This window comes from Phaeodactylibacter xiamenensis, from assembly GCF_965229835.1.
GTDB lineage: Bacteria > Bacteroidota > Bacteroidia > Chitinophagales > Saprospiraceae > Phaeodactylibacter > Phaeodactylibacter xiamenensis.
In genome coordinates this window covers 4931416-5392788 of the sequence record NZ_OZ245931.1, presented here as the reverse complement: position 1 = coordinate 5392788, position 461373 = coordinate 4931416, and the positions used below count along the sequence as shown (strand labels likewise).

The window sequence follows — 461373 nt, the reverse complement described above, 5'->3', positions numbered from 1 at the left end:
TCCGAGGAGAACACACTGGATGTGGTTGACTTCTCCAACCCGGCAAGCCTTTCTACCATCACTGCGATCGACATGGCGCCCTACGGTGGCGGTATCAACTCCGTAGCTGTTGCCAATGGTATTGTAGCCGTAGCTTTGGAAGGCAATGAAGTCACCGACAATGGCTCCGTTACGTTTTGGGATGCCGATGGCAACCTGCTGAGCCAGGTGGAAGTCGGCCCACTGCCCGATATGCTGACCTTCACTCCGGATGGCACCAAAGTGCTGACGGCTAATGAAGGCGAGCCTAATGCAGACTACACCATTGACCCCGAAGGCTCCGTCAGCATTATCGACCTGAGTGTAGGTGCTCCCAACCTCACCAACGCCAATGTGACCACCATCAGCTTTGCCGGCTTTAACGACAACGAAGCAAGCCTCAAAGATGCCGGTGTCCGTATTTTTGGGCCTGGTGCCACTGTTGCTCAGGACCTTGAGCCTGAATTCATCGTCATCAACGAAACCGGCACCCTGGCCTATGCGAATTGCCAGGAGAATAACGCGCTGGTACTCATTGACATCGAATCTGCGGCAGCGCTGGCTGTCATTCCACTGGGCTATAAAGACTGGACGGAGGAAGGCATCGTACTGGATGCCTCCAACCGCATCGACGATATTTTCTTCGCCAACTGGCCGATCCGCGGTATGTATCAGCCCGATGCGATCGACTTCTTCACCGTTGGAGGCCAACGCTACCTTATTTCTGCGAATGAGGGGGATGCCCGCGATTATGACGGCTATTCTGAAGAAGCAAGGATCGGTGACGATGAGATCACCCTCGATCCCACCGCTTTCCCCAATGCAGCTTACCTGCAAAATGAAGCCCTCCTTGGCCGTCTGAACATGACCACCGCCAATGGGGATACCGATGGCGACGGAGACTACGATGAGCTATTCACCTACGGCGCCCGTTCTTTCTCCATTTGGAATGCTGACAACGGAGACCTGGTGTACGACAGCGGTTCTGAACTGGAACTGATTACCGCTGCGGACCCGGTATTCGGTGCTATTTTCAATACCACTGATGACGAGAACAGCTTCAAAAACCGCTCAGACGACAAAGGGCCGGAACCGGAAGCGGTGACCGTTGCAGAGATCAATGGCGTGCCTTATGCCTTCATTGCCCTGGAGCGCATCGGCGGCCTGATGGTTTACGACATTTCTAACCCGCAAGCACCTGTATTCCTACAGTATATCAACAGCCGTTCGGTAGAAACCGAAGGCGGCGACCTGGCACCGGAAGATGTAAAAATCATCACGCCGGACAATAGCCCCGATGGCAAGTATTATGCCGTCGTTTCCTATGAGGTCAGCGGAACGGTCGGGGTATTCGAAATCGCCACGCCCCCTACGGTTACTTTCGCAGAAAGTACTGTTGAAGTGATGGAAGGCACAGGCAGCATCGAACTGCCCATCGAAATTGAGCAGGCCGGCGGCCTGTCTGGCAACCTTACGGTAAATGTAGCGATGGCTTCCACTGCCGTGGCTGGTGAAGATTACAACCTGGGCACCACCACGCTCAGTATTCCGGCAGGTTCAACTGATGCGCTCAGCCTCGACCTGGAGGTACTCGACAACAGCAGCATGAGCGGCAAATACCTTATCCTGGAATTTGATGAAAGCAGCACCGCATCAATAGGAAGTGGATCCCGCCTCATTGTCCTGATTGCAGATAACGATGATGTGGCACCGGTGGCTCAGGCTGACCCAAGCACTCGTCTCAGCCACGTAGGCAGTTTTGCCTCCGGTGCAGTTGCGGAAATTGTAGCTCACGACCCCGCCTCACAGCGGCTTTTCCTCACCAACTCCGAAGAGAATCAGCTGGATATCGTGGACTTCTCCAATCCGGCCAGCCTGTCTTCCGTATCTTCTGTTGACATGGCTCCTTACGGCGGTGGTATTAATTCCGTGGCGGTGCACAATGGTCTTGTTGCCGTCGCTATGGAAGCAAATACCAAGACAGACAACGGCAGCGTAGTCTTCTTCGATACGGATGGGGCGTTCCTGAATCAGGTCAACGTAGGCCCGCTGCCCGACATGCTCACTTTCACACCCGATGGCACCAAAGTCCTTACCGCTAATGAAGGTGAGCCGAATGACGACTACGATGTGGACCCCGAAGGCTCCGTCAGCATCATAGACGTGAGCGGAGGTGCAGCCGCAGCAACGGTGGTCACCTTGCCGCTGACCGGCTTTAACGATGATGAGGCCACCCTTGTAGCGCAAGGCGTGCGCATTTTTGGGCCCGGCGCTACGGTTGCCCAGGACCTGGAGCCGGAGTACGTCACTATTTCCAATGACGGCACCACCGCTTACGTGTCCTGCCAGGAAAACAACGCGCTGCTGATTGTCGACATCGTTAACGAAGTCGTAACCGGCATCCTGCCACTCGGCTACAAAGACTGGACCGAAGAAGGCGTAACGCTCGATGCTTCCAACCGCACCGACAACATCTTCTTCGCCAACTGGAACATCAAAGGCATGTATCAGCCGGACGCTATCGACTTCTTTACGGTCGGCGGGCAAGGCTACATCATCACGGCTAACGAAGGGGATGCGCGGGACTACGATGGGTATTCTGAGGAAGCCCGTATTGGTGACGACGAGGTGGTCCTTGACCCCACTGCCTTCCCGGATGCAGCGTACATCAAAAATAACGCCCTCTTGGGCCGCCTGAACATCACCCTTGCTAACGGCGATACCGATGGCGATGGCGACTACGACGAGCTTTATGCCTACGGTGCCCGTTCTTTCACGATTTGGGATGCAGCCAGTGGTGCCGTTGTCTTCGATAGTGGCAATGACCTGGAGCAAATTACAGCAGCAGACCCGGTTTTCGGTGCCATTTTCAATGCCACCGATGATGAAAACGAGTTTAAAAACCGCTCCGACGATAAAGGCCCTGAGCCGGAAGCCGTAATCGTCGAAGAAATTGATGGTGTGCCTTACGCCTTTATCGCGCTGGAGCGCATCGGTGGTATCATGGTTTACGAAATTGCGGACCCCGCTGCTCCAACCTTCATTCAGTACATCAATACCCGTACCGTAGACGAGCTGGGCGGCGACCTGGCACCGGAGGACATCGCGTTTATCGATGCTGCGGACAGCCCGGATGGTAAAGCCTACATCGCCGTATCCTACGAGGTCAGCGGCACCGTCGGCATATTTGAGCTGCAGACGCAGTCTACTGTCACCTTCGCTGACAACCTCACTACCGTAGAAGAAGGCAGTGGCGCACTACAGCTGGAAATTGCCGTAGAGCAGGCTGGCGGGCTGACGGGTAAAGCCGTTGTGAATATCCTTGCCGGTTCCACCGCTACCGAAGGTACTGATTTCACCCTGGCTTCCACAGAAGTGGAATTTGACGGTACCAATACGCCTCAGTTCCTTTCCCTCGATATCCTCGACAACATGGAGCTGGGCGGACAGTACATCGCAATCGAGATTGATGCGGCAGAAAGCGAAGTTAAGCTGGGCGAGACCACACGCCACATTGTGCGCATTATCGACAATGACGATATGGCGCCCGTTGCCGCAACCAACCCTGAGCTGCAGCTGACTCACCTCGGCAGCTACTTCACCGGCGGAGGCGAAGGCACGGCTGAAATTGTAGCTTTTGACGGCGAGACCAGCCGCTTGTTCCTCACTAACGGCGAGAACAATCAGGTTGATATCCTTGACTACAGCAACCCAGCTGCAATCACTTTGATTTCTTCCATCGATATCTCTGCATACGGCGCAGGCATCAATTCTGTAGCGGTTAGCAATGGTATTGTTGCAGCAGCCATTGAAGCAGATGCAGTCGATGGCGCAGGCATGGTCGCCTTCTTCGATACGGATGGCAACTTCCTGAATGCAGTTGAGGTGGGCGTACTGCCTGATATGGTGACCTTCACTCCTGACGGCACTAAGGCCCTCACCGCCAACGAAGGCGAGCCCAACGACGACTACGACGTTGACCCGTTAGGCTCTGTAAGCATCATTGACCTCAGCGGAGGTGTGGCTGCAGCTACGGTAACCACGCTAGGTTTTGAAGCCTTCAACGATCAGCAGGCAGCCCTGCAAGCGGCGGGCGTGCGCATTTTTGGCCCGGGCGCTACGGTTGCGCAGGACCTGGAGCCTGAATACATCACTATTTCTGATGACGGCACTACCGCCTACGTCAACTGTCAGGAGAACAATGCTCTGGTGCTGGTAGACCTGACTTCCAATACGGTGTTGGATATCCTCCCGCTCGGCTTCAAAGACTGGACCGCAGATGGCGTCACTTTCGATGCCTCTAACCGTACCGATGATATCTTCTTCGCCAACTGGCCGGTGAAGGGTATGTACCAACCCGATGCAATCGACTACTTCACCGTGGGCGGCCAAAGCTACCTGATTTCTGTGAATGAAGGCGATGCCCGTGACTATGACGGTTACTCTGAAGAGGCTCGGGTAGAGGATGATGAATATGTCCTTGACCCAACTACCTTCCCGGACGCAGATATCCTTAAGGACGAGAACCTCCTCGGACGCCTCGTAGTAACTACAGCCAATGGCGATACTGATGGCGATGGCGACTTCGACGAAATCTTTGCTTTTGGTGGCCGTTCCTTCACCATTTGGGACGCCGCTTCCGGTGCACTGCTTTTCGACAGTGGCAATGACCTGGAGCAAATCACTGCCGCCGACCCGGTATTCGGTGCCCTGTTCAACACCACTGATGACGAGAACAACTTCAAGAACCGCTCCGATGACAAAGGTCCGGAGCCGGAAGCCGTAACCACTGCCGAGATTGACGGCAAGCACTATGCCTTTATCGCGCTGGAGCGCATCGGCGGAGTGATGGTCTACGATGTATCGGCACCGGAATCTCCGGTCTTCCTGCAGTATATCAATACCCGTACAGTAGATACTGAAGGCGGCGATTTGGCACCGGAAGGACTGGCCTTTATCCCGGCATTCAGCAGCCCAAGCGGCAAGCCACTGCTGGCGGTTTCTTACGAAGTCAGTGGCTCTGTAGCCATGTTTGAAATTGACCTGAGCTGCCCAATCGTTGACCTGCCTGCTACAGTCACGCTATGCGAAGGCGAGACCGCGATGCTGACCGTAGGCGATGCTTACGAAACCATTACCTGGTCTACGGGTGACGAAGGCAACACGATTGAAGTGGCAGAAGGCGGTACCGTGACGGTTATGGCCACCACTGCCGGCGGTTGCATGGCCATGGATACGGTGGAAGTGACCGTCAACCCACTGCCCGTTGTAGCCCTTGGCGACGACATCGAAGCTTGTGAAGGCGAAACCGTTACCCTGGATGCAGGAGCTGGCTTTGACACCTACAGCTGGAGCAACGATACCGATGGACAAACCCTCGAAGTGGACATGGATGGTGCTTATGCCGTAACCGTAACTGACGCTAATGGCTGTAGTGGTGACGATGAGGTCGTTGTTACTTTCAACCCTGTGCCTATGGTTACCTTCCCGGTTGATACGGTGGTTTGCGTAGATGACATCTTTGTTTTCAGCCCGGGCGAAGGCAATGAACTCGTCATTGACGGGACTGCCGTCGAGGAATTCACCACTGAAGGGCTGGACGTTGGCGAATATGCGATCGAAGCTACTGTGGTCAATGAATTCGGTTGCGAGCAGGCTATCGTGCTGGACTTCAACATCGAAGTCTGCAACAGCACCCGTGACCTGCTCACACAGGAAGGCTTTGAGGTATTCCCGAACCCAACCACCGGCCTGGCTACCGTCCGCCTGAGCGACCTGCAATCCACTGCATACGATCTGGCGATTGTAACGAGCACCGGTCAGGTACTCAATGTACGCCGGGTAGAAAGCTACCGCAGTGACTATCAGGCGCAAATTGATCTGACGCAAATGCCAGCAGGCATTTACCTGATCCGCCTGACTTCTGCAGAAGGGGTGCTGACCCGACGCCTGATTGTGGAGTAAATATAAGTTTAGATTTTAAGCCGGTGCAATAGGCCCGGTTGCCTGCCCGCCTTCGGAGTGTTCCGGGGGCGGGTATTTTTTGGAAAGAAGCATACAGTCTGTTACCCAAAAATTGGGGAAAATGACTTACTCTTTTCCCTTAATCCTAATCCACAATGACAATCTTCCGAGTGAAAGTCTGCCCTGTATCAGTTGCAAATACAAGCCAATACACCCCAGGAGGAAAATCTGTTGTCCATATCTCTTCCACAGGCTGTTTGTAAACTTCGAGCAATATTCCTGAGTAATGATAGAGCCTTATGGTTGTATTTTGCAGGGGGTTGGAATACTTTAATCTTAACCTTTCTCCTTGAGCGATAGGATTGGGAGACAAAGTTATTTCATTGACATTTAAGCTTTCTTCCCGAGTATTCACCAGAATGATTTCATACTGCCACTCTGACACACAATTGTTGGCATCAGTAACGGTCAATCCATAAATACCAGCTGGCAAAGCAGAAATAGTGGTCCCTATGGCTCCTGTACTCCAATTAAAATTATAAGGTGGAGCCCCCCCTGATACCTCAGTAAGGGTAATACTACCGCCCGTCATTTGTACAGCTGGCTCAACAATAGCTACAACATCTATAGCCATAGGTTCAGAGATTGTCACATTCACTGTATCATAGCAACTTTCTGCGTCTGTAATAGTGAATTGATAGTTTCCGGCAGTTAACATTTCCGTTCCTTCTCCTTCAGAGCTGTCTGTTACCCAGGAAAATTGATGAGGTTCTGTTCCGTTCAAGGTAAAGGCAACAGACCCATCGTTTTCACCCATACACTTAGGTGCTGTAATACTATCTACATGTACTGAAAAAACTGCTCTCTCGTAAGCTCCCAGATCAACAATACCATCTTTTATTCGCTCCCCTCCCGTTATATCTGTAATAGTGCCCAAGCTGTCTAACCCTAAATTGCTGCCCAAGTTCAACAAAGGAGAACAAGCACTTAGCTGAAAATTACTATTAATCGTATCAATAAATTCAGGATAAACGCCAAAAACCATTCCCTCTCCACATGCTTCGCCGCTACCAGGTCCTGAGCAATCAATCGCACTAACTGCCGTATTTGAAACCTTGTAATCATACAATGAAAGTGCATCGGGATCTCCATTATAAAAAATACTTCCAAGTCCGGGGAGTAAGGTACTTTCTTCCCAAAAAATCGAGTTGGATATCTCGAGGTTATTAAACCACGTTGTGTCGTTATAGACTTCTCCCCAAGTCTTGGCTATAGGGTATGGTCCATTACTGAAGAAAGTACAATTAATTATAGATGTATTGAATTGCCCATTCAGCCCAGCTGAAAGATTGATAGCTCCACCGTTACCCGCAAAAATACTATTGGTAATTGTAGTGGCCACCTTTTTTTCCCCTGCGAATATTGTCGCTTGAAAATTGATCGCTCCTCCACCCAATGAAAATGGAGCGTTGCCTCTAAAAATACAATTATGTATTCCCCATATACTTTCAGAATCCCCCGCAAAGCCCGCAAAAACGGCATCATCAGGATAGTTGCCTTCGAAAACTGATCCTAGTAACTCTACCTCCAGGAACTTAGAGAAATTGAACATAGCCAGCGCACTTCCAATATCTTCGGACGATTGATTCTCAATGAAGCTACACCTGTCAAAAGAAAACCGGAGCGTATCTTCTAATGATCCTCCTATATCTGTTTGCCCAAATTGAACACCTCCAAATGCACGTGCTTTATTAAGACTAAAAATACAGTCCGTAAAATGCATATCTACATCATCTGTACTACTAAAAAACCTAACCCCACCTCCTTCGTTGGTTACTTCATTACTGATAAAGACGCAAGAATCGCCCCGGACTACTCTAAGTCCATTAAGGTTAGCTCCTCCTCCTTCGATTGCAGTGTTGTTCAGAAAAGTATCTTTTTTCATCACGAAACTTGCATTAGGGTTTAGTGCAGCGTCTACGTATAGCCCTCCACCGAAAAACAGGCTAGTATTCTGCTCGAATTTACAGTACTCAATCGATGGCAAAGATTCATCATACTGGCTGACCCTCAAATACAATCCACCGCCGCTTCGACTAGTGTTAAACCGGAAATTACAATTTGCGACACGAGGGGAGGATGAAGCTTCCACCTCACTTCCAACAATCAGCATCCCGCCCCCAAAATTATCCAAATTACTGGAGGACCCTGCTCCATCAGCCTGCCCAAACTCAATATTAAAACCGTCAATTAATGCAGTGCTATCTACTCCTAAGGCTTTAACAACATGGTAAACATTATCTAACAGGTTGTTTTCTATGCCTATATCCCCACTTAACAGGGTAGGATGCTGCCATAAATTACGTTCGGAGAGGGCTGACTCAACTCCCGAGAACCCGCCATAAACAGCCACTCCATGCTTTAAGGAGAACGAGGCATTGCGATCGGTCCCCAATGTAGGGAAATAGGTGCCTTCTGCAACCCAAATTGTATCACCTGCATCTGCTAGAAATAGTGCCTGTTGCAGATCAACAAGGGCGTTTTCCCAGTTTTGACCTGAGTTATTTCCAGCACTTGCATCCTTATCTACATATAATCGATTAGGTGTTGACCCAGCGGTGTTTTCACAATTGAAACCCAGAACAAGGGCTTCATCCTGATAAAAGCAGTTCAAGCTATACTCAAGAAACGAATTATTGTAATCCAATACATAAAAAGGGTTATTATGATCTCCAACACCTTCTGTCCACCATGTAAAACCAACATTATCTGGTGGATAACTATAATTGAGTGTCAAACGTATCCGGTCACCTATATCAAGGTTTAATGTATCTACAGCAACCACTTCAAATTCGACCGGTAAACCACCATTAGGTCCAGCTAAGGAGGTAAACCCGGTAAATGTATCCCCCTCCTGCAGGTTAAAATCGTATATTAGGTAAGGCTCCTCATCACAGTGTACTGTAAAACGAAAGAACACACGACTATCTTCGCAGCGATAAAAGCCAATATCCCTTACCGCTTGACTTAGAGAACTGTATTCCTGCACCTTATTCCACTCCTGACCACAAATTGAGGCAACACCTCCTACTTTATACTGAAAGGTACCTGGAACACCACCATTTACAAATACTTCCCACAAAGGGTTTTCACTTGCTTCAGGAAAAGCAACCTGTGTATAAACATGATTAGGAAAATGAAGGAGTACTAAGAAACTAAAAAAGTAAAAGCCTCGTCTCATGATAAATACCTTTGGAGATGGATTGCAGAACAACGTGGATTTAACCGCTAAATACAACTGCATTTATCTGTTGAATCTAAGAATATATAGAATACTTTTTTAACAGAATCCTGTAAGAAATAATATTGCCCATCTAAACCCAGCCCCCGCCCAGCCGTTGTACAGGTATGGAAACAAAACTAAACGGAAAGACCGCTCTCATCACGGGCGGCAGCAAAGGAATAGGGCTCGGCGTAGCCGAAGCCATGGTTAAAAACGGTATGCATGTGGCAGTGACAAGCCGCGAGCAAACAGCAGCCGATGCAGCAGCCGAAAAGCTCACCGCATTGGGGCCTGGCAAGGCTATTGGCATTGCTGCGGATGTGCGCGATATGGTAGCCCAGGAGAATGCCGTAAAACGGGTAATTGAGGAATGGGGACAGCTGGATGTCGCTATTGCCAACGCCGGCGTAGGGCACTTCGCACCTATCGAAGAGATGACTGCGGAACAGTGGAATGCCGTTATCGACACCAACCTGACGGGCGTGTTTTACACGACCAAGGCATCCATACCGGAACTCAAAAAGACTAAAGGTTACCTGATCACTATTGCCAGCCTTGCGGGAACGAACTTCTTCCCCTCCGGCTCCGCTTACAATGCCAGCAAGTTTGGCCTGGTGGGCTTTACGCAGGCAGTAATGCTCGACCTGCGACAGGATGATGTAAAAGTCACCACCATCATGCCGGGCTCGGTGGCCACTTATTTCAACGACCACACGCCCAACGAAAAGGATGCCTGGAAGATACAGCCTGAAGACATGGGGCAGATGGTCATGGACCTGCTGAACATGCACCCGCGTACCCTGCCCAGCAAGGTGGAAGTACGGCCGACGAAGCCGCCTAAGAAGTAAGCCTTTTGTACAGCAGAAAAATCCCCACTCCGTTGCATATGGAGCGGGGATTTTTCATTTATGGATAGACTGCAGGTTTAGAAAAAGAAACCGCCCGTCACCACCACCCGGTTGTCCTTATTATCACCCCGGTAGACGCCCCCACTTACTACAAATAAGTCAAAGGGGCTGAGCCAAATGCCGCCGCCGTAGCTGTAGTGCCAGACCTCCGAATCTTCTCCGCGCAGCCATACCCGGCCGTGGTCGAAGCCAGCCATGAGCCCAAGGGAGAAGGGCAGCGTCGGGTTCTCCGAAGTGATGGTCTTCCAGCGCAGGTCGGTGTTGTGCACAAAAGCAGTAGAGCCAATGAAGCGGTCGCGTCGGAACCCCCGGAAGTTCGCCCCCTCCCCGGGCCCGCCAAGGGTTGCGCCCTGATAGAACTCATAATCTTCATTGAAGCGGTGCTGGAATTCCAACCGGGTCGCAAATACCAGCTTTCCCCGCCGGTCGATGCGCTGATAGGCGGAAAATGAGGTGTTCAGGTAGGCGAAGTTTTTGCGCCCCTCTTCCAGCTGTTGTTTCCAGCCACCTTCCAAAAAGAAGCCCAGCCCGCGGGTGGGAATGGCATTGTTGTCCCGGGTTTTGTAGTCAAGCAAAAACCGTAGCCCAGCAAATTCCAGCCCATCAAAGAGTTCGTCCTGGAAACGGTTGCCGATTTCATCAATATAGCGGCCTTCTGTGCGCTCGACTTCGATGGATTCGAAAGTAGGGCCCACAAGGACTCTGGACTGCGCATTGAGCCTACGCATAAACGAAGGCATCACACGAATCACCCGCTGCTTGATACGGTTGTAATTCAGGGCCTCGTCGTCCAGCAGGTTTTCAATATTGATGCTTTCATTGCCCAGCCCGTAGAAGTTCCGGGAGTAAAGTGGCGTTTGGTATTCGGCATCCAGGCCAAGCTCAAAGGGCCCAAAAAGGTCGATAAACTCTCCCTGGTAATCAAGGGTAAACCCATTCGTACCGGTAGCGAATTTCATATCAATTTTATGCTGGGAGGCATAGGGGTCTTTCTTAAACCCATAGGTGGTATAAGCCGCGCTCAGCCCAAGGAGGATGCCATCATCCGGATTGAAGCCGGCAGCAGGCAAGAGGGAGGTGTAATTGAAATTATAATCATTCGATTCGCGGTCGTAAATATTGAAAGCGGGGTCAAAACGCCTTTTCACTTTCGCTTTGGAACCGGTTTGAAGCAGGTTACCTTCGTTTTTGGCATCATAATAAATCAGGCCTTTCCCGTTCGACTCGTCTTCCAGAATGTCCTGCCCTACCCCGCCAATCATACGGACTTTGATGCAGTTGTTCCTGCAGGTGCCTTTCACCCGGAATACATCCTGATCCGTAAGGCCATACACGGCAATTTCCCGGGTTTCCTCTGGAAGGAAGGTACGATCATAGAATTTGAGCTCTTTTTCGGATTTGCTGTTGGTATCGTAAGCCCGGATCCGGGTGCGGCCGTCGTCCATGCGTTCAATGACGAACAGGTCCCGTTTGAAGGTGCCAACGATGTCCACTTCCTTCGCCATAAGCTCGTAGTACTTGCGGGCAATGTCCATGAAGTTATCCCGCCGGGTCTTTAGCTTTTGGATGATGTCGGGTGCATTCAGCTGATAGACCGGTCCAGGCCAGTTGTTTTTGAAGGCTTCCTCAATCACTTCATCGGTCAGTTGTTCCTTCAGATGGCGGGCTTCGGCTTCCCAAACCGGCCAATCTGCACCGGACAGGAAGGTACGATCGAAGTGGCGACCGTTGTAGACCAGCCATTCCAGACGGTTCTCATCGCCACGGTAGGCTTTTAGTTTTTTGATATCCGGGGTGGTGCCCTTGGCCAGTTCCAGGATTAGCCCATCATAGTTGCTGAAAGCCTGATCCCTGTCCCTCGGGATAGGCCGATAGTAATCGACCTCTCCGCTGTCAATTTCTGACCAGCGCCATTGGTCATCGTGGCGGTCCCAGTCGCCAATGAGCACATCAAACAGGCGGTTGCGGACGACGAAGGGATAGTCAATCTGCTCATCGTGGTCTTCCTGAATTCGTTCCCGGGTATCCAGGGTACTGCGGATGCGCTTGGGTGCGCCGAACTGCTCGTAGTCATTCCAAACTTCGTCATCCGGGCGCTCTTCCACAGTATACAAAGCACCAGCGTAGTCTTCATTGTAGATGCCCAATGCCGGCTGCCGGGGCAGGTAAAACATCTTAGGCTGCGTGTAATAAATACCGGCTGCCTTTGCCAGGTCAGCAGTAGCAATGGAAGCAAAGGGATGAGCAGAGCTGAAGTTGTCCTCCAGTACCGCCGTCACGAAGGACTCATTGAAGGGATACCCCAGGGTCCGGGAGGCATCTTTATCAATAGAGCGCAAGGCATACTGCCGGCCATCTGCTCCCTCCAGCCGCAGGGAATTGGTCTGATAACCGCCGCCACGCTTAACCGGGCGTACCCCGCCTTTAAACTGGGTCAGATCCAGGACCGGCAGTTTCACCGTAGCGTTATAGGTGCTTCGGTAGTGTTTGCCCCAAAAGAAGTTCCAAAGCCTGCCCCGCTCAAAATCATTCTCACTCACTTTGATCGTAATGGAGTCCTGCAAAGGCTCGAAAGACTGCGGTGGGTCCTCTGCAACCTTGGGCAAAGGGGGCTGCACTTGTTTTTGGAACACCAGCTTCCCCTGCGGTTCATTCTCATCGGGCACCCAGTATTTCACCCATGCAGAGCCGTCTTCGTAGTAATCCAACTGTGCAAAGCCAAGGTGCCCATAGGCAAATTGCCCACCATTGCGAGCATTGGTAGCGGTAGTCTTTGACCCCGAACCGCTGACAATAAAAGACTGTTCGTCCTGCTCAATATACTGAAGGCTATGCTCGTGCCCAGAAGCAATGACAAAACTTCCATTGCGGCGGGCAGCGCCTACCACGATGTCAGAAAGCTCCTGGTATTTGGGGTGTATCAGGTCTTGGCGGTGGCCCACTGTACCTCTCAAAAATTGAAAGATTGATCCTACCACTGGCAAAGGCAGATAAAGCGGCTTTACAAACTCCGTAAGCGGAAACAAGTGCTGTTTGAACGTAAACTGCCCGCCGTGTGGCCCCGTGGAATAGGGTGGGTGGTGCATAGCGATGAGCACATCTTTATTGCGGTTGCCTTTGATTGCCTCTACCATAAATTCAGCAAAAACAGCACGGCTTTTGACTTCACAGCCTGCGTTGACCTGATAGTCTTTGTCCCAGTCAGACAGGTACCATTCTGAATCAATCAGGACGATGACCAGTTTTTCATTGATTTCTATTTCTTCCGGATCGCCACAGCCGGGGTCCGGGAAGAACACATCCTCCCGGTCCAGGTACTTTTCGATGAATTTTTTCTGCCGCTTCAGGCCGTCGATACCGTATTTGTCCCAATCGTGGTTGCCGGCTATGAAGAAAACATTCCCTTCATAATCCAATACGGTGTTGAGCTGTGCTTTGAGGCGTTCTTCGTCCTGTGCCCGGTCTGCACCCGATATGGGAGCCATGCCATTGGGGTAAATGTTGTCCCCCAGGAAAAGGACCGTACTTTCTTTACCAGCTTTATGCACCTTGCGCTGCAACAGGTCCAGAGCTGGATTGCCCCCCTTGCCTGCGTCCCCTACAAGGAATACGGTGTGCATTAAAGGTTCGTCAGGAAGATTGGTTAGTGTTTTCCAGTTGACAGCCTCCGGGCTGTAGTTGAGCTGGTAGTTGGCACAAGAGGTTAGCCCCAGGATAAGTATCAGGTGAAATAGGGGGCGGGTAGGTTTTCTCATCAGGTGAAGTAGGTTTTAGACTACGGAAGGTACTTAAGTAGTTTGACGGAAATAGCGCCTGCCGCGCCACGCGGTAAGCCAGACCGTTTTCTCTTTAGGCTTTTCCATCCCTTAGAATCAACTTGCCAGGGCAGGCTAAAGTTCTATTGTGGGCATTCAAACCTTACAGGATACGATTTTCGGATTATGGCCCAAGTGTACGATCCGGCTACCAGTAGGATTAATAGGGCTGACACTTTTGCCAATAATCACGCCCACTTTATCGCTGCGATAGGTCTTGGTCAGGGTACCAAAAACCGAGCGGACTTCCGCCAGGGTGTCTCCTGGTGCAACCAGTTGCCCAAGCTTAGGGATGACAGTAAGAATCCCCCCTTCATCCGTGTACCACCAATTGGATTTTGGGCAGACCACGGTGGTATCCACAGTATGTTCGACCTGCCCTTTGAGCATGCCCAAATCGTACAGTACATTACGGACGCCGAGTAGGGCATCTTTGATTACATCATGCTGAAACACATGGGGGTCGCGAAGCTCAAGGGTAATAGCCGGAATACCAAGATTGGCAGCGGCCCCACGAAAAGTACGGTCATTCGGCAGGTTGTGAAGGATAATTTCCGGATTTTGCAACATGGCCATCCGGGCCGTTGCAGGCTGGCTCATATCCGCACGGATGTACCATGAATTGATACGCCCGGCACTCGCAGTATGCAAATCGATCAGGTAGTCAAAGTGCCGCAACACCCGCTCTATAAGGCGGTAGATGTAGACCTGGCTCAGGTTACCATCAGGATCACCGGGTGCGATGCGGTTGAGGTCTACCCCATCGTTAAACTTACGCTGTTCCAGCATGAGCCCCGGAATATTCATAACGGGCACCCCAATTACCGTTCCGGACAACTCGCTGGCATCAAGGGCAGCAAACAAGCGCTGTATGACCGGTATACCATTGAGTTCGTTGCCATGTATAGCGGCGGTCAGCCCCAGCACGGGCCCTTCTTTTTTACCGCGCGCAATCAGTACCGGAAGGCGCACCGGAGCACCTACCCCATCTGTGATCATGGGCAGCCAATACTTCTGAATAGTACCTGCAGGCACCTGACCGGGGTCTAATTCAGAAAGGACAGCGTAAGTTGCAGACTGGTACATTGCGTTTTTCGGTAATTAACAGGCTTAATGTACACAAAGGTCAGGAACTTACACCAGTTTTCGGAAAAACGCCACAGTTAAGCGATAAAAAAAGGCAGCTCCCTGAATTAACAGAAAGCTGCCGCTTTACACTCACTAGTTTATGAAACTTTAAACCAACGTTAAAAGTCAATTTGATATATATATAACTCTGAAGGTCGATTTTTATTGTACTGACGAGAAAGCTCGCAAGATTATTTCAATATGCACCTAAAATAATGAATAATCCGGAAAGATTCAATGCCAGTCACCGACAAAATGACGCTTTCGTCAATTTAATTACGATAAGGAGGGGAATTGGCCTTTAAAGGTTGGTCGGGGCTGTTATTTTTTCTGGAAAAACATTTTCAACCAGAAAGCCGGGCGTACCAGTTGCTCACGGAGGCTAAAGTCATTGTACATACCGGACAGGACTTCGATGACTTTTTGGTTGCCGGCAATAATGCTAGCGATGAGGTTGACGATAAAGGGGTACATCAACATCTTTTGCAGGCGGTAGCTCAGGCGCATTTCGGAGCCGAGTACCCGGTCCACCCGTTTGTCATAAGCTTTGAGAAAAGCTGCAGAGAAATCATTGGCTTGCAGGCATTGCTCCAGCTGTTCGGCAGCGATGAAGCCACTGTAGAAGGCATTGCCAATACCCTCACCTGTGAGCGGGTCTACCAAATGCCCGGCGTCTCCCACGAGCATATAGTGGTCTCCGGATATGGAACGGCGCTTAGAGCCCAGAGGCAGCCCAAAACCCTTGATACCACCAATCAGCTCAGCATCTTTGAAGCGCTCCTTAAGTACCGGGTGGGTTTCCAGCAACTGTAGCATCTCTTTCCGGAGGTTCACTTTCCGGCGGTTGAGAATGTCACTGCGCATACCCAGCCCTACATTAGCCTCTCCGTTAGGCAGGGGGAATATCCAAAAATAGCCCGGTGTGACAGACTTGATAAAGTGCAATTCGATGAAATTGTCCTTATCCAGTGCTTTGACGTTCCGGTAGTAGGCCCGGACTGCTGCGGCGTAGTGTTTGTTGTCTTTCTCCAGGCCTGCCTCTTTGCGGCTGAATGCAGAGTATGCGCCATTGGCTACGATCAGCATGCGGCAGTGCACCGTAAAATCACCAGACCTGGTACCCACAGACCAGCCGGTTTCAGTGCGCTTAAATGTGACAATCTCTGTATTGTCAAAAAAACGGATATTATCCCGGCGCTCCACTTCTTTGACGAGAAAATGGTCAAAATCCATACGTTTCGTGACGTAACCGGGTGCTTCAGCGGCGTTGCGCACATAATTCGGCCGGAATGGAATATTGAGGGCCCGGTTATTAGGGGAGACAAACTGAATGCCCCAGACATCTGACTGCACCGGGCTTGCGTTAAAGCGCTGTAGGATTTCCGGATCAAGCCGGTTGAGCAGGGTGGTTACTTTACCACTGATAGCATCACCACATACCTTGTCCCTCGGGAAAGAAGCCTTATCCACCAATACAGAAGGTATACCCAGATAGCTGAGCTTAAGGGCTGTGGCGGCTCCTCCCGGACCCGCTCCAATAATACAAGCATCAGTGGTTAGTTGCATAGGAGGGATATTGAGTGCGCTAAGATACAGAAACTCCTAAAAAAACGTGCGCCCACCAGAAGGTTAGTTCTAGCGGGCGCACCGTGATTCCCCCTTACCTTGCAATCCGAAGATTGCACGATAATATCAAATTGTTATAACAAAGATAGGGGGAGCAGACAAAGTTTCAAACCCCATTTTCATGGGGCTATTGCATATTTTAATTGTTTTGTCAGATTTTGTGACATAGAAACAATGCAAACAGTGCTCTTTTTAGTTCCCACCCAGTATCAACGGCAATCCATTGCCGCCATCGCCACCGACAACGATGACCTTTGAGTTCGGAGAGTTAGCCAACTGCAACGTGGCTTCAATACCTTTGTCCTGAAGAATTTTATCAGTCAGGCTGGCACTGAGAATGCGGTTGGACTCTGCTTTAGCTTCCGCCTCGATAATCTTACGCTCAGCCTCTTTGCGCTCCTGCTGCAGGATGTAGTCGTACTTCAGGGCTTTTTGCTCCGCCTCGATTTTTGTCTCAATAGCCGTACGTACTTTATCCGGCAGTTCAATATTGCGTATCAGGGTTGCCCGCAACTCTATGAAGTTGCCACCCAGGCTTTCTTGCAGGTTTTCCTGTATCAACGCCTGCACCTCATTGCGCTTGGTAGAATAGAGTTCTTCCGGTGAGAATTGCCCGATGACTTCACGCACAGAAGAACGAACCTCTGGCCTAACCAGGCTTTCAATATACTGTGGCCCGAATTTCTCGTGAAGGTCGCCTATATTCTTATAATCCGGATTTACACGTACCGTGACATCCACCTTGATGTTCAGACCATTTGCAGACAGTACTTTCATGTCCTCGTCAATTTGCTTTTCCCGGATATCGTAGACATACATAATATTCCAGGGCGCGATCACGTGAAAGCCCGGGTTGTAGATATTTTCGCGGTCCAGTCCTCCACCGAAGCGCTGGAAAAGAACCCCACGCTCTCCGGCCTCAATGGTCAGGAAAGTCGCGTTAGAGAAGGTCAGGATAGCGATAAGGGCTACAAAGACAATGATGCCGTATGTGATTAATTTACTTTGGCTCATAATTGATTTTAATTGGTGAAATGAGATACCTCGCTGGCATCTGATTGTTAAGATAACAACTTTTAGGAAATCGGGTTCTGCCTACTCTACTGAAGGTTGGGGAAATCCGACTAATGCCTTACGCAAAAAAAACCGATAGCCTAATCCCACTACCGGGACCGGAACTGTTCGCCAGGAGCACGCCGCCGCATCCCTCCTCCATTATGCCTCCCTGAAAAGTGCCCAACTGCCAAATATTTTCTACATTCGTTTGGGTTTATGAAGAGCTTAACAAACCTTTGACCGACCTGAGTAGTCTTATATAGTAATGATGTACCACTCTAATTGAGTACATTGGGACAAAGCCGAGCAAAATATGAATATCCGATTTTCCATACTTTTCCTTTTCCTGCTGGGAACGCTGAGCCTTAATGCGCAGCAAAGTAAAAACCTGGTACAGTTCTCCGGGATGGTCCTCGATGGCACTGATGACCAACTCTTCCCGGTGCCTTACACCAATATTCTTGTTAAGGATAAAGGTCGGGGCACCTACTCTGACCTGCGTGGCTTCTTCTCCATCGTAGTGGAAAAAGGGGACATCATAGTATTTTCTGCTATTGGCTACAAAACCGTAGAATACCAAATCCCTGAAGACCTCGATGACGAACGCTACTCTATCGTGCAGCTGATGACACAAGATGCCATCAACCTGCCAGAGACAGTTGTGTTCCCCTGGCCAAGCCGGGAGCATTTCAAACTTGAATTCCTCGCCATGGACGTAACGCCGGAACTACAGGCGCGTGCGCAGGAAAACATGGCCAATGATGCCCTGCGCCGTATGCGGAACGAAGTTGTGCCAGATGGCAGGGAAAACGCAGATTTCTATCTACGGCAGCAGTCCCGCGATTTCTACCATATTGGCCAGCAGCCACCGATGAATATCTTCAACCCGATCGCGTGGAAACGGTTCTTTGACTCCTGGAAAGCGGGAGACTTTAAGAAGAAGGATCAAAATGAGTAGCAGCCTTGCGGGCTGCATCATCCATTTGTTTTCCCAAAAACCTTCCGGCCCCAAATCAGGACCTGAAATCCGTAGGTGCCCATCCAATAGCCCAGAGCGGCAAAGGATAGCATGCCCAAAGCCACATAGGACTTGACGGCACGCAGGTTGATTTCCAGAAATTCATAGTAGACAAAGTCCGTCAGCACGAAAACCGTGTGAATAATGTAGAGCACCAGCAGTACCCGCACCAGCGTACGCAGGTACAGTACTTTTCGCCACTCATGCGGGTTGCGCTCCTGCCGGACCTCCAGTCGCCGCTGCCGAATGTAGCGGTAGGCAAAATAGAGATAGGCGAAAAAGGACGTCAGGTAAAGCCCCTGTTCAAAAGCGCCGTAAAAGGGATTGAAATAAACACGCCCCATTGCCGCTTTCACTGCCACCGGCTGCAAAAACATGACAACAAAGAACAACAGCTGCCCAACCGGCAGGATAAAATGCTTGGCGTCTGTCCACCGGAGCTGATAGGAAGGGTAAAGCGATAACTTGGCGTGAAAAAAAAGCAGGACCGGAAAGGACAACGTAAAATAGAGGGGCAGGAACTTCCCCTCCGGCCAGATCTCGTAGAGCTCAATAAAATTAAAAATATTGTGGATCAGGGTGAGCCCAAAAGTAATGAGCAACACCCCGAAGAACCAGTTTGACCTCCGGTCACCGGAACGCTTAAAGAAGAACAGGCTGCCTACTGTAAGCGCCTGTACAACTCCGACCAGCAGAAAAAAGAGCAATAAGTAAAAAAATATGCTGCGGTCTCCCGTAACCAGAAAGTCCATATAAATTTAGGTGTTGAACTTCACATTAATTTGGTTCCAAATGGCTTCAACCTGACGGATTTTAGCCTGAGGGCCGGTAATGCTGATCAGCACATACACCCCATTGCGGGCCCACATCCGGATAGCTTCCACATCGGCGCCGGCAGAAAGAATGGCCTGGAAACCGCCGGCATCTGCTTCGTACTTCAGTTCTTTGGTCCCTCCCTGATGTTTGTCCTGAAAAGCTTCTTTCTCAAAGCCGTAAATTTTTTCCGGGGTCCAGTCCATCACGTTGTGCGAACCAGCGATTATCACCTGTATGGCCCCATTTTCTGCCTCCAGTGTAATACCATCCCCATTGATCGGACGGTCCTGTGCCAGGTGAAGGTCGCCCGGATATTCCACACAGAAGCCGAAACGGTTGTTGCAATACTCCAATGGGCCTTGCGCAAACGCAAACTGCACGCCTAAAATGGCGAAAAGAAAGGATAAGGTAATCTTGAGGTTTTTCATGGTTTTATTTTTGACCATTTAACGGTTTAAGGGATTGTGATGGTAGAAAGATACGGCTATTTTGGCTTTTCTTTAACGTTGCCGGATCGCTTTACCTATTCCTACCGGAAAGATAACCTTATCTTTGCACACCAAACCATAATACGACTTATTATGCGAGTTTTCCTTAGCCGGGCACTGCTTTTTCTGGCTTTTATTGGCACTACAACTCGGGCTCTGCCGCAATCTGAAGGGGTCGACACCACCTCCTCAGACTACCAAATCGGTTACGAAATCGGTAGTTGGCTGCCCTTTATCATCCTCTTCACTCTGGCGCTGATGGTCATCATCCGCAGCTTCCGTTTATCACAAAAGAAAGGCCCCCAATAATGATGCGACCACTTACTGCTATTCCTACCCGTGCGGACATCGAAGCCACCCACGAAGCGATTGAGCCGCTCATTCACCGAACACCGGTACTGACCTGTTCTGCCATTGACGAAAGGGCCGGTGCCTCCCTGTTTTTCAAGTGCGAAAATTTCCAGAAGGTGGGCGCCTTTAAGATGCGCGGGGCCAGCAACGCTGCAGTGCGGCTGAGCGAAGCAGAGCGCCGGAAAGGCATGGCGACTCACTCCTCCGGCAATCATGCACAGGCCGTAGCGCTTAGCGCAAAAATGCTGGGCGTACCGGCCTACATCGTTATGCCGGAGAACGCCCCTGCTGCCAAACGGGCGGCCACCGAAGGCTACGGGGCACAAATCACTTCCTGCGAAAACACCCTCGCTGCCCGGGAAAGCACCCTGCAAAAGGTAGTTGATAGAACGGGCGCTACTTTTATCCACCCCTACAACGACTACAACGTCATTGCCGGTCAGGCTACCTGCGCCAAAGAGCTGCTGGAAGATGTGGAAGGGCTGGACATCCTGACTGCCCCTGTTGGCGGAGGCGGGCTTATGAGCGGCACCGCACTAAGCGCACGGTACTTTGCTCCAGGTGTAAAAGTGTACGGAGCAGAGCCCGAAGCCGTTGATGATGCCTACCGCTCCCTCCAAAGCGGGCAATTGCAATCCAATCCCACCATTGACACCATTGCCGACGGGCTGCGCACCAACCTGGGCGAAAAGACCTTCGACATCCTGCAACGGGAACTCGACGGCATTTTCCTGGTCTCAGAAGCTGAAATCCTGCAAGCCATGCGGCTGATCTGGGAACGCATGAAGATCATCATCGAGCCCAGCTGTGCCGTCCCCCTTGCCGCCATTCTCAAACACCCCGAAGTGTTCGCAGGAAAGCGGGTTGGCGTGATCCTCACAGGTGGAAATGTGGACCTGGACCGGCTGCCGTTTTAGGAATTGTTCCCATTATTAACTTTATGTTTAAACACAATTCCCCTGCTGAAACGTTACTTTTGTAGCCCGGTAATATCACCGTGGGCTTCAAAACCAGCTAACATATCCGGTATGAGAAATTTTCTGATCGCCATAGTTACCCTCTTGCTGAGCAGCGCTGCCCTTCAGGTACAAGCGCAGGGCAAGACCTGGAAAACCTTGTCTAAAATTACCTTCAAAAAGGAATACAACGAGATGATGGGCTTCAAGGTGGATGTCCCGGTATTCAGTGAGGATGTGCTGGCGATGGACGGTAAAACCGTAGACGTACGGGGCTACATCATTCCCGTAGAAGGCTATAAAGGGCACAAAGAGTTTATCTTCTCGGCCTACCCTTACAATATGTGCTTTTTTTGCGGTGGAGCTGGCCCGGAAACAGTCATGGAGGTATTTGCCAATGAGCCTATCGAGTACACTGCTGAGCCCATCACCATCCGCGGTAAGCTGGAGCTCAATGCCGATGACATCAACCGCCTGATCTACGCCCTGACCGATGTGGTCAAAGTGGAAGAAGACCGCTAAACGTACCGCCTCTTTTTATGCAAATCAAGACAACGCTGTTTCGGTTTTTACTGCTGTCCCTGACTGGCTTTCTGCTTTGGCAATGCGCTAACCCTGGCCGGCCCGAGGGTGGCCCCAGGGACGAAACGCCCCCCAAACTGGTACCGGAGAAATCTTCCCGCAACTATCAAACCAACTACAAAAAATCGCCCATTGAACTCACCTTCAATGAGTGGGTGGAAATACGCGATGCCTTTAATCAGGTCATCATCTCCCCGCCCCTGCAGTACAAATACGAGCTTTCCATCAAGGGCAAAACCATCATCTTTGAATTTGATGAGCAGGAAGAACTACGGGAAAATGCCACCTATACCATCAATTTTGGAGAAGCCATACAGGATATTACGGAACGGAACCCGGCCCAGGACGTCCGCTACGTTTTTTCTACCGGTGACTACATCGACTCCCTGAGTGTTCGCGGCATCATCGTGGATGCACGGACTACTCAACCGATAGAAGGAGCCTTGTTTTTGCTTTACGACAATACAGCCGACTCTGTAGTGCGGACTGAGCGCCCCTTCTACTTTGGGCGCACCGGCGCAGACGGGCAGTTCATCATCCGTAATGTAAAGGCAGATACGTTCAAGGGGTTTGCTTTGCTGGACAACAACCTCAATTACCTTTTCGACCAGGCTCAGGAGGCGATTGGCTTCCCCGACAGCCTGCTTGTGGTCAGCGACAGCCTGCAGCCTTCCCTTTCTATCCGAATGTTTACAGAGGCGCTGCCGCTGCGCCTGACCACCGGTGACGACAGTCAATACGGGCGGGTCAGAATCGCTTTTAATCAGCCGCGCCCCGACGACGTTTATATCACCCACGAAAATATCAGTCAGCGTAAGATCCTCTACGAAACCCAGCCGGATACTACCAAAATCTGGTACGAAACCACCACCGATCAGCCCTGGCAGATTTATATACAGCAGGATACCCTTTTTTATGATACAATTGATGTGCGGGTACGCGACCGGGCTGCTTTTTTAGAGAATGCAACACTCACCTTTGAAGGGCGGGGCGGCAGCAGCAAACAGCACCCAAGGGAACCGCTAGCCCTCTCTTTCAACCACCCCATACTCGCCTATGATACGAACCTGATACAGTTATACGAAGATACTTCCAAAACCCTGGTGAGGCCTTCCTTCAGCCTGGATACAAATGGGCAACGTACGCTTGTTCTGGACTACAAATGGAAGTCAGGTAAACCCTATTCCCTGGAGCTAATGCCCGGTGCAGTAACCGATATCTACAGCCTGAAATCAGATACGATCCTGCAGGACATCAATGTGGACCTGCTGAAGAACTATGGCAACCTGTTCCTGACCGTAGACAGCCTCTCCGCCGACTCAGCTTACATTATTGAATTAATGGATGGGGAAAACGTCATTCACACTTACAAGGTGTCCGGGCAAACGAGCTTCGGGCAGGAGCTCCGATACCTGCGCCCGGCTACTTTCACGGTACGCCTTACGGAGGACTGGAATGGCAACGGGCACTGGGATTCCGGCCATTATGACACCTACCGGCAACCCGAGCTCATGTACACCCGCGATTTGGAACAGCTCCGGGCCAACTGGGACCTTGAAGCCGTCGTTACGCTGGATCAGATGCAGCAGCAAGCCCGGCAAAAACGGCAGCCGCCTCTTGCCCGGCCGGAAGTAACGGCGATAGATTCGACCGCTACAGACAGTACCGCTGTGGACACCCTGCGCAATCTGGATAATCTACCGCCTTCCGTACGGGACCAGATCGAGAAAAACTAGCCCGTATTGCCTGCTCATTTTATTGCTCCTGAAGCCCTGACTGCCCCGATTACTGCCGGGGTTAAGTGGCTAAGTATTTACAGCTCAATCCACTAGAACGAGCGGTCATCCACCTGCTCCAGCCATTCTTTGATTACATCCACCACTGAAGCGACACAGCCATCTCCGAAGGGGGAGCGCAGGTTAGCCAGTTGGACCAACTCCAGGAAGGACTGACTGCCGCCTGCCTGGCACAGCCGCAGGTAATCGCTCCAGGCCGTTTCGTGCCCCTCCTGATCTTTTTTCCAGAACTGGAAGGCACAAATCTGCGCCAGCGTATAGTCGATGTAGTAGAAGGGCACGTTGAAGATGTGGCTTTGCTTCTGCCAGAAGCGCCCGGCATCCAGAAAATCATACCCATCGTAGTCGCGTTGTGGCAAATATTTCTGCTCAATCCGCCGCCAGCCGGCGTTGCGCTCTTCCGGCGTAATGTCCGGGTTTTCGTATACGAAATGCTGGAATTCATCCACGGCTACACCGTAAGGCAGGAAGTGGATAGCACCCGCGAGGTGACCAAATTTGTATTTCTCCGTGTCCGATTTGAAGAAGGATTCCATCCATGGCCAGGTGAAGAATTCCATACTCATAGAGTGGATCTCACAGGCTTCCGTAGTGGGCCAAACGTACTCCCCTATGCCCTGATCCCGGCTGCTGTAAACCTGGAAGGCGTGGCCAGCTTCGTGGGTCAGCACATCGATATCGCCGCTTGTGCCATTAAAGTTGGAGAAAATGAACGGCGCTTTGTAGCCATCGATGAAGGTGCAGTATCCTCCGGTGGCTTTACCGGGGCGGGTTTCCAGGTCCATGAGTTTAGCATCCTGCATAAAGCGGAAAAACTGATGCGTCTCCGGTGAAAGCTCCCGGTACATTTGCTCTGCCTGCTCTACGATCCAGCCCGGCTCGCCTTTAGGGTCCGGATTGCCGGAGGCGAAGCGGAGGTCTTCATCGTAAAAGCGGAGTTTGTCCAGCCCCAGGCGGTTGCGCTGCCGTTCGTACAGCTGCTGCGCGATGGGCACAATATGCGTTTTGACTTGTTCCCTGAAGTTAGCTACCATCTCCGGGTTATAATCGGAGCGCAGCATACGGTCGTAGGCCAGCCCGATGAAGTTGTCGTAGCCCAGTTTTTTCGCAATCTGATGGCGGACCCTGACCAGTTGGTCGAATACGCCCTCAATGGCTTCAGCATTGGCTTCATAAAAGCCCCACTTAGCGAGCTGTGCTTCCCGGCGGGTCGCCTGATCTCTATCCGTCTCATGCTTAATGATGGAAGACAGATTTTCCTCCTTGCCGCGGAACTCGATCTTTGCGCCCGCTTTGATCTTGGTGTACTGACTGCTCAGTTTATTCTCTTCCTGCAGCAGCTCCAGCACGGAGTCATCAAAGGTTTTCAGGCTCTGCCCGGCAATACGAAAGAGCTGTGCTCCCCATCGTGCTTCCAGCTCCTGCCGGAATTTTGCGCTGAGCAGCTGAGCATAGAATTTATTGACCAGCCCCTGATAGGCCGGGGTTTGCTGATCGAAGTATTCGTTTTCCTTCTCGTAGAATTCATCTCCGGTGTCCATTGTATGCCGGATCATGCAGAGGTTATACATGGTAGAGAAGGTATTGCGCAAATCGTTGATACGGCGCAAGGCTTCGTGTTGTTCCTCTGCGTCATGAGCGTGCTCGAAAGCATCAAGGGCAGTCTGAAAGTCTTCTTCGAAGCGCTTAAAATCGGGGCGCTTGTACTCAAACTGGTCAAATGTTGTATTCACGGCTAAGGTTTGCATAGTTTAGTTGCGGCTTTCAAATGAGATAACAAAGCGGTAAGATTTACGGGGAGACAAGCACCTCTGATCGGAAAGACAGAACAGGTCCCGGCCAGCAGCGCCTGCTAAAGGAGATCAAAGATAAGACAATTTACAGCCTATCTTCCCCTTACTTGGGCGGAAAGTGTGTACATTTGTGGCTGTTTCCCCAATCCTGACCTTATCTTAGCCTGCTTAAGATTCAGGCAGTTGCTTAACAGGCCGTATAGGCAAAAGTTTAGGCAACGAGGGGCCAGCATAAAAGCGATGACGTGGAACAGCAAGCATTAAAATCACAAATAGACCTCGATAAACTCCCCCGGCATATTGCAGTCATTATGGATGGCAACGGCCGGTGGGCTAAGCAGCACGGCAAGCCACGGGTGTTTGGCCACAAAAACGGGGTAACCGCCGTGCGGGAAGTCACAGAGGCTGCTGCCGAACTGGGGGTAGAATACGTTACACTCTATGCTTTTTCCACAGAAAACTGGAAACGCCCGAAGCTGGAGGTAGGTGCACTGATGCGCCTGCTCGTTGAAACGTTGTCCAACGAAATTGAAACCCTCAATAAAAACAACATCCGCCTCAAGGCAATAGGCGACCTTTCCAAACTGCCGGATATTACCCACAAGGCCCTGCTCGATGGCATTGCGAAAACCCAGCACAACAAGCGGATGACCCTGGTCCTGGCACTCAACTACAGTGGCCGGTGGGAAATCACGGAAGCCGCCAAAAGCCTGAGCGAACAGATCAAAAGCGGAGAACTGGCACCGGAAGACATCAATCAGGACACCCTGGGGCGCCACCTCAGTACGAAGGGTATACCTGACCCGGAACTGCTCATCCGCACCAGTGGAGAAACCCGGATCAGCAATTTCCTGCTTTGGCAGATTGCCTATGCAGAACTCTACTTCACTCCTACCTACTGGCCAGAGTTCCGCAAAGCTCATTTCTACCAGGCTATTATCGACTATCAGCGGCGAGAGCGGCGGTTTGGGAAAACCAGTGAACAATTGGTGTAAAACAGACTGCAATAAGAGAATTTTCACCGGGCCCATACAACCTCAGGTGGCAGCAAGGCGTCCCCTTAAGGTAGTTTTTTCTAATCCGCCACCGGAATATGCGGTTTTGCTGATTACAACGCTTATTTTTGCGGGCAAATCCACTGAAAGCCAATGAAAAACGGCTTCAGAAAAGTACCAGCGCCAGCTGTGCCCCTGCTTTGGGAGCGCTAAAAAAGCACAGCAACTTGCAACAGAAGCACATGAAACAATTGACATACCTGCAAAGCGATTCTATGCAGATGAAGACAAAAGCCTTTTTTCTGAAGTGCCTGATGAGCCTGCCTCTCCTGGTGCTGAGCCTGCCACTCCTGGCACAAGCTGATCAAGACAGCATCCCGGTACTCGAATACGGCGAACCGCTGGAGTACGAAATCGGCGGCATTAAAGTCGTTGGCGCAGACTATAGTGATGATAACGCTGTGATCAGTATCGCGGGCTTCCGCGTAGGTGATAAAATCCGCATTCCAGGGCCTAAAATCCAAAAAGCGATTAAAGCCCTTTGGAAACTGCGCCTGTTCACGGATGTCAAAATCGTCAAGGAAAAAACAATCGGTGATATTGTTTTCCTGGAAATCCATGTTCAGGAGCGCCCCCGTCTCACCCGCCACTCCTATCAGGGCGTGAAAAAATCCGTCCATGATGACCTCAACGACGAAGTGAACAAATACCTGCTCAAAGGCGGGATTGTCACTGAAAACGTCAAGACCAACGCTCGCGAAGCCATTGAAGACTATTTTATTGGTAAAGGCTATCTGGATGCCGTAGCCACTGTTCGGGAAATCCCGGACTCCATCCGCCCGAACTCGGTCCGCCTGGTCTTTGATATAGACCGGAAGGACAAAGTGAAAATCCGCAATATCAACTTTGTGGGCAACGACAACGTCAAGGGCAAGAAGCTGCGCAAAAAAATGGAGGACACCAAGGAGAAGCGCCGCCTTTTCGCCTCCTCCAAATTCATTATGGACGAATACGAGGAAGATAAAGAGGCCCTCGTTGCTTTTTACAATACGCTGGGCTACCGGGATGCGGCCATCGAAAGCGATAGTCTATACCGGGATGAAGACGGCTTGCTCAACATCCAAATCAATATCGACGAGGGCAATCAGTACTATTTTCGGAATATCGCCTGGAAGGGCAACTCCATTTACGATGAGCAAACCCTGGCCAACGTACTTAGCATCTCCAAAGGGGATATTTACAATCAGGAACTGCTGCAGACCCGCCTGAGTTTTAGTCAGGATGGACGGGATGTCAGCACGCTTTATATGGACAACGGCTACCTCTTTTTCCAGGTAGACCCTATTGAAGTGGCGGTGGAAGACGATTCCATTGATTTGGAAATCCGAATATTTGAAGGCCCTCAGGCGACGATCGACAAAGTGGTGATCAAAGGCAATGACCGCACGCACGAGCATGTGGTCCGCCGTCAGCTCCGGACACTTCCGGGCAAGAAGTTCAGCCGTTCCGATATCATCCGCTCGCAGCGGGAACTAATGAACCTCAACTACTTCAACCCGGAGACGTTGGGTATCAATACGCCGGTCAATCCGCAGCGGGGCACTGTGGATATCGAGTACACGCTTGAAGAAAAACCCTCCGACCAGTTGGAGCTTTCCGCTGGCTGGGGTGGCCTTCAGGGTGTGATTGGTACGCTGGGGGTTTCGTTCAACAACTTCTCCATGCGCAACTTCTTCAACAAGGAAGCCTGGCGCCCCTTACCGCAGGGTGATGGTCAGCGCCTGTCGTTACGTGCGCAGACTAATGGTGCTTTCTTCCAGTCCTATAACGCTACTTTCACTGAGCCATGGCTGGGTGGCAAAAAGCCCAACTCTCTTACCGTGGCTGGTTTCTACAACAAATTTTCGGGCAGCTTTAGCAGAACTAACCCAAGCAGTCTGAGTATTGCTCAGCTATCTGTTAGCCTTGGTAAGCGCCTAAGGTGGCCGGATGATAACTTCGTCACCAGCACTGCCCTAAATCTACAGCAACTCACTTTGATTCAATGGGCCGGACAAGCGTTTACTACCGATCAGAATGAATTTGTGAATAATGGAAAGTTCAACAACTTTAGTATTACACAGACTCTGGTCCGCTCTACGGTTAATGATCCGATTTTCCCGAAAGATGGATCCCGGATTTCACTTTCTGTACAGTTTACCCCACCCTATTCTCTTTTCAACCCGGACCGGGACTACGCCTCTGAGCCGGTACAGGAGCGCTTCCGCTTCGTAGAGTATCACAAGTGGCGGTTTGATGCGGATTGGTATACGCCAATCGTGGGGGACCTCATCTTCAAGGCTCAAGCCAAAATCGGTATGGTGGGCTCTTACGACTCGCGTTTGGGTACCTCCCCATTTGAGCGCTTTCTGCTGGGTGGTGATGGTATTAACAACCAACAGTTCGGTTTCCAGGGTGTGGATATTATCTCATTGCGGGGCTACGAGGAAACGGAACTTCCTGCCAATATCAACCCGGCACGCCAAGGTCAAACGCTGGCCACACCAGTATTCAGCAAGATTACATTAGAACTCCGGTACCCACTTTCGCTCAATCCGAGCTCAACGATCTACGTTTTGGCTTTTGCACAGGGGGGGAATGCATGGAGATCCACCCGGGAGTACAATCCCTTTGATCTCCGCCGCTCAGCCGGTCTTGGCCTTCGGGTCTTCCTGCCTATGTTTGGTACACTTGGCTTCGATTACGGTATCGGCTTCGATAAGCCTGGTGCGGATCGGACCATTCAGGGCCTGGGCAACTTCAACATCATACTTGGTTTCGAGCCGGAATAATCTACCGTAACCAAAGACGGAAAACGGGGGCAGCCATCAAAGCTGCCCCCGTTTTTATTTAGTACATATAGGTCTTGAGATAGGCCCAGATATCGTGGCGGTTCATAAGGCCATACAACAGGATGGCAATGAAGAGGAACAGGAAAAACAAGCGGGTTTTGCGCATAGTATCCTGGAAGCGCTCCCGGCGGCTCCTGAAGTTTCGTTTTCGGCTTTTATACCCCATTGTTCAATTTTTCGCAAAGGTGCGCTTTTTTCAGGAGTGAAGGTACCTGCGGCTGGAATTAAATCCCCTTATGGCGCTCCCAGTAATTCTGGTCTTCCACTTCTTCCAGAATTGTCAGGTAGTTTTCGTAACGGAGCACGCTTAGCTCTTCTGACTCCACCGCATCCCGGACGGCACATCCGGGCTCAGAGCGGTGCAGACAGTTGCCGCCGAATTTACAGTCTTCAGAGTACTTGAAAAACTCCTTGAAATTGTGGGCCACATCCATCGGCTCCAGATGAATGAAGGACAGCGACTTGATGCCTGGGGTATCAATGATCGCACCACCCTCACGCAGCGCATGCATCTCCGCAAAGGTGGTGGTATGCTGCCCTTTACCCGAATAATCACTTAACTCCTGTGTACGAAGCTCCAGGTCGGGCTCCACGGCATTGACGAGCGTTGACTTGCCCACGCCCGACTGGCCTGTAATGAGCGTGGTTTTATCTTTAAGCAATGCCTTGAGTTCGGGTATACCCTGCCCTTCCAGAGCAGAGACCAAAATCGCTTGGTAGCCAATGTGCCCGTAGATGTCGCGCAGGTATTCAAATACGCCCACATGTCCGGTATCGTAGAGGTCGGCTTTATTAAAGACAATGATGGCAGGAATCTCATAGGGTTCCGTCATCAGCAAAAACCGGTCAATAAACCCCTGCTTGAGGTCCGGCTGGGTAATGGTCATAATAACGATGGCCTGGTCGATGTTGCTGGCCAGAAGATGAAGATCGTGACGGCGGCGGGGCGACTGCCGGACCACATAATTGCGGCGGGGCAGGATATTCCGGATGGTCCCGTTATCTTCTTTTTCACTACGTTCTACCTCGACCCTGTCGCCTACTGCTACGGGGTTAGTGATTTTCTGACCTTCGAGCCGAAATTTCCCGACGATACGGCAGTCCAACACGCTATCATCCGCCATTTGTACCTGATACCAGCTCCCTGTGGATTTAACGACAGTTCCTTGTTCCAAATCTGTTGTGTTTTGAATTTCAGTAGTGCAACCATGCTCAACCCGAGAAGGTTCCCGAAAGCATCATCTTGCACCGGCATGCACAGCTTCGGCCATAGCACGGAGCAGGCGGCGGTCGTTTTCAATAGCATTGCCTACCACGATGACATCAGCACCGGCAGTGGCAGTCTGAAAAGCCCGTTCCGGGGTCCGGATACCGCCGCCAACGATGAGCGGAATTTGTGTATTAGTGGCGACCCGGCGTATCATGGCCTCCGAAATGGGGTATCGGGCACCGCTGCCGGCATCCATGTACAGCAGTTTCAGCCCCAGCATCTCTCCGGCGAGAGCCGTCGCCATGGCTATGTCAGGCTTGTCAGCCGGAATGGGCGTGGTATTGCTCATGTAGGAAACAGTGGTGGCGGCCCCTCCGTCAATCAGCATATAGCCGGTCCCGATCACCTCAAGATCCGCATGATGGAGATAGGGTGCACTAATGACCTGCTGCCCGATGAGGAGTTCCGGATTGCGGCCGGAAATGAGGGACAGGAAGAGTAAGGCATCCGCATTATCATCGATTTGCAGCGGGCTGCCCGGGAATAACACCAGCGGAAGATTGCAGGACGTACGCAATTGCTGCAAACATGCCGAGAGGGTATTATGGACCAGCAAGCTCCCGCCTACAAACAGAAAATCCACGTTTGTTTGTTCGCCCAGCTCTGCCAGAGCAGGCAAGCCATCTATGCTTACTTCATCGGGATCAATAAGTAAGGCGAAGCACTTGCGGCCCTCTGACTTAGCCTGGCATATTTGCTTATATATAGGATTCGGCTTGGACATGTTTTCATTGCAGCTTAGACCGCTAAGATAAAATATTTTTACAGTCCGCTTAATAGCCAGTTCAAGTACGTTTTTGGACCAGTACCGCCATCGACCGCTCCAGCTTTCCGACTTCCAGCCAGAAGGCACGGAATTCTTCGTAGGCAGCAGGGGGCAGTTCTGCCATCTTGCGCTGGAGCACCCTGACTATGGTTATGGTCCCCGGCTGATGGTCAACTTTTAGCTGATAGTAGCCTGTAGGGTGCTCAAGGGTGGCTGTTTCTTCCATGATGCTCTCCACTTCATAGCCATCAGGTAGCTGGTAACTCACGGTGTCGCGGCAGGTAAAGCCTTCTCTTATGGCTATCGGCCAGCGGCGGTTTTCACACGGAGGCGGTGCAGTGCCGACAGCAACCACTGGCAGCAGCGGCAGGAATAAACGCTTCCCTCCTTTGGAGGCGAACCTTTCAGATTGGCCCTCCAAAAACACCTGGCAAGCCGCTTTATCGGGTTCTGGCAACACCTCCAGTTTTTCGATGAGCAGCCCGGGCGCAGCCAGCAAGTTTTCCCGGGCGGCATCTTTCAGTTCTGTTTCCGAATAATAGGCATCCATAGCCCGCCAGCGTTCTGCATCCCTTGCGGCCATCTGAAAGCGCTGGCTGAGGCGGGCATCTCCGGTTTCACTGAGTTGTACGGATGTCTTTCCACTCCGGATGTTGTCCAGGTACCCCAGATGGGGCGTATGGTACAAACCTCCGCCTTCTTCTTTCACAAGCAATACCTTCCGGTCGTGGTTACCGAAATAGATGTACTGTGGCGGCCCAACCGGAACCGTACATTCAAGCCAGTTGTCCTGCCCGGGCAGGTACAATAAAACATGATTAAACTGGCTTTTGACCAGGGCGGTATCCAGCTTGACCGGTGCACCACCTGTCCTGATGAGTGCCGGGTATGCTTCAATCCCCACTTCCCTGAGCATAGCCCACATGTAATTGGTCAGGGCTTTGCAGTCACCATATTTGTTTTTTGTTACGTATTCGGCATCAAAGGGCTGCCACCCCCCAATGCCCAGCTGTACACTGACATAGCGCATATTCTGCTGAAGGTAGCGGTAAAGGCGGGCAATCTTCTCTTCATCTGAAGTAGCCCCTGCAACCAGTTGTTGGATTTCTGATTTTACCGTTTCAGGGAGTACGCCCCGCCCTTCCCAAAGCGTGTGTATGTACTTACTGAGGGCTTCCCAACTCGAGAACGCCCCTTCGTAGCCCTCTATACTGACCCGGCCCGGCACACAAACCACCTTGGGCAACAACTCTTCAGCCTGCGGGGCATAAGCTTCATGAGGCAGGGCTTTCAGGTGTTTCACCTCCCAGGTACAAGACCATTCATTTCCAGCATTAGAGCGCGTGGGTTCAACCGGTAGCCGGTACCCCTTATAATTGACTGGAAAATCTATTGGTGCACTAAAGGAAAACCGGGCAGCCTCTACGCTGTAACCAAAGTGCTGCGGGTACCACTCTTCCCCTGCAGCAAAGTCAATACCTTCCAGCTCACGCTCGTATCGGTAGCTAATTGTGTAAGGGTAAGTATTATGCCTGACCTCCACGTGTTTGATACGGCGGTCACCATAAAGGGTGCCTCCCGAAACAGCAGAGTAGTCCTTCACTTCATCTTTATCCACTACCCGCAGTTCCCGGCCCAGTGCATCGTACAGTACAATTTCAATTTTACGGACCCGGGTCCCCTCATCGTAGTAAATAACCAGCTCATTGGCACTGCTTTTTTCATTAAGCAGTGTTAATGTTTTTTCCACTTTGAGATACCCTTTTTTCCCGGACCGGATATCCAGGTCCACATTATAGTCCCGCACTACCACATTAGCGCCTTCTGTCAGGCTGTCGGGAATAGTAAACGCGGCATAGTGCTGTGCCGCAGCAGGCAGCGCAAAAGCCAGGGTGATGGCCAGTATCAATGCTCTCATGGTTCTAGGTCTTTTTTCGGAATACGAATTGCTCGCCCTGCTTTTCGATGACAAGGTCCAGGAACTGCTTTAACGCTAAGTATTCTTCGGGTTCGAAATGTGTTTTATCGAGGCGCAGGCTATACACCAGGTTGACTTTACCTGTAGTTTCGGTCGGAGTAAACTCAAACCTGCCCGCCTTGCCGGGGAGCGCAAAACTAGCAGATTCCGGCATCTCTTCCAGCACATAACCTTCCGGGATTTCAACAATGAAAACATCCCGCACGTCGAAGGGGTGGGCCAGGTCTACCGGATAGCTACGTTCGGCCTTCTGGAAAGGGTTTTCTTCGAAATAAGGCAAGATACAGGGCGAGAAATAAATAAAATCATTGAAGGCCTGAGCTGCACCCGGCACTTGCGCAGTGTAGCCCCACTTCACTGCATCCACAGGGTTATCAGGCAGTGCAACCTGCATTCCCTCCGCCTGGCTTTCCGGAAAGTGCTTTTGCAGCTCCTTTGCCAGCGCCTGCTCCCCTTCTGCTCCGGAAACCAGGTCCCGTATGTCTACAGCGTGGTAGCCTTCGGATTTCGTCTGTAGCTGGTACGACAGGTCACCGTTTTCAGAAAGGCTCATCTGAAACATCCTTGCTGTACTTGCCCCGGGAGGAGCAATATTTATCCACTGTGGGTTCGTTTCGCTAACCAGCCAGCCCACTTTGTTGAGGGAGGCTTTGCGGGGTACGCCTGCCGGGCGCTCATCATCGCTGAGATCCAGAATAAGCAGCTGATCATTGATCCTCGCCACTGTAACCATGTGATTGAACTGCCGGACGATGGGATACAACTGTAGCATTTTACCATGACTGCGGGTGCTTAACAACACTGGATAACACTCCACATCCAGCGCTTTCAGTACGGTCATCAAAATAAGGTTTAGCTCTCCGCTGGAGCCTCGTTTCCGATCAAAGCATTCGAGGACACTCTCCTCTGCGTTGTACCAATACGACCCGTCCCACTCCAACGCATCCTGCAGGTAATAATAAGCAGCAAGCGCTTTTTCTGAGGGCGTCCCCTGTTCAGGGAGGTAAGGAGCAAGCGCTTCCAGTAACTCTTTTTGATTGCGCTTTTTGTCGAATTGGAGCCCGAAAGCAGTAGAGGTAAGCAGGCGCTTGGCCACATCCGGCCAGGAAGAAAGAATCTGATCCACAGGCTGGTTCGGAAATCGCACTGCCTGCAACTGAAAACGCAGGCTGGCCCGATAGTCGTCCATTGTAGTAATAAAGGCTTCTTCCTTTAGTGCAGGGACATTTTCCATGACTAAACGGTAACGGGTCACTTCTCCGGACATCGTAGTCGTACCTGAAGCTTGCTTTACAGTGCCCGACATGCCCGCCTGTTTCGTTTTATACTGTACCACACGGAAGTTTTGCGTAAGCCGCTCCTGCTCGTTGATATCCGGGCTGCGGCCATTGGTCAGGAACAAGTATTCGAACCAGACCGGAATATCTATATGCAGTTCGCTCCAGCGGACCGGAATATCGTGCTGATAGTACCAGGAGCGCAGTTGTACGATCCGGTCGGAGGTGATGGTGTAGGTGTACTCAATGACCGCTCCTTCCTCCAGGTTCGGAAAAGTAAACTTTAGTGCTTTCACTTCATCGGCAACCTCCTCTTCATAGAAATCCCGGCCTTTAAGCCGGAAGGTCTGCCCGGAGCCGCGTGAAATCGTTTGTGCTTTGAGCCCGCTGATCTGATCATCGCCATAGAGATAAAGCTGCACATCACCATAATCAAAGGCCGACTTATCCAGAATTTTGATGCGGCGGTGGTGCTCAAAAACATAGCGGGTACCCTGCCCAAAGTCAAACTTCAGCGTGGCATAATCGCCAAGAATTACAGCAGCGGCAGTGGTGTCTTCCGGGACAGTGGTCATATTCAGCTCTTCCAGGTCCACTTGCCCCCACTTCATTGGAGGCTTTTGAGCATTTGAGGTGGTTAAAACAATAATGCTTAGTAATACTAGCGCGAAACGTAGATGGTTCATCATCCAGGGTTTAATGAAAAGATAATATTATGGCTTACGCAGAACGACCTGCGCGGTTAGCTTTTCTGAAAAGGCCTTCCATAGCTAGCGCCTCCGGTGGAATTTGCCCAAACCGGGCTTCGGACTGTGCAGAAATGCTGATGGCGACAAAAAGCCCCAAAAAGCTAAGGGTAAAAAGAGCTTTGATTTTCATGGTTCAACTTCAAAGAGCAGCGCGACCACCTTTTGGCATGCTTATCTGGCACCGGACTTTATTTATGCGGAACAGAGAGCGGGCTTTTGGGGGTCGTAGCGCTTCAAACAACAATGAAGCCTCAAAATACAGTTTTTAACGTAATTTTTGAACAGTCAAACCGTTATTTTCGGGTTGACATTACCGAATAAAAAAGTTCCTATGCTGGCACAAACATGCCGATACCTTTGCATTGCCGGGCTGACGGCACTCTTCTTTAGTGCCTGCACACGTAGTACATGCGGGGCAGACAAGACTGCTTTCCTGGACCAATACCACGATTTACTGGAGGAGGCCAGGTCGGCTGATTTGCCTGCTTCTGACCCCGGGTGGTCCAAATACGATGCGGCCTTCCGCAGCTATGTGGAAGAATGCTATGACATACATGAGCCGGAAATGACAGGAAAGGAAAAGCGGCAGTTTTGGAGGCAGTCGCTTCGGTACTATTATCAGCGCTATGGGGATGGGCTCGTGAAGGAGCTTAAAGGAAAAGACAAAAGCACCCTGCAAAAGATACAAGAAGAAACAAAAGCCATTTTCGATGAGCCGGATGCCCTGTTTGATGATGCAGCGAAGGGGCTCAAAGAGGACTGGCAGGAGCTGAAGGAGCGGTTTGAATAAAGGAGGAAACCATTAGTTCCAGCGAACTTCATCATCGTCAAAGAAGAAATCGAAGTCATCGAGATCATCGAAGAGGTCATCTCCGAATGCACTGTCTGCGTCGAGGCCCCATTCCTCTTCTTCGGTTTCGTCCCACTCTGCCCGGTAACGCTCCAGGGAATAGTCGTCCTCCTGAGGCTCGAAGAGAAAAGCAGGCAGGCTCGCTGCGGACTCTGCGTCCGGTCCACTGCTTTTGAGCTGATCCAGCCAGCGTTCATAAATCTGGCACTGGCAAAAAGCCTCCCCGAACGGGCAGCCTTTGGGTTCGTATTCACAAAAATCCAATTGCCAGATGTTGTATTGCAATACCGGGACCTCCTTCTCCAGCTCAGCCAGCAATACCTGGTAACGAATGGGGGCAGGCAGACCAGCTGGAAAATTAACGATAAAGGAGTGGGCATCCAGGCAGTCCGTCAGTGCCTCCGTAAGCAATAGCATTTGAGCCTCTGAAAGACGGCTGCCAGGCGGAAACCATTCCCGCTTTAAGCCAACCAAGTTGGCGAGTATCTCCCGGGGCGCCATCTTAGCCTCCTCCTCCGCAGTAATAAAGGGGGTGTCTTCGTCATCATCGTAATCAAAAGACAGCACATGTACAGGAAGGCTTACAGTAGCCGCTGCGATATCCGCGAGCAGGTAGTTAATGTATTTATCCATCAGACTTTACTTCCGTGAATGGAATCAGGGTCCATTATTGGCAAGGTAAATATAAATTTCAACGAAATCCAGTCTGTGGAGAATAGTTTTCCACAGTAGCTACTCCTTTAATGCCTTTTGGACGGCTTCCATGCGCTCATTGGGCACCATTAGGGCCAGGTCGTAGTGGCGGATGCGCCAGCCTTTTTCGGTATTGGTAAGGACTCCCGAGCCCCGGCAGATGCCCATATGCGGGGTGTCCAGCAGCTCTTCAAACCAGGCGGTCTGCCCGTCTTTGGAGAAATAAACCTCCCGGTCGTAGGGCTTGAAAAGCCAGGCCACTTCCCGGTCGAAGGCTTTTACAGACCATGCCTTCAGCTCGTCACGCAGCCAACGTTCTGTAGCATCGGTGCCCAGATAAATACCGTCTTTGGTCATTTTGCTAAAGAAACCATCCGCGTCAGCTGTTGCAGCAGCTTTGTGCCAGGCATTCAGCAAGGTATCAATGTCTGCTCGGTTATTGGGCGCTTCGGTCAGGCAGCCCTCTGTGTTGCGGGTATCTGTAATGTGGGAAATCTTCCAGCCGTCTGCTGTTTTGAAGAGCTCAAAGGCGTTGGTCCCACAGTGCGAAAGTGCTCCGTTATTAAAGAAGGTGTAAGAAGTCCAGGCCGTAGCCAAAAGACCATCTATACGAATGTCATAGCTCCAGATTCGCTCATCCATTGCGTTTTCCTCTACCTGACCTACGTAGTCTGCAAAGCGGTCGAGACTGCCTTTGCGCAAGGTAGGCACGCCTTCCTTATTGATTACAGCTGTAAACATGCCTGCATCTGGCATAAACGCATCGCGCACAGCAGTGCTGTCAGCAGCGCGCATTCCATCAAAAAGCTGCTGAATAGGCTGCTGCACAGCGCTCCACTCCCGGCTGTGCTGAGCCAAGAGCATAAACGGCAGCAGCGCTGCGGCAAAAACAAAACTGTAGTACTTCATGTCCTTGTTGTTTGTGGTACCCGAAAATAAAACTTTCCCGCTACCGTTCTAAAACAAATTACAAAGCTAAGCCGCCAAAAAACCGTCCCCGGGCAGATTATTGCTAATTTGCCGGTACAATAAGTTCAAGACTGATACCCCATATGGATATCTACAACCGAAAATCCCGCTGGAAAATATATTTAGGCATCGCCGGCGCCATTATCGTTGCCATCTCTATGGCTTATACGACCTACCTTTCCAATAAGCTGGCAGAAGAGGAACGGCACAAGGCAGCTCTTTATGTAATGGCTCAGGAACGGCTCAACAACCTGGACGAAATCGCTGCCATCATCAATGACAGTTGCCCTCAGCCAGACCTTACCCTCCACCTGAATATCCTGCAGGCCAACAACACTATTCCTGTGATTGCGGTCAATGACCGGGGCAGGGTGGATTTCAGTGTGAATACCAGTGATACTTCCCAGGCGTACCTTATGCAGGAAGTAGCCCGTATGGAAGCAGATGGGTTTGAGCCCATCCAAAGTACTGCCCACCGGATTTACTATAAGGAGTCTACCCTTTTGCGGCAATTGCGTTACTTTCCGTTTGTACAGTTTGTCCTCATCGCCGCTTTTGTAGGCTTTGGATACATGGGCTTTAGTTCTGCAAGGCGGGCAGAGCAAAACCGGGTATGGGTGGGCATGGCCAAGGAAACCGCTCATCAGCTGGGCACGCCCATTTCAGCTATCGTAGCCTGGATTGAGCACTTGAAGCTCATCCGGGAGTCTGACGAAGAGGTACAGGAAGTGGTGGGTGAATTGCGCAATGACGTGAGCCGACTGGAGCTCATTGCTGACCGGTTCTCCAAAATTGGCTCTGCTCCCAAGCTGGAGCCCATTAATATCTACGAAGAACTGGACGACTGCCGGGCTTATATGCAGCGCCGGGCTTCGAGAAAAGTGGAGTTTCGTTTCCCTGCACCGGATGAACCTGCCAAAACCGTCCACATCAACCCTCATTTGTTTGACTGGGTAGTGGAGAACCTGCTGCGCAATGCCCTGGATGCCATGGACGGCAAAGGGTTCATCGAAGCTGAAATCTATGATGACCAGGACTTTGTGTATGTCGACATCACAGATAGTGGCAAAGGCATACCGGAAGGCAAGTTCAAGACAGTATTCAGGCCGGGCTATACCACCAAAAAGCGAGGCTGGGGCCTGGGGCTTTCACTGGCCAAGCGCATCGTGGAGGAGTACCACAACGGCAAGATATTTGTCAAGCGGTCAGAAGAGGGCGTAGGCACCACCTTTACGATTCAGTTGCCGAAAAAGGCCTAGTGGCCTATTCGTCGAGTAATTCGAGCGCAATATCCCAAAGCTGTCCGAAAGGAACGATCTCGGATTCAAGGTCCTGCCGTGTTTCGGAAATGGGCATTGCCTCCATTCTTTTCCGCAACTGAGCTGTTCTCCGTACTACTGCAATCCGATTGAACCCGCAGGCAGGTATCTTGTGCAGCATTTTCAGGAAACAATTGCGCCGAAAATCATCATTTTTTCTCAAGTATCGGTGGGTGTATGTCTTAAGGGCTTCCATCCGGTCTATGATCTCTGAATACTTCCTCTGCTGCAGCAGAAAAAGGACGTGAATGGTCAGTATCGTTATGTTCGCTCCTGTCTTGTCTTTGGCATATTTAGGTACATTATTCAGCAGCCGTGTCAGCCGAAACCTCCTATTGGAAGTTGGCTGCTGGCTTACCATGCCTATTTCAAAGAACAAATGGAGATAGGCATCATAAATCCGCCATGCTTCGAGGCTTTGCGCAGGCAGCCAGTCAAACTGATCTGTATTATAAACGGTTTCCAGGACCTCTAGTGCACGCTCATACTGCTGCGAATGAAAGTATAAGATAATGGCATACTCCTGGACTTTAAAATAGTTGTTCTTCCCTTTTCGGGTCAGTCCCAGACAGTACTCGATTTCCTGCTCGGCCCGTTCAAAAGCATGGAGGGCAATGAGGCTTGGTATTTTCTTGAAAGAAAAAGAAAACAGCGCAACCGATGAGGAACGGTCCTTCCTGCTTTTGAAGTAAGCAATTGCGTGGTCACAGCTTTTCAGCAGTTCTTTGTGGTCATAAATAATCTGGTGCTGAATCGTAGTGATGGAGAAACCATATAAAAACAACTTGTACCCGCTATAAACACTCATTTGGTGCTCTGCTATTCGGGCATAGTCTTTGGCTTTATCGTAAAACTGTTCCCGGTTTGACTGAGGCGCATTAAAGTACATCACTAACTCTGTATACTTACCTTCAAGGCTCAGCTCCGCCTGATAGACAGGTTGATAGACTTGAATTAACTGGTCGAAGTATTCAAATGCTTTCACCTCACCTTCCATAGCTCCATAATGGTAACGCAGGATTTTGGCCATTTGCAGTATGATATCAGAAAACTCGTATTTGACAGCTTTTCGGATCGTCATTCTGGCGAGTGCAACCGCTGCTTTGCGGCTATACCCCGCTATCAGTATCTGCACAGCGGAGGCGTAACGGTAACAACTGTAGTAGGCACGTTGGTATTCAGAAAAATCCGGCTGGCTTAAATCGACGAGAAAGAGCGTGTTCACCAGCTTTTCACGCAGTTTCCGCTTCAGGCGGTTGAAATAATGCCTGCGGTATCTCGAATGGCCGTAAAATGCGCTCGAAGCTTCCTCCTCGGTTTTGTACTTGTCTGTTTGCAGGTCACGGTACAGTTTTTCAACACCGGACCGCACTTCCCCCGTATTCCCCAACACCTCAATCTGCTTGATTTTATTAGGAGAGACCACTTTTGCCAGACTTATCAATTCGGCGAACTTCATCTAAGCATAATTTTTACCCCCTTTAAGTTACTGCTTTCTAAGTTGTTATTAACCAAATTTCCAAAAAACCAGTATAATCTGACCTGTCTTATTTTTGCAAAAGTGTTATCAACTGTGCGGGCAAACCACCATAGTTTTGAATACCGAACAAAAAATTCAAAACTATGACTGCTATTATCGCATTCCTTTTCGCTATTGGAGTTATTACAAGTACTCAGGAGGCCACGCCGGAGCTCATACAGGAGTATGAGCAGGAATATCAGGAGAGCATCGTTGTAATCGAGGACCTCGACGAGATCTAATCTTCACAGCGTTATATCCTGAAAATTAAACTATTAAAGTAATTCACCAGGCTGATTTACCTGAATCTGCTATGTCTTTTTTTTGAAAAAGTGTTACAAAGATTCTGCCCTGCCTGCTTTACTTTTGCTGATGTTCATAGTAAGTGAACTGTAGAGCTCGGAGTAAATGTGTACCTGGAAACGGAAGAACTGCAAAAAGCAGACGTGATTCCCCTTTATTTCGTTCCTTATATCTTCCAAATCCAGGGCTCACATTTCTCTTTTCTCTCTAACATGAAAAGCCCTTTCGCATTTGATTTGCGAAAGGGCTCTTTCTTTTGAGTCTTGTCTCTAAACAAACTCCCCGGAGTACTTCACAGAAAATCCGGCGGGCGGTTACTCCTTAATTTAGAATCCGCCTTCTTCCTTTTTGACACCTGCAGGCGGGTCCATCTCCACATCATCTGGCTGCGCCACCCGGAATTCCACACGGCGGTTCATGTAGCTGTTGCCGCTTGGTACCAGCAGCTCAGACTCGCCCTTCCACTGAACGACAAAGCGGCCACGGCCAATGCCATGGTTGGCCACCATATGATCAACAACTGCTTTGGCACGAAGGTAAGACAGCTCATCATTATAGGATTCCGGTGCAGATGCATCCGCAAAGCCGGTCACCACAATTCTCAGCTGAGGATTGCCTTTCATCATACGGGCGATGGAAGCCAGCGTTCCGTAGTCTGCATATTTAATGCGGTCACTATCGGTGCCAAAGTGGATCATTGGCAGAAACCATTCGGTCATTTGACCACCACCGGCTCCACCGGACTCATTCTGCCGCAGCTGGTAATTTTGCAGCTCTTCTGAAATGATTTCCCGGACACGGTCTTCGCTCACGCCACCGCCAGGCACAGAAGTAGGATTGACCACCACGCCTTCCTCGTTCACCCGCTCACCCGGGCGTGGAGGGAAGTAAGGCTCCCGGTCTTTGTAGTCGGCCACGCCATCGCGGTCGCTATCAAGCGTGCGGCCCTTAGTATCTACGGGTACATCAGGTGGGGTGTTTGGCTCCTGGTCAATAGCGTCAATTACACCATCACCATCAGAATCCTGAAGGGCAGCGCCCTGGTTTTTCTTGATGTTATCCAGCTCGTTCATCACGTTTTCCATTGGGTTTACCCAATACAGCGGAGGAGAGGCTTTGGTCGCATTGCCAATATTGAAATTAAGCCGGACACTAGTGTAGTTGAGCATGTCCCGGGAAAGGGTGCGGTTTCCACCTCCCTGAATGGTCTGACCATCAATATTGTCGCCCAGGGAGCCCATTGGGAAAAAGATCTGATGCTCCAGGCCAATATTCATCCGGTCACTGATACGGAAAGCTATACCGGCACCGGTAGCTACATGAGGGGCAATGGAAAAAGCAGGGTCTGTCAGGTCACCACTGCGCTGATCTACATTCACTCTGGGCTTGAAGGCAGCACCACCTACGCCAACCAGGGCGTAGAGATTGGTCTTACGGGTAGACCGGTTCCAGCGAAGGTTATTGGCTGAGATAATACCAAAAGCCGTACCGGAAATATAGGTGGTTTCGTGCTCGAAGAAATCGTCATCAACCGGATCACCTTCTTCTCCACGGGCTGAGCCGTAAAAGCCATCGAAGCGGACCGAGAAAACGTAGTCCAGTGATTTTCTAACGTGGAAACCCACGCCATAACTGGGCTGATGAGGCACATCGCCACCTACAAAGAAGTAGCCACCGTGCAAACCAAATTCAATCATGTCTTTCGGGGTACCGTAATCGGCACCAGATTCTTCTTCTTCCTGAGCATGGAGGACGGCAACTCCAATGAAGAATAAAAGAGTCAGCAGAAGGGTACTTCTCTTTGTCATAGTCATAGGGATTAATGTTAATTTAAGATGAGATAACAGAAAAGGCTTGATAGGCTATGCCTGCCAAACCTTTAACGTTGCCGCCATTTGGGGGGCAATTGTACATCTTTTTCTTTTCGTTTAATTACTTAAATCGGTAAAATGATCGCGATCTGCCGGCAGCATATGATGCCCTAAGTGCATGCGCACAACTGCCGTACAGAAAGATTAAGACGCAAAGTTACTGCATAATTCTACGCAGTCCAAACCATTGGGTTGCATCTACTCATATAAATTCGATCTAAAAATAGCAATAATTTTGGTTTCCTGTACTATTCACTAATTGTGTGTGTATAACAAATTGCACAAAACACAAAGGCAACCCACTGCATTTAAGCCCTATGGCTGCTGGGGTAGAGCTTCCCGCTCTGCTCCAGCTTATCCAGGAGAGGCAAACGGCAAATGCTGGCAAGCTATTCAAAAAGTGCAATTTGTTATGCACACCTAATTGTTCGCCTCTATTTTGAAGGCCTCACCACCCGGGAAAACAAGATCAAACGGCAACCGGCTCCGGTAAAGCCATCAGGTGCTGCAGTGCATCGCTTAAAGCATTGGAAGCAATACGGTTACTATTGTCCGGGTATTGTTCTTTCAGCCGCTCCAGTGCACCACGAATCGTAGCCGACACATCACTAAAGATGGCTTCATCCGTCATTTCTGCCTCTGCCTTCATGAAGTAGGCAAACACCCGGGCCATGCCACAGTTGGCGATAAAGTCGGGAATCAGGCTGAGTTGCTGATCCGTCCAGACCGCTGTTGGGCCAAAAAATACGCCATCATCGACAAAGGGTACGTTGGCACCACAGGAGATGACCTCTGCACCGCCTTCAACCAGCTGCTCTACCTGCTCGCGGGTGACCAGCTTCGAGGCTGCTCCCGGAATAAAGATGTCAGCACCCAGGGACCAAATCTTTTCATTGACTTCTTCAAATGGCAATAATTCGTCCGCAACGAGTTTATTCCCCTGCTTGCGGACAAAGAGCTCCTTTACTTCTTCCATGCCCAAACCTTCCCGGCTAATCACGCCGCCCTCCCGGTCGATAATGCCAAGGATGCGCGCGCCTGAAAGCGAAAGGTAGCTTGCTGCTGCTGAAGCGACGTTGCCCCAGCCCTGAATAATGGCGGTTTTGCCTTCCAGGGAAGTACCGTGGTAGATCTCATAAAAATGGCGGACCGACTCTGCGACCCCAAAACCGGTAATCAAATCCGCAACGGCATACTTATGCCCATCGGGCACGAAACGGGGATCCTCTACAATTTTTGCGCAGCCGTAGCGCAGCTGTCCGATAATTTTCACCTTATCGCCACGGGTGGAGTTGAGATGGCCATTCACAATACCTTCCTGCGGATGCCATAGCCCTAGGCGCTCGGTAATGGGGATGACGTCTTTAAGCTCATCCACATTGAGGTCGCCACCGGTGCCGTAGTACGTTTTCAGAATAGGAAGTGCAGCCGCGTACCAACGTTGCAGTACCTCATTGCGGCGGGGATCGGAAGGGTCGAAATTGATACCGGACTTGGCGCCGCCAATCGCCGGGCCACATACCGAAAACTTTACCTCCATGACCTTAGCCAGAGAAATGACTTCCTCTTTGGTCAGCCCTTTTCGCATCCGTGTGCCACCGCCGGCAGCACCATTACGAAGGGAGTTGATGACAATCCAGCCTTCGGCTTCCGTCTCGGCGTCTTTCCATTCAAAGACAATCTCAGGCTGCTTGGCTTTATACTGTTCGAGTAGATTTTGCATGAGCTTTGGTTTTCCTGGTTAACAAGGCCCTGCAAAAGTACAAAATAGTTCGTACACTAACTATCTTGCATGGGTGCGTTTTCGCCATTCCAGATAGCCCAGCGCCAGGAGGCATAGCAAAGCGGAAGCCAGGAAAACTTCCGCAAAATTAGCAGGCGTATTATCATATACCCAGGCAGAATAGAGCGCGCCTCCCCCAATGCCCACCTCCAGAGCGATATAGGCGGTGGCCATTGCCCGGCCACGGTAACGGCTGTCACTTCGGTCTACCACCCAGGCAAATGCAGTCGGGCCAAGTACTCCGGTACAAAATCCGAGGGCTCCAGCCCCCACCATCAGCATCAGGGGGCTATTGGCGTACCCCAAAAGCACTAAAGCGCCGGCAGTAAGGATGAGGGACAGCTGCAAAACAGGCTCCCGCCCGAACCGGTCGGAGGAACGCCCGGCAATCAGGCGGGACAGCAGCCCCATCGCGGTGAAACTGGTAAAAAACAGCCCTTTGTTGGCCATACCCAGATAATCTGCCTGATCGGGCACAACGGTAAGCAATACTCCAAAACAGGCGTAGGACAAACCAATAATGATCGCTGGCGGCACCGCAGTAGGCTCAAGGAAATCCTTCCATCCCACCCTTAGCAGCCCTGGCCGGAAAGCCTGCCGCTCAGGCAGCGTCTCCTTCATCCCCATCAGAATCAGAATGGAAAGCAACGCTAATCCGGAGGACACGTAAAACATCAGGTCTATGGAGTAGGCCAGCACCAGCCAGCTGCCTACCGGCGGAAAGATAGAGGAGCCCAGGTTCATGCTCACTCCCAGTATGCCCATTGCTTCGCCCCGGCGGTATGGGGGCGCAATATCAGCTACGAAAGCGGAAGAAGCCGTAGGTTTAAACCCGGTGGAAAAGCCATGAAAAAACCGTAGCCAAAGAAACCCGGCTACCCCGGAAACCAGGGGGTAAAGCAAACTGCAAACTACACACACCATGGAGCCAAAGACCATGACTGGCACCCGCCCCACTGTATCGGTCAGCCGGCCGCTGAAGGGGCGGGACAACCCCGCCATAAGTGTAAAGAGCGCGATAATCAGCCCTTTGTAATCTTCACCGCCCATGCTTTCGAGGTACGCAGGCAGCTCCGGGATAATCATGTTGAAACTTCCCGCAAACAAGGCATGGCTCAGGCATAACAGCCAGAATTGGGTCGTATAGAGTGGCTCCTTTTCCGTATGCATGCGCAAATATAGAAACCACACCCTATCTTTACCCGCCGTACAGACAAAACCTATGCCTTCTTATGCTTCACAACTGGCTACAACCACTTAAACCGCTGGCTTCTTCTTTTCCTGATGATTGCCTGGGCAGTACTATTCAGCGGTACGAACGGACTTTCCCGGCTCTGGCCAAGGGCTCTGTTGCGATCCTCGGCCTGGGCGCCGAACAAGCCGATGTGGTCCGGCAAAGCCTGTATGCCCTCAAAAGCCCCTTTGAAGGTTTGCCTATCGCGGATCTGGGCAATGCCCGCAAACAGGAAAGCATTTTTCTTATCCCGCTTATTAAGGAATTGCTGGAAAGCGAAGTGATGCCCATTCTCATCGGCAGCCATCCGGCGCAGGCACTGGCACAATATAAAGCCTATCAGGAACTGCAGTACCTCATCAATCTGGTGGTGGTAGATGAGAAGGTGCCTTACCACACTACTGTACGTGATACCGGCACTTTTTACCTTCAGGAAATTATCGATAGCCCGCGCTCCAGCCTTTTCCACCTGAGCTTTATTGGCGGGCAGGCCCATTACCTTTCTCCGGCCACGCTAACGGCACTACAGAAGCGGTACTTTGACTATGTCCGGCTGGGCAAAGCCCGTTCAGAATTGCCGGAGCTCGAGCCGATCATCCGGGACGGGGACCTGCTGAGCTTCAACCTCTCTGCCATCAAGGGTATGGAGGCCCTGGGGCAGGAACGCCCCTCCCCTAACGGCTTCAGCAGTGACGAAGCCTGCCAGATTGCCCGCTATGCCGGCATGAGCGACAAGCTGAAATCCTTTGGCATTTATGGCTTTGAGCCACAAATGGATTTCATGGAGCAGACCGCCCAGCTCATGGCTCAAATGATTTGGTACTTCATTGATGGGTACCTCCACCGAAAGGGGGACTTCCCGTCAACGATGGAGGGCCTGGCGGAGTATATCGTGGAATTCAAAGACCACGACTACCAAATCACTTTCTGGCGGAGCGAGCGCAGCAACCGGTGGTGGATGCAGGTACCTGTAAAAACGCACCATCAGCTGCAAAGGCACCGCCTCGTACCTTGTTCCTATAACGACTATCTGGAAGCTTGTCAGGGCAAACTGCCCGAACGCCTGCTTCAGGCGCTGGAACGCTTTAACTAAGCAAGCCCTCCAGCTTGTTGCTCCGCGAGCCTTTGATCATGATGTGCACGCCCTGATAATCCTGCTGCTCAAACCAGGTCCGTAAGGCTTGTACATCAGGGAAGTGCGGCAAACCAGCTGCCTTTGCCGGTGCCTCAAATGCCTTGCCAACCAAAAGAACAGACGCCATGGGCTGCTCCAAAGCAAGCTCTACTATTGCGGCGTGTTCCTGCTCGCTATCTGCCCCCAGTTCCAGCATTTCCCCCATAATTGCGATGCGCTGCGACGCTTCCATCTGAGCAAAGGCCAGCAGGGCATTGCGCATACTTGTCGGATTCGCGTTATAGGCATCCATGAAGTAAGTGTTCCCGCCTTTTTCAAAAATCTGCGTCCGCATATTTTCAGGGAGGTAAGCCTCTACCGCTGCCTTTATCTTTTGCCCCGGCACCCCAAAGTGCATCCCCAGGGCTGCAGCAGTCATTATATTGTTGAAATTATACCGCCCGATGAGCTTACTACCGGATTCCACCCTGCTGCCGGAGACCGGATCCCGAAAAGCGAAGGACAAAAAGGGCTGTTCTCCTGTTAATTCCACCGGGAGATACCCCTCAGCATCCCATGCACCGCTTCCGTAATTGACCTGCCGCTTACAGGGGGAAGCCAGGTCCTGCAAAAATCGCTCGTCCTGATTGATGAAAACCAGCCCCTCCCGCTCGGCCAGAAAGCGGTACAGTTCTGACTTGCCTTTTTTTACGCCTTCTATGCCACCGAAGCCCTCCAGGTGCGCCTTCCCGATATTGGTGATCAGCCCGTGAGAAGGTTCTGCAATCCGGCTTAGCTCATCAATCTCACCCTGATGGTTAGCCCCCATTTCGATTACAGCAAACTCCGTATCCCGGGGCATCGCCAGCAGAGTCAGAGGCACACCGATGTGGTTATTGAAATTGCCCTGCGTGAAGTGCAGCTGATACTTTTGGCTGAGCACCGCCGCTACCAGCTCTTTTGTAGTGGTCTTCCCGTTGCTCCCGGTAATGCCCAGCACCGGGATATCAAACTGCCGCCGGTGGTGCCGGCCCAATCCCTGAAGGGCCTTCAGGGTGTCTTCCACGAGCAGGTAGCGCTCTCCATCCACTACGGCAGGATCATCAACCACCGCGTAGGACGCCCCTTTTTCCAAAGCCTGAGCGGCGTACTGATTCCCATCAAAGCGATCGCCTTTCAAGGCAATGAAGAGATCGCCGGTATTGATTTTCCGGGAGTCCGTGGTCACGCTCCCGCATGCAACAAAAATCTGATAAATTTCCTCGATTGACTTCATGGTAGTTTGAACGTATTAAAAAAAGCCTTCATCCCGGCTCGGACCGGAATGAAGGCTTTCAGTATACTTCACTGATACTTAGTCGATACAAGCATCAGCAAGTTGGTTAATATCTTCTGCTGCCGCGCTTGCGCTTGGTGTTGAATTGGTGCCCTCCAACATCATCATTGCCGCTCGGTGAGCCGGTACGGGTCATCGCACACCGGAAACCAATGGTACGCGAGGATTTGTTCTGATCCAGGTAACGACGTGCACCCGGAGACAACCAGAATGCACGGTCTGCCCATGACCCGCCTTTATAAACACGGGTCTCATCACTGACTAACGTATGCTCACCCGTGGCGTAATAAGCCTGTGACTGCTTATCGCCGTCCAGGTAGTTGTATACTTTACCCGTTTTGTAGTTGTCGCGGGTAGCAGCTTCTTCGTCCGTCACATAGCGATAGCGTAAACGGCCGAGGCTGTCTTTCTCCACCGGGCGGCCATCTTCATCCAGCTCCATTTGCTGGAACTCGCCACCACGGTAGGCATTCAGGTCGTGGTTCTCCGTATCAGACAGCGTAGCGCTTGTCAGTGGGCGGTAGAGGTCCAGCACCCATTCATTGACGTTGCCTGCCATATTGTACAGGCCAAAGTCATTAGGCATGAAAGAACGGACCGGCGCGGTGATATGCGCATCGTCATTCAGGTTACCGGCCATACCCATGTAGTCACCTTTTCCACGCTTGAAGTTAGCCAGGATTTCACCCTGATACTTGTCGCGCTTCTGGTAGCGAACGGTATTTCCATCCCATGGATAGAAACGGCGGTCAGAGATCCGCTCGTCCTTCTCCGAGGTTTGATTGCCCTGCAGGGCAAGCGCTGCGTATTCCCACTCTGCCTCTGTGGGCAGGCGGTAGTCCGGCATCACGATACCATCCTCGAAACGTACCGGGCGCTCTCCGCCGGTGCGCAAATCTTTCAGGTTCTTACGGACATCCCCCTGATACTGACCAACGAGGTAAGACTCCGTTACGAAGTTGTCTTCGTCTTTTTGCTCCGTGTTGAGGTTGAGGATACCTTTTTCAACCAGGATCATTTCGTTCACCCGGTCGGTACGCCACTTACAGTATTCGGTGGCCTGTACCCAGCTCACACCTACCACGGGATAATTGTCATATGATGGGTGACGCAGATAGGTTTCTACGAAAGGCTCGTTAAAAGCCAGTTCTTCGCGCCAAACCAGGGTATCCGGCAGGGCATTGCGGTAAACCTCCGGGTAAGACTCCCCAAAGACACGGTCAATCCAATAGAGGTATTCCCGGTAATCGGTATTGGATACCTCCGTTTCGTCCATATAGAAAGAGGAGACGGTAACCCGGCGTGGGATGTTGTTCCAATCGTAAGTTACGTCTTGCTCAGTGAGGCCCATTGTAAAGGTACCCCCTTCGATCAGCACGAGGTTAGGCCCTGCGACCTGCCCATCGTAATCGAGTTTTTCATAGCCTCCCCATTTAGTGTCGTTGTACTTCCAGCCTGTTGTGGCAGAGCGTTCCCCACCGCCACAGGAGCTGAGCACGAGCGCTGCACCAAAAAGAAATGCGCTAAACTTCAGCAGATTTTTCATTAGTAGAAAATTTGTTTTTGAGAATCGACCAACAAATACATTTAATATCAAAAACAGCTTTTTCAAAAGCCATTATTTGAGCATGAAGTGGCAGGCACTCAGGATTGGAGCGTAGTACATTACTATTATCCGACCACCACATTTTCCTTTGAGGGCGGGAAATTAGCAATTTATGATGGCATAGGGAAATGAACGCTGCAAATTAACGCCATTTACATGCCGATACACCAAATCCGGCGCTGCCGTAAGCCGAAAATTTTTAAATAGTGGCGAGCCACTGTTTTCCTTCGCGCCCAACCAGCCGGGGCTAGTTGAACATTTTAAAGCAATTGTTATAGCGGGACGTTTTGCGCCGCCGCTGAGCTTCCTTGCTGTCCTCAAAATTAATCGTGAGGGAAAGCTCGTGGGTCCCTCCGGTATTGCCTAACGTCAGGCTGTTGAGCGTGAGGTCAAAGCTGTAACCGAAGCGGAAGACGCCGTAACGGACGCCAAAAAGGGCGATCGCTGCATCGGCATTATTAATGGTGTGCCGGTACCAGGCACCTCCAAAAAAACTTCCGACCCCAAAATACGCACCTCCGTTGATTTGTGCAAACTCTCCTTGCCTTACTGCAAGGAAGTTCGGAGATACAAACGCACTATTGCGGCTATTATTGCCTGCAATCAGGGGGATTTGCCAGCCACCATGCAGCGTAATACGCAACGGCAGCCCCGCTCCCAGGTTCTCATTAATATCAAGAAGGCTTTCGTCCGGGCTGTTCAGGTGTTTCAGGGACAAACCCGCGTAAGCATTTTCGCTGTTGAACAGCAGCCCTGCTCCGATATCAACTGCGGTATTATTGAGGTTGACCGGGCGCTGTTCCTCGGTGGGGGTAGGCACGCCGCCCCCGCCGGAAGCGCCCGTGATGGGGTCAAGCTGATCCAGAAAAATGAGCTGATCCCAATCGAGGCTCGACTGAATCATCCCGGCTTCCACACCTATGCGGACAGCGGATGTACGGTTAATTTTTATGCGGTAGCTGTACACCCCATGAAAGCGAGTAGTATTGTAGATGCCATTGCCTGCATCATCGCCAAGAACAACAATCCCGAAACCGCTGTTCAAATCCTCCAGCGACTGCTCGTAAGCTACGGAATAGGTTTCGTACCCGCCTTCGTAGTCCGCCCACTGATTGCGGTAATTTACGGTAATACGGGGCGCAAAAGTCGTACCTGCAAATGCCGGATTAACCTGCATAGGGGCAGCAAAAAACTGACTGAACACCGGGTCCTGTGCATCGAGTGCAGTTGCCGTCAGTACTGAACAAAAAAGTATGGTGAGTAGTCTTCCCATTAGGCTGTTTATTGGTCAATTGGTTCCCGCAACAGGAGAAATCATGCGGAGGCGACATTTCCGTATCTCTTAACGAGCAATACACGCTAACCTTCGCCGTTTTTCTGACAAACCTTCTAATTTTACAAAAGGCTCAGGCAACATACCAAATTTTTCGAAACTGGTTCGGCATGAGACTGTTAATTTTAAGGCTTAGCTAATTGCTTGACAAAAGAACTGCCCAACTTTTCAAAGAAGTATACTATGAAAATTTTTAACACCTTGTGTTTATTCCTGATCCTGGCAGCACCCCTCCGGGCACAGCTCCCTATGGAAATCTCTCAAGAACTGGACTGGACATCCGAGCCACAGCGCGTTCTGGCCGATGGCCGGGTAGCGCATTACTGGGCTTTTGATGGAGCCATTCAGGGTGATGATGTCCTGCCGATCTTTTACCAGCGTTTCAAGGTGGAAGGACAGGGACAGATCCGGGTGGAAGTGCTGGATGCCTCCTATACTTCCTTTAGTTGGGAAAAAGCGCCCCTGGCTGCGGAAAACCTGGGCGAACAGCTGAACTTTGAAACCCGGGTCAACCGCCACCGGGAGGGGTATTACGGCAGCCTGAGCTTCGTGCCCATCATTAAAAGCGGTAGCCGTTACGAGCGGCTCAGCAGCTTTAAATTGCGCATCAGTTTCCGGCCGGACCCGGGCAGCAACCTCGCTTTCCGCGGGCCCAACAATACCGAGACCTCCAAACTGAGCGATGGCGATATTTACAAAATTGCCGTTACGGAAACGGGCATGCATAAGCTGACCTACACCTTCCTCAGGGATGAGCTGGGCATGGACATTGACAATATCGACCCGGCCCGGATTCAACTACTGGGCATACCGGGCGGGCAATTGCCTTATTACTCTGAAGCCCCGAGAACAGATGACCTGGCAGAATTGCCCATCTGGGTATCAGGAGGCAGCGACGGCAGTTTTGATAATGGGGATTATCTGGTATTCTATGGCCAGGGAGCCAGCATATGGGCTTACGATGAGGCCGAACGGAAGTTCTTCTGGCAACAGAACCCCTATGATAGGGCCAATTACTACTTTATAAAGGTAGGCAGCAACAACGGGCAGCGCATTACAGAGCAATCTTCACTGAGCAATACGGCCTACACCACTTCCACTTACAACAACCGCAGCGTCTTTGAGCCCGAAGAAATCAACATCTTTCACGAGTGGTCCAAGACACAGGGTGCTGGCAAGGCATGGTTTGGCGACCACTTTAAAGTAGCCCGGGAATATACTTACCCGGACCTGTTCCAGTTTGACAACCTCGTACAAACCGAGCCCGTCTATGTGGATGCCCGGCTTGCCTTGCGTGCCCGGATCCGCTCTTCCTTCCTAATGGATGTGGCAGGTCAAACCCTGGAAAGCAACCTGGCAGATTCCACCCCAGCCATTAACACCTCCTCTGACAACACGTCTCAGTATGCCCGCTACGCCAGAATATCGGATTCTATTTTTGTGAACACCAATAGCAGCGACGTCACCTTGCGTTACCCCTTCCCACAGGGCAACGGTGATAACAGTGAAGGATGGGTCGATTGGGTACAATTTAATGTACGGTGCAATTTGATCTACAGCTTTACCGGCGCTCAAACGGCATTCCGCGACATCGAAACCCTGAATTATCCTTCCTCCACTTTTGAGCTGCAGAATGCCAGTGAGAACCTGCAGGTGTGGGACGTAACGGCACCTTTGCAGCCGCGGGCGCAACAGTACAGCCTCTCCGGCAACATCCTGCGCTTTGGTGTGGAAACCGGCAGCTTACGCGAGTTCGTGGCTTTTGACCCTGCTGGCACTCTGTTCGTGCCCGAAGCGATTGGAGAAGTACCGAATCAGAACGTACATGGAATTACCGATGCGGATTTGGTTATTATTTACCACCCGGATTTTGAGGCGGGAGCCTTGCGCCTGGCTGAACACCGGGCAGATTTTAACAACATCTCCATAGAGCTGGTCACGCCGGAACAAATTTTCAATGAATTCGGCGGAGGCCGGGCAGAACCTACAGCGATCCGAGACTTTTGCCGCATGCTTTACGACCGCTCCGATAAGTTCAAATACCTGCTCCTGGTAGGAGATGCCTCCTTTGACAACCGGGATATTTATGAGCTGGGCGGCAACTTTGTGCCCTCCTATCAGGATGACAGCCTGCACCCGGTTTTTGCTTACCCTACGGATGACCTCTACGCGGTGCTTTATGGCAGCAGCTCCAATGACCCGCTGCGGGGCGACCTGAATATTTCGGTCGGCCGGCTACCCGTAAAATCCAATCAGGAACTGGAAGGCATCGTCGACAAAATTGTACACTACGACGAAAGTGCAAGTACCCTTGGAGACTGGCGAAATCAGCTGGTTTTTGTAGCCGATGACGGAGATACGAATACGCATCAACGGGACGCAGATGACGTCGCAGAAGCGGTTCAGGCTCAGGCACCGTTCATGAACCTCGAAAAAATTTATCTGGATGCATTCCCCGAAGAGTCTACGCCCGGTGGAGAGCGCTACCCACTGGCTACCGAACAGCTCAACCGGTCTGTCTTCAAAGGTGCATTTGCCGTGACCTACCTGGGTCATGGTGGCCCCAAAGGCTGGGCACAGGAGCGGGTGCTTAATATTTCAGACATCCTCGGCTGGGACAATAAAAACAACATGCCCATCTTCATCACTGCTACCTGTACCTTTACTGGATTTGACGACCCCTCCTTCGTTTCTGCAGGAGAAGAAGTGCTGCTCAACCCGCGGGGAGGAGCGCCAGCTTTAATGACTACCGTACGCCCTGTTTTCACAGGGGGAAATAAGCGCCTGACGGCCAATGCGATGGAATATATCCTGTCAAAGTCGGAGGAAGGGCTGCCCTACACGGTGGGAGAAGCTTATCTGCTCGGAAAAAACCAAACAGACGATACAGATAACACCCGAAAGTTCACCCTCATCGGCGACCCGTCAATGCCTTTGGCGCTGCCCAGGTACAACGTAGCCACTACATCCGTCAATGGCGTGCCGCTCAACCCACAGGATTCTTTGCGAAGCGATACCCTGCGGGCACTGCAAAAAGTAACGATTGCAGGAGTCGTACTGGATAATAACGGGAATGTGGATACCGACTTCAACGGCATCGTCTACCCCACCCTGTTCGACAAAGCGCAAATCGTCAGCACTCTGGGGCAGGGCGAGAATAGCGTATTCAATTACCGTATTCAGAATAATGTGATTTTCCGGGGCCGGGCGTCGGTCGCTAACGGGCAGTTTGAATTCACCTTTGTAGTGCCTAAAGATATCAACTACGAACTGGGCAGCGGCAAAATCAGCTACTATGCAGCCGATGAAAGCCGGATGCTCGATGCCGCCGGGTCTTACGAAGCCATTCAGATCGGCGGGACCGACCCTAATGCCATAGCCGACGATATGGGGCCACAGGTGGAAGTCTATATGAACACAGAAGACTTTGTATTTGGCAGCGTGGTAGACCCCAAACCGACCCTGCTGGTGAAGCTTAGCGATGATAACGGCATCAACGTGGTAGGCAACAGTATCGGGCACGATCTGGAAGGCGTGCTGAATGAAGACACCCAAAATGCACTGCTTCTCAACGACTTTTACGAGTCGGAGCTCGATGACTACACCAGGGGGACCGTTCGCTACCCGATGAATGAACTGCCGGAGGGCCGTCACCGCATTGAGGTCAAAGCCTGGGATGTGGCCAATAATTCCGCGACGGGCTATACGGAATTTGTCGTCGCCGGATCAGGAGAGGTCGCCCTGCAGCATGTACTCAACTACCCCAACCCGTTTACCGACCGCACCTGCTTTCAGTTTGACCACAACCTGGCCAATCAGGAAGTCGACGTGCTGATTCAAATCTATACCGTTGCCGGCCGCCTGGTCAAAACCCTGCAGCAAACGATGGTCACCGATGGTGCCCTGCGGCAGGACGACTGCATTGAGTGGGATGGCCGGGACGACTTCGGCGATCAGCTGGCCCGGGGCGTTTACTTGTACAAGGTAAAGGTAAGGGCACTTGGCACCGGCTTGCAGGCACGCACCGGCGAGAGCGAGTTCGAGAAGCTCGTAATTTTGAAGTAATTTGCAATATGTTAATTTTTTTAACTCCTGTAATGCAACCTTTGGTATACCGTTTGTAGTATGTATTTCAGTGAGACCCGATCCTCCCATGATAAGGTCTTGTCAGAAACACCCCCTACTAGTCTACAAACTTGTATATTTGCAACATCAATTGGAAAAACCGTGAGCGTCTCATGAAAAATTTACTCTTTAAACAACTCCTTCTGCCCGTAGCGGCCCTGTTTATTTTCGTTGGGCAAGCGGACGCACAGTGCTACGAAGAAGAAGGCAGGTTCTACAACCTTGACGGTACACCTTGTACGAATACCGTTGTTTCTGCTGTCCCGTTCCTGCGTATCGTAGCGGATGCCCGCTCGGGCGCGATGGGCGATGCAGGGATTGCCATATCTCCGGATGCCAACGCCATCCACTTTAATGCATCCAAGCTGGTCTTTGCCGAAGAAACCTTCGCGATGTCAGCAACTTATACGCCCTGGCTGCAAAACCTGGGGCTGAATGATGTCTACCTTGCTTATCTGACCGGCTTTTATAAGCTGGATGATTTGCAGACGCTCGGCTTTGGGCTGCGTTATTTCTCCCTGGGCAGCATTCAGTTTACGGACCAAAATGGCGAGCCCCTGGCAATCGGCCAACCGAACGAATTTGAAGTTTCTGCTGCTTATGCCCGTAAACTGACAGACAACTTCTCTGCCTCCCTTACGGGTAAGTTCATCTACTCCAACCTTGCTGCCGGTCAGCAGGTGGAAGGTGGCGAAACCATTGAGCCTGGCGTTGCCGGGGCTGCTGACGTAGCCTTTACCTACCGCACAGATATTGACACCGACCGCGGTGATTCAGAGCTTATGGTAGGGTTGGCATTGACCAATATCGGGTCGCGTATTACTTACACCAACTCTGTTGTGCGGGACTTTCTACCTGCCAACTTTGGCCTGGGCGCCGCTTACACGATGGAGCTGGACGAGTACAACAAACTGACGCTGACTGCCGATGTCAATAAACTGATGGTTCCTACCCCTTGTCAGGGAGATGGTTGTGATGAAACCGGCGAAATCGGTATCGATGATTACCGGGAGCAATCTTCCATCAGTGGTATTTTCTCTTCCTTCAGCGATGCGCCGGAAGGATTACGGGAAGAGCTCACGGAGCTGATGTACTCCTTCGGTGTTGAGTATTGGTATGATAATCAGTTTGCCGTTCGTGCAGGTTATTTCAATGAACACCTTCAGAAAGGTGGACGCAAGTACCTGACGGTAGGGTTGGGCCTGAAGTACAATATTTTTGGCCTGAACTTTTCTTACCTCGTACCGACCACCAATCAGCGGAACCCGTTGGACAATACCCTGCGGTTCTCTCTGCTGTTTGACTTTGGTTCAATGGGCGAACTCGAATAAGCAGCAAGGCTAACAAGAAAAACAAAGCCCGGCACTTCACATGGAGTACCGGGCTTTTTGTTTTTGCTGCAGGCCTGTAAGCCGGATTCTGTATCCCGGTTGTACCGGGACCTCTGTCATTTATCTAGCCCTGCCCTCACGAGCAGGGTCGAGCTGCCTACCCCTCCCGAATCACCGGAGTGAGCTGAGCGAGCAACTCAGCCGGGCGTATGCCCGATCGGGATGTACGTGACATTTCAACCCACGAGGTTTACCCCTCCGCTTTGTTGCCAAAGCAGAGCGTGCGCTCTTACCGCACGTTTTCACCCTTGCCCTCCGAAGCCTCGGCGAAGGCGGGCTTGCCCACCTGCCAACAGCTACGGTATAGGCGGTATAGCTTTCTGTGGCACTTTCTGTCCCCGGCGTAAGCCGAAGCCCACCCGTTAGGTGGCGTGGCGCTCTACGTTGTCCGGACTTTCCTCACCTGCCGGGCGTACCCGGCAACCGCGACAGAGCAGCCGGCAGCAGCGGGCAATGTACAACTTTTTCCTTAATGCTATGCCTTCCAGGGCGACAGCAGGTCTGCGATCTTGCGGTCATTGCTCAAACGGGGGACTTTGTTCTGCCCGCCCAGCTTGCCCTGCGTTTTCATATAATTTCGAAAGGCATCCTTTTGCATGACCTGAATTTTGAGTGCCCGAAGGATATTCCCATCGATCAGGTCCTGGTAATAGATATTCTGTTGCACCATTTCCCGGTCCAGATCGGCAGCAAACTGCTCCACGTCATCCGGGGCTTCCTGAAACTCCACGAACCACTCATGGTAAGGGGTACCACCCTCAGGCGGGCTCACCTGCGGAGCCACGGTGTATTCTACCACCCGCACCTGATGCCGGGCCGCTGCAGCATTCATGGCTTCTTCCACTTCCTTGCCGATAACGTGTTCGCCAAAAGCCGAGATATAATGCTTCACCCGGCCAGAAACCACAAGACGGTAAGGGTCTTTGGAAACAAACTGCACGGTGTCGCCGATATTATAGCCCCAAAGCCCGGCATTATTATTAATGATGAGTACGTAGTTCACGCCTACTTCTACCTCATCCAGCCAAAGGCGGCGCGGATGGTCGCTATGGATGTCCTCCAACGGGATAAATTCAAAGAAAATACCGGAGTCAGCATTGAGCAAAAGCCCGGGCTCCGTTTGCGAATCCTGGAAAGCGATGAACCCTTCGGATGCCGGATAGGTCTCCACACTGTCTATGCGCTCACCCACCAGGTTCTCCAGGGCTGCACGGTAAGGCTCAAAATTGACGCCACCGTAAACAAACATGGAGTAATTGGGGAATACCTCCTTCACAGTGCGCTTGCCCGTGCGCTCCAGCAGGCGCTCGTAGTACATCTGCACCCATGGCGGAATACCGCTGATGAGGCGCATGTCTGCCTGCATGGTTTCGTCTATAATCCGCTCCAGTTTTTCTTCCCACTCCTCTATGCAGTTGGTCTTGTAGCCCGGCAGCTGATTGGTGCGCAGCCAACCAGGCACTTCATGGTTGACGATGCCGGAAAGCCGACCGGTAGGAATGCCCCCCACCTCTTCCAGCTCCGGGCTGCCGGACAGAAAAATCATTTTGCCATCCAGAAAGCGACCATTGCCGGTGCGGGCATAGTAGTTGAACAGGGCATTGCGGGCAGACCCGAAGTGGTTGGGCATGCTGTCTTTGGTCAGCGGAATGTACTTGACGCCGGAAGTCGTGCCGGAGGTTTTGGCAAAATACTTGGGCAAGCCCGGCCAGAGCACGTCCTTTTCCCCCTGCTTAATGCGTTCCACGTAAGGCTTTAAAGCCTCGTAGTCCCGTACCGGCACCTGATCACGGAAAGCCTCATAAGGCATTCCCGCCTTCAGCTGATGGTCGCGCCCAAAACGCGTATGCTGCCCCTTGGCGAGCAGTTGATGACAGACCTTGCGCTGAGCGCCTACAGCATCCGCAGACCAGCGGTCGATATCGCGGGCAATTTTTTTTGCAAATGGTTTGAGAAGGAAGGACTTAAACCCCATACGTATCAGAATTTCCTGCAAAGGTAGTACAAATCAGAAAGGGCACAGCCTGTGCCGCACCCTTTCAAGATATAACTATGCGAATTTTTCTTACTCTCTTAAATCCTCAACGTAGTAGTCAGGATAATCAGCTTTATTGAAGGCAAAGTGCCCGGCGGGGAAGCGCTTGTTCGGGACAAGGCTGTCCAGGCTGAGTTTATAGCGGGACCCATCCCGGCCAAAAGCCGTCACGCTGACTACATCCTTGCTTGCTTTGCTGACGTTCATGCGCAGCTTGGTATACTCCGCATTGCGGTCCATAGGCTTAAACTCAATCTGCTGAACGACCTGCCCGGCTTCCCGGGCTTCACCGGTAATGAAGTAGGCAAAATCGCCATGATCATAGAAATTGAGCAGGGACTCCGGCGAAAGGACCATGCCCCCCATCTCCGCCTCATCAGGCATATTGTTGATTTGAACCTCCTTATTGTGGTCGAAAATCATCCACAGCGTTTCCCCATCGGAAATGACGGTCTGACTCGCCATGCTCATACGGAATTTATCGCCCTGCTTGGCAATTTTCCCTTTTTGGGATTCGGTAGGCTCCTCCGGGAACGTGATATCAAGTGTAAAATCGGCTCCCAGGGATTCCAGGCTCTCGAAGCGCTGCCGGATTTCATCCAGAATGGCTTTGGCGCGCGGGTCAGAATCTTCGGCACTGCTTACTGTATTGTCCTGGGCGAAAGCCGGCAGGAGATAAGCCAGGAATGCGGCGGAAAAGAGCAATTTCTTCATGTATGTATGTCTTGTGGTTTGTCCTTAAACGGGCAAATTACGCCGTTTATTGACCGCCTAACAAGACCATTGGGGTTAAAGTTTTTTTAAAGGTGCCCCCGCCGGTGGTGAGTAGCCGGCGCGAGCAATGTGCTGTTGCTCCTTCCCGCATGCAGTTTTTTCTTTTCTGCAACCTTTTGCCCTGTGCCGCGTTTAGGACTATGCCCATCAATCATACCATCATTTACTCAAGGATATATTTAACCCGAATGGAGCGTTCCACATCTCTACAGGAGCAGGGCGTCGTTGATGCACTAGCTCAAAAACTAAAAAAGCACGGCTTTGACTGGCTGCCCAGGCTGCATCAGTTCAGGCAGAGCTCAAAGAATGGGTTCAGCTGCCTGATTTTGTCCTCCAGCCCGGCCAATTCGGGTAGTATTATGGAAGCGCATGTAGGGCTGCGCATGGATGATGTAGAGAACCTGGCCTTTCCGTTCACCAATGGGCTCCCGGGGTTTCAGCCAGACAGCATGACCCTCGTCACTCCAATGGCCAGGCTTTACGATCAGCGTTTCCAGCGGCTAAACGTCAAGGATGAGAAAGACCAGGAAGCAGCTGCACTACTGTTCGGCACTCAACTGGAAGAAGCCGGCTTGCCCTTTATCGAAGCATACAGCACCCTTGCTGCACTTGACTTGCTCTTTAACGAAGCACCTGAGGAGCCACTCGCCCTCGTCCACAATCAAATCAACCGTTGTTTTCGGGGCATAGTCCTGGCAAGACTAACCCACCGGCCAGATTTTGAAGACATCGTTCGAGCCTATACCGCAGCATTGGAAGGCCGCTTATTTGCACCCGCTCCCACCTTTTCCAAGTTTGAAAGGCTGGCTGCATTCCTCCGGCATTATTCTATGAATTAAGCCTGTCCCTTCTACCAGAAGTTACAAACCCTGAGCCAGCACCGGGCTCAAAAACAATTCCGGCACTTTCCAGTTTAAAGGGTACAATTTGCAAACGCTACCTTATGCTTGTAGAAGATCAGAATATCATCACTATTGCCTACGATTTGCGGGAAGGCCATGCTAAAGGCCCTTTGCTGGAGCGCATGGACCCCAACTGGCCATTCAAGTTTTACTTCGGGAGCGGAAAGTTGCTTCCTGCCTTTGAGGAACAACTCAGAGGGCTTGAAGAAGGTGAAAGCTTCGAATTCACGCTCACTCCGGAAGAAGCCTACGGCCCGGTGGAAGAAGGGAATATTATTGAAGTGCCGCGGTCCGCATTTCAGGGGCTGGGCGATAACGTCCTTATTGCCGGTAACTATGTCACCCTGACGGACGACCTTGGCGATGCCCACAACGGAAAGATTTTATCCTGGACAGCAGAAAAAGTAAGGGTAGATTTCAATCATGAAATGGCTGGCCGCACGCTTCACTTCTCCGGCGTGGTACTTCACGTCCGTGAGGCGACTCTTGACGAGCACATTCGCAAGAATTATATTGAGGAAGACGGCGTCAGAAACTAATCTCAAAAACACGAACGCAGCTCATGCCAACTACGCTTACCAATACACCTGTACGAAAAAAAACAGAGCAATTGCTCAACGGGCTTTGCAGCGGCCTGTACGAGCGGGAGCAGTCCATCAAACTTGCCCTGCTTAGTGCGGTGGCAGGTGAAAGCATCTTTTTACTCGGCCCTCCGGGAGTTGGCAAAAGCCTCATTGCCCGCAGGCTCAAATACGCTTTCCGCGATGGTACAAGCTTCGAGTACCTCATGAGCAAGTTTAGCACGCCCGACGAGATTTTTGGCCCGGTGTCTATTAAAAAACTAAAGGAAGAGGACCGGTACGAGCGCCAAACCAAAAATTACCTGCCCAGTGCTAATATTGTCTTCCTGGACGAAATCTGGAAAGCCGGGCCTGCAATTCAGAATGCCCTGCTCACGATTCTCAATGAGAAAATCTACCGCAACGGAGGTGAAGACTACAAAGTAGACATCCGCGGCATTATCACCGCCTCCAACGAGCTGCCTCCGGGCAACAGCAGCCTCGACCCGATCTGGGACCGCTTTCTCATCAGGCTGGAAATGGGCAACATCCGGCAGTTTAAGAACTTCCTGAACATGATCACGGACACGAAAGATGTGTACGAAGATGATGTGCCGGAAGACGTAAAGCTCACCGTAAACGAACTGGAGGCATGGAGCAAGGAAATTGATGCCATAGAAGTCCCTGCGGAGGTTCTAAACACCATACAGGTTGTCAAAATCAAGATTGAAGAGCACAATGCCCGGTCTGCGGGCGCTGACCGTCTGATCGATGTGCACGACCGGCGCTGGAAGAAGATTGTTCGCCTCCTGCGTACTTCCGCCTTTCTTAATGGCCGAAGTAAGGTCGACCTGATGGATTGCTTCCTGATGGTGCATTGCCTTTGGAGCCAGCCCCAGCAGACCGACAAAATCCGGGAGATCGTAACGGAGGCCATCCGCCGCCATGGCTATACAATGGCCGTCAACCTGCAAATGATCAAACGGGAAACCCATGATTTCGAGGAGGATGTGGACCGGGAAATCCGGGTGCGCCATACCGTTACCGAAGAACAACTGCAGCCGATCAAAGATGAGTACTACGAGCTCGTTAAGGAAGACGACAAATTTGATGGCGTGCTTCTCAGTGTGAAGCAGTTCAACCAGCTGCAACTGGACACCCCGCAAGTGACCAACTTTTATGACCGCGAATTCAACCTCGTCAACCGGCTGAAAGCCCAGAAAAGCAGCCAGCAATTCACCGTTGAAGTATTCTACAACTCTGAGCGCTATGCTTACCCCCTACGTACGCGCAAGGCAGAGCGGACTGAGGTGATCACCAAAAAGCCGCATCATATTGTACAACAGCACTGGGACGAGCGCCACCAACGCCTCATGGCCTACATCACGCAGCAGGAAGAGAAAATACATTCTCATGCACCTGATGAGCTCAACCATCTGCAGGATAACCTCTTCGTGCACAAAGACCACAGTGAGGTGGTAACCCGTAACCTGGAGGAAGTGCGTGAAGCCCTGGAACAGCTAAAGCTGCGCCTGGAAAAAGTCCAGTACGCCTACACTAATATCTAGACACGGGGCTGATCTTTTGCGCCTTCAGAGTCGTTAACAGCCAGTTGCGTTCTGCCAGTGGTTTCGTCTCTTCTATTTCCCGGATAAGCTTCTCCTTTTTCTGGTCTGAATTGACCTTTAGGATTTGGTGAAGGAGTTTACAGAAGTTGAGGCAGGTTTGCTGATAGGTGCTGGAAAGATTGGTATCCCTTTTCAGATAGATGGTAAAGGAGGCCAGCCGGGCCAGGAGGGATTCTTCCTCGTTGAGTTCGTAGAAGGTCTTAATCATGATCATTCTCGTCCCCAGGTTATAGTAAGGGTCTGAAAACGACAAGTGCTGAATATGATCCAGCACTTCATTGTACAGGCCTTTCGTGAAGTACAGCTCGGCCAGGTTAAAGTGGAATGCATCTTCATAAAATTCTGGCTGCAACTCCTCTTTATACCGGTTTATGAACTCCTCCACCCAGTCATAGCGGTGCTGCAATAGTCCCATTTTAACCACATTGGTATAAGTCCAATGGGACAAGTAGCCATTCGTATGCAGGTATTTATGCCGGATGCCTTCGTCGTAGAGGTTCAGTACGATAGTAGAATAGCTGTTTTCCCCCTTCCTGATCTTCCTTGCACAGAAGTTAATCGCATACAGATAAATCTCTTTAATTTCATCGTGCTCGATGCGCTGCTCGTACTTTTCCAGATAAGCCAGTAAATTCTGAAAGTGCAGCCCATTCTCCTCCTCCCCTGTGACGATCGCCTTATAAATGCTTAGATAAATCAGGATCAGAGGGTACTTCGGCGGGTCTTTATACAGGTCTTCTATCAGATTAGTCGTCACTTTGGACAGCTCGAACTTACCATTGACGACCAGCTGCCAGCTGATCAGGGCGCAAGAGTACTGCAGCACCCTTGTGTAATAATAGAGGTTCAGTTTTTGATAAACCTCCTGCATGATAGGATCTCCCCGGCGTACCTTCTGATTGGAAAAGTGGAACATTTTCACCTCCGCCAGCCGGAACTGCCTGGACAAGTGAACTGCAGAAATTTTATTGTCATCTTTACCAAGCTGCTTTTCGAGCTTGCGGAGCAGGAAGTCGTAGTGTTTGGAAAGCTTACGGTCAGACAATTCCCAGAGCTGATCTTTCACAGACTCAAAATCATCCTTTAGGAATTTTTCCACGGATAAGAACTGCTCGGCCAGCTTAAGCAGGTAATTCATAAGCGTACCCATCCGCTGAGTGTCGAACGGCTGCCCGGGGAAGCAATGCCGGTATACTTCGGCTTTTGTAATGGATTCGCTGCCCCTAAGCTGATAAACACTCTGCCCGAGCCTGATCACATCGGTATTGGTATTGAAATACGGAGATTCAACAAAGGTGAGGAACCTTTTCCAGTCCGATGTATTAAATGTTAAAAGTAATTGTCCTAATTTACTGGTATACACAACCGCGATCTTTTTTTATTTTTGTTTGAGCCCCTCCTTCATTCCAAGCCTCAACCCAAAAAAACAAATGATCCACATAATAAAAAATTAACATATAAACAACACAAAACATACATAATCAACACTTTAGACATCTACCCAAAAACTAATTAATCATTTGCAGCTGGAATCTAGCTGAAAAATAGCAAAAAATGTACTTGTTAACCGGTTTTTCCCACTCTATATTTGTAAGCGTAAAGAAAAAACGACATCCTGTGAAGTTTCCAAAAACACATATCAAAACAGTCTTGGGCATTGCCTGCTCCCTCCTGGCATTTTTGCCGGTCCAAGGTCAGCAGCTTTACCCCGGAGATGTTTCTGGTAATGGTTTTGTGGATCATCAGGATGTTTTGTTCTGGGCCTATGCCCGGGGTACAGAAGGTGCTCCACGCCCAAATGCTACTACAACATTTGAAGCGCAGGACATTGATTTGACAGGCTGGTCAGGTACTTATCCCGGAACAGAACGCAGCTTTGCCTATGCAGATTGCAATGGCGACGGAAAGGTGGATGACAGCGACTTACTGGTTATTGAGAGTAATTACTATAGTGCGGTCGATGGGCCTTATCAGCCTGATCCATTTCAAACCGGCGCATCCAGTATCGGAAGTCAGCTCGTACTTGGCGACAGCGCTTCTATTGATGTCACGCCCGGAGAGTTGGCGGTAATACCTTTCAACCTTGCCACACAGGAAACTCAGGATATAGAGCTTGGCTACATGGGATTTCAGCTCAATTATGGTTTGTCACTTGTAGCAGAAACGCCTGCCGGAGACCCGGCTATCGAGTTAAACTTCGATGTAGATGGCAATGAGTGGTTGATGGAAGCAGAGCAGGGCGTAGAGGTTTTCGTTTATCATCATGAGAACCTGGGTTACTCCGATATTGCGCTTTACATGGGCAGTCCGGGTGATTATGTGGTAGGGACTGGTGCGATAGCTGAGTTTAGTATTGTTGTGGAAGAAGTGATTTTCGGTTTGCAAAGCGTCAACATCGATATTCCAGTTATTCTCAATGGTGGATTCAAGCGTTCCGGATTTGTTTCCAGCCAGGGCATCACGCTTAATCTGGTCGGCAAGCCTGTAAGCACGGATGAGCAAATGCTTCCTTTAGATGCTGTAATGGTCTTCCCGAATCCAGTCAACACAGGTGTGCTGCACGCACAGCTCCGCAGTGATCAGCCGGGAATGATCAAACAAATGGAACTCTTCGACCAAGCTGGGCGCCTTGTTGACAGCTATGCCCCCAACGCACGCAGTGGGCAACTCAATGCAAGCGCACTTCCTGCAGGACTTTACCTGTTGAAAGTGAAGACGGACAGGGGCTTGCAGGTGATGAAGATACAAGCAACACGATGAAATACTACAGGTGCAAACGAGCACCTGATGATATACAAAAGAGAGCTTTGAGAGACTATCCGATTCTCATAATAAGGGGGGCTGGGAAGCCAGCTCCTTTTTTTGAGCCGGATCCGAACTAACTTAGTTTTACACGCTTCTTGTTTAAAATACTCTCCGGCACAATCCGGAGAGTACTTTTCAGGAAATCTGATACCTTTTTGGAACCTACCCCACTGTTTTTACCCTTTTCGGTTCCAAAATACCTAAGAATAGACTGTTTAAACCTGGAAACTTAGACATTTGATTAGCTGGCCCCAAGAGGGTCAGCTTTTTTTTTGCCCCCACTTTACCCTTACTGATAATACCCTTATCTTCCCTCCTGTCCCAATACCCAAACTACCACAAAGCATGAAGTATTCTTTTTTTCTTGGAGCACTCCTCCTGCTGACTCATCTCGCATTGGGGCAACAACGCTGGGCTATAGGGGGAGTCACAGGGACCACCGTCCTTCAGGGAGATTTGTCTGGCTCCAGGTTTGGCGACTTCGACAAAATGGGTGTGGTTGCAGGTGGACAGTTGCGTTACCAGTTCCAGCCTCATTTCGCCCTTAGGCTTCAGGGCGTCTCAGGCGACCTAGTTGGCAATGACAGGAACAACAGAGGTATCGCATTCCGCACGCTGTTTACAGAAGGCAGCACCTTACTGGAGTGGCACTTCCTGCAGCACGAATACCATACTTCAAGGTGGTCTCCCTATCTTGGGCTGGGCATTGGGCTAATCTTTTTTGAACCAAGAGTTGATTTTCTTACAAACCGGCCGGAGGGTAGTCTTCCTGCAGGTGCAGAGGCTGATATACAGGCCGACAAAGGGAGTCCGCAGTGGGTTATTCCCGGTTGCCTGGGGTTTAATTTTGCCATGAATGATCACTGGGAACTAGGGGCCGAAGCGAACCTGCGCGCCAGCTTTTCTGATTACCTGGATGGGGTCAGCCAGGCTGCCAATCCGGAATTCAGCGACTGGTACTTAACCACTACCCTGTCACTGACCTACACCTGGGGCGAAACAGACCGCGATGGGGATGGAATACCAGATGAATCCGACCGTTGCCCGGACCAGTTTGGAAATGCAAAATTCCAGGGATGCCCGGACACCGATAATGACGGTATACCCGACCCTGATGATGCCTGCCCCAATCAGTCCGGTTATCTTGACGGATGCCCCGATAGTGATACAGATGGAGTACCGGATTTCATTGATCAGTGCCCCTACCGCCCGGGGCCACCGCAGCAGGCGGGGTGTCCGAATACGGATACCGATGCCGATGGTGTGCCGGATGAAGAAGATAAATGCCCGGAACGCCCCGGGCCATCGTCAAGAGCGGGGTGCCCACCGGAAGATATCGACCACGATGGCATTACCGATGAGCACGATCAATGCCCTAAAATAGCAGGCACAAGAGCTCATTTCGGATGCCCTCCGCTCTCCCCTCCTGAAGCTTACACCCTGGAAAGCCTCTATTTTCCAGAAGGAGATACTCAGCTCAACCAAAGCCAGCAGCAATACCTGCGCGAAGTAGCCAGCAAGTTGATGGCACAAACCGGCCAATTGCTCCTGTTGCAAGGTGTAGCAACGGGATCGGAAGGTCTGGCAATTGCCCGAAGCCGCACTGAGCAAGCCTATAATTACCTCTTATCCTGGGGTGTTAGCAAAAGCCGCATCAACTACGGTGTTTACCTCATTACCCCCCAAGCTGGAAGCGAAACAGCAGCCCGAAGAGTGAGCCTGCAATTCATCAAAGAATAGCGTGCACTGAACCAATCAAAAACTCATACTGTTTCTTTCCATCAAAACAGCGTATATGCCACTAAAACCTAATCAGCGTTCCAGAGCCCAGGAATCACGGGCAGCTATCCAACGGCTTTATATTGCCATGCGCCATCTCTTTATCCGGGGGAATTACAAACCTCTGGGTGTTTCCGGCGAAGCCATTATTGAGGCACTTACACAGTTGCGGCCGGAGATTTACGGCTCTATTAATGACCCTGAGCGAGTGGAACTTGATGGGCTGCTGTATGTCTTTCAACGATTGCCCAGGGGCATTGAGGAATGCCGGTACATCAAACTCATTTCCCGGGAAGGATTTGAGGATAGCAATTTCGAACCCATCGTCCCCAGCAAGCGCCGCCGCAACAGCTACCGGATTGACGACGCACAGATGTACATCGAGATGACCAGGGGGCGAAGCGATATCTATGACATCCTCACTCATCTGACCTTCATGTATATTGAAGCTGAAAAGATCAGGCGCAACAGTGAAGACCATAGACAGCGTAAACGCCGCGAATGGGAAATGCTGGAGAAAATTGTAACCAAGGAGGAAAGAGGAGAAGAATACAACAAAGAAATTGCTTATACCTACCTCAGCACCCTGCTGGGCCGCACCTACGAAGAGACCGTGGATGCCTGCCAGCGTTTCTCGAGCGCGTCAGATGTCAACAGCGTTTTCCACATCACCTACTGGCTGGGCAAGCTCGCCACCGAAGAAGCTATGGATGAAGGCGACCGGGAAATCAGCTTCTCCTCCGCACTTCGCGAAAAAATCGGCCACCACTATTACGGTGACCTCTGGGCCCGAAATGTCAAGTCGGCACTATTGGAGCGCAACCTGCTCAGCCGCCCGATCCATATTATTAGTGCCAATCTGCATAGCGTAATGAACACCCTCTATGCCAAGGCTGCACTACGCACGAAGAATGAAATTGAAGACCTTGCCCGGGAGCTGAGTGAGCCCGTCAACAAAGAAATGCGCCAGCGCGTACAAAAATATGCCGTACGCAATGGAATGATACAGATTGATGACACCAGCGGTACCAACATATCAGTACAAATTATTGATACCGCGCAGCTCAACCTCTCCGGACTGCCTGCTGAATTGAAAAAAGACGAATCACACATCTCCAGCGAAAAGCCGGTTATCCTGGTGATGGATTATGCGTTTGGCGAACAGGCCTACGAGACGATGGACGAGCTCCTGAAGCCCTTCGAAAAAGAAAACGGTGAGGAATTCCCCCTAAATGTACAATCGATTTCCATCATGGGAAAGGCCGGTATTTTGGAAGGCGGCAAGGGGGACATTATGATCCCGGATGCCCACGTTTTTGAAGGGACTGCCGACAACTACCCTATTGAAAATGAGCTAAGCCCGGAGGACTTTCAGGGCAGAGGGCTACGTGTCTTCTCCGGGCCAATGATCACCGTGATGGGCACATCGCTCCAAAACCGGGATATACTGAGATACTTTCTAAAATCCTCCTGGAAAGCAGCTGGCCTGGAAATGGAGGGCGCTCATTACCAAAAAGCGATACAGGCTGCCTCGAAAATCCGAAAAAGCATCAATGAGCAAGTCTCTTTACGGTATGCTTACTACGCTTCAGATAACCCGTTGATCTCCGGGCAAACCCTGGCTTCAGGCAGTCTCGGTGCGGATGGGGTCAAACCCACCTATCTTATTACCATTCAATTCTTAAACCGGATTCTGAGCCCGGCACCTGGTCAGCCTGAACCTAAAGATCAGGCTTTGTAACGGCGGCTCCACCAATAAGAGATAGCCCCGACCAGAAGATTTGCAACCCCCATAAGGCTTTCCCCGGGTTGGTCATGAATCAGGACTGCAATCACCCATACACTGATTGCTAAAAAGATGATTTGTACCCAGGGATAGCCGGGGCTGCTGTACCCGACCTTCCCATCACGCCACCGCACCCATAGCAACCCGGCTACAGCCAGCGTGGTAAATAGCTGCAGCACAAAACCACTGTACAAAAAAACCCGGTCAAACGGGCTGCTCAGTACCATAAACAAGCTGATACCAGCCTGCATCCAAACTGCTCGTACTGGTACCCCACTTAGGTTATCCTTTGCAAAAAAGCGCCAGATGGTGAAATCATCAGCCATGGCTCGCACTACTCTTGGGCCTACCCAAATATTCGCACTGATGCTCGAAATCAAAAACAAGGATATGAACAAAGATATCAATTGCCCGCCTGTAGAACCGAAAAGAATGTGCGCAACGATTTTCCCCACCTCAATTTGCCCATCGAGCTGCTGCACGGAGGCCTGGTACAGGAAGCCGGCCTGCAGCAGTACATAAAGCAGACTTACTACCAACGTACCGAGGATAAGCGCTTTGGGAAGATTGACGGCAGGCGTCCTGATTTCTTCTACAATATAGGCAGCCGCATTCCAGCCAGAGAACGAATAGGTCACATAGACCAACCCAACCATAAAGGCAGAGGTGCCAATTTCCAGCTCAAAGGAAGCCTCCGAAAGGGCAGTACCTTCCGGCGCAGGCAACACGAAACAAGCCACAATAAAAACCAACATCAACAGCAACTTCACTGCTGTAGCTCCATTCTGAAAATTGCTGCTCTGCCGGATACTAAAGGAGTGCGCCAGGGAAATCAGCACAATCACGCCTACCGCCAGGAATTCTGGGCTGACCGGCAGAAAATCCTGAGCATACTGCCCCATAGCCATCGCTGCCAGTGCCACCGACGCAGCAAAACCAACCGTAAGCGATACCCATCCGGCAAGGTAGCCTAAAAATGGGTGATAAATATGGTAAAGGAAATTATACTCCCCGCCCGACTTGGGCAGCCGGGTCCCTAATTCTGCATAACTGAAAGCGCCCATCAGGGCGATTAGCCCTCCCAATACCCACAGCAAAAGAACAGACCACACACTATCGATCTTTTCGATTTGCAGCCCAAGGCTGGTGAATACCCCAGTCCCAATCATATTGGCCACGACGATAGCCGCAGCACTTACCCATCCTATTTTCCGACCCTTGGAGGCGTGCATTTTTATTGCGTTCGATATTGAACAATGATCATAGTCCGGTTGCTGTAAACAAATAAAGGTATCAATATTAGCGCCAGCAGACTTACTTGTATTTCATCCATAACGAAATGATAACATATTACCAACCGATGCAATGGTTAACACCCAAAACATCCTCCCTGCTGCACTATCCGGAAGCAGAACACCTTACCTTTAGCTGTCAGCCCCGATTGGCTGCTCGCCATTGGTGCGAATGCAGGGAGGCGCAGGTTTCTCTGTCCCGGACTACTTACTGACCAACGATCTTAAAAACAGTTCACGATGTCCCCACAAAACCTGACTTTCAAAAATTCAGAAGGTGTTTCTCTTTCGGCGCGGCTGGAGCTGCCGGCCCATCAGCATCCGCATACCTATGCCCTGTTTGCCCATTGCTTTACCTGCAGCAAGCAATTCACGGCTGTTCGTAATATCGCCCGGGCATTAACCCTTGAAGGCGTTGGAGTGCTTTCCTTTGACTTCACAGGGCTGGGAGAAAGCGAGGGAGACTTTGCAGATACCAATTTCTCTTCAAATATTGAGGATTTAGTGCAGGCAGCTGCTTTTTTAGCCGATGAATATGAGGCCCCTGCCCTACTGATCGGGCATTCTCTCGGGGGCGCAGCTGTACTACGTGCAGCCCATGAAATTCCCTCCGTACAAGCCGTGGTAACCATTGGTGCGCCGGATGCCCCCGACCACGTGCAGCACTTATTCAGTGAACAAACAGACGCCATAGAAGCTGATGGCCTGGCTGTAGTCAGAATCGCTGATCGCCCCTTTACAGTAAAAAAACAGTTTCTGGAAGATATCCGGACGCATAACCTGGAGCCCTACATCAAGCGGTTAGACCGGGCGCTGCTAGTGCTCCATTCTCCTCAGGATACGATCGTGGGCATCGAAAATGCCAGAAAGATATACGAGGCAGCTATGCACCCTAAAAGCTATATCTCACTGGATGGTGCTGACCATCTGCTCACGGAGAAAAAGGACAGCCGGTATGTTGGAAATGTCATCGCTTCCTGGGCAGAACGCTACCTTGACTTTGAAGAACGCCGCGCACTCCGTTCAGATAAAGATGTTGCAGCCCGGCTGGGGCAGGCAGATGCATTTACTACAGAGATTACCGTACGCAAGCACGGACTGACCGCAGATGAGCCCCCGGAGTTTGGGGGGAATGATTTTGGCCCCTCACCTTACGAGTTTTTGTCGGCTGGTTTGGGTGCCTGTACGGCAATGACGTTGCGCATGTATGCCAAGCGAAAAAAATGGCCTCTGGAAGAGGTGATTGTTCACCTGGAGCATAGTAAGAATCATGCCGAAGACTGCCAGAACCCTGACCAGCCGGACAGCAAGATCGACCATTTTGAGCTCATCCTGGAACTCAACGGCCCGCTTTCTGAAGATCAAAGAGCCCGGATGCTTGAAATTGCTAAAAAATGCCCCGTTCACCGTACGCTACATGAGCCCGTCAAAATAGCCGCGAGACTAAAAAAATAGCGATCTACAAAAGTGCAGAGCCCCGGCACCAAATGGCTACCGGGGCTCTGACATCCAGTTACTGGCTTTTAATGACTGGAATTACCGGAGCAGCGTGATATTGCCCTGACGAGTAAAAACCTGATCGGGCTCGCCTTCCTCTCCGGGACAAACTATTCTCATATAGTACCCGTAAACGTCAGGTGGCAGGTCTTCTCCCCCAAAGAATCCGTCCCAGCACAGATTCTGCATGTCATTGCTGCGGAAAACCTCTTGCCCCCAGCGGTTGTAAATCATAAGTTCTATTTCGGAGAACTGATCCATCACTTCGCTTTGTACGCATACCTGATCATTGTTCTGATCACCGTTCGGTGTGAAGGCATCTGCGATAAAGACCTTGTCCACTTCACAGCGCTCACAGGTCCCTACGTCCACTGTGGTTGTCAGGGTATCCCGGCAGACTTCACCGGTCACAATCACCTGAAAAGTCGATGGGCGCAGTGGTTCTGCATCGGTTATTGCTGCATCAGGATTGGTCAACCGGTCTTCCGGTGTCCATTCATAGGTACAGTTATCACATCCAACGACCTCAAGCGTGGCAAAGTCCCCTGTACAAATTGAGGTGTCACCACCAACAATCGCGAGGTCGAGGGCTTCCACTTCAATTTCTATACTGGCCGTATCCATAGCACAGGCATTTTCCGCTATAGCAAAATAAGATACCAGCCCTGCACGGGTCGGTGTTACCCCAATCACCTCTCCCTCTCCTATGAATACAAAGGCTTCGTCATACCAGGAAATGGTAGCAGCCACATCCTCAGGGTCCAGGGCTGCTTCGAGGCTGGCTTCATCGCCCAGACAAATCAGCAGGGAAGGCGTATTGATTTCCAACATCAAATCTTCAGGTACATATTCCACGACAATCGTATCGCTGCTTACGCAACCCAATTCAACCGGGTTGGCGATGTAAATGCTGGAGCCGGGCTGAGGCATAATTTCTATAGAAATGGCCGTATCAATCACATTCCCCTCCCCATCGGTCCACACTACAGCTTGCCCAAGCGGTGCCAGGGCATTCAGCTGAATGGCAAAGGAATCGCAGACCACCAGGGTGTCCACGGAAGGAATGATTTCAATAGCAGCACTATCAATCGTCACCTGAACCAGTGTGTCAGCAACTACGCCACAACCATTAGTTGCCTCAAAAATGAATGATGCGGTGCCTGCTTCTGCCCCAACGAGCACAAGGCCTTCGTTAATGGCTACCGTATCTCCATTTTCATTCTCCCAAACGAAGGGATAATCGTAGTCGCCCACCGTCACACTAAGCGTGTCATTCAGGCACAGGAGTACCGTATCAGGCAGGCTCGGTGGCAGTACCGGTGGAATCGTATCCACCATTACAGTTACGGTATCTGAAATAATGCAGTCCAGACCGGGAACACTTGCTATGTATTGGCTGATACCTACAGGTGGGGTCACACAAAGCTCACCGCCCGTACCCAACAGCGTACCTTCAAGGTCGGTCCATTCTATGCATTCATCCGGCAAACCGGTAACCGCAGCCGTCAGGCAGGTATCCATTTCTACCGGAGTACATAACAAGACATTTACATCTGGCTGCGCATCGACCGTTTGCTCCGGCACCACGTACACAATCACCTCGGCGGACGTCATGCCGCAGGCGTTGGACGCGCCGAACTCGTAGCAGAACTCGCCGGCCTGGTCGCCCAGGATGATTATCTCGTCATTGGCGACCGGGATCTCCGCGCCGCCGCACACTGACCACGTGTACGGGAAGCCGTAGCCGCTCAGGTCGATCACCGCTTCGTCGCCTACGCACAGCTTCAGCGTGTCCGGCAAAGCGACCGGTGGGGGCGGCGGAAGCGTCTCCACCACAATCGTTACCGTATCGGACGTGATACAGCCCAGACCGGGAACGCCCGCGATGTAGTAGCTCGTGCCTTCAGGCGGCGTCACGCATAGCTCGTTGCCCGTGCCCAAAACGTTGCCGTCAAAGTCCGTCCACTCTATGCAATCGCCCGGCAGGCCCGTTACTGTTGCCGTCAGGCAGGTATCGGTAGCCACTGGCGCGCATAGCTCGATTTCTAAGTCCGGCTGCGCATCGACCGTCTGCTCCGGCACCACGTACACAATCACCTCGGCGGATGTCATGCCGCAGGCGTTGGACGCGCCGAACTCGTAGCAGAACTCGCCGGCCTGGTCGCCCAGGATGATTATCTCGTCATTGGCGACCGGGATCTCCGCGCCGCCGCACACTGACCACGTGTACGGGAAGCCGTAGCCGCTCAGGTCGATCACCGCTTCGTCGCCTACGCACAGCTTCAGCGTGTCCGGCAATGCAACCGGTGGGGGCGGCGGAAGCGTCTCCACCACAATCGTTACCGTATCGGACGTGATGCAGCCCAGACCGGGAACGCCAGCGATGTAGTAGCTCGTGCCTTCAGGCGGCGTCACGCATAGCTCGTTGCCCGTGCCCAAAACGTTGCCGTCAAAGTCCGTCCATTCTATGCAATCGCCCGGCAGGCCCGTTACTGTTGCCGTCAGGCAGGTATCGGTAGCCACTGGCGCGCAGAGCTCGATTTCTAAGTCCGGCTGCGCATCGACCGTCTGCTCCGGCACCACGTACACAATCACCTCGGCGGATGTCATGCCGCAGGCGTTGGACGCGCCGAACTCGTAGCAGAACTCGCCGGCCTGGTCGCCCAGGATGATTATCTCGTCATTGGCGACCGGGATCTCCGCGCCGCCGCACGCTGACCACGTGTACGGGAAGCCGTAGCCGCTCAGGTCGATCACCGCTTCGTCGCCTACGCACAGCTTTAGCGTGTCCGGCAAAGCGACCGGTGGGGGCGGCGGAAGCGTCTCCACCACAATCGTTACCGTATCGGACGTGATGCAGCCCAGCCCGGGAACACCTGCGATGTAGTAGCTCGTGCCTTCCGGGGGCGTCACGCATAGCTCATTGCCCGTGCCCAAAACGTTGCCGTCAAAGTCCGTCCATTCTATGCAATCGCCCGGCAGGCCCGTTACTGTTGCCGTCAGGCAGGTGTCGGTAGCCACTGGCGCGCAGAGCTCGATTTCTAAGTCCGGCTGCGCATCGACCGTCTGCTCCGGCACCACGTACACAATCACCTGGGCGGATGTCATGCCGCAGGCATTGGACGCGCCGAACTCGTAGCAGAACTCGCCGGCCTGGTCGCCCAGGATGATTATCTCGTCATTGGCGACCGGGATCTCCGCGCCGCCGCACACTGACCACGTGTACGGAAAGCCGTAGCCGCTCAGGTCGATCACCGCTTCGTCGCCTACGCACAGCTTCAGTGTGTCCGGCAAAGCGACCGGTGGGGGCGGCGGAAGCGTCTCCACCACAATCGTTACCGTATCGGACGTGATGCAGCCCAGCCCGGGAACGCCCGCGATGTAGTAGCTCGTGCCTTCCGGCGGCGTCACGCATAGCTCATTGCCCGTGCCCAAAACGTTGCCGTCAAAGTCCGTCCACTCTATGCAATCGGCCGGCAGGCCCGTTACTGTTGCCGTCAGGCAGGTATCGGTAGCCACTGGCGCGCAGAGCTCGATTTCTAAGTCCGGCTGCGCATCGACCGTCTGCTCCGGCACCACGTACACAATCACCTCGGCGGATGTCATGCCGCAGGCGTTGGACGCGCCGAACTCGTAGCAGAACTCGCCGGCCTGGTCGCCCAGGATGATAATCTCGTCATTGGCGACCGGGATCTCCGCGCCGCCGCACACTGACCACGTGTACGGGAAGCCGTAGCCGCTCAGGTCGATCAACGCTTCGTCGCCTACGCACAGCTTCAGTGTGTCCGGCAAAGCGACCGGTGGGGGCGGCGGAAGCGTCTCCACCACAATCGTTACCGTATCGGACGTGATGCAGCCCAGCCCGGGAACACCTGCGATGTAGTAGCTCGTGCCTTCAGGCGGCGTCACGCATAGCTCATTGCCCGTGCCCAAAACGTTGCCGTCAAAGTCCGTCCATTCTATGCAATCGCCCGGCAGGCCCGTTACTGTTGCCGTCAGGCAGGTATCGGTAGCCACTGGCGCGCAGAGCTCGATTTCTAAGTCCGGCTGCGCATCGACCGTCTGCTCCGGCACCACGTACACAATCACCTCGGCGGATGTCATGCCGCAGGCGTTGGACGCGCCGAACTCGTAGCAGAACTCGCCGGCCTGGTCGCCCAGGATGATTATCTCGTCATTGGCGACCGGGATCTCCGCGCCGCCGCACGCTGACCACGTGTACGGGAAGCCGTAGCCGCTCAGGTCGATCACCGCTTCGTCGCCTACGCACAGCTTTAGCGTGTCCGGCAAAGCGACCGGTGGGGGCGGCGGAAGCGTCTCCACCACGATCGTTACCGTATCACTCGCGCTACCACATGTCAACTGTGGCGTAATCGCAATATATTGGTTTACGCCCTCCACTGGCAGTACAGACAAGGTAGTCCCTGTACCCAAAACAGCCCCATCTTCACTTGTCCAGGTAATATCGCTATCTGCGAATCCATCCGCAGTGGCAAAGATATCCATGGCAGTGTTGACCGGTCCGCATAAAGCAATGGTAGAGTCTGGTTGTGCCTCTATTACTGGTTCCGGAATAACGTACACAATCACGTCCACTTCCACCGTATCACAGGCATTAGAAGCGTTAAAACTATAACATGCTTCGCCTAAAGCAGTGGCATTAATTTCAATTTCGTTGCTATTTTCCTGAATCAACTGACCATCACAAGCAGACCAGCTGTAAGGGAAACCGTAGCCGCTCAGATCAAATACGGTATCCTGCCCAATACACAGGGTAAGGGTATCCGGCAGTGCAGGAGGCGTCATCGGCAGATTATCCACGATAACCGTTATGGTATCGGGTGTCACGCAAGCAAGGCCCGAAACACTGGCAATGTAATGATTTAAGCCCACGCCCGGTGTTACACAAAGCTCGCCTCCGGTCCCCAGTATATTCCCATCCAGGTCTGACCATTCTATACAGTCATCAGGCAAATCGATGACCGTAGCCGTCAGGCAGGTATCCGGAGCCGGCGCACAAAAGCGCAGGGTATCATTAGGTTGTGCATCAACCTGTTGTTCCGGAACCACATAGACGGTGATTTGCTCTTCAATCGCCCCGCAAGCGTTGGATGCACTGAACCGGAAGCACTGTTCTCCTGCTTCGTTGCCGCTGATTTCAATAGTATTATTATTAACCGGGATTTCCTGCCCTTGGCAGTCCGACCATACATAAGGGTAACCATAGGTACTGAGATCTATGAGGATGTCATTACCCACACAAATCTTCAGCGTATCCGGAAGCCCAGGAGGCAGCGGTGGCACGAAGTCATCCACTACAATAGTCACGGTGTCTGTGGCGGTACCACAAGCTGCACTAATACTGGCGATGTAGTGGCTGGTCCCTGTGGCAGGCAAGACGCTAAGCGTACCTCCTGTACCCAATGCGTCCCCATCTTCGCTAAACCATGCGATGGCATTCTGAGCAAAACCTGGTGCGGTAGCCGTCAAAATTAAACTGTCCGTTACAGGGGCGCATAACTCGATCGTAGTATCCGGCTGGGCGCTGATTTCAGGGGCTGCAATTATAAAAACGATTATCTGCTCTTCTACCTCACCGCAAATATTAGAAGCAGAGAAGGTATAGCAATCTTCTCCTGGTTGGGTACCGGAGATTTGGATTTCGCCATTATTGGTAGCTATAACCTGACCATCACAGCTGGCCCAGGTGTAAGGGTGACTGTAGCTACTCAAATCCAATAGAGTATCCTGGTTGATACAAATGGTCAGTGTATCAGGCAAATCAGGTGGCGGCGGCGGCATCGCTTCCACAACTATGGTAACGGTGTCAGCCGTGATACAATCCAGACCGGGTACATTTGCGATATATTGGCTAGTTCCCTGCGGAGGCGTCACACACAATTCGCTACCGGTCCCTAAAAGGTTTCCACTAAGATCCGTCCATTCTATACAGTCGTTTGGCAGACCAATTACCGTTGCGGCCAGGCAGGTATCCGGTGCGGGTATGCAAAATTGAATAGTATCGTTAGGCTGTGCATCTGCAACTTGTTCAGGTACAACGTATACGGTCACCTCGGCTTCTACCGTGCCGCACTCATTGGAAGCGCTAAACCGGAAACAAGTCTCTCCAACAACATCGCCTGAAACTATAATGCTGTCCCCTGATACCGGAATGGCCTGACCGTCACAATCGGACCAGGTGTAGGGGAATGCATAATCGCTTAGTTCAATAACAGCTTCATCGCCTATACAAAGCTTGAGCGTGTCTGGTAATGCCGGAAGTGCAGGCTCAGTATCCACCTCGATAGTTACGGTATCACTTACCTCACCACAGACAGCAGACAACGTAGCTACATATTGGCTCGTTCCTGCTTCGGCTTGCACCATCACCATTCCACCATTGCCTAAGACAGCGCCATCGGAGGCTGTCCATACAATCATGCTATCAGGATATCCTGTGGCGGTGGCTGTCAGTTCCACCAGATTACCCTGATCCGTAATACACAAGGAAAGTACACCATCAGGCTGTGCATCAATACCCGGAAGCGGGAGTACCGTTACCAGAGCGTTGGTTTGCGTGATGCCTACCGGGCTAAATGCCGTAGCCGTGTAGGTGTAGCTGCCGGGGGATAAGCCACTAATTAGAAGCTCGGAGCCCTGACCCGCTGTTTGGCCCTGCGCATCATTCCACACGATACTGTCGATTAGAATAGTGTCCGGGATAATAGTAGCCATTAGTGTTCCCTCTTCCCCCTCGCAAATTTCAATATCTGGCACGCTGATGGTGTAGTCCGCCTCAGGTGGTGGCAATACCGGGAAGGTGAGGGTATCCGGGCAACCGTTGACTTCGCCTACAACCGTATAAGGAGATGCGAGGTCATCAGCAGCCAATATAAAGGTGTCATTCCCATCGTCATCAACGACAGTGCCATCATTTTGGAACCAGGTGTAAATCGCCTCATCGCTATCGGAAGAAACGGTGATGGTGATTTCATCCTGTCCAAACTGGAAAGCATTCCCATCCACAGACAGATTCAACCCCGGGACGAAATCGATCACCAAGGTATCTGAAAACGATCCACAGTTGGGATCGGTAATATTTAAGACGTAGGTAATGTCTTCTGTAGGTGTAATCACAGGATTGCCAATCGTGGAGTCGCTAAGCCCCGTAGTGGGAGACCAGCTAAATATCAGGTTAGGGTTAGTTGCATTCTCAAAAGAAGGCTGGAAAGTATCCCCTTCACAAACGACTACTTCCTGCTCCTCTATACCTCCGGACAAAGCGCCGCCTTCCACTGCAACAGTATCAGAAAGTGGGCAATTGTTGGCATCCCGTACTGTAGCAATGTAGCTGCCCTCGTTCAGGTTCGATGCGTCAACAGGATTGCCGTCCAGATCGGTCACTTCCAGGGTGTAAGGAGGTGTTCCACCTGTGGCTGCGTTCAGGGTAATGCTCCCGGGGATGATGTTCCCAGGCTCGCAGCTTCCGTTAAGGACAGTCAATTGTGCTTCCAGTGTTACCGGTTCCACAGACAACATAAATTCACAAAAGCAATTATCCGCCGAACTGATGCGTCTTATTTCGTAGTCTCCATATTGTACTTCGATGAATACGGCCTCATTTCCGGGTACCGAAGCCAGCAGGAATCCGGCATTGACCTGCCGGACCTGATAAGTCTCATTTGCTGTGCCGCTGCCATCAAAGTACAGATATGCCGGATCACCCGGGCAAACCGGGTCAAAGACTGACCAGCCTTCGTTGCACTCAAAGCCGGGCGTATTCAGCTCGATCGAGGCTTCGGCCTCACATACAAACCCATACTCCACTTTTACGGTATACAAGCCAACAGGAAGCCCCTCAAAAGTGTAAGGGTTATTATTGGTAGTAATTTCCAGTCCATCATTCAAGATAATGGTGTACGGAGGGAAACCTTCTTCCATCGTCACCGTGATTGTTCCATCATCGCTACTGCAAAGGGAAGGTGGCGTAGCTGTGAGGGAGATGGGCTCCTGCGCCTGCGGAATGGTAACCGGCAGGGAGGTAAGGCAGCCTGCTGCATCTCTGACTATAAAGGTGTAATCGCCAGGGGCGAGGCCTGAAATACTGACCGTACCATCTGCGCTCAATGTGTTGCTGCCGCCATCGCCCCAGGAAATTTGGTAGGGCGGTGTGCCTCCGCTTATATCCAGCTTGACGCCGCCCGAAAGCGTGGCACAATTGCCTGCCGTTATGCTTCCGACCTCTACAGCTGGGCCTTCTTTGGTGTCAATGACTACTTCTGTCTCGATGAGGCAATCCCGTAGCGCCTGATCTTCCAGCAATTCACTAATCCCAATGGTCACTTTGTAAACACCAGGTGCCAGGTTTTCAGCAGTGGGGCCAGTGCTGACGCCTCCTTCCCAGTTGTAAACAAACTCCGTTCCCACAGGCAGGCCTACCGGTGTTACGGTAGCTGACCCATTGCTTTGTCCGCAATCTGCATCAATGGAAATCCAGGTGACCTGAAAATCCGGGCAAACGGCATCGCAAACAAAATCAGGAAGGGCGGGAGAAATGGTATCTTCCTCTATACCATAAAACGGCAACTGCAGGCTATGCGGACCTGATGTTGCCTGCCATTCACAAAGTGCACTGGCATCATTCCAGGGGTACAAAGACTTACTCCACCCGGAGGTACTGCACCCTATGGCAAGGAGCAACACCAAAAGCCAGCTTCGGTTAAGGTTTACTAATCCGATATGTATCATTGTTCGGGATTTTTTCGCGTTTCGTTATTGGTTTGGGTACAGTCTTCGTCAAGGTCAAAAAGGGAAAGTTTTGGGGCATTTTGCTCAGGCAGTACCACCTTGAGCTCTACCCGACGGTCAGTTGCCGCCGCGATATTATACTTTCCGTCTTCATCTCCTCCCGGTACATTTCCACTGGCTTTGGACTCGCCCAGGGGCTGCGGGAGGATCCGTACTTTAGCATCTGAGCCTTGAGGCCCCATCAGGTCACCAAGTATTACACCATTAAACTCTTGTTTCTCCATGTATTCCTGAATGCACTGTATCCGCCGTAGCGCAAGGCTGTCATTGTAAATTTTGTTGCCCCGGGCACTACAGAGACCTTGTATTTCAACCTGAATATGCTGGTCTGCCTCAAGTTCAGCAGCTGCCACAATCAATGTTTTGGACAGCTCAATCAGTGCATCCCTGCCTTCTTCAATATCTCTTTCAAAGAAGAGGCGGATCCGGCTTTGTACTGTATCCCTGTCGGGGTTGTTCTCAAAGTAGGTGGTGGCTAAAGCCAGATATTCATCGATGGCGTCATCAAAGGACTGATCTGTAACGCTTGTATATCCCCTGAAGCCGCCTTCAACACGGCCGGCGCGGTTTGGTTTGTCGTTATGGAAATACACCCGGACCTCCCGGCGCTGATCGGCAGGCAGGGGTATGTCAATTTCCTGATAGCAAACTTTCTGGCACTGCGTTTTGGGGAAGTAAATGCCTTCAAGCGTATCTGGGTATAAAGTGACGACTCCGGGAAGCACCCCCGGAATGGTGCGCTCAGCAGAATCCACTGAAATACCAATATTATAAGCCCGATCAAAAGCCAGCCGGTAAAGACCAGACTGCCCTTCGACTGTACTGAGGAGATTGCCGCTCTGGTCTTCAACGGTAACATCGCCAATTTCAATTAACTCTCCATCCAGAAAGAAACCCGTGGAAACCGCCAACTCCACATAATCAGGCAGCAGATTTATAATGACACTAGCGGTCTGGGCCGTATCGAAGTGGGCAAGCCTCAGGTCAATAACAGTATCCATCATGGCTCCAATAGATGGGTTGGAAGCAATCACCCGGTACTGCCGGTATTGCCTGACAGCCAGCGTTTCCGCTATATCATCCATCGTGGCCGTATTGAGCAGGGTATCCAACTGCCGGCAATCTGAAATATCAATTACTTTCAGCTGTGTATCCGTGTACCCTCTGGGTTTTTGGTCGCACTGTATGACTTCTACGTACAGTTCCCGGTCCAGCTTTCGCTGCCCGGTAAATATATCCTGGCAGCAGGCATCAATAGCTTCATCGAAGCGCCTTGACCGCGGCCGGTCAGAAGACAAATATACAGTGCTACCTTCCCCGGAAGCAAAGAAGTACATATCATTGAAGCCAGAGTTGTAAGGTGCGCCCAGGTTGTCCGGCTGTGACCAGCCCTCCTCCGTTTTCAGCGATTTAAACAAATCATACAACCCATAGCCCGGAGGGGCATCAGAGCTAAAGTACAGTGTACTGGACAACTGATGATAAAAGGGCGTGGATTCATTCCATTGAGAGTTTACTGGTTCACCAAGGTTGGTGATGGTACCTGCAACCCCTGAGGACTCATCGAAGCCTGCCTGCCAGATATCCAGCCCACCCAGCGTACCGGTACGGTCAGAAACGAAGTAAAGCACTACGGCATCTGTAGCACAGTCATAACCAAAGGCAGGCTGTGTGGTCGTAAAACCACCGCCCTGATTAATGTCCATCAGCTGTGGGTCTCCCCAAATGCCGGGACCTTGTGACTGCCGCTTGTAGAGCTTACAAAGAATCGAGTCTTCGACTGATTCGCAAACAGAGAAGACCATCCATTTACCGGAAGGGCTTATGGCCCGGTGAAGGGTGAACTGGTCTTCTTTGTTGAATGGTTCGGTAGTTGGGAGAATCGTCAGCAGGGTATCTGTCCCGCCTGTGTCCAACGGAGCAAAAACGGCCCGTAAATTCTTGGCATAAGTAGTGGACTGCCGCTTTCGCCTTAAGGGGTTACTGTCAAAACGCAGGGAGGAAAAATAAAGGGTATCTCCCTCCAGGACAGGAGCAAGGTCGGAGTAGCCGGAGTTGATTCTATCGCTTGTCAGCCGGTGCAACGTATCTCTTTCCAGCCAGCCATTACGCTCAATACTATATTCGACTTTTTCAATGCCAGCGGCGGCAGCTACGCGGTACCGGTTCTGTAAAACCGGGTCTGCGCTTACTATTGAGCTCAATTCGGTTTCCACTTTCTCAAAGAGTTCTTTGGCAAGTTGGTAATCCGCTTTACGCTCTCCCTTGGACAAGAGCAACTGCGCACGGTAAAAAACGGTACGGGCATAGATGGAATCTATACGGTTGTTATCCTCAGAGGAAACCATCAGGTTAGCGAAAACCGAATCTGCTTTGGAGAAGTAGTTGAAGCGCTGAGCCGAGAGTCCGTACTGAAAAGCAAGAAGCCGCTGCGGGCGGCTGTACTTCTCATCATCGTATTCCAATACGACCTCATAGCATTTGAAGGCCGTAAAGTAGTCGCGGCTTTGGTAGGCCTCGTCCCCGGCTTCAAGCACCTTTTCCAATGACTGGGCCGCTCCCCAAAGAGGCGGGAGCAGAAGCGTCAACAGCAGGGACAACATTTTGATATTCATAAGTCAATAATTGTCTTCATCTTTTAAGTAATCAAAGCCAGCCAACCACCTCAATATACAGCAACCGGCTTCTCATAAAATGCAAGCCAGCGTGATGCTTGATGCTGATCTGGCACACTTGGAGCCTGTAAGCAGATCGCACCACGATTAGGTTCTTTGCAGGTACAATGATGAAACGCCTTAACCATCGTAGTTGGGGGGATGACAGGGCGCCGGTTGCATTTTGGTCGTTCTTATTATTCCGGCACCGCCGCCTTGCTGAAGACAAGTGCGGCCGGGTTTGCTCATAGTACCTGTACAGGCGCAATGCGCCGTTTTCAGTTTATAATAATGGACAGAAATAATTGTCCAGGCAAATCTGGCTCAGGGTATAACGCACGGTCAGCTCCCAGCCACCCCGGTTGCGGGTAGCCACGTCAAAAGCCGAAATATTGATATCATACGAAAACCCTGCAAAGATATCGCCATACTGCATACCAATTGTTGGGTATACCACATCCCCCAGCTCATTATTGAAGCGATAGCCACAGCTCAGCTCAAGGGCAGTGACACTCCCGGGGGTCTTATCAAAAAATACCCGCCCGCCAAAATTGGTCAGCCATTCCTTATAGACACCCTGAAACTGAAAGTTCAGGTTAGCGAATACATCAACAATAGGGTCAACCTGCTTATTAGCCAGAATATACGGGCTAATCCGCATGGGCAGCTCTGCTCTGGGCCCTCTTACCTCATCGAATGCCTGATCCGGCCGGTTGAGGTGAAAAACACCTACACCTATGTCTATCGAAGATCGGTTTTTGAGGGTATTTACGATCTCACAATTGCTGAAGTCCTGAATACGCAGATTGATACCCGCGCTAAAATCTGCGAAGTCGTTTTGAAGATTTTGAAAAATTTCGTTGCTGGGCAGATTAGAGTTACCGCCACTTATGGTGGGGTCGTATTGATTATCAAACAGCAAAGGGTTGATATCAAAATCTCTGCGGGCAATTCCTGACTGGGCGCCGGCAGTGATGAACACCTTTTCGGCCAGCCGGTGCGTGTAGGAAAGATTAAAATTAAGATTGGTATTTTGCAGCCGGGCCAGTCCTGCACGATCGTAATTGAAGGAAGCACCAACGGCCCAGAATCCATTTCTCATCTGGTTACGGTTAGGCAACTTCACATCCGCGCTGGCAGAAAACGTCAGGTAATTCACAGGTACTGTCCGCCACTGCTGCCTCGAGTTACTGATTGCTCGAAACTTCCCCCTGAATATACCGGTGAGCCCCGGATTGGTCGTGGCCGGCGCATATCCGAACTGAGAATAGTGGATATCCTGAGCGTTGACCCCGGGAATAGCCCAAAGGGCTAAAAACGCAACGTATAGTAACTTTCTCAAAATGGACCGTTTTTAACTTAGTTTAATTCTTTTTCATCACGCTTGGGGGGCTGAGCATTCCACTATGAGTGCCGTATGTAAGCTAGTTAGCACATAAACACTCATAAATATGTACCGGCAACAGGAAGGCAGGAAGCTCCAAACCACCCAATCATCCGTAAAAAAGCTGCTATTATTCCGGGTCCGTGCCCAATATACAGAAAAGAATCCGCTAGTGCTTTGTTAATGCTAAAACAACGGGCAATCTGTGATATCTTTTTGACAGAAACCGCGGCAGGCAGCTATTCAGAAGTATCGGTGCCCGGAAAGCCCGTACCCGAGCAGCTCAACGGAGAAAACCAACGGCCTTTTCCGAAGAATCCAGTTTTCCGGCAGTTTATGCTGTACAGCAAACGGACAGGCATCCGCCCATTCACTTAGAGGAGCCATGCGCTCAACAGCACAAAACCTGCTTAAGCCATAATCCACTTCGCCTGCCTGCTTTGCAGATCGTAACAGGACCACTTAACTTGTATATCATGAGGGGGGAATTCCTTTGGCAGGAACTTTAGCCTGCCAATACAAAGTAGAAATACGAGCAGAGGGCTATTTCGTTACATAAAACCCTAATATAATTAAAAATATTTCAGTTTGTCACTTGTTTTTTTGGCAGTATTGCTTTGGTTTTACTAACTTTATCCTACAACTGCAAAGATACCTTATCTCATTTTTTCAATCACTATGTAACATTTTGGGTCTCGTGCCCGTTAGCCACTAAGTTTTTCCAAAGGAAACGGCGGTGCACTTCTGTACCTAAGAATCCTGGAAAAAACCTTAGATATATTTTTTTCTAAATTGAACTCGTTTTTATTAGAAAAAAAGTTATATCTTGTGACTAAATTCGAATACAGAGAATCCCAATCTCTAGATTCGAGAAAATAAAGGGGTGACGCCCTTTATTCCCAATATCCTAAATTTTGTTCTTCGTTTGACGCCTTTTAGGATGGGGTTTTTTCAATTAGTTTCCCAGCTTTTGAAAGCAACTCCAGCCTTACGTAACTGAAGGTATTTCCCATACCCCGGTTATTTACCAACTTCAAAACTTCATTAGGCGTGAAACAAGTAACATTTTTACTCATCATGGTCATGGCTATGGGCCAGCTACATGCGGGGAATATTTTCTTCGTAAAGCAAAATAGCCAAGGAAATGGTACGTCCTGGACGGACGCATTCGGCTCCCTTCAACAAGCATTGGAAGTTGCCAGGGCAGGTGATGCCATTTGGGTAGCTAAAGGCGAGTACTTCACAACTTCAGGTAACAACCGTAACCTGTATTTCAAAATTAAGGATGGTGTGAAGCTGTACGGAGGTTTCGCAGGTACAGAGTCTTCTCTTGCACAGCGCAATATTGGCGCAAACCGTACGATCCTCAGCGGTGAGATTGGCACCTCTTCACTTGAGGATAATGCCTACACCGTTGTCTTCACGGAGAATGTCAGCTCAAACACGGTTGTGGATGGCTTCATTATTACAGGTGGAACCGCAAATGTCGAGCAGGATGGTTCGAGCCGGGTTAAGGAATCTTGTGGTGCCGGCTGGTATAACCTGGCAAACGGTGCTCACTCTTCTCCGGTCATCCGTAACTGCAAATTCGTCGACAACAAAGCCCGCGAAGGCGCTGGCATGTACAATCTTGCTATCAATGGCGGAGAATGCAGCCCAACCATCGAAAAATCTCAATTCATTCAAAATACTGCAGCCCTTGATGGCGGTGCAATTTACAACGGCACACTGGGCGCAAAAAGTAAAGCAGCTCCAAAGCTGACCAATGTTCAATTTGAATACAACATCGCCACCTATGGAGGCGGAATGATGAATCATGCCCATGACGGGCAGGTAGCTCCGCTTGTAAAGCAATGCCGTTTTATCTCCAACAAGGCGCACTTTCAGGGTGCAGGTGTTTACAACGACTATAAAGGAGAGGGTTCCTCCAAAGCAGTCATGATTGCCTGCGTATTGCAGAAAAACCTTTCTTCCATTGGTGAGCCTGTTAGCAGCCGTACCGGCTCTTTCAAAGGTGGCTCCATCAGCAGCAACGGACTTCGTTAAACAAATAAGTACAACGCATTTTGGTCCTTTACTCTGCTAAATACGATACAAAGCAGATAAATGACTTCGAAGCCTAATGATAGAAACAGGGGGTTTGCGCTTTGCAAACCCCCTGTTTCATTTTATACCTGACCTTTCGTTCGGCGCCTCACTTTTGCACTTCCTCTATCCGTACTCTTCCTTTGACTTCAGGCAGGTTTCAATGTCACAAATCACTCCATCCATTCATTTTATAATCTTTTTAATATATGATATTGTCATTTGAATAAAATGGATGCGAACGGAACTGAGCGTTAAAAATGAAAAAGCAGGATTCCGATCGCAACCTAAACCAAGGCGGCGTCGTACATATAAAAAAACATTCGATATAAAATTTTTAAATAACTGTTGCCGTTACTGTAACAGTTATTCCAAAAACCGACACGATGAAGCCTGCTAAGCATGCTGTCACAACTGGCAGAAACATATCCTTCCTGATACCTTTCCTGAATCTTGCTTCCTTTTGGAAGAGTAAGCATCTTTTGTATGCCATATCGCCCCCTCCTGATAAGTAAAATGGGGCTGACCTGGCTTAACGGGCGTGTTGATAAAAATACAGAACACATACGTATCAAGGTGGCGCATGCTGCCGGTATGGCTCTGATTTGAAGTACGCCCGGCTGCTGCAAACCCGTGGAGGGATTGATAGCCTACAGGGTAGCCTGTCCCACTACCTTTAGCAGCCCCTACTTACAGCAAATTCAATATCGGAAAAAAGCATTCATCATAACCCAAAGCAAGTAACAAATCATGAGACGAAACACATTTACAATTATTGTCTTGGCAGTCTTCTGGAGCGTGCATTCGCTCTATGCCCAAACCTGTATAGAAGGAGACTGCGAGAATGGAGAAGGGACGTTGATTCTTGAAAATGGCATCAAGTACGTTGGCCAATTTCAAAACGGAGCCTATAATGGTGTTGGTATATGCTACTGGCCCAATGGTGGTGGCCGGTACGAAGGCGAATGGAAAGATAACCTGCCTCATGGCAAAGGCTCCCGCCTCTTGAGTACGGGCAAAAGACAGGTAGGCTGGTTTGAGAAGGGTATCTTTCAGGGGCATTCCAAACCCGGTGAAGGTATACAAGCCAAGGGCAGTGATTACCACATCGACCGGTATTCGGTGGGGTGCATTTCCGGCACCTGCGAAAACGGACGGGGCGTCTACGTTTACAGCAACAAAGCTATGTATACGGGGTGGTTCCGGAATGGCAACCGGGACGGGCAGGGCATTTGCCACTACCCCAATGGAAACACCTACGAAGGCGACTGGAAAAACGGTCATCCACATGGTTATGGCACTATGACTTATGCCAACGGACAAGAGTGTTATGGACAATGGGAGAATGGCCGATCTGTTGAAGGGTGCCAAAACACCATGAAAGCAGGCAATGAGGTACAGTCCGGTTGTGTTTCAGGCAATTGTGTTAATGGAAAAGGGCGTATCGTTTACCTTGACCGGTCCGAATACGAAGGGTGGTTCAATAAAGGCAAGCCTAACGGCCGGGGCGTCATGTACCGGGCCAATGGCAACCGTTATGTTGGAGAATTCAAAAACGGATTCTACCATGGGGAAGGCGTGCTTTACCGCCCCAATCAACCTGCACTGGAAGGCCAGTGGATGGATGGTGAATTCATTGGTCATCAGAACCCAGTTTCAAAAGGATGTATTTCGGGAGACTGCCGCAACGGCACAGGCACCTATATCTTTAAAAACGACAATAAATACACTGGCACTTTTAGAGATGGGTATCCTCATGGAAAAGGTACCATTATCTACGCCAATGGGGAGCGCTACGAAGGTGAACTTAAAATGGGCTACCTCAGCGGGCACGGTGTGCTGTTTACCAACACAGGCGAACAGAGGTCCGGTATCTGGCATAACGGCGAGCTGGTGCGGGAAAAGGTAGAGGCACAAACGCCCTCTCCTGAGGCATTACCATCGCCCCGCATACCTGCATCCGGGAATAAAAACCCGGAGCTCGAGGTATTCGCTGTTGTGATTGGCATTTCTACCTACACCCACATGCCTCCGCTCAATTATACGGATGACGATGCTTACCAAATGTATGCATTTTTGAAAAGTCCGGAAGGGGGAGCCTTAGACGATGACCACATCAGTATTCTTATTGATGAAGCAGCCACACTCAACCGCATAAAGTACACCATGGAAGAGGTCTACAGCCGGGCCGGGCCTGAAGACCTGATCATGCTTTATTATTCCGGCCATGGTTATGACGATGCTTTCCTGCCCATAGACTTCAATGGCTTCCGCAATAAATTATTCCACAAGGAAATTATTGGCATCCTGGAGCGCAGCCCGGCCAAGTACAAGCTTTGTATTGCCGACGCCTGTTACAGTGGTGGACTGATGGCAGCCAAAGGCGGAGCCCCCAGTCAGCTTACTCAGGATTTCTACGACCGGCTCGCAGAAGCGGCCCCCGGTACTGCGCTGATCATGTCTTCCAAGTCCAATGAGACCTCTCTGGAGGCCAAAGGCTTGCGGCAGGGTGTATTTAGCCACTATCTGATTCGCGGGCTAAAGGGAGAAGCTGATCAGAACGGAGACCGCTATGTGGATATTTCTGAGCTTTTCCGCTTCGTAAGCCAAAATGTGCAAAATTACACCGGCTCCAAACAATCACCGATGATAGAAGGAGACTACGACCGGGAGATGCCGGTTTCCATCCGCCGGACTAACGGAAATTAAGCTTAAATCAGACGATATAAATACTTTCTGCCGGGGGGGATATAAACCGCCCGGCAGATTTTTTATTTTGGGGCATGCCAGCAATTTCCACACTTTTTCAGCACTCCCCGTCTCCTATAGAACGCCTTACGTTGCCCGAATTCGAATCAGCGGGTTTATCCATATGGATAAAAAGAGATGACTTGCTCCGAATGGGCCCCGGCCTGGCGCTTTGTGGCAACAAATGGCGCAAGCTTAAGTATAACCTTGCTGCAGCCAGGTCTGCCGGGCATGCTCAGCTACTTACCTTCGGTGGGGCTTTCTCCAATCATATTGCAGCCGTTGCCGGAGCAGGGGCTTCCTTTGGCTTTAAGACTATCGGGGTCATCCGCGGGGAAGCCCCCGCTGGTTTAAACCCCACGCTCAGGTTTGCACGGGAGTGCGGTATGCATCTGCACTTTGTGGACAGATCTGCCTTCCGGCAAAAAGAGGAGGATGGGTTTATCCGTAAATTAGAAGAGCGGTTTGGAGCCTTTTACCATTTACCGGAGGGCGGCACCAATAGCAAGGCCCTCATCGGAGCCCGGGAGATCATCCGGGAAAGCCAGGAACAACAACCTGGCCTAAATGCGGATTACTGGTGCGTGAGTGCAGGCACAGGTGGCACCGCTGCAGGCCTAATCATGGAAGCCAGCCCTGAAAGCAAAGTGCTTGCCTTTTCAGCCCTGAAAGGTGACTTCCTGAAAGCAGATATCAATAGCCTCCTTTCCGCCTCCTGCACTGACGGCCCAAAACCATGGGAACTCATTACAGACTTTCACTTTGGTGGCTATGCCAGGTACCGTCCGGAACTGATTCAGTTCCTTAATCATTTTTACCAACAGCACGGCATTGCATTAGATCCCATCTATACCGGCAAACTCTTTTTCGGACTTATAGCAATGGCTAGCGCGGGCTTCTTCCCGGGCGGGAGCACCATAGTAGCCGTACATACCGGAGGGCTGCAGGGCATAGAGGGGTTCAATGAGCGGTATGGCTCCCCGCTTCACTACACTGCGTAAATCAAAAGGGTCATCAGGCTGATCTTACTTTGCCTGATGACCCTCAGTAGTCAGGATGTGCTCTGTAAAGAATCGGTTCTGACCTTAACGCACCCGTCCGTAACGCTCCCCATTGATATACTCAATGAGGTAGGCGCCGCTGTACCCTCTCGCTTTTACTTTACTCAACACTGCCCGGGCATCCGGCAGAGAGAAAAAGTCAGCAAGCATCACCCGGTTGAGGTTCCGTTCAATAATAAACTCCGTCTGAATGGTACCGAGGTCGGCAATATTGCCAAACCGTGCCGAATCAAAATTACCTACTGCGGCAATCTGCACCTTATAATAAGTCCCGTTGTGACGCGGAGCGGTAGTTTCGTACTCGTAATTGTCATTAGGGTTCTGGCTTCTCGTACGGTAAGGTGCGACGGGGGCCATGCTATTGGATGTCGCCGGCCCTGTAGGCGGATAAGACGACACAGGTTCATCCGGTTCAAGCGGTTGGGTGCGCCCGGGGTTAATATTGCCCGGATACGGGTCATTGCCGTTGTCCACAACTGGTGGCTCCGGGATATCCGATGCCTGTCCCTCTTTTTCCAGAAAAATAGGCTGGCCGTAGGAGTAAGTGTTTTCGTCATTGGCATTTACCCTGTAGGAACCCGGCTGATAACCATAAGCACTAATCTCTACCCGGAACTGGCGATTGGGCAGGATATCAAAAGAATAGCGCCCATCATTAAAGCTTTGGCTACGCAATTCTGATTCCCCACCCGGGCCAACTTCAAAAAGCCGTACGGTAATGGCCCCAATGGGGTCTCCGGTCGTCCGGTCGTATACATTCCCTTTCAGAACGACACGGCGCCCACCTTCTGAGAATTCAAAAATGTCTTCGTGTGAGGTTGTAATCTTGCTGCCCGCATCAACCCGGTTAGAAGTAAAAAAACCTCCATTGCGGGAAGGATTGAGGATATAGAAATAGTCGTCCGCACTAGAATTAAGGGGCATGCCCAAATTAGCAGGTTGCGACCAGCTCACCTCATCCCCTATAGATTGAAAGATGTCAAAACCTCCCATAGACACATGCCCGTTAGAGCCGAAATACAGCGCCTGATTTTCACGGTCATAAAAAGGCGTAATTTCGTCTCCCAGAGTGTTCACTACCGGGCCCAGGTTAACCGGGAAGCTAAAATCATTATTATCGATGCCAAGGTCACGGGAAGCGTACCAAAGATCCATACCGCCCAGGCCCCCTTCGCGGTTAGAGGCAAAATACAGGATTTCGCTCCCCCTCTGATGAGTAACAAATGGATGGGTAGCGGTCACTCCCTGCGTGTTGATGTAATCCGGCAGTCGTTCCGGCTGTGACCATTGGGAGCCTACTCTTTTGCTGACAAATATTTCACAGCGGTTTTTAACGTCGCTCCAGTTCTTATCATCATCGTTGCAAACTGTAAAATAGATTCGGTTCCCATCCGGAGACATAGCGCTGTTGCAAAAATGCCCCTGCTGAATCACCGGGAAATTGCGTGGAGCCTCGCCTTCTGTCCACTTATTATTTTCCCGTTCTGATACAAAAATGCGTGCACGCCCTCCCTGATTAGAAGAGAAGTAAAGCTCATTATCAGATATAGGGAAAGGCGCAAAATCTTCCTTTTCAGAATTGACACCGTCACCAGGCAGTGCAATATTGAGTTCACGGTTTGCATTAGCCGGCGCTTCCATACCAAACCGGCAGCCTGCAATTTCGACCCGGATTATCTCTTCCAGTATTTCTTTGCCATCCCCGGTATAACCTTCCAGAAACTCTTCAAAAGCAGTGATTGCACGATCGTACTGACCATCTTGCTTGAGGCAACGGGCGAACTTCAACCCAACCAATGGGAAGTCATCGTTTTTATCCTTCACCGGGCGATAAGCCTCCACCGCTTTGCGATAGTCCCGCATTGTAAAGTAGATCTCGCCTGCTTTATAGGTAAGTTCTTCTTTTTTGCGCTTTTTGCTGTAAGCTTCGCTGTATTTTTCAGCAGCAGTTTTCAGGTCTCCCTCTTCGAAAGCCTGCTCGGCATCTTTGCGCAGGCTCCTCCAGCTCTGCGCCTCTAAGGCTGGCGCCAGACCGGTCAGAAAAAGAAGAAGTAATAAGTAATTGCGGATCATGACTTCGGTATTATGAATTTAATGCTTTAATGTATTTCTCAATAACAGGTGCAAAATGCTCATGTTCCAGCTGATGCACCTTGCCTGCAATCTGCTCAGGGGTATCGGAGGGCTCCACAGAACATTTAGCCTGATAAAGGGCATCGCCCTCATCGTAGGCTTCATTTACCAAATGTATGGTAATCCCGGTTTCCGGTTCACCGGCATTCCTCACAGCCCTGTGCACATGCATACCATACATACCTTTGCCCCCGAATTTTGGTAATAAAGCCGGATGTATATTGACCATGCGCCCGCGGTAGGCATTGACCAGATAGGCAGGGACCAACCACAAGAAACCGGCTAATACAATGAAGGTAATACCGGCACCTGTCAGTTGTCCCAACAAGCCCTCCGATTGGTAAAACCCTGACCGGTTGATACGAAGGGTTTCTATGCCCAACTCCTCAGCCATTGCCAGAACAGGGGCATCTGGCTTATTAGCAACGACGAGCCCGACTTCAATATTAGGATGTGCCCGGAAATATTCAATAATTTTTTTTGCATTGCTGCCTGTACCGGAAGCAAAAATGGCGATTCTTTCCATGGTTTTTCGGTCGAGAATAATACGATGTATGGGTTTGTATTACCACATTGCCCAAATTACGCTTTTTTGTGATATCCTAACGATTTGGCAACAGTGCTTCAGAACATCAAACAACAGGGAGGAGCACGAATACCGACTTGTATTCCACTTTAGCCAATCAAATCCTGCATTCATTTTGCTCAGGTGCCTGGAACCTGCTCAAAGCAGACCACTATACGGCGTGAGCTTAGGGGTCACTGAAACTGAAGCTCCCCGAGCCGGTAGGAACGGCCGCGTTCTCCGTAAACGATCATTTTCCGGCTTCCGGTTTGTTTGCAAATTTTTGGGCGGGTGATTACTCCTGCATCCCGGTTATTGAAAAGCGGGTACATCTCAAGTTTGCCGCCTTTACGAATTTCAGCCAGCGTAATGATAGAGTTTCTGCCGTTGAAATTATACAGGAAGTTGTCGTTATCCGAGGTATAATTGCGGCTGTTATCGTTAAAAATGAAGTAAAGCCGGTCCCGCACAACCGCCATTGCATAAGAGGAGTAATAGCCGCCATCGTTCACGGTTTCCTGCCGTTTAGGGATGCGCACGGACCACTCCATGGAGCCGTCCGGCCTGATGTTCACGACAATAATATCGTTGTAGTTGTAAAACTCATCAAACTGAAGGGTGCCATCCCACATGCGGTAGGTACGCTGGTATACAAAGTACTGTTCAGCCACAATAACGGCACCACCGTCACTGCGCAGGATCAGGTCATTGAGGGCAAAGCGGTCGAGCTCTGCCTGCTGATTCGTATTTCCGGATTCCTCAGCACGCTCAGCCCGTCGCTGCTGACCTGCGCGCATAAAAGCAGTCCGAAAGTCAAGGTCAAACTCCTGGAGGCTGATATTAAAGGCTTCCTCCGTCTCCGGGTCTACCCGGAAAAAGCAAGTCCCTTTGATACTTGTGGTGCCCCTGTCGGAGAAGAAGCCCGCGCAGATCAGATCTCCCTCATTGCCAATACGGAAAGTCATGTCTGTAATAAACTTATCCTTTACGGCGATGCGGTACTCCTGCTTATTTTCTCCATTATTGGTGTAAGCCAGGATAACGTATTGGTAATTGGCCAGCCCACGCCGAACCGCCTGTGCTGAGCCATCCAGGAACTGAATACAAAGCAGGTAGACATTACCGTTCTCATCGATTCGGTAGTCCTCCACTGCAAATTGCTGTTCGCTGTAGGGCAGCCGGATATTCTTAGACCAAAGCTCCTGCATTTGATTGTCAAATACACGTATGGCAAAGCGCTCCGGCTCTTTGCGTTTGCTGTCCAGCTGACTGTAGAGCAGCACCTTGGAGCTATCCTGAGACAAAAGCAGATTGAATGCACCGGTACGAGCCCGGTTGGCAGCTGGAATTTCTGCGATTTTTTTCAGGCTGCGCTCGGGTTGCAGGCGGCTGTTAAGTTTTTGATAAAAGAGGTAGTTTATCTTTTGAGCTTCGTTATTGAAGCTGGTAAAAAAGTAGAACTCACCGCCAATCTTCACCAAATCCTCAAACTCGCGCCACTTCCGCTTGTACTTGAGGGGCAGCTCCACGGAACGCTTCAGCCGCTGCTGATTATCGTATTGTTCGATAAAGACCTCGCCACGTGCGATCGCACTGGGCCGGCGTTCCCGCAGAACATAGTAGGCCTCGGGAGCAACCTCTACAACTTTGGTGATCCCCGACCTTGAAGGCTCTGTAATATCCGGCCCCCAGGATATTTCACCCGGGACACGGTCCTGCTGTGCAAGCAAACCTGCATTAAAGGCCAGCAAAAAAATAAGCGAAAGAAGAGTCTTGAATGGCATAGTCCGGATTGAATTTGGGACGTCTATTTCAACGATCTGAACTTGGTAGTATTAGAGGCATCGAGGCGGGTCATGGTCTGCACCACTTTGTTCTTTTCCTGAGGCGTTCCTTTCTTGAAAATCTCCATTATTTCATCGGCTTTGGTATCCGAGAAGGTCTGTATGATCATAGAGTTTGGATAGGCCTGGTCTACATCGCGGAATTGTTCCATAGAAGCGGCAATAATAGCCCGGCAGGTCGCTACATCATTGGCAGCCACATCCAGCCCCTGCCGGTGGTACTCATACCAGGCCTGACGGAAAGGACGCACCCTTGGTGAAAGGAGGTTCTCAATCAGGAAAAACCGGCTGGGGTCCCCATCGATGGCACGCCAGCCCGGGCTTGCCGCCGCCGCTCCATCGGGCACCATATTGACGATCTCCTGAGCCGCCTGGAAGTAAGGTTCTCCGCCGTAGGCGGCGAAGCTGTCATAATCGAGCCCCAAAATAATATAAGCGTAGAAAGCCAGGCAGGAAGACAGGTTGTCGTTAAATCGGTTCTGGCTAAACTGGATAGGCTGAAAAGGCTCATAACTGAATACGACGCCTTTGTCGATGTAGTTCAGCAGTGGCGTATCGTAGTTGCTGTTGTAAACGGGCCGTGAAGCCTGAACGGCAATATCTGCCTTAAAGGCAACCTGAGAAAGTTCTTCCTGAATCGTAATCAGAATATTGGCTTTGATCCGCTCTTCGGGCTCGAAGACGTCATTCGTCCACTTTTGATTGTTCATAAACTCTGCAATGGAGTTGGCCAGCGTCTCAAAGATTTGCGGATCTGCCTGTTGCAGTTTCTGAGTATTGGTACGGACAATGACTTCCAGCTCTTGCGCCTGCATAGCGAACAGGCTGCACAGCAATATTCCGGATAGGATCAATTTTCTCATGTTACTTATGCTTTTCGGTTCAGCTCCATAATTCCTGAAGGGCATCGACGATATCAACAGCTACAGCTGCTTTGGTTTTTAACTCGAATTCGCGCTTCTTATTGCCCCGATCCAGTATAGTGATTTTATTCGTATCGTGATTGAAGCCCGCGCCCCTGTCCGTCAGGCTGTTCAGGACGATAAGGTCCAGGTTTTTGCGTTCCAGCTTGGACTGTGCGTTTTCCAGCCCGTTCTGGGTTTCCAGGGCGAAGCCTACCAGCTTTTGGTGAGGAGCTTTGCTTTGACCGATCGATGCAGCGATGTCTGGGTTCCTGACCAGGGACACCTGCATTTCGTCCCCTGATTTCTTTATTTTTTGTTCGGCAACTTCGGCTGGCCGGTAGTCTGCTACAGCGGCCGCCAGTACAGCAGCATCGCAGCGGTTAAATACCTGTGTAGCGGCTTCGTGCATTTCCCGGGCGGTACCTACCCGGATGACCTCAACACCGGGCTGGCCGGGCGACAAAGCAGAGGGCCCCAAAATCAGATGAACGGCCGCACCGCGCGCGCATAGTTCGTCGGCGACAGCAATTCCCATTTTCCCGCTTGAGCGGTTGCCAATAAAGCGGACCGGATCGATAGGTTCATACGTTGGTCCAGCTGTGACAAGTATGCGTTTGCCGCTCAGGCTTTGCGCTCTGCTGAAGTGCCGGTCCAGAACGGCTAAAATGGTTTCCGGCTCTGCCATACGCCCCTCTCCTACCAGTCCGCTTGCCAGCTCGCCGGTTCCTACAGGAATCAGCTGATTGCCAAAGCGCTGCAACCGGCTGACGTTCTCCTGCGTTGCCGGGTGTTTCCACATATCCAGGTCCATAGCCGGAGCAAAGAATACGGGGCAGCGTGCAGAAAGATAAGTAGCGGCGATGATATTATCACAGATGCCCTGCGACAGCTTAGCCAGTGTGGTGGCAGTCAGGGGGGCGAGCACCATAGCATCAGCCCAGAGTCCCATCTCAACGTGGTTATTCCAGCTATCACCGGATGCCACATCGGTATGCACTTTGTTCCGCGAAAGAGTGGCCAGGGTAAGGGGGGTAATAAAATCGGCAGCCGCAGCAGTCATGAGCACCTGTACTTCAGCACCTGCCTTGATCAGCAGCCGCACCAGCGAAGCAGCCTTATAGGCGGCTATGCTACCAGTAATGCCCAGTATTATTTTTTTGCCGTGGAGTGCGGACATGCTCAGGACGGTTAATTGACCATGGATACTATAAGAATAACGAAGAGCAGGGGAAAGGGCGCGCCTATCCTCTGCTCTCCGGAAAATCAGTGTGCACAGACAACGCTAGAGGTCGTCTTCCTGCTTTTTGTTGTAACGGCTGTAAAGCTCGCCATTGATGTACTCTTCAGAAGCGATAACCACAGGGTTAGGCAGGCGCTCATAGAACTTGGAGATTTCAATCTGCTCTTTGTTCTCGCTGACCTCCTCGATGGCATCAGAAGACACTGCAAATTCTTCAAGCTTTTGGTGCAGCTCGTGCTTGAGTTCTATTGCCAGCTGACGAGACCGCTTCGTGATGATCGCGAGTGCTTCATACACATTGCCCGTATTGGCAGCCAGGCCGTGCACATCACGCGCCTTAACATTAGGATCTAGCCCCTGTACTTTGGTCTTGATATCTGACATTCTCTAATTCTTTTAATTGATCGGTTGACTGTTCATACATCTTCTGAACCTCGTCAGCATAGCGGCTGTCGCCATACCTTTCCAGAAACTCAGAAGCACGCTCTACCGCATCAGTAAAGCGTTCTTTTTGTTTTTCGACAAAGCTGTTCTTTGCCAGCAGGTAAGACGACCGAATGATCATGTAACCGATTTCAACACGGTTTTTAGTATCCGGAAAGTCTTTTAGTACATTTTCGAACGACTGAATGGCCGCCTGATAATCCTCCAGGTCATAATAGAGCTCCGCCGCATTATAAGCTTTGAGCTCCAGTTTGGCCCGCATGGCATCAATCAGTTTATTGCATTGTTCTACCCGGTCGCTATTGGGGTAGGTATTGACAAATAACTGAAAGCCTTCGATCGCTTCAATCGTATACTGCTGGTCCAGACGGAACGTGGGAGACAGCTGATAGTTGGCATAAGCCGACATAAAATCTGCTTCTTCTCTGAGTTCGCTGGTACCGTAAGTGGTCGAGAAGTTCTTAAAGTAGTAGGCAGCAAGGATGAACTGCTCCAAATGGTAGTAGGTATAGGCATACTTGAAGTAGATATCCTCCGCCTCTCGTTTACCCCGGTAGCTGCTGATGATGATCTCAAACAGAGCCTGCGCCTTTTGGTACTCCTCTGCCTCGTAATACGCCATCGCTTTGGTGTATATACGGTCCACATCACCGCTCGTACGTATTTTTTCAAACTCGCTTTTACAGGAAGCCAGGCTTATACTGATGATCGCGAGTAACAGTAGTCGTTTCATAAGTTTGCAAAATTACAGCATTTTAGACAATAGTTCAAACTTTGTGCTGCTCAAGGAGGATAAAAAGCGTGTTAAGGTTGGCTGAGCAGCCCGGGAGAATGAATTTTGACCTATTTTAGCCTGTATGAAACGGATTGAAGAGTTCCGAATGTACTACAACCATACCATTCATCCGGAATTGCTGCGGATGGAACGGCGGCGGCTTCGCCTGATCCGGTTATTTGTGCTGTCCGGTCTCATTCTTGCGGGCATCTTCCTGCTCGAATTCTACCTTGATATCTGGGTGCTTACCCTTGCGCTTGCCATTCCCATCGGGCTTTTCCTGTTTTACCTGGCCTACAGGATTCAGCGGTTCCGGAACACCTTCAAGCCAAATGTCATCAATCTGGTCCTTGATTTTATTGATGATGGTGTCAATTATGATGTCAACTACCCGTTGGAATATGATCCCAAAGGTTTTATTGACCGCCAGCGCTTTCTGGCCAGCCAAATCTTTGCCACCCCTGCTGAGAGCTATCACGGGGAGGATTTCATCACCGGAAAGGTAGGCAACCTGGAGTTTGAAATGTGTGAGTTGTTTGTCTCAGAAACCTCTCCGGTAAAGAACGGGCTACAGCAGTTGTTCAAGGGCGTGTTCATGCACGCTACTTTTCCGGAGGAAGCAAAAGGCAGGATCATCATCTGGCCAAAAAGGTACCGCCACCGGCACTTCCGGGCCATTCGGGACTTCACCTGGATGGGCGGCGTTGATGTAAGTGAAGAAATCCTGAACCCTGAATTCCAGGAAGCATACCTTGTTTATGCAACCAACAGGACGCACGTTATCGGCATCCTTTCCGAACCCATGCAGCAAGCCATCGTGGATTTCAGAAAAGCAACAGGCAAGGAAATTTATATGTCGTTCATCAACCGGGAAATCTATGCTGCCGTGACGGAAGACAAAGATTTGCTGGAGCCCCATATTCTGCGGTCCAATCTTAGCTTTGAGCTGATCCGGGAGTTTTTTAGCGATATCCACATGCTGCTCGAAATTGCCGAAGACTTTGACCGGACCCATTAGTAGAGCACCGTTTTACCCCTCTTTCAGAACCAGCAGGGGTACAGGCGTATTGAACACCTTCCTGGTCGTGGCACTTACGTGGAAAACTTCCTCCAGAAAGCCCCGCTGCCGCCGTACCATCACCAGCAGTTGCGCACCGCAGTCTATTACAAAGTTATTGATGCTCTCATTGACGTTTTCTTCTTCGAGCTCGTAGTGGAAGGAATGGTCAATACCGCTAAGCGCCTCATCCACGCTGGGGTCAATGCCATCCTCTTCGAAGGCAGCCGATTGGTGAAAAACACAGACCGGTGCATCAAATGCTTTGGAAATCACCGACAGCGGCTTTACCATTTCGCGATCTTCCAGCCCTTCTTCATCGATGGCCAGCACAATCTTTTCCACCGGAGTATACCTATAGCCGGCAGGGACCGCAAGTACCGGTATGTCAGCCTGCTTCAGCACGGCATTTGTGGTGCTGCCAAAAAATATCTCCTGCAAACCTGAGGCGCCCTGTGTGCCCATCAGTATGAGATCGTACCGGTTGCGGCGGGCAAAGTCGGTGATCAGGTCTACAGTAGGCCCCCGAAGGATCTGGCTGTCAATCGTGACGCCGTTTTGCAACCTGGGCTCTACAGCTTTTATAGCCTCAAGGGACTGGTCTACGGCATCCTTTTTCATGAAGTCGCTGACCGAGACGAACATGCCTGCGTTGCTATGCACTTCGTAGGTGTGCAGCAAAGTCAGCTCCACATTGCCTATGGCATTGGCCAGCCCAACTCCGTACTGAAGGGCGCCCATGGCATTGGAAGAGAAATCAGTTGGAATGAGGATTTTTCTCATAAGTATTGGCGTTTTGGAAGGATTCAACATCAATTTAACAGGGTCTCATCAAATCAGGACATGACATCAATCACGTCAGAGGGGTGACATTTGTCATCCTTTACCACCGGGCTTACCTGTTAACTTGCCTGCTGATTTTGCCCTGACCAAGCCATTATCGCAAATACCAATTTCACGTACAAACATTTTGAGCCAATTATTCAAATCTTTAGTGCCCGAAGAAGCCGCCCTTCAATTGGAGGCTATTATTCAGTCTGCAACAGATGGCATCATTTCTATTGATGCCAGGGGGCGGATGGTTTTAGTCAATCAGGCAGCCGCTAAACTTTTTGGATATTCGAAAGCTGAAATGCTCGGGCAAAGCATCAATATGCTCATGCCGGCGCATCATGCCCAACAGCACGACAATTATATTGCCCGCTATATGAAAACCGGGGAGGCTCAAATCATTGGTATTGGCCGCGAAGTAATGGCTCAGCGCAAAGACGGTTCCCAATTTCCGATCAGGCTAAGCATTAGCGAAGTGGAAATGGGGGAACGCCGCTTATTTACTGGTATCGTCCATGACCTGACCCAGCAAAAGACGGCAGAATCGGCACTCCAAAGGGAAAAAGAGCGTGCCCAACGGTACCTGAATATCGCTAATACGATCATTGTAATTCTTGACCGCGACGGCAAAATAAAGTTACTCAACGACAAAGGCCGGAAGATTCTTGAAGTCGAGCCCAATGAAGCGATTGGCAAGGACTGGGTGGACCATTTCATCCCTGACAACTACCGGAGTGAGGTCAAAGTGGTCTTCCGGGCCCTCATGGATGGCAGGGACATTGAGTACTATGAGAATTATGTGCAGTCTGCTTCCGGAAAACAACACCTGGTGGCCTGGCACAACACTCTACTAAGAGATGACAACGGAGAGATCACCGGCACTCTAAGCTCCGGTATTGATATCAGCGCGCAACGGGAAGCAGAAGACCGGATCATCCGGCTCAATCAGGAGCTTGAGAAGCGGGTCGCTGCCCGTACGGAAGAGCTTGCCGAAGTGGTCAATCAGCTGCTTGGCATCAACAAACAGCTAAAGCATGAGATCAAAGAGCGGGAAACCGCCGAGGCTGCACTGAAAACCAAAGAGAAACAGCTGACCACCGCCCTGGAAAAGGAAAAGGAGCTCAACGAGCTCAAATCCCGGTTTGTCTCCATGGCTTCTCATGAGTTCCGGACTCCGCTGAGTACGATCCTGTCCTCTGCTGACCTTATCGAAGCTTACCAAAAAGAAGAACAGCAAAAGAAACGGCTTCGGCATACCCAAAGGATCAAGACCTCGGTAGCCAACCTGACCAGTATTCTCAACGATTTTCTGTCGCTGAGCCGGCTCGAAGAGGGCAAGCTAAGCTTCAACCCTTCCGAATTTGAACTTACAGCAGTCTGGAAGGAAGTGGAAGAGGGCGTACAGGGCATGCTTAAGAAAGGGCAACAGCTAAATATCAAAGGTCTTGAGCAAATTCCCGACCTGAATACAGACCGGAGAATACTCCAGAACATTTTCTACAACCTGCTTTCCAATGCCATCAAGTACAGCGGTGAGGGGCAGCCCATAGATTGCAGGGTACATTGTAAAAACGGAGATTTAAAAATCGCCATACAGGACTATGGCATAGGCATTCCTGAATCCGAGCAACAGCATTTATTTACTCGCTTTTTTAGGGCTCACAATGTAGAAAACATACAGGGCACGGGGCTCGGGCTCAATATCGTCAAAGGCTATGTGGATCTCCTGGGCGGGCATATCACTTTTGAAAGCGTACCCGAACAAGGCTCAACATTCAGGGTAACGATCCCCTTAAAGCACCACTAAAAAACACTCAGCTGGCTGTATGCCATGATTACTGGTACCCGCTCCATTTAAAGAACGGGTATTCTAACTATATTTGAGGACTGTAACCAGATAAAAAACAGCGATGAAAAAGATCCTAGTCATTGAAGATAATGAGGAAGTACGTGAAAACCTGGAAGAAATCCTCGAGCTTTCCGGCTATCAGGTGACAACCGCCGAAGATGGCAAAGTAGGGGTGGAAAAAGCCCTGACCAATCCGCCTGACCTCATCCTGTGCGATGTGATGATGCCCCACCTCGATGGGTTTGGCGTGCTCAATATCCTTAGCAAGAAGAGCGCGACTTCCAATGTGCCGTTTATTTTCCTCACCGCAAAAACGGAAAAATCAGACTTCCGCCGGGGCATGAACCTCGGGGCCGATGATTACGTCACCAAGCCTTTCTACAAGGACGAGCTGCTTGATGTCATCGAAACCCGCCTGGAAAAAAGCGAACGGCTCAAAAAGCAGTTTGACAAAACCGAGCAGGGCCTCACGGCTTTTATCAATGAAGCGAAAGGGTACGAAGAACTCCGCAAACTATCGGATGAGCGGAAAGTCAAACACTATAAGCGGCGAGACCTCATTTTTGAGGAGGGCGACTATCCACGCTATCTCTACTTTGTTAAATCAGGGAAAGCCAAAGTCTTTAAGACCAACGAGGACGGGAAGGAATACATCATTGAAATCTGCAAGGAAGGGGACTTCTTCGGCTACCTGGACCTGCTGAAAGAAGAAAAATACACAGAGTCAGCAGCTGCCATGGAGGAGACAGAGATCAGCCTGATCCCCAAAGAGGATTTTTCAAAGCTGTTGAATGCCAACCGGGATGTAGCTTCCCAGATGATTAAAATGCTGGCCAGCAACGTCACTGCCAAGGAGGAACAACTGCTCAACCTGGCGTACAATTCCGTGCGGCGGCGAGTAGCGGATGCCATCCTGCTCCTTCACGAAAAACAGGGCGAAGGCAACATCAGTATTCTGCGGGACGACCTGGCGCGGATCGTAGGAACCGCCAAGGAGAGTGTTATCCGTATGCTCACAGAGTTCAAAGAGGATGGCTACATTGAAGTGATTGACGGTGCGATCAAGATCGTTGATCCGGAGGGGCTTCGCAATATGCATGCTTAAAACTCCGGCAGGCCACGGTGGCCCACCTAACAGAAGAAGCAGCTGAACGTACGCTCAGCTGCTTCTTTTAGTTTGGTCTGAAATGTTGGAACTATTGCCCCAGGATGTAGCGTATGCCTACATTTCCATAGCCAGCACCGAAGCCACTCCCGTAGCCGTTGATGAAAACCGTTGGCACCCAGTCTACGCTTATGTTAACCGGAGTGCCCCTAAATGCATAGTCCAGCCCCAGGTAGCCTTGTATACCGAAGGACGCGGCCGAATTGTTGTCATCAAGAAAGGGATCATTGAAGTTCCAAAAGAAGACACTAGCTCCGCCACCATAGTACCAGTACAGTCCTTCAAGCCCTTCAATGTCTAACAGGTTGTGGACCTGATAACTCGCGCTGAGGTTTACCCAACGTCCATACCCCCCTCCACGTGTCCCAACGTAGGCTTCTACGGCGTGTCCGTTATCATTCAGAAAATGCTTGATAGAAAGGGAAAGTGGATAACCAAGCCGGGCACCCACAGCAGTACGGTATTCTTGTGCAGTAGCAGAATTAGTAATCAGCATAAAGCTGAATAGCAATGGCAGGAAAAACAATAGTCTTTTCATAGTAAAAAGTTTATGGTTAATTAGGAGTAAACTTTTTATCCGATTCACATAATACGTTGTAAGACTATCCCTTTATTCAAACATCAAATATAAACGTTTCATTGGAATAACGATAAATCAGGTACTTTTTTCTCCCTATCATTGCATAAAACTGACGAGCTGCCCGATCTCATGCAGGTCGGGAATACTCTCCAGAAAATTAGCATCTTTGCAGGACAACTCCAGGTGAATGACCGTTTGCCCATCCTCCGATAAACAGTAAATATGCTTCCTGAAAAAATCATAGTAGCGGACCCGCTCCCGCTCCGTATAGGTTAAGGCAGGTTGTTCGCCCAAAGTGATTGCGGCAGTGGCTTTTGCCAAATTAGCACCCGCCCAGTCTTCGAGCGATTGCCCGCCGGAAGGCAGGAATTCGTACACCACCCGGGACTGACCGTAGTCGCCTTGCTTGTACAACTTTTGAATGCTTCTTTCCAGTTGCCAGCCCTTTGGATAGGTCAGAATGAGTCCGTGCTCCACTGTATCCGCTTTGTAATCCGCTTCAAGTTCCGCGGGCGAAGGCAGTACCGGTGGATGCGCCTGCCCCCGGGCATCGAGGTACCCAAAGCGGTCATCGGATACGAATTGCGCCACGGCGTTATTTTCCGCCAGTATCTGACAAAGTTCCTGCGTGGTGGTGTAATCCCCGCAACCTTTAAGCATCCGGTACCTGATAGGCGTCAGCAGCTCCCCTGTCGTCCTCAGCAGGCCAAAGCGCCCCTCCTGCTGCCCTACGAGCACGCCCTTAGCAAGTGCCCGCAAATGCCCATAGACGGGCTCCACCAGCAATTTCCCCTCCCGGTCTGTAAAGCCCCAGCTATTGTCCTGCGTTTGTACCAGGTAGCCGTCCAGGTTCACCGGAATGAGACCGGCGTATTTGCCCGGGCTAATGACCCACTGCCCCTGGGTATCGATAACGCCAGTTTGCCCGTTTTCCAAGGCTACGGCCTGATGGCCATGAAAGGGGTGGATGAGGTCAAACTGTGGCGACAGGAGCATGGCGGCGCGATCGTTGATCAGGCCCATTTCCCCACCTGCAAAAGCCCAGTAGGTGGTGTCATCGCGTGGGATCAGGCGTTCATACACGAAGGGCACCAGCGTATCCCCTGAAAGATGCAATATCCCCTGCCCTCCATTGCGTTGAGCCAGCAGCAGGCTGTCGCCTAAATATTCCAGCTTTTCAAAGTAGATGGGGAACAGCGTTCTGCCGTCCGTTTGTACCAGACCATACCGCTCTTCCAGTTTGACCAGGGCAAGGCGGGGGTGCACCGGCTCAATCTCATCGTATTGGGCGGGGAGCGTCGCACGGTTCTCCCCATCACGCAGCCCGGTCCGGCCTTTTTCTGTGAAGGTTTGAAAGTGTGCGGCATTAGCTGCGTCACGCCAACGCCTAAGTTTGCGGGGTACTTCCTGCATGGCTTTTAGCCAGACCCAGTCCTCCTGAGCACCATCCGCTGTAGCGACCTGCCAGCCCCAGGATTGCCTGGACTTAATCTGGTACACCAAGGATTCCCGCTGATCGGCACGCTGAATACTTAGCGCATCTCCTTTTAGCTGCCACCTTGCTGTTGTTGATTGTGCGCTACGCCCGTCCCAGTAACGGGCATGCCCGTTTTCTGCCAGCAGCCAGTATGCGGCTCCGCCCTGCACGGCCATCCAGCCAGAAGCATCTTCCGTTGCCTGCACCATCCGCCGCTCTACGAGCTGCTGCTGTCCGGATAGCCGGTTGTGTACCAACTGCCGGTCCCAGCGCCCGGAATTATCCCAACGGTATTCATAGGTCCGCCAGGCGGCCAGTTGCCCCTTATCGAGCCAAGATTCTGCCACGGGCCAGCCTTCCGCATTGAGCAAATAAGCAAACGCCCGCTGCCCATCTATGCTGACCAACGAAAGGCGACTAGCTTCAGGCGTACCGGAAAGCTCAGGCATTACGGCGAGCAGTGTATCCATAGCTGCGGTCGGGGCCGCTGCGGGTCTCAGGGCGGTGGTGTCATAAAACAACCCGGCCGTGCCAGGTGCCCTGTGCCATAGCTGACCGGTGTGGAGCCGGGCCTGCATTGCACCCTCTTCGCCCAATTCCAATGTCCACTTTTGGGCGGCCCCGTAAACGGGCATACGGGTTACCTGTAGCTGATCCACGCCATCGGGCCGGCTGCATTGGACCTCAGACAAGGTAGCCTGCTCAAAATCCCATGCCCCGGTCTGCTCACTGACGGTGTAAGTCAACAGATAGGCACGCGTACCGGGCGCCTCAGCCGGAAAGAGCCATTGAGGAGCAGTCTGCGCTAAGACACCTGTGACAGACAGGTAAAAAACGGTGGCGATAAAAAGGCCCGCCCGAAGCGAATTAATCATATGCTCAAAATTTTCTCTTACCAAAATAAATCGGCAGCAATACCATCTGCCATAAAACGGTGGGTACCGGGCAGCCAGTATTTGCCATGCGCAGAAACCACCTGCCCCGCCGCCTCAAAACGGGCAACTTCCCGCTCAAAGTGTGCCGCATATTCCACTCCAAACCGGCTCCGGATAGTGTGCAGGCTAACCCCCCAGATGGTCCGAAGACCGGTCATCACATATTCATTGTACTGATCGGCGGTGCTGAGTTCCTCCTTTTCAAACAGCCCTAAGCCGATAGCCTGGCCCAGATCAGGGGATGCCATCGCTTTGAGGTACTTCGCGTTATTGGCCACGTTCCACTGCCGGCTATGCCCGTTGAAGCTGTGGGCAGAGGGGCCAATGCCGAGGTAGGGCTCCCCTTTCCAGTAGCTGCTGTTGTGCAGGGCGTAGCGCCCGGGCAGGGCAAAGTTGGACACCTCGTACTGCTCATACCCTGCGGCCCTTGTCATTTCTACCAGCATCTCAAAGTGGCGGGCAGCGGCGGCTTCCTCCACCGGGGGGACTTTGCCTTTTCTGACAAAATAGTCGAGGGCGGTCTGCGGCTCTACCGTCAGAGCATAGGCGGAAAAGTGGGGTACTTCGGCTTCCAAAACCGTTTGCAGATTGGCTGCCCAATGCGCATCAGGCATGGTGGGCGCGCCGTAGATGAGGTCGACGGTAAGGTCGCGGAAACCAGCGGCGCGGGCGCGTTCCACACACTGACGGGCTTCAGCCGCATTATGTGCCCGGTTGAAAAAGGTGAGGTCTTCTTCGTAAAAAGACTGAATGCCAATGCTCAGCCGGTTGACCGGCGATGCGCGCAGGGCTTGCAGCTTTTCCGGTGTGAGGTCATCAGGGTTGGCCTCAAGGGTGATTTCGGCATCCGGCGCAAGTTCGAAGTGCCGGGCAACGGCGTCGAAAAACGCAGCCAGTTCCTCCGCTTCCAGCAGGCTGGGGGTACCACCGCCGAAGTATAGGCTTTGTAAAGGCTCCTTGGGCAGGTAATCCGCGCGCCAGTGCAGCTCCTTCAGCATGGCTTCCACTACCTGCGACTTGTACTTCAGCGAGGTGGAGAAGTGGAAATTGCAGTAGTGGCAGGCTTGCTTGCAAAATGGAATATGAAAATAAATACCTGGCATGTACCGTAGTTTAAGCCTCTAAAAACGATTCTAAGGCTTCCAATAGTGCCTTCGGTGCCTCGGCGTGCACCCAGTGCCCGGCTTTCTCAATAGTCTTAAGCTGATAGTTAGGGAAGTGGGCTTCCAGGTCAGGCAGGTCGCTGTCCTGAATATAATCGGAGCGCCCGCCACGCACAAACAGCGTGGGCCCTTCGAAGGGCGCGTGCTGCCCGGGCAAAGCATCCAGGATATCAGCATAGTGATTCCACAGGGCATCCAGGTTCATTTTCCAGCGGTAAGCACCAGATTTGCTGCGGGTCAGGTTTTTTAACAAAAACTGCCGGATGCCAAGGCTTTTGATCTGCGCTTCCAGCATATCCTCGGCTGCTCCCCGGCTGTCGATCGCGGACAGGTCCAGGCTTTGCAGGGCTTTGAATATCTCCTCATGCCCGCCGGTATAGGCTTTGGGGGCAATGTCCACCACAATCAATTTGTCCACCATGTCCGGGTAATGTTGGGCGAAGGCCATGGCTGTTTTGCCGCCCATGGAGTGCCCCAGGATGTGGGCTTTGAAAATCCAGTGAGACTCCATAAAGTGGTGCAGGTCCTCGGCCATGGCGGTATAGGTATGTGCCTCATCGTGGGGCGAACGCCCGTGGTTGCGCTGGTCTACCAGATAAACGGTGAAGTGCTCCGCCAGTTTTTTGCCAAGGGTCTGCCAATTATCGAGGGTGCCGAACAGCCCGTGCAGTATGATGAGCGGTTCGCCTTGTCCGAAGCTTTTATAGTTGAGTTCGAGCATGGGTGAATTTTGGTTTGTGCTAAGGTAGCACAAACAATCAGAAGGTATGCAGCTGCAAAAATTAGCATTTTTAGACAAACCAACTCACATAACGAACACAGAGGTATATGGTTTATTCCGTTCCCCCTGAAGTCTACTCTTATCTCACCAGATGTACTTCCCCCGACTCAGTCTGCTGAAACGCAGCCAATCCATCCCGAAAAGTAATCGAAAGAAAATAAGTATATACACCACCTACACAAGGCTCGCCTCTACAAACCCCATCCCAGCTATTGTTAATATTATTACTGATAAAGACTTGACTACCCCAGCGATCAAAAATTTCCAAATGAAAGGACTGCACCTGACATTGCCCTTGCACCAGAAAACGGTCATTCGCCCCGTCCCCGTTGGGTGAAAAGGCATTGGGGACATAATAGCATGAACCCCGCTCTACCTGACTACAATCTAAACCGTTGTAAACAGCACTATCCAAAATACCACAGTAGGTATGTACGGCATAAACATAGCTCTCTCCAAGCGTATCCAATGTAAGCGTGCCAGCAACCAACTGTTGCCCAATGTAATATTCAACCTCTTCTGCAACAGGCAAAACAACCGACAGTCTATCCCCTGCACAATAGTCTGTCGATACCAAAGCGCTGTCGTCAAATAGGCTGACCACCCCCGAGCAATCCTGCACCTCTATCGTAAAAGTGCCAATCTGCCCGCATTCATCCAGAAAAACAACAGCCTCATAAAAACCTGGGACTTCAAATACCCGTGAGCCACCTGAAACCAGACTTCCTTCCAATTCATACGAACGGTAGGCTGTAGTATCAAAAAAGTACGATTGCCCGGCTAGCAGGATCGTATCTGCCGGGACTAACGATGCCACCCGGTAAAGGCTTACATCATCAATAAAGTGAAAATCCGTAAAGCCAATAACTGTATCAAGATAAACGGTAGCTTCGTCCGGGGTAAAATTGCCCAGCACCAGCATATCTTCGTCTCCATCTGCCTCAAAACACCCCCCTATTTTCACCCACTGCCCTGTAGGAAGGAACTCGGTATTACTCAGGTCAGGCACTGCCAGAAGGATATCGTCATCAAAGACAAGACCGGCACTGTTGGTCAGAAGAAGCTGATAATTTTGGGTAATGACCTGAAAAGGCAAGGTGTAAATCCAGAAAGCTCCATAGTAACGCTCAGGGCGAAGTGGCGCTTCAAGCGGATAAGCCAAATACTCCCGCGTAACATTAGGCGGTGTAGGATCACTGTCAAACCATACACAAGAAGATAAACCTGTACCGCTGTGAGGAGCAGGTAGGATCGCAGGGTTAGGACCCAAAAAGTTACAATTGAAATAATCGGGCGTGCCAAAAAAAGTCACCCAGTCCGTAGCATACCCTTCGAAGTGCCCTTCGTCTGTAGGGCACTGCTCGAACGATTCGAAGTCACCATTAGGAATCAGGTTCTGCCCGGGTAATTGGCCCGGGCAGAACGATGCTATCAGAAAAACATATAGGATTTTAGTGCTTGACAAATCTCAGCGGTTTGATTTGGGGATGGTTGACCCGAATAAGATAAACCCCGCCGGGTAACTTAGATACATCTAACCGGGTTTGAACATCATTCAGCTGAAAGGATGTGATCGCACGGCCATTTACGTCCAGCACCTCAGCCGATAAGCCCGGCTGCAGGCCACTTATATTGACATACAGCTCTGATTGTACAGGGTTGGGGTAAACCCAAGCCCCATTCGAACCATTGGTGCCTACCGGAACAAATTGCCTCGTCTCTCCTCCTCCTCCTTGAAAATTTTCATTGGGATCTATTGTGAAATAGCTGTAGGCAGACACTTCCCCACAATTATTAGCAGCTACGCATTCTACTTTGAAACATTTCCCGAGATGATTATTGTCATCCAGGAAATACTCGTCCCCGTTCGCATCCTCAAAGTTTGCAAAACTATAGGCGGCAGGCTGGGTTAAACCGTTTAATGATTCCGTATTCGACAGCACTAAAGCCTCATTAAATCCAGTGCTACATTCTACTTCGTAAATATTATAAGTGATTTCATCAAGTGGCTCACTGGAGGAGATTACAGGCAAAATTGAGGTGGTGATTTTTCCAAGAGCAGGCCCATTGGGTGCTAGGGCAATCGCCTCTGACCCATCGTTTGGAGGATCAGTTCCGTTATTACTGTCCACATCAAAAGGGACACCGAATTGAAAATCAACACTGGCGTTTGAAATCCCATTAATGTAGAGGTAGTGGCTCCAGGTATTGGTTAATCCCCTATTTTGGATACACCCAACTTCTTTTTTATTACAGCAGCCCTGCGTAATTTCAAGTTCTACCAAATCACCAACTACACCTTGAACAAAGGGGTCAATATCAAAATGGTAACGCTCACAACCTTCCGAAAGACCAACACTTGGCCGACCTCCAATCCGCAGACAATTAGGCGAACCAAGGAGGCTAACCCGATTCCCAAAACGGTCCAGTCCAAACAATTTTGCGCTGAAACACACCTCTTCTGTTGTCCCCCAATAGTATGTTGACGCAAAGGGTTCACTGATGTTTATACAATTCCCACTGTTCACACAATATTCCTGAGGACTGAAATCAATATCAAAGGGAGCATTATTGGGATCTAAAACTACATTATTGTTTTGTGGCCCATAAAAAACCTCAGGCTGAACCAGCAATTCGAAATCAACCGAAGACTGATTGCCCTGGCTTGGAAAATAAATGTAAGAAGTTGGATCGGTTATCCCCATCGGAGAAATAACTTTTATATTCCAGAAACTATCCGTACCTGAAACATTAGAGTTTATTAAGGTAGGTTTTGTATAGGGTATGGATGAGTATTTTTTGCCAGATCAAAGAACGCCCGGAACCTCGTAGCCTAAGCTACGAAGGTGAGGACGAGATGCAGAGCTGGTGAAAAAGACCATTCAGAGACATACAAAATTTGCGTTAATAAACTCTATTAAATGAATAGTCTCCATTAATATCGGTGGTGGTTTGGTATGTAAGGAACATAGCGCCTATACTACCTCTAACCTGAACCGTTACCCCCTCAAGAGGAGTATCTGAACAAGCTAAATAAACTGTTCCAGAATATTAAACCCCATAAAGGAATACCAAATTTGTGAATAAAAAAGCGAAGGTAATAATTGTTCTCATTGCAATTGGAGTCAGTTATTAATTCATTTTCCAAATCTTTCGCGTGCGAAAGGTCAGTTAAGAATATTAAAATTACAAGAAAAAACATAATTATTCAAGCAAACAATGACATTTAAGTCTTAATATCTTTTGACAACCTTCAACATGCGCTATGTTAAAATCAGGCAGTAAGATTCGGAGCAACACGAACAAATCTTTTTGAGATTGTTTTAGCGGTCTATCTAACCAACATAAAATCAATAAGAACAGGAACAAACTTTCTAAGCACAGAATTACTTCTTTACCAAAAACCCTAATTTCTATAAAAATGCTTTAGTACACATAAGCCGACGCCGGCGTACGCCCCTCCTCCCAGTCTCCCTCCGTACGGTAAGGGTGGAAACGGCAGAACAGCTCCTCTTTGTACCAGCCCAATTCACGGGTACGGCGGACCACCTCTTTGTGGTATTTGCTGCGGTAGGCGTAGGCGGTCATGAGTTCACTGTTTTGCCAGAGGCTGAAGGTAGCCTGCTGTACAAGGGGCAGCTCGCCAATGCCTACGGAAAAAAGCAGCCCTTCCTTGTCCTCCACCGAGCGGCTTACCGGGGGCACAAAACGCCAGAAGCGCCAAAGGTGGTGGGTGTGAATGGTCGCCCGGGTGATCACGGCTACCGGGCGGGCGGGGTCGTAGTCTACAGTGATGGGGAAAGGCATTTCACCTTCCCATTCACCATGTGCCTTAGCGGCCTCCATGTAGACCGTCCACCAACCGGCGCAACGCTCCCGGAATTCCGCAAACAGCGCATGTTTTTGAAAGAAGCGCTCGGCCGCACCTTCGTTTTCCCATACTCCAAGCAGGCCATAAACACCGAAGTTGGGCCAGATGCTAAAGCCATTGCCCGCCCCGCTACCCAGCATTTTGTGGAAACGCAGCCCCTCTACCTGAGCCAGCGCCTCGCCGGCCAGCCCCATTTGCTTGAAGCCCCACCAACGGTTGGGCAGAGACTGATACCGGAAAAAGGAAATGGTGGTAACGGATTGAGATGCAGTCATAGTTGTGTTGTATTGATGTGTACAACAGCAGCAACCGGGGCAATTGTTGCGCCCGCGTTAAAAAAGCCTTTGTGCGTTAAATCGAGGTTAAACAACGGGAAGTTGAGGCACCCAAACATAAGGATGTTGCGTTATGGTATTGTGTTCCGTACATTCGTCAAAAAATCAAAAACAACGAAAATATGAACCAGTTATCACTAAAGAAGGCGCTGCTGACCCTAACCATCGTGGCAGCCGGCACCTTCACCACCTTCGCCCAGCGCATTGCCTATGTGAATGTCAATACCATTCTGGAAAGCATTGACGAATACCAGGCAGCGCAGCGCGACCTCGACAAAACCGCACAGGCATGGCGGCAGGAAATCGCTCAGGAATACGATAAAATCAAGGGGATGTACAACCGCTATCAGGCGGAGCAGGTCCTTTTGAGCGAAGACGAGCGGCAGCGCCGTGAGGAAGAAATCATGGAGAAGGAGCAGGAAGTGCGCGACCTGCAAAAGTCCCGCTTTGGCCCGGAAGGCGATTTATTCAAGCTGCGGCAGGACCTCGTGCGCCCCATTCAGGAACGCGTCTACGCTGCGATTGAAGAATATGCTCAGGAGCGCGGCTATGACTTCATTTTTGATAAATCCAGCGGTGCCGGCATGATCTTTTCCAACCCGTCTTACGACAAAACGGAAGACGTCATGAAGAAGCTGAAGTAATAAGGTGCAGGATTTCAGGCAAAAAAGCGCGAAATTCTTATTTTTGCACCCGCAAAAAACAAAGATCAACCATTTGATCCAATACAAATTCAAACCGCATACGAATGAAAAGTTTGTTGAAAATCACTTGTCTTGTAGCCCTCTTTGCAGCGACCGCTGGTACGCTACAGGCCCAAAAGTTTGGCTATGTCAACTCTGCAGCTATCCTGGCTGAAATGCCGGAGGTAAAGCAAGCGGATGCCAACCTTGAAGCCCTGCAAAAGCAGTTGCAGAAAAAAGGCCAGAGCATGCTGGAGCAGTTGCAGCAAGACTATGGTGTCTTGCAGCAGAAAGTTCAGAGCGGCGACTTGTCTCCTAAGCAACAGGAGGAAGAAGCACAAAAGCTGCAGGCACGCGAGCAGGAAATTGCTGCTTTTGAGCAGGACATGCGCAAGCAGGTTTCCGATAAGCGTGAAGAACTACTGGGCCCGATCTACGAGAAGGTCAATCAGGCCATCAAAGATGTGGCAGAAGAAAATGGCTTCCAGTTCATTTTCGACCAAAACGTGCTGCTTTACGCTGAAGATTCTCAGAATGTGAATGATTTGGTAAAGGCGAAGCTGGCCAACTAAGCCTGCCGGCAATGCCCAACCTACCCATCGGTATATTTGATTCTGGCATAGGCGGCCTTTCGGTCGCCCGTGCCATTATCGATTTACTCCCTTCCGAGCCCTTCCTCTATTTCGGCGATACCGCCCGTATTCCCTACGGCACTAAGCCTGCCAATACCATCCGTCAGTACAGCCTGGATATTACCCGTTACCTGATCGAGTCAGGTGCTAAAGCTATTGTGGTGGCTTGCAATACCGCCTCTGCTGCTGCATTGGGCACCTTGCGGTCTGCCTGGCCAGACATACCCATTGTAGGTATGGAGCCGGCCGTCAAGCCTGGTGCCAACGCCACGCAAACCGGTGTGGTGGGCGTACTCGCTACCGCCGGCACTTTTAAAAGTCAGCGCTATGCGGACCTCATGCAACGCTACGCCAGTGGCATCACGCTGCTGGAAGACCCTTGCATTGGCCTGGTGGAGCAAATCGAAGCCGGCGAGCTCGATACCTCGGCTACCCGGCAACTATTGGAGGCTATCCTGTTGCCTATGATCCGGCAGCAGGCCGATACCTTTGTGCTGGGCTGTACCCACTACCCTTTTGTAGCACCGCTACTGCAGGACATCATCGGCCCGGAACGAACTATCATCAACCCGGCTCCCGCCGTAGCCCGCCAACTACAACGGGTCCTTACCGAGCACCACCTGCTCGCCTCCCCTTCTGTGGAAACCAGGCACCAACTCTTTTTCTCCGGCCCTCTGCAGGGCACCAAAACCCTTGCCCGGCATATGATCGGGCCTGATTTCACCGTAGAGCGCCTTTCAATGTAAGAGCTTGTTTGGATTTCACACTTCGGGCTGCTCTTGCCAAATTTTATCCTGCTCTTCGTTATTCTTCGGTCACGTCCGTACGGATGTTTCCTCATCACGCCTTGACCAGAACAAAATTTGGCTACGTTCGCTCCAAAAGCAAAATCCCAACAAGCTCTAAAAAAAGCCGGCAGTGACGTGCACTACCGGCTCTGATCAATTCTCCATTCACCATTGTGGCCAACTCCTTATTCGACGATGAACCGACGGGTTGCGACTTGCTGCCCCTCTACGATGAGGCGCAGGAAGTAGGTGCCCGCAGGCATTTGCCGGACGTCAAGTTGCTCAACTGTTGTACCGGAAGACAACTCCACGGGTACGATGTTTACCGCCTGCCCGTTGCCGTTATGCACCATCAGCTGGCCTTTCCGGGTTTGCTGACTGCTCATTTCTACGGTCAGGTTATTGCGGGTAACCGTTGGGAAAGCTTTCATGCCCAAGCCAGCTGCGGCCACATCCAGTGTGGACGTAACCATCCCACGGGTCACTTCTACGGTTGAGAAGCCACCCGGAGTGGCTACACTACCATCTGAAGCTACTGCACGGTGGTACAGCGTTACGGTTTGGTTAATGGCAATGCCGCCATCTTCCAGTATTTGATCCACCACACCAAAGGTGGTCTCAAAGGTCTGCTCCGCGCCCACATTTTGCTGTACGAGCACTTCGGTAAAATCTTCCTCTGAAGCGAGTTGCCAAATATACACCAGGTCATCGCGGTCGCTTGCTTCAGACCAGGTGGCTGCAAAGGGCGTTTCCGGATCGCCCTCAATGGTCAGTGCGGCACCGTCCACGGGAGCTGTAATCTCTGCTTCATCCGATGGGAAGCGGTTGATTTCCGGAAGTACCTGCCCGCGGAGTTCTCCGGCGGGCTGCTCCTCAGTGTGGATATTCACATAGTAACTGCCACTGCGGATTGCTTCCACCTGTTCTGCTGTGAGGGCGTAGGTGTTGTCGGCAGCAGTAAATGCTCCACTTGTTTGATCGGCATCTATCGTAGGCATCAGCCCAAGGTCAACATCTCCATTCATACCAGGGCCACCGAGGTGGAGGTGTGCACCACCGGCTACATTCTCATCGAATGGGCTTTCCAGTCCGGAAAACGCACCAGTCAGCGTTAGGGTCTCGCCAGTCAGTTCGACCTTAATGCCGCCCACCGCTTCTGATCCGATCGGCTGTACTTCATTGAAGCCGCTCAGGCTGCTGGTGAAGTAGGTGGTGGACAAGGGTAGCAGCTGGCCACGCACTTCGCCCGATGGGAAATCCATAGAGTGGACGTTCACGTAATACTGACGCATGCGTAAGGTGTCTATCCATCCTTCGCTCGCCATGTTGGTGTTGTCGGCGGCGGGGAAGATGCCGTTGGTGCCATTGGCGTCAGCCAGTACACCCAGTACATTCTGGACGCCACCATTTTCACCAGCGTAGCCCAAATGGATGTGCGCGCCACCGGCAATATCGGTTTCCAGCATGCTCGACAGGGCGTTAAAGCTACCTGTTGCGGTAATACGTCCGGGGTTGACTTCCAGTGCGAGCGCACCTACTGCTTCTGTATTGACAGCCGGCACCTCACTGGCACCACTCAGGGGCGCATAGAAGTAAGTCCGGGCTTCGGGTAGCACCTGGGCGCGCAATTCACCCGACTGAATATCGGTACTGTGAATATTGACATACAGACCGCGGTCTTTCATCAGTTCGATCTGATCTTCTTCCAGCTGATAGGTATTGGGCATAGCTGCAAAAGTGCCTCCAAGGTTATCACTATCCAGATCAACAGCCAATGGAATCACCACATCACCCGTCTGTCCGGCATAACCGGCATGGATATGTGCACCGCCGGCAATATCGGTAGCTACAGGGCTGCTCAGTCCTGCGAAGGTACCTGCAAGGGTCATCCGGTTACCGGACAATTCTGCCTGTACTGCACCGAGGGCTTCGGTGGCAGCTTCCGGTACTTCAAAAATGCCTGACAGGTACCCGGTGAAGACCACCTGGCTTTCCAGCATCAGCTGACCGCGGATTTCACCTGATGGCTGATCCAAAGAATGAATATTGACATACAGACCACGGCTCATCATGGCTTCCAACTGATCCTCGTTGATGGTAAAGGTATTTTCGGATGGCAGGAAACGACCTGCATTTCCGCCCTCATCAGTAACGTTGAGCGGGAAAATGACATCGCCATTCTCACCCGGCAAGCCCATGTGGATATGAGCGCCACCGGCAATATCGGTATTCAGTGCGCTTTCCAGTCCGGAGAAGGAACCGGAAACCACAATCGTCGAGTCGTTCATCAATTCCGCGACTACGGCACCACCTGCCATACTCGTAACGGCAGGAGCTTCATTGGCACCAGACAGGTGCGCACGGAAGACCGCTCTTGGCGTACCTGCAAGTTGACCGCGCAGCTCGCCTGCCGGAAAGTCTGCCGTATGGATATTGGCATACAGGGAGCGGTTGTTCAGCAGTTCGCGCTGATCCTCGGTTAGGGTAAAGGTATTGTCCTCCGCGCGGAAGACCCCACTTCTCAGTTCGGCATCCACGTCGGCGTTGAGGCCAATTTCTATGCCGCCGTTTTCACCCGCCTGCCCAATGTGCAAGTGGGCACCACCGGCAACATCAGCATCAAAATCGCTCTCCAGCCCGGAGAAGGCACCACTGACCGTCAGTTCGCCATTTGCAACTTCCAGCACCAGTGCGCCCTGACCAGATGTCACGGCTGATGGTACTTCATTGCTACCCAGGAGGGACATGGTATAAATGGCTTCAGATACCGGCGTGAGCTGACCGCGAAGTTCACCGCCACCGAAGTTATCAGAGTGGATATTGACGTACATTTCTCTATTACGCAACATGGCTACTTCTTCATCACTCAAGGTGAAGACGTTATCTTCGGAAAGGAAAGCTCCACTGAGTGAATCCGTGCTGACTTCAATATTTAGCGGATAAAGTACCGGTCCATTCTCACCGGCAAAACCGGCATGCAGGTGGGCACCACCTGCAATTTCTTCTGCAATCTTACTGCTCAGGCCTTCGAAACCACCGGAGACGGTCAGTTCGTTGCCAGACAGGGAGGCAGAGACAAAGCCTGTTGCTGTGCTCAAAATGGGTAGCGCCTCATTGTGGCCCGAAAGCGTGGCTTCAAAGAGGTCTTCCATTACTTCTCCACGCGTAATGTTGACAGCAGAAGCCGCACCCGCTGTAGCTACGGCACCGTCCGTGGCTACCGCCCGGTGGTAGACCGTGACCTCTGTGCCTACGTCTACGCCAAGGCTGCCCAACAGGCCGTCAACCGTTTCGAAATCTGTTACGAATTCGGTGTTATTGCCTACATTTTGCTGGAAGACAATATCTTCAAAGTCTGCATCCGTGGACAACTGCCACACATAGGCGAGCTGACTATCATCGGTAGCCGCACTCCAGGTGGCTGAGAAATCCGTTGTTGCACCACCTTCCAGCAGAAAATCTGCCCCGTCGGGTGGGAAGTTGATCATAGGGGCGGAGACCGGGAAGAAGTTACTCTGTTGGAGTATCTGCCCGCGCAGTTCGCCACCGGGGTATGCCATCGTGTGGATATTGGCGTAGTAATTTCCGGCGATGAGGTCAACGACCTGCTCTTCTGAAAGTGTAAAGGTGTTGTTATTGGCCATAAAGGTTCCGGACAGGTTATCGGAAGCGGTCATAGCATTGATTACAATATCAACGCCGCCGTTTTCGCCCGGAGCACCAAGGTGAAGGTGCGCGCCTCCGCCCATGTTCGGATCAAATTCATCAGTAAGCCCACTAAACGCGCCGGTTACAGTCAGTTGGTCACCGTTGAGCTCCAGTTTAAGGCCACCAACGGCAGGGCTTATAGCTACCGGCACTTCATTGAAAGCGTCCAGTGATGTGGTGAAATAAGCCGTGGCGAAAGGTAAGGTCTGTCCGCGCAACTCACCGCTTTGAAAGTCCTCTGTGTGTATATTCACATATAGCCCGCGGTTGCGCAGGCTTGACCGCAGTGCCTCCGTGGAAGGCACGACGTTATCAGCAGCCGGGAAAGCGCCACTCAGCCCATCTCCGGCGATATCAGAGGACAGGTTTTCTTCTATGCCTCCATTGCTTCCGGCCAGTGCGCTGTGCAAGTGTGCGCCACCCGCTACAGCAGCATCAAGGAGAGAGGAAAGCCCGGAAAAAGAGCCGACACTGATAATATTATCAGATCGGACCTCCATCAGTACCTGACCGGTGGCGGGCGTATTTACAGCAGGCACCTCACTTGTTCCTGACAAAGCTGCATTCATATAATAGCGCGCTTCGCCAAGTAGCTGCCCGCGCAGTTCGCCGCCACCATTGGTTAAAGTATGGATATTGACGTAATAAGACCGGTTCATGACAGCCATGACCTGTTCTTCTGTCAGTTCAAAGGTATTGTCAACGGGATCGAATGTACCACCGTTGAGGTCACCGTTCAGGTCAATGGCAAGCGGGAATTCCACCGGACCATTTTCGCCCGGCAGCCCCACGTGAAGGTGCGCGCCACCGACAATACTTACATCGACAGCACTGCTCAGCTCACTAAAAGAGCCTGATACAGTAAGCATATTGCCCCGAAGTTCGGCTTTCACGGCACCGAAGGCGCGGGTGGTTACCGGAGGGGCTTCAAACCCACCGCCGAGGACAGCAGTGAAGTATACCGGCGCTTCAGGCAACAGTTGCCCGCGGATTTCACCCGCCTGCTGATCAACAGAGTGAATATTGACATAAAAGCCGCAGTCGTAAATGGCGGTCAGGTCATCTGGTGTAAGGGCAAACCGGTTGCTTGCCGCCTCAAATGTACCCTCGGTCATGTTGTTTTCCAGGTCACTTGTCAGCGCAAAGGTGACGGGCCCATTTTCACCAGCCAGACCGGTATGAATATGGGCACCACCAGCGATATCGGTGGCCACTTCACTTTCCAGGCCAGTAAAACTACCGTAGACAATCAGGCTGTCTTCAATGACTTCTGCCTGCACCACGCCCGTTGCATAGCTCGTTACCGCCGGCTGCTCATTGCTGCCGGAGAGATGTGCCCGCAGAACGGTTGAAGCCGCTGTGGAGGCGACCTGCCCCCGAAGTTCGCCTGCACCGTAGGCTGTCGTATGGATGTTGGCATAATAAAGGCGGTTTTCCAGCGCTTCGATCTGGCTCTGCTCCAGCCCGAACGTATTATCTGCAGCGGTGAAAACGCCTCCTTTCAAATCAGGATTAGTCGTGGCATTCAGCTGAATGTCTACATCTCCGTTTTGCCCTGGCAGGGCAAGATGCAGATGTGCGCCTCCCAGTACTGAGGCATCAAAATTGCCTTCCAGATCCGCAAAACTACCGGTAACGGTCAGTTGGTCGCCCACCACATCAAGGGCAAGGGCTCCATGACCATCGGTAGAGACAGAAGGCACCTCATTGCTACCGGAAAGATTGATCAAGTAATTGTTGCCTTCCGGTAAAAGCTGTCCACGGATTTCTCCACCGGGATAAAGAGTCGTATGGATATTCACATACATCCGGCGTTCCATCAGGGCATCCATCTCTTCGGCAGACAGCGTAAAGGTATTGGAGGTGGCTTCAAACGTACCGCTCTTAAGCAGGATACCAAGATTGGGGCTTAGCTCGAAGGTAATCCCTCCATTCTCTCCGGCATAACCGGTGTGAATGTGAGAACCGCCCGCTACCGTGACATCGAAGTTGCCTTCAAGTCCGGTAAAACTGCCCGATACAGCAAGCTCGTTACCGTCCAATACGGCAGTTATTTCGCCGAAAGCACGGCTTACTATCGGAGTCGCTTCATTGCGCCCGCTAAGCTCGGCGGTAAAGGTCATCTGCGCACTGCCTGTAAATGGCAGGCTGCAAAAGACCAGTAATAAAAATAAGTAGTCTCTAATCTTCATAAATTGACTTTATTGTATTTTCGGTTATAAATGGACTGCAAAAACATAGCTATTTCGCCCTTCGGCCGGACCGAAAGCGTGACGAGATGTGAAGTGCAGACTTGTTTGTCGTTTTTTGTTTGCCAGTACGCGCATCAGTTGCGCTTATGACTGAGGTGCATTACCCATTTTATTGATTAGCAAGGCTTAAGGGTTATGCCAATGATTGCCTTTGGTGTTATGTACGGAGCTATATCGAAGAACGGATTAAAAGAATCCCGTCTTTTTTCATTACCTTTCGATATGCCTCCTCAAAATGCGGATGAAATAGTCAAACCTAATCATCCGATAAGTTGCAAAATGCCTGTACAAATAAGAGGTTGAATTCATTTTCCGGTGGAACGAAGAGGGCTGCCGAATGTTCGAACCCGAAAGCACTCAATTGATTAAAGTCCATTAGACGCACTATGCCAAAGACAAAACCCAGAACTGCATTGGAAACGGAGATCATTGATCTGCTTTCCAAAAAACAACAGAGGGGGATTACACTATTGTACGAACATTACTCACCTGCACTGTACAATATCATCCTTCGCATTGTACAGTCAGAGGAAATCGCGGAAGAAACACTACAGGACAGCTACCTGAAAATATGGGATAATTTTTCAAAATACGATGCTGACAAGGGGCGCCTCTTCACCTGGATGGTACGTATTTGCCGCAATTTGGCAATCGATAAAATCCGCTCCAGTCAATTTAAGAAAGGAAATCGAACTGAAACCATCCCAGACTCCGTATATAACAGTGATTCACTCAGCGAAGAGCTGAACACCTCCGACCCGGGCTTACGAAAAGTCGTTAGCAAACTCGATGACAAGACCCGGGTTCTTATCGAACTCCTATATTTTAAGGACTATACCCAACGGGAAGTGAGCGATGCGCTCGACATTCCCCTGGGCACAGTCAAGTCACGGTCGAGAAAAGCGATTCAGGTCCTACGGCAAGTCCTGGGCAATGAGGGCTTTTTGTCGGCTATTTTCATCACCATGTTCGAAACGATAAAGCGATATTTTGGATCCTAAAGCATACATAGCGTCTGGTATTCTTGAGCAATATGTGCTCGGAAAGCTCACTCCGGAAGAAATGGCGGAGGTGGAGCAAAATGCGGCGCAATACCCGGAAATCAAGGAAGAAATTGAAGCCATTGAGCTGGCATTGGAGGAGTATGCCCTGCTGCACGGGCAAACGCCACCGCCTGGTGTGCTGTCCACTATTCTCCAAACCCTCGATGAGCGGGGCACACAGGCTCAGTTGAAAGGCCCCGGAAGCAGCCGTACCCTTTTGGCGATAGCCTGGGTATTGTTTTTTGCAGCGGCTCTGGGCTGGCTTTATGCCTACCAGCAAAACCAGGAAAGTACAGCAACGATTGCTACGCTGTCCGAAGAAATTAACACCATCGAAACCAGCTGCGACAGCGTGCAGGCTAGCAACGGCCGCCTACAGGCAGAGTTGGAGTTCCTGCGCAACCCCGATACCCGAAATACCCGTATGAACGGCACTGACCTTTCACCGGAAGCCATAGCCTCGGTCTTTTACAACCCGGCATCCGAAGCTTCCCTGATCGATGTGGGCAGTCTGCCAGTACCGCCTTCCGATCAGCAGTACCAGCTTTGGGCTATTGTAGACGGGGCGCCTGTCAGCATGGGCGTTTTTGAAGTCAATACTGATACTTCAGGGCTTCAGCCGGTAGCCTACGTCGAAAACGCCCAGGCTTATGCGGTCACCCTTGAGCCCCGCGGCGGCAGCGAAACGCCTACCCTGGAGCAGATGTACGTAATTGGAGAGATCTAAAACGAGGCGTACTTCAACAAAGAAGGGGAATAAATCCAATGCCGGACTTATTCCCCTTCAGTTTTATGGCAAACATGGTATTAGCTCAGATGGCTAATACAATAGTCATCTTTGACCGTGCCTTAGCTCAGCCCGGTGACGAGCAGAGACACTTCATTATTCAGTACTTCCACGAAGCCGCCTTTGATGGCGTAACGAATCTTGCGCCCGGCTTCGCTTGCCGTTTCCAGTGCGCCGGTCTCTTCATTGAAGAAACGGTATTCACCACTTTCTGTAGTGATGGTAATGTAGCCCGCATCCAGAGAAGATACAATTGGCGCGTGGTTTTTCAGCACCTGAAATTCACCATCCGTGCCAGGCACTTTAACTGAAGAGATCGCACCTGAAAAAATCTTCCGGTCCGGAGTCAGTACCGTAATATTCATAATGACTTAGTTTATAAGGCGGTACCGGAAGGCAGGCTTCCGGCACCTAATACAATCGTTTCAGGATGTGGGAGGTAAAGAAATTAAGCCTCTACCTCAGCCAGCATCTTCTTACCTGCTTCAATCACCTCGTCGATATTGCCCTTCAGGTTGAAGGCCGCTTCCGGATATTCATCCACTTCACCATCGATGATCATGTTAAAGCCACGGATAGTTTCCTCAATAGGCACCAGTACACCTGGCAGGCCGGTAAACTGCTCTGCTACGTGGAAAGGCTGAGAAAGGAAACGCTGCACGCGGCGGGCGCGGTGTACCACCTGCTTGTCTTCATCAGACAATTCTTCCATACCAAGGATGGCGATGATGTCCTGAAGCTCATTGTAGCGCTGCAGGATATTCATGACGCGCTGAGCGGTATTGTAGTGCTCATCACCGATGATAGCCGGATCGAGGATACGTGATGTTGAATCGAGCGGATCCACTGCAGGGTAGATACCGAGGGACGCAATCTTACGGCTCAGTACCGTTGTCGCATCAAGGTGAGCGAAAGTTGTAGCCGGTGCGGGGTCTGTCAAGTCATCCGCAGGTACGTATACCGCCTGTACGGAGGTAATAGAACCACGCTTGGTGGAAGTAATCCGCTCCTGCATCAGGCCCATCTCCGTAGCCAGGGTTGGCTGATATCCCACCGCTGAAGGCATACGGCCAAGCAGTGCCGACACCTCAGAACCTGCCTGCGTAAAGCGGAAGATATTATCGATAAAGAAGAGGATATCACGACCGCCCATTGGGTCTTTCATATCACCATCGCGGAAGTACTCTGCAATCGTCAGACCGGAGAGTGCCACACGGGCACGTGCGCCTGGAGGTTCGTTCATCTGACCAAATACGAAGGTTGCCTTAGAATCTTCCAGCTCTTTCATATCCACGCCACTGAGGTCCCAGCCGCCTTTTTCCATAGACTCCATGAAGTGCTTGCCGTACTTGATAATGCCCGCTTCAAGCATTTCCCGCATCAGGTCGTTGCCCTCACGGGTACGTTCGCCCACACCTGCGAATACAGAGATACCATCGTATCCCTTCGCGATGTTGTTGATCAGCTCCTGAATGAGTACGGTTTTACCTACACCTGCACCACCAAAGAGGCCAATTTTTCCACCCTTCAGGTAAGGCTCGATCAGGTCGATCACCTTGATACCGGTGTAGAGTACTTCTTTCTCCACGGAGAGGTCTTCGTAGATAGGTGGTTTGCGGTGAATAGAAGCCGAACCGGTTTGGTTGACCACTGCACCAATACCATCGATTGGCGTACCGACCACGTTGAAGAGACGGCCTTTGATACCAGGGCCTACAGGCATAGCAATTGCTTCGCCGGTATCCTGTACCTCCATGCCGCGAACCAGACCGTCCGTTGCATCCATAGCAATAGCACGAACGCTGTCTTCACCGAGGTGCTGCTGAACTTCCATCACCAAAATTTCTCCGTTGGGACGGTCGATCTTCAGTGCATTATTAATTTCGGGGAGTTTCGAACCCTCAGCAGAAAAACTTACGTCTACTACCGGGCCGATAACTTGCTTCACATGACCGATGTTTGCCATATCAGTGCGTGTATTTAGTTGAAAACTAGAGTATCTTTTAAAAATCGGCACAAATTTAGGCTTTTGGGTTGATAATCAAAAGCAATTCCCTGCCCTTATCTTACCTAAAGCCTAATAAATCAGCCCCTTGACTTAAACCCCGGCACCGGGCTTCCGGAGAGCCCGGGAAATATTGCACCCCCTTCTGCTCCTGTTCCGGTATTTTATTTCCCCGAACAACGCTGCTATATACCACGATTAGGCAAATCGCTAAGGAGACAATGGCTTCAGGCCGCGGGGAGGCTGTGATATTTTTCTGTTCATTATGTCCAACAATTCTCCCGGATTGCTTATTCTTGATACTATGATCTGGGAAGCCCTTTCAAAATTAGCCCTTTTGGGCACAGAACGCGGACAGCTACCACCGGAAGTCTTAAAAGCCTTGGAGCAGGTCGGGATACAGGCCACGCAGGCACCGGAAGCGGTAGTGCTTGAAGGTGCTGCCCTGTACCATCAACTTCGCCGTGCAGGCTTCCCGCTGCAGCAATTGGAAGCACCTACCACTCCTATGCTACAAGGCAAACAGGCTGCTGCGCCACCGCAGGCAGCACGACAGATGGAACATATCGTCCGCGGCAACTTCCGGGAAGCCCTGCCTGAAGCGTTGCAGCTCCTGCATCAGGCCAATCTGCCCCTGCCCCCTGAGCACCTGCCTGCCTTGCTTTACAAAGCCGCTAAGAAACCAGACTTCTGGTATGCCCTCCGCCCAGTCCTCCAACCGGCAGACTTTGAGCTCCTCTGGCTTAACCCGGACTGGAGCTCGATCGCGGAGCGCCCCCCCGTAGCAGACTGGCAAAAGGAAACGCAGGCCGATCGGGTGCAGATGCTGCGGCGACTGCGCTTTGAACAACCGGAGCAGGCGACATCCTGGTTAACCACTTGCTGGGAAGGGTTGACTCCGACTGAAAAAAAGGAACTGATTAGCATCCTGGACACCGGATTGAACGCATCAGACCAACCGTTTCTGGAAGCCCAATTGTCCGACAGCCGGAAGGAAGTGCGGCAATCGGCAGCACAGTTGCTGCTCAAAATCCCGGATACTCCTTTACAAGACACCTTATATAAGGAAGCTGCCACCTGGCTTACCCTGCATAAAGATGGCCGCCTGGATCTGCATGCGCCCCCGAAGCCCATATCCGCTTTTAAAAAGCTGGGGCTGTACAGCAGCAAAAAGCACAAATACACCGGTGGCGAAAGGGCCGGCTATGCTTACGACATCCTGTCAAAGGTGCCGCCCAAGCGCTGGGAAGCATATTTTAGAAAATCCACCCTCGATGCCCTGCGCCTTTTCGCCCGGGCCAATCAGCATCAGCTCCTTACCGATGCTATTGCGAATGCCGCTCTCCTGCATCAGGACCACCGCTGGATAGAAGCGCTGCTCCGGCATTGGTGGCGCACGGATAACGAAGTGCGTTGGAACAGCGCCCTGGGCAAGCAGCTTATGGCCGCTTTGCCGGACCCCCTTTTTAACGAAATCATGAGCCAACACCTAAAGCAGCATCAAGGCTATATCGAGGAGCGCAGTTTTGCCGGACAATTGCTATGTTTGGGCGTGCATAAGTGGGAAAGCCGCGTGGCCCGGCAGGTACTCCAAAACTTCAGGGACTGGCTCAACGCTGCGCAGTCGGTCTACTGGAATATGTGGCACTACAAGCGCATCCTCCGGGTAGCGGCCTATCTGGCACCGGTGGATATCCTGCCTGCCTTCCGGGCCGGCTGGAACCAACGAACTCCCATCTGGGGCAACTGGGAAGGCGATATTGACCGATTGCTGAAAACGCTGGCTTTCCGCAAAGACCTGAACGAAGTGTTGAACCCACCCGGCAAAAATCACAACAAGAAAACACCATAATATATGTCTGCCAACGCTGCTATCCGACTACAAGCTGAAGACGCCTACGCTGAGGAGCTCAAAGCCCTGCAAGCTGCCGACGACCGCCCCCGCCCTACCAACTGGAACCTTTCGCCCTGGGCGGTGATGATCTACCTCATGGGTGGAGAGCTGGAAGATGGCACCAGAATTTCGCCGAAGTATTTTGGCAACCGCCGCCTGATCGAAGTTGCGGTAGCTACCCTGGCCACCGACCGGGCGCTGCTGCTCACGGGCATCCCGGGTACTGCTAAAACCTGGGTATCCGAGCACCTGGCCGCAGCGATCAGTGGCAACTCCAAACGCCTGGTACAGGGCACCGCCGGCATGGCAGAGGAATCCCTGCGCTATGGCTGGAATTACGCCCGCCTGCTGTCTGAGGGCCCTTCAGAAAAAGCCCTGGTACCCAGCCCGGTTATGGTAGCTATGCAGGAAGGCCGTATTGCCCGGGTGGAGGAACTGACCCGCATCCCCAGCGATGTGCAGGATGCGCTTATTACTATCTTATCCGAAAAGGCGCTGCCCATTCCGGAACTCAACTCAGAGGTACGGGCACAGCGGGGCTTCAACCTGATTGCTACAGCCAACGACCGCGACCGGGGCGTTAACGAGCTATCCAGTGCCTTGCGCCGCCGTTTTAATACAGTAAGCATGCCCCTGCCGGCCACCCTGGAAGAGGAAGTAGAAATCGTCCGGCAACGGGTAGCGCAAATCGGCAGCACCCTCGAATTACCGCCACAAGCGGCCCCGGTAGAGGAAATCAGGCGCCTGGTCACCATCTTCCGGGAGCTGCGCAATGGCAAAACCGAAGACAGCCGGCGCAAGCTCAAAGTCCCCTCCAGCACACTGAGCACAGCGGAAGCTATATCGGTCATCAATAGCGGGCAGGCGCTGGCTGTGCATTTTGGCGAAGGGGAAATCCGGGCGGAGGATATTGCCGGCAGTTTGCTGGGTGCAATTGTTAAAGACCCGGTGCAGGACCTGGCCGCATGGGAAGAGTACCTGGAGACGGTCGTAAAGGAACGCAAGGGCTGGGGAAACTTGTACGAGGCAAGCAGAGGGCTGTTGGGAAAATAGAAAATGATACCTAAAGGGCCCGATTTTCGGATATTCAATATGCTCTTTCAATATCCCCTTTGAAATTTCCGTGCGATATTTAGACTGTTTTTCAGGCACTTACAAAAGCACCTTTGCGATTTTTTTATCAAAAGCCTTGTTTATTGGATTAAAGAGCGCTACCTTTGCACCTGCCTTTTCAGAGGCAGCCCGATCAAGGCGAAACAATTAAGAAAAACAGGTGCAAAAAGAAGGTGCATAACTTCGCTCGCATCGCTCCATTTCCTCCTGATTTTCTATTGATCAACAATTAAATTATTTGAAAAGTGGATACGCTAAGTTATAAAACGCAATCTGCAAAAAAAGAGACAGTAGAACGCAAGTGGCACATCATCGACGCTGAAGGCGAAGTGGTTGGCCGTATGTGTACCAAAATTGCTTCTGTTCTCCGTGGGAAGCATAAGCCTTCCTACACGCCACACGTAGATACGGGCGATTACGTCATTGTTGTCAACGCAGGCAAAGTCCGGTTTACCGGCAACAAGCTGGACCAAAAGGAATACCAGCGCTACTCCGGTTACCCCGGCGGCCAGAAGTCCCGCACAGCTAAGGAAATGCTGGACAAGAAGCCAATTGGTATAGTGGAAGCTGCCGTACGTGGTATGCTGCCCAAGAACCGCCTGGGCCGTGCGATGTTCAAGAAGCTTTTCGTCTATGAAGGCGCTGAGCACCCACACGAGGCACAGAAGCCGGAAAAACTGGAACTTTAATTTTAAAAAAGCAGGACAATCTCGATAAATATGGAAATGATCAATGCCATTGGGAGAAGAAAAGCGTCTGTAGCCCGTGTTTACCTCAAGAAAGGTGAAGGCAAAATCGTTATCAACGGTAAGGACTACAAAGAGTACTTCCCTCAAAATCACATCCAATATAACCTTACGGATCCTTTTCAGACCGTAGAAGTGGAGAACATCTACGACCTGAAGATCAACGTAAATGGCGGTGGCTACAAAGGTCAGGCCGAAGCGATTCGTATGGGCATCGCCCGTGCGCTCGTCAAACTGAACGAAGACTTCCGCAAGCCGCTGAAGGACAAAAAGTATCTTACCCGTGACTCCCGCGTTGTTGAACGTAAGAAGTACGGTAAGCCTAAGGCACGTAAGAGCTTCCAGTTCAGCAAGCGTTAATTTTCGTTATTCAGTATTCGTGGCGGGCTGTCTGCGTACGGCTCGCTTCCAAATTCAAACTTTAGCAAAAAGAAAATGGAAAAGCCCACCTATAAAGATTTGTTGGATGCAGGTGTGCACTTTGGCCACCTCAAGAGAAAGTGGAACCCCAAGATGGCACCTAATATCTTCATGGAGCGCAAAGGGATTCACATCATTGACCTGAACCGCACCCTGGATAGCCTGGAGCGCGCTGGTAATGCCGCCCGCCAAATGGCGAAGTCTGGTAAGAAGATCATGTTCGTTGCGACCAAGAAGCAGGCCCGCGAAATCGTTGCCAATGCAGCGCGCGAAGTCGGCATGCCTTTCGTGACTGACCGCTGGCTTGGTGGTATGATGACCAACTTCTCCACGATCCGCCGTTCGATCAAGAAGATGAACAACATCGACCGCATGTTCCAGGATGGTACACTGGATAATGTAACCAAGAAGGAGCGCCTTACCCTGACCCGCGAGCGCAACAAGCTGGAGCGCGTACTCGGTGGTATCGCAAACCTGAACCGCCTGCCTTCTGCGGTATTCATCGTGGATATCCACCACGAGCATATCGCTGTAGCAGAGTCGCACAAGCTGGGACTGAAAACTTTCGGTATGGTGGACACCAACTCTGATCCTTCTCAGGTTGATTATGCTATCCCTGCCAATGATGATGCATCCAAGTCGATTGCCATCATCACCAACTACATGGCGGAGTGCATCCGTCAGGGCCTGAAAGACAGAGAGTCTGTCAAATCAGAAAAGGAAGCAACTGCGAAAGGCTAAGCTGCCGCGGTTCCTGGATTTTATTACCACACCATTACAATACAAGATATAATGAGTGCAAACATTTCTGCTGCCGATGTCAAAAAACTGCGCGAAATGACCGGCGCAGGTATGATGGACTGCAAAAAAGCGCTTAAAGAGGCTGAAGGCGATTTCGAAAAAGCCGTCGAGGTACTTCGTAAGAAAGGCCAAAAGGTATCTGCCAAGCGTGCAGACCGTGATGCCAACGAAGGCGTTGTTGTTGCCCTGGTTTCTGATGATAAGACCAAAGGTGTTATCGTTAAGCTGAGCTGTGAAACTGACTTCGTAGCTAAAGGCGACGAGTTCATCGGCTTCACCAACAAAGCTGCCGAACTGGCACTGCAGCATTTCCCTGATACACTGGAAGACCTGCTCAAGGTTGACATGAATGGCCTTTCTCTGGGCGATCGCGTTACCGAGCTGGTTGGTAAGATCAATGAGAAGATTGAACTTGATACCTACGAAAAACTGGAAGCAACTATGATTAGCCCGTACATCCACATGGGCAACAAAGCTGCTGTTCTTGTAGGCATGAACAAAGCAAGCGATGACATCTACGATGGTGGCCGCGACGTAGCTATGCAGGTAGCTGCCATGAAGCCGGTTGCCGTAGATAAGGATGGCGTCGACCAGTCTATCATCGACAAGGAGATCGAAATTGGTAAGGAGCAGGCGCGCCAGGAAGGCAAGCCTGAGCAAATTATCGAGAAGATCGCTATGGGTAAGCTCAACAAATTCTTCAAGGAAAACACCCTGCTGAATCAGCAGTTTGTTAAGGACAGCAACGAAACTGTGGCTTCCTTCCTGAAGAAGTTTGATAAGGAACTGACGGTTACAGACTTTAAGCATGTAACCCTCGGATAAAATTTTCGAAAGGCGGATTAGTTATCTAATCCGCCTTTTTTTATATCATTGGCCCGCAAAGGTCTGCTATGCACCATGCGTATCAGGCCTTCGTAGGATTATTGCAACCTACTGCGACTTTAAGCTTCAACCTCAAACAACTGGGAAATATGGCACAGCTCAAGTATAACAGAATTCTGCTCAAATTGAGCGGGGAGTCCCTGATGGGCGATCAGGGCTTCGGTATTGATTCCAAAATGCTTTCGCACTACGCTGAGCAGGTAAAAGAACTCCTTGAGCTGGGCGTGCAGGTTGCGATCGTTATCGGTGGCGGCAACATCTACCGTGGGCTACAGGCCAATGAGTCAGGCATTGAGCGGGTGCAAGGGGACTACATGGGCATGATGGCGACTGTAATTAATGGCATGGCGCTCCAAAGCGCCCTGGAAACGGTGGGTGTTTACACCCGGTTGATTTCTGCTATTGAAATGAAGCAGATTGCTGAGCCCTACATCCGCCGCCGGGCTATCCGCCACCTCGAAAAAGGCAGGGTCGTGATCTTTTCTGCCGGTACAGGCAGTCCTTATTTTACCACGGATTCGGCAGCCGCACTGCGCGCCAATGAAATCAATGCAGACGTCATTCTGAAAGGCACACGTGTGGATGGTATCTATAACGCCGACCCGGAAAAGGACGCCACCGCCACCAAATTTGACAACCTCACTTTCGCCAAGGTAATCAGCATGGGGCTGAGTGTGATGGATATGACTGCCTTTACCCTTTGCCGGGAGAACAACCTGCCGATCATCGTATTCGACATCAATACCAAAAGCAACCTCAAGGATATCGTAGAGGGCAAGCCTATTGGCACTCTTGTTGAGGGGTAGGCCGCTACTGCCCGCACCCTATAGGCGAGCCATCCGGCAATCGTGGTGCCTTGGGCAATTGATATGCCGATGGCGCTTCCCGAAATTTCTGTATCTCACCCAACATATAGCTTAGGTGAGCCCGTTCTTCCCGTTCGGGCCGGTCAGACAGCTGCTTTTCAAAGCCCCGCTCGAAAGCATCAACCTGATAGCGGGCGGCACCTGCCACCTGCGGCGCAACTTGGTCATCCCCTGCTAATCTCAATAAGTGCAACATGAGCCGCTTTTGACCTACCCTTGAAATAGCGCGTTCTGACGAGGTGTAAGCGTCGTCCATCGTTTTCCACAAGGCTTCAACGAAACGGTCAAGGTGAATGCTCTGCAAGTCACCCTGTGCCTCCTGATTGACCATCCGGGCAAGCCGCTGTGGGTGCAGCATCAGGCCAAGGGTATAATCAATTGCGGATGCTGCGGCTGCCATAGGATCAAAAACAGTACCGGTATAAGGCTCAAAATATTCTCTTCCCCGGCTGTACCCCATCGGCTGTGGAGGTATCAGACCGAGAATCTCAGCCGGTATAATCAGCTCACTTGGCTTTACCGTTCTCAATAGTGCGGTCATGGCGGCACTTTGTTCCGGCTCCGGCACAGGGCGGATAACCGGCTGACCGTCTCCCCGAAGTGCATAGGTGTAGTAATATCCGCCCAAAAGCTTACTACAGGCTGCTACCTGATACCGATGCGACAAATAAAGTGGCGTCAGTACCCGTTCCAGCGTGGACATAGGCTGCCCCTCCGGAATGTTTGCCTCCCCAAAGCGGCTCAGGGCCTCCCGCCGTAAATCCATAATGCGGTTGAGCTCCTGTGGTGCGGAAGTACCATTATCCCACAAATGAGCCAGTGGATGAGCTGTGCCGTCCGACCGCGCGCCATCGTCTGAAATGTAGTGCAGCCCTGCTTCAACACCCTCCATCAGAATGGTATTAAGGGCCTCCTTAACATTTGTTTCTTTTGAGAACTCCGTATACCCGTACCGGATCGCCAGTTTGTCCCAGTCACCGATGCCCGTATCGTAGGCTTTTGAGAAATCAACAGCCCCATCTTGCCCCAATTGTAAGAGCGGGTGCGGATAATCCATCACTGAGGCACGGTTGTTCATACTCGCAGCAAAATTATGCGCCAGCCCAAGCGTATGCCCTACTTCGTGGGCAGAAAGCTGCTTGAGCCGGGCCAGGGCCATTTCTTTTAGCCTTGGGTCAGCTACTTCTCCGGTCTCGTAGGCTTCTACCAGCCCCTGCGCGATCAGGAAGTCCTGCCGTACCCGGAGAGACCCCAAAAGTACATGCCCTTTTAGGATTTCTCCGGTGCGTGGGTCGGCTACAGTGGTGCCATAGGACCAGCCCCGGGTGCTACGGTGTACCCAGTTGATGATGTTGTAGCGTACATCCATAGGGTCTGCCCCTTCCGGCAAAACTTTGACCTGGAAGGCATCAATAAAACCTGCCGCCTCGAATGCTTCGTTCCACCAGCCGGCCCCTTCCAGCAGTGCAGACCGGATAGGCTCAGGTACTCCTGGATCAAGGTAGTAAATGACAGGCTCTACCGGCCGGCTGCGCTTGGCTTCCGGATTGGCTTTCTCTAAGCGGTGCCGGTAGATCAGCCGCTGCGTCAGAGGCGCATCAATAGGAGCAGCGTAGTCCTGAAAAGTCAGGGGAAAATAGCCCGAGCGCGGATCATAGGAACGTGGCTCGAATTCATCGTCCGGCAATTGGACAAGAGAATGGTGCATGCGTACCGAAAAGGAAGCAGGCGTAGGAGCAACCGATTTGAGCTCCTGCCCGTGAGGTGTACCTGTGAAAGTAAGCAAGGCTTCGAACTCCGTATTCTCTGGGAAGCTTCTGGTCCGGTCCAGCCAGAGAATGCTGCGCTCCTCATCGAGTTTAAAGTCTCCTTGCTTGTGTTCCTTTAAACGCTCTGCAACACCATGGGCATCGCGTATCAGAAAGGGCGTCCAGTCAATCAGCACTTTCCCATTTTCCTCCGCCTCGACTTTAAAGCCCCACAGCACAGACTGGGCAAATGCTTCTTCCACAGATTGGCGCTCCGGGAGGTTTTGAGTACGGGCACGAAACTTCAGGTTGGGCTCCTGCAGCAAGACCTTCCGCCCTTCCCGGATAAACCGGACCACTCTTGTATCCCCGAGTTGGTTGCGGTCAAGACCAATGTCATTAGAACCCAACCCGGCGGTCAGGCTGTTGATATAAAGTACCTCTTCGCCCAGTTGCTCCACTTCCAGCCAGATTTTGCCGGCCTCTTTATCCTAGTAATAGGTAAAAAAACCACTCCCGGGCTGAAGCCCTTTTGTCTTTTCCGTAATTGTGGGTAGTTGAGCATGCAGCAACATAGTCCAGCCCATCAGGACAACGGGCAGCAGGTATTTTCTCATCGCCTTTTTTCTTAAAAGTAGAGAAAAATTCAGAACTTGACGGAGAACCAAAGTCCTCTGACATGAAATATGGCCATTTGATCGCAGCGGCTTTATTTGCGCTATTTGCCTATTTCCAGCTTAATGATCCGGATCCCTGGAGCTGGGTTGCCCTTTACCTGAGTGTCAGTGCCGTAGCCCTGCTTGCCTTTTTCCGGCAATCCTTCCGGTGGCTCGCTATTGCGGGGCTCGTAGTCATTACCATTTGGGGCATACAATTGTTTCCCGCTTTCCTGGACTGGGTTTCCATGGGTGCTCCCTCCATTACCGAAGAAATGAAGACCGAACAGCCCCACATTGAGCTGACCCGGGAATTTCTCGGGCTCATGCTTTGTGCGCTGATGTTTGGCGGCTACCTCATCAGAGGCCGAAAAGGCTGGACATAACAATGATATATGATTTTTACTAATTAGAATGCATCTATCCGTGAAAAAGGGTAAATTGGAGCATTCACAGGCCCCAAGCATAATGCACAAAAATGTCACTTGAAGCCCCAACTGTTTTACAAACGCTCCTAAGATCAGTCCTCACCTTACAGCAGGCACCTTCTCTGCAAAGAGGTATTATCACTACTATTCCTGAAGTGGTGCCCCTGGTAAATACAGATGCGATATGGGTGCTCCGGTTGCCCGCTGCTGCCCCGTTCACTCCTTCACCAATTACCAGCATCCACCGTTGCGAGAGCGGCCAATGGGAAGTCCAGGAAACCTCCTTACCAGATTCCTGGCTTCGCAAACTGGAACACGAGGCGGGTTCAGAATCGTATGTGGCACTTCCATCTCCCTCCGAGAACCACCACATCATCGCTGCCCCAATCCGGTCAAAGGGCCAGGCTGCCGGCTTTTTCATTGCCCGCATACCTGTCGCTCAGGCTACCGGAAGCTCAGACCCGCTTCAGCCCATACAGCCCTATCTTGAAGGGTTGGGCGCGGCGATCTCCCGTTTTACACAGGAGAAAAAGATTAAGGTGCAACGTGACTACCTTCGAAAAATCATTGATAACATCCCCGGGCTTGTCTTTTCCAAAGACCGTGAAGGCCGTTTTGTTCTGGTAAATAAGCGCGTTGCTGAAATTTATGGCGTGCCGGTGGAAGAGCTTATCGGCAAAACAGACAGCGACTTCAACCCGCACGAACAGGAAGTGGCCCGGTACCGGGAGGAAGACCTTCGTGTACTGGATGAGGGCGCGACGATGTGGCTGCCGGAAGATAAAATCACGACTCCCAAAGGACAGGAAATACACCTGCAAACCTTGAAAATTCCTGTAACGAGTGAAGGAGAAGAAGGCACCAACAACGTACTCGGCTTATCGCTTGACATCTCCCCCTGGCTGCGTATCAAGGAGCAGGAAGCCAAAAGCAGAGAACGGTACCACAACTTCATCAAACACGCCGAAGAAGGCATTTACTTTGTGAAGTGCGATCCGCCGATCCCTCTTGAAGGGCTCACTCCGGAAGAGCAAATGGAACATTACTATGCCTCAGCTGTCATCGCAGAGTGCAATAAAGCGATGGCCAAAATGTATGGCCTGGAAGGCCCGGAGGCTCTTATCGGCAAAAAAGTCGCAGACCTGCACAAAGGGGAGGGCGAGGCTCAAAACCGGAAATCCACCCTGCAGTTCTTCAAGAAAAACTTTAAGATTAAAGACTTTGAAACCCACGAGATCACACCCGATGGAACTGAGCGCTGGTTCAACAATCATGTGGTAGGTGTATTTGAGGCCAACCACATGATAGGTATATGGGGCGGGCAAACAGACATCACTGCACGTAAACAGATGGAACTTTCCCTGCGCAAACAACGCGAGGAACTAAACTTCATTCTCGAAGGAGCGAAGGTAGCCACCTGGTACTGGGACCTGCCCGGGAAAATAGCCCGCTTCAATGACTACTTCTGGCAGCTTCTGGGGTACGATAATTCTGAAACGCCATCCAACCCCAAAGAATTCAACAACCTGGTCCATCCCGATGACCTGCCTCCTTTCATCTCCAAGGCCACCAAACACCTTGAACTGAGGAATAACCCTCAGGTGTTTGAACACGAAATGCGTTTGCGTGCTAAGGATGGCAGTTACAAATGGGTACTTAACCGTGGCCGGGCCTTAACCTGGAACGAAGAAGGGTACCCTATACAGGGTAGTGGGATTTTTGTAGACATTACCTCTCAGAAGGGCGCCATGATGCAGCTCAAAGCTCAGCAGGAACTCCTTGATATGGTTTCTGAAAGTGCTATGGTATCCTTTTGGGAGCTAGATCTTGATACAGAGCATGTAAAGATTTCTTCCACCTTTTTCAAAATTCTCGGCTTCGAAACGGATGAGTTTAAACTCACGTTGACGAGTGCCTTTGAGCTAGTACACCCTGATGACCAGGAGCCACGCTTCAACCATGCTATACAAAAAATTGAGCTGGAGGAGAGCTTCGAAGTAGAGCTCCGGCTCAGGACGAAAGAGGGTTCCTATAATTGGGTCGTCGTTCGCGGAGAACTCTATGTCCTGGAAGGCAAAAAGTACTACGCCGGCCTGCTTATTGATATCAATCAGCGCAAACAGACCGAGCTGGAACTTCAGCAAAGTCAGGAAAAGCTCAATCTGGCAATTGAAGGATCCCGGATTGGGATATGGGAATGGGATATCCCCAACAGGAAGGTTTCCAATAATGCGCTGATGTTTAAACACCTCGGCCATACACCGGAAGCCCTAACGGACCGCTATGAAGACTGGGTAAAATACCTTCATCCTGATGATGTCCCAAGGATTCAGGAAAGCTTTCACTTTCAAACCGGAGCTTCGGATAATTTCCGCCTTGACTACCGTATCAAAGATGCACAGGGCCATTACCATTGGGTCTATGATACCGGTAAAGTAACCGGGCGGAATGAAACCGGGCAGGCGATTCATGCTACTGGCATAACCGTTGACATTTCGGAGTTGAAAGCCACCGAACTCGCACTCAAGGAAAGCCAGCAGCGTACCCAACTCATTCTTGATGCCGCCAAACTAGGCTTATGGGAGTGGAATTACCAGACCGATGATTGTTTCTACAACCTCCATTGGGGCGGAATGCTGGGCTATGCACCTCATGAAATCAAGCCCGTTTCACAAACTTTTTTCGAGCTCATTCATCCGGAAGACGCCCCCCTGCTCAGAAAGGTGCTCGACGACCAACTCGCTGGCAAAACGGAGTTATTTGAAGTAGAAATCCGATTGCGTACAAAAGACGGAGACTGGAAGTGGGTGCACGATAAAGGCAGGGTCATGAGCCGCGATAAAGAGGGGCTGCCTGTAAAAATTGCTGGCATTCACATAGATATTGACCACCGGAAAGCAGCCGAAAAAGCCCTCACGGAAAGTGAAGCCTTCTTCCGCAGCTTGTTTGAAGACAGCCCGCTGGGCATATTGTTCTGCAATATGGATGGAGGCATTCAGGAAGTCAATGAAATGGCCTCTCAGCTACTGGGCTACTCCAGGCAGGAACTCACCCATAAAACGCTCAACGACCTGAGCATTGACGAACGGCTCTTTGAAGGACTGGTACATACGCTTAAGCAAGACAACACTATTAATCAGTTTGAACAGCAACTGCGCCATAAAGAAGGCCGCCAAATATGGAGCAACCTGCTCGTCAGTATTATCAGAGATATTAATGGCCAGCCTGAGAGCATTATCTGTTCTATTGAGGATATCACAAGCCGGATGGAAGCCCAGCAGGCGCTACAAGAGAGTGAGGACCTCAAACGTGCCATCCTCGATGCCCTGCCGGACCTTAAATTCCGAATTGATAAGGAACACCGCTTTGTCAGCTTCTTTGCCCCAAAGGGAGAAGCCCCGAAGCTGATCCTGCCCCCCGAGCAATTCCTGAATAAAAAAATAGACGAGGTCCTCCCGCCACACATTGCTCATGCTCTGAAAATCAATTTGAAAAAAGCACTGGAAAAAGGAGATGTGGAAACCTTTGAATATCCTCTCCCATCCAGTGAAGGCATGCGCTTCTTTGAAGCCCGGATCAACAGCATCAACCGATCAGAAGCCATCGTGGTGATCCGAGATGTGACCGAACTCAAAATTGCCCAGCAGGCATTGCAAAATAAGCTGCGGGAGCTTGACTATAACAATGAAAAGCTCACCCGCTATGTCAACAGCAATCTGCAGCTGGAAAACTTTGCCCACACTGTTTCCCATGACCTCCGGGAGCCGGTACGTACCATGAATAGCTTTTCGCAACTCCTGAAGCGCCGGTATGAAAATCAACTCGATGAGGATGCCAACTCTTATCTGGACTTTATCAGCAAGAGTGCCATTCATATGAACAAGCTCATTGAAGACTTGCTGGAGTTTGCCCGTTTCACCAATAGTGAAGACCCTGGCTTTGAAGAGGTAGACCTGAATGAGCTCCTTGTCGTAGTGCAGCAATCTCTTCGGGGGCTGATTAAAGATAAAAATGCTGATCTCATCATTCAGGAGCCACTGCCTGTCCTAAACGGCAACCCCACAAAGCTCGGGCAGCTGTTTCAAAACCTGATTTCGAACGGTATCAAATTTCAGGAAAAAGGCGTTCAGCCCAAAGTCACTATTACAGTGGAAGACCTGGACGAACACTGGCAATTTACAGTAAAGGACAACGGCATAGGCATTGATGAAGAGTACCATGGGCAGATTTTCCAGCTCTTCCGGCGGCTGCATAGCAAAAAGCTTTACCCTGGCTCGGGTATTGGGCTCGCTCTATGCAAGCGGGTAGTCGAACAGCACGGAGGAGATATCTGGGTGAAATCCAGGCCCGGTGAAGGAGCTACTTTCATTTTTACACTGCACAAAAACTTTTAGGCATGCAGGAAAACGCCATCCGTACTTACCTTGATGCGCTTTCCCGGGGAGACTTAGCTCAGCTCCTGGATTTGTTTGCTCCTCAGGCCATCGTACATTCTCCCCTCTACGGACAGCAGGCAGCCCGTAATTTCTACCCTGCCCTGCTGAAGGACAGCTCTGCATCCAATATAGAACTCCTGCATATTTTTAATACCCATAGCACAGAACATGCTGCCGTCAATTTCCTTTACCACTGGACCCTCGCTAACGGCGAACAGGTCACCTTTGACTGTGTCGATATTTTCCGCTTTGATGCAGCCGGAAAAATTACAGAGCTCAAAATTATCTACGACGCCTCGCAAACGCGGCCAGCATTGGAGCGCACTCAAAACTCCTAAGCTATAATGGTGTTGTAGAACTGCAACCCAACCTCGCTATGGCACTACTCGAATTTACCAATAAAGGCATCTACTGCCCACCCGCGGATGTTTACATCGATCCCTGGCGCCCGGTCAGTAAGGCGCTGATCACTCATGGGCACGCCGATCACTCCCGCTGGGGGCATCAGCATTACCTTTGTACCGAAGCTGCAGCACCGGTTATACGGTACCGGCTTGGCAACATCAACCTCTCCACCGTTCAGTTTGGAGAAGCAACGACCATCAACGGGGTAAAGTTCTCTTTTCATCCGGCCGGGCACATCGTTGGCTCTGCTCAGATACGCGTAGAGCATAAAGGGGAAGTCTGGGTCGCATCAGGCGATTACAAGGTAGCACCTGATGGCTTATCCGAGCCCTTCGAGCCGGTCCGCTGCCATACTTTCATCACAGAGTCCACCTTTGGGCTGCCGGTGTACCGCTGGAAACCGCAAGACACTGTTTTTGAGGAGATCAATGACTGGTGGCGGCAAAACCGGGATCAGGGGAAAGTCAGTGTTTTGGCAGCCTATGCTCTGGGGAAAGCACAACGCTTGCTGCACGGTATCGATGCCGAAATCGGGCCCATCTTCACGCACGGCGCTATTGAGAAAACCACGCAGGTCATGCGCAAACAAGGCATCAGGCTACCCGAAACCCGGCGCATCACCCAACAGTACAAATCAAAAGACTTCGAAGGCAGCCTGGTACTGGCCACCCCCTCTGCCACTGGCTCCAACTGGATGCGGCGGTTTAAGTCCGCGTCGGTAGGCATCGCCTCTGGCTGGATGGCACTGCGGGGCACCCGCCGGCGAAGGGCTGCCGACCGGGGCTTTGTCCTCTCAGACCATGCCGACTGGAACGAGCTCAATGATGCCATCAAAGCTACCGGAGCAGAACGGGTGGCGGTAACACACGGCTATACCAACCTTTTTGCCCGCTGGCTGCGGGAAGAGTGCGGGCTCGATGCCTGGGAAGCTGCAACCGAATACGAAGGCGAATCTCTGGATAAAGATGATGCCGAGGACATGGAAAACGAAAAGGACGCATGAGAGCATTTGCCAACCTCTATACCCGCCTGGACCAAACCACCAAGACCAACACCAAAGTCGCTGAACTGGCCCGCTTTTTCGATCAGGCCAATGATGAGGACCGGCTCTGGACGGTGGCCATCCTCTCCCACCGCCGCCCCAAGCGTACGGTGAATACAACCCTCCTGCGGCACTGGGCTGCCGAACTCGCCGGGATTCCGCTTTGGCTGTTTGAAGAGTCCTATCATGTGGTGGGCGACCTGAGCGAAGCCATTGCCCTGACCCTGCCCAAGGCGCACAGCAGCAACAAACAGGGCCTCACCTACTGGATTGAGTACATCAAAGCGCTGGACAAGCTGGAGGAAACCGAAAAAAAGCAGCGCGTCACCGATGCCTGGATGCAAATGGACTATACCGAGCGCCTGGTCTTCAATAAACTCATTATGGGCGGGTTCCGCATTGGCGTATCCCAAAAGCTGATGGTCCGGGCGCTCGCCCAATCCACAGCAATTGATGAGAACACCCTCGCCCACCGCATCATGGGCGATTGGACACCCGACAAGACCACCTTCGAAGACCTCATCCTTACCAAAGACCCGTTAGAGGACGTTTCCAAGCCCTACCCTTTCTATCTGGCTTATGCCCTGGAAGACAGCCCGGACGATCTCGGCCTGCCGAAAGACTGGATCGCTGAGCGCAAATGGGATGGCATCCGCGGGCAGCTCATCGTCAGAAAAGGGGAACTTTTCGTCTGGTCGAGAGGCGAAGAACTAGTAACAGACAAATTCCCGGAGTATCATCCCCTCGCCGAAATCCTGCCTAATGGCACGGTTATCGACGGGGAAATCCTACCTTACAAAGACGGGCAGCCCCTAACTTTTAATGATTTGCAAACCCGGATCGGGCGTAAGAATGTCACCAAAAAAATTCTGGGAAAAGCGCCGGTAGTATTGGTAGCCTACGACTTGCTGGAGTGGGAAGGACAGGACATCAGGGAGCGCCCGATGGAAGAGCGCCGGGCACTGCTCGAACAATTGCTGGAGCAAACGGAGACGGACGGCATCCTAATGCTATCCGAACGCGTCAATTTTTCCACCTGGCAGGAGCTGGAGCCCGAGCGGCAAAATGCCCGGCAGTATCATAGCGAAGGCCTCATGCTCAAACACAAAGGCAGCCCCTACCGCTCCGGCCGCAAGAAAGGCGACTGGTGGAAATGGAAAGTTGAGCCGCTGACCATCGACGCTGTGATGATCTATGCCCAACGCGGGCACGGGCGGCGAGCCAATTTATACACCGACTTTACCTTCGCAGTTTGGGATGACAAGCAGTTGGTGCCGTTTACCAAAGCCTACTCCGGGCTGACCGACAAGGAATTCCGGGAAATCACGGCCTGGGTGCGGCGCAATACCATCGACCGGTTTGGCCCGGTGCGCAGTGTGGAGCCAGCCCATGTCTTTGAGATTGCCTTTGAGGGCATCCGAAAATCCTCCCGGCACAAGTCTGGCGTTGCTCTGCGTTTTCCCCGCATTTCCCGCTGGCGCAAGGACAAACCCCTGAAGGAAGCCAATACGCTGGAAGATTTGCATCAGCTGCTAAAGCTTTATGAAGAAGGTGGTTAAAATGTGTATTTTTGGGCCAAATTAATCCCATTAATCTCATGTTCAGAAATTGCCTTGCTTTTAGCCTGTTTGCAGCACTATTGATCGCTTTCCAGGCTTGCTCGCCTGCTGTTGCGCCGGAGGTTTATCAGGCAGCGCCTCCATCCACTTCCGTCTTCCGGGACACCCTGCCTTTCGAATTCCGGGAAGGCTTCATCGTTGTGCGGGCCCGCCTGAACGACAAAAGCATGCCGCTTGACTTCATCTGGGACAGCGGTGCTGCCGTCAGTACGATTTCACAAGCCACCCGGGAATACCTGGGGCTGCCCAACAGCATTCAGGCAGGGGCGGTCACCACGCTCGACGCTTTCCATCTTAGCGGCATCACCTTCCCTACCGTGCCCGTCGAGATTGTGAATTACGACGGCTATGCTGCCCCCAAGTGCATAGCCGAAGCTGGTGTTATTGGCGCTAATATCATCCGGCACTGCAACTGGTATATCGATTTTGATCAACAATTGCTCATCTTTTCTGACCTGGCGCAAATATTGCCCGCTCCTTCAGCTGTTCACACCCTACCCTTCAAACCTACGCCCTATGGGCAGCCGGAAGTGAGAATAGCCACAGCAGCTATGGGCAAAGCTAAAGCAATAGCCAGTATAGGGCAGAGCGGCCCGGTGCGCATCAGCAGCAAGCAACTGCCTGATGGTGGCAGCATGGTCTACGACCGGGCGGTGGTGGACCGTTTTGCTTCAGATATTGATACGGCGGTTGTCTTTGAAAATACCGGCATTCAGGTGGGCGGGCTCGATTTTCAGGGAACGCTTAAGGTACAGTCCGGCCGGCAGAATCAGATTGGCAATGCCTTGTGGGCTCGGTACAATCTCGCCCTCAACTTTAAAGAGGCCAACATTCAGCTTTCTCCAAGAGCGGAAGCTCCAACACCGGATTTCTCGCTGCCCAAATTAGGCTGGATGCCCCATTTCACCCCGAAAAGTGACCTGACGGTAGGCTTTATCGTAGTGGGCAGCCCGGCCTGGGAAGCTGGCTTGCGCATGGGCGATGTGATCAATCAGATTGATCGCAGGGCCTCTCCGGGCTGGTACAATGACTACTGTGCTTACCTGTCTAGTGTTCAGGCCCAGTTTGGGGCACCTGAGCAGATGCAGGTTTTCAAAAACGGCTCGAAGCAGCCCATTTTACTATCGGTAAAAGCGCAACCATAGACAGGATCAATCGGCGATGGCGATGGCTGCCATGCTCAATTCAAGGTTGGAATACCGCAAGAGCTCAGCGCCGCAGGCTTCAAGCGTAGCACCGGTGGTGACTACATCATCGACCAGCAGTACGTGCCTGCCGCTGAGGTCAACCCCGGCAACCGGTTCAAATGCCTGACTGACATTCACCTGCCGCTCTGCGCGTGTCATGCGTGTCTGCGTTTGGGTGAAGACGACCCGCCTGAGTGCCTGTACTACAGGACGATCCATAGACTCCCCCAGCCCTTTAGCAAACCAGTCCGCCTGATTGTACCCCCGCATTTTTTCTTTTCTGGGATGCAGCGGAACCGGCACAATCGCTTCCACACTTTGATAAACGGGTACCGAACGCAGCACTTCACCATACCACTTCCCGATGTACCGGCCTACCTCCTGCTTGCCATTATATTTAAGGTGGTAAAGCAGGCGCTGTGCCCGCCCGTCTTTAACGAACTGGAAAAAAGCAGCTGCTGTTTGCAGTTCCAGACGCCCCCACAGGCGCTCCGTGAACGCATTGTCCAGGTGCAGGTGATGGTCGGTTTGCGGCAGTTTATACCGGCAGGTAAGACAAATCGGGTCAGATTGCCCGGAAGGCAGGTTGCGGTCGCAGGCATAGCAGAGATTGGGGTAGAAAAGCCCGAGCAAATCGTCAAGCCAAGGGGGTAATGATTGGAGTGGTACCGACATCCGGACAGTGCGTTGGTTTTGCCCTTTGAAGGTAAGAAAAAACGTCTGCCCCGCAAAGCGAGACAGACGCATCAAAACAAAACGAAAAACCAACTTTAAACAAGTTTCTTTATCACCACTAACTGAATCCGTGGGCCGAATGTTGCTTGAAGTGGTGTTAAGGATTTCTTAAAAGAATCCGATATTATTTTAGTTTTCAATGGCTTATACCGCTTCTTTCAATTTAAGTTTTGTAGCGGTTAAGCGCAAGGCCGAAGCCGTCATTTTTCTTACAAAACGCGATTTGACCGCTGAATTTATTCAAGCAATCAAACTTTAGCCGCTTTTTACTCCGGCTTCAGCCGAACGGGAAGGCTCAATTCTTCGCCATTGCGATTGACCGCCACGTCCATGATATCACCGGCTTTAGCCTGACCGATAATCTCCTGCAATTCCGGAACGGATTTAATCTCCCGGCCATTTACCCCGACGATCACATCTTTAGGCAACAATCCGGACATTTTTGCGGAGCCGCCTTCCACCAGTTTCTCAATAACAACCCCCTGCGTAATAGGCAAGCCCAATTCACGGGCATAATCACCATCGAGCTCTGATATCTCGACGCCCAGGTAGGCACGCTGGAAACTACCATACTCAATGATATCATCGGCAATACGGCGGACCAGGTTCACCGGAATGGCAAAGCTGTAGCCCGAGAATACACCGGTACGGGTAGCGATAGCGGTGTTAATGCCCAGCAACCGGCCCTCTGCATCCACCAAAGCGCCACCGCTGTTGCCAGGATTGACGGCAGCATCGGTTTGTATGAAGGACTCAATGGCTTTTCCGCCTCCCAGCAGGTTAATGCTGCGCCCTTTGGCACTTACAATACCCGCGGTTACGGTGGAGGTCAAGTCAAAAGGATTACCAACGGCCAGCACCCACTCCCCAATTTCAGCTTCGTCGCTGTTGGAGAAGTCGAGCGTGGGGAAGTCGTTGCCTTCGATTTTGATGACGGCCAGGTCGGACTTTTCCTCTGTGCCAATCACTTTAGCAGTATACGTACGATTGTCATACAAGGTTACTTCCACCTCGTCGGCATTCGCTACTACATGGTTATTCGTCACGATGTAGCCATCGCTGGAGTAGAACACGCCCGAACCGGTACCGCCCTGAGGCTGACCGCCACCGTAGGAATCGCCAAAGAAGAACCGGAACGGATCCTGACGGTTGGAGGTGGGCTGAGCAATTTTAGAAGAAATATGGACCACGGCAGGCATGGACTTAGCTGCTGCTTCCTTGAAGTCGAAAGGCGCATTGGCCATAGCAGGGGACACATTGACATTTCTGACCGCCTGGGCATAAGCATTGTCCTGCGTGACAGGCAAAGTGGGCTGTGGGGCCAACAAACTGTAACCGCCAAGGGTAATCAGGCCACCTACAATACCCGCGAACACGAGTGCAAATAGCTGTTTCATAATCGGATGAATATTTTGTGTTTGATGATTGCCGAGATGCATTCTGATCTCTTAACATTTGGCAAAACGCCTGAGCTGCGATCTTTGTTATGGGAATTTCAGGGCTTTAACGGTAGCTTAACTACAGGTACTTTTTACAACCCTCTTGCTGATTTAAGTGGAAATCGTTATCTTGAATGCCTGCACTTGCGAACAGCACCTCAAATAAATTGACCATTCTATTCTGCCGTATGCCGAATAGCAGATTTCGGTGAGTCCCCTCCGGGTTTTATCGCAAATCTCTTTTGGTCTTTTTCACTTTGTTTCACGGGCGTGGTGAACGGATTTGAAACAGCAGGAGTTCTATGGTAAGTACACCTTTCATCCGTGCCCTTACGCTTGGCTAACCTTTAAATCTGACATGACTCAAGACTATCGCAAACGCCTACAGCAACTCATCTGCCCTGAAAATGAAGCAGAAGCGGCGCTCCTTAATGACCATGCTTTTCAAGAGGGCCTGCTTTGGGGCGTTCCACGGTTTGGTCATCCGGAAGGAGAGGTGTATAAACATATCCTTGAGGTACTGGAAAATGTAGACCGGCTTGACATTTCCCCTTGCGTACGCCGAAAGTTGCGGCTCATCACGCTTGTGCATGATACGTTCAAGCATTTAGAGGTTCGGGGTACGCCCCGCGACTGGTCTAAGCACCACGGTATGATCGCCCGGCGCTATATGGAGCAGTTTACGGCTGATACCAGCATTCTTGATATTTTAGAACTGCACGATGAAGCGTTTTATGCCTGGCGGTGCATTTTCGTCTACCAGCTGCCACAAGAGGGACAGGCACGTCTGCAACGCCTGCTCGGAAGGCTGGGGAGCAACCTGCAACTGTATTACCTTTTCTTCAAGTGCGATACCGAAACCGGCGACAAAATGCAGGCGCCGCTGCGTTGGTTCGAAACCACCGTGCCAGGTATTGAGCCTCTTCCGCCCCTCCCTCAAAGCTCCACCCGGTAAGTCAGAATCGGGATCAGACTTAACTGATAGCGCTGTAACACCTCATTTTGGAGGATATCGTAGTAGGTGTAAGCTACATTTTCCTGATTGGTCAGGTTTTGGATGTCCAGCGCAAGGGTGCTGCTGTACTTTTTCCGGCTTTTTTTGATGTAAATCCGCAGGTCGGTGCGGAAAAAATCGGGAAACTGCCCGGTATAGCCGGCTGAAAAATCAAAGCGGGTATAACTTGCAGCCTCAGAAGCATCCACATCTATCGGGAGGTCCCTAAGCCCTCCCAGGTAGTTCACCCGAAGGTTCAGCCCTATGGTCCTTATATGTTTATCGGTTTCCTTTTGCCATTCTTTTCCTCCGGCGGCATTGAAGATGTAGCGCCCATCGTAGCGGCCTGTTTGAGCTGCTTCACCGGGCAAAGTGAAATCAGCCTGGTACAACGTCAAATTAGCCAGATAATAAAAGCCTTTGGTCAGGAGCTGTTCGACGGAAAGTTCAACCCCATAATTATCGCCCGTTGCCTTTTCTTCCCGGATGCTTCCGTCCAGCCATGACCAGCTGTTGAGCTCGTTCAGCGTGGTGAAGGCGCCGCCGCCTGCCACATCAAAAACCGGTGCATTGAATAAGTGGTGGTAGAACGCCTCGACTTTTACGCTCAGTGCCGGTTGCGGTTGCCATTGGTAGCCTAGCGCACCCTGATGAGAACGGGTGGGAGACAGTGCCCCGAATGCCCGGAAATACGGAGAGCTTATCTGAGAATGCAGCCCGTAACCTGCATAGAGTTGATGCTGAGGCGCCAGCTGATAGCTTAAGGAAGCCCGGGGCTCGACATAAACGGGCTCGGATTCCAGATAGACAGGCAGGTGGAGCCCCAGTTGATAGCTCACCCGACCCGATAGCGGGCCGCTTAGGGTGAAGTATGGAGTCAGGATAGTTTCGTTTTGCGTAGCTGCATCCGGCGAGGCCCCTTCCAGTTGGTCAAGGTGGTCAAACGCCCGTACCTGAAGCCCGAATTGTGCCTGATGCCCCCGAATGAAGTTGTGCCGGTAGTAGGTATGCCCGGAAATCAGGCGCAGGCGGTCATCATCCTCCAGAAAAGCTCTTGGGAGTGCCTCCTGCAAATCCGGAATTAAGGCCTCGCTGTAGCGCTCCTGGTCGACGGCAGAAACCCCAAGCCCGGTAAACCAAAGCCCCCGTTCACCAACCGGCTGTTCGTGGGTCGCCCCTACTATGCCCATGTTCGACCGGAAATTGATTTCAAACAAATCCTTATCCGACTCTCGCAATTCGGGGTCAGCCTGCCCATCGAATAGGTTGCTGCTAAGGCCGCCCACCCCAAAGAGAGTTAACTTACCACCCTTCTGCCCGGGAAAAACCAGGTTGAAGGACAAATCCTGAAAATTAATCGCCTCTTCTCCGAAGTTCACGCCGGCCTGCGTAAGCAAACCTACGGTAGAATAGCGGTAATTGACCAGGTAGGAGGCTTCGCTGTTTTTAGAAAAAGGACCTTCAGCGGCAACATCCAAACCGATCAACCCGGCCTGCAGCGTGAATTCCTGCTGTTGATTATTGCCTGGGCGAAGGCGCATGTCCATCACCCCGCTCAGGGCATTGCCGTAGGCTGCCGGGAATGCGCCGGTGTAGAGGTGGGAGGTCGACAGCAGCTGAGCACTCAAAGCATTGACGCCGCCGCTGTTCATCGTTGTGCGGTCGGAGAAAGTACCGGCATTAGGCGTGTGGTTAGGATTGAGAATCTGAATCCCCTCCAGTTGCCAGGCCATGTGGTCCGGCGAGTGCCCCCGAATGCTCATGCCGTTGGCCTGATCATTGGTATTGACCACACCTGCGTAAGAGGAGGCCAACCGTGCCGGATCGTAGAAGGTGGCCGGGAAACGGCGCACCTGTTCGATGGTCATGGTTTTGACGCCCAAAGGCTGCACCACCTGCATGCCACTGCGGGCAGCGGTCACCTCCACCGCGTCTAAAGCCTGTGGCTTCGGCTTGAGCTGTAGTTCCAGCACCACTTCCTTACCGGATTCCACCAGCACTTCCGCCAGGATAAAGGGCGCGTACCCGAGGAAGGTTACCCGCAGTTCGTACCGCCCAACCGGCACTTCTGGAAACAGGAACTGCCCCCGATCGTCCGTCACGGTACCCGAACCGAAGCCAATAAGCTCAACTGCCGCCCCGGTCAGCGGTGCGTTGGTGCCTGCCTCCAGCACTTTCCCCCGAACGGTTTGGGTAGGTGAGGACTGCGAGAATAGTGAAAAAGTGCCTAACAGCAGAACCAGTAAGTAAACGTAGCGCATGAAAATGATTGATTTTAAATCCCCAGCGTATCGCGGTTGAGCTGATCGTCTGACCCTCCCCCGGCGAAATCGTCGAAAGACTTCTGTGTCACTTCGATGATGTGCTCCTGAATGAAGGGCGCACCCTCTGCCGCACCCTGCTCGGGGCTTTTGATGCAGCATTCCCATTCCAGTACGGCCCAGCTGTCGTAGTCATACTCTGCCAGTTTGCTGGAAATGGCCCGGAAGTCCACATCTCCGTCACCCAGAGACCGGAAACGGCCCGCCCGCTTTAACCAGGGCTGATACCCTCCGTAAACACCCTGTTTGCCGGTAGGGTTGAACTCCGCATCCTTAACGTGATAGGCCTTGATGCGTTCATGGTAAAAGTCAATAAACTGAATGTAGTCGAGGCACTGCAGCACAAAGTGGCTGGGGTCGTAGTTGATGCAGCAGCGCGGGTGGCCGTCCAATGCTTCCAGGAAGGCCTCAAAGGAGTCTCCGTCGTGCAGGTCTTCGCCCGGGTGCAGTTCGTAACACACATCCACGCCCTGCTCGTCAAAAGCATCGAGTATAGGTTTCCAGCGTTTGGCGAGTTCTTCAAAACCCATTTCCACCAGGCCGGCCGGGCGCTGAGGCCAGGGGTACATAAAGGGCCAAAGCAGGGCACCGGAAAAGGACACATGCGCATCTAATCCCAGATTACGGCTGGCTTTGGCCGACCATTTCAGCTGCTGAACGGCCCACTCTGTGCGGGCTTTAGGGTTGTTGTGCACCGCTTCCGGCGCGAAACCGTCAAACAGCTTGTCGTAAACCGGGTGTACGGCGACCAGCTGCCCCTGCAAATGAGTAGACAACTCGGTGATTTCCAGCCCATGTTCGGCAATCCTGCCCTTGAGCTCGTCGCAGTAAGTTTGGCTTTCTGCAGCCTGCTGCAGGTCAATGAGCCGGCTTTCCCAGGTGGGGATCTGAACGCCTTTGTAGCCAAGCCCGGCCATATAGGCGCAGATGGCATCGAGGCTGTTGAATGGGGGCTCATTGCCCATAAACTGAGCGAGGAAAATGGCGGGGCCTTTCATGGTCTTCATAGTCGTGGGTTTTAGATTGGAAAGTACGGATTTTTTGGAAAAGCTGCTGAAGCTTTAGCTATCCAAAAAGCTAACGAAAGCCCAAGCAGGCCTAATTTAGGTCATAACAATAAACATTATACCGAATCCACCCACCTTTACAATGTTTTTTTTGAAAAACCCTAATAGAAGTTTGGAAATATCATAGGGGGGGTATCTTGCATCTAATTGAATAAACATTGCGATACAAAATTTTAGAACTGGACCAGATCAGTAAGTTTACTGCCTGGCTTAGGTTGTGGTTTCTGTTTCTAATAAATGCACGCGCTGGCGCTTACTATTACGATTGGACAACACCATTTACCGGATTGAAGCACCATAGGATATTTTTTGAACTTACTCATTAGTGTTCTAAAGTCAAGTACTGTCGTTTTGCTGTACGAGTCTTCGTCCTGATCAGGGTTTTAAAAAAAGGTACTTGAGATAAGTATCATCCTCTTGTTATTGGGTCAAGTGACTCTTTAACAAGGTGTCAGTATTTTTTATGCTCTTTAGACTATTAAGGGGCATTCTACAATCAATAAAAAAACCTCTGTAATGAAAAAGAAAATTCTATGCTTGCACGTTATCAGTATGTTAGGCGGAGCATTCATTTTATCAGCGCAAACGCCTCTGGTAAATAATTTGTGCTATGATGAAGCCTTCACGGAAAGGCTATCAGTAGTTGGTGATGTAGACTTACCTGCCTTGGGCATTCTAGACAAGCTTAAATTTAGGAAGAAAGAGTACATCAAAAACCACCATGAGTACTTCAACTCTGCTGGCAACGCTGTTCATGATGTACACTTTGCTTCTCACGAAAATATGTTCCCTGCATGGTACACTCACCCCTCCACTATCCGTAGCGACGAGAGCGGGATTAAGGCTTATTTTGCGGAACAAAATGAGTACCTGCCTGATGGTTGGACCGGAGGTTTAAAGGGAGAGACAGTGCATGGTGCATACGTCGAGGCCTCAAAAACTAAGACTGATGGCAGATATCTGGCTCAGGAGTACTCCGAACAGGCGTTTAAAGCCTATGAAGCCTGGAATGAAAAAGTAGATATGGAAGGCTTTCTGCCCAGATTCGCCTTTTCTTATCCCAGCTGGCGGGAACTCAAATCTTTTCAGGACGATGGGTATGATGTTTATATTTCACAGGACATTATTCAGGTACAAGACACTTCAATAAATTTAGTTTGGGATATAGCTGAAAAAATATTTGCCAGGCAGCATTTTGAAGCCGGGAGCATTGCTAAAACTGTCAAAACTCATTATGAATACAACAGTCTATTTCAGGAGGACTTAATTCAAAGGGTCATAACGGTCACTCCTGGTTTTTTTGAAAATGGAGACTGTTATGAAACGGTTGCCCAAGTGACTTATACCAACTACTCAGATGCTTGTGGCAGCCAAGATGGTTTTACATTTGGAGGCAATGATGGATCAAGCGAAGCTACCATGCCTGGCCTGCTTGAGGTTTTTCCCAATCCTGGCGAAAAGCAATTATCAATAGTCATTCCTTCAACGGATTTAGGAACGGCACTGCAAATTGTGAACATGGCGGGTGAAGTTTTAGTACACCGCCAGGTAGACAAAGGCGTCAGGTCTTTTGATATCGACATTAGTGGGATGCCTCCCGGCATATACCTGGTAAAATGTGTACAGGGGAAAGACCAGTATACCTCAAAATTCGTTAAACAATAAGACATGAAAAAGATAATACCTATTTTGGTTTCAGCCTTGTTTGCTGGCTCTGTGTATGCCCAGGTGGGGAATATCGATGAATACCTGCTCCTGGCAGAATGCCCAACCGGCCCAGTCAACATAAACGATACGGTCTTTCAAGCCGCTTTAGTACCCCCTGTTATTATAAATACGGACTCCGATGGCGATGGGATCCCTGATGATATAGAAGGCACAGGCGACCTTGATAATGATGGGATACCCAACTACCTTGACCTGGACAGCGATGGAGACGGGGTGCCCGATGGAGAAGACTTATGCTATGGAGCGCCGGGCAATCCCCCGAGCGGATGCCCGGGAGCCATAATTGACCGGAACGTTTTTTGGCTGCATGGTTATCAGGGAAATGAAACCAGTTTTACCTTAGTCGGTGACGACGTGCAGGCACGCTTCAAAGCCAATAGCAGAAGGCCAGACTATAATGCTTCCCAGCAGACCTTGGCTACCTCTGCGGCAAATGTGGAGATTGATATTAATGACGTAATCAATGGGCAAATTTTAAATGCAGAGCGTAATTTTATCATCGCACATAGCATGGGCGGCTTAGTCGCGCGTACTTTAGGGCAAATGACAGAACCAACCACGGGCACGCCGCTGTACAATGGGCTGATTACCATCGGGACGCCGCACCAGGGTGCATTTGCAGCCAATACGCTCGTTGAGAATCCACAGGTCATTGATGGGGTACTAACTAATGCCTGCCAAAAGCTGGGTGCCGGGCCTGCCAAAGAAGGGATAAATAATTTAGGCGCACTGGGTAGCATGGCTATCCTATTTGGTTTTGGCGGAGGTGCATTGAATGATGTCTGTGAGGCAGGGGTTGATTTTGGTTTTCCTTTGGTTTTGAGTTTTGCGGAGCAAGGTGTGGAAGCGGAACTGACTACAACTGCAGCATCAGCAATACCAGATATGGTTACAGACCACAAAGTTGTTTTCTATGGTATTGAGGATGGGCACAATGACGAGACCCTTACGCCTCGTTTCATTGGAGCATTATTGCCGGAATCCAGCCCCGATGAATGGCCTTTATATAATGCAGATGGATCTGATGCTGCCGGGATTGCTGAAGTCGCTGAGCAACTGGATTTTTACGTCACCCGCATGAATTTCTGGCAAGGGCTGCACGATGCCTACTGTGGCTGGTGGCCTTTATGCTGGACGAGCGCAGAACCTATTGCAGATGCCTACAGAGAAGGTGTCAATTGGTTTAGCACCCTCGACCCTACCTGGCAGGAGTTGATCGGGGCTTCTCAGACGGGCCTCGTCCAAGTCGGATGCGACTACTATGATTATGACGGTATTGTAGGCAGTTGTACCGCCTATTTGGGATTTGACCCTAACTGCGGGGGCGTCTCCAATCCTTTTGCCTGTGAGTATCCTGTCTACGAAATGCAAACCGTCAGGGAGCTTTCAGACGGCTTCATCCTCGCCGAATCCGCGATGAACGGGCCGGGAATGAACTATCCAGTCCAGTTTATGGATGGCTCCAACCACATGCAGATGAAGAACGATAGTGAGATGGAAGAAGCGGTGATAAAGATCTTTGAGGAAAGCTTTGGAGCGTTTGACCAAGGCTACTTTTTTACCGAATTCAGGTAATATGAGGATAATGATTATATACACCTTAATGATTTCCGTAAGCCTTACTTTCTGGGCTTGCAGGCAGCCTGGCCCGTTCTCCCCCAATCCTCCCATCGTAGAACAGGATACTGTATTCGAGTTGGCTTGGGCCACCCGGGTGGATTATGAAAAGGAGATAGTGGGGACAGATAATACACAGCAGTACAAAGATTTACTTCTTATTGGGGGAGATATTGGATTCCCCCCAACGATACTAGCCTTCAACAAAGATACCGGAGAGAAAGAGTGGGAATATGTTCATGAGGGTGCTATAAAAGATGAAATTGATGTAAGTTATGTGTTCAATAATATCTATGTCGGTATGTGCAGTGGAGGGATAGTAGGGATAGATTTGGATACAAAGGTGGCACTCTGGGAGATTGATTTAAAGGCGATGAACATGACAAGAGGAGTCAAGTTCGATGTTTTTAATAACAGTTTATACTTCCGATCGGTGTGGGGGCTAGGCAGTCCGGTTCAAAACACAAAGTTTTTTAAATTATCCCCTTCAACAGGAGAATTAGAAGTTGTATACCAAACTAGCAATGGTTTAATCAATCCACCTGCATTTTATACAGACAACGCTTCAGAAATCAATATCATATTTAACGAATACCCTTGGGAAAATGACCTGCCGGAAGAATCTATTCAAAATTTGATTTGTATTGATTATGACTCAGGAGATGAGATTTGGAGAATGGATTCCATAACGGAACGTTTCATGTCTAATGTAGGTCAAAATGCAGTCGTCTACGACAACCGCATTGTCATCACCGGTGGAGATTGGAGCATTTACGCCTTTGATGTGCAGACAGGAGCGCAGCTGTGGCGGTATGAATTTGATTATCCCTGGGCCATTTGGGCAAATACAAACCACCTTATACATGAAAACCGGTTGTATGTCAACAACGGGCAGGAGGATGTCACCTGTCTTGACCCGGAGACGGGCGAGCTAATATGGAACAACCCTAAGGGTGGTCCCAATTGCACTGACAATATGGTATACTACGAGAAGGAGGAATTACTGGTATTCACCTCCTGGGGCTACGGCTCCGTCATGGTCCTGGATGCGTTAACCGGAGAGACCCTGCACCGGGAGCACCGGTTCGACAACTCTGCCTACAATAATGATGTGGTTTATGATGAGGAGCGCGATATGTTCTTCACCAGTACGTACAAGCATGCTATTGGCTTTAGGGTGCGCAGGCCGTAAATGTGGGAGGCACGGTAAAACCATCCTTCCTTTCCGGGCGGAAGGCAAGCAAAACGTTATTCCGCTTATGATACAGCGGTAGGGCTGCTAAGGGTAAAGATTTAATCCAAGTAACACCCCAAAGACAAAAGCCGCTGCCCAAAACAGACAGCGGCTTTCCTGCGAATTCACTTTACTTTTTGCCTAGACCGTGGTCTCTGACCCCAGTGCGGAGGACAGGTACTCGCGGTTTAGCTTAGCGATATTTTCTACGGAGATGCCTTTGGGGCACTCCGCTTCACATGCGGTGATGTTGGAGCACATGCCAAAGCCTTCGTCGTCCATCTGCTTGACCATCGCCTGAGCGCGGCGCTTGGCCTCTACTTCACCCTGTGGCAAACGGCCCAGGTGCGCGACCTTGGCACTGACGAACAACATAGCCGAAGCATTTGGGCAGGCAGCCACACAGGCACCGCAGCCAATACATGCTGCAGCATCAAAGGCACTCGCAGCCGTTTCCTTCTCGATTGGAATGGCATTACCATCCTGCGCCTGACCGGTGTTGATGGAAATGTACCCGCCTGCCTGAATGATACGGTCAAAGGAATCGCGGGTAACCACGAGATCCTTGATGACCGGGAATGCGCTGGCGCGGAACGGCTCGATCACGATGGTATCGCCGTCCTTAAAGTGGCGCATGTGCAGCTGACAGGTAGTCGTACCTTGCATAGGACCGTGCGGCTCTCCGTTGATCACCATGCTGCAGGTACCACAGATGCCCTCCCGGCAATCGTGCTCAAAGGCAACGGGCTCCTCTTTTTTGGAGATCAGGTCCTCGTTAAGGACGTCCAGCATTTCCAGGAATGACATGTGGGGGGTCGCCTCTACCGTGTAGGTTTCAAACTTCCCCTTAGCGTTGGCGCTTTTTTGGCGCCATATTTTTAATGTGAGTTTCATGTTCTTTGATTTTGTAGTTGAAGCAATTGGGTGTCAGGAAGCTTATTTATAGCTCCGGGTCTTCAACTCTACATTTTCAAATACCAGCTCTTCCTTGTGGAGTTTCGGGTCTTCGTCCCAACCGGTATACTCCCAGGCAGACACGTAAGCGTAGTTCTCATCATCACGCAGTGCCTCGCCTTCTTCCGTTTGGTATTCCTCTCGGAAGTGGCCACCGCAGGACTCCTGACGGTCAAGGGCATCTACGACCATCAACTCGCCCAGTTCAAAGAAGTCCGCCACCCGGTGGGCTTTCTCCAGCTCAGGGTTGTAGTCCTTCGCGTCACCGGGGATGAAGACGTCCTTGTAGAACTCTTCGCGGAGCTCCTGAATCATCTTGCGGGCTTTCTTCAGGCCATCTGCATTACGCGACATGCCGCAGTATTCCCACATGATTTTGCCCAGGCGGCGGTGGAAGCTCTCCACAGACTGATTGCCCTTGATGTTCATCAGTTGATTGAGGCGGTTTTCCACGTCTTTTTCGGTTTGCTCGAATTCCGGGCTGTTCGGGTCGATCATCGGCGTACGGATTTCCTGGCTGAGGAATTGGCCTATGGTGTAAGGCAGCACGAAGTAGCCGTCTGCCAGCCCCTGCATGAGCGCAGATGCACCCAGGCGATTGGCACCGTGGTCGGAGAAGTTGGCTTCTCCGGTAGCGAAGAGGCCCGGGATATTCGTCTCCAGATTATAGTCTACCCAAAGACCGCCCATGGTGTAGTGGACTGCCGGATAGATTTTCATAGGCGTTTGATAAGGATTCTCGCCGGTAATCTTTTCGTACATCTCGAAGAGGTTACCGTACTTTTCCTCTACCACCTTCTCGCCCAGCTCTTTGATTTTGGCGTCGCTTGGATTGCTGATGCCTTTGGTATTGGCTTCTGCCTGACCGTAGCGCATGATCGCCGATTCGAAATCGAGGAATACCGCCAGTCCGGTTGGTGCCACGCCAAGCCCTTCGTCACAGGCTACTTTGGCCGCGCGGGAAGCTACGTCCCGTGGCACGAGGTTACCGAATGCCGGGTAGCGGCGCTCCAGGTAGTAATCGCGGTCTGCCTCCGGAATGTCATTTCCGGTTTTGCGGCCCTCGCGGATGGCTTGTGCGTCCTCCTGCTTTTTCGGTACCCAAACCCGGCCGTCGTTACGTAAGGACTCCGACATGAGCGTCAGCTTGGACTGATACTCCCCAGACTGCGGGATACAGGTCGGGTGGATTTGCGTAAAGCAAGGGTTCGCCATGTAGGCTCCGCGGCGCACCGCACGCCATGCGGCGGTACCGTTGGAATTCATGGCGTTGGTGGACAGGTAGAAAACGTTGCCGTAACCACCGGAGGCCAACACCACACAGTGAGCCGCGTGGCGCTCGAGCTCTCCCGTGAGCAGGTTACGGGCAATGATGCCCCGCGCCTTGCCATCCTGAATGACGACATCGAGCATTTCGTGGCGGTTGTACATTTTCACGCTGCCTTTGGAAATCTGTCGCGACAGGGACTGATAAGCTCCGAGCAACAGCTGCTGTCCAGTCTGTCCCCGTGCGTAGAATGTACGGCTTACCTGCACCCCACCGAAGGAGCGGTTAGCCAGCAGTCCACCGTATTCACGGGCGAAAGGCACGCCCTGCGCCACCGCCTGATCAATGATATTGCGGCTCACCTCTGCCAGGCGGTGCACATTTGCTTCCCGGGAACGGTAGTCGCCCCCCTTGATGGTATCGTAAAACAGGCGATAGACGCTATCGCCGTCATTTTGGTAGTTTTTGGCGGCATTAATACCACCCTGAGCGGCGATACTGTGCGCCCGGCGGGGGCTGTCGTGGAACGTGAACGCTTTCACCTTGTAGCCCAGCTCGCCCAGTGTAGCTGCCGCAGCAGCGCCCGCAAGACCTGTACCGACAACGATGACTTCGATGCGGCGTTTGTTGTTGGGTGCCACCAGATTCATGGTACCGCGGTAACGCGTCCATTTCTCCGCTAATGGCCCCGGAGGAGTATTACTTTGAAAAGGCATATCAATCAAGTTTTGCAGTTGTCAGATAAATTAACCCCTGAGGTACATCACGATAGGAATGACCGCGAAACCAAGTGGGATGAGTATAGCGTAAGCTTTGCCAAGCCCCTGAATAAACGGGGTGTACTTGCGATGGTTGATGCCCAGCGTCTGAAAAGCCGACTGGAAACCGTGGACCAGGTGGTACCCGATCACGACCATAGATACGACGTAAAAAATGACAAAGCCGATATTTTCGTAAGCCGTGGATACCAGCGTGTACAAGTCCTTCACTTCCTTACCATCGTAGGTAGCCATAGGTGTTGCGCCAAGCTTCATTTGCAGCCAGAACTGATACATGTGCACAGCAATGAATACAAAAATAATTGTACCCAGCCAGCCCATGTTGCTTGCCGCGAAGCTGTTGGTGCCTGCTACCTTGTTCACCTTAACAGCGTAGCCTTTAGAACCCCGGGCTTTCCGGTTTTTGCGCCATAGCGCCCAGCCCTGAAAGGCGTGCAGCAGAATACCCGCGTACAGCAGATAGGAAGTTGTCTTAATTAGCGGATTGGTCGTCATAAACTCAGCGTAAAGATTGAACGCCTTGCCACCGTCCCCTGCCAGTAGCTGCAGGTTACCAACAAGGTGAACAGCCAGGAATATAATGAGAAATAATCCGGTCAGACTCATCACTACCTTCCTGCCAATTGAAGATGTCAAAAAATTTGAAAACCAGCTCATGTTTTTTGCTTTTTCAGTTGTGTGCAGCCCTTAGCAGGCTTGTTTTTAGCGTTTTTAGTTAGCCTTGTAAATGTAGTAACAAAATCTATGGATATTGACAAAGACCACCAAGTATTGTTTGGTTGACTTAAACCACAAAAGTTATTTAGAATCGTTTCAAATTATACAGGATTAGTGTACTTAAACTACAGGTGGGTGCAAACAAAAACACTACCTGGTGTCGTTGTATACATGTAATGAGGATAAAAAACGAAAATCACGGTAGCCCGAATTCCCAGGAAATGACTCTGGTTGCCACTACTTACAATTTTTATGGATCAGCCAAAACGGCAACCTAAAGCTAGTTTTTCCCACTTTCTAGATAAGTTCCCTGAAGTCCCCCTGCCCATTACGCTCGCAGAGGAAGCCCACCATGCTTTTAGTCAGAAAAACGATCCGCTGCCGGCCGTGATGATCGAGCAGTTCATCCTTCCCATTGAAGGGCAGCCGATGGACGACTATACAGAGTTTGTGCCCTGTATGCGCATCCCCGACACCCATGATTTTCATGCGATCATTTACTGGCGGGCGATGTTGATGTCTTATCAGTATTCTCTGGTGACCTTCAACAAAAAAGGCGAGCTAATCGACAAACGGGTCATTGCGGGAACCATCTCACAGGGCGGCACGTTAACAACCTCAGTTGCAACCATTGAAGACGACTGGAAAATTTACATCGTTTCTGGTCAGAGCCAGGCGAATCAAAATAAGGGATTTGACCCGGCCAAGAGTACAGCCAACCATTTGGAGCTCTTGCCTGAGGGTCAAATCACAGAACACATTTAACCTATTACTGACTTCCCTACAACTTTCCGGCCCTATAGCCCTGCGCTTGCCAACCTCGCCAAGGACCGGACAACGATTTTCTAAACACCCAAAAATATCATGAGTAAAAACAGAAAACACAACTCCAAAAAGACCGGCCGTAAACTCAGCGCCAATCAGCTGCGTGAAGAGATCTTGAAGCTCTTCCGCCGCCACCCCAAGAAACAACTGAACCCCAAACAAATTGTCCGAAAGTTGAAAGTCGCCAATAATAGCGATTCTGTACGGGATGCACTGGAGAAGCTTTCCGAAAGCAATGAGCTAAGGCCAACCGGCGACTACAAGTTCAAGCTCAACCGGCAGGACCACGCTGCCCGGAGCAATGGACAGTACGCCACCGGCACTGTGGATATGACCCGCAGTGGCGATGCTTATATTGTCTGTGAAGGACAGGAGCAGGACGTCCACGTTTCTGCAAAGTACCTGAATACGGCTATGAACGGCGACAAGGTGAAAATCCGAACCTGGACTCCATCCGGCCGCCGCAAGCCTGAAGGTGAGGTCGAGCAAATCCTGGAGCGTGCCCGCGATCACTTCATCGGCACGCTTTGGATGTACCCCAAGCACGCGGTAGTAACCATTGATATCGTGCCCCCTATTGATGTGGAGGTGAACATGAAGGATATGCCGGAGGCTAGCGATGAGGACCGGGTAGTCGTACGTATAGACGAGTGGCCCGACCGCCACAAGCACAATCCGAAAGGTACAATCACAACGGTACTGGGCAAAGCCGGCAGCAGCGATATTGAGATGAAGACCATTTTGGTCAACAACGGCTTTGACCTGGAATTCCCGCAAGATGTCAAACGGGAAGCCGAGTACCTGCCTGCGCGGATCAGCGAAGAGGAGATTAAGCGCCGCCGTGACCTGCGGGAGATTACCACCATCACCGTTGACCCCGAGGATGCCAAGGACTTTGACGATGCCCTGTCCATCCGCCACCTGGAAAACGGGGAGATAGAAGTCGGTGTGCACATTGCGGATGTCACGCACTATGTCAAGGAAGGTACCCCACTGGACAAGGAAGCCTTCAACCGTTCCACCTCCGTCTACCTGGTGGACCGGGTACTGCCGATGCTGCCTGAGCGGCTGTCTAACGACCTCTGCTCCTTGCGCCCTAATGTCGACCGGCTGGCTTTTTCGGCTCTGTTTGTCTTCAATAAGAGCAATAAGATCATTAACCGGTGGTTTGGCAAAACGGTCATCCACTCGGATCAGCGGTTTACCTACGAAGAGGCACAGGAGCGCATTGAAGGACAGGGCGGCAGTTTTGCCCAGGAAATTCAGCAACTGGCTAAGCTTGCCCGCCATTTGCGCAAGCAGCGCTACAAAGAAGGTGCCATCAACTTTGAAACGGAGGAGGTGAAATTCCGCCTGGACAAAGACGCCGTTCCTGTGGAAGTATATGTCAAGGAGCGCAAGGAAGCCCACATGATGATTGAGGACTTCATGCTGCTGGCCAACCGGGAGGTGGCACAGTTTATTAGCCTGAAAGGACGGGACCAGGAAATCCCCTATGTCTATCGTATCCACGATGAGCCTGACCCGGACAAAGTCATGGAGCTTTCCCGCTTTGCCCGCGAGATGGGCTTCGATATGAATATCAGTTCTCCGGAGCAGGTTGCCAAAGCTTACAACCGCCTGGCACAGGAAGTACAAAAGCGCCCTGAACTGCGCCTGCTGAGCCCATTGGCCATCCGGACCATGGCCAAGGCCGCCTACTCCACCGAAAATATCGGGCACTACGGGCTGGGCTTTGAGTATTACACCCACTTCACCTCCCCTATCCGGCGCTATTCTGATGTGCTGGCCCACCGTCTGCTGGAGCCTAACCTGAGCCACAACGACTTCTACCGCGTCAACAAATCGCGCCTGGAGGATCAGTGCAGCCACATTTCCAAAAAGGAGCGCAACGCCATCACCGCCGAGCGCGAATCCATCAAGTACAAACAAGTGGAGTTTATAGAGAAGCACATTGGCGAAGAATTCGATGGCTTCATTAACGGCATGATGGACCGGGGCTTTTTTGTGGAACTGGAAGCCGGCCTGATCGAAGGTATGGTGCCTTTTGAAACACTGGACGAGCCGTTTGATGTATCCGATTCCCGCCTGCGCATGGTCGGTGCCTTTTCCAAAAAGGAGTACAAAATGGGGCAGCGTGTACGGGTGCGCATCGCCCGGGCTGACCTTGCCAAACGCCAAATAGAAATGGACTGGGTGCGGGAAGAAACCGTACCGGCGGGCAGTGGCGGCAACAACGGCAAAGACAATAACCGCAACAAACGCCGGAAGCGCTAAACATCATGCAGACGACTGTAGAGGGTTACCTTACGGAAGGCTGTGGCCGGTGCCCGTTGGGCGGTACACCCGGCTGCAAAGTGCATGCCTGGAGCGCTGAACTGCACGCGCTCCGGGGCATCTTGTCCAAAAGCGGCTTAACAGAAACGGCAAAGTGGGGCGTGCCCTGCTACACCCTCAATAGCAAAAACGTGCTCTTGCTCAGTGCTTTCAAAAACCACTGCGCGATCAGCTTCTTCAAAGGGGCGCTGCTCAAAGATGATGCAGGGCTCCTTTCCACCCCCGGCCCTAACTCCCAAGCCTCCCGCTTGCTGAAGTTTACCAGCCCGGATGCTGTCGAGGCACTAAGGGAAGCCACCCATGATTTCATTCAACAGGCTATTGCAATCGAAAATGCGGGCTTACAAATCGAGCTCAATAAAAGCCCGGAGCCCTGGCCGGAAGAGTTGCAGGAATGGCTGGAGCAGGACCCTGTCCTCAAAGACGCCTTTGAAGCGCTCACCCCAGGCAGGCAGAGAGGATATGTCCTTTATTTTTCCGCCCCCAAGCAGTCCAAAACCCGGATTTCCCGTATCGAAAAGTGTGTGGACAAAATCATGAACGGGGAAGGGCTGCATGATGCCTATCAAAAGAAGGGGAAAGCGTAATTCTTCACTTGATCATTTACTTCCGTCACTAACAACAAATCGGTACCGCATACCTGATGCGATACCGACCTGAGCAGCTGTAAAGACTAATAAGGAAGGCGGCGGCACCTGATAGCGCACCTGCCTCCGGGTCTTTCAAAATCAGCCTGAAAGCTTATCCAATTAGCCGATGTACCTGAAGTTGTACTGGTAAATACTAACGACAAGTATGACAAACAGCAAGAAGAAAATAAAGGCACCGAGGATCAGGTATCCTTTTTTTCCTGAATTTCTTATTTCATCACCCATGATGGCTATTTTTTATGTTAATGGTTATTCCTGCCTGCAAAGATGGACAAAAATCTAAAAATGGCAAAGTCTGCTATACGCCTTGATACCCTTTGATACGAACAAGCAGGGCTGACCTTCCAAACGAAAGAAACCGGCTTGCTGCATCTGAGGGCAACAGGCCGGCTTCCTGTGGATCGGTCCCTAAGACAAATCCTAGTAAAAACGAGAACGATTGTCCTCAATATCCGCGTTTTTCTTCATCGCCTGAATCAGGCGGGCTGGTACTTGCTGTTGTACCGGAGAAGACATGGTACGGCGCAGCTCAGGGATGTTGCTGGCCTGACCTGCAGCAGGCTTGCTGAGGACTTGCACGACAAACACGCCTGTCTTGCCTTCGATTGGTGCAGAAACGCTGCCCTGCTCCATAGTATATGCTTTTCCGATCACCTTAGGTTCGAAGCCCAGACTGGGTACGAATGTCGCATTGAAAGCTACATTGCGAGCAGTATCCACCTGCGTACCAAACTGCTGAGCAATAGATTGCAGATCAGTACCGCTAATCTTTCCGGCCAGCATTTCTGCTTTTTTCTTGTTGATGACTTGCTGTTCGATTTGGCTCTTGATATTCGCCACCGCAGGCAGGCCAGCAGCCTGACGGGCACGAAGACCAACTACCACATACTTGTTGGTATAGTAGTCTACCGGGTCCTGATAGCCATAAAGCTCAGGGGAAACTTCACCCACATCTGCGTTGAAGGCCCAGCGAACGATGTCGCGGCTCGCCTGCCCACCGCCCAGCTCACCGATGGAGAAGGCATTGCGCGTCAGGCCAGTGGAGGTCTTCATATCCAGTCCACGGGCAGCAGCGTTTTCCCGTAGTGTTTCCAGGTCGCGGTTCTCACCGATAAAGGCCAGGACGTCCGCTTCAATATTCTCTTGTGTCTCTTCCAGTGGAACGATAGACTCTTCCAGGTAGGCTACCTTCACACGGGGTGTAGTGGAAGCGCTGCGGCTCAGTACTTCAACCAGGTGCCAGCCATAAGAAGTCCGTACTTTGTACAGTTTGCCAATATCGCCAGTAATGAAGAGAACTTCGTTGAATTCAGGTACGAACTGACCAGGAGTCACGCCCTCGTACTTACCACCATCGGAAGCACTGCCCGGGTCCTGACTGAATCTGATTGCCAGAGAATCGAAGCTTGCCCGATTGTTTTCCAGCAGGTTTTGCAGGCTGTCGATGGTTTTCTCAGCCGATACAAACTGCTCGGGTGCCTGTGCCTGAATCAGGATGTGGCGGGTATCCGCAGAGTCTGCGATCATACGGCGCTCTACCAGCTTCACGGCCCGGTACTTGCCCTGATCGATGTAAGGGCCGTAAACACTACCCTCCGGCATATTCATTACCGTATCCTTGATCGCTGCGCTAAGGGCATCCTCTGTCAGGAAAGTGCTCGGTGGCACGCCATAGTTACGCTCCGTGAATGCGGTATCGTCTTTTGTTGTTTCAAACTCAGGCAGTAATTCTGCCAGGCGGTTGCGCAATGCTGCAGAGTCTTCCACCGTTGGCTTCACTTCAAAGACCACGTACTCCAGGATACGCGTCTCTTCGTCATTCTTATACTGCTCGGCGTTTTCCTTCAGGTAAGCCTCATAGTCCGCATCAGAAAGCGTCACTTCAGCGTTGTCCATTTCATCAAAAGGCACCTTAACGTAAGCCAGGCTAACGGGTGCATTCTGCTCGGCATGGCCCATTTCCGCCATCCAGGTCGGTGTATAGATAGCCTTGGACACCAGCATATTGATCTTACTCTGCAGGCGGTCCTTGATAATTTCATTTTCCTGGTGTGCCCAGTAGGACATCAGGCGGGGGTCCTCAGCAATAGAGCCATCTTCGATAGCAGTCTTAATCTGATTCAGCTGCTGAAAGTCCACCTGACCGGTTTGCGGGTTGCGGAAACGCTGCTGAATGACCGGGCTTGGGTTGGTACCAAACTGCAGATCCAGCAGTTCTGTTTTGCTCACACCAAGGCCGAGCGCTTCGGCTTCTTCTTTCACCAGCGCTTCTTCTACGAAGTAGTTCCATAGCTGGCTGCGGCGGCTGTACAGGTCACCACCAGAGTTGCCATACAAGACCTGCTCCGTGCGGTAAAACTGATTCCAGTCCAGCTTTTTACCCTCAATATCGCCCACAATAGTCTGAGAGCTGCCAAATACACTTTGCTGACCAGAAGTCATGTCCATTACAATGAACCCGATCAGACCCAGTGCGATCAGTACGACCAGCAGCCAGGAATTCTTTCTAATTTTACTTATCAAAGCCATCTTAAGACCGATGTTTTTTGAAAATCAATGTTTCAATTCTACTCATCCACAGGCGTTTTCTGTTTAGAAGCGGCTTGTGAATGCTCCACTTTACGCTAAAGAGACGCAAAGATAAGCTACCTTCGCGAAAATCCATGCAAATGTAGTTGGTTTAACGGCTAAATACAAACTTTAGGGAAAGTAGTAGCTACTGAAGTGAAAATCGGGACGGGCGGGCAACGGGCATATGCGGAGTGTGGTAAAATGCGAGGCTTTGCTGATCATGAAATCAGGAGCAGGGTATTCGCATGGCTGAGGTTGAGGTTGAGCGCCTTTGCTATGGCTTCCTGCCGGGAATAGCGAGCTATTCATCCCGCTCCGGCAGCCCCAGCCTGTTCTCAACCTCAACCTCAACACAGATAGCGGCGCCTTACAAATCATTCAGCCGCTTCTGCACGGACTTAATCACGCCTTCCTGAGCTTTGATACGCTCTGCCATTTCCTCCTGCGCTTTGAGGTTGTCTTCGATGTCCTTTTCGGCTTTGGCGATAGTCTCTTTGGCGCGTTGTATTTCCCGCTCATAGCGCTCTTTGTCGGCAGCGAGGCGCTCCAGGTCGCGGTTGAGGTCCTTGAGCATACCCTCTTGTTCTTCCAGTTCAATTTTGACTTTGGCGCGGGCCACTTCCAGCCCAAACCGGACCAGCATCTTCTCCGCTTCGGTATAGCGCTCGCGGTGTTGACTGGAATTCAGGTAGGCCCCGCCCAGATCAATCCACATATATATAAAGGTGTTATCGCCCTTTTGCTCCGTTTTGGCGATGACATCCACGGTGTTGCCCATGCCCAGAGCGGCGATGTCCGCATCATCAGAGAGCCATTCTTTGTCTTTGCGCTGCCATTTGGGCTTTTCGCGGTAGAAGTCCTTCATGTAGTCTTTCCAAAGGTCCGAGACCAGCCCGGCATCAACGGCGGGGACTTCGAGGACAAGGGCATTTTGCACGCCGGCACTCATGCCTACGCTGCGCTCTACCACCTGTGCCTGCGTAAAGGGAAGCGCACAAATGGTGAACAGGAAAATCCAGATATAACGAATCATTATGATAAGGTTTTGGTGTTAGGACGGGTTCTTGCCGATAAGTCACTTTACGCCGGCACCACGATACGCAGGGCTTTAGGCACAATCTGGAAGTGAGCGGGGGTCTCGCCAAGGAACTCCCCATCGGCTTCCAGCAAGGTGGGCGGCGAACCGGGCGTGGCTTTCACATCGGCCTCCTCGGCAAAGAAAGTAGTGACTTTGGGGTGCGCCCCGATAGTCCCATTGTAGAACCGATAGGTATTCATCAGCACCCCCAACCGGCTGATCTGACCGGCCAGAGTGACCGCAAAAGCGCCTTTATCAGGTTCTGCATGAGGCACGAGTTGCATGCCACCGCCAGAGTATTTCCCAATTCCAAAGTTAATGGTGTAAAAGAAGTCCTGATAGGCCTGCCCGTTGGCTTCCACTACGGCTTCCTGCAGGTAGTATTCAAACAGGCACTTTGTAACCAGCGATAGGTAAAACAGCTTGCCGCCTTCTCCGGGCTTGCGCTGCATAGAGCGCTGCACCAGGTAGCCATCATAGGCCAGGCCGGCTACGTTGACAAAATAACGGGAAACGGGCTTGTCGTGGCTTTGGTAGTTGATCAGGCCCACGTCCTGCAAGGTCGTATGCCCTTTGGCAATCATGGACAAGGCGTCATCCGGTTTAGTGGGGATGCTGTGGGTCCGTGCCCAGTCGTTGCCGGTGCCTGCGGGAAGCAGGGCATGGTGAATATCAATCGGCCGGGCCACCGATTGAGAAAGTATCCCATTGGCTACTTCGTGGTTGGTCCCATCGCCTCCTACGGTAAGGATACGGCGGTAGCCCTGGGCGATCGCCTGTTTGGCCAGCTCGGTGGCGTGCCCGTTTTCAGTGGTCACTGCCCAGTCACTAACCGGCAGGTAGCTGGCTATCTTCTGCTGTAAATCGGTCCAGTTGTTGCCCGCTTTGCCCTGCCCGGAGACAGGGTTAGCGATGACATACCACTGTTGGTGCATAAGGTGAGCGTTGATTCTGTGGTTGAAGATAGGGAAATTGTGGTAAACGAAGCAGATTGAAAAATACTATGTGCTCTTGGGCAGGCTTCAATAGCTGCAAAAAAACAGAGCCCTTCGCTGGCATGAAGGGCTCTATCTAAAACCGATAACACTAAATTTTTTCAGCACGCTGATGGTGCCTGAAAAAAGCAATATGTAGTTTGACGGAAATAAACGATACAATTTTCTTTAGGATTCGCTAATATTTTCACACAACCTCCCTCTGGTCAGTTGTTTAGAAAATTTTAGCGAATCAAAATTGCATCATTTATTTTTTCTCCGTCACTATGAAAAACTTATGGCTCAATAAAAAGCTGGTGTGGGAAGTCAGTCTGACTGACGTTCCGAAACCTTGGCATTCAGCACGCCAAAGTAGAACAACATCAATGCGGCTAAAACAGCCAGCCACCATTGCCCGGCAACGAATGCCAGTACTGCAATAGCACCCATTAAGTAGGATTGTGATGCCATGTAGGCTCTTGTTTTATTAAGCACTACAAATGTAATGGCAGGGTTATGGCCGTGAAATGACTTTTGTCAGTACTGCTTTGATTTTTGGGTGATCTATTCCGCCCCTGCCAAAAAACAAAAACCCATGCCAACAAGTCAGCACGGGCCCCCTTTCAAAATGAAAGTAAGCAGTCTTTAGCCCATCAAAAAGCCAAATTCGATCACTAAACCTGCTGTTCGTTAAAGATACTAATAGAGTACCATATCAAATTGCCGGCGGTAGGTTTTGGTTAGCGGATGGTCGTTGCCCCAGGCATGAAAACAGGCTATAGCTGCCCGGCGTGGCAGGTCTTTCGCATAGGACTTGTCCTTACCGGCCGCTTCGATGATGGCTTTGATGCCGTTCTCCCAGTCCCGCTGCTTCAATGCAGCCTGGGCTTTGGCGATGGACTGTCCGGGCGCAGAGTCGTCCGCTTCGTGTTTCATCAATTCGGCGATGGTCCGGACTGCTTCGGCCTGTTCTGCAGAAGGTTCCCCTGCTTTTATGGGCTGCAGCAAGGATTCCGCCCGGTCGGGTGCACTCACCGCCAGCGCCATTGCCAAAGCCAGGCGGGCATCCTTCATATCCGGATATTGCGCCACAAAGGCCTCCAGCTCAGAAATATCACCATCGCCGTCCAGGCGTTCCAGGATGAGGTCCAGGGTTTCCTTTCTGCCATCCGGCAGGTTATTGGCCAGCCAGTTTTCGATCTGCGTACGGGGCAGCGCACCCGCAAACTCAGCAATCACCCGCCCTTTGTGGAACATCTTGACGTTGGGTATACTGCGAATCTGATATTCTGATGCCAGGGCCTGCTCTTCTTCAGTATTGACCTTCACCAATGCCCAACGGTCGGACTGCTCTTCGGCCAGTGCTTCAATAGTTGGGCCCAATACCCGGCACGGGCCGCACCAGGAGGCCCAAAAGTCCACCACTACGGGCATTTCGTGGCTTTTCTCAATGACTTCGGCTTGAAAATTCATACTGTACTTGATTGATGAATAAAGGGTTTGATCGGTCAATAGGGGTATATCCTCTTAAAATACATCATAAAAGCAGGATATGTTTAGGGCGGATAGCGCCCGGCTTTGAGGATTAAAAATCAACCAATATGAAATACCCGACCTTATTCACTCTTTGCATTCTGGCCACAACATTGCTTCAGGCACAGCACGAAGCCCTCTTTGATGATGTATCGTCTTTTGGTGCTTTTGGTGGCCCTATCCTTGAGTTCAGCTCCATTAACGGCCAACTGGTAGCTGACGTTGGCGGCGGCGGCGCAATTATTCTTGATGAATTCTTTATCGGCGGCTACGGCATGGGCACCGACTACCCGGAGGTCAGCTTTGAAACAGAAATCGATGGGGAGCTGACCGAAATTGACGCGGATATTGACTTCGGCCACGGTGGCCTTTGGTTTGGCTATGTGAGGGATATCGAACAAAAGATGCACCTCTATTCCAGCCTGAAAGTGGGCTGGGGCCGGGCCGATCTGGAACACGACATAGCCGACCTGCCTTCGGACCGCCTTTTTGTCCTTACCCCCGAGATTGGCATAGAACTGAACATGACCAGGTTTTTCCGCATTGGCCTGACCGGCGGCTACCGGATTGTGAATGGCGTCAGCCGCCTGCCGGGATTGGACAATCAGGATTTCAGTAGTCCAACGGTTGGCATTACCTTCCGGTTTGGCGGGTTTGGCAGTTACTGGGATTGGGATTAAATTGTAGCTTTGCCCCAGGCATAGCTATTCGATGAGGTACTTCGCAGAACTGGCATATAACGGCACCAATTACGTAGGCTGGCAGTCCCAGCCCGGGCAGCGTAGCGTTCAGGGCACTATTGAGGAAGCCCTGAGCACCATTCTCAATACGCCCATTGAGGTGGTAGGCTGCGGGCGGACGGATGCTGGCGTTCATGCCAAACAATACTTCCTGCACTTTGATTTTGACGGCAGCTTTCCTCAGGGCTTCGACCGGCGGATCAACAAATTCCTGCCCCCGGATATTGCCATTTACCGGTTTATTGAGGTGGCCCCGGATGCGCATGCCCGCTTCGATGCAACCCACCGGGCCTATGAATACCATATCGACTTCCGCAAGAACCCTTTCGGGAAAGATACCCGGTACTTCTTCCCCTTTGCCGGCCAACTGGACGAGAAGCTTTTACAAAAAGCCGCGCAATTATTGCTGGAATATCAGGAGTTTTACCCGTTTTGCAAGTCGAATACCGATGTGAAGACGATGCGCTGCGACCTGCGCCGGACCGAGTGGATCATAGACCGGGAAGCCCATAGCATGGTCTTCCACATTGCTGCCGATCGTTTCCTGAGGGGTATGGTACGGCTCATCGTGGGCATGTGCCTGAATGTAGCGCACGGGAAGCTCGATCTGAAAGCCGTTCGTGTAGCGCTGGAGCAGCAAACCCGCCTGCCCAAAAGCCTCAGCGCCCCTCCGGATGGGCTCTACCTTACGGATATCCGTTACCCGTTTATCGATTCTGCAACCTGATGGGCGGAAAAGCGTTCTCAAAGGATATGAAAAACCGTCAGACCTCTATCAAGATGAAATATGCTCCTTTGCTTGCTTTGGCACTGCTCACCACGTTACTCCACACTTCCTGCGAAGAACAGGTCGCCGCTGTGGCCAACCAACCTGATCCTTTCTTCGACCTTGAAGCTTACATCGAAGAGCAAATCTCCGACTTGAACCAGAAACAGCCCAAGGTCCGCAAGACCATCTCGGTGGAAGGGCAACAGGAAACTCAGCAGTTTGACTCCCTCGATTACCGAACGGAGCTGAAGACCTTTCTCAATTCCGATATCAACCGCAAAGCATGGATCGACAAATACAAAGCGGACAGCACCTTTGAGGGGAGTCAACTGAGGCAAGTCACCTACAAGGCTACCGGAGAGGACCTGAAAACACGGCTGTTGCGCGTACAATACGAACAGGGAAAGGTCTCTGATATCTATATCGAAAACCGTACGAATAGCCTCGTTGCCGATGTCCGTCAGGATTTACATTTTCAGCCCGGTCAAGGATACCGGTTAGTGACCACTCAGGAAACGGTGCTCTCCGAAAAACAGGAAATTGAGGTGGAAGCGAAATGGCAATGAGCGGCCGTAAAGTCAGAACAAAAAAAAGAGGCAGCGCTACCACAGCACTACCTCAGCCCTAACCAAATAAAACCAAATTATAACTTCTATAACAAAGAAAAGCTTTAAGGCGCTTTTCTGTTTTTCTCTCTTTCGATAATACAAAGGTAAGTACTTTGTGTAAAAAATACAATAACAAAATTGTTAAAAAAGCAGGCCCGGGTTTATAAAACTTAAAACAAAAGGTCTTTTCTAATCAAAATTAACTATATTCTAAAGGCACATATATAGGTTTCTAGATATTTTAATAAAAAAATAAGCGCCCTCCTAAAATTTAATTCCGGTCATTAAATTCGTACCAAATAAATTTCCGAAGACCATTCTGTTTGATTTTCAGCTACCTGCCGCAAGATTTCCTGAAAAAAAATGAAAAAAATTATCTTTGGGGCATGAGATCTACCAAAATCATGCTCAGCGTACTGGTATTGTCCCTTTTGGCAGCACCCTTAATACACGCACAGGATAATCCTACCGACGAGGACGCCTTCTTCATCCGAAAAATTTACGACCACACCCTCACCAACAGTCAGTGCTACGACTGGCTGCAGTACCTGACCCGGCGAATCGGGGGGCGGCTGGCGGGCTCCCCGCAGGCTGCCGCAGCGGTAGAGTATACCCGTCAGATGCTGGACACCCTCGGGCTCGACAGTGTATGGCTTCAACCGGTCATGGTGCCGCACTGGGAACGGGGCGAACCGGAACGGGTGCGCATCGTCAACTCCATGAAGATGGGCAGTGTGGACCTGAATGCCCTGGCTTTGGGCAATTCGGTGGGCACGGGCCCTGCCGGCATCACAGCGGAGGTGGTGGAATTGCGCAGCCTCGATGAGGTAGACAGCCTGGGCGAGCAACTGCGTGGCAAGATCGCCTTCTTCAATCAACCGATGGACCCCACTGAGTTGAATACTTTTGCAGCATATGGCAAGGCAGCCGGGCAGCGGGTGTATGGCGCATCCCGGGCGGCCCGTTATGGTGCAGTGGGAGCTTTAGTGCGTTCCCTGACCACCCGTCTGGACGATATCCCACACACCGGCTCCACGGCCTACGATGATCAGGCAGACCCCGTCCCGGCCATTGCGATCAGCACCAATGATGCAGAACTGCTCAGCCGTTTGCTGAGGGAAGAGCCTGTGCGCGTGTACATGCGCAACAACAGCCGCATGCTCAGCGAGGCCCTTTCCTATAATGTGATCGGTGAAATCCGCGGTTCGGAATACCCGGAGGAGATCATACTTGTGGGCGGGCACCTGGATTCCTGGGATGTAGGCACAGGCGCACACGACGACGGCGCCGGCTGCGTACATGCGATGGAGGTATTACGCCAAATCCGGCTAATGGGCTATCAGCCCAAACGGACGATCCGCTGCGTACTTTTCATGAATGAAGAAAACGGCCTGCGTGGCGGCAGGGCCTACTGGAAATGGTCAGACGAGCAGAAAGAATACCATACGGCAGCCATTGAATCCGACCGGGGCGGCTTCACCCCACGGGGCTTCACGGCGGACGGGCACGATGAGGTGTTTACTAAAAAATTCAAGCGGGTCATCGAGTGGATCCCTCTGCTTGCCCCGTACGGGCTGGACTTTGAGAAAGGAGGTTCCGGCGCCGACATTTCCGGTCTCAAGAGCCAAAAAGGGCTGCTCTTTGGCTTCAAACCAGACTCACAGCGCTATTTCGATTACCACCACACCCCTATTGACGGGCCGGATGTGGTTAACAAAAGAGAGCTGGAGCTCGGTGCCGCCTCCATGATGAGTTTGGTCTACCTTATTGATCGGTACGGACTGGACTGATTCTGCAGGATGAAGTAGTGGCGTGTGCATAACAAATCACACTACTTGAAGTAGCCTGGCAGCATTCGTAAATGAGCTGGAGCAGAGCGGGAAGCTCTACCCCAGCAGCTACCGCTCTTAAATGCAGAGGGCTGCCCCCCCTGGTATTGATAGCTGTGGTCACTTTCTGTTTTGTGCAATTTGTCATACACATAGTAGTGGCAGGGTTACAACCATTACTATATTTTTGCCATTACCTTTACGACAACTTTAGCAAAACGCTCCACTTTATGGCAGAACGCATACAACTGCACGATCTCCATTTCAAGCCCTACCTAAGCAAAGCTCAGATACAAGCCCGCATACGTGAACTCGGGCAGGAGATTGCGGCAGACTACCAAGATAAGAAGCCGCTGTTCATTGGTATCCTCAACGGCGCATTTATGTTTACCGCTGATCTGGCCCGAGCCTGCCATTTCGATGCTGACTTTGCCTTTGTGCGCCTGAAATCCTACGAGGGGACGAGTTCCTCAGGGGAAGTCATCACCATGATTGGCTTGAAAGCGCCTGTGGAAGGCCGGCACCTTATCCTGGTGGAAGACATCATCGACACGGGGCGCACCCTGCATACTTTCCTGCCCCAGCTGCAGGCCCAAAAACCGGCTTCGGTGCGCATTGCCGCACTGCTTTCCAAGCCTGAGGCACGGGTCAAACCATTGGAGGCCGATTACACCGGGTTTGAAATCCCCAATAAGTTCGTAGTGGGGTACGGGCTCGACTACAATGAACTCGGCCGCAACCTGCCTGCCATTTATCAACTCGAAGACTAATCATGGACCTATCTAACATCTGCCGGCAAGCCGTGTTACTTACAGAACAAACCGCCCGCTTCCTTCGCCAGGAACTGGGCAATGTCAGCACCAGTCAAATCGAAGAAAAAGCGCTCAACAGCCTGGTTTCCTACGTCGACAAGACTGCTGAAGTCCAGCTGGTGGAAGGCCTGCAAGTCATCACTCCCGGCTGTAGTTTTCTAACTGAAGAAGACAGTGTGGAGAATACGGAAGGAGAATTGCGATGGATTGTAGACCCCCTTGACGGCACCACCAATTTCCTTTTTCAGCTGCCGGTGTTCTCCATTAGCCTGGGGCTGGAATTGGAAGGGGAACTTGTGCTCGGCATCGTTTACGAAGTCAACCAAAGCGAAGCATTCTATGCCTGGAAAGACGGCGGGGCCTACCTCAACGGGCGCTCTATCCGGGTGAGTCAGCGGCCAAGCCTGCCGGAGTCGCTCCTGGCTACCGGCTTCCCCTACTACGATTATGATCAGACACAAGCCTACCTGAAGGCCCTGGAACACTTCATGCAGCACACCCGGGGCATCCGCCGGTTTGGCTCGGCTGCAGTCGACCTGGCTTATGTAGCCTGCGGCCGCTTCGACGGCTTTTTTGAATACAGCCTGCAGCCCTACGATGTAGCTGGCGGCGCCCTGATCGTACAGGAAGCCGGTGGGATAGTGACTGATTTTCAAGGCGGGGGCAACTGGTTGCATGGTGGAGAAATGCTCGCTTCCAATGCGCTTATTGCCACCGATTTCCTTAATGTGGTGCGAACGGCTTTCAAGTCTTAACAGGCCTGACAGACAGATGCTTACACGAAGCTGCGCTTTATGCGAACAAAAACGAACAAACGTTCGTTTTTATAGTATCAAGTTATTATATTTGCATATCGCAAAGGCTATTTTGCCGTCTGATATAACCTAATGACGACATGAAAGCGCCAACAGACTACGCACACCTCGAAGATCAATTTCAGGCACGCATTGATGCCGAAGAAAAAATAGAGCCTAAAGACTGGATGCCGGACAAGTATCGTAAGACGCTGATCCGGCAGATTTCACAGCATGCCCACTCCGAAATTGTAGGGATGCTGCCCGAAGGCAACTGGGTAACCCGCGCCCCTTCCCTGCGCCGAAAAGTCGCCCTTCTGGCGAAGGTACAGGATGAAGCGGGGCATGGCTTGTACCTCTACGGTGCTGCCGAGACCCTGGGTGCAGAGCGGGATGACCTCCTCGACGAGCTCCACACCGGTAATGCCAAGTACAGCAGTATTTTCAACTATCCTACTCTAAGCTGGGCGGATATCGGTGCGATTGGCTGGCTGGTAGACGGCGCTGCCATTATGAATCAGGTGCCACTATGCCGCTGTTCTTACGGGCCGTATGCCCGTGCGATGGTCCGCGTCTGTAAGGAAGAGAGTTTTCACCAACGTCAGGGTTATGAAATCATGCTGACCCTTGCCCGGGGCACCGAAGCGCAGAAAAAGATGGCGCAGGATGCCCTTAACCGCTGGTGGTGGCCTTCATTGATGATGTTTGGCCCCAACGATGCAGAGTCTAAGCACACCGCTCAGTCGATGGCTTGGAAAATCAAGCGCTTCACCAATGACGAGCTCCGGCAGCGCTTTGTGGACATCACAGCGCCACAGGCAGAATTTATCGGTTTGACGATACCGGATGAGCACTTGAAATACAACGAAGAAACTGGTCACTACGACTTTGGGCCCATCAACTGGGACGAGTTCTGGCAGGTTGTCAGCGGTGAGGGCCCCTGCAACCGTCAGCGCCTGAAAGCACGCCGCCGGGCCCACGAGGAAGGGCAGTGGGTGCGCGACGCCGCTCTGGCACATGCTGAAAAACGCCGACAGCGCCAAGCTGCCAAAAAAGATCAAAAAGTAGCCTAACCAATGAGCGAAAAGAAAAACTGGCCCCTGTGGGAAATCTTTATCCGCAGCAAAAATGGCCTCAACCACAAGCACGTAGGCAGCCTCCACGCTGCTGATGCTGAAATGGCGATTGAAAATGCCCGCGATGTTTACACGCGCCGTATGGAAGGTATAAGTATATGGGTGGTGGAATCCGAACATATCACGGCCTCAAGCCCTAACCAAAGCGAATCTCTATTCGACCCGGCCAATGATAAGGTGTACCGCCATCCAACCTTCTACAATCTTCCGGACGAAGTGAAACATATGTAAGTGCTTTGTCAGCCCGGAGCTCCTTCCGGGCTGCCTTTTCCTCCTTTGATTCTGTAAGTCTCAGAACGTTTAATCATGACATTAGCCGACGCCAAATACCAATACCTGCTCCGCATGGGCGATAATGCCCTCATCCTTGGCCACCGCCTTTCCGAATGGTGCGGACATGGCCCTATCCTCGAACAGGACATCGCAATGACCAACATCGCCCTCGATCAGGTGGGGCAGGCACGCAGCTTGTTGCAGTATGCCGCTCAGCTTGAGGGCAAAGGGCGTACGGAGGATGATTTGGCTTACAAGCGGGACGTCATGGAATACCGGAATGTGCTCCTGGTGGAACAGCCCAATGAAGACTTTGCCTACACCATCGTACGGCAGTTTCTATTTGATGCCTTTAACTTTCTCCTCCATAAAAGCCTCGTCCACAGCAATGACGAACACCTCAAAGCTATAGCTGAAAAGTCACTAAAGGAAATCACCTACCACCTGCGGTACAGCTCTGAATGGATGATCCGCCTGGGCGACGGCACAGCTGAGAGCCACCAAAAAATACAGACAGCACTGGATGATCTTTTCATCTACACCGGTGAGCTCCTCACCCCGGATGCCGTGGATCAGGCCATCTCCGAAGCTGGAATTGGGCCGGACTTTACCGCGCTTCAGGCACCCTATCAAGCCAAAATAGACGAAATCCTGCAGCAAGCCACCCTCCAAAAGCCGGAAGTCAAATACATGCAAAGCGGTGGCAAGGATGGCCGTATGCATACGGAATACCTGGGCTACATTCTGGCTGAGCTGCAATTCGTGCAGCGCGCTTACCCCAACATGGAATGGTAGAAAAGGAGGGTACTGAGCAATTGAAGTGCCCAATACCCGCTTATTTTTAAGGTGCAGGGTTAGGAATCGCCTCGTGCACGGCTTCTATCTCGTTCAGTACATCCTGACTGAGCGTAACTTCAATACTACTGATATTTTCCCGCAGTTGTTCCATCGTGGTCGCTCCGATGATGTTCGCCGTTGTAAAAGGCTGTTGATTGACAAAGGCGAGGGACATTTGCGCCATGTTGAGCCCGTAGTCTTCGGCTATGGAAAGGTAACGGGCCGTCGCTTCCTGGCAATTCTGGCTATTGTACCGGGAAAGCTGTTTGAACTTATTGATGCGGTCGCCCGGCTGATCCTGTTTGCGGTGGTACTTGCCCGAAAGCAGCCCAAAAGCCATTGGCGAGTAGGCAAGCAGCCCGGTTTGTTCGCGCATAGCTACCTCTGAAAGCCCGACTTCGAATGTCCGGTTGAGTAAGCTGTAGGGGTTCTGAATACTAACCATGCGCGGCAGGTTATGCACTTCTGCCAGATGATGGTAGCGCATGAGGCCCCAGGGCGTTTCGTTAGATACTCCGTAGTGCCGGATCTTCCCCTCTTCCTTTAATTCATTCAGGGTTTGCAACACTTGTGGCAAATTGTCCTCCCATGCTTCATCGGGGTTGTGCTTATAGCCGCGCTTGCCGAAACAATTGGTATTGCGCTCCGGCCAGTGCAGCTGGTACAAGTCGACGTAGTCGGTCTGCAGGCGGTTCAGGCTGCCCTCGATAGCGGTACGGATTTGCTCCGGCGTGAAGCGCAGGGGGTTGCGGATGTGCTTTAGCCCGGTGGAAGGGCCCGTCACCTTGGTGGCTATGATGACGTCATCGCGCCTGCCCCTGCCTTTGAGCCAGGTGCCGATGATGCGTTCAGTGCTGCCCTGCGTTTCCGGGCGGCCCGGCACACTGTACATTTCAGCGGTATCTATAAAATTGACCCCCTGATCAACGGCGTAACTGAGTTGCTCGTGCCCTTCTGCTTCGGTATTCTGCTCACCAAAAGTCATAGTGCCCAGACAAATTTTGCTCACCTTAAGGCCGGTGCGGCCAAGTTCTGAATATTTCATTGATGTGTTATCAGTTTGAAAGCGAATTTAGGAAAGTTATATAACACAAACAGCGCTGGCTTCAGGAGTTTGAAACCAACGCTGCTATTTTTACTCTATATGAATGATAGCCTACAGGTGCTTCCGAATGCCCATAAATATACCCGCATTCATATGACGCTGCTGTACAGCGAACTGATCTTGGGTGACTGAGTTCGGGAACATTTTGAAGTGCGGTTCTATCAGTAACTCCAGGCCTGACTTCGTAGCATAGGTCAGGGCAACACTACCATAATAGCCTACACCAGCCTGCCGCTTGAACACACTAACCGAGTTAGGGTCTTCCGGGTTAAGCGGAGTGGGTGTGAGCGTCTCTGGTGAAAGGAAGTCGCCGCTTTGGCGGAAGAGCAGGTTCAGGTATGCACCGCCGTTAACCGACAGCCCAAACTTGCCCATATCCATTTCGTAGCCTACAATAAATGGGATATCGAGCATACGGTAGGTATTGCGGCTCACTTTATAGCGCTCGCCCACAGTCACTATCGTATCATACCCAATGATATTTCCCTGATTGTCGCGGACCGGCTCGGTGATTTCCCGGCGTTCCGTACCGTTGAAGTAGGTAAATTTTTCATTGACCTGAGAGTAGTTGATCCCGGTACGGAAAGCCAGACCGTTTGCTGCTTCGAGGGAGAGGCGTACCCCACCGCTATAGGCGAAGACAAAAGACTCCGTTTCCCGGCGGCTCTTGGCATAGTCTTCGAAGTTGGCATTGCGGGCTTCGAGATCACTAAAAGCCAGGTCAGGCGATACCATCAGGTCGACGTATATCCCCCAATTGCCGTTGCCAAACTGTGCACACTTAGGCTCAGGATTGAATAGTGCAGGCAACAACGTCTTCTGCTCCCGCTCGTATACGGCAGCGATGCCGGGCAGTGCCGCTTCATGCGCAGGCTTTGGCAGGACCGATGCAGGAACGGCAAGGGTGGTCTGTTCCGCTGTGGCTAGCGGGTTGGCTTCCGTTTTAGAATAATCCAATACGGCAGAAGCCAACTGCTGAGTGGATTGTTGAGTAGCGATGGCTGCCGATTGGGCAACAGTAGCCTTAGGCACTGCTATGACGGACGGCTCATCAGAAATGTAGAGTGTGGATTGCGGGCTGCGCGCCGCAGGGCGTGAGGTGTTTGCGAAAGCGGTGCTTTCAGTTTCTTTGTGTTGTTCAATCGTTTTTGTAACAGAAGGTGTAGCCGCTGCCCGGAGGGCGATCTGCGGTTGATGTGGTGTTGCGAGAACAGGAAAAGCAGTGAGTGTGGGCTGCTGATTGTTCCAAAGCAACAGAGCTACCCCTGCGGCGGCCATGGAGGCCAGCACAGTTGCGAATGGCCTGTAATGCCGGATCTGATTTAGGAAACGGTGCTTCCAATTGCGTTTTTGGTCTATTTGCTCCCAAAGATGCATTGGCGTTTCGGTGGTCAGGCCCTGCAATTTGTCCCGAAACGCATCATCCAGGGGATGTTGTCGGTTCATACTGCAATTTTTTGAATTTTAACAATCATGCCTTGAAGCATTTTTCTGGCCTTGACTAATTGGGATCGTGATGTGCTTTCCTGAATACCCAGCATGTCGGAAATTTCCTTGTGGCTGTACCCCTCAATAGCGTAGAGGTTGAAGACCACGCGGTACCCTTCCGGTAGCTGATTGATCAGGCGAAGCATTTCTTCTTGTTCTAAGTTTTTGTAGGATTCTGGTTCCGTTGAATATTCGGGCTGGTTTTCCAGACCGATTTGTTCTTGCTGAAAGCTTTTCTTGCTGTAGTTTTTCAGGGCGGTGTTGATGACAATTCGCCGGATCCAGCCTTCAAAGGAGCCTTTGAATTGGAATTTATGGATATTATCAAAGACCTTCACGAAAGCGTCCTGCAGTATATCCTCCGCCTCCATCCGGTGACGGGTATACCGCATGCATACCGCTAGCATCTTCCCAGCGTAGCGCACAAAAAGCGCTTGCTGACAATGCCGGTCTTCTTTTATACAGCCTTGAACAATCTCTTTTTCCGTCACAGGAAATTATTGAGCTATACGCCCTACACCACTGCATTTTCCCCTAATGTAGGAACCCATAGTTTGTTCAAAATACCCAGGTTAGCGGGAGGTTAAGCTTGGCGAAACCTATCATTAAGATGGCTTGGTCAGGGGAAACGCTGCCTGGATATTCAAAAAAATATAACTCAAGATACAGAATATTATGGTATTATGCTGGAACAAATCAATATTTTCCCTATGCCTCCGGACCTGGGGTGGCTCCGGACAAAACAATGACTATGGAAAAAGCGGAACGAATCGTTGATCAGATGTACAGTAAGGATGCTTTTAGTCAGTGGTTGGGCATTGAAGTAGTAGCGGTAGCAGCAGGCCACTGTGTGCTAAGGATGGAGGTACGGGAAACCATGCTCAACGGTTTTGACATCGCGCACGGCGGGATCAGCTACAGCCTTGCGGATAGCGCGCTGGCTTTTGCCTCCAACTCGAAGGGCAGGCATGCGCTGAGTATTGAGACTTCCATTTCGCATTTAGCCCCCCTGAAGGCAGGGGACATTATTACCGCCACAGCTACGGAAGAGCAGTGCAGCCGCCGCATCGGCCTTTACCGGGTGGAAGTCCGTAAGGCCGATGGGCAACTCGCTGCTATTTTTAAAGGTACGGTGTACCGTAAAAGTCAGGACTGGGAAGTGTAGGCTACTTCCAGGTCTTCAGGTGCAAATGCTCGTAAGCCTGCTTCTCCAGCTCTTCCCGATGATCGGGGTGCGCAATGGAAATCAGCTGACGGGCCCGCTGACGGAGGTTGCGGCCGAACATTTCGGCTACGCCATACTCCGTGACGATGTAATGCACGTGCGCGCGGGTCGTGACTACCCCGGCACCGGGTTTCAGCATGCAGGTAATGCGGCTGATGCCCTTATTGGTAGCGGATGGCAGTGCGATGATGGGCTTACCACCCTCTGAGAGCGATGCCCCCCGGATGAAGTCCATCTGCCCGCCTACCCCGGAGTACACGCGCGTACCGATAGAATCGGCGCACACCTGTCCGGTCAGGTCTATTTCAATGGCGCTGTTGATGGCCACTACTTTTGGATTTTGGCGGATCACAGCTGTATCGTTCACATAAGCGATGTCCAGGAAGCGGACCAATGGGTTGTCATCTACGAAATCGTAGACTTTTTGTGTGCCCATCAGAAAGCCCGTTACGATATGGTTGCGGTGTTTCACCTTATGCTCGTTGGTGATGATGCCTTTTTCTACCAGATCAATGACCCCATCGGAGAACATCTCCGTGTGGATCCCCAGCTCCTTATGATTAGACATTGCTGCCAAAGCCGCATTGGGGATGGTACCAATGCCCATTTGAAGGGTGGAGCCATCCTCCACCAGGTTGGCGATATGCTGACCGATGCGCTTCTCAATATCTGTGGGTTCCGGGAGGGCAATTTGCGGAAGGGCATAGTCGACCTCCGTCACCCGGTCAAACTTGCTGATATGAATAACGCCATCACCGTGGGTGCGCGGCATGCGAGGGTTGATCTCCGCAATCACGGTTTTAGCGGATTGCGCAGCGGCAAGGCTGGCATCCACGGATACGCCGAGTGTGCAGAAACCATTTTTATCCGGAGGAGAGACCTGCAGCATCGCCACATCTAACGGAAGTATTTGGCGGCGGAACAACAGGGGCACTTCGCTTAGAAAGATCGGGATATAATCTGCCCGGCCGGCTTGTACGGCTTTCCGCAGATTCCCTCCCACGAAGAGGTTATTCACCCGGAAGGAGTCTTCCATACCTTCATCGGCGTAAGGCGCCGGCGCATCGGTATGCAGGTGCATGATTTGGATATTCCGGAGCTCCTCTGACCGTTTGGCCAGTGCCTCAATTAATGTCTTGGGGGCTGCGGTAGCACTGTGAATAAAAATCTTGTCCCCGGTTTTGACTAATGCGACCGCTTCCTCGGGGCTGACAGCGGTGTAGGATGGATTAAATTTCATGGTAATTATTTCATTCCGTTTGGCCGAAAGTACTTATAAAGCGCATAAAAGGGAAGGAAGGTTTGGCATTTTGGGGGGTGATTTTTGTTACCGTACTTTTTACAATAAGTACAGCTAAAAACAAGCCCCGGCAGCCAGGTGACGGAGAAAAAATATAGGATTCAATTTTGATTCACTGAAATTTTCTAAACAACTGATTAGAGGGAGGTTGTGTGAACTACCCGCCGGTCTTCAGCTCCATGTTGGAGATAAAGGCTTCGCCCTGACCTACGGAGATTTTTGCATAATTGCCGTATTCCGCCAGGCCTTCCAGCAGCTCTACGGTATTGTCTCCAATATCAAGGGTCGTATTGTTGCGCAGGCGCAGGAAGCGCTTGCCAATGCCCCGCCCTTCGATGCGGAAAATACCGCCCGTAAGGCTGATAATATGGCTCTGGAAAAAGTCAAAGAAGCCATTGCCGCTGAAGTCGATGCTGCCCTGTACCTCCAGCTCGCCCTGCACTTCGAGCACAGCACGCCCGAAGGGGTCGTCCCCGTCCCAAAGCTGCACGATGGCGCCCGGCTCCAGTACCAGCTTGCCACCGTCTTCCACCAAGCATTTGGAATCCTGGCTGACGCGCAAAATGCCCCCACTGCCAATACGGGCTTCGCCCCCTTTTTCGATGCGGACCTGCCCGCCAAAGCCTGCGCTGAGCAGCCCATCGGAGAGCACCTCGGCGTAGCCCCCATTTTGCACAATAAACCGGGAGTCTTTATTGATGTATACGCAATACGAAGTGGTCACCTACTGGCGCTGACGGCCAGCACGGGGAACGATAAATGTCGGGTCGTTGATCCAGACATTTATCGTCTGGAATCTTGGATTTGCGACATAAGCCACTGACGAAGCATACCTTGTCAGGACAAGCGCAAGCCACTTCTCAGCGTAAATGCTGCCCCTAATGCCTTTAAGGTGGTCAAAGCCCAAAGGCGGCGAAACACGGGCAAGCATTGAGTAGGTTTGCTATGGCAAACCACTTAATCGTCAGTATAAATCGAGGTTAGCAAAGACCCAGTCCGGCGTGTAATATCCGGGGGGGGGACGTATCTATGGTCTGTTGCGCGCAGAGCGCAGGCGCTGTCAGGATGAATATTCCAAACAGCAGGTTGTTGAAAATAGCGGTTATACCGACGACGAAGTAATTTGGTTCCAAACATGACTTCGTGTCGGCATATACGCGTGCGTCGGGTTTGTGCCTTAGGCCCAAACCTCTCCGTTCCGAGTATAGTCGCATGTGATATTGGTTGAAATAGGTTAATTAATTGGCCCAGTCGTAATCGAAACGGCCATCGGTGATAAAGAGCGTGTCGCCGCATCCCTCATGCACCAGAGTGCACTGAAAGGTGCCGGAGACAATGAATTCGTCGGTGTCCAAATTGAGTATCTCTACCCAGTTGCTGGCACCTTCTTGTAGTACATATGGATCTGCAACATCTTGACAATCAAGATTAAAATCATCAAAGTGAGCCCTTTTCAAAGGATAAAATCCTGCTGAGTCAACTATAGCGTTTAAGTATATTGAATCATCAAAGCCCTCACAGCTTCGTCTCATCCCAGAAATCTGAAAAATCTTATAATTCGGAGACCAGTTTCCAAGTATGCTACTCTGAAGGAACCCGCCCCCACAGCGCTGCCAGTTCACCCCATTGATTTTGCAGGCGAAGTTGCCCTCGCCGGTCGTGGTGATGGGCGGCAGCTCATCGGGCTGTGCGATGGAACCTCTGTCGGGCTTGAAGAGTGGCTTGTCGCACCCGCCCCACAGCAGGGGCACGGCGAGCAGCCAGGTGAGGAGTAGGAATTTGTTTTTCATAGGTGAAAGGTTTTATGTGTGAATAAATAGGAATTGCCTGTTTCATTTTTTTAGTACGCCGGGTGAAGGACATCGACTTCGTTGTAAAACTACGTCGAGCGGCGAGTGCACCCGGCGAAAAAAGGTTTTTATGTGTTAAAAAATAGGAATTGACTTGGATCCACCCCCGTCCTACGGGCACCCCCGTGTCCCGGCGCTGTAGCCAGCGGTGCTGTCGGAAGCGCCCAGCGGGGGATAGGACGGGCCGTGCCTTCAACTGCCGGCTGGGCGGCTGTTCGGGCATGCCTGTTTAATGCCAATATTATCATACCTCTATAGCGCAAGGCTTTAGTGGTGCGGTTATGGTTATGTTTTTGTTCAAGTAAGTGTGGCGGTCACACAGGGAGCGCCGGTTTTTATGTTACTGCGCGCAGTGATTCGTGCAATGGATTGGTAATATACTGCTTAGCCGTGGTAATGTCAAGGTTGAGGGGTTAAAACATTGTTGTTTTTTTGGGGCTTGGGTGGGGGTAGGTGGAGCGTTGGTTCTGGCTGGGTTGTACATGCGACTTCTACGAAGTCGGGCTGCCATAGGGGGCCTGAAAGATCAAGATGTGACTTCTACGAAGTCGGGCTGTCATAGGGGGGGCTGAGAGATTAGGATGCGGCTCTACCTGTCTGCGCCGGGTAGACAGGTTCTACGAAGTCGGGCTACAGGGGGAGCTGAAATATCAGAATGTGGCTTTACCTGTCTGTTCCTGCCAGCAGCTTTTCCACCAGTTCCTGCAGCTTCTCCATTTCTTCTGCATTGAGCGGGATATCGGCAAGCAGTTCTTCCTGCACATATTTGAGGAGCTTGTCTTTGTCGCCTTTTGCAGTGATAGCGATAAAATCCTGCACTGTTTCCTGAGGCAGCCCGGTAAAGTCGGCGAGGTCAACGGCCGCCATTTCCGGAAATTTGAGCGCTGTCTTCAAAAGGTGCAAGATGCGCTCCTTTTGTTTGCCTTTTTCCATACCTTTTTCCATGCCTTCTTTGCGGCCGCGGGTCAGGATTTGCTCTAGTGTGCTCATGACATCTGGTATTATTTCGAGGTCCGTGTTTTCAATAATTGCTTTAAATTCTTCTTCTGAGCGCTCTGCCACTCCGAGGATGTAATGGGTCAGTGCGCTGATGCTGGCCTTGCCGTCTGCCCCTTCAAAAATAAGCCTAAGATACTTAACAATCAAGTAGGGCTGATGCCGGAAGGATAATGCCATGATGGCGCTCCTGAACTTAGGTCAAGCTGCAGCAGCTCCTCTGTGCTGAGCTGCGAGACATCCTGAAATACAAAGCTAAAATTAGGGATATAGGGTTGCAGCAGACCGAGCTGCGGGTGGCCGGCAAAAAGCTCTGCGAGCGTCAGGGGCTGCCATTTTTCTTTCCCATTGCAGAATATGATGGGGAGCACCAGCTCCAGTTCCCGCCCGGCTTCTTTTACGGAGCGCAGCATGAGCTCCATGACGTATAGCCCGACTTGTACGGACACGTATTTTTCGGGCTGTGATTTGTGCTCAAGCAGCAGGCAAAAGTACAGGTGCTTCTCCCCGTCTTGTTGGAGGCGGCAGCGGTAGATGACATCGGCTTGGAATTCTCTTAGGTTGGGCTGAATGCTAAGGCTGCTTTCCAGCTTCAGGCTCCCAAGGTCGGTGATGCGGGCAATGTCCGGATAGAAGTGCTCAATATACCGCTTTGCTACCTCCGGCTTGCTCATAGCGTGGCGGAAAAAGCGGTCATCGGGTTGATGTATTTTGGGTCTCGAGGGCATGGTACAGAGATTAAGCGCCCTAACGATACAAAATCTTGCAATAGAGTCCAAAATAATTTAAACAAATAAATTCAATCAGCCCGATCGTACAGGAATGAACTGTTTCGTTTTTAAGTGCGCCGGGTGAAGGCATCGACTTCGTTGTTAAACTATGTCGAACGGCGAGTGCACCCGGCGGGAAATGACTTTGAAGCATCAAACTACTCCCCCTTAAACGCCTTGATTACCGTCTCCAAAGCCGCAGCGTCCAATCCCAGCTCAGTGGCGCTGTCAAGCTCATAGAATGTCAGGTAGACGTTACCTGGCCAGTCGAAGCTTCGAAGCTGCTCCACAGCGGTATGCAACGCTTCCGGAGTTACCGTTTCCAACCGGATGAGGTCGCCTTCGTACAGATAGTGGCCCTGGAGGAAAGTGCCCTGCACAACCTCGTAGCGCCCGCCTTTCATGTCATAGAAACGCTCCGGGTCCGACAAGTCATTGGCCGAAAGGCCGCTCAGCAAGCGGATCATGGCGCCCTCCCTAAACAAGACGCCCCACTGAAAAGCAGGCAGGGCCAGATCAAGGGGCAAAGCATAGGAACGGGATTGCAAATAGGGAGCCGCCGCCGCGGGATTGAGGATAGAATTGGGCTCCTCCCATTGATGGACCTCCCCCATATTGTAATACATGAGCATGCCACGGTCGACGGGCGGCACACCGGTCTGCTCCGGATAACGCAGCTGATGCAGCCGTATGGTGGCAGACAACGCAATGCCCTGCTCTGAGAGCCGCTCCCGGCAGATTTTCAGCAGGCGAAAGTAGACCTCCCGGGTACTCTGCGTCCAGTCACAGTCCAGCTGCACCTCGGGTACGGCCGATAGGTTTAAGGTTTCGGTGAGCTCCAGCACTTTGCTGATCAGCTTTTCTGCGAAAGGGGGTACATCCTGCACGGGCAGCAGGGTGAGGCTACGGTTGGTGATAAATATAGTAGGCACCCACTCTACCTCAAAGGTATTCAGCGGTTGTTTGGGCTCCAGGTAAGCGAGGGGCGCCGGAGCCTTCAGGTTTTCGTCCCAGTCTACATCAAACAACCGCAAATAGATGCGCTCTGTAGCCAGTCCGCGCACCAGTTGCCGGGCCTCAGGCGCCGGGTCGAAGGTGGTTTTCCAATGGTAAAAGGCAGGATGCACCGTGGTAGTGGAGGGCATACTGCACCCGCTCAGCAAGAGCAGCATAGCACCAGTGAATGCATATTTCAGCCACCAGGTCATATCAGCCCCTCCCGGATCAGGTCATGCAGATGGACAAAGCCTTTGTAGGTGCCTGCTTCATCGGTGACCACCAGTTGTGTAATGCTGTTCTTGCGCATGACTTGCAAGGCTTTGACCGCCATCGCATTTTCGGTAATGGTTTTAGGGCCCGCAGTCATGATATCCTTTGCCAGGAGGTTGTCAAAGCCATTGCCCCGTTCGAGCATACGGCGGAGGTCGCCATCGGTGACGATCCCGGAAAGCTGCCCGGTTGGGTTCAGGACGGCGGTTGCGCCCAGGCGTTTGGAAGTCATTTCGAGAATGGTTTGCTGCAGCGAATCTTCTTCCTGTACAGCAGGGCGTTCATTCTGTGGATAGAGGTCGCTTACGCGCAAATAGAGCTGTTTGCCAAGTGCGCCCCCCGGATGGAACTGTGCGAAATCCTGAGGAGAAAAGCCGCGCAGCGCCAGTAAGGAAGTGGCCAGCGCATCCCCCAGCGCCATCTGTGCAGTAGTGCTTGCGGTAGGTGCCAGATTATTGGGGTCTGCCTCCTGATCCACCGGCGTGCAAAGCACATAACTTGCGTGCCTGCCCAGATAAGAAGCCCGGTTGCCCACCATACCTATGATAGCGTTACCAAGGTTTTTGAGCAGAGGGACCAGTACACGTATTTCAGGCGTCTCCCCGCTTTTGGACAGGCAGAGGACAAAGTCTCCCGGCTGAATCATGCCGAGGTCCCCGTGAATGGCATCAGCAGCGTGCATAAACAGAGCCGGCGTACCTGTGGAGTTCAGGGTAGCCACGATTTTCTGGCCCACCAGCGCACTCTTGCCGATCCCCGTCACCACCAACCGCCCCTGACAAGCATAAACCGCATTGACACACGCCTCAAACTCTTCATCGATGCTCTCCAGCAGTGCCCGGAGCGCCTTCATCTCGATTTCCAGCGTCCGCAACGCAGTTTTCCGTATTAATCCTTCGCTTATCACGTGATTTTTGTATTTTTGGAAGCTTTTGAAAAAAGCGCCTAATCGAACGAATCGGTCCTGTAGTTGTTCCTGGAAGTCGAAAAAGCTCTGAATACCCATTCCAACTGAAAAATATTGGCTAAATTAGGACGGATTGCCCAAAACAACCGATGCAAAACTAAGTAAAAAAGAACTGGCGAACCATGACGACGACGAAAGAAACGCTTTACGATGCCCTTCATCAATACTTCGGTTTTGATAGCTTTAAAGGCCGGCAGGAGTCTATAATCAAGAGTGTACTGGGTGGCAAAGACACCTTTGTCATTATGCCTACCGGTGGTGGCAAATCGCTCTGCTATCAGCTGCCTGCGCTTATGCTGGAGGGTACCGCTATCGTCATTTCGCCCCTGATTGCTTTAATGAAAAATCAGGTGGACTCCATCCGCGGGTACAGCCAAAGCGATGATGTGGCCCACTTCCTGAACTCCTCCCTCACCAAATCTCAGATGAAACAGGTGAGGCAGGACATTATGGACAATAAGACCAAGCTCCTCTTTATCGCACCGGAGACCCTGACCAAGGAAGAGAATATTGAGTTCTTTAAGCAAGTCAACTTATCCTTTGTTGCCGTTGATGAAGCCCATTGTATTTCAGAATGGGGGCATGACTTCCGGCCTGAATACCGCCGTATTCGTGCCATGCTCGATTCCATAGGTGGCGATATCCCGGTGGTGGCACTGACTGCTACTGCGACCCCCAAAGTGCAGTCCGATATTGTGAAGAACCTCAATATGACGGACCACAATACCTTCATCTCCTCCTTCAACCGGGAGAACCTCTACTATGAGGTGCGCCCTAAACTTAAGAAAGAGCAGACGCTAAAGCAGATCGTACAGATCATCAAGGAGGTACCGGATCAGTCTGGCATCATTTATGTACAAAGCCGGAAGTCAGCAGCCGAAATTGCCGGAGCATTGAAGGTGAATGACATCAAAGCCGCCCCCTACCACGCCGGTTTGGATGCCAAAACCCGTAGTAAAACCCAGGATGATTTCCTGATGGAGGAAGTGGACGTCATTGTGGCCACAATCGCCTTTGGTATGGGGATTGACAAGCCCGATGTGCGGTTTGTCATCCACTATGATATTCCGAAGAGTATTGAGAACTATTATCAGGAGACCGGGCGTGCCGGGCGGGACGGTCTGGAAGGGCGCTGTGTCGCATTCTACTCTTATAAGGATATTCTGCGCCTGGAGAAATTCCTGCGCGACAAGCCCGTTGCCGAACGCGAAATGGGCATGCAGCTGATGCAGGAAGTAATGTCTTACTCTGAGACCACCTCCTGCCGCCGCCGCTTCCTGCTGCACTACTTTGGGGAGCAATTTGACGAGGACAATTGCAGCCAGATGTGCGACAATTGCCGGCATCCAAAAGAACGGATCGATGTTAAAGATGACGTGGTATTAGCCATTAAGGCCGTAGATGAACTGGATGAAAACTATGATATCAAAGTGATGATCGACTTCGTCCGGGGGCATGCCTCCAAGGTCATTAAAGACTTCAGCTTTGACAAACGCCCCCTCTATGCAGCGGGCAAAGCACAGGACGCGACCTACTGGAGCTCCGTTTTCCGGCAGACCATTCTCAACGACCTGCTCCGCAAAGACATCGAGACCTACGGACTTCTCAAGATCACCGAAAAAGGGGAAGCTTTTCTAAAAAATCCACAGCCATTCAAGATCCCCATCGACCATAACTACGATGCTGAAGTAGCTGCCGATATAGAGGAATCCAAGGGCAGCTCTGCTGTTCTTGACGAGACGCTGATCAAAATGCTGCGCGACCTGCGCCGCAAGGAGTCCAGGCGACATAATGTGCCGCCTTTTGTCATATTTCAGGACCCCTCTTTGGAAGATATGGCTACCCACTACCCGATCACAATGGACGATATGAGCAATCTGTCCGGGGTTAGTAAAGGGAAAGCCCTGCGTTACGGACGTCCTTTCCTCGAACTGATCAGGCAGTACGTAGAAGAAAACAATATCGACCGCCCAAATGACTTCGTGATGAAGCAGGTGGCCAATAAGTCTAAAGTCAAAATCAATATCATTCAGGGCATTGACCGCAAGGTGCCTATGGAGGATTTGGCGGAAGCCAATAATCTATCTATGGAAGAGTTGTACCAGGAAATGTATGCTATCGTACTGTCGGGTACCAAAGTTAATATCGACTACTACCTGGATGAGAATCTGGATGAATATGCCCGCGAGGAGATTGAGGACTACTTCATGGACGCAGAGACCGATGCCCTTGAAGAAGCCTACAAAGAGCTGCAGGATGAAGACATCACGATGGAAGAGATACAGCTCGTCCGTATTAAGTTCATGTCTGACAAAGCCAACTGATGCGTATTCTCATCCTGAACGGGCCGAACCTTAATTTGCTGGGCAAACGAGAGCCGGAAATCTATGGCCGTAAGTCTTTTGAGGACTACTTCGGGGAGCTTCAGGCGCAATTCCCGGAGCATACACTAGAGTATTTTCAAAGCAATCATGAGGGGGCGCTGCTGGACAAACTGCACGAGGTGGGTTTTTCCTATGATGGGATTGTATTTAATGCAGGGGCCTACACGCACACTTCCGTTGCGCTGGGCGATGCGATAGCCGGAATTTCCACGCCAGTTATTGAAGTCCATATTTCCAATGTACACCGGCGGGAAACTTTCCGGCATCATTCTTACCTGTCTGCCCATTGCGCAGGAATTATCGTAGGGCTGGGGCTACAAGGCTATGCACTTGGTGTGCAGGCCATTATCGGGCAGCAATCCTGACAGCAAACAGAAGCGCTTTACCCAATACTGGATAAAGCGCTCCACACTTTCCAATCTGTTTGACTTTATCCTGGCCAGGAATAGAAGAACCGCTCCTTCACGATTTTTCCATCTTTTTCGGAGTAGTCATTTGTAATAGGTTTTGATTACGCCAGCCAATTTACAACTCGGTTGCAATGTTAAAAATTCTTATTTAATCTTTCCTGTTTCGTCAGGGATTTAAAGGGGAAAATCCAGCAGCTTCACTGGCACAGATCACAGCCTGACGGAGTGCCTTCTGTTGATCTTCATTCAGCATAATCGTGCGCTTTTTGCCTTCATATCTTATCCGGATGCCCAATACATCATAGGCGGCTATTCGGTATAAAACATCGATGGGCACGATACAGGTATGCTGGTAAATACGCATATTCGTTTCCTTACTGAAAACGCCACGGTCCGGATAATTCAGTAACTGCACAGCAGAGGTGTCCTCAAAAGCAATGATAACGTTGCGCCCCGCTTCGATTTTCTGGAAATCATACTCCGGCGTAGCAATGGTGAGGAAAAAAGAATTGATATTGTCCACATCACCTTCCATAAATGAAAAGGCGACTTCCGCTTCCTCGATGATCTTAGGACCATCCACCGTTTCGTAGAGGCTCGGAATCAGCAAGCCGATGGGCATGGGCTTGGAAATGATCAGGCGTGTGCTATCGAACGGGTCTATAGTATCTGCAGCAAACTCACACTGCGCCTGCAAGCCTTGTGGCAGCAAGAATCCGAGGCTGCCGATCACTAACAGGTAGGAAAAAATCTTCTTTATCATACGGTGCCATTCCTGGTTTGACCACAAAAGTACAGAACTCACCAACATGAAACGAAGGTGGAAATTGATAATTGTACCTTAATATAGGAAGAGCGCAGCCCCGGCGTACCGAAACTGCGCTCTCCTGTAGTTGGATAAGCTTTATTGCTTAGTACTTGATGGACAGCTCGTAGTTATCAGCGTTGCTGTCATCTGTCTCATTGATGGCGTCAATGCGGATCAGATAGTGAGTACCGTTGGCCAAGACAACAAACATATCGCCTACGACCAATTCGTCCGTCACATCTGTAACCGGGGTGTCGGTGCCAGTCGCACAGTTCCGGGAAGCACCATCGCTCAGCTCTACACCTGTAGCGTAAGCAGCTTCGATTTCTTCCTTAACAGAAACGTTATCGAAGGTGAAGTTTTCAACCTGAGTTTCGTCTACCTTTACCATATCTGCACCATTGACGGTACCGATCTGACGGCGCCAGTTCAGGCCAGGAGCCGGAACTGTACAATCCAGACCAAGGTCGCGGATTTCAGCCTCTGCATCGGCACTGCCTGTACCTTCACCGTTATCGAGGTTAAGACCACCGGTACCGGTAGGGCCAGCCTGATTGAAGAGTACGCCAGTTAGGGTAGCATCAATTGGTGTGGTAGGATCTACAACAGTGATGTCCAGTGAAATAGTACCTACGTTGCCAGCTTCATCAGCAGCTTCGAAGGTGTAGGTCCGGACTTCACCATCCATTTGTTCGAATGGCACGACTTCAATTACGATTGAAGCGCCCTGCTTCGCATCACCAAAAAGCGTGACCGGGTTGTTGGCCGTTTCCACGCTTCCGTCTACTTCGAATTCACCGTTGGCGTAGTAGTTAGCAATGTTTGTGTTGTTGATAGCAGTACCATCTACCAGGAAGGTGAAAGTTTCAAGTGGGTTATCGCCCGTTAGTATCTCCACATTCACTGTAAATGTTTCTCCGGGAGCCAGGGTAGCGTCAGTGGAAGTAAATCCTACACCATCAACCAGACGTACCTCAGGTGGCAGCTGAGTGATTGGATCGATTGGATCATCTTCACCGCAACCGGTAGCGATCAAAAGAGTAAGCAGGATCGCAGCTCCGGAAAATTTCAGAAACAATTTTTGCATGATGGATTTTGATTTTGTTTAAAATAAATTGTTTTCGGTTTTTTGTAGATATGCCTACATCTCATATAGACGTGGCATCTGGAACAAGTAACGCTGGTAACTGAAAATTCGCCGCTTGCGTTAACACTTTTTAATACTCGTCCCTCCTATTCTAACTTTTCCTTAGGATAGATGTTCGTTTGCACCTCCGTAGGAAAGGGTTTAAACGTGTGGCGGACCAGATTATTTTCTGAAGACCCGGTAAATGGCCTGCTCCGACTCATTGATGAGCTCTACCATGTAAAGCCCGGAAGGCAACGCGCCCAGGTCCAGCTGATGCTGAAGTTGGTGACCGGGCAATTGCTGACTTTGTACGGGCACTCCTCTGCTGTCTAAGACCCGGAGCATGACCTGTCCATCAAGCGGTGTTGACCACTGCAACTGCAGGGCACCGGAAGTCGGGTTAGGGAAGACCTTTACCGTTTGGCCCTGTAGCAGATTGTCCGTGCTCACCACATTGGTAAACACAAATGCCTTGTTGGTATAGAGTGAAGTATCCGTACCTGTAGTCGCCCTCACCTGATAGTAGTAACCGGTCCCGATTTCTATATCGAAGTCCTCATAGGCCGTCGCGTTAGCAGGAGCTTCCCCAATTTGTACGTAAGTGCCAAAGAAAGAGTTGGACCGTTCTACGAGGAATGCGGTTTCGTTATCCGATTCATCCACCCATTCCAGTAGAACGGCGGTATCGGCAGTCATTTGTGCGGTGAGGTTCTGGGGTGGCGCAATAGCCGCACACTGATTAGCGATGAAGTCCACAACGTCGTTGCGTACATCGGGTAATTGTGGGTAAAAAGCATCACCAGGGCAGGCCGTCGCGCAGCCATCGCGATGGCCGGAGATGCGCATCAGCTGCAGGCCGGAGTTGCTGTGAAAGGCTGTTCCAAGTGGATCTACGCCAATATCACAACTCTTCCAGGCCATGAGGTGAGCCAGGGTGCCCCGTGCTGCCGCAGTAGGTGTAATGCTGGTGTAATCGCCGAGCATGCAGACCCCCATCGTAGCGCCATTGGTACCGCAGAAGTGGGCGCCCAGGCGGTCATCGCCCCGGCCTTCATACAGCACTCCGTTGGGATCAATTAGCCAGTTATAGCCTACATCATCCCAGCCATTTACGCCGGTATGGAAATCCCATATGGCGCGGACGACAGCGGCCCAGTCATTGGAGCTGTTCGTCCCGGCAGCATGATGGATGATCAGGTGGGTTGGATTGGTACCAACGGGTGTTGCATCAGGCGGGCAGGTGCCATCGGGGCACCAGTCCTCGCGGCCTTCAAAATCAGGCTGATCACAGGGGCAGTAGACCGGGGAGCGCTCTGTAACGGCTGGGGGATACCCTGTGCGTTCCAGTTCGTCTGAACGGCCGGGGTTAAAAAAGTGCAAGACTAGATTTTCCATGCCAATAGCGGGCTGAACTTCCACCCATTGGCTACCCGCAGGAGCAAAGTGCAGTTCACTTATGTATTTTTCAGAGGACTGCTCAGCGTGGCCATCCATTCCCAAAGCCACCCAATCCCCCCAGCGCTCTCCATCAGGAGAAAACCGGGCATTCAGGGTGCCTTCCTGCCCTTTCCATACGGCAGAAAAGGCCAGAAAGGGCTGAGGGTTGGCCAGAGGTATGCGGATGCTGGCATTAGCCTGCTGCCCACTTACATTTATAGTAGCCCGGGCTGGCTGAGCAAAGGCATTCAGTGTACAAAACAGCAGTAGTAGTACAGTAGTCGTAATCGTTCTAATCATGTTCGGTATGTAGTTGCAAAAAGAAAATAACGAAACGCACAAGGTAAATATTTTCCGCGCACTGATTGCGGCATGCTATCCGCTCAATACGTCATGGGGATGGCCGGAATTCTAAAAATCTGCTACCTTTAATTGTGCTGTAACCAAATTTGTAACCATAGATTACCAAAACATATGGACTACTTCAAAGAATCCCTGTACCTCCACCAATACCTGAAAGGGAAAATCAGGATGACGCCCAAGATGGATGTCCGCTCTAAAGAGGACTTGTCTTTGGTGTACTCGCCGGGTGTTGCAGAGCCTTGCCGGGCCATCGCTGCCGATCCCGAAAAGGTGTATGATTACACCATCAAAAGTAATACCGTAGCTATTGTTTCTGATGGCTCAGCCGTATTGGGGCTGGGCAATATTGGCCCACATGCGGCCATCCCGGTTATGGAAGGAAAAGCTATGCTTTTTAAGCGCTTTGCTAATATTGATGCCTTCCCGATTTGCCTGGACACGCAGGATACAGAAAAGATCATCGAAACCGTGAAGCTGATCGCGCCGGTCTTTGGGGGCATCAATCTGGAAGATATTTCGGCACCCCGCAGTTTTGAAATTGAGCAACGGCTACAGGATATTGGCATTCCGGTATTCCACGATGACCAGCATGGTACGGCTATCGTGGTGCTGGCCGGGCTGATCAATGCAGCCAAACTTGTAGGCAAAAGCCTATTCGACCTCAAGGTTGTGATCAACGGGGCCGGGGCTGCCGGCGTAGCCATCGCAAAGCTACTGAAATGTGTGGATCATCAGAATTCTTCTGAATGCATTGCCGTGCGGGAAGTCATTATGTGCGACAGCAAGGGTATCCTCCATAGCGGCCGTGACAATCTCAACAGCTCCAAGCAGGAGGTGCTCACCTTTACGAACCCCAACAACAGAACCGGTTCGGTGAAAGACGCTATCGTCGATGCTGATGTATTCATCGGCGTAAGTGTAGGCAACCTGCTCACTACAGCGGATATCAAAACCATGGCCAAAGACTCCATCATCTTCGCTCTGGCGAACCCCGATCCGGAGATCATGCCGGAAGACGCTTACAAGGGCGGTGCGGCAATTGTGGGTACCGGGCGTAGTGATTTACCGAATCAGGTCAATAACGTCCTTGGCTTCCCCGGCATTTTCAGGGGCGCACTTGATGCAAGAGCCAAACGGATCACCCCGGCGATGAAGCTGGCTGCTGCGTACGCTATTGCAGACTTCATCCCCAACCCTACCCGGGAGTCGATCATTCCGGCTTCATTGCAGGAACAGGTAGCCTGGAAAGTAGCCGATGCGGTAAAGGAGGCCGCGCTAAAATAAAAAAGAGGGGTAGAACATTGAGCTCTACCCCATCAACAAAAACAAATATGCACAAAATTCTTACGAGCAGTGCCTGATCATTTCAGGTGCTGCTTTTTTCTTTCCCCGAAGCCCGAGGAAATGGTCCGATTGGACCAAATCCTCAGATCTAAAACGGGGAATGTAATGCCTTTATTGACTATTCAGCAATAATGAGCTGCTTCGTCAGTACCCCCTTGCTGGTGCGCAAGGTGTAGTAGTAAATTCCGGTTGCTATCAAATCGCTGCGGTCGAGGCGTACCTGATGCGTGCCTGCATCGTACCATCCCTGTACTACTTTCATTACCTGTCCGGCAGCATTGCGTACCTCAAACTGTACTTCATCTGCCTGAGGCAGGTAGAAGTCAATCAGCGTCGCGTCAACAAACGGGTTAGGCACGTTTTGGTACAGTGCGGGTGCAACGTCTTGCTCAGCCGCCACGCCTTTTTCTTCATCCTTATCTGCTCCGGCCAAGCCTGCCAGACAAGCATCAGAATTCGTAACGGTGATGAGGGTAACACAACGCTCTGAGTTGCGGCCTCCTACAGAACCATCGGGCTGCAGTGCGTATGGGTTTTCTGCTTTATCGAATGCCCATACCTCAACCTCGTAGGTATCATTGTCCGAGCAAGTCAACGTGAGCTTGTTCTGCTCCATACTGAAGGCTTCGCCCATGAAATTCATGGCGTAACCCACAGGGCCGTTGCAATCATCTGTTGGCATGGCTTCAAGCAGGTATTCCAGCGTAATATCAGCAAATGCCTGGTCTATCGTTCCGTCACCGTCTATGTCAATAGGTTCGGCAAGCGGCTGCAGTTCTACAGACAGGTCATCGAAACACTGTGGTGCGCGCACGAAGCAGTCTACCACCTCGAATGGCAGGTTCACTGCTGTGAAGTTGCCGCAGGCATCCACTACGTTAAGTTCCAGGATATGTTCGCCCATTGGGAACTTGCCATTGATCACGTAATCCGGATAGCTGCCTGTAATGTCCACAGAGTCTGTCACATCCATATCCAGCATGCCATCAGCTCCTGCATCCAGGAATACCCGGAAGGTCATCTCCACCATGGAGTCTGGCAGCAGGGTATCTGGCAGGCACTTGCCGTCCAATGCGAATGGATAGATAACGTTAGCATCGCAGGTATCTCCTTCAAAGCTGCAGAATGGATCTGGCTGCTCGAAGGCTACTACCGGTGCCTCCTCATCTATCACGTGCAGGATCTGGGTGTAAATCCAGCGGCCAGTGGAGGCGCTTGTACGCCAGTAGCCTTCCGGATTGGTCGTGCTGTCGCAAATAGTATCCTTAACGCCCGCTAGCGGGAAGTTGTTCAGGAATAAGCTGTCGGCATCAACGTACGTGGTGTCGAGCTGACGGAGCACCCATGTGGTATCTTCGCCCAGCTGTCCGTCACAATCTTCATCGCGGCGGATACTGATGGCATCAGACAGTCCATCGTACTCATCCCAGTTGGTCACCTCCCAAGTGCGCAGGATGCGGTAGCAAGCTTCGCCCTCACCCGCAATCAGCGTATCCGTATGGCTGATGGTAATGGAGTCACAAGCTGAACCGTACACCCGGACAGAATCCGCAGACAGATCGTCACAGAATACTGTACTGTCTGCTGGCAGGTAGATAGCGTAAGCATCAAATCCGTTGTCTTCGATGCGGATCACCTGCGTGTAAACCCAGCGTCCTGTGTTATCAACTGTTCTCCAGTAGCCTTCCGGGTTGGTTGTACCGTCACAGAGGGTATCTTTCACACCCGCCATTGGGAAGGTGTTCAGTACCGAACTGTCGGCATCGACGTAGATAGAATCCGGACGGCCCAGGAGCCATACATCCTCTTCGCCCATCAGGCCATCGCAATCTTCATCGCGGCGGATGACCACTGCGGTGTCAATCGCATCGTAGTCGCACCAGTTAGTTACCTCCCAGGTACGCAGGATGCGGGAACACTCGCCATCTACGGCTGCCACCAGCGAGTCGGTGTAGCTTATGGAGAGGGAATCGCAACCCAGGTTAGTGATGGCCACGCCTTCCAGCGTATCCGTCGCATAAACATCGGCAGATACCTGTATGTCAGCGGGGAAGCGTACGTTGAAGCCTCCGGTTCCACCAATAGTGATCACTTGTGTGAGGGTATCCATAGAGATGTTGCCCACCAGGTCGATTGCCAGGAAGCGGCGTGTGATGGTACCGCTGCCGCAAGTGCTGATGTCCACGATCGGGTCAAGGACGATAGCATCTGCTGAGCAGTTGTCGACCACATGCACCTCACCGAAGAGGCTGTCCAGTTGGTTCAGGCTGAATGGATCGAAGCCTTCCGGCAAGTCGCCACAGCCTACCGTCACATCTTCCAGTCCAATGCACTGTGGCGCTGTCTTGTCTTCCACCAGTACATCCAGCCAGCAGATATTGACATTGCCAGCGGCATCTACTACGCGGAGCTCGACGGTCACATAGGTGCCGGCATCACAGCAGTTGAACTCCACGTAGTTGCCCCATGCGGAGTAGTACGGTGTGCTCAGGTCGCTGCAATCTTCCGGATCGCGCTCGTAAACGCGGCGGACCATCATACTGTCGATACCGCAGTTGTCATAGCTGCCTGCATCGATGTGGTGCGTAAACAACCTTGCCAGGCCAAAGCCGCCTACAGACACATTGAGTGCACCTGTACAGATGGCTACCGGCTCAGACAGGTCGGCTACGCGGAAGTGGCAGAGTTGCTGTGTGCTGTTGCCACAGTCGTCCGTTACGGTGTAGCGGAACTTGTACTCGCCAATTTCCAGCCCGGTGATCAGGCGCAGGTCGTCTTCCAGAAGGGTGTCAATGATGGTGTATATGACCGTATCATTGCTCATATCCACACTGACTACTTCGGTGATGACGGTCCACTCATCAGAGCAGGCATCGGTTACTTCTGGCATTGGCACTTCGATCGTAGCGGTGCAATCGAACGGATCTGTGGAGAACAACATGATGTCCTCTTCGACTACCGGGCAATAGTGGTCGCTGATTGGGCAGCTTACCACCGGGCCGGTCAGGTCGCCTACCTTGATCGTTTGTACGAAGGTCCGTACAGAATCAGGCGTGCAAAGATCCGTGATTGTCCAGGTCCGCTCGAAGCTGTAGGTACCCGCGCAGATGTCTTCGCGGTCGCTGTCTTCGTAATCTGCAGAGATGTTGCAGAACGGCTCATTGAGCAGGTGCACATCGAAGGCAGACTGAACGTAAGGGTAGCCCGTCAGACTTGGGTGGGGGTTGCCATTGGCATCGCCGGTGAACTCCGCTTCGCAGTCGAACATAGCGGCAAGCTTAGGCATTTTCACATCCTCCAGTGCCGGCACCTGTATCTGAATTTCCTGTGCACAGGAGAAGCTGTTGCCCCGGACATCAGTGACCACAAAACTGCGGTTAATGACATTAGGCAGGCAATCTTCGCTAGCCGGGGCAAGCTGATCGGTGAAGAAGAGGCTATCAATGCCGCAGAACGCTTCAACCGTTGCTTCTCCAGTGAGCATCAGGCTCAGTGGGTTGTTAATGAGGGAATCAACATCTGTGCAAAGCAGGTCGTAATTGACTTGCGTCGCTTCTGCCGGATAAGGCAGACCATTCGTATCCAGTAGCTGTGTACCATTCTGGCTGAAGACCAACCAGCGGTAGTTGCCCGTCTCTGCGGCCGTTACGGTGGTCACCATCAGGGTATGCGCTACTTCACCTGTCAGCTGCACAGACATACTGCCCACGGGCACAAGGCCGCCCAGGTTGTAAGAGCTGAAGTCAATCATTGGATTGAGCAGCTCATTGTCGAGGTCTGGCAGGTGTGTGGTATCCGCCAGGTTGCAGCAAGGCATCAGGTGGTTGTATACTCCGTCGAAAATGGCACCGTAGCCATCCATATCCACCACCTGGTTCATATCGCTCAGCAATACGAAGGTGAACATGTCGGAAGCTTCAGCAACTACTGTTGTCGTATCGTAGTAGCGGAGCCCTTCTGCCAGGTCTTCAGCCCAGCAGATCGTACTCAGCGTATCGTCATCTGTATTCAGTTGCCCGTCGATGTACTGTACATCCTGTGTGCGCACAGCGAAGTCGGTATCGTCCGGACAGTCAATTTCAGGTACAATCGGCAGTATGAGCGACAGGCTGGTGAAGCAATCTTCAGACAGCGCATCCACTACATTCAGGTCTACTGCCTCGGAAGAAGTCGCATCAACCGGGATTTCGAATACCTGAGAAGGCACATTGTAAATACCTTCGAAAGTGCTGCCTGCGAAATCGATCGCCCAGGCCCCCGTTGATGGTATGCCATTCTCATCCAGTGCGGCTACCAGTACCTGGAAGACAAAGATGTCATCTTCAGGCGCTGCTGTACCCATGTCATCACACTCGATATTGAAAGCAGATGCGGAGATGATGTCACAATCCAGTGTTTCAGGACATTCATCTGGTGCATCAACCAACACATTCGAGCTGCACAGGGCATTACCAACATTAGAGATGGTGAAGTCGAGGTCTGTACCCACAGGATATGGCCCGAAGGTATAGGTGGTTCCGTATTCACCGCTCAGGTTATCAAAGTCTGCCGTCCAGCTGCCGTCCGCATCGTCACCGTTAACCGTAATAGTAAAGGTGAAGGTGTCATCAGCGGGATCTGCATTGCCGTTATTGTCGCAGGATTCGATTGCCACATCCGCGGAGATGGTGCATGGTGCGACGGAGCATGGTGCAGGAGGTGTAATTTCTACCGTCACTTCACAGTCTGGGTTGCTAATATCCCGGAAGGTGATGCTGACCGGCCCGTCTGCAATCAGGCTGCCCAGGTTGAATACGGTGGGCATTCCTGTCATGCCAAACTGAATTGGCATACCATTTTCGTCCAGCGCAATCCAGCTGTTGCTGATATCATCGCCAGTAACCAGTGCGGTGAAGCTGAAGGTATCATCGCTGCTGTCTCCCGGTGTACCGTTGTCGTCGCAGGTCACATTAGAGATGGCTGCTTCGATATCACAGGCTTCAGAACAAGGCTGAGGCGCAGTGACCAGTACGGTGAGCACACAGTTGTCATTCGCGTCCGGCACGACATCGAAGGTCGTGTTGCCATCTGTGATGAGGTACGGGCCGAAGCTGATCGTATCACCGAAATTACCCGTAGTACCGTCGTCTGCGGTCCAGGTATCACCAACGTGCGTACCATGGATGATCAGATCGAAAGTATAGGTATCGTCGGTTGGGTCATTTGGCGTGCCTTCGTCATTGCAAGCCATATTCAGCACATCAGCCGTCAGGTTACAGTCGTTGGTACAATTAGGCACCGTTACTTCAAAGGCATCAGCACAAGCAGCCTCGTCGTTATCGGTAATCGTGAAGGTCAACACATCACCGATATCAGCCGCACTGTAAGGGCCGAAGGTGATCGTATCGCCATAGATGCCCGTGGTTCCATCGTTAGCCGTCCAGCCTGTGCCTGCACCCGCATTGGTCACAAGGACCTCGAAGGTGAAGGTATCGTCGTCGCCATCACCCGGTGTGCCGTTGTCATCGCACAGCTCTGAGCCTGCGATCAGCTCGGCTGTGATCTCGCAGGGTTCCTCCGGCGAGCACTCGCCAGTAGCCTGTACGACGACATCGTTGACTACACAGCTGCTGTTGTCGAGATCGGCCAGGCCTGAAATCACAGTATTCTCATCTGCCGGGATTCCGGTAATCAGAATTGTACCATAAGGCTCTGTGAAGACCTGCCCGTTAATGGATGCGGTCCAGAATTGCCCGGTCTCATTGACAGGAGTTACCGTCAGTTCGAAGCTGTACGTATCGTCACCTGGGTCAGTAGTGCCGTTGAAATCACATACCGGATCAGCCGCGACCACTTCGATCAGGCAATCATCAGAGCATTCGCCGGTAGCCGGCACCGTAATGTCCTCAGCTGAGCAGTCGTCTTCGCCCACTACCGAGATGTTGGTAATAATGGCGTCTTCGTCTGCCGGGATTCCGGTGATGATCAGCGTACCAAATGGTTCGGTATACGTGGTTCCGTTTACAGTGGCTGTAAATTCAGCTGCTGACGTGTTGACTGCAGTGACAGTCAGCTCGAAGCTGTACGTATCGTCACTTGGATCCGTTGGTGTGCCGTTGTTGTTGCAAACCGGATCTGCAGTCATGGCGGTCAGCTCACAAGGCAGGTCGGAACATGGTGCCGGAGCCTGTAGAGACAGTGTTTCGTTGCAGCTACCATCTCCAGCATCTGCAATGCGAACATTGACGTTACCACCCTCAATGGAGAATGGACCAATTTGTACAGGCTGATCGTATGGGAAGTGGCCCACGTAGCTGCCCGTAGGCAGTACCCGGTAGCGCCAGCCGAGGCTTGATGTTGCGCCCTGACTGCTCACTTCCACCGTTGCATAGTACAGGTCATCGGAAGGATCAGCCGATGTGCCGTTATCGTCACAGTCAATGCTCAGCAACTCTGGCGTCACCTCGCAGTCGATGCAAGGCGGTGGCGCTGTTACAAGGACAGATGCATTACAGCTTGGGTCGTTCGAGTCATTCACCGAAATGGACACCTGCCCCATGCTAATCGGGAATGGACCGAAGGAAGCTGGCATACCATAGGAACCGCTTGCGCCGCCTGTTCCGTTCCAGGAATTGCTGGTGTTGCTGCCATTCACGATCAAGGTCACAAAGAACTGATCGTCATTGCCATTGAATGGCGTTCCGTTATTCAGGCAGATGGTGTTGACGCTTGTGATGAAGACGTTACACTCTTCCGAGCAAGACTCGTCCGGAATGCTCTCCATAATGGTGGCCACGCAATCGCCATCGTTCGTATCTGTGAAGTTAATCAGGACGTTCGCACCTGGCTGATAGGGGCCAAAAGTGACCACCTGATCGTACCCACCGGCAGTTGTACCGGCTGTGGAACCGTTAGCATTCCATCCTGAGCCTGTATTATTACCAGTCACTTGCACATCAATGAAGTAGACATCGTCATTCGGGTTGGATGGGGTGCCATTATCATTACAGTATGGCCCCTGTACGATTGTCGCGTTGATGTCGCAAACGTCAGAGCAGGTCGGAGGTGCTACTGCCACCACCTGAGCGGTGCAGATACCATCCGCTGCGTCTGTAATATCCAGAGTGACGGTTGGGTTAGCAGCGATACTGAATGGACCGTAGGAAACCGGTACACCGTAAGTGCCTGTGTTGCCCAGGTTGTCTGTCCAGGTAGCTGAAGTATTCACACCGGTCACGATGACCTCAAAAGTGAAGGTATCGTCGCTTGGATCTGAAGGCGTGCCGTTATCACTGCACTCGACATTTACAGCCTGAGCAGAAGTGATGTCACAAGCATCTGAACAAGTTTCCGGTGGTGTCACCGTCAGGCTGCCTACGCAGTTCGGATCCGCCTGATCACTGAAGGTAATCGTCACATCGCCTGCCGCAATTGGGAAGGAAACCGTGGTGAAGGTTGCACCATAAGTACCGGTTGCGCCAGTATTTGCCACCCAGGTATTTCCTGCCGGGTTGTTGGCATTCACCAGTATAGTCGCCGTAAACACATCATCAGACGGATCTGATGGTGTACCATTATCGTCGCACTTCGTCAGCACAAGCTCAGGCAGGATACCACACTCCTCGGAGCAGGTTGCCGGCGGATCAAGTGTAACAGAAGCCTGACAATCCGGGTCTCCAAGGTCTGTAACCGTTACTTCGATTGGGCCATCAGCGATTGCGTACGGGCCTACATTTGCCGCAAGGATTTGACCACCGCCATAGCTCACGCTCGGTACAGCGACCTCTCCGTTCACGCTTACGCTAAAGCCACCGCTGAGGTTATTGCCTCCGGCTTTGACGGTGAAGAAGAACAGGTCGTCACTTGGGTCAGATGGCGTGCCGTTGTCATCACAAACCGTAGAAGATTGAGTGATTTGAATAGCACAGTCATTGGAACAAGGCTCAGGTGCTTCTACAACCGCCATGGTCAGGCAGCCATTTACATCCTCATCGTTGACCATAAACGTCTGATCACCTATCTGAGCAATGCTGTATGGGCCGAAGGTTACAGGTTCGCCGTAGCTTCCCGACACCTCTGCACCATTGATCATAGTCGTCCAGGTTGTGCCTGCACCACCGTTATTAACCACTTCGAGCGTGAAGCTGTACACATCATCAGTTGGGTCTGAGGAGGTACCGTTGTCATCACAGGTAATATCCGTAATGATCACTTCAATGTCGCAGTCCACATTGACCTCAACACCGTCGCCATCGTCTTCGTCACCGTTGTCATCGTCAACGTCACCATCGCCATCGGTATCCACTCCGTTGTCTGGCGTGGAGTCGATGTCATCCTCGTTCGCATTGGTCACTTCTGCCAGGTTGATATAATCACCGGTCAGGTTAACTGTTGCTGTGATGGTCAGGCTGACTGATTCGCCAGCTGCCAGTGTTCCAACCTCCCAGTCACCTGTGGAAGCGTCGTATGCACCGTTACCGGAGTCGCTATTGTAAGTGTAGCCTGAAGGCAATTGGTCGGTAACCACAACACCGGTGGCTTCACTTGGTCCCTGGTTGACCAGATCAATCTGGAAAGTTACAAGGTCACCAGCTTCTACGTTGCTGCTGCCCAGGATGCTCTTTTCGAGCTCCAGGTCAATGACCACATCGATTTCCACTTCCGCGCTATCCTCATCGTCTTCCGACTGGTCGCCGTCGTCGTTGTCTGGCGTGGAGTCCACATCGTCCTCGTTCGCAGAAGCCACTTCAGCGATGTTAAAGTAATCTCCATCAGCATTGACGGTTGCCAGGATAACCAGTGTCCGCTCCACACCCGGAGGGGTGTTTGGCACTTGCCAGATGCCGGTGGCTGCATCATAGTTACCTCCGCCAGACTGTACGAAGTTATAGCCACTTGGCAGGTTGTCACGTACCGTGATACCGGTTGCATTATCTGGTCCCTGGTTGATCAGGGTCAGCGTGAAGGCCACCGTTTCACCAACGGTTGGATTCGGGTTGTCTACCACTTTCGTCAGCTCAAGGTCAATGAGTTTCTGAACGTTAACAGGCACGCCGTCACCATCGTCTTCATCATCCGGGTCGTTCTGTACGTTGTTATCTCCATCGGTATCTACTCCATTATCAGGGGTAGAATCAATATCGTCTTCATTAGCGTCTACTACTTCAGCCAGGTTGAGGTGGTTGCCACCGAATTTCACTTCCGCAGTAATCAGCAGCGTCACCATTTCACCTGCGGGCAGTGTGCCAATGTTCCACAATCCTGTGTTTGCATTGTAGTCACCTTGGTCCGCTGAGAAGCCGGTGTAGATATAACCACTTGGAAGCTTATCTTCAACGACCACACCGGTGGCGGTACTTGGTCCCTGGTTCACCACTTCAATCGTAAAGGTGATTTCCTCACCAATAACCGGGAACTGATTGTTGATTCGCTTGTCCAGCTCAAGGTCGATGATCGGGTTTGGAGTCGTCTCCGCGCTGTCCTCATCGTCCTCCGACTGGTCGCCGTCGTCGTTGTCTGGTGTAGAGTCTATATCGTCTTCGTTCGCTTCGCTCACTTCGGCTACGTTGAAGTAGTCGCCTGTGGCGTTAACGCTTGCTGTAATCTCTAAGCTTACGGACGCGCCGTTGGCCAAATCACCGATTGTCCAGATGCCCGTGGCGTCATCGTACGCGCCGTTGCTGCTTACAAAAGTGTAGCCGCTTGGAAGGTTGTCCCGCACCGCTACGCCCGTGGCGTCGCTTGGGCCCTGGTTCTCTACCGTGACCGTGAAGGTCACTTCCTCACCGACGTTCGGCGTGGCGTTGTCCACTACTTTCGTCAGCTCAAGGTCGATGATCGGGTTTGGAGTAGTCTCCGCGCTGTCCTCGTCGTCCTCAGACTGGTCGCCGTCGTCGTTGTCTGGTGTAGAGTCGGTATCGTCTTCGTTCGCTTCGCTCACTTCGGCTACGTTGAAGTAGTCGCCTGTGGCGTTAACACTTGCTGTAATCTCTAAGCTTACGGACGCGCCGTTGGCCAGATCACCGATTGTCCAGATGCCCGTGGCGTCATCGTACGCGCCGTTGCTGCTCACGAACGTGTAGCCGCTTGGCAGGTTGTCACGCACCGCTACGCCGGTGGCATCGCTTGGGCCCTGGTTCTCTACCGTGACCGTGAAGGTCACTTCCTCACCGACGTTCGGCGTGGCGTTGTCCACTACTTTGGTCAGCTCAAGGTCGATGATCGGGTTTGGAGTAGTCTCCGCGCTGTCCTCATCGTCCTCCGACTGGTCGCCGTCGTCGTTGTCTGGTGTAGAGTCTATATCGTCTTCGTTCGCTTCGCTCACTTCGGCTACGTTGAAGTAGTCGCCTGTGGCGTTAACGCTTGCTGTAATCTCTAAGCTTACGGACGCGCCGTTGGCCAGATCACCGATTGTCCAGATGCCCGTGGCGTCATCGTACGCGCCGTTGCTGCTTACAAAGGTGTAGCCGCTTGGCAGGTTGTCACGCACCGCTACGCCGGTGGCATCGCTTGGGCCCTGGTTCTCTACCGTGACCGTGAAGGTCACTTCCTCACCGACGTTCGGCGTGGCGTTGTCCACTACTTTGGTCAGCTCAAGGTCGATGATCGGGTTTGGAGTAGTCTCCGCGCTGTCCTCATCGTCCTCCGACTGGTCGCCGTCGTCGTTGTCTGGTGTAGAGTCTATATCGTCTTCGTTCGCTTCGCTCACTTCGGCTACGTTGAAGTAGTCGCCTGTGGCGTTAACGCTTGCTGTAATCTCTAAGCTTACGGACGCGCCGTTGGCCAGATCACCGATTGTCCAGATGCCCGTGGCGTCATCGTACGCGCCGTTGCTGCTTACAAAGGTGTAGCCGCTTGGAAGGTTGTCCCGAACCGCTACGCCGGTGGCATCGCTTGGGCCCTGGTTCTCTACCGTGACCGTGAAGGTCACTTCCTCACCGACGTTCGGCGTGGCGTTGTCCACTACTTTCGTCAGCTCAAGGTCGATGATTGGGTTCGGAGTCGTCTCCGCGCTGTCCTCGTCGTCCTCCGACTGGTCGCCGTCGTCGTTGTCTGGTGTCGAGTCGGTATCGTCTTCGTTCGCTTCGCTCACTTCGGCTACGTTGAAGTAGTCGCCTGTGGCGTTCACGCTTGCTGTAATCTCTAAGCTTACGGAGGCGCCGTTGGCCAAATCGCCGATTGTCCAGATGCCGGTGGCGTCATCGTACGCGCCGTTGCTGCTTACAAAGGTGTAGCCGCTTGGAAGGTTGTCCCGAACCGCTACGCCGGTGGCATCGCTTGGGCCCTGGTTCTCAACGGTGATCGTGAAGGTCACTTCTTCGCCTACGTTCGGCGTGGCGTTGTCCACTACTTTGGTCAGCTCAAGGTCGATGATTGGGTTTGGAGTCGTCTCCGCGCTGTCCTCATCGTCCTCCGACTGGTCGCCGTCGTCGTTGTCTGGTGTCGAGTCGGTATCGTCTTCGTTCGCTTCGCTCACTTCGGCTACGTTGAAGTAGTCGCCTGTGGCGTTCACTGAAGCCGTGATCTCTAAGCTTACGGACGCGCCGTTAGCCAGATCACCGATTGTCCAGATGCCGGTGGCGTCGTTGTACGCGCCGTTGCTGCTTACAAAGGTGTAGCCGCTTGGAAGGTTGTCCCGAACCGCTACGCCGGTGGCGTCGCTTGGGCCCTGGTTCTCTACCGTGACCGTGAAGGTCACTTCCTCACCGACGTTCGGCGTGGCGTTGTCCACTACTTTCGTCAGCTCAAGGTCGATGATTGGGTTCGGAGTCGTCTCCGCGCTGTCCTCATCGTCCTCCGACTGGTCGCCGTCGTCGTTGTCTGGTGTAGAGTCTATATCGTCTTCGTTCGCTTCGCTCACTTCGGCTACGTTGAAGTAGTCGCCTGTGGCGTTCACGCTTGCTGTAATCTCTAAGCTTACGGACGCGCCGTTGGCCAGATCACCGATTGTCCAGATGCCGGTGGCGTCATCGTACGCGCCGTTGCTGCTTACAAAGGTGTAGCCGCTTGGAAGGTTGTCGCGCACCGCTACGCCGGTGGCGTCGCTTGGGCCCTGGTTCTCTACCGTGACCGTGAAGGTCACTTCCTCACCGACGTTCGGCGTGGCGTTGTCCACTACTTTCGTCAGCTCAAGGTCGATGATTGGGTTTGGAGTCGTCTCCGCGCTGTCCTCGTCGTCCTCCGACTGGTCGCCGTCGTCGTTGTCTGGCGTCGAGTCGGTATCGTCTTCGTTCGCTTCGCTCACTTCGGCTACGTTGAAGTAGTCGCCTGTGGCGTTAACGCTTGCTGTAATCTCTAAGCTTACGGACGCGCCGTTGGCCAAATCGCCGATTGTCCAGATGCCCGTGGCGTCGTTGTACGCGCCGTTGCTGCTTACAAAGGTGTAGCCGCTTGGAAGGTTGTCCCGCACCGCTACGCCGGTGGCGTCGCTTGGGCCATGGTTCTCTACCGTGACCGTGAAGGTCACTTCCTCACCGACGTTCGGCGTGGCGTTGTCCACTACTTTCGTCAGCTCAAGGTCGATGATTGGGTTCGGAGTCGTCTCCGCGCTGTCCTCGTCGTCCTCCGACTGGTCGCCGTCGTCGTTATTTGGTGTGGAGTCGGTATCGTCTTCGTTCGCTTCGCTCACTTCGGCTACGTTGAAGTAGTCGCCTGTGGCGTTCACGCTTGCTGTAATCTCTAAGCTTACGGACGCGCCGTTGGCCAAATCACCGATTGTCCAGATACCCGTGGCGTCATCGTACGCGCCGTTGCTGCTTACAAAGGTGTAGCCGCTTGGAAGGTTGTCACGCACCGCTACGCCGGTGGCGTCGCTTGGGCCCTGGTTCTCTACCGTGACCGTGAAGGTCACTTCCTCACCGACGTTCGGCGTGGCGTTGTCCACTACTTTGGTCAGCTCAAGGTCGATGATTGGGTTCGGAGTCGTCTCCGCGCTGTCCTCGTCGTCCTCCGACTGGTCGCCGTCGTCGTTGTCTGGTGTCGAGTCGGTATCGTCTTCGTTCGCTTCGCTCACTTCGGCTACGTTGAAGTAGTCGCCTGTGGCGTTCACTGAAGCCGTGATCTCTAAGCTTACGGACGCGCCGTTGGCCAAATCGCCGATTGTCCAGATGCCGGTGGCGTCATCGTACGCGCCGTTGCTGCTTACAAAGGTGTAGCCGCTTGGAAGGTTGTCCCGAACCGCTACGCCGGTGGCATCGCTTGGGCCCTGGTTCTCTACCGTGACCGTAAAGGTCACTTCCTCACCGACGTTCGGCGTAGCGTTGTCCACTACTTTCGTCAGCTCAAGGTCGATGATCGGGTTTGGAGTCGTCTCCGCGCTGTCCTCGTCGTCCTCCGACTGGTCGCCGTCGTCGTTATTTGGTGTGGAGTCGGTATCGTCTTCGTTCGCTTCGCTCACTTCGGCTACGTTGAAGTAGTCGCCTGTGGCGTTCACTGAAGCCGTGATCTCTAAGCTTACGGACGCGCCGTTGGCCAGATCGCCGATTGTCCAGATGCCCGTGGCGTCATCGTACGCGCCGTTGCTGCTCACGAACGTGTAGCCGCTTGGAAGGTTGTCGCGCACCGCTACGCCGGTGGCGTCGCTTGGGCCCTGGTTCTCTACCGTGACCGTGAAGGTCACTTCCTCACCGACGTTCGGCGTGGCGTTGTCCACTACTTTCGTCAGCTCAAGGTCGATGATTGGGTTTGGAGTCGTCTCCGCGCTGTCCTCGTCGTCCTCCGACTGGTCGCCGTCGTCGTTGTCTGGTGTAGAGTCTATATCGTCTTCGTTCGCTTCGCTCACTTCGGCTACGTTGAAGTAGTCGCCTGTGGCGTTAACGCTTGCTGTAATCTCTAAGCTTACGGACGCGCCGTTGGCCAAATCGCCGATTGTCCAGATGCCGGTGGCGTCGTTGTACGCGCCGTTGCTGCTTACAAAGGTGTAGCCGCTTGGAAGGTTGTCCCGCACCGCTACGCCGGTGGCGTCGCTTGGGCCCTGGTTCTCTACCGTGACCGTGAAGGTCACTTCCTCGCCTACGTTCGGCGTGGCGTTGTCCACTACTTTGGTCAGCTCAAGGTCGATGATCGGGTTTGGAGTGGTCTCCGCGCTGTCCTCGTCGTCCTCAGACTGGTCGCCGTCGTCGTTGTCTGGTGTGGAGTCGGTATCGTCTTCGTTCGCTTCGCTCACTTCGGCTACGTTGAAGTAGTCGCCTGTGGCGTTCACTGAAGCCGTAATCTCTATGCTTACGGACGCGCCGTTGGCCAGATCGCCGATTGTCCAGATGCCCGTGGCGTCATCGTACGCGCCGTTGCTGCTCACAAATGTGTAGCCGCTTGGAAGGTTGTCCCGAACCGCTACGCCGGTGGCGTCGCTTGGGCCCTGGTTCTCTACCGTGACCGTAAAGGTGACTTCCTCGCCTACGTTCGGCGTGGCGTTGTCCACTACTTTCGTCAGCTCAAGGTCGATCAACTGCAGGTCTCCGCAATCCTCATCTGTATCTTCAGGCGTTCCATCATTATTCAGGTCGATTTCAGCTTCATTAAATAAGCCTTCTCCAGATTGTGGTGTACCCGTGGTGGCTCCACATGCCGTATAAATATCATCACCCTGCCCATCGCTTACATTGTAGGCAATATTGACAGTGAGCGTATACAGATGTGTGGTATTGGCAGCAATACTTTGATCATCAGCAAGTGTCCATGGACCATTACCAGTCAGCGTACCAGAGGTATTGCCGGCTGCATTGCTGGTGTATGCAGCTCCGGTGATTGTGATGTCATCGTCAAAACCGGGCGTATCCAACAAGTCGTATGCACCTGCTGCTCCTCCGCTATTAGCCACCGATACTTCATAAGTCACAGTATAAACGCCGTTGCTTTGCTGAACTGCACTGATAAAGTTTTTCTCCAGTTCAATAGCTGGCAAATCGCCGCATGCCTGATCTGTAAATTCTGGTGTCCCGTCATTATTTAAGTCAAGTCCGGCAAGGTTAAACAAGCCTTCACCTGCCTGTGGCGTACCAGTTGCACTGCCACAACCTGTGTAAGTATTGTTGCCTACCTGATCGGTCATGCTGATACCCACATTAACCAGGATATTGTACACATGAGATACGCCATTACCAATGATCTGATCCTCTGCAAGGCTGTACACACTGCCACTCAACGTACCACCTGTATTGCCAGGAGCATCACTGGTGAAGCTTGCACTATTGATTGTAATGTCATCATCAAAGCCCGGTGTATCTTCCAGGTCATAAGTTGTGATACCACCCGTGTTTTCAACGGTCACCTGATAGGTAACATCAAAGCTGCCATCCGGCTGCTGCACCGCACTAACAAACGATTTGTCAAGTGTGATGACAGGTGGTGCCACAAAACCAGCATCATTTGAATTATCCGTTTCTCCTGTCTCAAGTGAGATGATACCGGTCATACCTGCGACAGCATCACTGTCTACTTCATCATTAACGCCCTCATTGTCAGGGCTGGCAGTAAAGCCGGTTGGTGTGGTAAACATCACCTTATAGTCACCCGGGGTCAGCTCAGTAAAGCTGTAAAAGCCATTAAAGTCAGTAGATGTTGTTTCCAGCACGTTGTCATCAGCATCCAGGAGTTTGACTTCCGCCCCTTCGATACCGGGTTCATTGCTATCCTGAATACCATCGGCGTCGAGGTCACTCCATACGTAGTCCCCAATGCTTGCGCAGAGGTCCTGATTTACGGTAATGGTCACTTCGTCCGTTTCATCGATAGTCATACCGGTATTGACGCCGTTGAAGATGACGTCTGCCATATCCGAAGCGATATTGGTAGTCGTTTCATTATACACAACGGTATAGACCCAAACGAACTCTTCGTCGTTTACGCCATCACCATCCTCATCCATGAAATCCACGCATCCATCGCCGTCAGCATCAGTCCCAATAAAGAAGGCATCGCCAGGCATTAGGTCTTCAGGCAGGTTGGAGTCGTCCACACTTACATTGCAAAGTTCAATACCCGGTGCACCACCAATCAAACGAGTAGTGAGGGTAAAGGTGACTTCCTCGCCGGCACAAATTTCTGTCTTATCGGCAGTTTTCTCGATATTGATATCGAGGCCGATATAGTGAGATGGATCTTCATCGGTCACTGTTGTAAGCACAGGGTTTCCATCTGCACCGACCGGTTGTCCTGTTACGGTGGCGAGGTTCATGTATTGCCACAGACCAGCTTCTGCTGAAATCATAAAGGTTTCAGACTCACCAGGCGCAAGGCTGGCAATTGTGCCTACCATGCCTTCCTGATCATCTACGACCTCCAGGTCGACCAGAGTTGTGTTACCTGTATTAGTCACTACGTAAGTCCAGGTTACGGTCGCCTCTCCGGTAGGCTGACGGTTGTCATCCGTTGGGACAAAAACGATCACAGATTGCTCTGGCGTATCCGCATCCTGCCCGTTGGTGGCTTTCTCAATATCTACAGATGCCTGCAGCGGGAAGTAGCCTGCATCAATATCAGGCTCATTTTCACCGCTAGTCAGAGTTACGACGTCAGAATTGCCCGTGCTAAAGTTAGCGTCGCTATCATTGCTGCCTTCATCGTCGGCTTCGCCGTTCACATTCTCACCCGTCAGCTCCTGTGTGGCATTAGGGTTATTGAAGTTAACGATATAGTCACCGGGGATCAGGTTAGTAAAGCTGTAAAGCCCGTCTGTACCTGTAGTGATAGCGAACACGGCGTTGCCATCGGCATCCGTTACCGGGTTGCCGGCTGCATCTGTCAGGGATACCGTTACGCCGGAAACACCAGGCTCTCCACTGTCCTGCAGACCATTGCCATTTTCATCCAGGAATACAAAGTCTCCAATGGAAGCCGGGGCGTAGAAGCCTGCATCAATCGTGGTGATATTGTCTCCGTTATTGACGGTCACGATCTGGCTGATCCCCCCTACAGCATCGCTGTCCATGGCATCATCTCCAACATTATCTAATGTAGGATTAAAGCCGGTTGGCGTACCAAACTGTACCTGATAATCACCAGGGATCAGCCCTGTGAACTGGTAGAAGCCGTTCATATCAGTAGCTGTAGTTCCGACTTCAACTCCATTCTCATCTTGTAAGCTAACCGGCACGCCTTCGATACCCGGCTCTCCGCTGTCTTGTACTCCATCGCGGTCGAGGTCTTCCCAGACAAAGTCTCCAATGCTTGCACACTGATTCGGGTCAATGGTAACCGTTACCATATCCACATCGATACAACCATTCGCATCCGTTACGGTCACGAAGTAATCTGTCGTTTCAGTTGGCGTAACGGTGATACCTGCGGTTGTAGCATTGGTGCTCCAGGTATAAGTATAGGGTGCGGTGCCGTTCATGCCGGAAGCCATAAGGCTTATGGACTGCCCCAGGCATACAGTTACGTCATCACCGGCATCAGCTACGGGTAGCGGATTGACGGTGACCATTACTTCGTCTATATCTTCACAGCCGTTGTTATCGGTCACGGTAACCTGGTAGGTTGTGGTAACCGTTGGATTAACTGTAATTTCGGCTGTTGTTTCGTTCGTGCTCCAAAGGTAAGTGTACGGAGCAGTGCCATTGGTGGCTGATGCAATCAGCTCTTGACTTTCACCCAGGCAGATTGCCGTATCCTCTCCGGCATCAGCTACCGGAGTTTCAAAGATAGTTACGGTACCTGTAGCCACGGCTTCGCAACCATTGCCATCAGTAACCGTCACGGTGTAGGTAGCGGTAATCGCTGTAGATACCGTTATGCTTGCTGTTGTTTCCGAGGTTTCCCACTCAAAAGTAAACGGAGTAGTACCGCCTGAAACGCTTGCCGTGAGGCTAACCTCCTCATCCGGGCATGCAGATGGGCTGTTCACCATGACCTGTGGGCCTCCGATATTCTGTACAGCAGTGCTTGAGGTGGTCTGACAACCATTCGCATCCGTTACTGTAACAAAGTAATCGCCTGCCAGCAGGTCTGTGACCATAGCCGTGGTTCCCCCATTGCTCCAATTGTAGGTGTATGGTTCTGTACCACCAGCTGCATCGACGGATACCGACCCATTAGCATCTCCACAAGTGGAAGCTACGCTGCCTGTAATTGCGGTTAAGTTATCCGGCTGATCGATGACTACCGTTTCCTCTGCGGCACATCCATTAGCATCGGTTACGGTTACTTCGTAAGTACCGGCCAGGAGCCCGTTAATATCCTCGGTAATTGCACCGTTACTCCAAATGTAGGTATAAGGCGCTGTACCGCCGGTTACTTCCAGGTTAGCCGAGCCGGTAGCATTGCCGAAGCAGTCTACGTCCTCACCCATAATCGTCAGGGCGAGTACCGCCGGTTCTTCAATCAGAATCTGATCAAACGCCTGGCATCCGTTCGCATCCGTTACAGTTACACTGTAGGTATCCGCAACGAGATCCGTAATATCTTGTGTAGTAGCGTTGTTGCTCCATGCGTAAGTGTATGGAGCAGTACCGCCGGTCACCGTCAGATCAGCAGCACCTGTTGCATTGCCGAAACAATCCACGTCCTGACCTGCAATAGAAAGCTCCAATTGCTCCGGCTGAGTAACTGTGGTTTGTATGGTGGCTTCGCAGCCGTTATTGTCCGTAACGGTCACGCTGTAGTTGCCGGCCGCTACGTTGTTCAGGTCTTCTGTCGTTGCATTGTTACTCCACATAAAGGTGAATGGAGCGGTACCGCCGTTTACAGTCAAATCAACGCTGCCCGTTGGCTTTTCAAAACAGTCAGGGCTCGTTGGGACGATGACAAGCTCAGGAGCACTTTCGTCTACGATTGTAGTGCTAGCTATAGCCGTACAGTTGTTCGCGTCTGTCACTGTCACCGTGTAGGTGCCCGCCATCAGGCCGCTTACCATCGCTGTCTGATCGCCTGTGCTCCATACGTAGGTGTAAGGCATCGTGCCGCCTGTCGCTGTCGCTGTAACGCTGCCGTTCGCTGCGCCGCAGGTAGAGGATACGCTTGTCGCGCCGGCCTCAAGCTCCGTGGGCTCGTTGATCGTGATGCTCTCTATCGCTTCGCAACCGTTCGCGTCCGTCACCGTCACTTCGTAAGTGCCTGCTGCCAGGTTGTCTATATTTTGAGCCGTGGCGTTGTTGCTCCATGCATAAGTATACGGTGCCGTGCCGCCGCTGACGCTCAGATCGGCTGAGCCGGTGGCGTTGCCGAAGCAGTCTACGTCTTCGCCGGAGATGCTCAGGCTCAATGCAGACGGCTCGTTGATCGTGATGCTCTCTATCGCTTCGCAACCGTTCGCGTCCGTCACCGTCACTTCGTAAGTGCCTGCTGCCAGGTTGTCTATATTTTGAACCGTGGCGTTGTTGCTCCATGCATAAGTGTATGGTGCCGTGCCGCCGCTGACGCTCAGATCGGCTGAGCCGGTGGCGTTGCCGAAGCAGTCTACGTCCTGGCCAGAGATGCTCAGGCTCAATGCAGACGGCTCGCTGACCGTCGTGCTTGCGGTGGCTTCGCAGCCGTTGTTGTCCGTCACGGTCACGCTGTAGTCGCCCGCCGCTACGTTGTTCAGATCTTCCGTCGTTGCGCCGTTGCTCCACTCATAGCTGAATGGGGCCGTGCCGCCGTTCACCGTCAGGCTTACGCCCCCTGTGGAGGCGCCGAAGCAGTCTACGTCAGTCGCGCTGATCGCAAGGGTCGGCGCGCCTTCGTCGGAGATGGTCGCGGTGGCCGTAGCCGTACAGTTGTTCGCGTCTGTTACCGTCACCGTGTAGGTGCCCGCCATCAGGCCGCTTACCATCGCTGTCTGATCGCCTGTGCTCCATACGTAGGTGTAAGGCATCGTGCCGCCTGTCGCTGTCGCTGTAACGCTGCCGTTCGCTGCGCCGCAGGTAGAGGATATACTTGTCGCGCCGGCCTCAAGCTCCGTGGGCTCGTTGATCGTGATGCTCTCTATCGCTTCGCAACCGTTCGCGTCCGTCACCGTCACTTCGTAAGTGCCTGCTGTCAGGTTATCTATATTTTGAGCCGTGGCGTTGTTGCTCCACGCATAAGTATACGGTGCCGTGCCGCCGCTGACGCTCAGATCGGCTGAGCCGGTGGCGTTGCCGAAGCAGTCTACGTCTTCGCCGGAGATGCTCAGGCTCAATGCAGACGGCTCGTTGATCGTGATGCTCTCTATCGCTTCGCAACCGTTCGCGTCCGTTACCGTCACTTCGTAAGTGCCTGCTGTCAGGTTATCTATATTTTGAGCCGTGGCGTTGTTGCTCCATGCATAAGTGTATGGCGCAGTACCGCCGCTGACGCTCAGATCGGCTGAGCCGGTGGCGTTGCCGAAGCAGTCCACGTCTTCACCTGAGATGCTCAGGCTCAATGCAGACGGCTCGCTGACCGTCGTGCTTGCGGTGGCTTCGCAGCCGTTGTTGTCCGTCACGGTCACGCTGTAGGTGCCCGCCGCTACGTTGTTCAGATCTTCCGTCGTTGCGCCGTTGCTCCACTCATAGCTGAAGGGGGCCGTGCCGCCGTTCACCGTCAGGCTTACGCCCCCTGTGGAGGCGCCGAAGCAGTCTACGTCAGTCGCGCTGATCGCAAGGGTCGGCGCGCCTTCGTCGGAGATGGTCGCGGTGGCCGTAGCCGTACAGTTGTTCGCGTCTGTCACTGTCACCGTGTAGGTGCCCGCCATCAGGCCGCTTACCATCGCTGTCTGATCGCCTGTGCTCCATACGTAGGTGTAAGGCATCGTGCCGCCTGTCGCTGTCGCTGTAACGCTGCCGTTCGCTGCGCCGCAGGTAGAGGATACGCTTGTCGCGCCGGCCTCAAGCTCCGTGGGCTCGTTGATCGTGATGCTCTCTATCGCTTCGCAACCGTTCGCGTCCGTCACCGTCACTTCGTAAGTGCCTGCTGTCAGGTTATCTATATTTTGAGCCGTGGCGTTGTTGCTCCACGCATAAGTATACGGTGCCGTGCCGCCGCTGACGCTCAGATCGGCTGAGCCGGTGGCGTTGCCGAAGCAGTCTACGTCTTCGCCGGAGATGCTCAGGCTCAATGCAGACGGCTCGTTGATCGTGATGCTCTCTATCGCTTCGCAACCGTTCGCGTCCGTTACCGTCACTTCGTAAGTGCCTGCTGTCAGGTTATCTATATTTTGAGCCGTGGCGTTGTTGCTCCATGCATAAGTGTATGGTGCCGTGCCGCCGCTGACGCTCAGATCGGCTGAGCCGGTGGCGTTGCCGAAGCAGTCCACGTCTTCACCTGAGATGCTCAGGCTCAATGCAGACGGCTCGCTGACCGTTGTGCTTGCGGTGGCTTCGCAGCCGTTGTTGTCCGTCACGGTCACGCTGTAGGTGCCCGCCGCTACGTTGTTCAGGCCTTCTGTCGTTGCGCCGTTGCTCCACTCATAGCTGAATGGGGCCGTGCCGCCGTTCACCGTCAGGCTTACGCCCCCTGTGGAGGCACCGAAGCAGTCTACGTCAGTCGCGCTGATCGCAAGGGTCGGCGCGCCTTCGTCGGAGATCGTCGCGGTGGCCGTAGCCGTACAGTTGTTCGCGTCTGTTACCGTCACCGTGTAGGTGCCCGCCATCAGGCCGCTTACCATCGCTGTCTGATCGCCTGTGCTCCATACGTAGGTGTAAGGCATCGTGCCGCCTGTCGCTGTCGCTGTAACGCTGCCGTTCGCTGCGCCGCAGGTAGAGGATATACTTGTCGCGCCGGCCTCAAGCTCCGTGGGCTCGTTGATCGTGATGCTCTCTATCGCTTCGCAACCATTCGCGTCCGTCACCGTCACTTCGTAAGTGCCTGCTGTCAGGTTGTCTATATTTTGAGCCGTGGCGTTGTTGCTCCATGCATAAGTGTATGGCGCAGTGCCGCCGCTGACGCTCAGATCGGCTGAGCCGGTGGCGTTGCCGAAGCAGTCTACGTCTTCGCCGGAGATGCTCAGGCTTAGGGCGGACGGCTCGTTAATGGTTACGCTCTTTGTGGCTTCGCAGTTGTTCGCGTCCGTCACCGTCACTTCGTAAGTGCCTGCTGCCAGGTTATCTATATTTTGAGCCGTGGCGTTGTTGCTCCATGCATAAGTGTATGGCGCAGTACCGCCGCTGACGCTCAGATCGGCTGAGCCCGTCGCGTTGCCGAAGCAGTCTACGTCCTGGCCAGAGATGCTCAGGCTCAATGCAGATGGCTCGCTGACCGTTGTGCTTGCGGTGGCTTCGCAGCCGTTGTTGTCCGTCACGGTCACGCTGTAGGTGCCCGCCGCTACGTTGTTCAGGTCTTCTGCCGTTGCGCCGTTGCTCCACTCATAGCTGAATGGGGCCGTGCCGCCGTTCACCGTCAGGCTTACGCCCCCTGTGGAGGCGCCGAAGCAGTCTACGTCAGTCGCGCTGATCGCAAGGGTCGGCGCGCCTTCGTCGGAGATGGTCGCGGTGGCCGTAGCCGTACAGTTGTTCGCGTCTGTCACCGTCACCGTGTAGGTGCCGGCCATCAGGCCGCTTACCATCGCTGTCTGATCGCCCGTGCTCCATACGTAGGTGTAAGGCATCGTGCCGCCTGTCGCTGTCGCTGTAACGCTGCCGTTCGCTGCACCGCAGGTAGAGGATACGCTTGTCGCGCCGGCCTCAAGCTCCGTGGGCTCGTTGATCGTGATGCTCTCTATCGCTTCGCAACCGTTCGCGTCCGTCACCGTCACTTCGTAAGTGCCTGCTGTCAGGTTGTCTATATTTTGAGCCGTGGCGTTGTTGCTCCACGCATAAGTATACGGTGCCGTGCCGCCGCTGACGCTCAGATCAGCTGAGCCGGTCGCGTTGCCGAAGCAGTCTACGTCTTCGCCGGAGATGCTCAGGCTCAATGCAGACGGCTCGTTGATGGTTACGCTCTTTGTGGCTTCGCAGTTGTTCGCGTCCGTCACCGTCACTTCGTAAGTGCCTGCTGCCAGGTTGTCTATATTTTGAACCGTGGCGTTGTTGCTCCATGCATAAGTGTATGGTGCCGTGCCGCCGCTGACGCTCAGATCAGCTGAGCCGGTCGCGTTGCCGAAGCAGTCCACGTCTTCACCTGAGATGCTCAGGCTCAATGCAGACGGCTCGCTGACCGTTGTGCTTGCGGTGGCTTCGCAGCCGTTGTTGTCCGTCACGGTCACGCTGTAGGTGCCCGCCGCTACGTTGTTCAGGCCTTCTGTCGTTGCGCCGTTGCTCCACTCATAGCTGAATGGGGCCGTGCCGCCGTTCACCGTCAGGCTTACGCCTCCTGTGGAGGCGCCGAAGCAGTCTACGTCCGTTGGGCTGATGGCAAGGGTGGGACCGCCCTGATCGGAAATCGTTGTGCTTGCAGTGGCCTGGCAGCCGTTCGCATCCGTTACCGTAACCGTGTAGGTGCCGACCGACAGATTATTGATAACAGCCGTTGTTGCCCCAGTGCTCCAGTCATAAGTGAAAGGCGCGTTACCGCTGGCTACAGCTTCTGCACTACCGTTGGATTCACCGCATGTTGCATCTGTTCCATTTGCAGTAACTGATGGCGGATCATTGACGGTCACAGTTGCTGTTGCTACATCTGTACAGCCATTCGCATCGGTAACAGTCAGGCTATAAGTGGCGGTCTGAGTTGGGGACACTGTAATCTGCGCACTTGTTGATCCGGTGCTCCATTGATAAGTATAGCCCGGTGTACCTGCGGTAGCATTAGCAAAGAGTTCTACAGATTCGCCAACACATATTTCAAGACAGCCGCTTGCCAGTTCTTCTGGCAGCGTAGCACCGGAAAGATTGATATTAAAGTCACCCATGGCACCTCCTATAAGAGCCGGGCCATTTGCAGGTTGGCTATTGATGTTTAGGTTTAGCCAGCCGGAAGCGCCAAACTTACCGGCGTCATTCAGGTTAGCGCCTGTACCGACCTGGAAAGAAGGACCAGCACGATCGAAGGACACCTGTGCGCCTGCCAAGTCGCCGGCACCAGCCATATTCCCTTTGGTGATCGTGTAGTAGTACCAGTCGCTGTTGTCCAAATTGCCTACGCACTGTGTGCTCTCTTTCGGACTTCCCGATGGAGTAGCGTAAGTACGGCCCGCGAATACTACGTTGATATGAAAAATCAGGTTGGCATTCGATTTATTTACGGCTGTGGCGTTCATCACAGCGGTACCGTTCGAATATTCCTTGAAGTCGGTATCTGAAATAGTCCAGTGTTTTTCACTGGTCCAGTTGTTGAGCATATTTCCTGTATAGAATCCGTAAACCAGTGTACCGCAGGTCTTGCTGCTGTTGGACGCAGTGCGGTGGACAACGGGGTCGTCGACACACTCTATATTCGCCAATGGGCCGGTGGTGGTGCCAACTTCTGTCTGTCCTGTTGCGGTACACCCATTCGCATCGGTGACGGTCACAGTGTATATCCCCGCCGACAATCCGGTAAGGTTACTTGTGGTCGCACCGGTGTTCCATAAATAGTAATATGGCGAAGTGCCACCAAAAGGATCAGCAGCCACTGTGCCATTATTAATGGTGCAGCCTGCATCAGTACTAAAAACGCCAACTTCCAGCAAATCACTTTCCGAAACAGCAAAAGAGGCTGCGTCAGAGCAATCACTATTGTTGGTCACTGTTACACTGTAATTTCCAGCCCCAACATTAATGGAAGCAGTTGTCTCACCTGTATTCCAAATGAAGGCAGTCCCTCCACTAGCGGTGAGTGTGGTTGTTCCCCCGGAGCAAACAACATCGCTACCAGTAATTTCAGCTTCCAATCCGCTAAGGATGGTCACCTGATAGTCTTCCACTTCCCCATCATCAGAGGTGTTGCCGGAATTGCAAAAATCACCGGTCGGCCCTTCGTTGGGATCGCTGGTGATGATGAAGCGGGCGAAAGTTGTACCGCAGACTGCATCTACTGGTACCGTAAAGGTGAAAGATTCAGCCCCTGTGGAAGTATTATTAAATGCGCCTTGCTCGAAATCGTCGATCACCTTTTCGTTGGCATCGAAAGTTCCGTTTTGGTTGAAGTCGATCCAGGCAGAGATGTAGGAATCATTGTCATTAGTCGACCATGTGACGGTAACTGATTCAGAAGCGCCCGCTGTTAATCCGGAAGGATTAGTAAAGGTAACGCCGTCATCATCATTATTGCCATCGTTATCATCGCCATCAGCGTTAGCGCTACTCTGGAAATTGTCGTCGCTGTCTACCGTTGCGCCCAGGCGGGTCGGGTTAGCATCGTCGATGTAGTAGCAGATGCTGCCGTATGAATCTGGTGCATCCCCATAGTCTGAGCTCAAAGGCTCCGGGCAATCCACATCCACATAAGTCAGGCCGGCAATAACCCATGACTGCCCGCAACCGCTGCCATTCGGATTTTGGCTACTGCGGGTGTCCACTTCAATGGTTACCGATGAGACAGAACCTGGTACGTTTTGCAGGTTGATTACAGGCGCGGCCTGACAACAATCACCATCCGGGCCGAAGATCGTTGTGGACCCGGTAACACCACCTGCATTGGCACGTATGGTCATGAATCGTCCATCATCAGTAAGCTCTGAGATAGGTAGTAATATGGAAAGGTCGCGTTCCTGATCATCGGTTGGTATAGCAATGCTAAAAGTCTGCAGGTCGCAAAATCCGCTCAGCTCCGTGAACTCACCGGACGAAGCACGCTTAATGGTTGTATTTCTGAAAGCGTAGGCAGTGAGTGACTGCAGGCCGTTTTGGCTACCACAACCGCTCGTTTCAGTATTATGGCTCACACTACCAACTGGCGCAGCGATCAGCCCCCGGTAGACATAAACGCTGGAACTTGTGCCACTGATATCAACCTCAGGCAATATATAATTGGTCCCGCCTGCTGTGACGACGACCTCACTACCCGGGTATTGGTTTTTATATACCACTTCGACCACCGTTTGAAAGACGCCTGCGGTGTTGTTGATAATCACTTCCGCATCTGGATTATCAGAACAATTGGCGCCACTACCGTAGAAATCGATGGTTACATTATCATCACAATCATAGGCCCAGGTATCAGGCGCCGGAGTAGTTGGTACCGGAGGAGTGCCCCCTGGGAAAATGGAAAAGGAAATAGTTTCCTCTGCACATAGCACACCCACTGCATTTGGCAGGGAATATACCTTTACGTTTACCGTATAATTCCCCGCTATTGGATTCCATAGACTGGACCCTCCCGGAGCATTATAAGGTGCTGAGTTCTCGACATTCGTGCTATTGTCATCACCGGTGATCGTGAACCTAACACTGCCTACAAAACCGCTTACGTCAGCTTCAAGGCGGAAGTTCGCAGGCAGTGTGTTGAGATCGAGCATTGCACCATTTGTGATCTCTAAGACATTATTATCGCCATTATCATCGTTGACAAACAAGCCATCGACCGACGCTACACAAGCACAGCTATTCACAATGAATGGTTGAATATTGCTGCTTTGAGGCATGTAAACTTCCATTTGGCTGTCAATGCCTCCCTGTACGGTATTCACCGCCCCTTCTGCAGCCTGGCAGAGGGCATTACAATTGCTGTAGCCGCTAGAGAAGTGCCAGATGGCCTGGTTGATATCCGATTTGGAATAGCCCTGGGCGGGGCCGTTACACATTATCCAATTAATGCGCTCTGCTTCCAGTTCAGAAATTCCAAGGTTACTGACCAGTCCGGTTTCTTTGGTAAACACAACTTCTCCGTAGTCGTACCCGTTATTTGGAGTCGGCTCCGTAAGCTGATGGTCACCACAGTACACCCCTTCTTCCTGTTCAATCTGGCAGTTACTGTTGACGTAACCTATGCAGCCCAGGTAATCATCGTCGAGGTAGATAAAAGTCTGCGGTGCGATGTTATTGCCATTAATGTAAATAGTTTGCCCTTCACAGTTCTGATGTGGAAATACGCCCCCGCCACAGGTTGTATTCCTGGTGTTGGCAGGCAGGCAGGCATGCTTTATCAGAAATGGTTCATCGAAAAAAGCCGAAGCACAACCGTCTTGTTCCCGGACAATCTGAAGGCCTGTAAAACCAGCAGGCACCAGGTTGGAGATTTTGACCATCCCATTGGGAGCCGAAAGGCTGCTATACTGTACCTGTTTTTTCTCCTGAGTCAGGATAACGGTATAGGTTGCGTCCTGCTCCTCATCCTGAACCTGTATGCTGATTTTGCCATCCTGGTTTCCACATGCCGTTTCCTGTGCGGTAGAGACAGCCACAACAACCGGCTGCTCACAGTCAGTGGAAGGCGGAACGAGTGCAGAGCCCATCACAGTCCCCTGCCCCGTAGCAACCTGAATTGAAGAAAAAAGCAGCAAAACATGCAGCCCAAGTACTGTTAGTAGATTTCCGGACACAGGCGACTGAGTGCCATATTCCGTTCTCTTAAGTGTGCAAAGTGGTTTGTTAATGGATAACATGGTGCAATTAATTAATGTGATTGACCGATAATGACTTACTACCGTTCCTTTATCAAACAAGGTGTTCTGATTAATTTGCACTGTGTGAAATTGGTACATAGACCGACCCTTTCCAGATGCTTGGTTGCAAGCAATGGAGTGTAAGCCCTGCCGCTGCCAAAAGGCTTTGACAAAACACACAATGCTAACAGGTGAGCTAAGCTCACCCCGGGGAATCATTATGAAGCATTTAACTGGAAAGAAAAGAGGTAATTTGAAAGTACTCGTCAAATCAGGAAGAAAGCCTGGCTTCATCAGTCTTGGAAACCTTAAAGCCTGATTTCTGGCGCACCTGAATGACTTATACCTACCTCTTGGTGGTTTAAGTGTTGTGTTTGTGTTAGTGTACCGTTAAATGCTTTTAACAATATTCCTCTTCTGAGGGGAATCCTGAGCAATATTGAGTCCTTGTATCCTGGACGGGATAAAAGAGACGGAGTGTCGAGCTCAATAAAGACTCAAGGTCCCGCAAAGGGGAAACCATACTTTTAAAGGGGAATCATTAGGATTGGTAAGGAGGAACATTCTCTGTTCGATACAAATGTAAGACAGTTTTTGATGACCACAAAAATAAAAATGAATAACATAATACATTTGTGACATTCCAATCAACTTATTATTTGATTTAAAATATACACAAATGCTTTAAATTCAATTTATTAAATCAAAATACTCTTTTACATAAGTGACAAAAATACGGTTGACTTTTATCAACTTTACGGGAAAGGCGGCAAGGTCTGTGGTAACTGCAAAAAGGGTAGGCACTAAAAAAGCGAAGGCCGAAATCATCTAGATTTCGACCCTCCAACATTAAACAAATATGCACATTCTTGTATATCTTCGATGCCTTAGAAAAGGCGCTGTTGTCATTTTTAGTGATTACAAATTTACACATTTAATTTAAAAAATCCATATTTAAGGCCATCATTTAATAATTTTAGGGCTCACCAAGCAAAACTTGTGGCATTGTCCGGTAACCTCGCTCAAAAATGGAAAAGCTTTCAAAAGGGGTTCGAAGCCTATTTGCTGCTCGAGTTATCCCTTTCGCAGCACACCGTATCAGCCTATCTGAGCGATCTAAGTAAGCTCGTCCGATTCCTGGAACTTCATGAATACGACTGCGGGCCCGCTTCAGTGGAACAGCACCATCTTGAAGCCTTTTTGGTTTGGCTATCGGGGCTGGGCCTTGCAGAACGTTCTCAGGCACGCCTGTTGTCTGCCCTAAAGACCTTTTATAAGTATATGGTGCTGGAGGACCTCACCAGCGCCGACCCCACCCAGCATATTGACGGCCCAAAGCTCGGGCGAAAAATACCAACGGTACTCACTTACGAAGAGATCAACCTGTTGTTGGAGGCGATAGACCTCAGCCATCCACTGGGGCAGCGTAACCGGGCTATTCTGGAAACCCTTTACGCCTGTGGTTTGCGCGTAAGCGAGCTCACTGGCCTGCGCCGTTCCGACCTGTACCTTGATATTGGCTTTGTAAAGGTAGTGGGCAAGGGCAATAAGGAAAGAGTCGTTCCGATAGGCGAGGCCGCCACCAAACATATAAAGCTCTACCTGGAAGGAGGCCGGCGGGGGCAGATGAACATCAGGCGGGGGCAGGAAGACATCCTGTTTCTTAACCGCAGAGGAGCAGGGCTAAGCCGGGTGATGGTGTTCAATATTGTGAAAGCAGCTGCCCGGGATGCCGGCTTGCCGAAAAATGTAAGCCCTCATACTTTCAGGCACTCCTTTGCGACCCACCTCATAGAAGGCGGTGCAGATCTTAAAGCAGTACAAGACATGCTTGGGCATGAATCTATCATCACTACAGAAATTTACACTCATATGGATACGGAATACCTGCGGGAGACCCTGCTCCAATACCACCCCCGTTATCGCCGGTAAGGCATCAAGCTTTGGCTAATTCAATTATTGCCGGTTTTCTGTAGCATAAAACCAAATCGTGTAAAGTATATTTACGCCTCAAAAAAGTGACATGAAGGAGTGGGAGCTGGATTATGAATGGCTACGCGTAAGGCACCTGGTCAAAAAAACCTTTGACAGAACGGACCTTCCGGACCTCAATGCCATACTATTCCTGATAGGCATACAAGAACTGGGGCGGTGGCAGGAAGCCTTCACTAAAGAGGAAAAACAAGACCTGATGCATATCGCGGTGTGCCGCCTGCTGAGTTACGGCGGGCATTATGCCTTTAAAGGCAGAGATGCTGATGGCTGGCCCCACTACGAGCTACGGCGCCCGGTGGAAGCTCAGGGGCTGGAAGCCCAGGAAAACCTACTCAAAGAATATGCCATTCAATACTTCCGGGAACTTGAACTGGAAAATGGCGGATTAGAAGACGAATAACACCAAACGTATGAAAAGTTATCTCCTTATTTTCTTAACTACGCTGGCCATATCAACTGGCCTTCTGCAATGTACACCGAAAGGTGATGGTTTCACCTATGCTGTCATAAGTACAGAATACGGTGACATGAAAGTCAGGCTGTACAATTCCACTCCACAGCACCGGGACAACTTCATCAAGCTGGCAAAGGAAGGCTTCTATGATGACCTGCTCTTCCACCGCGTTATTCAGGACTTTATGATTCAGGGCGGCGACCCGGACTCCAAAACCGCAGCCCCTGATCAGATGCTTGGACAAGGCGGCCCGGGCTACACGTTACCTGCTGAAATTGGCGCACTGCATTTTAAAGGCGCACTTGCTGCAGCCCGGCTCGGGGACAGACAGAATCCGGAACGCAAGTCCTCAGGCTCTCAGTTTTACATCGTGGACGGAAAACCTCTGACTGAAGAAAACATGGACAACCTGGAGCAAAATTTTGGCAAGAACTACACGCCGGAGCAACGGCAGCGCTATCTCGAAGTTGGCGGTTCTCCTGTACTTGACGGGGAGTATACGGTCTTCGGGGAAGTCGTGGAAGGGCTGGACGTAATTGATAAAATTGCTGCGGTACCGACTGGTCAGGCCAACCGCCCGGTCAGAGATGTCCGCATGACTGTAAAATTGGTTGATTGATGAAAAGGACACCTTTATTATATGTAGTGCTGGCCATCATCATGGGCAGTTGTGCGCGGCCGGTGGCCAATTTCAGCCTGCAGGGTGAAGAGAAAGTGCTCTCCCCCATCGTTTTTGACAATCAGTCAGAAAACGCTACGACCTATGAGTGGGATTTCGGAGACGGCAACACCTCCGAACTGGCAGAGCCCAGCCATACCTACCGGCAGTCCGGCAACTATACCATCTCCTTAAAAGCCATTAATGAAAAAGGCAAGGCGAGGGTGACCGAACAAGCAGTTTCTATTGCCCCACCGGAAATCTGCCTGGTCGAAATTGAAACCATACACGGCAGTATGCTCGTAGAATTATACGATGCGACCCCTCAGCATCAGGACAATTTCGTCAAGCTGGTGCAGGAAGGCTACTACGACGGGCTGCTGTTCCACCGGGTCATTGAGAACTTTATGATACAAGGAGGGGACCCTAATTCAAAGGATGCACCCTCAGGACAGGCATTGGGGTCCGGTGGCCCGGGGTATACCATTCCGGCAGAATTTGCAGACTCCCTGGTCCATATCAAGGGCGCTATAGCTGCAGCACGTACCGGTGATGCAGTGAACCCGCAAAAGCGGTCTTCGGGTTCTCAGTTTTATATTGTGCACGGGCGAAATGTAACAGAACAAGACCTTGCCCAATTGGAAGCACAGAAAGGCTTTAGGTATACGACCCGCCAAAAGGAAGCTTACCTGGAGCACGGAGGCACGCCATTTCTCGACCGGGGCTATACGGTATTCGGGCAGGTGGTGGAGGGCTTTGAAGTCCTGGACAAACTGGCAGCAGTGCCGACAGACCCAAGAGACCGTCCAAAAGAGGACCTGAAAATGAAGATTCGGCTCATCCGGTAGGCGGGCCGGTACAATACAACTGGCAAACCGGAACCAGATTAAGAGTTCCATGGCTCCGGTTTGCTTATTCGAACTTGAGGCCCCGGAAGGCTTTTATGCAGGAAAAATGAAAAACATATGTACACAGGCAATCTTATTTTGGGCGTAGACGTAGGCGGCTCCGGCATTAAAGGTGCTGTAGTAGACGTTAATACAGGTGCCCTCCAAACCGAGCGGCTCCGGCTGGAAACGCCGCAGCCGGCCACCCCCGAAGCGGTATCTGAGACGTTTGCGGAGCTGGTTCGCATGCACAACTACAAAGGCATCATTGGTTGCGGATTCCCTGCCATCATTAAACAAGGTGAAGCGCATTCTGCCGCTAATATCAGTAAGAAGTGGATTGGAACGAATGTGATTGAATCTTTTTCTCTTGCGTGCAACAACCCTGTTGAGGTGCTCAACGATGCAGATGCTGCAGGATTGGCGGAAATGCGCTTTGGCCTTGGCAAGGGGCAAAATGGCGTGGTTGTCTTAATTACGATAGGCTCCGGACTGGGCTCCGCGATGTTCATCAATGGCAAACTTGTCCCTAATACCGAATTCGGCCATATGCGGCTTCACGGCGATATAGCAGAGGCTTATGCTTCGAGCAAAGCCCGGAAGATCAATGACTTAAGCTGGACAGAGTGGGGGGAAAGATTCAATGAGTATCTACACTACCTCGCCCGGGTTGTCAACCCCGATCTGATCATTTTGGGCGGAGGTGCCAGCAAGAAATTCAGTAAATACGAAGAAGTCATTGACGTGAAAGTGCCCGTTAAGCCAGCTGAACTACGTAACGCAGCGGGTACAGTTGGCGCAGCCGTTCACGCGTATCAGATTGCCCGGAGCTAATACTCAATGGATTAGCTCTAGAGGGCAAAGTTTTTGATCATAGCCATGACCTCAGGATCCGCCTGCAGGTCTGGCATCAGCTCAAAAAGGGAAGGGTACATCCCAAAGTCTTCCTGAAGTGCTTCTCCCAGCCAGTAAAGTGCTGCATTCCGCTGACCGATCGCGAATAAGCAGGCAATCCGGCAATAGAGGATCTCTGTACCCGGCACGGCTTCCATTCCGGATTCCAGTACGTCCATAGCGGCTTCTGCCTGGTCGTTTTCCATGAGGAAAGTGGCCAGTAGTATCCAATACCTGGCTTCGAGTTCATTCAGCGCGATCGCTTCCTCGAGGTGCTCCACAGCCATCTCGGTATTGCCCATATTGAAATAGGCCTCGCCAAGAGCCGCGTAATATTCTTCCTGCTCCCCTTCCACTTCAATCGCCTTTTCAAAGTACTGAATGGCATTCATCCATTGCCCCTCAGCCGCGTAGCACTCCCCTATCGAGAAGAAGATTTCATCATTAAGCGGGTCCAGCTGAGCTGCGCGGATATAGAAAGTTACTGCAGCCTGCGGACAGTTGAGCCTCAGATGGCATTGCCCGATTTGAATGTACAGGTCGCTGTCCGCATCAGCCCCTTCCTGTTCCAGCAGTTCCATGTAGTATTTTAGCGCCCGGTTAAACTGTTGCAGTTCCAGGCAGAGATCAGCACAATCACGGCAGGCCTGCAGGAAGTCCTCATCGATGGTAAAGGCTAAATCATAAGCTTCAATAGCCCCCTCATAGTTGCCAACATACAGGCGGGACTGTGCAAGGTTGTACCACGCCAGCGCCTGATAAGCATCTTCGGCCAGCAGCGCTTCATGCAGTGCAATACTCTCTTCGTACTTCTTACTTTGCACCACGCAGACCCCAATGCGCTCCAACGCTGCCTGATTGGTGGGGTCCATAAGCAGCGCCTCACGGAGGGTATAAAACATCCGTTCGTAGGACTCTTCCTGCTCGTATGCCAGAGACTCCACCAGAAGAATGCTGCTCAGTTCCTCATCATTGGCTTCTTCTCTCAGGAAATTCAGTATCCGAAAGCCTTCTTCTGTCTGCTCGTCCACAATCAATGCCTCCGCATACAGGAGTTCCACTTCAATTTCGCCGGGCGATATCGCACGTGCTTTTTCCAGATAGGGAAAAGCAGCTTCAGCCGTTAAATTGTCAACCAAAAGCTGGGCATGCTTGAGTAGCAGGTCTATTGACAAAGGATGCTGTTCCATACCCCGTTCAGAAGCTTCCAATGCTTTGGAATACTGATGGTCCGCCTCAAAGTAACTAATGATTTGCAGGTAGGCTGCTTCTTCAAAGTAAACTTGGTGATCCATGCTGAATTGCGCTTCGTATCGCTGCAGCAACTGCTGAATCGTAGATTTGTGGAAATGAAATTCGTTTTCAGGATGCATGGTCAAACTGCTTATTTCGGTGCAGGCTTTTAAGATAATGATTTGTGCATTGCAATTATTTTAAAGATATGGAATTCTTCGGCGGAAAAGCCAGAATTTAACACCTGTATTCGGGGCGATTAATGGAACGGTAGGTTTTGAAAAGGAAGTGGCAAATTTTTAACGACAAAACCGAAGCAATTCAGATAAAAAAACTTTTAATTTATGATAAACAACATATATTTATTTTTTGATATCAAAAAAACAACGAATATGTACCTGCTCAAAGGCATGCTCCTGACACACAAAGCGCCTCCCCCGAAATTCAGGGCAGGCACTCGCTGATTTTACTTTGCAACAGACTCAAAACCGACCTCCGGGCCGGCGGTTTTCCCGTACCTTTTTGAGTAGCTCCAGCCGGAATTCCCGGTCTGCCTGCTGGAAAAGGACCAATTTCCGAGCAGGGAGGATCTCCCGGAAGCGGGCATGGTATTTTTTGCGAAGATCCAGCAGTTCGGTTTCTGCCTTCAGGCGGTCTTCCAGATGCCTGCTCGCCTGCTCGTTTGTCATCTGCCCGGGTGCAATGTCCGGCTTATATTTTTCTTCAATAGCCCTCTGTGCAGTCTCGTATTCATTGTTGAGGGCCCAAAAGGCAGAAGATTCCTGAGTCGTCAACCCCAATCGCTGAGTGATATAGGCCACTCGGGCAGCCTCCACCCGTTCATTACGGGGCCCGTTCCTCATATCGAACGGGCGGCCGGGCTGGGCATAACTTATGGTGCCAACGAGTAGTAGCAGGTTTAACAACAATAATCGATTGCTATTTCTCATGTGCTTTGGATTGATCGGGTTAAAAAAACGCTTCAATGTCCTCGTATTCCAGGTCTTTCAGGTACTCGTCCAGCGGGACTTCCTCGAGCTGGGGCAAGACGTCCATATTTTTTACCGCAGCTTCGTCCAGCAGGTCGGCTTCCTGCATCAGGCTCAGCTCAAAATCGCGGATATTGGAATGAATGTAGGCCGCCGCTTCTTCCTGTTTTAAATCGGCCAGGCTCACGGTCTCAGCTGAGCCGGAAGCCAGAGACGGCCAAAGCCCTGCAGCTACCAAAGCCAACACAGCCACTGCTGCTGCAACCTTAAGCCTGTTGGTCCATTTTTGACCTCTTTTGATATGCACAACCTGAAGGGGCGACACCTGTTTTTCACTTGCAGCCGCCAGCACCCGGTCGGACAGGGTCTCAAAATACCCTTCCGGCACCGGCTCCAGATTCTTTCGGACCTCCGCAAGCAATGGTGCATGCTGATCCAGCTCTTGTTGTATACTTTCCTTTTCTTTCATAGTCCCTCTTTTAATGCAGCCTCAACTTTCCGGACAGCATGGTGGTAAGAAGCTTTAAGTGCGCCCTCTGAAGTTTGCAGCCTGACGGACATGTCCTTGTAGCTCATCTCTTCGTAATACCTCAGCCGGAAAACGAGCTTTTGCTTTTCAGGCAATGCCCCGATTGCCGCATCCAGTTTTTGCAACAGCTTCTCGCCATCTACCGAAGCTTCCGCCTGCAGCTGAAATACAGCAGCGTGCCCCTCGATGGAGTCTGTAGACCGGCGTTGTGCCTTTTTCAGGAAGGTCAGTGCCTCGTTGGTCGCGATGCGGTAAAGCCAGGTGTACAACTGTGATTTACCCTCGAAGCGATGGATGTTGCGAAAGACCTTGATCAGGCAGTTCTGCAACACATCATCGGTATCGTTGTGGGTACCGACCATCTTGCGGATGTGCCAGTACAGCCGCTCCTGGTATACCGACATCAACAGGCGGAACCCCTGCTCCCGGCTGTCGGGCTGCTGCAAAAGGACCAGTATCTGTTCGTCGGTTGCTGCTGTCAATGTGGCTTGCAAGTTGTTCGTTTTGAAGGTAAGACTTTCAAAACGCACAAGGGTTTAATGACGCACAAAAATTATCAGTGCCGTATCTCCTGCAGTCCTGCGGTCAGCTCCCGAATAATGCCCTTTTGTTTGGGGTCGTAGACCCAGTTGGTGTCAAAGAATTCCAGGACTTCCGGGTTAGCCTCCTTACTCAGGGTCAGGCTATGGAACTGCGTACCTTTATTCTGCTGGAAGTACCGGACCTCCCTTAGCACATCGTCGTCAATCTTGTACATGATAAAATCCGAGATGATAAGCACATCAGCATCTTCATAGTCGTTGCCCTTGAGCTGCCGGATAGTCTCGTACAGCGCCAGGCTGACATCTGTGCCCCCGTAAAAGGACATGCGCAGGAAGGCGGCAATTTCATCGATGGAGTCGGCGATATTGTAAAGGTCCAGGGTTTTGATGCCCCTTGAGAAGTTGATCAGGTAGGCTCTGCGGTTCTCATTGATCGCCATTTTGAGAATGCCCATGCACAGGACTTTCGCAATCTGCTCTGGGCGGCCGGTCATGCTCTCGCTCGTATCCACACATACGATGAAAGGCCCTTTCTCCTTTTGCCGCACCCGCTGATTGATTTCAGTGAGCTGATCCTCGCTGCGCACCAGTTTGCGGTCTTCGTAGCGAAAGGTCATCAGGTTTTTGTCGGCGTACTTTTTCAGGAAGAGTAGCTCAGTGTCCTCATCACCAAGCAAGCTGGCTTCGGCGCTCAGGAGGTTGTTGAGGTCGTCGCTTTCGTGTACGCCAACGATCTCGGCTTTTGCCGTTTCGTCTACTTTCCATTCCTGCCGGATGATGGTTTTCTCGAAGGTCTCTTCCTCGATTTCGATTTCCGCTTCACGCATCCGGCCCAGCATTTCTGCCAGTTCCTTCAGGGAGCGCTCATCTTCAAGCAGCTCGTTGTATTGCTCCAGGATATCAAAGGAAGTTTCTTCCCAAAGCTCCCGCGACATATCCCAGCCCAGGTAGTCGGAAAAAGGCGAGACCAGCTCGTAGAGCTTCTGGTATTCATCCACTTTTTTTTCCACCAGTGCGGTGAAGGCTTCTTTTTCCTCGTCCAGCTTTTTGAGTTGGAAGTCCAGGATTTTGGCGTGCAGGCGGGCATCCCATTGGGCGAGCACATCCCTGAGGAGACGCTCTGCCCCGGCTTTTTCATCGGCGGTGAGCTCATCGAAATCCTTGTTTCCGATCAACTGCTGGAAACGGTGCTGGTAGAAGTTCGAATCAATCTCTTCCCGGCTGTACTGTGTGCGCAGAAAAGTGGGCAGGTTGGGCCAGCGGCGCACAAAGACATGCATGGGGGTTATAGCCCAGCCTTCCAGTCGTTGCAGCTCATCTTCATAGGGATTCTTAGCACGGGCTTTATCATAAGATTTGCGCAGCCAGCGCAGGATATCCAGCACCACCTGTTTGGTAATTTTGGCATTGCCCTCTGCCAGGTCCAGCAGCCCCGGTATAGAGAACAGCTCATCCAATGCCTGTTGGAAATAAGCATAGTATTGGTCATTCAAATCGGGAATGACGTGGCGACCGGGCTCCAGCTTATTCTGAAGGTAGTGCACGAGGTAGCGGCGCATTTTGCGGTCCAGCAAATTGCCAAACTCCACGAAGCGCTGATACTCCTGCTCCAGTTGTTCTTGTATCTCTGTTATTGCCATACGCTAGACCTAACACTCAAAAAGGCGTTGTGTTGATCAGGTGAGTTCCCGGGCTTCATTGGCACGCTCGGCTTCCAGGTGCCCCATTTTATTGTACAAGGCCAGCATGAGCGTACCAAACAGCACTCCAATGGTAATGAGCACCGGATTAAAAAGCCCCTCTGCCGTAAAAGACAGGCGGATGAGGACCGTTGAAATCACAAACCCGGCATTGCGGATGAGCTGACTGTAGTTGTCGGTATACTGCAGGGAAATCATTAGGATGAGCACATCAAAGAGGATCATCAGGGTAAAAAATTCGTTGTAGAACACTTTATTGATGTCGGGCAGCTCTTCCAATTGCCCAATATTGAACTGCTGCAAGTCGAGCACCCAGGTACCGAAGCTGTAAATGGCCAGCAGGAAGAGCATCGGGGCGAGTATTCCACTGATGCCCTTTTTCTTCACCACGAACTCATCAATGTTGGAAGGCTGTTTGAGCCGGGGCCGCTGCTGCCGCAGTTTGTAAAACCAGAAAATCAGGCCAAAGAGTACCAAAATACAGAGCATGTCCGCTGCCAGCAGTTGGTTGCGATAACTTATGCCCCAGCTTTCTGAAATATCCAGCTTGGAAATATCCTTGAAGATACGCCGCACGACGATCAGGGAAATGATTTCATACTGTTTGCCAATGGATATGGTAAAGGAATCAGGCAGGTGGTACACCAGCATGTACACCTCAAATACGAGAATGAAGGAGAAAGGCGTGTAAATTGCTGTAATCGGGCTGATGAACAGCTCATCCGCCGACTGCCCGAAGTCCACCCACTGCAGGTCATGCAGGAAAATCAGCAGCAGGTGCAGGAGAAAACTGCCAATGGACAGCCCCAGAATAACCCGCTCGAACCGGTGCCGGAAGGAGGGGTTGAAGAAAAAGCGAAACAGCTTTTCAGCAGCTTTCCGGGCGCTCGGGTTCATGATGCAACAGCGATTGGTATGTTAGGGAAAGAGATTACTGCACGGAATGTTCATTTGCAGAAAGCCCGGGGCACCTTCAGGATAAGGCCAGCCAGATACCCTCAAAGTGCAGAAAGCCAGCCTTCGCCCCGGCAATGACAGACTCCTCACTGACTTTCAAATAATGCCCCAGTGCCTGTTGAAAAGCTTTCCAGCGGCCGGAAAGCCCGGCTTTACTTTGCTGCATATACCGATCTGCTCCCAGGGCGGCAAATTCCGGGTGTTGCAGAAGGGCTTTATGGATCATCTGATTGCCCATTGCTGCCCCCTCGGCTACGTAGCAGAGCCCGGCCACGAAGGCGGCATTTTCAGCAAGAGGCATTGCGGGCATACCCTCCCCGGCGGCATTAACATCCAGCGCCTTCAGGTCTTCCTTTAGCGCGGTTACCCTATCTGCTTCCGGCCAGGCAGGAATCCTTACTTCAAATGGCATACCGGATGCAAACTGTTCATTGACCGATAAGTTAAAAGCCAGGTGCGCCCGTAGCAAGCGGGCATAATGCGGCTGATCAAAGGGGGGCTTCATAAGCCGGGCCCCGTCAACGATGGCCTCAAGCCGGTCATGAAGAGGCCGGGTTTGGGCTCTGAGGTTTTGAAGTAGTTGCTGATCCATCATCTAAAGCTATGTGTCGGCATGATATTTTTCCAGATAGGCCTGAACGATTTCAGCCAGAGCTTCCTCTGTGAGCGGCTTATTCAAATAGCCATGCACAAAGGGGTAGGTTTTTGCCTTTTGCTGGTCTGCCGGGTTTTGAGAAGTAGACAACATGACGACCATAGACCGGTAAGCGGCTTCTCCCATTTCGCTCAATGCGTTGAGCACTTCCCAGCCATTCACTTTCGGCATGTTAATGTCCAGGAAGATGATATTCGGCCGTATGGGCTCATGAGGCTTTTGCCATAATTCTTCCAATACCTGAAGCGCTTCCGAGCCATCTTTGGCTAAAGCAACCTCTTTTACAAGTCCGGTACTGCTGATGACCATTTTGTGTATGTAGTTGTCATCAAAGTCGTCATCGACCAGCAGTACATGATCGATTTTTGTTCCCATAGTTGTTTTGTTGTTTATAGCTAAAATATTTTGTCTGACAACGAGAGGTGGAAAGTGGTCCCTTCTCCCGGAGTTGAAGTGGCATAAATTTCTCCACTGTAAGCCTCAACAATTTTCTTGCACTGCGCCAGCCCAATACCGGTTCCTTCATATTCATCTTTACTATGCAGGCGTTGGAAAAGGAGGAATATTTTTTCCAGGTACTTGGATTCCATTCCTATGCCGTTGTCCCGGACATCAATATTCCAGTGTTTCCCTACCTTTTCGGCTTTGATCTCAATGACCGGTGGCACACCTTCCTTATGGTATTTCAGGCTGTTGGATATCAGGTTCTGGAACAAGCGCTTGAGCTCAATAAAGTCCCCCTGTATCACGGGCATGCTATCGAACCGGATAGCTGCGCCGGTTTCTCTGATCTTTTGCTCCAGGTCTTCCTGAATTTCATGGAGCACCTGATTTAAATCCACTGCTTCCACATCTACAGAACGACCAATACGTGAATAGTCCAGCAGATTCGTAACCAGCATTTTCATTCGGTCACTGGCTAAAATGATCCGCCCCAGAAAAAAGTGCTCATCTTCCGTCAGTTTTTCAGAAGCACTCCGTTCGAGAAGCTTGGCAAAGCTACCGATTGTCCGTAGTGGTTCTTGCAAATCATGGGAAGCAATATAAATTATTTGATCCAATTCTTTATTCAAAATAGCGGCCAGCCGGGTATTAAGGGCTCGAATAGCCTCACCCGAGCGCTCCATTTCCTCTTTGATCATCCGGTCTCTGAGTTTTTCAGCCACTTTGATTTCATATATTTCCCAGGGTGCAGACTTATCCCGTACGACTTCCTGCCACTTAGCGAACGACTTCCTGGGGCTTAGCCGTACGCCCTTTTCATTTTCTTTTTTTTCAATAATCACAGCTTCATTGGGGTTACCGCCCCAGTTGACAGTTGCTTTCAGCGGTATCTTAAACCACATAACCTGAATAGGCTGCTCTATGGAAAATCCAATAGACATAACTCCAGGCCAGGAGGGCATGAAATCGGGCTGCACCCCCAAGTCCTTTACCACAGAACGGGTAAAAAAGAGAGTGTCTGAATGGTTGTCCTTCAAAATTGACAGTAGCTTCAAAACGGTGTCAGGTGGAGGGGCATCGCCTTTGGTTTTCACTTCGTCTCCCTTCACCAGAGCCACACCATCCGCAGCGCACAAAGACTCCAGCCCAGGCTTGGCGTCCCAAAGTCTGACTTCGTAGGGCTGATCACTGTTGATTAGAAAATGCTGCCGCAGCGCTCCTTCAGCTTCCATAAATTGCCGCCCTCCCCTGGTAATACGGGCTTTTTCAAACTGGACGACTCGCTTTGAAAACACCATCGCCATGACTTCACAAATACGGCGCTGCTCCAAAGGAATGGTATAAGCATCATAATGGTGGTTGGCGACCAACCCCCAAAGCTGATTATTGACTATGATTGCAACAGTGAAGGTTGCGCGGACCCCCATGTTGTGCAGGTACTCCAGGTGAATAGGGGAAGTGGCTCTATGCTGCGCATGCGAAAGATCAAAACCGCCAGGCAGGTCATATCCTTCTGCCACATGTATCGGACTGTGCGGAATGTAAATATCCGGCAGTACGCGCGAACGGTTTTCCAGAAACAGTTTCCGTGCAATGGGCGGAATATCTGTCTTCGGGTACCGCAGCCCAAAGAATGGCTCAAGGTGCGACTCCTTTGCTTCTCCAACCACCTCTCCGTTCCAGTCCTCATCAAAACGGTAGATCATCACCCGGTCATAACCCGTAAACTGCTTTATCTCTGAAGCCATGCATTGAAAAAGCGCAGCTTCATCCTCGCAGTCGTCCAATAAACCGATGATTTGCTGCAGGCTCCTGGACGCTTCTCTCTCTTGTTTTTGAGACCGTTCTTCAAATTCCACGATCAGGAACCTTTCCGACTGATGCCCAATCGCATCATACTGCTGCCCGGATATTTCCACTTCTATCGGATTGGCACCACCCCATTTTGTCCGGTCGAGGTGAGGCATTAAAGCCTTGTACAAATCTGGTGGCAGGACAGCATTACAAGACTGCCCCAATAATGCTTCTTTTTTAACTCCCAACAGGCCGGAAAAATTATCACTCACCCCGGCTATACGGGATTCAGATCGGTCGACAGCTAACAGGTAAGCACCTCCAAAAACTGCAGATGGGCGGTGAATTGGCTCATTTGTACAATTCTCCAAAGTAGGCTGGAAGTCGGTGTAGTAGGTTTTTGCTTTCAAAACTGATGAAGTTTTGGGGTTAAAAGGCGGGGATAACTAAGCCTCGTCCTCTTGCAAAATTATGCATATTTGTAAGAACCAGAAACTGGTTTTCAAGCAATAAATATATGAAAATTAATTATTCAACCCTATAGCACTTCAATTTGAAATCTCATTGCTCTACACCGGCGCCTACACCAACGATGCGGCAAAACCATGCAGCATCAAATACGAGTAGCCTGCCGCAATACAGGAGCCCGACCACAAGGGCATTTACCTTACCAGTCAGGCTAACCTAATCCTCAGCAGATTTACCTACCTTTGTGCACGGATTAAAAATGATCAGAACGATGTTTGGAAACATGCTCGGCGATATGGAAGAACGCCAAAAAGAGATGCGCCAAAAACTGGCAGCAATCATGGTGGAAGGCACCGCTCAGGGCGGCGCGGTAAAGGTAGTCGCTAATGCCAACCGGGAAATTACAGATATTCAGATTGACCGCAAAAAGCTGGACTGGGAGGATGTGGAAATGGTACAGGACCTGGTCCTCGACGCCACCAACAAAGCATTGTCCGCTGCTGCTGCAAAAGAGGCCGAAGCTACTCAGGAAATGGTGAAGAACATGCTGCCTCCCGGCATGGGCAATTTGGGCAATCTGTTTGGGTAGTCCAAAATATCAAACCGGCATTTCCGTTAGATACTGGATGAAAAGCAATCTGTACATGAAGACGATCCCAATCACTGTTACCTTTATTTTTGTGCTGGCTGCCCAGCTTGCCGCTCAAACCACGGCTGGCCTTGTAGCGCACTACCGCTTTGACGGCAGCACCAATGATGCCACCGGTAATACGGCCAACACCGGAGCTATTACCGGCAATCCTTACTACACCTGCGGGGCGGAGAATGACGCCATTTCCTTCGACGGGCAGGATGATGAGATCGTCATTCTGGGCGGGCCAGTCAATGATGAGTTTGACAATGAGGATGTCTCCGTAAGCTTTTATTTCAAGCCGCGGGGCGGGGCCGGCACGCAGTACCTTTTGTCCAAGCGCAGCCCCAGCTGCTTCGGCGGCAATGAGTTTTACATCATTTACACGCCTTCCAGCCGGACTATCAGCGCATTTTTCTTCGAAACCAATGACCGGAGGACCATTGCCACCCACCAAATCACCAATACGGGCTGCTGGCAACACCTGACGATCGTACGGCAGGGCGGGCGGGTACGCTTGCACCTCAACGGGGAGCTCACCAATGTATTCAGCACCCTGGAGCGCATCAATGTGAACAACGATGGGGACCTCATCATTGGCGACAGCGATTGCAAAAATGCTACGGAATTCCCCTTCAACGGACTGATCGATGAGCTACGGGTGTACAACCGTGCCCTGAATGAACTGGAAGTCCGCGAATTGTACGATGCCCCGGACCGTATCGAGCGGGACGCCAACATCGTCAACCTCTTTCTGGGGGATGACTTCAATGTGGAATTGAGCAAAACCTGCGGCACGGTCTTTAGCTGGTCGCCCACGGATGGCGTTTCTGATCCGTTCGCAGCAGAGCCCGTCATCACGCCAACCGAAGCCGGTGAGCTCAGCTATGAAGTGACCATTTCTGATACGGTAACTTCCTGTATCGCCCGCGACCGCATCGTCTTCAATGTAATTGACCCGGACGACCTGGATTGTAATACCATCTTTTTGCCGACGGCTTTCACGCCCAACAACGATGGGCTGAACGACACCTACGGCATCAGTAACCCTTACGCTATACCGGAGCTGCTAACCTTTGAAATCTATGACCGCTGGGGCAACCGTATTTTTGCCACCCAAGACCCCTTTCAGCGCTGGGATGGCTTCTACCGGGGAGAGCCCGTGAACGCCGGTGTGGTGCAATATGCCTTGCAATGGGTTTGCGATGGTGAAGAACAGGTGCAAACCGGAGAAATTGCCATTCTAAGGTAAAGGGAAGGCAGCATTCAAAATGGCTTAGGTGGGAAATCTATCCCCAACATCCATCAGACCGTCCTGATAAACTCTTTATTTTTGCGTATGTTTCAGCAAAAATCAAAGGGATAATGATAATGAATCAACGCTGGTGGGCATTCGCGGCACTGCTTCTGCTCGCCGCTGCCTGTACGCCTAAGACGACAGAGCCTGTAACCGAAACGACAACTGAAGTTCCTGCACCCGCGCCGGAACCGGAGGAAGACCTCAGCCCCTGCCCTAAATTCCGCGACGCGCCAAGCCCGGACGATGCGGAGACCAACTACGTGCTTTACCGTGACTTTTTGCGGGCCGGCGACTGGGATCAGGCGTTTGCACTGTGGAAAAAGGTCTATGCGGTAGCTCCCGCAGCCGATGGGCAACGCAATACCGTTTATGCCGATGGCATCCGCTTCTACGAGTACTTCATCAGCCAAACCCAGGATGAGGCGCTAAAAAGTGCTTATGTGGACACGATCTTCAGCATTTACGATGAGATCGACCGCTGCTATCCGGAGGGCGGCTATATCAAAGGGCGCAAAGCATTCGATCTTTTCTATAAATATCCGGGCCGTGCTACCAAGGAGGAAATTTACGCTCTTTTTAAGGAATCCATCGACATTGACAGCTTGGATGCTCCGGACTTTGATGTCAATCCCATGGCTTCGTTGCTGGTAGACTTATACGACGCTGGTAAAATTGAAAAAGAGCAAGCCTATAAATACCAGGGCATTCTGCGGGCCATGATCGAGAAAGGACTGAAAGAGTGCAAAGGCACAGCATGTGAGCGCTGGAAAATCATCGAAGAATACACACCGGTACGGCTGGAGTACTTCGAGACGGTCAAAGGCTTTTACCCCTGCGACTACTACATGGACAAGTACTATCCCGACTTTGAGGCCAACCCTACGGATTGCGATGTGGTGCGTACCGTATACAGCCGCCTGAAGTTTGCCGAATGCTCCACCGATGACGAACGCATGAAGCAACTGATCCGCATCGGCAATGAAAACTGCCGCCCGGAAGCAGGCAAGGCCGATTCGGCCTACATCTATCTGCGGGAAGCGGAGTATGCCAAAGCCATCGTCGCCTTTGAGAAAGCGATTGAAGAGGAGGAGTCCGTCGAAAAGCAGGCCAAGTACGCCCTCAACAATGCCAAAATCTACGAAGTCCATCTGCGCAACTTCCCCAAAGCCCGGCAGTGGGCGGAGCGCGCCGCAGAAATCCGCGGGGACTGGGGCGAGCCCTATATCCTCATCGGCCGGTTGTATGCCTCAAGCGGCCCGCTTTGTGGCCCTGGACGGGGCTGGGACAGTCAAATCGTCACCTGGCCGGCTATTGATGCCTGGCAGAAGGCCAAACAGGTAGACCCCTCTGTAAGCGAAGAAGCCAACAAATTCATTGGCCGCTACCGGCAGTATATGCCGAACCGGGAAGATGTCTTCATCCGCAACCTCAAAGCGGGTGAATCCTTTTTTGTGCCTTGCTGGATTCAGCGGTCTACGGTCATTCGCACGGCGGATTAAAGAATGGAGGCAGGTTGCTTTTGGAATGGCGTTTCCTGGTGGCTTAGTGCTCAGGTTAAGGTCTATTTTTGAAAGCAGCCTGGCTTTTCTGCTTAAAGAAGGTATTTCGAAACTGATTTATCAGAAAACTTGTTCTTCAAAGTTGTAAAGTTAAGTACAGTAAAAACCACTTAAATGGTCCGTATATGAGCAGTTTAGAAATCAAAGGTGGAATATTAGAGATGATAGCCAATATTGATGATGTCGAATCCCTGGAGGAGCTCAAGAAACTGGTTACTGAATTCATTGGCAACCGGGTCAAATCAGATACAGACTTCTGGGATGAACTCAGCGAAACAGAACAAGCGGAACTGGAGCAAGCCATTACCGAAAGTGCAGACCCTGCTAACCATATCACCCATGATGTTGTAATTCAGAAGTATAGGCAATGGTTAGGGAAATCGTTTGTGCCCTCTGTTAAAGCATGAAAACAAAAATGACAAACACCCACTTTAATCAATGTCAAACATCTCTTTTATCTTATCGAAGTTGACCACTTTACTGTACCCTCTATTCTCTAAAGCATTGTATAATTCTTTGTCTCCTGTCCACAATAAGGCTGAATCCAGATACTCGTTGAGCGCTACAAAAACTAAGTCGTCCATATCGACACCTCTTACCAGAGGCACGGATTTTACATAAAATTCGAAAGGGATTATTTGGTCAGATACAAACTCAATCTTTTCAAAAATAACCAGTAACAGTCTCCTGATTTCGGCTTCCTCCATACCCGATATCTTGATGATCTTAGGAAAATACCTTTCTATCTCAATAGACAAATACTCGGGCGCGTAAAACTTAACCTTGTCGATATTTGATGTAATAATAAACTTCCCTAACGGGCTCTTGCTATTAAGAAGAGCTGAGAATATGATATTGCTATCCAGAACAAAGGACTTTCGCATCATTCTCTAGGGGTTGATTCATACGATATCCTCGAATCCTGGCTTGCCTTTAAAGCGATCCTTGTTCTGCTCCCACCAACCTTTGTTCACCTCCCTTGCCAGTTCATCAATTTGTTCCTGTTTAGCCTTGCTTTTGCCTACTAGGTCAATATAAGTAAAGTACTTTAGAATCTGTTGGATATCTTCCAAGCTGGAATCTACAGGTAATTTTATCGTTATCTCCTTTGAATTACTTTCTATTGTTACGGCCATTAGTAAGCGTTTTAATCCACATTTTAACATTTATCCCGAGGGATTAGTTCTTACCCTCAAAACATTGCTTCCCCCATAAGCCATCGTTGTCTTAGAGATCAGCAGTAGGCACCAACAAGACTCCTGACTGGGAGTACTGTACCATAATAACCTGCATAAACCTTTAATACAACTCCACCCCACGCTCCTCCGAAATGTGCAGCGCCCGCACTTCCGTAGCCCGCTCATCAATATCCACGCTGCTGTTCTCCAGCCGGAGTACACCGCGCGGGCAGACCGCCGAGCAGACCCCGCAGCCTACACAAGACGACCGTACGATATCCTGCCCCCGTTGCGCATACCAGCGCACATCGATGCCCATTTCACAGTAGGTAGAGCAATTGCCGCAGGAGATGCACTGCCCGCCGTTGGTGGTGATGCGGAAGCGAGATTTGAACCGCTGCACCAAGCCCAGATAGGCAGCCAACGGGCAGCCAAACCGGCACCATACCCGGTTGCCCATGAGGGGGTAAAACCCAGTGCCCACCACGCCTGCAAATGCTGACCCAATCAGGAAGCCATACCACTGACGGGTCTCTCCGCTGCTGAGAAAGAAAAACTGCTCGCTTTCCGTTGCCCAGTGGTAGCCTGAGATACCGATGAGCAGGACGGTAACGCCCAGCCCCATATACATGCCCGTAGCACCGATGTCCACGCCTCCTTTCCGCCAGCGGTACCAGGCGTAGCCCATGGCGCCGGCTAAAGTGAATATCATAAGCAGCAGGAAGTTGCCCCGGCTGAACCATACTTCATTTTTGGGCAGGTAGGAATAAAGCACGCCCATGGTCATGATTACCGCAAAGACCAGAACCGCGTGGATAATCCAACGCTCGTATTGCCAGGCGCGCAGGCTTTTGTCAGACAACTGCCGGTAAGGATCGCCCACCGTCTCGGCCAGGCCTCCACAGCCGCACACCCAGGAACAGTACCAGCGCTTACCGTAAAAATAGGTGATGATGGGCACGCCCAGTACAATCAGCGCAATGCCCCAACCCAGCATAAAAATGCCCAGCCCCCCGCTGTTGATGAGGTTGTCCAGGTTCCAGTCGAAAAAGAAGGTGTAGTTGAGCGGCCAGATGTTCTTAAAGTCGTAATACGGATAGTTGAGGCGCACTAATATTTCCGGAATCAGAAACGCAAAGGCCGTCTGAAAAAACATCACCGATGCCGTACGGATTTGCTGATATTTGTTGTGCATGTACTTGGCAAACATACGCACGCCCATGACCAGGATGACCAAAGTGTACAACATACCGTAGAGAAACCACTGACTGGCTTCTCCCCCATTCAAAGTGTAGCTCAGCGGGTCTGCCAGAAGCATCCAGCTCGTGATGTGCTGAGGCGACCAGTACAGCAGCACATAAAAAGCGATGAGGTACAAGCCCGCCCCTACGCCCAGCCAGCCCGTAATGTCCGGTGCTGCAGACTTAGCCGGGGTGCGCCAGGCAGAACGCTGCACCCAAAATACCAGCCCGGTGATCAACAGCCCGATCAGTACCGTGATGCCCGGCCAGAAGTAGTCCTTGCCCATGTAGTAAATGCCGTACACCAGCACACCCAAAATAGTAGCGCCAAGGAAAAAGCCACGCACACTCAGGCGCAAACCCCGGGTGAGGCTGCGGTGGTAAAGATGGTCGTGCTTAATGCCGGGAATGAGATTGAACTTAGGCAGTATGTACAGCAGCCCGCCCAGTATCCCCAGCCCAACGGTCAGCCACCAAAACAGTACCGGCTGAGCGGAAACGGGCCCAGTACTGGCTTTTTTCACCACCGGCAGGAGGTAGTTTTTGGCTTTCCAGGAAGGCAGCTCGTAATCGGCACGGTTGCCATCTGCCGGGAAGTTGGCTGGGGGCGTAGCTTTGAGGCTGGCCCCTGCTTCCCGGAACAAATCTTCCACCACCGGCACAAAGCTGAAACTTGATGCATAGTTGTTGCCCAGAATGCCTTCCTCTTTAGCGGCCGCAACGATGGCATCCACGTGATACGTATTGTCAATGGCATTGCTCAGCCGCGCCTCCGACAGCTCGTATTTTTCCAACCCCAGGGTTGCAGTAAACAACAGTAATGCCGCCGCAAATAGTGCCAGTCCGATTTTTTGTAAAGTATGCATGGATGATTATTGATCGGTTTGAAATAAAAAGTACTAAGCCCGCCCCCGAAGGAAAGCCAGAGCCCGGGACAGCCCCCGCTTTTGCCGCAGCTTCAGGTGCCGGCCCGTCTGCTGATTGTACTGCGCCACCACTTCGCGCTCAAACTGTTGGTAAAACTCGGGGTCGAAATTGGCCAGCCCGAGGTGTTGGAGGACCGCTTCAACGGATGCTTTTTGCGCCAGCCAGCGCTCACAGACTTCGTGGCGGTACCGCACGCCCATCAGGTTGAAGCCGACCACCTCCTGCGTGTTTTGGTCGTAGACAATGCGGATGCTCTTGCGCCCATCGGCATGCTCCCAGTAGACCGAGGCGTAGTGGTCTGGCATTCGACCGCTCACATCGCCATACACCTGGTATTCGATATCCATAAACTTGGCGGAGTTGAACCAGATGCCTGGGTCGTATTCTGTAGGCCGCCCGCTGATAGTATGCGCCACGGTCTCCCCCATCATGCGCCCCGTGTACCAAACAGCTTCGATAGGGCGGCGGCCAGGCTTGGGGTGGCGTATCTGTGCGCAGTCGCCGATAGCGTAGACATCCGGCAGATTGGTCTGCAGGTAGTCGTCAACTAAAATGCCTTTGTCGGTTTCCAGAGCTGTTTCTTTCAGCCAGCTGATGCTGGGATGTACGCCCGCCGTAAGGCCCACATAGCCGCAATCAATCCGTTCCCCCGCACCGGTGATCACCGCACAAGCCCTCCCTTCCCCATCGTCCACGATCTCCTTCAGCTCGGTGGACAGGCGCAGGTCGAGGCCGTGCTCCCGGATGTGGCGGGTCACCATTTCGGACTCTTCCCTGGGCAGCACAGCATTCCAATAGGCCGATTCTCTTACCAAAAAGGTGACCGGAATGTGGCGGGAGTGGAACATCTCTGCCATTTCGATGCCAATCAGCCCGCCGCCCACGATGACGGCGCGTTTCAATCCCTCGCTATGCGCTTCCATGTATTCCAAATCCTGATAGCTGTACAGCCCCCGCACGCCCTGCAAGTCCTGCCCCGGCCAGCCAAACTTGTTAGGCGTGGAGCCAAGGGCAAGGATGAGCTTGTCATATCCCAACTGATCGCCCTCGCGGAAATGCAGCTGTTTTTGCTCAAAATCGATCTGCTCCACGTATCCCCGCTTCAGGTCGATGCGATTTTTCTCCCAAAACCAGTCTTCGTAGGGTTTGATGTCCTCGTACCGCATATGTCCCATGTAGACATACATCAGTGCCGTGCGGGAAAAGAAGTGATCGGTTTCTGCCGAGATCACCGTTATTTGATGGTCGGTCAGCTTCCGTAAAAAACGGGCAGCGGTAATGCCGCTAATGCCGTTGCCGAGGATGGCGATATGCATAAGTGGTACAGTATTTAAAACACATTAGATTCAAATATAAGCAGACCGAAGGGAAAAAGGCAGACTGTACTGGATTGATGTCTTTACGGGGACAGATCAAAACTGCATTGTCGGCGATGAAAATTTTCTTTTCCTATATTGGCAGGCAAAAAACAAATCATGCGGTTACCCTCTACCCTTTTCCTGGGCTTGTTGCTGCTCAGCATCGGCTTATTGCAAAGCTGTTCTTCCCTCTCTCCGACTTCCAGCGCCAGTAAAATCCCGGTCTACGCCTGGGATGGCGGGCTGAATGACAAAACCGACGATGAAGTGCTGAAAACCCTGAGCGACTGGAAAGCCAAAGGGGTGGACACCCTCATGTACAACGGCGGACAGGACCCCGCTGACTATGCGCGCATTGGAAAACTGGCGGAAGCCGCTGGCCTTGGGCTCCACGCCTGGATCCCCACGATGGTACAAAAGCCCCGCCCCGAACTGAAGCCGGAATGGTACGCTGTCAACCGGGCCGGGGAGTCGGCTTATGACAAGCCTGCTTATGTGCCGTACTATACTTTCCTGTGCCCGAATGAACCCGGCGTATACCAATTTCTGGAGGAGTTGTATACGAGCGTCGCTGAAGTGGAGCAGGTAGCTGCGGTACACCTCGACTACATCCGCTTCCCGGACGTCATCCTGGCACGCGGGCTGTGGGACAAGTACGGCCTGGTGATGGACAAAGAGTACCCCAAGTACGATTATTGCTACTGCGACCGCTGTACCTCAGGCTTCGAGGAGCAAAGCGGCATTGATATTAAATCCGTGGAAGACCCCACACAGGTACAAGCCTGGAAGCAGTACCGTTACGATCTGATTACGAATATCGTCAACCGGCTGGCCGAGCAGGTACACGCTCAAGACAAGCGCATCAACGCTGCCGTCTTTCCGGGACCACACTCTGTGGCCAAGCGCATCGTGCGGCAGGAATGGGACCAATGGGACCTTGATCAGGTCTTCCCCATGCTCTACAATGATTTTTACCTGGAAGATGTGGAATGGATCGGCGAGATGACAGCAGAGGGTGTGGAAGCACTTGACGGCCGGGCTTCGCTTATCAGCGGTTTGTTCATCTGCCCGGACCCGAAGAGCAAGGCCCGGCAGCCGGACCCGGAAAACCACGGGCTGATCCCGGAGGAGTTGGGAGCGGCAGTGCAGGTCTCTATGGATAACGGCGCAGCGGGCATCTGCCTGTTTACTCCCGGACGGATGACGAAAAAGCACTGGCGGGCGCTGCGGCGGGCGATTTACCGGTAAGGAAACTGTAACGTTGGAGACTAGTGGTCTGTCAAGGCTAAAACTAGGGGTTGCCTGCGGCGACTTTTGAGGCTACTCTTCGTTGGATAACCCCTTACGTAGCGCTGCTATGCGCGGGAACATCCGCCTTGATTAGCCTCAAAATTCGCTCCCATTCAACCCATAAATTAACACTTGACAGACCACTAGGCAAGTGAGGTTATCATTGTGCGCATAACAAATTGCACTTTTTGAATAGCCTGGCAGCATTTGCTGTTTGCCTCTCCTGGATAAGCTGGAGCAGAGCGGGAAGCTCTACCCCAGCAAAAGAAGCTAATTTTGTTTAATCCACTGAACACTTTTTAGCATTTCTGTTTAATCGGCTAAACAAAATCAGATACCGCAATCGGAACGCTGCGGGAAACCTTTTTCTACAATCAACTCCATGCCCTCACGCATCAGGGCGCTGCACCGGCTCAGCTGTTACTGCCCAAAAAGGGGGGACTTCCTGTTCGCTTTGCCCGGGCAGGAATAAGGGTTTGAAATCGGCGGCCCCAACAAAGAGGCCAAACAAATCGGCACTGCCCCTCATCATTACGTAGTTGTCGATTCTGCTGCCACCGCTCAACCACAGCGCATCCCGCTTTGGATGTTTGGGCTGCTGTACTAAGAGAGGATCTAACTTGCCTTCTCCTTACCAGAGCGGTTTTGGTATGTATTCCAACAGGAGTCATTGCTATAATTTCGGCTTCTGAATGCCCATCTCATCTCCATAAAGCAGGGGTGCTCCGGGCCCGACTATGCCCGTTCTTAAATGTCAGAAAGGTTACAAATCATAGAAAAGCGGCAAACAAACTGTACATTCTTAAAAACAGTAACTACCACCCTGACCCAAAATCCAATTTTTACTTTAGCTTTGCTGCGCTAGTAATTGGTGGCGGGAAAGCCCGTTGCCATGATTTTATTTCAGAATATTAACTAAATCCTTTTTTAGGTATGAGAGCAGCTATACTCTTTATTCTCGCATTATTTATGCTGCAGGCGACTGAAACGACTGCGCAGGTCTTCTTCGAGCAAGACTTTGAAAATGGCATTGAGCCTATGACACTGATCGATGTGGATGGCCTTACGCCACACCCTAATGTTGCCGCCTACCCAGATGCATGGAATGCGGCCAACCCTGCATTCGGCAATGGTACAAACGTAGCCGTTTCAAACTCTTGGTACTCTCCGGCTGGGGCAGCAGACGATTGGATGATTACACCAGCTATTGAAATCACCAATGAAAACACCGTTGTGAGCTGGTCCGCAAAAGCACAGGACGCCAGTTTTCCGGATGGGTATGAGGTTCTCGTATCTACAACTGGAAATGAAGTGGCTGACTTTACTGATGTTATTTTCAGTACTGCGGCTGAGGTGACCGAATTTACTGAACGTAGCGCAGCGCTTGGTGACTACGTGGGTCAAACTATTTACATCGCTTGGCGAAATAACTCCAACGACCAATTCTTACTGCTGGTGGATGACATCAAAGTTGAAGCGATACAAGCCCTGGCTGTAAGTGCTACTGCATTTTCAACAACTCAGTACCATCAAATTCTCGACGATGTCGAAATCATCACCACTATTACCAATGATGGTGCGAATACCATCAACACATTGGATGTTACATGGACAGATGGCACAAGCACTTACACTGACAACCTCACCGACCTTGGTTTGGGTAACGGTCAGTCTATTGATTATGCGCACAGTACAACTTTCATGCCTACAGCGGCTATCACTTACGATATTCAAGTTACCGTTTCCAATCCTAACGGTGAAACAGATGATGAAACAGATAACGTAGTTGATGGAAGGATTTCTGCTGTTTCTGTGGTTCCGGTAAAGCGGATGGTTCTCGAAGAAGGTACAGGTAGCTGGTGTGGTTGGTGCCCCCGCGGATTTGTTGCCATGGAAGACCTGATTGCTCAATACCCTGAGACCTTTATCGGTATTGCCGTTCACAATGGTGACCCTATGGCTTTTGCTGAGTATGACAACAATATAGGGCTTTCCGGGTACCCAAGCTGTAATGCAGACCGGGTATTATTGGACGTTGGCGTCTCTACTGCAGATTTCCAGTCTTACTACAACCAATTAACACAGCGGGTTTCTCCTGCATCAGTTGATGCGACAGCTGCTTTTGACCCTGCGACCGGAGAGGTAACAATCGAAGCAAAAGCAACCTTCCGCACGTTAATCGACGATTTGGACATGCGTATGAATGTAGTCATTTTGGAAGATAGCATTCAGGGAAGCGGCAGTGGATACAACCAAGCCAACTTTTACAGCTTCCAGTCACAGAATATCCCTCTCGTAGGTGCTGGATTGGACTGGCAAGCTGCTCCGAACCCTATTCTTGCAGGCGATATGTACTACAATCATGTAGCACGTGCAATCATTGGTGGCTACTTTGGAGAGAATGTCTTCCCGGATAATGTAACAGCAGACCAGGAAGTAACTCAAACGTACACTTACACAGTACCCGCTAGTTACAACCCAGAGCTAATGTCGGCAGTAGTGATGCTCATAGACGGCAACACAGGCGCGATCGTCAACGCAGGCAAAGCGCACTTCGATATCCTGTCCAGTACTCAGCCTGAACTGGCTAACGAGCGGTTGGACATTTTCCCTAACCCTGCAACGGACATCGTTAATATTGCCCTTAACCTTGATGGTGCTACCTCCGTAGACCTGACGGTGTTCAATGCAATGGGGCAAACCGTTGCAACCCAATACCTGGGCACCCTGAACGGAGAAGTATCTGTTCCTTTTGATGCCTCCAGGCTGACTTCAGGCGCCTATACGTTCCGGATCAACCTCGGCAATCAGGTAGCAGTTAAGCAGGTCATTGTAGAATAAGCTATCGAACTTAAGCCGGGCTGGCATTTGTTTCCCCGGATGGTTCACGGTCAGGTCAGTACCCCAAATTGGAGTGCTGACCTGACTTTATTTCGTCGCAGCCACTACTTTAAAGTTTATTTAGCACTTGAGATGTTGATATTTCTATAATTTATTCGGACTTTTGTTTAATAAAATTAGAATCCATGAAGCAAACTATACTCCTTTTTGTATTTATCCTTTCCACTGCACTTGTGACTGAAGCACAGGTTTCTTTGGTTTTCACTCCGCAAACCATTGAAAAAGAAGGCATAGCTGATCCCAACGATCTCTTTATGGAAATTGTCGGTAAAGCCTATGTTGTTAATGAAGGAGACGAACCTGTCTCTATCCAATGGGTTAGAAACCCTGACATTCTTGAAGAGTGGGAAACCATGATCTGTGACAATAACCAGTGCTATCCTGCTCAGGTATCCTCCAACATCATGGAAGACCTTGGGCTTAATGCACCTATTACACTTAACCCCGGAGACACAACGAACATTGATGTCCATTTACGCCCCAGAGGTGTAGCGGGTGAAGGCACCGTCATTATGGAGGTTTACGACCTTGCCAATCCTGATGAGGTGGCAGTATCAGCTGATTTTAATTTTACAGCTTCGCTGCCAAGCAGCACCAACGATCTCAACACAACCCCACTCACCGTCTTCCCCAACCCTACCGCTGACTACTTCAACATCCGCGGTGGCAATGGCGTAGACCGGGTGGTACTGTACAATGTGTTGGGCCGTGAGATGCGCAGCTTCAACGTAGCGCCCGGGCAGCGGTACTACATCGGTGACCTGCCAAATGGTCTGTACCTGGCTAGCATGGTGGACAACAACAAGGGCATCGTGAAGACGTTGCGCCTGAAGAAAAGCTCCGTGCGTCCGTAAATTTTACAGACTTACCAGCTTAAAAAGCCTCTGTGGATTGCCGCAGAGGCTTTTTTAGTTAATATCCCTATTAGGTGGGTGTTTATTTCATCAGTCGCTGCGCTCATGTACCACAGCCACCTAATTTTAAACTCAATAAGTTAGGGCACTCTGCCCGCCTTCGCACAGCTATGGCGGACGGAGTAAAAGACTGCCCTAACTGTCTAGCAAACATTAGGTGGGTGTTTATTTCATCAGTCGCTGCGCTCGTGTACCACAACCACCTAATTTTAAACTCAATAAGTTAAGGCGTTCTGCCCGCCTTCGCAAGGCTACGGCGGACGGAGTAAAAGACCACCCTAACTGGCATTACGCCGGAAACTCCACATAATTCCGTGGCGTCTCATACAGGCGCACGCCGATGTCATACTTCTCATCCAGGTGCTCGCGCAGGATTTGCCAGATCACGTAACAGATATTTTCGGCAGTAGGATTGAGGTTTTTGAACTCCTCCGTATCCAGGTTCAGGTTTTTATGGTCGAAGCGCCGCTCGATTTGCTCTTTGATGATGTCTTTGAGCACTTTCAGGTCGATCAGGTAGCCCGTCACAGGGTCTACTTCTCCGCTTACCTTGACCTCCAGTTCGTAATTATGGCCATGGTAGTTGGGGTTATTGCACAGCCCGAAGACCTCCTGATTCTTCTCATCGCTCCAGTTGGGATTGTACAGCCGGTGGGCGGCATTGAAGTGGGCGCGACGGAAAACAGCTACTCTCATGCTTGATTTGGATTAGATTCGCCTACCACAACAAAAAAGGGCAGGCTTGGTTGGAAAAAGACCGGGAAGTTCTCCGCTATGCAAAGCGAAAAGACACGCAAACCTTTTCAATCCTCCCCAAAAAGCGTAATTTAGCCCGCATTATTAATACGCTGAACAGCAAATACCGTGAGGCATTTTCACACCTTTGAGGTGGACAGCATCAGTGGACAACAGATCGACTTTTCCGACTTTTCGGGAAAGAAAATCATAGTAGTTAATGTTGCTTCGGAATGCGGCTATACCCCGCAGTACCAGCAACTTCAGGAATTATACGACGAATTCAACGATAAACTGGTCGTTATCGGCTTCCCCTGCAACGATTTTGGAGGGCAGGAGCCGGGCAGCGAAGCCGACATTCAGGCTTTCTGCGACCGCAACTACGGGGTGACCTTCCCGATGACCGCCAAAATCGGCATCAAGAAGTCGCCCCACCCCATTTACCAATGGCTGCAGCACAAAGCCGAAAATGGCGTGCTCGACCACGCCGTACAATGGAATTTTCATAAATTCCTGATTGATGAAACCGGGCAGCTCCAAGCCGCCTACCCTTCTTCAGTCAGCCCGTTTGATGACCGTATACTTTCCTGGATAACTTCCTGATCCTCACCTTTTCTGCTCAGCGCTAAATCAGCATAAGGCATGCGCTTTAGCGACATCATAGGGCAGCCCGCAGTAAAAGACCGGCTCCGGCTTATGGCCGGCGGTGGCCGTATGCCCCATGCGCTGCTATTGCTCGGCCCTGAAGGTTCGGGTAAGCTGGCGATGGCGATGGCCTTTGCGCAGTATGTGCTTTGCGCTAATCCCAACGAATCCGATGCGTGCGGGAAATGCCCCAGCTGCATCAAAGCAAGCAAGCTTGTCCATCCTGACCTCCACTTTTCCTACCCTACCGTAGGCAGCAAGATGACCAGTGAGGCCTTTCTGCCGCAGTGGCGGTCTGCTATAGCCGAAAACCCCTACCTCAATGCCAATGAATGGTTGCAGCACATCGGTGCGGAGAACAAACAGGGCAATATCACTAAGGAGGAGTGCGTAAACATCATCCGCAAGCTCAGCCTGAAAACCTTTGAAAGCACCCACAAAGTGCTTATCCTGTGGCTGCCGGAATACCTGGGCAAGGAAGGCAACCGCCTGCTCAAGCTCATCGAGGAGCCGCCCGAGCGTACCCTGTTTGTGCTGGTGGCTGAGCGGCAGGAACTCATTCTGAACACCATCCTCTCCCGCTGCCAGATTGTGAACGTGCGCGCCCTGAGCGACGAAGCCATTCAGCAGGGGCTGGTGCAAAGCGGGGTGGCGGAAGCACAAGCCGCCGGTATCGCCTATCTGGCCAATGGCAACTACAATGAAGCCCTGAAACTGGCTCAACATAACGAAAACGACCACGCCCGGCTATTTTTACAGTGGATGCGCAATGGCTATCAGGGCAACCCCGTTAAAATGGTCAAATGGTCGGAAGACTTTGCCGGGCAAGGCAGAGAAAACCAAAAGCATTTCCTGCAGTACGCCCTGCACTTCCTCCGGGAAATCACCCTGCTCATCGCAGCAGGCCCCGAAGTGAAAGTACGGCTGCAAAACCAGGAATTAGAGTCGGCCAAAAAGATGGCCGGCGTGATGGACCTCGATCAGGCAGAACAGCTGATGCAACTCTTCAGCGACTGCATCTTTGCGGTGGAGCGCAATGCCAACCCCAAAGTGCTCTTCCTCGATGCGTCCATACAAATGAACCATATCCTAAAACGAAAGCAACCGGACACCTACAAGGGCCTGAGCGCCCAGCGGCTGTATTAGCACGCGAGGCGTCCGTTCATATAAATTGATAATTGACATTATGGGATGTACAGGATGTACGACATGCGGAACAGGCACCCCAAACGGCTGCAAAAGCAATGGCGGCTGCGCTACCGGGGGCTGTAACCGGCTTAATACCTACGACTGGCTTTCGAGCATGGACGTCGTGGATACCGACCCTTTCGATATCGTGGAAGTCAGCTTCAAAAACGGTGCGCACAAAGGGTTTTACCGCAATCAGGACCACACCCGCTCTATTACCGGCGATGATGTGGTGGTGGAGACCGGCACCGGGCTCGACGTCGGCAGGATTACCCTGTCGGGAGAGCTGGTGCGCTTGCAGATGAAGAAAAAGAAGACCTCCGAAAAGGATGTCCTCCACAAGATCATCCGCAAAGCCAATGAACGGGACCTGGAGCGCCTGGCAGAAGCCCGGAGCCTCGAAATGACGACCATGGTCCGCGCCCGCGCCATTGCCCGCAACCTAAAGCTGGAGATGAAAATCGGCGATGTGGAATACCAAGGCGATAAGCGCAAGGCCACCTTCTACTACACAGCCGACGGAAGGGTCGATTTCCGGGAGCTCATCCGGCACTATGCCAAGGAGTTCCGGGTGAAGATTGAAATGCGGCAGATTGGTGCCCGACAGGAATCTGCCCGCATTGGCGGACTGGGGTCCTGCGGGCGGGAGCTGTGCTGTTCCACCTGGTTGACGGATTTTAAATCTGTCACCACCGCCGCTGCCCGCTACCAAAACCTGGCGATCAATCAGTCCAAGCTATCCGGCATGTGCGGCCGCCTGAAGTGCTGCCTCAATTATGAACTGGATACCTATCTCGATGCCCTGCAGCAGTTCCCCAAAAACGCTGATAAACTGCAGACGGAAGCAGGTACAGCCATACTCGTTAAGACGGATATCTTCAAAGGGCTCATGTACTATGCCTATCAGAAAGATTCCGGCCGGGGAAAGCTCTACACCCTTGAGGCCAGCCGCGTGAAGGACATCAAAGCCATGAACCGGAAAGGCGAAAAACCCGCTGACCTGGTCAGCCTGCAGGTCATCTTCGAGGCCGATAGTGAGGAAGAGGTCGATATGGGCTTTGAAGACGTAACTGGCGTAATAGAATTACCAGAGGAAAAGCGTTCCAAAAAGCGCCGAAAGAATAAGAAAAAGCCGGGTAACCGGGGCAAAGGCGGCAACAGCACCTCCAGGGGAAGCAACAATAGCCAGGCACAAAACAAGGGCAGCCAGGACAAAGGCAGCAACAGCTCCGGCAAGAAGGGCGATGATAAAGGCAGCCAGGATAATAAAAAAGGCGATGGCAAGAGCCGTTCACGCAACCGCCGCCGCAAAGGCGGACGAGGCCGTGGCAATAACAACAATAACGGGAACAAGGGGGATGGTGATAAGTCCTAAGGCTGGTATAGGCTGAACTTGTGCCCGTACATTTACAAATTTTACAAACCATTGATGGGGTTGACGCTTTTTTGATCAACCCTTCAGGGTTACCTTTGGTATTCATTGATAAAAAACGACGCCATGAAATACGATGTTACCGTAATCGGCTCCGGGCCGGGCGGTTATGTGGCAGCCATCCGGGCTGCACAGTTAGGGAAAAAGACAGCTATCATCGAGCGCTACAACAGCCTCGGTGGCACCTGCCTCAATGTAGGGTGTATCCCTTCCAAGGCCCTGCTCGACTCCTCTGAGCACTACCACAATGCCAGGGAAAAATTTGAGCAGCACGGCATTGAGCTCAAGAGCCTCAAGGTCAATATGCCGCAAATGATCAACCGCAAAAATGAAGTGGTTGCCCAAACGGTCAAAGGCGTGGAGTTTCTGATGAAAAAGAACAAAATCGACGTCTACCACGGGCATGGCTCTTTTGTGGATAAGCATACCGTAAGCATTGCTAAAGAAGATGGCTCCAGTGAGGAAATCACCTCGGACAAGATCATCATCGCAACGGGCTCCAAGCCCATCGTACCAGCCGCTTTCAACTATGACAAAGAGCGGGTCATTACCTCTACCGAAGCCCTCAATATCGATGAAGTGCCTAAGCGCATGGTACTCGTAGGCGGTGGCGTCATCGGGCTGGAGCTGGGCTCTGTTTTTGCCCGCCTGGGCACTGAAGTGGAAGTCGTGGAGTTCATGGACCGCATCCTGCCCACTATGGACAAGGACTGCGGCAAGGAGCTGATGCGCGCGCTGAAAAAAATCGGCGTAAAATTCCACCTCAAGCATAAGGTGAGCGACGTCAAAGTCAACAAAAAGAGCGTAACCGTAACGGTGGAGAAGCGGGACGCTGAAGAAACCTTCACCATCAACGCGGACTACTGCCTGGTAGCTATTGGCCGCCATGCTTATACCGACAAGCTGGGGCTCGAAAACGTAGGTATCCAAACCGACGATCGTGGCCGTATCGAGGTAGATGCCCACCTGAAGACCAACGTAGACAACATCTACGCCATTGGTGATGTCATCCGCGGGGCCATGCTTGCCCACAAAGCTGAAGAGGAAGGCGTATTCGTCGCCGAAGTCATTGCCGGTGAAAAGCCGCACATCGACTACAACCTCATCCCGGGTGTGGTCTATACCTGGCCGGAGGTAGCAAGCGTTGGGCAGACTGAAGAACAGCTCAAGGAAGCAGGCATCCCCTACAAGTCCGGCAAATTCCCATTCAAGGCACTGGGACGGGCACGGGCAAGCACCGACACCGAGGGCATGGTGAAAATCCTAGCCCACAAGGAGACCGATGAGGTTCTTGGCGTGCATATGGTCGGCCCACGTACCGCCGATATGATTGCCGAAGCGGTGACGGCTATGGAATTCCGGGCTTCCGCTGAGGATATCGCACGGATGAGCCACGCGCACCCCACTTACACCGAAGCGACTAAGGAAGCGGCACTGGCAGCTACGGCTGACCGGGCGTTGCATGTATAAATCCTTTCGATCAGATACCGGGAGCGGGATCAGGCATAACGCGCCTGTTCCCGCTTTTCTTTTGGCAGGGCCTGAAAGCCTGGAGCATTCATAACAAATTGCACTTTTTGTGTAGCCTGGCAGCATTTGCTGTTTGCCTCTTGGATAAGCTGGAGCAGAGCGGGAAGCTCTACCTCCGCAGGCACAGTCTTTAGCCTATGCCTAAACCCCAACCTCAGTTCATCTGTTAGACAGTCATCTAATCAATAAGACCATGATCGATATACAGGAGGCCACACAGCTGGTCCTCAGCCGAAAACGGGATTTTGGTACAGAAAAGCTGCCCCTTGAGCAATGCAGTGGGCGCGTGCTGCGGCAAGATATCCGTGCCGACCGCGACTTCCCCCCCTTCACCCGGGTTACGATGGACGGCATTGCCATTCAATGGGCCGCGTATGAAAAGGGGCAACGCCGCTTCCCTGTGGAGGGTATACAGGCTGCCGGCAGCCCGCAGCTGACGCTAATGGATGCAGGTAGTTGCCTGGAAGTGATGACCGGGGCCACCTTACCGCACAGCACAGACACGGTCATCCGCTACGAAGACCTTCAAATTGAAGAAGGGCAGGCGCAAATCATACCGGACGCCAACGTCAAAGCGTACCAAAATGCGCACGGGCAGGGTACCGACCGTCAGGCAGGCGATCTTATTGTAGCCTCTGGTGCCGTGCTATCTCCGGCCGAGATTGGCGTTGCGGCCACGGTAGGGCTGCCTGAGCTGGAAGTCGCCCGTATGCCCAAAGCCGTAATTGTCTCCACCGGAGATGAACTGGTACCTGTAGCGAGCACGCCCGAGCCCCACCAGATCCGGACCTCCAACTCCCACACCATACAGATGGCCTTGTCCCGCTGGGGTGTCCCCGCAGACCGCCTGCACATTGACGATGAGCTGGAAGCCACCAAGACAGCACTGGGAAACTGCATCCAAAATTACGACATCATTCTGCTGAGCGGTGGCGTTTCCAAAGGCAAGTACGATTATGTGCCGGCCGCATTGGAAGCGCTTGGCGCGAAGAAGCATTTCCACAAGGTGAAACAGCGCCCCGGCAAGCCGTTCTGGTTTGGGGAAGTGGAAGGGCAATGCACCATTTTTGCACTACCGGGCAACCCCGTTTCCTCCTTCATGTGCACACAGCGCTACGTACGCCCCTGGCTGCGCGTCAGTCTGGGACTGGAGCCGATGGGCTATGCCCACGCTGTGCTGGCCAAAGACTTCCACTTCAAGCCCGACCTGACGTACTTCCTGCAGGTCAAAACGCACTACGATACCGCTACCGGCCGCCTCATGGCTCACCCCGTGGAAGGCCGTGGCTCCGGCGATCTGGCCAACCTCGCGGACGCCGATGCCTTCCTGGAATTGCCCCGCGGGCGCAATGACTTTGCCGCCGGGGAAGTCTTCCCACTCCTTTTTTACCGTTAAACCAAGACCACAATGAGCACATTTACGCACCTTGATGCCGAAGGCAATCCCAATATGGTGGACGTTGGCACAAAAAAAGTCAGTCGCCGCACCGCCCGCGCCCGTTCCATAGTCGTGCTGGGCGATGAGATCATGGATCAGCTGGAGGGGCAGGAACTGCATACGAAGAAAGGGCCTGTGTTTCAGACCGCTGTCCTGGCCGGCATTATGGCCTCCAAAAAAACCGGAGAGCTTATCCCCCTCTGCCATCCGCTGGGGCTGGACAACTGCGAGGTCCACATACAGGTGAATGAGCAGCGCGAAGTGGTCATTGACTGCACAGCCCGCATCACCGCAAAGACAGGCGTGGAGATGGAAGCCCTGACTGGCGCTACCGTAGCCGCCCTCACGGTATATGACATGTGCAAGGCTTTCTCCCATGATATTGTGATTAAAGAGACCAAGCTCATGGAAAAGACCGGCGGCAAGCGGGATTTTAAGCGCCCCGGGTAATTGGGGTTTGCCACGCTTTTACTACATTGAGCATTGCGAATTTTGAAACCGGCAGTTTACAAACCTCTATGTCATGGCCAATTCAGAGAAGAAGCACCAAAAACACACCAAGCTTGCCCGCCCGGCAATCGGGGAATTCCATCGCAATGAGTGGGCTATACTGGGCACGCCCTGTGGCAACATTCAGCAGCTGGCCTATGCCATTATCGACCGGTTGAGCGAAGTCTACAACGTAGGGTATGTCGACGCCGACCATGCCCACGGCGACGATGAGCCCTCCTACGACGGGGCGATGGCGCACGGTGCCTGCCTGAATTATACAGACAAAATCCACTATCACCGCTTTGATCAGAAAGCGGAGCTGGGCACCCATCAGTTCCGGTGGCGCTTCAACGATCAGGATGCGGTCATCGTCAATGGCAACCACTTCAAAGCCAAACGGCAGATTGTGGTCATTGACCCCCGAAAAGAAGATTCGCTTCGGCGCAAACTCGACCGGCTGACTGATGTAAGGCTGGTGCTGCTGGCAGAGGGCGTCAAGGAGCCCTATCCCTGGCTGCGGGAAGCGCTGGAAGGCTTCAGCAACATACCGCAAATGAAGCTGGAGGACCATGCCGGTATCCCGCTTTTTGTAGAAAAAGAGCTCAATGCCTCTGCCCCGCCCCTGTACGGGCTGGTGCTGGCAGGTGGTAAAAGCGAGCGCATGGGTGAAGACAAGGGCCTGATTGAGTACCACGGCCGCCCACAACGCGACCACGTTGCCGACCTTATCGGGCATTACTGCAAGGAAACCTTTCTGTCCTGCCGCCCCGATCAGGCCGAAGCCTTGAAAAATCCCCTTACCGACACCTTCACCGGGCTGGGGCCCTTTGGTGGCATACTCTCTGCCTTCCGGCAAAATCCGGATGCAGCATGGCTGGTGGTCGCCTGTGACCTGCCCCTGTTGGATGACGCCACGCTTTCCCAACTGGTCGGCTACCGCAATGTATCCAAAGCAGCTACCGCATTCAACAGCCCGGTTACCGAGTTTCCGGAGCCCCTGATCACGATATGGGAGCCCCGCGCCTATCCCATTTTGCTGCAATTCCTGGCCCAGGGCTACTCCTGCCCGCGCAAGGTCCTCATCAATTCCAATGTAGAACTGCTGAATGCCGAAAACCCGGAGGCGCTGAGGAATGTCAACAGCCCGGAAGAGCGGGAGGAAGTCCTGAACATCATCAAAGAAAAGACCGCATAGATGGACAGCGGATTCGGACAAACCCTGTTGCTCACCTTTCAGTTGGCGGCGGTCACAACCGTGCTGCTGCTGTTCATAGGGGTGCCGCTTGCTTTTTTGCTATCCCGTACCCAAAGCCGTTTCAAACCTATTTTGGAAGCCCTCATCAGTATGCCGCTGGTGCTGCCGCCTACGGTCCTTGGCTTTTACCTGCTGCTCGCTTTCAGCCCGCGCTCGGCGCTGGGCAACTGGCTGGTGGAAACGGCCAATATCCGCCTGGTCTTTTCCTTTGCCGGGCTGGTCATAGGCTCGCTGATCTACAGCCTGCCCTTCATGGTGCAGCCCATTCAGTCGGGGTTCGAAAGCCTGCCAAAGCACTTGCGGGAAGCCTCTTACAGCCTCGGTAAGTCGGTCTGGCAAACTCTGCTGCGGGTGGAGTTGCCGAATATCAAGCCGGCAGTACTGACCGGCATTGTGCTCGCTTTTGCACACACCGTAGGTGAATTTGGCGTCATCCTGATGATCGGCGGCAACATCCCCGGAGAGACCCGGGTCGCCTCCATCGCCATTTACGATGAAGTGGAAGCACTGAACTACGGTATGGCCAATCAGTACGCGCTGGTGCTGGTGCTATTTGCCTTTACCATCCTGGCCCTTGTTTATACCATCAACCGCCGAATGCTCCGAACGGCATAGCTTATGATTCAGACCTCACTGCGCAAAGCCCTGCACGCGGCCACAGGCCCCATGACATTGGATATCCAACTGGATATTCTGACTGGGGAATTTCTGGCCATCACCGGAGCTTCGGGGAGTGGAAAAACCACCCTGCTGCGCCTCCTGGCAGGGCTGGAAAAGCCCGAGGAGGGACGCATTCTGGTGGATGATACGGTCTGGCTGGACTCCGCCCGGGGTATCCAACTGCCTATACAAGAGCGGAAAGTTGGCTTGGTTTTTCAGGAATACGCCCTCTTTCCCAACATGACAGTACGCGAAAACCTGGAATACGGGCTGGGCAAAGGACAATCGAAAGTCATCATCGATGAGCTGATCGGCATCACAGAACTGGAGCAATTGCTCGACCGTTATCCGGCCAAATTATCAGGTGGGCAACAACAACGGGTCGCCCTGGCCCGGGCGCTGGTCCGCCGTCCCAAGCTCCTCTTACTGGACGAACCGCTTTCCGCCCTGGATAACCGTATGCGGGAGCGGCTGCAGAACTACATCCTGCAGGTCCATCAGGCCTTCTCCCTCACCACGCTGCTCGTCAGCCATGACCACCGGGAGATTTTTAAACTTGCCGACCGGGTTATCTCTCTCAGGCAGGGCAAGATTTCTCAGCCCGACCTGCCGGAAACCGTTCGGTATGCGAATGTTAGCGATGGAACGTTCAGGCTGAGCGGAGAAGTACTGCAACTGGAAGAGGCCGGCAGTGGATTTTCCGTCAGCGTTCTTATTGGCACTAATGTCTTGCGCGTCCCGGCAACGATGGAGGACCTGCGGCGCCTGCAGCCCGGTGACCGGGTAGAGGTACTCGTCGACGCGCAGCATGCAATGTTAATCAAAGCCTGATAGGCCCATTCTTCTGTTTGAAAAACCACCTCGCATCGTTTTATTTTTCCATATAAAAAATCTACATTTGTGGAGCATACAATCAGCAAGCGAGCCCAGGCAATTGTAACTTTTGCAATGCTCAGCCGTAATTAGTCTATCCATCGCCGCTACTCTTACAAAATAAACCACGCCCCATTCCAAGCCTACAAGACGCTGGTAGTGTAACTGGTGAAGCAGCGCTACCAAAAAACAGGTGACTTCCCCCCGTTACCCCCTGTACCGTAATTCCATTAACTAACTACTTTGCTAAAGTAAGCGGATCACCTATGCAAAGAATTCAAACTCCCAACCCCAACCGGTTTCTTCCCCTTCTGCATGTTGCCGGCCTTAGCAAAGGCACAACACTTTTCAACACTATGAAACATTTTTTCTCTTTAAAAGCACTAATCATGGGTGCCTTTTTGGTGGCTGTTTTGCAGCTACAGGCACAGGAAGCAAACCGCAAAGAAGCAACACCCGAAGAAGCACTTACCGTCCACAATTATGCGCCCTGGGAAGTGGGGCTGTTTGCCGGGGCGGCGAATGCTTACGGCGATCTTGTCGACACCCGTTTTATTCAATTCAACCGTACTAACCTGGCTTACGGCGGCTTCATCCGTTACAATGCCAGCCGCAATCTGAGTATCCGCGCCAGCTACCTTCGCGGCAAGCTGGAAGGGTCTGATATGGATTCTGAAGAGCTTGCGCAGCGCGGGCTCAGCTTTGAGTCCACGATCAACGAAATTGCAGTCGTCGGGCAGTGGGATTTCTGGGGCCACAAACGGTACGGTGACCGGGGCGGGTTCAGCCGGACCATCTCGCCCTATGCCTTCGCCGGGTTTGGCGTGGGCATGACAGACCTTACCACCGATTATTCCAGCGTCATGGGAGATCCGGCTATGGAAGAAAAGGCAGCACGGGACCAGCAAAACACGACGAACACACAGGTAGCCTTTCCCCTTGGCGTGGGCGTCAATATGGACCTAAGCGAACGTTTGCTGTTCTCCTTCGAGTTTGGCTTCCGCCCTGTCTTCAACGACTACCTCGACGGCGTAAGTGCTACTGGCAACCCCAACCGCAACGACTGGTATAGCATGGCTGGTGCCAGTATTGCATACCGTATGACCGGACAGGACAAGGACAGCGATGGCTTTCCGGACCACAAAGACCCCTGCCCCGATAGCTGGGGCTCTGAAGAAAATCTGGGGTGCCCGGACAGCGATGGAGATGGCATTGCCGACCGCCTTGATGATTGCCCGGATATGGAAGGCCCCGGAGCAACAAAAGGATGTCCGGATATGGACGAAGACGGCGTTCCTGATCATGAAGACGAGTGCCCAAGAATCCCTGGCTCCAAAGCCACCAATGGTTGTGCCGATTCCGATGGAGATGGCATACTGGATTCCGTGGATGACTGCCCGACCATTGCTGGTGTAGCAGAGTTCAATGGCTGCCGGGATACCGATAGGGATGGTCTCCCGGATTCCAAAGACCGCTGCCCGTATGAAAAAGGAGCTCTAAAAGATGATGGCTGCCCTCCACCACCCGATCCCAACGACCCTACGGTAGACAGTGACGGAGATGGTGTACCCAACGTCGAAGACGACTGCCCATTCCTGCCCGGCGATCCGAATCTAAATGGCTGCAAGGATATCGACAAAGACGGCATTGCTGATCAGCACGACCAATGCCCCTACGAGAAAGGCACGCCCGAGCACAAAGGCTGCCCGGCCCCCAATGATACCAACCTGGACTCGGATGGCGATGGTATTCCCAATGCTGAAGACCAATGCCCGAGTATTCCTGGCACCAAAGCCTTCCATGGCTGCCGCGACAGCGATGGAGATGGGATTGGGGACGACAAAGACAAATGCCCGGATGAGGCAGGGCTGTCAAAGTACGAAGGTTGCCCAACGCCCGACCGGGACAAGGATGGCTTCCTTGATGCAGAAGACCGCTGCCCGGACCAAGCCGGCACCATTAGAGGCTGCCCGGATACCGACGGTGATGGCTATGCCGACCACGAGGACCTTTGCCCCGAGAAGCCGGGAGAAGCCAAAGGCTGCCCGGATACCGACGAGGACGGGCTGACCGACGATATTGACGATTGCCCGCAGGTAGCCGGGCCGAAGAGCCGTCAGGGCTGCCCGGAACTTAGTGTAGCGGACAAGCAGGTACTCAAAACGGCTGTAGACAACGTGAGCTTCAATCAGGGCAGCTACAGCCTGCTGAGCTCCTCTCATCAGACTCTGGACCTGGTCGCCCAGCTGATGCAACGCTACCCCACCTATCATCTTAAGATTGAGGGGCATACCAGCAATCAGGGCAACCCGGAAGCCAATAAGCAACTGTCGATGCTCCGTGCCAAAGCCTGCATGGAATACCTGCAGCAGCAAGGCATTAGTACGGACCGGATGACCTACAAAGGCTACGGAGGCGAAAAGCCCAGGTCTACGAACGACACCCAATCCGGCCACCGCCGTAATCGCCGGGTAGAGTTCGACCTCTTTGACCCGAAAAACTAAGCTACTGCAAAGCAAACGATAGAAGCAGCCCGCTTTGGCCCTTGCCGAGGCGGGCTGTTGTATTTACCGTTCTTATCCGTAAGTTTGCCGGTCTCCCAACCCAAAACGGCAGTCTGCTGTTGTTGAAATCAAATAGTATTATTCATGAGCCACCACCTTACGGATACGATTGTTGCATTAGCCACGCCCTCAGGCATAGGCGCCATCGGTGTTATTCGCCTCAGCGGACCAGACGCTATCCGGATTGCCAACAGCGTATTTCACGGAAAAGACCTGGAGCAACAGGCCTCGCACACTGTGCATTTCGGCACCATACACAATGATGAAGGCCGTATACTGGATGAGGTGCTGGCTACCGTGTTCGTTGCGCCCCGTTCCTATACCGGTGAAAATGTGGTGGAAGTTTCCTGCCACGGCTCCGACTACATCATACAGGAGCTGATGCAGTTATTTATTCAGAAAGGCGCCCGCACCGCCAACCCCGGGGAGTACACCCTGCGCGCCTTCCTCAACGGGCAGATGGACCTCAGTCAGGCCGAAGCGGTGGCCGATCTGATCGCCTCCTCCTCCAAATCCAGCCACGCCATTGCCATGCAGCAGATGCGCGGCGGCTTTTCAGATGAGATCAAAAAACTGCGGCAGGAACTGATCGACTTTGCCAGCCTGATCGAGCTGGAACTCGACTTTTCCGAAGAAGACGTGGAATTTGCCGACCGCAGCAAGCTAGAAGCCCTGGTACAGCAGATACAGCGCATCATCAAAGCCCTGCTCGATTCTTTCCAATTGGGCAATGTGTTGAAAAACGGCGTCAGCACCGTCATTGCCGGCCGGCCCAACGCCGGGAAGTCCACCCTCCTCAACGCCCTGCTCAACGAGGAGCGCGCCATCGTCAGCGAGATCGCCGGCACCACCCGCGACACCATCGAGGAAGTCCTCAACATCCAAGGCGTGCAGTTCCGCATCATCGATACCGCCGGCATCCGCGACGCTACCGACACCATCGAAGCTATCGGGGTAGAGAAGACGATGCAGAAAGTCCAATCCAGCGCCCTGCTCGTCTACGTCTTCGATGTAGTGGACACGCAGCCCGAAGAAGTCCGCGCCGACTTGGAAAAACTCGTGCACGAAAACATCCACGTTCTGGTCGTCGCCAACAAGATGGACCTCAACCCCTACACCAAAAAAGAGCACTACTTTCCGGAGAACAGTACCGTTGACTATCACTGGGTACCCGTTTCCGCCCTCAACAAGATGAACATCGACTACCTCAAAGAGAGCCTGCACGACGCTGTGCTCTCAAAGAAAATCAATCTGGAGAGCACCATCGTCGCCAACGCCCGCCACTACGAAGCGCTGCAAAAGGCCTACGAAGACCTTGACCGCGTGCTGCAGGGCTTGTCTTCCGGCATTACGGCCGATTTTGTGGCGATGGATATCCGGGCGGCGCTACACCATTTGGGGGAAATTACAGGGGAAATCAGCACGGATGATTTGTTGGGGAATATTTTTGGAAGGTTTTGTATCGGGAAGTAAAAGGCGAAAATCAACGCCCACTCACCACCATTAACTAGCATTCAAGATACGCTTTTTCAACGATTTATGCAAATATATTCATTTGCCTGATATCACCCTCCTATGCCTGTTTTCGACTTCTTTTGTACCCCGTTTGTACCTATCATTTGAGAATTTGTACCTATTTTAGCGATAGATACAAATGGGAGAAATTATGGCACAATATGGCATAGCAAGACATACTATGACACAAATGGCACCCATTTGGGGGAAATTATAAAATCTGCATTTATGTCCTCAAACATACGCGTAACCAAAATCTGCGAACACTGTCAGGAGCCCTTCGAAGCGAAGACCACCGTGACCCGGTACTGTTCGCACACCTGCAACCGCCGGGCGTACAAAAAGCGCAAGCGGGAAGAGAAGCTCAAACAGGCTGTCAAACAGACGCAGGTACAGAAAACGGTGAGGCTGCCCGGCCCGGACGTTGACCTCGGCGTACTCCACCAGAAAGCCTTCTTAAACGTAGGCGAAGCCGCCCTGCTGATTGGCATCAGCAGGCGTACGCTGTACCGGCTGCTGGAAAGTGGCACCCTTCCAAAGCGTAAGCTCGGCACCCGTACGATCATACGCAGGGCTGATATTGATGAACTCATGAAGTAGGCCTTATGAAAACCGAACAGCATAGCAACTCCTTTACCCTCCCCCACTCCATATCACAGGAGCAGATTACCGTTGCTGCAAAAGCCCTGGGGCTGCAACCGGCACTGCTCGCGACGATGCTCAAAGACTACGGGCTGATCCGTTCGTACGGCCGTACAACCAATCAGGCGCAACTGAACCAGAAGCCCATACTGACTGTCCTTGAGGCCTCCCGGCTGCTGGGCGTCAGCAAACGCACGATTTACCGGCTGCTTAAAGACGGCAGCCTCCCCTATCACAAAAACGAAGACCGCACGCTCCTCCTCAGAGCCGATATTGACCACCTCCTCAACCAAACGACATGAAAGTAACGCTCCGCAAGAAGAAGCTTAAAGGCAACCGGATCCGCTTGTACCTGGATTTTTACCCCGCTGTCCCCCATCCGGACACCGGGAAGCCCACCCGCCGGGAATTCCTAAAACTCTTCCTCTATCAGCGCCCACGGGACGAGGAAGAGCGCGAGCACAACCGGGAGACCAAACAGATGGCCAAAGCCATTTGCGCACAGCGTCAGATTGAGCTGCAGCAAGGGAATTATGACTTTCTGGCCAAATACTCCGGGAACGAGGATTTCCTAAATTTCCTTAAAGCGCAAGTAGAGCACCGCGAGAAAATCCAGCGCAACTACCAAAGCTGGCGCAGCACTTACCATTATCTTTACCGCTTCACGGAAGGCTTCCTCCCCTTAAAGAAAATCGACTTAAAATTCTGCAAATCCTTCCGCGAGTACATGCTGTCCACCCACTGCCTGAACAGTCAGCGCCCCTTAAAGCAAAACTCCGCCGCCGGCTACTTTGATGTCTTTAAGGAAGCCCTCGCCAAAGCAAACGAAGAAGGGCTGCTCAAAACCAATCCCGGATCCCGGGTAAAAAGCATCCCCTACGAGCAGACCGAGCGCGAGTTTCTCACCTTTGAAGAAGTCAAAGCCGTGGCCAAAGCCGAATGCCCGGACGAACTCCTTAAACGGGCAGCCTTGTTTTCCATTTTCACGGGCCTGCGGTTCGGGGACATCCGGGATCTAAAGTGGAAGGAAGTCCGGCACTCCGAAGCCAACGGGCACTTCCTGCGCTTCACCGTCAACAAGCCCAACCGGGTGGAAACACTTTTTATTTCCGATCAGGCGCGAAAAGTCATGGGCGAGCCCGGCGCCCCGGAAGAGCAGGTCTTCAAGGGACTGAAGTACGGCAACCACATCACCCCCACCCTCAAAGTATGGATGCAAAATGCGGGCATCAACCGCCACATCACCTTCCATGCTTTCCGGCACACCTTCGCCACCTTACAGATCTCCTTCGGTACCGACATCTACGTCCTTAAAGACCTGCTGGCTCAGAAAAACGTACAAACCACTCAGATTTACGCCCGGGTGCTGGATCAGAAAAAGAAAGAAGCGACCGGGCGGATACCGGAGGTGGATTTGGGGGAGGACAGTTAGCTAAAAACCAAAAAAGTTAAATAATGCAATCAAAATAGTTTTATTTTGTAGCTAAATAATACGAGCTATGGAAGATACTAACAAGGTCATAATAACAGACGCCGACCTACTCAACACAGGAACCGATATCACACAAACTTGGGAAAAAGCAAAAACGTCTATTGCGCTTGGATTATCCAGCGCAAACGGAATCAAAGCACTCTATAGCAGTCTAAAAAAGGCATTACACCCTTCAAATTTTGACACTCAAATTCTTGCATTTCCCATACTAGAGAATTTATACCAAAATTTAGATTGTATATTCAGAGACCCTGACCTAGAACGAGTGCTTTCAATATTTCTCGAAAGGCTAATACTCTATCCTAATAAAATTTCTCCTGCCAGGCTGATCATAACAGAAGCTCTTTTTCAAGCATCTAATAAACATCAAGTTCCTGCTATATTTGACAATTTTATTTTACATTTTCTTCATTTTTTTTCCCTAAAGAGTAGTGAACTCTGGCCTGATGGAAAGTTCAAACTCTCAGAAATCCAAGACGAACATATCGATAAAGTACTTGACATTTTTAGTCTTGATTTCAAAAAGCACCCAGTTATATTCAAAATAGGTTTCGGATTTGCTTTGAGACAGTCTAGCGTAGCAGGTATATCAGATTTCTTGGACTTCCAGGAGAATCAATATCTTTCAGAGAGAAACTTTTTTATCTTTTTGGATGACCTAATCAAAGAATTTAACGAAATATTCGAGCCTAAGACCCTTAAAGAAGTAGCCAAATGGCTTGAGCAAAAACAAACTATACTGGAAGAAGCAGGCGCCGAGCTATTTTCCTTTAGCAAGGACATCACGAAAAACAGAGAGGAGATCCTGGTGAACCTCAATACCTTTAAGGCCGATCGTAGCTATATCGATGAATTTCAAAAAACGCTACTCCGGAAAAAAGCCCTGGAAGATTATTACCGCCACAAAAGAGATCGAAAAAATCTTGCCCGCGCCGTCTTAAGCCTTGAGCTGGATCAGATTTTTTTGAAAAAAGATCAGTATGAAAAAATCGTACGATTAATTGAAGATCGCCCTTTTGACATTTTTCCGGAAGTCATCAGTTTTATTGAAAAGGTCAATTTCATCAGCCCCCGAGACAGTACAGTTTTTGACCCCATCTACCGAAAGGAAAAGGCCTACTTAGAACGTAAAAACGTACAATTGCGGCTTTCCTTAAAGGAAAATTCCGATGATTTGACATCTTTTCACCGAGAGTGGGTTGAAGAGCCCCTTAAAAGTACGGATGCAGATTTTCCGTTTTTCTTTGTTTACGCGCTCCGTCAACAAAAGCCCTCTAGATTATTTCAGTTTCTAGATCACCAGCTAAGTATCTGCGAGCGTCCACTGGAACCTTTGCTGGCAGAAGTTTGCGAAGATTATGCTGAACTTCTAACCCAGGAGACCATTGATCGCATAAAAAAGTGGACTCAGGAAAGGGCTGAAAAACTAAGTGATCAAAAACAAAGTCTTGAGGTAAAACCTGACCCTTTACCGGATGGATACATACTTATTGATACTGGGCTTACCCAAGAAGAGGTTAAAGAATGCTTTGCTTTTCTTCACGAGGTAAAGGATGATGACGGCAATTCGTTTTTATCAAAAGCGGATTATGACGAGGTATTCCGATATGGTTTGGCTATTCCTACAGGACCTATTTCTGAGCCCATAGTAGAGCTGTATCTTAACGGCAGTAACTTTTCTCTGGCTGTTATATTACATTTTATGCACAAATTTGCTAAATCAATTCAGAAACGCAAAGGCAGGTCTATCCAATCTTTAAGGAGTAATCTTGCGCTGTTTCTATACGCATCCTTTAAAGAATTTCACACCCCTTCCATTGAAAAAGAACAGTCTGCTGCGATAAAAGCAATCAGAAAACGGATTAACAACCAAAAGGATATTCCGTCCCGGTCCAGGCTGACATATGTGGAAAGTCCTCTGCCTGTTTTCAGGGTGGAGGAAGGTGGTTAGGTGTTTTCTAAATGTAGCTTTGCCTACTTGATTTCAGGATGAAAAGCCTGGAAATTATTCATCGGCGATAAACACTAGGATAGATCCAGCTACCGGGTACAGTACCAATCCGTCAAAATCGTTACATATTAATTCGCTGGTCAAATATCCTAAACATGATCATTGCCCCCGTCACTGTATGGCAAAGAAAGCTTAGGCATAGTAAATCTGCGCAGCTCTCGGCAGAGCTATCGCCTGAGGACATTTGAGACATCATCAATGGGGCTGAGACAGACTACCCACCACAAATTTTACAAGCTATCCCCTCCCGGCTACTCCCTGACCGCCCCTTACAGTTTTGATAATAGCGGCACCCCCTGTTATGGCGCTTACCGGTTGAGCTGATCCAGTAACTACCCGTAGAAGTGGAAGGAGACTTGTAGGACGATCCGTAGCTCGATGATGAACGACCGGATGTGCCGGAACTTCCCGACAGGTTGAAATCATCCGGATAGTGATATACATCAATTTTGTCAGAAAGGCCAGCGTACTGAAGGGCTGAACCCAGCATAATCCCATATTTGTAGTCGCTGCGGTCTTCGATAATCAGAATGATGCCCGGCTTTTTATTGAGCTGCAGCCCGTACCAAAGAGATTGGCCAATGCTGTTTTTCCATTTGCTGGCCCGCTCTACTTCAAAGGCATGCGTAGCGGTGACCAGGTCTGCCCGCCCGCCCTGAACAGACACTTCCTCCCGGCAATTCCAATGCCGGGCGATCCGGCTGATCACGTCAGCTTCAGACCGGATTTGGGCATTTGTATTTTGAGCAGCACAAATGAGCAATAGAATAAAAATGATTACGTGCCTAGTATTTATCGTAACTTTTATAGGCGAAAGGGGAAGCTCATGAGTTGATTTTTTCATATCCTATTCAGACGAAAAAGTGCTGCTGCTTATTGTTCTATGAATCAAGAATTGATCCCTCGGAATAAAGGTAACTTTCCTCATACACGGAGGAAGAGCCTTTCAATTAAAACACAGCAAGAGTCGAAATATTTTCTGCACCAAATCTTTGGTTCAACCTCTATAAAAGGATAAAACAACGAAAGACCATAGGGGCAATGGGATCGGAATACACAATCGGCTTTAGAAGATACAATCAGATTAACAATCTCTTGAAAAAGGGAATATAAAAAAGTATTTTACATATCTCGCTACCATATTGATCCGCTCAATCAAGTTGGTTCAGCCCCCTAAGAATCGGACAAAATTCTATTAGTGAATAATAATCATTCGTGATGGTATTATCTTTGCTCTGCGAGAACACCAACGGTGACGATTGTACCGAAGGTAGTAATGCGTAGGCCTACCATTACGTTTTTAATAATGAGGCCCCATCGAGGGAACCTCATTATTGCGAGGAACACCTGCTGGTTCTGATTACCCGAAGGAACAGTCATAGCGGTGTATCTCTTTCCAAGATAAAACATCCTGAAGACTTAGCCTCAATTTGAACCGAGCTTTCTTTTTATCGAAGGTTTCCATTTCGATTTGGTTATCCTCCCAGAGTGCCCAAAACATACTCGGACTGAGCATCGCTATAGAGCTATGCTGGCGATGATTATTGTAAGTCTGGTAGAACTTATTCAACCGGTTTTCCAAGTCTTTGAGCGTGTGGAAATAGGCTCCTTTCAAAGAGCTGCCTAAGGTCTTGTGAAAGCTCTCTACGTGGCCATTTTCCTCGGGCGTGTAAGGATGCGTAAAAACCTGATTAAGGTGATTGTCCCGAAAGTATTGTTGGACCATTTTACTGCAAAATTGCTTGCCATTATCATTGCGTATTTCGACGCTGATTTGAGCTTTGAGCAAGTCCGCTGGCTGCAAGTATTTCACGATGACCTGATCCCAGGCATCCTTGATCTGTTCTTGCTTCATGACGTAGCCTACAGCCCAATGTAAGGCAAAGCGAGTAAAAGTATCCAATATCGTCAGGACGTAGGCGTAGCAGGACTTTCCAGCTACCCAGACGTACTTGATATCCATTTCAATGATCCTTAATGGGCCTTGCGGGCATACTCTGCGGTACTGGACAAAATTACGCCCTTTACGTTTTCTGGCCTTACACAAAAGGCCATTTTCCTGTTCCAGCCGGTACACTTTTTTATGGTTGATATACCAACCTCGGACTTGTAAAGTAGCACTCACCAAACGATACCAATTTGGCAAATCTTTATCAGCCAAAATAGAGATAATACCGGTGACTACTTCCTCGTTACTACGACGCGTTAAGAGTTGAGTTACTGGGTCTTTGAACAGTGTCCAATGGGTGGCTTGCTTGCCTACTTTTCGGCCCGTTGGCTGATAGTATAAATCATGGCGGGTAAGCCCCGTTATCGTTAACACTTCATCCCGCATCAAACCCAGCGACATGTATTGTTTTGCTAACATTATTTTCTCAACTCTGGGTACTTTTTTTTCAATAGCTCATCCTTTAACCGGCTTCTCAACTGCTCTTCTGCAAGCATGAGCTTGTAATGGACCAGTTCGTTTTCCAGCTCTCGTATCCGGCTCCGGTTGGCCTTAGCTACGCTATGGTCTAAGCCATCAGCACCATCAGCTTGATACTGCTTTTTCCAGTAATAGTACGTTGCAGGGTACACATCATACTTCGCCAAAGTTACTTTGACCCCATAAGCTTTAGCTTCATCCAGAATCTCCAGCTTCTCCTTTTTGCTGAATTTCCGGCCTCTGTTTTCTTGCTTTTCCATATCTAAATCTCTAAAAAAGTTTTTAGACTTTTGTCAGAGTATTTAGGGGGCTGTTACAGTTTTCAAGCTCATATAAAAACATAATTGTCACCTAACCACAACTGGCGCCCCCCCTTCATCAAGCTTAATCCAAACAGGCAAATAGTCTGATATCTTCCGGGCATTCGATAAGCCCTCGCAACTTTCGACAAAGTCAACCAATCCACTTCCTGGAATATCAGATATTGGATTGGGAGATAGAATAAAGTTTGAAGATAGTCTGGTGTACTGTTCATCAGAGCAGGTTGCACGAAGCTCTGTGCCCAAATACCGTGGTGAGGCATGGTATCCAAATCCCGAAATAGACTTAAATAGGTCAGGGGACGAACTCTTTTTCAATGTCGTGGATATAATTAACTTTTGGCCAGGATATTTTTCTCTCAGTTCCGTGACCCCTTTTAATTCCTCAAGGGATTTCGATTGAACAGCTTTACTGCAAAAGTTCGCTAAGACGATTTGATGCCCCCTCACCTCAAACTGACCGGTGAAAGGTTCTGAGATAATGGTTTGCTCAAGAGATTCCTCTAAAGCGGCAGTTCCCGCCGGGACTACATATTTTGATTTCCAAACGAAAGCATACCGCTCCGATCTGTAAGGAATATTTGAGATAGGATCACTAATTGCGTAGGACCAGCCACTTTCAATGCTGTTTAGCTTTTCAGTGAGTAATTCAATTACATTAGCGCCTTCTTCATTGATATGCAACTCCTGAAGCGCAGCAATGTCAAACTTACTAATGATACTGCTCACCACATCTAACTCAGCAGGCTCTACAGAACGGCCAAACCCATTTAGATTCCAGCTCAAAAGCCCATAGGGTAGCTCCTCTATATTTGATATCAGAGCCGAAGAGGATCTTTTAAGCTCAACCCTGTAGCTCGTAAAACTGCCCCCAACATCGTACATTTCCCAGTATTGTCTTCCTCCATCTCCTTCTACCAAAAAGAAGCTTTCCAAAAACCCGCCTTGAAAAGTTTTACCATCGTAGGAAAAGGAAATATTCTCATTCCAGCCGATGCCGTAAAATGTCATCAGCTCAAAATCTCCGGAAGGGACATTGGTTATGGTAATCGTTTCTCCATTTTTTAGGTACTTATTTCTGACCACCTCATTAGTACCGCGTTGTTTTAGGCAGACTACCGCATCCATCCCACTATCATTCCGAATCTGCATAAAGCTTTGTGCAGAATAATCTTTCTTATCCTTACCAAATACTGCTTGATAAGGAGAATCACCTGTCTCCAATTGAGACACCATGCTATTCGAGACGATGGTTTGTTCTTCACTTGACTCGTCTCTAGTTTCGGAAACTGTTGATTCGGGATTGGAAGGGATATCACTGGAGCCTCTTGCTTCAGGATTACCTGTTTCTGCTACTGTGGTATTAGAGCCTTTTCCTAAACCAGGCCACTCCAACGCTGGTAGCCCTTCCCATCGTGCCGCAATCGATACAAGCAATGCTAAACCAATAATGACTGCTGGGATAAAAAGGCTACTGCCCCCAGTGTCTTCATAGTTTGCAGTGTTTCTGTTGTAATAAGCTCTTTCACTTTGATAACTATTAGAAGAAGCAAAACGCTCCGATTTCTCCCGCAAATCAGCCTTATCTATCTGCAGTTGGCTCAATCGCTCCTCATCTATTGGTAGTTTTTCAGCAACTTCAATATATCGAAGCGCCTCTTCAGAGTCGCCATGCATATTCCAGGCATGAGCCGAAAAAATTCTCAGCCCTTTATAGTATTCCTTTCCAAAAAAATGGAATCGAGAAGGCATCTCATGAAGCGTTTCCAGCAACCTTCCCGTCCCTACAATACCAGAAAGCGTGGAAAGCGTGACCTGATCTCCTTTTTCTATCTGATTGACAATCTCCTGAAATGAACTGATGTTAGTCAGGTGCTGCTCAATCAATTGCTTGTATTCTTCGAGTAAGTAAGCTGTTTTGGTGTACTCCTTTAATTGGGCTTGGTACGCGTAGAGATCATCCTCTGACTCATCTCCAATATCTATTTTTTGCGCCATCTCTAAAATTACCGCAGCATTAGAGTAAGAGTCCCCATCATTATATACCAAAATAGAAAGGTCAAGGAGACGATAGGCTATAGCTTCTTTCAGCCCACTTAATTTTGAAGGAAGCTTGTTTATAACACCTACTGAAATAGCTTTTTTTGTCTCTTGGAGTACTTCATCACTGTTCAACCACTTTTCTTTATAATCACTCTCTAGCTTTCCCAGACGAATAAGGTCTTGTTCAATTAGTTTTTTTATGTCTGCGTACGCAACTTGAACTTCATCATCGGTGAAATCGAATGGGTGTCTTTGCAATAAATCAAGCTTTCTGATATCCCTGTCAAAGTAAGCTTGACCTGCTTCGATATTGAACCTCCAGACAAAAAACTTTTTCCAAAACCTTAAGTAGCCTTTGGATTCAGATGCAAGCTCCAGCGCACCTTTCCTTTTAAAAAGCTCCAGATCCCCTTCTAATAGAAAAAGATGCAATGGCGTATCATTATAAACCTTTAAGTATAGTTCCTGATACTTGGGAAACCGAAAGTTATAGACCAGTGTATCTAATAAATTGACATCTACATCCTGACAAGCTTTCCGAATCTGGATTACACAAGCCTCTAACTCCTGCTCTGAAAGAGGTAGATGAGGCTGATAAGGCAGTAATGAAAAAGGGTTAATATATTGCACTACTGTTTGAGTTAGTCAGGAGATACCACGAGTAACGTTGCGTACTAAGTCAAAAATATAATTTTCAAGCAGAATAATCAGATTCGGCCATTCGATTATTTAGCTTTTAATTATCTTTAGCCATGATCATTGTAAAATATGATCCTTCTTATATGTCACTGCTCATCAATATGCACATTCTAAAAAAACCACGATTTGATACCCTGGCTGCGACCAGCGGGCTTATGCGATACCCGGATGATGACATCGTACTATTCTGGGATGCCAGAAATGCTCTATTTGTAAAAACTTCATTCAGTTCACGCCTACTTCCGGTTAAAGGCAAAATAGACATCCCCAAGGACTTTCGAGGAAAGATCCATGTGACTGCTTTTGGCCTTTTGGGTGTAAGAAAAGCGGAAATCATCATTTCGAAACCTGTTTTACAAACGACTCCGAGGCTATCTGCAACTTCTGGCGCAAAGCCAACTTCCCAGTTTCCAAAAGTATTATCAGACCATTTTCCAGCTCACTTAAGCTCATTCAGCTTTACTGGCAATTCATTTGAGTATAAGCCGATGAATGTAAAGGTAGACCTGGCTGGCCAATTGAAACAAACTGAAAAACTAGCCGTAAAAATAGAGCTGCCTGAAATAGATATTTTCAAGTAACGACCCAAACAAACATATAATAATGGAAAACTACCAACCCCACAAACCCGGGTTCTTTATGCGCCTTTTTTGGAAGGCGTGTGGTGCTGACAGTGCAATTCTGAGCAAATGTGACTATCGCGAGCATGTGAAGTATGCCTGTCTTGGTGGAATTGTTGTTGCCACTGGATTGCTTGCCGGAATTGCTGGTGGATATGCCTTCTACACCATATTCGAGCCCAAAGGCTCTGCTATAGAATACGGCACAGATTCACAGACCGCCATTCTTGCTGTTGTCTTCGGCATTATTTGGGGGACAATTATATTTAATATTGATCGGTTTATCGTTACGAGTACCGGGCAGGGCGACGGAACGGAAGCCATTACGAGGGAAGAACTCATTGGTGCACTCCCCAGGATAATCATGGGGATCATCATAGCAATCACGATTTCCAAACCTCTGGAAATTAGAATTTTCAAATCTGAAATAGACGTTGCACTTGTAAAGGAGCAACAAAAAGCACAAGCTGATTTTATTGCAAACCTTGACACCATATACCAGCCTAGAATTGACAAGCTCAATGAAAAAATTGAGGTTTGGAAAGCTGAAATTGAACAAAAGCAAGAGCGCTTCACCGAACTTGAGCAGGAGTATGTAGATGAAACTCAAGGAAAGAGAGGAAATAAGGTGGGACCTGGTCCTGTTGCTAAGGCGATACTTGCCAGAACTACTAGAGCGGAAGTTGCTCTTAATGCAATTATGGCAAAAAACCAACCCCTAATTGATTCTACCTACGCCCAAATAACGGCTATTGAGCAAGAACGAAAGGATAAAATAAATACATCAGACAAAATCGCAAGTGGTCTTGATGGCCTACTGGAAAGAATTAAGCTAGCTCATGAGATTGCCGGAATTTGGATTACTTTATTCATCACGCTACTTTTTGTTGCTATTGAGCTCACCCCTATATTCTTTAAGTTAATGCTCATTAAGAGCCCTTATGATTACCTGAGCGATAACTATAAAGAATTGATCAATGCCAGGGAGGGTATTGAAATCAAACATGGGTATTATAAAGATAAAAAAGGTAAACAGCAGGATTTAGTCGTCTACCATAAAGCGCAAAGACACATTAGTGAGCAGGTTAAACTCACAGAAGCGCACGAAGAGTTAAAGGACTACATTATTGAGAAGTGGAAAGAAAAGGAGAAGGAAAAGATCGATCAGAATCCATACGACTATATTGATACCGTTAAAAACACATAAATATGTGGTTGATACGGCAATTCTGGCTTTTCTACAATATCGACCCAAGCTTATTGAAAGAAAGTCCCAATGGCGAAAAGATACGACTCGCCATTTATGGATTCATTTCAATGACCGTGATCGCATTTGCCTTCTTCTCCATAGGCTACTTAGCCTATCTGGTGACGCTTAGTTGGACTGCCGCTGTCGTGATCGGGGGTGTTCTTGGATGGAACTTCTCTAATCTGTTCCGACTGATCTTAAACACCATATCTATTAGACAATCAGGGATTTCCGGCACATTTATTGGTTCGGCAATTTCCACTTTCCTGAGAGCGACTTTTCTAATGTTACTCATCATCATTATCATTAAACCCTTTGAGATACTGTTGTATGAGGATCAGATTGAAGTTATTATCCAGGAAAACGAGGCAATTAGCGAACAAAAGTTAAATGAGGAATGGCTAGACTTTATTGATGCCAAAATCAACTACTACCAGTACCAAATGGAGGTACTCGCTCAGGAGAAATCAAGTCAGGAAGAACTCCTTGATCCTAACTTACCGCATGCATCAGATAGCCTGATAGCAATCACTCAGTCCAGCATACAGCGGCTTAATAATCAGATTGAATCATCCAAAAGGTTACGAACCTGGTTCTTTCAAAAGAAGCAAGAATACATTGAAAGCTTCAAAGAGACTTCTTCGTATTCTAACAATCTGGTAGAACGGTTTAGAATACTACACAAATACTTCCCCGAAACATGGATTTTCACTTTGCTGCTAAGTGTTGTTTTCCTTTTCCCTATATTGATCAAAGCCTTCACAAAGGACAGTTCTGCATACTACAAAAAAGAGGTTGAGTTCGAGCGAGACTTGATTACCAAAGAGTATGATGCTTTTAGAACGCAATATCAAAAACAGATGCTGGAGGTAACAGGCCAGTCAATAACCTATTTCGAAACCTGTCTAGACCCTCCCTTCAACAACAAGCCTATTATCATCAGAGATTATTCAGAAGGCGAAACTGAATTTAAGACCTGGGTCTCTAAGCATTGTTCGTAGATGAAGACCTACCCCGTACATATTAGATCATATGTCTTAGTCGGGCAACTAATTGCTGAATACAAGGGTAAGGCAGCAAGCTCTGCATCAAAAGGCGTCACTGAGTTTGAAATCACGACTTATAAAGCTGAGATAAAGAAGGCTAGGGTCGTTGATGCCTCCTTTATAGATACCATCGTCGACTCCCAAAGTGCGCAGCAACTAAGCATAAATTGCGCAATACTAATCAGTCCTGCCAACAGGGACGGTCAGTACAAAATCTCACCCAAAGAGGTTACTGCCTACAACATCACATTGGAGAAAGTCTCCGAAATGGGAGGGCAGGTATATGGAACGCTGTACGCAACAGTGGCTCTTCAGGTGGAGGAAAGGAAGTTTAGTTATAATCCGATTTCCATTCCCAGCCTTGGGATTCAGGGAACATTTCCTGGCTACAAAGCGATACCTGTTTTACCAACAACCCAAAGTGAAAGGAAGAGGCCTAAAGCTTCAGTAGACCTCAAACATATTATAAGTGGAGTGTTCGGGCTTTTAGGCTGGGCTCTTCTTTTCTTTTTGCTCCTGGGCCTGCTAAGTGTCATACCCCCATTTTTGCTACTTACACTATGCGGGATAGGCCTTCTTGCAGTACTATTTAACCTCCTTCCCCAGAGACTTGGCACTTGGTTGACAAATGCATTGATAACTGTTATCACTCTTTTGTTTTATCTCGCTGGAGCCGCTTTTGTCATTTGGTTAGGTTATATCCTCATCGGACAGGCTCTTCCCTTTGTATTGTTCTGGTTACCATTCGTCCTGGTTGTCGGAGCAGCCAGCTACATTCTAGGCAATTTCAGGTCACTCGTAAAGAGTACGAGTATACTTGGGCTGGCTGTATTAGTACTCGCCATTCCTGTTCTGTTCGCACTATTCTCCTCACCGTCTTCTGCTTCCAGAGCTGGAAGTACTTATGATCCGGTCCCCAGACAGGCACCCGCCGTTACGAATACACCACCTGTCGAAATTGAAAAATCAACTCCAGAAAACGACAGCTCTGCCATTTCACAAACTTTGAGATGGGTCGATTTTTCCGGAAACCGATATCAGATTACATTTGATCTGATCCCTGAAGACATACAAAACTCCAAAAGAAAGCGAGAGTCAATTAACCTCCCCATCCAACGAGACGAAGACTTTAGCCTGCTTTTTAATAAAATGCTGCCTCAGGAAGAGCTTTATTTATCCAGCTTTATAAGTCAGTTGGATTCGATAAGGTCATCAAATAATCTGGATGACCTAGCCTTTGCGGAGGCTGTTGTCAGTCTTGTCCAGCAGTTGGAGTATGCACTCCTATTTGAGCAGCCTTGTCCTCCAACAAACATACCTTGTCAGGAAGATGTACGGTATGGTGTGTACACCCCAACTGAATTCCTGGCTTCTTTACAAGGTGACTGTGATACCAAGTCGCTATTATTGTACCTCGTCTTGAGGGAGTTTGGGTACGATGTTGCAATAATAGGTAGTCTTTTCTATCAACACGCTATGCTTGCACTCGACTATCCGAATGCCCGGGGGGCGTCAATGCCATTCGAGGGCGACAACTTTTATGTTTGGGAAGTTACTTCACCTGGCTGGCGTTTAGGCACAATGCCTCCTCAGAGTGATCAGCTACAATTCTGGAATATAATTATAGCAGAGAACAACAATTAAACCATGGTACAAGCATCTATTTTATTGGGATCGGCTTTATTTCTGTTTCTGACATCCCTGCTCTATGTCCAAATCCTTGGAGCCACCAATCGGACCGCTATGGCGCTTAAGGCCGCCACTTTTGCAGTAGGTAGCGCTTTTCTGATAGAAGCTTTTCTACCTAACCTGAAGCTAATCTTCCAACTTTGGGAATCCGCCCGAATGCCAGAAGCTCCAAATCTGACGCTGGCCAAAGAGCTTGCTATTCAGTATGGTATTATCGCCCTATTCCAAATTATCATAGTGCTACTGTCCAACTTTTCAGCATACCTGCTCCCGGTAACAGATGAGGACTGGGTAGTTGCTGCGAAGGATATTTTTATCGCTGCTTTCCTGATCGCCCTGGCAATTATTTTCTCTGATGGAGCTGTTGAATTTGGCAAGCTGGCTATGCTGCCCGAGCAGATTGGGTTTAATTGATAATAAATTCTTTAAAGCTTCCAAAACTCCCATACATAAGATGCATTCTCCACATCTTTCTGACAGCGCTTAAAGTAAGCCTCCCAGGTTTTAGGACGGGTAAGGTTGATAGGTACATCGAAATGAACGGGATCTTGTTTTCTGAAATCTCCACCCCATCTGAGAGACTTATCTTTTCTGACCGCTTTAATAAAATTTGAAATGGGCTCGGGCAACTGATCCAGTTTACTGCGCTTTAGATTGGCGGCAAAATACTTGACTCCTTGATAACTGATATTGGCATCTATGGCAAAACCAATCAAATGATTTGACCGGTTTGCAGGGTTAACAACAGCTCGGCTTACTTTTTGACCCTGCTTTCGGTAGCTTTGATTGACCATTAGGGTGATTTCTTGCGCTGCTGCATAAGTTTCCAGGCGGGCGAGCGATTCTTCAAAGTCTTTATGAACTAATATCTGCTGACCTCTAAAGCCTTTAATATGATCTGACTTAAAGGCAGTCAGTGCTTCCATATTATCCGTTCTTAGGTGCGTATAAAATTGGTTGTGAAAATAGACATACCAGGCAACAGCACCACTACAAATAATAAAGCCCAGTAGCCTAAATTGCTTTTTTGTCATAACCGAGATTTTCAAAAGCCAAATATAAATGTATTCTTACTGAACAGCCCCTTGCATGTTGAATACGTTTTCCTGCAACGGTACAATATAAATTGCTTACTTAAAACCAGTAAGCGTTTATAGCTTGATTAGTTGATCATCCAGCATTGTTTAATATTCTCCTTGCCCAACCCAATTTTCCTCCCTATCTTTCCCCTCACCCATTATCTCTTTACCGCTCACGACAGTACCATGGCCAAATCCCTGCAAGAACTCATCCAACAACTCAAAGACGAAATCAACTATACCGAATGACCACCGAACAGCTCAAAACGCTAAAAGACAACCTCTGGGCCGCAGCTACCCGCATGCGCTCCGACTCCGACCTCAAGCTGAGCGAGTTTGCTACGCCCGTGCTGGGTATTATCTTCCTGCGCTTTGCGGATAATAAGTATGCCCTGGCGGAGGAGGCCATACAGGCGGAGCTGAAGGCACAGGAAGGAAGCCGACGGCAGCGGGAAGTGCACGAGATTGCTATCGAGAAGTGTGGGTTTTACCTGCCGGAGCAGGCGCGCTACGACTACCTGCTCAAGTTGCCGGAGAGCGAGGACGGAGCCAAAGCCATACAGGCGGCCATGGAAGCGATTGAATCCTACCGGGAGGAATTGCGGGATACTTTGCCCAAGGATGAGTACGACCGGCTGGTATCGCGCGACGGGGAGCAGATGAGCAAGAATGCGCTGATCAAATCCCTGCTGCGCACCTTTGCGGACATCCCGCGGGAGGCCTCGGGCGATATCTTTGGGAATATTTACGAGTTTTTCCTCGGCAAGTTTGCCATGGCCGAGGGGCAGGGCGGAGGCGAGTTCTTTACGCCTACCTCCGTGGTGAAGTACATGGTGGAAGTGATTGAGCCGTATCAGGGCACGATCTTTGACCCGGCCTGCGGCTCGGGCGGTATGTTTGTGCAGTCGTCCCACTTTATCGACCGGCGGCGGGAGGAGCTGCACAGCACCGATACCAAAGACTTCTTTGTATACGGCACGGAGAAGACGCTGGAGACGGTGAAGCTGGCCAAGATGAACATCGTGGTGAACGGGCTGCGGGGCGACATCAAGCAGGCCAATGCCTACTATGAGAACCCTTTTGATTCCTTCGGGCAGTTCGACTATGTGATGGCCAATCCGCCCTTCAACGTCAAGGAGGTGAACTACGACCGGGTGAAGGACGACCTACGCTTCAGCACCTACGGCATCCCGCAGAATAAATCCAAAAGCAAAAAGAAAAAGGAGGGGGAGGAAAACCTGGTGCCCAATGCCAACTACCTTTGGATCAACCTCTTTGCCACCTCCCTCAAGCCGGAGGGGCGGGCGGCCCTCGTCATGGCCAACTCGGCCTCGGATGCGCGCCACTCGGAGCGGGACATACGCGAAAACCTGGTGCGGCGGGGGCTGATCTCGCAGATGGTGACGCTCTCTTCCAATATGTTCAGCACCGTGACCCTGCCAGCCTCGCTCTGGTTTTTTGACAAAGGCCGTATGGTAGAGCCGGACAGCGGGCAGCCGGTGGAGGTACTCTTCATCGATGCGCGCAATGTGTACCGGCAGGTGGACCGTGCCACGCGGGAATTCACGCAGGAGCAGGTGTGGAACCTGGCGACGATCACGCGCCTGTACCGGGGCGATACCGACCGCTTCCATGACCTCATACATACTTACCTGGAGCAGGCAGGGGCAGGCTTTCGCCAAATCCGCACGCAATATGAGGGCTACCTTACGACCTTCAATGCTCTGGCGGAGGCGTTCCGTACCTGGGTGCAGCAGGCGGAGCTCGATGATGCACAGCAGCAGTTGGTACAGGACGAAAAGCTGGACGAGGACCTGCGGCTTTCGCCAAAAAGCACCTACCTCGATGCCCACGAAGCGGCAGCAGAGGCCCTGCAAGCCTACCTCAGCGGAGACGACCACAGCAATGCCGCACAGCAGGCTGTCGCCGAATCCCTCACTGCCTTTGAAACCGAAAAGCGGCAGGCTCGTAAAACCCTGGAGCGGGCGTACCGGGCATTGGAGCAAAAGTACAAGCGGGCCGACAAGGAATTGCGCGACCGCAACGACGCCAACTGGAAAGCCCTGCCCAAACTCAAGGCCGTACGCGCCGCCCTCGATGCCTACCTGGAGTGGGCCAATGAGCAGATCAACCGGGAGCCGCAGCACACGGAGGCAACCGATGGCAAATCGCCCATCTACTTCCTCAAGCAGGTGCAGTGGCTGCAGCAGCGCTTCCCCGAGGGGCAGTACGAGGATGTGACCGGGCTGTGCAAAGCGGCGAACCTGGCGGAGATCGAAGAGCAGGACTTCTCCCTCAACCCTGGCCGCTACGTGGGCGTAGTGATTGAAGAAGACGGGCTGACGGAAGAGGAGTTTTACGAGGAGCTGGAAAAAGCGGAGGCGGAACTCAGCGGCCTTAATGCACAGGCGGCACAGCTGGCGGATACGATTTCGGTGAACCTTAAAGAATTGATGAATGAGCAGTGATAAGAACCTTTACAGTTTAGACGAATTAGGTTCTGTCGGGCGCGGTAGGTCGCGCCATCGACCAAGAAATGATGTTAGTCTCTACGGAGGGAAGTATCCTTTTATTCAAACCGGTGATATCAGAAAGGCGGAGTTTTACGTTACAAGCTATTCGCAGACTTATAATGAAAAAGGACTTGCTCAAAGTAAGCTTTGGGACAAAGGCACCTTATGCATCACCATAGCAGCGAATATTGCTGAGACTGCTATTCTAAAGATAAAAGCCTGTTTCCCGGACAGCATAATAGGATTCATTGCAGACGAAAACAAAGCTGATGTCAGGTTTGTAAAGTACTGCTTGGAAACGTATAAACTTCAGATGCAATCCATATCTCAGGGAGCTACACAGGATAACTTGAGTTTGGAAAAGCTTCTATCCCTTAAATTTAAACTCCCACCCCTCCCCCTCCAAACCCGCATCGCCGATCTCCTCTCCGCCTACGACGAGCTCATCGAGGTCAACAACCGCCGCATCGCCCTGCTGGAGCAGACGGCCGAGCAGCTGTACAAGGAGTGGTTTGTGCGCCTGCGCTTCCCGGGCTATGCGCAGACTAAGGTGCGGAAAGGGGTGCCGGAGGGGTGGGAGGTGAAGCCTTTAAAGTTCTTTGGTAAAATCATTACTGGCAAGACACCTTCCAAAAAAGTTGAGCATTTCTATGGTACTAAATTTCCATTCTATAAAACTCCTGATATTCACAGAGGTGTTTTTATAAACAGTACAGAAGAAGCATTATCAGACACTGGTCTAAAGGAAATATCCAGCAACAGTATACCTGAGAATAGCATAATGATAAGCTGTATAGGTACCGCTGGCGTAGTTGCTATTTCAAGCTCGAAAGGAGCCACAAACCAGCAAATTAATAGCATCATACCTAATGAAAGCGTTTACCGAGAGTATCTGTATTTTGTAGCAAAAGGATTAAAACCAAGAATAGAGATGTTTGGCGCTACCGGTTCTACGATGACAAACCTGAGCAAAGGAAAGTTATCTAAACTTGTTGTTTTAAATCCAGAAAAGTCAATTGTGAACAGGTTCAATCAAAAAACAATTGCCTTTTTTAACCAAATACAAACCCTCCAAACCCAAAACCAAACCCTACGCCACACCCGCGACCTCCTCCTACCCCGCCTCATCAGTGGTCAATTGTCGGTAGCGGAGGCTGAAACCGCCCTAAACGCCTAGCCTATGCGCAATTTCCTCTCCGAAGACGACATAGAAGTAGCCCTGCTCGAAGCCCTGATGGCGCTTTCGTGCCAATGGGAGCGCCTCAATGCCTACACCTATGAGGCGGGCGACCTTAACGACAATACCTACCGCGCCGACAAGGCACAGGTGGTGCTGCCCCGTACCCTGCAGCAAGCGCTGCGCACCCTCAATCCGGAGCTGCCTACAGAAGCCATCGAGCAAGCCGCCGCCGAGCTGAGCAAGGGCCGGCGCACCATGACCCTCATCAATGCCAACCGGGAAGTCTACCGCCTCATACGCGAGGGCGTCCCCGTGGAATTCACGGATGAGCAGGGCAAAAATCAAAAAGACTTCGCACAGGTCATCGACTACCGGCAGCCGGAGCGCAATACCTACACCGCCGTACAGCAGCTTTGGATCAAAGGGGAAATCGGCTACCGCCGCCCGGATGTCATCCTCTACATCAATGGCCTGCCGGTGGTGCTCATTGAGCTCAAAAACTCCAACGTCAGCGTCAGGCAGGCGTATACCGACAACCTGGCCACCTACAAGCAGGAATTGCCGCAGCTGTTCTGGTACAATGCCCTCACCATCCTGAGCAATGCACGGGAAACGCGGGCGGGGGCTTTCACATCTACCTGGGAGCACTTTGGGGAATGGCTGCGGGAAGCCGAAGCCGATGATCCCGACCGCAAAAAGATCGCGCGCGACCGCCTTAGCCTCAGCTATACGGTACAAGCCCTCTTGCAGCCCCACAAGCTGCTCGACTACATCGAGAACTTCCTGCTCTTCCACCGCGATGCCTACAAAATCGCCGCCAAAAACCACCAATTCCTGGGGGTCAACGAAGCGGTAGCGGCTTTTGCCGAAAGGCAGGAACGAGCGGGCAAGCTGGGGGTATTCTGGCATACGCAGGGCAGCGGCAAGTCTTACAGCATGGTGTTCTTCACCCGCAAAATCCTGCGGCAGCATACCGGCAACTTCACCTTCCTCATCGTCACCGACCGCCTCGACCTCGACCGGCAGATTTACCGCAATTTCCTCCACCTTGGGGCCTGCACCAAAGCCGACACCGCACTGCCCCGCAGCAGTCAGGAACTGCGGGAGGTCTTGCAAACCAACAAAAAGTACATCTTCACCCTCATACAGCGTTTCCGCTACGATAAAGGCAAGGACTATCCTCTGCTTTCCGAGCGGTCTGACATCATCGTGATCGTAGACGAAGCCCACCGCACACAGTACGCCAACCTGGCGGAGAACATGCGCACCGGCCTGCCCAATGCGCAGTACATTGCCTTCACCGGCACGCCCCTGCTCGGCAAGGAGAAGAAGACCAACGCCTGGTTTGGGGAGTACGTCTCGGAGTACAATTTTGCGCAAGCAGTCGCCGACGGCGCCACCGTGCCCCTCTTCTACGATAAGCGCCTGCCCGAAGTCCACATCGCCAACGATGACCTAAGCGAGGAGCTGGCCCAAATCCTGGAAGACGAGCACCTGGACGAGCAGCAGCAGCGCAAGCTGGAAAATAAGTACGCCAAAGAGATGGAGGTCATCAAGCGGGACGACCGCCTGGAAACCATCGCCCGAGACATCGCCTACCACTTCCCCCGCCGCGGCTACCTCGGCAAAGGCATGGTCATCTGCGTGGATAAGTACACCACCGTCAAGATGTACGACAAGGTCAACTACTACATCAAGGAACAGCAGAAAGAGCTGCGCCGGGAAATCGCGCGGGCCAGCGGAGAAGCCAAAGCCGAGCTGCAACGCACCCTGCGCTTCCTCAATGGCATGCAAACCGCTGTCGTCATCAGCGAGGAAGCCGATGAAGAACAAAAATTCGCCGACCGCGGGCTCCACATCAAGCCCCACCGCGACCGCCTCAACGCCATAGACGAGCACGGGCATACGCTGGAAGACAACTTCAAAGACCCGGAACATCCCCTGCAGCTGGTCTTCGTCTGCGCCATGTGGCTCACCGGCTTTGATGCGCCCACCGTGTCCACCCTCTACCTGGACAAGCCTATGCAAAACCACACCCTGATGCAGACCATCGCCCGCGCCAACCGGGTAGCTCCGCCCATAGACGGGGTCGCCAAAAAGAACGGCTTGGTGGTCGACTACTACAACGTCTTCCGCAACCTCAAGCGGGCGCTGAAGGACTACGGACAGGGCGAGCATGCTAATCCCGACCAAAACCCGGAAGGCAAAGACCCCGTACAGCCCAAAAGCGAGCTGATGGTGCTGCTCGACGAGTCCATCAAAGCCTGCCGTGCCTTTTGCGATCAGCATGAGATCAACCTGCAAGCCCTGCTCGATGCCGACACCACCTTCTCCAAGCTGGAACGCTTCAACGACTACGCCGACATCCTGCTCAGCAAAGACGAGCTGCGCAAGGAATTCACGGTATACGACAACACCTGCTACAGCCTGTACGAAGCCTGCCGCCCGGACATCCTCAAGCACCGGCAGCAATACCGAATTGTGGAAGCCATCCACTACCTGCGCGGCGTGGTAGATCAGCACATTGGGCAAGCCGATGTAGAACGTGCCAGCCACCGCATCAGCGAGCTGCTCGATCAGAGCGTCCTCACCGTAGAAGACAGCCGGGATCAATTAGCCGCCGATGCCGAGTCGCCCCAATTCCACATCAAAGGCTACAAGCGGGAGCTCGACCTCTCCAAGTTCAACTTCGACAAGCTACGCGAGGAATTTCCGGAGAAAAAACACCAAAATATCGAAATCGCCGACCTCCGCGCCTTCCTCAGCGACAAATTGCGGCAGATGCTGGAAGAAAACACCACCCGCGCCCCCTTCCTGGAGCGCTTCCAAAATATCATCGACCGCTACAACGCCGGCGGCCGCCTCACCGAGGACTACTTCGCCGACCTCGTACAGTTTGCCGAAGACCTGCGGCAGGAAGACGAGCGCCACATCCGCCTCGGCCTGGAAAAAGAAGAACTGGAACTCTTCGACCTCCTCAAAAAAGACAAGCTGACCAAAGCGGAAGAGCAGGCCGTCAAAAACGCCGCCCGCCACCTCCTCAAACGTCTGAAGGAGGAACAACCGCGCGTCCTCGTACAGGACTGGCACCGGGACACGCAGTCGCGCCGGCACGTCAAAAGTGCCATCGAAGAAGTCCTGGACACCGACCTCCCGGAGGATAGCTACGGACGTAAGGCGTACAAGGAGGTTTGTGACCGGATTTATGATCATATTTTTGTGCAGGCTTCGCGGGGGGAGGGGTGGTTGGCGGCGTGAAAAAAGCCAGACCGTTTGGCCTGGCTTTGTCTGAGAGCTGTAGGGACTGTGTAGACCCGAGCGGTTGCCTCTCAGCAGGACTAATTTTATTTGCTCAATTCATTAAGCAAATTTAAAGTGATGTATTTCTTGACCGGCGTGAAAAACTCACTTTATCTGAACGAAACGCAGCCGTACCCTACGCTTAAAATTATTATGTTGCAATTTAAAAAAAATGGAAAGAAATAAAAAACTAAGAAGAAGAACATCCTCTCCTTCCAAGGTATTATCATCTTCTGACCAAATAGAATCGTTTGAAAACTACGAGAAACAAAAGGTATCTATAGAAGCGGCAAAACGATATGGCAGCCTAAGGTTAAATTTCACAACTAATGGAGAGTTCCCCAACGAAATACTCAAACTAAAAAACCTAAGAGTATTAGACTTAACCGATGCAGGTATAGATGAAATCCCTGAAGAAATATCATCACTGACCAAGCTCAAAAAGCTCATTTTAAAGAATAATAATTTAAAAAGCCTCCCTAAAAGTCTCCGAGAGATGGAGAGGTTGAAGATTCTCATTCTAGGAAACAATCATTTGCAGAAAATTAACTCTATAGAATGGCCACCAAATCTTGTAGAGCTTCAATTATCTCATAACAACCTAAACGAATTTCCACTTCCCGTACTTGAGCTAAAAAGTTTGAAAACGCTCTGGCTTGCTGGTAACCGTATTTCGTTTTTGCCTCCGGAGATAATTCAATTGCAAAAGCTTGAAAAGCTATTTTTCAATTTTAATCGCCTAAACGATTTACCAGGATCACTTTACAACCACCCATCCTTGAAGGGTTTATATGTAAGTAAGAACCCCCTAAAAGATATTCCACTTTATGATTGGGAAGGCAACAAACTCAATGAATGGAAAACCTATTACCGGGAAATCCTTGATGGAGAAACCAAGAATTACAAAGCTAAACTTATCTTTTTAGGGCAAGGAGAAACAGGAAAGTCCACACTCTTCAAACGTTTAAAAAACCCTGAGGCGACAAAGGAACAATTAAAATCTACTATTAGCCAAACGCATGGTATCGAAACAGACCAATTGGTCGGATTAAGAACTACAGATGAAGACGGGAATGAATATAATATTGAAATCAGTATGTGGGACTTTGGTGGACAGGAGATACAACGAAACATTCACTCCTTCTTCCTAACCGAAAATGCCTTGTTTCTACTGCTTTGGACCGCTCGTGGAGTAGATGACAAATATGCCTACTTTAAGCGTTGGTTTCAAACTATTGAAACGTTTGGAGGACCAAACAGCAGAGTAATTTTAGTGCAAAACAAAGCCTTCGGGCAGGAAGAATATCGGGAGACAATTAACCAAAAAAGCCTTCAAAGCGATTTCCCTCAACTAAAAGACTTCATTGATATTGGGGGGCTCGATGGGAAAAACATTGGCTCTAGTGAAGGTGGGCTACAATACTTGATTAAGAAAGAAATACTGAAATTACCAGAGGTTGGGAAAGTCATCCCTAAAAGCTGGGAAAATATAAAAGCAAAGCTGGAACAAAAGCGGAATGATGGAAAACAATTTATGATCAAAAATGACTTTCTCAAGCTTTGTACGGAAAACGACTTGGAAGAGAAATCCGCGATCCAAATCTTAGAATGGCTGCACCAAATTGGAGTCATTATTCATTATCGAAGGAATCGCAATATAAGCAAGTATGTAATCCTGGATCCCCAATGGCTAACTAAACAAGTGTATGCAATCCTTTTGGACAGTGAAAAGGAAATCAGGAACAACAACGGTCGTTTACATGGTAGAATCTTGGATCGGTTAGACCAATCGCAAGAAAATCTAGACCTTATTCTCGAGTTTATGATTTCGTTTAAGCTTTGCTTTAAGCTAGATACAGAAGACGAGACCTACGTTATCCCCATGCAACTACCGGATACCCCACCCAAATTGGCAGAGGATATTAGAAGAACAAAGGGTAGTCTCACTTACGAGTATCGGTATACAGTCATGCCAAAGGGAATTCTCGGTCAGTTTATTGCCAGAGCTTTTAATAATACACCGAGACTTGTAGAAGGTGAACAGTTCTGGAATACAGGAGTCATTCTGAAGTATAAAGGAGCCCGAGGATTGGTAGAATTTAAGCTTACCCCAAACTCACCTTATGAGATAATTTCTGTAAACATCATTGGGGATGACAAACAAGAACTTCTGAAGCGGATAACTGATATCCTTAAAGAACTCAATAAAAATCTACGGCATCAGGTCAATGAATTTACCTACTGTAGTAATGGTAGTCTGTGTAAAGAAAAGAAGCCGACTGCTATCCCGATGGAAACGGTTCAGAAATTAAAAGAAAGTAAGCAGGGTCGAGACCTTCAGTGCCCTAAGTGCTTTACCATGCTCCCAGTGGAAAACTTACTTAGCGGGATACAACATGAGGTAGTGTCGCTTCAAGAGCTCAAGAAGGAGTATCTCAAGGACCGGAGAAAACTAAGCGATGTTTTAGATATCCTGGAAAAGGAATATTCCCCGCATATTGATTCTGCCGAAGTAGTTGTTCAGAAATCAAAGCTTACCAACATCAAAGCCAAGGAGCGAGAGGGCACTTTGTCTACAGATGAAATAGACAGGGGCTACAATCAGCTTGTCAGAGCTATTCTTGAATTGATTGAAATCGCCGAAACCCACATGAAGGAAACAGGCGAATAAACCTTTTTTCTGAAAAGTACCAAAACTTGTAAAAAATATTGAAATAATCAATAACATGAAATTAAACCCAGAGAGCTTATTAAGGCTCATCTTAATGCCCCTGATAAAAGAAGTGGAAAGCATTGTGATTCAATATGAGGCGAAGCTGAGATGGCATTCATTATACGGAGATTATTCAGAAACAAAGTTTCTCACCTTCAGTAATTATCCAAATGTCTATGAATATAAGTCCGAAGTACTAGACAAAATGGTTAACGCTATTAAATATGATGCGGAAGCAAAATTATTAGCGCTGAAGAACCTAGACTCCAGAATCGATCAAAATTCAATAGAAAGTATTTTCAACCCACTTAGAACCAAAGTAAAGGATAAGGATGAGCAAGGACAATTACTTTTCAAAGAGGCTCAATATAATATAGTTGGTCCTGCGTATGTAGAGCACCCCGTAGACCCAGATAACTTTTTTTGGCTATCAATTACAAAGGAGAAGCATGGAAGGTTTTTTCATGACGACTTACTTCCATTTGCCAATCAACTGGAAGGTATTATTGAAGAGCTAGATCTTCACTTACAGTACTTACTAATGACTATTGCTCTGGATAGCGCAACCGCATCTGATCCGGCAAATAAAAATAGTATTCCGGATAACATTCAAAGCCATATCAAGTCTCTAATTGAGCAGGCGAATATTTCTGAGGCAATCAACCTATTAAAAACGTATGCTGAGGATGAGAATGATAAAGAACTACGAGATAGCATGTTAATGCTAAGCTTTCAATGGAAGAGCAATGAAGACAAGAAGCTCAGAAAAACTGTATCTGATGAAGCCGCTAGTCTTGAGGAGAATAAAATTGTTAGCAGTCTACTATCAATTATTAGGTGAGGGTATATTCGACTTTAACATAAGTGAATGAGCAACTGCTGCGGCACACCCTCTACCTTACTAAGCCCATCCCACAGCCCCAGCCGCAGCACTTCCTCAAACCCCTCTGCATCAGACCATCCTTCCCGGCTTAGTAACACCTCAACTTCCAAAACCGCGTTTTCTTCCTTAGTAAAAAAGGCTGATTCTTCCTTAGTAACGGTAAGGTCCACCGTGATATACAATTTACGCAGCGGCGTATCCAGGCTTAGTAAATCCACCTCCCCATTGAGCTTATCTTCCAGAGCCGATAAGACCTCCATAGGTATAGTCCGGTCCTCATCATAAGCAATGAGGCCAAAATAAAACTGCTTAGTAGTGACATCTTCCATCAGGTATCGCGTTTGTTTCCCAGACGATGAATGTCTGGATGCAAGCACCGGTCGGTCGTATTAGTGGTTGTTCCCGCCTTAAGTTCTCCGGCAGCAGGGCGTAGCTGTAAATCTGGATTTTCTCACGGCGCAGGCATTCTTGCAGCGGGCCTTCGTACTGTACTAAGTAATATAGCCCTTGCTCCTGATGCCAGCGCCCATAGCGGCGAGCCTCACCTTTGCGGGTTACGCCGTACTTCCACACCTCGTCCTTGTGCAGAAAGATACGTTTTTTTCCCGGACAACTGTAGCAGGGGTACCAGCCATCCCGGGCAGCTCTTAGTACGTATTGTTCGGTGTTTTCGAGCTCTTCCAGTTCCCGGTTGAGTTTGGCTTGCCGTTCGGGGGATAAGCCCGGAATGTCCTTAGTAATTTCGTACGCGGCATACAGGCTTAGTAAGGCAGCCAAGATTACTAAGGCGACTTTTGCCAGGGTAGGCGGCTTGGGTTTAACAGGCGTTTGCCCTTTGTGAATAACCATAGGCTAAGGTTTAACTAAGGACTTTTTACGTTGAATCACCGCAAACAAGTCGCTGTACGCATAGATCACGAAAGCAATCAAACCGGAGAGGGTGATTTTGATCGTTAAATCCGGAAGTTCGCAGTAGTAAAGGATGTTAATCCAGCACTGTACGACTGCGAACACAATCAACATGCTGCGTTTGGCTTGGTGAACGGTGAGCATAAGGGCGGTAATTTCGGAAACGCTGCCGAAGACATAGCCCAGCCACAGGTTATCGGCATCGCTTACGCGGTGTACGAGGTGGGCAACGTGGTGGACTTGTATGGCAATGGCCCCTACGAGCGTACAAAACACAATGGCTTCGGAGGTGGCCCAGTGCGCTACGAACTGTATGGCCCGGATCAAACGGGGCGGTGTAGGCTGTACGGGCTCCGACGTTGCCGTTGCTGGGTTTAACGCTGCTGTGCCTCCTGTTAAACGCGCCATACGGCGTTCAACTTCGGCTTGCTTTTCGCCATTCGCCGTTTTTAGCCTATATTCGAGCAGGCGCAGGTATTCCTCCTCACTGATCGCTGATTGCGGTTGCCGGGGCGTTATACCAAGGCGCTGCAAAGCTTCCAGGCACCGCTGATGCGAGGAGTAAACGCCAGTCCAAATGTCGGAAGTCAAATACATAACAGTCGTTTTACTACTACAAAAATAGTCGTTAATAGATAATAATTAAAATCGTTAAACGACTTTAACTAAGCATGGCAGAGGAAAAACTCAACCGGATCAAGGAAGTCCTGCGCGAACAGGGCCGTACGAACAAGTGGCTAGCCGCCCAATTGGGCAAGACTGAGGTCACGGTTTCCCGTTGGTGCCGCAATGTGCAGCAGCCGGACCTGGAGACGCTGTACCGGATTGCGCGGACGCTGGGAGTGGGAGTTTGTGCGTTGCTGGTGGAGGAGTAACCCTGTAACACGTAACAAGTGCCAAACAGCGTTACACCTGTTACACGGTTGTTACACCCTGTAACATCAACGTAACCCCCTGTAACACTCCAAATGTTACGTTACACGCAATACGAAGTGGTTTGCGATATCGGAGCAGGCCACTTCTCAGTGTGAATGCTGACCCTCCTGCCTTTAAGGTGGTCAAAGTCCACAGGCGACGAGACACGGGCAAGCATTGAGTAGGTTTGCTGTGGCAAACCACTTAATCATCAGTATACACTACCAGGGCGGATCCTCATCGTCATCAGTCTGCCCACTAGTTTCGGATTCGGTTTTCGCACGGTCTACCACCCGCTTGACCGTTTGGTGGCTAACCCCCAACTGTTTGCCAACTTCGCGGTAGCTTTTGAGCGCTTCGTACAGCTCCAGGATATCTGCATCCCGTTGTGCTTTATCGCTTTCTTTGTACGTACGCAGGTGGTCGCGCTCTGATCCATAGCTCTGAAAAGTAAACTGTAAGAAGTTGCCCACCTTTTCCAGCATACAAACGATGACGTTATCTTCCCCGTACACTTTCTCACATTCCCGGACTTTGATCTGCTTGATGTACCGCAACTGGGCATCCTGTGTACTGGAGCCTATGGCGAAGGCACTGTCCATAAAGTTCATGAGTTGTGCACTGCCTGCCAGGTCATTGATGGTGATGGGTTGGGTAGCGTCCCTTTTCGGTGTATGGGCGATGAGCAGGATGCTCAGCTCTTCTTCCCGCTTCAGTTTGTTGAGCTTTTGCATAAATGCACCAGCATCGGAGGATTTCTCCAGGCGATGGTTTAGCCAGGTGATATTATCAATGATGACCACCTTCGCCCCGGTTTGCTGCACTTCTTTGCGTATGCCTTCGATGTAATAATCCACCAGGCTCACCTCTTCCGGCAGGTCCACTTCGCCAAGCTCATAACGCCGGAGGAATTCCGGGAACTTGTACAGATGTACATACCGATCGTTTTCCACCTCGCTGTACCGCTTAGTAAATTGCCGCGGGGATAGCTCGAAGTCAAAGTAAAGCACGGTCTGCTTCCCGGCCGACATAGCCCAATAAGTATTAGGCATACCCGAAGCGATATACACGCCAATCTGAAAGGCCAGGATTGATTTCCCCGTATTGGTAGAAGCGTACAGCACACAAAGCTCGCCTTCAAACCAGAACTGGTCGAACAGCATTTTTGGAACAGGTGTCTGCGCTGCTTCTTCCAGCCACTTAGAGGCGGGTTTGCCAACGAAAGGGGATACCAACGATGGCACCACCTCCATATTACCCTGAATCTTTGCCTTGGCGGACTCGACTATCTTTAGGTATTTCTCAGCCATGTTGCACCGCGTTTTCTTCCTTTGATATGCGCTTCTCGAAGCGGTCTACTTTTTCTCGAACCCGGTCAGATAACCTTCGTTCAGGAATACGCTTATGCTTAATTTGATAACGAAGCGCGTACAGCTCCCTTCCAAGGCTCAGATCGGAGCGGTCCTCCGGCAGCGCATAACACAGCGCATTCGCTTCGAAATTACTAAGCGTATATGCTGACACGAGCTCGTTATAAGCCATCACATACATCTTCATACCCTCCGCTATGTCAACAATTGCAGTGTACAAAGCCTCCAATTGCTTTTTTATCAACAAAGAGGAACGCTGTTCCAGATACTGTTCTTTTTGCGCTACAATTACATTGAGCTTCTCGATAGCTAGCTTGTGTTTTTCAAGGATGAAATGGAGGTCTTTTACTGGACTGGCACCAGAATTATTTGTATTTTTACTTTTCATTATATTAGTTTTTTAAAGCCCCGCCACCGGTCAAAGCACGGGGCTTTTTTCATTAGCAATTGGGCTACAGAACCTTGACGGCAGGCAATAGCAAGCCTAGGCGCTCAACGAGCACTTTAGAATCTTATAGACTTATTTTTAGCCTTTGACTACCGCTTTACTACAAGCTTAATAGCCCTTTGACAATTGGTACAGTTTTGCTATTTAGCTTGAGCCAAATAATTCTTCGCTGCCTGCTCCAGCTCTATGCGAGTCTTACGGCGACCAGACTCAATGTACGCCATGAGTTCGCTCTTGCGGAAGTAGAGGCGGCGTCCTTTTTTGAAGTGTGGAATCTCTCCCCGTCCAATACGCTGGTAGCCGGTGGATTTGGCGATTCCTAAAAAATTACACATCTCCATGAAGGAGAGCGGTTTTTCGTCCATAGAATCTGGAGTCATTTCTACCTCCTGCTGGGCTGGAAGGAGACGATCGGCAAATGCTAATAGATCTTCTTTGCTAACCTCGAGTTTTACTGCATTTGGCAGTGTGGTTAAATCAAGTTTCATAGCTGAAAAAATTTAATTTTGTAATTAATTCAGCTGCAATTAACTATGGCGAAAATCTTTTTACAACAGCGGCCATCTAAAAACTGCATTCTGGCCACTAAAATAAACCTCTCGGCCACTAAAAAAGGGGTTCCGGCCACCCGGGCCAGTAGCGCGGCCAGTCGTTTTAGCTACGGTACGCTATGGACGGTAGATTGTTTTTCATGCTCTATTCTGTAGGCTATATTTAGCTAGCTGATAAGCTGAAGATAGGTTGCTATTAGATATTGATATGTACTTTGGCTAGTGCCAGGCGGAAGCCGACACTAGAATCACGATAATCAGGTAACCAGTTACCTCTATAAGACAAGCGACAAAACTGAAGAAAGAATTTAAATGCAGCACCTCTTAAAACCATTCCTTGGCCTTCATCAATTTGACAAATTGGATCCCTTACTACACCTTTCTGATGGCAATCTTGAAAGAATTGACTGGAGTACGTATCTAAGCACCATTCCTCTATATTTCCACTCATATCATATAACCCAAGGTCATTCGGGCTTTTTAACCCTACGGCTTTTGTTTCGCCATGGCTATTCTCATTAAACCACCCCACTTCTTTCATTTGATCACTTCCTGCGTATTCATAAGCTATTCTAGTATGGTGTATGTCCGTATTGATTTGCCTACCACCTCGAGCAGCATATTCCCATTCAGCTTCTGTGGGCAATCGATATTTATATCCCGCTGGACGTGTAGCCTCGGTCTCTTCGTTTAATTTTTGTAGAAAGGCAAGTTGACCATTACCTTGCTGATTCCCTTCGACAATATCTATCCAAGACACACACTCTACAGGGCGATTGTTGCCTTTAAAACGAGAAGGATTATGATCTTGACCCATTATCGACACCCATAGTGCTTGTGTTACAAGGTGCTCACTAATATAATAAGGCGATAATTCCACCTTATGGATAGGTCCTTCAGCGCCTAGAGCAAGTACAGTATTTTCATCCCCCATCTCAAACACCCCACCCTCCAAATACCGCATCCGAAAAGCACACCCATTGACCGTCTCCCTATGATATTTTGCATTTTCCTCCATACTCTCATTTTTCCAAATTTCCGCTCAGCCAGCCTTCTGCACTCTATCGGCCACGGCTATACCGACGACGAAGGACTTTGGGACCAAATATGACTTCGTGTCGGCATAAACTCGTGCGTCGGGTTTGTGCGTTACGCCCAAAACTCTCCGTTCCGAGTTTAAGCGCAGTGGCCATTCCGCTCCGTAGGCTGGCTTCGCTTCGCTACCGCTGAACTGGGGCCAACACCAAACGAAAACCGACGAGGATGTTTTGACTCGCCGGGTCCCAGTCGAAGCGACAGGATACACGGCAGTGCCGCGGGCTGCTGTTCAACGAGCCGCCGCGGGACACGCGGGGCCGGGTCTTTTTATCATCGCAAAGCGGATCTTTTACGATACCCTGATCATAGCACTCCTGGTAAAAGGAATCAGAATATTTATCCATACACCATTCCTTTACATTACCACTCATATCGTATAGATGAAGGCCGTTCGGGCGCTTCAGGCCCACCGCTTTCGTTTCACCATGACTATTTCCCTTACACCAACCTATCTCCTTCAATTGATCGCTTCCAGCGTATTCATAAGGCTCGCCACCGCGGGCTGCGTACTCCCACTCCGCCTCTGTAGGGAGCCGATAAGCATATCCCTTAGGGCGTGAGGTTTTGGTCCATTCATTGAGCTGTTGTAAAAAGGCAGGCGGACCATCATTATCTTGATGTCCTTCGACAATATCGATCCAGGATACGTGCTCTACCGGGCGATTGTCGCTAATAAAAAAGGAGGGGTTATGATCCGCCCCCATCACCGCCTTCCACAGCGCCTGGGTTACCGGGTATTCTCCAATGAAAAAAGGCGAGAGTTCTACTTTGTGGATAGGGCTTTCTTTGCCCCAAGCCTTTTTGGTTTCATTGCTCCCCATATCGAAGATTCCACTAGGCAGGAAGCGCAGGCGGAAGGTGTGGTTGTTGATGGTTTCGGCGTGGTACATCTTTAGAACGAGCTAATTCCTGACTCCGAAGACAAAAAATCCACCGGAAAGTCTTCTTCTCCGTCTTTCAATACCAGACCTTGCTGATTTTTGATTCGAAAGCCTTCTTTATTTTGCCAGAATTCGAACCAGCGTTTTCTATCGAATAGAATGCGAACAGCCCGGAAAGCAAAAGCCAACTCTTTCCCTTCCGGAACAGATAAAGAGAGTTGGTTATCCTTGCTGTGTTTAAGGCTACCCTCTAAAGTGGCTAGCTTTTCCAATGCTCCCTTTAATTCACCATCAATCCCTCGATCGCTATAAAAATCAATTGAGAAGGTGTTGCTTTTCAAGAGGTGTGTAATTACATACAATTCACTAGCCTTCAATCGCTCCAACGAGGCTTGAAAGCCTTCTTTCTTGGGAATAGCGCCACGGATAAAGTTGTCCAATCCAATAAACGGCACCCTTTCTTCTTCAATACTTTGAAAAGAAAAACTCAAATTATGATGCTTTCCAATGGTTAGGTTACCCTCAATGGCGCTATCCTTTAGCCCCAAAGCTTGAAATAGCTGCTTCAGTAAATCGACCCCGGTATTGGCATCTGTAGCGATCACTTGCTGCCCGGACAAGCCAGAAGTGCTTCGCCTCTTTATTGGCAGCCCAGCTACATCGGGCTCAAAAAGATCGAGTAGAGTACCACCGTATTCTCTTAGCTCATTCCCTGATCTAAGTAAGACTTGCAGTGGTTTCAAGCCTTCCTTGGGCAAGGCAATCGTTTCGTAGCCTTGCTCTTTTAACATGTTTTTGAGTACTCCACTCATAGTTGCTCGCTTTTTAACAAGGTTGGGATTTCATGAACCGACATACTCATGGTTTCTGATTGTTCATAGCCTTCACTCCGGATTAGATTGACTGCAGCATTATGGCAAAATTCTACGGGCTCTCCATTGAAGAAGTGACTGTAAAACTCCTCTGCATAATCCCTTCCTGCAAGGTCTGGAAAATAATCTTTAGTGCATACTACGTAATCCGCAAACTCAAGAATAGCCTCCCCGTGCTTCAATGAATTACAGGCATCAAGAATTACTACATCTAACTTATCCCCAGTATCAGGGTGCGAAAGGAAAGTCCTGATATTCTCCCTAAAATTATCTGGGTCAATCGGAGCTACTTCACCCGCTCTGCCTTCAAAATACAATCCCTCATATTTAGAGCTATGCAGCGAGATATGAAGCACATTAGGTTTTATATCCGTAAGGGTACGCACCAACCTGCGCCTTTGGACGCTGGTCTTAATATCTACTTCTTCGAAGTCATCACGGCGATCTGCTCGTTGTCGAGCATCCTCTATTTCACGAAAAGCAGCGCCAAAATCAAGCGGATTTTGTCCATCAGGGCTGGAACAGATAAAGAGGATTTTCTTTTTGCCGCTATCCGGTCCCGGAGAAGGTGGAGCAGTAGGCGGAGGAGTAGGCGGAGGAGTAGGTGAACCGGCTTCCCGGTCCGCTTCCCCTGCCAAGTCTAAAATAGCAGCTACGATTTGATTTCGTTCAAGGTTCTGCTCTGAATTTGACAGGATACCCATTCGGCTATCCCTTTGAAGCTTACTGTAGCGGCTTTCAAGCCCTAATACTTCTGCTGACAAACTTTCTGGTACCAAAGCTTTCAAAGCAGCTATAGCATCATCAATTCGACTGCGGGCCACTAGCGCCCTTACCTGATCGACTGTTGGCATATCCTGGTGTTGTTTTTTAGTAGGAGACTGCTCCCAAAGGAAGCAAAAAGTATCAGTATGTAGTTTTTGCAGGAATCGCTGCCCAAGCCACTCTTCGCCGTCAAATCCTTCTACCACAAAGTCGAGGCTTTTCAAAAACTTGGCGTTCTTAAAGTCCTCGTTAAGGCTTTCGAGTGTTGAGGCGACCATCCCATAAAGTACAGCAAGGTCTTCGCCGTAGAGCGAAAGGTTGACAAAATGATTTTGCCAGTCTTCTTCGACGTGCCCGTAGGCATTGGTGTCAGGATGATGGACCACTACGTTGTCTTTCCACATCAAGCCCCGGTAGATGTGATCCTTAAGCCGCACCATCAGCTTATTGACGGTACCAGCGGGCAGGAAAGGCTGAAAGGCAAAACGCAGCTTCAAAGGCGATGCCTCTTGTGGTAATAACCCTTCAAAATCTGGAGCTTCTTTTTCAAGCAAGGCTGGGATGACAAACTCTTGCTCCCCGTAGGCATTTTGCTGTACATACGCCAGGTCATAGGCTTGCAAAAGTTCCAGCAACTTTTCCCTTTCTGGTTCGGAATAATGGCTCCAGATTTGCTTTTCAAACCGCCATTGAGGTACAGGGTTGCGCTCTCCGCTATCGATCACCTCAAAAACCGCCTGCTTCACCCAATTCGGATTGAGAATGATCCAGTCCTTAAGCTTTTCGTACTCGCCAAAGTAGATGACCGTCCCGATTCTGTCCAGGATGCGGAGCCATGCACGGGCTTCTTTTTCATCCAGGCGGTTTTTACACACCTCAAGGTAGTCCTGATAGGTGATATGCTGCTCTGCTTGCCGTCGCTGCAACGCTTCCATAACCCAGAGCCAGTCTTCGTTGTACTGATCGCGGAAGATGCCCTGGCCTACCTTTGGCAACACTCGAGGAATAGCCTTTCGCAAAGCCTCAAAATTGGTCAATTCCTTACAGCTGATCGCGTGAAATTCCTCCACATTCCCAAAACGGTTGTGCGCCCTTTGGTCGATATCCATCCGCTCTTTATCAATCTTGTTTACTACGTGGATTACCGGGCTGGACCGCTCCTGCTCCCGGTCGTAGCTCAGGGCATGTACCAATGACATCCAATAGTCAAAAGCAACGTAGCTTTCCTTTTCCTCTGGCGTATCATCACAGGCCGTCACAAACAGGTATAAGGATTGTGGGCTAAAGAAGAGCTGTTGCACCTCCCGGTACTTCCCCTGCCCCCCAAAGTCCCAGATATTGAGCTGGAAGTCGATAGGTTCATCCAAGCCTGTCAAATCCTGAGGCAACTGCTTGAGTTCATAGGGTACAATATCCAAACCAGCAGTGCGATCCTTTTTCTCTGGCAACGGAGCTTTCGGGTCCAGCAGTTTTATACGAATAGACGTTTTCCCTACTTCCCCATTCCCGACCAAGATCATCTTTGCCTGGTGCAGGTATTCCACCTTTTCCTCATCGATTACAGAAAGCAGGTACTGCCGCACATCCTCCACCGAATTGTGACGTTCCCCGCTACCCCGGATCGTTTCCGGGATATTCTCGATGGGGTTACTTTCCAGGTAAAGCGTTTCCAAGCCATCCGGTAGCAGAAACTTTTCCGGCCACTGCTTTAACTGGTTGCCTTCAAGGTCCAGTACAATAAGCTTCGGCAGCTTACCAACGATTTGTAGCTCCTGTATACCACTCTTGTACAAATACAGGTATTGTAATGCTTCAAACCCGCTCGGCAGCTCCAAACTGGATAGCCCCTCATTTCCACTCAAGTCCAGCCACCACAGCTTGGGGCAGGCAGAAGCAAAAGAAAACGCTTCCAGCTTGGAGCGGCTTACATCCAGTTTTTGCAGGGCCAGGCAGTCCGGTAGGTGGATTGTCTGTATGCCGCTGTCGCTAAGGTCGATTTCTTCCAATTGGGGCATAGCCCCGGAGAATTCCAGCGTCTGTAGTGCTTTATTATCCGCCAGGTTGAGGAGCTGCAGTTGCTGCAATGACTCGGGTAAATGCAGGCTTGAGAAATCATTTTCCGCCAGGTACAAGCCCTGTAAGCCTGACAGTTCTGGTGCTTCCAGAAAGCTGGCATCTTGCAAGCCCAGCGTGCGCAGCTTCAGACCGGTCAGTGTACCGTCTTTTAACCAATACTGACTCTTGTCCTCTTCCTTGCGCCCGTAGCGCATGAATGCGTGGAGATCGGGCGCATCGGATGGAGCGATGGTGATGCTGAGTTGTTGTTCTAGTCTTGCGATGATAGCGGGCTGGGGCATATTGTAACTATTGACATTGGTGGAGTTTCAAATATAGAAAGCTTTTGACTCAATTTCCTTATTGCTATGTTCTCCCTCAGGATTAATTGCATTTCTGACTTGAAATCAGCGGATACGTAAGCCTTAATTCTATGGTTAAGTATAAAAACAGTTTCTGTCGTGGGAAAGAACTAATCTAAAACCAATAGCTTCACTATATGAATCAGGAAGCCAGCTGTCACGTGAATAAGCAAGACAATTGAATTTGCTTGACAAAAATGCTCCGCCTCTAATTACTCTTGCAGAACCAATTGCAGGACCAAGTGGGTTTTCGACTATTCCATGATGCTTACATATTGAGTAATAGTCTTTAGAATACCAATTACTGCACCACTCAAATACATTTCCGTTCATATCAAACAAACCTAAAACATTGGGCTTTAATAGCCCCACTTCTTTTGTCTCTCCATGACTATTATAGTTATACCAACCTACCTCCTTTAAATGGTTTACTTCTACATATTCTTCATAATTCCTAGCTGAATGGATAGAACCTTTCATTCGTTTTAATGAATTATAATGCCCTCCTTTAGCAGCGTATTCCCATTCAGCTTCTGTAGGTAATCGAAAAGTAAAACCCTCGATTGAGTTTTCTTTTTCTGGGTACTGAGAGTTGAGCCTTGGAAGAAAACCATCTAGATCTTTTTCATTCCATACCCTTCCCTGAATATCTTGCCAATTCACTTGCTCAACTGGACGATTATCACCTATAAACCGAGAGGGGTTTAAATTATTCATTACTGCTTTCCACACTTTCTGAGTAATAGGGTATACTCCTAAATAATAATCATAAGTAATACTAACAGAGTGCTCAGGCTTTTCACTTACTGATCCCTTTGATTCCTCACTGCCCATCACAAACACGCCCGGGCGTACCCGCACCATATCATAGTACAAGCCGTTAGGGAGGGGGTGGCGGTAGGTATTGGGTAAGTCTTGGGACATATCATTTGTTTGTATTGGGGAAATATAGGGCTATTTTCAATATTTTGGATAATGCCGTCCTTACAGGACTGATTTCTGCTTTTCTTGCTTTTCAACAATCTGACGATTGTCGGAAAGAATTATCGTCCCTCTGGGACTGATGATTAATCTAAAAATAAGTTCCGTAGGAACAGTATCTCCTTCTCATGTCCGGAAGTGGACTTACCCCAATTGTCTAGACAGCTTTAGCTGTATTTATGATTTACAAATTAAACAAAAAACACATTCATAATCATCATAATATTTTCTTTTTTTGCTTCTTTTTTTCTTTTGATTTCCACAGCAAAAATGTGGATAAGTTCATTGACATAAGGCTGGCCTAGATTGCAGGTACAACTGGCTCGGGTACTTGTCCCCAATCTTGGAATGCCGCCTGTGGAAATTCCAATTATAGAAGTACTGGGCCAAGCCGTTATGCAGCTCTATGCCGTCCTCGTAAGCTTTAAGGTAGATGTCTTCGTACTTGGCCATCTTCCACAAGTTTTCGATAAAAGCGTTGTCTGTAGCCCGGCCTTTGCCGTCCATGCTCAGCCTTGCACCTTTGCCTAAAACAGTGCTGGTGAATGCATCGCTGGTGTATTGGCTGCCCTGGTCGGTATTGATGATTTGAGGGGCGCCCCATTCAGCTACAGCTTCCTCGAAGCAGCCTGCACACCATGCCGCCTCCATCGTGTTGGATAAGGACCAGTTGACCACAAAGCGGCTGTACAGGTCTATGATGGCAGTCAGGTACAAGAAGCCCTTTGGCATCGGGACGTAAGTGATGTCAGTAGCCCAGACTTGGTTGGGCTGTACAATTGCCAGCCCCCTTAATAAGTAAGGGTAAACCTTATGGTCTTTGCCCCGCTTCGAGGTGTGAGGGCCCGGGAAAATAGCCCTGAGCCCCATCACATCGTAGTACAGCCGGCGGACCCGGTTGCGGCTGACTTTGTAGCCTTCATCCTGGGTCAGGTAAACGTACATCCTTGGGCAGCCTTTGTAGGGGTGGTCGATGTAATGCTTGTCCATCAGGCGCATCAGCTCCAGGTTCAGCTCCGAAGCTGCCCTCGGTTTATAATATAGCGAGGACCGGTTAATACTCAACAGCCTGCACTGCCTGCTCAAGCTCAACTTGGGGTGGCTGCTGTCCAGAAGCAGCCGTTTTTCTGCTAGTGGCATCAGGGCAGCCTTTTTTTTAGAAAATCGATTTCAATGGCCTGTTCCCCGATTTTGCGCATCAGCCGGTCTTTTTCAAGTTCGGCCTCCGATTTGCCGGAAAGTGCCTTGCCTTTGCGGAAAACCGAAGAGGCGCCTGACAAAAACTCCTTTTTCCAATTGGTAATCTGCTGTGGGTAGATCTTATACTTATTGGCAATCTCAGCCAAAGTATTCACTTCCTTGAGGGCTTCCAAGACTACTTTTGTCTTGAAATCAGCGTTGAAATTTCTTCTGCTCATGATAGCTAATTTAAGGGTTTTTATAAATCAAGCTACCTGTCTAGTTTTTTGGGTGTGTATAACAAATTGCACAAGTTAGCTATCTTTAAAGTATGAAGAAGCCAACCCCCACCCCGAGCGAGCTAGAACAAGTTGCCGACGAGATACTAAGTGGCATGCGTGCCGAGCTACTCGACTTTCTGCAATCTCAAGCCAACGCGACCTCATCGTCAGCTTATGAGAATAGCGTTTTAGATTTAGCCCGCCAATTTGCCCAAAAGGTAGCTACCCAACAAGATGGGCCACTGTCAAAGAGCCGCAACGCTAAAAAAAAGTCTTGACAAGTTTTGGGCAGCTTACGCTGTCTAAAAACCACGTGCTATGCCAAGGCACAAAACGCTTTGCCCTCAGTGAGCGCCTGCGGGAGCTGTGCTGCCTGCTAGGACAGGGCAGTGTTTACGAGCAGGCTAGCGAGACACTTGAAGAACTGCTTAGGCTAGACTTATCTGGTATGCAAATACAGCGTGTCTGTATGCACTATGGCAGTTTAGTAGGCCCATTGGTCAGCGCGGATGCGGAAGGGGCCATACCCAGTTTAGAAATTACTGATGAGCAAGCGCCTACTTATGTGATGATGGATGGCATGATGCTCCCTACACGAGAGGAAAAGAGCTGGAAAGAAATTAAGCTCGGCCGCATATTTCAACACCAAGATGTGGTACAACTGTCGGCCAAGCGCAGACAAATACGCCAATCCGTCTATGTGTCCCATTTTGGCAGTGTCGACCAGTTTTTCCCTAAACTGGAGCGCCATCTAGTACCCTATCAAAAAAAGGTCATTTTGGGAGATGGAGCCCCATGGATATGGCGTTGGGCCGAGGACAACTTCCCCGGGGCCCGTCAAATATTAGACTTCTATCACGCTAAAGAAAAACTGGTGCTCTTTGCAAAACATCAGTTTAGAGTAGATGAAAAACGCAAAGCCTGGGTGGCTGGCCAGTGTGAAGTACTCTCAGCCAATAGAGTGCACGAGGTAGTGGATAACGTAAGCTGCCTCAGAGCGAGAAACCACGAAGCCCGGGAAGCTAAGGCGAAACTGCTATCTTATTACGAAGAGTATGAAGACCGTATGCAGTACAAAACCTACAGGGATGAAGGGCTGCTCATCGGCTCTGGACCAGTAGAGGCCGCTCATCGTAGTGTCTTGCAGCAGCGGCTCAAATTATCCGGCCAACGCTGGACGGTTGATGGGGCGCAAGCCATCGCGGATTTGCGGTGCTATCGTAAAAGTGGAGCGTGGAGTACGATCCAGCAACTTGTCGCAGCGGCATAGCTGTGCAATTTGTTATACACACGTTTTTTGGGGGAACTCCAACATGTATTATCCCTGAAAATTCGAAGTCAAGGTTCGGGTTTTCAAGGATAAATCCTTTTTAGCGTTTGCTAGTAATGCGCTCCAGCATCGCCCGCCCCAACTCCGTCACCCGGTACTTCTGATTCCGGCTGCGCGGGTTGTCCGGTATTGCCTGCCTGATGCAGAAGGGGTAAAAGGAATCCGTCGAGTGTTGTTATGCAAGCATGACTATCAATTCTGCCAAAAGAGTGCTAAATTTGGAATGCTAAAAATAATGGCATGAGTGCGGAGGAACTACTGAGTTTAGTAAGAGGAGGCGAGACCAGCCTTATTCAGTTCAAAGAAAATGTAACAAATGCAGTAAGCATTGCTCAGGAGATGGTCGCCTTTTCTAACAGCAAAGGCGGGAAAATCCTGATTGGTATTAATGATAAAACCGGGGAAGCAACGGGGCTCAGCTTTCAGGATATTCAACGTATCAACAATCTACTGACAACTGCTGCTAACGAGCATGTGAAAAGTCCAATTATCATCGAGACGGAAACTGTAGCGGTTAAAGATAAACAGGTTATTGTTGTTCGTGTGCCACAAGGAGTTGACAAACCCTATAAAGATAATAGCGGATTAATCTTTGTGAAGAATGGGGCCGACAAGCGTAAGGTGACCAGTAATGAAGAATTATCCCGGCTGCTTCAAGGTAGTGGGAATCTATATGCTGAGGAACAAATCTTGCATCACTGCACTTATGAAGACCTCAACTGGGATAAATTCAAACGTTTTTACGAAACAACCTACCAAGAAACGTGTGAATGGGAAGACCGGGACCGAATATTTGAAAATCTCCGCCTGGGCAAAGATGGTAAACCCAATCTGGCAGCAGCATTACTCTTTACCGATAAACCAGACAAAACACTCACCGGATTCTTCATCACCGCTATTTGGTTCTGGGGCAACGAACTCCATGAACACGAATACCGATCAAGTGACAACTTCAAAGGGAATATTGCTGAACAGTATCAACAAGCCTATTCCTTCATATACGCTGCGCTCAGAAAAGTACAAGCGGGGCAATCCTTCAACAGCCTGGGCATACCCGAAGTACCAAGTGTGGTCTTAGAAGAATTGTTAGTCAACGCCCTTATCCACCGGGATTACTTCATCAAAGACACCATCAAGCTTTTTCTGTTTGAAAACCGGATAGAAATCAAAAGCCCTGGCAAGCTGCCCAATAACCTGACGACCGAGCAGATCAAACGAGGGATCCGAAAAAAACGAAACAACATACTGGATTCCTTTGCCCCCTCTTTGCTCAATTACCGCGGTGCCGGCAGCGGAATTCTGCGTGCCCTGCAAGCTCATCCGCACATTGACTTCATTAATGATGTAGAAGCCGAACAGTTCACCGTGATCATCCACCGCCCGGAAGAGAAAAGGTAAGTCGTTCAGATATTCTCCTCGCCTTTCACCCGAAAGGATGGGTAGGTTTTACTTTTTCAGCACCGCCCACCCCAACTCCGTCACCCGGTACTTCTGATTCCTACTGCGCGGCTTGTCCGGTACGGTCATCTCTATCCAGCCGTGGTCAAGGGCAGGAAGGATGTATTTTTTGTAGTTGTCAAAGTGGTTTTTAAAGCCAAGCTGTTCCAGTATTTCAGCCCTTGATGAAGGGGTTTTACAAATCCCAATTACTTTAAAAACTAAAGGGTCAACTTGGTCGCTAACTTGGTCGTTAACTTGGTCGTTAACTTGGTCACCTTCAAATATCGGATGTACCGGCAGCGTTGTCAAAAAGTACGTACACTGCTCATCCGTCTCCAGTTGTGGAAGCGGGGAGCCGTTGGCCTCCATGACCCGGCGCATGGTCGGGATACCGGTACCTCTGCCTTCGGTCAGGTGCAATTCTTTCAGGAAGTCCCCTACCCGCCGGTTGCGGTAATCGCGGGCAACGATGCGGCGGTTTTCGGCGAGTATCCGGGCATTAACGGGGGGCACAGGCCCGGGAAAGCTGAGGATTTCGATTTTGTCCGGCCAGATTTGCACCTCTATAGGCTTGCCCAGCTCGTAGCTCTTGTGGTACACCGCATTAGCCAGAGCTTCCTCCACCGCATCATAAGGATAGTTGAAATAACGGTCGGCTTCAGCACGGCCACTTACCTTTTGGACGCGCTCCTCAATGATATTGTTGCGGATGTAGGATAGTGCATTGCGGAGCTGAATGTGCAGGGGGCCTTTGAAATACTTTTCACTGAACCGCTTGCCTGCTTCATCTTCCCGGATCACGACCTCAATCCACGCACGGGAGAAAAAACGCTCTGGTTCCTCACTGAAAAACATCAGCCCGGCATTGACCGGCCGGAGCTGCTCATCCGGCCCTTTGGCAATCGCCATTTGCCGACAGAGGTCTGCGAAGGGCATAGTGGCGCTATGGTCAAAGAGTTCGCTGTCTACTTCATTCAGAAAATCACGAATAAGCCCAAGGCTAAGGTCTTTCAGCGTAGCTTGTTGCTGAACCCGGTCGTCGAATGGTATACGGGCAGTGAGTTCCTGCAATCTGCGTAAGTTTTCACCTTTAGCTTTGATCGTTGAAGCGGCACTCCGTATGTACGAGAACCGTTGTGCACCTTTGTTCAAGCCATCCGGTGCGGTGTAGGGCCGCATATCACCCGCTGGAGCCCAAATGACCAGGATGTGCTTATCTTGTACAACGTACGGCTGGGCAATAGGCAGGTAATTGGGCTGAAGACGTTGACAAAGATTCGTGAGTTCCTTTTGGATACCATCCATCCGTTCAGGAGCAACACCCTCTGGTGGCAATACGGGCCGCCCTTCGCGCTCCTCCACACCAATTATAATGTATCCACCACCCCAGTTATTGATATCGTTAGCGAAAGCGCAGAGCGTACGCAGTACGGGTACCGGATTCCAGTCCCGTTTGAATTCCAAACGCTCCCATTCAATCACTTGTCCGTTGAGTAGCTCTTTAATGTTTATGGGCAATGCCATACGCTTATGGATTTCGTTCTACGTCTCTTTGGCTTTTCGCAATATCGGAATTTTGCACCGGTTTACCCCTGCTTTGATGACAAACGAAACATTAGCATACCTGCATTGTCACCCCTTGCACTTTTTTGTACCTCCGCCCTATTTTCGACCGTTTTGCAGCCATTTGTACCTCCTTGGGTTTTTCTTATGCGTAAGTCTTTAAAATACAAATCATTACAAAGCCTAAAGGTTTTGTACCAGCAAGTTCAAAAAGCCTACAAATACGTTTTTTATTTAATGTGATTTTCAACCCGATAGATCGGAAAGAATAAAATTATTATCTTAACAAACAGGATTCTATCCTTATTTTTATCTATTTTCGCTCATATCAAAGAAATCGACACTTTAGTTTTATTTTTAATATGGCAGACATAAGCGATTTTGCAGTTTTTTGTACCTATCTTGTACCTCTAAAAAACGAAACTCGCCTATATTAACTGATAATCAGCTATTTAAAAACTCAACCAAGGTTTTGTATCGGGAAGTAAATAAGGCCATCAATTACCCAGTGAGCTACCCTTTCCAATGATTGACTAGAGGAGCTTGTCTACTTTCCTGAATTAGGCTAACACCAAGCGAAAGCCGACATCGTTAAAGCAGTGCCTTCGGGGACGGCCGGAACGGTAGTTCATCTGTACATTTACAGGAGTATGCGAAATTTCCCCACCGCACCATGAAGCAGCGCTACAGTCCCCCTAATTGTTGAACCGGCAGTACCGTTATCCGCTCAGACAGCGCATATCTCCGGCTTCCCGGGTAAATGACGTAGAGATGTGACAGGCTCAAATCTTCTATAGCCTGGTGCATAGACTTTGTACGCTTAGGGGCATCCATATATTTGAATTCGGCACCGTAGGAGCGCCCGTTGGACTGCCAGTACAAATCCAGTTCGACGCCAGCGTGGGTCCCGTAGAAAAATACCTCATTGTCCCGCTTGCCCAGCTGAGCAATGGTTTCCTCTACCGCAAAGCCTTCCCAGGAAGCCCCCAGCTTAGGATTTGTAAGCAAGTCATTTTCCTGATGGATATTTTGCAAGGTATGAAAGAGGCCCGCGTCCCGGATATATAGCTTTGGGCTCTTGACCAGGCGCTTTCCTACATTCGTATGCCACGGCAAAAGTATCCGGATCATAAAGGTGTCTTCCAGAATGGAAATATACTTTTTCACCGTATGGTCCGATATGCCAAAAGAGCGCCCCAACTCACTGTAGTTTAGCGTTTGACCATGATAATGGCTCAGCATCACCCAGAAACGGTACATGGTAGAGGAAGGTATAGAGCTCCCTAAGGCAGCCAAGTCCCGCTCCAAAAAAGTAGCAATGAAGTTTTCCCGCCAAAGCCGGCTTTCCTCCAGCCCCTCTGCCAGATAAGACCGGGGGAAACCGCCTCGTAACCACAGCTTTCGGTAATGTGCAGCGCCCACCTCTGACAAGTTGAACCCAGATAAATAATAATAACCGATGCGCCCGGCCAGCGATTCGCCGCTTTGTTGCTTCAAACTGGAGGAAGCGCTACCGAGGATAAGATATTTCTGGTTCTTCTGCTGATCGACCAAATAACGCAGTAACGAAAACAGCTCCGGCTTTCGCTGTATCTCATCAATCATGATCAGGCCTTCCAGGTTTTCCAATGCCAGCTGAGGTTGCTGCAGCATAGCGAGGTCTCGTGGGTTCTCCAAATCGAAGTAATGGTCAGGTTGGAAGGTCTTGGCAAGTGTCGTTTTTCCCGCCTGACGGGGCCCCAGTAGAGCAGTCACGGGGAACACGCGCATTAGTTGTGCTACCGCTGCCTGATCTTGTTTCCTATCGAGAAGTGTTTTACCCATACTCGAAAATACAAATTATCCTTGAAAATTCGAATATCTACTTCGAATTTTCAAGGATAAATCTCTTTTAGCGTTTGCTAGTAATGCGCTCCAGCACCATCTGCCCCAACTTCGTCACCCGATACTTCTGATTACGGCTGCGCAGCTTGTCCGGCACGGTCATCTCTATCCAGCCATTTTCAAGGGCAGGAAGGATGTATTTTTTGTAGTTTTTGGTAGATACGCTTAGGCCCAGTTCTTCCAGGAGTTGCGTACTCGATTTTGGGGTTACTGCCAAACGAACAACTTCCAAAACCCGATCATCTATGGCTTCTTTCTGCAAGCTATTATTTTGGTCGTTAACTTGGTCGTTAAGTTAGTTACAGACTTGGTTACCAACTTAGTTACTCGTCCATTCCGGATGCCAACACAAAGGGGTTATACTCGGAACAGAGAGGTTTGGGCGTCCACCCGACGCACGAGTATATGCCGACACGAAGTCATGTTTGGTCCCAAACTACTTCGTCGTCCGTATAAATGGTATTTTAAGTAACCCCTCACCCCCCAAACCGTGTATGCCGAAATGCCCCCGACAGCGCCCCTGAGATAAATGCCGGGCGACTCCCATTCACAATCCGCATTTCCAACCCGTGGCGCAGGCATAGCTCAGCAGCATAAATCTTGGAAGTCATACCGCCGGTGCCGAGCCCGTTGTCGCGCTCCTCAATAAATGCTTTGACGGCTTCCGTATCAGCAACGTTTTCGATGAGCTCAGCTTCGGGATGCAGGTGGGGGTTTTGGGTGTAGATGCCGTCAATATCGGTGACCAGCATCAGCAGGTCGGCTTCGCTAATGATGGCGACGTAGGCAGAAAGCTTGTCGTTATCGCCAAAGATGATCTCGTCAACGGCTACGGTGTCATTTTCGTTGATGATGGGGATGTAACCGAACTCCAGCAGCTTGTGCAGGGTATTCCGGACGTTCTCCCGGGCGGTGTCATTGTCAAAATCGCGGTAGGTGAGCAGGCATTGGGCAACCTGCAGTCCCAAACTGCCGAAGACTTCATCGAATATCCGTATGAGCTTGGGCTGACCAATAGCAGCCAGGGCTTGCTTGGAGTCAATCTGTGCCGTACCGGCCTGATGGATTTCCGCAAACTGCCGGGCCGTGGCTATGGCGCCGGAGGAAACCAGTATAACGTTGTAACGGTCACGGATGGACAATATCTGCCGGGCCAGGTTTTCAATGGTGGCATAAGAAATACGGTTGCTCCCGCCCGTGAGTGTAGAGGTGCCAACTTTGATGACAATTTTCTTTTTTTGCTCCATGCTGCGTACTACCGTATTTGACCATTTCCATATACCATCCATTTGTTGGAGACCAGTTGCCCCACACTAATCGGGCCCCTTGCGTGGAGCTTCTGAGTGCTGATGGCAATCTCCGCGCCCATCCCCAGCTGCCCGCCATCGGTGAAGCGGGTGGAGGCGTTGTGGTAAACGGCGGCACAGTCGACTTCTTCCATAAATGCCCGGGCCTGAGCCGCGTCTTCCGTGACAATCGTGGCGCTGTGCCCGCCGCTGTATTGGTTCGTAAGTGTAATGCCCTGTTCCATGCTGTCCACAACTTTGAGAACAATACGGTGTGACAAAAACTCCTCATACCACATCGCTTCCGGTACCGGCTGCAAAGCATCGTGGCGGCCTGCCCAACCGTCCTGATCCGCAATGACTTCCAAACCGGCTTCAGAAAGGGCACTGCTGAGGTGCTGAAGCTTATCTTCCAACTCTGGCCAGCCCCGGTCAATCAGGACCTTGTCCAGCGCATTGCACACGCTGATCCGGCTTTTGCCATTCTTAATGATAGACAATGCCATGTCGTAATCTGCCGATGCGCCGACGTAAAGAAAGTTATTGCCCCGGCCGCTCACGATGACCGGAATATTGCTGTGCTCCCGCACGAAAGCGATCAGGCGCTCCCCACCGCGTGGGATGATGAGGTCGAAACGGTAGGGGTTGTCCTTAATAAGCTTCTGAGTGGCGGCGCGATCCAGATTCAGGTAGTTCACATAACCTGTATCCACGCCCTCGGTTTCCAGGGCGCTGTGCCAAAGTTCAGCCAATAGGGTATTGGTATGCAGGGCTTCCTTCCCACCTTTCAGCCAGATTTTATTACCAGCTTTGAAAGCTGTAGCGGCGGCCTCGATGGTCACGTCCGGACGGGACTCGTAGATGATGAGTATTTTGCCGAAAGGCACCGTTTGATTGACCACCTGCATGCCATTGGGGTGACTGAATTCATAGAGCGATTTGCCAACAGGGTCTTCCATGGCTGCTGTTTCCAGACAAGCATCAGCCATGGCTTTCACCTTGACGGGGCTTACTTTCAGGCGGTCATACATGGATTCATCCGCTCCGTCGTAAGCCTTCAGGTCCTGCTCATTGGCAGAGATAATGGCTGCTTCCTGTTCTAGGATTAAAGTAGCCAGATTTTTTAGCACCTGGTCTTTTTGCGCTCTTGTTTCCATCGTAATTATGCCGGTTCTGTTGCGGCAAATATAGGCTTTTTCGGGCTCCACAAGCGCTACATCACAGCTTGGCAATCTGCATTTCGCTATTCTTTAAGTGACTCGTTTGTAAAGTTGGCTTGATCAATTGCCTGATCTCATTAGAAAGGGCGCTAATCAGCCGTAACTTAGCATAGGGGCGGAAGTACACCAGGCTAACTTCCCGGACCGGATAGGGCGGATTGAAATCCCGGACCTTTACCTGCCGCTCAGCCGGCAGGTCTTTACAGTATAGTTCGGGAATCAACGTTAAGCCATTGAGGTTATCCACGATATTGAGCAAGCTATCAAAAGAATTCGGGCTGAAACTCAGGTTCGAGTCCATTTGCCTTGAATTGAGGGCGCAGATATTAATCACCTGATCAGTCAGGCAGTTGCCTTCTTCCAATAACCACACCTGCTCATCAGCGATATCCTTAGGTGTAAGGAACCTCGTCTCCGAAGAGGTAGTATTTCCGTATACCATTAGCTTTTCGTAGTACAGTATGTCTTCCTCCAGCTGATCTTCCCTCAGAGGCGTTGAGGCGATCCCTGCATCCAATTCTCCATTTCGCAATTGGTCGATGATATGCTGAGTCGTAATTTCCCGCACATTCAGCTTAAGCTTAGGGTAAGCGCTCAAAAACTGAGGTAAAATACGGTGCAACAGATTACTCGCAATTGTAGGAATAATACCTATGTTGAGCTCGCCCTCAATAACACCTCTGGCTTCGGAGGCAAGCTCCTTAAGCCTGCTGCTATGCCTAAGTACCTTGTGCGCTTCATCAATGATATCACGCCCACACTCCGTAGTAAGAATAGGGTTCGTCTTGCGGTCAAATAAGACAAGCTCAAGCTCTGATTCCAACTTTTTGACCATCGTGCTCAAAGTGGCCTGTGTAACGTGGCAGGCCGCAGCCGCTTTGCTAAAACTCTTTAATTTATCTACCGTGACGATATACTCCAGTTGCTGCAAATTCATCTCTGTTATTGATTTTATCAATACACAATATAAAAAACATTCTCTTTGTCAATATAAATTCATAGGTCATCTTTACACCCTCAACACTAGAAAACATGCAAATACGCTCCTACTCTGAGTTAAGCACATATTATCATCCATTCAACGAAACCACTAAAAAACATTAGAATTTATGAAACAATTACTTTTCATTGGCCTCCTTTTACTCAGTGTTCCTGCTCTCGCCCAGGATATGGCTGGTGAATGCCCTTTCGGGCATGGAAGCAGCTCTAAAACAGCCGTTACAGAGCGCAGGGAAGCGATGATGCAAAAAACACCTCCTTCTACAAACAAGGATTGGTGGCCCAATCAGCTTAATCTTAACGTGCTCCGGCAAAACAGTATGAAGTCCAATCCAATGGGGGAAGATTTCAATTATATTGAGGCTTTCAATAGCCTGGATTATGAAGCACTCAAAAAAGATATCGAAGCCGTACTAACCGACTCCAAAGACTGGTGGCCGGCGGACTTCGGCAACTATGGCCCGCTCTTCATCCGTATGGCATGGCACAGTGCGGGCACTTACCGGTCTGGCGATGGCCGGGGTGGTTCCCGTGCCGGGCAGCAGCGGTTTGCGCCTCTCAATAGCTGGCCTGACAATGCCAACCTGGATAAAGCCCGGCGCCTCCTTTGGCCCGTCAAACAGAAGTACGGCAGTAAAATCTCATGGGCAGACCTTATGATCCTGACCGGCAACGTAGCCCTGGAGTCGATGGGCTTCGAAACAATTGGTTTCTCCGGCGGGCGCGAGGATGTATGGGAACCTGAAAGTGATGTGTACTGGGGTGCTGAGACGGAGTGGCTGGACGATGTTCGCCATCAGAATGGCGAACTGGAAAACCCGCTGGCTGCTACGCAGATGGGGCTTATTTATGTCAATCCGGAAGGACCGGGCGGCAACCCTGACCCTCTGGAAGCAGCCAAAGCTATCCGGGAAACTTTCGCCAGGATGGGCATGAACGACGAAGAAACCACCGCCTTAAATGCAGGTGGCCATACGTTCGGCAAAACCCACGGAAGGGGACCGGCTTCTCATGTAGGCGCTGACCCTGAAGCTGCGGGCATCGAAGAACAAGGGCTCGGCTGGAAAAGCACCTATGGCACAGGAAAAGGTAAGGATGCCATTACTTCAGGCCTGGAAGTAACCTGGACGGGCACTCCTACACAATGGAACCACGGCTTCTTCAAAATTCTATTTGGCTATGAGTGGGAGCTTACAAAAAGCCCTGCCGGAGCGCATCAGTGGGTGGCTAAAGGTGATAATGCATTCATCCCTGATCCTTTCGACCCCAATGTAAAGCATAAGCCAACAATGCTGACTACAGACCTGGCTTTCCGCTTTGATCCTGAATACGAAAAGATTGCCAGAAGGTTCCTTGAAAACCCGGAAGAACTGGAAGCAGCTTTCGCTAAAGCCTGGTTCAAGCTCACCCACCGGGATATGGGGCCCAAATCTACCTATGTAGGCCCTGAGGCACCAAAGGAAAATTTCATCTGGCAAGACCCTATCCCCGAAGTAGACCACGAACTGGCCGACGAGAAAGATATTGCCAGACTGAAGGAACAATTGCTGAACTCCGGGCTGAGCATTTCCGAAATGGTAACTACGGCATGGGCTTCTGCCTCTACTTACCGTCACTCCGACCGCAGAGGCGGCGCCAATGGTGCACGCATCCAACTGCTCCCGATGAGAGAGTGGGAGGTCAACAATCCCCCGCAACTGGAAAAAGTGCTGAATACCCTGAGAGAAATTCAGGAAGATTTTAACAGCAAGAACAAGTCTAAGCAAATCTCCATAGCAGACCTGATTGTACTCGCGGGAACCGCTGCCGTGGAAAAAGCAGCTCAGAACGCTGGCTTCGATGTAGAAGTGCCCTTCTCTCCTGGCAGAATGGATGCCCTGCAGGAACAAACCGACATCGAATCCATCAACCTGCTGGAGCCAATGGCTGACGGATTCCGAAACTACCAAAAGACGCAGTACACCTTATCTACCGAGCAGCTAATGGTTGACAAAGCACAGTTGCTTACACTTACTCCGCCGGAAATGACCGTCCTCGTAGGAGGTATGCGGGCTCTTGGAGCTAACTATGATGGTTCAAAAACCGGTCTGATGATCAACAGCAAAGATCAACTGACTAACGAGTTCTTCGTCAACTTACTAAGCATGGACTACGAGTGGAAACCACAGGATGACAAAAAGCAACACTTTGACGTCATCAACCGGAACACGGGCGAAAAGGTATGGAAAGCTACCCGCGCCGACCTGATCTTCGGCTCCAACTCTGAGCTGCGTGCCTTGTCTGAAGTCTATGCTTCTGAAGATACTAAAGAGAAGTTTGTACAGGACTTTATCAATGCCTGGACTAAAGTCATGAACCTCGACCGCTTTGACCTGAAAATGTAATCCGGCCAATACAAACGGCTAATAAACGGGCTTTCCTGCACACAGGAAAGCCCGTTTTCGTAATAGAGACCTCAACTACCCCACCTCCAGCACAAATCCACTCCCATACACATTCCGGATTTCAATCGCTGGGTCAGCCGACAAATACTTGCGCAGGCGGGAAATGAAAACGTCCATGCTGCGGCGTGTGAAGTAGTCGTTCTGCGACCAGACTTCCTTCAACACCTGCTGCCGGGACAACAGCTGCCCTTTTTGCTGGCAAAGCAACAACAGCAGATGAGCTTCGCGCTCGGTGAGGCGGCGGGGTAGCTGCCCGGGGAAAACCAACTCCTGATTCTGCACATCAAAAGTGTATTGCCCGATGGAAATTGTCTCGGCCGTGGGCACCTCCGGCTGCGCCCGCCTCAGAATAGCCCGGATACGCGCCACCAGCTCTTCCTCATCCACCGGCTTGACCAGGTAGTCATCGGCACCCAGGTCAAACCCCTTGAGGCGATCTGCTTTAAGGGCGCGGGCAGTCAGGAAAATCAGGGGTTGTTTAGCCGACTGCCTACGGATTTCCCTGGCCAAACTAAACCCATCGCGCCCGGGCAGTCCCACATCAACGATGCACAAGTCTACAGGGTGTTTTTCAAAGGCCCGCAAACCGCTGTCGCCATCTTTGGACCAAAGGACTTCAAAGCCTTTCATCTCCAGATAAGCCTGCAGGGCAAAACCCAGTGTATCGTGGTCTTCGACAAGCAAAATCTTAGCCATACTGTAGTTGTTTTGGAGAGGTTTCTCCTGGTTCGAAATCGGGCAGGTACAGCCAAAAGACCGCCCCGCCTTCGGAATGGTTGTGCATCCCGGCCTGCCCATCGTGCAATCTGGCTACCTGCTGTACATAGCTCAGCCCAAGCCCAAAACCCTGTATAGCACCGGCATGCAGGCGTACAAATTTCTGAAAAACATCGGCCTGCCTGGCTTCAGGCACTCCATCGCCGTTGTCTTTGACTTTCAGGGTCAACCCCTTTGGCCCACTTATGGCTTCCACCCGAATAACCGGCGGTTGCCCACCGTATTTCAGGGCATTGTCAAGAAGGTTGGCCAGGGCATTAGACAGATGGCCGGCATCAGCAGTCAGAAAACCATCGGGCCCAATAAAAGACCACTGCAGGCTTCCTCCTTCAGCCTTAACTTTCGGCTCAAAGGCTGCACAGGTCTGATGCAGCCATTCAGCAACTGCAAGTGCCCGACGTTCCAGCTGATATACCGGCTGCTCCAGGCTCGCCAGTTCCAGCACCTGCTCTATCTGGGTTTTCAACTGCTGGTTTTCGGCGGACAGCCGTCCGAGGTACATTTTTACCTGCTCCGGCTGACTATCGCTTAAGGCCTGCTCTGCCAGTTTTAGTAATAAGCTACTGGAAAATACCGGTGTTTTCAGCTCGTGCGTCAAGGTGTTGATGAAGTCGTTTTTGACCGCTACCAACCGCTGTTCCCGCCGCACTTTGCGCACCAGTAATACAAACCCAAGGAGCAACATCGCCACTCCTAATACCGTCAGCGCCAGTAGAAGCCAGAGGCGCTCCAACAAATGTGGTAAAAAATCACGCAGTTGTAAATGCAGGTAAAGCTGACAGGCACAAGCTTCTGCAAGCGTACCTTCAATCTGATAAGCATAAGTGCGGTAGGCGGCTGTTTCCGACCAATCGAACCGGTCTCCAACGAGGAGCGGATAATGCCAGATGGATTCCGATAAGGCAATGGAAAAGGGCATTCGCTTTTGTTGTGCTTCCAGGCCTGCCCGCAGCCGTTCTTCAAGCTTCAGCCGGAGCCCGTACCGGAGTGAGTCCGGAACCGCCTGCCCTTTCCGCCTCATGCGCTGCAGCTCCAGAATACCTTGCGCTACATCAGGGGTTTGTGCAATGCCTGCCCCCGTTTCTTCCAGCAATTGGCGCAGCTCCCGGTCGAACAACTGCTTTTCCACCACAATGCCCGACTTCACCCATTGGAATTGCACCATACCAAGGCTAAGCAGGGCTGCAACGACAAGGGCTGCCGGGAAAAGGTTCCTGAAATCGGGCTTGTTCATCATGTTTCTAAAGATACAGCATAAATGTGGCAGTCGCCAGGTTGTTAACCCTTCAGCAGGGGGCTTAACCTTCTGTTTGCATTTGCCGGAAAGGCGGGTTTTCAATTTTCAGTTACGATTATTCTCCCTACTTTTGTTTGCATACAAAACCTTCCTCTCTTAAGCGAAAAAACGAACATGAGAAACCGAGTTGTTATCGAAAATGTACAGCCGGAAATAGACCACGGCAATTATTTTATCAAACGGGTACCGGGTGAACGGGTGGATGTCACCGCCGATATTTTTGGTGACGGGCATGACCACATCCGCGCTTCGCTCCTCTACCGCCACGAGAGCCAGAAACGCTGGACCGAGGTCTTTATGGAGGAAGGCATAAATGATGTGTGGACCGCCAGTTTCAAAGTGGAGCAGAAAGGCCTCTACCACTACAAAGTTTCCGGATGGATCGACCACCTCCTGCACTGGTATGATGGCTTCCTTAAAAAAAAGGAAGCAGGCCAGGATATGAAGGTAGAGCTCAAAATCGGGGCGGGCTTCCTCCGCCGTGCTGCAGCTCAATACCCGAAGCCTAAAGCCAAAGACCTGAAGGAGGTGGCGGATCAGCTGGAGGAGGAAGGAAAGTACGATGAGGCAGTACAGCTCGTACTTAGCCCGGGCTTCAAGCAGATCGTTGAGTCTACACCCTTTAAGCAGTTCGAAACCATCTACGACCACAATCTCCGGGTACGGGTGGGCTGGGAAAAGGAAATGTTTAGCACCTGGTACGAGCTGTTTCCGCGCTCAACTGCACAGGAGCCTGGCCGGCACGGTACCTTTAAGGATGTGGAACGCCTGCTGCCCCGTGTTCAGGAAATGGGCTTCGATGTGCTCTATATGCCTCCGGTACACCCTATTGGAAAGCTTAACCGCAAAGGCAAAAATAACAGTACGAATGCCAAACCCGGCGAGCCGGGCTCTCCCTGGGCCATCGGTAGCGACGAGGGCGGCCATAAGGCCATTCATCCCGAACTGGGCACGCAGGAGGACTACGAAGCGCTGATTGAGAAAGCCCGGGGTATGGGCATCGAAGTAGCGCTTGATCTTGCATTTCAGTGCGCCCCCGACCATCCCTATATCAAGGAACACCCGGAGTGGTTCGTCTGGCGCCCGGACGGGACGATCGCTTACGCGGAAAACCCGCCAAAAAAATACCAGGACATTGTCCCGATTAACTTTGAGACCGAAGACTGGAAAAACCTCTGGGAAGAGCTCAAGAGCGTGGTCCTCCACTGGTGCGAAGCCGGCATCCGCATTTTCCGGGTGGACAATCCACATACCAAGCCGTTCCGCTTTTGGGAATGGTGCATAGCGGAGGTACAAAAACAATACCCCGACACCATCTTCCTGGCTGAGGCCTTTACCCGGCCTAAGGTCATGGCGGAGTTGGCAAAAGTAGGCTTTAACCATTCGTACACCTATTTCACCTGGCGCAATACCCGCCGTGAACTGGAAGAGTACATGACCGAACTGACCCGCACCGAGTCCCGGGAGTACTTCCGCCCCAACTTCTGGCCCAATACGCCGGATATCCTGGCTTATGAGTTGATGAACGCCGGGCCTTCCACCTTCGCGAAACGCTTTATGCTGGCCGCCACCCTGTCTTCCAACTATGGTATGTACGGGCCTTCCTACGAATTCATGGAGCACAGCCCCAATACCAATGGCAAGGAAGAATACCTGAATTCCGAAAAGTACGAAACCCGCCACTACGACTGGAACCACCGCAACCGCCTTACGGAGCTGATCACTAAGGTCAACCATATACGCAAGGAACAGCCGGCCCTGCAGGATACCTGGAATATTCACTTCACCCGCACCGACAACGAGTCGCTGATGAGCTATGTAAAGCTCACCGAGGACAAAAGTAACATCATCTGGTGCGTAGTAAACTTCGATACCGACTACCGCCAATCTGGTTTTGTGGAAGTCCCCAAGCAACTGCTCGGCCTTACCGGTACTGTCAACCTGAGGGTAACAGACTTGCTGACGGGCCAGATTTACCATTGGTTCAATGACTGGAATTATGTGGAGCTCAACCCAGATCAGCTGCCCGGGCATATTTTCAAAGTGGAACTGAATAACCGCCGGTAAACGATGCCTGACATCCTGCAGCTTAGTGGTGGAGAAGCATCGGGCTATGTGGAAGACCTGGCACGCCTGCGTATTCAGGTCTTCCGCGAATACCCCTATCTATACGATGGCGATATGGCCTATGAAGTGGCTTATGTGGACACTTTCCTGCAGGCCCAGCAGAACTTTATGGTGGTCGTGAAGGACGGTGATACCGTGGTCGGCGCGAGTACCGGGCTGCCCCTCGTGGAAGAGACCGACAACATCAAAGCCCCTTTTCTGGAAGCCGGATGGGATATCACCAAAATCTTTTATTTCGGAGAGTCGGTGCTGCTACCGGAATACCGGGGCAAAGGCTATGGCAAACAATTCCTTGAACTGCGGGAAGCCTTCGCCCGTTTGCAGGGTTTTTCCATGCTGACCTTCTGCGCGGTGGTCCGCCCCGATGACCATCCGATGCGGCCCGAAGGCTATCAGCCGCTCGACCCACTTTGGCGGGCGCAGGGTTTTCAGCCGGAAGACCTGCACTGCCTCATCAGTTGGCAGGAAGTAGGGGAAGCGGAGGAGTCTGCGAAGACGCTGCAATTCTGGACTAAGCCGATATAACCGAAACGTGTGCAAAACAAATTGCACCAATGAATAGTCTGGCAGCATTCGTGAATAAGCTGGAGCAGAGCGGGAAGCTCTACCCCAGCAGCTATCGCGCTTAAATGCAGAGGGTTGCCCCTAGTATTGATATCCGGTGGTCACTTTCTGTTTTGTGCAATTTGGTATACACACAAAACCAAAACCGGTATTGAACGGATTCGGGAAATTGGTGTATCTTTTGCTAACCATTGCACCAAGCCCATGCGTAAACCCCTTTTCTTCCGGCTCCCGGCAATCTTAGCCCTTTGCTTTCTGCTGAGCCAATGCCAACGCCACCATCCACTGCCGGAAACGGTAGCCGGTTACTTCCCACACCCGGCTTTTTTGCAGGAAGGGATCGCCCAAAAGTACTACTTCCACTATCAGCGCCCGGACCAATCCGAAATATGGACCAATATTAACTACCTCACTTACCAAATCAACGATCAGCAGGAGTTGATCATCACCAATTACGATGCGGACTTTACGCCGAACCGGCTGCGAAGGGTGGTCTTTGATCATGGCGCGATGGAGGTTTTGGAAGATGTACAGTACGATGGGGCGGACACAACGCGGTCTGCTATGCTACACCCCACAATGCGCAACTGGCTCGCCGATACGGCTACGCTGATAAAAGAGAAAAAAGCCGGCGAACTGATCATTCAATCGACCGAACAGCAAATCCAACGCAAAGATACGCTGATAGAGAACCGGCCGGGGGTGATCTTCTACGGTCAATACGAGGCAATCCGCTACGCTGCGGGAGACACGACCTCCTTCTCCAACACCTTTACTGAAACCTACCTGGAAGGACTGGGCCTTTACCATCAGCATTTCCAGTCCGATCGTTTTCAGGGCACGCTTGAGCTGATCGCGCAAATGCCCATGCCTGAATTCCGGAAGCAGCAACAACATGGGCTTGAGCGGGTAGCTTATATTGATCCTGAACACACCCTCGGCTACCGGCCTGATTTCAAGCTTTGCACAACTACCGAAGCCATCATTGATTACTACAACGCCGATCCGGATATTCACTATCGGGGCGGAAAGTACGCACTTTGGAAAGCGATACGCCCACAGCTCGAGCCTGGCAAGCTGGAAAATGCTTCCGGTTATCTGACGTTCCGCTTTGTGATCAACTGCGAAGGGGAGACTGGGCGCTTCACCCTTGAGCAGGCTGATTTGGATTTCCAGCCTACTCAATTCCCGGAACAAACGGTTGTGCATCTGGGTGAAATCACCGCTGGTCTCACCGATTGGCAGCGTGGGCAGCTCAAAGGCGAGCCCGCCGATGCTTATGCTTACTTAACCTATAAACTCAAAGATGGTGAACTGGTCGAATTACTTCCTTAGCTTTTTCATTTTGCTTCTGCTGGGCAGTTGTCAGCCCAAGCCTGCACTCTACGAAAAAGAGATCGCTAAAGCAGACTACCCTGCCCTGTCAGAACAGCTTATGGGTGGGCGTCATTTTTATTATCAGGGGGCGGTTGGCCATACTTTGGTCATGCAGGAAGCCATGCACTATGACCCTTCAAGCCCTATCCCGCACCGGGAACTGGGCGCACCAACCGTAAAGCGCGGTATGGCTAAAGACTTTTACCGCCATTATCAAAATGCAATATCCAGAGATCCTGTGCAATGGCAGGGCTGGCGGGGCTACCTGTATCTCTATTTTTACCGGGACTACGAGCGGGCCCTTGCCGACTTTCAGGCATTGGACACCCTTACGCCCAACTTTGTCGATTATCCACAGGCCACTTCCGTGCTATTCATGAGCGGCATCTGCTACCTGCAAATGGGGCAGTACGAAGAGGCGATCCGGTTTTTTGACCAGCACATTACCGAAGAGCTAAAGACCGTGGAAGAGAGCTACATCGGCACCGAAACCTTCCTGTTCAAAGGCATTGCCCGGGCTAAACTGGAGGACTGGAAAGGGGCCAAAGCGACTTTTGAACGCGGCTTGCGCAATGCAGAAGGGAAAAGCGCTGATTTATGGTTCTGGCTGAGCCAGGCAGCAGCGGAATTGGGCGATACGACCCAGGCCAGGGAAGCTCTGGAGAACGCCCTGCTACAGTTCGACCAGGGCTACTTCCACGACCGCCCCTATGTGGAGGAGTTTTTTCAGACTTACCGGGAGCAGTTGGTGGAGTTTGGGAAAGGGTTATAAAGTGGTATTGGATTAACTAATTTCCCCTAAGAGTAATCGAAAGAAGCCTCTCCCGCAACGCCCGAATATCCTCAGGCCGGGTACGGCAACAGCCACCAAGGAGGCCTGCACCCGCCGCCAGCCAGGCTTGCGGCAAAGCACCGAACCCTTTTGGCACCCGATAGGTAGGTAGCCAACACTGCCGTTCAGCATCCCACCCTTCTCCACTGTTCGGATAAATGATCAGCGGCTTGGAGGCGTGCGGTTTTAAGTTGGATAACAGCGCCGTGCCCAGATGCGGCGGCATACAATTGAACCCCAGGGCTACGACCTGAGGATGCGTGCCCAAAAGTTGCCCTACTGCCGATATGGGCTGCCCTTCGCTAATGTGAGCGGTATCCTTGGCGGTAAAACTAAACCAGGCTTGCACATCCGGAAAGGTTTCGAGCAGCCTGAGCAGCACTTCCGCTTCCTGAAGGCTGGGCAGGGTTTCAAAAGCCAGCAGGTCGGGAGCAGCTGCCAATAACCACTCTATGCGGGGAAGGTGGAAATCCCGAAGTGCCTCATCGGTTAAACCGTAATGCCCTCTGTATTCCGATCCATCAGCCAGGTAAGCGCCGTAGGGGCCAACGGAACCCGCGATGAGCGGCGCAGTGCCCTCCGGCAAACCACTCTCCTCAAGATAAGCCGCCCGTGCCTCCTGTGCCAGTTCGACACTGCGTTGCACCAGTTCCTTTGCCTGTTTTTCGGTATAGCCTGCCATTAGAAAGCCCGCCCGTGCCGCCTGATAACTCGCTGTGATCGCCACATCAGCCCCTGCCCGGAAATAATCCAGATGAACAGACCGGATAAGCTCAGGCTGCTCCTGCAAAATACGGGCAGACCACAAGCCTCCGGACAAGTCTGCGCCCCGGTGCTCCAGCTCCGTAGCCAGGGCGCCATCCAGTAAAAGAGGTAATGATCGGTTGAATAGTCGTTTCATAAAAAAACCGCCGGCAAAAAATCAATGCCGGCGGTATTACAATATTTGAAGGAAAACGTGGTGTTCGAATTTAAAACTATCCGAATATCATGCTTACAGCCCCTCGAGGGCAAGCATGATATCGGACAGGGACGCCGCTTCGGGCGTTATACTAATGGTCAGATTCTCCATAATAGTGACGGTCTTTTCTTCCAGGAAGTACATGCCTTCCTCTCCTTCTGCGATCACGATAATTTTGGCAGGCTCGCCCGCAGGCAGGCCGTCGCGGCAACAATCGGGGCGCAACGCATTCTCCTCTTCAAAAGGGATGGTTGTTAAGCCATTATAATCGCGCAGAGCGATGAAAGCAACCGTATTCTTAGCATCGAAGTTGTAAGGCAGATTGAGACAAACCTCAGCTGTGCCCTGTTCTTCTGACAGGTAAGTGCCACACTTGAGGTAGCCCAGTTCAGGGCTGGAAAACTCAAACCCGGGAACAGGCTGCCCGGAGAACGGGTCTTCCAGTTCGACAGAGCGTACCGGCGCTTCGCCCAGGCTGTATTCCATCCATTCCATCGTGCCATCTTCCGCGGCTTTGCCGGTGAACAGGCGCATTTGCGAATTGTACCGGGCCGTAGCCATCTGAATCCGGATCAGCTTGTCGGATTTCAGGCGAAGCTGCTGCCCGCCCTGTTCCACTTCGATAAAAACTGTTCCTGCAGACTCAACAATACCCTCCGCACTGGCGGTGGTAATTCTATTACGCAGTAAATCTTCTTTGCTGTAAAGGTCAAGCACTTTTGCCTGAACCGTTCCCGACACTTCCGCCCCATCCGGGAACAGAAAAGCGTTGGGAGGAACAATTACCCGGCCGTAGCCGGGCAATGTTATAAGTTTTTCTTGCGATGCGTCCCAACTAATCGGTATAGGATTGGATTGTACCGCCTCAAAGAAGCGGTTGATATTGCCGGAAGTAAGCTCAAGGGGCTGGAATTGGTCAACCTCTTCCACGCACCCCGTCAGTAGCATCGCAATTCCAAAGTATGTAAAAAGCCTTCTCATTCAGTATAGAGATTTGTCTAAACCTCCGGTATTTTCCGGCAATTGGATTGTATGTACACCCTCTAGACCCGGCAAGTTGCCCATCCGTTGCCTGAGGTTTAAATTTTTTTTACTTTCGGTGATACATTCGCAAAATCCTATGCAAGAAAAGCTGTCCTGCCCCGAATGCCGGTCTGCCATCACTCCCGACCAGATCAATATTAACATGCTGCTGGCTAAGTGCAGCCACTGTGGTTTGGTGTTTAGTTTTGAAGACCGCGCGCCTGCCCCTGCTCCAAAACCGGATACGGCCCCGGCTCCTCCGCAGGCGAAGGACCGCGGTGATATTCCAATGCCGCCCGGTATTCAGGCACAAGCCCTGCTGAGCGAGTTGAATATTCAGATCAGCTGGCGCAACCGGGTAGATGGATTTCTCACCCTGTTTACTGTAGTCTGGAATATTTTTGTCATCCCATTTGCTGTTTTTGCCGTCATGAGCGGGGAGCTTCAGGTACTTTTATTTTTAAGCCTGCACCTTTTGGTCGGGGCTGGCTTTCTATATGTGCTGATTTCCAACCTGATCAACAAGACGCTGATACAAGTCACCCGCCGGAAATTATTCATTGAACATACACCTCTGCCCGTCCCCTTTCGGGGCAACCAAGAGATCGACGCTCAGGATATCCGACAGCTTCATGTGGAAGAATACGTGGCCAGTACCACCAACGGCGCCCCCAACATGCGGTACGCCCTGCACGCCCGGCTGCATTCCGGGAAACGGCTCGAACTCATGAAAGGCTTTAAAAACCCCGAGGAAGGCTTGTACGTTGAACAGCAAATTGAGCAATTTCTGGATATCGAAAACCAGGCAGAGGCCAAAGAAATTTAACGACTTGTCTATTACCGCTTTACAAGCTGCCGGAATTTCCTTATTTTCTGATTCCAATTGCAAAACGCATGATGCTATGAGCCTGAAAGATGATTTAAAGAAATTGCTGTTCGGCGCAAAGTCCGTTGCCCGCTCTGCTGGCCGCAAGGCAGAAGAACAAGGCAAAAAACTGGGCGAGGAGCTCAGCGAACAATCGAAAGAATACTACCAAAAAGCCAAACAACGCATGGAAGAACTGGATGATGAATACCGCCCTAAGGTGAAAAAGAAAGCAGCAGAAGCCCGTGGCTTTGCTGAAGAGCTGGTCAACGAAGCCTTCAATAGCTCTAAAGAGCCCGAAGACCTTAAAAACGACGATATGAACGACAAGAAAAAAGAGGAAAACCCGGCTGAAGAAGAACCATCCTTCGAAGATATCTTCACCGGTAAAACCACGCCCCCGAAAGAAGAACCCCGATCCACGGCAAAAGGCCCTGATCAGCGGACTAAATTCGATGAATTCAGTGAGGAGTTTTCCAAAGCTGCAGGCGAGGCCGGGCGTAAAGCAGCGGATGTCTCAGAGCGGGTAGGCAAGCGGGTCATTGATGCCAGCGATAAAATCAATGAGCGCCTCTTTGAGGAAGGCGAAAAACTTTGGGACAAGGCCAAAGAGAAAGGCAGCAGCTTCATGGACCGCTTCGAGGACCTCGTGGACAAAGCCAACGAAGAAGCCGAAAAAGAATCCATGGATGACCTGACGGAAAAAGCCAAAGCCATGGATGAAGAACTGGAACGCCGGGTGAAAGAACGCGGCCAACGCTCCAATGCTGAAAATCTGGAGCGGGACCGTAAAAAAGACCCGCTCGGTGGCATGGACAGCTTCTTCGATAAGGCCGAGCGCTATGCCTCAGGCGACTATGCCGATGAAGGTACCCCGGCCGGCAAAGACGTTACCATCCGCAAAGACCCGGACTATAAGCCTAAACCAAACACAGGCAAGGTGAAAGGCTTCGACGATCTCGACGGAGATGGGGACGAAATTATTGACGATGCCATCCTGGATGACGACGATAAATAAGCTACCCTTACATGAAGGCAACAGTCCGCCCCGACTGGGAACGGCTGCGCTCTGAGCCCGGCCCTGCGTTGAAGATTTTCAATGTCCGGTTTGATCATATGCGCAACCCGCGCAACCAAAAGGTAGAGCGCATGGTGGTGCTGGAATCTCCGGATGCGGCGAATGTCGTAGCCCGCCGGGCCTCCGACGGTGCCCTGCTGTTTGTGGAACAGTACCGGTTTGGCATTGGCCGGTACACCCTGGAACTCCCAGGAGGCATGGTTGATGCAGGGGAAGCACAGGAGGTGGCTGCCCGCAGAGAGCTTTTGGAGGAAGCCGGCGCAGAGGCCGCATCCTGGCACTTCCTGGGTAAGATCCCCTCTAATCCGGTCTTTCAGGACAGCTACATTTTTCACTGGCTGGCCGACGATGTAACGGTCGTACAGCCCCCGACGCTTGATGAGGGCGAAGATGTATACCTGCACTGGATCCCGGAAGCGGAAGTCCGAAGGCGGCTCTTCAGCGGGCAGTTTGAGCACCCGCACACTGTCAATGCCCTGCTCTTGTATTTTCATCATCTTCAAAAATAATGCCCCTATGCGCTCCCCTGCCTTTGCCGAAGCTCATGCCCTGGTCTTTGATGCCTACGGCACCCTCTTCGATGTCAGCAGTATCGATCAGGCGCTGCAGGCTGAATTTGGCCCACAGGCTTCTCAAATTGCTCCGGTATGGCGGTAAAAGCAACTGGAGTACACTTGGCTTCGCTCGCTCATGGACCGGTACAAAGACTTCTATGCCCTCACAGAAGATGCCCTGGTCTATGCCCTGCAATCCACCGGCACCCACGCCAAACTTGACCAAATCCGGACCATTATGAGCGCCTATTACGAACTAAAAGTTTTCCCGGATGCCCTCGAAGCCCTCCCCCTGCTCGCAGAGCGCTACCGCCTGGCCGTCCTTTCCAATGCCAACCCTTCCCTTCTGGAGCGGGCCTGTGCTTTTAGTGGCATAGATAACTACTTCGAGCAACTACTCAGCGCCGATGCACTGCAGGTATACAAACCCACTCCTGCCGTTTACCATATGGCAGCTGAGGGGCTGGAGCTGGAACCTGCACAAACCGGTTTTATCTCTGCCAATACCTGGGACATCGCCGGTGCCGCCTCTGCCGGCTTGCCTACCGCATGGCTCAACCGGAAGAGTGGGGTGCCTGAGGTTTTGGGGTATGCGCCCGGGCAAATCATCCAATCGCTCCTTCAGTTGGCCGCATAAAAAAAGCCACCGGTTACTGCATAAATGCAGCACCGGCAGCTTCAGAAACCTGATACCTTAATTCTTAGGGTAGCGGTTTACCTTCAGTGTGCGACCTGAAGGGGTAAACGCCACATTTTATCTTTACTGACCACCACCACCCAATACATACCGTGTGGTAAATCGGAGGTAGGCACATTCATTTGCTGGAAGCCCGCAGACAGGACCGCTTCGTGGGACCAAACCCGGGCGCCATCTGCTTTGAACAGGCTAAATTGTACACGGCCCTCATCTGGCTGCGTCCATTCCAGTGTCGCCTGATAGCTGGCGGGGTTCGGGAAGACCTTGGGTGCGGCTGTCGCTGGAATATCCTGGCTTTCAGTATGGTATCGTTGTTGCTTCGGCTCAGGATTATCGTTCGACGTTTGCAGCGGGTCAACGCCCGGAGGTGGATCCTGCGTGGAAACGATCAGGGTATAATCCTCCGTTTCGCCCCAGATGTAGTCTTCACAGGGGTCGATATTCGGAGCGTAGCTCATAATGACCCTCATACGGGTTTGCCCCGGCGTAGCTGAAGCCGGAACCGTGAACGATCCGGTATTTTGGAAGGGGTAATTATTGCGTGTGTACACTTCTTCCCCCGGGTCGTCAAAGTCACCATCGATATTGAAGTCCACATAGACGCCCCAGTTTTCCGGAATCGGAGAACCATTGAAACCGGGTGTGAGCGTAAAATCAATTTCGTCACCAACGATCGCAGCATGCTGCATGGCCAGGAAGTTGCCATAGCCGCCGTTGTTGCCGGAGTTGTTGGTAATATCGCCGATCTGCACACTGGCCAGCCATTCCATAACGGAGCTCGTTGCTTCTGAACTGCAATAGATTAGCGGCTCCACTACTTCTACGGTGTACTCTTCCACTTCTCCGTAAGCCACATTTGCACAGGGCAGTGGCGGACTGCCGTACTTCATGGAAACCCGCATGGTGTAAGTGCCTTCCGCCACCGTTGCAGGCAGAGCCATCAGGCCTGTCACCTCCGTATTCGATGGCCCGGAAGTGTAAAGTAGTTCATTGGGGTCAGAATAGTCCCCATCCTGGTCAAAGTCAATCCAGATACGCCAGAATTCATTAAAGGCAAAGGCAGCGTAGCCGGGTGTCAGGACAAAAGGATTGGTCGTGCCGGACTCCAGTGTAATGAGCAGCGTGGGATCGTCTTTAAAGTTGCCCAGCCCTCCGTTATTGCCACTTTGGTGTTCGAATGCCCCGAATGCAAGTTTCTCAATCCATTCGTACTGCGTGGAATTGCCCCGGGAGTCGCAGTTTGACGGAGCCGTATCTTCAATGATAAAGGACAAGGTTGTGGCACACCCGTTCGTATCCGTAATGGTGACCTGATAGCTGCCTGCCCCCAGGTTGCTGGAAGAAGCCGAAGAAAGCCCATTGCTCCAGCTGTAGGTGTAGGGCGATGTGCCGCCATTAGCGTTGATCGTTGCGCTGCCGTTGATGCTTACACTCGCTGGTGTAGTGGTGACGCTCGCACTGAGTGCCGATGGTTGCTGCACAACAATATTGGCGGAAGCCTGGCACCCCAGCACATCAACAACCGTAAGGCTGTAACCGCCAGCGGAAATATTTTCAAGTGCCGCTGTGTTGGCACCGGTATTCCAAATATACTGGCCGTAGTTGCCAGAACCACCGGAGACGACCGCGGTGACCTGGCCATCGCTTCCACCGTTACAGGAAACATTTTCAGCGATAAGCGCAACTTCAAGCTCATTAATTTTCATCACTTCTGTAGAAGCGACTGCGGTGCAGCCATTCTGGTCCGTCACCGTTACTTGATAGACATTAGGATTGAGCCCGGAGATCGTGCTCATAGTCCCACCATTGCTCCACAGGTAGGTATAATTTCCGGTACCCCCTGATGCAGTTACAGAAGCGACACCGTTGGCTGCACCAGAACAGGTAGCATCGGTTGATGCTGCTTGCAAAGTAATAGCTGTGGGGGCGGTCAGGTTGATCGTGCTGGAAGTTTGGCAGCCGTTTTGGTCGGTTACGGTAACCGAATAGGCACCAGCGCTGAGCCCGCTCAGGTTCTGAGCTGTGCTGCCATTACTCCATTCGTAACTGTAGGGAGCCTGCCCACCACCGACGATCAGTGTCAGAGCGCCATCGCTGGCACCTGCACAATCCGGATTATTCCGGATGAAGCTTAACGTAATGGACGGTGTTTGGGGTACATTGACGGAAGCAATTTCGACACAACTGTTGGCATCCGTTACAGAAACGGTTAATCCACCAGGCATCAGTCCGGTCACGGTGGAGGTCGTCGCTCCATTGCTCCACAAATAGCTGTAAGGCGGTGCTCCTCCGGTAACACTCACCGTAGCGGAAGCACTGCCGCCGGAGCAACTTGCTGCAGCGGCTGAGACGGACAACGACATAGAAGAAGCGGTCTGCACGATGGCCTGTTCGACAGCGCTGCAGCCGTTGGCATCCGTTACCGTAAGCGTGTAAACACCCGGTTGAAGGCCCGTAGCGACGCTGCCCTGTGCCCCGTTGCTCCAATTGTAGCTGTAGGGGGAGGCTCCACCGGTGACCGTAGCGGTAATGCTGCCTGTGCCGCCATTATTGCAAGCGACATTGGTTGCGCTCAATGTTATGTCAATCGGCGTTGCAGCACCAACGATTGCGCTGCGCTGAACTGAACAACCGTTGATATCCGCGACGGTGACGGTGTAGGCACCGGGGCTTAAGTTATTTATCGACAGGTTACCGGAGCCATTGCTCCACTGCACAGTATAATTGCCAGAACCTCCTCCAATGGATTGAATGGAGGCGCTGCCGTCGTTATTGCCGAAACAGGAAACCGGTGTGGCTGTCACTTGTACGGCCACGGGGGCCGGCTCTCCGAGGGTGGTCTGAGCCTGAGTCGTGCACCCGTCTCCATTGGCCACCGTAACGCTATAGGCCCCGGCAGTAAGCCCGGTAACATAAGACCCCGTACTGCCGTTGCTCCATTGGTAGGCATAATCGACCTCCAGGCCTTCGCTTACCGTTACACTAATGATGCCATCTGCTACCCCACTGCAACTGGGCTCCACTTTATTAAAACTGACCTGCAATGGGTTAGGCTGAGCGACAGATAGCATTTCGGTTATGCTTTGGTTCCCATCCGAAACCGTAACGAGATAGGTGCCGGCAGGAAGATTGTTCACACTTGACCCTGTCGCGCCATTGCTCCAGGTATAGGTATAACTGCCACTGCCGCCTGTAGCTACTACGGTTGCACTTCCGTTATTGCCACCGTTGCAGGTTACCGGATTGACATTGGTGACTTGCACGGTAAACTCGCTCCCGCCTGAGTTATTCAGGCAGAAAGGTGTGGCCTCCTGGCTTCCAAACTGGCCGCCACTGGCCAGCAGTACGCCATTTTCATCCCGTACCTCATAGGAGCCATTGCCATTTGAGCCACAGCACATACCATCATTATAGGAATCCTTGATAATAAATTCGAAACAGCCATAGGGCAGGCATTCTGTTACCGTCAGGGAAGACATAGGCCCTTGTTCAGGATAAGGCCCTCCGGCAGCCACCACATTGCCGGAATCATCCCGGATTTCCCAGCTCGTCTCCTGAGGCCTGAAATCGAAGTTGAGGGTAATATCAATTTCGGTCTGGCAAGCGAAGAAGGTATGAGGCCTGGCTTCCGTGCGCCGACCAAAACCACTGCCTGCGATCCCCGCTTCAATAGCATACCAGCCTTCTTCACCAGAAGGTGCCGTCATATCAAAACTGGTGCCACTTGTAGTCCCCTGCAGCTCCATAAACTTAGCGCCCAGGCGGTATATTCTGTAAATGTTGGCTCCGTTGACGGGGCTCCAGGTCAAACGAACCTGATTGCCAGGGATGGTACTGACCTGGAAGTTGGGTTGTCCAACGATCGCCAGGTTTCCATTGGTACTGCTCATCTGGCTGCCACGCCGGACACGGACCCGAATAGTGCCGCTGGTGATATTAGGCACGTTCCAGTTGAAATGCCGGCGGCTACCCACGATGCTGGTGGCGATGGTGTTCCAGGAGTTACCTCCGTTAGCAGAGTATTCCAATGTAAAGGAGCCGTTGGAGCCATAAGCGTCCCAGCGGATGGTGGTGGACTCACCAGGTACGAGCCCGTCCCCTGCCTGTGGGTAGACCAACTTCACTTCGTCGTAGAGGAAGGTGTATACAACCACGTAGTCCTGAGTGAGGCTTGGCACCAGGAAGCCATCTACTTTAACGGTATAAGTGCCGGATGCCGGATCCTTGATGCTGACTTGCTCCACATTATTGATGCGGTCGATGCCATTGTAAGCTGGCTTGGTGATACTATCAATGTGGGGCACCGTACTCAGTTTCCAGGGATGTCGTACCTGCCCGCCCGGAGTCGCTACCGAAAGATCAAGGTCATTCACCAGGGCCTTTGCAGCAACAGTAGAGCCCTCCGCGTCGGTCCAGTAAATCATGATCCGGACCTCCTTGACATTTACCGGAACAAAAACACTATGCAGATTGGAGGAACCATTGCTAACAGATGCCTCGATATACTGCTCATTATCAATGACCTCGAACGCCCGGCCGGCATGCACCCGCCCCCAGCCAAAGTCGTAGTCAGGGCCAGGGTTGCCAAGGTCATCGGCTGTGTTCAGCAGCACCCCTTTGATCAAAGCCGCAGTGGGGTCCTGATTGTTATTCAAACTGCGATAAGCGTGCACCAGAGAGGCTGCCGTACCTGCCAGAAAGGGAGAAGCAGCGGAAGTGCCTCCTCCAGGCCCATAGCTATTATTCGGGCGAGTGGAATAATTCCCCTGCCCGTGTACGCTGATGTCAGGCTTGATACGGCCATCTACCGCAGGGCCACGGCTGCTTGAAGCGACCCGGTTGTCATCGTAAAACAGATTGGCCACGGCAAATACATTCTTCCCGGACTTGCGCCCTCCGGTAATATTGCCATATCTAAAGTTATTTTTGACCAGTGCCCCATAGACAGGGCTGCAGGCAGAGGAGGCGCTGTTGCCAGCAGAGAAAAAATGCAGCAGATAGCCATTATCATAAACCTGCTTATCAATATCGCGGGAAGTGGAAGTGTAAACGCCACCACAGCCCTCGCCAAAAGAAGAAGAGGTAAGGACGAAGCCCTCACTTGCCTGCAGGCTCGATGCTGCACTAATATGAGGGTAGCCGGAGATATCGTAAAGCTTCAGAGAAGCTCCGGGAGCAGCACCAATACCAAGGGGGTCAATATTGCCCGCCCCGCCAGCCAGCCCCAGGGTCATATCCCCATGGGTGCCAAAATTGGTACTGGTTAAATCCTGCAAACGGCCACGGAAGTCCTCATGGCTAACGCTACCGTCGTCTCCAATAAGAATGTAAACCCCTTCGCCATCGTATTGCAGCCCGGGCCCTGGACTGAGCAGGTTTAACCGGTTTGACGTCCGGCCAACAAACCCTTCATGCACAGGTGGCGCTTCAGGGAGATTGATATACTGCACAGCAGGGTGCCGCGCAATGCTCAAAAGGCTGTCTTCCGGTATAGTAAGTGACAACTCCGCAGGCAGGGTGTCAACGGGTGTATAGCCAAGCCCCTCAAGCGCTGCTTTCAGTGAAGACTGAGTAACACTTGGCCAGGGGCTTACCACAATATCCAACAATCCATTGTTGTAAGCATAGGCCGGAAAATTGTTAGTGGCCAGCGGAGTAGACAACTTAAAGCTGCCGTCGTAGGGAGCAAGGGCACGGGCCTGAAGCTCACTAAAATTCATGGATTCCGGCACCTTAGACAGGTAGGCGTAATTGGGGATATAGGCAAAAAGCTCTACACCATCCTGTTCCAAAACCTGAAGTACATTATCGTCCGGTATCTCGTCAAACTGAACGATGATGTAGTAATTCCCTTCGTACAAGAAGTCAGTGAATAAGGAGTCGCTCTCTGAGCTCGGCAATGCAAAAGCACCAGATGGTACAGCCCCCGAATGGAAACTAACTCCATAGTCCTGTGATGCCAGTGGCGAAACTCCAATTAGAATAAGAAGAATGATGAACAGTAAAGTACATCTCATATCCTGTCTGCATTTTGTCTGGGTGCTGCAGCTCATATCTGAATGATCAGCAATGAGCTGCCTCAAATTAATTTCATTGCATAAAATGGATAGGGCGCTAAGCAATTAAGCTTAATACCTGCTCCAGCCCCGGGGGATAACCTCAGGGTAGTTTTGTGTTTGCAAAAATTGTGTGAAGTTCCGTGTTTGCTGACAGTTTCCTGTAACCTAAAAAGGGGAGTAATTTCAGCTCGGCATTGTGTGACAAGTAATGGGACCGGACCTTTGGTCAGATCATATTATGCCTTACAAAGTTATGTGAATATAACTTATAAGTCAAATCCTGAACATGTTTAAATTGTGACATAGCCGATATATTTATCTAATTCAAATATTTTGCCGTACAACTGACAATTCCTTCCCATCACTGTTTGATGATATTTTGCGTCATTACTTTTCCTCCTGCTCTCACTTGCAGTTGATATAAACCCGGGGGCACCTGATGAAGAGACATCTGGAACTGCTGAATACCGCGGCCATCTTCCGGTAAGTCCCGAAGCACGGTCCGCCCTAATCCGTCGAAAAGCAAGGCTTCGACAGCCCCCTCTTCTTCCTGTACAAAAGCGTAATGCAGCGTACCGGCCGCAGGTACCGGCCATACTTTCAAGGCTCCTGACTGATGCGTAACCTCCCCGGCCTTGTTCTGCAGGAAGGAAGGCCCATTACCGGTACTTCTCAAACCGGTACCCGGCTCCAGCATCAACTGATAGTCCTCCACTTCTCCCCAGGTAAAAGTGCCACAGGGATTCAACAAAGCATTCCAGCGCATCTGCACCCTTACCAAAAGCGGGCCGGGCATAGTAGATTCTGGTATTTCCAGCATGCCACTGACCGGGCCTACTGCCGGGCCGGATTGATAGACCAATTCGTTGTCATGATTAAAAATCCCATCACGGTTGAAGTCTGCCCACACACTCCAAAACTCTACCATTGGAGCAGCACTATACCCGGGCGTAAGGGTCATTGGTAATGACATACCGGGGCTTACCGTATGTGACAGATGGGTGTGATTCCCATACCCTCCATCATTGCCGGAAATATGGCCTAATCCTCCTATTTGTACCCCCTCAATCCATTCCTGAGAAGTGCTCTGCCCGGTCGACATACAATATTCAAACGGACTAACGACCCGGAGTAAATAGTCTTCGGTTTCTCCATAGAGGGTCACCCCACAGGGCTCCGGTGGTGCGAGAAAGCTCTGACTAACACGCATAGTCTTCAGACCGGGCGACAGCGCCGCAGGCAATTGAAGCAGAAAGGAAAGCTCTGCTGTGTTTTGCTGACCGGAGTGAAAAACCCGCTCTCCCTGATCTTCAAAGTCCCCATCTTCATTCAGGTCTATCCATACACGCCAGAAAACGGGCAAGGTACCGCCCTGAAAGCCAGCCGAAAGTGATACGTTGCATAGCTGACCAACCCGTACTGACATCATCATGCCGGCTGCATCCACAAAAGATTCATACGTTGTTGCATTCTGACCAGTCTGCCTGACCATCGTATCTACCTGAACCGCCTCTATCCAGTTGTAAGCATTATTGCTTACAGACGGTTGACAATGCTCCGGTGCTTCAGAAGAAACCTCTTCACTGAAGATACGCTGGCAACCATTGGCATCGGTAATCGTCAATTGGTACACTTCGCTTTCACTAATGGTCATCGTAGAAGCGGTAGAACCATCTGACCATTGGAAACTATACGGAGGGACACCCCCGAAAACCGATACCTGCAGGTGATTCAGGGTGTCCGTATAGGTAATATTGGCCCCAATCTGCGGCGGGCTGTCCAGTTCGATTTGCCCGGTTGCCGTACAGCCCAGCACATCTGTGACTGTTAGCTGGTAATTCCCCGGGGCAAGGCTGGTTGCTGTGGATAAGTTGCTGCCATTGCTCCACTCATACTGGTAGGGAGGGTATCCTCCAACCACAGAAGCGAAAGCAGCCCCATTTTCTTCATCTGCACAAGCTGGCGCATCTCCAGCCAGATACAACGCCAAAGGACTGGCATCCAAAACCTGTGCAGTTGCTGCTACGGAGCACCCTTTGCTATCCTGCACTGTGACAGAATAGCTCCCTGCTGGAATTTGTTGCAATTCCTTGCCCGTATCACCGGTACTCCAATAATAATAATAAGGTGCTGTGCCTCCTGAAACCATGGCGCTGGCCATGCCGGTGCTTACCGTGCCACAACCGGAATCCTCAGTAGCAATCACAGCACTTAAAGGGCCTGGTTCTGATATGACTAAACCGGATGTTACGCTGGTGATCTGGTCAGAAATGGTAACGGTGTAGGTGCCTGCCGGTAAACCTGTTATTTGCTGGGAAGTGGCACCAGTGCTCCAATGGAAGGTATAATTACCAGAGCCTCCATGAGGATAAGCAACTGCCCAGCCATCCGTTGCGCCATTACAACTGACCGATTCTACTGCTGTAGTAAAGGCCTGTAAGGCAGGGTAATTGGACTCCATGCAAAAATAAGCCGTGCCATTGCCACCAAAGTGGCTGCCTTCAGCCAGCATGTGCCCCTGCTCATTAAAGAGTTCGTATTTTCCCTCACCGTCTTCACAACAAAGCCCATCGTTGCCGCTATCTCGCACAGAAAGCGTAAAGCAGCCATCCGGCAGACAAATTGGGACTTCTATAAGTTCTCCCGCCAGGTAGTCCGGATAGGGCCCGGCTATCATCAAATCTTGTCCAGCTTCATCTACCAAAGCCCAGGTGGTTTCTCCAGGCTTATCATCCAGGAAAAGTTTGAGCACTGCTTGGTTATTGCAAACCGATTGGCGGTAAAAATGAGCTTTAGCCCTTGGCCCTGCGCTACCTTCAGTGGTCTTAGCACGTACGCTAAACCAGTTCCCGCTACCCTGCGGAATTGAAAACTCAAAAGCCGTCTGGCTCGTTTCGCCTATAGGCTCCATGTATTGTTCTCCAAGCGCAAACACCTCATAAGCCGTAGCGCCTTCCACTGGTGCCCAGTGCATAGTAGCTTTGTGAATACCCGTTTGTTCAATAAAGAACCCCGGTTTGCCCAAAATGGTAAATGGCGCTGATACGCTGCTGGACTGAGCGTTACTTAACCGGACCTGATATGCACCAGACAAGCCTGCCGGTACTGTCCAATTGTAAAGCCAGCTGTGCCCCGAAAGATTGGCCGCAATCGTGGTCCAGCCACCCGATCCTGCTTTTCGGTAAGCCAGTGCAAGCGGACCTGTAACATCAGTTCTGTCCCAAACTACTTTGAGCTGATCGCCGGGTGCTACCGTTGTTTGCGAAACAGGGTGGCGGATATCCAGGCCTGCGGATTCAAACCGGTAGACGATGAATGCAGATTGTGGCCCCTCCGGAACGAGGTGCCCTTTAAGTTTAATCGTGTAGTTGCCGGGAGCCGGGTCCTTAATCACCACTTGCTCCACATTATTTAAGCGGTCAACCCCTGGTTTTGCATTAGCCGTCAGGCTGTCAGGATGAGGGTAGCTCGATAAGACCAGAGGATGGTACAGTTGCCCTTCCGGTCCCAGAACCCGGAGGTCAAGGTCATTAACCAGAGCCTTTTCTGCGATCGGAGCACCGGCTACATCGTGCCAAACTGCCATCACCTTTACCGCTGATGCACCCTCCGGAACGACCAGAGAAAAGGTACGTTCTCCTCCATGGCTCAGCTTAGTGGAATAAAACTGCTGGTTCTGAACCATTTCCAAAGCAACCCCTGCATCAGCCAGCCCCCAGCCATGCTGAAAATCGGGCCCTGGCCGGCCGATATCTCTCGCTCCATTCAAAAGAGCCGCCTTCAGAAGGGCCGAAGGTGGATCCTGCCCGCCAAAAAGCATACGATAGGCCTGTGTCAGCCGGGCAAGGATGCCTGCAATCACCGGAGCGGAGGCGGAGGTACCGCTGGCTGTAATGTAGCCGTTGGCAGGGCCGTTGGCGATAGCATTTTGACCTACAGCAACGATGTCTGGCTTGAGGCGGCCATCTTCTGCCGGGCCAACGCTGCTGCTCTGGGCCAGGATTCCATCTGTATCCACATTCCCAACTGTGATGCCATTTTTCCCGGCCTTCCGCCCCCCGGTCAGGTTAGCAAAAGGCGCAGTGTGATCGAATTCAACAAGCCCGTAGACCTCGCTGCAAGTGCTCCCCCCTGCGTTGCCTGCTGAAAAACAGTGCATGAGCACTGGAAAGAAATGCATCTGATCGTCAAGTGCAGCTGCTTTGGAACTGTAAAAGCCCCCACACCCGTCACCGTAGGAGGTAGAAGTGATGGTCACCCGGTGCTGATTGTAGTTTTCTACTGCCGCTTCGTGGTGCAGGTAATCCAGTATAAAGCTCAGGTGGATCTTGGCGGCAGGAGCCAGGCCCTGCGCTTCGGGCAGCAGATTGCCGGCTCCGGCAGCAATACTTGTGGTCATTTCCCCGTGGCTGGTCCCAAAGTCATCACTCAGGTCTACAATCAGCCGGTTTTTGAGGTCTTTATGAAATACATTTCCATCGTCAGCAATACCAATAACTACGTTTTCACCAGTGAATGCGCCTTCCGTAATATTGTGCACAATTGGCGCCCCAACTACAGCTCCGTTTTGAAGCCCCTCCGGAACAGGAGACTGCTCAGCCTCCTCTATCAACCAAACGCCAGGATGGGCAGCTATGGCAGGAATGGCCTCCACTTCCACGATGCCTTCCAGAAAGCCCTTTTGGTGCTTTTCAGGTTTGAAAGCTGCAGGGAGCCCTGACAGCAGCGCCCTGGCATCAAGGCCGGGCATAGGATGTACTGAGATGTTTACAGTCCCACTGCTCCGGTTAATGGCAGTAGCACAACTCCCGGCTATTTTGAAAGTGCCCAGCATAGGCAGCAAAATGGGAAAAGGTAAGTCAGATGGGGATAACGGACCGGACAAACCCACCAGATAGGACCGGTCAGGCAGATATTGGATAAAGCGCAAGCCCTGCCCTTCCCAATGCTTACGCTCCTCTATAGAAGGAAGCTCTGCAAATTGAACGATCAAAAACGTCTCGCCCTGAAAAGTGTATTCCTGCCATGATTGAGCTGCCCGGGCCCGATTGCTAAGGGAAGTAACCGCATCTGCGGTAAGCGATACGGACTGAAGTTTTAAAGGCGTTGCCTGCTGTGTATAGCTAAGGGTACTAATCAACAGCAAGAATACTAGTGATAGTATGCTAATTCTCATGTTTCTGTGCAATTACCAGTACTTGCTTTTTGTAGCAATAGTACCGCTTACAGCTTGGGTTAGGCTGCAAGTGTTTAGGTCATCTTTTTAAAGTGGTCGTCGCTGTGTGCTTCTCAGGCACTACCTCTGTTCGGGGGCACTCGCATTCTCATGGATTACTAAGTTTTTTTGCGGAAAGGCAAGCCACTCCCGCTGTTTTTATGTTTGGGGCATAGGTATTTAATCCGACTTAGTGCTGCTGTGTGGGGAAGAATGTGTTTGTAAGGAACTTACATTATGGGGAAGAAAAGGATCTCGGTTTGCCTATTCAAACATCGAGATAATACAAATATATTAAAAGTTTAGATGTAAATCCAGTCTCCTGACAACTTTTTCAAAAAAATTTAAAAGTGGCCTTGACTTATAGGTTTGTCCTAAAGCGGCTTAAAATAAAAGGTTGCTGCTTTGGGCGTGGGGCCTAGCCGTGCTCTCCCTGAACATTCTTAACGAGCCTTCCAACAGTAAGGCCCTGAACAATAATGGAGAAGACAACCACAATATAGGTAATAGTGAGAATCGGTGTCCGGCTCATATACTCGGAAAGTGACAGGGCAAGCGCAATAGATATGCCGCCCCTGAGCCCGCCCCAAGTCATAATGAGGTTCGTCTTTGGAAAGAAATTCAGCCGGCTACGGAAGAGGGCAATAGGTGTGGCCAAAGCCATAGCCCGGCACAACAGGACCATAGGTATAGCGATCAAACCAGCAACTACATATTGTTGATCGAATTGCAAAATGACAATCTCCAGCCCGATCAGAACGAATAATACGGCATTAAACAGTACGTCCATGAGCTCCCAAAACTTATCCACATAGCGTTCTGTCTGTTCTGACATGGAAGACGTCCGGAACCGTTCGTGCCCAACCATCAGCCCGGCAACCACCATGGCCAGTGGCCCGGAAAAATGCAACGCGCTAGCCAGTAAATAGCCGCCCATGACCATAGCGAGTGTGACCAAAACCTCGACCTCGTAGTCGTCAATTGTCCGCATCATATAATAGGCAAGATAGCCCAGCCCTAAGCCAAGCGCAATACCTCCCCCGACTTCTTCCAGGAACAGGAAAGCTACTTCTCCGGCATCAAACTGCCCGGCACCTGATTGGGCAAGCTGGTATATCGTAATAAACACCACCACGCCGATTCCATCATTAAAGAGGCTCTCGCCAACAATTTTAGTCTCCAGGCTTTTGGGCACGCCTGCCTGTTTGAGGATACCCAATACGGCGATTGGGTCCGTAGGGGAAATCAGCGCTCCAAAGAGCAGGCAGTGGAGAAAAGAAATGGAGATACCGAGCGCATTGAAAAGGAAAAACGAAAGCGCTCCCACTAAAAAAGTCGAGGTGATGACCCCAAGCGTAGCAAACAGGAGTATCGGCCAGCGCATGCTACTCAGAGACCTGAAATCAACATGCAGGGCACCGGCAAAAAGCAAAAAGCTCAACATACCTTCCATAAGCACTTTGTGGAAATCAATCTGCTCCACAAGGCTTTTCTCCATCTCAAATAATGCCGGATAAAACTGACTGACGCCCATCGTAAGCAGGGAGAACCCCAGAGAAATGATCATCAGCCCGATAGTGACAGGCAGCTTTAGAAAACGCACGTTGATGTAACCGAAGATAGCAGCTACAACGATCAGGATGGTGAGGATAGTAAACAGGTCCATGATTGCTTCGTTTTGTTGGCGTACCAGCCACTCGCAAATATAGGGCGCTATCCTCACTTTCTGCCTCTGCTTCTAAAAAGAATACCCGGTATGACTAGTCACACCGGGCATTGTTTTTTGGGATTATCGCGCTTTCTCATAGTAACTAGCGCTCTGTTGTTCATTCTGATCGTTAGGACGCAACAAGCTCCGGTTGGTCACACAAAAGTCCAATTTATGATCATTTTTTGGTGGGGGTGGCAAAACCTCTTACTTTGTAATTCTTTCCAAACCAACCTGAAACAAGATGAAAAAAGCACTTTCCCTGCTCTTTGCCCTAACCTTGCTGCTGGCAGCCCCACTGCATGCCCAGAAAAAAGGAAAAGACGAAAAAGAACAAGAAAAGCACTACCTGGAATCAGCGGCTCTCGGCGGGCTGAAGTTCCGCTCCATCGGCCCGGCCCTGACTTCCGGCCGGATTTCCGACTTTGCCGTACACCCGGACAACCGGGCCGTTTATTACGTAGCCACCTCCTCCGGCGGCGTTTGGAAAACGGAGAATGCAGGCACCACCTACGAGCCCATATTTGACGGTCAGGGCTCCTACTCTATTGGCTGCATCACGCTAGACCCCAATAACCCGAACGTCGTATGGGTGGGCACAGGCGAAAACAACAACCAACGCTCCGTAGCCTACGGCGATGGCGTTTACAAGTCTGAGGATGGCGGCCGCAGCTGGCAGCACATGGGGCTCAAGGAATCTGAGCATATCGGCAAAATTATCGTAGACCCACGCGATTCCCGTACCGTCTACGTAGCGGCAATCGGCCCGCTCTGGAGCAGCGGGGGCGAACGCGGCGTCTACAAAACCACCGATGGCGGACAAAACTGGGCGCTCGTTCTGGAACTGGACGAGCACACCGGCGCAACCGATTTAATTATGGACCCACGTGACCCGGATGTACTCTATGCGGCAGCCCTGCAGCGGCGGCGGCACGTGTTCACCTATGTTGGCGGCGGCCCGGGCAGCGGCATTTACAAAACCACAGACGGCGGACAAAACTGGAGCAAAGCCAACAAGGGCTTGCCCTCTGGCGATATCGGCCGCATTGGCCTGGCCATTTCTCCCGCCAACCCGGAGTATCTCTATGCTATGGTGGAAGCAGCGGGGAGCGGCAGCGGCTTCTACCGCTCTGACAACCGCGGAGCCAGCTGGAGCAAAAAAGACAGCTACTTCACACGGGGCAATTATTACTCCGAAATCGTCGCCCACCCCACCGACCCGGAGACGGTCTTCGCCATGGATACCTATATGCACTATACCGATGATGGCGGCAACAGCTTTCAGCGAGTGGGCGAGCCCAACAAACACGTCGACAATCACTGCATGTGGATCGACCCTGAACAGCCCAACTACTACCTGGTGGGCTGCGACGGCGGTATTTACGAAAGCTTTGACGCCGGCAAAACCTGGAATTACAAACCCAACCTGCCCGTCACGCAATTTTACAAGGTGGAAGTCGATAACGACCTGCCCTTCTACAACGTCTACGGCGGTACACAGGACAACTTCAGCCTGGGCGGCCCAAGCCGCACCCGCAACAGCAACGGCATCACCAACAGCGACTGGTTTGTCACCCACGGCGGCGATGGCTTTGAATCAGCTATCGACCCGGAAAACCCCGACATCGTCTACGCACAGTCGCAGTACGGCGTGCTCGTGCGCTACGACCGGGCGAGCGGAGAAGAGACCGGTATTCAACCGAAGCCAGCCAAGGGCGAAGATGCTTTCCGCTGGAACTGGGATGCCCCACTGATGATTTCCCACCACAAGCCCACCCGCCTGTACTTTGCTGCCAATAAGCTGTTCCGCAGTGACGACCGCGGTAATTCCTGGACCACCCTGGGCGATGACCTCACCCGTCAGCTCGACCGCAATACCCTGCCGGTCATGGGGCGCATACAAAGCATTGACGCGGTAGCGAAAAACGCCAGCACCTCACCCTATGGCACAATCGTCGCTTTCTCAGAAAGCCCGCTCAATGAAGACTTGCTATACGTGGGCACCGATGACGGGCTGATACAGATTTCTGAAGATGGCGGGCAAAACTGGGCTCAAATTGATGTCAACAATATCAAAGGGGCGCCTGAGCGCACTTACGTCAATGCCCTGCTGGCTTCCCAGCACGATGAGAACGTCGTCTACGCTGCCTTCAACCACCACAAATACGGCGACTTCAAGCCCTACGTCTTCAAGAGTACCGATAAGGGCCGCACCTGGACCTCCATCAGCAATAACCTGCCTGAGCGTGGCTCTGCTTACAGCCTGGCAGAGGACCATGTGGATGCCAATTTGCTCTTTGTCGGCACCGAATTCAGCTGTTTCTTCAGCCCGAACGGTGGGGAGCACTGGAAAAAACTGAGCGCTGGCCTGCCGACTATTGCGGTACGGGACATCGCCATCCAAAAACGGGAGAATGACCTCGTGCTGGCCACCTTCGGCCGAGGCTTCTACGTGCTGGATGACTACTCGCCTTTGCGGCAAATCAGTGAAGAGCAGCTGGAGGCAAACGCCCACATTTTCCCCATTAAAGACGGGCTCGTCTACATTGAGCGCGACCCGCTGGGCTACTCCGGCCGAGGCTTTCAGGGAGCAAGCTATTATATGGCTGAGAACCCGCCCATCGGCGCGACCTTCACTTACTACATCAAGGAAAGCGCAGAGACCCTAAAGGCTAAGCGCCAAAAGGACGAAAAGGAAAAGATTAAAGAGGGCGAGCCCATCCGCTACCCCACCTACGAGGAGCTAAAAGCCGAGCGGGAAGAGGAAGATGCCTATCTCCTGTTTGCCATCATGGACGCCAAAACAAAGGAAGTGAAGCGGCAACTCAAGGCTTCCGTCAGCAAAGGGGTACACCGCATCACCTGGGACGGCCGCATGCCCGATGTATCGCCCATCCGCCGCCCCGGCTCTCCTAATGATGACTCCGGCGTACTGGCTGCGCCCGGTGACTATCTCGTTGCCCTTTATCAGGTGAAAGGCAGTGACCAAACTGAGCTGGCCGGCCCACAGCCCTTCAAGCTGAAGAGTCTGGGCGGTGTAACCCTACCCGCTGAGCCACAGGAGAAGCTCCTCAACTTCCAGGCTGAAGTGCAGGAGACCAACCGCCGCCTCGACGGGGCAGCGACCCGCCTGCGGGAAACCGAAGAGCGTTTGGAGGCCATCCGCCACGCCCTCTTTCTTACACCAAACGCCGGGGAGGAACTACGTGCCCGCGTCCTGAAGGCCGGTCAGGAGCTCCAAGCCCTGAAAACCGACCTGAACGGCGACCGCATCGCCTCCGAGCTCGATCAGGGCACGCCTATGGGCATTATGGACCGCCTGGGCTGGCTGACTTACGAAATGTGGGGCTCCACCTCTGCGCCCACGCAAACACAGCGCGATGCCCTCGCGATTGTAAAGGAAGAGGCACAGCCCATCCTCAAGCGTATGCGACAGCTGACTGAGGTGGAGGTTAAAGCTATTGAGAAAGCACTGGATGAAGCGGGTGCACCGTACACACCTCAGCGGCCGATTGGGACCGGGGAGTAATTGGCTACCTTTATCGGACCGAATGAGCAGCCCCGGATGTTGGCAAGTGTCAATGTCCGGGGCTGTATTTTTATCACCGTACGGGCCCCAAGCGGTCGGCGAAGCAATATTTCCCTAATGAAACCTTAAGTCTCAGGTCTGGTCCAAAGGAAAAGCAGTGGGTACAGTGGAAGAACTCGCAGCCCGCACCTAAAACGTTAGCGCCTTTATCTTATCCATATACCCGCGGCTTACCCGAACGACATCCCCGTTCTGCATTTTCACATCATAGCTGCTGGCGTACTTATTGACGCTCTCAACGTAGCGGATATTAATGATGGAGGAACGGTGGACACGGAGAAAAACTTTCGGATCAAGCCGGTCTTCAATTTTTCCGATACCGTAATTGCTGAGGTAAGTTTGTTCTCCGGTAATCAGGCGGGAGTAATCGCCATCGGCTTCAACACGGATGATGCGCTGCACGGCCAGGTTGATCAACCGGCGCCCGGATTGCACAAGGATGCGCTCAGGATAGGTTTGTTTTTCTTCGAGCAGGCTTTCGGTGAGGCGCCCCGCCTCCGTTTGGCTTTCGGATTGCAGTACCCGCTGAACGGCTTCATGAAAACGCTCTTTGGTGTAGGGCTTGAGCAGGTAGTCCACCGCGTGCACTTCAAAAGCTTTGAGGGCGTACTGATCATAAGCAGTGGAAAAAATGATCTGCGGAATTTCTTCCAAATGGGTAAGCACCTCAAAGCCATTCATGCCCGGCATCTGAACATCCAGGAAGAGCAGGTCCGGCTGAAATTCATTAATCACTTTGATGGCGTCCACGCCGTTATTGGCTTTTCCAACCAAAACGAGTTCCGGATATGCTTTCAGATATTGCTGAATAAGCTTCCGGCCGGCAGGTTCATCGTCTACTAAAACGACCTTCTTCATATTACAAATTCGATTTTTAGGCCGCGGGGCTGATTATCGCTAATCTTCAGGTGACTGTTGTATTGCTTTTCCAGCCGCAGGCGGGTATTCTTGAGCCCTACACCTCCATTGCGGAACAGGTGGGCTTTTTCCTGAACCCCTGTACCGGTATCAGAGACTTCAAAGGCTAACCGCTCGCCCTGTAGCCGGATGCGGATGAGGACCTGCCCACCCTCAATAAGGTTGGAGATACCATGCCTGATGGAATTTTCCACCAGAGGTTGCAGGATCATCGGAGGGACTTTCCGTTCCCGCAATGCCTCCGGTACATCTACCACAACCTGCAGGCGGTCTTCAAAGCGGGCTTTCTCCAGTGCCAGGTACTTTTCTACAAAGCCCAGTTCTTCTCCCAGGGCGACCTGCTCTGTTTTGGAGGCTTTAAGCTGATACCGGAACAGGTCAGCCAGTTGCGCGATCATCTCCCGCGTCTGCTCCTGCTCTGGTGGTACGGAAGCGCTGATGGCGTTGAACGTATTGTACAAAAAATGGGGATTAAGCTGCGCCTTGAGTGCCGCCAGCTCGCTCTTCAGTGCTGCTTCACTGAGCGCCGCTTTGAGCTGAAGGTTACGCTGATTGTTGCGGTAGTATTCGTACCCGTGGAAGATACCAAACTGAATAAAGTAGAACAGCGCCGGGATGTAAATGTCCCACACCTGCCCCCAGCCCCCCAGGTGCCCTAACCCCAGCTGCTCTGCCAGCCAGTAGTAGCCCTTCCAGCCTGCCAGTACGAAAAGGGGCAGCCCAGGCAGGTGCAACAACAGCCGGTATTTCAGTTCCCAGTGCTTCAGCCCCCGGAAAACCACCCACCAAATGGGCAGGGTAAGCAGGGCCATACACAGATACTGCAACCCGGCATTGTCCATAAACTCCTTTAAGCTGAACAGGCTTTCTCCTTCCTTCCTGAAGTCCATACCGTTGAGCCACAGCGTCAGGTGGTAACTGAAGGCAAAAAAGAGGTACAGCCCCAGGACGACAAAGTATTCGTACACCGAAACGCCCAGCATTTGACGCCTCCAAAAAGGGTATCTAGCAGCCTGTCGGAGAGGCGCTCAATGGTCTGCGAACGGCAAATATTATTCTGCACTTCGTTGCTCATCAGTCACGTAGCTCAGGCTATGTTCCTTCTTCGCGCCTTGTTCAGAACAATATTTGCTCGCTCTCGCCGCATCAGCACATCTCCGACAGGCTGCTAGGGTTCATCCGGATGGATTTTTGTTTGAGTTCTTGTGGCTGTCCAGGGTGCGATAAACTTCCGTTGGGGGCAGTAGGTTTGCCCGCGCAGCATCTTGCCATCAAAGCGGGCGACGTGGTAGTACGTATTGTTCCGGTCGCGGGTCTCAAAAGCTAAGTGCAAGTCTGCCCACTGCGTATTCAGGAGCCCTTTTTTGAATTTTGATCCGTAAAAGCTACCGGAAAAGGTGCTGCCGCCAGGCTCTTTAATAACAAGCGTTTGCCAGTAGGGTTGTGCATCCGGTGCAGGCCTGAGGTCGACCTGCCAGGCCCCTTCCAACAGTGCCGGGTCGACAGGCGTATCCTGGGCATTTAAATTCATAAAAATTTGCGAGCCTGCCCAAAAAAGCCCAATCATGATAATATTTATCAATATCTGTAGGTGCGGAAAAGGGGGTATTAACATCCTCATAGCGTGGTGTTGATTTGGAGCTTGTTTGGACTTTACACTTCTGTCTGCGTTCACTCCAAAAGCAACATCCCAACAAGCTCGTAAATATTCAATCGGGTGATTCTTACACCCACAAATATGAGCGCCTTAAGGGCGCCACACCAGCGCGAACCGGCCAATTGCAATATAGCCCGGTGAATGAGCAATTTTATTGATCTGTTTCCTCATTAGCCTGCTCCCGAAAGGTCATAATAAAGGTACTCCCCTTCCCTTCCTCGCTTTCGAGCCGAATATCTCCGCCGAGCTTACCGACCGCCAGCTTGACGATAGCCAGACCTAGCCCGGAACCACCGTATTCGGCCCTCGAATGCAGACGTTTAAAGGCTTCAAATATTTTTTCCTGAAAAAGTACCGGAATGCCGATGCCGTTATCTGTCACCCGCAACTCTATCCCTTCACCCTGCCGGGTAGAGGAGATCAATACTTCCGGTCGTTGGCTTTTGTTGTACTTCAGCCCGTTCTCGATCAGGTTTTTCAAGACTAATAACAGCATGGAACGATTGATCCTTACATATTTCAGCCCATGATAATCGACTTTTCCGGGCACCACCCGCTGCTGAGTATCCAATATATTAGCCAGGTTTTGTACAAAGCTGTTCATATCAATCTGCTCCACCTCACCAGCATTTTGTCTGGACAGGTCAGAATAATGCATAAAGTCCTCAATCAATGTATATAATTGCCGGCTACTGCTTTTTATGATCTCAAAGTAATCTTTCAGCCCGCTGCTCAGGTCCTCCGGTAACCGCCTGCGTATGAGCCCTACGTAATTGCTCATCACACGTATAGGCTCCTTAATATCATGGGATGCAATATAACTCAGGGTACTAAGCTCATAATTAGCCTGCTCCAGGTCTTTATTGACCCTTTGCAGGGCTTCAGTACGCTGAGCCACTGTGGTTTCCAGTTGCTGGCTATAGCTCTGTTTACGCTGCAGATCGCGGTAAATGAGTACAACCACAAGAATCAACAGCAGCAGTGCAGCAGCACCTACCATCATTACCGTATTGCGTTGCCCGATGATCACCCGGTCCTTGGCTCTTTGTTCCTTCAGGTATTCGTTTTCCTGCTCCGTTTTTTCCACTTCGTAGGCCATTCTGAGCTGATCCATATTCTGCTGCCGTTTTTGGACTTGAGCGGAGTCACTGGCAGTTGCATACAAAGAGCGATATTTGTAAGCTATTTCATAACTGCCCTGTTCGGCATGTGCCTTAGCGAGTAGATCGTATAAATCCATAACCGCTTCCTTGTTGCCATCCCCCTGGGCCAGAGCCAGCGCCTTCTGCCCCCAGTCCAATGCCCCGGAATAGTCTTTCTGCTCCAGTGCAAAATTTGCCAGCACAGACAATACCGAAATCCGCCCAGAAGTATACCCGAGGGTTTCACTTAGTAAAAAGGATTCCTGAAGATAAGTTTCTGCCGCTTCAAACCGCCCCGTCTTCACGTACAATCGGCCAATGTTGGTCAATAAAGATATCTTTCCGACCTCATCTTTAATTTCATCTTTGATCACCAGGGAGCGCTGAAAGCTCTCAAGGGCACCTTCATAATCCTCTTTAGCTTCCAGGCAGCTACCGATACCGGATAGCAGTACACAGACCGTTAGTTTGTTGTCTTTAGCTTCCGCCAATGCGAGGGCCTTTTTCAGATACCGGAGGCTTTCGTCGTAATCTCCCTGTTGCCGCAGAGAGATGGCCACATTATTGAGAAAAGCAGGCAAGGCATACCTGTCAGAAGAGTCTTTAGCGTTCTCTTCTATATTCCTCACTGATTTGAGGTACCATTCAAACGCCTTATCATTGCGGCCCAGCCGCCGCTCCAGGTGCCCCCGGGTACTGTAAAGGTTAGACTGTTCCAGAACATTAGGGTGCTTTCGGAAATGCGCCTCCGCCTGCTCCGCAATAATATTTACGGAGTCGATCATCCCTTTGTCCAGGTATGCTACACTTTTGTTGGTCAGAGCTTTGCCTATATGGTAGTATTGGCCTGTACGCTCTGCCAGTTCGCCGGCACGATTAGCAAAATGAATCGCTTTGTCCAGATCGCGCCTTATGTAATAGCTGCTGAGCTTCGTGAGATATTCCACTTGCAGCGTATCTGGCTGACCTCGTTCAACCATTGACAGGACACTATCTACGGTTAACTGTTGGCTGAACAGAGGAGTATGGGCAAGTAGGCAGCAGCACACCCAGAGCATTAACTTAAGGCGGTTTGCCATAGCCTGTTCTGGTTGGTTATGTGGGCAAAATAGCAAAAACCTTTCATTAATGCTGCAAAACCAACTATTGCTGCTCAAAAATTTCATCTCCGGACTACTCCCTACCCGGAAAATCTCCAAAATCTACTCCTCCAGCTTAAAGACCATAGAATTGATTTGGCGGGGCTCTTCGTCACCAGGGCATAGACACCGGACCTCATCGAAGTAGGTCATAGTACCTGGTATAGCTTTGGACATCAATCGCTTAGCTGGCTCTGAAAAAGCGGCGCCCTTCACTATAACTTCCACCGGGTCTTGCTTCGGGATAATTTGAACCATAGTAAAAACTCAAACCCAGCCGATACAAGAAGTACCGTCCGGGGTATTTTGTACCGGTCGGCAAGGTAGGCAATTGGGCATAAAGGTTTGATAGTCAGTATCTTGAAATCCTGGCACGCCAATTGAATACCCATCAACAAGTCCTAACCAAATCAAATTGTGATGATGACAGAAGGCAAACGACTGATGGACAGTAGAGAGGTAATGGTGCTCGAAGGAGTGGCGATGTTGGGGTTGAGTGCGGTGGCACTGTGCTATCCGATGGAACAGCGTTTGTCACTGCTGATCCCTTTTGGGCTGTTGCTGGGGTTCAGCGGCATCACCCGGCTGATCATCAGCGCCTGGTTTTTCCGGCGGGGCAGTGCCTGGAGGCAGCTGGTTCAGCAAAGTGCAGTGGCTGACCTGCTGTCTGGTGGTGCAGCCCTTGTACTGCTGTTTCAGGGCAGCAATCAATTGGTACTGCTCTTGGGGCTGTGGCTCGTCTTGTCTGGTTATTTCCAAATCAGGAGGTATGCCTACCTGCGGCAGCAATGGCCAGCTTGCACCCCCGCCGGGCTGACCGGTATTTTATCCGTGAGCATGGGGGCATTTCTCCTGGCCAACATTCAGGGTCAGTGGCTGAGCGCCCCTCTTGACTTGTCGCTTCCGCTTGCCCTGCTTGGGCTGTTCAAAATTTACGCTTTTATCAAACTCGGACAGATGCGCCAACGTTTTTCTAACGGAGAACCGGTTGCAGACCAGGAACCCTTTCCGCCCTATTCTCCACTAAATTTAAACTGAGTATATGCCCGAAGCCAGCCCTGACGTTGTACACGCCTTGCAGGAACGCATCAAAGAGCTGAGCTGCCTGTATGAGATTTCGAATATCGCTGCCACTTCTACAGCTTCTCTTCCGGAGAAGCTACAGGAGGTGGTACAGGCACTGCCCAAAGCCTGGCAACACCCTGACTTCGCCGTTGCTGCCCTCCTTCTCGACGATCAGCAGTACCGGTCCGGCAGCCTGGCATCCAAATACGAGACGCAGCAGCACCCCATCGTTGTACGTGGGCTTGAGCGCGGGCACCTGGCGATGCATTACAATTACCTGAATGGTGCCCCGCCTCCGTTCCTGCACGAAGAAGCTTTGCTGCTCAAAACCCTGGCTCAGGAAATCAGCGGCATCATTGAACGGGACGAGCAGAAGGCCCGGGAAGCCCTACTACGCCGGAAATTCGAGCAGGCAGACCGCTTGTCTATTCTCGGAGAAATCACGGCCGGCATTGCCCACGAGCTCAACACGCCTCTGGGCAACATCCTCGGCTTCGCTCAGCTGATTCAGGACCGTACAGATGATCAGCAGGTGGGACAGGATATTGAAAAGATCATCAACTCCTCTATGCACGCCCGGGAGATCGTCAAAAAGCTCATGTTTTTCTCCTGCGAGATGCCCCAGCAAAAGCAAAATACGGATGTCGGGCTCCTCATTGAGGAAGCACTCCAACTGCTGAGGGTTACTTTCGAACAAGCCGGCATTACCCCCCGGCTCTCCTTACCCGGCCGCCCGGTGATTGCAGAAGTTGATCCTATACAATTCACACAAGTGGTCTTTAACCTTTTGATCAATGCCCTGCATGCCTCTGCCCCGGGACAGGAGGTATGGCTTACCCTGATACAGCATGAGACCAACATGGTGCTTCGCATACAGGACTTTGGGCACGGTATCGAAAAGGACCTGCGCGAACGGATATTCGAGCCCTTCTTCTCCACCAAAGCGCCCGGTGAAGGTTCCGGGCTTGGGCTGAGCGTCGTGCATGGTATTGTGAAAACCCATGGCGGGCAGATCGAGCTCGAAAGTCAGCCCGGAGAAGGCGCTTGCTTTACCCTCCGCTTTCCCTTAACTTCCGTTGCATGAAGAAGCGGAGTATTTTACTGGTGGATGATTCACAGGATATGCTGGAAGTCCTGCGGCGGCAGTTGAATGCCCTTCAGTACAACACCTTTCAGTCTACCTCCGTCACCGATGCGATTGACCTGCTACAGCATGCCCGGATTGACCTGCTCATCACCGATATGCGCATGCCGGGCCTCGATGGGATGCACCTGGTCAAATATGCAAAATCGAACTTTCCTGACTTGCCGGTGCTGGTCATTACCGGATTTCCTTCCGTTTCCGGCGCAGTGGAAGCAGTAAAATCCGGCGCACTCGACTACCTTTCCAAACCGTTCACGGCGAAAGAGTTGCAACAGGCCGTGCAGCAGGTTTTCCGGCAGCAAGATGGCAAAACCGACACTACCGTCTCCACCGCTACGGAAGAAGAACAAACAATCGATTACCACGGTATCATAGGGCAGTCTCAGCCGGTTATGGAACTGATCGACCTCATTGAGCGCATCAAAGACACGCGGGCGACTACCCTGATTCAGGGAGAAAGCGGCACGGGCAAGGAACTCGTGGCAAGGGCCATTCACTACAGTGGCCCCTACCGGCAAGCCCCATTTGTGACGGTCAACTGCGGAGCGATTCCGGAGCATTTGCTGGAAAGCGAGCTTTTTGGCTTTGTAAAGGGGGCATTCACTGGCGCGAATGAGACCCGCCCCGGTTTTTTCCACGCGGCTGACGGAGGCACCATTTTTCTGGATGAGATTGGGAATGCTTCGGCTGCGGTGCAAACGCGATTGCTTCGCGTCATTCAGGAAAAAGAGGTTAAAATGGTGGGTACCAATACCGTGCAGAAGGTAGACCTGCGAGTCATTGCCGCGACCAACAGCGATTTATATACCCTAAGCCAGCAGGGGCAATTCCGGGAAGACCTGTACTATCGCCTGCACGTGATCGACCTGCACACACCTCCCCTCCGTCAGCGCAAGAGCGACCTCCCGCTGCTGATACGACACTTTCTGGACAAATACGCTAAATCCTATGGCCGTCCCAAGCCCGGGGTCACTCCAGAGGCTATGTACCGCCTGAAGGCGCACGACTGGCCCGGAAACATCCGGGAATTGGAAAACGCGGTGCAACGGGCGCTGATTCTTTGCGACGGCCAGATTGAAGTGGCAGACCTGCCTGCGTATCTACACGCAGCAGACCATACCTTAAGAATGGCTCAACCGCAAGCCCTGCTTTCCCTCCGGGAAATGGAACAGCAGCACATCAGGCGTGTCCTCGACGCCGTGGACGGCAACAAAACCGCTGCTGCGAAAATCCTGGGCATCAACCGGAAAACGCTTCGGATCAAGCTTAAGGAATAGGATGGCTCTGCAAATGCCCAAATTCCTCTGCATGTCCCGGAAACGCCGGACCTATCAAACTTCCAGGTGTTTTTGAGCATACGTTCTGAAGATGAGGCTTGTATCCTTATCTTTACGTCCATCCGTCCTAAATTAAGAATGTCTTTGACTTTCATTTAACCCCTTAAACCTAATGGAGCCCCGCATTATCGTCACCATAGCCTTATTGAGTGTGCTGGTTATTCTTTTTTTCGTCTGGTTCGTTCGAAAGAAAAAGCGCCCCACTGGCCCTTTTCCAGAGGCATGGCGGAATATTTTGCTGGAAAACGTCCACTTTTACCGCCAATTAACGCCCGAAGAACGAGCCCGTTTCGAATCAGAAATCCAATTCTTTTTTCAGGAGATCACGATTACGGGGGTAGATGTAGCACTGACGGATACCGATCGGCTGCTGGTAGCTGCGAGCGGGGTGATCCCACTCTTTGGTTTCCCCGGCTGGCATTACCGCAACCTTAACGAGGTACTCCTCTACAACGACCGCTTCAACCTCGACTTCCAGACAGAAGGTGAAGGGCGCAATATCAATGGCATGGTAGGCACCGGCAGTATGCAGCGTATGATGATCCTTTCCCGGCGGGCACTGCATAAAGGCTTCAGGCATGCCGACAGCCGCAATGTGGGCATTCATGAATTTGTGCACCTGCTGGATAAGTTCGACGGAGACACAGATGGCCTGCCTGCTCAGTTAATGGAGCGACAGTACACCATTCCCTGGCTGAAATTTGTACACAAAGAGATGGAGGCCATCCGCAAGCACAAATCTGACATCCGTCCCTATGGGGCGACCAACGAAGCCGAATTTTTTAGCGTAGTCAGCGAATACTTTTTCGAACGGCCTGCCCAGCTCCGCCGCAAGCATCCCGAATTATACGAATTGCTGGAGGAGATTTTCAGGCAGGATCTGTTGGATTAATCTTCTGGTCAATTCAGAAAATCACTGATCAGCCCGTTGACCACCTGAGCCTGCTCATAATGAACAAAGTGCCCGGCTTTGTCAATCATATGCAAGGTAGCATTCGGGAGCTGCTCAACTCCTTTCTGACCGATACTCTCCGTGGTGCCCCCATTCAGGAAGCGGTTGGGGATGAGGTTGTCCTGATGCCCGAAGATGGCCAGTACCGGCTGCTCAATCTGCGGCAGGTAGTCGAAGACCGGCTCGTCGACCATGCCTTTTACGCATTCCGGTATGATGTAGCAATACGCATCAAAGTCTTCGGCATGGCGCATCGCGATGCGGTCGGTAATCATAAATTCGGCATCTTCCGGCATATCGTAGAAATTCCAGGCGATGTTGGTCTTGATCTGGTCTACGGTGGTCAGTTTCACTCCGGTAGGCGTGAGTACCTCACGGAACCACTGCCGCTCGCCTTTGTGGAAGGTCTCGAAACCGGCCGGTGCCACCAATACCAGTTTTTCCACCTTTTCGGGATAGGACAGCGCGGTGGTCATCGCAATCTGCCCACCCATGGAGTGGCCAGCCAGCGTGGCTTTTTCCAAACCAAGGGCTGCCATAAAATCTTTCACGATAGTGGCATAGTAGGTCATGCTCGCCTCGTATTTGCCTTTGCTTGATTTGCCGTAGCCGGGCAGGTCGATGGCAATACAACGGTAGCGGTCTTTCAGGCCTTCTATGTTGTTTTTCCATGCCGGAGCGTAACTGCCCAGGCCATGGATGAAAATAATGGGCTCGCCCTTCCCTTCGTCAAAGTAGGCCACGGTCTCCCCGGTTTCCAGCTCCACTTTTTGGGTTGGGAAAGGATAAGGAATATCATCAAAAGTCTGCACCTTGGGCACCTTTTGAGACCAGCTGCAACTGCTCAGGAAAAGGAGGCTGAGGAGGAAAAGTGTATTTCTCATCTGGACTTCTGCTTTTTTGAGATTCAGGTTAAAACATCAACCACTTAAAAACGACGAGTGCGGTGTAGGGGTCAACCGGCCGGATATCTTCCCCTCCGTTCACTGCCGGGCTATCGTAGAAATCGCCCAGCCACAGATAGGCGCCGTGGAGTTCTATTTCCATTAACGTCCCCAGGGTATAGCCGACTTTGAAGTTGCCTTCCACCCCCATAAACTGCCCGCCTCTTGCCGGTGCGACGTTGCTGATGGCCGTAGCCATGCCTACCTTGCCGTTCAGCTTGTAGGGGATAAAGTCGCGACTCAGGTTTACCGTACCTCCGGTCAGGCCAAAGCCCATATTGGAAATATCTGTCACCGCAGCCACGTAGCGGTTCACCACATTGGCATGCGGGAAAAGGAGATAGCCACCGTGCGCCACATTTAACCCACCGGGCGTTGCCCAGGTATTGCCGGTCATGACGCCACTGTAGCGGTCATCGCTGATGCCATTATCATCGCCACTCGTGAACATCAGGTCAGTAGAAATCGCATCATTGGGCGTTTTGCCGTAGCGGTAGCCCAGGCGGAGGTTGGCGCCCAGCCCGCCGATTGAGGGGCCGTCTCCCCAGGTACCTTCTTCCTGTAGTTGGGTGCGCCCGAGGTTGTAGTTGACGTAGCCCGACAGGAACCAGGTGTCAGCCATCTGACTCAGATTGTAGTCGAAGTAAGTACCCAGCCAGGCCACATCAGCCCGGTACCGTCTGCTGCCAAAAGGAAAACGGTAGGTGCCGTTGTAAAGCGAAAGGGTGCTGTTGAGCCCCTGCCCCAGAATGGAAGGCCCGCCCTGCCCGTTGGAGCGGTCGCGGACGTAGTATAGAGAGCCGCCCCAATGCCATTTGGTACCCAGTGACCGCTGATAGGTGAACTCTGCCATGTGCACATCGTCCACCCGCTGAATGCTGTTCTCATAGAGCTGAAAGAAGCCGGCTTTCCACTGATGGTAATCGGCATTTTGCCGCACGGTAATGCCCACACCGTCCGTACCCCAGTAATTGAGGCGGTAGGCGGAGTTCAGCATATCATCGAAGAAGGTACGATAGGGATTGTAAGGCGTGTCAAACATCCGCTGCAGGCCAAGGTTGATCGCCCAGCCCGGTGCGGGGATGTACTCCAGCTCCAGGTTTTGGGTTTGCAGGTTGACCTGATCACCGGAAGGGGCTGAGCCTGAGTTACCACCGGTGCCATAAGCCACATCGCCCCAGGTGTAATCAATTTCAAAGGATGCCCGAAGGGTGACTCGGTTATCAAACAGTTTAGGCTTGTAAATGAAGAAGGGCAGGATGCGCTGCTCAAAGAAGGAAGCCGTCAGCGAATCAGAAGTCGTTGTGGTATTTTGCCCAAACAACCGCCCAATAACCTGTCCCTGCAGGAAGTCATTGGTCGGGAAAATGTTGCTGTTGTTGTAGTGGTTATAGAAAAAAGCAATGTACTGGAATTCCTTATCGGACTCTTCCGGAATCGCCTCTTCCAGTTGCTTAAAGTAGGGGGGAATCTGTGCCGAAGCGGCAAAGGGCAGGCACAGCAAAAGCAGTAGCCAAAGTTGCCGGTTTTTCATGGTAGGGTAAGGATTGGTTTTGCTGGTTGGGAAAGGAAAAGGCGCAGCACAATTGACTGTACTGCGCCTTTTTGAAAACTATGGATTGCTACTCAATTTTCTCGTACGTCTGAATATTCAGGTTGCCCAGGGCACCGCCGTTGGTACTGCCAAAGCCGCCTGCAGAGGTAGGTGGCACAGCACCGATATCAGGTGCGGTTTGTACGATTTCGTACCGCATTGTCGTGCCATTGATCTCAAAGATACCAACGGAAGTCAGCGCAGCCGGTGTGGACTGATTCACCGTAATGTCCCAGATATCAGCTGTTCCACTTTCCATTTGCTGGTAAGTGCCTTCCAGGGTAAGTACTGCGCCGGAAGTGTCATATTGCTCGACGGTGTAAGTCAGGTCGGTGCGGAACTCCGCGTAGATGCTATCTGTGCCAAAGAGGTTGACCAGCAGCGGTGCTACATTAGCGCCTGAGCTCTGCCACTGTCCCTGAATACCCACTTCACAAGGGTCACAAGTACCACCGCAGTCGATACCTGTTTCGTCACCGTTTTGGATACCATCGGTGCAGGTAGGTTCCGGTTCGTTATCGCCATCGTCATCACAGCCCGTCCAGGTTACCATAGCGCCGGTAAGGGCGAAGAGCATCAGCAAAAATTTAAAATTCTTCATAGCGGTAAATTTGATTTTAGTCTGGTTTGCAAAATTAATTTTGGAAAGCGCCGGTCTTTTCAAAAGACCTTTACGGTAAAGCGAATGTAAGAAAGCCCAATATCGGGAGTAATCAAATGACAAAAATCAAAGGGTTGACTTAAAATTTAATCTATTCAAAAATTGACCATAAAACCCTGTCAAACAATATTTTAAACTCAAAATTAAAATCCCTGACCAAAATACTAAAACCAGCCCGCCCAAAACATAAATGCCCTGCTGAAGTTGATGACCCAAAAACCTATGGCAAAACCCTCACATAAAATTATCGTCACCCAACTCGATGGCCAACAGGTGCGCTTTCAGGCAGCACCTGGCACCAACCTCCGGCAAGCCTTGCTGCAGCAGGGCATCAGCCCCTACACTTCCTACACCCGCCGGCTCAACTGCGGTGGCAGAGGCCTCTGCGCTACCTGCGGCGTATGGATCAATGGCAATGCCCCTGCCCCACAGCATTGGCACGACAAAGCCGCCCGGCGCTTCGGCTACCCCCGCCTTAGCTGTCAGGTGACGATAGACCGGGATCTGGAGGTGGAAATGGTGGAGAAGTGGATTTGGGGCGGGCGGCGCAGTCTGTAAATTTTGGATGGCTAAGGGTGGAGCCGCAAATGCCTGTCCATTCAAAGTAAAACTTTAGCGAGGGCTTCAGGAGAGCAAAGCGAACAGACAACCCGGGCTGCCCCGCACTATCCCTCTGCCAAAAAGCCCTTCGTCCGGCTTGATGAACAATGATATGCTGTAGCCAACACTGCCGATTAAAATCATAATCGCCAAAAAGCACTTATTAAATCTGAATGCGCTTACGAACAACTCAAATTCAAAATAATAATTTGCGCAAATCCAACAGCCTAAAATTTGCTCAAATCGGTCTATTCTATTACATTGTAACCACAACGCGTTCAAGCCGCCCGCTCGAATGCGCCTTCTGTAACTAAACACCGTAATTGTATGAAAAATTCATTTCCCTTTATCCCTATGCTAGTGCACTATGCAAATGAATAGTCAGAATATCGAGATAAAGGTGGCAGATAATCCGACAGATCCACACAGTTCCCGACCGAAAAGCCTACCCGCTCTTCAAAGTATTGCAGATGCCAGCGAAGGTAAAGCCGCCGCCTTCGCCCGTGGCCTGCTCAACACCTTCTACGGCTACGACTACCGCATCGTACCGCAGTCGCCAAACGTGCAGGGGCTCTATACCCTGCCCGGCAGCGGCCCTGCCACGCAGCCGAAGGAACGGGCGCAGCCCTTATCGGCACTGCCCAACCCCGCCCGGGCGCAGGTGGCTTTCCGGTACCAACTGCCGGACCCGCAGCAGCCTGCACAGTTGCTGATCTACGATATGCAGGGCAAGCTAACGGCTACGCTCAATTGCGGACCGGGCACCCGACAGCAGGTATGGCAAACGGCCGGGCAGCAGCGCGGGTTGTACTATTGCATCCTGCAGCAAGGTGCATACCGCTCCCCCGTACTGAAAGTGCTTTTGATTGACTAACCTTAACGTATATAGCCGCTGCCTGGTGCAAGGCAGCGGCTGTATGCTTTCCCAATATTCCCGATATGAGACTTTTATACATCGTGCTAATGTTCTTAGTTTTCGATGCCGCCAATGCACAGATCACCTTTAACAAACGCTTCAACGCAGGCTTCCCTTTTCAAAACGTGACGGAAATACTGCCTACAGACAGTTGTTATTATGTGATAGGGGTATACACCGATACCACCGGGGGGCTGCCGACCGTCGGAAACTTCTTCACCAAGCTGAACCTTGAAGGTGAAACAGAGTGGCAAAAAACAATCGGAGGGCCCTCAAAACACTATGAAACCTGGCGAGCAGGGCTTATCTCTGAAAGCGATTCCACCTTTTTAACAATGGGGATCACTTCAGACTCTGTCCATAAAGCTGTAGTTATCCGGTATGATATCAATGGGGACACCCTGGCTACCAAAGAATTTATCAACCCTTTTTATCCTGATGAAACCTTTATTTCTGCCTCACAAGTCATTACCGTACTAAGCAATGGAGACATTATTGCGGCTACTGGCATAAATGTAGGCCCTGAGTCAAACACGGATATATATTTTCTCCGATTAGATGAAGACCTCAACCTTATCGACACTTATATCTATGCTGACCCCCTCCAAAATGCGCCAAAAGACATCATTGTAACAGAGGAAGACGACATCATTGTAGGGTCCGTGAAAAGCAATATCGCACAAACCTCCAATAATTTCACCTACCGTTCTCATCTGCTCAAGCTGGATGAAACCTTTGATATGGAATGGCAATACATCACGCCTGCTTTTGAATTGTATGACTTTGCCAACGCCCTCCTCCCCACCCCCGACGGCGGCCTCATCGTCGGCACCGGTAAAGGCGTGGAGACCGCCATCAACAGCAGCAGCGGACGCGTAGACTGGAACCCCTGCTTCTTCAAGCTCAATGCCGATAGGCAGATGGAGTGGGTTCGGGAGTTTAGGGGCCGGACTATGGGGCCCATTTACGCTATTGTGAAAATCGCTCAGGCCACGGACAGCAGCGGCTACCTTGGTGTCAGTCGGATTGCCGACTTCGAGTCCGCAGAAGAACCTCTTAATGGCATGTGGGTCATGAAGGTATCCAATGCAGGCGATAGCCTCTGGGCACGGCACTTTACCCTTATCAACGAAGAGCCTGGCATGCCCGAGCCCATGGACCTCAAAGCCACCCCTGACGGCGGCTACATCGTCTGCGGCGCAATCGACCCGCCCGGTGACGGGGGCGTCCACCCCCTGCGCTATGGCTGGCTCCTCAAGCTCGATGAGCACGGCTGCCTCGTGCCCGGCTGCCACCTGCCCAACAGCACCGCGCCGGAGCCCGGCACCCCGCCACAGCTCGCCCTCTTCCCCAACCCTGCCCGCGATTTCATCAACTTTGAGCTGCGCGGTGCCCGCCCTGCCCCCGATGGGGCTTTCCGCATCCTGGACGCGCAGGGCCGGCTTTTGCAAAGCATACCGGCACGGGAGGCCCCGGGCACGGTAGTGGTGCCCGTGCAGGATTGGGCGGCGGGGGCTTATGTAGTGCAGTATTTGGAAGGCGGGCAGCTCAGAGCAGCGGAGCAGTTCTTGAAGGTGGAGTGAGCAAGAGGCAAGCCTCCATTTGCATGCTCAGGCCGCGATTCCATAATCGCCGCCTGAGTTGGTATGGCACACACAGGCAGCAGCACCCTTTAAAAAGCTGTATTTTACTACCATAAACCTAAAATGATGAATATACTGCTTTTGATTCCTGCCATTCTCAACCGCTGCGATATGCAGGGCAAGCTAACGGCTACGCTCAATTGCGGGCTGGGTACCCGACAGCAGGTATGGCAAACGGCCGGGCAGCAGCGCGGGTTGTACTATTGCATCCTGCAACAAGGTGCATACCGCTCCCCCGTACTGAAAGTGCTTTTGATTGACTAACCTTAACGTATATAGCCGCTGCCTGGTGCAAGGCAGCGGCTGTATGCTTTCCCAATATTCCCGATATGAGACTTTTATACATTTTCCTGGTATTCCTGATTTGGGATGCCGGCAATGCCCAAATCACTTTCAACAAACGCTTCAACGCTGGCTTCCCTTTTCAAAACGTGACGGAAATACTGCCTACCGACAGTTGCTACTATCTAATTGGAGTATTCACCGACAGTGTAGGAGGGGTCCAAACGGTAGGCACTTTTCTTACAAAGTTAAATGCCGAAGGAGAAATTCACTGGCAAAAAACCATCGGCAGCCCCTCGAAATATTACGAAACCTGGGGTTCAGGGTTGTACACTGTTGGAGATACCAGCCTTGTTACTATGGGTATTACCAAAGACTCGACTGCAAAAGTAGTTGTTATTAAATATGATTTGAATGGGGACACGCTATTCACCAAAGAATACTTTAGCCCATTTTACCCGGAAGAGCCTTTCATCTCAGCAGATCAATATATAATTCCATATAAAAACGGGTTTAGCCTGGCTACAGGGGTCGATTCTGATCCAAGCTTTGCAAATGCGGAAATCTACTGGATGCGCTTAAATAAAATTGGGCTAGTCATCGAAACAGCTATGTTCTCTTCACCTCTGCAGGACACACCTGAAACCCAAGTAATAGATGAATATGGTAATATTACTATAGGTGCCTTTACCCGCAACATCGGCCAAGTCAACCAAAATTTCACCTGCCAGGCTCAAATCCTACAGATAGACAGCTTAGGCAACCAAAAATGGTTGTACAAGACCCCAGCTAACCAGCTTTTTAGCTCCGCACGCTCCCTCCTCCCCACCCCCGACGGCGGCCTCATCGTCGGCACCGGTAAAGGCGTGGAGACCGCCATCAATAGCAGCAGCGGACGCGTAGACTGGAACCCCTGCTTCTTCAAGCTCAATGCCGATAGGCAGATGGAGTGGGTTCGGGAGTTTAGGGCACCAACGATGAGCCCTGGCCATTCCATCGTGAAAATAGTTCAGGCAACGGACAGCAGCGGTTATCTCGGGACCAGCCGGATTGCAGATTTCGTATCGACGGATGAGCCTGTATTTGGCATGTGGGTCATGAAGGTATCCAATGCAGGCGATAGCCTTTGGGCACGGCACTTTAGCCTTATCGACGGAGAATTTGCTATGCCAGAGCCCATGGACCTCAAAGCCACCCCCGACGGCGGCTACATCGTCTGCGGCGCTATCGACCCGCCCGATGACGGGGGCGTCCACCCCCTGCGCTACGGCTGGCTCCTCAAGCTCGATGAGCATGGCTGCCTCGTGCCCGGCTGCCACCTGCCCAACAGCACCGCGCCGGAGCCCGGCACCCCGCCACAGCTCGCCCTCTTCCCCAACCCTGCCCGCGATTTCATCAACTTTGAGCTGCGCGGTGCCCGCCCTGCCCCTGATGGGGCTTTCCGCATCCTCGATATGCAGGGCCGGCTTTTGCAAAGCATACCGGCACGGGAGGCCCTGGGCACGGTGGTAGTGCCCGTGCAGGATTGGGCGGCGGGGGCGTATGTGGTGCAGTATTTGGAAGGCGGGCAGCTCAGAGCAGCGGAGCAGTTCTTGAAAGTGGAGTGAGGCAAGTTCCCATTTGCATGCTCAGGCCGCGATTCCATAATCGCCGCCTGAGTTGGTATGGCACAAACAGGCAGCAGCACCCTTTAAAAAGCTGTATTTTACTACCATAAACCTAAAATGATGAATATACTGCTTTTGATTCCTGCCATTCTCAACCGCTGCGATATGCAGGGCAAGCTAACGGCTACGCTCAATTGCGGACCGGGCACCCGACAGCAGGTATGGCAAACGGCCGGGCAGCAACGCGGGCTGTACTATTGCATCCTGCAACAAGGTGCATACCGCTCCCCCGTACTGAAAGTGCTTTTGATTGACTAACCTTAACGTATATAGCCGCTGCCTGGTGCAAGGCAGCGGCTGTATGCTTTCCCAATATTCCCGATATGAGACTTTTATACATTTTCCTGGTATTCCTGATTTGGGATGCCGGCAATGCCCAAATCACTTTCAACAAACGCTTCAACGCTGGCTTCCCTTTTCAAAACGTGACGGAAATACTGCCTACCGACAGTTGCTACTATCTAATTGGAGTATTCACCGACAGTGTAGGAGGGGTCCAAACGGTAGGCACTTTTCTTACAAAGTTAAATGCCGAAGGAGAAATTCACTGGCAAAAAACCATCGGCAGCCCCTCGAAATATTACGAAACCTGGGGTTCAGGGTTGTACACTGTTGGAGATACCAGCCTTGTTACTATGGGTATTACCAAAGACTCGACTGCAAAAGTAGTTGTTATTAAATATGATTTGAATGGGGACACGCTATTCACCAAAGAATACTTTAGCCCATTTTACCCGGAAGAGCCTTTCATCTCAGCAGATCAATATATAATTCCATATAAAAACGGGTTTAGCCTGGCTACAGGGGTCGATTCTGATCCAAGCTTTGCAAATGCGGAAATCTACTGGATGCGCTTAAATAAAATTGGGCAAGTCATCGAAACAGCTATGTTCTCTTCACCTCTGCAGGACACACCTGAAACCCAAGTAATAGATGAGCACGGTAATATTACTATAGGCGCCTTTAGCCGCAACATCGGCCAAGTCAACCAAAATTTCACCTGCCAGGCTCAAATCCTACAGATAGACAGCTTAGGCAACCAAAAATGGCTGTACAAGACCCCAGCGAAACAGCTTTTTAGCTCCGCACGCTCCCTCCTCCCCACCCCCGGCGGCGGCCTCATCGTCGGCACCGGTAAAGGCGTGGAGACGGCCATCAACAGCAGCAGCGGACGCGTAGACTGGAACCCCTGCTTCTTCAAGCTCAATGCCGATAGGCAGATGGAGTGGGTTAGGGAGTTTAGGGCACCAACGATGAGCCCTGGCCATTCCATCGTGAAAATAGTTCAGGCAACGGACAGCAGCGGTTATCTCGGGACCAGCCGGATTGCAGATTTCGTATCGACGGATGAGCCTGTATTTGGCATGTGGATCATGAAGGTATCCAATGCAGGCGATAGCCTTTGGGCACGGCACTTTAGCCTTATCGACGAAGAGCCTGGCATGCCCGAGCCCATGGACCTCAAAGCCACCCCCGACGGCGGCTACATCGTCTGCGGCGCAATCGACCCGCCCGGTGACGGGGGCGTGCACCCCCTGCGCTACGGCTGGCTCCTCAAGCTCGATGAGCACGGCTGCCTCGTGCCCGGCTGCCACCTGCCCAACAGCACCGCGCCGGAGCCCGGCACACCGCCACAGCTCGCCCTCTTCCCAAACCCTGCCCGCGATTTTATCAACTTTGAGCTGCGCGGTGCCCGCCCTGCCCCCGATGGGGCTTTCCGCATCCTCGATATGCAGGGCCGGCTTTTGCAAAGCATACCGGCACGGGAGGCCCTGGGCACGGTGGTAGTGCCCGTGCAGGATTGGGCGGCGGGGGCGTATGTGGTGCAGTACCTGGAAGGCGGGCAGCTCAGAGCAGCGGAGCAGTTCTTGAAAGTGGAGTGAGGCAAGTTCCCATTTGCATGCTCAGGCCGCGATTCCATAATCGCCGCCTGAGTTGGTATGGCACAAACAGGCCAAAGTCAGAACTATTCACACCCCACAACCCGGCGCACGCCAGTCGTCCACATCTTGCCGCAGTTTTTTCAGGTAAGCGGCAATTGCATCTGTACCGGCGATCACTTTGTCCTGCTCCCTTAGTTCCGGTTCCACAAGCTCAGGCGAAGCTTGCAAGCGGTAGGCGACGACCATCTCCCGGAGCTGACTTTCCCAGCTTTCCACCTCTTTATCGTACTCCGGATAGCAAATAGTGATCATTTATTGTAACGTTTTGAGTGGGGCGGGTATAAAGAAAGTGAAGAATAGGTAGATGTCTTAGGAGCGCCGCCGGGGGGACCAGGCGGTGCTCTTTTTTAGTCCAAAAACCGCCAGTTGATCCCAATCCGGAAGACCGCCCGGTGGTAAGGGTACAGGGCCGTTTGGTAGAAATAATCATCCAAAAAAGCAGCCGTGCCGTTTTCCCATTTGAAAAAGGCCCGGAACCGGGTGACTTTCATCAGGAAGAACGCATCCGCTGCGGGGTAGAAAGGGATGGTCTGCTCGTCCTGCAGCTGAAACTGCCCGGTTATAGGGTTGTAGTAATTGGCGCGGAAAGCTTCATTATAGCGCAGGTCCACGCCCAGCTTGACATCCAGCACCCGGAACCACTTACCGGCGTAGTAAAAGCTGTGCTTTCCAAAGAAGGTGGGCAGGCGCAGGACCTCCTGTGAGGACTGCTGCAGGGCAAACAGGTTATCGAAGTGCAGGTTCCAAAACAGGTTGAAGTTTTTCTCGACGATCAATTGCCCAATGCTAATGGGCACGCCGGTCTGTTGCGGTAGTCCGTCCGTACCGAAGTAGATGAAGTTGTTGAGCAGGTGATAGCGCGCCTCGGCACTAAACTGAACGCCCGGCAAAATATACTTGCCCTGCAGGGTAGTCGACAGGGTTTTATCAAAGTTATTGCGGTAAAGCTGACGCTCAGAAAGGTACATGCGGTGCTGCATAAGGGTGGGGCTGTACAACTGACTGACGCCCCTGAGCTCCAGCTGACCAAGCTTTTTGAAATCAAAGAACAAGTCGCCGCTTACCCGGTAGTCCCCGGCATTCGCCAGTAGGCCCAGGTGCCCCCGCAAATCGATCAGCAGGCGTTCACTTGGATTGAGGCGGTAGCGCCCCGTCAGAAAGAGGTTATTCAGGGTGGAATCCCCATTGGTCTGCACCAGCTGATGCAGGGTATGCACAGCACCCACTTCCAGCAAGTCGCGCTGCTGCACGGCCTCGTCTCTGCCCTCCCCCCTCAGCTTAAAGGTCGCCAGTTTGAACTCATTCTCGTACTGCCGGTGGCGCAGGTAAAACCGTGCGCCCCGTGGGTCGATCAGAAAGGCCGGGAAGCGGTTGTAGAAACTGTCCACTGCAGGATTATAGGCATCGGCATATTTGTACAGGCTGTTTTGGAAACGAGCCTTGTGTGCAATCGTGTAAGCCCGGCGCGTCCCCTTGATGGAATCCTGCCCCCCACCGAAGCGGTAATAATGGGTGTAGGATACCTCGCGGTGCGCATGACGGGTACGGGCATCGCCCAGGAGCACTTCGGCCGCGCTGGGGCTGCTGAATTCACCGCCCAGTGCCGGCTCTTCCCACACCCCGCCGTTATCTTCCATTTGGATGGTATTGGCGGCTACGCTGAAAAAGGCCTCATAGCGGTTATTGGGGTGCTGAAACCAAAGCCCGTTGTTGAAGGTGGTATTGCGCACGTTCTGATTGGGGTACTGCGTGTTCTCTCCAAACTGCGTGATACGGTCGTAGTCCAGCGTATAGTTGAGCCCGTTGGCAAAGTTGCGGGAGAAGTCGGCCTTGGTGTAGCTATCTGCCTGCTCGGAGCCTATGGTGTGGGCGAAAATAGAAACCGGCTTTTCCAGCCGATAGTATTTCAGCTGATCGCCATTAGTCATGTACAGATCGTACTGATGCTGCCCAATATCAAAGCCCCGGCGTTCGGGCACCTCAAAAACGATAGGCTCATGGGCCGACCCCAGAATACCCAGCTGCCGGTAATCGAGCCGGCGTCGGCGGGTGGGGTCATACTGCCGGAAGAAATCATCGAGGGTCGTGTCCGAAAAAGGGATTTCCAGATTGGGATTGTCTGCATAAAAGTAGAACACATCAAAGGTGTCGAGGAGAACATCCAACTGATCGAGCCCCTGCTGCTGCCCTTGTTGCTGCTGCTGCCGGTTCGCACCGGGGAACTGTGCCGAGGCCATCTCTGGCAGGGCAAGCAGCGCAGCAATCAGGGGCAATAAGGTCAGAATTGGCTTCATGCAGTTCTTTTGAGGCGGCAAAGATAGGAAGAAAACGCATGTAGCGCAGTATCTATGCACCGGAAGCCAACGCTTAACATTTTGTTGAGCTTTACAAGGGAAGAGGCGGAGGGGTTTTACCCCGCCCTCCTGATTTTACTTTAGCAATACCTTCAGGGTATGTGCACCATGCTCTCCGGTGATGCGTAAGGCATAGAGCCCGCCGGGCAGACTACCGGGCCGGCTGAATTCCAGCTGCTGAAGCCCTTTGCTTAGCGCGTGCGTCCCAAAATCAGCAACCTGCTGCCCATTGAGATTCCAAAGTGAAAAATGAGCCGGTGCCACGGCCTCGGGCAATTCCACAGACACACCAATTGTGCTTTGAACAGGCTGCGGAAATACAGACACCTGCGCGCCTTCAGCCCATTCCTCCACGCTTACTGGATTGAGGCAGTCGAGGTTGACGGGCTCTAATTGCTGATTGGCAGCGCAGTTGTCACCCATGCCTTCAAAAACAAACAGGCCCTCCTGCATGTCGGAGACCAGGATATTGCCAGAAGGCAGGAGCGGGTAGATACCCCAGGCGCCTTTGTAGCTTGTGCCATTAGGCTCGTTAGAGGTATCGTAGTACAGCACTTTCTCCGGGTTGGCCGGGTCTGAAATATCGTACACCACGATACCATCGTAGTAATAAGACACGTACAGATAGTCGCAGGCCACAATCTGATTGTGGGTAATGCTCGTCGGGTTATTAGTTTCGGCATCGAAGGTACCGGTCACTTCAGGTTCACAGGGATCACTCACGTCAATGGCTTTGATATCATAACCGTGGTTTTCATCGGCCATGTAGTAGTACTGCCCGTCATCCGTCAGCCAGCCGGAGTGGTTGTAGCCCCGGAATGGATAGTCGGTGATGGTGCTGATGGTTTCCGGGTTGAAAGGGTCCGAAAAGTCGACCATGGCAAATCCGGATCCGCCTGCGTTCAGAAAAGCTATGCCGTCACGCACGTACCCATCGTGGATGTGCCCGACATTCAGCCCGCCGAAATTGTTATACTCACCGATGTAATCGAGGTTGAGCGGGTCAGAAATGTCGTATACCCGTAATGCAGAATAATTTTGCGGCCCGCCGGTCAGGGCGAATCCGTACAATTTGGCATGGGTTGTATCAATGAAGATATTGTGCGCCGTTTGGATACGGGTGGGTGCATCATAGGCAACGATTACGGTGTCCGGCAGCTGAGTGATGTCCATAATTTGCAGACTGCTTTGCCCTTCGTCGCATACCGCATACAGGTAACCCTTGTAATCATGATAATCGCGGTGGATGATAACCGGCCCCTGCGCAGCGCCCGCCACAAAGTGCGCTTCAAAGGGCTGCGTGGGGTCCGTTACATCTATGAAGTGCGTCCCTGCGGTAGACCCGAGCACAGCGTATTCGTGCCCGTTGACAGCGAGCCCCCAGATTTCATTGTAGATGTTGTTGTAAAAGGCTGACCCAACCAAATCAGGGTCGCTCCAGGTACCCAGCAGGTTAGCTTCTTCCTGTGCAGACAAGGAAGATATACTCAATAACAGGGCTAAAGACAGTAGCTTGATTTTCATACCATTTGTAATTTTAAACGAAAGTAACAATTTCCAGCCCTTCTATCGGTCAACTTGCTGACAGAGTGCCCCTACCTTTCCGGGAATACCGGCTCATACTGCCGCTCGCGCTCCAATTCGTACTGATAAAGGATGCGCCCAATTTGCGCCAGCACCGGGAAACCGATCGTATCGTACTCGTACACGCCGTCGTTGTAAACCTGATTGGCGTTGACGTGAATATTGGCAGCCACCATGAATTCCACCTTATTCTCATAATCCACTACGTAAGCCACATCGGTAAGAAATCCGTAGGCATCGCCCACCTTATTGAAAATACGGATATGACCTGGTATAGCCGCTTTGGAATCGCCAAACAGGAAGAATTTGACATAGCTGTCCCAATCGGAATACTGCGGATACGCAGGGGAGTCGCTTTCCCGTGGCAGCATGCTCATGTACTTGCGTAAAAATTGGTAATCAGCCGGGCGAAGGTTGAAACGGCGATGGGCGGGCACCGCCTCCGGGAAAAGCACGGCCTGCAGCATATCGTGCAGTTCCTGCAACCCGACATAGTTTTTATCTCTAAAGTCGAAGGGAGCAGGCACAATTTGCCCCTCCCCGTCCATATAGCCCAGACCGCGTACTTCTTGCTTTAGCTGCAAGGGGCTTTCAAAAGCACTGTACACTTCGCCCTGATGGTACAACAGCCTGTTGCCGGGAGCTGAAAACGTTACCGGATTGGTGTAACGATTGGACTCTGCGTCGTAGCCCGGTGCGGAAAGCCGGTGGATGATGCGGGAACGGGTGTAGCCTTTTTCCTGCAGCTTCTCGTTCAGATAAGCCTGCCCCAGGAATTCATACAGGCGGTTGTAAGCATCGTTGTCGCTGACCAGGAAAATCTTTTTTATATAATGCGCAACCGAGGGCAGCCCTTGCGTTGCTGAGGTATCTGCACGCACGTCCGTTTGTGGTGCCTGCCCTTTGCCGGTAAACATAGGCGTCTCAGCATCAAGCCCCTGAATGCGCAGTTCGTTGAGCTTTTCAAGCGCCAGAAAGGCGGCAGGCATTTTCACGGTACTTGCCGGATAAAAATACAGATTAGAATCTACGCCCAGGTAGTGGGTGGTAAAGGCAGGCTGATTGTCTTCATCCCGGTCAATTTGGGTGTAAATCAGCTGTAGCTGAAACTTTTCCGGAGCCGCCATTACCGCCTGCAAAGTGCTGTCCCCGGAATTCCGCAGGATCTTTTGCAGTAATGCACTGTTCGATTGGGAAAAGCCACACCGCCCAAACAGCAGTAAGGCAAAAAGAAAAATCTTTTTCATACTAAGTTGGTTTTTAAGCTTCAGGATTGCCGCAAAGCCGCTCCCGTACCATTCCGGTTAGGAAATATAACACCATCCGGCCTTACTTCTACTCCGACCGCCGGGTCTTCTTTTAACAAAAGTGCCCCGTCCATATCCACGTAATCAAGCAGAGGGAGTAGCTGAGCAATCGCAGAAATGCCCACCGAAGATTCCGTCATACAGCCCACCATTACCTTTAGCCCAAGGCTACGGGCATGCTCTGCCATACGGCGTGCCGGGGTAAGCCCTCCGCACTTCATCAGTTTGATGTTGACCCCGTGGAAGAAGCCATAGCAGCGGGCCACGTCTGCTTCACCGTGGCAGCTTTCATCGGCGATCACCGGGAGGACAGATTCAGCATACACCCGTTTCATGCCCTCCCAGTCATCGGCTTTGAGCGGCTGTTCGATAAATTCCACGCCCAGTTCCTTCAGGCGGGGCGCATAAGCAATGGTTTGCTCGGCAGTCCAGGCCGTATTGGCATCAATCCGGAAAACAGCATCCGTCTTAGCCCGCAGAGCCTCAATAATTTCAAGGTCATGGTCGGTGCCTAGTTTAATTTTGTAAAGCGGCCAGGGCTGTTCAGCCATTTTCGCAGCCATTTCTTCCACGCTCGCTATGCCGATGGTATAGTTGGAACGGGGTGTAGTGGTTCGCTCCATTCCCCAAAGTTCGTACACCGGTGCGCCATGCACCTTGCCAAACAAATCGTGGAGGGCTTCGTCCAAAGCACAAAGCAGGAAGGGGGCATCTTCCAGGTGAGGCTGCAATTGATCCCAAAGGATTTCGGGCGATTCCAGGGGGAGGGCTTCAACGACCGGGCGCAGTGCTTCCAGGCGTTCGGCCATCTCGCTCAGCGCGACTCCATAGTAGCGGATCTCAGTAGCTTCCCCAAAACCGGAATACATGCCTTCCGAAAGCTCAACGATCAGGCTGGGCGTTGCATCGCGTGAGCCATGGGCAATGGAAAAGGTGTGTTTGAGCGGTAGTTGGAAGGTGTGAATGCGGAGCCTCATAAACTTATTTGTTTGAATTCATTTATTGCATTAGTGCGGTTTTTATCTTATTTTTGGGGTACAATCACTAACGCGATGCCCCGAAAGATCAGAAAAGATATCCTTTGGAAGGGAATTCTCGAAGACTGTTTTGAGGATTTCTTTGCCTTCTTTTACCCGGACGCAGTTGACGATTTCGACTTTTCCCGTGGTGTAGCCTTTTTAGATAAGGAGCTGGAAGCCCTTTTTCCGGAAGCTCAGGAGAAAGACCGCATAGCGGATAAACTGGCTAAGGTCTTCACTGCCGATGGCCATGAGGAGTGGGTGCTCATACATATCGAAGTGCAGGGTTATAAGGATGAAGACTTTGCCAGGCGGATGTTTACCTACTTTTACCGTATTTACGACCGGTATCAGGTGCCGGTGCATGCGATTGCTATACTTACAGATGAGCAGAAATCTTATCATCCCAGGGCATTCGAGTATCATTTTTTAAAGACGCACTTGCAATATGAATTTGATACCTTTAAATTAAGGAATTGTACGGCTGCAGATTTTCAGAAAGTACCGGACAACCCTTTTTCAATTGCTCTGGAACTGGCCTGGGAGAGTTTCCAAAAACGCCCGGACCAGGAACTCTTGGAATTGAAACTAACGTTAATTAAAAGATTATTGAAGGCAGGGCACAACCGGCAAAAAGTTTCCCGTGTCATGGACTTCATTAAGTTTTACCTAAGCTTTGAGCATATGGAAACAGAACTGCAATTGGATTACCTCATCGATTTAGTCGAAGGCAAAAAAGAGCCATTCGGCATCCGTGAGCGTATATTAACTGAGCTGGCCCGGCAGTACAAGGAAGAGGGCCTGCAGGAAGGGCGTGAAGAAGGGCGTGAAGAGGAACGTGAAGAGCTTCAAAAAACCTTCGTCCCAAAATTACACTCGAAGGGTTACACTGTAGAGGAAATAGCCGATTTCCTGGAGATCACTCCAGAGAAAGCTAAAGCCATACTACATAGTCTTGACCAAACTGAAGGCTAGCCCGAGTCATAGATTATCCCATTTGGGAGAATCCCGGCACTTTTACTTTCGGATGTTCCGGAATTAACCGACTTTTGCTTCCGCAAATGAATTAAGGCTTGTTACCACAAGTATACAAAGCAAGCTACCTAACCAAACCAAAACCATGGAAGCAATCAGCGTATTTGATATGCTTAAAATCGGGGTGGGCCCATCCAGCTCGCACACTTTGGGGCCCTGGCGCGCAGCGGAGCGCTTTTGCAAGTCTATACATCAGCAAAATCTATTACCCCGTACCGCCAAAGTAGAATGTCACCTTTACGGCTCTCTGGCACTTACAGGCCGGGGGCATGGCACAGATATTGCCGTCATGTTGGGCCTTAGTGGAAAAGACCCCGTCACCATCCCCATCCCTGAAGTCAAATCTGAACCGAACCGTATTCATGCCGAACACCTGCTTTACTTAGATGGGCAGCACCTCATTGCCTTTAATCCCGACCAGCATATCATCTTCCATTATTCAGAACGCCTGACGGAACACGCCAACGGTATGACCCTCATTGCCTTCTCAGAGCAGGACGAGATCACCCTTGAGGAGACCTATTTCTCAGTGGGTGGCGGCTTTGTGGTTAAAGCAGGTGAAACAATAGAAACAGATACTGTCAAACTGCCCCACCCTATCAATTCCGCACGGGAGCTAAGCCGGTATTGCGTAAGTCATGACGTGGGTATCTGGCAGGTTGTCCTTGAGAACGAAAAGACCTGGAGGGAGGAGGCGCAAATCAAGGCAGAACTGTTGAAAATATGGGGCGTCATGCGCAATTGCGTTTATCGGGGGTGCCATGAAGAAGGGATACTGCCCGGCGGACTCGAAGTAACCCGGCGCGCGCCCGCCCTTTTTCAGAAACTGGTTCTCCCCTGCGAATACAGCAACGCTGATGAGTGGCTGAAATGCCTGATACAGTGTGATTTTAAGTTCTCCAAAATCCTAAAATGGATAGGCTGTTTTGCCATGGCAGTCAATGAAGAAAACGCCAGCTTCAGCCGCATCGTAACCGCGCCTACTAACGGTGCCGCAGGGGTTATCCCGGCAGTACTCATGTACTACGTTTGCTTTTCTGAAAAGGAAAAAGTGACCGATGAAGATATCGTCCGCTTCCTGCTCGTAGCGGGAGAGATCGGCAGCTTATTCAAAAAAGGAGCGACTATCTCCGCAGCTATGGGAGGTTGCCAGGCTGAAATCGGAGTGTCTTCCGCTATGGCCGCAGCAGCGCTGACAGAAGGGCTCGGCGGCACCGTAGCTCAGGCCCTGATGGCCGCAGAAATCGCTATGGAACACCACCTCGGCCTCACCTGCGACCCTATCGGCGGGCTCGTGCAAATCCCATGCATAGAGCGCAACAGCATGGGGGCTATCAAGGCAATCACTGCCGCAAATATTGCTCTTGAAAGCGACCCGGAAAAAGCCAAAGTCCACCTTGATGAATGCATCAAAACAATGTGGGAGACCGCTCAGGATATGAACCACAAGTATAAGGAAACGTCACAGGGCGGACTGGCCGTGAATATTTCGATCAAAGTGCCGGAGTGTTAAACCTACTAATTGACCTAATGTGCAACAAACCGCCGCCCTGACTGTATAGATAAGTACTACATCAGAAAAGCGCATACCCATGGATAAAATACCACTCCGAATATTAGGCCAGGCAAAAAGTGACTCTACCCCTGAGCACTTCATCATCATTCTGGAAGATAGCAGGGAATCCCGGCGGCTCCCTATCGTTATCGGCCCTTATGAGGCTCAGGCTATCGCCATAGGGCTGGAAGGCATCAGTGTAGGCCGGCCGATGACGCACGACCTCCTGAAAAACACCATTGCCGCTTTCCAGGGAGCAATCAAAGAGGTGGTCATTGACCGGATAGAAGAGGGCGTGTTCCACGCAAGGCTTCAGTGCGAAGATGCCTCCCGTAAGCAATTTTCCATTGATGCACGTTCTTCCGATGCCATCGCCATGGCTGTCCGCTTCGATTGTCCGATCTACACCTATGAGCCTGTACTTTCTGAAGCCGCCTTGCCAGCAGAGGATACCGAAATCATTTACGAAGGTGATGCCCCAGAGCAGAAATCCGCTCCTGCTCAACCCGACCCAGACAAGCCCCTGCATGAGTATCCCAGGAAGGAACTAGAAACTTTTCTTGAACGAGCCCTCGAACGGGAAGACTACGAAAGTGCTGCCAAACTAAGGGACGCAATTAACAATAAATTAAACAATTAAAACACCTGGACTACACGCTCCTCTGCCAATACATATACCTGGTCACCAACCTTAGGCTTGATCACTGCTGTACCGGTAAACGCGCCAAAAGCTGGCAGCAAGACCTGTTGCGCACCAAACCAAAAACAGGGCAACCTCATACGTTGCCGCCCCATACCTTCTAATACAACTCCCGGATGTATATGCCCTGCAAGGTTGCAGCAGCCTTCCGGCACCTCTTCCATAGGGTGGTGCGACAGTAGAAAGGGCCCCACCGCATAAGGCTCCTCATGCACTTTCAGGCGCGCCGCCTGATAGGCTTCTGGGGTAAGGATGTCATGATTGCCAACGACCAGCTCAAAACTAATATGATCAAACTGATGAGCCATGGCTACCAACTCTTCCCAATCCGAATTGTAGTCACTGTGAAAAAGATCACCCAAAAACAGAATTCTATCTGGCTGAAAATCCCACAACAAACTGATGAGCCGGTCCCAATTTTCCTGCCCTACTGATTCCGGAACGGCAATCCCCGCTTTCCTGAAGTGCTGCGCTTTGCCCAGGTGCAGGTCAGCGATCAACAGAGCGGTTTCCTCTTCCCAGTACAACGCACGAAAAGGGTGCAGCCAGAAGTGCTGCCCCTTTATTTCATGCAATTGGATCCCCTTGATTTGGCTCAGCTCGTTGTTCATCGTGGCTTACTGAATCACAATACGTTGCCTTACCGCAGCGCCTTTGTTATCAGAAGGGCGCAGCTCAATTACATATATGCCTCCTGGTAATGCAGGTAAATCGATCAATTCCGTAGTACCTGCAGTAACAACCTGCTCTGCTACTGACACACCACTTATACTAAACAACCGAAATTGCACCGGCCCGGAATGCCCTTCCACCATCAGTCGGAGTGGCTGTTGCGCGGGGAGCGGATTGGGAAAAGCACGGACGCTAAAAGAGGGCTCCAGGGTTTTTGCATCTGAGATTTCACCACAAATCTGATCAGCCAAAAACATAGCTGTTGCGGCTTCCACCTCTGCCTCATACTGGTCAGCGTTATCCCCAAAATAACTGACGTGACCATTGCCAGGATAAGTAATCAGGCGGCTTTCCACGCCCACCGCTTCTGCCTGTTGGTCCATGCTGAAGCTGCCTTCCAAATAGACTAGTACGATCGGGCCTGCGAAAACCAGACCATTCCCGTACACTACTATGCCATCGCCCTCATCGTGTACGCTGAATTGTGGTGGGTCATCCGCATCTATAAAGCTGGCATCCTTCAGGGCACCGGAATAATTGACCAATCCTGCTACAGAAGAACTATACTGATAATTATCGCTGCTATTGCCTTCAATGCCGCCGTTATTCGCAATGATGTTCTGAAGGTAGTTTGGGATATCGTCGGTCTCGTCCAAATGGGCAACATGAGCAGCGGTGATAGCCCCCGCAGAGATACCACCGGCAAAAATCAGATTGGTGTCCACCCGGAACTGATTCGAGGTCGCCGCATCCTCCCGGAGGTGCCGGATGGCCGCTTTCATATCCCCAATCGCCTTGACCACCACATCGTGCATTTGATTGGAATCCACAGGAATAATGGCGTCAAAGAGACGGTAGTCAATCGTAGCTGCGACATACCCTTTACGAGCCAGCGACCGGCATAATCCATCAAGGTCTTCCCGCTGACCAAACACAAATGCGCCTCCGAAGGCCATAACCACCGTGGGACGAACAGATGCGGTATCTCCTTCCGGCTCATACACATCCATAAATAAATCCTGTACGTTGCCGCCTATCGTGGTGTTGGAGCCAAACTGAACGCCCGTTGTCACGGTTACCCCGTCAAATACATCCTGCCGGTAGCGTTCGCCATCGCAGCTGGAGTAGTCTTGTGAAAAAAGAAGCGTAGCGCCGGTCAGAACCAGCATCCAAGTGAGTAGAAGTCTTTCCTGCATGTCGTTTGTATTTAGTAGGCTAATCTATCAAACTGATTAACGGCTGATTAAAAACTGACCTTTCGCACGCGAAAGGTTATGATAATTGAAAAAATTAGCAGTACTCAGGGTGCTTGGCACAGCAAGCCCACTCAGTGCATGGCACTGAAAAAGCACTCGCATGAACAAGTTAATCAAGGCCTTACCCCAAAAGAGGGGTGGCTAGCCCATCCGGCGGTCCAATTTTAGGGACATAGGCTTTGAGCCTTTGCACCTCTTGAAAAGCCGCCCTGAGGGCATTGACATAAATTTTGGTTTTTAGGGCAAAGTGGTTGGTCTGCTCTTTTGCAGCCAGCAGTTCGAGTTTAGTCCAGGCAATCATGGCAGCAAAAACATGGTTGCACTGGGATGTCTCGTGCTTGGTGGGGGACTTTTCCAGCCCCACGTTTTGTTTGAGCGATTTGTGGAATACCTCCACTCCCCAGCGTGTCCCGTAGGTTGTGCAGATAGCTGGGCCGCTTAGCTCCAGATCGTTGGTGACCAGGTACAAGTCTCCAGTTGAGCCGTCTTGGTTTATAAAGACCTGCTTGACCAACTGGACTTGGAAATCCAGCCCTTTGAGGTAAACAGTAATGGCCTGGCCTGCTTGCAGTTCTAGCCCGTCGACTCGGTGGAACTTGCCTTCCAGCTTGTCTTCCATGCTAAGGGCGACCTTGCGGTTGCTCTTCAAGGCACTGATGAAATGCTTGCCCAGCTCATAATGCACGAACTCGAAGTTCTCCTTGGCAGCAAACCAAGTGTCCCATACCACATAGCGGAAGGGCACGCGGTTGTATTTGACAAGTGCAAAAAGCTGGTCGCGCAGCATCTCGTTCTTGCTGCGGGGGCTGCGCTTCTTTACCTGCCCGCTTTTGGCATCCACGTATTCTTGCGACTTGCGCACGATCTCAAAAGCAACAGGCAGCTCTATGCCCTGTGGGCTCTGGTAAAGGAAATTCAGGATGTTGATCCCTTTGGTGTGCCCCGCTTTCGGCTTCTTGGAGTGGTCCCAGTGCCAAGTGACCACTTCATTCTCCGTAGAGTGCGGCTTCTCCTCGATCGTGTCATCTATCTTGATGACCGCGTCCGGGTGCTCCACTTTACGTACCAAAGGCTTTATGCAACGCCAATAGTCCTTTGCCGTGAAGGCTTCCTGCCCTAAAAAACGGCTGATCTTGTCATGGCTCAGTGCCTGATCGGTCAGCTCGGACAAGCCGGTGGCTGTCGCCATGCGAAACGATGCCAGCAGGTAGTCCGAATACAAGTCAAGTAACTTTGGGTCTTTCATCTTGCGCTCCTTTGAGCTGCAAGATAACTGCCCCAACATTATTAATCAATTTTCCAAATCTTTCGCGTGCGAAAGGTCAGTTAAAAAGTTAAAAATCCAGGTGCAAAAAAATGCTCAGGCCTGAAAATATTTCCAATAAGTCGCTCTAGTTTCCGAAAGGTATCATTTTTGTGCCGCTCCTCAAGGTTGAATTTTGACGCCGGCACGTCTTAATCTTTCACTAATTGCAATTTCATACGCTTTATCCGGTCCTCAAGTTTCTCGCTACTGAGCCTTTCCCTCAGCCGGTCTACGATAATAGGAAAGGCAAACGGGGTAAAACGCCCCGGATGGGTCAGCACAATTTCCTGCTGACTGATACGATGAAGCGCCGCCCGCAACCGGGCTTCTTCCAACTGAAACGCCAGGACCTCCTCATAGGCCTGCATTAGCAGTAAGTTCTCCGGCTCGTAGTCGTTGAAGACCTCAAAAAACAGCTCCGAGCTGGACTGCAGATGCCGCTCTTTCTTTTGTTTGCCCGGGTAGCCTTTGAAAACCAGCCCGGCAATACTGGCAATATCACGGAACCGGCGTTTCGCCATTTCCGCTGCGTTAATGCTGGCTTGTATGTCTTCCCGCAGGTTAGCAGTGCTGAACAATCCGGCGTTAAGCGCCTCCTCAATCGGTATTTCTGTGTCCGACAACAGCTCGAACCCATAATCATTCATAGCAATGGAAAAGCTAATAGGCCTCAGACGTGAAATCCGGTAGGCAATCAATGCCCCCATTCCCTCGTGCACAAAACGCCCCTCATAGGGGTAAACCAACAAGTGGTGCCCTTCCCGGCTGGTAAAGGACTCCATCAGCAACTCCCCCTCTTTCGGCACCCGGGAGCGAGAGGCCTGCGTCTCAATGAGTGGACTTAGGCTTTGCAACTCAATATCGGTGAGCTCTGCCCGGCTCAACTGCGCCATTTTGAAGCGCAGAGAAGCTGACAATTGGGAAGACAGGGGCAGTTTACCGCCCAGCCAGGCTGGAATTTTTCCTTTCTTCTTGCGGCTCTTTTTGACCTGCACCATCATGTCCTTGATCCTGACCAATTCCAAACTTCGCCCGGCAAACCAAAAGTTGTCCCCCGGCTTGAGCTGTGTGACAAACCATTCTTCAATCGTTCCAATAAACTTGCCGCTCACGTACTTTACCTTCATAGAGGCATCACTGGTGATGGTACCTATCTGCAGCCGATGGCGCATGGCGACCCGGCGGCTTTCCACCTTGTACAGCCCGTCCTGAACCTCCACTTTATTGTACTCATCGTAGGCTTGCAGGGCCTGACCTCCCGAACGGATGTAGGCCAGGCACCAGGCCCACTCCTCATCGGTAATGCTGGCGTAAGCAAAAGTGCCCCTGACTTCCGGTAAAATTTCCGCCGGGCGAAATCCTTCAGAAACGGCCAGTGTCACCAGGTACTGCACCAACACATCAAAGGACCGGATATAAGGCAGGCGGCTTTCCAGCTCTCCATTTGCGATGGCCCGGCGCAATGCAGCCGCTTCGATGAGCTCCAGGGCATGTGTGGGTACAAAGTGGATTTTGCTGGTCGCTCCGGGCTGATGCCCGCTGCGGCCGGCACGCTGCATAAACCGTGCCACGCCCTTAGGGCTTCCAATCTGTATGATGGTCTCCACCGGGCGAAAATCTACGCCCAGGTCTAAGCTCGATGTGCAGACTACTGCTTTCAACCGGGCTTCGTGTAGCGCATCCTCCACCCAGTCCCGCAGTTCCCGGCTGATGGATCCGTGGTGCATAGCGATGGCGCCGGCCAGCTCAGGCGCTACATCGAGTAGCTTTTGGTACCAAATCTCGCACTGCGCCCGGGTATTCGTAAAAATCAGGGTACTTTGGCTGCCATTGATAATGGGAATGATCTTTTCCACTAGTTTAATGCCCAAATGCCCCGCCCAGGGAAAGCGGTCCACCTCATCCGGCAGCACGGATTCAATTTCGATGACCTTAGGAATATCTGCCCGGATGACCCGGCATTTTTCAGGGGGTGTATTGCCCATCAGCGCGGCTACCGCTTCTTCCATATTGCCAATTGTAGCGGAAATACCCCAGACTTTCAGGTCAGGCAGGAAGCCTTTGAAGCGGGACAGGGCCAGCTCCATCTGCACGCCACGCTTGGAGCCAATGAGCTCATGCCATTCGTCGACCACTACGGCTTGCAGGCTGCCGAAAAACTTGGGGTAGCCTTTACTAGCCAGCAGCAGGTGCAGGCTCTCCGGAGTGGTGATAAGCACCTGAGGAGGCTTACGCTTTTGTTTTTGCCGGGCGCTCGAACTTGTATCTCCGCTCCGCACAGCAATTTCCCAGTCCAGCCCCAAATCCTCAGCCGCCCGGTTGACAGCCGATTGTATTTCCTTGGTCAGTGCGCGGATAGGGGTAATCCAAATGGCTTGCAAACCCTTCCCGCCATACTGTGGATGCTCAGACTGAGCCCGCAAGCATTCCAGAAGTATGGGAATAGCCATAGAATAGGTCTTCCCGCTACCGGTAGGGGCATTGACTACCCCGCTGTAGCCCCCCAGATAGGCACGCCAAGCCTCCAGCTGAAAGGGGAAAGCTTTCCAGCCTTGCTTTTCAAACCAGTCCTGCCCAGTCTTGATCCAAGGGTCATTTGGCATATCAATAGCATTGCCAAAAGCTAACAGCACGCCGGTAGGATGGTTCTCATTTTATCCGGCCAGCCCAATGATAAGGTAAAACAGTGCAGCAATCCCCCCCGCTGTCAGAGCATATGGCAATTGGGTCCGGACATGGTCAATATGGTCGGTGGCAGAGGCCATGCTTGAAAGTATGGTCGTATCGGAAATCGGTGAGCAGTGGTCCCCAAAGACACCGCCACCCAAAGCTGCGGCTATGGTCATGTACACATCCGCTCCCATACCTTTAGCCATAGGCACTGCAATGGAAATCATGATGGCAAAAGTGCCCCAGGATGTCCCCGTGGAGAAGGCAATAAAACAGCTCACCAAAAAAACGATAAAAGGCACAAAATTCGGCGAAAGCCAGGCTTTGGCCACATCTGCCACATACTGCCCCGTGCCCAGCTCTTTACAAACCGTACCTATGGCGAAGGCAAACATCATGAGGAGCGCCAGAGGCATCATGCCGGAAATGCCCTTTAGCGTCAGGTCTATCATCTCCTTCCACTTCATAATACCCTGGAACCGGTAGAGGATCATCGCAAAAAGAGTGGAGACAATTACGGCAATAAGCACGGAAGTAGAGCCAGAACCCTGACCAATGGCGTAGGTTACTTTTTTGAAGAAGGTGGCTTCAGGCATGCGCTCTATAGCACCTGCCCAGCCGGTCACCGAAAGCATGACGGGCATCATAAGCACCATGACCAGAATAGGCAGCACCATATTGTAGGCTTTGGGCCTCACCCCCGGAACAGTCTCCACGTCTGTGAGTTCATCGGAAATCATAGGCTGAGCCCCATCATTGAGCAGTTTGCCCTCTTCCCGCGCCCGGCGTTCCGCTGCCCGCATCGGACCAAAATCCTTCCCGGAAATCACAATTATAAGCACCAAAATTAGCGCCAGAAAGGGGTAAAAATTATATCCCACCGCCCGAATCATCGTAGCAAAGGGGTCTGTAAAACCTTCTGCCACCAGCAGCGACATAATGAACGCCCCCCAGCCATTAAACGGAATGATAATACTCGATGGCGCAGAACTACTATCTGCAACATAAGCCAGTTTTTCCCGGGAAATGCCCAGCTTGTCAAATACCGGCCGGTACAAGGCACCTACGGTTAGAACCGATATACTGGACTCCACGAAGATGAGCAAACCGGTAAGCCAGGCCAGCAACTGTACTATAATGCGGTTGCTTCCGCTACGCTTTTGTTCGTAATGCTGTAGCAGGCGGTTGACATGCCTGATGAAGCCTTCCACCCCGCCCGAACGCTGAATGAAAATAATCAGCGCGCCAACCAGCGCACAAAACATGATCGTACGGGTATTGCCAGGCTCCTGAAAAACATTGACCAGCGCCTCCACCGTATCGAAGCTGCCCTGTATGGGGTTGAAATCATCGATGATCATCCAACCCAACCAGATCCCAAACAGAAGGGAAACATAGACCTGCCGCGTCGCAATAGCTAACACAATTGCAATCACCGGGGGCAGGAGGGAAAGAAATCCGTAGTCGCTGGTCATTTTTAGGGGAAATATACGCCCGTTGCCTGGCTTTAGCAAATCAGAAGTTATCACGGATATACTCCAGCACCTGCTGCATTTCCTTTTTGACAGGTGCAGTGCCTTGCACGTAGTTATTGTGCATAAAACTGAAGATGAGCTCCCGTCCGGAAGCGGTCAGTAAGTACCCGCTCAGGCAGTGCTTGTTGCTCAGTGTGCCGGTTTTGGCAAATACGTAGGGCTCGCCCTGACTGTTAGCGTAGAGGTCTTCAATGGTACCTGAGACCCCACCTGCGGGGAATACGCTGTGCCGCCAGGCTGCGGGTTTCTCCTGCCGGATAAGATCAAGCACGCCGACCATCGTCCGGGGCGTAAAGAGGTTGTACCGGGACAAACCTGAGCCATCGCGCCACAGCAGGCGGTCCGGTAAGCCGGCATAAAGGCTGTCCTGCGCATAGCGTATGGCTTCAGCCGTGCTTTGACTGCCGGATATTTTTTCTGAGCAGGCGAGCAGCAATTGCTCGGCAATGAAGTTGTCACTTTCCTGCATGAGTTTACGGTAAAGCGTATCCGGTACAGCCCGGTAGTGTGTCTTTACATGCAAGGGCGGCAGATAGGTCAGGTCCAGGCAACCGACCGGCTTGTGGAGGGTGTCGCTCAGCAGTTGGGCAATTAGTGTAGGCGTGACATTAAAAGGGCGCGTACGGCCAAAAGGCGGGCCGGACAATGCCGGGTCGTTATACTCAAAGTCGTTGCTATATTCCCTGCGCAGTATCTGTGGATAGGTGCCATCCATCCGAGGATTATAGACCAGCCTTTGCCGGAAGTAAGGGGGATAGGCAGAGATGCCTTCACCGGTTTTGGTACGGCTGAAGTAGACCTGATTGCCGTACAACGGGAAAGAAGATTTCTCAGGTTGATAGCTGTACCCGTAATCATCCCAGGCCCAGCCGGGGCCAAAGCGTTCGTCCTTGTAATTATGTGCGCTGAAGAATAACTGGCAGGTCGTGTCCTTCAACAAAGCCAAACCTATTGTATCTCCTGGTAATGCAGGGTGCAGGAACATGGGGTCGCCGGTTCCCCAAATTACCATAGAATCTCCGGTGACGGCATACCGGAAAGCCGGAATGGAGTCTCCCAAAACCCGGAGTGCAGTATAGAGGGTAAAAATTTTAGTATTTGAGGCCGGTGTAAAGTATTTACCAGCATCTTTCTCCATCAGAAAGCGCTCCTGCGACGGGTCGTAAAGGGCAAAACCAGTAAAGATTTCGCTAAATACCTCCGACTCGTACAGCATGCGGTAAAGAATATCCAGGCTTTTGTCTTCCTGCTCTGGCTGAGCCATCAGGGCAGCGGATATCAAAAGGAAAAATATGGGTAAGCATCGCTTCATGGGAATTGGAGTTCAGATGTGTACTTTTGTTGCAGTACATTAATATGACAAAATATAAACTTAAATGCAACGGGTACTTCTACTTGCCTTTCTTTTTTTGACCCTGCCCCTGCTCCTGACCGGGCAGCCTTCTGAGGACCTCAAAGCCAGCCTATCCTTCAAAAGGGCAGAACAGGCCACCACCGTCTTAATCAATCAGGACGAACTGCTGCCCCTGAAACGGTTGGATACTCTACGGATCGCTCACATCAGCTTCGGGCAGTTACAAACCGGCCCCTTCCTCGAAACCCTGAACAAATACGCGCCGGTAACGCACGTCAATACGCCTTTTGACATTACGGAGGAGTGGCTGGCTGAGCAGCGCGAAAAATTTAACCTGTTTATTTTGGAGCTGGAGGACATCCCTGTTGCCGGACAGGTACCAGCCGTATACAACTACCAGGATTTCATAAAGCCACTCATTGAGCAATTGCCAACACTGGTGTTTATCAACGGCGACGGCAGCGTACTTCAGGTTATGCCTTTCCTGCGTAAAGCCCACGGCATGCTCATTACGCCCTCTCACGAAGAGATGGGGACCGTGGTGGCAGCCCAGATTGTTTTTGGGGCAGTGGGTGCTCAGGGCAAACTGCGGGGCGGTCTTAGGGGCACAGACCTTCGCACCGGAGACGGCTATACTTACCCCGGTGGGGAACACCTCCGATATACCCCTTTCGATTATGCAGACCTGGATCAGGCTTTGCTTGAGGACAGTATTGCGGCTATCGTGGAAGAAGGGATTGCCAAAGGCGCTTACCCCGGTGCTCAGGTCCTCGTAGCCCGGCACGGCAATGTGGTGTACCACAAAGCATTTGGCCACCATACTTTTGAAAATGTAAAAGCCGTAGCCACAGATGACCTCTACGATCTGGCTTCTGTCACCAAAATATCATCGGCTCTGCCTGCCCTGATGAAGCTGCACGGAGAAGGGCAGTTCCAACTAGATGCCCCACTGGAAAAATACATGCCTGAATTTAAAGGCTCCAACAAGGGCGACCTGACTTTCCGTTCTATGCTGGCGCATAATGCCCGCCTTCGCCCATGGATTCCGTACTGGAAGGGCACACTAAGAGGGCATAGCCGGTACCCCTGGCAAAAAAAATGGGACAATGAGCGCGTTAATGACAGGCGCTTCCGCTGGTTCACCTTCAAAGCGGACTCTTCGAAACGCTTCCCTATCTATGTGACCGATAACCTCTGGCTGCACCGGAAGTACAAAAAACGCATTTACAAAGCCATCAAAAAGTCGCCCCTGAATGAGGAGCCGGGTTATGTGTATTCCGGGCTGCTGTTTTACCTGTTGCCTGAGATCGTGGCAGACCTCACCACCACCGCCTATACCGAGTACCTTGATCAGAATTTCTACCACCGATTGGGCGCGTTTTCTCTGGGCTACCGTCCTTTGGAGGAGTACCCCAGAGAACAGATTGTCCCTACGGAGCAAGACACCTTCTTCCGTATGCAGCAACTCCACGGCTATGTGCACGACGAAGGCGCAGCAATGATGGGTGGCATCTCTGCCAATGCCGGGCTGTTTGCCAATGCCAGGGACCTGGCTAAGCTGATGCATCTGTACATGAATAACGGCCGGGCAGCAGGCGAACAGCTAATCGACTCTGCCTCCGTGGCAGAATTTACCCGTTGCCAGTACTGCGATGAGGGCAACCGCCGGGGGCTGGGCTTTGATAAGCCTATGATTGAGTACGACTCGACCCGGAGTTATGTGGCCGCATCTGCAAGCCCCTCAAGCTTTGGGCACAGTGGCTATACCGGCACCTTTACCTGGGCTGATCCGGAAAGTGGGCTTCTGCTGGTCTTCCTGTCCAACCGGGTTTACCCTACCCGGGAGAACCGGAAGCTCTATGAGCTAAACATCCGGCCCCGTTTGCACGAAGTGCTTTATCAGGCGATATTGGAAGATTAAACCTTCTGACACTTTAAACGCAAAAAGCCCCCGCCAACCAATGCTGACGGGGGCTTTCTTTATACCGGTAATACGTAGGACCTACAGGTCAAGCAGCATACTTACCGGGTCTTCAATGTATTCTTTGACTTTCACCAGGAAGGTCACAGAGGTACTGCCGTCGATTACCCGATGGTCGTAGGACAGGGCCAGGTACATCATCGGGCGGATTTTCACCTCACCGTCAATCGCCATTGGCCGGTTTTTTATACCGTGCATGCCGAGGATAGCCGACTGCGGCTCATTCAGAATTGGCGTGCTCAGCAGGGAGCCGAAGATGCCGCCGTTGGTGATGGTGAAGGTCCCCCCTGACATTTCCTCAAGGGTGAGTTTGCCATCACGCGCCTTAGTCGCCAGTTCTTTGATTTTGTACTCAATTTCTGCAAAGGATAGCGACTCTACGTTGTGTACCGGAGGCACCACCAGGCCATTCGGTGTGGAGACCGCGATGGAAACATCAGCATAGTCGTGGTACACCAGGTTGTCGCCGTCAAGTTTAGCGTTTACATCAGGCATTTCCATGAGTGCCTTGGCGCAAGCTTTCGCGAAAAGCGACATAAAGCCCAATTTGATGCCGTACTTCTCGACGAAGCGGTCCTGGTAAGTCTTACGCAGCTTCATCACCTCGGTAAGGTCCACCTCATTGAAGGTGGTGAGCATAGCCGTTTCATTCTTCGCACTGACGAGGCGCTTGGCAATGGTGCGGCGCATGCGGCTCATTTTCTTTGAGGAGGTCTCCCTGCTAAAGTTTTCGCTGGAAGAGAAGACAACCTGTTTAGCTGGTGCTTCCTTTGCCGGAGCCTCTTTGGCCGGAGCCGGGCTGGGTGCCGGTGCCTGCTTTTTAGCTTCCACTGCTTTTTGAGCGTCCTCTTTGGTGATGCGGCCATCTTTGCCCGTACCTTTGACCGCCTGGGGGTCAATATCGTTTTCCTTCAGGATTTTGGCAGCAGCCGGAGACGGATGACCGGCAGCGTAGCTGTCTTCACTTTCAGAAGCTTCTGCCGCGGCAGGCTCTTTCGTTTCTTCCTTTTTGGAAGCCGGTTCTTCCTTAGCAGGTGCATTGTCCTTCGGCTTCTCTCCACCACCACTTTCTTTACTGACGCTTGTGTCGATTTTGGCTACAAGTGCACCAATTTCCAGGTCATCGTCTTCCGCCGCTACGTGGATCAGCTTACCGGAAGCTTCTGCCGGGAACTCCAGCGTGGCTTTGTCCGATTCAAATTCGCAAATGGGTTGGTCGAGTTCGACATAGTCGCCGTCCGCAATTAGCCATTGGGAAAGGGTCACTTCCGTGACGGATTCTCCGATGGTTGGGACTTTCATTTCTACTACGCTCATAAGGGCAGTGGGTATATTGGGTTATGAAAGAGTTTTGCCTTCGTGCTGCCGAAAAGCACCACAATAATGAGGTAAATACAGCACTTAAACAAGCTCAACGCGCCTTTTCTGGCCTTGACTTATATAGTTTGCTATATATTTTGGAACAACACCCTGAACCAGCAAGAGGTTCTTGGGCCAAACCGCTAATTCCGGGGTTTTAAGTTGAAACGGTAGAATTTTGGCGTGCTGCCTTTGCCTTCGTTTGACAGGAACAGTCCGCCATTGGGGTCAAAGCAAATACCCTCAGGCTGGGGGTGTACTTTTTTGCTGAGCTTTTCGATATGCAAAATCCGCCCGGATCGATCGAGCACCAATAGCATCTTGCCCACCGAGGAGGTAATATACAGATGCCCGGTCAGCGGGTGTATCGCGATAGCAGAGGGGCTAAATCCAAAAGCTTCATCGGGGTCGAAAAACTCCATCAGCTTTTCCAGTTTACGGATAGCCGGGGCCTGATCCAGGTAGTGCCGTACAGAGTCCGCATCCACAAAATAAACAGGGGCCTCTGTCAGTTTTTTTTCATCTAGGTCAAAAGCGTAAATCCCTTTTTTATGTGGGTATTCCACTTCATACCCTGCCTGTGCTTTACAGGCTAGCAGCAATCGCCCATTAGCCTTATCGTAAGCCAGCCCTTCGACATCGTTGTCGTCATTGAGGAAAAAATTGTACTTCTCCACTTGTTGATTGGCGGTGGCTGGATCACTGATTTCGTAGATCGTGCCGGTACTTTTGACCACATAAATGGTATTGCCCACCCATTCCACGCCTTCATAATCGCCGTCTTTCCAAAACTTTGCCTCCCTTGTGACCTCTCCATTGTAAGGATTGATAAAAAAGAGGATGCCGTCTTCGTCCTGAACTGCTACGAGCTCCTTTCCATCTTCTGAAATACCTAGCCCGGAGATTTCCTCCAGCTCATTAGGCAGTTTAAAAGCCTGGTCCGGATCATCAAGCCGGTAGTCAAAAGAAAAATCCGGAGCCAGCGTGAGACCTGTAGCCTGATCAGCAGCCTTGTCATTGGCGGATTGGCAACTTAAGAGTGTCATGACAAGTCCACAAAGTATAGGCAGCATATAATTAATTTTTTGAGTCATGTGGTTGATTCTACTTGCGAAACAGCCAGAAGCAGGGATCCCCGGGCCTGCCCTCTTCTAACGGTTTTGAAAACGCAAAAAGCTTTGTACTTTGCGCCTGATAATGCAGCTTTTTCTTCAGAAAGCCAAATATCTCTAAAATCTGTATTTAAACAACCCCAAATTACGTGCTCATGTTTTTCAGGTATCTCGTTTGCCTTGCTCTTCTAGCCTGTACGTCGGCCCTATTGGCTCAGAATGACCTTTATGATCTTAGCCAGTACAAAGCTCGTTATGAACGGCGGCCCGGGCTTTCACTTGATAGCCGTGCTTCAATAGGTGGCTTTTATGACAGAACCAGAAGGCCAAATAACGGTTTTGGTATCCTTTCATGGGGGAATGGATTTCTCAACCGCCTTACGGATACGGTCATAGCGACCAATTCGATCCGGTCAACGCTTAGCCTTAATGTAGATTCCAGAAACAATTCCTCGTCCGTTCAGCTCCCTGCAACAGAAACCGCTTACAGTTTGGAAGTCGATTTATCCATGAGCCGACTTTTCTATAAACCTGGTAGCAATAAATTTTGGGGATGGAGTGGAGGGCTCGATGCTACGCAACAGGGCAATAATACACCCGATGATTTCGCTACGTCGAGACTATCATTTACGCCTTCCCTGTTCAGAGGCATGGGCAGGATTGAATTTGCAGAGGACGCACTCCTAGCTACATGGATCATGCAGGATTTAAAAGCCGCAGGGGTCGTCAACACCTATGCCAGTGAAAATATTGACCTACTAGCCCGAACAATTACTGATATTATTGGCAACCGGGTTTTTGATTTCCGCCGCCGCCGAATTTATGAGCTTAAGCAACTTAATCAAACCCTCCTGGAATCGGGCATGGTTGAAGAGGAAAGCTTCGACCTTTTTGCCATTCTCAATGATAACTGGGCATTTGCCAACCGGGCCACGTTGAGACATGGCTCACAGTTCACCTACGGTATTCAGGGCGCCGCAATGGGACAACTACTAAGAGATGATGAACTCAACAACATCAGAAGGGTGGATCTTTCGGGCGGTGCATTTCTGGAATATGAACGGCATCGGATTGTTCCACAAAACAATGGCAGCTACGGCTTCGGGGGGAGGCTGGATATTCTGCATATATTTGAGGGGACACAGGTGATCGATAACGATTTTGATATCGACAGAGAATGGTGGCAAGCTTATTTTTCTTTATTTTACCGACGGGTGTGGCTGCCCAACTCCCGCTCCCAATTGATTTTGACTAATCAACTCCTCATCAATGAGTGGCTTTCCTCCAGCGTTGGGCCCAACCCAGGTACCAGCACTCAATTCAACAGCTCCAGGCTCCGCTCTACCTTGTCTATAAATTATTTCCTGAATTATAATTGGACCATGACCTTGCTAGCGAATTTGACTGCCAATCATAGTCAAAACCCCAACCGATGGACCTTGTCACATAATATCTCCTTGCGTACTACCTACTTTATCTTTTAACCGCTTTCAATACATTCCTGCTGATAGTACCCTGAAGCCTTCCTTTCAATTGGCCAAAATTTGAAAAGGTACTGTGTGGAATGGCGGCCTCAAGTCTTCTTCCGGGATCAATTCCAAAAGCAAGTCCCCCACTCCTGAAAAATAACTGCCAGCTCCAAGACACAAAGTCTCGGAACCGGCAGTTATTATTGTACGCTTTTGTAAAAGAGATAGCTTACACGTCTACGTTAGCATACTTCGCATTCGCCTCGATGAAGGCGCGCACCGTGCGCCGGAATCTTTTCCACCTCAACGCCAGGTCCAAATACCTGCACCAAGCTTACACGTCTACGTTAGCGTATTTCGCATTTGCTTCGATGAAGGCGCGCACCGTGCGCCGGAATCTTTTCCACCTCAACGCCAGGTCCAAATACCTGCACCAAGCTTACACGTCTACGTTAGCGTATTTCGCATTTGCTTCGATGAAGGCGCGGCGAGGCGGCACCTCATCCCCCATCAGCATAGAAAAGATATCGTTGGCGACCTGTGCATCGTCAATAGAGACTTGCTGCAGGATACGGGTATCCGGGTCCATCGTGGTTTCCCAGAGCTGCTCCGCATTCATTTCACCAAGCCCCTTATAGCGCTGTACTTTTACGCCACTGTCATTCTCTCCTTTTCCGTATGTCGCAACGGCTTCCTTGCGCTCATCCTCTGTCCAGCAATAGCGGAACTGCTTGCCTTTCTTCACCAGGTAGAGCGGTGGCGTGGCGATATAGATGTTGCCATTTTCCACCAATGGACGCATATAGCGGAAGAAGAAGGTTAGAATCAAGGTTACGATGTGACTACCATCCACATCAGCATCACACATGATGATGATCTTGTGGTAGCGCAGCTTTTCCATATTAAGTTTACGCTCTCCATCTTCGGCTTCCTCAATAGAGACGCCAAGAGCCGTAAACATATTCTTGATTTCCTCGTTCTCGTAAATCTTGTGCTCCATGGCTTTCTCCACATTGAGGATTTTACCCCGTAGTGGCAGGATAGCCTGGAACCGGCGGTCACGGCCCTGCTTGGCTGTTCCACCTGCCGAGTCACCCTCTACCAGGAAGAGCTCGGACTCATCCGGGTTCCGGGAAGAACAGTCCGCCAGCTTGCCCGGCAGGCCGCTACCCGTTAGCACGTTCTTGCGCTGCACCATTTCGCGGGCTTTGCGGGCCGCGTGGCGGGCAGTGGCTGCCAAAATGACCTTATCAACGATCTTCCTGGCCGCCTGCGGGTGCTCTTCCAGGTAATGGCCCAGCACCTCGCCCACACAGCGGGAAACGATGCCGGTCACCTCAGAGTTGCCCAGCTCACCTTTGGTCTGCCCTTTAAACTGTGGCTCCGGCACTTTCACCGATACGACAGCAGTTAGCCCTTCCCGGAAGTCTTCCCCGGAAATGGCAAACTTCAGCTTTTTAAACATCCCGTTATCTTCACCGTACTGCTTGAACAGACGGTTGACGGCACGGCGGAAACCATTGACGTGGGTACCACCCTCCCGGGTATTGATATTATTGACATAGGAATAAATAGTCTCCGTGAAAGACGTGTTGTAGTGCAGTGCGACTTCCACCTCAACGTTCTCCTCCTTGCCAATCACATGGATAGGCGCATCAATGAGCGCCGTACGGGATTTGTCCAGGCTTTTGACAAACTCTTTCAGACCGCCTTCCGAATAGAAAGTCTCAACAGGGTGTGCACCTTTCTCGTTGGTCACGCGCTCATCCATAAGGGTAAGCGTGAGACCACTATTGAGGTAGGAAAGCTCCCGCATCCGGTTGGCCAGTATATCGTAGCTGTACTCCAGCATACTGAAAATCTCCGGGTCAGGCTTGAAAGTGATAAACGTTCCATTTCGGTCTGTGGTACCGATCTCAGCTACATCGCCCTGCGGCTTCCCTTTTTTGTAATGCTGCTCATAGACTTTCCCGTCACGGTGAACTTCCGCGCGAAGGTCCATGGATAAGGCATTCACACAAGATACCCCCACCCCGTGCAAACCACCGGAAACTTTATAAGTATCCTTATCAAATTTACCACCAGCGTGCAGGACCGTCATGACCACCTCCAGTGCTGATTTCTTCAGCTTGGTGTGCATGTCTACCGGAATACCCCGGCCATCGTCCTTTACCGTGATGGAATTGTCTTTGTGTATGATCGTTTCAATGCGATTGCAGTAGCCAGCCAGGTGCTCATCGATGGAGTTGTCAATAACCTCCCAGACCAGGTGATGAAGCCCTTTGGTGTCGGTACTTCCGATGTACATACCCGGGCGTTTGCGCACCGCCTCCAATCCTTCCAGTGCCGTGATATTCGAGGCACCGTACTCCCCGTTTTGGGGCTTTTTTTGTTCACTCATGTTTTCTGTGCTCATCTTGCAAAAATACGCAAATTTTGCCGTTTTTTCTAATGCAGGAATGCCTTACACCGCCTTTTTAAGCCCACTTAACGCTTTATTATGAGAATGGCCCTGTGCGTGCCTGAGAACGCGCTGCTGCGGAGCGTTTAGAAACTCCATTTCAAGCGAAAAAACACAGCCTGAAGCGGGCTCCTGTACCCTTCTGCCTCCTGATCGAAAGCCAGCTGCCCGATTAAGTCGATATCCCAATTGGCTCGTATGGAATACGTCAGGGTGGGATTGATGAAAAGAGCATGAGCTTGCACCGGGCTGTAGATGACCGCAGCACCGGCATTAAACAGGGGGGTTACCGGGTAGGTGGCTTGCGCAAAAAGAGCATGCCGGTAGGGGTACAAATTTCGGGCAGAAAGCTCAAAGGCGAAGAGCCCGGTGATGCTGTTGCGGATGCCGCCTTCACTATTGTACAGGTAGCCCAGGCTGGCATACAAAGAGTTGGAAAAGGAGTAATCCAGCCCCAGCGTAGCGGCAAAAGCCGGATCTTCATCCGAATCCTCCACTGGCAAAAAGTAGGTAAATTCCCCCTTCAGACCTGCATTACCCAGATTGCCGGCCCAGCCACCGCCCAATGCCCAATCGCCCCGGGTGTAACCTGCCAGCACCTGGAAATCGTAAGACCATTTGTTAAACCGCCAAAGCCCGGCCATCGTCGCTTCATCAATATCATCAAACATGCCAACGGCCAACTCCACACTCGATGCGAAGCCGGTATAGTACTTCACCCGAAGAGCATCGCTGCCGGGCCGCTCTTCATAGTCGAAGTCGGTAAAGGCAAAGGCATTAAAAATATCGTTGGGGTTCCAAACCGTACTGATGCCCCAGTTGATGCGCTGCCGCCCCAACCGTACTTCCAGCTTGTCGTTGACGTACTCCAGGTACAAGCGGTCCAGCATGGTATGCATCACCCAGGCCCGCTCGTTGAGGATGACGTGGGACAGGTCGAAGTAGTCATTGTTAACATCGTCTACCTGATCGCCGTAGCCGGGACTGGCCTGCACAAAACTGCCGTAAAAAACCCGGGTCCGCAGGTCAGCCCGCACCGTCCAGTTATCATCCGGGTACCAACGGAAGTTGAGGCGGTTGTGGATGAGGTTGTCCTGAAAGAAAGTATCTACCAGCTTGCCCTGCGACAAATCCAGATAGGCGTCATTGAAAAACAGCAGGGTCTGCATATTTTTCAGGTAGCCGTTGACGGTCCAGTTGCGGGGCTCGTCCTGTGCCTGCAGTTGGGCCAGGCTCATGCCAAGCACCATCAGTAGCAGTATACGTTTCATGGTATAAGCAGTTTTCGGTTACCGGCGCAAATCTTCATCCACCTTTCCATCCACCAGTGTGACCACCCGCCGCGCCCGATCGATGACACGCTGATCGTGGGTAGAGAAGACAAAGGTGACGCCTTCTTCCTGATTCAGGCGCGCCATGATATCCAGCAGGTTGGCCGTTGACTCAGAATCGAGGTTTGCTGTGGGCTCATCAGCGAGGATAAAGGTGGGCTTGGGCGCTAATGCACGGGCCACAGCCACCCGCTGCTGCTGCCCGCCGGAGAGCTCGGCTGGGCGTTTGTGCACTTTGTCCTCCAGCCCTACCGCTTTCAGGAGCTCATCGGCGCGGGCGTGGCGCTCTGCTTTGGAGCGGTTTTGCAGCAGCATCACAAACTCCACATTCTCCCGGGCGGTCAGCACCGGGATGAGGTTGTAAGCCTGAAAGACGAAGCCAATATGCTCCTTACGGAAGTCGATCAGGGCATTGTCCGACATTTGGGAGATATCCTCTCCTCCTACCTCCACGTATCCGGCAGTGGGGCGGTCCAGCCCGCCGATGATGTTCAGCAAAGTGGTTTTGCCGGATCCCGAAGGCCCGACAATAGCCGTGAATTCGCCGGCTTCGATTTCAAGGTCGACGCCTTTGAGGGCTTTAACCGGTATTTTATCAGGGTTGTAGACTTTTTCAACGCCTTTGGTGGTGATGACAGCCATGTTTTTTATTGTTTTTTTTGTTAAAAGCTATGCAAGGCATCAACAGGCTTGAGGCGGATGGCCTTCAGCGCCGGATAGATGGCTGCCAGTATCGCCGTTAGGAAAACGCCAACGGCCATTTGGGTATATACGCCGGGCTCTACGTCGAAGTAGATGACTTGGGACAAGCCGTAGCTCGCCATGCCCTCGCTGTAAGCCGACATATTGATGCCGTTTTCCCTTACATAATTGATGGTCAGATATCCCAGCAGGAGCCCGATCGGAGTTGCTACTATACCTAATAATATGGTTTCAAGCACGATCATGGAAAATACCCGCAGCTTGTTCATGCCAATGGCCATAAGCATGCCGAGTTCCTTAATGCGCTCCAGTACCGCCATCAGCATAGTGTTGATAATGCCGAAGACCAGTGCCAGCAGAATGACCACCAGGTATATCATAGAGACATTCTGGATTTGCGATTCGTATAATTCCAGGTCGGGGGAAACTTCCCGGTAGGTTTTGACCTCCTGCCCGGGCAGGGCCGTTTCCAGTAATGCGGCCACTGTATCCACCTGATCGACATCATTCAGCAGCAGAGCGGCTTCGTAGACCAGGTCAGACTGTACGGTAGTGGTATCCGCCTGTGCAATGATCAGGCGATTCAGGTCCTCGCGCTCCACAAAGACAGTGCCGCCATCAAAGGGCGTATTGCCGGTATCAAAAATACCCACTACGCGGAATGCTGCAGCCGTAATCTCCCGGTCTAGCCCCTGAAAGGTCAGTACCATTTTGGAACGCAGCTTGAGGTTAAGCTTTTCAGCCAGCTCCTGCCCGATTAACACGGCATTGCCGCGCATTTCCGGAAAGAACTCGCCCTCCACCAGTTTCTCTTCTATGGCACTTACCGCTGCTTCCTGCTCCGGCTCCACGCCTTTCACCATCACGCCCCGTGCCCCCTGACTGGAAGAGGCCATACCGCTAACCACCGTGCGCATACTGTAGGCCTGCAGCTGAGGCAGGGCTTCCAGTTGGGTGCTCAGTTCAGATGCGGGAGGCAGTTGCTTTTGCAGGTCGTACTCTTCGGTGAAGCCTGGTGCGTGGATTTGCAGGTGCCCCACGCTGTTTTCTATGGCGCTGTTGACGTAGCTTTTCATCATACCGGTGGCAAAGCCGGTGAGTGAAAGCGCCGCCCAGATGCCCAATGCAATTGCGGAAATGACGACCCAGCTCCTTGTGGGGCTCCGCCAGACGTTCCGCCATGCCATTATTGGTATCATACGTTTGTTGTTTTTTGATTAACCCCGCATGGCCTGCACCGGCTGCAGCTTGCGGATTTTGAAAATGGGGTACAGCGCCAGCACGGCCGTAAGGATAAAGACGTACAGCGCCTGAGTCATAAAAATCTGCATATCAAAGGTGGCCGGAAAAATGGGCTCAAAGCCAAACTTCTCCAGTGAGCTCGCCATTTCCCCACCAAAACGGATGGGGTTGACCTTGAAGTAATACACAATAGGCATGCTCAGCAGAATGCCAGATAAAGCGCCAAGTACACCAAGCAGGATGACTTCCACCCACACCGAGAGCGCCAGTTGCCAGCGCTGAAGCCCGATGGAAATCAGCACGCCAAACTCATATTCCCGCTCCTTGCTCATCATCAGAATCGTGCCGAAGATGCCGAAAGCGATGATCATATAGAGGATGAAGTAGACGATGACGTTGCCGGCAGTATCGAGCTCGCGGGCCTGCACCAGGTCTGGCAGCAGTTCTTCCCAGTCCATCACTTCGTAGGCGCTCGTGTCCAACTGTGTACGCAGAGCAGCTACTACGGGTTTAATATCATCCTGGCCGCCCAGTTTCAGAGCCAGAGAAGTAGCCAGACCGGGCGCGCCGTAGAAGTACTGGGCTGCGGGCAATGGCAGGTAAACCATTTGCTTGTTAAGGTCAGGGGAGCCGAATTTCGCGATGCCTTTGATCGGGTACTTCCCGGCAGCATTCACCCCGCGGTAGCCCTGACTGATCAGGACCAGGGTGTCGCCAAGCGCCAGCCCTAATTTGTCCGCTACCCCGCTGGCTACCAGTACGGCCTCATCGCTTTCTGTAAGGTATTCCCCCTCTACCAGGCGGTTTTCCAAATCGGTCATCTTGTTTTCCACATTGGGCAGAATGCCTGCCACCAGGACACCAGAGGTCGTTTCCCCGGCTGCAGCCAGAGCAAAGGATTCCAGGCGGGGCAGTACCGCTTCCACGCCTTCCACCGCACCAACCTGCGCCAGAGAATCTGCCAGAGGGAAAGCCTTATCAATCGATTGTTCTTCCCAATATCCATCCTGATGGACCTGCACGTAGCCGAAGTAGTAGTTGACAACGTTGTTGATCATATTGTCCCAGGCGCCCCGCTGCAGGGAATCCATAAAAGAAGCGAACAGCACCGCGAACAGGATGGACGCTGCCGTGATAAAGGTACGCCTGCGGTTGCGCCAGATGTTGCGCCAGGCCATTTTGAATAGCATAATCGATATTATTTAACGCGCTTCATGTTCTGTATGGAGAAAAATGAAGGCTGAATGGGTTCGTTGAAATCGAGGCTGAGGTACTCCAGGCGGGTTTTGTGCCCTTCTTCATCGGCAGGCACCACTTCCAGTACAGAAGGGATGACCCGGCCGTCCATCTCCCTCACCTGCTTACCGTAGATAGTCTGCACGAGGTAGCCATCCTCATCGTAAAATTCGCTTTTTAACTGCAAGTACTCGTCTTTGCTGATCCAGATGATAATCTCGCCCCAAACGACCGGTGCATCCGGCTTTGGGGTCATTTTGATCTTATAGCAGTTCCGGTCTTCCAGGGTTTCTGTGCCTAGTAATTCGTGTTCGTAGTCGGTGACGATGCTGGACTCCCTGACCAGGTCATCGTTGGTAAAATCGGAGCCCATCCAGGACTGCATCATCATGGAAGGCGGCATCTTAATCGTCCGGTCGATGGTCGGTTGCCAGTTCCAGATTTCCTTTTCGCGCTTGAGGAAGGCGGTGCCTTTGTCGCGGGCGGGGGCGGTCACCAAAGTCAGAGAATATTCCGTGCCCTTGGCCCAACTCTTGAGCGTCATTTCCCGTTCCCAGGTGGGCCGGATGATGGTCATTTTGATGGTTGCGATATTGGACTCGCCCCGCATCTTTTCGTCTGCTTTTTGGATGATTTCCTTTGCGGTAGGGTCATTAGCAGTGGGGTAAGACCAGTTGTGTATTTTATTTTTCGGGAAGCCCTTATCTGCGATCAGTGTGCCGTTAATGAATGGCAGCAGGAATAGCAGCAGCAGTATGCGTTTCATATGGTTGTGTTTTTATTTTTCTCCGTCATTTATGGTTTGAGGTACCGTTTGAGCACCATTTCTTTCATTTGTTCGAGTGGATAGCCCTCCGGCATTTGCACAAACTGAAGGGCGATCCCGTCCATGACTGCACTGTAGTACATGGCTTCTTCCTGAGGGTTAGGTACGCCTAATTGGGCAAATACGGCAATGACTTTAGCCATGGCCGTGCCTTGTTTTTCCATGAGTTGCGGCATAATCCCCTCCAGGATGTCTTGCTGGAAAGCCAGTGCAGTCAGCAACCGCCAGAATACCGGGTCCTTTTGCAGCAGCGCCAGCGTACCTTCCGTGAAAGCCCGGAGTTGTTGCTGCGGGCTGTCGTTTTGAGCCAGTGCCTGTTCCAGCAGGGCCTCCCCAACCTCCACTGCGTGCAGGATGATGAAATGCAGCAACGCTTCCTTGCTTTCAAAGTAGTTGTATAGCAGGCCTTTTGAAACCCCTGCCGCCCGGGCAATCTGCGCGATGGAGGTGCTGTGGAAACCTTGCTTCCCAAAGAGCTGTAATGCTGCATTTGCGATTTTCTCCATGCTCTCGTGCCGCATGGCTTCAAACTGTTTTTTGCTGCGTGGCGACATAAATTCAGATTACACTTTTTCACTAATCCAAGGGTTGAACTATTATTGACCAACCGTTCAGTCAAAAGTATTTTAAAATGGAGTCGTTTCCAAGAATCCACGGCCAAAGTCCTTTTTTATCCGACCAACAGCGCGATCCTTTCGATTAAACAAAGGGCGTAGCAAGCGCAATACTCCTACCTCTTGTCAAAGCGGTGCAAGTTTTGAGCTTATGACAGATATATGTGGCATTTTACAGACGCAGTGCTTAGCTTTGCCGTGTTTTTACTGAAAACCAAGCATGAAAGTCACAGAATACTTCGAGAAAGCCAACGGGCAAACCCTGATTTCCTTTGAGGTGCTCCCCCCGCTCAAGGGTGGCAGTATGCAAGCCATTTTTGATACCCTTGACCCCCTCATGGAATTCAAGCCTCCATTCATTGACGTCACGTACCACCGGGAGGAGTTCATTTACAAGATGCGTTCCAGCGGTTATTACGAGAAGACAGCCATCCGGAAGCGCCCGGGCACGGTGGGCATCTGTGCAGCGATCATGCACCGCTATGGTGTAGATGCTGTGCCTCACCTGATCTGCGGAGGTTTCACTAAAGAAGATACAGAGAACGCCCTGATCGATCTCAACTTCCTTAACATCAACAACGTCCTCGCCCTGCGCGGCGATGCCCGAAAATTTGATGGGAAATTCGTTGCCGAGGAGCACGGCCACGCTTATGCCATTGACCTGGTTAAGCAAATTGCGGAGATGAACGAGGGCAAGTACCTCGACTCCAATATTGAAAAAGGCGCAAAGTCCGACTTTTGCATCGGCATTGCCGGCTATCCGGAAAAGCACTTCGAAGCGCCCAATATGGACGCGGACATGGAGTTTACCAAAGCTAAGATTGATGCCGGTGCCGACTACATCGTCACGCAGATGTTTTTCGATAATCAGAAATACTTTGACTACGTCGATAAATGCCGCGCCAACGGCATCAACGTCCCTATCGTACCGGGGCTGAAGCCGATGACCAAGAAGTATCAGCTCAACGCCCTGCCCCGCATTTTCCACATCGACCTGCCCGACGACCTCGTAAGGGGCATACGGGATGCCAAAGATGCCGAAGCCCGCCGTCAGGTAGGCATAGAGTGGTGCATTCAGCAGTCTAAAGAACTCAAAGCTGCCGGTGCGCCCTGCCTGCATTATTACACTATGGGCGACTCGAAAACCATACAGCAGATTGCAGAAGCGGTATATTAACGGCAGGAAAAGCAAAAAATCAGTAGTTTTGCGGGCTAATGTTGAAAATCCAATCCTGCATGAGTTCCCGATTCCTGCTAATTTGCGCGGCTTTATGGCTGCCCTTTCTGCTAGACGCCCAATTACTTTCTCCTTCGGAGTTTCTGCCTCATCAGCACGGTGAGCAATTTACCCCGCACCATACGGTAGCAGACTATATGGAGCACGTGGCGGCCCAAAGCCCGAGGGTTCAAATTCAGCAATACGGTACTTCCTACGAGGGGCGCCCGTTGCTGTTGCTCACCATTTCCGACCCTGGCAACCTGGACCGTCTTGAAGACATCCGAAAAAACAACCTCCGCCGCGCCCGGCAGATCGAAGGGGAAACTTCCCCGGAACTCGATAAGGCCATTGTTTGGCTTAGCTTCGGCGTGCATGGCAACGAGGCCGGAGCCACCGAAAGCAGCATGAGCGTACTGTACGAGCTGGCCCGGGAAGATAACCCCCAGGCCAGTGAGTGGTTAAAGGAAACCGTGGTCTTACTGGACCCCGCTCTTAACCCCGATGGCTACGCCCGCTATACAGACTGGTACCGGCGGGTAGCTCCTGCGATAAACACGCCTGAACGGGCTACCCTTGAGCATCAGGAGCCATGGCCGGGCGGAAGGGTCAACCACTACCACTTTGACCTCAACCGGGACTGGGCCTGGCAAACGCAAACCGAAAGCCAGCATCGGATGGAGGCTTATCAGCAATGGATGCCGCATGTCCACGTTGATTACCACGAGCAGTATCCGGATAATCCCTATTACTTTGCACCGGCTGCAGCGCCTTATCATGAATTCATTACCGACTGGCAATCGGATTTCCAGTACGAAATTGGGCAGAACCATGCCCGCCACTTTGATCAGCAGGGCTGGTTGTACTTTACAAGGGAGGTGTTTGACCTGCTCTATCCCAGCTACGGTGACACCTATCCTACTTTCAATGGCTCTGTAGGTATGACCTATGAGCAGGCCGGGCATGGCATTTCCGGCAGGGGCGTACTGATGGAAAACGGCGACACCCTGACCCTGAAAGACCGTATTGCCCATCATACCAAGACCGCCCTTTCCACTATTGAAGTCGCTCACCGGTCCAGACCAGAAATGCTGAAAAAATTTGAAGCCTACTTCGATAAAGCGATGCGCGACCCGATGGGCGAATACCGGTCCTATGTAATCAGCAAGGACAACCCGGTGGGCAAGCTCAAGGCTCTTACCCAACTGCTGGACCGCAACAACATCCAATACGGCACAGCCACAGACAGCCGGAAGCTTTCTGCCTTTGACTACCAAAAAGGAGGAAAAGCAAGCGTGGCTATCCAAAAGGGAGACCTGATTGTGAGCGCCTATCAGCCTCAGTCCGTGTTAGCACAAGTCCTGTTTGAACCCGTCCCAAAGCTGGAAGACTCCCTAACCTACGATATTACCGCCTGGGCTTTGCCTTATGCCTACGGCCTGAAGGCTTTTGCCAGCGCCGAAAAAATTAATGCAGACCCCGGCTATGCCCTCCCGGCAGTGACGCCGGTTACTGCCGACAAGCCTTACGCTTACGTAGCCCCGTGGACTGCTGTGGCTGATGCCCGCTTCCTGGCGGCTTTGCAGCGGGCAGGCATCAAAGTCCGGTCTGCGATGGCTTCCTTTGGCATTCAGGGTGAAGATTATGAGGGCGGCACTTTGGTCATTACCCGGGCCGACAACCGCAAGCTGAGCGGGTTTGACGAGAAAGTCCGGCAGATTGCTGAAGCACACGGACAACAGCTGAAGACCCTGAAAACCGGGTTTTCGGATGAAGGCTTTGACCTTGGCTCTGACAACCTCAACTTCCTCAAAGCACCAAAAGTGGCCTTATTCTCCGGCAGCTCCGTAGATGCGGGCAACTACGGGGAAGTTTGGCACTTCTTTGAGCAGGTGTTGGAGTACCCGCTGTTCCTACTGGAAGCCGACCAATTGTCTTCCACTGATTTGGACGAGTACAACGTCATCGTATTGGCAGAAGGGCGTTACAGTATTGACGAAGCCAGCAATCAGGCCCTGCAGCGCTGGATGCGTCAGGGCGGCCGGTTGATTGCTCTGGGGCAAGCCAACCGAAGCCTTGCCGGCCAATCAGGCTTCAACCTTTCCTCAAAAGAGGTCAAGACCGAATCAGAAGAAAAGCCTGCTCCTGAGACCTATGGGGGCAGCAGCCGCCGGGCGATTTCCAACTATATACCTGGCGCGATTTTCCCGGCAAACGTAGATAGCACGCATCCATTGGGCTTCGGACTGGGCAAAACTTACCACAGCCTAAAGACATCCGGAGCAGCCTACCAATTGCTGAGTGAGGGCTGGAATGTGGGCTATCTGGAAGATCCGGTAACCCCAATTGGCTTTGCCGGCAGCCAGGCCATTAGCAGGCAGGGGGGCACTTTGGTATTTGGCATCGAAAACAAAGGACAAGGTTCAGTCATTTACCTGATTGACAATCCTTTATTCCGGGGCTTCTGGGAAGAGGGTAAATTGTTGTTTTGCAATGCACTCTTCCTGGCCGGCCAGTAAATACGGAATGTCGGGATCGAGCCAAATGCACAGTATCAATTGCCTGCAATGAGGAATTGTAGTACATTGGTGTATATCAGGCATACAATGGGAAAATCATAGAGACACAGCATGCACAATCGTCTGCTTATTTTGCTGCTCCTTGCGGTCAGCCTGGAGCTCTTTGGACAAAAAGCGGTACCTGTACCGGGTGCATCGCCCTTGTCAGAAGTGCCTGTAATTGCCCTAACTGCGCTGGACAATGAAGCACTCCTTCAGGAAGAGCTGGACAACCGCGGCCCGGAACGCCCCCCCAGGTTCGCCCAACGCCGGGAAGTGGATATCCGACCCACAGAGACTGGATTATGGGAAGATCTGCCTAATGGCGATATGCTCTGGCGGCTTCGAATTCAGTCGCCCAATGCTCACTCCATCAATTTAGGCTTTACCGAATATTATATGCCTGCCGGAGGTCGTCTCCTGCTCTATGATCCGCTACAAACGGAAATTCTTGGGCCCTTTACTCCTTCCGACAACGAAGGGCATCAGCAACTCTGGACACCTGTGCTGGGCGGTGACGACCTGGTACTCGAGGTGGTCATTCCAGCCCACGAGCGCCCCAACCTCCGGCTTCGCCTCACCAGTATCAACCACGACTTCCTTAACTTCTTTGGCGTTACAACCGGCGCCTGCCACCTTGACGTACTCTGTGGCGAGGCTAATGGCTGGGGCATAGTAGACCTTTACCGGGACGTGATCCAATCGGTAGCGGTCTATGGTATGGGGGGCGAAACCTTCTGCACAGGAGCACTAATCAACAATACCGACAATGACTGCCGCCCGTACTTCCTTTCCGCTTTTCACTGTGATGTAACACCTTCCAACGCCCCCTCAGTGGTCGTTTACTGGAATTATCAAAATTCATACTGCCGGCAGCCGGGTACCGTAGCCAGCAGCAACCCGGGCAATGGCAGCCTCAACAACTTCAATACAGGAGCTACCTACCGCGCAGGTTACCAGCCTTCCGACTTTGTGCTTCTGGAACTTGACGACCCTATCCCTTCCTCTTCGCAGGCCTACTTTGCCGGCTGGTCCCGGGAAGCCACCCCACCGCAAGACACCGTGATTTGTGTACACCACCCCGACGGAGCTGAAAAACGCATCAGCTTCGCCTTCAACGATACTTATCCGGGTATTTGGGGCAATGGTAATCAGGAAGTCCCTAACGGTAATCACCTGATTGTGCCGGACTGGAGTGTGGGCAGTACTGAAGTGGGTTCCTCCGGCGCTCCACTGTTTAATAAGCAGGGGCGGATTGTCGGACAGCTCCACGGCGGCGGTGCGAGCTGCAGTAATGACGAATACGATGCCTTCGGCTGGATCCGGTCAAGCTGGGAAGGAGGCGGCACCTCTACCTCCCGCCTGAAGGACTGGCTGGCACCCAATGGTGAAAATTTATTCTTTCTTGAAGGACGGCTTTTGTCCAGTTGCAACGCCTCCATTTTCATTCAGCCATCGGTCACGGCCATGTGTATCCCGGGGACAGCTGACTTTGAAATAGAAATTGCAGAAGCTTTTACCGGAATAGTCGGCCTGGAAGTTAATGGATTGCCCCCTGGTGTCGATTACAGCCTCAGCCCGGCTACTGCTTATGGTGGGAGCACCGTTACGCTCACCCTCAATGCCTACGGAGCCGGGCTGACAACCGGCACGCTCAGCTTCTCCGTTACTGCTACTGATGAATACAGCACCGTCACAGAATCAACTTCTATCTTTCTGGTAGCTGATGCCCCTCAGGCTGTGGCCACTTCCTACCCTGCCCCGGAAGCTGTAGGGGTATCACTTGCTCCGGAATTCTCCTGGCTGCCCACCGCAAATGCCACCGGCTATGATTTGCAAGTCTCCACTGACAATGGCTTCAATAATCTCGTGGCTTCCTTATCGAACCTGGGAAGTACCACCTATCAGGGTGCAACGCTGGATGCCTATTCGAACTACCACTACCGGGTGCGCGCCCGTAACTTCTGCGGGCCTGGAGACTGGTCAGAAGGTATCCGGTTCAGCACTTCTGCCATTCGGTGCGAAACGGTACAGGCGACTGAAATCCCCCTCGTCATATCCAGTAGCAGCCCGAATACCATTTCCTCCGCATTAAACCTGAACATCGAAGGCACAATCGGTTCCGTCTCCCTGCGCAATATTGAAATCGACCACACCTATGTTGGAGATTTATCGGGTATGCTGCGCTCTCCGGGAGGTACGGCCGTACAGCTTTTTGACCGCCCTGGCTTCCCGCTGATCCCATTTGGCTGTCCCGGAGACGATCTTTTCCTCCACTTTTCCGATGATGCGGATGCCAGTCCTTTTGACCTTGAAGGCACCTGTGGTAATGAACCTGCTATCTCAGGGGCATTCCGGCCCGGGTCGCCTTTATCCAGCCTCATTGGCGAAGTCGCTGCGGGTGAATGGCAACTTATCCTTTTTGATAACTTCAGCCAGGATGGCGGGCAACTCAAAAACTGGGAAATAGAAATATGCACAACCTACCCGACCGCAGCCGAGGTTTTTCTTGAAAGCGATATCCTGGAAGCATGCACCAACCAGATACAGACGTTTGAAATTTTTGTCGGCACAGGATTTATACAGCCGGTGGAATTAGGCATAGCTGGTCTGCCCGATGGGGTTTCCGCCACATTCCAACCCGAAGTGGCGCTGCCCGGGACTTTTGCCTCCCTTACGCTGGATAGCATGTATTCCGTTTCCGAAAACGACATCCTTATTTATGGGAGTGATGGGAACACCATACACTTCTGTGAATTAGAGCTTCAAATTGGAGCCCGGCCCAATCCGCCGATTTTGTTTAACCCTGATAATGCATCGCCTGTATTCCAGGGGGAACAGTCCTTCTCCTGGTCTCCTTCGGTGGGGGCGGATAGCTTCCGTTTGGAAATTAGCCAGGATACCGCATTCCAGTCCCTGACCTTTAGCAAAACCGTGGCTCAATCTTATTTTTCGTTGCCCTCGGAGCTAGATGCCGGCCCTTATTTCTGGCGGGTGGTCGCCCTGAATCGCTGCGGGGCCACATACAGCCCTGTGTTTTCTTTTTTTAAGGAAGGTGCTGCCACAGCCGCACGCTCAGAGAACGCCACCGGTGATGCGCGTATTTTCCCCAACCCCACTACCGGGCTGCTCCACGTATGGCTGCCGGCAGGCTCAAACACTGTCAGGGGCAGGCTCTACAACGCGCAGGGGCAATTGCTGCAGGAAACACTCCTCCCAGAAAAGAGCACGCTCAGGTTGCAGGCTTTCCCGGCAGGCGTATACTGGCTTCAGCTCCAAATGGAAGATCGCATGGAAGTCCACAAAGTAGTGCTGCAGTAATTTTCCTACATTTGCTCAAAACCAAATTGTAATGATCAAAGCAAACGACCCTAAGCTTAAGTCGTGGGTGCCCGTACCCAAGGGCAGCGATTTCCCGATACAGAATTTACCTTTTGGCATATTCAAAACACCGGGACTGACCCCGAGAATGTGCACTGCGATCGGAGACCACATCGCAGATTTGCAGGTATTGTCAGAACATGGCTTTTTCGATGACCTTGACGTGCCCCGGGAAGTCTTTGCCCAGCCGACGATTAACAATTTTATGGCTTTGGGCAAAATCAAAACCCGTGCGGTCCGCAACCGCATTTCCGAAGTGCTTGACGATGACCTGGAAGACTGGGATGCCAGTCAGCTGGCAGATTACTTCCTCCACCCACGGCAGGAGGTGGAAATGCTGCTCCCCGTTGAAGTGGGCGATTACACCGACTTTTACTCCAGCCGCGAGCATGCCACCAATGTTGGCACCATGTTTCGGGGCAGGGATAATGCGCTAATGCCGAACTGGCTGCACTTGCCTGTGGGCTACCACGGGCGTGCCTCTTCGATTATCGTTTCGGGTACACCTGTACGCCGTCCTATGGGGCAACAAATCCCCAATGATGCGGAACAGCCGGTCTTTGGCCCTTCCAAACTGCTCGACTTTGAGCTGGAGATGGGCTTTGTAGTGGGCAAGTCTACTAAGCTGGGCAGCCGGGTGGATGTGGCGCAGGCAGAAGAGTACATCTTCGGGATGATGCTCTTCAACGACTGGTCAGCACGTGATATCCAAAAGTGGGAATATGTACCGCTTGGGCCTTTCCTGGGCAAAAGCTTCGCTTCAACCATTTCGCCCTGGATCGTCACCCTTGATGCACTGGAGCCATTCCGTACGGCTGGCCCAAAGCAAAACCCCGAACCGCTACCCTACCTGCAAATAGAGGGTGCAAATACTTTCGATATCCATATCAGCATGGCCATTCAGCCGGAAAACGGTGAAGAGAAAACGGTTTGCACCTCCAACTTCAAGTACCTGTACTGGAGCATGGCGCAGCAACTGGCGCACCATACTGTCAATGGCTGCAACCTCCGGGTGGGGGACATCATGGCATCAGGTACGATTAGCGGGCCGGAGGAGTCCTCTTATGGCTCTATGCTGGAGCTTACCTGGCGGGGCACTAAGCCTATCGCCATGCCCGATGGCAGCGAGCGCAAGTTCATCCACGATGGAGACACTGTGACGATGCGCGGATACTGTGAGCAGGACGGATTGCGTATTGGCTTCGGTGAAGCAGCAGGGAAAGTGCTTCCTGCTCAACCTTAAAAATCCGCTTTCGCATGTTCAAGTACCTTGCCCTTGCCCTGCTGATGTTAAGCTTTAGCCCGCCCGCTACTGCACAGAGCAGCTGGCAGCGGGCCGCCGACCGATTGGCGGCGAGCCCTGCTCTGAAACACGGCAGCATCAGCTTATGCGTCATTGATGTCGCTTCCGGTAAAACAGTGGCGCAGGTTGATCCTGATTTGAGCCTAAAGCCAGCCTCCAATCTGAAGGTCCTTACTACCGGCAGCGCCCTTGCGCTGCTCGGCCCGGACTACCGCTTTTCGACAAAGCTACAGTACGAAGGCTCCATCAATAAAAGCGGCGTACTTGAAGGTAATCTTTTCCTATATGGCAGCGGGGACCCCACCTTGGGCTCTCCCTTGCTGGAAGCAGCCTCTGGTCCGGAAGAGACGCTTCGCCTGTTTCGGTTAGCTGTGCAGCGGGCCGGCATTCGCCATGTTAAAGGCAGGGTGATAGGAGACGCCTCCGCTTTTGGATCGCAGGCTTACTGCCGGACCTGGCAGTGGGAGGACATGGGCAACTACTACGCTGCCGGTGCCTGGTCGCTCAACTGGCACGAGAACCTGCACGAACTACATTTTAAACAAACAGCAGAGGGGAAGACACCTCCGATATCCGGCACCACCCCCTTTGTACCAGGCCTGACTTTTAGCAACGAGGTGGTCTCTGGCAGCCCGGGCTCCGGCGACAACGCTTATATTTTCGGCGCGCCCTACCAGATGGAACGCTATGTAAGGGGCAGCATCCCTGCCGGAAGCGGCACTTTCACCATCAAAGGAGCACTACCTGACCCTCCCTTACTTTTGGCACAGACACTGCAACAGGAACTGTCAGGGGTAGGTATCCCCGCCGGGGGAGCGGACCGGTCCTTTGTGGCAGCTAATTCAGAAAAGACCACGCTTTACACCCACTACTCTCCTGCACTTTCTGCTATTGTGGAGCGGACTAATATGGAGAGTATCAACCTCTACTGTGAAGCGATGCTGCGCACAATTGGATGGGAGCAGAGTCAGGAAGGCAGTCACGCAGCTGGCCATAAAGCTATACAGGAATACTGGGAAAGCCGGGGCCTCAGCTGGGAAGGAGTTTTTCTGGACGATGGCAGCGGTTTGTCAGAGGGCAATGCGGTACCTGCGCGCTTTCTCGCCGCCTTCATGCGTAAGATGGCCCTCGGACCAGCCGATGTGTTCCAGGCCTTTGAAGCCTCCCTGCCCGTAGCCGGAAGAAGCGGTTCTATGAAGTATGCCCTGAAAGGCACTGCGGCAGAAGGGCGTGTTTTAGCCAAAACCGGTACGCTGGAGCGGGTACGTGCACTAACCGGTTATGTGGATACGCGCGATGGGCAGCGGCTGGCTTTTTCCATCATCGTAAACCGTTACGAAGGCTCAGGAGGTAAAATCCGAAAGGCCATGGAACAGTTTCTGCTGACTTTGTGCCAGTAGGAAGACCTACAGCAAAGCCTATTATCGTTCAGATTAAGCAACGGTTTACTAACTTTGGCGTAAATAAATTCTTTATGCTACACCGACTACTGTTTTTCCTGCTTACCGCAACGCTGATCTGGTCTTGCCAGCCTTCATCCTCTTCTTCGGAACAAACGGCCTACCCTGATCAAATTACTGAAACCACACCAACAGAGGCGGCAGAGGATACTGTCACCGAAACCAGAGCCCGGGTAAAGGAAAAAGAGATGTACGAGAATACCAACCGGATGGTGTGGCAAAAACCGGAGATGATCCTGAGTATGCTGGGCGACCTCGACAATAAAACAGTAGCCGATATTGGAGCAGGCACCGGTTTTTTTGCCAAACGGCTTACAGAGAAAGCAGAAAAGGTCATTGCTATTGATATTGACCAGCGCTTTCTCAATTATATCGACAGTATAAAGGTACTGGAGATGGATGAAACCGCTGCACAACGGCTGGAAACCCGCCTGGCCTCACCCACACATCCTAACCTTGAGCCCGAGGAAGCAGATGTCATTATGATTGTCAACACGTTTATGTATATCCGGGATAAAGATGCCTACCTCAGGACCCTACGCAAGTGCTTATCTGACAATGGCCTGTTAATGATCGTTGACTTTAAGCGGAAGCGTACGGACATAGGCCCTCCTTCCACCATACGGTTGCCCCTGTACAGGCTCGAAGAGATGATGTACGAAGCAGGTTATCAATCTATAAAAACCAACGATACTGCATTGGATTATCAGTACATTATCACGGCACAGAAGTAACTACTCCGGTTAACGCACGATTAGTTTTTCCCGTTCGGGCCCGGTAGAAACCATAGATATCCTTACATTCAGCTGTTGCTCTATGTAAACAATGTAGTCTTTAGCAGCTTCTGGCAGCGCATCGAAGGCTGTAATACCGTCGAGCGTTACCGCCCAGCCCTTTCTGGATTCAAAGATGGGCTCCAACTCCTGATCACAAATATCGTAAGGCAGGGCTTGCGTTTCCATACCGTCAATCTTATAGGCAATAGCGGCACTAATGTCCTCAAAAACATTCAGGACGTCGATTTTTGTCATCACCAGCTGAGTGACGCCATTAACCATAATGGTGTAGCGCAGCTGAGGCAGGTCAATCCAGCCGCAGCGCCGGGGGCGGCCAGTGGTTGCGCCAAATTCACCGCCTTCCGTCCGAAGCCGTTCACCGGTCTCATCGTGCAGCTCAGTAGGGAACGGACCGGAGCCTACCCGGGTACAATACGCTTTGGTGATACCGATGACCTCGCCAATTTGGCTGGGTGCTACGCCTAAGCCGGTGCATACACCAGCAGAAATGGTATTGGAAGAGGTAACGAAAGGATAGGTACCGTAGTCAATATCCAGCATAGAGCCCTGTGCGCCTTCAGCAAGGATCTTCTTGCCGGCTTTTAATGCTTCATTGATGTAATATTCACCATCCACCATTTGCAGGGCACGCAGCTCATTGAGGCACTCCATCCACCGGGCTTCTTCCGCCTCCAGATCGAAATCGACAGGGGGATAAATCTCCAGCAGGCTGAGGTGCTTTTCCTTAAGCGCGAGGTAACGCTCCATAAAATCAGGACGGGCTATATCACCGGCCCGCAGGCCATTGCGGCCCGTTTTATCCATGTAAGTAGGCCCGATACCTTTGAGGGTGGAACCAATTTTGGCCTTCCCTTTGGCATTTTCGGAAGCCGCATCCAGCAAGCGGTGCGTGGGTAAAATCAGGTGCGCTTTTTTCGACACCAGCAAGCGATCTTTGAAGCTAACACCGGCGTCCCGGAGCTTATCCAGCTCTTTAGACAGCGTAATCGGATCAATGACTACACCGTTGCCGATCAGGTTTTTCTGTTCCATGCGGAAAATACCGGAAGGGATCGTGTGCAGGACAAACTTTTTGCCGTCAAACTTCAGGGTATGCCCAGCATTGGGCCCGCCCTGAAAGCGCGCTACTATATCGTAATCGGAAGCCAGGTAATCAACAATTTTTCCTTTTCCCTCATCGCCCCATTGAAGGCCGAGGATTACGTCAATCGCCATTTTTTAAAATTTAGAAACCCGGCTGCCGTCTACTTGGTGGCCGGGAAAGTGTCTTTTTGTACAAAGGGAGCAAATTAACAAAACCTGACGGAATACCAGTATCCATCAGGTTGAATAATCCTAAGATTTCTTGAGTTAAGGCAGAGAACGATTTAGTTTTGCTGTACTTTTTGCAATGCCTGCTCAACGGAAGTACTCATAACAAACATAGGTGTAAGCTTAGTCATATCCAGCAAGCTCTTCACCTTTTCGGAGACATTAGCTACAACCAGACCTCCGCCACTTTCCGTAGACCGGGCCCGCATCGTAAGGAGGAAGTTGAGCCCTACGCTATTCATGTATTCTACGGCAGCAAGGTCTACCACAAAGGAAGCATACCCCTCGCGCAGCTTGTGCTCTACAGCCTTGATGATCTCGCGGTTGGCGTGCTCGCTCAGCAAATCCTTAATTTGGAGTACCTGTATGCCGTCTTTTTCGGCAAGAGAGTAGTTTAAGTTCATGGGTGCAGTGATATTTCTTACGGTTTAGCCGCCTCAGCGTCCGCATTTACGGCAGCAGTCCGGGGGCAGGCACCATCGCACTGCCCGTAGAGGTTGAGAGAGTGGTGGGTGATATTAAACTTTAATAACTCTCCCATCATACTCTTGATTTGCTGAATACGCGGATCGCAAAACTCAAGGACCTTACCACAATCAACGCAGATCAGGTGATCGTGTTGTTTGTAGCCGTAAGACTTCTCGTACTGCGCCAGATTTTTACCAAACTGATGCTTCTTCACCAGGTCACAATTCACCAGCAATTCCAGGGTGTTGTAAACTGTTGCCCGGCTCACCCGGTAGTTTTGGTTTTTCATGTGGATGTAGAGCGCTTCGGCATCGAAGTGGTCTGTACGCTTATAGATTTCTTCCAAAATCGCAAAGCGCTCCGGGGTCTTCCGGAAGTTGTTCTTCTCAAGGTGGGAGGCAAAAATATTTTTGACCTCCTTGATGATTTCCTCTTGTGTTCTGCCCGCACTCATATCCAGATACTTGTTAAAATTAATCTACCCTAGTAACAGTAGAGATGTTATCTAAGTTCTTGAGGCCCTGAATAGCCATATACAGCTGGTCTGTATTTTTCACCAGCAGACTGATCTGACCGGTGAAGTAGCCTTCGTTCCCTTCGATGCTAAAGGAACGGATATTGAGCCCCAAATTGGTGGAAATACTGTGGGTAAGCCGCTCAATCACACCCGGCCCATCGTCAATACCCGTGATTTTCAGATTGACCACAAAGGTGGAATTGGTGGTAGACACCCACTCGGCCTTCATGACCCGATAGCCGTAGTGTGCGATCAAATTGGTCGCATTCGGGCAATTTGAACGATGAATCTTCAATCCGGCATTAGCCGTCAGGTAGGCAAAGATGGCATCGCCCTGCACCGGGTTACAGCAACTGGCGAAAGAGTAATCAAAGCGCTCCGCCGGTTCTCCGTTGATCAGCAGGCGCGGCTTATCCGTAATTTTCTGGCGGCGGCGCTTGGGCACATCTTCCGGTGCACGTTCGGCTTCCACCGGTTCTTCCGGGCGCTCCACCAAATGGCGGGAGCCATCGTTATAAACATCAACCTGATGGGTTTTCAAAATATCATTGACATTCAGCTCGCCAGTCGCTATAGCAAAATAAAGGTCTACGTGCGAGGTGGTATCATAATATTTGACAAGCTGCTCCACAGACTCTTCATAGTCCACCTTCAGTGGTTTCAACTTGCGCTCCAGCGCTTCCCGGCCGACCTCTCCCTGTCGGCGGCGCTCCTCTTTCATGGCGGAGCGTATTTTAGCGCGGGCTTTCCCCGTCGTCACCATTTTCAGCCAGTCCTCTGTGGGGTGCTGTTTCTTATTGGTGATGACCTCCAATTGGTCCCCGTTGCGCAATTCGTAGCCCATGGGCACAATGCGGTTGTTCACCCGTACTGCCTGGCAGTGGTAGCCCACATCAGAATGAATGCCAAAGGCAAAGTCGAGTGCAGTAGCGCCTTTCGGTAAAATGCGCATATCTCCTTTGGGCGTATAAACAAATACCTCCTCGTTGAAGAGGTTATTGGATTTAAAGTCGCCCAAAAATTCAACGGCATCCGTTTGCGGATCCTCCAGGATTTCCCGCACGCTATCCAGCCAGCGCTCGTAGAGGTCGGGATTTCTGGACACTCCCTTATACTTCCAGTGCGCCGCAAATCCACGCTCGGCGATCTCATCCATGCGTACCGAGCGGATCTGGACTTCCACAAAGCGGCCCTGTGGCCCGATAACGGTGGTATGTAAGGATTCGTAACCATTGGACTTGGGCGTAGTAATCCAATCTTTGAGCCGCTCAGGTATAGGCGTGTGCACATCCGTCACGATGCTGTAAATCTGCCAGCAGATCAGTCGTTCCTGCTCAATTGGCACGTCTACTATGATGCGGACTGCAAAGAGGTCATATATTTCCTCAAAAGGGACATTCTTATTCTTGATCTTATTCCAGATGGAATAAATGGACTTAGCACGCCCCACAATTTCGTAGGGGACGTCAAGGTCATTCAGCTTTTGGCGCAGCGGCTCAATAAAAGCAGAAATATAGGCTTCTCTTGAGCGCTTTGTTTCTGCCAGTTTTCGGGCGATCTCGCGGTAGTCGTCCGGGTCTGTAATTTTCATACAGAGGTCCAGATACTCCGTCTTGATATTGTAGAGCCCTAACCGGTGCGCCAGAGGAGCATAAACATAACTCGTCTCAGCTGCAATCTTGAGCTGCTTGTGGCGCGGCATAGCCCCGAGGGTACGCATGTTATGCAGGCGGTCAGCCATCTTGATGAGCACCACCCGCACATCATCCACCAGTGTGCTGAGCACCTTACGGAAGTTCTCTGCCTGGGGGCTCTCTGCATTATAGGCACTATCCAGCTTGGTGAGGCCATCCACGATTTTCGCAATACGGGCCCCAAATTGCTCCCGAATATCCTCCAGGGTCACCTCCGTATCCTCAACAACGTCGTGCAGAAGAGCGCAAATGATAGCAGTGGGCCCAAGCCCAATCTCATCAGCACAAATCTTGGCTACAGCGATAGGATGCAGGATGTAAGGTTCTCCCGACTTACGCCGCTGGGCAGCATGGGCCTGCACAGCTAGCTCATAGGCTGCCCGGATATTTACGCGGTCCTCTTCATACACATCTGACTTGATAGACCGGAGCAAATCGCGGTATGCACCCTGAATGAGCTGCCTTTCTTCATTATTTTCGATCAATACCTCTGCCATAATCTTGTGTGTCCTGCTGGATTAGTAATTTGTTAGTTCACGTGTACAGATTTGCTGATTGACTAAGTTACTTTAATAGAACGCACAGGCAATGCCTATCGTCCACTTTTAGTGCTGACTTTCACAAATATTTAATATTCAACGATATACAATGGAAAACGTTTCACCATCCCAGCCAATAAATCGTCTTTTATCATTGCAGTTGATTCAATTGGAGCATGCCGTTGCTGCTGCTTTAGGCTGAAAAGGTGGATAGGGTTGTTTTGGTAAGGAGCAATCACTGTAGTTACTGCTTCTGCAGCCTTTTTACAAATCTAATAAAAAGAATTTCGTTTCCAACATACTTTTCAGCCTGCCTGCACTCCCAGCTATAGACTCCCCCCTTTAGATATTATTTTTTTACGCCTTAGGTAGCAGTTTCCGAACAAAAACCTTATCTTTGCCGCTCATTTAATGAGATGTGGCAACTCGCAGTCGCTAAACGTAGCATACATGCCTGTTGAGTGGTCAATCTTCCGAGCGGGTGTGGCGAAATTGGTAGACGCGCTAGACTTAGGATCTAGTGCTTAACGGCGTGGGGGTTCGAGTCCCTCCACCCGCACAAGGAAAAGACAAAGCAGGTGGAGGGACGAGAAGTCTATCCCGGTCTTACAAGACATAGGTCAGGATTACCGGGAAGTCCCTCCACCCGCACAAGGAAAAGAAAATTGCAGTGTGCATAGCCTGCAATCACCCAAATACTCAGCGAGCGTAAAATGCATGCCCACCCGGGCATGGGTCAGAGCGCCGACCGCGAAGGCTGCATGAGCACTTAGAGTTATGCAGCCTTTATTATACTTACCCGATAACCAAGCATTCAACTTTCACTTCGGGTTACGGGTTCTCGCAAAGCTCAGAGCCTGCACTTTAATATTGAATTCATCAAACGCCAAGCGTTATGCCAAAAGTCGAACACGAAAATATCGACAACCTGAACGCCGTACTCACGGTGACCCTCGAGAAAAGTGATTACGAGCCTAAGTTCAAAACAGAACTCAGCAAATATCGTAAGCAAGCCAACATGAAAGGCTTCCGGAAAGGGAAGACGCCTGCATCTGTTCTGAAAAAGATGTACGGTAAGGGCGTACTGGCAGATGTCATCAATGAAATGCTCCAGAAAGAGCTGTACGACTACCTGACCGATAACGATATCAAAATATTGGGACAGCCCCTGCCTTCGGCTGATCAGGAACCGCAGGACTTTGACCTGAAGACCCTTCAGGACTACGTTTTCAAATTTGACCTCGGCCTCGCACCGGATTTTGAAGTACAGGGTGCGGACGAGAACACGACTTTCGAAAAGATGGTCGTAGAGCCGAGTGAAGAGATGGTAGATGAAGACCTGCAGGCTGCCCGCAAACGCTCCGGCGAGCGCAAAGCTGTAGAAGGCACCATACAAGATAACGACATGGTGAAACTGGAAGTGGCCGAGCTGGATGGCGATACGCCTAAAGCAGAAGGCATCACTTCTGAATTCAGCCTGCTCATCGGCAACAATACCAACGAAGACCTGAAGCAAACCCTGAAGGAGAAAAAGCAGGGCGATAAGCTTAAGATTGACATCCTTAATATTGAGAATGGCCGGGACGAAGACTACGCCCGCAGATATTACCTCGACCTGGACGAGGAGGAGGATGCTGAAAAAGAATTCAATAATGAATTTGAAGCCACTATCACTGAGGTTACACGCATCGTTCCTGCTGAAATGGACCAGGAATTCTTCGATCAGACTTTCGGAGAAGGAGAAGTGACTTCTGAAGCCGAAGCCCGTGAGAAAATCCGCGAGCAGATCAAAGGCTTTTACAACGGTCAGGCAGAAGCGCTTATGTCCCGCGATATTCAGGAGAAACTGCTGGAGCTAAATCCTATGGAGTTCCCGGAAGCGTTCCTCAAGCGGTGGATGCAAGCCAACAACGAAGATGTTGACGAAGAGACGATAGAAAAAGAGTACGACAATTTCGAAAAGAACCTCCAGTGGTCTCTGATCCGCAATAAGCTGGTAGAGCAGTTTGAGATAGAGGTCAATAATGACGATATCGTAGAGGCCGCCCGCCGCCGCATCCGTCAGTATTTCGGAGGGCAATCTATGCCGGGCATGGAGCAGATCGTGGATAGCACCGCGCAGCGCATCCTTCAGGACCAAAAGCAGGTAGAGCAGCTGTACGAGGAAGTCCTCACCGACCGTACCTTCGAAGTCCTGATCGAGAAAGTCAATGTTGAAGAAAAGCCGGTAAGCCTTGAGGAGTTTGAAGGTGCCGTAAAAGCGGCACAGGCCTCTAATATCCCCGCTGTAGCGGAGGAAGAAGAGTAAGCAGGACCGGAGAAAAGGCTTGGATTACGCGCCGATTAAATATTTTCTGATATTTAAACGGTGGTGCTCCAAGTCTTTTTTTTATTTATTCAACCCCAGGGCACCAAAGTTGTTAATACAGTTGATATTCAAACCGCATCGGAGTTTTTGCTCCGGATAAGACCTTAAAGCAAAAAGCGCATGTTCCAAAAGAACGAATTCATGAAGTATGCTACCAAGCACCTAGGTATGAGTAGCATGCACCTCGAAAAATACATCGACCAAACCACTCCAATGGGTATGGGTGCAGGCCCTAATGTACAGGGTTTCACCACGGCTATCATCGATGAGCGCATCAAGAACGTTTTCCCGATGGACGTCTTCTCCCGCCTGATGATGGACCGTATCATTTTCATGGGTGTGCCCGTAAACGACTACGTTGCAAATGTTATTCAGGCACAGCTCCTTTTCCTGGAGTCTGATGACCCCAAGCGCGACGTGCAGATGTTCATCAACAGCCCGGGTGGCAGTGTAATTGCCGGACTGGGCATTTACGATACCATGCAGTATGTGGCTCCGGATGTGAATACAATCTGTACCGGCCTCGCTGCTTCTATGGGCGCTGTATTGCTTACAGCAGGAGAGACAGGCAAGCGTACCTGCCTCCGCCACAGCCGGGTCATGATCCATCAGCCACTGGGTGGCATGCAGGGTCAGGTCACTGATATGGAGATTTCCTACAAGCTGATCAAGGACCTGCAAAAGCAATTGTATGATATTCTTGCACAGCACACCGGCCAGCCTTACGAAAAAATCGAGGAGGACTGTGACCGCGACAACTGGATGACTGCAGAAATGGCTAAAGAGTACGGACTGATCGATGAGGTTCTGGACCGTAACAGCCCACGCAAAGAAAAAATATAAACAACCCTGACGGGCGGACCCTGCCGCAGAGTCCGCCCTGTCTCTTTTTGAGCGATTCAAGCCAGGCTGTTTTGGCCGGCAGTTTTATAAACAGCAGCGTATGCGAAAAAGCAAACAAAGCTACCGTTGTTCCTTCTGCGGAAGGGACAAGTCTGAAGCACTTATTCTCATTGCCGGTATTGACGGGCACATCTGTGAGGTTTGTGTTGAACAGGCAGGGGAAATCATTGAAGAAGAACTCTACGGTGGCAAACGCAAGGAAGAAGAAGCACCACAACAGGACTTTCTGTTGCCAGATAAAATCACGCCACAGGAAATCAAGGGGCACCTCGATGAATATGTCATCGGGCAGGACGAAGCCAAAAAGTTTCTTTCCGTAGCGGTTTATAACCACTACAAGCGCCTGCGGCAGCACCGCAATGATGATATTGAGATCGAAAAGTCCAACATCGTCTTTGTAGGTCAAACCGGCACAGGCAAAACCCTGCTGGCTAAAACCATTGCGAAGTTCCTGAATGTACCCTTCTCCATAGTTGATGCTACCGTATTCACAGAAGCCGGCTACGTTGGGGAAGATGTGGAAAGCATTCTCAGCCGACTGCTACAGGTATGTGACTATGACGTGGCAGCCGCTGAAAAGGGCATTGTATACATTGACGAGATCGATAAGGTAGCACGCAAAAGCGACAACCCTTCTATCACACGCGATGTCTCCGGTGAAGGCGTGCAGCAAGCTATGCTGAAGATGCTGGAAGGCACTGATGTCAATGTCCCGCCACAGGGGGGGCGCAAGCACCCGGAACAAAAGCTGGTCAAAATCAATACGAGCAATATCCTCTTCATTTGCGGAGGTGCTTTTGACGGTATTGAGAAGGTAATCGCCCGCCGGGTGAATACCCATGTCATCGGCTTTAAAAACAAAGAAGCTTCTACTGATGCGGTTGACCGGACCAAGCTCCTGCAGTACATTAGTCATCAGGATCTCCGCACCTTTGGGCTTATCCCTGAACTACTGGGGCGTTTGCCGGTACTGGCCTATCTGGAGCCTTTGGATATCGAAGCGCTCAAGCAAATTCTGGTGGAGCCACGCAATGCCCTCATCAAGCAATACCAAAAACTGTTTGATCTGGAAGGTATCAAGCTGGAGTTTTCAGAGGATGCGATTGAGTTTATTGCCGAAAAAGCGCTGGATTTCAATCTTGGTGCGCGCGGCCTGCGGTCTATCTGCGAGGCTGTGATGACAGATGCGATGTTCGAACTGCCTTCCCGGCAGGATGTCGACCGGTTTGAAATCACAAAAGCATACGCAGAGGAAAAGCTCAGCCGCTCTAAAATCAGCAAGCAACTAAAGGCTGCCTAAAAAAAACAGCCGATACTATAAAAGTTAATGAAGGGCGCTGCGTGCAAGCAGGGCCCTTCTTCATTCCAAAAAGCAGGTCATGGCCAACGCACTTTTTTTCTTCAAAGCTTTACATGTGGTGGGGTTTGTTTCCTGGTTTGCCGGGCTGTTTTACCTGGGCCGTATTTTTGTATACGATGAGGAAGCATCCGGCAAGGCAGAACCGGAACGCAGCACGCTCAAACAACAATTCAACCTCATGGAATGGCGGGTCTACCGCATCATTTGCAATCCGGCCATGATGATCACCTGGACGGCCGGGCTGATTATGGTGGGGCTGGGCCTGTTTTCACCGCTTGTCCCCAACTATCTTACCTCCGGCACCCCCGGATGGATGCACCTCAAGCTGCTGCTCCTGGTACTGATGACCATTTACCACCTCTGGAATAAGCGTATTATCCGGCGGATGGAAGCCGGGGAGCGCCCCTTCTCTTCCTGGCAGTACAGGCTACTGAACGAAATGCCTACTTTATTTCTGATTTCCATTTCCTACATCGCCGTCTATGGTAAGGCAGGCACCCTGAATTACCTCTACCTTGTCGGTGGGATCATCGTTTTTGTGGGTCTGATTTTTTTGGGAGCACGGGCTTACAAAAAGGCCAGGGAGAAAGCTCAGAGAAGTTAGCAAACACCCGTGACTTCCGCAGCTGCCTCGCTCAGGGCACTACGGGTTACCGGCCCAGGCCATGCTCTTCGTGCGGATAGCCTTTGTCTTCGAGTGGCTCCACTACCAGTACACGGCCCTCTTCTATCACATCCACCACCCGAACGGAGGAGCCCCTGCGGAGTTCCATCCCGGCAGTCATCGCCTCAATTTCGTAAGGGGCACCTTTAACATTTAGATGGACTTTGCCAAACCCATTCCGGTGGGAAGGCACGGTATACAATACTCTCCCGGTAGACTGCACCAGGCCTTGCGGGTTAGCAACTACAGGTCGGGGAGCCAAACGGAGCAGCATCAGGGTGACAGCCTTAGCCATAGCTGCCGCAATCAGCCCCGCCAAAGCACCACCTGCGATGACATAGTGTTGTGCCAGGCTGGTGTAAGAAATGAGCAAGCCCACCCAGCCAAAAAAGGTAAGGAAAGTAAGAATAGTCCGGGGGTTGAAAACCCGGGACAAACGTGCTGAGGCTTCGGCTTCCGTTTCCGGGTCCAACAGGCTCATGGCAATCAGGATGATCAGCAGTAGTGTGCCTGCCACAGCAACGAGCCATAAGCTCTGCTGTAGTACCGAAAGGGCTTCCCACCAATTGGAGAAAAATAATCCGGGCATAGGCCGTAAGATTTTGCCGGGCATTTTCAAATAAACGATACCCGGTATACAATATTAACAAGACCTGCTGTACTGTACACTTCCCTTCGACCAAGCCCGCCTGATTTTCGGCGAAAGCCGTGCCCTCCTCATAGCATGAGCGCCTTCCACAAGCATTTATACTGGGACAGGTGTAGCCTCTGCCTTAAATCCTCTGCCTGATCTATGAAATACTACCTCAGAAGTTTTACCTTTGCCAAAGGCATAACCCACGACAAATGATCAAAGGCCCAATGGTAGAAGTTAAACTCTTCTCAGGTACGACATCCGCGTATTTATCCAAAAGCATTGCCGACCACTACGGGCATCCGCTGGGTGATATCAATGTCCACCGTTTCAGCGATGGAGAAATGCAGCCCGTTATCAATGAGTCCGTACGTGGCGCATATGTGTTTTTCATACAGTCCACTTATCCTCCTACAGAGAACCTGATGGAGCTGTTGCTCATGGTTGATGCAGCCAAGCGGGCTTCTGCCGGTTACATCACGGCTGTCATCCCTTACTTTGGGTATGCCCGTCAGGACCGGAAAGACAAACCCCGTGTGCCTATTTCTGCCAAACTCATTGCCAACCTCCTCCACACCGCAGGCGCCAATCGTATCATGACGATGGACCTCCACGCGGATCAGATTCAGGGCTTTTTTGATATTCCGGTGGACCACCTCAAGAGTGAAGCCATTTATATCCCCTATTTTCAACAACAAGACCTCAGCAATACCATTTTTGCGTCTCCTGATGTAGGTGGCGTAAAGCGGGCACGCACCTATGCCAAGCACTTCCGCCGCCCTCTTGTGATTTGCGACAAATACCGTAAGCAGGCCAACGAGGTTTCGGAAATGACCGTGATTGGCGATGTCGAAGGCGCAGATGTCATTTTGGTGGATGACCTCGTCGATACCGCAGGTACCCTTTGCCGGGCTGCTGCCATTCTGGTAGAAAAAGGCGCAAGGAGTGTACGGGCCATGTGTACTCACCCTGTGCTTTCGGGGCAAGCTTATGAGAAGATCGAAAACTCCCATTTAGAAGAGCTGCTGGTATGCGATACCATACCGCTGAAGCAGGACTCCGAGAAAATTAAAGTCCTCAGCACGGCCAAGCTTTTCTCCCGGGCTATTCGTAATACCCACGAACATCGCTCTATTTCTGCCCTTTTTGTGGGAGATTGAGGCCTTTACATTCCGGTAAGACCTTTTCGCTCAACTTTTTAGCCAGCCAATTTTTTCTTTTTGGCCGGGAATACCTATCTTTGCGTGCCTTTTCAGGGCTAAATGTGTATTGAGTACACGATTCATTGGAATACAGAAAAAGACAAAGTCTATAAAATCATGGAAACGATAGCTTTTACAGGACAGCCGCGCACCGATATGGGCAAGCGAAGCACAAAAGCACTGCGCAAGGAAGGTCACATTCCATGCGTTGCGTACGGAAGTGAGGATCTGATCCACTTCTCCGTTAACCCTATTGACGTTAAGGATTTGATTTATACACCGGACTTCAAAATCGCGGAGGTTTCTGTTGACGGCAAATCTTTCAAGGCTATCGTCAAGGATATTCAGTTCCACCCGGTGACCGATGAGATACAGCACCTGGACTTCCTGCAGCTTGAGGAAGGCCGTGCGGTAAAGGTGGAAGTACCGATCCGTTTCAAAGGCACTTCTCCTGGTGTCAAAAATGGTGGTAAGCTGATTCAGCGCCTGCGCCGTCTCAAGATCAAGACCAAGCCGGAAAACATGGTGACCGAGATGCGTGTCGATATCTCCAAACTTGAGCTGAACCAGTCTATCCGTGTACGCGACGTAGACCAGAAGCTGGAGACCATCGAAATCCTGAATTCTCCTGGTGTACCTATCGCAAGTGTTGAGACACCACGTGCCCTTCGTTCTGCTGCATCTGCTGCTGCTAAAGCAGGAGCTGCACCTGTAGCAGATGAAGAAGCGGAAGAAGCTACTGAAGAGTAATTATTGCCGTCTGGTTACCCGGACGCATTATAACAAAAGAGGTGTAAGCATCGTGCTTTACACCTCTTTTTGTATTATGGCGCTATGAAAGAGCAATTAACCGTTTCACTACTACAGACCGAGCTGGCATGGGAAGACCCTTCCGCCAACTTCGGGTACCTGGACAGGATGCTGCAGCGGCTTCAGCCCGGGCAGACGAATCTGCTGATCCTCCCGGAAATGTTCACTACTGGTTTTTCCATGAATGCCCCCTGCCTGGCAGAGCCTACTAAAGGGCGGGCTTATCAATGGATGGCCGAAAAGGCGGCCCACCTTCAGGCCGTGGTCACAGGCAGTATTATTGCCGAAGTAAACGGGCAGTATTACAACCGTTTGCTTTGGGTACGCCCGGATGGCACCTTTTCTCACTACGACAAACGGCATTTGTTTACGCTGGCCGGAGAAGAAAAGGTCTATCAGCCCGGGCAAACCCACTTGCTGACCGAGCTTAAAGGCTGGACCATTATGCCACTGATCTGCTATGATCTCCGGTTTCCGGTTTGGAGCCGCAATACTATGGGCTATGACCTGCTGATTTATGTAGCCAACTGGCCTAGTAAAAGACGTAACGCCTGGAAGAGCCTGCTCGTCGCACGAGCTATCGAAAACCAAGCCTACACCATCGGTGTTAACCGGGTGGGAGAAGACGGCAATGGCTATCCACATGCCGGTGACACTTCCATACTCGACTACGCCGGTGACCCGCTGCTGCAGGCCGCTGATGTCGAAAGTGTTTTTACCGTATCGCTGGACCCCGAAAAGCAGGACGAATTCCGACGCAAACTACGTTTTCTGGATGACCGGGACACCTTCGAATTAAGATGAGCAGCAAGCCGCCACCCTTTACGGCAGGAAGAGTTTAACCTTTCATTTAAAGGCGGAGAGAAAATGAAAAAGACCGCCCGACGTTGAATTCAGGAGTACATCCAAATTTTATCTATAGACAAGATTTTACAACGCAAGCAACAATGTATCAATTGCTCCCCCGATTTACGCAGCCTGTACTGGCACTAGCCCTCATGCTCCTAATCAGCTCCTGCGGCCTGTTCACCACCGAGTACAACTACAATACTTCCCGGGGCGGGTCGCCTGCTCAGGAACGCCCTCTTTACGAAGAAGAAAACACGCCTCCCGAAGACAGCCGCCCCTCCCGTGAGGACGAAGAGGACCGCGACACCGAATTTGTCTTTGAAGAGGAAGATGACCCGGAGCCCCCTCTTGATGAACCTGCTGAGGACCCTGACCTCCCGGAAACAGAAGAGGCGCTATTGCGGAAAGAGGCTGTCGACTATGCCAAGACCTTTCTCGGCACCAAGTATAAACTGGGCGGCACCTCGCCAAAGAGTGGCTTTGACTGCTCGGGTTTTACCTCCTATGTCATGAAGCAGGTAGACATTGCCCTGTCGCGCACCTCTCAGGCACAGGAAAATAACGGCAAAAAAGTACGCCTGAAAAACGTACAGCCCGGTGATCTGATATTTTACCGCCGTACCCCTCTGGGCAAAGTCTTCCATGTATCTATGGTCGTCGCCAATAAAGAAGATGGGATTTACGTCATTCACAGTACCTCCCGGGGCGTGGTCATTGATAATGTCACCAAATCGAGTTACTGGTCACCAAAAATTTCCTCTGCCCGGAGTGTTTTTTAGGTAATGCCTGAACAGAACTGCTTGTACGAAATCCAAGGGTAAGGCCATATGAAAGTCAAAGCCCTTTGAATGAAGTCACTCCTCCTAAGTTTCTTAGCATTTTCGTATTTTGCCCGTTGCGATTCCGGCAGTGTGAAACTGCCATTTTATCAAAACAAACATGCCTTTCGGCAAGCTTCAGCTCCCAAAAGGCAAAAAACCAAAAATGTTACTACACATGATCAATCTGATACTCTTTGGCCCTCCGGGCTCAGGCAAAGGGACACAGGCTTCTAAACTGGTTGAAAAGTATAGCCTGCTGCATATCTCCACCGGTGACCTTTTCCGCTACGAAATGGGCAATGATACCCCACTCGGCAAAGAAGCCAAAAGCTATATCGAAAAAGGGGAGCTTGTACCGGATAGCGTTACGGTGGGCATGCTACGCAATAAGGTAGAGGCCAATCCCGATGTGGCCGGTTACATTTTCGATGGCTTCCCACGCACCACGCCACAGGCTGAAGCCCTGGACGAGCTGCTGAGCGAAAAAGACCAGGCTGTTTCGTCTCTCATTATGCTCGATGTGCCAGACGAGGAGCTGGTTAAGCGCCTCCTGGAGCGGGGCAAAACCTCCGGGCGTAAAGACGATGCCGATGAAAACATCATCCGCAACCGCATTGATGTCTACAAAAGCGAGACCACTCCGGTATTCGACTACTACGCTTCCAAGGGCAAAGCGGTAAAGGTGCACGGCGTAGGCAGCATAGAGGAAATCTTCGGCCGTTTGTGTGCGGAGATTGACAAGCTATAAAATGCCTACATTTGCCCTAACCAAATTTTAAACATGTCCGGAAACTTCGTCGATTACGTAAAGATTTGCTGCCGATCTGGAAAAGGTGGCGCGGGCTCTGCACACCTGCACCGAAGCAAAGCCACCCCAAAAGGCGGCCCTGACGGTGGTGACGGTGGCCGGGGCGGGCACATCATCCTGCGGGGCAACAGCAACGTGTGGACCCTGCTGGCCCTGAAATACCGCAAGCATGTTATCGCCGGAAGCGGTGGCAACGGCGGCCGCAATCACATGTTCGGCGCAGATGGTGAAGACATCATTCTGGAAGTGCCCCTGGGTACTGTAGCCAGAGATGCAGAAACCGGCGAGGTGGAGTTTGAAATCACCAAACACGACGAAGAACGCGTTTTGCTCAGCGGTGGCCGGGGCGGGCTGGGCAACAGCCACTTCAAATCCGCAACCAACCAAACCCCACGCTATGCACAGCCCGGCGAACCAGGGCAGGAGTCCTGGAAAATCCTGGAGCTAAAGACGCTCGCGGATGTAGGCCTCGTTGGCTTCCCGAATGCGGGCAAGTCTACCTTGCTGTCCGTGATCACAGCGGCGAAACCGAAAATCGCCAACTACGCCTTCACCACCCTCGTACCTAACCTGGGCATTGTTTCTTACCGTGATGGCCGCTCCTTCGTCATGGCCGACATACCGGGCATTATTGAGAATGCCCATCAGGGTAAAGGGCTGGGCTTCCGCTTTCTGCGCCACATTGAGCGCAATGCGACGCTGCTCTTTATGATTCCCTGCGATACGGAAAACATCCGAAAGGAATACAATATCCTCCTCAATGAGCTCCAACAGTACAATGAGGAACTGATGCACAAGCCCCGCGTCCTGGCCATCACCAAAAGCGATATGCTCGACGAGGAACTGAAGGAAATGCTCAAATCAGAGCTGCCAAAGGACTTGCCCACGCTCTTTATTTCCTCCGTTGCCCAGCAGGGCCTGCAGGAACTGAAGGACTTGCTCTGGACTACCATCTCTGAGTATAAGGCTATTGATCAGGCGCGGGAGGAAGATCATTTTCAGGGTTGGGGGGAGGAGGAATGATTAAAAATCCTTCTTTGCCCAATGACCTTCTACCGCAGCAGCAACACCTCCCCCTGCACTTGCTCAACCCTGCCATTTGGCAGCCTTACCTCTAGCATCCAGACGTAAACGCCAGCCGGGGCGCTTTCGCCCCTGACCTGCCCGTCCCAAAAGAGGCGCCCGTCTTCCAAAGGCAGATTGCTGCGCTCAAAAACCAGACTGCCCCAGCGGCCAAACACCCGGAACTGTGCCGCCTCAATGCCCGGACGTGCTGGCAGGGGCCCAAAGGTATCGTTGCGGCCGTCCCCATTAGGTGAAAAAGCATTGGGCAGGTAGTAAGCAGAAGATGGCAAGACGGTGACTTGCACCTCATCCATCGCCGTGCAGCCCAGGCTATCTGTGGCTAAAAGCTGGTACACTTGGGTAGCCATCAGCTCTACATCGGTGGACAAACAAGTTGGGCAGCTTAATCCCTCTTCGGGGAGCCATTGCACCATTGCTGCACTGCTACTGCCCGACAGCGTGACCGGCTGCCCCGGCAACACTTCCTGATCTGCTCCTGCGCTTACCATCACAGGTGGCGCTACAGCAAGTTCAAGACAGGTAAGAGAATCACAGCCAGCCACCGTATTGTAAGTCATACAAACGCTTGTATCCTGCTCCCACACCTGCCCTTCCCAGCTAAACGTATCCCCCACACAAATATCAGCCTGCAAACTGCTCCGGACTGTATCTGAGAAGTACAAATGCAGCTCATACAGCGAATCACATCCCTCAACACTGCTGTAAACCCCTTGCAGCAAGGTATCCGAAAGGACAGGTTCCCCTTCCCAAAAGAAAGGCTCCCCGGCGCAGCGGCGCAGGGTGTCGGTGACTGCTATCGGTGACTCAGGCTGCTCAATAACCGCTGTCGAAGAGAAAGTACAGCCTGCCGCATCTGTGGCCGTAACGCTGTAAGTGCCCGCAGGCAGACCGGTAACTGTTGCACCCAACCCGACAGGCTGCCAGTTGTACGCATACGGTGGCAAACCACCGGAAGGCATCGCTTCCAGCACACCGGTGCTGTCCCCAAAGCAGACAACATCCGTAGTTTCCAGCAGCAAGCCCGAGAAATCCGAATAAGCGATTGTTATCGTATCTGAACTGGTGCAGCCTTCGCTGTTGCTGGCTTGCAGGGCATAATCTCCTGCCTGTGCCACCGTGAAGGACGGACCGTTGCTGCCATCCTGCCACTGTTCCACCTGAAGGCCAGCCGGGGCTTCCAGCAGCAAGGTATTGCCCTGGCATAAGGCCGTGTCTGCACCCAGGCTGAACACCGGCGGGGGAAGCAAGCTGACCGTAGCTACCGCAGTATCACCAGGGCAGCCAGGCGCACCAGACTGAATGTAAAAATAAGTGCCCGGCGCATCTGCTGCCGGATCGAAACTGCCACTGCCCGGTTGCCATTGCCCACCGGGAGCCGGGCTGCCGCCGAGCTGAGCAAATAAGTCTACCGGGGCACTGCCCGGACAGAGGGCCACCGCTGCATCTTCTCCCGCTGAAGGCGGATATGGGAAAATGGGGAGGTATGCAAAGGCAGTATCGCTCACATTGCCTGCCGCATAAGCAACCACTCTGATTTCCCGGGTGCCCTCCGGTGGAAGGCCGGGGCCTCCGTAGGTGTACTGGGCTGCACCCAGCACGGCCTCCCAGGCAGGAAGTGAAGGCCGGCCCTGTTGGGGCAGGAAGCGCAGCTGGGCGCTGCCACTGCCAAGCACTACAATGCTATCAGTGCCGGTACTGGCCAGTTGCTCATCCATGCCGCCAGGGCCCGACAGCGTAACCCGGATAGAATCTATAAACCCAATCTCGGAGAGCAGCTCCAGGCTTGGCGGCAGGATGGGCTGTGGCGCCCCCGTACAAGCCGTGTCGGCCTGATAGGCGCTGCCTGGGGATGCACTACCTATTGGGTTAACTTCCAGCGCGCAGGGCGGGGGGAGGGATTCTTCTAGAGTCCATAGGCTCGCAATACGAAAATCAGTAACACATGTCAATTCAAGGGTCTGTGTTTCAAAGTGGACCTCATATATATTATCAACAGATTGAACTATCGCATCAGTCACAAAAGTCCGGCTATTTTGGCAATCCACGGGTACGGTGCCCAAGCCATTGGAAAAGGGCTCCAGGACTGGATGTGGAAAAAGCAATTGGCTATTGGACAAATCATTGGTGTCTATCTGATAAAAACCGCCTCCCCAGGTACTGGCCACTAACTGCCCATTGATCACTGTCAAAGCAGATGGCGCCAAAAGGGGGTTATTATCTGCTTCAAAATTCGAATTTAACAACTCTTTTTCGCCAGTTTTTAAATTATATTTTCCTAGTGCTGTCGCTGGATCAATAAAAATTGCAAATAATGTTTCCCCCATAACCTCCAACCCTGATATGCCTGGACCAGATTGCCCCGGCTCTAAAACGACCCCGAAATCCGTAAGATACCCCAAATTACCTGTCTCTAAATTAACCTTGTATATAGTATCCGACAATACAGTGTAAAGGTTCGTATCCCGATCAAATGTACAGCTTCCGAGTCGGCGTTCCGGCTCTACGACATGAACCGTATCACAGGTTGTTAGATCAATAATTCCAACATGGTTATTTGGGGAGTTATTTCCAGCAGGCGGCGCATAGAAGTACAACTCCTGAGCCGAAACGGAAAGTGAAACTAGGGCAATGCCAAGCAGCAATAGAAGTTTAGAATGCGCCATGGGATTAGGATTTGGGAATAGGAAGAAAGCTCAGCTCTCTACAAAGAGAAAGCTGAGCTATGTTTTGGTTCTAGAAACAGAACTACTTACGGATGAGCTTACCGGAAGTCGTAGCAGAAGGGGTCTCCACCCGGTAGAAATAGACGCCGGGCTGCCATTGTGGGCTATGATCTGATGCTCTACTAAAGGCTGAAGCTGCTGCTGATGGATCAACTGCCCCGCAGCGTTAAATACGCGGAGTTGACCTACTTTACGTAGTTTTTCAACTATACTTTCCACCATAACGACAACCTGGTCGGTACAAGTCTGAGCGAATATCATAACACTAGAGAAGAGAAGAGAAGAGAAGAGAAAATTTCTTCATGGCGTTTGGTTTGTCATACCCCGAAGGTACTTTCCGGGATACAGATTTAAGTAAATAACGCTATAGCAGAGATGCGAAAAACGCTTGTATATTTCAATTGCAAATATAACTACTTTCCAGGCAGCAGCATACGCCAAATATCCATTTTGTCTGAAAACCGCCAAATTTCCTCCTCTGCAGGAGAATAGTCACCGCGCCACCCCCTGCCGCAACAACCGTTCAATCGCCTCCTTCTTCAGGCCTTTCCCAATCACCACTAAGGTGGAAGGGCTATCCGTTGAAAGCGGTGCAGCTGCCGGTGTGATTTGCAGCGCCTTGCCGGTGGACTGTAGCAGATAGCTTTGACCATCTTCCTTACTCTTTACCACACCCTTAATGCGGTAAATCTGCTTGGCGTAGAGCATCAGGCTTACGGTCAGTACGTGCCGGAGCTGGTTGAGGTCAAAGGGCTGGTCGAAAGTATGAGTAGTCGAGGAAATATCAGACTGCTGAAGATGGCCCGTTGCTTTGGGTTTTGCAGCAGCCGTTACGCTGGCGGGTAGTTGGAAAGCCATGCGGGAACGCCGGGTTTCCAGCCAGGAAACGGGGATTTTACCGTCTTCACTGGGCACTACCGGCGCAAAAGGATTGAGCTGGCGGAGCAAATCACGGGCTTCTGCAATTTGCTCCTCCGTGGCTTCCTGCATTTTATTCAGCACCAGAAGATCGGCGGCGGTAATTTGACGGCTGACTTCTTCGGCTTCCCTAAGGCGCTGGGCAACATTGGTCGCATCCACCACACCGATGACCTGAGCCAGCTCGTAGCGCTGACTGATATCCCGGCGCAAAAAGACACCCGCCAGACTGCCGCTATCGGCTACGCCGGTCGCTTCGATAAAGAGATGGTCGGGCACAGGATTTTCGTTGATAAGCTCGGTGAGCACATCAAACAGCTCATCGTCAAGTGAGCAGCAGATGCAGCCGTTGCTGATCTCATAAACATCGCTGGAATACTGCCGGACTAACCCGCCATCGATGGACACCTGCCCGAACTCATTCTCAATGACCACATTATTCTGTCCGTTTAATTGTTGCAACAGCGCATTGAGCAGGGTCGTCTTGCCCGCGCCCAAAAAGCCGGTGAGAATGGTGACCTGTATCTTTTTCATGCACTTAAGGTATTAATTCCACATAGACTCCGGGAAGTGAAACGGCCTTTTTCATAAAGACTATGGTATATACAACATGCTGAGCGCCCCTTTCGGACCTGTCCGAAACAGAAGCAGGCAAGCGCTTGATGAATTGCACTTGCCCACTTTGTTTTTTAACCGGCCGGTCTACTGGCCACTCAAAATTGAGTTGTACCGCGCCGTATCATTAAGTAGCGCAATGGCTTCCTCAATTTCCTTATCGTTGCGCAGCCCCATTTTGATTTTGCCTTTCTGATAGTAAAAGCGGCTGGCTACATCTTTCTCAATGAGGTCAATAATAACCTCCTGATTCTTTTGCAAAGCATCTTTTTTGCTGGCTTTGATGTCCTGCTGCAGGGCGGCGATTTCTTCGGTCAGGTCATAGCCGTCTTTTTGACTCGCTTTCTGAAGTTTTTTGAGCAGTTTTTCGCTCTCTGTATCGTATTGGAAAGCCTGCGCATCAAGGTAATCGACAAAAGCCTGGAAATCATCGAAGCGATAGTCTTCTACTGAATCAATGCTGTCCACCCCTGAAAAATAGGCTGTGACGAAATCAAAAATCAAGTGTTGATCAATCAGGCTTTTGACGATGGAGGCATCGGTGAATTTGTCTACCACCACATCCGGCTTCACCCCACCGCCATCAAGTACGGTACGCCCGTTACGGGTGGTGAATGGCGTACGGCGGTCATCAGGGATATCCACAGGCTCGCCATCTTCATACTCCACACTTTGGATGCAGCGGCCACTTGGGATGTAATACTTAGCGGTGGTGAGTTTGAGCTTGGAATTGTAGCCGATATCGCGGGTATTTTGTACCAGCCCCTTTCCATAACTCCGCTGCCCCATGAGCACGCCCCGGTCATAATCCTGAAGCACGCCGCTCACAATTTCTGAAGCAGAAGCAGAACGGTCGTTGATCAGGACAACCACAGGGATTTCTTCATCTGTGGAATTGCCCATAGTGCTAAAGGTACGGTCCCACTCTTTGACCTTGCCTTTGGTGGTCACCACCACTTCTCCGCGGGGGATGAACACGTTGGAGACATTGACCGCCTCAGTGAGCAAACCGCCGCCGTTGCCGCGCAAGTCAAAGACTACGCCCTTCATATTGGGGTTTTCCGCTTCGAGCGCTTTGAGCGCACTGCCCACATTTTTGCCAGCATTTCGGGTAAAAGTAGTCAAGGCCACATAACCAATGTCATCATTGAGCATGCCATAATAAGGCACGTTCTCCACTTCCACTTCCGTGCGTGTAATGCTCACTTTAAATTGCGCTGCCTCACCAGGACGTTGGATTTCCAATTCAACCTCCGTGCCAGGGAAACCGCGCAGGATGTTATTGACCTGCTCCGGCGTTTTGCCCACTGCATCTTTGCCATCGATGGAAATGATGCGGTCACCCGGCTTCAGGCCAGCCTGATCTGCAGCCTGATCTTCGTATAACTCAACGATCGTAACGAAGCTGTCAATTTGCTGGCTGATAGCGCCAATACCGTTGTATTTGCCTTCCGTCATGAACCGGTACCCTTCAATTTCCGACTCGGATATGTAGTTGGTGAAAGGGTCAAGCGACTCCATCATGGCGTCGATCCCGGTGCGCATGAGTTGCCCCGGGTCCACATCGTCCACGTAGTAGGTATTGATTTCTTTGTAGAGATTGGTGAAAATCTCCAGGTTTTTCAGAATCTCAAAGTACTTGTTGCGGGGTGACATCGTAGCCGACATACCGATAACGACGATCCCTACTATAGCACTAATTTTTAGAATACGTTTCATATGCATGATTTTGTCCATCCCTGAGGGGGGACCGGGTGTTGTGAACTTACCGGTGTGGCCGGGCCGAATGCCTTGGATCCTGTTTCAATACCATAGCCTTTGCCATCAAATGTGTACGGCGGAATCCACCAGGTAAGCAATATATGTTTTCAATAACGTTATTTGATGCCAATCGTATGCGGTAAAAACCTGCTTTTTTGTTAAAAAGCCAATAAAACCGAATGTAGAACGTGTTTTAGGCGATCAGCTATTAAAAAAGCGACGAACTTTAATAAATGTTTAAGAACCTCCTTTGGCCGTTAATTTTGTTGGTGCCCGTGTTGACGCACGCGCAGTACCGCCTGCAATGGCTGGCCACGGACACCACGCAGGCATTCGTGGAGGAGGTTTTCTCTGAAACGGTGTCCACCTGGCCAGACACCGTTGCCCTGAAAGCGGGCCTCGCCGAAAATATACGCACGCTGCACGCCATGGCATTCGCTGAAGCCTCGGTGGACCGGCTTACACGCAAAGACAGCATCTTTTTCGCTACGCTGCACGTAGGCCCGCACTACCGGTGGATTGCACTATCAAACGGCAACATCTCTTCGGCGATCCTCGATGGGGCCGGATTTCGGGAACGGCTTTACCGCAACAAGCCTTTTCGCTACGATCAACTGCGCAAGCTGCAGGAGAAGCTGCTCGACTATGCCGAAAATCATGGCTATCCCTTTGCCAAAGTATGGCTCGACAGCATTCTGATCAATAAAGGGCGGGTAGCGGCTCAGCTGATGATGGACCGGGGGCCGCTCATTCTTGTGAAAGAGCTGGACCTGCGCGGCAATGCAAAAATTAGTCAGGTTTACATGGAGAACTACCTGGGTATCGCTCCGGGCCGGCCCTACAACAATCAGCAGGTCCGGCAAATCCGCAACCGCGTACAGGAACTGCCTTTTCTTACCCTGGCAGAGGACCCCACGGTCACCTTCATCGAACAGGAAGCGACGATACAGTTGCCTTTGGAGAAAAAACGGGCGAGCCGGTTCGACTTTGTCCTCGGCGTACTCCCTCAGAACGAAGCCGGCCGGCAACTCAATGACCGCACCGTGCTCGTGACAGGTACCTTCAAAGGGGAACTGCAAAATCAGTTTGGACAGGGCGAGCGCATCTATGCTTCTTTCGAGCAGCTAAGGCCGGAGACGCAGGAACTGGAGCTGGAGTTCAACTATCCTTTTGTACTGGGGCTGCCGTTTGGTGTAGACTTTAGCTTTGATTTGTACAAACGCGACACCTCTTATCTCGACCTGGAGTCGGACCTGGGCATACAGTACCTGTTTGAAGGGGGCAACTACCTGAAGGTATTCTGGAACAACCGCTCTTCCACCCTGCTTACTGTAGATGAGGCCCGGCTGCAACTGCAGGAGCGCCTGCCCCAAAACCTGGATGTCAGCAATGCCTACTTTGGGCTGGAATACGCGCTGCAGGACCTCGACTACCGCTTCAATCCCCGAAAGGGCTGGTCTGTAAGGCTGAGAGGAGGTGCTGGGGTAAAGCGCATTGAACGCAACAACCGCATTCTGGAACTAGGCTACGGTGAGCTGTACGATACCCTTGAGCTGCGCAGTTTTCAGTACAAGTTTAGCGGACAGATAGAAGGCTACCTGCCTTTATTCAACCGCAGCACCCTGCTCGGGCGGCTGCGCGGCGGGGCGGTTTTCTCAGAAGCGCCGGTGTACTTCAATGAGCAATTCCGCATTGGGGGCAACCAAATCCTGCGTGGCTTTGACGAGGAATCCATTTTCGCAACCCGCTACGCGTTATCCACTGTGGAATACCGGCTGCTGATTGGGCAAAATTCTTACCTCTATGCTTTTGGGGACGTGGCTTATGTGGAAGATGTGACGCCCGTGAAGGACGTGACCGACTGGCCCTATGGCTTTGGAGCAGGTATTTCTTTCGAGACCAGTGCAGGCGTTTTTGGCGTAAGCCTGGCGTATGGCAAGCAACTAGGCAACCCCATTGACTTTAGCGCACCCAAGGTCCATTTTGGGTATGTGAGCCTGTTCAATTAAGCATACGTTTCCTCCGCCTCCTTCACCCGCTCCATGGGGTAAGCAAGCCGGAAGTACAAACCTGCTGCAAAACCAAAAACAAAACCGCCAATGTGCGCCCACCATGCGGTGCCACCCCCTTCAGCCCCTACCTGCAGTGATGCCCAGCCACTACTCCACTGCATCCAAATCCAGATTCCCAAAAACAGGAATGCCGGGACCCGAAAGATCAGAAAGAAGAACCAAAGCTTCACGCGGGAGGCCGGAAACATAACCATATAAGCGCCCATTACGGCAGAGATCGCCCCACTTGCGCCTACCGTTGGCACCACACTACCCGGATTGAAGTAGATGTGGGCGGCATGGGCAGCCATTCCTCCCAGGAGGTAGAACAACACGAATCGGACGTTGCCAATCGTGGCCTCGATATTGTCTGCAAACACCCAAAGGAAAAGCATATTGCCCAAAATATGACCGAACCCGCCGTGCATAAACATACTCGTCAGCAAGGTGAACAGGTTACGGCCCGACTCAATCTCCGCGGGCACTGCCGCATATTGATCAATCAGCATACCCGGGCTCGTGAGCTGAAAATAAAAGGCGATAACATTAAGGACGATAAACAAATAACTGAACAGCGGGAAATGCCCGCCTTTTACCTGATCATCGCCAATGGGAAAAAGCATAAATTATGGTTTGTTATGCGGCTGTTGGCAGTGGATTTATATCGCCTCCACAATGAAGGTCACCACGTATTCCTCCGGCTGTATGGATTGCCCTGCCACCGGATAGGGCGTAACTTCCGACAAGCGGTAAATGTACCCGCCCATACTTTTGCTGGCCAGCTCCGGCTTGCCCTCCCGAAGGGTCAGGTCAAGCGTTTGCCGGTCGCCGTTGCCAAGTGCCAGTTGCACAACCGCCTGCCCTTCCCACACACAATTGGTGTATTCCGGGCAGCGGGAGTCTTCCTTGACCGCAATTAATTGAATAGGGGTATCCTGGCATTCCACAGTGCCCCCAATTTGCAGCTTGATGGGTTCGCCCATTGGGCAGCCCGTCAGATCGTCGCTGCATTTGGCAGCTGCCAGCGCTATAGCCAGCAGTGGCAATAGGTATTTGATTTTCATGCTTCCTGTTTTCAAAAATTAACGATTGGCATAAGCCCTGAAGTACAGGCACTCGTCAATTATCTGCTGATAAAAATCTGTGCCGGCATAGTTCTGTACCAATAACTCAAAGTTCTCAAAGCTCTGCACGGCATCCGGCCGCCAGCGGTTGACGTAGTACTCGTTGCGCTCGCACTTGGCCGCCATAAAGGTAGCCTTGGCAGCTAACTCAAGGCTATCGGTAGCCAACCGTGCCCTTTCAAAGTAAAGCCGCGCTCTGGAACAGTCAAAATTTTCCTGATTACCGTACGGAAAAATCGGATGAGGGGTCACATTATCGCCATCCCGGAGGTAAGCGGTTTCCAGGCTCGCTCCGCTGCGGTAAAAATCCATGGCCTTCCAGGCTTGCCCAAAGTAGGACATATTATAAAGCGCCAAACCGATCTCATAGTTCAGTACACCTACATTACCAGTGCCTGCTTTGGCTTCATATTCTTTGGTCAGCAGCTCTTCGATGAGCTCTCCTTTGTTGTATAACGGGACGTTGGACGGCAGCGGGCACCGTATGCAATCCCGGATACGTTCCACAAAGGGGTTGTAGAGCCCGTAATTGTCCCAGTCTACCCGCTCCATGCGCTTGAGGGTCTCAATAGCTGCCTCAAATTTGTACTCTGACATCAGGTAGCTGGCCTTAATATTCAGGAGCATTTGCTGAATGGTACTGTCGCCATCGGCAATGATTTGTTCTTCCAGTTTGGAGGGGTTGGCTTTTCGGGTGACAGCCAACAGGTTTTCGATCAACTCAGGCTTGATATTGGGCTTCAGGTGCTGAGGCGGGTGCTGCATCAGGAAGGCCTTGCCGGGCTGCCCGTTCTCTTCGTATAATTCAGTGAGGCGGTCGCGGAAGAAGTCCTTGAAGTCTTCAAAGACCTCATAGGCTTCATTGGTCTCCTGCAAGCCTACAATTTTGTTCTCAATTTCGTGATTGATATCGTCGAGCGCGTTGATGTACAGGGCCAGCTCAAAGGCATCAAGCTGCTGCTGCAGAATGGGCGGCAGGTCCATGTCCCGGGCTTCGTAAAAGGACTTACGGGCATCGTAAAAACTGCCGGATAGCATGGAGAGGTAGCCTTGTGCGATTTTCCAAAGCCCGGGCCTGGTGATCACGCCTTCTTTGAGCACCTGCGTCACGAATTGCTCCAACCGGATAATCCGCTGACCCGCATCGGCAACCGGAACGCCATAGTAAAACTTGTTCTGCCGCCGCTGATTGTTGAAGGACAGCCCGAGCAGGTTGCGCTCCAGTTTCAGCATCTCCTGTATGAGAAACATCGGTAGATAGGGGCTGTCGGGATCGCGCTGATAGATTTCCTTCATTTCCACCTGCAGCTTGCTGTTCGGGAAGCTGGCGCGGATGGCAAAAAGGGTGGCCTCTTCTTCGGGCGTCTTGCATTTCGCCAGAATAGCCGCCCATTCCTCGTCGTTTTTTACCGAGAAGCTGCGGTAGGCAGATTCGCGTTTGCTGGGGCATCGGTCGAACAAGCGGGAATAAATGTACGCCGCCTCCACGCGCTGTCCCAGAGCGAGCAGTGCGCCCGCCCGGTGGCCTTCTATCCAGTCCTCGATGATACTGGGATCATTATCGATTTTGGGCATCAGGTCATCGTAGAGGGACAGGACTTTTTCGTATTGCTTGCTGTAGTGGGCCAGGCGGATAACCTGATAGGCGTACCGGAGGCGGATGTAATGGGACTTGGTTTGCAGGAGTTGATCCACCCCATAGGTAATCCAGTCGTCCATCTCCTGGTAACGCAGCTGTGGATTTTCCCAAGGGCTGCGGCGGGTGGCGTAGTACTCACAATTTTTGGCGAAAGCCAGGTAGGTGACTGTCTCCTCGCACTGATGGCTTTTGAGGTATTTGGCGAAAGCGTTGTTGGTCAGCTTGTAGGGCAATGGCGCCCGCTTGCTTTTTACGGCCGTGACCAGGCTTTCGAAATCCGAGCGGGAAGATTGGTAGATCACATCGCCAATATCCTGCACGGTATGCAAGTCACAAAAGCGCTCCTGCCATTCTTCAAGATTCCCTTTGACTTGCGGATCGCCCTGCTGACGGGCGTAGTCCTCCAGTTCCTTAAGGCTGACAAACAGGCGGGCCCCTGGCACTGCGGGGCTGATGAGGTTGGTGTTGATGAAACTATACCCCTGAAAAGGCGGCCGGTTGTCGCTGCATCCTTGCCCATTGAGTAAATCCAATGGGCTCAAAACCACCAGGAAGATAACAAACGTAAGCTTACGCATACTGAATATTTCGTGAAGGACCTGACCGGGCTGGCACTGTACATGCCACTACCCATTAACAAGAAATGAAAAAAATGCTTACATTAATCCAATATCCTTCGTAAAACTATGCTTACCGATCCACTTTACAATTATTCCATTACACTACTGGTTATCCTGATTACCGGAGGGACAGCGCTGCTGCTCTCCCGGCAGCGCATTCAGGCCTACCGGGCCAGCCGGTTGCTGACCCTATTATTGCTTAGTGTCCTGTTGCAGGCGGTTCTGCCCCTGGTCAAAGCCCCTATTGCCCAATCGTTAATGGATGGGCTGCTCCTGGCTATTGCCCCGCTTTTCCTGTTGCACCTGCGCAGCCTGCTTGGGGACTGGCTCAGCAAAGGTCGGGATGGCTATCACTTCACGGCTTTCGCGGTTTGGAGTGTCGTGAGCCTTTTCCCTGCCCAGGGGGCTGTCCATCAAACCTCCTGGTATGCGCTGTTTCCGGAGCTCTTTATGCTCACCTACCTGGGGGGTAGCTACCTGTATCTGCAAGGCCGGGTCGAAAGCCTGGTTCAAATTCGAAGCCGTATCCCGATGGGCAAAATCCGCTGGGCAAAAATATCACTGATCCTTCTGGGGCTTTTCGCCTTATGCAGGGCGGCAGCAGATGTACTGACCATTCAGGCGGCTGCAGAAAGCCACCCCCTGTTCTTTGCTTTGGCACAAGGCATGACCGTGCTCGTTGCCATAGGGCTTGCCGGGATTGGGCTGACCCTGGAGCGGCCGGTGGTCCCGGTAGACCTTCAGGAGGAAGCGTTCCTCTTGCTTATTGCAGACCGCAGCGATCCGGAACCTGAAGACATTCGCGAGAATGCCACGCTTTTCAAGACGCTAGACGCCACCATGCAGTCGGAGAAATACTTTTTTGATGACGATCTGCGACTGAATCAGCTGGCCGAACTGATGCACCAACCGCCCCTGGCTATTTCCCGGGCGATCCACCACGTAGGCGGACAAACCTTCTTCGACTACGTCAACGGCTACCGGGCACTAAGCGCACAGGTACTCATTGATGATCCGGAAAAGCAGCTTACCCTGGATGAGGTACACAGAGCCAGCAATATTGAATCCCGCATGGTCTTCAATACCACCTTTAAACGGCTGACCGGGTCGGCGCCCACCGCTTACTACAAGCTCAATAATGGCGCAACAGACTAGGAAATCAGCGACGGCAGCTTCATTGCCAGCCCCATATCGCCTTTGATTTTCACTTTACCGGTCATTACGGCAGACATAGCGTTGATATCTCCCTTTCGGATCCCGTCAAGCGTCTCAATGCTGGTGGTAATCACGCAATCGGCGGCTTTGTCTTCATTCGTCACCTGGGCTTGTTCGCCGGTCAGGTCGATGTGGACGATGCCCTGGTCAAAGACAAACTTAATGGATTTGCCCAGGCTGGGCGCTTTGGCAGCTGTTTTGCTGAACTGTTCTGTAATGGTTTCTAGTGTCATAACCTGATTTTGGAGGCAATATAGTGAATTCATTTGTGGAAAAGCGCCACACAGTCTTCCTGCAGCACACCGCCTTCCACCTTAATGTCATACCAGGCTTTTTCTGCAATCTCCCGGCAGTAGATTTTCACCTGATGGCCGTGGGCAGCGGCATCATCGATGGTGGCGCCGAAGTAGATCTTAGAGACTCCCGCCCAAACCGCCGCCATGGCACACATGGGGCAGGGCTCGCAGGTAGAGAACAGGATGCTGCCGGTGGTTGAGATGCCCAGCTTCCGTGCCTGCCGGATAGCGTTGACTTCTGCATGAGCGGTTGGGTCGGCATCGGCTTTGACGCTATTAGCGACGATGACTTTTCCACCGGTTTCAGGCTGTAGGAGCACTGCACCGTATGGAGTACCTGCTGACTCAGCTTTCTGAATAGCAGCCTGCATGTAGTAAGCCTTAAGGTCTTTCATTACTTCATATGTTTTGCCAGGAAGCCCAGCATAGCTTTGTAAAACTCAAATCGGTTTTCCTCATTGGAGAAGCCATGCCCTTCGTTGTACTTCACCATATAGGGCACGTCGATCCCCCGCTCCCGCAGGGATTGGACGATCTGGTCCGATTCATCAATATTTACGCGGGGATCATTAGCCCCCTGCACCACGAAGAGCGGGGTTTTGATCTGATCGATATGAAAGACCGGGGAGCCGGCATGCAGGCGGTCTTTGTCTTCTTCGGGATGGCCCACCATTTCGTACAGCATATCCAGGTAAGGCTTCCAGTAGGGCGGGATGGTCTCCATAAAGGTGAAGAGGTTCGAAACCCCTACGTAGTCTACCGCACAGGCGTAGAGGCCCGGCGTAAAAGCAATACCAGCCAAGGTAGCGTAGCCCCCATAGCTCGCTCCGTAAATGGCCACGCGTTTGGGGTCCGCCACACCAGAATCGATCAGCCACTTTACCCCATCGGTAATGTCATTTTGCATATCGTGACCCCACTGCTTGAAGCCCTTCATCCAGAAAGCCTTGCCATATCCGGTACTGCCACGGTAGTTGGGTTGAAAAACCGCATATCCCCGGCTGGCCAGCAGCTGCACCTCCGGGTTGTACCCCCAGCTGTCACGCACCCAGGGCCCGCCATGTGGATTGATGACTACCGGCATTTTCTCCCCTTCCTTATTTTTGGGCACTGTCAGGTAGCCATGTACTTCTTCTCCGTCCCGGGTTTTGTAGGACACCGGCTTCATAGGCGCCATATCTGCCTCATCCAGCCATGGGCTGACCTCCGTTATCTTCCGGATGCTGTCCTGCTGCAAATCGTAAAAGTAGTAAGCGCCCAGTGACCGGTCGCTGAAGGTACGGACCATGTATTTGTCTTCCGCCCGGTTGCTGCTTACCGCCACCACTTCGTATCCCGGGAGGAGGCTTTCCATGCGCTTTTGCATTTGCCTGCGCTGCTCGTCAAAAAACTCAATCTGCCGCTTCCAGGTGGTGTACACGGCCCCGAGCAACACTTTACGCTTGCGGGAATACAGCAGGCTTCCAGCGTCTACTTCAGGGTGTGCGAAGACCGGTGGGCCCACTTCTTCTCCCTTTTCAAAGTCAAAACGGATGATCTCGCTGCGGTCCCGGCCAATGTCGCTTACACAATAGACCACGTGGCCATCATCAAAGTCAAAGAACAACGGGCTGAGGCTTTCTTTGAAATTGGTTTTTACAACCGTGCGAAAAGGCTGGTCTTCAGCAGCCCGGTACATGATATGCTGGTTGACACCATTGAGGGTTTTGATGGCGATGCGCAGCCGGCCGGCGTGGTCTGTCATCCAACCGGTAATGGGCTCCTCCGGGTTGTCGTTAGGCGCCAGGCGCTGATAGGCTCCGGTTTGGACATTGAGCCGGTAGGGCTCAAACAGCATAGGATTTTCCTTATTCATACCGATAATCAGCTCATCTTCCTGGTCTTCCAGATCGTCGATGAACTCGATTTTCACATTCTGAAAAGGCGTCAGGTCCCGGGGATTGCCCCCGTCCCGGTCTACGGCAAAGAGCTGAAAGTTCTCATCCCCGCCGCTATCCTTGACATAAACGATGCGGTTATTATTGGCCCAGAAAAAGCCGCCAATATCGCGTTCTGTTTCTTGAGTAATCCGTACCGGTTCGCCGCCCTCTGCCGGGCAGACGAAGACATTTTGCCGTCGTTCGTAAGGGCCGGCATAGGCCAGATAGTCTCCGTTGGGGGACAACTGAAACCCTGTTTGCTCAGGGTTGCGGAAGAAGTCTTCGACCGAATATTTATAATCGCCTTCCTCTCTTCCAATCAGGCGTAGCAGATCCTCAGCCGAGCTGGGCAATGAAGGGTTGCCCGGCAGTTCGTGTTCTTGTTCGAGGTTTGACATAGGTATACAGGGGTAGATTCCTCACAAAGGTAAGAAAAGGTAGCAGAGCGCTGGAAGACGGCAATAAAATCTACTGAACCGGAAGGCTATTCCCGGTCCGGGTACCGCGCCTTCATGTAGGCCACCGATTCCGATATTAATGCTCTGAGAACCAGGGGGTCTATATCCGAAAGGCGTTTGACATACAGGCAGGATTTGCCGGTTTTATATTTACCCAGCTTTTCCATTAAACTTTCGTACCGGCTAAAACCCGACATGATATAGATGGAAAACTGCCGTTTGCGAGGCGAAAAACCGGTGAGGAAAGAAAAGCCCTCGTGCCCGCTGTCGTAGCGGTAGTGGTAACGGCCAAAGCCAATGAGGCTGTTGCCCCACATCACTGCTGCTTCACCGGTAACTTCCTCCATTATTTGAAGTAGCTCGTAACTGTCCGCTCTTTTCTGTTCGTCTTCCAACTGATCCAGGTACTCCTGTACGCTCTGATCCGTTGGCAGGGTTTTTTGTTGTGCCATTCAGGTGATTTTATCCAAAAAATACAGAAAAGGTTAAGAATATGCCCTCTGAATGCGTATAAATTTATTTTTTGTCAAAACCAGCCTTGCCATTATGTGTTATTGTTCGTAGAATAGGTCTAAATAAAGAAAATTACAATGAGCAATCCCGTTACCAAAAGCCCTGTAATGCTATATACCGAGCAGACCCCAAACCCGGAGTCGCTCAAATTCGTGACCAACCGGATGATTTACAAAGGCACTGCCGACTTCCGGGAGGAAGAACTCGCCAAGGAATGGTCTCCACTGGCTACAGAATTGTTTGAGATGCCTTTCGTCAAGGGGGTTTACATCTGCAACAACTTCGTGACCATTACCAAGGAATTCAATTACGACTGGGCAGACATCATGCTTAAAGTCAAAGAGTACCTCAAAGGCTATATTGGGGATGAAAAGCCCATTATCAAGGACGGCTTTGAAGACGCAATGGCTAAGATCGAGGAAGAGCGTGGCGCCAGCTATGACTACACCGAAAACGAGGCTGAGATCGTGAAGAAGATCAAAGATTTGATCGATACGCACGTAAAACCTGCCGTAGAAATGGATGGCGGTAATATCGAATTCAAATCCTGGGATCAGGGCAAGGTTACCTTGGTGATGCAGGGTGCCTGCAGTGGCTGCCCGTCTTCTACCGTAACTCTCAAGCAGGGTATTGAAGGTATGCTGCAGCGTATGATCCCTGAAGTAAAGGAAGTGGTGGCAGAAATGGGCTAAGCCCTTGCTCAGGTACAGCTTCTACTGTAAAAGCGCCCCTATGGATAGGTTTCCACAGAGGCGCTTTTGCTTTTGCCGGAACGTTAATGGAATTACAAACTAAATCCTACGGATACCTGTATGTTTAGGTTCCGGTCGTTATCGTCCCGGGTGACAAACTCATTTGTATCGTTGAGCATCTGCCATGAAATATCCCGACTGGCATTCGTAATATCGCTAATACCATAGTTTAGGCGCAGTCCCAGAAAAAGCCCGCGGTTGATGTAATAGGATACACCACCAACCAACCCCAGGTCTAAGGTTTTGTAAAGGTTTTCATCCGACTCGGCTTCCTGGTAATACGCCCCGAGCGTCTGAGGTATTTCTACCGGCTGATTATCAATATCCCGCCTAAAAACAGCAGTATTTTCTCCTTGCCGGAAAGGCTCATCAAAGTAATTATAGTCAAGGACCAGCAAAAAAGGCACAATAGGGTCGCCCTGCGATGAAGCGCCCGCGAAACGGGTTTCTCCTGAAGCCCGGGATGCTACCAGAAACCCAAGGCTCATGCCAGCACTGATTTCAAATTTATTGAAGCGTGCCACGCCCATCACAGGGATATCAATGTAGGAATTGGTGACTTCAAGGGAAATTTCACGGTTACCAGTGGATACAAATGACTCGCTACCATTAGTTGGCGTGAATATCCAATACGAATTTCCATTATAATTGTACACTCCTCCTTTTTGGGAGTAGAGCAATTCTGCCCGCAAACCGAAAATGTCTGTAAATTGAAGCGTCCCCATAGCCCCCACATGAAAACCATTGGAATACTCAAAAACCTCCAGTTCGGTCCCATCCGCGTTCCTATCCAGCGGACCATTGAAAGTTGTAAAATTGAGCCCTGCCCGAAAGCCACCTGAAAATTCCTGAGCTTTCAACAAAATGGTACTCAACAGCGCTAACACAAAAACTAAGCTAAAGCGAAGCATATCTTTCCAATTTGATGGGCACCGTTTGCAGCGATTAAGGCAAACTACCTGTATCCGCCAATCCCGGCTCGCCCTAATTAACGAATCAGCTCTCCTAAACTAAGAAATGCTACGTTAGCATCTCTATACAGCCTGACGGGAATAGCGCCACGCCAGGCCATTTCTCTTTAGGGTTTTGCGGTTTTCAATACAGTTTAGAGATTTTCAATTGTTTATGAAACCCCACAAAACCTCAAACGGCCTAACTTATTTTATTCCCGTTTCTAAGACCTTTTCCAGCCATATTCGGTTGGTTAGCGGGTCTGCTCTTTTTTCAACAGCTGTAACATAAAAGCCATTGTTCAGGGCAAATATAAGCATCGGCTTTAGGTAGTTGCGGGTTTTAAAGCGGATATGCCTGTATCCATACGCTTTTGCCCAGTTTTCCTGCTCCTGTGCCAGTGCCTGAGCAACACCTTGCCTCCGGTACCTGGGATGCACACCGCCCATCCACGAGTAAAAAGCTCCTTCGCGCTCATAGCCGGCCTTAAAGCCAGCGACATCGCCGCCCGACTTTGCCAACAGCAGCAAATGAGGCACACCAGACAACCGCTTTTCATATTCAGCAGCCGGATAAGGGTTTTTTAATTCCGGGATTTGCCTAGAACACGCTACAGCTTCTTCAACAGTGCAGCTTATGATTTGCAACATTACTATAAATTGTACGTCGCGATAACAGGGCAGTGGTCTGAGTGCACGGCATCTGTCATTTGATAGCAGGCCTCAAGCCTGGAAGCGAAGGCATTGCTTACGGAATGATAGTCCAGCCGCCAGCCTTTGTTATTGGCGCGGGCGTTAGCACGGTATGTCCACCAGCTGTATTCTTCTTTACCGGGGTTCAAATGGCGGAATGCATCTACAAATCCACTCTCCAACCATTTATCCATCCAGGCCCGCTCCTCAGGCAGGAAGCCGGAAGTCTTTTTATTACGTACCGGGTCGTGAATATCTGATTCATTGTGCGCAATATTGTAATCGCCTACAATGACCAGGTTGGGCCTCTCTTTGCGCAACTCCTGCACCCACTTAAAAAAGTCATCGAGGAACTCCATTTTGAAAGCCTGCCGGACATCCCCGGTAGTGCCTGAAGGGAAGTAGCAGTTCAGTAAGGTCAGCTCCCCAAAGTCAGTCCGCAGAATCCGGCCTTCCGCATCGTACTTCTCGATTCCACATCCTTCTGATACCAAATCAGCCGGGCGCCTGCTCAAGGTCGCTACTCCGCTATACCCTTTTTTTTCAGCCGAATGCCAGTAGGCATGACTAAAACCTATTTCCCGAAGTTGGGCCTCTTCCTTTTTCACCTGATCAGGTTGCGCCTTGGTCTCCTGAAGACAGAGCACCTCAACCGGATGTTCAGCAAACCAGTCGGCCATACCTTTACGCATCGCAGCTCTGATGCCATTTACATTATAGGAAGCAATTGTTACAGACATATTGGATCATTTAGCGCAAATATAAAAATTGGCACTGTTTTTGGTCTTTTTTAGCCTAATTCGATCAGGCTTTCTCTATTCACAACAATACACCTGCCCTTTTTTAATTTTTTTTCTCGTTTTACGCAAAAAAAAACGGCACAGAAAAATACAAAAAACTGCCCCACAAACAACGATAAATCACTGATAAACAACGAAATAAAAAAATACAAACTCTTCTTAAACACACAGTAACCACACAGAATGTACTTACAATGCCTGTAGTTATGTAGCACCTTTGTATTGTCAGCAGGGAAAAACAGATACAGAGGACGATTGAAAAAGAAGCTGACGAACCCTGTCACAAGCGACAGGAAAAAGGTTGAATCCCACGAATGCAATTATAATCTCATGAAGATTTTGAGACATCAAAGGATGTTTCAATTTGGTATGTAGATAGCCTCTCAAAGCTCTTTTGGAAACCGGTCCCTCACAGGATCGGTTTTTCTTTTTCTCCTACATTCTACGTGTCTTTTCTGCTTTGGTTGCACGCTATCTTAACAAATTTGATTTTTTCTTCATGTTTTCTGGCTACTTTCCGATAATCGCTACCTCTGTTCGCCGATTCCGGGCGTGCATACTTTCCGTACAAGGCACGCTTCCACCAGTCCCGTCACAATCGCAGTCCACCACCGGATTAAGCTCGCCGTAACCAAGTGCCAGAATTCTGTCTCTTTTGATACCTAGCTGCACCAAAAAATCACGAGCCGCTTCTGCCCGCCTGAGCGAAAGTTTTCGGTTGTACTCTTCTCCACCAACACAGTCCGTATACGCCCTTAGCTCGACCCTCATCCCAGGGTTTTCCCTCATCAGTTTAGCCAGATGCCGCAGGTCTGCTGCAGCTTCCTCCAGGATTTCTGCCGAGGCAAACTCAAATTGCAGATTATCCAGTAAAAACCGGCTGCCCACCTCAACCGCGCTTCGGTCGCCAAGACTTGGTGCCGGGGTATCTTCATAAGAGCCTGATTGAGGGAAGCCGCCACTCCGGGGGACAACCGGCAATGGCTTAAGCGCGAGGGAGGCGCCAAGCGAGCGGTTACCACGGCGGTTAACGGTTTGCACATAAGTGGTGTCGTTCTCAAAACCTACAAGGCTACCCACTATTATAAAACGAAAACCATCAGGCAGGCAATACTTAAAAACGCCTCTCTCATCCGAACTGATTGTTACCCGCCGCTGCTCCTCCTGATTGAAAATCAGAATAGTCGCTCCTGCAATCGGAGCTCTTGTCTCTACATTTTTCACCTCCCCTTCCAGGGTGATACAGTCATCTCTTTTCAAGGGTATGCCTACCGGCCTGTTAAACCGGTTGTCCGATGGCATGTAGTATTCTTCTGCTGCGAAAAACCCCCGCTTCTCCACCTTAATCCTGTACTCTTTGGACACATCAAGCATGATGTAGGCTTTACCTTCGCTGTTGGTCACTTCATCCGGTTCCTCCAGGTCTTCACTCCGCTGATCAATCTGAGCCTGCCCGTCTCTGCCCATACCTATACTTGCGCGAGGCAAACGCAAGTACTGAATGTTCCCAGTGCTGCCGATTACCCGCTCATAAATTTTTATTTCTGCCCCGGATACAGGGCGGCGCCCTTCTTCTGTAAACACGTCAATCGTAGTTGTTTTGAAGTCGGGAAAGACCACTCCCTGAATGCCTTCGGGAGCATCGAAGCTATAAATATCATCTCTACCCACTCCGCCTTCACGATTAGAAGAAAAATACCCGCTTTTGCCTTCTTCATCCAGAATCAGGCCAAAGTCATCCGCATCTGTATTAAAGGGCTCTCCCAGGTTGACGACTTCTGCCCAGGAACCATCGCCTTTGCCTTCAACCATATAAAGATCATAGCCTCCATAGCCCTTCTTGTAGCCATCTGAGGTAAAAAAAAGTGTCCCGGACTGATGTAAAAAAGGGAAAAACTCGTGCCCGGGCGTGTTAATCCGTCCTCCCAGGTTCATTGGAGGCGACCATCCCCCGTCCATTTTAAGAGACACATAGAGGTCATACCCCCCCTTGCCTCCCGGCCGGTTGGAGGAAAAGATCATAAAAGTGCCGTCATGCGACAGTGTGGGGTGCATGCAGTTATAGGTATCGCTGTTGAATGGAAGGGGCCTGATCTGCTCCCAGTCCAGAAACCCGAAAGTTGCTTCGTATATCTTCATCCGGATTTTGCCATCAGCCGCTACGGGCTCAACCCCATTTGTAGTGTTGTTGCGTGTAAAGTAAACCTTGTTGGCCTTCAAATCAAACGTAGACTGCCCTTCGTGTTGCGCGGAATTGAGGTTGATGGAAAAAGGCTTTGGAGAACGAAGGCTACCGTTTGGGCCGATAGGCGCAAAGTAGAAATCAAAGAAGGATTCGCCGGTAGCGGGGTCTTTAGGGCCGGCGTGGCGGGCAGAACAAAATACCAGCGTATCTCCATAAAAGGAAGGTGAGAAGTCCGACGCTGTGGAATTGATAGCAGTCTCGTTGTAAATACTAACCCTTTGGTTAGGTTGTGCAACCGAGCGCAGATTTACAGTTGCGGGGTCCTGAGCCTGCATACCAAATGCAAAGCCAAGCAGCAATAGAGGCAGATAGAATCTCATATAGGGCGTCTTGTTGTGAAGGAACGCCTGGAGACGTTCCTAAATACCATTGTCCAGCAAGGTATCAGGTTTTCTCATCATATAATCAGAGACACCAAATAGTGCACCCGTCCAAAGGGCAGTGCCAATGATTCAAAGATTACCACAAGTTAGCTATTATCCACCATAAAGTAAACCTTCTGCCACAATCCTTAAAGAGCGCCCGGGCTTAACAAAGCTCTAGTGGCTCAAGTCCTAAATCCTTGACACCTAGTAAAAACGCTTGTTACTGCCATTGCTGTTAAAAAAGCGCGGGTTATCATAGGTGGCGCCTTTCCCGCTTTTGCCACCGAAAAAGTGGTGGATGAAAAGCTCCGCACTGCCATCGTTATAGTCCTGCAGGTCAGAAAGGGTGAAGTCATAGGAGGCTCCAACCATCCACTTGTCCCCGATCCGGGTGGAAAAAAGGCCAGACACAGATTCCCCAATGCTGTTTTCTTTATTGCCTCCCGTCCGGTAGGATGCCCCTGCGGTAAACTGCTCGAAAAACGTGAAAGAAAGGTTGATATCGGCATCGAAAGGTGCTCCCTCCACATATTTCAACAGGAAATTGGGCTGCATAACGATATCATTATCCATCAGGCGCACATTGAAGCCCGTCATTAAATACCAGTGCCGGTCTTCCTTGGAGATCGTACCCTCGTCATCTGACAGGTCAATGCTCGACTGCAGAAAGCGGGGTATGGAGAAGCCAACGTAAAAATCGTTGCTATTGTAGTAAATCCCTCCTCCGAAATTAGGTGTTACCCGGCTCTGAAACCCTGTCGGGATGGCATTATCGATCTCGACCGGCTGATTGGCCCGAAGCTCGCCAAGGCTTGCTTGTATCAAACGGATAGAAGCAGAAATACCAATGCCGAAGTACCCATTCCCTAAACGGAAACGGTAGGCGTAGTCGCCCTCCAGGGTGTAGCGGTCCATGATACCAATACTACTGCGCACGAGACTGCCCCCGATACCCACTTTGGCATTGAGCGCAGAATTGAAGGTGATTAATTGCGCTTCCGGAGCACCCTCTATTCCAATCCACTGCTGCCGGGCCATTGCAGTGAGGCGGGAGCTGCCAGTCGATCCCGCATAAGCTGGATTGAAGGCCAGCTTATTGTGCATAAACTGGGTAAAATGGTCTTCTTGCTGCGCCTCTGCCATAACAGCAAGCAGCAGGAAAAATATAGTGGTCAGGTAGTAGTTTTTCATAAATACTTATTTGGGATTTTGCCCCGGCATAGCCGGGGCAAAAAGATTCCTTATTTAAATTATTTCTGAAGCAGAAGATACCCGGTAATAGGCCGGCTCCCATCTCCAAGGTCCAGAATATAGAAGTAGGTGTCCACTGGCAGATCTTCTCCATTAAAGGTGCCGCGCCAGTTGTTTGGATAAGGGCGGGGCGAATTGTATACCTCGTCTCCCCAACGGTTGAAGACAGAAAGCTGACTATTTGGGTAGGCGCCTGTGTCCAGTAAACACGGAATAATGAAGGCTTCATTTACCCCGTCACCATTTGGCGTAAAAATATTCGGGGGCTCGCAGTCTACCCCTTCGCCAACGGTGAGCCGTAAGACAGCATCAGCACAGGCACATCCTTCGCGGCAAACCTGATAAACCAACTCGTCCGTTCCGGCAAAATCGGGGTCGGGCGTATAGGCAATCCGGTTATCTGCCGTTACCCTCGCACGCCCGTTGAACGGCTCCATAATCACTTCCAGGGTGCTCCCTTCCGGCACAGCGTCATTAGCCAGCACATCCACAATCGTTTCCACAGCAAATTCAATGGTCCGATCGTCATTTTGCACTACTGGCGGCAGCTGGTAATCAATAATCAGGGTATCCCTGGAGCTATCGCCGCACAATCCTCCGTCCAGCGTCCAGATGGCCAGGTTATCGCCCACTGTGAGGTTGGCCACCTCTGTGTCAGTATTGTTCCGGTTGGAAAACACCAGCTGCTCATCCGGTGAGCTCCACCTTCCGGAGCTGCCATCCGCCGGCTCTCCCGCCGCCAGCATCGCCACGCCGTTTTCCTCGCAGACAATCACATCAAATCCGGCAAACGGGTTATTATCAGCCAGGGTAATGAGGACTCCTGTGCTGTCCATTCCGCATTCGCTGACCACCGTCCAGGTAAAGGCATAAGTATTGCCGGGCAGTAATCCTGGCCCGGAAATTCCGGTACCTGGATCTTCCGGGTTATCAATTTCCACATTGAAGTCGGCCTGTACGGCAGACTGTGACCAGTTGCCTTCTCCTGCCTGCGGGTTGGCAGCATTTAGGAAGATTGGATCACCAGGACAAAGCAAAGTATCCATACCTGCCTCGGCCGGCTCAGGAACGTTTACCTGGATTTGCAGCGTGTCCGAGCTAAAGCTTTTACAGCCTCCGTTGGACAATACCCAGACCAGTTGCCGGATACCTTCCTCTTCAAAGCCCGAAACATTTGTGGTAGCACTCCCGGGGCTTTCAATGACAAGTGCCCCTCCATTAGCATTGAGCTCCAGCCAGGTGCCTATGCTTTGCGATACCGGCGTAGCGGAAACAAGCAGATCTGCTCCCGCGCAGGTGAAAGTGTCCTGCCCAACCATGGCCATCTCATCCGGTATGGTATCCAATGCAACCAATAGAGAAGGCGACGGGTCAGAGATGCAATCGCCGGTTTGCACTTCTGCCTCCAGCGTAAGCGAACCTTCGAAACCTGAGAAATCAGTTATCAGCAAATTGGGCGTGACCGTAGTATCTAATGGCACCCCGGCATTATACCACAGGTACTGAATGCCTCCACCCGATTGTCCATTGGGAATGGAGACAGTTAGAGTGGCGCCCGGTTCATCCACGCATATGGGCCCATTGCTAATGAGATTGGCAGGAGCCGGTAGCGTTTCGTTGATGACCACCGTAACCGTATCTGGTTCAGACTGGCAACCGTCACGCTGAGCGGTTACCACAAAGGCTCCGGTATGAAGGTCCGGATTGGCAGAAGGAATAATAATATTCGGCCCACTTGGCGTAGTGCCCATCGGAGTCTGCCAGGTATAGGTAGACCCAGCCGGCCCATTTGCAAAAAGCTGCAACTGCGCACCGCCGCAAACAGGGCTGTTACTGGAAGCCTCCACCGTTGGATTGGCATTCACCTGAATGGTACGAACGGGAGAAGGAACAGAGGGACAACCATCTTCAATGAGGGACACCTGATAGCTTCCCGCATCATTCGTAGTGAGATTAGATATCGTTATACTGTTATCCGGCCCTGTGTTTACTGGCCCGGACGGGGTATTCCAGATATAGGTTGCATTGGTCACCATTGGCGTGGTGAGGGTCAGTTCCTCGCCTTCACAAAAGGAATACGTAGCGGAAGGGTTAGTAGGGGTCGGGGCTCGCGGGGGGGCATCCTTCACCTGCAGCGTCGTACTTACCGGCAGTGAAGGGCAGCCTTCCTCTGTAAATACGACAAGAGAATAACTGCCTCCATTTAAAGCCTCCGTTACATTCTCGATAACAGCGACCTCGTCAGAAGAGTTATAGCCCGGACCTGTCCAGAGAAAATCATAGGTTCCATCATTGACAGGAAAAACGGTAGCCTGAAGCGTTACATCCGTTGCCCCATACAAACATTCAGGAGCGCTGTTACTAACACCGATGATATCAATAGCTTCGATGACCTCAACACTGACAGAAGCCGTATCGCTACATCCCTGTTCGGTAGTGACCGTGAGGGTATAGGTGCCGGAGCGTAAAGGCCCAACTTGATTGATTGTCGGATTTTGCACCACTGAAAAATAGCCGTTAGGCCCATTCCAGGTGTAGCTCGCTGCGGATAAGTTTGGGGTACCAAAGAGTTGCAGAACACTTCTTTCACAAAGTGGATCTTCAGGAGAAATACTCGTGGCTGCCATAGCATTAGGCCGTTCGTTCACTACCACACTCGCGGGCGGAGAAACATCAGAAACACACGAAAACTGAACGCCACGTACTGTCCAGTTTCCATTATGCGTCTCATTGGCATTGTCAAGAATGAGTGTATTTGTAGTAGTCGTAATCTGGTTCAGGTCTGGCCCGGTCCAGATATACGAAGCTGCGCCTGAAGGCTCTGCCTGAAGAGTTATCTTTTCTCCTTCGCAGAAAGGGTTGGTGAGTACGGCAATTTGATAAGGCCCCGGCTTGGGGATCACATTAATAATGGATAGCGCCGGCTCGGAAGGGCAGCCATTTCGGAAAACAGTCAGGCTGTAAACCCCTGCATTTTCCTCTTCCAGCGGATTGATCGCCTCCGGATTCTGGTCGGTTGAGAAAAACCCGTCCGGACCGGTCCACTGATAGGTAATGCCCGTCCCGGCCACAGGAGTCCCCAATGAAGCCGAACCACCCTCGCATTCGGTAATAACGGCTGCATTGACGGAGGCAACAGGCCTTGGTGTAAGCAAGACCGGTGCTGCTACCGAAGGCTCTGACTGGCAACCATTGGCTTCAATGATAAGGTAGTAGAACCGGGTCTCAGGTTGCTGTGGATTGTAGGCGGGCAGGGTTAGGCTACCCTGATTCGTGGTAGTTATCAACGTCCCATTGGGGAACTGCCCTTCGTACCAATAATAAGTAGCATTGCTCAGCACAACTGAAGAACTCAGCTCCACCGGGTCATCACCACATTGCTGGGCGTTTGTTTGCAATACCGGGGTAAGAGGCAACCCACTGACGGCCACATTAACCACACCTTCCGCTGTGCAGCCCGATAATCCTTCAATAGTTACCACATAGGCTCCTGAATCATCTTCGTCCACGTTGGGAATAACCGGGTTCTGCTGGGTGGAAATGATATTCCCATCCGGCCCACGCCATACATAAGTATATACTACACCACCTTCTGCTGCGGGTGGATTTGCAAAGAGGTTCAGCGTATCACCGCCGCAAATACCGGAGCTGTAGGTGGGCATTGGCGCCTCCGCCTCAATACGAATCGGACGGGTACAGGTAGAAATATTACCTACCACATCTACAACGGTAAGCGTAGCCATTACTGTAGTGCCGGCCTCATCACAAGTGAATGTATTGGGTGAGAGGAACATCGTATCAATCGAACAGTTGTCGAAACTCCCGGCATCAAACTCTTCCACGCTCACGGTATCCGGCTCAATACCGGATGGATTGATTTCCACAACTGTAGGGTTGCAGAGAGCTACAGGGGGCTCATTGTCAAGGACGTCGACAATGAAGCTACAGGTATCCGGATTCCCGACCTCATCTTGCGCAATATAGTATACCGTTGTTTCACCCACATTAAACTCATGGGTTGGCGACAAGGCCGGCACGGTCATCTGCGTATAGGGGATTTCGGTAGCCCCTTCTGCATAATAAAAAGGCGTCACCGTTTGGTAAACCAGGCTTACGAAAGCATAGCTGAGGCTGTCAGTTTCACCGTCTCCGTCCACCGCCATAGCATCACAGGGGTTGATCCCATCTCCAGGCCCACCCGGCGGTACCGGAATAAAACTCGGCTGAAGCGTAAAGGTTACACTGCCATCACTTGCCCAGGCGTTGAAATCCGCAGCAGGAATACTCACGACGTATTGCCCCGGGTTTGCACAACTGGCAATGCCCTGCGGAGTGACATCTATGGTATCTCCGTTATCGCCAATGATATGGAAGAATGCCCCGGAAGAGCTAAAATCCCCCTGTAAATCAATCAGCAAATTGACATTATCAAAAGCATTGGCGGCCACACCATTAAAAGTATAGGTCTTTGAGTTAGCGATATAATCGTTGAGGTTGGGGTCAAAGGTGTAAGTCAGCCAGGCACTTGCGGTATCGCCGGGCATAGTTTGGCTGTAGGGAGACTCCAGGCCACAGTTGTCCGTGATGTTGTCCGGGAGCGGTAAGGTCACTTCAGCAGAGCAGGTACCCGGCTCCAGTGGCTGAGCAATATCAGAAGGACAGGTCAGTTGTGGAGGCTCCTGATCTTCCACCACCACTTGCTGTACACAACTGTCTATATTGCCCGCACAGTCTGAAATGTAGTATGTGATGGTGTTTTCGCCAATAGGCAAGGTCACCATAGCAGGAGCAATAGGATCGACCAGTACACGAGGGTTGTTATTCGTCCGGTATTCGTAGCGCAGGTCGTTGAGTTCGGCTATCGGGAAGATAAGGTTAGCCTGTACAGTACCGGCGGGGTTGCAAAGCGCATTAATCGCAAAGCTACCGGGCTGTGTGGTTGGAATATTAGGCTCCAGGCGAATTTCGATCACGCCATCCACTGCCCAAAGGTCCAATAGCGGTTTAGGCACACTGAGCAGCGTGTCCGCATTTCCACATTGTACCATCGCCCTTCCGGTACGGCCAATGGGCGTACCATCTTCACCAATAACGTTAAAGTACTCTGTGGTCCCTTCTGCATCCACATTCTGGAGCTGCAAGCTGAGCTGCCCCCCGGCTTGTGCATTGATGGGCAGTGGCTGGCTTACTGGGAACGATAAGACAATAGGGTTGACGGGCACGCTCGCCTCCTGTCCCGGGGAAGCATTGGAAGTGATCGTTGCATTATCAAATAGATTTACCACAGAGGATGAGCTGGCACACTCCTCCTGAATAAAGGGTACTTCTAAAGTATAATTGGCAGAGCACTGCCCAAAATTGGTCCCAATCACTTCATCTTCCGGACACTCCACAAATGTAGGCGCCGTATTATCAATCACTATAAATGTTGCCTGCTCCAGGGTGGAGTTTCCGCACCCATCATCAACAACAAAATCCACGACCTGCATCAGCAGGGTGTCGCTGCCGGAAGGGCAAATAATATTAGGCGTGCTGCTAACCGTTTGATTCGTTCCGGCTTCAAAAGTATTCCAGGTCAGGCTATCCACCGGTGTACAGGCATCGCCTGCCTGAGCGCCACCGTAGCTTTCCAGCCAGTTGCTGTAGAGGGTTTCAATATCCGTACCCGCCATACAGGTGACCGTCAGGTCTGAGGGCGCCGACAAAAAGACCGGCGCAATGGTATCAATGACGGTAACCTGCTGAACCTGAATACTGTCATTCCCGCACTCGTCTGTTACCCGCCAGACACGCTCCAGCACATAGTCATTTTCACAACTACCTGCAATGAACGTTTCTGAAAGCAGCTCTGTAGTCAGTTCGTTGAGTCCAGAGCAATTATCTGCTTGCATTGTGGGCTCCCCGGTAATGGAAAAATCATCTTCGTCCCCGCAGTTCACAGTCGTATCTGCCGGCACAAGAAAGGAAGGCGCGATAGTATCTCTGACAGTAATCAGCTGATTAACAGAAGAAGAAATGCCACACACATCTTCCACCACCCATTGCCTCTCGATAAAGTAGCTATTGTCGCAATTTCCAGGTGCTGTTTCGTCAGAGAAAGTAACGGTAATCGGCCCTCCACAGGCATCCACCGTATCTGTTACAGTACCTGTAATACTAAGGTCAAGAGGGTCTGCATCGCAGGAAATGGTGATGTCTGGCGGACGGGTGAAATCAGGGGCTGAGAAATCACGTACCCGGATGACCTGAACGGCGGAAGTGAAGTTGCCACAGGAATCCGTAACAAACCAGCTACGGCGGATATCCAAATCATGCTCCGGGCAGGCCTGTGGCCCGGGGATGGTATCCTGCTGGAAACCTACGGTGAGGTTGTCCCGGCAATTGTCCATAGCGGTGACCATGGAAGGCGGATTGTTCATCAGGTACTGCTGTATGGTGTCGCAGCTCACTTGTATAGTGTCTGGTACATTTTGCAGTACGGGGGCTATGGTATCTATAGTGGTGAAGGACGCTTCGTAGTTGCGAATATTCCCACAAAAGTCCTCAATCGTAAAAGTCACTTCAAGTGTATCACAGGGGCCTGGCACATAAGAAGATGGTGGCATATTGGTATTCACAGAAAGAATCCCGGTACAATCTTCCAGGTTACTGTTAACGGCAAACAACCGGCTTTGCCTCCAGGAGTCAAAGGTCGGCTCGCCCAATTCGCAGGTAATAACGGTGTCCAGATTGATGGTGAAGTTGGAAATCGGAGGTTCTGTATCCTCTGTGATAATGATCCGTTGGACCGCCTCTGCCTCTGTCATATCGGCGAACGTACCCCGCCAAATGCGGTAAAGGGTATCCGGGCCACCACACACCGAAATGGCATTCAAAAGAGGAGTGCCCGGCAGAATGGTACCGTTGCTTGCCGTACTGTCTACCGGAAGAATGAAGATAGAGTCATTCAGATCCATTGGATTGAACAGCAGGAGGGTGTCCGCCACAGGGATGTTGCAAATACCATCCACTATAGTATCGTTGGGCGGGATCAGTATCGGCGGTAGTTCTTCTGTTCCCCGAAAAGTTGATGACGGTTTTTCAGGGGGGGCAGGACCATCCGCGGCTTTAGACTGAAGCGGGGCTGAAAAGCTGATTAGCAGCACTCCCCAGACCAGTAAAGCGTGTAGTCGTCTCGTCATGATTGTGTTAATTTATGGGATGATTCCATTGTAAGGCCCTCAAATAGAGGCCCCACCAAAGTATGTTTGGGTAATAAAATTTTCCTGCTTGAATGACCAATACCAATAGGCGCAGGGATGCCCGGGGCTTGGTCTTAGGTTGCCTAAGAAGTGCATGTTCAATCGGTTTTGGTTTTATGCTCAAGCGGTTGTCATCGATAGACTAAACACCAGGGGAATACGCAAAAACTAGTCACAAAATATGCAAAAACCAGCAATCAGGCCCACAATCCTCCCCCCTAATTGCCTAAGTAGCACTTAATTACCATTTCGTTGTGCTGCATCGACGATAGTAACTAAAAGCTACCATCAAACTTCAATAGCAGCGCTCCCCAAAGGGAAGTCACTGCTGCTTTGTTTTATTCCGGAGTCACGCGGGGCCTGGAGCTATCCTGGCTTTCGTCAGATAGCAGGTGGGTTCATGCTTTTGCTTTCGTCCAAAATCCGGCCAGAAGCGTCTATTCTTCTTCATCTTCCGACCTCCGGCTTTTTAGTTTCTTATCTTCTACGTTCTTATCCAGAAATTGATTCACTTTTTCGACATCAAGGTTTGAAGTTATTTCTCCAAACTCATTGATTTTTATGTCGAAGCCTTTCAAATCCTTGTGTACGCCGGGTTGCTCCTCTTTTTCTTCCTCCTTATTTTTTTTACTGGCCATCGGCTCACTATTTTTAGGATTGAACAATGTTATCAAATGCCTCAAACCCGAGTTTCAACCGGGCTATAGCTTCCTCCTGCCCCAACAGTTCCATCATTTCGAAAATCGCCGGCCCTTTCATCGTCCCCGCCTGCGCCAGACGAAGCATTGGCAGCACCTCCCCAAACTTCAGTTCATGCTTTTCCATAAAGCGCTCTGCAGCGGCTTTGATCTCATCGGCAGAGAAATTAGTCAGCTGTTCCATATCCTTAACGAGCTCCGCAAACTGTTCGCTGCGTTCCGGCTGCCAGCGTTTTTGTATCATTTTCTCTTCATAGCTCCGGGGGCGCTCAAAAAAGTAGTAGCCATTTTCCCAGAAATCGGGCAGCGTTACGGCCCGCTCTTTCATCAGGCTGACAAAGCCCTCCACAAAGGCGTCAGAAGGCTGTTGTCCATTGGCTTCCAGTATAGGACGGACGAGGCGTGCCAGGCGGGCATCGTCCGCTTTGATCATATACTGCTGATTAAACCACTTCGCTTTGTCGATATTGAAACGGCTGCCTGATTTATTGATCCGCTCAGGCGAAAAGATGTCCACAAGCTCTTCCAGTTTAAACATTTCCTGCTCATCGCCAGGGTTCCAGCCCAGCAGGGCCAGGAAGTTGAGTACCGCCTCAGGTAAGAAACCGTACTCCCGGAAGCCGGTGAAGCTGTCTTCTGCTGTTGCGCCCTTCCACGAAAGAGGGAATACCGGGAAGCCTAAGCGGTCACCGTCCCGCTTGCTGAGCTTACCATACAACGCACTTTTGAGAAAAGCTTTGAAAGCAGCCTTGTCGGCCTGATCTTTTTCTTTTTCTTTCAGGTTGGCAGGAATATTTTTCTTATCCTGGAACGTTTGCAGGGCGAATACCTCCGCCTTGTATCCCGCATGCTCCGGATACTTACGGGCAAACTCCTCTGCCATTCGGCTGGCCATTGCTGGAATCGTCGACTTGTCAAGGTAGCTTTCCGGCGCAGGCTTCAGGATGAGCGGCAGGTGGGCAAACGCAGGCATTTCCTGCTCCCAGCCCAGGCTCCGATAGAGCAAAACGTGGTGTGCTGTGCTCGACAGCCACTCTTCTCCCCTTACCACATGGGTGATTTCCATCAGGCGGTCATCCACTACGTTTGCCATGTGATAGGTGGGCATGCCATCGGCTTTGAGCAGGACCTTGTCGTCCAGCTCAGAACTGTCAAAAGCAACTTCTCCCCGCACGATGTCTTCAAAAAGGATGGTCTCGTTATCCGGGACTTTCAGGCGCACAACATGTGGAACCCCTTCATCTAATGCCGCCTCTACCTCCTCAGCACTCATGCTGATACTGTTGCGCATGCGCAGGCGGGCCATGGCATCGTATTTGAATGTCGGGTCTTTCTCCCGGGCTACATCCAGCTCTTCTGAAGTGTCGAACGCATAGTAAGCATGGCCCGATTCAATCAGTTGCTGTGTGTATTTAAGGTAGATATCCTTTCGCTCCGACTGACGGTAAGGCCCAAAGTCACCACCAATGCCAGGACCTTCGTCCGGAGTGATCCCCAACCATTCCAGTGCTTCAACAATGTATTGCTCTGCCCCTTCCACATAGCGGGTCTGATCAGTATCCTCGATACGCAGTATGAAAGTGCCGCCGTTTTTCCGGGCCAGCAGGTAGTTGTAAAGTGCGGTGCGGACACCGCCAATGTGTAGTGCCCCGGTCGGGCTGGGGGCAAATCGAAGCCTCATATTTTCCATTGAATTTGAATGCTTTTTGTCATTTCAACGAGCCGGGCAGAATGGGTTGCGCCATTTAGAAATTTTTTTTGAAAAAACTAGTGTTTTCAGGCAGCAAAAAAAGCACTTGATACGTTGTACTCTTTAAATGCCCAGTCTGACCAGTTATTCATCTACTTTCTTCGACACTGAGCCGATACCTCGGGAGGCACAAAGGTAAGCATTTTCGCAGAGCCTGCCAGCGTTAACCCGTTTAACGGGGGAAATCCTCCTTAGTCTGAAAATCAAACACGGCTGCTTCTGAAGGAGCGCCCGTTTTCCTATACCATGAACATTTAATCAAAAGGAGTTATGTACCTCGTTAAGACACCTCAAATTATCCAAAATCTCTTCCCCAACTTTACGTGGAAGATCCCCACTGATGAGAAAGTCATCTACCTGACTTTTGACGATGGGCCTGTGCCTGCAGTTACCCCTTGGGTGCTGGAGCAGCTCAAAAAGTACGACGCCAAGGCGACGTTCTTCTGCGTTGGCGATAATGTCCGCAAATATCCGGATGTTTTCAAACAGGTCCTCAGCGAAGGGCATGCAGTGGGCAACCACACTTTCAACCACCTCAATGGCTGGACCACAGAGAACATCCCTTATTTCCACAATGTGCGTCATTGTGCCAACCGGATGAACTCCGTGCTTTTCCGCCCCCCGTATGGCCGGTTGAAGCCTAAGCAGGCACAGTTCCTGCAGCGGCACTACCGTATTGTGATGTGGGATGTCCTCAGCGGTGATTTCGACCCGAAAATTTCCACAGAGCAATGCCTCGCCAACGTAGTCGACAATGCAGAGCCTGGCTCAATTGTCGTTTTCCACGACAGCGTGAAAGCCGAAGATAAGCTGCGCGAAGTGCTGCCACAGGTCCTGGAGCACTTCACTGCCAAGGGATATCACTTTGGCAAACTAAACGAACAGGAGCTTATTACCCAGCGGGTCAAAGTGAGCGCCTAGGACTTACCCTGCTAACCACTCTTTGGGGCGTTAGCCGATTAATAAATTCTGCAATGCTTTAGAGCAAAAGCTGCCCCCGGAAACTCCGGGGGTGGCTTTTTCCGTATTAGAATTCAACGGGCTCGGATTCGGAAATCACCAGCGGGAAAGCGCTGCGGACCACCCGCTGCTCTGTTTGCTTAAGTTCTTCATAGGCTTTCCCGTACAACCGCTGAGCTTCTTCCTGCCAAAGCTTCTGATAGCCTTTCAGCAACTGATCATAAACAGTAAGATAGACCTCGTAGCTTGTGCCCCGGTCGTGCTGCAGCGCTACCACGGCATGCCGGGGCGAGGAGGGCAACTTAGGCGACCGGGCAGGATTTTGGACAAATTCCGTAAGTTTTGCTGACAGCTGGCCAACAGGCAGTAGCTCCTGCTCCACCAGCAACTGATTCCCAGCGTTAATCTTCACGCTGAGTACGTTTCGGTCCGGCAATGGCTGTACAGGCGCTGGCAGATAGGCCGGCAGGCGCACCTGCAGCCCGCTTTCCTGGATGATGGTCGTAGTAACCAAAAAGAAAATCAGCAATAAAAAGGCAATGTCTGCCATAGCACCTGCTTCTACCTGATGGGCGGCACGGCGTTTAGGTTTCGGAAACATAATTTATGGATTTGATGGCCCTTTCTGGTAGTCTCCGACACCTGTAATGATGCACAGAAAGTGTAATTTGGTGGCTCACCAAGCCGGATTGTGCTATGCAACACCTCGCTGCCCGATGGAAAGCCCTTTGGAACCCCGACCGCTACCATGGATGGGGCAAGTCCCGAAATTACTTTGAAGGCTGGTACTTTAAGATTGTCAGCCCCTGCGAGCGCCATGCGTTTGCGCTTATTCCCGGCATTTCAATGGATGAGCAAGGGCAGCAGCATGCTTTTATTCAGCGTTTAGATGGCAAAGCCTGCACCTCGGCCTACCACGAATTCGCCTCCTCCGGTTTCAAGCCGCAGGAAGACCGCTTTGAAGTGCGGCTGGGCAACAATCTCTTTGCAACCGACCAATTGGAAATCGCACTACCGGAATTATCGGGCCAACTCATCTTCAAGGGCACCACACCCTGGCCATCCGCCCTTGGCGCTCCCGGTATCATGGGCTGGTATAGCTTTGTCCCATTCATGGAGTGCTACCATGGCATCGTCAGCCTCCACCATAAGCTGGAGGGGCAACTGAGCGTTTATGGTGAGCCTGTGGACTTCACAGGGGGGATAGGCTACATCGAAAAAGACTGGGGAAAGTCCTTCCCTTCCAGCTGGATATGGATGCAGACCAACCACCTCGCCCAAACGGAAGGCGCCTGCCTGATGGCCTCCGTAGCCCGTATCCCCTGGCTGGGGAGCCACTTCCCCGGATTCCTTGCCGGGCTCAGGCTGGAAGGCCGGCTTTGGGCTTTTACCACCTACAATAATGCCCGTCTGAAAGTCCATTTGGACGAGCCTTCCCGAACCGTACAGCTCGTGCTAAAGCGCCGAGGGGCTGTTTTGGAAATCAATGCACAGCAACGGGGCGGTACCGGCACTCTTGCCGCGCCAATATCCGGAGCAATGGCCGGAAAGGTGAACGAAAGCCTTCAGTCTGTAATCCACGTCCGGTTGCAGGAAGGCCAAACCACGCTCTACGAGGGGGAAGGGCGGCATGCGGGCCTGGAAGTCGCCGGCCCTGTAGCGAAAGAGCTGGTTTGAAGTAAACCCTGTCCCGGCTGGGCTGTTGTGAACACCAAAACCCTGCGATCATGCCGATCCGATTACTGTTCATATTGTCCGGGCTCTGCTGCCTTAGCCTGAGTTGCGGACAAGCACAAAACCCACAAGGAACAATGACTAGAGCTAAAAATGTACTTGGTGAGCCCCTTCAGTCCTGCTGTACCGACCCAATGACCGGCTTCTACCGGGATGGTGTATGCAATACCGGCCCAGATGACTTTGGCACGCATGTGGTCTGCGCCGAAATGACTGCTGAGTTCCTGTCCTTCACTAAGTCAAGAGGCAACGACCTCAGCACACCACGCCCGGAGTACCGCTTTCCCGGCCTCAAGCCCGGCGATGGCTGGTGCCTGTGCGCATTGCGATGGAAGGAAGCCTATGAAGCCGGTGTTGCTCCTCCGGTCCGACTGGCAGCCACCCACGAGAAAGCGCTGGAATTTGTCGATTTGAAGGCATTGCGGGCTCATCAGGTTGCCCCCTAACCCTGCCTGAGGGTGCCTGATGCGAAAGTCCAGCCCCGACAAAGCTCAAATTGCCCCCGCTTTCACGGGCAGAATTAGTACATTTGCTTCTGAACTGCTACTGTACAGACAAACTGCAACTGCCCATGCGCCAACTACTAGAAACCGACCAGAAAGCTCTGGAAATCAACCTGGACCCTTCCATCTACGGCACCTTTGCCGAGATTGGAGCCGGTCAGGAAGTCGCCCGCTACTTCTTTCAGGTGGGCGCTGCGGCAGGGACGATTGCCAAGACGATGTCGGCTTATGACAAAACCTACTCTGACAAAATCTACGGGGAAGAAGTCTCCGGCCGTTATGTCTGTGAGGCGCGCTTGTACAAAATGCTCAACCACGAGTATGATCTGATGCGCTCCAGGCTGACCAATGAGCGGCCCGATACCCGCTTTTTCGTTTTTGCAGATACTGTGGCAGCCATCAACTACACCCGCACCATCAAAGGTAATGGTTGGTTGGGTATCCGCTTTCAGCTGACGCCCGGCGGGGGCACCAATGATCTCGTCCTGCATGTCCGAATGCTCGACAACGACAATCAACTGCAGCAACAGGCGATCGGCATACTGGGGGTTAACCTCATTTACGGCTGCTATCGCTACCACGACGACCCCGAAGTCATGCTACAATCCTTAATGGACGGGCTACACGGCCGGGTGAAAGTTGATATGGTTCGCCTTACCGGACCAGACTTTGAAGACCTTGACAATCGCCTGCTCAGCCTTTGGATGGTCAAGAATAAGCTGACTGATGTGGCCATGTTTGGGCCGGACCGGCAGAATGTTCACGCTTCCGAATTTCTGTACAAAAGGCATGTGATGATGGTCCGCGGCAGTTTCCGGCCGGCTACACTGGTCAATATGGATATGATCAATGCCTCCTTTGCCCAATTCAGGAATGAGGCGGAAACGGATCCCCGGCGCACTTTTCTGCTTACCGAAATTACGCTGGACAACCTCTGCAGTACAGGCGAACTCGACGAGCAGGATTTTCTGGACCGGGCGGAGCTCCTCAACACTATGGGGCAGACCGTGGTAGTCTCTGATTGCCAGCAACAGCAAAAGATGGTCACCTATCTTTCTGATTTTAAAGTCCAGAAGCTGGGCTTCGTCCTTGGGGTGCGCGAGCTGCTGGAACTGATCAATACCAAGTACTACCAAAACCTGGATGGCCGGTTACTCGCTGCCTTTGGGCAACTTTTCACCCGCAATGTAAAGTTTTACGTTTATCCGGCCTTGCAGGAAGGAAGCGGCGAGATCATCAATGCTCAAAACGTACCTATCCCGGAAGGCGTAAAATTCTTATACAAGCACCTGCTGGATAACCGGCAAATTGTAGACGTCGAGGGCTTCAATCCCGATGTCCTGCATATCTTCTCCAAGGAAGTCCTGCATATGCTCCGCGCCGGCGATGAAGAGTGGGAAAGTATGGTGCCCACTCAGGTCGCCAACCTAATCAAAGAGCGTTACCTCTTTGGCTACCCTGTGGAACAAAAAACCTTTGAATTTTAGCACTTTATGAAGCACCTCATTTTCCTGATTTTCCCGTTTTGCATGGCCTGCCAGCCTGCAACGGATACGGCGCAACAAGCCACGCAAGCAGAAGCACCGGATACAGCCAAAAGCCCCCTGACCGAGACAAAGGACACCACGGATCTGGAAAAAGCCCGTGCCATGGGCTTTGACACACAGTACCTTATGGGGCAATTTGACCCCTCCGGGCACCCAGACTTTGTGCAGGTACCCGACCGGTACGCCGACCGCGAAGGCCTGTTGCTCCGAAAAGACACCTATAATGCATTTTTAGCCATGTACGAAGCAGCACAGGCAGATGGCATACAGCTCGTCATCCGGTCTGCCACCCGCAATTTCAATTACCAGAAAGGTATCTGGGAACGCAAATGGACCGGGCAGCAGAAGCTCTCTTCAGGTGAGAATGCCGCTCAGGCCTTTCCGGACCCCAAAGAGCGGGCGCTGGAAATTCTAAAATACAGCTCTATGCCAGGCACTTCCAGGCACCACTGGGGCACGGATATCGATTTAAATGCTTTCAACAACCGTTACTTTGAGGAAGGGCAAGGGCAAAAAATCTATGCCTGGCTTACCGCCCACGCTCCTGGCTTTGGGTTTTGTCAGCCGTATTCCCCCAAAGGCCCCGAACGCCCAAATGGCTACAACGAAGAGAAGTGGCACTGGTCCTACCTGCCTGTTGCTCAACAACTTACTGCTTTGGCGCGGGCAGAACTTCAAGACGGGATGATCTCCGGATTCGAAGGCGCAACTACCGCAACAGATATTCATGTTGTCGACAACTATGTCTTAGGGATCAGTGACTTATGCATAGAAAAATAAAACAAATACCCATTTTCTATGTCACAAAAGTTGATATTTTGCATATCATGCTGATGTCTTTTTCCTTTACTTGCACGTAATAATTAACATTACAACAGAAATACGGGGTTTAAACAGCGATTAAACTCAAACAAAAACACACACACAAAAACTTTTTTATTTCTTTTGATTACTTGAGACAAGGGTTTCTGAATTGCTGAATTCTACCAACTCCTTGCTTCCTCCGCATAAAACGGATATGCACAGTAATTTCGTTTTACCATTGATCTGAAAGCTCGAAAAGAGTAAGAGGGAGTAGACAGAGAATCCTGAATTTCAGCTTGTGATGTCTAATTTTCCAGGAAGTACCAAATATTTTGGTACGCAGGCACTAACATCTAATGAGAAATTATTCTCAGATAGCTGACCTCCCTAACCCGGGGTCAGCTTTTTTATTTCTGCGCCACACCTACCGCTCTGTTCCAAACAAAAGTGCGCCTTCCGGCTTTCTTATAGTAAAGCGACCAAACATATGGCACTTACTGAATCAAAAATGATGCGATTGGGTACTGTAGCACCCAACTTTAGCCTGGAAGACACCGTGACCGGAGAGACCGTTCAGCTGGGGGACGTGGAATCGCCCCATGGCACAGTCATCTTTTTCCTTTGCAACCACTGCCCCTATGTGATCCACGTTAACCCGGAATTAGTGCGCCTCGCCAATGCCTACAAGAAAAAAGGTATTGGCTTTGCCGCTATTAGCTCCAACGATGCCGTGCAGTATCCTCAGGATGGGCCGGAGGCGATGAAACAAACCGCGGCTAAAGTGGGCTACCCCTTTCCCTACCTTTATGATAAGACACAAGAAGTTGCGAAAGCTTACGATGCCGCCTGTACGCCGGATATTTTCGTATTTGACGGGCGCGGAAGACTTTACTACCGGGGCCGCCTCGATGGCTCCCGCCCCAACAACGATGTGCCACTGACTGGCGAAGACCTCCGGGCTGCCCTCGACCACCTGCTTGCCGGCGACCCGCCACCGGAGCAGCAGTACCCTAGCGCGGGCTGCAATATTAAGTGGAAAAATTAAGGTGCCTTGACAAAGGGCAGCGTGCCTCGTTTACCCGCTGCTTCTATTGTCAGGTAGTACACACCCGACGGCACCTCAAGGGGAGCTGTAAAAATATTCCGCCCCCGGCTGACTGAAGCGGCACCTTCCCGGACGACTTTCCCCAGTGCGTTATGACATGACCACTGCACCGTGCCTGCGATGTCTGCAACATAAGCCCATTGGAGCTCCGCGCCCACTGG

The 461373-nt window shown here is 51.3% G+C and carries 334 protein-coding genes, 1 tRNA gene and 1 other RNA gene (2 of these 336 cut by a window edge); 161 read left to right on the top strand and 175 right to left on the bottom strand.

Annotation, left to right across the window (positions count from 1 at the left end; translation table 11 throughout):
• Positions 1-5982, top strand: the 3' portion of a protein-coding gene (locus ACO08I_RS20480; protein WP_421946930.1) for a choice-of-anchor I family protein. 1827 nt of this gene lie to the left of the window's left edge; the window shows 5982 of its 7809 coding nt (coding positions 1828-7809); the start codon falls outside the window, past its left edge; its stop codon occupies positions 5980-5982.
• A gap of 145 nt (positions 5983-6127) precedes the next feature.
• On the opposite strand, the gene ACO08I_RS20475 is transcribed toward ACO08I_RS20480, so the two are convergent.
• Entirely contained in the window at positions 6128-9223 is a 3096-nt protein-coding gene (locus ACO08I_RS20475; protein ID WP_421946929.1) for a T9SS type A sorting domain-containing protein, read from the bottom strand.
• A gap of 167 nt (positions 9224-9390) precedes the next feature.
• Here ACO08I_RS20475 and ACO08I_RS20470 point away from each other — a divergent pair, with 167 nt between their 5' ends.
• Positions 9391-10113: an SDR family oxidoreductase gene (locus tag ACO08I_RS20470; protein ID WP_282781214.1), complete on the top strand. Its 723-nt coding sequence runs from the start codon at positions 9391-9393 to the stop codon at positions 10111-10113.
• A gap of 77 nt (positions 10114-10190) precedes the next feature.
• Here the strand turns inward: ACO08I_RS20470 and ACO08I_RS20465 are convergent, their stop codons facing one another.
• From ACO08I_RS20465 to ACO08I_RS20450, 4 genes are all read right to left on the bottom strand, one after another.
• A complete protein-coding gene (locus ACO08I_RS20465; RefSeq protein ID WP_421946928.1) occupies positions 10191-13928 on the bottom strand; it encodes a metallophosphoesterase in 3738 nt (1245 codons plus the stop codon).
• Between the two features lie 156 nt (positions 13929-14084).
• A complete protein-coding gene (locus ACO08I_RS20460) occupies positions 14085-15074 on the bottom strand; it encodes a succinylglutamate desuccinylase/aspartoacylase family protein (protein ID WP_282781210.1) in 990 nt (329 codons plus the stop codon).
• Between the two features lie 363 nt (positions 15075-15437).
• On the bottom strand, positions 15438-16682 hold the full coding sequence (locus ACO08I_RS20455; protein WP_421946927.1) for an NAD(P)/FAD-dependent oxidoreductase: 1245 nt from the start codon (positions 16680-16682) through the stop codon (positions 15438-15440).
• 252 nt (positions 16683-16934) lie between these two features.
• The gene (locus ACO08I_RS20450) at positions 16935-17756 is read right to left on the bottom strand and encodes a prohibitin family protein (protein ID WP_282781207.1); all 822 of its coding nucleotides are present in this window, start codon (positions 17754-17756) and stop codon (positions 16935-16937) included.
• Positions 17757-18111: 355 nt separating this feature from the next.
• On the opposite strand from ACO08I_RS20450, the gene ACO08I_RS20445 reads away from it, so the two are divergent.
• Positions 18112-18756: a carboxypeptidase-like regulatory domain-containing protein gene (locus ACO08I_RS20445; RefSeq protein ID WP_282781204.1), complete on the top strand. Its 645-nt coding sequence runs from the start codon at positions 18112-18114 to the stop codon at positions 18754-18756.
• Positions 18757-18773: 17 nt separating this feature from the next.
• Here the strand turns inward: ACO08I_RS20445 and ACO08I_RS20440 are convergent, their stop codons facing one another.
• Both ACO08I_RS20440 and ACO08I_RS20435 read right to left on the bottom strand, forming a co-directional pair.
• The gene (locus ACO08I_RS20440) at positions 18774-19568 is read right to left on the bottom strand and encodes a hypothetical protein (RefSeq protein ID WP_044216692.1); all 795 of its coding nucleotides are present in this window, start codon (positions 19566-19568) and stop codon (positions 18774-18776) included.
• A gap of 6 nt (positions 19569-19574) precedes the next feature.
• Positions 19575-20060, bottom strand: coding sequence for a hypothetical protein (locus tag ACO08I_RS20435; protein ID WP_044216694.1), 486 nt, complete (start codon positions 20058-20060; stop codon positions 19575-19577).
• Between the two features lie 153 nt (positions 20061-20213).
• On the opposite strand from ACO08I_RS20435, the gene ACO08I_RS20430 reads away from it, so the two are divergent.
• From ACO08I_RS20430 to ACO08I_RS20415, 4 genes are all read left to right on the top strand, one after another.
• Positions 20214-20429, top strand: a complete 216-nt coding sequence (locus ACO08I_RS20430; protein WP_421946926.1) for a hypothetical protein — start codon at positions 20214-20216, stop codon at positions 20427-20429.
• 2 nt (positions 20430-20431) lie between these two features.
• On the top strand, positions 20432-21388 hold the full coding sequence (locus ACO08I_RS20425) for a threonine ammonia-lyase (protein ID WP_421949728.1): 957 nt from the start codon (positions 20432-20434) through the stop codon (positions 21386-21388).
• 111 nt (positions 21389-21499) lie between these two features.
• On the top strand, positions 21500-21949 hold the full coding sequence (locus ACO08I_RS20420; RefSeq protein WP_282781197.1) for a hypothetical protein: 450 nt from the start codon (positions 21500-21502) through the stop codon (positions 21947-21949).
• Between the two features lie 17 nt (positions 21950-21966).
• Complete coding sequence (locus ACO08I_RS20415; protein WP_421946925.1) at positions 21967-23745, top strand: Ig-like domain-containing protein; 1779 nt, start codon at positions 21967-21969, stop codon at positions 23743-23745.
• A gap of 92 nt (positions 23746-23837) precedes the next feature.
• Here the strand turns inward: ACO08I_RS20415 and ACO08I_RS20410 are convergent, their stop codons facing one another.
• On the bottom strand, positions 23838-25553 hold the full coding sequence (locus ACO08I_RS20410; protein WP_421946924.1) for a M3 family oligoendopeptidase: 1716 nt from the start codon (positions 25551-25553) through the stop codon (positions 23838-23840).
• A gap of 290 nt (positions 25554-25843) precedes the next feature.
• Here ACO08I_RS20410 and ACO08I_RS20405 point away from each other — a divergent pair, with 290 nt between their 5' ends.
• Both ACO08I_RS20405 and bamA read left to right on the top strand, forming a co-directional pair.
• Positions 25844-26593: an isoprenyl transferase gene (locus ACO08I_RS20405; RefSeq protein WP_421946923.1), complete on the top strand. Its 750-nt coding sequence runs from the start codon at positions 25844-25846 to the stop codon at positions 26591-26593.
• A 242-nt stretch (positions 26594-26835) separates the two neighbouring features.
• Complete coding sequence (bamA, locus tag ACO08I_RS20400) at positions 26836-29424, top strand: outer membrane protein assembly factor BamA (protein ID WP_282781178.1); 2589 nt, start codon at positions 26836-26838, stop codon at positions 29422-29424.
• Positions 29425-29482: 58 nt separating this feature from the next.
• Here bamA and ACO08I_RS20395 read toward each other — a convergent pair whose 3' ends face one another.
• The 6 genes from ACO08I_RS20395 to ACO08I_RS20370 all read right to left on the bottom strand — a co-directional run bounded on the left by ACO08I_RS20395 (position 29483) and on the right by ACO08I_RS20370 (position 35654).
• Positions 29483-29650, bottom strand: a complete 168-nt coding sequence (locus tag ACO08I_RS20395) for a hypothetical protein (RefSeq protein ID WP_160213649.1) — start codon at positions 29648-29650, stop codon at positions 29483-29485.
• Between the two features lie 58 nt (positions 29651-29708).
• Positions 29709-30659 carry a ribosome small subunit-dependent GTPase A gene (gene rsgA, locus ACO08I_RS20390; protein WP_072013641.1) on the bottom strand — a complete coding sequence of 317 codons (951 nt, stop codon included), beginning with the start codon at positions 30657-30659 and terminating at the stop codon, positions 29709-29711.
• Between the two features lie 63 nt (positions 30660-30722).
• The gene (locus tag ACO08I_RS20385; protein WP_421946922.1) at positions 30723-31478 is read right to left on the bottom strand and encodes a geranylgeranylglyceryl/heptaprenylglyceryl phosphate synthase; all 756 of its coding nucleotides are present in this window, start codon (positions 31476-31478) and stop codon (positions 30723-30725) included.
• Positions 31479-31539: 61 nt separating this feature from the next.
• Positions 31540-33438 carry a DUF3857 domain-containing transglutaminase family protein gene (locus tag ACO08I_RS20380; RefSeq protein ID WP_421946921.1) on the bottom strand — a complete coding sequence of 633 codons (1899 nt, stop codon included), beginning with the start codon at positions 33436-33438 and terminating at the stop codon, positions 31540-31542.
• Positions 33439-33442: 4 nt separating this feature from the next.
• Positions 33443-35386 (bottom strand): DUF3857 domain-containing protein, encoded by a 1944-nt coding sequence (locus ACO08I_RS20375; protein ID WP_421946920.1) that lies wholly within the window; start codon positions 35384-35386, stop codon positions 33443-33445.
• Between the two features lie 109 nt (positions 35387-35495).
• Positions 35496-35654 (bottom strand): hypothetical protein, encoded by a 159-nt coding sequence (locus ACO08I_RS20370; RefSeq protein ID WP_421946919.1) that lies wholly within the window; start codon positions 35652-35654, stop codon positions 35496-35498.
• 201 nt (positions 35655-35855) lie between these two features.
• On the opposite strand from ACO08I_RS20370, the gene ACO08I_RS20365 reads away from it, so the two are divergent.
• Complete coding sequence (locus tag ACO08I_RS20365; RefSeq protein WP_421946918.1) at positions 35856-36314, top strand: hypothetical protein; 459 nt, start codon at positions 35856-35858, stop codon at positions 36312-36314.
• Positions 36315-36326: 12 nt separating this feature from the next.
• On the opposite strand, the gene ACO08I_RS20360 is transcribed toward ACO08I_RS20365, so the two are convergent.
• Positions 36327-37007 carry a hypothetical protein gene (locus ACO08I_RS20360; protein WP_421946917.1) on the bottom strand — a complete coding sequence of 227 codons (681 nt, stop codon included), beginning with the start codon at positions 37005-37007 and terminating at the stop codon, positions 36327-36329.
• 99 nt (positions 37008-37106) lie between these two features.
• Complete coding sequence (locus tag ACO08I_RS20355; protein WP_081968598.1) at positions 37107-37976, bottom strand: nuclear transport factor 2 family protein; 870 nt, start codon at positions 37974-37976, stop codon at positions 37107-37109.
• Positions 37977-38119: 143 nt separating this feature from the next.
• On the opposite strand from ACO08I_RS20355, the gene ACO08I_RS20350 reads away from it, so the two are divergent.
• The gene (locus ACO08I_RS20350) at positions 38120-39295 is read left to right on the top strand and encodes a sensor histidine kinase (RefSeq protein ID WP_044216710.1); all 1176 of its coding nucleotides are present in this window, start codon (positions 38120-38122) and stop codon (positions 39293-39295) included.
• A gap of 4 nt (positions 39296-39299) precedes the next feature.
• Here the strand turns inward: ACO08I_RS20350 and ACO08I_RS20345 are convergent, their stop codons facing one another.
• Positions 39300-40814 (bottom strand): hypothetical protein, encoded by a 1515-nt coding sequence (locus ACO08I_RS20345; RefSeq protein WP_282781161.1) that lies wholly within the window; start codon positions 40812-40814, stop codon positions 39300-39302.
• Between the two features lie 164 nt (positions 40815-40978).
• Between ACO08I_RS20345 and ACO08I_RS20340 the strand changes: the two genes are divergently transcribed.
• The gene (locus tag ACO08I_RS20340; protein WP_282781159.1) at positions 40979-41116 is read left to right on the top strand and encodes a hypothetical protein; all 138 of its coding nucleotides are present in this window, start codon (positions 40979-40981) and stop codon (positions 41114-41116) included.
• 387 nt (positions 41117-41503) lie between these two features.
• Here the strand turns inward: ACO08I_RS20340 and ACO08I_RS20335 are convergent, their stop codons facing one another.
• From ACO08I_RS20335 to ACO08I_RS20325, 3 genes are all read right to left on the bottom strand, one after another.
• Positions 41504-42985: an OmpA family protein gene (locus ACO08I_RS20335; protein WP_421946916.1), complete on the bottom strand. Its 1482-nt coding sequence runs from the start codon at positions 42983-42985 to the stop codon at positions 41504-41506.
• Between the two features lie 532 nt (positions 42986-43517).
• Positions 43518-44771, bottom strand: a complete 1254-nt coding sequence (locus ACO08I_RS20330) for a Glu/Leu/Phe/Val dehydrogenase dimerization domain-containing protein (RefSeq protein WP_044216716.1) — start codon at positions 44769-44771, stop codon at positions 43518-43520.
• 60 nt (positions 44772-44831) lie between these two features.
• Positions 44832-46001: an MFS transporter gene (locus ACO08I_RS20325; protein ID WP_421946915.1), complete on the bottom strand. Its 1170-nt coding sequence runs from the start codon at positions 45999-46001 to the stop codon at positions 44832-44834.
• Positions 46002-46063: 62 nt separating this feature from the next.
• Here ACO08I_RS20325 and ACO08I_RS20320 point away from each other — a divergent pair, with 62 nt between their 5' ends.
• The gene (locus ACO08I_RS20320; RefSeq protein WP_044216720.1) at positions 46064-47158 is read left to right on the top strand and encodes a hypothetical protein; all 1095 of its coding nucleotides are present in this window, start codon (positions 46064-46066) and stop codon (positions 47156-47158) included.
• On the opposite strand, the gene ACO08I_RS20315 is transcribed toward ACO08I_RS20320, so the two are convergent.
• The 3 genes from ACO08I_RS20315 to ACO08I_RS20305 form a co-directional block, all read right to left on the bottom strand.
• Positions 47151-48455, bottom strand: a complete 1305-nt coding sequence (locus tag ACO08I_RS20315) for a UDP-N-acetylmuramoyl-tripeptide--D-alanyl-D-alanine ligase (RefSeq protein WP_282781151.1) — start codon at positions 48453-48455, stop codon at positions 47151-47153. The genes ACO08I_RS20320 and ACO08I_RS20315 overlap by 8 nt on opposite strands.
• A gap of 106 nt (positions 48456-48561) precedes the next feature.
• Complete coding sequence (locus tag ACO08I_RS20310) at positions 48562-50061, bottom strand: SUMF1/EgtB/PvdO family nonheme iron enzyme (RefSeq protein ID WP_044216724.1); 1500 nt, start codon at positions 50059-50061, stop codon at positions 48562-48564.
• Between the two features lie 307 nt (positions 50062-50368).
• On the bottom strand, positions 50369-51394 hold the full coding sequence (locus tag ACO08I_RS20305) for a PorP/SprF family type IX secretion system membrane protein (protein WP_282781148.1): 1026 nt from the start codon (positions 51392-51394) through the stop codon (positions 50369-50371).
• 243 nt (positions 51395-51637) lie between these two features.
• On the opposite strand from ACO08I_RS20305, the gene porU reads away from it, so the two are divergent.
• Both porU and porV read left to right on the top strand, forming a co-directional pair.
• Positions 51638-55519, top strand: coding sequence for a type IX secretion system sortase PorU (gene porU, locus ACO08I_RS20300; RefSeq protein ID WP_421946914.1), 3882 nt, complete (start codon positions 51638-51640; stop codon positions 55517-55519).
• A gap of 173 nt (positions 55520-55692) precedes the next feature.
• Positions 55693-56910 carry a type IX secretion system outer membrane channel protein PorV gene (porV, locus tag ACO08I_RS20295; RefSeq protein WP_044216728.1) on the top strand — a complete coding sequence of 406 codons (1218 nt, stop codon included), beginning with the start codon at positions 55693-55695 and terminating at the stop codon, positions 56908-56910.
• A gap of 61 nt (positions 56911-56971) precedes the next feature.
• On the opposite strand, the gene rnpB is transcribed toward porV, so the two are convergent.
• The 3 genes from rnpB to ACO08I_RS20280 all read right to left on the bottom strand — a co-directional run bounded on the left by rnpB (position 56972) and on the right by ACO08I_RS20280 (position 59719).
• An RNA gene (rnpB, locus tag ACO08I_RS20290) (RNase P RNA component class A) lies at positions 56972-57415 on the bottom strand.
• Positions 57416-57445: 30 nt separating this feature from the next.
• Complete coding sequence (locus ACO08I_RS20285) at positions 57446-58945, bottom strand: GH3 auxin-responsive promoter family protein (RefSeq protein ID WP_421946913.1); 1500 nt, start codon at positions 58943-58945, stop codon at positions 57446-57448.
• 90 nt (positions 58946-59035) lie between these two features.
• Complete coding sequence (locus tag ACO08I_RS20280) at positions 59036-59719, bottom strand: LolA family protein (RefSeq protein ID WP_282774637.1); 684 nt, start codon at positions 59717-59719, stop codon at positions 59036-59038.
• A 248-nt stretch (positions 59720-59967) separates the two neighbouring features.
• Between ACO08I_RS20280 and ACO08I_RS20275 the strand changes: the two genes are divergently transcribed.
• From ACO08I_RS20275 to ACO08I_RS20265, 3 genes are all read left to right on the top strand, one after another.
• Positions 59968-60618, top strand: a complete 651-nt coding sequence (locus ACO08I_RS20275; protein WP_421946912.1) for a hypothetical protein — start codon at positions 59968-59970, stop codon at positions 60616-60618.
• Positions 60619-60722: 104 nt separating this feature from the next.
• Positions 60723-61220, top strand: coding sequence for an FKBP-type peptidyl-prolyl cis-trans isomerase (locus ACO08I_RS20270; protein WP_052515748.1), 498 nt, complete (start codon positions 60723-60725; stop codon positions 61218-61220).
• Between the two features lie 23 nt (positions 61221-61243).
• Positions 61244-62809, top strand: a complete 1566-nt coding sequence (locus ACO08I_RS20265) for an AAA family ATPase (RefSeq protein WP_421946911.1) — start codon at positions 61244-61246, stop codon at positions 62807-62809.
• On the opposite strand, the gene ACO08I_RS20260 is transcribed toward ACO08I_RS20265, so the two are convergent.
• The gene (locus ACO08I_RS20260) at positions 62799-64232 is read right to left on the bottom strand and encodes a hypothetical protein (RefSeq protein WP_282774631.1); all 1434 of its coding nucleotides are present in this window, start codon (positions 64230-64232) and stop codon (positions 62799-62801) included. The two genes, ACO08I_RS20265 and ACO08I_RS20260, sit on opposite strands and share 11 nt — an antisense overlap.
• A 254-nt stretch (positions 64233-64486) precedes the next feature.
• Here ACO08I_RS20260 and ACO08I_RS20255 point away from each other — a divergent pair, with 254 nt between their 5' ends.
• From ACO08I_RS20255 to ACO08I_RS20245, 3 genes are all read left to right on the top strand, one after another.
• The gene (locus tag ACO08I_RS20255; protein ID WP_421946910.1) at positions 64487-65629 is read left to right on the top strand and encodes a T9SS type A sorting domain-containing protein; all 1143 of its coding nucleotides are present in this window, start codon (positions 64487-64489) and stop codon (positions 65627-65629) included.
• A 390-nt stretch (positions 65630-66019) separates the two neighbouring features.
• Positions 66020-67414 (top strand): DUF6089 family protein, encoded by a 1395-nt coding sequence (locus ACO08I_RS20250; RefSeq protein ID WP_282774628.1) that lies wholly within the window; start codon positions 66020-66022, stop codon positions 67412-67414.
• A gap of 55 nt (positions 67415-67469) precedes the next feature.
• Positions 67470-69194: a DUF6909 family protein gene (locus tag ACO08I_RS20245; protein WP_282774626.1), complete on the top strand. Its 1725-nt coding sequence runs from the start codon at positions 67470-67472 to the stop codon at positions 69192-69194.
• Here ACO08I_RS20245 and ACO08I_RS20240 read toward each other — a convergent pair.
• Positions 69182-70471 carry an APC family permease gene (locus ACO08I_RS20240; protein ID WP_282774624.1) on the bottom strand — a complete coding sequence of 430 codons (1290 nt, stop codon included), beginning with the start codon at positions 70469-70471 and terminating at the stop codon, positions 69182-69184. The genes ACO08I_RS20245 and ACO08I_RS20240 overlap by 13 nt on opposite strands.
• Before the next feature lie 300 nt (positions 70472-70771).
• Between ACO08I_RS20240 and ACO08I_RS20235 the strand changes: the two genes are divergently transcribed.
• Entirely contained in the window at positions 70772-71986 is a 1215-nt protein-coding gene (locus ACO08I_RS20235; protein WP_421946909.1) for an alpha/beta fold hydrolase, read from the top strand.
• Positions 71987-72067: 81 nt separating this feature from the next.
• On the opposite strand, the gene ACO08I_RS20230 is transcribed toward ACO08I_RS20235, so the two are convergent.
• The 3 genes from ACO08I_RS20230 to ACO08I_RS20220 all read right to left on the bottom strand — a co-directional run bounded on the left by ACO08I_RS20230 (position 72068) and on the right by ACO08I_RS20220 (position 84832).
• Positions 72068-80776 carry a gliding motility-associated C-terminal domain-containing protein gene (locus ACO08I_RS20230; RefSeq protein WP_421946908.1) on the bottom strand — a complete coding sequence of 2903 codons (8709 nt, stop codon included), beginning with the start codon at positions 80774-80776 and terminating at the stop codon, positions 72068-72070.
• Positions 80773-83451, bottom strand: a complete 2679-nt coding sequence (locus tag ACO08I_RS20225) for a hypothetical protein (protein ID WP_282783642.1) — start codon at positions 83449-83451, stop codon at positions 80773-80775. The genes ACO08I_RS20230 and ACO08I_RS20225 overlap by 4 nt, the downstream gene beginning before the upstream one ends.
• A gap of 322 nt (positions 83452-83773) precedes the next feature.
• Entirely contained in the window at positions 83774-84832 is a 1059-nt protein-coding gene (locus ACO08I_RS20220) for a PorP/SprF family type IX secretion system membrane protein (RefSeq protein WP_044216742.1), read from the bottom strand.
• Between the two features lie 1092 nt (positions 84833-85924).
• Between ACO08I_RS20220 and ACO08I_RS20215 the strand changes: the two genes are divergently transcribed.
• From ACO08I_RS20215 to ACO08I_RS20205, 3 genes are all read left to right on the top strand, one after another.
• Complete coding sequence (locus ACO08I_RS20215; protein WP_044216744.1) at positions 85925-86920, top strand: DUF1565 domain-containing protein; 996 nt, start codon at positions 85925-85927, stop codon at positions 86918-86920.
• A 789-nt stretch (positions 86921-87709) separates the two neighbouring features.
• Positions 87710-89668 (top strand): caspase family protein, encoded by a 1959-nt coding sequence (locus ACO08I_RS20210; RefSeq protein ID WP_081968601.1) that lies wholly within the window; start codon positions 87710-87712, stop codon positions 89666-89668.
• Between the two features lie 74 nt (positions 89669-89742).
• Entirely contained in the window at positions 89743-90708 is a 966-nt protein-coding gene (locus tag ACO08I_RS20205; RefSeq protein ID WP_421946907.1) for a 1-aminocyclopropane-1-carboxylate deaminase/D-cysteine desulfhydrase, read from the top strand.
• Positions 90709-90792: 84 nt separating this feature from the next.
• Here the strand turns inward: ACO08I_RS20205 and ACO08I_RS20200 are convergent, their stop codons facing one another.
• The 7 genes from ACO08I_RS20200 to ACO08I_RS20170 all read right to left on the bottom strand — a co-directional run bounded on the left by ACO08I_RS20200 (position 90793) and on the right by ACO08I_RS20170 (position 98632).
• A complete protein-coding gene (locus tag ACO08I_RS20200; protein WP_282783651.1) occupies positions 90793-92841 on the bottom strand; it encodes a carboxypeptidase regulatory-like domain-containing protein in 2049 nt (682 codons plus the stop codon).
• 10 nt (positions 92842-92851) lie between these two features.
• Complete coding sequence (locus ACO08I_RS20195; RefSeq protein ID WP_282783653.1) at positions 92852-93427, bottom strand: phosphoribosylglycinamide formyltransferase; 576 nt, start codon at positions 93425-93427, stop codon at positions 92852-92854.
• 233 nt (positions 93428-93660) lie between these two features.
• A complete protein-coding gene (locus ACO08I_RS20190) occupies positions 93661-95250 on the bottom strand; it encodes a hypothetical protein (protein ID WP_421946906.1) in 1590 nt (529 codons plus the stop codon).
• Between the two features lie 23 nt (positions 95251-95273).
• Positions 95274-96173 carry a DUF4835 family protein gene (locus tag ACO08I_RS20185; protein WP_282783657.1) on the bottom strand — a complete coding sequence of 300 codons (900 nt, stop codon included), beginning with the start codon at positions 96171-96173 and terminating at the stop codon, positions 95274-95276.
• A gap of 19 nt (positions 96174-96192) precedes the next feature.
• Entirely contained in the window at positions 96193-97392 is a 1200-nt protein-coding gene (coaBC, locus tag ACO08I_RS20180; protein ID WP_421946905.1) for a bifunctional phosphopantothenoylcysteine decarboxylase/phosphopantothenate--cysteine ligase CoaBC, read from the bottom strand.
• Positions 97393-97497: 105 nt separating this feature from the next.
• Positions 97498-97839: a DNA-directed RNA polymerase subunit omega gene (locus tag ACO08I_RS20175; RefSeq protein ID WP_044216754.1), complete on the bottom strand. Its 342-nt coding sequence runs from the start codon at positions 97837-97839 to the stop codon at positions 97498-97500.
• A complete protein-coding gene (locus tag ACO08I_RS20170) occupies positions 97799-98632 on the bottom strand; it encodes an outer membrane protein assembly factor BamD (RefSeq protein ID WP_282783662.1) in 834 nt (277 codons plus the stop codon). Before ACO08I_RS20170 ends, ACO08I_RS20175 begins: the two co-directional genes overlap by 41 nt.
• A gap of 124 nt (positions 98633-98756) precedes the next feature.
• Between ACO08I_RS20170 and ACO08I_RS20165 the strand changes: the two genes are divergently transcribed.
• Positions 98757-99692, top strand: coding sequence for a DUF3137 domain-containing protein (locus tag ACO08I_RS20165; protein WP_081968603.1), 936 nt, complete (start codon positions 98757-98759; stop codon positions 99690-99692).
• Between the two features lie 12 nt (positions 99693-99704).
• Here the strand turns inward: ACO08I_RS20165 and ACO08I_RS20160 are convergent, their stop codons facing one another.
• A complete protein-coding gene (locus ACO08I_RS20160) occupies positions 99705-100514 on the bottom strand; it encodes a universal stress protein (protein WP_282783665.1) in 810 nt (269 codons plus the stop codon).
• A 187-nt stretch (positions 100515-100701) separates the two neighbouring features.
• On the opposite strand from ACO08I_RS20160, the gene ACO08I_RS20155 reads away from it, so the two are divergent.
• Together ACO08I_RS20155 and ACO08I_RS20150 are read left to right on the top strand one after the other, a co-directional pair.
• Complete coding sequence (locus ACO08I_RS20155) at positions 100702-102369, top strand: PAS domain S-box protein (protein WP_421946904.1); 1668 nt, start codon at positions 100702-100704, stop codon at positions 102367-102369.
• 103 nt (positions 102370-102472) lie between these two features.
• Entirely contained in the window at positions 102473-103516 is a 1044-nt protein-coding gene (locus ACO08I_RS20150; RefSeq protein WP_282783670.1) for a response regulator, read from the top strand.
• A 91-nt stretch (positions 103517-103607) separates the two neighbouring features.
• Here ACO08I_RS20150 and ACO08I_RS20145 read toward each other — a convergent pair whose 3' ends face one another.
• The 7 genes from ACO08I_RS20145 to ACO08I_RS20115 form a co-directional block, all read right to left on the bottom strand.
• Positions 103608-104114 carry a hypothetical protein gene (locus ACO08I_RS20145; protein WP_044216762.1) on the bottom strand — a complete coding sequence of 169 codons (507 nt, stop codon included), beginning with the start codon at positions 104112-104114 and terminating at the stop codon, positions 103608-103610.
• Between the two features lie 138 nt (positions 104115-104252).
• On the bottom strand, positions 104253-106508 hold the full coding sequence (locus ACO08I_RS20140) for a hypothetical protein (protein ID WP_421946903.1): 2256 nt from the start codon (positions 106506-106508) through the stop codon (positions 104253-104255).
• A 17-nt stretch (positions 106509-106525) separates the two neighbouring features.
• Positions 106526-107671: a radical SAM family heme chaperone HemW gene (hemW, locus tag ACO08I_RS20135; protein ID WP_421946902.1), complete on the bottom strand. Its 1146-nt coding sequence runs from the start codon at positions 107669-107671 to the stop codon at positions 106526-106528.
• A 10-nt stretch (positions 107672-107681) separates the two neighbouring features.
• A complete protein-coding gene (locus ACO08I_RS20130; RefSeq protein ID WP_044216766.1) occupies positions 107682-108452 on the bottom strand; it encodes an alpha/beta fold hydrolase in 771 nt (256 codons plus the stop codon).
• Positions 108453-108591: 139 nt separating this feature from the next.
• Positions 108592-109977: a gliding motility-associated C-terminal domain-containing protein gene (locus tag ACO08I_RS20125; RefSeq protein ID WP_282783677.1), complete on the bottom strand. Its 1386-nt coding sequence runs from the start codon at positions 109975-109977 to the stop codon at positions 108592-108594.
• Positions 109964-111217 (bottom strand): T9SS type A sorting domain-containing protein, encoded by a 1254-nt coding sequence (locus ACO08I_RS20120; protein ID WP_421946901.1) that lies wholly within the window; start codon positions 111215-111217, stop codon positions 109964-109966. Before ACO08I_RS20120 ends, ACO08I_RS20125 begins: the two co-directional genes overlap by 14 nt.
• Positions 111218-111938: 721 nt before the next feature.
• Complete coding sequence (locus ACO08I_RS20115) at positions 111939-112658, bottom strand: hypothetical protein (RefSeq protein WP_421946900.1); 720 nt, start codon at positions 112656-112658, stop codon at positions 111939-111941.
• 182 nt (positions 112659-112840) lie between these two features.
• On the opposite strand from ACO08I_RS20115, the gene ACO08I_RS20110 reads away from it, so the two are divergent.
• From ACO08I_RS20110 to murI, 3 genes are all read left to right on the top strand, one after another.
• Positions 112841-113362: an OmpH family outer membrane protein gene (locus ACO08I_RS20110; RefSeq protein ID WP_421946899.1), complete on the top strand. Its 522-nt coding sequence runs from the start codon at positions 112841-112843 to the stop codon at positions 113360-113362.
• Between the two features lie 104 nt (positions 113363-113466).
• Positions 113467-113973, top strand: coding sequence for an OmpH family outer membrane protein (locus ACO08I_RS20105; protein WP_282778843.1), 507 nt, complete (start codon positions 113467-113469; stop codon positions 113971-113973).
• A gap of 11 nt (positions 113974-113984) precedes the next feature.
• Positions 113985-114779, top strand: coding sequence for a glutamate racemase (murI, locus tag ACO08I_RS20100; protein WP_421946898.1), 795 nt, complete (start codon positions 113985-113987; stop codon positions 114777-114779).
• Positions 114780-115006: 227 nt separating this feature from the next.
• On the opposite strand, the gene ACO08I_RS20095 is transcribed toward murI, so the two are convergent.
• Positions 115007-120721: a CHRD domain-containing protein gene (locus ACO08I_RS20095; RefSeq protein ID WP_421946897.1), complete on the bottom strand. Its 5715-nt coding sequence runs from the start codon at positions 120719-120721 to the stop codon at positions 115007-115009.
• Positions 120722-121167: 446 nt separating this feature from the next.
• Here ACO08I_RS20095 and ACO08I_RS20090 point away from each other — a divergent pair, with 446 nt between their 5' ends.
• Both ACO08I_RS20090 and ACO08I_RS20085 read left to right on the top strand, forming a co-directional pair.
• Complete coding sequence (locus ACO08I_RS20090; protein ID WP_282778849.1) at positions 121168-121782, top strand: RNA polymerase sigma factor; 615 nt, start codon at positions 121168-121170, stop codon at positions 121780-121782.
• Positions 121772-122551 carry an anti-sigma factor gene (locus ACO08I_RS20085; protein WP_282778851.1) on the top strand — a complete coding sequence of 260 codons (780 nt, stop codon included), beginning with the start codon at positions 121772-121774 and terminating at the stop codon, positions 122549-122551. The genes ACO08I_RS20090 and ACO08I_RS20085 overlap by 11 nt, the downstream gene beginning before the upstream one ends.
• Before the next feature lie 122 nt (positions 122552-122673).
• Here the strand turns inward: ACO08I_RS20085 and ACO08I_RS20080 are convergent, their stop codons facing one another.
• Both ACO08I_RS20080 and atpD read right to left on the bottom strand, forming a co-directional pair.
• Positions 122674-122976: a F0F1 ATP synthase subunit epsilon gene (locus ACO08I_RS20080; RefSeq protein ID WP_044216787.1), complete on the bottom strand. Its 303-nt coding sequence runs from the start codon at positions 122974-122976 to the stop codon at positions 122674-122676.
• Positions 122977-123059: 83 nt separating this feature from the next.
• Positions 123060-124577, bottom strand: coding sequence for a F0F1 ATP synthase subunit beta (atpD, locus tag ACO08I_RS20075; RefSeq protein ID WP_282778855.1), 1518 nt, complete (start codon positions 124575-124577; stop codon positions 123060-123062).
• Between the two features lie 304 nt (positions 124578-124881).
• Between atpD and ACO08I_RS20070 the strand changes: the two genes are divergently transcribed.
• The 7 genes from ACO08I_RS20070 to pyrH all read left to right on the top strand — a co-directional run bounded on the left by ACO08I_RS20070 (position 124882) and on the right by pyrH (position 131281).
• Positions 124882-126468, top strand: coding sequence for a DUF5691 domain-containing protein (locus ACO08I_RS20070; protein ID WP_421946896.1), 1587 nt, complete (start codon positions 124882-124884; stop codon positions 126466-126468).
• Between the two features lie 3 nt (positions 126469-126471).
• The gene (locus tag ACO08I_RS20065) at positions 126472-127563 is read left to right on the top strand and encodes an ATP-binding protein (RefSeq protein ID WP_282778859.1); all 1092 of its coding nucleotides are present in this window, start codon (positions 126472-126474) and stop codon (positions 127561-127563) included.
• Positions 127564-127868: 305 nt separating this feature from the next.
• Positions 127869-128312, top strand: coding sequence for a 50S ribosomal protein L13 (gene rplM, locus ACO08I_RS20060; RefSeq protein ID WP_044216792.1), 444 nt, complete (start codon positions 127869-127871; stop codon positions 128310-128312).
• A gap of 30 nt (positions 128313-128342) precedes the next feature.
• Positions 128343-128729 carry a 30S ribosomal protein S9 gene (gene rpsI / locus ACO08I_RS20055; RefSeq protein ID WP_044216793.1) on the top strand — a complete coding sequence of 129 codons (387 nt, stop codon included), beginning with the start codon at positions 128343-128345 and terminating at the stop codon, positions 128727-128729.
• A gap of 75 nt (positions 128730-128804) precedes the next feature.
• Entirely contained in the window at positions 128805-129530 is a 726-nt protein-coding gene (gene rpsB, locus ACO08I_RS20050; RefSeq protein ID WP_044216794.1) for a 30S ribosomal protein S2, read from the top strand.
• Positions 129531-129581: 51 nt separating this feature from the next.
• The gene (gene tsf / locus ACO08I_RS20045; protein ID WP_044216795.1) at positions 129582-130415 is read left to right on the top strand and encodes a translation elongation factor Ts; all 834 of its coding nucleotides are present in this window, start codon (positions 129582-129584) and stop codon (positions 130413-130415) included.
• 149 nt (positions 130416-130564) lie between these two features.
• On the top strand, positions 130565-131281 hold the full coding sequence (pyrH, locus tag ACO08I_RS20040) for a UMP kinase (protein ID WP_044217266.1): 717 nt from the start codon (positions 130565-130567) through the stop codon (positions 131279-131281).
• Positions 131282-131285: 4 nt separating this feature from the next.
• On the opposite strand, the gene ACO08I_RS20035 is transcribed toward pyrH, so the two are convergent.
• Complete coding sequence (locus ACO08I_RS20035; protein ID WP_421946895.1) at positions 131286-133550, bottom strand: zinc-dependent metalloprotease; 2265 nt, start codon at positions 133548-133550, stop codon at positions 131286-131288.
• A gap of 30 nt (positions 133551-133580) precedes the next feature.
• The gene (locus ACO08I_RS20030; RefSeq protein WP_421946894.1) at positions 133581-133706 is read right to left on the bottom strand and encodes a hypothetical protein; all 126 of its coding nucleotides are present in this window, start codon (positions 133704-133706) and stop codon (positions 133581-133583) included.
• Positions 133707-133768: 62 nt separating this feature from the next.
• On the opposite strand from ACO08I_RS20030, the gene ACO08I_RS20025 reads away from it, so the two are divergent.
• The 6 genes from ACO08I_RS20025 (at position 133769) to ACO08I_RS20000 (ending at position 142820) form a co-directional block, all read left to right on the top strand.
• Positions 133769-134131: a transmembrane 220 family protein gene (locus ACO08I_RS20025; RefSeq protein ID WP_044216798.1), complete on the top strand. Its 363-nt coding sequence runs from the start codon at positions 133769-133771 to the stop codon at positions 134129-134131.
• Between the two features lie 92 nt (positions 134132-134223).
• Positions 134224-138567 (top strand): PAS domain-containing sensor histidine kinase, encoded by a 4344-nt coding sequence (locus tag ACO08I_RS20020; RefSeq protein WP_421946893.1) that lies wholly within the window; start codon positions 134224-134226, stop codon positions 138565-138567.
• Positions 138568-138569: 2 nt separating this feature from the next.
• Positions 138570-138947 (top strand): nuclear transport factor 2 family protein, encoded by a 378-nt coding sequence (locus tag ACO08I_RS20015; protein ID WP_044216802.1) that lies wholly within the window; start codon positions 138570-138572, stop codon positions 138945-138947.
• A 38-nt stretch (positions 138948-138985) separates the two neighbouring features.
• Entirely contained in the window at positions 138986-140017 is a 1032-nt protein-coding gene (locus ACO08I_RS20010) for a ligase-associated DNA damage response exonuclease (RefSeq protein ID WP_044216804.1), read from the top strand.
• On the top strand, positions 140014-141615 hold the full coding sequence (locus ACO08I_RS20005) for an ATP-dependent DNA ligase (protein ID WP_421946892.1): 1602 nt from the start codon (positions 140014-140016) through the stop codon (positions 141613-141615). Before ACO08I_RS20010 ends, ACO08I_RS20005 begins: the two co-directional genes overlap by 4 nt.
• 38 nt (positions 141616-141653) lie before the next feature.
• Positions 141654-142820: a hypothetical protein gene (locus ACO08I_RS20000; protein ID WP_421946891.1), complete on the top strand. Its 1167-nt coding sequence runs from the start codon at positions 141654-141656 to the stop codon at positions 142818-142820.
• Positions 142821-142826: 6 nt separating this feature from the next.
• On the opposite strand, the gene ACO08I_RS19995 is transcribed toward ACO08I_RS20000, so the two are convergent.
• Together ACO08I_RS19995 and ACO08I_RS19990 are read right to left on the bottom strand one after the other, a co-directional pair.
• On the bottom strand, positions 142827-143537 hold the full coding sequence (locus tag ACO08I_RS19995) for a ComF family protein (RefSeq protein WP_409915580.1): 711 nt from the start codon (positions 143535-143537) through the stop codon (positions 142827-142829).
• 326 nt (positions 143538-143863) lie between these two features.
• Complete coding sequence (locus tag ACO08I_RS19990; RefSeq protein WP_421946890.1) at positions 143864-144994, bottom strand: S1C family serine protease; 1131 nt, start codon at positions 144992-144994, stop codon at positions 143864-143866.
• 400 nt (positions 144995-145394) lie between these two features.
• Here ACO08I_RS19990 and ACO08I_RS19985 point away from each other — a divergent pair, with 400 nt between their 5' ends.
• On the top strand, positions 145395-145991 hold the full coding sequence (locus ACO08I_RS19985; RefSeq protein ID WP_044216812.1) for a hypothetical protein: 597 nt from the start codon (positions 145395-145397) through the stop codon (positions 145989-145991).
• Here ACO08I_RS19985 and ACO08I_RS19980 read toward each other — a convergent pair.
• Positions 145973-148291: a TonB-dependent receptor gene (locus ACO08I_RS19980; protein WP_421946889.1), complete on the bottom strand. Its 2319-nt coding sequence runs from the start codon at positions 148289-148291 to the stop codon at positions 145973-145975. The genes ACO08I_RS19985 and ACO08I_RS19980 overlap by 19 nt on opposite strands.
• 14 nt (positions 148292-148305) lie before the next feature.
• Positions 148306-149358 carry a sugar phosphate isomerase/epimerase family protein gene (locus tag ACO08I_RS19975; RefSeq protein WP_421946888.1) on the bottom strand — a complete coding sequence of 351 codons (1053 nt, stop codon included), beginning with the start codon at positions 149356-149358 and terminating at the stop codon, positions 148306-148308.
• Between the two features lie 576 nt (positions 149359-149934).
• Here ACO08I_RS19975 and ACO08I_RS19970 point away from each other — a divergent pair.
• Genes ACO08I_RS19970 through ACO08I_RS19960 form a run of 3 tightly spaced genes read left to right on the top strand, consistent with a single transcriptional unit; the run spans position 149935 to position 153955 of the window.
• Positions 149935-151083 (top strand): T9SS type A sorting domain-containing protein, encoded by a 1149-nt coding sequence (locus ACO08I_RS19970; protein ID WP_421946887.1) that lies wholly within the window; start codon positions 149935-149937, stop codon positions 151081-151083.
• Positions 151084-151086: 3 nt separating this feature from the next.
• Positions 151087-152721, top strand: a complete 1635-nt coding sequence (locus ACO08I_RS19965; protein ID WP_282783895.1) for a hypothetical protein — start codon at positions 151087-151089, stop codon at positions 152719-152721.
• 10 nt (positions 152722-152731) lie between these two features.
• Entirely contained in the window at positions 152732-153955 is a 1224-nt protein-coding gene (locus tag ACO08I_RS19960) for a PQQ-binding-like beta-propeller repeat protein (RefSeq protein ID WP_282783897.1), read from the top strand.
• A 183-nt stretch (positions 153956-154138) separates the two neighbouring features.
• On the opposite strand, the gene ACO08I_RS19955 is transcribed toward ACO08I_RS19960, so the two are convergent.
• From ACO08I_RS19955 to ACO08I_RS19945, 3 genes are read right to left on the bottom strand one after another with little or no spacing between them, the layout of a single operon-like run.
• Complete coding sequence (locus tag ACO08I_RS19955; RefSeq protein ID WP_282776861.1) at positions 154139-154891, bottom strand: succinate dehydrogenase/fumarate reductase iron-sulfur subunit; 753 nt, start codon at positions 154889-154891, stop codon at positions 154139-154141.
• Between the two features lie 42 nt (positions 154892-154933).
• Positions 154934-156934 carry a fumarate reductase/succinate dehydrogenase flavoprotein subunit gene (locus ACO08I_RS19950; protein WP_421946886.1) on the bottom strand — a complete coding sequence of 667 codons (2001 nt, stop codon included), beginning with the start codon at positions 156932-156934 and terminating at the stop codon, positions 154934-154936.
• 30 nt (positions 156935-156964) lie between these two features.
• Positions 156965-157654, bottom strand: coding sequence for a succinate dehydrogenase cytochrome b subunit (locus tag ACO08I_RS19945; protein WP_421946885.1), 690 nt, complete (start codon positions 157652-157654; stop codon positions 156965-156967).
• A 312-nt stretch (positions 157655-157966) separates the two neighbouring features.
• Between ACO08I_RS19945 and ACO08I_RS19940 the strand changes: the two genes are divergently transcribed.
• The 3 genes from ACO08I_RS19940 (at position 157967) to ACO08I_RS19930 (ending at position 161463) form a co-directional block, all read left to right on the top strand.
• On the top strand, positions 157967-158479 hold the full coding sequence (locus tag ACO08I_RS19940; RefSeq protein ID WP_421946884.1) for a hypothetical protein: 513 nt from the start codon (positions 157967-157969) through the stop codon (positions 158477-158479).
• Positions 158480-158578: 99 nt separating this feature from the next.
• On the top strand, positions 158579-160816 hold the full coding sequence (gene rnr / locus ACO08I_RS19935; protein ID WP_421946883.1) for a ribonuclease R: 2238 nt from the start codon (positions 158579-158581) through the stop codon (positions 160814-160816).
• A gap of 5 nt (positions 160817-160821) precedes the next feature.
• Positions 160822-161463 carry a YdeI/OmpD-associated family protein gene (locus ACO08I_RS19930; RefSeq protein WP_421946882.1) on the top strand — a complete coding sequence of 214 codons (642 nt, stop codon included), beginning with the start codon at positions 160822-160824 and terminating at the stop codon, positions 161461-161463.
• Between the two features lie 483 nt (positions 161464-161946).
• Here ACO08I_RS19930 and ACO08I_RS19925 read toward each other — a convergent pair whose 3' ends face one another.
• The 5 genes from ACO08I_RS19925 to trxA all read right to left on the bottom strand — a co-directional run bounded on the left by ACO08I_RS19925 (position 161947) and on the right by trxA (position 167622).
• A complete protein-coding gene (locus ACO08I_RS19925; protein ID WP_282777000.1) occupies positions 161947-164055 on the bottom strand; it encodes a peptidylprolyl isomerase in 2109 nt (702 codons plus the stop codon).
• A 409-nt stretch (positions 164056-164464) separates the two neighbouring features.
• Complete coding sequence (locus ACO08I_RS19920; RefSeq protein WP_282776999.1) at positions 164465-165130, bottom strand: hypothetical protein; 666 nt, start codon at positions 165128-165130, stop codon at positions 164465-164467.
• 47 nt (positions 165131-165177) lie between these two features.
• Positions 165178-166110, bottom strand: coding sequence for a diacylglycerol/lipid kinase family protein (locus ACO08I_RS19915; RefSeq protein WP_282776998.1), 933 nt, complete (start codon positions 166108-166110; stop codon positions 165178-165180).
• A gap of 366 nt (positions 166111-166476) precedes the next feature.
• Positions 166477-166620 carry a hypothetical protein gene (locus ACO08I_RS19910; protein WP_282776997.1) on the bottom strand — a complete coding sequence of 48 codons (144 nt, stop codon included), beginning with the start codon at positions 166618-166620 and terminating at the stop codon, positions 166477-166479.
• A gap of 228 nt (positions 166621-166848) precedes the next feature.
• A complete protein-coding gene (trxA, locus tag ACO08I_RS19905; protein WP_421946881.1) occupies positions 166849-167622 on the bottom strand; it encodes a thioredoxin in 774 nt (257 codons plus the stop codon).
• A 128-nt stretch (positions 167623-167750) separates the two neighbouring features.
• On the opposite strand from trxA, the gene ACO08I_RS19900 reads away from it, so the two are divergent.
• From ACO08I_RS19900 to paaC, 9 genes are all read left to right on the top strand, one after another.
• Entirely contained in the window at positions 167751-168362 is a 612-nt protein-coding gene (locus tag ACO08I_RS19900; protein WP_282776995.1) for a hypothetical protein, read from the top strand.
• 31 nt (positions 168363-168393) lie between these two features.
• Entirely contained in the window at positions 168394-169149 is a 756-nt protein-coding gene (truA, locus tag ACO08I_RS19895) for a tRNA pseudouridine(38-40) synthase TruA (RefSeq protein ID WP_421946880.1), read from the top strand.
• A 26-nt stretch (positions 169150-169175) separates the two neighbouring features.
• The gene (locus ACO08I_RS19890) at positions 169176-169757 is read left to right on the top strand and encodes a hypothetical protein (protein ID WP_282776993.1); all 582 of its coding nucleotides are present in this window, start codon (positions 169176-169178) and stop codon (positions 169755-169757) included.
• A 428-nt stretch (positions 169758-170185) separates the two neighbouring features.
• Entirely contained in the window at positions 170186-171589 is a 1404-nt protein-coding gene (locus tag ACO08I_RS19885) for a M28 family peptidase (protein ID WP_421946879.1), read from the top strand.
• Between the two features lie 269 nt (positions 171590-171858).
• Positions 171859-172398 carry a hypoxanthine phosphoribosyltransferase gene (gene hpt / locus ACO08I_RS19880; protein WP_421946878.1) on the top strand — a complete coding sequence of 180 codons (540 nt, stop codon included), beginning with the start codon at positions 171859-171861 and terminating at the stop codon, positions 172396-172398.
• Between the two features lie 2 nt (positions 172399-172400).
• A complete protein-coding gene (locus ACO08I_RS19875) occupies positions 172401-173195 on the top strand; it encodes an inositol monophosphatase family protein (RefSeq protein ID WP_421946877.1) in 795 nt (264 codons plus the stop codon).
• 140 nt (positions 173196-173335) lie between these two features.
• Positions 173336-174307, top strand: coding sequence for a 1,2-phenylacetyl-CoA epoxidase subunit PaaA (paaA, locus tag ACO08I_RS19870; RefSeq protein ID WP_282776986.1), 972 nt, complete (start codon positions 173336-173338; stop codon positions 174305-174307).
• A gap of 3 nt (positions 174308-174310) precedes the next feature.
• Positions 174311-174601: a 1,2-phenylacetyl-CoA epoxidase subunit PaaB gene (gene paaB, locus ACO08I_RS19865; RefSeq protein ID WP_039722707.1), complete on the top strand. Its 291-nt coding sequence runs from the start codon at positions 174311-174313 to the stop codon at positions 174599-174601.
• A gap of 75 nt (positions 174602-174676) precedes the next feature.
• Positions 174677-175438, top strand: coding sequence for a 1,2-phenylacetyl-CoA epoxidase subunit PaaC (gene paaC, locus ACO08I_RS19860; protein WP_421946876.1), 762 nt, complete (start codon positions 174677-174679; stop codon positions 175436-175438).
• Positions 175439-175484: 46 nt separating this feature from the next.
• Here paaC and ACO08I_RS19855 read toward each other — a convergent pair whose 3' ends face one another.
• The 3 genes from ACO08I_RS19855 to ACO08I_RS19845 form a co-directional block, all read right to left on the bottom strand.
• A complete protein-coding gene (locus ACO08I_RS19855; RefSeq protein ID WP_421946875.1) occupies positions 175485-176525 on the bottom strand; it encodes an NADP(H)-dependent aldo-keto reductase in 1041 nt (346 codons plus the stop codon).
• 111 nt (positions 176526-176636) lie between these two features.
• Complete coding sequence (locus ACO08I_RS19850) at positions 176637-178031, bottom strand: hypothetical protein (protein ID WP_421946874.1); 1395 nt, start codon at positions 178029-178031, stop codon at positions 176637-176639.
• Positions 178028-178564: an RNA polymerase sigma factor gene (locus ACO08I_RS19845; RefSeq protein ID WP_282776975.1), complete on the bottom strand. Its 537-nt coding sequence runs from the start codon at positions 178562-178564 to the stop codon at positions 178028-178030. The genes ACO08I_RS19850 and ACO08I_RS19845 overlap by 4 nt, the downstream gene beginning before the upstream one ends.
• A gap of 260 nt (positions 178565-178824) precedes the next feature.
• Between ACO08I_RS19845 and paaI the strand changes: the two genes are divergently transcribed.
• Positions 178825-179238 carry a hydroxyphenylacetyl-CoA thioesterase PaaI gene (gene paaI, locus ACO08I_RS19840; protein WP_421946873.1) on the top strand — a complete coding sequence of 138 codons (414 nt, stop codon included), beginning with the start codon at positions 178825-178827 and terminating at the stop codon, positions 179236-179238.
• Position 179239: 1 nt separating this feature from the next.
• On the opposite strand, the gene ACO08I_RS19835 is transcribed toward paaI, so the two are convergent.
• From ACO08I_RS19835 to ACO08I_RS19805, 7 genes are all read right to left on the bottom strand, one after another.
• Positions 179240-180538: an acetyl-CoA hydrolase/transferase family protein gene (locus ACO08I_RS19835; protein WP_421946872.1), complete on the bottom strand. Its 1299-nt coding sequence runs from the start codon at positions 180536-180538 to the stop codon at positions 179240-179242.
• Positions 180539-180755: 217 nt separating this feature from the next.
• Positions 180756-181322, bottom strand: coding sequence for a hypothetical protein (locus tag ACO08I_RS19830; protein WP_421946871.1), 567 nt, complete (start codon positions 181320-181322; stop codon positions 180756-180758).
• 514 nt (positions 181323-181836) lie between these two features.
• Complete coding sequence (locus tag ACO08I_RS19825) at positions 181837-182388, bottom strand: hypothetical protein (RefSeq protein ID WP_421946870.1); 552 nt, start codon at positions 182386-182388, stop codon at positions 181837-181839.
• A gap of 723 nt (positions 182389-183111) precedes the next feature.
• On the bottom strand, positions 183112-183624 hold the full coding sequence (locus tag ACO08I_RS19820) for a hypothetical protein (protein WP_421946869.1): 513 nt from the start codon (positions 183622-183624) through the stop codon (positions 183112-183114).
• A complete protein-coding gene (locus ACO08I_RS19815; RefSeq protein ID WP_421946868.1) occupies positions 183591-184172 on the bottom strand; it encodes an Rpn family recombination-promoting nuclease/putative transposase in 582 nt (193 codons plus the stop codon). Before ACO08I_RS19815 ends, ACO08I_RS19820 begins: the two co-directional genes overlap by 34 nt.
• 200 nt (positions 184173-184372) lie before the next feature.
• Positions 184373-185422, bottom strand: coding sequence for a hypothetical protein (locus tag ACO08I_RS19810; RefSeq protein ID WP_421946867.1), 1050 nt, complete (start codon positions 185420-185422; stop codon positions 184373-184375).
• The gene (locus ACO08I_RS19805; protein WP_282777585.1) at positions 185419-186390 is read right to left on the bottom strand and encodes a KpsF/GutQ family sugar-phosphate isomerase; all 972 of its coding nucleotides are present in this window, start codon (positions 186388-186390) and stop codon (positions 185419-185421) included. The genes ACO08I_RS19810 and ACO08I_RS19805 overlap by 4 nt, the downstream gene beginning before the upstream one ends.
• Before the next feature lie 182 nt (positions 186391-186572).
• On the opposite strand from ACO08I_RS19805, the gene recQ reads away from it, so the two are divergent.
• Together recQ and aroQ are read left to right on the top strand one after the other, a co-directional pair.
• On the top strand, positions 186573-188774 hold the full coding sequence (gene recQ, locus ACO08I_RS19800) for a DNA helicase RecQ (protein ID WP_282777584.1): 2202 nt from the start codon (positions 186573-186575) through the stop codon (positions 188772-188774).
• Positions 188774-189199 (top strand): type II 3-dehydroquinate dehydratase, encoded by a 426-nt coding sequence (gene aroQ / locus ACO08I_RS19795; protein ID WP_421946866.1) that lies wholly within the window; start codon positions 188774-188776, stop codon positions 189197-189199. Before recQ ends, aroQ begins: the two co-directional genes overlap by 1 nt.
• Positions 189200-189410: 211 nt before the next feature.
• On the opposite strand, the gene ACO08I_RS19790 is transcribed toward aroQ, so the two are convergent.
• The 3 genes from ACO08I_RS19790 to ACO08I_RS19780 all read right to left on the bottom strand — a co-directional run bounded on the left by ACO08I_RS19790 (position 189411) and on the right by ACO08I_RS19780 (position 192918).
• Positions 189411-190007, bottom strand: a complete 597-nt coding sequence (locus ACO08I_RS19790; RefSeq protein WP_421946865.1) for a hypothetical protein — start codon at positions 190005-190007, stop codon at positions 189411-189413.
• A 148-nt stretch (positions 190008-190155) separates the two neighbouring features.
• Positions 190156-191139 carry a hypothetical protein gene (locus ACO08I_RS19785; protein WP_421946864.1) on the bottom strand — a complete coding sequence of 328 codons (984 nt, stop codon included), beginning with the start codon at positions 191137-191139 and terminating at the stop codon, positions 190156-190158.
• A gap of 222 nt (positions 191140-191361) precedes the next feature.
• The gene (locus ACO08I_RS19780; protein ID WP_421946863.1) at positions 191362-192918 is read right to left on the bottom strand and encodes an N-acetylmuramoyl-L-alanine amidase; all 1557 of its coding nucleotides are present in this window, start codon (positions 192916-192918) and stop codon (positions 191362-191364) included.
• A 174-nt stretch (positions 192919-193092) separates the two neighbouring features.
• Here ACO08I_RS19780 and ACO08I_RS19775 point away from each other — a divergent pair, with 174 nt between their 5' ends.
• Positions 193093-194265, top strand: a complete 1173-nt coding sequence (locus ACO08I_RS19775; protein ID WP_044220308.1) for an NAD(P)-dependent malic enzyme — start codon at positions 193093-193095, stop codon at positions 194263-194265.
• Between the two features lie 178 nt (positions 194266-194443).
• Here the strand turns inward: ACO08I_RS19775 and ACO08I_RS19770 are convergent, their stop codons facing one another.
• The gene (locus tag ACO08I_RS19770; protein WP_421946862.1) at positions 194444-221641 is read right to left on the bottom strand and encodes an SdrD B-like domain-containing protein; all 27198 of its coding nucleotides are present in this window, start codon (positions 221639-221641) and stop codon (positions 194444-194446) included.
• A gap of 1005 nt (positions 221642-222646) precedes the next feature.
• Between ACO08I_RS19770 and xerD the strand changes: the two genes are divergently transcribed.
• The 5 genes from xerD (at position 222647) to ppgK (ending at position 226469) form a co-directional block, all read left to right on the top strand.
• Positions 222647-223573 carry a site-specific tyrosine recombinase XerD gene (gene xerD, locus ACO08I_RS19765; protein WP_282777577.1) on the top strand — a complete coding sequence of 309 codons (927 nt, stop codon included), beginning with the start codon at positions 222647-222649 and terminating at the stop codon, positions 223571-223573.
• Between the two features lie 91 nt (positions 223574-223664).
• On the top strand, positions 223665-224036 hold the full coding sequence (locus tag ACO08I_RS19760; RefSeq protein ID WP_282777575.1) for a hypothetical protein: 372 nt from the start codon (positions 223665-223667) through the stop codon (positions 224034-224036).
• Between the two features lie 10 nt (positions 224037-224046).
• A complete protein-coding gene (locus ACO08I_RS19755; protein ID WP_044220251.1) occupies positions 224047-224709 on the top strand; it encodes a peptidylprolyl isomerase in 663 nt (220 codons plus the stop codon).
• Entirely contained in the window at positions 224709-225596 is an 888-nt protein-coding gene (locus ACO08I_RS19750; protein ID WP_282777572.1) for a peptidylprolyl isomerase, read from the top strand. The genes ACO08I_RS19755 and ACO08I_RS19750 overlap by 1 nt, the downstream gene beginning before the upstream one ends.
• 117 nt (positions 225597-225713) lie before the next feature.
• The gene (ppgK, locus tag ACO08I_RS19745) at positions 225714-226469 is read left to right on the top strand and encodes a polyphosphate--glucose phosphotransferase (RefSeq protein ID WP_044220245.1); all 756 of its coding nucleotides are present in this window, start codon (positions 225714-225716) and stop codon (positions 226467-226469) included.
• A 17-nt stretch (positions 226470-226486) separates the two neighbouring features.
• Here the strand turns inward: ppgK and ACO08I_RS19740 are convergent, their stop codons facing one another.
• From ACO08I_RS19740 to ACO08I_RS19700, 9 genes are all read right to left on the bottom strand, one after another.
• A complete protein-coding gene (locus ACO08I_RS19740) occupies positions 226487-227902 on the bottom strand; it encodes a tetratricopeptide repeat protein (protein ID WP_282777570.1) in 1416 nt (471 codons plus the stop codon).
• Between the two features lie 342 nt (positions 227903-228244).
• Positions 228245-228712, bottom strand: a complete 468-nt coding sequence (locus tag ACO08I_RS19735; protein ID WP_282777568.1) for a hypothetical protein — start codon at positions 228710-228712, stop codon at positions 228245-228247.
• A 19-nt stretch (positions 228713-228731) separates the two neighbouring features.
• Positions 228732-229220: a hypothetical protein gene (locus ACO08I_RS19730; RefSeq protein WP_044220236.1), complete on the bottom strand. Its 489-nt coding sequence runs from the start codon at positions 229218-229220 to the stop codon at positions 228732-228734.
• Positions 229217-229774 carry an RNA polymerase sigma factor gene (locus ACO08I_RS19725; protein WP_421946861.1) on the bottom strand — a complete coding sequence of 186 codons (558 nt, stop codon included), beginning with the start codon at positions 229772-229774 and terminating at the stop codon, positions 229217-229219. The genes ACO08I_RS19730 and ACO08I_RS19725 overlap by 4 nt, the downstream gene beginning before the upstream one ends.
• A 62-nt stretch (positions 229775-229836) precedes the next feature.
• Positions 229837-231462 (bottom strand): VWA domain-containing protein, encoded by a 1626-nt coding sequence (locus tag ACO08I_RS19720; protein WP_282777562.1) that lies wholly within the window; start codon positions 231460-231462, stop codon positions 229837-229839.
• A 36-nt stretch (positions 231463-231498) separates the two neighbouring features.
• Positions 231499-232419, bottom strand: coding sequence for a hypothetical protein (locus ACO08I_RS19715; RefSeq protein WP_421946860.1), 921 nt, complete (start codon positions 232417-232419; stop codon positions 231499-231501).
• A gap of 76 nt (positions 232420-232495) precedes the next feature.
• Complete coding sequence (locus ACO08I_RS19710) at positions 232496-233074, bottom strand: biliverdin-producing heme oxygenase (protein WP_421946859.1); 579 nt, start codon at positions 233072-233074, stop codon at positions 232496-232498.
• A 6-nt stretch (positions 233075-233080) separates the two neighbouring features.
• Complete coding sequence (locus ACO08I_RS19705) at positions 233081-233509, bottom strand: response regulator (RefSeq protein ID WP_282777558.1); 429 nt, start codon at positions 233507-233509, stop codon at positions 233081-233083.
• 20 nt (positions 233510-233529) lie between these two features.
• Positions 233530-235782 (bottom strand): ATP-binding protein, encoded by a 2253-nt coding sequence (locus tag ACO08I_RS19700; RefSeq protein ID WP_421946858.1) that lies wholly within the window; start codon positions 235780-235782, stop codon positions 233530-233532.
• A gap of 329 nt (positions 235783-236111) precedes the next feature.
• Between ACO08I_RS19700 and ACO08I_RS19695 the strand changes: the two genes are divergently transcribed.
• The 4 genes from ACO08I_RS19695 (at position 236112) to ACO08I_RS19680 (ending at position 239737) form a co-directional block, all read left to right on the top strand.
• On the top strand, positions 236112-236429 hold the full coding sequence (locus ACO08I_RS19695) for a YbaB/EbfC family nucleoid-associated protein (protein WP_421946857.1): 318 nt from the start codon (positions 236112-236114) through the stop codon (positions 236427-236429).
• A 55-nt stretch (positions 236430-236484) separates the two neighbouring features.
• Positions 236485-237723, top strand: a complete 1239-nt coding sequence (locus tag ACO08I_RS19690; protein WP_421946856.1) for a LamG-like jellyroll fold domain-containing protein — start codon at positions 236485-236487, stop codon at positions 237721-237723.
• A gap of 113 nt (positions 237724-237836) precedes the next feature.
• Entirely contained in the window at positions 237837-239270 is a 1434-nt protein-coding gene (locus tag ACO08I_RS19685; protein WP_421946855.1) for a tetratricopeptide repeat protein, read from the top strand.
• Between the two features lie 185 nt (positions 239271-239455).
• Entirely contained in the window at positions 239456-239737 is a 282-nt protein-coding gene (locus ACO08I_RS19680) for a hypothetical protein (protein ID WP_282777548.1), read from the top strand.
• A 24-nt stretch (positions 239738-239761) separates the two neighbouring features.
• On the opposite strand, the gene ACO08I_RS19675 is transcribed toward ACO08I_RS19680, so the two are convergent.
• The 4 genes from ACO08I_RS19675 to ACO08I_RS19660 all read right to left on the bottom strand — a co-directional run bounded on the left by ACO08I_RS19675 (position 239762) and on the right by ACO08I_RS19660 (position 243992).
• Complete coding sequence (locus tag ACO08I_RS19675) at positions 239762-240217, bottom strand: PIN domain-containing protein (RefSeq protein WP_282777546.1); 456 nt, start codon at positions 240215-240217, stop codon at positions 239762-239764.
• Positions 240218-240232: 15 nt separating this feature from the next.
• Entirely contained in the window at positions 240233-240466 is a 234-nt protein-coding gene (locus ACO08I_RS19670) for a hypothetical protein (protein ID WP_282777544.1), read from the bottom strand.
• A 163-nt stretch (positions 240467-240629) separates the two neighbouring features.
• Positions 240630-242615, bottom strand: a complete 1986-nt coding sequence (locus tag ACO08I_RS19665) for a 4Fe-4S binding protein (RefSeq protein ID WP_421946854.1) — start codon at positions 242613-242615, stop codon at positions 240630-240632.
• A 33-nt stretch (positions 242616-242648) separates the two neighbouring features.
• Positions 242649-243992 (bottom strand): NAD(P)/FAD-dependent oxidoreductase, encoded by a 1344-nt coding sequence (locus tag ACO08I_RS19660; protein ID WP_421946853.1) that lies wholly within the window; start codon positions 243990-243992, stop codon positions 242649-242651.
• Between the two features lie 159 nt (positions 243993-244151).
• Between ACO08I_RS19660 and ACO08I_RS19655 the strand changes: the two genes are divergently transcribed.
• The 3 genes from ACO08I_RS19655 to ACO08I_RS19645 all read left to right on the top strand — a co-directional run bounded on the left by ACO08I_RS19655 (position 244152) and on the right by ACO08I_RS19645 (position 249079).
• Complete coding sequence (locus ACO08I_RS19655; RefSeq protein WP_421946852.1) at positions 244152-245282, top strand: hypothetical protein; 1131 nt, start codon at positions 244152-244154, stop codon at positions 245280-245282.
• Between the two features lie 975 nt (positions 245283-246257).
• Entirely contained in the window at positions 246258-248165 is a 1908-nt protein-coding gene (locus ACO08I_RS19650; protein ID WP_421946851.1) for a choice-of-anchor J domain-containing protein, read from the top strand.
• A 185-nt stretch (positions 248166-248350) separates the two neighbouring features.
• Positions 248351-249079: a T9SS type A sorting domain-containing protein gene (locus ACO08I_RS19645; RefSeq protein ID WP_421946850.1), complete on the top strand. Its 729-nt coding sequence runs from the start codon at positions 248351-248353 to the stop codon at positions 249077-249079.
• A 348-nt stretch (positions 249080-249427) separates the two neighbouring features.
• On the opposite strand, the gene ACO08I_RS19640 is transcribed toward ACO08I_RS19645, so the two are convergent.
• Entirely contained in the window at positions 249428-249835 is a 408-nt protein-coding gene (locus ACO08I_RS19640; protein ID WP_044151835.1) for a 6-carboxytetrahydropterin synthase, read from the bottom strand.
• Positions 249836-250003: 168 nt separating this feature from the next.
• On the opposite strand from ACO08I_RS19640, the gene ACO08I_RS19635 reads away from it, so the two are divergent.
• From ACO08I_RS19635 to ACO08I_RS19565, 15 genes are all read left to right on the top strand, one after another.
• Positions 250004-250477 carry a glutathione peroxidase gene (locus ACO08I_RS19635; protein WP_282782923.1) on the top strand — a complete coding sequence of 158 codons (474 nt, stop codon included), beginning with the start codon at positions 250004-250006 and terminating at the stop codon, positions 250475-250477.
• Between the two features lie 39 nt (positions 250478-250516).
• Positions 250517-251665, top strand: a complete 1149-nt coding sequence (locus ACO08I_RS19630; protein ID WP_282782921.1) for an ATP-binding protein — start codon at positions 250517-250519, stop codon at positions 251663-251665.
• A gap of 40 nt (positions 251666-251705) precedes the next feature.
• A complete protein-coding gene (locus ACO08I_RS19625; RefSeq protein ID WP_421946849.1) occupies positions 251706-253082 on the top strand; it encodes a PSP1 domain-containing protein in 1377 nt (458 codons plus the stop codon).
• 123 nt (positions 253083-253205) lie between these two features.
• Positions 253206-254609, top strand: coding sequence for a dihydrolipoyl dehydrogenase (gene lpdA, locus ACO08I_RS19620; protein WP_282782917.1), 1404 nt, complete (start codon positions 253206-253208; stop codon positions 254607-254609).
• Between the two features lie 253 nt (positions 254610-254862).
• A complete protein-coding gene (locus ACO08I_RS19615; RefSeq protein ID WP_421946848.1) occupies positions 254863-256065 on the top strand; it encodes a molybdopterin molybdotransferase MoeA in 1203 nt (400 codons plus the stop codon).
• Positions 256066-256077: 12 nt separating this feature from the next.
• Positions 256078-256557 carry a cyclic pyranopterin monophosphate synthase MoaC gene (gene moaC, locus ACO08I_RS19610; RefSeq protein ID WP_044220179.1) on the top strand — a complete coding sequence of 160 codons (480 nt, stop codon included), beginning with the start codon at positions 256078-256080 and terminating at the stop codon, positions 256555-256557.
• Between the two features lie 73 nt (positions 256558-256630).
• Entirely contained in the window at positions 256631-257794 is a 1164-nt protein-coding gene (locus tag ACO08I_RS19605) for an NTP transferase domain-containing protein (protein ID WP_282782912.1), read from the top strand.
• Positions 257795-258469, top strand: coding sequence for a molybdate ABC transporter permease subunit (gene modB / locus ACO08I_RS19600; RefSeq protein WP_282782910.1), 675 nt, complete (start codon positions 257795-257797; stop codon positions 258467-258469).
• Between the two features lie 3 nt (positions 258470-258472).
• Complete coding sequence (locus tag ACO08I_RS19595) at positions 258473-259345, top strand: sulfate/molybdate ABC transporter ATP-binding protein (RefSeq protein ID WP_282782908.1); 873 nt, start codon at positions 258473-258475, stop codon at positions 259343-259345.
• A gap of 431 nt (positions 259346-259776) precedes the next feature.
• Complete coding sequence (locus ACO08I_RS19590) at positions 259777-261891, top strand: DUF6089 family protein (RefSeq protein WP_421946847.1); 2115 nt, start codon at positions 259777-259779, stop codon at positions 261889-261891.
• A gap of 144 nt (positions 261892-262035) precedes the next feature.
• Positions 262036-263424, top strand: coding sequence for a tRNA uridine-5-carboxymethylaminomethyl(34) synthesis GTPase MnmE (mnmE, locus tag ACO08I_RS19585; RefSeq protein ID WP_282782905.1), 1389 nt, complete (start codon positions 262036-262038; stop codon positions 263422-263424).
• 270 nt (positions 263425-263694) lie between these two features.
• Entirely contained in the window at positions 263695-264066 is a 372-nt protein-coding gene (locus tag ACO08I_RS19580; protein ID WP_282782903.1) for a helix-turn-helix domain-containing protein, read from the top strand.
• Positions 264067-264071: 5 nt separating this feature from the next.
• Positions 264072-264410: a helix-turn-helix domain-containing protein gene (locus tag ACO08I_RS19575; RefSeq protein ID WP_421946846.1), complete on the top strand. Its 339-nt coding sequence runs from the start codon at positions 264072-264074 to the stop codon at positions 264408-264410.
• The gene (locus ACO08I_RS19570; protein WP_421946845.1) at positions 264407-265540 is read left to right on the top strand and encodes a phage integrase SAM-like domain-containing protein; all 1134 of its coding nucleotides are present in this window, start codon (positions 264407-264409) and stop codon (positions 265538-265540) included. Before ACO08I_RS19575 ends, ACO08I_RS19570 begins: the two co-directional genes overlap by 4 nt.
• Positions 265541-265607: 67 nt before the next feature.
• Positions 265608-267551, top strand: coding sequence for a hypothetical protein (locus ACO08I_RS19565; RefSeq protein ID WP_421946844.1), 1944 nt, complete (start codon positions 265608-265610; stop codon positions 267549-267551).
• A 274-nt stretch (positions 267552-267825) separates the two neighbouring features.
• Here the strand turns inward: ACO08I_RS19565 and ACO08I_RS19560 are convergent, their stop codons facing one another.
• The 4 genes from ACO08I_RS19560 to ACO08I_RS19545 all read right to left on the bottom strand — a co-directional run bounded on the left by ACO08I_RS19560 (position 267826) and on the right by ACO08I_RS19545 (position 273032).
• Positions 267826-268320 carry a hypothetical protein gene (locus ACO08I_RS19560; protein ID WP_421946843.1) on the bottom strand — a complete coding sequence of 165 codons (495 nt, stop codon included), beginning with the start codon at positions 268318-268320 and terminating at the stop codon, positions 267826-267828.
• A 651-nt stretch (positions 268321-268971) separates the two neighbouring features.
• Positions 268972-269979: a transposase gene (locus tag ACO08I_RS19555; protein ID WP_421946842.1), complete on the bottom strand. Its 1008-nt coding sequence runs from the start codon at positions 269977-269979 to the stop codon at positions 268972-268974.
• Positions 269979-270299: a transposase gene (locus ACO08I_RS19550; RefSeq protein WP_421946841.1), complete on the bottom strand. Its 321-nt coding sequence runs from the start codon at positions 270297-270299 to the stop codon at positions 269979-269981. Before ACO08I_RS19550 ends, ACO08I_RS19555 begins: the two co-directional genes overlap by 1 nt.
• 87 nt (positions 270300-270386) lie before the next feature.
• Positions 270387-273032 (bottom strand): hypothetical protein, encoded by a 2646-nt coding sequence (locus ACO08I_RS19545; RefSeq protein WP_421946840.1) that lies wholly within the window; start codon positions 273030-273032, stop codon positions 270387-270389.
• Positions 273033-273184: 152 nt separating this feature from the next.
• On the opposite strand from ACO08I_RS19545, the gene ACO08I_RS19540 reads away from it, so the two are divergent.
• From ACO08I_RS19540 to ACO08I_RS19520, 5 genes are read left to right on the top strand one after another with little or no spacing between them, the layout of a single operon-like run.
• The gene (locus tag ACO08I_RS19540; protein ID WP_421946839.1) at positions 273185-273682 is read left to right on the top strand and encodes a hypothetical protein; all 498 of its coding nucleotides are present in this window, start codon (positions 273185-273187) and stop codon (positions 273680-273682) included.
• A 22-nt stretch (positions 273683-273704) separates the two neighbouring features.
• Complete coding sequence (locus ACO08I_RS19535) at positions 273705-274928, top strand: DUF4407 domain-containing protein (RefSeq protein ID WP_421946838.1); 1224 nt, start codon at positions 273705-273707, stop codon at positions 274926-274928.
• Positions 274929-274930: 2 nt separating this feature from the next.
• A complete protein-coding gene (locus ACO08I_RS19530; protein WP_421946837.1) occupies positions 274931-275971 on the top strand; it encodes a DUF4407 domain-containing protein in 1041 nt (346 codons plus the stop codon).
• Positions 275972-277660, top strand: a complete 1689-nt coding sequence (locus ACO08I_RS19525; RefSeq protein WP_421946836.1) for a MerC domain-containing protein — start codon at positions 275972-275974, stop codon at positions 277658-277660.
• Positions 277661-277663: 3 nt separating this feature from the next.
• Positions 277664-278119 (top strand): hypothetical protein, encoded by a 456-nt coding sequence (locus tag ACO08I_RS19520; protein WP_282783845.1) that lies wholly within the window; start codon positions 277664-277666, stop codon positions 278117-278119.
• An 11-nt stretch (positions 278120-278130) separates the two neighbouring features.
• On the opposite strand, the gene ACO08I_RS19515 is transcribed toward ACO08I_RS19520, so the two are convergent.
• The gene (locus ACO08I_RS19515) at positions 278131-278739 is read right to left on the bottom strand and encodes a M15 family metallopeptidase (protein ID WP_421946835.1); all 609 of its coding nucleotides are present in this window, start codon (positions 278737-278739) and stop codon (positions 278131-278133) included.
• A gap of 162 nt (positions 278740-278901) precedes the next feature.
• Between ACO08I_RS19515 and ACO08I_RS19510 the strand changes: the two genes are divergently transcribed.
• From ACO08I_RS19510 to ACO08I_RS19485, 6 genes are all read left to right on the top strand, one after another.
• On the top strand, positions 278902-279033 hold the full coding sequence (locus tag ACO08I_RS19510; RefSeq protein WP_421946834.1) for a hypothetical protein: 132 nt from the start codon (positions 278902-278904) through the stop codon (positions 279031-279033).
• Positions 279030-281252 (top strand): N-6 DNA methylase, encoded by a 2223-nt coding sequence (locus tag ACO08I_RS19505; protein WP_421946833.1) that lies wholly within the window; start codon positions 279030-279032, stop codon positions 281250-281252. Before ACO08I_RS19510 ends, ACO08I_RS19505 begins: the two co-directional genes overlap by 4 nt.
• Positions 281242-282474: a restriction endonuclease subunit S gene (locus ACO08I_RS19500; protein ID WP_421946832.1), complete on the top strand. Its 1233-nt coding sequence runs from the start codon at positions 281242-281244 to the stop codon at positions 282472-282474. The genes ACO08I_RS19505 and ACO08I_RS19500 overlap by 11 nt, the downstream gene beginning before the upstream one ends.
• A 3-nt stretch (positions 282475-282477) precedes the next feature.
• Positions 282478-285735, top strand: a complete 3258-nt coding sequence (locus tag ACO08I_RS19495; protein WP_421946831.1) for a type I restriction endonuclease subunit R — start codon at positions 282478-282480, stop codon at positions 285733-285735.
• Between the two features lie 214 nt (positions 285736-285949).
• Positions 285950-288448, top strand: coding sequence for a COR domain-containing protein (locus ACO08I_RS19490; protein WP_421946830.1), 2499 nt, complete (start codon positions 285950-285952; stop codon positions 288446-288448).
• A 55-nt stretch (positions 288449-288503) separates the two neighbouring features.
• A complete protein-coding gene (locus ACO08I_RS19485; protein WP_421946829.1) occupies positions 288504-289331 on the top strand; it encodes a hypothetical protein in 828 nt (275 codons plus the stop codon).
• A 14-nt stretch (positions 289332-289345) separates the two neighbouring features.
• On the opposite strand, the gene ACO08I_RS19480 is transcribed toward ACO08I_RS19485, so the two are convergent.
• From ACO08I_RS19480 to ACO08I_RS19470, 3 genes are read right to left on the bottom strand one after another with little or no spacing between them, the layout of a single operon-like run.
• Entirely contained in the window at positions 289346-289702 is a 357-nt protein-coding gene (locus tag ACO08I_RS19480) for a hypothetical protein (RefSeq protein ID WP_421946828.1), read from the bottom strand.
• Entirely contained in the window at positions 289683-290222 is a 540-nt protein-coding gene (locus tag ACO08I_RS19475; protein ID WP_421946827.1) for a hypothetical protein, read from the bottom strand. Before ACO08I_RS19475 ends, ACO08I_RS19480 begins: the two co-directional genes overlap by 20 nt.
• A gap of 3 nt (positions 290223-290225) precedes the next feature.
• On the bottom strand, positions 290226-290879 hold the full coding sequence (locus ACO08I_RS19470) for a hypothetical protein (protein WP_421946826.1): 654 nt from the start codon (positions 290877-290879) through the stop codon (positions 290226-290228).
• A gap of 74 nt (positions 290880-290953) precedes the next feature.
• Here ACO08I_RS19470 and ACO08I_RS19465 point away from each other — a divergent pair, with 74 nt between their 5' ends.
• Positions 290954-291157 (top strand): helix-turn-helix transcriptional regulator, encoded by a 204-nt coding sequence (locus ACO08I_RS19465; protein WP_044149461.1) that lies wholly within the window; start codon positions 290954-290956, stop codon positions 291155-291157.
• A gap of 261 nt (positions 291158-291418) precedes the next feature.
• On the opposite strand, the gene ACO08I_RS19460 is transcribed toward ACO08I_RS19465, so the two are convergent.
• From ACO08I_RS19460 to ACO08I_RS19415, 10 genes are all read right to left on the bottom strand, one after another.
• On the bottom strand, positions 291419-292507 hold the full coding sequence (locus ACO08I_RS19460; protein WP_421946825.1) for an AAA family ATPase: 1089 nt from the start codon (positions 292505-292507) through the stop codon (positions 291419-291421).
• The gene (locus tag ACO08I_RS19455) at positions 292500-292955 is read right to left on the bottom strand and encodes a hypothetical protein (protein ID WP_421946824.1); all 456 of its coding nucleotides are present in this window, start codon (positions 292953-292955) and stop codon (positions 292500-292502) included. Before ACO08I_RS19455 ends, ACO08I_RS19460 begins: the two co-directional genes overlap by 8 nt.
• Before the next feature lie 200 nt (positions 292956-293155).
• Positions 293156-293503, bottom strand: coding sequence for a helix-turn-helix domain-containing protein (locus tag ACO08I_RS19450; RefSeq protein ID WP_421946823.1), 348 nt, complete (start codon positions 293501-293503; stop codon positions 293156-293158).
• A 259-nt stretch (positions 293504-293762) separates the two neighbouring features.
• Complete coding sequence (locus ACO08I_RS19445; RefSeq protein WP_421946822.1) at positions 293763-294584, bottom strand: formylglycine-generating enzyme family protein; 822 nt, start codon at positions 294582-294584, stop codon at positions 293763-293765.
• Positions 294585-294786: 202 nt separating this feature from the next.
• Positions 294787-295554, bottom strand: coding sequence for a formylglycine-generating enzyme family protein (locus ACO08I_RS19440; RefSeq protein WP_421946821.1), 768 nt, complete (start codon positions 295552-295554; stop codon positions 294787-294789).
• Positions 295555-295556: 2 nt separating this feature from the next.
• On the bottom strand, positions 295557-296357 hold the full coding sequence (locus tag ACO08I_RS19435; RefSeq protein WP_421946820.1) for a hypothetical protein: 801 nt from the start codon (positions 296355-296357) through the stop codon (positions 295557-295559).
• The gene (locus ACO08I_RS19430) at positions 296354-299539 is read right to left on the bottom strand and encodes a COR domain-containing protein (RefSeq protein ID WP_421946819.1); all 3186 of its coding nucleotides are present in this window, start codon (positions 299537-299539) and stop codon (positions 296354-296356) included. Before ACO08I_RS19430 ends, ACO08I_RS19435 begins: the two co-directional genes overlap by 4 nt.
• 135 nt (positions 299540-299674) lie before the next feature.
• Positions 299675-300523 (bottom strand): formylglycine-generating enzyme family protein, encoded by an 849-nt coding sequence (locus ACO08I_RS19425; protein ID WP_421946818.1) that lies wholly within the window; start codon positions 300521-300523, stop codon positions 299675-299677.
• A 339-nt stretch (positions 300524-300862) separates the two neighbouring features.
• Positions 300863-301720 (bottom strand): IS3 family transposase, encoded by an 858-nt coding sequence (locus ACO08I_RS19420; protein ID WP_044220063.1) that lies wholly within the window; start codon positions 301718-301720, stop codon positions 300863-300865.
• Complete coding sequence (locus ACO08I_RS19415) at positions 301720-301998, bottom strand: helix-turn-helix domain-containing protein (protein WP_044220061.1); 279 nt, start codon at positions 301996-301998, stop codon at positions 301720-301722. Before ACO08I_RS19415 ends, ACO08I_RS19420 begins: the two co-directional genes overlap by 1 nt.
• A 92-nt stretch (positions 301999-302090) precedes the next feature.
• Here ACO08I_RS19415 and ACO08I_RS19410 point away from each other — a divergent pair, with 92 nt between their 5' ends.
• The 3 genes from ACO08I_RS19410 (at position 302091) to ACO08I_RS19400 (ending at position 304768) form a co-directional block, all read left to right on the top strand.
• Complete coding sequence (locus tag ACO08I_RS19410) at positions 302091-302318, top strand: hypothetical protein (protein ID WP_421946817.1); 228 nt, start codon at positions 302091-302093, stop codon at positions 302316-302318.
• Complete coding sequence (locus tag ACO08I_RS19405) at positions 302315-303310, top strand: UPF0236 family transposase-like protein (protein ID WP_421946816.1); 996 nt, start codon at positions 302315-302317, stop codon at positions 303308-303310. The genes ACO08I_RS19410 and ACO08I_RS19405 overlap by 4 nt, the downstream gene beginning before the upstream one ends.
• 300 nt (positions 303311-303610) lie before the next feature.
• Entirely contained in the window at positions 303611-304768 is a 1158-nt protein-coding gene (locus ACO08I_RS19400; protein ID WP_421946815.1) for an RNA-binding domain-containing protein, read from the top strand.
• Between the two features lie 48 nt (positions 304769-304816).
• Here the strand turns inward: ACO08I_RS19400 and ACO08I_RS19395 are convergent, their stop codons facing one another.
• From ACO08I_RS19395 to ACO08I_RS19370, 6 genes are all read right to left on the bottom strand, one after another.
• On the bottom strand, positions 304817-306334 hold the full coding sequence (locus ACO08I_RS19395) for a Fic family protein (protein ID WP_421946814.1): 1518 nt from the start codon (positions 306332-306334) through the stop codon (positions 304817-304819).
• Positions 306335-307057: 723 nt separating this feature from the next.
• The gene (locus ACO08I_RS19390; protein WP_421946813.1) at positions 307058-308197 is read right to left on the bottom strand and encodes an ATP-binding protein; all 1140 of its coding nucleotides are present in this window, start codon (positions 308195-308197) and stop codon (positions 307058-307060) included.
• 67 nt (positions 308198-308264) lie between these two features.
• Positions 308265-308519, bottom strand: a complete 255-nt coding sequence (locus ACO08I_RS19385) for a Fic family protein (RefSeq protein WP_282784862.1) — start codon at positions 308517-308519, stop codon at positions 308265-308267.
• Between the two features lie 214 nt (positions 308520-308733).
• Positions 308734-309504: a glutamate 5-kinase gene (gene proB / locus ACO08I_RS19380; protein WP_282784860.1), complete on the bottom strand. Its 771-nt coding sequence runs from the start codon at positions 309502-309504 to the stop codon at positions 308734-308736.
• An 8-nt stretch (positions 309505-309512) separates the two neighbouring features.
• Entirely contained in the window at positions 309513-310751 is a 1239-nt protein-coding gene (locus ACO08I_RS19375) for a glutamate-5-semialdehyde dehydrogenase (RefSeq protein WP_421949727.1), read from the bottom strand.
• A gap of 10 nt (positions 310752-310761) precedes the next feature.
• Positions 310762-311700, bottom strand: a complete 939-nt coding sequence (locus ACO08I_RS19370; protein ID WP_282784858.1) for a hydrogen peroxide-inducible genes activator — start codon at positions 311698-311700, stop codon at positions 310762-310764.
• Between the two features lie 172 nt (positions 311701-311872).
• Here ACO08I_RS19370 and katG point away from each other — a divergent pair, with 172 nt between their 5' ends.
• Positions 311873-314146: a catalase/peroxidase HPI gene (gene katG / locus ACO08I_RS19365; RefSeq protein WP_421946812.1), complete on the top strand. Its 2274-nt coding sequence runs from the start codon at positions 311873-311875 to the stop codon at positions 314144-314146.
• A 75-nt stretch (positions 314147-314221) separates the two neighbouring features.
• On the opposite strand, the gene ACO08I_RS19360 is transcribed toward katG, so the two are convergent.
• Together ACO08I_RS19360 and ACO08I_RS19355 are read right to left on the bottom strand one after the other, a co-directional pair.
• Positions 314222-314902: a response regulator transcription factor gene (locus ACO08I_RS19360; RefSeq protein ID WP_282784854.1), complete on the bottom strand. Its 681-nt coding sequence runs from the start codon at positions 314900-314902 to the stop codon at positions 314222-314224.
• Complete coding sequence (locus ACO08I_RS19355; protein ID WP_421946811.1) at positions 314895-316220, bottom strand: sensor histidine kinase; 1326 nt, start codon at positions 316218-316220, stop codon at positions 314895-314897. Before ACO08I_RS19355 ends, ACO08I_RS19360 begins: the two co-directional genes overlap by 8 nt.
• A gap of 174 nt (positions 316221-316394) precedes the next feature.
• Between ACO08I_RS19355 and ACO08I_RS19350 the strand changes: the two genes are divergently transcribed.
• The 4 genes from ACO08I_RS19350 (at position 316395) to ACO08I_RS19335 (ending at position 321120) form a co-directional block, all read left to right on the top strand.
• Complete coding sequence (locus ACO08I_RS19350; protein WP_421946810.1) at positions 316395-318347, top strand: alpha-1,4-glucan--maltose-1-phosphate maltosyltransferase; 1953 nt, start codon at positions 316395-316397, stop codon at positions 318345-318347.
• 3 nt (positions 318348-318350) lie between these two features.
• Positions 318351-318932: a GNAT family N-acetyltransferase gene (locus ACO08I_RS19345; RefSeq protein WP_282781348.1), complete on the top strand. Its 582-nt coding sequence runs from the start codon at positions 318351-318353 to the stop codon at positions 318930-318932.
• A 243-nt stretch (positions 318933-319175) separates the two neighbouring features.
• Positions 319176-320306 carry a hypothetical protein gene (locus ACO08I_RS19340; RefSeq protein ID WP_421946809.1) on the top strand — a complete coding sequence of 377 codons (1131 nt, stop codon included), beginning with the start codon at positions 319176-319178 and terminating at the stop codon, positions 320304-320306.
• Entirely contained in the window at positions 320278-321120 is an 843-nt protein-coding gene (locus ACO08I_RS19335; RefSeq protein WP_282781344.1) for a tetratricopeptide repeat protein, read from the top strand. Before ACO08I_RS19340 ends, ACO08I_RS19335 begins: the two co-directional genes overlap by 29 nt.
• A 16-nt stretch (positions 321121-321136) precedes the next feature.
• On the opposite strand, the gene mmuM is transcribed toward ACO08I_RS19335, so the two are convergent.
• Both mmuM and ACO08I_RS19325 read right to left on the bottom strand, forming a co-directional pair.
• Positions 321137-322081 carry a homocysteine S-methyltransferase gene (gene mmuM / locus ACO08I_RS19330; protein WP_282781342.1) on the bottom strand — a complete coding sequence of 315 codons (945 nt, stop codon included), beginning with the start codon at positions 322079-322081 and terminating at the stop codon, positions 321137-321139.
• Between the two features lie 93 nt (positions 322082-322174).
• Positions 322175-323122 (bottom strand): hypothetical protein, encoded by a 948-nt coding sequence (locus ACO08I_RS19325; RefSeq protein ID WP_044219922.1) that lies wholly within the window; start codon positions 323120-323122, stop codon positions 322175-322177.
• Between the two features lie 139 nt (positions 323123-323261).
• Here ACO08I_RS19325 and ACO08I_RS19320 point away from each other — a divergent pair, with 139 nt between their 5' ends.
• The 5 genes from ACO08I_RS19320 (at position 323262) to ACO08I_RS19300 (ending at position 326298) form a co-directional block, all read left to right on the top strand.
• Positions 323262-323990 (top strand): hypothetical protein, encoded by a 729-nt coding sequence (locus ACO08I_RS19320; protein ID WP_044219920.1) that lies wholly within the window; start codon positions 323262-323264, stop codon positions 323988-323990.
• A gap of 76 nt (positions 323991-324066) precedes the next feature.
• Positions 324067-325047: a hypothetical protein gene (locus tag ACO08I_RS19315; protein WP_044219917.1), complete on the top strand. Its 981-nt coding sequence runs from the start codon at positions 324067-324069 to the stop codon at positions 325045-325047.
• Positions 325048-325058: 11 nt separating this feature from the next.
• The gene (locus ACO08I_RS19310) at positions 325059-325616 is read left to right on the top strand and encodes an NUDIX hydrolase (protein WP_421946808.1); all 558 of its coding nucleotides are present in this window, start codon (positions 325059-325061) and stop codon (positions 325614-325616) included.
• A 7-nt stretch (positions 325617-325623) separates the two neighbouring features.
• Complete coding sequence (locus ACO08I_RS19305; RefSeq protein WP_421946807.1) at positions 325624-325764, top strand: hypothetical protein; 141 nt, start codon at positions 325624-325626, stop codon at positions 325762-325764.
• Positions 325765-325770: 6 nt separating this feature from the next.
• Complete coding sequence (locus tag ACO08I_RS19300; RefSeq protein WP_421949726.1) at positions 325771-326298, top strand: haloacid dehalogenase type II; 528 nt, start codon at positions 325771-325773, stop codon at positions 326296-326298.
• 83 nt (positions 326299-326381) lie between these two features.
• On the opposite strand, the gene ACO08I_RS19295 is transcribed toward ACO08I_RS19300, so the two are convergent.
• From ACO08I_RS19295 to ACO08I_RS19285, 3 genes are all read right to left on the bottom strand, one after another.
• A complete protein-coding gene (locus tag ACO08I_RS19295) occupies positions 326382-332375 on the bottom strand; it encodes a GEVED domain-containing protein (RefSeq protein ID WP_421946806.1) in 5994 nt (1997 codons plus the stop codon).
• Positions 332376-332778: 403 nt separating this feature from the next.
• Entirely contained in the window at positions 332779-337593 is a 4815-nt protein-coding gene (locus ACO08I_RS19290) for a GEVED domain-containing protein (protein WP_421946805.1), read from the bottom strand.
• 457 nt (positions 337594-338050) lie between these two features.
• Positions 338051-339298: a cation:proton antiporter gene (locus tag ACO08I_RS19285; RefSeq protein ID WP_044219912.1), complete on the bottom strand. Its 1248-nt coding sequence runs from the start codon at positions 339296-339298 to the stop codon at positions 338051-338053.
• 286 nt (positions 339299-339584) lie between these two features.
• On the opposite strand from ACO08I_RS19285, the gene ACO08I_RS19280 reads away from it, so the two are divergent.
• On the top strand, positions 339585-342869 hold the full coding sequence (locus tag ACO08I_RS19280) for a VPS10 domain-containing protein (protein WP_421946804.1): 3285 nt from the start codon (positions 339585-339587) through the stop codon (positions 342867-342869).
• Between the two features lie 189 nt (positions 342870-343058).
• Here the strand turns inward: ACO08I_RS19280 and ACO08I_RS19275 are convergent, their stop codons facing one another.
• The 5 genes from ACO08I_RS19275 to ACO08I_RS19255 all read right to left on the bottom strand — a co-directional run bounded on the left by ACO08I_RS19275 (position 343059) and on the right by ACO08I_RS19255 (position 348043).
• Positions 343059-343787 carry a LytR/AlgR family response regulator transcription factor gene (locus ACO08I_RS19275; RefSeq protein WP_421946803.1) on the bottom strand — a complete coding sequence of 243 codons (729 nt, stop codon included), beginning with the start codon at positions 343785-343787 and terminating at the stop codon, positions 343059-343061.
• Positions 343784-344815, bottom strand: coding sequence for a sensor histidine kinase (locus ACO08I_RS19270; protein WP_421946802.1), 1032 nt, complete (start codon positions 344813-344815; stop codon positions 343784-343786). Before ACO08I_RS19270 ends, ACO08I_RS19275 begins: the two co-directional genes overlap by 4 nt.
• A gap of 200 nt (positions 344816-345015) precedes the next feature.
• Positions 345016-345378, bottom strand: coding sequence for a hypothetical protein (locus ACO08I_RS19265; RefSeq protein WP_421946801.1), 363 nt, complete (start codon positions 345376-345378; stop codon positions 345016-345018).
• Between the two features lie 277 nt (positions 345379-345655).
• The gene (locus ACO08I_RS19260) at positions 345656-347725 is read right to left on the bottom strand and encodes a tetratricopeptide repeat protein (protein WP_160213721.1); all 2070 of its coding nucleotides are present in this window, start codon (positions 347723-347725) and stop codon (positions 345656-345658) included.
• Between the two features lie 123 nt (positions 347726-347848).
• Positions 347849-348043, bottom strand: coding sequence for a hypothetical protein (locus tag ACO08I_RS19255; RefSeq protein WP_421946800.1), 195 nt, complete (start codon positions 348041-348043; stop codon positions 347849-347851).
• A 162-nt stretch (positions 348044-348205) separates the two neighbouring features.
• Here ACO08I_RS19255 and ACO08I_RS19250 point away from each other — a divergent pair, with 162 nt between their 5' ends.
• The 4 genes from ACO08I_RS19250 to ACO08I_RS19235 all read left to right on the top strand — a co-directional run bounded on the left by ACO08I_RS19250 (position 348206) and on the right by ACO08I_RS19235 (position 352223).
• Positions 348206-348823, top strand: coding sequence for a DUF308 domain-containing protein (locus ACO08I_RS19250; RefSeq protein ID WP_044219894.1), 618 nt, complete (start codon positions 348206-348208; stop codon positions 348821-348823).
• Positions 348824-348827: 4 nt separating this feature from the next.
• Positions 348828-349934, top strand: a complete 1107-nt coding sequence (locus ACO08I_RS19245; RefSeq protein ID WP_044219892.1) for a sensor histidine kinase — start codon at positions 348828-348830, stop codon at positions 349932-349934.
• Positions 349931-351271 (top strand): sigma-54-dependent transcriptional regulator, encoded by a 1341-nt coding sequence (locus ACO08I_RS19240; RefSeq protein ID WP_421946799.1) that lies wholly within the window; start codon positions 349931-349933, stop codon positions 351269-351271. Before ACO08I_RS19245 ends, ACO08I_RS19240 begins: the two co-directional genes overlap by 4 nt.
• Positions 351272-351443: 172 nt before the next feature.
• Entirely contained in the window at positions 351444-352223 is a 780-nt protein-coding gene (locus tag ACO08I_RS19235) for a zinc-dependent peptidase (RefSeq protein ID WP_044219887.1), read from the top strand.
• Between the two features lie 8 nt (positions 352224-352231).
• Here ACO08I_RS19235 and ACO08I_RS19230 read toward each other — a convergent pair whose 3' ends face one another.
• The 3 genes from ACO08I_RS19230 to ACO08I_RS19220 all read right to left on the bottom strand — a co-directional run bounded on the left by ACO08I_RS19230 (position 352232) and on the right by ACO08I_RS19220 (position 355422).
• Complete coding sequence (locus ACO08I_RS19230) at positions 352232-353167, bottom strand: alpha/beta fold hydrolase (RefSeq protein ID WP_421946798.1); 936 nt, start codon at positions 353165-353167, stop codon at positions 352232-352234.
• A 28-nt stretch (positions 353168-353195) separates the two neighbouring features.
• A complete protein-coding gene (locus tag ACO08I_RS19225; protein WP_044219884.1) occupies positions 353196-354761 on the bottom strand; it encodes a hypothetical protein in 1566 nt (521 codons plus the stop codon).
• 88 nt (positions 354762-354849) lie between these two features.
• Positions 354850-355422: a hypothetical protein gene (locus ACO08I_RS19220; protein WP_044219881.1), complete on the bottom strand. Its 573-nt coding sequence runs from the start codon at positions 355420-355422 to the stop codon at positions 354850-354852.
• Positions 355423-355704: 282 nt separating this feature from the next.
• Here ACO08I_RS19220 and ACO08I_RS19215 point away from each other — a divergent pair, with 282 nt between their 5' ends.
• The 7 genes from ACO08I_RS19215 to ACO08I_RS19185 all read left to right on the top strand — a co-directional run bounded on the left by ACO08I_RS19215 (position 355705) and on the right by ACO08I_RS19185 (position 362473).
• Positions 355705-356040 carry a 2Fe-2S iron-sulfur cluster-binding protein gene (locus ACO08I_RS19215; RefSeq protein ID WP_421946797.1) on the top strand — a complete coding sequence of 112 codons (336 nt, stop codon included), beginning with the start codon at positions 355705-355707 and terminating at the stop codon, positions 356038-356040.
• Between the two features lie 409 nt (positions 356041-356449).
• Entirely contained in the window at positions 356450-356956 is a 507-nt protein-coding gene (locus tag ACO08I_RS19210; RefSeq protein ID WP_044219876.1) for a hypothetical protein, read from the top strand.
• A 65-nt stretch (positions 356957-357021) separates the two neighbouring features.
• Positions 357022-358581 (top strand): hypothetical protein, encoded by a 1560-nt coding sequence (locus tag ACO08I_RS19205; protein ID WP_421946796.1) that lies wholly within the window; start codon positions 357022-357024, stop codon positions 358579-358581.
• A gap of 123 nt (positions 358582-358704) precedes the next feature.
• The gene (locus ACO08I_RS19200) at positions 358705-358905 is read left to right on the top strand and encodes a hypothetical protein (protein WP_421946795.1); all 201 of its coding nucleotides are present in this window, start codon (positions 358705-358707) and stop codon (positions 358903-358905) included.
• Between the two features lie 65 nt (positions 358906-358970).
• Positions 358971-360530, top strand: coding sequence for a hypothetical protein (locus tag ACO08I_RS19195; protein ID WP_421946794.1), 1560 nt, complete (start codon positions 358971-358973; stop codon positions 360528-360530).
• A gap of 117 nt (positions 360531-360647) precedes the next feature.
• Positions 360648-360848: a hypothetical protein gene (locus tag ACO08I_RS19190; RefSeq protein ID WP_421946793.1), complete on the top strand. Its 201-nt coding sequence runs from the start codon at positions 360648-360650 to the stop codon at positions 360846-360848.
• A gap of 65 nt (positions 360849-360913) precedes the next feature.
• Positions 360914-362473, top strand: coding sequence for a hypothetical protein (locus ACO08I_RS19185; protein WP_421946792.1), 1560 nt, complete (start codon positions 360914-360916; stop codon positions 362471-362473).
• Positions 362474-362560: 87 nt separating this feature from the next.
• On the opposite strand, the gene ACO08I_RS19180 is transcribed toward ACO08I_RS19185, so the two are convergent.
• The 5 genes from ACO08I_RS19180 to ACO08I_RS19160 form a co-directional block, all read right to left on the bottom strand.
• Positions 362561-362785 (bottom strand): hypothetical protein, encoded by a 225-nt coding sequence (locus tag ACO08I_RS19180; protein ID WP_282778409.1) that lies wholly within the window; start codon positions 362783-362785, stop codon positions 362561-362563.
• Between the two features lie 95 nt (positions 362786-362880).
• Entirely contained in the window at positions 362881-364827 is a 1947-nt protein-coding gene (locus tag ACO08I_RS19175) for a putative porin (RefSeq protein WP_421946791.1), read from the bottom strand.
• Positions 364828-364962: 135 nt separating this feature from the next.
• Positions 364963-366411 carry a choice-of-anchor B family protein gene (locus tag ACO08I_RS19170; protein WP_421946790.1) on the bottom strand — a complete coding sequence of 483 codons (1449 nt, stop codon included), beginning with the start codon at positions 366409-366411 and terminating at the stop codon, positions 364963-364965.
• 71 nt (positions 366412-366482) lie between these two features.
• On the bottom strand, positions 366483-367718 hold the full coding sequence (locus ACO08I_RS19165) for a serine hydrolase (protein ID WP_421946789.1): 1236 nt from the start codon (positions 367716-367718) through the stop codon (positions 366483-366485).
• A gap of 20 nt (positions 367719-367738) precedes the next feature.
• The gene (locus ACO08I_RS19160; RefSeq protein ID WP_421946788.1) at positions 367739-368755 is read right to left on the bottom strand and encodes a dipeptide epimerase; all 1017 of its coding nucleotides are present in this window, start codon (positions 368753-368755) and stop codon (positions 367739-367741) included.
• Positions 368756-368830: 75 nt separating this feature from the next.
• Here ACO08I_RS19160 and ACO08I_RS19155 point away from each other — a divergent pair, with 75 nt between their 5' ends.
• The 3 genes from ACO08I_RS19155 to ACO08I_RS19145 all read left to right on the top strand — a co-directional run bounded on the left by ACO08I_RS19155 (position 368831) and on the right by ACO08I_RS19145 (position 372027).
• Positions 368831-369772 (top strand): hypothetical protein, encoded by a 942-nt coding sequence (locus ACO08I_RS19155; protein ID WP_421946787.1) that lies wholly within the window; start codon positions 368831-368833, stop codon positions 369770-369772.
• A 145-nt stretch (positions 369773-369917) separates the two neighbouring features.
• Positions 369918-371345: an L-serine ammonia-lyase gene (locus ACO08I_RS19150; protein WP_421946786.1), complete on the top strand. Its 1428-nt coding sequence runs from the start codon at positions 369918-369920 to the stop codon at positions 371343-371345.
• A gap of 79 nt (positions 371346-371424) precedes the next feature.
• Positions 371425-372027, top strand: a complete 603-nt coding sequence (locus ACO08I_RS19145) for a bifunctional nuclease domain-containing protein (RefSeq protein WP_421946785.1) — start codon at positions 371425-371427, stop codon at positions 372025-372027.
• Here ACO08I_RS19145 and pdeM read toward each other — a convergent pair.
• The 6 genes from pdeM to ACO08I_RS19115 all read right to left on the bottom strand — a co-directional run bounded on the left by pdeM (position 372024) and on the right by ACO08I_RS19115 (position 380838).
• Positions 372024-372698, bottom strand: a complete 675-nt coding sequence (gene pdeM, locus ACO08I_RS19140) for a ligase-associated DNA damage response endonuclease PdeM (RefSeq protein WP_282775522.1) — start codon at positions 372696-372698, stop codon at positions 372024-372026. The two genes, ACO08I_RS19145 and pdeM, sit on opposite strands and share 4 nt — an antisense overlap.
• Before the next feature lie 6 nt (positions 372699-372704).
• Positions 372705-373955: an alpha/beta hydrolase gene (locus ACO08I_RS19135; protein WP_044219707.1), complete on the bottom strand. Its 1251-nt coding sequence runs from the start codon at positions 373953-373955 to the stop codon at positions 372705-372707.
• Between the two features lie 181 nt (positions 373956-374136).
• A complete protein-coding gene (locus tag ACO08I_RS19130) occupies positions 374137-375261 on the bottom strand; it encodes an IS701 family transposase (RefSeq protein ID WP_421946784.1) in 1125 nt (374 codons plus the stop codon).
• Positions 375262-375470: 209 nt separating this feature from the next.
• On the bottom strand, positions 375471-377924 hold the full coding sequence (locus tag ACO08I_RS19125) for a ligase-associated DNA damage response DEXH box helicase (protein ID WP_421946783.1): 2454 nt from the start codon (positions 377922-377924) through the stop codon (positions 375471-375473).
• A 51-nt stretch (positions 377925-377975) separates the two neighbouring features.
• Positions 377976-379466, bottom strand: a complete 1491-nt coding sequence (locus ACO08I_RS19120; protein WP_421946782.1) for a Na+/H+ antiporter NhaC family protein — start codon at positions 379464-379466, stop codon at positions 377976-377978.
• A gap of 40 nt (positions 379467-379506) precedes the next feature.
• Entirely contained in the window at positions 379507-380838 is a 1332-nt protein-coding gene (locus tag ACO08I_RS19115) for a D-alanyl-D-alanine carboxypeptidase/D-alanyl-D-alanine-endopeptidase (protein ID WP_421946781.1), read from the bottom strand.
• Positions 380839-380902: 64 nt separating this feature from the next.
• Between ACO08I_RS19115 and ACO08I_RS19110 the strand changes: the two genes are divergently transcribed.
• The gene (locus ACO08I_RS19110) at positions 380903-382801 is read left to right on the top strand and encodes a serine hydrolase domain-containing protein (RefSeq protein WP_282775518.1); all 1899 of its coding nucleotides are present in this window, start codon (positions 380903-380905) and stop codon (positions 382799-382801) included.
• An 81-nt stretch (positions 382802-382882) separates the two neighbouring features.
• Here the strand turns inward: ACO08I_RS19110 and odhB are convergent, their stop codons facing one another.
• Together odhB and ACO08I_RS19100 are read right to left on the bottom strand one after the other, a co-directional pair.
• The gene (odhB, locus tag ACO08I_RS19105) at positions 382883-384178 is read right to left on the bottom strand and encodes a 2-oxoglutarate dehydrogenase complex dihydrolipoyllysine-residue succinyltransferase (protein WP_282775517.1); all 1296 of its coding nucleotides are present in this window, start codon (positions 384176-384178) and stop codon (positions 382883-382885) included.
• 185 nt (positions 384179-384363) lie between these two features.
• A complete protein-coding gene (locus ACO08I_RS19100) occupies positions 384364-385293 on the bottom strand; it encodes an SdiA-regulated domain-containing protein (protein WP_421946780.1) in 930 nt (309 codons plus the stop codon).
• Between the two features lie 548 nt (positions 385294-385841).
• Here ACO08I_RS19100 and ACO08I_RS19095 point away from each other — a divergent pair.
• Positions 385842-386816 (top strand): hypothetical protein, encoded by a 975-nt coding sequence (locus ACO08I_RS19095; RefSeq protein ID WP_421946779.1) that lies wholly within the window; start codon positions 385842-385844, stop codon positions 386814-386816.
• Between the two features lie 424 nt (positions 386817-387240).
• Here the strand turns inward: ACO08I_RS19095 and gyrB are convergent, their stop codons facing one another.
• The 7 genes from gyrB to ACO08I_RS19060 all read right to left on the bottom strand — a co-directional run bounded on the left by gyrB (position 387241) and on the right by ACO08I_RS19060 (position 395153).
• Complete coding sequence (gyrB, locus tag ACO08I_RS19090) at positions 387241-389202, bottom strand: DNA topoisomerase (ATP-hydrolyzing) subunit B (RefSeq protein WP_282775514.1); 1962 nt, start codon at positions 389200-389202, stop codon at positions 387241-387243.
• A 146-nt stretch (positions 389203-389348) separates the two neighbouring features.
• Entirely contained in the window at positions 389349-390533 is a 1185-nt protein-coding gene (locus tag ACO08I_RS19085; RefSeq protein WP_421946778.1) for a hypothetical protein, read from the bottom strand.
• 18 nt (positions 390534-390551) lie between these two features.
• Positions 390552-391235 (bottom strand): ABC transporter ATP-binding protein, encoded by a 684-nt coding sequence (locus ACO08I_RS19080; protein ID WP_044219695.1) that lies wholly within the window; start codon positions 391233-391235, stop codon positions 390552-390554.
• Between the two features lie 20 nt (positions 391236-391255).
• Positions 391256-392494, bottom strand: coding sequence for an ABC transporter permease (locus ACO08I_RS19075; RefSeq protein ID WP_282775512.1), 1239 nt, complete (start codon positions 392492-392494; stop codon positions 391256-391258).
• A gap of 18 nt (positions 392495-392512) precedes the next feature.
• Positions 392513-393727 carry an ABC transporter permease gene (locus tag ACO08I_RS19070; RefSeq protein ID WP_421946777.1) on the bottom strand — a complete coding sequence of 405 codons (1215 nt, stop codon included), beginning with the start codon at positions 393725-393727 and terminating at the stop codon, positions 392513-392515.
• 8 nt (positions 393728-393735) lie between these two features.
• On the bottom strand, positions 393736-394539 hold the full coding sequence (locus tag ACO08I_RS19065) for an outer membrane lipoprotein-sorting protein (RefSeq protein ID WP_282775510.1): 804 nt from the start codon (positions 394537-394539) through the stop codon (positions 393736-393738).
• A gap of 29 nt (positions 394540-394568) precedes the next feature.
• Positions 394569-395153 (bottom strand): TetR/AcrR family transcriptional regulator, encoded by a 585-nt coding sequence (locus tag ACO08I_RS19060; RefSeq protein WP_282775509.1) that lies wholly within the window; start codon positions 395151-395153, stop codon positions 394569-394571.
• Between the two features lie 280 nt (positions 395154-395433).
• On the opposite strand from ACO08I_RS19060, the gene metF reads away from it, so the two are divergent.
• From metF to ACO08I_RS19030, 6 genes are all read left to right on the top strand, one after another.
• Positions 395434-396390, top strand: coding sequence for a methylenetetrahydrofolate reductase [NAD(P)H] (gene metF / locus ACO08I_RS19055; RefSeq protein WP_044219689.1), 957 nt, complete (start codon positions 395434-395436; stop codon positions 396388-396390).
• A 59-nt stretch (positions 396391-396449) separates the two neighbouring features.
• Positions 396450-398948 (top strand): M14 family zinc carboxypeptidase, encoded by a 2499-nt coding sequence (locus tag ACO08I_RS19050; protein WP_421946776.1) that lies wholly within the window; start codon positions 396450-396452, stop codon positions 398946-398948.
• A gap of 111 nt (positions 398949-399059) precedes the next feature.
• Complete coding sequence (locus ACO08I_RS19045) at positions 399060-402308, top strand: T9SS type A sorting domain-containing protein (RefSeq protein ID WP_421946775.1); 3249 nt, start codon at positions 399060-399062, stop codon at positions 402306-402308.
• A gap of 31 nt (positions 402309-402339) precedes the next feature.
• Positions 402340-403611: a fumarylacetoacetase gene (gene fahA / locus ACO08I_RS19040; RefSeq protein WP_282775506.1), complete on the top strand. Its 1272-nt coding sequence runs from the start codon at positions 402340-402342 to the stop codon at positions 403609-403611.
• Between the two features lie 14 nt (positions 403612-403625).
• Complete coding sequence (dacB, locus tag ACO08I_RS19035) at positions 403626-405071, top strand: D-alanyl-D-alanine carboxypeptidase/D-alanyl-D-alanine endopeptidase (protein ID WP_421946774.1); 1446 nt, start codon at positions 403626-403628, stop codon at positions 405069-405071.
• Positions 405072-405145: 74 nt separating this feature from the next.
• A complete protein-coding gene (locus ACO08I_RS19030; RefSeq protein WP_282775504.1) occupies positions 405146-405865 on the top strand; it encodes a class I SAM-dependent methyltransferase in 720 nt (239 codons plus the stop codon).
• Positions 405866-405874: 9 nt separating this feature from the next.
• Here ACO08I_RS19030 and ACO08I_RS19025 read toward each other — a convergent pair whose 3' ends face one another.
• The 4 genes from ACO08I_RS19025 to ACO08I_RS19010 form a co-directional block, all read right to left on the bottom strand.
• The gene (locus ACO08I_RS19025) at positions 405875-407143 is read right to left on the bottom strand and encodes an adenylosuccinate synthase (RefSeq protein ID WP_421946773.1); all 1269 of its coding nucleotides are present in this window, start codon (positions 407141-407143) and stop codon (positions 405875-405877) included.
• Positions 407144-407295: 152 nt separating this feature from the next.
• On the bottom strand, positions 407296-407643 hold the full coding sequence (locus tag ACO08I_RS19020) for an STAS domain-containing protein (RefSeq protein WP_044219676.1): 348 nt from the start codon (positions 407641-407643) through the stop codon (positions 407296-407298).
• A gap of 17 nt (positions 407644-407660) precedes the next feature.
• Positions 407661-408161 (bottom strand): Fur family transcriptional regulator, encoded by a 501-nt coding sequence (locus tag ACO08I_RS19015; RefSeq protein WP_044219674.1) that lies wholly within the window; start codon positions 408159-408161, stop codon positions 407661-407663.
• Positions 408162-408180: 19 nt separating this feature from the next.
• Positions 408181-410415 (bottom strand): RelA/SpoT family protein, encoded by a 2235-nt coding sequence (locus ACO08I_RS19010; RefSeq protein WP_044219671.1) that lies wholly within the window; start codon positions 410413-410415, stop codon positions 408181-408183.
• Between the two features lie 519 nt (positions 410416-410934).
• On the opposite strand from ACO08I_RS19010, the gene ACO08I_RS19005 reads away from it, so the two are divergent.
• The 5 genes from ACO08I_RS19005 (at position 410935) to ACO08I_RS18985 (ending at position 415692) form a co-directional block, all read left to right on the top strand.
• Positions 410935-411016: transfer RNA gene (locus ACO08I_RS19005), tRNA-Leu, on the top strand.
• Between the two features lie 336 nt (positions 411017-411352).
• The gene (gene tig, locus ACO08I_RS19000; RefSeq protein ID WP_282775503.1) at positions 411353-412765 is read left to right on the top strand and encodes a trigger factor; all 1413 of its coding nucleotides are present in this window, start codon (positions 411353-411355) and stop codon (positions 412763-412765) included.
• 180 nt (positions 412766-412945) lie between these two features.
• Positions 412946-413668: a ClpP family protease gene (locus ACO08I_RS18995; RefSeq protein WP_044219666.1), complete on the top strand. Its 723-nt coding sequence runs from the start codon at positions 412946-412948 to the stop codon at positions 413666-413668.
• Between the two features lie 100 nt (positions 413669-413768).
• Positions 413769-415028 (top strand): ATP-dependent Clp protease ATP-binding subunit ClpX, encoded by a 1260-nt coding sequence (gene clpX / locus ACO08I_RS18990; protein WP_044219662.1) that lies wholly within the window; start codon positions 413769-413771, stop codon positions 415026-415028.
• 79 nt (positions 415029-415107) lie between these two features.
• Positions 415108-415692: a CopD family protein gene (locus ACO08I_RS18985; RefSeq protein ID WP_421946772.1), complete on the top strand. Its 585-nt coding sequence runs from the start codon at positions 415108-415110 to the stop codon at positions 415690-415692.
• A gap of 46 nt (positions 415693-415738) precedes the next feature.
• Here ACO08I_RS18985 and ACO08I_RS18980 read toward each other — a convergent pair whose 3' ends face one another.
• Entirely contained in the window at positions 415739-416341 is a 603-nt protein-coding gene (locus ACO08I_RS18980) for a hypothetical protein (RefSeq protein ID WP_044219658.1), read from the bottom strand.
• A 272-nt stretch (positions 416342-416613) separates the two neighbouring features.
• On the opposite strand from ACO08I_RS18980, the gene ACO08I_RS18975 reads away from it, so the two are divergent.
• From ACO08I_RS18975 to obgE, 6 genes are all read left to right on the top strand, one after another.
• Positions 416614-417546 (top strand): ribose-phosphate pyrophosphokinase, encoded by a 933-nt coding sequence (locus ACO08I_RS18975; RefSeq protein ID WP_044219805.1) that lies wholly within the window; start codon positions 416614-416616, stop codon positions 417544-417546.
• Positions 417547-417705: 159 nt separating this feature from the next.
• Positions 417706-418338: a 50S ribosomal protein L25 gene (locus ACO08I_RS18970; protein WP_044219801.1), complete on the top strand. Its 633-nt coding sequence runs from the start codon at positions 417706-417708 to the stop codon at positions 418336-418338.
• 84 nt (positions 418339-418422) lie between these two features.
• Complete coding sequence (locus ACO08I_RS18965) at positions 418423-419202, top strand: amidohydrolase (protein ID WP_421946771.1); 780 nt, start codon at positions 418423-418425, stop codon at positions 419200-419202.
• 143 nt (positions 419203-419345) lie between these two features.
• Positions 419346-420026 (top strand): C40 family peptidase, encoded by a 681-nt coding sequence (locus tag ACO08I_RS18960; RefSeq protein WP_282775499.1) that lies wholly within the window; start codon positions 419346-419348, stop codon positions 420024-420026.
• A gap of 217 nt (positions 420027-420243) precedes the next feature.
• Positions 420244-420816 carry an adenylate kinase gene (locus ACO08I_RS18955; protein WP_421946770.1) on the top strand — a complete coding sequence of 191 codons (573 nt, stop codon included), beginning with the start codon at positions 420244-420246 and terminating at the stop codon, positions 420814-420816.
• 33 nt (positions 420817-420849) lie between these two features.
• The gene (obgE, locus tag ACO08I_RS18950; RefSeq protein ID WP_044219656.1) at positions 420850-421899 is read left to right on the top strand and encodes a GTPase ObgE; all 1050 of its coding nucleotides are present in this window, start codon (positions 420850-420852) and stop codon (positions 421897-421899) included.
• 29 nt (positions 421900-421928) lie between these two features.
• Here the strand turns inward: obgE and ACO08I_RS18945 are convergent, their stop codons facing one another.
• The 3 genes from ACO08I_RS18945 to ACO08I_RS18935 form a co-directional block, all read right to left on the bottom strand.
• Positions 421929-424205, bottom strand: a complete 2277-nt coding sequence (locus ACO08I_RS18945) for a gliding motility-associated C-terminal domain-containing protein (RefSeq protein WP_421946769.1) — start codon at positions 424203-424205, stop codon at positions 421929-421931.
• Between the two features lie 972 nt (positions 424206-425177).
• The gene (locus ACO08I_RS18940) at positions 425178-426137 is read right to left on the bottom strand and encodes a CobW family GTP-binding protein (protein WP_421946768.1); all 960 of its coding nucleotides are present in this window, start codon (positions 426135-426137) and stop codon (positions 425178-425180) included.
• A gap of 168 nt (positions 426138-426305) precedes the next feature.
• Positions 426306-427937 carry a S41 family peptidase gene (locus ACO08I_RS18935; RefSeq protein WP_421946767.1) on the bottom strand — a complete coding sequence of 544 codons (1632 nt, stop codon included), beginning with the start codon at positions 427935-427937 and terminating at the stop codon, positions 426306-426308.
• A gap of 275 nt (positions 427938-428212) precedes the next feature.
• On the opposite strand from ACO08I_RS18935, the gene ACO08I_RS18930 reads away from it, so the two are divergent.
• Positions 428213-429988: a BamA/TamA family outer membrane protein gene (locus ACO08I_RS18930; protein WP_421946766.1), complete on the top strand. Its 1776-nt coding sequence runs from the start codon at positions 428213-428215 to the stop codon at positions 429986-429988.
• Here ACO08I_RS18930 and ACO08I_RS18925 read toward each other — a convergent pair.
• From ACO08I_RS18925 to ACO08I_RS18915, 3 genes are read right to left on the bottom strand one after another with little or no spacing between them, the layout of a single operon-like run.
• The gene (locus ACO08I_RS18925) at positions 429985-430653 is read right to left on the bottom strand and encodes a rhomboid family intramembrane serine protease (protein WP_052515916.1); all 669 of its coding nucleotides are present in this window, start codon (positions 430651-430653) and stop codon (positions 429985-429987) included. The two genes, ACO08I_RS18930 and ACO08I_RS18925, sit on opposite strands and share 4 nt — an antisense overlap.
• 36 nt (positions 430654-430689) lie before the next feature.
• Positions 430690-431094 carry a hypothetical protein gene (locus tag ACO08I_RS18920; RefSeq protein WP_052456742.1) on the bottom strand — a complete coding sequence of 135 codons (405 nt, stop codon included), beginning with the start codon at positions 431092-431094 and terminating at the stop codon, positions 430690-430692.
• Positions 431095-431112: 18 nt separating this feature from the next.
• Entirely contained in the window at positions 431113-433371 is a 2259-nt protein-coding gene (locus ACO08I_RS18915; RefSeq protein WP_421946765.1) for a hypothetical protein, read from the bottom strand.
• A gap of 108 nt (positions 433372-433479) precedes the next feature.
• Here ACO08I_RS18915 and ACO08I_RS18910 point away from each other — a divergent pair, with 108 nt between their 5' ends.
• Positions 433480-434568 (top strand): hypothetical protein, encoded by a 1089-nt coding sequence (locus tag ACO08I_RS18910; protein WP_421946764.1) that lies wholly within the window; start codon positions 433480-433482, stop codon positions 434566-434568.
• Here the strand turns inward: ACO08I_RS18910 and ACO08I_RS18905 are convergent.
• The 4 genes from ACO08I_RS18905 to ACO08I_RS18890 all read right to left on the bottom strand — a co-directional run bounded on the left by ACO08I_RS18905 (position 434565) and on the right by ACO08I_RS18890 (position 437753).
• A complete protein-coding gene (locus tag ACO08I_RS18905) occupies positions 434565-434861 on the bottom strand; it encodes an SCP2 sterol-binding domain-containing protein (protein ID WP_282775492.1) in 297 nt (98 codons plus the stop codon). The genes ACO08I_RS18910 and ACO08I_RS18905 overlap by 4 nt on opposite strands.
• Before the next feature lie 29 nt (positions 434862-434890).
• A complete protein-coding gene (locus tag ACO08I_RS18900; RefSeq protein ID WP_421946763.1) occupies positions 434891-435319 on the bottom strand; it encodes a nucleoside deaminase in 429 nt (142 codons plus the stop codon).
• On the bottom strand, positions 435319-437241 hold the full coding sequence (locus tag ACO08I_RS18895) for a S9 family peptidase (protein ID WP_421946762.1): 1923 nt from the start codon (positions 437239-437241) through the stop codon (positions 435319-435321). Before ACO08I_RS18895 ends, ACO08I_RS18900 begins: the two co-directional genes overlap by 1 nt.
• Before the next feature lie 86 nt (positions 437242-437327).
• Positions 437328-437753 carry a DUF1801 domain-containing protein gene (locus ACO08I_RS18890; RefSeq protein ID WP_282775489.1) on the bottom strand — a complete coding sequence of 142 codons (426 nt, stop codon included), beginning with the start codon at positions 437751-437753 and terminating at the stop codon, positions 437328-437330.
• A 138-nt stretch (positions 437754-437891) separates the two neighbouring features.
• On the opposite strand from ACO08I_RS18890, the gene ACO08I_RS18885 reads away from it, so the two are divergent.
• The gene (locus tag ACO08I_RS18885; RefSeq protein ID WP_044219625.1) at positions 437892-438506 is read left to right on the top strand and encodes a NifU family protein; all 615 of its coding nucleotides are present in this window, start codon (positions 437892-437894) and stop codon (positions 438504-438506) included.
• Positions 438507-438598: 92 nt separating this feature from the next.
• Here the strand turns inward: ACO08I_RS18885 and ACO08I_RS18880 are convergent, their stop codons facing one another.
• The 8 genes from ACO08I_RS18880 to gltX form a co-directional block, all read right to left on the bottom strand.
• A complete protein-coding gene (locus ACO08I_RS18880) occupies positions 438599-439477 on the bottom strand; it encodes a porin family protein (RefSeq protein ID WP_044219622.1) in 879 nt (292 codons plus the stop codon).
• A 246-nt stretch (positions 439478-439723) separates the two neighbouring features.
• On the bottom strand, positions 439724-440167 hold the full coding sequence (locus ACO08I_RS18875; protein ID WP_421946761.1) for a GNAT family N-acetyltransferase: 444 nt from the start codon (positions 440165-440167) through the stop codon (positions 439724-439726).
• A 2-nt stretch (positions 440168-440169) separates the two neighbouring features.
• Entirely contained in the window at positions 440170-440949 is a 780-nt protein-coding gene (locus ACO08I_RS18870; protein WP_044219617.1) for an exodeoxyribonuclease III, read from the bottom strand.
• Between the two features lie 570 nt (positions 440950-441519).
• A complete protein-coding gene (locus ACO08I_RS18865; RefSeq protein WP_282775487.1) occupies positions 441520-443574 on the bottom strand; it encodes an OmpA family protein in 2055 nt (684 codons plus the stop codon).
• 249 nt (positions 443575-443823) lie between these two features.
• A complete protein-coding gene (locus ACO08I_RS18860; protein ID WP_282775486.1) occupies positions 443824-444810 on the bottom strand; it encodes a PorP/SprF family type IX secretion system membrane protein in 987 nt (328 codons plus the stop codon).
• Between the two features lie 59 nt (positions 444811-444869).
• Entirely contained in the window at positions 444870-452051 is a 7182-nt protein-coding gene (locus tag ACO08I_RS18855) for a gliding motility-associated C-terminal domain-containing protein (RefSeq protein WP_421946760.1), read from the bottom strand.
• A 497-nt stretch (positions 452052-452548) separates the two neighbouring features.
• On the bottom strand, positions 452549-452749 hold the full coding sequence (locus ACO08I_RS18850) for a hypothetical protein (RefSeq protein WP_044219606.1): 201 nt from the start codon (positions 452747-452749) through the stop codon (positions 452549-452551).
• A 13-nt stretch (positions 452750-452762) separates the two neighbouring features.
• Positions 452763-454499, bottom strand: coding sequence for a glutamate--tRNA ligase (gene gltX / locus ACO08I_RS18845; RefSeq protein WP_345894681.1), 1737 nt, complete (start codon positions 454497-454499; stop codon positions 452763-452765).
• Positions 454500-454829: 330 nt separating this feature from the next.
• On the opposite strand from gltX, the gene ACO08I_RS18840 reads away from it, so the two are divergent.
• Positions 454830-455480: a polysaccharide deacetylase family protein gene (locus ACO08I_RS18840; protein WP_044219600.1), complete on the top strand. Its 651-nt coding sequence runs from the start codon at positions 454830-454832 to the stop codon at positions 455478-455480.
• A gap of 106 nt (positions 455481-455586) precedes the next feature.
• On the opposite strand, the gene ACO08I_RS18835 is transcribed toward ACO08I_RS18840, so the two are convergent.
• Entirely contained in the window at positions 455587-456120 is a 534-nt protein-coding gene (locus ACO08I_RS18835; protein WP_282784843.1) for an ExbD/TolR family protein, read from the bottom strand.
• A 95-nt stretch (positions 456121-456215) separates the two neighbouring features.
• Here ACO08I_RS18835 and ACO08I_RS18830 point away from each other — a divergent pair, with 95 nt between their 5' ends.
• The 5 genes from ACO08I_RS18830 to ACO08I_RS18810 all read left to right on the top strand — a co-directional run bounded on the left by ACO08I_RS18830 (position 456216) and on the right by ACO08I_RS18810 (position 461152).
• The gene (locus ACO08I_RS18830; protein WP_421946759.1) at positions 456216-457196 is read left to right on the top strand and encodes a tocopherol cyclase family protein; all 981 of its coding nucleotides are present in this window, start codon (positions 456216-456218) and stop codon (positions 457194-457196) included.
• A 134-nt stretch (positions 457197-457330) separates the two neighbouring features.
• A complete protein-coding gene (locus ACO08I_RS18825; RefSeq protein WP_421946758.1) occupies positions 457331-457699 on the top strand; it encodes a DUF2237 family protein in 369 nt (122 codons plus the stop codon).
• 125 nt (positions 457700-457824) lie between these two features.
• Positions 457825-459243, top strand: a complete 1419-nt coding sequence (locus tag ACO08I_RS18820) for a TonB-dependent receptor (protein WP_282784839.1) — start codon at positions 457825-457827, stop codon at positions 459241-459243.
• Positions 459244-459249: 6 nt separating this feature from the next.
• Entirely contained in the window at positions 459250-460083 is an 834-nt protein-coding gene (locus ACO08I_RS18815; RefSeq protein WP_421946757.1) for a M15 family metallopeptidase, read from the top strand.
• A gap of 511 nt (positions 460084-460594) precedes the next feature.
• Positions 460595-461152, top strand: coding sequence for a thioredoxin family protein (locus ACO08I_RS18810; protein ID WP_282784835.1), 558 nt, complete (start codon positions 460595-460597; stop codon positions 461150-461152).
• On the opposite strand, the gene ACO08I_RS18805 is transcribed toward ACO08I_RS18810, so the two are convergent.
• Positions 461149-461373 carry the final stretch of a T9SS type A sorting domain-containing protein gene (locus ACO08I_RS18805; RefSeq protein WP_421946756.1) on the bottom strand. 792 nt of this gene lie beyond the right edge of the window, so 225 of the gene's 1017 nt are visible here — the last part of the coding sequence; its start codon lies off the right edge, out of view; its stop codon occupies positions 461149-461151. The genes ACO08I_RS18810 and ACO08I_RS18805 overlap by 4 nt on opposite strands.

Excerpts from the sequence above, each read along its gene's own strand:
- ACO08I_RS20475 (WP_421946929.1), bottom strand. The coding sequence starts at position 9,223 with ATGAGACGAGGCTTTTACTTTTTTAGTTTCTTAGTACTCCTTCATTTT.
- ACO08I_RS20470 (WP_282781214.1), top strand. The coding sequence starts at position 9,391 with ATGGAAACAAAACTAAACGGAAAGACCGCTCTCATCACGGGCGGCAGC.
- ACO08I_RS20465 (WP_421946928.1), bottom strand. The coding sequence starts at position 13,928 with ATGAGAAAACCTACCCGCCCCCTATTTCACCTGATACTTATCCTGGGG.
- ACO08I_RS20460 (WP_282781210.1), bottom strand. The coding sequence starts at position 15,074 with ATGTACCAGTCTGCAACTTACGCTGTCCTTTCTGAATTAGACCCCGGT.
- ACO08I_RS20455 (WP_421946927.1), bottom strand. The coding sequence starts at position 16,682 with ATGCAACTAACCACTGATGCTTGTATTATTGGAGCGGGTCCGGGAGGA.
- ACO08I_RS20450 (WP_282781207.1), bottom strand. The coding sequence starts at position 17,756 with ATGAGCCAAAGTAAATTAATCACATACGGCATCATTGTCTTTGTAGCC.
- ACO08I_RS20445 (WP_282781204.1), top strand. The coding sequence starts at position 18,112 with ATGAATATCCGATTTTCCATACTTTTCCTTTTCCTGCTGGGAACGCTG.
- ACO08I_RS20440 (WP_044216692.1), bottom strand. The coding sequence starts at position 19,568 with ATGGACTTTCTGGTTACGGGAGACCGCAGCATATTTTTTTACTTATTG.
- ACO08I_RS20435 (WP_044216694.1), bottom strand. The coding sequence starts at position 20,060 with ATGAAAAACCTCAAGATTACCTTATCCTTTCTTTTCGCCATTTTAGGC.
- ACO08I_RS20430 (WP_421946926.1), top strand. The coding sequence starts at position 20,214 with ATGCGAGTTTTCCTTAGCCGGGCACTGCTTTTTCTGGCTTTTATTGGC.
- ACO08I_RS20425 (WP_421949728.1), top strand. The coding sequence starts at position 20,432 with ATGCGACCACTTACTGCTATTCCTACCCGTGCGGACATCGAAGCCACC.
- ACO08I_RS20420 (WP_282781197.1), top strand. The coding sequence starts at position 21,500 with ATGAGAAATTTTCTGATCGCCATAGTTACCCTCTTGCTGAGCAGCGCT.
- ACO08I_RS20415 (WP_421946925.1), top strand. The coding sequence starts at position 21,967 with ATGCAAATCAAGACAACGCTGTTTCGGTTTTTACTGCTGTCCCTGACT.
- ACO08I_RS20410 (WP_421946924.1), bottom strand. The coding sequence starts at position 25,553 with ATGCAAACCTTAGCCGTGAATACAACATTTGACCAGTTTGAGTACAAG.
- bamA (WP_282781178.1), top strand. The coding sequence starts at position 26,836 with ATGAAACAATTGACATACCTGCAAAGCGATTCTATGCAGATGAAGACA.
- ACO08I_RS20395 (WP_160213649.1), bottom strand. The coding sequence starts at position 29,650 with ATGGGGTATAAAAGCCGAAAACGAAACTTCAGGAGCCGCCGGGAGCGC.
- ACO08I_RS20385 (WP_421946922.1), bottom strand. The coding sequence starts at position 31,478 with ATGTCCAAGCCGAATCCTATATATAAGCAAATATGCCAGGCTAAGTCA.
- ACO08I_RS20380 (WP_421946921.1), bottom strand. The coding sequence starts at position 33,438 with ATGAGAGCATTGATACTGGCCATCACCCTGGCTTTTGCGCTGCCTGCT.
- ACO08I_RS20375 (WP_421946920.1), bottom strand. The coding sequence starts at position 35,386 with ATGAAGTGGGGGCAAGTGGACCTGGAAGAGCTGAATATGACCACTGTC.
- ACO08I_RS20370 (WP_421946919.1), bottom strand. The coding sequence starts at position 35,654 with ATGAAAATCAAAGCTCTTTTTACCCTTAGCTTTTTGGGGCTTTTTGTC.
- ACO08I_RS20365 (WP_421946918.1), top strand. The coding sequence starts at position 35,856 with ATGCTGGCACAAACATGCCGATACCTTTGCATTGCCGGGCTGACGGCA.
- ACO08I_RS20360 (WP_421946917.1), bottom strand. The coding sequence starts at position 37,007 with ATGGATAAATACATTAACTACCTGCTCGCGGATATCGCAGCGGCTACT.
- ACO08I_RS20355 (WP_081968598.1), bottom strand. The coding sequence starts at position 37,976 with ATGAAGTACTACAGTTTTGTTTTTGCCGCAGCGCTGCTGCCGTTTATG.
- ACO08I_RS20350 (WP_044216710.1), top strand. The coding sequence starts at position 38,120 with ATGGATATCTACAACCGAAAATCCCGCTGGAAAATATATTTAGGCATC.
- ACO08I_RS20345 (WP_282781161.1), bottom strand. The coding sequence starts at position 40,814 with ATGAAGTTCGCCGAATTGATAAGTCTGGCAAAAGTGGTCTCTCCTAAT.
- ACO08I_RS20340 (WP_282781159.1), top strand. The coding sequence starts at position 40,979 with ATGACTGCTATTATCGCATTCCTTTTCGCTATTGGAGTTATTACAAGT.
- ACO08I_RS20335 (WP_421946916.1), bottom strand. The coding sequence starts at position 42,985 with ATGACAAAGAGAAGTACCCTTCTGCTGACTCTTTTATTCTTCATTGGA.
- ACO08I_RS20330 (WP_044216716.1), bottom strand. The coding sequence starts at position 44,771 with ATGCAAAATCTACTCGAACAGTATAAAGCCAAGCAGCCTGAGATTGTC.
- ACO08I_RS20325 (WP_421946915.1), bottom strand. The coding sequence starts at position 46,001 with ATGCATACGGAAAAGGAGCCACTCTATACGACCCAATTCTGGCTGTTA.
- ACO08I_RS20320 (WP_044216720.1), top strand. The coding sequence starts at position 46,064 with ATGCTTCACAACTGGCTACAACCACTTAAACCGCTGGCTTCTTCTTTT.
- ACO08I_RS20315 (WP_282781151.1), bottom strand. The coding sequence starts at position 48,455 with ATGAAGTCAATCGAGGAAATTTATCAGATTTTTGTTGCATGCGGGAGC.
- ACO08I_RS20310 (WP_044216724.1), bottom strand. The coding sequence starts at position 50,061 with ATGAAAAATCTGCTGAAGTTTAGCGCATTTCTTTTTGGTGCAGCGCTC.
- ACO08I_RS20305 (WP_282781148.1), bottom strand. The coding sequence starts at position 51,394 with ATGGGAAGACTACTCACCATACTTTTTTGTTCAGTACTGACGGCAACT.
- porU (WP_421946914.1), top strand. The coding sequence starts at position 51,638 with ATGAAAATTTTTAACACCTTGTGTTTATTCCTGATCCTGGCAGCACCC.
- porV (WP_044216728.1), top strand. The coding sequence starts at position 55,693 with ATGAAAAATTTACTCTTTAAACAACTCCTTCTGCCCGTAGCGGCCCTG.
- ACO08I_RS20285 (WP_421946913.1), bottom strand. The coding sequence starts at position 58,945 with ATGGGGTTTAAGTCCTTCCTTCTCAAACCATTTGCAAAAAAAATTGCC.
- ACO08I_RS20280 (WP_282774637.1), bottom strand. The coding sequence starts at position 59,719 with ATGAAGAAATTGCTCTTTTCCGCCGCATTCCTGGCTTATCTCCTGCCG.
- ACO08I_RS20275 (WP_421946912.1), top strand. The coding sequence starts at position 59,968 with ATGGAGCGTTCCACATCTCTACAGGAGCAGGGCGTCGTTGATGCACTA.
- ACO08I_RS20270 (WP_052515748.1), top strand. The coding sequence starts at position 60,723 with ATGCTTGTAGAAGATCAGAATATCATCACTATTGCCTACGATTTGCGG.
- ACO08I_RS20265 (WP_421946911.1), top strand. The coding sequence starts at position 61,244 with ATGCCAACTACGCTTACCAATACACCTGTACGAAAAAAAACAGAGCAA.
- ACO08I_RS20250 (WP_282774628.1), top strand. The coding sequence starts at position 66,020 with ATGAAGTATTCTTTTTTTCTTGGAGCACTCCTCCTGCTGACTCATCTC.
- ACO08I_RS20245 (WP_282774626.1), top strand. The coding sequence starts at position 67,470 with ATGCCACTAAAACCTAATCAGCGTTCCAGAGCCCAGGAATCACGGGCA.
- ACO08I_RS20240 (WP_282774624.1), bottom strand. The coding sequence starts at position 70,471 with ATGCACGCCTCCAAGGGTCGGAAAATAGGATGGGTAAGTGCTGCGGCT.
- ACO08I_RS20235 (WP_421946909.1), top strand. The coding sequence starts at position 70,772 with ATGTCCCCACAAAACCTGACTTTCAAAAATTCAGAAGGTGTTTCTCTT.
- ACO08I_RS20230 (WP_421946908.1), bottom strand. The coding sequence starts at position 80,776 with ATGATACATATCGGATTAGTAAACCTTAACCGAAGCTGGCTTTTGGTG.
- ACO08I_RS20225 (WP_282783642.1), bottom strand. The coding sequence starts at position 83,451 with ATGAATATCAAAATGTTGTCCCTGCTGTTGACGCTTCTGCTCCCGCCT.
- ACO08I_RS20210 (WP_081968601.1), top strand. The coding sequence starts at position 87,710 with ATGAGACGAAACACATTTACAATTATTGTCTTGGCAGTCTTCTGGAGC.
- ACO08I_RS20205 (WP_421946907.1), top strand. The coding sequence starts at position 89,743 with ATGCCAGCAATTTCCACACTTTTTCAGCACTCCCCGTCTCCTATAGAA.
- ACO08I_RS20200 (WP_282783651.1), bottom strand. The coding sequence starts at position 92,841 with ATGATCCGCAATTACTTATTACTTCTTCTTTTTCTGACCGGTCTGGCG.
- ACO08I_RS20195 (WP_282783653.1), bottom strand. The coding sequence starts at position 93,427 with ATGGAAAGAATCGCCATTTTTGCTTCCGGTACAGGCAGCAATGCAAAA.
- ACO08I_RS20190 (WP_421946906.1), bottom strand. The coding sequence starts at position 95,250 with ATGCCATTCAAGACTCTTCTTTCGCTTATTTTTTTGCTGGCCTTTAAT.
- ACO08I_RS20185 (WP_282783657.1), bottom strand. The coding sequence starts at position 96,173 with ATGAGAAAATTGATCCTATCCGGAATATTGCTGTGCAGCCTGTTCGCT.
- coaBC (WP_421946905.1), bottom strand. The coding sequence starts at position 97,392 with ATGTCCGCACTCCACGGCAAAAAAATAATACTGGGCATTACTGGTAGC.
- ACO08I_RS20175 (WP_044216754.1), bottom strand. The coding sequence starts at position 97,839 with ATGTCAGATATCAAGACCAAAGTACAGGGGCTAGATCCTAATGTTAAG.
- ACO08I_RS20170 (WP_282783662.1), bottom strand. The coding sequence starts at position 98,632 with ATGAAACGACTACTGTTACTCGCGATCATCAGTATAAGCCTGGCTTCC.
- ACO08I_RS20165 (WP_081968603.1), top strand. The coding sequence starts at position 98,757 with ATGAAACGGATTGAAGAGTTCCGAATGTACTACAACCATACCATTCAT.
- ACO08I_RS20160 (WP_282783665.1), bottom strand. The coding sequence starts at position 100,514 with ATGAGAAAAATCCTCATTCCAACTGATTTCTCTTCCAATGCCATGGGC.
- ACO08I_RS20150 (WP_282783670.1), top strand. The coding sequence starts at position 102,473 with ATGAAAAAGATCCTAGTCATTGAAGATAATGAGGAAGTACGTGAAAAC.
- ACO08I_RS20145 (WP_044216762.1), bottom strand. The coding sequence starts at position 104,114 with ATGAAAAGACTATTGTTTTTCCTGCCATTGCTATTCAGCTTTATGCTG.
- ACO08I_RS20140 (WP_421946903.1), bottom strand. The coding sequence starts at position 106,508 with ATGATTAATTCGCTTCGGGCGGGCCTTTTTATCGCCACCGTTTTTTAC.
- hemW (WP_421946902.1), bottom strand. The coding sequence starts at position 107,671 with ATGCCAGGTATTTATTTTCATATTCCATTTTGCAAGCAAGCCTGCCAC.
- ACO08I_RS20130 (WP_044216766.1), bottom strand. The coding sequence starts at position 108,452 with ATGCTCGAACTCAACTATAAAAGCTTCGGACAAGGCGAACCGCTCATC.
- ACO08I_RS20120 (WP_421946901.1), bottom strand. The coding sequence starts at position 111,217 with ATGGGGATAACCGATCCAACTTCTTACATTTATTTTCCAAGCCAGGGC.
- ACO08I_RS20115 (WP_421946900.1), bottom strand. The coding sequence starts at position 112,658 with ATGACTGCATCTCAATCCGTTACCACCATTTCCTTTTTCCGGTATCAG.
- ACO08I_RS20110 (WP_421946899.1), top strand. The coding sequence starts at position 112,841 with ATGAACCAGTTATCACTAAAGAAGGCGCTGCTGACCCTAACCATCGTG.
- ACO08I_RS20105 (WP_282778843.1), top strand. The coding sequence starts at position 113,467 with ATGAAAAGTTTGTTGAAAATCACTTGTCTTGTAGCCCTCTTTGCAGCG.
- murI (WP_421946898.1), top strand. The coding sequence starts at position 113,985 with ATGCCCAACCTACCCATCGGTATATTTGATTCTGGCATAGGCGGCCTT.
- ACO08I_RS20095 (WP_421946897.1), bottom strand. The coding sequence starts at position 120,721 with ATGAAGATTAGAGACTACTTATTTTTATTACTGGTCTTTTGCAGCCTG.
- ACO08I_RS20090 (WP_282778849.1), top strand. The coding sequence starts at position 121,168 with ATGCCAAAGACAAAACCCAGAACTGCATTGGAAACGGAGATCATTGAT.
- ACO08I_RS20080 (WP_044216787.1), bottom strand. The coding sequence starts at position 122,976 with ATGAATATTACGGTACTGACTCCGGACCGGAAGATTTTTTCAGGTGCG.
- atpD (WP_282778855.1), bottom strand. The coding sequence starts at position 124,577 with ATGGCAAACATCGGTCATGTGAAGCAAGTTATCGGCCCGGTAGTAGAC.
- ACO08I_RS20070 (WP_421946896.1), top strand. The coding sequence starts at position 124,882 with ATGTCCAACAATTCTCCCGGATTGCTTATTCTTGATACTATGATCTGG.
- ACO08I_RS20065 (WP_282778859.1), top strand. The coding sequence starts at position 126,472 with ATGTCTGCCAACGCTGCTATCCGACTACAAGCTGAAGACGCCTACGCT.
- rpsI (WP_044216793.1), top strand. The coding sequence starts at position 128,343 with ATGGAAATGATCAATGCCATTGGGAGAAGAAAAGCGTCTGTAGCCCGT.
- rpsB (WP_044216794.1), top strand. The coding sequence starts at position 128,805 with ATGGAAAAGCCCACCTATAAAGATTTGTTGGATGCAGGTGTGCACTTT.
- tsf (WP_044216795.1), top strand. The coding sequence starts at position 129,582 with ATGAGTGCAAACATTTCTGCTGCCGATGTCAAAAAACTGCGCGAAATG.
- pyrH (WP_044217266.1), top strand. The coding sequence starts at position 130,565 with ATGGCACAGCTCAAGTATAACAGAATTCTGCTCAAATTGAGCGGGGAG.
- ACO08I_RS20030 (WP_421946894.1), bottom strand. The coding sequence starts at position 133,706 with ATGAGAAAATACCTGCTGCCCGTTGTCCTGATGGGCTGGACTATGTTG.
- ACO08I_RS20025 (WP_044216798.1), top strand. The coding sequence starts at position 133,769 with ATGAAATATGGCCATTTGATCGCAGCGGCTTTATTTGCGCTATTTGCC.
- ACO08I_RS20020 (WP_421946893.1), top strand. The coding sequence starts at position 134,224 with ATGTCACTTGAAGCCCCAACTGTTTTACAAACGCTCCTAAGATCAGTC.
- ACO08I_RS20015 (WP_044216802.1), top strand. The coding sequence starts at position 138,570 with ATGCAGGAAAACGCCATCCGTACTTACCTTGATGCGCTTTCCCGGGGA.
- ACO08I_RS20010 (WP_044216804.1), top strand. The coding sequence starts at position 138,986 with ATGGCACTACTCGAATTTACCAATAAAGGCATCTACTGCCCACCCGCG.
- ACO08I_RS20005 (WP_421946892.1), top strand. The coding sequence starts at position 140,014 with ATGAGAGCATTTGCCAACCTCTATACCCGCCTGGACCAAACCACCAAG.
- ACO08I_RS20000 (WP_421946891.1), top strand. The coding sequence starts at position 141,654 with ATGTTCAGAAATTGCCTTGCTTTTAGCCTGTTTGCAGCACTATTGATC.
- ACO08I_RS19995 (WP_409915580.1), bottom strand. The coding sequence starts at position 143,537 with ATGTCGGTACCACTCCAATCATTACCCCCTTGGCTTGACGATTTGCTC.
- ACO08I_RS19990 (WP_421946890.1), bottom strand. The coding sequence starts at position 144,994 with ATGAAACAGCTATTTGCACTCGTGTTCGCGGGTATTGTAGGTGGCCTG.
- ACO08I_RS19985 (WP_044216812.1), top strand. The coding sequence starts at position 145,395 with ATGACTCAAGACTATCGCAAACGCCTACAGCAACTCATCTGCCCTGAA.
- ACO08I_RS19980 (WP_421946889.1), bottom strand. The coding sequence starts at position 148,291 with ATGCGCTACGTTTACTTACTGGTTCTGCTGTTAGGCACTTTTTCACTA.
- ACO08I_RS19975 (WP_421946888.1), bottom strand. The coding sequence starts at position 149,358 with ATGAAGACCATGAAAGGCCCCGCCATTTTCCTCGCTCAGTTTATGGGC.
- ACO08I_RS19970 (WP_421946887.1), top strand. The coding sequence starts at position 149,935 with ATGAAAAAGAAAATTCTATGCTTGCACGTTATCAGTATGTTAGGCGGA.
- ACO08I_RS19965 (WP_282783895.1), top strand. The coding sequence starts at position 151,087 with ATGAAAAAGATAATACCTATTTTGGTTTCAGCCTTGTTTGCTGGCTCT.
- ACO08I_RS19960 (WP_282783897.1), top strand. The coding sequence starts at position 152,732 with ATGATTATATACACCTTAATGATTTCCGTAAGCCTTACTTTCTGGGCT.
- ACO08I_RS19955 (WP_282776861.1), bottom strand. The coding sequence starts at position 154,891 with ATGAAACTCACATTAAAAATATGGCGCCAAAAAAGCGCCAACGCTAAG.
- ACO08I_RS19950 (WP_421946886.1), bottom strand. The coding sequence starts at position 156,934 with ATGCCTTTTCAAAGTAATACTCCTCCGGGGCCATTAGCGGAGAAATGG.
- ACO08I_RS19945 (WP_421946885.1), bottom strand. The coding sequence starts at position 157,654 with ATGAGCTGGTTTTCAAATTTTTTGACATCTTCAATTGGCAGGAAGGTA.
- ACO08I_RS19940 (WP_421946884.1), top strand. The coding sequence starts at position 157,967 with ATGGATCAGCCAAAACGGCAACCTAAAGCTAGTTTTTCCCACTTTCTA.
- rnr (WP_421946883.1), top strand. The coding sequence starts at position 158,579 with ATGAGTAAAAACAGAAAACACAACTCCAAAAAGACCGGCCGTAAACTC.
- ACO08I_RS19930 (WP_421946882.1), top strand. The coding sequence starts at position 160,822 with ATGCAGACGACTGTAGAGGGTTACCTTACGGAAGGCTGTGGCCGGTGC.
- ACO08I_RS19925 (WP_282777000.1), bottom strand. The coding sequence starts at position 164,055 with ATGGCTTTGATAAGTAAAATTAGAAAGAATTCCTGGCTGCTGGTCGTA.
- ACO08I_RS19920 (WP_282776999.1), bottom strand. The coding sequence starts at position 165,130 with ATGATTCGTTATATCTGGATTTTCCTGTTCACCATTTGTGCGCTTCCC.
- ACO08I_RS19915 (WP_282776998.1), bottom strand. The coding sequence starts at position 166,110 with ATGCACCAACAGTGGTATGTCATCGCTAACCCTGTCTCCGGGCAGGGC.
- ACO08I_RS19910 (WP_282776997.1), bottom strand. The coding sequence starts at position 166,620 with ATGGCATCACAATCCTACTTAATGGGTGCTATTGCAGTACTGGCATTC.
- trxA (WP_421946881.1), bottom strand. The coding sequence starts at position 167,622 with ATGAATTTTCAAGCCGAAGTCATTGAGAAAAGCCACGAAATGCCCGTA.
- ACO08I_RS19900 (WP_282776995.1), top strand. The coding sequence starts at position 167,751 with ATGAAATACCCGACCTTATTCACTCTTTGCATTCTGGCCACAACATTG.
- truA (WP_421946880.1), top strand. The coding sequence starts at position 168,394 with ATGAGGTACTTCGCAGAACTGGCATATAACGGCACCAATTACGTAGGC.
- ACO08I_RS19890 (WP_282776993.1), top strand. The coding sequence starts at position 169,176 with ATGAAAAACCGTCAGACCTCTATCAAGATGAAATATGCTCCTTTGCTT.
- ACO08I_RS19885 (WP_421946879.1), top strand. The coding sequence starts at position 170,186 with ATGAGATCTACCAAAATCATGCTCAGCGTACTGGTATTGTCCCTTTTG.
- hpt (WP_421946878.1), top strand. The coding sequence starts at position 171,859 with ATGGCAGAACGCATACAACTGCACGATCTCCATTTCAAGCCCTACCTA.
- ACO08I_RS19875 (WP_421946877.1), top strand. The coding sequence starts at position 172,401 with ATGGACCTATCTAACATCTGCCGGCAAGCCGTGTTACTTACAGAACAA.
- paaA (WP_282776986.1), top strand. The coding sequence starts at position 173,336 with ATGAAAGCGCCAACAGACTACGCACACCTCGAAGATCAATTTCAGGCA.
- paaB (WP_039722707.1), top strand. The coding sequence starts at position 174,311 with ATGAGCGAAAAGAAAAACTGGCCCCTGTGGGAAATCTTTATCCGCAGC.
- paaC (WP_421946876.1), top strand. The coding sequence starts at position 174,677 with ATGACATTAGCCGACGCCAAATACCAATACCTGCTCCGCATGGGCGAT.
- ACO08I_RS19855 (WP_421946875.1), bottom strand. The coding sequence starts at position 176,525 with ATGAAATATTCAGAACTTGGCCGCACCGGCCTTAAGGTGAGCAAAATT.
- ACO08I_RS19850 (WP_421946874.1), bottom strand. The coding sequence starts at position 178,031 with ATGAACCGACAACATCCCCTGGATGATGCGTTTCGGGACAAATTGCAG.
- paaI (WP_421946873.1), top strand. The coding sequence starts at position 178,825 with ATGGAAAAAGCGGAACGAATCGTTGATCAGATGTACAGTAAGGATGCT.
- ACO08I_RS19835 (WP_421946872.1), bottom strand. The coding sequence starts at position 180,538 with ATGAAATTTAATCCATCCTACACCGCTGTCAGCCCCGAGGAAGCGGTC.
- ACO08I_RS19825 (WP_421946870.1), bottom strand. The coding sequence starts at position 182,388 with ATGAAAAACAAATTCCTACTCCTCACCTGGCTGCTCGCCGTGCCCCTG.
- ACO08I_RS19820 (WP_421946869.1), bottom strand. The coding sequence starts at position 183,624 with ATGGCATTATCCTTCCGGCATCAGCCCTACTTGATTGTTAAGTATCTT.
- ACO08I_RS19815 (WP_421946868.1), bottom strand. The coding sequence starts at position 184,172 with ATGCCCTCGAGACCCAAAATACATCAACCCGATGACCGCTTTTTCCGC.
- ACO08I_RS19810 (WP_421946867.1), bottom strand. The coding sequence starts at position 185,422 with ATGACCTGGTGGCTGAAATATGCATTCACTGGTGCTATGCTGCTCTTG.
- recQ (WP_282777584.1), top strand. The coding sequence starts at position 186,573 with ATGACGACGACGAAAGAAACGCTTTACGATGCCCTTCATCAATACTTC.
- aroQ (WP_421946866.1), top strand. The coding sequence starts at position 188,774 with ATGCGTATTCTCATCCTGAACGGGCCGAACCTTAATTTGCTGGGCAAA.
- ACO08I_RS19790 (WP_421946865.1), bottom strand. The coding sequence starts at position 190,007 with ATGATAAAGAAGATTTTTTCCTACCTGTTAGTGATCGGCAGCCTCGGA.
- ACO08I_RS19785 (WP_421946864.1), bottom strand. The coding sequence starts at position 191,139 with ATGCAAAAATTGTTTCTGAAATTTTCCGGAGCTGCGATCCTGCTTACT.
- ACO08I_RS19780 (WP_421946863.1), bottom strand. The coding sequence starts at position 192,918 with ATGATTAGAACGATTACGACTACTGTACTACTACTGCTGTTTTGTACA.
- ACO08I_RS19775 (WP_044220308.1), top strand. The coding sequence starts at position 193,093 with ATGGACTACTTCAAAGAATCCCTGTACCTCCACCAATACCTGAAAGGG.
- ACO08I_RS19770 (WP_421946862.1), bottom strand. The coding sequence starts at position 221,641 with ATGTTATCCATTAACAAACCACTTTGCACACTTAAGAGAACGGAATAT.
- ACO08I_RS19760 (WP_282777575.1), top strand. The coding sequence starts at position 223,665 with ATGAAGGAGTGGGAGCTGGATTATGAATGGCTACGCGTAAGGCACCTG.
- ACO08I_RS19755 (WP_044220251.1), top strand. The coding sequence starts at position 224,047 with ATGAAAAGTTATCTCCTTATTTTCTTAACTACGCTGGCCATATCAACT.
- ACO08I_RS19750 (WP_282777572.1), top strand. The coding sequence starts at position 224,709 with ATGAAAAGGACACCTTTATTATATGTAGTGCTGGCCATCATCATGGGC.
- ppgK (WP_044220245.1), top strand. The coding sequence starts at position 225,714 with ATGTACACAGGCAATCTTATTTTGGGCGTAGACGTAGGCGGCTCCGGC.
- ACO08I_RS19740 (WP_282777570.1), bottom strand. The coding sequence starts at position 227,902 with ATGCATCCTGAAAACGAATTTCATTTCCACAAATCTACGATTCAGCAG.
- ACO08I_RS19735 (WP_282777568.1), bottom strand. The coding sequence starts at position 228,712 with ATGAGAAATAGCAATCGATTATTGTTGTTAAACCTGCTACTACTCGTT.
- ACO08I_RS19730 (WP_044220236.1), bottom strand. The coding sequence starts at position 229,220 with ATGAAAGAAAAGGAAAGTATACAACAAGAGCTGGATCAGCATGCACCA.
- ACO08I_RS19720 (WP_282777562.1), bottom strand. The coding sequence starts at position 231,462 with ATGGCAATAACAGAGATACAAGAACAACTGGAGCAGGAGTATCAGCGC.
- ACO08I_RS19715 (WP_421946860.1), bottom strand. The coding sequence starts at position 232,419 with ATGAACCCGAGCGCCCGGAAAGCTGCTGAAAAGCTGTTTCGCTTTTTC.
- ACO08I_RS19710 (WP_421946859.1), bottom strand. The coding sequence starts at position 233,074 with ATGATGGATCAGCAACTACTTCAAAACCTCAGAGCCCAAACCCGGCCT.
- ACO08I_RS19705 (WP_282777558.1), bottom strand. The coding sequence starts at position 233,509 with ATGGGAACAAAAATCGATCATGTACTGCTGGTCGATGACGACTTTGAT.
- ACO08I_RS19695 (WP_421946857.1), top strand. The coding sequence starts at position 236,112 with ATGTTTGGAAACATGCTCGGCGATATGGAAGAACGCCAAAAAGAGATG.
- ACO08I_RS19690 (WP_421946856.1), top strand. The coding sequence starts at position 236,485 with ATGAAGACGATCCCAATCACTGTTACCTTTATTTTTGTGCTGGCTGCC.
- ACO08I_RS19685 (WP_421946855.1), top strand. The coding sequence starts at position 237,837 with ATGATAATGAATCAACGCTGGTGGGCATTCGCGGCACTGCTTCTGCTC.
- ACO08I_RS19680 (WP_282777548.1), top strand. The coding sequence starts at position 239,456 with ATGAGCAGTTTAGAAATCAAAGGTGGAATATTAGAGATGATAGCCAAT.
- ACO08I_RS19675 (WP_282777546.1), bottom strand. The coding sequence starts at position 240,217 with ATGATGCGAAAGTCCTTTGTTCTGGATAGCAATATCATATTCTCAGCT.
- ACO08I_RS19670 (WP_282777544.1), bottom strand. The coding sequence starts at position 240,466 with ATGGCCGTAACAATAGAAAGTAATTCAAAGGAGATAACGATAAAATTA.
- ACO08I_RS19665 (WP_421946854.1), bottom strand. The coding sequence starts at position 242,615 with ATGCATACTTTACAAAAAATCGGACTGGCACTATTTGCGGCGGCATTA.
- ACO08I_RS19660 (WP_421946853.1), bottom strand. The coding sequence starts at position 243,992 with ATGCATATCGCCATCCTCGGCAACGGCATTAGCGGCATTACCGCTGCC.
- ACO08I_RS19655 (WP_421946852.1), top strand. The coding sequence starts at position 244,152 with ATGCGGTTACCCTCTACCCTTTTCCTGGGCTTGTTGCTGCTCAGCATC.
- ACO08I_RS19650 (WP_421946851.1), top strand. The coding sequence starts at position 246,258 with ATGAGAGCAGCTATACTCTTTATTCTCGCATTATTTATGCTGCAGGCG.
- ACO08I_RS19645 (WP_421946850.1), top strand. The coding sequence starts at position 248,351 with ATGAAGCAAACTATACTCCTTTTTGTATTTATCCTTTCCACTGCACTT.
- ACO08I_RS19640 (WP_044151835.1), bottom strand. The coding sequence starts at position 249,835 with ATGAGAGTAGCTGTTTTCCGTCGCGCCCACTTCAATGCCGCCCACCGG.
- ACO08I_RS19630 (WP_282782921.1), top strand. The coding sequence starts at position 250,517 with ATGCGCTTTAGCGACATCATAGGGCAGCCCGCAGTAAAAGACCGGCTC.
- ACO08I_RS19625 (WP_421946849.1), top strand. The coding sequence starts at position 251,706 with ATGGGATGTACAGGATGTACGACATGCGGAACAGGCACCCCAAACGGC.
- lpdA (WP_282782917.1), top strand. The coding sequence starts at position 253,206 with ATGAAATACGATGTTACCGTAATCGGCTCCGGGCCGGGCGGTTATGTG.
- ACO08I_RS19615 (WP_421946848.1), top strand. The coding sequence starts at position 254,863 with ATGATCGATATACAGGAGGCCACACAGCTGGTCCTCAGCCGAAAACGG.
- moaC (WP_044220179.1), top strand. The coding sequence starts at position 256,078 with ATGAGCACATTTACGCACCTTGATGCCGAAGGCAATCCCAATATGGTG.
- ACO08I_RS19605 (WP_282782912.1), top strand. The coding sequence starts at position 256,631 with ATGGCCAATTCAGAGAAGAAGCACCAAAAACACACCAAGCTTGCCCGC.
- modB (WP_282782910.1), top strand. The coding sequence starts at position 257,795 with ATGGACAGCGGATTCGGACAAACCCTGTTGCTCACCTTTCAGTTGGCG.
- ACO08I_RS19595 (WP_282782908.1), top strand. The coding sequence starts at position 258,473 with ATGATTCAGACCTCACTGCGCAAAGCCCTGCACGCGGCCACAGGCCCC.
- ACO08I_RS19590 (WP_421946847.1), top strand. The coding sequence starts at position 259,777 with ATGGGTGCCTTTTTGGTGGCTGTTTTGCAGCTACAGGCACAGGAAGCA.
- mnmE (WP_282782905.1), top strand. The coding sequence starts at position 262,036 with ATGAGCCACCACCTTACGGATACGATTGTTGCATTAGCCACGCCCTCA.
- ACO08I_RS19580 (WP_282782903.1), top strand. The coding sequence starts at position 263,695 with ATGTCCTCAAACATACGCGTAACCAAAATCTGCGAACACTGTCAGGAG.
- ACO08I_RS19575 (WP_421946846.1), top strand. The coding sequence starts at position 264,072 with ATGAAAACCGAACAGCATAGCAACTCCTTTACCCTCCCCCACTCCATA.
- ACO08I_RS19570 (WP_421946845.1), top strand. The coding sequence starts at position 264,407 with ATGAAAGTAACGCTCCGCAAGAAGAAGCTTAAAGGCAACCGGATCCGC.
- ACO08I_RS19565 (WP_421946844.1), top strand. The coding sequence starts at position 265,608 with ATGGAAGATACTAACAAGGTCATAATAACAGACGCCGACCTACTCAAC.
- ACO08I_RS19555 (WP_421946842.1), bottom strand. The coding sequence starts at position 269,979 with ATGTTAGCAAAACAATACATGTCGCTGGGTTTGATGCGGGATGAAGTG.
- ACO08I_RS19550 (WP_421946841.1), bottom strand. The coding sequence starts at position 270,299 with ATGGAAAAGCAAGAAAACAGAGGCCGGAAATTCAGCAAAAAGGAGAAG.
- ACO08I_RS19540 (WP_421946839.1), top strand. The coding sequence starts at position 273,185 with ATGTCACTGCTCATCAATATGCACATTCTAAAAAAACCACGATTTGAT.
- ACO08I_RS19535 (WP_421946838.1), top strand. The coding sequence starts at position 273,705 with ATGGAAAACTACCAACCCCACAAACCCGGGTTCTTTATGCGCCTTTTT.
- ACO08I_RS19530 (WP_421946837.1), top strand. The coding sequence starts at position 274,931 with ATGTGGTTGATACGGCAATTCTGGCTTTTCTACAATATCGACCCAAGC.
- ACO08I_RS19525 (WP_421946836.1), top strand. The coding sequence starts at position 275,972 with ATGAAGACCTACCCCGTACATATTAGATCATATGTCTTAGTCGGGCAA.
- ACO08I_RS19520 (WP_282783845.1), top strand. The coding sequence starts at position 277,664 with ATGGTACAAGCATCTATTTTATTGGGATCGGCTTTATTTCTGTTTCTG.
- ACO08I_RS19515 (WP_421946835.1), bottom strand. The coding sequence starts at position 278,739 with ATGACAAAAAAGCAATTTAGGCTACTGGGCTTTATTATTTGTAGTGGT.
- ACO08I_RS19505 (WP_421946833.1), top strand. The coding sequence starts at position 279,030 with ATGACCACCGAACAGCTCAAAACGCTAAAAGACAACCTCTGGGCCGCA.
- ACO08I_RS19500 (WP_421946832.1), top strand. The coding sequence starts at position 281,242 with ATGAGCAGTGATAAGAACCTTTACAGTTTAGACGAATTAGGTTCTGTC.
- ACO08I_RS19495 (WP_421946831.1), top strand. The coding sequence starts at position 282,478 with ATGCGCAATTTCCTCTCCGAAGACGACATAGAAGTAGCCCTGCTCGAA.
- ACO08I_RS19490 (WP_421946830.1), top strand. The coding sequence starts at position 285,950 with ATGGAAAGAAATAAAAAACTAAGAAGAAGAACATCCTCTCCTTCCAAG.
- ACO08I_RS19485 (WP_421946829.1), top strand. The coding sequence starts at position 288,504 with ATGAAATTAAACCCAGAGAGCTTATTAAGGCTCATCTTAATGCCCCTG.
- ACO08I_RS19480 (WP_421946828.1), bottom strand. The coding sequence starts at position 289,702 with ATGGAAGATGTCACTACTAAGCAGTTTTATTTTGGCCTCATTGCTTAT.
- ACO08I_RS19475 (WP_421946827.1), bottom strand. The coding sequence starts at position 290,222 with ATGGTTATTCACAAAGGGCAAACGCCTGTTAAACCCAAGCCGCCTACC.
- ACO08I_RS19470 (WP_421946826.1), bottom strand. The coding sequence starts at position 290,879 with ATGTATTTGACTTCCGACATTTGGACTGGCGTTTACTCCTCGCATCAG.
- ACO08I_RS19465 (WP_044149461.1), top strand. The coding sequence starts at position 290,954 with ATGGCAGAGGAAAAACTCAACCGGATCAAGGAAGTCCTGCGCGAACAG.
- ACO08I_RS19460 (WP_421946825.1), bottom strand. The coding sequence starts at position 292,507 with ATGGCTGAGAAATACCTAAAGATAGTCGAGTCCGCCAAGGCAAAGATT.
- ACO08I_RS19455 (WP_421946824.1), bottom strand. The coding sequence starts at position 292,955 with ATGAAAAGTAAAAATACAAATAATTCTGGTGCCAGTCCAGTAAAAGAC.
- ACO08I_RS19450 (WP_421946823.1), bottom strand. The coding sequence starts at position 293,503 with ATGAAACTTGATTTAACCACACTGCCAAATGCAGTAAAACTCGAGGTT.
- ACO08I_RS19445 (WP_421946822.1), bottom strand. The coding sequence starts at position 294,584 with ATGGAGGAAAATGCAAAATATCATAGGGAGACGGTCAATGGGTGTGCT.
- ACO08I_RS19440 (WP_421946821.1), bottom strand. The coding sequence starts at position 295,554 with ATGTACCACGCCGAAACCATCAACAACCACACCTTCCGCCTGCGCTTC.
- ACO08I_RS19435 (WP_421946820.1), bottom strand. The coding sequence starts at position 296,357 with ATGAGTGGAGTACTCAAAAACATGTTAAAAGAGCAAGGCTACGAAACG.
- ACO08I_RS19430 (WP_421946819.1), bottom strand. The coding sequence starts at position 299,539 with ATGCCCCAGCCCGCTATCATCGCAAGACTAGAACAACAACTCAGCATC.
- ACO08I_RS19425 (WP_421946818.1), bottom strand. The coding sequence starts at position 300,523 with ATGTCCCAAGACTTACCCAATACCTACCGCCACCCCCTCCCTAACGGC.
- ACO08I_RS19420 (WP_044220063.1), bottom strand. The coding sequence starts at position 301,720 with ATGCCACTAGCAGAAAAACGGCTGCTTCTGGACAGCAGCCACCCCAAG.
- ACO08I_RS19415 (WP_044220061.1), bottom strand. The coding sequence starts at position 301,998 with ATGAGCAGAAGAAATTTCAACGCTGATTTCAAGACAAAAGTAGTCTTG.
- ACO08I_RS19410 (WP_421946817.1), top strand. The coding sequence starts at position 302,091 with ATGAAGAAGCCAACCCCCACCCCGAGCGAGCTAGAACAAGTTGCCGAC.
- ACO08I_RS19400 (WP_421946815.1), top strand. The coding sequence starts at position 303,611 with ATGAGTGCGGAGGAACTACTGAGTTTAGTAAGAGGAGGCGAGACCAGC.
- ACO08I_RS19395 (WP_421946814.1), bottom strand. The coding sequence starts at position 306,334 with ATGGCATTGCCCATAAACATTAAAGAGCTACTCAACGGACAAGTGATT.
- ACO08I_RS19390 (WP_421946813.1), bottom strand. The coding sequence starts at position 308,197 with ATGGGTAAAACACTTCTCGATAGGAAACAAGATCAGGCAGCGGTAGCA.
- proB (WP_282784860.1), bottom strand. The coding sequence starts at position 309,504 with ATGGAGCAAAAAAAGAAAATTGTCATCAAAGTTGGCACCTCTACACTC.
- ACO08I_RS19370 (WP_282784858.1), bottom strand. The coding sequence starts at position 311,700 with ATGAATTTGCAGCAACTGGAGTATATCGTCACGGTAGATAAATTAAAG.
- katG (WP_421946812.1), top strand. The coding sequence starts at position 311,873 with ATGAAACAATTACTTTTCATTGGCCTCCTTTTACTCAGTGTTCCTGCT.
- ACO08I_RS19360 (WP_282784854.1), bottom strand. The coding sequence starts at position 314,902 with ATGGCTAAGATTTTGCTTGTCGAAGACCACGATACACTGGGTTTTGCC.
- ACO08I_RS19355 (WP_421946811.1), bottom strand. The coding sequence starts at position 316,220 with ATGATGAACAAGCCCGATTTCAGGAACCTTTTCCCGGCAGCCCTTGTC.
- ACO08I_RS19350 (WP_421946810.1), top strand. The coding sequence starts at position 316,395 with ATGAGAAACCGAGTTGTTATCGAAAATGTACAGCCGGAAATAGACCAC.
- ACO08I_RS19345 (WP_282781348.1), top strand. The coding sequence starts at position 318,351 with ATGCCTGACATCCTGCAGCTTAGTGGTGGAGAAGCATCGGGCTATGTG.
- ACO08I_RS19340 (WP_421946809.1), top strand. The coding sequence starts at position 319,176 with ATGCGTAAACCCCTTTTCTTCCGGCTCCCGGCAATCTTAGCCCTTTGC.
- ACO08I_RS19335 (WP_282781344.1), top strand. The coding sequence starts at position 320,278 with ATGGTGAACTGGTCGAATTACTTCCTTAGCTTTTTCATTTTGCTTCTG.
- mmuM (WP_282781342.1), bottom strand. The coding sequence starts at position 322,081 with ATGAAACGACTATTCAACCGATCATTACCTCTTTTACTGGATGGCGCC.
- ACO08I_RS19325 (WP_044219922.1), bottom strand. The coding sequence starts at position 323,122 with ATGAGAAGGCTTTTTACATACTTTGGAATTGCGATGCTACTGACGGGG.
- ACO08I_RS19320 (WP_044219920.1), top strand. The coding sequence starts at position 323,262 with ATGCAAGAAAAGCTGTCCTGCCCCGAATGCCGGTCTGCCATCACTCCC.
- ACO08I_RS19315 (WP_044219917.1), top strand. The coding sequence starts at position 324,067 with ATGAGCCTGAAAGATGATTTAAAGAAATTGCTGTTCGGCGCAAAGTCC.
- ACO08I_RS19310 (WP_421946808.1), top strand. The coding sequence starts at position 325,059 with ATGAAGGCAACAGTCCGCCCCGACTGGGAACGGCTGCGCTCTGAGCCC.
- ACO08I_RS19305 (WP_421946807.1), top strand. The coding sequence starts at position 325,624 with ATGCGCTCCCCTGCCTTTGCCGAAGCTCATGCCCTGGTCTTTGATGCC.
- ACO08I_RS19295 (WP_421946806.1), bottom strand. The coding sequence starts at position 332,375 with ATGAGATGTACTTTACTGTTCATCATTCTTCTTATTCTAATTGGAGTT.
- ACO08I_RS19290 (WP_421946805.1), bottom strand. The coding sequence starts at position 337,593 with ATGAGAATTAGCATACTATCACTAGTATTCTTGCTGTTGATTAGTACC.
- ACO08I_RS19285 (WP_044219912.1), bottom strand. The coding sequence starts at position 339,298 with ATGGACCTGTTTACTATCCTCACCATCCTGATCGTTGTAGCTGCTATC.
- ACO08I_RS19280 (WP_421946804.1), top strand. The coding sequence starts at position 339,585 with ATGAAAAAAGCACTTTCCCTGCTCTTTGCCCTAACCTTGCTGCTGGCA.
- ACO08I_RS19275 (WP_421946803.1), bottom strand. The coding sequence starts at position 343,787 with ATGAAGAAGGTCGTTTTAGTAGACGATGAACCTGCCGGCCGGAAGCTT.
- ACO08I_RS19265 (WP_421946801.1), bottom strand. The coding sequence starts at position 345,378 with ATGAATTTAAATGCCCAGGATACGCCTGTCGACCCGGCACTGTTGGAA.
- ACO08I_RS19260 (WP_160213721.1), bottom strand. The coding sequence starts at position 347,725 with ATGGCAAACCGCCTTAAGTTAATGCTCTGGGTGTGCTGCTGCCTACTT.
- ACO08I_RS19255 (WP_421946800.1), bottom strand. The coding sequence starts at position 348,043 with ATGGTTCAAATTATCCCGAAGCAAGACCCGGTGGAAGTTATAGTGAAG.
- ACO08I_RS19250 (WP_044219894.1), top strand. The coding sequence starts at position 348,206 with ATGATGACAGAAGGCAAACGACTGATGGACAGTAGAGAGGTAATGGTG.
- ACO08I_RS19245 (WP_044219892.1), top strand. The coding sequence starts at position 348,828 with ATGCCCGAAGCCAGCCCTGACGTTGTACACGCCTTGCAGGAACGCATC.
- ACO08I_RS19240 (WP_421946799.1), top strand. The coding sequence starts at position 349,931 with ATGAAGAAGCGGAGTATTTTACTGGTGGATGATTCACAGGATATGCTG.
- ACO08I_RS19235 (WP_044219887.1), top strand. The coding sequence starts at position 351,444 with ATGGAGCCCCGCATTATCGTCACCATAGCCTTATTGAGTGTGCTGGTT.
- ACO08I_RS19230 (WP_421946798.1), bottom strand. The coding sequence starts at position 353,167 with ATGAGAAATACACTTTTCCTCCTCAGCCTCCTTTTCCTGAGCAGTTGC.
- ACO08I_RS19225 (WP_044219884.1), bottom strand. The coding sequence starts at position 354,761 with ATGAAAAACCGGCAACTTTGGCTACTGCTTTTGCTGTGCCTGCCCTTT.
- ACO08I_RS19220 (WP_044219881.1), bottom strand. The coding sequence starts at position 355,422 with ATGAAGAATTTTAAATTTTTGCTGATGCTCTTCGCCCTTACCGGCGCT.
- ACO08I_RS19215 (WP_421946797.1), top strand. The coding sequence starts at position 355,705 with ATGGCAAAACCCTCACATAAAATTATCGTCACCCAACTCGATGGCCAA.
- ACO08I_RS19210 (WP_044219876.1), top strand. The coding sequence starts at position 356,450 with ATGCAAATGAATAGTCAGAATATCGAGATAAAGGTGGCAGATAATCCG.
- ACO08I_RS19205 (WP_421946796.1), top strand. The coding sequence starts at position 357,022 with ATGAGACTTTTATACATCGTGCTAATGTTCTTAGTTTTCGATGCCGCC.
- ACO08I_RS19200 (WP_421946795.1), top strand. The coding sequence starts at position 358,705 with ATGATGAATATACTGCTTTTGATTCCTGCCATTCTCAACCGCTGCGAT.
- ACO08I_RS19195 (WP_421946794.1), top strand. The coding sequence starts at position 358,971 with ATGAGACTTTTATACATTTTCCTGGTATTCCTGATTTGGGATGCCGGC.
- ACO08I_RS19190 (WP_421946793.1), top strand. The coding sequence starts at position 360,648 with ATGATGAATATACTGCTTTTGATTCCTGCCATTCTCAACCGCTGCGAT.
- ACO08I_RS19185 (WP_421946792.1), top strand. The coding sequence starts at position 360,914 with ATGAGACTTTTATACATTTTCCTGGTATTCCTGATTTGGGATGCCGGC.
- ACO08I_RS19180 (WP_282778409.1), bottom strand. The coding sequence starts at position 362,785 with ATGATCACTATTTGCTATCCGGAGTACGATAAAGAGGTGGAAAGCTGG.
- ACO08I_RS19175 (WP_421946791.1), bottom strand. The coding sequence starts at position 364,827 with ATGAAGCCAATTCTGACCTTATTGCCCCTGATTGCTGCGCTGCTTGCC.
- ACO08I_RS19170 (WP_421946790.1), bottom strand. The coding sequence starts at position 366,411 with ATGAAAATCAAGCTACTGTCTTTAGCCCTGTTATTGAGTATATCTTCC.
- ACO08I_RS19165 (WP_421946789.1), bottom strand. The coding sequence starts at position 367,718 with ATGAAAAAGATTTTTCTTTTTGCCTTACTGCTGTTTGGGCGGTGTGGC.
- ACO08I_RS19160 (WP_421946788.1), bottom strand. The coding sequence starts at position 368,755 with ATGAGGCTCCGCATTCACACCTTCCAACTACCGCTCAAACACACCTTT.
- ACO08I_RS19155 (WP_421946787.1), top strand. The coding sequence starts at position 368,831 with ATGCCCCGAAAGATCAGAAAAGATATCCTTTGGAAGGGAATTCTCGAA.
- ACO08I_RS19150 (WP_421946786.1), top strand. The coding sequence starts at position 369,918 with ATGGAAGCAATCAGCGTATTTGATATGCTTAAAATCGGGGTGGGCCCA.
- ACO08I_RS19145 (WP_421946785.1), top strand. The coding sequence starts at position 371,425 with ATGGATAAAATACCACTCCGAATATTAGGCCAGGCAAAAAGTGACTCT.
- pdeM (WP_282775522.1), bottom strand. The coding sequence starts at position 372,698 with ATGAACAACGAGCTGAGCCAAATCAAGGGGATCCAATTGCATGAAATA.
- ACO08I_RS19135 (WP_044219707.1), bottom strand. The coding sequence starts at position 373,955 with ATGCAGGAAAGACTTCTACTCACTTGGATGCTGGTTCTGACCGGCGCT.
- ACO08I_RS19130 (WP_421946784.1), bottom strand. The coding sequence starts at position 375,261 with ATGAAAGACCCAAAGTTACTTGACTTGTATTCGGACTACCTGCTGGCA.
- ACO08I_RS19125 (WP_421946783.1), bottom strand. The coding sequence starts at position 377,924 with ATGCCAAATGACCCTTGGATCAAGACTGGGCAGGACTGGTTTGAAAAG.
- ACO08I_RS19120 (WP_421946782.1), bottom strand. The coding sequence starts at position 379,466 with ATGACCAGCGACTACGGATTTCTTTCCCTCCTGCCCCCGGTGATTGCA.
- ACO08I_RS19115 (WP_421946781.1), bottom strand. The coding sequence starts at position 380,838 with ATGAAGCGATGCTTACCCATATTTTTCCTTTTGATATCCGCTGCCCTG.
- ACO08I_RS19110 (WP_282775518.1), top strand. The coding sequence starts at position 380,903 with ATGCAACGGGTACTTCTACTTGCCTTTCTTTTTTTGACCCTGCCCCTG.
- odhB (WP_282775517.1), bottom strand. The coding sequence starts at position 384,178 with ATGAGCGTAGTAGAAATGAAAGTCCCAACCATCGGAGAATCCGTCACG.
- ACO08I_RS19100 (WP_421946780.1), bottom strand. The coding sequence starts at position 385,293 with ATGCTGCCTATACTTTGTGGACTTGTCATGACACTCTTAAGTTGCCAA.
- ACO08I_RS19095 (WP_421946779.1), top strand. The coding sequence starts at position 385,842 with ATGAGCCGACTTTTCTATAAACCTGGTAGCAATAAATTTTGGGGATGG.
- gyrB (WP_282775514.1), bottom strand. The coding sequence starts at position 389,202 with ATGAGTGAACAAAAAAAGCCCCAAAACGGGGAGTACGGTGCCTCGAAT.
- ACO08I_RS19085 (WP_421946778.1), bottom strand. The coding sequence starts at position 390,533 with ATGAAACGTATACTGCTACTGATGGTGCTTGGCATGAGCCTGGCCCAA.
- ACO08I_RS19080 (WP_044219695.1), bottom strand. The coding sequence starts at position 391,235 with ATGGCTGTCATCACCACCAAAGGCGTTGAAAAAGTCTACAACCCTGAT.
- ACO08I_RS19075 (WP_282775512.1), bottom strand. The coding sequence starts at position 392,494 with ATGATACCAATAATGGCATGGCGGAACGTCTGGCGGAGCCCCACAAGG.
- ACO08I_RS19070 (WP_421946777.1), bottom strand. The coding sequence starts at position 393,727 with ATGCTATTCAAAATGGCCTGGCGCAACATCTGGCGCAACCGCAGGCGT.
- ACO08I_RS19065 (WP_282775510.1), bottom strand. The coding sequence starts at position 394,539 with ATGAAACGCATACTGCTGCTGCTATTCCTGCTGCCATTCATTAACGGC.
- ACO08I_RS19060 (WP_282775509.1), bottom strand. The coding sequence starts at position 395,153 with ATGTCGCCACGCAGCAAAAAACAGTTTGAAGCCATGCGGCACGAGAGC.
- metF (WP_044219689.1), top strand. The coding sequence starts at position 395,434 with ATGAAAGTCACAGAATACTTCGAGAAAGCCAACGGGCAAACCCTGATT.
- ACO08I_RS19050 (WP_421946776.1), top strand. The coding sequence starts at position 396,450 with ATGAGTTCCCGATTCCTGCTAATTTGCGCGGCTTTATGGCTGCCCTTT.
- ACO08I_RS19045 (WP_421946775.1), top strand. The coding sequence starts at position 399,060 with ATGCACAATCGTCTGCTTATTTTGCTGCTCCTTGCGGTCAGCCTGGAG.
- fahA (WP_282775506.1), top strand. The coding sequence starts at position 402,340 with ATGATCAAAGCAAACGACCCTAAGCTTAAGTCGTGGGTGCCCGTACCC.
- dacB (WP_421946774.1), top strand. The coding sequence starts at position 403,626 with ATGTTCAAGTACCTTGCCCTTGCCCTGCTGATGTTAAGCTTTAGCCCG.
- ACO08I_RS19030 (WP_282775504.1), top strand. The coding sequence starts at position 405,146 with ATGCTACACCGACTACTGTTTTTCCTGCTTACCGCAACGCTGATCTGG.
- ACO08I_RS19025 (WP_421946773.1), bottom strand. The coding sequence starts at position 407,143 with ATGGCGATTGACGTAATCCTCGGCCTTCAATGGGGCGATGAGGGAAAA.
- ACO08I_RS19020 (WP_044219676.1), bottom strand. The coding sequence starts at position 407,643 with ATGAACTTAAACTACTCTCTTGCCGAAAAAGACGGCATACAGGTACTC.
- ACO08I_RS19015 (WP_044219674.1), bottom strand. The coding sequence starts at position 408,161 with ATGAGTGCGGGCAGAACACAAGAGGAAATCATCAAGGAGGTCAAAAAT.
- ACO08I_RS19010 (WP_044219671.1), bottom strand. The coding sequence starts at position 410,415 with ATGGCAGAGGTATTGATCGAAAATAATGAAGAAAGGCAGCTCATTCAG.
- tig (WP_282775503.1), top strand. The coding sequence starts at position 411,353 with ATGCCAAAAGTCGAACACGAAAATATCGACAACCTGAACGCCGTACTC.
- ACO08I_RS18995 (WP_044219666.1), top strand. The coding sequence starts at position 412,946 with ATGTTCCAAAAGAACGAATTCATGAAGTATGCTACCAAGCACCTAGGT.
- clpX (WP_044219662.1), top strand. The coding sequence starts at position 413,769 with ATGCGAAAAAGCAAACAAAGCTACCGTTGTTCCTTCTGCGGAAGGGAC.
- ACO08I_RS18985 (WP_421946772.1), top strand. The coding sequence starts at position 415,108 with ATGGCCAACGCACTTTTTTTCTTCAAAGCTTTACATGTGGTGGGGTTT.
- ACO08I_RS18980 (WP_044219658.1), bottom strand. The coding sequence starts at position 416,341 with ATGCCCGGATTATTTTTCTCCAATTGGTGGGAAGCCCTTTCGGTACTA.
- ACO08I_RS18975 (WP_044219805.1), top strand. The coding sequence starts at position 416,614 with ATGGTAGAAGTTAAACTCTTCTCAGGTACGACATCCGCGTATTTATCC.
- ACO08I_RS18970 (WP_044219801.1), top strand. The coding sequence starts at position 417,706 with ATGGAAACGATAGCTTTTACAGGACAGCCGCGCACCGATATGGGCAAG.
- ACO08I_RS18965 (WP_421946771.1), top strand. The coding sequence starts at position 418,423 with ATGAAAGAGCAATTAACCGTTTCACTACTACAGACCGAGCTGGCATGG.
- ACO08I_RS18960 (WP_282775499.1), top strand. The coding sequence starts at position 419,346 with ATGTATCAATTGCTCCCCCGATTTACGCAGCCTGTACTGGCACTAGCC.
- ACO08I_RS18955 (WP_421946770.1), top strand. The coding sequence starts at position 420,244 with ATGATCAATCTGATACTCTTTGGCCCTCCGGGCTCAGGCAAAGGGACA.
- obgE (WP_044219656.1), top strand. The coding sequence starts at position 420,850 with ATGTCCGGAAACTTCGTCGATTACGTAAAGATTTGCTGCCGATCTGGA.
- ACO08I_RS18940 (WP_421946768.1), bottom strand. The coding sequence starts at position 426,137 with ATGAAAAAGATACAGGTCACCATTCTCACCGGCTTTTTGGGCGCGGGC.
- ACO08I_RS18935 (WP_421946767.1), bottom strand. The coding sequence starts at position 427,937 with ATGAAACGTATTCTAAAAATTAGTGCTATAGTAGGGATCGTCGTTATC.
- ACO08I_RS18930 (WP_421946766.1), top strand. The coding sequence starts at position 428,213 with ATGTTTAAGAACCTCCTTTGGCCGTTAATTTTGTTGGTGCCCGTGTTG.
- ACO08I_RS18925 (WP_052515916.1), bottom strand. The coding sequence starts at position 430,653 with ATGCTTTTTCCCATTGGCGATGATCAGGTAAAAGGCGGGCATTTCCCG.
- ACO08I_RS18920 (WP_052456742.1), bottom strand. The coding sequence starts at position 431,094 with ATGAAAATCAAATACCTATTGCCACTGCTGGCTATAGCGCTGGCAGCT.
- ACO08I_RS18915 (WP_421946765.1), bottom strand. The coding sequence starts at position 433,371 with ATGCGTAAGCTTACGTTTGTTATCTTCCTGGTGGTTTTGAGCCCATTG.
- ACO08I_RS18910 (WP_421946764.1), top strand. The coding sequence starts at position 433,480 with ATGCTTACCGATCCACTTTACAATTATTCCATTACACTACTGGTTATC.
- ACO08I_RS18905 (WP_282775492.1), bottom strand. The coding sequence starts at position 434,861 with ATGACACTAGAAACCATTACAGAACAGTTCAGCAAAACAGCTGCCAAA.
- ACO08I_RS18900 (WP_421946763.1), bottom strand. The coding sequence starts at position 435,319 with ATGAAAGACCTTAAGGCTTACTACATGCAGGCTGCTATTCAGAAAGCT.
- ACO08I_RS18895 (WP_421946762.1), bottom strand. The coding sequence starts at position 437,241 with ATGTCAAACCTCGAACAAGAACACGAACTGCCGGGCAACCCTTCATTG.
- ACO08I_RS18890 (WP_282775489.1), bottom strand. The coding sequence starts at position 437,753 with ATGGCACAACAAAAAACCCTGCCAACGGATCAGAGCGTACAGGAGTAC.
- ACO08I_RS18885 (WP_044219625.1), top strand. The coding sequence starts at position 437,892 with ATGAGCAATCCCGTTACCAAAAGCCCTGTAATGCTATATACCGAGCAG.
- ACO08I_RS18880 (WP_044219622.1), bottom strand. The coding sequence starts at position 439,477 with ATGCTTCGCTTTAGCTTAGTTTTTGTGTTAGCGCTGTTGAGTACCATT.
- ACO08I_RS18875 (WP_421946761.1), bottom strand. The coding sequence starts at position 440,167 with ATGTTGCAAATCATAAGCTGCACTGTTGAAGAAGCTGTAGCGTGTTCT.
- ACO08I_RS18870 (WP_044219617.1), bottom strand. The coding sequence starts at position 440,949 with ATGTCTGTAACAATTGCTTCCTATAATGTAAATGGCATCAGAGCTGCG.
- ACO08I_RS18865 (WP_282775487.1), bottom strand. The coding sequence starts at position 443,574 with ATGAGATTCTATCTGCCTCTATTGCTGCTTGGCTTTGCATTTGGTATG.
- ACO08I_RS18860 (WP_282775486.1), bottom strand. The coding sequence starts at position 444,810 with ATGAAAAACTACTACCTGACCACTATATTTTTCCTGCTGCTTGCTGTT.
- ACO08I_RS18855 (WP_421946760.1), bottom strand. The coding sequence starts at position 452,051 with ATGACGAGACGACTACACGCTTTACTGGTCTGGGGAGTGCTGCTAATC.
- ACO08I_RS18850 (WP_044219606.1), bottom strand. The coding sequence starts at position 452,749 with ATGGCCAGTAAAAAAAATAAGGAGGAAGAAAAAGAGGAGCAACCCGGC.
- gltX (WP_345894681.1), bottom strand. The coding sequence starts at position 454,499 with ATGGAAAATATGAGGCTTCGATTTGCCCCCAGCCCGACCGGGGCACTA.
- ACO08I_RS18840 (WP_044219600.1), top strand. The coding sequence starts at position 454,830 with ATGTACCTCGTTAAGACACCTCAAATTATCCAAAATCTCTTCCCCAAC.
- ACO08I_RS18835 (WP_282784843.1), bottom strand. The coding sequence starts at position 456,120 with ATGTTTCCGAAACCTAAACGCCGTGCCGCCCATCAGGTAGAAGCAGGT.
- ACO08I_RS18830 (WP_421946759.1), top strand. The coding sequence starts at position 456,216 with ATGCAACACCTCGCTGCCCGATGGAAAGCCCTTTGGAACCCCGACCGC.
- ACO08I_RS18825 (WP_421946758.1), top strand. The coding sequence starts at position 457,331 with ATGACTAGAGCTAAAAATGTACTTGGTGAGCCCCTTCAGTCCTGCTGT.
- ACO08I_RS18820 (WP_282784839.1), top strand. The coding sequence starts at position 457,825 with ATGCGCCAACTACTAGAAACCGACCAGAAAGCTCTGGAAATCAACCTG.
- ACO08I_RS18815 (WP_421946757.1), top strand. The coding sequence starts at position 459,250 with ATGAAGCACCTCATTTTCCTGATTTTCCCGTTTTGCATGGCCTGCCAG.
- ACO08I_RS18810 (WP_282784835.1), top strand. The coding sequence starts at position 460,595 with ATGGCACTTACTGAATCAAAAATGATGCGATTGGGTACTGTAGCACCC.